384 protein-coding genes, 3 pseudogenes and 1 riboswitch (2 of these 388 running past the window's edge) are annotated in these 461,373 nt (G+C 44.0%); of the genes and pseudogenes, 286 read left to right on the top strand and 101 right to left on the bottom strand.

Going from position 1 to position 461,373, the window contains the following annotated elements; translation table 11 throughout:
* A protein-coding gene (locus MHB71_RS10895; protein WP_336759968.1) for a MarR family transcriptional regulator crosses the window boundary here: on the bottom strand, positions 1-411 show its 5' portion. 15 nt of this gene lie to the left of the window's left edge; the window shows 411 of its 426 coding nt (coding positions 1-411); its start codon is at positions 409-411; the stop codon falls past the left edge of the window.
* A 299-nt stretch (positions 412-710) separates the two neighbouring features.
* Between MHB71_RS10895 and MHB71_RS10890 the strand changes: the two genes are divergently transcribed.
* The 10 genes from MHB71_RS10890 (at position 711) to MHB71_RS10845 (ending at position 13,329) form a co-directional block, all read left to right on the top strand.
* Positions 711-2,828: a serine hydrolase domain-containing protein gene (locus MHB71_RS10890; RefSeq protein WP_340029570.1), complete on the top strand. Its 2,118-nt coding sequence runs from the start codon at positions 711-713 to the stop codon at positions 2,826-2,828.
* 342 nt (positions 2,829-3,170) lie between these two features.
* Entirely contained in the window at positions 3,171-3,575 is a 405-nt protein-coding gene (locus tag MHB71_RS10885) for a GNAT family N-acetyltransferase (RefSeq protein WP_340029569.1), read from the top strand.
* Positions 3,576-3,737: 162 nt separating this feature from the next.
* A complete protein-coding gene (locus MHB71_RS10880) occupies positions 3,738-4,412 on the top strand; it encodes a response regulator transcription factor (RefSeq protein WP_076327686.1) in 675 nt (224 codons plus the stop codon).
* Positions 4,409-5,770, top strand: a complete 1,362-nt coding sequence (locus MHB71_RS10875; RefSeq protein WP_340029568.1) for a HAMP domain-containing sensor histidine kinase — start codon at positions 4,409-4,411, stop codon at positions 5,768-5,770. Before MHB71_RS10880 ends, MHB71_RS10875 begins: the two co-directional genes overlap by 4 nt.
* A 194-nt stretch (positions 5,771-5,964) precedes the next feature.
* Complete coding sequence (locus tag MHB71_RS10870) at positions 5,965-8,091, top strand: serine hydrolase domain-containing protein (protein ID WP_340030161.1); 2,127 nt, start codon at positions 5,965-5,967, stop codon at positions 8,089-8,091.
* A gap of 57 nt (positions 8,092-8,148) precedes the next feature.
* Positions 8,149-9,090 (top strand): alpha/beta hydrolase, encoded by a 942-nt coding sequence (locus MHB71_RS10865; protein WP_339199494.1) that lies wholly within the window; start codon positions 8,149-8,151, stop codon positions 9,088-9,090.
* 179 nt (positions 9,091-9,269) lie between these two features.
* Entirely contained in the window at positions 9,270-9,644 is a 375-nt protein-coding gene (locus MHB71_RS10860) for a hypothetical protein (protein WP_315371712.1), read from the top strand.
* A gap of 2 nt (positions 9,645-9,646) precedes the next feature.
* Positions 9,647-11,365, top strand: a complete 1,719-nt coding sequence (locus MHB71_RS10855) for an ABC transporter ATP-binding protein (RefSeq protein WP_282321518.1) — start codon at positions 9,647-9,649, stop codon at positions 11,363-11,365.
* A gap of 465 nt (positions 11,366-11,830) precedes the next feature.
* A complete protein-coding gene (locus MHB71_RS10850) occupies positions 11,831-12,253 on the top strand; it encodes a MarR family winged helix-turn-helix transcriptional regulator (protein ID WP_036670809.1) in 423 nt (140 codons plus the stop codon).
* On the top strand, positions 12,250-13,329 hold the full coding sequence (locus MHB71_RS10845; protein ID WP_340029567.1) for a low specificity L-threonine aldolase: 1,080 nt from the start codon (positions 12,250-12,252) through the stop codon (positions 13,327-13,329). The genes MHB71_RS10850 and MHB71_RS10845 overlap by 4 nt, the downstream gene beginning before the upstream one ends.
* A gap of 179 nt (positions 13,330-13,508) precedes the next feature.
* On the opposite strand, the gene MHB71_RS10840 is transcribed toward MHB71_RS10845, so the two are convergent.
* Positions 13,509-14,426 (bottom strand): AraC family transcriptional regulator, encoded by a 918-nt coding sequence (locus MHB71_RS10840; protein WP_340029566.1) that lies wholly within the window; start codon positions 14,424-14,426, stop codon positions 13,509-13,511.
* A gap of 555 nt (positions 14,427-14,981) precedes the next feature.
* On the opposite strand from MHB71_RS10840, the gene MHB71_RS10835 reads away from it, so the two are divergent.
* The 12 genes from MHB71_RS10835 to MHB71_RS10780 all read left to right on the top strand — a co-directional run bounded on the left by MHB71_RS10835 (position 14,982) and on the right by MHB71_RS10780 (position 25,793).
* A complete protein-coding gene (locus MHB71_RS10835) occupies positions 14,982-15,746 on the top strand; it encodes a methyltransferase domain-containing protein (protein WP_340029565.1) in 765 nt (254 codons plus the stop codon).
* Between the two features lie 11 nt (positions 15,747-15,757).
* The gene (locus tag MHB71_RS10830) at positions 15,758-16,387 is read left to right on the top strand and encodes a pentapeptide repeat-containing protein (RefSeq protein ID WP_340029564.1); all 630 of its coding nucleotides are present in this window, start codon (positions 15,758-15,760) and stop codon (positions 16,385-16,387) included.
* Positions 16,388-16,457: 70 nt separating this feature from the next.
* Positions 16,458-16,558, top strand: a riboswitch (guanidine-I (ykkC/yxkD leader).
* 100 nt (positions 16,559-16,658) lie between these two features.
* A complete protein-coding gene (locus MHB71_RS10825; protein WP_340029563.1) occupies positions 16,659-16,997 on the top strand; it encodes a multidrug efflux SMR transporter in 339 nt (112 codons plus the stop codon).
* Positions 16,997-17,311, top strand: a complete 315-nt coding sequence (locus MHB71_RS10820) for a multidrug efflux SMR transporter (protein WP_340029562.1) — start codon at positions 16,997-16,999, stop codon at positions 17,309-17,311. Before MHB71_RS10825 ends, MHB71_RS10820 begins: the two co-directional genes overlap by 1 nt.
* A gap of 117 nt (positions 17,312-17,428) precedes the next feature.
* The gene (locus MHB71_RS10815) at positions 17,429-18,835 is read left to right on the top strand and encodes a DEAD/DEAH box helicase (RefSeq protein WP_340029561.1); all 1,407 of its coding nucleotides are present in this window, start codon (positions 17,429-17,431) and stop codon (positions 18,833-18,835) included.
* Between the two features lie 142 nt (positions 18,836-18,977).
* Positions 18,978-19,328, top strand: a complete 351-nt coding sequence (locus MHB71_RS10810) for an MmcQ/YjbR family DNA-binding protein (RefSeq protein WP_340029560.1) — start codon at positions 18,978-18,980, stop codon at positions 19,326-19,328.
* A gap of 105 nt (positions 19,329-19,433) precedes the next feature.
* Entirely contained in the window at positions 19,434-20,126 is a 693-nt protein-coding gene (locus MHB71_RS10805; protein WP_036608182.1) for a hypothetical protein, read from the top strand.
* A 164-nt stretch (positions 20,127-20,290) separates the two neighbouring features.
* The gene (locus MHB71_RS10800; protein ID WP_340029559.1) at positions 20,291-21,172 is read left to right on the top strand and encodes an alpha/beta hydrolase; all 882 of its coding nucleotides are present in this window, start codon (positions 20,291-20,293) and stop codon (positions 21,170-21,172) included.
* Positions 21,173-21,404: 232 nt separating this feature from the next.
* Positions 21,405-22,562, top strand: a complete 1,158-nt coding sequence (locus tag MHB71_RS10795; RefSeq protein WP_340029558.1) for a type III polyketide synthase — start codon at positions 21,405-21,407, stop codon at positions 22,560-22,562.
* Positions 22,549-23,268 (top strand): SAM-dependent methyltransferase, encoded by a 720-nt coding sequence (locus MHB71_RS10790; RefSeq protein WP_340029557.1) that lies wholly within the window; start codon positions 22,549-22,551, stop codon positions 23,266-23,268. The genes MHB71_RS10795 and MHB71_RS10790 overlap by 14 nt, the downstream gene beginning before the upstream one ends.
* Positions 23,269-23,274: 6 nt before the next feature.
* Positions 23,275-24,423 carry an FAD-dependent oxidoreductase gene (locus MHB71_RS10785; RefSeq protein WP_036670822.1) on the top strand — a complete coding sequence of 383 codons (1,149 nt, stop codon included), beginning with the start codon at positions 23,275-23,277 and terminating at the stop codon, positions 24,421-24,423.
* Positions 24,424-24,602: 179 nt separating this feature from the next.
* Positions 24,603-25,793, top strand: a complete 1,191-nt coding sequence (locus MHB71_RS10780; protein WP_076249400.1) for a PLP-dependent aminotransferase family protein — start codon at positions 24,603-24,605, stop codon at positions 25,791-25,793.
* Positions 25,794-25,861: 68 nt separating this feature from the next.
* Here the strand turns inward: MHB71_RS10780 and MHB71_RS10775 are convergent, their stop codons facing one another.
* Positions 25,862-26,287, bottom strand: a complete 426-nt coding sequence (locus tag MHB71_RS10775; RefSeq protein WP_340029556.1) for a MaoC family dehydratase — start codon at positions 26,285-26,287, stop codon at positions 25,862-25,864.
* A gap of 161 nt (positions 26,288-26,448) precedes the next feature.
* On the opposite strand from MHB71_RS10775, the gene MHB71_RS10770 reads away from it, so the two are divergent.
* The 8 genes from MHB71_RS10770 (at position 26,449) to MHB71_RS10735 (ending at position 35,592) form a co-directional block, all read left to right on the top strand.
* Positions 26,449-27,447 carry a LacI family DNA-binding transcriptional regulator gene (locus MHB71_RS10770; protein ID WP_321163448.1) on the top strand — a complete coding sequence of 333 codons (999 nt, stop codon included), beginning with the start codon at positions 26,449-26,451 and terminating at the stop codon, positions 27,445-27,447.
* A 116-nt stretch (positions 27,448-27,563) separates the two neighbouring features.
* Positions 27,564-28,448, top strand: coding sequence for an AraC family transcriptional regulator (locus tag MHB71_RS10765; protein ID WP_340029555.1), 885 nt, complete (start codon positions 27,564-27,566; stop codon positions 28,446-28,448).
* Between the two features lie 85 nt (positions 28,449-28,533).
* On the top strand, positions 28,534-29,799 hold the full coding sequence (locus tag MHB71_RS10760) for an extracellular solute-binding protein (protein ID WP_340029554.1): 1,266 nt from the start codon (positions 28,534-28,536) through the stop codon (positions 29,797-29,799).
* Positions 29,800-29,845: 46 nt separating this feature from the next.
* Positions 29,846-30,736, top strand: a complete 891-nt coding sequence (locus MHB71_RS10755; protein ID WP_036608160.1) for a sugar ABC transporter permease — start codon at positions 29,846-29,848, stop codon at positions 30,734-30,736.
* A gap of 14 nt (positions 30,737-30,750) precedes the next feature.
* On the top strand, positions 30,751-31,632 hold the full coding sequence (locus tag MHB71_RS10750) for a carbohydrate ABC transporter permease (RefSeq protein WP_340029553.1): 882 nt from the start codon (positions 30,751-30,753) through the stop codon (positions 31,630-31,632).
* A gap of 200 nt (positions 31,633-31,832) precedes the next feature.
* Positions 31,833-33,242 carry a spore germination protein gene (locus MHB71_RS10745; RefSeq protein ID WP_340029552.1) on the top strand — a complete coding sequence of 470 codons (1,410 nt, stop codon included), beginning with the start codon at positions 31,833-31,835 and terminating at the stop codon, positions 33,240-33,242.
* A gap of 40 nt (positions 33,243-33,282) precedes the next feature.
* The gene (locus tag MHB71_RS10740; RefSeq protein ID WP_340029551.1) at positions 33,283-34,398 is read left to right on the top strand and encodes an endospore germination permease; all 1,116 of its coding nucleotides are present in this window, start codon (positions 33,283-33,285) and stop codon (positions 34,396-34,398) included.
* A gap of 18 nt (positions 34,399-34,416) precedes the next feature.
* On the top strand, positions 34,417-35,592 hold the full coding sequence (locus tag MHB71_RS10735; RefSeq protein ID WP_340029550.1) for a Ger(x)C family spore germination protein: 1,176 nt from the start codon (positions 34,417-34,419) through the stop codon (positions 35,590-35,592).
* A 355-nt stretch (positions 35,593-35,947) separates the two neighbouring features.
* Here the strand turns inward: MHB71_RS10735 and MHB71_RS10730 are convergent, their stop codons facing one another.
* Entirely contained in the window at positions 35,948-37,222 is a 1,275-nt protein-coding gene (locus tag MHB71_RS10730) for a stalk domain-containing protein (RefSeq protein ID WP_036670829.1), read from the bottom strand.
* Positions 37,223-37,488: 266 nt separating this feature from the next.
* On the opposite strand from MHB71_RS10730, the gene MHB71_RS10725 reads away from it, so the two are divergent.
* Positions 37,489-37,911 carry a hypothetical protein gene (locus tag MHB71_RS10725; protein ID WP_017688591.1) on the top strand — a complete coding sequence of 141 codons (423 nt, stop codon included), beginning with the start codon at positions 37,489-37,491 and terminating at the stop codon, positions 37,909-37,911.
* Between the two features lie 97 nt (positions 37,912-38,008).
* Here MHB71_RS10725 and MHB71_RS10720 read toward each other — a convergent pair whose 3' ends face one another.
* Both MHB71_RS10720 and MHB71_RS10715 read right to left on the bottom strand, forming a co-directional pair.
* Positions 38,009-38,434: a hypothetical protein gene (locus tag MHB71_RS10720; RefSeq protein WP_036670830.1), complete on the bottom strand. Its 426-nt coding sequence runs from the start codon at positions 38,432-38,434 to the stop codon at positions 38,009-38,011.
* Positions 38,435-38,479: 45 nt separating this feature from the next.
* Positions 38,480-39,712, bottom strand: coding sequence for a GAF domain-containing protein (locus tag MHB71_RS10715; protein WP_036670831.1), 1,233 nt, complete (start codon positions 39,710-39,712; stop codon positions 38,480-38,482).
* A gap of 163 nt (positions 39,713-39,875) precedes the next feature.
* Between MHB71_RS10715 and MHB71_RS10710 the strand changes: the two genes are divergently transcribed.
* From MHB71_RS10710 to MHB71_RS10690, 5 genes are all read left to right on the top strand, one after another.
* A complete protein-coding gene (locus MHB71_RS10710; RefSeq protein ID WP_036670832.1) occupies positions 39,876-40,184 on the top strand; it encodes a hypothetical protein in 309 nt (102 codons plus the stop codon).
* Positions 40,185-40,369: 185 nt separating this feature from the next.
* Complete coding sequence (locus tag MHB71_RS10705) at positions 40,370-40,942, top strand: alpha/beta fold hydrolase (RefSeq protein WP_051449755.1); 573 nt, start codon at positions 40,370-40,372, stop codon at positions 40,940-40,942.
* Positions 40,943-41,134: 192 nt separating this feature from the next.
* Positions 41,135-42,133 (top strand): helix-turn-helix domain-containing protein, encoded by a 999-nt coding sequence (locus MHB71_RS10700; protein ID WP_340029549.1) that lies wholly within the window; start codon positions 41,135-41,137, stop codon positions 42,131-42,133.
* 129 nt (positions 42,134-42,262) lie between these two features.
* Positions 42,263-43,057, top strand: a complete 795-nt coding sequence (locus tag MHB71_RS10695; RefSeq protein ID WP_036670836.1) for an SDR family NAD(P)-dependent oxidoreductase — start codon at positions 42,263-42,265, stop codon at positions 43,055-43,057.
* A 186-nt stretch (positions 43,058-43,243) separates the two neighbouring features.
* Entirely contained in the window at positions 43,244-46,063 is a 2,820-nt protein-coding gene (locus MHB71_RS10690; RefSeq protein ID WP_340029548.1) for a glycoside hydrolase family 2 TIM barrel-domain containing protein, read from the top strand.
* Between the two features lie 106 nt (positions 46,064-46,169).
* On the opposite strand, the gene MHB71_RS10685 is transcribed toward MHB71_RS10690, so the two are convergent.
* Both MHB71_RS10685 and MHB71_RS10680 read right to left on the bottom strand, forming a co-directional pair.
* A complete protein-coding gene (locus MHB71_RS10685; protein WP_340029547.1) occupies positions 46,170-47,543 on the bottom strand; it encodes a sugar phosphate nucleotidyltransferase in 1,374 nt (457 codons plus the stop codon).
* A gap of 17 nt (positions 47,544-47,560) precedes the next feature.
* Positions 47,561-48,370, bottom strand: a complete 810-nt coding sequence (locus MHB71_RS10680) for a DUF6492 family protein (RefSeq protein ID WP_340029546.1) — start codon at positions 48,368-48,370, stop codon at positions 47,561-47,563.
* Positions 48,371-48,572: 202 nt separating this feature from the next.
* Here MHB71_RS10680 and MHB71_RS10675 point away from each other — a divergent pair, with 202 nt between their 5' ends.
* From MHB71_RS10675 to MHB71_RS10655, 5 genes are all read left to right on the top strand, one after another.
* Entirely contained in the window at positions 48,573-49,337 is a 765-nt protein-coding gene (locus MHB71_RS10675) for a YheC/YheD family protein (protein WP_036608114.1), read from the top strand.
* Between the two features lie 197 nt (positions 49,338-49,534).
* Complete coding sequence (locus tag MHB71_RS10670) at positions 49,535-50,275, top strand: LytTR family DNA-binding domain-containing protein (protein ID WP_091030735.1); 741 nt, start codon at positions 49,535-49,537, stop codon at positions 50,273-50,275.
* A 1-nt stretch (position 50,276) separates the two neighbouring features.
* Positions 50,277-51,575, top strand: a complete 1,299-nt coding sequence (locus MHB71_RS10665; RefSeq protein ID WP_340029545.1) for a GHKL domain-containing protein — start codon at positions 50,277-50,279, stop codon at positions 51,573-51,575.
* 110 nt (positions 51,576-51,685) lie between these two features.
* Positions 51,686-53,737: a serine hydrolase domain-containing protein gene (locus tag MHB71_RS10660; protein WP_340029544.1), complete on the top strand. Its 2,052-nt coding sequence runs from the start codon at positions 51,686-51,688 to the stop codon at positions 53,735-53,737.
* Between the two features lie 195 nt (positions 53,738-53,932).
* Positions 53,933-55,336 carry a PQQ-binding-like beta-propeller repeat protein gene (locus tag MHB71_RS10655; RefSeq protein ID WP_340029543.1) on the top strand — a complete coding sequence of 468 codons (1,404 nt, stop codon included), beginning with the start codon at positions 53,933-53,935 and terminating at the stop codon, positions 55,334-55,336.
* An 83-nt stretch (positions 55,337-55,419) separates the two neighbouring features.
* On the opposite strand, the gene MHB71_RS10650 is transcribed toward MHB71_RS10655, so the two are convergent.
* A complete protein-coding gene (locus MHB71_RS10650; protein WP_340029542.1) occupies positions 55,420-56,094 on the bottom strand; it encodes a methyltransferase domain-containing protein in 675 nt (224 codons plus the stop codon).
* Positions 56,095-56,256: 162 nt separating this feature from the next.
* Between MHB71_RS10650 and MHB71_RS10645 the strand changes: the two genes are divergently transcribed.
* From MHB71_RS10645 to MHB71_RS10630, 4 genes are all read left to right on the top strand, one after another.
* Positions 56,257-56,919, top strand: coding sequence for a hypothetical protein (locus MHB71_RS10645; protein ID WP_340029541.1), 663 nt, complete (start codon positions 56,257-56,259; stop codon positions 56,917-56,919).
* A gap of 168 nt (positions 56,920-57,087) precedes the next feature.
* Positions 57,088-58,068 (top strand): SDR family NAD(P)-dependent oxidoreductase, encoded by a 981-nt coding sequence (locus MHB71_RS10640; protein WP_340029540.1) that lies wholly within the window; start codon positions 57,088-57,090, stop codon positions 58,066-58,068.
* 203 nt (positions 58,069-58,271) lie between these two features.
* Complete coding sequence (gene murB, locus MHB71_RS10635) at positions 58,272-59,162, top strand: UDP-N-acetylmuramate dehydrogenase (RefSeq protein WP_047842895.1); 891 nt, start codon at positions 58,272-58,274, stop codon at positions 59,160-59,162.
* Between the two features lie 141 nt (positions 59,163-59,303).
* Positions 59,304-60,002, top strand: coding sequence for a hypothetical protein (locus tag MHB71_RS10630; RefSeq protein WP_340029539.1), 699 nt, complete (start codon positions 59,304-59,306; stop codon positions 60,000-60,002).
* A 93-nt stretch (positions 60,003-60,095) separates the two neighbouring features.
* Here MHB71_RS10630 and MHB71_RS10625 read toward each other — a convergent pair whose 3' ends face one another.
* Positions 60,096-60,881 carry a DUF817 domain-containing protein gene (locus tag MHB71_RS10625; RefSeq protein ID WP_340029538.1) on the bottom strand — a complete coding sequence of 262 codons (786 nt, stop codon included), beginning with the start codon at positions 60,879-60,881 and terminating at the stop codon, positions 60,096-60,098.
* Positions 60,882-61,148: 267 nt separating this feature from the next.
* Between MHB71_RS10625 and MHB71_RS10620 the strand changes: the two genes are divergently transcribed.
* The 7 genes from MHB71_RS10620 to MHB71_RS10590 all read left to right on the top strand — a co-directional run bounded on the left by MHB71_RS10620 (position 61,149) and on the right by MHB71_RS10590 (position 66,585).
* Positions 61,149-61,493: a YojF family protein gene (locus MHB71_RS10620; protein ID WP_017688572.1), complete on the top strand. Its 345-nt coding sequence runs from the start codon at positions 61,149-61,151 to the stop codon at positions 61,491-61,493.
* A 23-nt stretch (positions 61,494-61,516) separates the two neighbouring features.
* Entirely contained in the window at positions 61,517-62,191 is a 675-nt protein-coding gene (gene bshB2 / locus MHB71_RS10615) for a bacillithiol biosynthesis deacetylase BshB2 (protein WP_340020320.1), read from the top strand.
* A 317-nt stretch (positions 62,192-62,508) separates the two neighbouring features.
* Complete coding sequence (locus MHB71_RS10610) at positions 62,509-63,897, top strand: NosD domain-containing protein (RefSeq protein WP_340029537.1); 1,389 nt, start codon at positions 62,509-62,511, stop codon at positions 63,895-63,897.
* The gene (locus MHB71_RS10605; RefSeq protein WP_074095004.1) at positions 63,894-64,475 is read left to right on the top strand and encodes a nitrous oxide reductase accessory protein NosL; all 582 of its coding nucleotides are present in this window, start codon (positions 63,894-63,896) and stop codon (positions 64,473-64,475) included. The genes MHB71_RS10610 and MHB71_RS10605 overlap by 4 nt, the downstream gene beginning before the upstream one ends.
* Positions 64,476-64,503: 28 nt before the next feature.
* Entirely contained in the window at positions 64,504-65,325 is an 822-nt protein-coding gene (locus MHB71_RS10600; RefSeq protein WP_036608083.1) for an ABC transporter permease, read from the top strand.
* A complete protein-coding gene (locus MHB71_RS10595; protein ID WP_340029536.1) occupies positions 65,318-66,031 on the top strand; it encodes an ABC transporter ATP-binding protein in 714 nt (237 codons plus the stop codon). The genes MHB71_RS10600 and MHB71_RS10595 overlap by 8 nt, the downstream gene beginning before the upstream one ends.
* Before the next feature lie 11 nt (positions 66,032-66,042).
* Positions 66,043-66,585 (top strand): redoxin domain-containing protein, encoded by a 543-nt coding sequence (locus MHB71_RS10590; protein ID WP_340029535.1) that lies wholly within the window; start codon positions 66,043-66,045, stop codon positions 66,583-66,585.
* Between the two features lie 178 nt (positions 66,586-66,763).
* On the opposite strand, the gene metE is transcribed toward MHB71_RS10590, so the two are convergent.
* Entirely contained in the window at positions 66,764-69,058 is a 2,295-nt protein-coding gene (gene metE, locus MHB71_RS10585) for a 5-methyltetrahydropteroyltriglutamate--homocysteine S-methyltransferase (protein ID WP_340029534.1), read from the bottom strand.
* Positions 69,059-69,373: 315 nt separating this feature from the next.
* Here metE and MHB71_RS10580 point away from each other — a divergent pair, with 315 nt between their 5' ends.
* Entirely contained in the window at positions 69,374-69,721 is a 348-nt protein-coding gene (locus MHB71_RS10580; protein WP_340029533.1) for a DUF3888 domain-containing protein, read from the top strand.
* 16 nt (positions 69,722-69,737) lie between these two features.
* Positions 69,738-70,361, top strand: coding sequence for a hypothetical protein (locus MHB71_RS10575; protein WP_340029532.1), 624 nt, complete (start codon positions 69,738-69,740; stop codon positions 70,359-70,361).
* Between the two features lie 124 nt (positions 70,362-70,485).
* Here the strand turns inward: MHB71_RS10575 and MHB71_RS10570 are convergent, their stop codons facing one another.
* Positions 70,486-71,151: an MBL fold metallo-hydrolase gene (locus tag MHB71_RS10570; protein WP_076327648.1), complete on the bottom strand. Its 666-nt coding sequence runs from the start codon at positions 71,149-71,151 to the stop codon at positions 70,486-70,488.
* Positions 71,152-71,369: 218 nt separating this feature from the next.
* Here MHB71_RS10570 and MHB71_RS10565 point away from each other — a divergent pair, with 218 nt between their 5' ends.
* Positions 71,370-71,840: a GNAT family N-acetyltransferase gene (locus MHB71_RS10565; RefSeq protein WP_340029530.1), complete on the top strand. Its 471-nt coding sequence runs from the start codon at positions 71,370-71,372 to the stop codon at positions 71,838-71,840.
* Between the two features lie 140 nt (positions 71,841-71,980).
* Here the strand turns inward: MHB71_RS10565 and MHB71_RS10560 are convergent, their stop codons facing one another.
* Positions 71,981-72,346 (bottom strand): helix-turn-helix domain-containing protein, encoded by a 366-nt coding sequence (locus MHB71_RS10560; RefSeq protein ID WP_026081085.1) that lies wholly within the window; start codon positions 72,344-72,346, stop codon positions 71,981-71,983.
* A 105-nt stretch (positions 72,347-72,451) separates the two neighbouring features.
* On the opposite strand from MHB71_RS10560, the gene MHB71_RS10555 reads away from it, so the two are divergent.
* Complete coding sequence (locus MHB71_RS10555) at positions 72,452-73,309, top strand: arginase family protein (RefSeq protein ID WP_340029529.1); 858 nt, start codon at positions 72,452-72,454, stop codon at positions 73,307-73,309.
* 144 nt (positions 73,310-73,453) lie between these two features.
* Positions 73,454-74,632: an MFS transporter gene (locus MHB71_RS10550; RefSeq protein WP_340029528.1), complete on the top strand. Its 1,179-nt coding sequence runs from the start codon at positions 73,454-73,456 to the stop codon at positions 74,630-74,632.
* Positions 74,633-74,719: 87 nt separating this feature from the next.
* Here the strand turns inward: MHB71_RS10550 and MHB71_RS10545 are convergent, their stop codons facing one another.
* The gene (locus tag MHB71_RS10545) at positions 74,720-75,532 is read right to left on the bottom strand and encodes an undecaprenyl-diphosphate phosphatase (RefSeq protein WP_036608062.1); all 813 of its coding nucleotides are present in this window, start codon (positions 75,530-75,532) and stop codon (positions 74,720-74,722) included.
* Between the two features lie 212 nt (positions 75,533-75,744).
* On the opposite strand from MHB71_RS10545, the gene MHB71_RS10540 reads away from it, so the two are divergent.
* The 5 genes from MHB71_RS10540 to MHB71_RS10520 all read left to right on the top strand — a co-directional run bounded on the left by MHB71_RS10540 (position 75,745) and on the right by MHB71_RS10520 (position 79,698).
* On the top strand, positions 75,745-76,773 hold the full coding sequence (locus tag MHB71_RS10540) for an ABC transporter substrate-binding protein (RefSeq protein WP_083684209.1): 1,029 nt from the start codon (positions 75,745-75,747) through the stop codon (positions 76,771-76,773).
* 186 nt (positions 76,774-76,959) lie between these two features.
* A complete protein-coding gene (locus MHB71_RS10535; RefSeq protein WP_017688556.1) occupies positions 76,960-77,385 on the top strand; it encodes a MarR family transcriptional regulator in 426 nt (141 codons plus the stop codon).
* Positions 77,386-77,522: 137 nt separating this feature from the next.
* Entirely contained in the window at positions 77,523-78,167 is a 645-nt protein-coding gene (locus MHB71_RS10530) for an SDR family oxidoreductase (protein WP_340029525.1), read from the top strand.
* A gap of 51 nt (positions 78,168-78,218) precedes the next feature.
* Complete coding sequence (locus MHB71_RS10525) at positions 78,219-78,563, top strand: rhodanese-like domain-containing protein (protein WP_017688554.1); 345 nt, start codon at positions 78,219-78,221, stop codon at positions 78,561-78,563.
* 112 nt (positions 78,564-78,675) lie between these two features.
* On the top strand, positions 78,676-79,698 hold the full coding sequence (locus MHB71_RS10520) for an NADH:flavin oxidoreductase/NADH oxidase (protein ID WP_253509499.1): 1,023 nt from the start codon (positions 78,676-78,678) through the stop codon (positions 79,696-79,698).
* 133 nt (positions 79,699-79,831) lie between these two features.
* On the opposite strand, the gene MHB71_RS10515 is transcribed toward MHB71_RS10520, so the two are convergent.
* Positions 79,832-80,755 (bottom strand): AraC family transcriptional regulator, encoded by a 924-nt coding sequence (locus MHB71_RS10515; RefSeq protein WP_340029524.1) that lies wholly within the window; start codon positions 80,753-80,755, stop codon positions 79,832-79,834.
* 301 nt (positions 80,756-81,056) lie between these two features.
* Here MHB71_RS10515 and MHB71_RS10510 point away from each other — a divergent pair, with 301 nt between their 5' ends.
* Positions 81,057-81,635 carry a TetR/AcrR family transcriptional regulator gene (locus MHB71_RS10510; RefSeq protein ID WP_340029523.1) on the top strand — a complete coding sequence of 193 codons (579 nt, stop codon included), beginning with the start codon at positions 81,057-81,059 and terminating at the stop codon, positions 81,633-81,635.
* 99 nt (positions 81,636-81,734) lie between these two features.
* Here the strand turns inward: MHB71_RS10510 and MHB71_RS10505 are convergent, their stop codons facing one another.
* Positions 81,735-82,148, bottom strand: a complete 414-nt coding sequence (locus MHB71_RS10505; protein ID WP_017688550.1) for a MerR family transcriptional regulator — start codon at positions 82,146-82,148, stop codon at positions 81,735-81,737.
* A 193-nt stretch (positions 82,149-82,341) separates the two neighbouring features.
* Between MHB71_RS10505 and MHB71_RS10500 the strand changes: the two genes are divergently transcribed.
* The 4 genes from MHB71_RS10500 (at position 82,342) to MHB71_RS10485 (ending at position 86,027) form a co-directional block, all read left to right on the top strand.
* Complete coding sequence (locus tag MHB71_RS10500; protein WP_340029522.1) at positions 82,342-83,382, top strand: NAD(P)-dependent alcohol dehydrogenase; 1,041 nt, start codon at positions 82,342-82,344, stop codon at positions 83,380-83,382.
* Between the two features lie 186 nt (positions 83,383-83,568).
* On the top strand, positions 83,569-84,042 hold the full coding sequence (locus MHB71_RS10495; RefSeq protein ID WP_340029521.1) for an HIT family protein: 474 nt from the start codon (positions 83,569-83,571) through the stop codon (positions 84,040-84,042).
* A gap of 105 nt (positions 84,043-84,147) precedes the next feature.
* Positions 84,148-85,401 carry a hypothetical protein gene (locus MHB71_RS10490; RefSeq protein ID WP_340029520.1) on the top strand — a complete coding sequence of 418 codons (1,254 nt, stop codon included), beginning with the start codon at positions 84,148-84,150 and terminating at the stop codon, positions 85,399-85,401.
* 254 nt (positions 85,402-85,655) lie between these two features.
* Positions 85,656-86,027, top strand: a complete 372-nt coding sequence (locus MHB71_RS10485; protein ID WP_047842909.1) for an iron chaperone — start codon at positions 85,656-85,658, stop codon at positions 86,025-86,027.
* 75 nt (positions 86,028-86,102) lie between these two features.
* Here the strand turns inward: MHB71_RS10485 and MHB71_RS10480 are convergent, their stop codons facing one another.
* The 3 genes from MHB71_RS10480 to MHB71_RS10470 form a co-directional block, all read right to left on the bottom strand.
* The gene (locus MHB71_RS10480; RefSeq protein ID WP_076327636.1) at positions 86,103-87,083 is read right to left on the bottom strand and encodes an aldo/keto reductase; all 981 of its coding nucleotides are present in this window, start codon (positions 87,081-87,083) and stop codon (positions 86,103-86,105) included.
* Positions 87,084-87,314: 231 nt separating this feature from the next.
* On the bottom strand, positions 87,315-88,193 hold the full coding sequence (locus MHB71_RS10475) for an NmrA family NAD(P)-binding protein (protein WP_340029519.1): 879 nt from the start codon (positions 88,191-88,193) through the stop codon (positions 87,315-87,317).
* Between the two features lie 146 nt (positions 88,194-88,339).
* The gene (locus tag MHB71_RS10470; protein WP_074095024.1) at positions 88,340-88,657 is read right to left on the bottom strand and encodes a helix-turn-helix domain-containing protein; all 318 of its coding nucleotides are present in this window, start codon (positions 88,655-88,657) and stop codon (positions 88,340-88,342) included.
* Between the two features lie 369 nt (positions 88,658-89,026).
* Between MHB71_RS10470 and helD the strand changes: the two genes are divergently transcribed.
* The gene (gene helD / locus MHB71_RS10465; RefSeq protein ID WP_340029518.1) at positions 89,027-91,441 is read left to right on the top strand and encodes an RNA polymerase recycling motor HelD; all 2,415 of its coding nucleotides are present in this window, start codon (positions 89,027-89,029) and stop codon (positions 91,439-91,441) included.
* 226 nt (positions 91,442-91,667) lie between these two features.
* Positions 91,668-92,372 (top strand): SDR family oxidoreductase, encoded by a 705-nt coding sequence (locus tag MHB71_RS10460; protein WP_340029516.1) that lies wholly within the window; start codon positions 91,668-91,670, stop codon positions 92,370-92,372.
* Between the two features lie 117 nt (positions 92,373-92,489).
* On the opposite strand, the gene MHB71_RS10455 is transcribed toward MHB71_RS10460, so the two are convergent.
* The 3 genes from MHB71_RS10455 to MHB71_RS10445 all read right to left on the bottom strand — a co-directional run bounded on the left by MHB71_RS10455 (position 92,490) and on the right by MHB71_RS10445 (position 95,576).
* Positions 92,490-93,320, bottom strand: a complete 831-nt coding sequence (locus MHB71_RS10455) for a carbohydrate ABC transporter permease (protein WP_017688542.1) — start codon at positions 93,318-93,320, stop codon at positions 92,490-92,492.
* A gap of 1 nt (position 93,321) precedes the next feature.
* Positions 93,322-94,194, bottom strand: coding sequence for a sugar ABC transporter permease (locus MHB71_RS10450; RefSeq protein ID WP_036616033.1), 873 nt, complete (start codon positions 94,192-94,194; stop codon positions 93,322-93,324).
* 68 nt (positions 94,195-94,262) lie between these two features.
* On the bottom strand, positions 94,263-95,576 hold the full coding sequence (locus MHB71_RS10445) for an ABC transporter substrate-binding protein (protein ID WP_340029514.1): 1,314 nt from the start codon (positions 95,574-95,576) through the stop codon (positions 94,263-94,265).
* A gap of 206 nt (positions 95,577-95,782) precedes the next feature.
* On the opposite strand from MHB71_RS10445, the gene MHB71_RS10440 reads away from it, so the two are divergent.
* From MHB71_RS10440 to MHB71_RS10430, 3 genes are all read left to right on the top strand, one after another.
* Entirely contained in the window at positions 95,783-97,546 is a 1,764-nt protein-coding gene (locus tag MHB71_RS10440) for a histidine kinase (protein ID WP_340029513.1), read from the top strand.
* Positions 97,547-97,559: 13 nt separating this feature from the next.
* Positions 97,560-99,089, top strand: coding sequence for a response regulator (locus MHB71_RS10435; protein WP_340029512.1), 1,530 nt, complete (start codon positions 97,560-97,562; stop codon positions 99,087-99,089).
* 243 nt (positions 99,090-99,332) lie between these two features.
* Positions 99,333-101,318, top strand: a complete 1,986-nt coding sequence (locus MHB71_RS10430) for a methyl-accepting chemotaxis protein (RefSeq protein ID WP_340029511.1) — start codon at positions 99,333-99,335, stop codon at positions 101,316-101,318.
* 94 nt (positions 101,319-101,412) lie between these two features.
* On the opposite strand, the gene MHB71_RS10425 is transcribed toward MHB71_RS10430, so the two are convergent.
* A complete protein-coding gene (locus MHB71_RS10425; RefSeq protein WP_340029510.1) occupies positions 101,413-102,285 on the bottom strand; it encodes an AraC family transcriptional regulator in 873 nt (290 codons plus the stop codon).
* 245 nt (positions 102,286-102,530) lie between these two features.
* Here MHB71_RS10425 and MHB71_RS10420 point away from each other — a divergent pair, with 245 nt between their 5' ends.
* Together MHB71_RS10420 and MHB71_RS10415 are read left to right on the top strand one after the other, a co-directional pair.
* Positions 102,531-103,730 carry an MFS transporter gene (locus MHB71_RS10420; protein WP_036616020.1) on the top strand — a complete coding sequence of 400 codons (1,200 nt, stop codon included), beginning with the start codon at positions 102,531-102,533 and terminating at the stop codon, positions 103,728-103,730.
* A 213-nt stretch (positions 103,731-103,943) separates the two neighbouring features.
* Positions 103,944-104,699 carry a gamma-glutamyl-gamma-aminobutyrate hydrolase family protein gene (locus MHB71_RS10415; RefSeq protein ID WP_340029509.1) on the top strand — a complete coding sequence of 252 codons (756 nt, stop codon included), beginning with the start codon at positions 103,944-103,946 and terminating at the stop codon, positions 104,697-104,699.
* A 106-nt stretch (positions 104,700-104,805) separates the two neighbouring features.
* Here the strand turns inward: MHB71_RS10415 and MHB71_RS10410 are convergent, their stop codons facing one another.
* Both MHB71_RS10410 and MHB71_RS10405 read right to left on the bottom strand, forming a co-directional pair.
* A complete protein-coding gene (locus MHB71_RS10410; protein WP_340029508.1) occupies positions 104,806-107,130 on the bottom strand; it encodes an MMPL family transporter in 2,325 nt (774 codons plus the stop codon).
* Between the two features lie 19 nt (positions 107,131-107,149).
* Entirely contained in the window at positions 107,150-107,797 is a 648-nt protein-coding gene (locus tag MHB71_RS10405; RefSeq protein ID WP_340029507.1) for a TetR/AcrR family transcriptional regulator, read from the bottom strand.
* Between the two features lie 236 nt (positions 107,798-108,033).
* On the opposite strand from MHB71_RS10405, the gene MHB71_RS10400 reads away from it, so the two are divergent.
* The 4 genes from MHB71_RS10400 to nspC all read left to right on the top strand — a co-directional run bounded on the left by MHB71_RS10400 (position 108,034) and on the right by nspC (position 113,711).
* Positions 108,034-108,927, top strand: a complete 894-nt coding sequence (locus MHB71_RS10400) for a TetR/AcrR family transcriptional regulator (protein ID WP_340029506.1) — start codon at positions 108,034-108,036, stop codon at positions 108,925-108,927.
* Between the two features lie 216 nt (positions 108,928-109,143).
* Complete coding sequence (locus tag MHB71_RS10395; protein ID WP_340029505.1) at positions 109,144-110,403, top strand: cytochrome P450; 1,260 nt, start codon at positions 109,144-109,146, stop codon at positions 110,401-110,403.
* 940 nt (positions 110,404-111,343) lie between these two features.
* On the top strand, positions 111,344-112,582 hold the full coding sequence (locus MHB71_RS10390; RefSeq protein ID WP_036616010.1) for a saccharopine dehydrogenase family protein: 1,239 nt from the start codon (positions 111,344-111,346) through the stop codon (positions 112,580-112,582).
* A 1-nt stretch (position 112,583) separates the two neighbouring features.
* A complete protein-coding gene (gene nspC / locus MHB71_RS10385) occupies positions 112,584-113,711 on the top strand; it encodes a carboxynorspermidine decarboxylase (RefSeq protein ID WP_100526213.1) in 1,128 nt (375 codons plus the stop codon).
* A 195-nt stretch (positions 113,712-113,906) separates the two neighbouring features.
* Here nspC and MHB71_RS10380 read toward each other — a convergent pair whose 3' ends face one another.
* A complete protein-coding gene (locus MHB71_RS10380; protein ID WP_338708802.1) occupies positions 113,907-114,680 on the bottom strand; it encodes an SDR family NAD(P)-dependent oxidoreductase in 774 nt (257 codons plus the stop codon).
* A 111-nt stretch (positions 114,681-114,791) separates the two neighbouring features.
* Here MHB71_RS10380 and MHB71_RS10375 point away from each other — a divergent pair, with 111 nt between their 5' ends.
* The 9 genes from MHB71_RS10375 to MHB71_RS10335 all read left to right on the top strand — a co-directional run bounded on the left by MHB71_RS10375 (position 114,792) and on the right by MHB71_RS10335 (position 123,027).
* A complete protein-coding gene (locus tag MHB71_RS10375; RefSeq protein WP_338708803.1) occupies positions 114,792-115,148 on the top strand; it encodes a MerR family transcriptional regulator in 357 nt (118 codons plus the stop codon).
* A 90-nt stretch (positions 115,149-115,238) separates the two neighbouring features.
* Positions 115,239-116,111, top strand: a complete 873-nt coding sequence (locus MHB71_RS10370) for a YitT family protein (RefSeq protein ID WP_036670902.1) — start codon at positions 115,239-115,241, stop codon at positions 116,109-116,111.
* Between the two features lie 251 nt (positions 116,112-116,362).
* On the top strand, positions 116,363-116,704 hold the full coding sequence (locus MHB71_RS10365) for a multidrug efflux SMR transporter (protein ID WP_076327622.1): 342 nt from the start codon (positions 116,363-116,365) through the stop codon (positions 116,702-116,704).
* Between the two features lie 3 nt (positions 116,705-116,707).
* On the top strand, positions 116,708-117,022 hold the full coding sequence (locus MHB71_RS10360) for a multidrug efflux SMR transporter (protein WP_076327621.1): 315 nt from the start codon (positions 116,708-116,710) through the stop codon (positions 117,020-117,022).
* Between the two features lie 138 nt (positions 117,023-117,160).
* Complete coding sequence (locus tag MHB71_RS10355; RefSeq protein ID WP_245838061.1) at positions 117,161-117,355, top strand: hypothetical protein; 195 nt, start codon at positions 117,161-117,163, stop codon at positions 117,353-117,355.
* A 181-nt stretch (positions 117,356-117,536) separates the two neighbouring features.
* On the top strand, positions 117,537-119,507 hold the full coding sequence (locus MHB71_RS10350) for an AraC family transcriptional regulator (RefSeq protein WP_340029504.1): 1,971 nt from the start codon (positions 117,537-117,539) through the stop codon (positions 119,505-119,507).
* Between the two features lie 31 nt (positions 119,508-119,538).
* Positions 119,539-120,123, top strand: coding sequence for a nitroreductase (locus tag MHB71_RS10345; RefSeq protein WP_047842928.1), 585 nt, complete (start codon positions 119,539-119,541; stop codon positions 120,121-120,123).
* Positions 120,124-120,454: 331 nt separating this feature from the next.
* Positions 120,455-121,588 carry a serine hydrolase domain-containing protein gene (locus tag MHB71_RS10340; protein WP_340029503.1) on the top strand — a complete coding sequence of 378 codons (1,134 nt, stop codon included), beginning with the start codon at positions 120,455-120,457 and terminating at the stop codon, positions 121,586-121,588.
* A 296-nt stretch (positions 121,589-121,884) separates the two neighbouring features.
* Positions 121,885-123,027, top strand: coding sequence for a DUF4309 domain-containing protein (locus tag MHB71_RS10335; RefSeq protein ID WP_340029502.1), 1,143 nt, complete (start codon positions 121,885-121,887; stop codon positions 123,025-123,027).
* A gap of 101 nt (positions 123,028-123,128) precedes the next feature.
* Here MHB71_RS10335 and MHB71_RS10330 read toward each other — a convergent pair whose 3' ends face one another.
* Together MHB71_RS10330 and MHB71_RS10325 are read right to left on the bottom strand one after the other, a co-directional pair.
* Positions 123,129-124,097 carry a DMT family transporter gene (locus MHB71_RS10330; RefSeq protein WP_340020354.1) on the bottom strand — a complete coding sequence of 323 codons (969 nt, stop codon included), beginning with the start codon at positions 124,095-124,097 and terminating at the stop codon, positions 123,129-123,131.
* A gap of 159 nt (positions 124,098-124,256) precedes the next feature.
* Positions 124,257-124,817 (bottom strand): TetR/AcrR family transcriptional regulator, encoded by a 561-nt coding sequence (locus MHB71_RS10325; RefSeq protein ID WP_340030159.1) that lies wholly within the window; start codon positions 124,815-124,817, stop codon positions 124,257-124,259.
* A gap of 200 nt (positions 124,818-125,017) precedes the next feature.
* Between MHB71_RS10325 and MHB71_RS10320 the strand changes: the two genes are divergently transcribed.
* The 10 genes from MHB71_RS10320 (at position 125,018) to glyA (ending at position 134,976) form a co-directional block, all read left to right on the top strand.
* A complete protein-coding gene (locus tag MHB71_RS10320) occupies positions 125,018-125,425 on the top strand; it encodes a cupin domain-containing protein (protein WP_340029501.1) in 408 nt (135 codons plus the stop codon).
* Between the two features lie 311 nt (positions 125,426-125,736).
* Positions 125,737-126,726, top strand: a complete 990-nt coding sequence (locus MHB71_RS10315) for a LacI family DNA-binding transcriptional regulator (RefSeq protein ID WP_036615983.1) — start codon at positions 125,737-125,739, stop codon at positions 126,724-126,726.
* Positions 126,719-127,597, top strand: a complete 879-nt coding sequence (gene rbsK, locus MHB71_RS10310; RefSeq protein WP_036615980.1) for a ribokinase — start codon at positions 126,719-126,721, stop codon at positions 127,595-127,597. The genes MHB71_RS10315 and rbsK overlap by 8 nt, the downstream gene beginning before the upstream one ends.
* On the top strand, positions 127,597-127,998 hold the full coding sequence (rbsD, locus tag MHB71_RS10305) for a D-ribose pyranase (protein ID WP_017688515.1): 402 nt from the start codon (positions 127,597-127,599) through the stop codon (positions 127,996-127,998). Before rbsK ends, rbsD begins: the two co-directional genes overlap by 1 nt.
* 14 nt (positions 127,999-128,012) lie before the next feature.
* Positions 128,013-129,494 (top strand): sugar ABC transporter ATP-binding protein, encoded by a 1,482-nt coding sequence (locus MHB71_RS10300; RefSeq protein WP_340029500.1) that lies wholly within the window; start codon positions 128,013-128,015, stop codon positions 129,492-129,494.
* Between the two features lies 1 nt (position 129,495).
* Positions 129,496-130,467 carry a ribose ABC transporter permease gene (gene rbsC / locus MHB71_RS10295; protein ID WP_036615973.1) on the top strand — a complete coding sequence of 324 codons (972 nt, stop codon included), beginning with the start codon at positions 129,496-129,498 and terminating at the stop codon, positions 130,465-130,467.
* A gap of 14 nt (positions 130,468-130,481) precedes the next feature.
* Entirely contained in the window at positions 130,482-131,414 is a 933-nt protein-coding gene (rbsB, locus tag MHB71_RS10290) for a ribose ABC transporter substrate-binding protein RbsB (protein ID WP_036615972.1), read from the top strand.
* A gap of 323 nt (positions 131,415-131,737) precedes the next feature.
* Positions 131,738-132,481 (top strand): YggS family pyridoxal phosphate-dependent enzyme, encoded by a 744-nt coding sequence (locus MHB71_RS10285; protein ID WP_076212076.1) that lies wholly within the window; start codon positions 131,738-131,740, stop codon positions 132,479-132,481.
* A gap of 19 nt (positions 132,482-132,500) precedes the next feature.
* Positions 132,501-133,706 carry a benzoate/H(+) symporter BenE family transporter gene (locus MHB71_RS10280; protein WP_101313745.1) on the top strand — a complete coding sequence of 402 codons (1,206 nt, stop codon included), beginning with the start codon at positions 132,501-132,503 and terminating at the stop codon, positions 133,704-133,706.
* 25 nt (positions 133,707-133,731) lie between these two features.
* Entirely contained in the window at positions 133,732-134,976 is a 1,245-nt protein-coding gene (gene glyA, locus MHB71_RS10275) for a serine hydroxymethyltransferase (RefSeq protein WP_340029499.1), read from the top strand.
* 96 nt (positions 134,977-135,072) lie between these two features.
* On the opposite strand, the gene MHB71_RS10270 is transcribed toward glyA, so the two are convergent.
* The gene (locus MHB71_RS10270) at positions 135,073-135,693 is read right to left on the bottom strand and encodes an SDR family oxidoreductase (protein ID WP_340029498.1); all 621 of its coding nucleotides are present in this window, start codon (positions 135,691-135,693) and stop codon (positions 135,073-135,075) included.
* A 45-nt stretch (positions 135,694-135,738) separates the two neighbouring features.
* A complete protein-coding gene (locus tag MHB71_RS10265) occupies positions 135,739-137,169 on the bottom strand; it encodes a PLP-dependent aminotransferase family protein (RefSeq protein ID WP_340029497.1) in 1,431 nt (476 codons plus the stop codon).
* Between the two features lie 285 nt (positions 137,170-137,454).
* Between MHB71_RS10265 and MHB71_RS10260 the strand changes: the two genes are divergently transcribed.
* The 4 genes from MHB71_RS10260 (at position 137,455) to MHB71_RS10245 (ending at position 142,548) form a co-directional block, all read left to right on the top strand.
* Positions 137,455-139,560, top strand: coding sequence for a serine hydrolase domain-containing protein (locus tag MHB71_RS10260; RefSeq protein ID WP_340029496.1), 2,106 nt, complete (start codon positions 137,455-137,457; stop codon positions 139,558-139,560).
* Between the two features lie 343 nt (positions 139,561-139,903).
* Positions 139,904-141,349: an amino acid ABC transporter substrate-binding protein/permease gene (locus tag MHB71_RS10255; RefSeq protein ID WP_338708819.1), complete on the top strand. Its 1,446-nt coding sequence runs from the start codon at positions 139,904-139,906 to the stop codon at positions 141,347-141,349.
* The gene (locus tag MHB71_RS10250; protein WP_036615952.1) at positions 141,342-142,070 is read left to right on the top strand and encodes an amino acid ABC transporter ATP-binding protein; all 729 of its coding nucleotides are present in this window, start codon (positions 141,342-141,344) and stop codon (positions 142,068-142,070) included. The genes MHB71_RS10255 and MHB71_RS10250 overlap by 8 nt, the downstream gene beginning before the upstream one ends.
* 121 nt (positions 142,071-142,191) lie before the next feature.
* Positions 142,192-142,548, top strand: a complete 357-nt coding sequence (locus MHB71_RS10245) for a hypothetical protein (RefSeq protein WP_340029494.1) — start codon at positions 142,192-142,194, stop codon at positions 142,546-142,548.
* Positions 142,549-142,606: 58 nt separating this feature from the next.
* Here the strand turns inward: MHB71_RS10245 and MHB71_RS10240 are convergent, their stop codons facing one another.
* The 3 genes from MHB71_RS10240 to MHB71_RS10230 all read right to left on the bottom strand — a co-directional run bounded on the left by MHB71_RS10240 (position 142,607) and on the right by MHB71_RS10230 (position 145,516).
* Positions 142,607-143,887 carry a glycoside hydrolase family 27 protein gene (locus MHB71_RS10240; RefSeq protein WP_340029493.1) on the bottom strand — a complete coding sequence of 427 codons (1,281 nt, stop codon included), beginning with the start codon at positions 143,885-143,887 and terminating at the stop codon, positions 142,607-142,609.
* 108 nt (positions 143,888-143,995) lie between these two features.
* Positions 143,996-144,877 (bottom strand): AraC family transcriptional regulator, encoded by an 882-nt coding sequence (locus MHB71_RS10235; RefSeq protein ID WP_340029492.1) that lies wholly within the window; start codon positions 144,875-144,877, stop codon positions 143,996-143,998.
* Between the two features lie 27 nt (positions 144,878-144,904).
* Positions 144,905-145,516 (bottom strand): TetR/AcrR family transcriptional regulator, encoded by a 612-nt coding sequence (locus MHB71_RS10230; RefSeq protein ID WP_340029491.1) that lies wholly within the window; start codon positions 145,514-145,516, stop codon positions 144,905-144,907.
* A gap of 138 nt (positions 145,517-145,654) precedes the next feature.
* On the opposite strand from MHB71_RS10230, the gene MHB71_RS10225 reads away from it, so the two are divergent.
* The 4 genes from MHB71_RS10225 to MHB71_RS10210 all read left to right on the top strand — a co-directional run bounded on the left by MHB71_RS10225 (position 145,655) and on the right by MHB71_RS10210 (position 149,368).
* Positions 145,655-146,416: an alpha/beta hydrolase gene (locus MHB71_RS10225; protein ID WP_340029490.1), complete on the top strand. Its 762-nt coding sequence runs from the start codon at positions 145,655-145,657 to the stop codon at positions 146,414-146,416.
* Positions 146,417-146,673: 257 nt separating this feature from the next.
* Positions 146,674-147,108, top strand: a complete 435-nt coding sequence (locus MHB71_RS10220; RefSeq protein WP_101313754.1) for a ribonuclease domain-containing protein — start codon at positions 146,674-146,676, stop codon at positions 147,106-147,108.
* 14 nt (positions 147,109-147,122) lie between these two features.
* Entirely contained in the window at positions 147,123-147,398 is a 276-nt protein-coding gene (locus MHB71_RS10215) for a barstar family protein (RefSeq protein ID WP_076327603.1), read from the top strand.
* A 275-nt stretch (positions 147,399-147,673) separates the two neighbouring features.
* A complete protein-coding gene (locus MHB71_RS10210; RefSeq protein ID WP_101313755.1) occupies positions 147,674-149,368 on the top strand; it encodes an ABC transporter substrate-binding protein in 1,695 nt (564 codons plus the stop codon).
* 120 nt (positions 149,369-149,488) lie between these two features.
* On the opposite strand, the gene MHB71_RS10205 is transcribed toward MHB71_RS10210, so the two are convergent.
* Entirely contained in the window at positions 149,489-150,358 is an 870-nt protein-coding gene (locus tag MHB71_RS10205; protein ID WP_340029489.1) for an AraC family transcriptional regulator, read from the bottom strand.
* A gap of 163 nt (positions 150,359-150,521) precedes the next feature.
* Here MHB71_RS10205 and MHB71_RS10200 point away from each other — a divergent pair, with 163 nt between their 5' ends.
* The 5 genes from MHB71_RS10200 to MHB71_RS10180 all read left to right on the top strand — a co-directional run bounded on the left by MHB71_RS10200 (position 150,522) and on the right by MHB71_RS10180 (position 158,832).
* Positions 150,522-152,039, top strand: coding sequence for a glycoside hydrolase family 43 protein (locus tag MHB71_RS10200; RefSeq protein ID WP_340029488.1), 1,518 nt, complete (start codon positions 150,522-150,524; stop codon positions 152,037-152,039).
* A 7-nt stretch (positions 152,040-152,046) separates the two neighbouring features.
* On the top strand, positions 152,047-153,597 hold the full coding sequence (locus MHB71_RS10195; RefSeq protein WP_340029487.1) for a glycoside hydrolase 43 family protein: 1,551 nt from the start codon (positions 152,047-152,049) through the stop codon (positions 153,595-153,597).
* Between the two features lie 124 nt (positions 153,598-153,721).
* Positions 153,722-155,407 carry an extracellular solute-binding protein gene (locus MHB71_RS10190; protein WP_340029486.1) on the top strand — a complete coding sequence of 562 codons (1,686 nt, stop codon included), beginning with the start codon at positions 153,722-153,724 and terminating at the stop codon, positions 155,405-155,407.
* A 57-nt stretch (positions 155,408-155,464) separates the two neighbouring features.
* The gene (locus MHB71_RS10185) at positions 155,465-157,222 is read left to right on the top strand and encodes a histidine kinase (RefSeq protein WP_340029485.1); all 1,758 of its coding nucleotides are present in this window, start codon (positions 155,465-155,467) and stop codon (positions 157,220-157,222) included.
* Positions 157,207-158,832: a response regulator gene (locus MHB71_RS10180; protein ID WP_340029484.1), complete on the top strand. Its 1,626-nt coding sequence runs from the start codon at positions 157,207-157,209 to the stop codon at positions 158,830-158,832. The genes MHB71_RS10185 and MHB71_RS10180 overlap by 16 nt, the downstream gene beginning before the upstream one ends.
* A gap of 124 nt (positions 158,833-158,956) precedes the next feature.
* Here MHB71_RS10180 and MHB71_RS10175 read toward each other — a convergent pair whose 3' ends face one another.
* A complete protein-coding gene (locus tag MHB71_RS10175) occupies positions 158,957-159,724 on the bottom strand; it encodes a helix-turn-helix domain-containing protein (protein ID WP_047842955.1) in 768 nt (255 codons plus the stop codon).
* Positions 159,725-159,998: 274 nt separating this feature from the next.
* On the opposite strand from MHB71_RS10175, the gene MHB71_RS10170 reads away from it, so the two are divergent.
* From MHB71_RS10170 to MHB71_RS10100, 15 genes are all read left to right on the top strand, one after another.
* Positions 159,999-161,354, top strand: coding sequence for an extracellular solute-binding protein (locus tag MHB71_RS10170; protein WP_340029483.1), 1,356 nt, complete (start codon positions 159,999-160,001; stop codon positions 161,352-161,354).
* A 105-nt stretch (positions 161,355-161,459) separates the two neighbouring features.
* A complete protein-coding gene (locus MHB71_RS10165; RefSeq protein WP_340029481.1) occupies positions 161,460-164,357 on the top strand; it encodes an extracellular solute-binding protein in 2,898 nt (965 codons plus the stop codon).
* A 19-nt stretch (positions 164,358-164,376) separates the two neighbouring features.
* Positions 164,377-165,333, top strand: coding sequence for a sugar ABC transporter permease (locus MHB71_RS10160; RefSeq protein WP_036615906.1), 957 nt, complete (start codon positions 164,377-164,379; stop codon positions 165,331-165,333).
* Between the two features lie 2 nt (positions 165,334-165,335).
* A complete protein-coding gene (locus MHB71_RS10155; protein ID WP_026081082.1) occupies positions 165,336-166,211 on the top strand; it encodes a carbohydrate ABC transporter permease in 876 nt (291 codons plus the stop codon).
* 15 nt (positions 166,212-166,226) lie between these two features.
* Positions 166,227-167,690: an NHL repeat-containing protein gene (locus MHB71_RS10150; protein ID WP_036670947.1), complete on the top strand. Its 1,464-nt coding sequence runs from the start codon at positions 166,227-166,229 to the stop codon at positions 167,688-167,690.
* Positions 167,674-168,309: a YIP1 family protein gene (locus MHB71_RS10145; protein ID WP_340029480.1), complete on the top strand. Its 636-nt coding sequence runs from the start codon at positions 167,674-167,676 to the stop codon at positions 168,307-168,309. Before MHB71_RS10150 ends, MHB71_RS10145 begins: the two co-directional genes overlap by 17 nt.
* A gap of 17 nt (positions 168,310-168,326) precedes the next feature.
* Complete coding sequence (locus MHB71_RS10140) at positions 168,327-170,903, top strand: DUF5696 domain-containing protein (protein WP_340029479.1); 2,577 nt, start codon at positions 168,327-168,329, stop codon at positions 170,901-170,903.
* Positions 170,904-170,956: 53 nt separating this feature from the next.
* The gene (locus MHB71_RS10135; RefSeq protein ID WP_082219083.1) at positions 170,957-171,802 is read left to right on the top strand and encodes a sugar ABC transporter permease; all 846 of its coding nucleotides are present in this window, start codon (positions 170,957-170,959) and stop codon (positions 171,800-171,802) included.
* Between the two features lie 17 nt (positions 171,803-171,819).
* Positions 171,820-172,767 carry a carbohydrate ABC transporter permease gene (locus MHB71_RS10130; RefSeq protein ID WP_036615897.1) on the top strand — a complete coding sequence of 316 codons (948 nt, stop codon included), beginning with the start codon at positions 171,820-171,822 and terminating at the stop codon, positions 172,765-172,767.
* 58 nt (positions 172,768-172,825) lie between these two features.
* Positions 172,826-173,047: a hypothetical protein gene (locus tag MHB71_RS10125; protein WP_076253039.1), complete on the top strand. Its 222-nt coding sequence runs from the start codon at positions 172,826-172,828 to the stop codon at positions 173,045-173,047.
* Positions 173,044-174,750, top strand: a complete 1,707-nt coding sequence (locus tag MHB71_RS10120) for an RICIN domain-containing protein (protein WP_047842959.1) — start codon at positions 173,044-173,046, stop codon at positions 174,748-174,750. Before MHB71_RS10125 ends, MHB71_RS10120 begins: the two co-directional genes overlap by 4 nt.
* A gap of 293 nt (positions 174,751-175,043) precedes the next feature.
* Positions 175,044-177,395 carry a helix-turn-helix domain-containing protein gene (locus MHB71_RS10115; RefSeq protein WP_340029478.1) on the top strand — a complete coding sequence of 784 codons (2,352 nt, stop codon included), beginning with the start codon at positions 175,044-175,046 and terminating at the stop codon, positions 177,393-177,395.
* A gap of 275 nt (positions 177,396-177,670) precedes the next feature.
* Entirely contained in the window at positions 177,671-178,525 is an 855-nt protein-coding gene (locus MHB71_RS10110; RefSeq protein WP_076212151.1) for an ABC transporter permease subunit, read from the top strand.
* Positions 178,526-178,552: 27 nt separating this feature from the next.
* Positions 178,553-179,482, top strand: coding sequence for a carbohydrate ABC transporter permease (locus MHB71_RS10105; protein WP_036615892.1), 930 nt, complete (start codon positions 178,553-178,555; stop codon positions 179,480-179,482).
* 38 nt (positions 179,483-179,520) lie between these two features.
* A complete protein-coding gene (locus tag MHB71_RS10100; protein WP_036615889.1) occupies positions 179,521-181,161 on the top strand; it encodes an ABC transporter substrate-binding protein in 1,641 nt (546 codons plus the stop codon).
* Between the two features lie 224 nt (positions 181,162-181,385).
* Here the strand turns inward: MHB71_RS10100 and MHB71_RS10095 are convergent, their stop codons facing one another.
* Positions 181,386-182,528 carry a glycosyl hydrolase family 8 gene (locus MHB71_RS10095; protein WP_340029477.1) on the bottom strand — a complete coding sequence of 381 codons (1,143 nt, stop codon included), beginning with the start codon at positions 182,526-182,528 and terminating at the stop codon, positions 181,386-181,388.
* A 288-nt stretch (positions 182,529-182,816) separates the two neighbouring features.
* Between MHB71_RS10095 and MHB71_RS10090 the strand changes: the two genes are divergently transcribed.
* The 14 genes from MHB71_RS10090 to MHB71_RS10025 all read left to right on the top strand — a co-directional run bounded on the left by MHB71_RS10090 (position 182,817) and on the right by MHB71_RS10025 (position 199,467).
* Positions 182,817-184,100, top strand: coding sequence for an SGNH/GDSL hydrolase family protein (locus MHB71_RS10090; RefSeq protein ID WP_340029476.1), 1,284 nt, complete (start codon positions 182,817-182,819; stop codon positions 184,098-184,100).
* Positions 184,101-184,141: 41 nt separating this feature from the next.
* Positions 184,142-184,915: an alpha/beta hydrolase-fold protein gene (locus tag MHB71_RS10085; protein WP_127548532.1), complete on the top strand. Its 774-nt coding sequence runs from the start codon at positions 184,142-184,144 to the stop codon at positions 184,913-184,915.
* A gap of 71 nt (positions 184,916-184,986) precedes the next feature.
* Complete coding sequence (locus MHB71_RS10080) at positions 184,987-185,622, top strand: glycoside hydrolase family 11 protein (protein WP_100526251.1); 636 nt, start codon at positions 184,987-184,989, stop codon at positions 185,620-185,622.
* A gap of 133 nt (positions 185,623-185,755) precedes the next feature.
* On the top strand, positions 185,756-186,595 hold the full coding sequence (locus MHB71_RS10075; RefSeq protein WP_036671125.1) for an SUMF1/EgtB/PvdO family nonheme iron enzyme: 840 nt from the start codon (positions 185,756-185,758) through the stop codon (positions 186,593-186,595).
* Between the two features lie 350 nt (positions 186,596-186,945).
* On the top strand, positions 186,946-188,061 hold the full coding sequence (locus MHB71_RS10070; protein WP_101313769.1) for a response regulator: 1,116 nt from the start codon (positions 186,946-186,948) through the stop codon (positions 188,059-188,061).
* Between the two features lie 4 nt (positions 188,062-188,065).
* Positions 188,066-189,847, top strand: a complete 1,782-nt coding sequence (locus tag MHB71_RS10065; protein WP_036671130.1) for a sensor histidine kinase — start codon at positions 188,066-188,068, stop codon at positions 189,845-189,847.
* A gap of 13 nt (positions 189,848-189,860) precedes the next feature.
* Positions 189,861-191,402, top strand: a complete 1,542-nt coding sequence (locus MHB71_RS10060) for a response regulator (RefSeq protein ID WP_253508439.1) — start codon at positions 189,861-189,863, stop codon at positions 191,400-191,402.
* A 139-nt stretch (positions 191,403-191,541) separates the two neighbouring features.
* Positions 191,542-193,197 carry an extracellular solute-binding protein gene (locus MHB71_RS10055; RefSeq protein ID WP_036671131.1) on the top strand — a complete coding sequence of 552 codons (1,656 nt, stop codon included), beginning with the start codon at positions 191,542-191,544 and terminating at the stop codon, positions 193,195-193,197.
* A gap of 112 nt (positions 193,198-193,309) precedes the next feature.
* Positions 193,310-194,275 carry an ABC transporter permease subunit gene (locus tag MHB71_RS10050; RefSeq protein ID WP_036615861.1) on the top strand — a complete coding sequence of 322 codons (966 nt, stop codon included), beginning with the start codon at positions 193,310-193,312 and terminating at the stop codon, positions 194,273-194,275.
* 12 nt (positions 194,276-194,287) lie between these two features.
* Positions 194,288-195,190 carry a carbohydrate ABC transporter permease gene (locus MHB71_RS10045; RefSeq protein WP_017688457.1) on the top strand — a complete coding sequence of 301 codons (903 nt, stop codon included), beginning with the start codon at positions 194,288-194,290 and terminating at the stop codon, positions 195,188-195,190.
* A 282-nt stretch (positions 195,191-195,472) separates the two neighbouring features.
* On the top strand, positions 195,473-195,847 hold the full coding sequence (locus MHB71_RS10040) for a response regulator (RefSeq protein WP_036615858.1): 375 nt from the start codon (positions 195,473-195,475) through the stop codon (positions 195,845-195,847).
* Positions 195,837-196,472 carry a chemotaxis protein CheC gene (locus tag MHB71_RS10035; RefSeq protein ID WP_076253050.1) on the top strand — a complete coding sequence of 212 codons (636 nt, stop codon included), beginning with the start codon at positions 195,837-195,839 and terminating at the stop codon, positions 196,470-196,472. The genes MHB71_RS10040 and MHB71_RS10035 overlap by 11 nt, the downstream gene beginning before the upstream one ends.
* On the top strand, positions 196,465-197,427 hold the full coding sequence (locus MHB71_RS10030; RefSeq protein WP_340029474.1) for a sensor domain-containing diguanylate cyclase: 963 nt from the start codon (positions 196,465-196,467) through the stop codon (positions 197,425-197,427). The genes MHB71_RS10035 and MHB71_RS10030 overlap by 8 nt, the downstream gene beginning before the upstream one ends.
* A gap of 1,242 nt (positions 197,428-198,669) precedes the next feature.
* Positions 198,670-199,467, top strand: a complete 798-nt coding sequence (locus MHB71_RS10025) for a peptidase (protein ID WP_340029473.1) — start codon at positions 198,670-198,672, stop codon at positions 199,465-199,467.
* A gap of 72 nt (positions 199,468-199,539) precedes the next feature.
* Here MHB71_RS10025 and MHB71_RS10020 read toward each other — a convergent pair whose 3' ends face one another.
* On the bottom strand, positions 199,540-199,884 hold the full coding sequence (locus tag MHB71_RS10020) for a helix-turn-helix domain-containing protein (RefSeq protein WP_074095086.1): 345 nt from the start codon (positions 199,882-199,884) through the stop codon (positions 199,540-199,542).
* Positions 199,885-200,150: 266 nt separating this feature from the next.
* Between MHB71_RS10020 and MHB71_RS10015 the strand changes: the two genes are divergently transcribed.
* The 5 genes from MHB71_RS10015 (at position 200,151) to MHB71_RS09995 (ending at position 206,639) form a co-directional block, all read left to right on the top strand.
* Positions 200,151-201,254 (top strand): Gfo/Idh/MocA family oxidoreductase, encoded by a 1,104-nt coding sequence (locus MHB71_RS10015; RefSeq protein WP_339286896.1) that lies wholly within the window; start codon positions 200,151-200,153, stop codon positions 201,252-201,254.
* Between the two features lie 116 nt (positions 201,255-201,370).
* Positions 201,371-202,717, top strand: coding sequence for an NtaA/DmoA family FMN-dependent monooxygenase (locus MHB71_RS10010; protein ID WP_339286898.1), 1,347 nt, complete (start codon positions 201,371-201,373; stop codon positions 202,715-202,717).
* Positions 202,718-202,730: 13 nt separating this feature from the next.
* Positions 202,731-203,471 (top strand): oxygen-insensitive NADPH nitroreductase, encoded by a 741-nt coding sequence (nfsA, locus tag MHB71_RS10005; protein WP_127548542.1) that lies wholly within the window; start codon positions 202,731-202,733, stop codon positions 203,469-203,471.
* Between the two features lie 137 nt (positions 203,472-203,608).
* Positions 203,609-204,034, top strand: a complete 426-nt coding sequence (locus tag MHB71_RS10000; protein WP_127548544.1) for a MarR family transcriptional regulator — start codon at positions 203,609-203,611, stop codon at positions 204,032-204,034.
* Between the two features lie 286 nt (positions 204,035-204,320).
* Entirely contained in the window at positions 204,321-206,639 is a 2,319-nt protein-coding gene (locus tag MHB71_RS09995; protein ID WP_340029472.1) for a glycoside hydrolase family 95 protein, read from the top strand.
* Between the two features lie 117 nt (positions 206,640-206,756).
* On the opposite strand, the gene MHB71_RS09990 is transcribed toward MHB71_RS09995, so the two are convergent.
* Positions 206,757-207,608: an AraC family transcriptional regulator gene (locus MHB71_RS09990; protein WP_340029471.1), complete on the bottom strand. Its 852-nt coding sequence runs from the start codon at positions 207,606-207,608 to the stop codon at positions 206,757-206,759.
* Between the two features lie 159 nt (positions 207,609-207,767).
* On the opposite strand from MHB71_RS09990, the gene MHB71_RS09985 reads away from it, so the two are divergent.
* The 8 genes from MHB71_RS09985 to MHB71_RS09950 all read left to right on the top strand — a co-directional run bounded on the left by MHB71_RS09985 (position 207,768) and on the right by MHB71_RS09950 (position 221,224).
* Positions 207,768-209,750: a hypothetical protein gene (locus MHB71_RS09985; protein ID WP_340029469.1), complete on the top strand. Its 1,983-nt coding sequence runs from the start codon at positions 207,768-207,770 to the stop codon at positions 209,748-209,750.
* Positions 209,751-209,855: 105 nt separating this feature from the next.
* On the top strand, positions 209,856-211,442 hold the full coding sequence (locus tag MHB71_RS09980; RefSeq protein WP_340029467.1) for a response regulator: 1,587 nt from the start codon (positions 209,856-209,858) through the stop codon (positions 211,440-211,442).
* Positions 211,424-213,163: a sensor histidine kinase gene (locus MHB71_RS09975; RefSeq protein WP_340029465.1), complete on the top strand. Its 1,740-nt coding sequence runs from the start codon at positions 211,424-211,426 to the stop codon at positions 213,161-213,163. Before MHB71_RS09980 ends, MHB71_RS09975 begins: the two co-directional genes overlap by 19 nt.
* 121 nt (positions 213,164-213,284) lie before the next feature.
* Positions 213,285-214,946 carry an ABC transporter substrate-binding protein gene (locus MHB71_RS09970; RefSeq protein WP_282321415.1) on the top strand — a complete coding sequence of 554 codons (1,662 nt, stop codon included), beginning with the start codon at positions 213,285-213,287 and terminating at the stop codon, positions 214,944-214,946.
* Positions 214,947-214,988: 42 nt separating this feature from the next.
* The gene (locus tag MHB71_RS09965; protein ID WP_340029464.1) at positions 214,989-216,665 is read left to right on the top strand and encodes an ABC transporter substrate-binding protein; all 1,677 of its coding nucleotides are present in this window, start codon (positions 214,989-214,991) and stop codon (positions 216,663-216,665) included.
* A gap of 321 nt (positions 216,666-216,986) precedes the next feature.
* Positions 216,987-217,928 carry an ABC transporter permease subunit gene (locus MHB71_RS09960; protein ID WP_047844314.1) on the top strand — a complete coding sequence of 314 codons (942 nt, stop codon included), beginning with the start codon at positions 216,987-216,989 and terminating at the stop codon, positions 217,926-217,928.
* 15 nt (positions 217,929-217,943) lie between these two features.
* Positions 217,944-218,864, top strand: a complete 921-nt coding sequence (locus tag MHB71_RS09955) for a carbohydrate ABC transporter permease (protein ID WP_036615816.1) — start codon at positions 217,944-217,946, stop codon at positions 218,862-218,864.
* Positions 218,865-218,962: 98 nt separating this feature from the next.
* Positions 218,963-221,224, top strand: a complete 2,262-nt coding sequence (locus MHB71_RS09950; protein ID WP_340029463.1) for a glycoside hydrolase family 3 N-terminal domain-containing protein — start codon at positions 218,963-218,965, stop codon at positions 221,222-221,224.
* 91 nt (positions 221,225-221,315) lie between these two features.
* Here MHB71_RS09950 and MHB71_RS09945 read toward each other — a convergent pair whose 3' ends face one another.
* Entirely contained in the window at positions 221,316-221,960 is a 645-nt protein-coding gene (locus tag MHB71_RS09945; RefSeq protein WP_036615814.1) for a TetR/AcrR family transcriptional regulator, read from the bottom strand.
* On the bottom strand, positions 221,953-223,155 hold the full coding sequence (locus MHB71_RS09940) for a tetracycline resistance MFS efflux pump (protein WP_036671164.1): 1,203 nt from the start codon (positions 223,153-223,155) through the stop codon (positions 221,953-221,955). The genes MHB71_RS09945 and MHB71_RS09940 overlap by 8 nt, the downstream gene beginning before the upstream one ends.
* Positions 223,156-223,292: 137 nt before the next feature.
* Between MHB71_RS09940 and MHB71_RS09935 the strand changes: the two genes are divergently transcribed.
* The 9 genes from MHB71_RS09935 (at position 223,293) to MHB71_RS09895 (ending at position 233,989) form a co-directional block, all read left to right on the top strand.
* Positions 223,293-223,712 (top strand): DUF3237 domain-containing protein, encoded by a 420-nt coding sequence (locus MHB71_RS09935; protein WP_339187312.1) that lies wholly within the window; start codon positions 223,293-223,295, stop codon positions 223,710-223,712.
* A 240-nt stretch (positions 223,713-223,952) separates the two neighbouring features.
* A complete protein-coding gene (locus MHB71_RS09930; RefSeq protein WP_340029462.1) occupies positions 223,953-225,533 on the top strand; it encodes a histidine-type phosphatase in 1,581 nt (526 codons plus the stop codon).
* A 185-nt stretch (positions 225,534-225,718) separates the two neighbouring features.
* Entirely contained in the window at positions 225,719-226,210 is a 492-nt protein-coding gene (locus tag MHB71_RS09925) for a sigma-70 family RNA polymerase sigma factor (protein WP_282321409.1), read from the top strand.
* The gene (locus MHB71_RS09920; protein ID WP_340029461.1) at positions 226,210-227,184 is read left to right on the top strand and encodes a hypothetical protein; all 975 of its coding nucleotides are present in this window, start codon (positions 226,210-226,212) and stop codon (positions 227,182-227,184) included. The genes MHB71_RS09925 and MHB71_RS09920 overlap by 1 nt, the downstream gene beginning before the upstream one ends.
* Before the next feature lie 197 nt (positions 227,185-227,381).
* Positions 227,382-228,137, top strand: a complete 756-nt coding sequence (locus tag MHB71_RS09915) for a carboxymuconolactone decarboxylase family protein (protein ID WP_340029460.1) — start codon at positions 227,382-227,384, stop codon at positions 228,135-228,137.
* 127 nt (positions 228,138-228,264) lie between these two features.
* Positions 228,265-229,146, top strand: coding sequence for a LysR family transcriptional regulator (locus MHB71_RS09910; RefSeq protein ID WP_100526282.1), 882 nt, complete (start codon positions 228,265-228,267; stop codon positions 229,144-229,146).
* 178 nt (positions 229,147-229,324) lie between these two features.
* Entirely contained in the window at positions 229,325-231,214 is a 1,890-nt protein-coding gene (locus tag MHB71_RS09905; RefSeq protein WP_340029459.1) for a beta-glucoside-specific PTS transporter subunit IIABC, read from the top strand.
* A gap of 28 nt (positions 231,215-231,242) precedes the next feature.
* Entirely contained in the window at positions 231,243-232,667 is a 1,425-nt protein-coding gene (locus MHB71_RS09900; RefSeq protein WP_036671179.1) for a 6-phospho-beta-glucosidase, read from the top strand.
* Positions 232,668-232,798: 131 nt separating this feature from the next.
* A complete protein-coding gene (locus tag MHB71_RS09895; protein ID WP_340029458.1) occupies positions 232,799-233,989 on the top strand; it encodes an MFS transporter in 1,191 nt (396 codons plus the stop codon).
* 59 nt (positions 233,990-234,048) lie between these two features.
* Here MHB71_RS09895 and MHB71_RS09890 read toward each other — a convergent pair.
* Positions 234,049-234,219: pseudogene (locus MHB71_RS09890) on the bottom strand (GNAT family protein); the annotation flags it as partial.
* Positions 234,220-234,245: 26 nt separating this feature from the next.
* Positions 234,246-235,121, bottom strand: coding sequence for a LysR family transcriptional regulator (locus MHB71_RS09885; protein ID WP_249911794.1), 876 nt, complete (start codon positions 235,119-235,121; stop codon positions 234,246-234,248).
* 109 nt (positions 235,122-235,230) lie between these two features.
* Here MHB71_RS09885 and MHB71_RS09880 point away from each other — a divergent pair, with 109 nt between their 5' ends.
* From MHB71_RS09880 to cydC, 5 genes are all read left to right on the top strand, one after another.
* On the top strand, positions 235,231-236,625 hold the full coding sequence (locus tag MHB71_RS09880) for an MFS transporter (protein ID WP_340029457.1): 1,395 nt from the start codon (positions 235,231-235,233) through the stop codon (positions 236,623-236,625).
* Positions 236,626-237,024: 399 nt separating this feature from the next.
* Positions 237,025-238,389, top strand: a complete 1,365-nt coding sequence (locus tag MHB71_RS09875) for a cytochrome ubiquinol oxidase subunit I (protein WP_307412723.1) — start codon at positions 237,025-237,027, stop codon at positions 238,387-238,389.
* Positions 238,389-239,402: a cytochrome d ubiquinol oxidase subunit II gene (locus MHB71_RS09870; RefSeq protein ID WP_340029456.1), complete on the top strand. Its 1,014-nt coding sequence runs from the start codon at positions 238,389-238,391 to the stop codon at positions 239,400-239,402. The genes MHB71_RS09875 and MHB71_RS09870 overlap by 1 nt, the downstream gene beginning before the upstream one ends.
* A gap of 14 nt (positions 239,403-239,416) precedes the next feature.
* Entirely contained in the window at positions 239,417-241,240 is a 1,824-nt protein-coding gene (gene cydD, locus MHB71_RS09865) for a thiol reductant ABC exporter subunit CydD (RefSeq protein ID WP_340029455.1), read from the top strand.
* Positions 241,237-242,964, top strand: a complete 1,728-nt coding sequence (cydC, locus tag MHB71_RS09860; protein ID WP_340029454.1) for a thiol reductant ABC exporter subunit CydC — start codon at positions 241,237-241,239, stop codon at positions 242,962-242,964. The genes cydD and cydC overlap by 4 nt, the downstream gene beginning before the upstream one ends.
* A gap of 144 nt (positions 242,965-243,108) precedes the next feature.
* Here cydC and MHB71_RS09855 read toward each other — a convergent pair whose 3' ends face one another.
* Positions 243,109-243,384: a hypothetical protein gene (locus tag MHB71_RS09855; protein ID WP_340029453.1), complete on the bottom strand. Its 276-nt coding sequence runs from the start codon at positions 243,382-243,384 to the stop codon at positions 243,109-243,111.
* 187 nt (positions 243,385-243,571) lie between these two features.
* On the opposite strand from MHB71_RS09855, the gene MHB71_RS09850 reads away from it, so the two are divergent.
* Together MHB71_RS09850 and MHB71_RS09845 are read left to right on the top strand one after the other, a co-directional pair.
* Positions 243,572-245,188: a helix-turn-helix domain-containing protein gene (locus tag MHB71_RS09850; RefSeq protein WP_076253076.1), complete on the top strand. Its 1,617-nt coding sequence runs from the start codon at positions 243,572-243,574 to the stop codon at positions 245,186-245,188.
* A 28-nt stretch (positions 245,189-245,216) separates the two neighbouring features.
* On the top strand, positions 245,217-246,962 hold the full coding sequence (locus MHB71_RS09845; protein WP_338708864.1) for a sensor histidine kinase: 1,746 nt from the start codon (positions 245,217-245,219) through the stop codon (positions 246,960-246,962).
* Between the two features lie 105 nt (positions 246,963-247,067).
* Here MHB71_RS09845 and MHB71_RS09840 read toward each other — a convergent pair whose 3' ends face one another.
* The 4 genes from MHB71_RS09840 to MHB71_RS09825 all read right to left on the bottom strand — a co-directional run bounded on the left by MHB71_RS09840 (position 247,068) and on the right by MHB71_RS09825 (position 251,759).
* Positions 247,068-247,958, bottom strand: a complete 891-nt coding sequence (locus MHB71_RS09840) for a carbohydrate ABC transporter permease (RefSeq protein WP_036671192.1) — start codon at positions 247,956-247,958, stop codon at positions 247,068-247,070.
* 18 nt (positions 247,959-247,976) lie between these two features.
* A complete protein-coding gene (locus MHB71_RS09835; protein WP_076253078.1) occupies positions 247,977-248,867 on the bottom strand; it encodes an ABC transporter permease subunit in 891 nt (296 codons plus the stop codon).
* Positions 248,868-248,957: 90 nt separating this feature from the next.
* Positions 248,958-250,562, bottom strand: coding sequence for an extracellular solute-binding protein (locus MHB71_RS09830; protein ID WP_076327571.1), 1,605 nt, complete (start codon positions 250,560-250,562; stop codon positions 248,958-248,960).
* Positions 250,563-250,748: 186 nt separating this feature from the next.
* Positions 250,749-251,759 carry an alpha/beta fold hydrolase gene (locus MHB71_RS09825; protein ID WP_340029452.1) on the bottom strand — a complete coding sequence of 337 codons (1,011 nt, stop codon included), beginning with the start codon at positions 251,757-251,759 and terminating at the stop codon, positions 250,749-250,751.
* Positions 251,760-251,883: 124 nt separating this feature from the next.
* Here MHB71_RS09825 and MHB71_RS09820 point away from each other — a divergent pair, with 124 nt between their 5' ends.
* Together MHB71_RS09820 and MHB71_RS09815 are read left to right on the top strand one after the other, a co-directional pair.
* Positions 251,884-252,768 (top strand): LysR family transcriptional regulator, encoded by an 885-nt coding sequence (locus MHB71_RS09820; protein ID WP_340029451.1) that lies wholly within the window; start codon positions 251,884-251,886, stop codon positions 252,766-252,768.
* A gap of 111 nt (positions 252,769-252,879) precedes the next feature.
* On the top strand, positions 252,880-253,344 hold the full coding sequence (locus MHB71_RS09815; protein ID WP_340029450.1) for an NUDIX domain-containing protein: 465 nt from the start codon (positions 252,880-252,882) through the stop codon (positions 253,342-253,344).
* Between the two features lie 162 nt (positions 253,345-253,506).
* On the opposite strand, the gene MHB71_RS09810 is transcribed toward MHB71_RS09815, so the two are convergent.
* Positions 253,507-253,854, bottom strand: coding sequence for a helix-turn-helix domain-containing protein (locus MHB71_RS09810; protein WP_076327567.1), 348 nt, complete (start codon positions 253,852-253,854; stop codon positions 253,507-253,509).
* 133 nt (positions 253,855-253,987) lie between these two features.
* Here MHB71_RS09810 and MHB71_RS09805 point away from each other — a divergent pair, with 133 nt between their 5' ends.
* Positions 253,988-254,902, top strand: a complete 915-nt coding sequence (locus MHB71_RS09805; RefSeq protein WP_340029449.1) for a DsbA family protein — start codon at positions 253,988-253,990, stop codon at positions 254,900-254,902.
* Positions 254,903-255,018: 116 nt separating this feature from the next.
* Complete coding sequence (locus MHB71_RS09800; protein WP_340029448.1) at positions 255,019-255,591, top strand: hypothetical protein; 573 nt, start codon at positions 255,019-255,021, stop codon at positions 255,589-255,591.
* Between the two features lie 532 nt (positions 255,592-256,123).
* Here the strand turns inward: MHB71_RS09800 and MHB71_RS09795 are convergent.
* Positions 256,124-257,617, bottom strand: coding sequence for an alpha-N-arabinofuranosidase (locus MHB71_RS09795; RefSeq protein WP_340030158.1), 1,494 nt, complete (start codon positions 257,615-257,617; stop codon positions 256,124-256,126).
* Positions 257,618-257,841: 224 nt separating this feature from the next.
* Here MHB71_RS09795 and MHB71_RS09790 point away from each other — a divergent pair, with 224 nt between their 5' ends.
* Positions 257,842-258,759, top strand: coding sequence for an ArsR family transcriptional regulator (locus MHB71_RS09790; RefSeq protein ID WP_340029447.1), 918 nt, complete (start codon positions 257,842-257,844; stop codon positions 258,757-258,759).
* A gap of 131 nt (positions 258,760-258,890) precedes the next feature.
* Entirely contained in the window at positions 258,891-260,015 is a 1,125-nt protein-coding gene (locus tag MHB71_RS09785; protein ID WP_340029446.1) for a phosphotransferase, read from the top strand.
* 98 nt (positions 260,016-260,113) lie between these two features.
* On the opposite strand, the gene MHB71_RS09780 is transcribed toward MHB71_RS09785, so the two are convergent.
* The gene (locus MHB71_RS09780; protein WP_340029445.1) at positions 260,114-260,965 is read right to left on the bottom strand and encodes an AraC family transcriptional regulator; all 852 of its coding nucleotides are present in this window, start codon (positions 260,963-260,965) and stop codon (positions 260,114-260,116) included.
* 176 nt (positions 260,966-261,141) lie between these two features.
* Here MHB71_RS09780 and MHB71_RS09775 point away from each other — a divergent pair, with 176 nt between their 5' ends.
* A complete protein-coding gene (locus MHB71_RS09775; protein ID WP_340029443.1) occupies positions 261,142-262,548 on the top strand; it encodes a glycoside hydrolase family 4 in 1,407 nt (468 codons plus the stop codon).
* An 87-nt stretch (positions 262,549-262,635) separates the two neighbouring features.
* Here MHB71_RS09775 and MHB71_RS09770 read toward each other — a convergent pair whose 3' ends face one another.
* Positions 262,636-263,523, bottom strand: coding sequence for a LysR family transcriptional regulator (locus MHB71_RS09770; protein WP_100527843.1), 888 nt, complete (start codon positions 263,521-263,523; stop codon positions 262,636-262,638).
* A gap of 384 nt (positions 263,524-263,907) precedes the next feature.
* Between MHB71_RS09770 and MHB71_RS09765 the strand changes: the two genes are divergently transcribed.
* The 3 genes from MHB71_RS09765 (at position 263,908) to MHB71_RS09755 (ending at position 266,375) form a co-directional block, all read left to right on the top strand.
* A complete protein-coding gene (locus tag MHB71_RS09765) occupies positions 263,908-264,654 on the top strand; it encodes an acetoacetate decarboxylase (RefSeq protein WP_340029442.1) in 747 nt (248 codons plus the stop codon).
* A gap of 14 nt (positions 264,655-264,668) precedes the next feature.
* Positions 264,669-265,700 (top strand): ketopantoate reductase family protein, encoded by a 1,032-nt coding sequence (locus tag MHB71_RS09760; RefSeq protein WP_340029441.1) that lies wholly within the window; start codon positions 264,669-264,671, stop codon positions 265,698-265,700.
* Positions 265,701-266,006: 306 nt separating this feature from the next.
* Positions 266,007-266,375, top strand: a complete 369-nt coding sequence (locus MHB71_RS09755) for a hypothetical protein (RefSeq protein ID WP_340029439.1) — start codon at positions 266,007-266,009, stop codon at positions 266,373-266,375.
* A gap of 42 nt (positions 266,376-266,417) precedes the next feature.
* Here MHB71_RS09755 and MHB71_RS09750 read toward each other — a convergent pair whose 3' ends face one another.
* On the bottom strand, positions 266,418-268,136 hold the full coding sequence (locus MHB71_RS09750) for an AraC family transcriptional regulator (protein ID WP_340029438.1): 1,719 nt from the start codon (positions 268,134-268,136) through the stop codon (positions 266,418-266,420).
* A 171-nt stretch (positions 268,137-268,307) separates the two neighbouring features.
* Complete coding sequence (locus tag MHB71_RS09745) at positions 268,308-269,261, bottom strand: ABC transporter substrate-binding protein (protein WP_340029437.1); 954 nt, start codon at positions 269,259-269,261, stop codon at positions 268,308-268,310.
* A 498-nt stretch (positions 269,262-269,759) separates the two neighbouring features.
* Between MHB71_RS09745 and codB the strand changes: the two genes are divergently transcribed.
* Positions 269,760-271,037 carry a cytosine permease gene (gene codB, locus MHB71_RS09740; protein ID WP_340029436.1) on the top strand — a complete coding sequence of 426 codons (1,278 nt, stop codon included), beginning with the start codon at positions 269,760-269,762 and terminating at the stop codon, positions 271,035-271,037.
* Positions 271,006-272,274, top strand: coding sequence for a cytosine deaminase (locus MHB71_RS09735; RefSeq protein ID WP_340029435.1), 1,269 nt, complete (start codon positions 271,006-271,008; stop codon positions 272,272-272,274). The genes codB and MHB71_RS09735 overlap by 32 nt, the downstream gene beginning before the upstream one ends.
* Before the next feature lie 85 nt (positions 272,275-272,359).
* Here the strand turns inward: MHB71_RS09735 and MHB71_RS09730 are convergent, their stop codons facing one another.
* A complete protein-coding gene (locus tag MHB71_RS09730) occupies positions 272,360-273,484 on the bottom strand; it encodes a GerAB/ArcD/ProY family transporter (protein ID WP_340029434.1) in 1,125 nt (374 codons plus the stop codon).
* 130 nt (positions 273,485-273,614) lie between these two features.
* Between MHB71_RS09730 and MHB71_RS09725 the strand changes: the two genes are divergently transcribed.
* Both MHB71_RS09725 and MHB71_RS09720 read left to right on the top strand, forming a co-directional pair.
* The gene (locus tag MHB71_RS09725) at positions 273,615-274,577 is read left to right on the top strand and encodes a WYL domain-containing protein (protein ID WP_340029433.1); all 963 of its coding nucleotides are present in this window, start codon (positions 273,615-273,617) and stop codon (positions 274,575-274,577) included.
* A gap of 85 nt (positions 274,578-274,662) precedes the next feature.
* The gene (locus tag MHB71_RS09720; RefSeq protein ID WP_340029431.1) at positions 274,663-275,190 is read left to right on the top strand and encodes a VOC family protein; all 528 of its coding nucleotides are present in this window, start codon (positions 274,663-274,665) and stop codon (positions 275,188-275,190) included.
* On the opposite strand, the gene MHB71_RS09715 is transcribed toward MHB71_RS09720, so the two are convergent.
* Positions 275,187-276,038 carry an AraC family transcriptional regulator gene (locus MHB71_RS09715; protein ID WP_340029430.1) on the bottom strand — a complete coding sequence of 284 codons (852 nt, stop codon included), beginning with the start codon at positions 276,036-276,038 and terminating at the stop codon, positions 275,187-275,189. The genes MHB71_RS09720 and MHB71_RS09715 overlap by 4 nt on opposite strands.
* A gap of 129 nt (positions 276,039-276,167) precedes the next feature.
* On the opposite strand from MHB71_RS09715, the pseudogene MHB71_RS09710 reads away from it, so the two are divergent.
* Positions 276,168-277,415: pseudogene (locus MHB71_RS09710) on the top strand (beta-L-arabinofuranosidase domain-containing protein); the annotation flags it as partial.
* A gap of 300 nt (positions 277,416-277,715) precedes the next feature.
* On the opposite strand, the gene MHB71_RS09705 reads toward MHB71_RS09710, so the two are convergent.
* Positions 277,716-278,834 (bottom strand): IS110 family transposase, encoded by a 1,119-nt coding sequence (locus MHB71_RS09705; RefSeq protein ID WP_339187772.1) that lies wholly within the window; start codon positions 278,832-278,834, stop codon positions 277,716-277,718.
* Positions 278,835-278,970: 136 nt separating this feature from the next.
* On the opposite strand from MHB71_RS09705, the gene MHB71_RS09700 reads away from it, so the two are divergent.
* Complete coding sequence (locus MHB71_RS09700; RefSeq protein WP_340029429.1) at positions 278,971-279,645, top strand: hypothetical protein; 675 nt, start codon at positions 278,971-278,973, stop codon at positions 279,643-279,645.
* 101 nt (positions 279,646-279,746) lie between these two features.
* On the opposite strand, the gene MHB71_RS09695 is transcribed toward MHB71_RS09700, so the two are convergent.
* Complete coding sequence (locus MHB71_RS09695; RefSeq protein WP_340029428.1) at positions 279,747-280,076, bottom strand: winged helix-turn-helix transcriptional regulator; 330 nt, start codon at positions 280,074-280,076, stop codon at positions 279,747-279,749.
* On the opposite strand from MHB71_RS09695, the gene map reads away from it, so the two are divergent.
* From map to MHB71_RS09675, 4 genes are all read left to right on the top strand, one after another.
* Positions 279,993-280,733 (top strand): type I methionyl aminopeptidase, encoded by a 741-nt coding sequence (gene map, locus MHB71_RS09690; protein WP_036615705.1) that lies wholly within the window; start codon positions 279,993-279,995, stop codon positions 280,731-280,733. The genes MHB71_RS09695 and map overlap by 84 nt on opposite strands.
* Positions 280,734-280,897: 164 nt before the next feature.
* Positions 280,898-282,136 carry a DUF418 domain-containing protein gene (locus MHB71_RS09685; RefSeq protein WP_340029427.1) on the top strand — a complete coding sequence of 413 codons (1,239 nt, stop codon included), beginning with the start codon at positions 280,898-280,900 and terminating at the stop codon, positions 282,134-282,136.
* Positions 282,137-282,626: 490 nt separating this feature from the next.
* The gene (locus MHB71_RS09680; protein ID WP_253508545.1) at positions 282,627-282,998 is read left to right on the top strand and encodes a hypothetical protein; all 372 of its coding nucleotides are present in this window, start codon (positions 282,627-282,629) and stop codon (positions 282,996-282,998) included.
* Between the two features lie 206 nt (positions 282,999-283,204).
* Complete coding sequence (locus MHB71_RS09675; protein WP_076327559.1) at positions 283,205-283,411, top strand: hypothetical protein; 207 nt, start codon at positions 283,205-283,207, stop codon at positions 283,409-283,411.
* Between the two features lie 263 nt (positions 283,412-283,674).
* On the opposite strand, the gene MHB71_RS09670 is transcribed toward MHB71_RS09675, so the two are convergent.
* The gene (locus MHB71_RS09670; protein ID WP_036671235.1) at positions 283,675-284,532 is read right to left on the bottom strand and encodes a LysR family transcriptional regulator; all 858 of its coding nucleotides are present in this window, start codon (positions 284,530-284,532) and stop codon (positions 283,675-283,677) included.
* A gap of 129 nt (positions 284,533-284,661) precedes the next feature.
* Between MHB71_RS09670 and MHB71_RS09665 the strand changes: the two genes are divergently transcribed.
* From MHB71_RS09665 to MHB71_RS09655, 3 genes are all read left to right on the top strand, one after another.
* Positions 284,662-285,768, top strand: a complete 1,107-nt coding sequence (locus MHB71_RS09665; RefSeq protein ID WP_340029425.1) for an NADH:flavin oxidoreductase — start codon at positions 284,662-284,664, stop codon at positions 285,766-285,768.
* A 431-nt stretch (positions 285,769-286,199) separates the two neighbouring features.
* Positions 286,200-287,087 carry an arginase family protein gene (locus tag MHB71_RS09660; RefSeq protein ID WP_036671243.1) on the top strand — a complete coding sequence of 296 codons (888 nt, stop codon included), beginning with the start codon at positions 286,200-286,202 and terminating at the stop codon, positions 287,085-287,087.
* Between the two features lie 170 nt (positions 287,088-287,257).
* The gene (locus tag MHB71_RS09655) at positions 287,258-288,109 is read left to right on the top strand and encodes an arginase family protein (protein ID WP_340030156.1); all 852 of its coding nucleotides are present in this window, start codon (positions 287,258-287,260) and stop codon (positions 288,107-288,109) included.
* 400 nt (positions 288,110-288,509) lie between these two features.
* On the opposite strand, the gene MHB71_RS09650 is transcribed toward MHB71_RS09655, so the two are convergent.
* Positions 288,510-290,393 carry a beta-glucoside-specific PTS transporter subunit IIABC gene (locus MHB71_RS09650; RefSeq protein ID WP_340029423.1) on the bottom strand — a complete coding sequence of 628 codons (1,884 nt, stop codon included), beginning with the start codon at positions 290,391-290,393 and terminating at the stop codon, positions 288,510-288,512.
* Positions 290,394-290,619: 226 nt separating this feature from the next.
* Positions 290,620-291,462, bottom strand: coding sequence for a PRD domain-containing protein (locus MHB71_RS09645; RefSeq protein ID WP_340029422.1), 843 nt, complete (start codon positions 291,460-291,462; stop codon positions 290,620-290,622).
* A gap of 262 nt (positions 291,463-291,724) precedes the next feature.
* Here MHB71_RS09645 and MHB71_RS09640 point away from each other — a divergent pair, with 262 nt between their 5' ends.
* Positions 291,725-293,047, top strand: a complete 1,323-nt coding sequence (locus MHB71_RS09640) for a 6-phospho-beta-glucosidase (RefSeq protein ID WP_076253107.1) — start codon at positions 291,725-291,727, stop codon at positions 293,045-293,047.
* Between the two features lie 150 nt (positions 293,048-293,197).
* Here MHB71_RS09640 and MHB71_RS09635 read toward each other — a convergent pair whose 3' ends face one another.
* Positions 293,198-294,163: a LacI family DNA-binding transcriptional regulator gene (locus MHB71_RS09635; RefSeq protein WP_076253108.1), complete on the bottom strand. Its 966-nt coding sequence runs from the start codon at positions 294,161-294,163 to the stop codon at positions 293,198-293,200.
* Positions 294,164-294,396: 233 nt separating this feature from the next.
* Positions 294,397-294,840 (bottom strand): MarR family transcriptional regulator, encoded by a 444-nt coding sequence (locus tag MHB71_RS09630; RefSeq protein ID WP_076253214.1) that lies wholly within the window; start codon positions 294,838-294,840, stop codon positions 294,397-294,399.
* Positions 294,841-294,956: 116 nt separating this feature from the next.
* Between MHB71_RS09630 and MHB71_RS09625 the strand changes: the two genes are divergently transcribed.
* From MHB71_RS09625 to MHB71_RS09590, 8 genes are all read left to right on the top strand, one after another.
* Complete coding sequence (locus MHB71_RS09625) at positions 294,957-295,709, top strand: SDR family oxidoreductase (protein ID WP_338706027.1); 753 nt, start codon at positions 294,957-294,959, stop codon at positions 295,707-295,709.
* Positions 295,710-295,754: 45 nt separating this feature from the next.
* On the top strand, positions 295,755-296,585 hold the full coding sequence (locus tag MHB71_RS09620; RefSeq protein WP_339191566.1) for an SDR family oxidoreductase: 831 nt from the start codon (positions 295,755-295,757) through the stop codon (positions 296,583-296,585).
* 202 nt (positions 296,586-296,787) lie between these two features.
* Complete coding sequence (locus MHB71_RS09615) at positions 296,788-297,180, top strand: metalloregulator ArsR/SmtB family transcription factor (RefSeq protein WP_047843023.1); 393 nt, start codon at positions 296,788-296,790, stop codon at positions 297,178-297,180.
* Positions 297,177-298,043, top strand: a complete 867-nt coding sequence (locus MHB71_RS09610) for an aldo/keto reductase (RefSeq protein WP_340029421.1) — start codon at positions 297,177-297,179, stop codon at positions 298,041-298,043. The genes MHB71_RS09615 and MHB71_RS09610 overlap by 4 nt, the downstream gene beginning before the upstream one ends.
* Positions 298,044-298,619: 576 nt before the next feature.
* Complete coding sequence (locus tag MHB71_RS09605; protein ID WP_076317852.1) at positions 298,620-298,856, top strand: ribbon-helix-helix protein, CopG family; 237 nt, start codon at positions 298,620-298,622, stop codon at positions 298,854-298,856.
* A 27-nt stretch (positions 298,857-298,883) separates the two neighbouring features.
* A complete protein-coding gene (dnaN, locus tag MHB71_RS09600) occupies positions 298,884-300,008 on the top strand; it encodes a DNA polymerase III subunit beta (RefSeq protein WP_340029419.1) in 1,125 nt (374 codons plus the stop codon).
* 106 nt (positions 300,009-300,114) lie between these two features.
* Positions 300,115-300,969, top strand: coding sequence for an AraC family transcriptional regulator (locus MHB71_RS09595; protein ID WP_340029417.1), 855 nt, complete (start codon positions 300,115-300,117; stop codon positions 300,967-300,969).
* Positions 300,970-301,216: 247 nt separating this feature from the next.
* Positions 301,217-301,552 (top strand): GNAT family N-acetyltransferase, encoded by a 336-nt coding sequence (locus MHB71_RS09590; RefSeq protein WP_340030154.1) that lies wholly within the window; start codon positions 301,217-301,219, stop codon positions 301,550-301,552.
* A 103-nt stretch (positions 301,553-301,655) separates the two neighbouring features.
* Here MHB71_RS09590 and MHB71_RS09585 read toward each other — a convergent pair whose 3' ends face one another.
* A complete protein-coding gene (locus tag MHB71_RS09585) occupies positions 301,656-303,005 on the bottom strand; it encodes a response regulator (RefSeq protein WP_340029416.1) in 1,350 nt (449 codons plus the stop codon).
* On the bottom strand, positions 303,005-304,714 hold the full coding sequence (locus tag MHB71_RS09580) for a histidine kinase (protein ID WP_340029415.1): 1,710 nt from the start codon (positions 304,712-304,714) through the stop codon (positions 303,005-303,007). Before MHB71_RS09580 ends, MHB71_RS09585 begins: the two co-directional genes overlap by 1 nt.
* Before the next feature lie 317 nt (positions 304,715-305,031).
* On the opposite strand from MHB71_RS09580, the gene MHB71_RS09575 reads away from it, so the two are divergent.
* The 5 genes from MHB71_RS09575 to MHB71_RS09555 all read left to right on the top strand — a co-directional run bounded on the left by MHB71_RS09575 (position 305,032) and on the right by MHB71_RS09555 (position 311,413).
* On the top strand, positions 305,032-305,916 hold the full coding sequence (locus MHB71_RS09575; RefSeq protein ID WP_036616097.1) for an ABC transporter permease subunit: 885 nt from the start codon (positions 305,032-305,034) through the stop codon (positions 305,914-305,916).
* A gap of 18 nt (positions 305,917-305,934) precedes the next feature.
* The gene (locus MHB71_RS09570; RefSeq protein ID WP_017688372.1) at positions 305,935-306,804 is read left to right on the top strand and encodes a carbohydrate ABC transporter permease; all 870 of its coding nucleotides are present in this window, start codon (positions 305,935-305,937) and stop codon (positions 306,802-306,804) included.
* A 161-nt stretch (positions 306,805-306,965) separates the two neighbouring features.
* On the top strand, positions 306,966-308,651 hold the full coding sequence (locus MHB71_RS09565) for a hypothetical protein (RefSeq protein ID WP_340029414.1): 1,686 nt from the start codon (positions 306,966-306,968) through the stop codon (positions 308,649-308,651).
* 71 nt (positions 308,652-308,722) lie between these two features.
* Positions 308,723-310,441, top strand: a complete 1,719-nt coding sequence (locus MHB71_RS09560; protein ID WP_340029413.1) for a discoidin domain-containing protein — start codon at positions 308,723-308,725, stop codon at positions 310,439-310,441.
* Between the two features lie 30 nt (positions 310,442-310,471).
* Positions 310,472-311,413, top strand: a complete 942-nt coding sequence (locus tag MHB71_RS09555) for a family 43 glycosylhydrolase (RefSeq protein WP_340029412.1) — start codon at positions 310,472-310,474, stop codon at positions 311,411-311,413.
* A 78-nt stretch (positions 311,414-311,491) separates the two neighbouring features.
* On the opposite strand, the gene MHB71_RS09550 is transcribed toward MHB71_RS09555, so the two are convergent.
* From MHB71_RS09550 to MHB71_RS09540, 3 genes are all read right to left on the bottom strand, one after another.
* Positions 311,492-312,019, bottom strand: a complete 528-nt coding sequence (locus tag MHB71_RS09550; protein WP_340029411.1) for a DinB family protein — start codon at positions 312,017-312,019, stop codon at positions 311,492-311,494.
* A 146-nt stretch (positions 312,020-312,165) separates the two neighbouring features.
* Positions 312,166-314,187, bottom strand: a complete 2,022-nt coding sequence (locus tag MHB71_RS09545; RefSeq protein ID WP_340029410.1) for an ATP-dependent DNA helicase — start codon at positions 314,185-314,187, stop codon at positions 312,166-312,168.
* 59 nt (positions 314,188-314,246) lie between these two features.
* Complete coding sequence (locus tag MHB71_RS09540) at positions 314,247-315,737, bottom strand: PLP-dependent aminotransferase family protein (protein ID WP_340029409.1); 1,491 nt, start codon at positions 315,735-315,737, stop codon at positions 314,247-314,249.
* A gap of 145 nt (positions 315,738-315,882) precedes the next feature.
* Here MHB71_RS09540 and pdxS point away from each other — a divergent pair, with 145 nt between their 5' ends.
* From pdxS to MHB71_RS09520, 4 genes are all read left to right on the top strand, one after another.
* Positions 315,883-316,767 carry a pyridoxal 5'-phosphate synthase lyase subunit PdxS gene (gene pdxS / locus MHB71_RS09535; RefSeq protein WP_200868523.1) on the top strand — a complete coding sequence of 295 codons (885 nt, stop codon included), beginning with the start codon at positions 315,883-315,885 and terminating at the stop codon, positions 316,765-316,767.
* A 249-nt stretch (positions 316,768-317,016) separates the two neighbouring features.
* Positions 317,017-318,081: an ABC transporter substrate-binding protein gene (locus MHB71_RS09530; protein ID WP_340029408.1), complete on the top strand. Its 1,065-nt coding sequence runs from the start codon at positions 317,017-317,019 to the stop codon at positions 318,079-318,081.
* 212 nt (positions 318,082-318,293) lie between these two features.
* Positions 318,294-318,953 (top strand): TetR/AcrR family transcriptional regulator, encoded by a 660-nt coding sequence (locus tag MHB71_RS09525; RefSeq protein WP_340029407.1) that lies wholly within the window; start codon positions 318,294-318,296, stop codon positions 318,951-318,953.
* On the top strand, positions 318,950-320,086 hold the full coding sequence (locus tag MHB71_RS09520) for a choline esterase (protein ID WP_340029406.1): 1,137 nt from the start codon (positions 318,950-318,952) through the stop codon (positions 320,084-320,086). Before MHB71_RS09525 ends, MHB71_RS09520 begins: the two co-directional genes overlap by 4 nt.
* Positions 320,087-320,231: 145 nt before the next feature.
* Here MHB71_RS09520 and MHB71_RS09515 read toward each other — a convergent pair whose 3' ends face one another.
* Complete coding sequence (locus MHB71_RS09515) at positions 320,232-320,570, bottom strand: cupin domain-containing protein (protein ID WP_074095159.1); 339 nt, start codon at positions 320,568-320,570, stop codon at positions 320,232-320,234.
* Between the two features lie 79 nt (positions 320,571-320,649).
* Positions 320,650-321,477, bottom strand: a complete 828-nt coding sequence (locus MHB71_RS09510; RefSeq protein ID WP_340029405.1) for an AraC family transcriptional regulator — start codon at positions 321,475-321,477, stop codon at positions 320,650-320,652.
* 203 nt (positions 321,478-321,680) lie between these two features.
* Between MHB71_RS09510 and MHB71_RS09505 the strand changes: the two genes are divergently transcribed.
* The 6 genes from MHB71_RS09505 (at position 321,681) to MHB71_RS09480 (ending at position 329,092) form a co-directional block, all read left to right on the top strand.
* Positions 321,681-323,150, top strand: coding sequence for a HAMP domain-containing sensor histidine kinase (locus MHB71_RS09505; RefSeq protein WP_340029404.1), 1,470 nt, complete (start codon positions 321,681-321,683; stop codon positions 323,148-323,150).
* 6 nt (positions 323,151-323,156) lie between these two features.
* Positions 323,157-323,849: a response regulator transcription factor gene (locus MHB71_RS09500; RefSeq protein WP_047843050.1), complete on the top strand. Its 693-nt coding sequence runs from the start codon at positions 323,157-323,159 to the stop codon at positions 323,847-323,849.
* Between the two features lie 119 nt (positions 323,850-323,968).
* Complete coding sequence (locus MHB71_RS09495; RefSeq protein ID WP_340029403.1) at positions 323,969-325,477, top strand: S-layer homology domain-containing protein; 1,509 nt, start codon at positions 323,969-323,971, stop codon at positions 325,475-325,477.
* 10 nt (positions 325,478-325,487) lie between these two features.
* Positions 325,488-326,192, top strand: a complete 705-nt coding sequence (locus MHB71_RS09490; RefSeq protein ID WP_340029402.1) for an ankyrin repeat domain-containing protein — start codon at positions 325,488-325,490, stop codon at positions 326,190-326,192.
* Positions 326,193-326,504: 312 nt separating this feature from the next.
* Positions 326,505-327,218 carry a glycoside hydrolase family 16 protein gene (locus MHB71_RS09485; protein WP_017688359.1) on the top strand — a complete coding sequence of 238 codons (714 nt, stop codon included), beginning with the start codon at positions 326,505-326,507 and terminating at the stop codon, positions 327,216-327,218.
* 188 nt (positions 327,219-327,406) lie between these two features.
* Positions 327,407-329,092: an extracellular solute-binding protein gene (locus MHB71_RS09480; RefSeq protein WP_340029401.1), complete on the top strand. Its 1,686-nt coding sequence runs from the start codon at positions 327,407-327,409 to the stop codon at positions 329,090-329,092.
* 156 nt (positions 329,093-329,248) lie between these two features.
* Here the strand turns inward: MHB71_RS09480 and MHB71_RS09475 are convergent, their stop codons facing one another.
* Together MHB71_RS09475 and MHB71_RS09470 are read right to left on the bottom strand one after the other, a co-directional pair.
* Complete coding sequence (locus MHB71_RS09475) at positions 329,249-330,889, bottom strand: response regulator (RefSeq protein ID WP_340029400.1); 1,641 nt, start codon at positions 330,887-330,889, stop codon at positions 329,249-329,251.
* Positions 330,890-330,900: 11 nt separating this feature from the next.
* Positions 330,901-332,610 carry a sensor histidine kinase gene (locus tag MHB71_RS09470; protein ID WP_340029399.1) on the bottom strand — a complete coding sequence of 570 codons (1,710 nt, stop codon included), beginning with the start codon at positions 332,608-332,610 and terminating at the stop codon, positions 330,901-330,903.
* Positions 332,611-332,822: 212 nt separating this feature from the next.
* Between MHB71_RS09470 and MHB71_RS09465 the strand changes: the two genes are divergently transcribed.
* The 9 genes from MHB71_RS09465 to MHB71_RS09425 all read left to right on the top strand — a co-directional run bounded on the left by MHB71_RS09465 (position 332,823) and on the right by MHB71_RS09425 (position 344,745).
* The gene (locus MHB71_RS09465; protein WP_100527900.1) at positions 332,823-333,707 is read left to right on the top strand and encodes an ABC transporter permease subunit; all 885 of its coding nucleotides are present in this window, start codon (positions 332,823-332,825) and stop codon (positions 333,705-333,707) included.
* Positions 333,708-333,722: 15 nt separating this feature from the next.
* Positions 333,723-334,601, top strand: a complete 879-nt coding sequence (locus MHB71_RS09460; RefSeq protein ID WP_017688354.1) for a carbohydrate ABC transporter permease — start codon at positions 333,723-333,725, stop codon at positions 334,599-334,601.
* A gap of 43 nt (positions 334,602-334,644) precedes the next feature.
* The gene (locus MHB71_RS09455) at positions 334,645-339,102 is read left to right on the top strand and encodes a carbohydrate binding domain-containing protein (protein WP_340029398.1); all 4,458 of its coding nucleotides are present in this window, start codon (positions 334,645-334,647) and stop codon (positions 339,100-339,102) included.
* Between the two features lie 135 nt (positions 339,103-339,237).
* The gene (locus tag MHB71_RS09450) at positions 339,238-339,366 is read left to right on the top strand and encodes a DUF6254 family protein (RefSeq protein WP_219845137.1); all 129 of its coding nucleotides are present in this window, start codon (positions 339,238-339,240) and stop codon (positions 339,364-339,366) included.
* Between the two features lie 364 nt (positions 339,367-339,730).
* Complete coding sequence (locus tag MHB71_RS09445) at positions 339,731-341,029, top strand: NCS2 family permease (RefSeq protein WP_017688352.1); 1,299 nt, start codon at positions 339,731-339,733, stop codon at positions 341,027-341,029.
* Between the two features lie 163 nt (positions 341,030-341,192).
* Positions 341,193-342,170 carry an alpha/beta hydrolase gene (locus tag MHB71_RS09440; protein ID WP_340029397.1) on the top strand — a complete coding sequence of 326 codons (978 nt, stop codon included), beginning with the start codon at positions 341,193-341,195 and terminating at the stop codon, positions 342,168-342,170.
* Positions 342,171-342,311: 141 nt separating this feature from the next.
* Positions 342,312-343,079 (top strand): MerR family transcriptional regulator, encoded by a 768-nt coding sequence (locus MHB71_RS09435; RefSeq protein ID WP_253508600.1) that lies wholly within the window; start codon positions 342,312-342,314, stop codon positions 343,077-343,079.
* A 12-nt stretch (positions 343,080-343,091) separates the two neighbouring features.
* Entirely contained in the window at positions 343,092-343,736 is a 645-nt protein-coding gene (locus MHB71_RS09430; RefSeq protein ID WP_340029396.1) for a GNAT family N-acetyltransferase, read from the top strand.
* A complete protein-coding gene (locus MHB71_RS09425; RefSeq protein WP_036615612.1) occupies positions 343,729-344,745 on the top strand; it encodes a CocE/NonD family hydrolase in 1,017 nt (338 codons plus the stop codon). Before MHB71_RS09430 ends, MHB71_RS09425 begins: the two co-directional genes overlap by 8 nt.
* A 110-nt stretch (positions 344,746-344,855) precedes the next feature.
* Here MHB71_RS09425 and MHB71_RS09420 read toward each other — a convergent pair whose 3' ends face one another.
* Positions 344,856-346,208: an MATE family efflux transporter gene (locus MHB71_RS09420; RefSeq protein WP_340017472.1), complete on the bottom strand. Its 1,353-nt coding sequence runs from the start codon at positions 346,206-346,208 to the stop codon at positions 344,856-344,858.
* 136 nt (positions 346,209-346,344) lie between these two features.
* Here MHB71_RS09420 and MHB71_RS09415 point away from each other — a divergent pair, with 136 nt between their 5' ends.
* On the top strand, positions 346,345-347,028 hold the full coding sequence (locus MHB71_RS09415; RefSeq protein WP_036671320.1) for a TetR/AcrR family transcriptional regulator C-terminal domain-containing protein: 684 nt from the start codon (positions 346,345-346,347) through the stop codon (positions 347,026-347,028).
* Positions 347,029-347,074: 46 nt separating this feature from the next.
* Here MHB71_RS09415 and MHB71_RS09410 read toward each other — a convergent pair whose 3' ends face one another.
* Positions 347,075-347,962, bottom strand: coding sequence for a LysR family transcriptional regulator (locus MHB71_RS09410; RefSeq protein WP_340029395.1), 888 nt, complete (start codon positions 347,960-347,962; stop codon positions 347,075-347,077).
* A gap of 148 nt (positions 347,963-348,110) precedes the next feature.
* Between MHB71_RS09410 and MHB71_RS09405 the strand changes: the two genes are divergently transcribed.
* On the top strand, positions 348,111-348,470 hold the full coding sequence (locus MHB71_RS09405; protein WP_340029394.1) for an SDR family NAD(P)-dependent oxidoreductase: 360 nt from the start codon (positions 348,111-348,113) through the stop codon (positions 348,468-348,470).
* Positions 348,460-349,638, top strand: a complete 1,179-nt coding sequence (locus tag MHB71_RS09400) for an MFS transporter (RefSeq protein WP_340029393.1) — start codon at positions 348,460-348,462, stop codon at positions 349,636-349,638. Before MHB71_RS09405 ends, MHB71_RS09400 begins: the two co-directional genes overlap by 11 nt.
* A gap of 29 nt (positions 349,639-349,667) precedes the next feature.
* Here the strand turns inward: MHB71_RS09400 and MHB71_RS09395 are convergent, their stop codons facing one another.
* Positions 349,668-350,069, bottom strand: coding sequence for an extradiol dioxygenase (locus tag MHB71_RS09395; RefSeq protein WP_340029392.1), 402 nt, complete (start codon positions 350,067-350,069; stop codon positions 349,668-349,670).
* Positions 350,070-350,190: 121 nt separating this feature from the next.
* On the bottom strand, positions 350,191-350,850 hold the full coding sequence (locus MHB71_RS09390) for a metalloregulator ArsR/SmtB family transcription factor (protein WP_253508613.1): 660 nt from the start codon (positions 350,848-350,850) through the stop codon (positions 350,191-350,193).
* Between the two features lie 165 nt (positions 350,851-351,015).
* Between MHB71_RS09390 and MHB71_RS09385 the strand changes: the two genes are divergently transcribed.
* From MHB71_RS09385 to MHB71_RS09355, 7 genes are all read left to right on the top strand, one after another.
* Positions 351,016-352,374: an MFS transporter gene (locus MHB71_RS09385; RefSeq protein ID WP_036615592.1), complete on the top strand. Its 1,359-nt coding sequence runs from the start codon at positions 351,016-351,018 to the stop codon at positions 352,372-352,374.
* Between the two features lie 24 nt (positions 352,375-352,398).
* Positions 352,399-352,734: a helix-turn-helix domain-containing protein gene (locus MHB71_RS09380; RefSeq protein ID WP_340029391.1), complete on the top strand. Its 336-nt coding sequence runs from the start codon at positions 352,399-352,401 to the stop codon at positions 352,732-352,734.
* A complete protein-coding gene (locus tag MHB71_RS09375) occupies positions 352,724-353,083 on the top strand; it encodes an iron-sulfur cluster assembly accessory protein (protein ID WP_100527894.1) in 360 nt (119 codons plus the stop codon). Before MHB71_RS09380 ends, MHB71_RS09375 begins: the two co-directional genes overlap by 11 nt.
* A 21-nt stretch (positions 353,084-353,104) precedes the next feature.
* The gene (locus MHB71_RS09370) at positions 353,105-353,392 is read left to right on the top strand and encodes a hypothetical protein (RefSeq protein WP_051447399.1); all 288 of its coding nucleotides are present in this window, start codon (positions 353,105-353,107) and stop codon (positions 353,390-353,392) included.
* Positions 353,393-353,588: 196 nt separating this feature from the next.
* Positions 353,589-354,953 (top strand): MFS transporter, encoded by a 1,365-nt coding sequence (locus tag MHB71_RS09365; protein ID WP_340030153.1) that lies wholly within the window; start codon positions 353,589-353,591, stop codon positions 354,951-354,953.
* A gap of 70 nt (positions 354,954-355,023) precedes the next feature.
* A complete protein-coding gene (locus MHB71_RS09360) occupies positions 355,024-356,247 on the top strand; it encodes a macrolide family glycosyltransferase (protein WP_340029390.1) in 1,224 nt (407 codons plus the stop codon).
* A gap of 137 nt (positions 356,248-356,384) precedes the next feature.
* Positions 356,385-357,614: a multidrug effflux MFS transporter gene (locus MHB71_RS09355; protein WP_076253136.1), complete on the top strand. Its 1,230-nt coding sequence runs from the start codon at positions 356,385-356,387 to the stop codon at positions 357,612-357,614.
* Positions 357,615-357,778: 164 nt separating this feature from the next.
* On the opposite strand, the gene MHB71_RS09350 is transcribed toward MHB71_RS09355, so the two are convergent.
* Positions 357,779-358,753, bottom strand: coding sequence for an HTH domain-containing protein (locus MHB71_RS09350; protein ID WP_340029389.1), 975 nt, complete (start codon positions 358,751-358,753; stop codon positions 357,779-357,781).
* A gap of 106 nt (positions 358,754-358,859) precedes the next feature.
* On the opposite strand from MHB71_RS09350, the gene MHB71_RS09345 reads away from it, so the two are divergent.
* The 4 genes and pseudogenes from MHB71_RS09345 to cls all read left to right on the top strand — a co-directional run bounded on the left by MHB71_RS09345 (position 358,860) and on the right by cls (position 361,945).
* Complete coding sequence (locus MHB71_RS09345) at positions 358,860-359,339, top strand: GyrI-like domain-containing protein (protein WP_127548714.1); 480 nt, start codon at positions 358,860-358,862, stop codon at positions 359,337-359,339.
* A 177-nt stretch (positions 359,340-359,516) separates the two neighbouring features.
* Entirely contained in the window at positions 359,517-359,864 is a 348-nt protein-coding gene (locus tag MHB71_RS09340; RefSeq protein WP_076317822.1) for an S-Ena type endospore appendage, read from the top strand.
* 84 nt (positions 359,865-359,948) lie between these two features.
* Complete coding sequence (locus MHB71_RS09335) at positions 359,949-360,293, top strand: S-Ena type endospore appendage (RefSeq protein ID WP_076327542.1); 345 nt, start codon at positions 359,949-359,951, stop codon at positions 360,291-360,293.
* Between the two features lie 188 nt (positions 360,294-360,481).
* Positions 360,482-361,945: pseudogene (gene cls / locus MHB71_RS09330) on the top strand (cardiolipin synthase).
* Positions 361,946-362,109: 164 nt separating this feature from the next.
* Here the strand turns inward: cls and MHB71_RS09325 are convergent.
* From MHB71_RS09325 to MHB71_RS09315, 3 genes are read right to left on the bottom strand one after another with little or no spacing between them, the layout of a single operon-like run.
* Positions 362,110-363,231 carry a Ger(x)C family spore germination protein gene (locus MHB71_RS09325; protein ID WP_340029388.1) on the bottom strand — a complete coding sequence of 374 codons (1,122 nt, stop codon included), beginning with the start codon at positions 363,229-363,231 and terminating at the stop codon, positions 362,110-362,112.
* Positions 363,228-364,316: an endospore germination permease gene (locus MHB71_RS09320; RefSeq protein WP_340029387.1), complete on the bottom strand. Its 1,089-nt coding sequence runs from the start codon at positions 364,314-364,316 to the stop codon at positions 363,228-363,230. The genes MHB71_RS09325 and MHB71_RS09320 overlap by 4 nt, the downstream gene beginning before the upstream one ends.
* Entirely contained in the window at positions 364,309-365,772 is a 1,464-nt protein-coding gene (locus MHB71_RS09315; protein WP_036615566.1) for a spore germination protein, read from the bottom strand. The genes MHB71_RS09320 and MHB71_RS09315 overlap by 8 nt, the downstream gene beginning before the upstream one ends.
* A gap of 232 nt (positions 365,773-366,004) precedes the next feature.
* Here MHB71_RS09315 and MHB71_RS09310 point away from each other — a divergent pair, with 232 nt between their 5' ends.
* A complete protein-coding gene (locus MHB71_RS09310; RefSeq protein WP_340029385.1) occupies positions 366,005-368,305 on the top strand; it encodes a stalk domain-containing protein in 2,301 nt (766 codons plus the stop codon).
* 111 nt (positions 368,306-368,416) lie between these two features.
* Here the strand turns inward: MHB71_RS09310 and MHB71_RS09305 are convergent, their stop codons facing one another.
* Entirely contained in the window at positions 368,417-368,965 is a 549-nt protein-coding gene (locus tag MHB71_RS09305; RefSeq protein ID WP_340029384.1) for a TetR/AcrR family transcriptional regulator, read from the bottom strand.
* Positions 368,966-369,233: 268 nt separating this feature from the next.
* On the opposite strand from MHB71_RS09305, the gene MHB71_RS09300 reads away from it, so the two are divergent.
* Positions 369,234-370,403 (top strand): MFS transporter, encoded by a 1,170-nt coding sequence (locus MHB71_RS09300; protein WP_036615559.1) that lies wholly within the window; start codon positions 369,234-369,236, stop codon positions 370,401-370,403.
* 91 nt (positions 370,404-370,494) lie between these two features.
* Here the strand turns inward: MHB71_RS09300 and MHB71_RS09295 are convergent, their stop codons facing one another.
* Positions 370,495-371,376 carry a LysR family transcriptional regulator gene (locus tag MHB71_RS09295; RefSeq protein WP_036615557.1) on the bottom strand — a complete coding sequence of 294 codons (882 nt, stop codon included), beginning with the start codon at positions 371,374-371,376 and terminating at the stop codon, positions 370,495-370,497.
* 179 nt (positions 371,377-371,555) lie between these two features.
* Here MHB71_RS09295 and MHB71_RS09290 point away from each other — a divergent pair, with 179 nt between their 5' ends.
* From MHB71_RS09290 to MHB71_RS09245, 10 genes are all read left to right on the top strand, one after another.
* Positions 371,556-372,941, top strand: a complete 1,386-nt coding sequence (locus tag MHB71_RS09290; protein WP_244898162.1) for an MATE family efflux transporter — start codon at positions 371,556-371,558, stop codon at positions 372,939-372,941.
* Positions 372,942-373,266: 325 nt separating this feature from the next.
* A complete protein-coding gene (locus MHB71_RS09285; protein WP_036671347.1) occupies positions 373,267-374,214 on the top strand; it encodes an ABC transporter permease subunit in 948 nt (315 codons plus the stop codon).
* 13 nt (positions 374,215-374,227) lie between these two features.
* On the top strand, positions 374,228-375,097 hold the full coding sequence (locus MHB71_RS09280; protein ID WP_036615551.1) for a carbohydrate ABC transporter permease: 870 nt from the start codon (positions 374,228-374,230) through the stop codon (positions 375,095-375,097).
* Between the two features lie 65 nt (positions 375,098-375,162).
* On the top strand, positions 375,163-376,749 hold the full coding sequence (locus MHB71_RS09275) for an extracellular solute-binding protein (RefSeq protein WP_340029383.1): 1,587 nt from the start codon (positions 375,163-375,165) through the stop codon (positions 376,747-376,749).
* 93 nt (positions 376,750-376,842) lie between these two features.
* Positions 376,843-378,582 (top strand): histidine kinase, encoded by a 1,740-nt coding sequence (locus MHB71_RS09270; RefSeq protein ID WP_340029382.1) that lies wholly within the window; start codon positions 376,843-376,845, stop codon positions 378,580-378,582.
* Positions 378,582-380,192, top strand: a complete 1,611-nt coding sequence (locus tag MHB71_RS09265) for a response regulator (RefSeq protein WP_340029381.1) — start codon at positions 378,582-378,584, stop codon at positions 380,190-380,192. Before MHB71_RS09270 ends, MHB71_RS09265 begins: the two co-directional genes overlap by 1 nt.
* A gap of 97 nt (positions 380,193-380,289) precedes the next feature.
* Positions 380,290-382,521 carry an FAD-dependent oxidoreductase gene (locus MHB71_RS09260; RefSeq protein WP_340029380.1) on the top strand — a complete coding sequence of 744 codons (2,232 nt, stop codon included), beginning with the start codon at positions 380,290-380,292 and terminating at the stop codon, positions 382,519-382,521.
* A gap of 17 nt (positions 382,522-382,538) precedes the next feature.
* Positions 382,539-383,747: a GDSL-type esterase/lipase family protein gene (locus MHB71_RS09255; RefSeq protein ID WP_340030152.1), complete on the top strand. Its 1,209-nt coding sequence runs from the start codon at positions 382,539-382,541 to the stop codon at positions 383,745-383,747.
* A gap of 271 nt (positions 383,748-384,018) precedes the next feature.
* Entirely contained in the window at positions 384,019-389,082 is a 5,064-nt protein-coding gene (locus MHB71_RS09250) for a hypothetical protein (protein WP_340029379.1), read from the top strand.
* A 338-nt stretch (positions 389,083-389,420) separates the two neighbouring features.
* Positions 389,421-390,308 carry a cation diffusion facilitator family transporter gene (locus tag MHB71_RS09245; RefSeq protein WP_340029378.1) on the top strand — a complete coding sequence of 296 codons (888 nt, stop codon included), beginning with the start codon at positions 389,421-389,423 and terminating at the stop codon, positions 390,306-390,308.
* A 128-nt stretch (positions 390,309-390,436) separates the two neighbouring features.
* Here MHB71_RS09245 and MHB71_RS09240 read toward each other — a convergent pair whose 3' ends face one another.
* From MHB71_RS09240 to MHB71_RS09225, 4 genes are all read right to left on the bottom strand, one after another.
* Positions 390,437-390,907 carry a ferritin-like domain-containing protein gene (locus MHB71_RS09240; RefSeq protein WP_036671366.1) on the bottom strand — a complete coding sequence of 157 codons (471 nt, stop codon included), beginning with the start codon at positions 390,905-390,907 and terminating at the stop codon, positions 390,437-390,439.
* 105 nt (positions 390,908-391,012) lie between these two features.
* Complete coding sequence (locus MHB71_RS09235) at positions 391,013-391,453, bottom strand: CBO0543 family protein (protein ID WP_340029377.1); 441 nt, start codon at positions 391,451-391,453, stop codon at positions 391,013-391,015.
* 250 nt (positions 391,454-391,703) lie between these two features.
* On the bottom strand, positions 391,704-393,080 hold the full coding sequence (locus MHB71_RS09230) for an MmgE/PrpD family protein (RefSeq protein WP_340030151.1): 1,377 nt from the start codon (positions 393,078-393,080) through the stop codon (positions 391,704-391,706).
* Between the two features lie 163 nt (positions 393,081-393,243).
* Positions 393,244-394,203 carry a LysR family transcriptional regulator gene (locus MHB71_RS09225; protein ID WP_340029376.1) on the bottom strand — a complete coding sequence of 320 codons (960 nt, stop codon included), beginning with the start codon at positions 394,201-394,203 and terminating at the stop codon, positions 393,244-393,246.
* A 232-nt stretch (positions 394,204-394,435) separates the two neighbouring features.
* Between MHB71_RS09225 and MHB71_RS09220 the strand changes: the two genes are divergently transcribed.
* The 4 genes from MHB71_RS09220 to MHB71_RS09205 are packed head-to-tail and all read left to right on the top strand — an operon-like array spanning position 394,436 to position 398,916.
* Positions 394,436-394,993, top strand: a complete 558-nt coding sequence (locus MHB71_RS09220; protein WP_340029375.1) for a DJ-1 family glyoxalase III — start codon at positions 394,436-394,438, stop codon at positions 394,991-394,993.
* Between the two features lie 12 nt (positions 394,994-395,005).
* Positions 395,006-395,560 carry a DJ-1 family glyoxalase III gene (locus tag MHB71_RS09215; RefSeq protein WP_340029374.1) on the top strand — a complete coding sequence of 185 codons (555 nt, stop codon included), beginning with the start codon at positions 395,006-395,008 and terminating at the stop codon, positions 395,558-395,560.
* A gap of 27 nt (positions 395,561-395,587) precedes the next feature.
* Positions 395,588-397,489: a glucose PTS transporter subunit IIA gene (locus MHB71_RS09210; protein ID WP_340029373.1), complete on the top strand. Its 1,902-nt coding sequence runs from the start codon at positions 395,588-395,590 to the stop codon at positions 397,487-397,489.
* Positions 397,490-397,500: 11 nt separating this feature from the next.
* Positions 397,501-398,916: a 6-phospho-beta-glucosidase gene (locus MHB71_RS09205; protein WP_340029372.1), complete on the top strand. Its 1,416-nt coding sequence runs from the start codon at positions 397,501-397,503 to the stop codon at positions 398,914-398,916.
* A gap of 115 nt (positions 398,917-399,031) precedes the next feature.
* Here MHB71_RS09205 and MHB71_RS09200 read toward each other — a convergent pair whose 3' ends face one another.
* On the bottom strand, positions 399,032-400,393 hold the full coding sequence (locus tag MHB71_RS09200; protein ID WP_340030150.1) for an alkaline phosphatase: 1,362 nt from the start codon (positions 400,391-400,393) through the stop codon (positions 399,032-399,034).
* Positions 400,394-400,750: 357 nt separating this feature from the next.
* Here MHB71_RS09200 and MHB71_RS09195 point away from each other — a divergent pair, with 357 nt between their 5' ends.
* The 5 genes from MHB71_RS09195 to MHB71_RS09175 all read left to right on the top strand — a co-directional run bounded on the left by MHB71_RS09195 (position 400,751) and on the right by MHB71_RS09175 (position 407,846).
* Entirely contained in the window at positions 400,751-402,565 is a 1,815-nt protein-coding gene (locus tag MHB71_RS09195) for a family 43 glycosylhydrolase (protein WP_340029371.1), read from the top strand.
* Positions 402,566-402,796: 231 nt separating this feature from the next.
* Positions 402,797-403,111: a metalloregulator ArsR/SmtB family transcription factor gene (locus tag MHB71_RS09190; RefSeq protein ID WP_036615511.1), complete on the top strand. Its 315-nt coding sequence runs from the start codon at positions 402,797-402,799 to the stop codon at positions 403,109-403,111.
* Positions 403,108-405,576 (top strand): FAD-dependent oxidoreductase, encoded by a 2,469-nt coding sequence (locus MHB71_RS09185; RefSeq protein ID WP_340029370.1) that lies wholly within the window; start codon positions 403,108-403,110, stop codon positions 405,574-405,576. The genes MHB71_RS09190 and MHB71_RS09185 overlap by 4 nt, the downstream gene beginning before the upstream one ends.
* 254 nt (positions 405,577-405,830) lie before the next feature.
* Positions 405,831-406,649: a helix-turn-helix domain-containing protein gene (locus MHB71_RS09180; protein WP_340030149.1), complete on the top strand. Its 819-nt coding sequence runs from the start codon at positions 405,831-405,833 to the stop codon at positions 406,647-406,649.
* 24 nt (positions 406,650-406,673) lie between these two features.
* Positions 406,674-407,846, top strand: coding sequence for an MFS transporter (locus tag MHB71_RS09175; protein ID WP_340029369.1), 1,173 nt, complete (start codon positions 406,674-406,676; stop codon positions 407,844-407,846).
* 168 nt (positions 407,847-408,014) lie between these two features.
* Here the strand turns inward: MHB71_RS09175 and MHB71_RS09170 are convergent, their stop codons facing one another.
* Positions 408,015-408,500, bottom strand: coding sequence for a hypothetical protein (locus tag MHB71_RS09170; protein WP_074095216.1), 486 nt, complete (start codon positions 408,498-408,500; stop codon positions 408,015-408,017).
* A gap of 154 nt (positions 408,501-408,654) precedes the next feature.
* Between MHB71_RS09170 and MHB71_RS09165 the strand changes: the two genes are divergently transcribed.
* The 5 genes from MHB71_RS09165 (at position 408,655) to MHB71_RS09145 (ending at position 412,760) form a co-directional block, all read left to right on the top strand.
* The gene (locus tag MHB71_RS09165) at positions 408,655-409,239 is read left to right on the top strand and encodes a TetR/AcrR family transcriptional regulator (protein ID WP_235193829.1); all 585 of its coding nucleotides are present in this window, start codon (positions 408,655-408,657) and stop codon (positions 409,237-409,239) included.
* A 159-nt stretch (positions 409,240-409,398) separates the two neighbouring features.
* Positions 409,399-410,268: an NAD(P)-dependent oxidoreductase gene (locus MHB71_RS09160; RefSeq protein WP_036671398.1), complete on the top strand. Its 870-nt coding sequence runs from the start codon at positions 409,399-409,401 to the stop codon at positions 410,266-410,268.
* Between the two features lie 29 nt (positions 410,269-410,297).
* The gene (locus tag MHB71_RS09155; protein ID WP_036671403.1) at positions 410,298-411,350 is read left to right on the top strand and encodes an LLM class flavin-dependent oxidoreductase; all 1,053 of its coding nucleotides are present in this window, start codon (positions 410,298-410,300) and stop codon (positions 411,348-411,350) included.
* A 56-nt stretch (positions 411,351-411,406) separates the two neighbouring features.
* The gene (locus MHB71_RS09150; protein WP_340029368.1) at positions 411,407-412,360 is read left to right on the top strand and encodes an alpha/beta hydrolase; all 954 of its coding nucleotides are present in this window, start codon (positions 411,407-411,409) and stop codon (positions 412,358-412,360) included.
* A 133-nt stretch (positions 412,361-412,493) separates the two neighbouring features.
* Positions 412,494-412,760: an ROK family protein gene (locus MHB71_RS09145; RefSeq protein WP_036615497.1), complete on the top strand. Its 267-nt coding sequence runs from the start codon at positions 412,494-412,496 to the stop codon at positions 412,758-412,760.
* A 194-nt stretch (positions 412,761-412,954) separates the two neighbouring features.
* Here the strand turns inward: MHB71_RS09145 and MHB71_RS09140 are convergent, their stop codons facing one another.
* Positions 412,955-413,764 carry an AraC family transcriptional regulator gene (locus MHB71_RS09140; protein ID WP_340029367.1) on the bottom strand — a complete coding sequence of 270 codons (810 nt, stop codon included), beginning with the start codon at positions 413,762-413,764 and terminating at the stop codon, positions 412,955-412,957.
* 135 nt (positions 413,765-413,899) lie between these two features.
* On the opposite strand from MHB71_RS09140, the gene MHB71_RS09135 reads away from it, so the two are divergent.
* Entirely contained in the window at positions 413,900-415,321 is a 1,422-nt protein-coding gene (locus MHB71_RS09135; RefSeq protein WP_340029366.1) for a family 43 glycosylhydrolase, read from the top strand.
* A gap of 122 nt (positions 415,322-415,443) precedes the next feature.
* Here the strand turns inward: MHB71_RS09135 and MHB71_RS09130 are convergent, their stop codons facing one another.
* A complete protein-coding gene (locus MHB71_RS09130; RefSeq protein WP_340029365.1) occupies positions 415,444-416,358 on the bottom strand; it encodes an AraC family transcriptional regulator in 915 nt (304 codons plus the stop codon).
* A gap of 216 nt (positions 416,359-416,574) precedes the next feature.
* Here MHB71_RS09130 and MHB71_RS09125 point away from each other — a divergent pair, with 216 nt between their 5' ends.
* From MHB71_RS09125 to MHB71_RS09095, 7 genes are all read left to right on the top strand, one after another.
* Positions 416,575-417,450 carry a fumarylacetoacetate hydrolase family protein gene (locus MHB71_RS09125; protein WP_340029364.1) on the top strand — a complete coding sequence of 292 codons (876 nt, stop codon included), beginning with the start codon at positions 416,575-416,577 and terminating at the stop codon, positions 417,448-417,450.
* A gap of 21 nt (positions 417,451-417,471) precedes the next feature.
* Positions 417,472-418,938, top strand: coding sequence for an alpha-ketoglutaric semialdehyde dehydrogenase GucD (gene gucD / locus MHB71_RS09120; protein ID WP_340029363.1), 1,467 nt, complete (start codon positions 417,472-417,474; stop codon positions 418,936-418,938).
* A gap of 16 nt (positions 418,939-418,954) precedes the next feature.
* Positions 418,955-420,931 (top strand): YjhG/YagF family D-xylonate dehydratase, encoded by a 1,977-nt coding sequence (locus MHB71_RS09115; protein ID WP_339187126.1) that lies wholly within the window; start codon positions 418,955-418,957, stop codon positions 420,929-420,931.
* 62 nt (positions 420,932-420,993) lie between these two features.
* Positions 420,994-422,610, top strand: a complete 1,617-nt coding sequence (locus MHB71_RS09110; protein ID WP_340029362.1) for a glycoside hydrolase family 43 protein — start codon at positions 420,994-420,996, stop codon at positions 422,608-422,610.
* Between the two features lie 272 nt (positions 422,611-422,882).
* Positions 422,883-424,106: a sensor histidine kinase gene (locus MHB71_RS09105; protein ID WP_340029361.1), complete on the top strand. Its 1,224-nt coding sequence runs from the start codon at positions 422,883-422,885 to the stop codon at positions 424,104-424,106.
* Positions 424,103-424,750: a response regulator transcription factor gene (locus MHB71_RS09100; RefSeq protein ID WP_340029360.1), complete on the top strand. Its 648-nt coding sequence runs from the start codon at positions 424,103-424,105 to the stop codon at positions 424,748-424,750. Before MHB71_RS09105 ends, MHB71_RS09100 begins: the two co-directional genes overlap by 4 nt.
* Positions 424,751-424,865: 115 nt before the next feature.
* Positions 424,866-426,137: a hypothetical protein gene (locus tag MHB71_RS09095; protein ID WP_051447396.1), complete on the top strand. Its 1,272-nt coding sequence runs from the start codon at positions 424,866-424,868 to the stop codon at positions 426,135-426,137.
* 220 nt (positions 426,138-426,357) lie between these two features.
* On the opposite strand, the gene MHB71_RS09090 is transcribed toward MHB71_RS09095, so the two are convergent.
* Entirely contained in the window at positions 426,358-426,717 is a 360-nt protein-coding gene (locus tag MHB71_RS09090) for a DUF3221 domain-containing protein (protein ID WP_036615470.1), read from the bottom strand.
* 173 nt (positions 426,718-426,890) lie between these two features.
* On the opposite strand from MHB71_RS09090, the gene MHB71_RS09085 reads away from it, so the two are divergent.
* A complete protein-coding gene (locus MHB71_RS09085) occupies positions 426,891-427,193 on the top strand; it encodes an immunity 53 family protein (RefSeq protein ID WP_235431574.1) in 303 nt (100 codons plus the stop codon).
* Between the two features lie 41 nt (positions 427,194-427,234).
* A complete protein-coding gene (locus MHB71_RS09080; RefSeq protein ID WP_340029359.1) occupies positions 427,235-427,966 on the top strand; it encodes a hypothetical protein in 732 nt (243 codons plus the stop codon).
* Between the two features lie 114 nt (positions 427,967-428,080).
* Here the strand turns inward: MHB71_RS09080 and sdaAA are convergent, their stop codons facing one another.
* The 4 genes from sdaAA to MHB71_RS09060 form a co-directional block, all read right to left on the bottom strand.
* Positions 428,081-428,956, bottom strand: coding sequence for an L-serine ammonia-lyase, iron-sulfur-dependent, subunit alpha (gene sdaAA, locus MHB71_RS09075; RefSeq protein ID WP_340029358.1), 876 nt, complete (start codon positions 428,954-428,956; stop codon positions 428,081-428,083).
* 46 nt (positions 428,957-429,002) lie between these two features.
* Positions 429,003-429,671, bottom strand: coding sequence for an L-serine ammonia-lyase, iron-sulfur-dependent subunit beta (gene sdaAB / locus MHB71_RS09070; RefSeq protein ID WP_340029357.1), 669 nt, complete (start codon positions 429,669-429,671; stop codon positions 429,003-429,005).
* A gap of 4 nt (positions 429,672-429,675) precedes the next feature.
* Positions 429,676-431,118 carry a M20 family metallopeptidase gene (locus MHB71_RS09065; RefSeq protein WP_340029356.1) on the bottom strand — a complete coding sequence of 481 codons (1,443 nt, stop codon included), beginning with the start codon at positions 431,116-431,118 and terminating at the stop codon, positions 429,676-429,678.
* Positions 431,119-431,212: 94 nt separating this feature from the next.
* Positions 431,213-432,457 carry an MFS transporter gene (locus MHB71_RS09060; RefSeq protein WP_340029355.1) on the bottom strand — a complete coding sequence of 415 codons (1,245 nt, stop codon included), beginning with the start codon at positions 432,455-432,457 and terminating at the stop codon, positions 431,213-431,215.
* A gap of 146 nt (positions 432,458-432,603) precedes the next feature.
* Between MHB71_RS09060 and MHB71_RS09055 the strand changes: the two genes are divergently transcribed.
* Complete coding sequence (locus MHB71_RS09055; RefSeq protein ID WP_340029354.1) at positions 432,604-434,673, top strand: helix-turn-helix domain-containing protein; 2,070 nt, start codon at positions 432,604-432,606, stop codon at positions 434,671-434,673.
* 25 nt (positions 434,674-434,698) lie between these two features.
* On the opposite strand, the gene MHB71_RS09050 is transcribed toward MHB71_RS09055, so the two are convergent.
* The gene (locus tag MHB71_RS09050; RefSeq protein ID WP_339187096.1) at positions 434,699-435,313 is read right to left on the bottom strand and encodes a TetR/AcrR family transcriptional regulator; all 615 of its coding nucleotides are present in this window, start codon (positions 435,311-435,313) and stop codon (positions 434,699-434,701) included.
* 176 nt (positions 435,314-435,489) lie between these two features.
* Here MHB71_RS09050 and MHB71_RS09045 point away from each other — a divergent pair, with 176 nt between their 5' ends.
* Complete coding sequence (locus MHB71_RS09045; protein ID WP_047843148.1) at positions 435,490-436,227, top strand: SDR family NAD(P)-dependent oxidoreductase; 738 nt, start codon at positions 435,490-435,492, stop codon at positions 436,225-436,227.
* Between the two features lie 128 nt (positions 436,228-436,355).
* Here the strand turns inward: MHB71_RS09045 and MHB71_RS09040 are convergent, their stop codons facing one another.
* Positions 436,356-437,228, bottom strand: coding sequence for an AraC family transcriptional regulator (locus MHB71_RS09040; protein WP_036671442.1), 873 nt, complete (start codon positions 437,226-437,228; stop codon positions 436,356-436,358).
* Between the two features lie 208 nt (positions 437,229-437,436).
* Here MHB71_RS09040 and MHB71_RS09035 point away from each other — a divergent pair, with 208 nt between their 5' ends.
* From MHB71_RS09035 to MHB71_RS09000, 8 genes are all read left to right on the top strand, one after another.
* Complete coding sequence (locus tag MHB71_RS09035; RefSeq protein ID WP_340029353.1) at positions 437,437-443,820, top strand: GDSL-type esterase/lipase family protein; 6,384 nt, start codon at positions 437,437-437,439, stop codon at positions 443,818-443,820.
* A gap of 285 nt (positions 443,821-444,105) precedes the next feature.
* Complete coding sequence (locus MHB71_RS09030; RefSeq protein ID WP_340029351.1) at positions 444,106-445,818, top strand: histidine kinase; 1,713 nt, start codon at positions 444,106-444,108, stop codon at positions 445,816-445,818.
* On the top strand, positions 445,815-447,221 hold the full coding sequence (locus tag MHB71_RS09025; RefSeq protein ID WP_340029350.1) for a response regulator: 1,407 nt from the start codon (positions 445,815-445,817) through the stop codon (positions 447,219-447,221). Before MHB71_RS09030 ends, MHB71_RS09025 begins: the two co-directional genes overlap by 4 nt.
* Positions 447,222-447,473: 252 nt before the next feature.
* Positions 447,474-449,210 (top strand): sugar ABC transporter substrate-binding protein, encoded by a 1,737-nt coding sequence (locus MHB71_RS09020; RefSeq protein ID WP_340029349.1) that lies wholly within the window; start codon positions 447,474-447,476, stop codon positions 449,208-449,210.
* 61 nt (positions 449,211-449,271) lie between these two features.
* The gene (locus tag MHB71_RS09015) at positions 449,272-450,186 is read left to right on the top strand and encodes an ABC transporter permease subunit (protein ID WP_340029348.1); all 915 of its coding nucleotides are present in this window, start codon (positions 449,272-449,274) and stop codon (positions 450,184-450,186) included.
* Between the two features lie 13 nt (positions 450,187-450,199).
* The gene (locus MHB71_RS09010) at positions 450,200-451,093 is read left to right on the top strand and encodes a carbohydrate ABC transporter permease (protein ID WP_338586897.1); all 894 of its coding nucleotides are present in this window, start codon (positions 450,200-450,202) and stop codon (positions 451,091-451,093) included.
* Positions 451,094-451,114: 21 nt separating this feature from the next.
* Positions 451,115-452,743, top strand: a complete 1,629-nt coding sequence (locus tag MHB71_RS09005; protein ID WP_340029347.1) for an alpha-glucosidase — start codon at positions 451,115-451,117, stop codon at positions 452,741-452,743.
* A 59-nt stretch (positions 452,744-452,802) separates the two neighbouring features.
* Positions 452,803-454,470 carry an alpha-glucosidase gene (locus MHB71_RS09000; RefSeq protein ID WP_340029346.1) on the top strand — a complete coding sequence of 556 codons (1,668 nt, stop codon included), beginning with the start codon at positions 452,803-452,805 and terminating at the stop codon, positions 454,468-454,470.
* Positions 454,471-454,564: 94 nt separating this feature from the next.
* Here MHB71_RS09000 and MHB71_RS08995 read toward each other — a convergent pair whose 3' ends face one another.
* The 4 genes from MHB71_RS08995 to MHB71_RS08980 all read right to left on the bottom strand — a co-directional run bounded on the left by MHB71_RS08995 (position 454,565) and on the right by MHB71_RS08980 (position 458,197).
* Complete coding sequence (locus MHB71_RS08995) at positions 454,565-454,846, bottom strand: GNAT family N-acetyltransferase (RefSeq protein ID WP_340017513.1); 282 nt, start codon at positions 454,844-454,846, stop codon at positions 454,565-454,567.
* A complete protein-coding gene (locus MHB71_RS08990; RefSeq protein WP_036616061.1) occupies positions 454,839-455,090 on the bottom strand; it encodes a (4Fe-4S)-binding protein in 252 nt (83 codons plus the stop codon). Before MHB71_RS08990 ends, MHB71_RS08995 begins: the two co-directional genes overlap by 8 nt.
* A 270-nt stretch (positions 455,091-455,360) precedes the next feature.
* Positions 455,361-457,115 (bottom strand): methyl-accepting chemotaxis protein, encoded by a 1,755-nt coding sequence (locus tag MHB71_RS08985; RefSeq protein WP_282321295.1) that lies wholly within the window; start codon positions 457,113-457,115, stop codon positions 455,361-455,363.
* A 242-nt stretch (positions 457,116-457,357) separates the two neighbouring features.
* Positions 457,358-458,197 (bottom strand): alpha/beta hydrolase, encoded by an 840-nt coding sequence (locus MHB71_RS08980; protein ID WP_340017515.1) that lies wholly within the window; start codon positions 458,195-458,197, stop codon positions 457,358-457,360.
* A 151-nt stretch (positions 458,198-458,348) separates the two neighbouring features.
* Between MHB71_RS08980 and MHB71_RS08975 the strand changes: the two genes are divergently transcribed.
* The gene (locus tag MHB71_RS08975) at positions 458,349-459,212 is read left to right on the top strand and encodes a LysR family transcriptional regulator (protein ID WP_083657022.1); all 864 of its coding nucleotides are present in this window, start codon (positions 458,349-458,351) and stop codon (positions 459,210-459,212) included.
* Positions 459,213-459,230: 18 nt separating this feature from the next.
* Here the strand turns inward: MHB71_RS08975 and MHB71_RS08970 are convergent, their stop codons facing one another.
* Positions 459,231-459,635, bottom strand: a complete 405-nt coding sequence (locus MHB71_RS08970) for a VOC family protein (protein WP_340017516.1) — start codon at positions 459,633-459,635, stop codon at positions 459,231-459,233.
* Between the two features lie 307 nt (positions 459,636-459,942).
* Between MHB71_RS08970 and MHB71_RS08965 the strand changes: the two genes are divergently transcribed.
* Positions 459,943-461,373, top strand: the 5' portion of a protein-coding gene (locus MHB71_RS08965; protein WP_036615424.1) for an ATP-binding cassette domain-containing protein. It continues 309 nt past the right edge of the window; the window shows 1,431 of its 1,740 coding nt (coding positions 1-1,431); its start codon is at positions 459,943-459,945; its stop codon lies off the right edge, out of view.

Here is a 461,373-nt window from a genome sequence, read left to right as displayed (position 1 = left end):
GTTGTTATACATTACAGTAAGAATCCTTCTAAACATCTCAACCTCCTCCTTGGATAATCCCTGGATCGTTTTATTATATGCATCCATGGAAGGAGCAAGAATTTCATCTTTCATATCTCGTCCTTTAGGAGTTAAATAAACACGTAAAGATCTTCTATCCGTCTCATGAATCACACGATAAATAAATTCCTTCTTTTCCAGCTTAAACAGCATTCGTGCAACATTGGTCTGGTCCTTGTGCAGTCTCTCAGCAAGTTCCTTTTGAGTAATCCCTTCTTTTTCCCAGAGTACGACTAGGATTTCCCACTGATCCACTGTGATGTCAAACGGATTGACTACCTTTTGATAGTAATTATTCAGTTTAAGTGCCGCGCGTTGTACATTAACACCGATATATTTTTCTAATTCCAAGGTTTTCCTCCTAAATAATCGTCATGATTATAGTTGCTATGACCATTATAATTCTGCCTCTTTTTTGTGTCAATCATATTTATTGGAGTGAAAACGACGCCGCTAATCTAAGCATTATCTCCATTTAAACAAGTTTTCCGGTACGCACTAAATTGTAAATCATCATGTACTAAAATTATTTTGCCTGTTCATATTCGGTTCATATAGACGTCACGAGCAGTCCATTTACATGGGTTAAGCTTATTTTAGCGCCAAAGCAAGATACTCTAATAAAGAGATACTGACAGGAGAAGATGCAGATGATACAACAAGAGAAAATGAACGCGGTCAAGAGAGCAATCAAAAAACGAACTTCAATTGCAGCTTTAACCCTAGTGTTAACGATGTTAGCCCCGCTATCTGCAATGGCCGCACCGGCTCCCCTGAACAACAGCAACCTTACGTATGAGACAACAAAGAAAGCCGTGATCGAAAAAGCCAAATTACTGACCGAGACATATGGTACGACGAGTCTGCAATATGCGCTCATCGATGGTGGAGAGATTGTGGTGTCCGGTCAAACGGGCAAGAACGATATAAACGACAAGGTACCTCTTACTTCGAACACCGTCTATGGCATTGGTTCAACCAGTAAAATGATGCTTACAGCCGCTGTAATGAAGCTGGTTGACGAAGGCAAGATTGATTTGGATGCGCCTGTTGTGAACTATATGCCTGACTTTACAATGAAAGATAACCGATACAAACAGATTACACCCCGTATGTTGCTGAATCATTCCTCCGGTCTTCTGGGTACCTCAACCAGCAATGCCACATTGTACGGAGATAATGACACGTATTCACATGATACGTTTCTGGAGCAATTGGCGAATCAAAACCTGAAGGCAGATCCCAGCGCATACTCAGTCTACAGCAACGATGGCTTTACGTTAGCTGAGATTCTGGTCGAAAGAGTGAGCGGCATTGGTTATACTGCATTTATACACAAGTATTTCACGGAGCCTTTGGATATGAAACACACCAAAACACCACAGGATGTGGTTAATCCGTCAGACATGGCGGCAATCTATTCCCCTTTTTATGAGGGACCACTTCCAAAAGAGAATTATAATATCATCGGTACTGGAGGTCTGTATTCCACCGCTGAAGATCTGGTCAAATTTTCAAGAATCTTCACGGGAGAAGTTGATGGTATTCTTTCCAGTAAGTCTGTAGAAGCTATGGCGCAAGAAGAGTATAAAAGAGGCATGTGGCCAGAGGATAGCGATACGCTGATGTCTTATGGGTTGGGGTGGGATAGTGTGAACTTGTTCCCATTCAACGAGTACGGCATTAAGGCCGTTATGAAAGGTGGAGATACGTTATCTTATCAGTCCTCATTAGTGGTACTTCCGGAATACAATATGGCTGCAGCCGTTATCTCTTCAGGCGGGTCAAGCTTAACCAATAATTTCATTGCGAATGAATTATTACTCAGTGCACTTGAGGAAAAGGACATCATTACAGAGCGGAAGCCAGAAAAATCATTTGGCGTACCTGTGAAGGCAAATATGCCTAAAGGAATATCCAAGTATGCAGGTATATATGGCGGCAATAATTCGGTTATGAAGATCAAAATAAATACGGCTGGAAAAATGACTGTATCTTCACTTACAGCTCCGAGTAATCCGGCTCAAGAATACACCTATACAGCAGATGGTACTTTTGTTAATAACGAAGGTACAGACAAGTTGAAATTCGTTGTGGAGAAAAATGGGAAAACCTACTTGTGGTCACGATCTTATATATCCGTTCCAGGACTCGGACAGCTGGCTTTCTCAGAATATAATGGGGAGAAGCTTGAAGCCAATAAATTATCCAAGGAGATTAACGCTGCATGGGCAAAGCGCGATGGTAAAAAATATTATCTGGTGAATGAGAAATACACATCAATGCTCTATCTTAATGCTACATCGATCCTGCCTATTCAGTTGAATAAAGAGAATCCGGGGTATATGTCCAATAATAAGATTATTGGAGCCAACGAAGCAGCCAATCAATTGCAGATTCCGGGTACTGCCGGACGTGATACGATGGACATTCATTTCTCCAAAAAGAACGGAGGAGAGTATCTTACATTTTCAGGTTATGTATACGCTAGTGAGGAAATGGTGAAACCAATCTATTCGGGTAAACGATCCGCAACAACCATTCAAACAGATGGATATGCCAAATGGTTTTCGGTACCAGCGGCTGCGAAAGGAAAAGTCATGACAGTGAAGTTGCCTGCAAAGGGAGCCTTTGCTGTCTATGACCAGACCGGAATTTGTATTAATCACACCGTAGTTAGCGGTAAGAATGAGGTTGTTTTACCAGAAAACGGCCGCATTGTATTTGCAGGTGACGTGGATTCCACTTTCGAAATTTCATTAAAATAGATGAATTCTAGTAAGGTAGCAAGAACATGAACAGAAAAAAGTTGCAGAATGGTATTATCCCCTCTAAGTAGACAGCCGGCTAAATAGTCGACTGTCTTTCAGTTAAACTAAGGGGCAGATTAACGCTAAAGTCTCTCAGGATTAGTATGCTTATGTAAAAGAAGTATTTTTATGAATTCTCACATGTAAATAAATACAAATTCGACTTCGTTTAATCCATTTTGTATATATATTTTTAATAGTATATTGAGGTAAATGTAGTGATTATTCACTTTGAGAAATCCGAAATGGCTTTGTCTGTATTATTTTATTGCTGTTAGTTTTATGAGAGGAAGGTATAGGGTGAGTATTTATTACGCTTCAAGCAAAGAGGATATCACTAAGGATGCACTCCAAGAGTTATTTCTTTCGGTAGAATGGGAGTCTGGTAAGTATCCAAACGAGCTTTTACAAGCAATCGCAGGGTCTCATTCAATTGTTACCGCTTGGGAAGGAGGAAAGCTTGTCGGTTTAATAAATGCTTTGTCAGATGGTGTTTTAACGGTATATTTTCATTATATGCTTATTAATCCGAGTTATCAGAGTATAGGTATAGGTAAGGAAATGATGAATATAATGCTTGATCGATATAAAGAGTGTAAAACAAAAGTATTAATTTCTTATCCTCATGCAGTGGATTTCTATAATAAATTTGGCTTTAATACGGAGGATGGAGCTACACCAATGTTTATCTCAGAGTTGATATGATTGAGCTAACATGATAGGTTAATTTAACGAAACTAAGAAGGCAGCCGAACAATGTAATCGGCTGCTTTTGTTCAATTTAACTATAATTAGTTTGTCACTTCAGTTAGAATTCTTCGCTCTTGCTCAACTGAAGAATTATTCTTTTTTAGGAGAGTGGAAACGGTGCCTACGATATTAGTTGCTGACGACGATGCGAACATTCGCAAACTCGTCTGTTTATTTTTGCGCAACGACGGATTTACAACCATCAACGCCGTAGACGGAAAGGAAGCCCTGGCTATCTATACCTCCACGCCAGTCGATTTGGTTATTCTTGATATTATGATGCCAGTCATGGACGGTTGGGCATTATGCGAGGAACTTCGAAGAGCCAATCCGGATCTTCCGTTACTAATGTTGACGGCAAGAAACGAGACCTGGGAGAAAGTACAAGCATTTCAGCTTGGGACAGATGACTATATGACGAAGCCATTCGATCCGCTTGAGTTGATGGCTCGCGTAAAGGCACTGTTGAAACGATACCGTATAGGTTTAACGCAGACCATCCAGTTAGGCAACGTCATCCTGAACCGGCAGACTTATAAGGTCATGAGGGGTACAGAGTCGTTCACCTTGCCGCTTAAGGAGTTCGAATTATTGTATAAGCTTGCTGGATTACCGGGACAAGTCTATACGCGGGAGCAAATAATCCAGCAAGTTTGGGGGATTAATTATACTGGCGATGATCGAACGATAGACGTGCATATTAAACGTCTACGCGAACGTTTTGCGGCTATCTCCGATTTTCGTATTGAAACGGTGCGCGGGCTTGGCTACCGGCTTGAGGTGCAGGAGTGATCGGTTCCTTGTATACACGCGTAGTCCTGACCTTTCTGGTCTCCGTGATCGGGGGCATAATCCTTTCTTTTCTTGCTACAACCTGGATATTTCAAGATAAATTAAACGAAAACTTACAAGGCTCCTTGCTTGACTTTGGCCAGGATATCGTCCGCATCTACGAGACATTGCCGTTACATGAAGCAGAAATGTTTATAAGTGAAATGAAACAACTCAATTCCTATCACATTCGAATCTATAAAGCAACGGATCAATTCCAATCCTATGGAGAACTTAAAGGACAACATCCTTTCCTAGTGACGACAGAACAAGTGAAGAAAGTGCTGGATGGGGAAAGGGTCCAAGTCAATGGAATCGATACGATCTTCTTGGGATTGCCGATAAAAACTGAAATGGGAAGCGTAGCAATGTTTGTAGAGCCCCTCACTTCCTCTTCCACCTCATTTCTTATCAAGTTTGTTTTAACTTTTATGATTTGTTCGTTAATAGCAGGGAGCCTATTGATACTAATTGCGGCTATGTTTCTGGTGAGACCGATCAAAAAGCTGACAGAAGCGACCCGGCTTATAGCTGCTGGAGATTTCAACGTCAAGCTTAATATTAAACAAAAGGGTGAGATAGGTACTCTGGCTCGTAGTTTCGAAGAAATGATGCACGATCTACAGCAGCTTGAGCAGATGCGCAGGGAATTCGTAGCAAACGTGTCCCATGAAGTTCAGTCTCCGCTCACTTCCATTTCCGGTTTTGCTATAGCGCTCAAGCAGGTAGACCTCCCGGATGACGAAAGAAGCGATTATCTCGATATTATCATCACTGAAACTGCACGAATGTCCAAAATAAGTGATAGTCTGTTAAAGCTGAGTTTGCTTGAATCTCAATCATTGCAAATGCGGCTCGCCAGGCTCAGTCTGGATGAACAGATCAGACAAGTAATCGTCGCTATTCAACCCCAATGGTCGGCCCGTAACATTCAGTTTGATCTTGATTTGCAGCCCACCAAAATCACGGCCGATCATGACCGGTTAAATCAGGTGTGGATCAATATCTTCGGCAATGCCATCAAATTTTCCGAAGATGGTGCCCGAATTAGCATCAGGATCAAACAGAATATCAAGAACGTGACGATCCGCATATCGGATTCGGGTATTGGGATTCTCCCGGAAGACCAAAAGCGTATATTTGACCGCTTCTTTAAAGCTGATCGTTCCCACAGTCAGAAATATGAAGGAAGCGGTATGGGACTAGCTATTGTAAAGCAGATCGTCTCGCTTCATCAAGGGGACATCCGGGTGGAGAGCGAATATGGACGAGGAACGACCTTCATAGTCATCTTGCCAATCACAACACCCACAGAGTGATTGGATTTCATGCCTTCACTAGGTTATGACACCCTGTATAAACCTCCTTGCGTGTGATGATGCAAACTTTTTTTGCCTGTTCATCCTCCGTTCATGCTGTAGTCATTAGGGGGACATCTTGGTTTGTTATATTGTCTTTAGCGGCCACGTTAAGGTGGCTTAACACAATGATGAAGACAGGAGTAGATGCAAGAATGAAACCAAGAGAGGTAACAAAACTGAAGATGAGTGTGAGGAGAGCAAGAAAGAGAAATACTATAGCTGCTGTGACTCTCATGCTGACGATACTTGCCCCAATGTCTGCAATGGCCGCACCGGCTCCCATGAACAACAGCAACCTTACGTATGAGACAACAAAGAAAGCCGTGATCGAAAAAGCCAAATTACTGACCGAGACATATGGTACGACGAGTCTGCAATATGCGCTCATCGATGGTGGAGAGATTGTGGTGTCCGGTCAAACGGGCAAGAACGATATAAACGACAAGGTACCTCTTACTTCGAACACCGTCTATGGCATTGGTTCAACCAGTAAAATGATGCTTACAGCCGCTGTAATGAAGCTGGTTGACGAAGGCAAGATTGATTTGGATGCGCCTGTTGTGAACTATATGCCTGACTTTACAATGAAAGATAACCGATACAAACAGATTACACCCCGTATGTTGCTGAATCATTCCTCCGGTCTTCTGGGCACCTCAACCAGCAATGCCACATTGTACGGAGATAATGACACGTATTCACATGATACGTTTCTGGAGCAATTGGCGAATCAAAACCTGAAAGCAGATCCCGGCGCATACTCAGTCTACAGCAACGATGGCTTTACGTTATCCGAGATTCTGGTCGAAAGAGTGAGCGGCATCGGTTATACCGCATTTATACACAAGTATTTCACGGAGCCATTGGATATGAAACATACCAAATCACCACAGGATGTGGTTAATCCGTCAGACATGGCGGCAATCTATTCCCCTTTTTATGAGGGACCACTTCCCAAAGAGAATTATAATATCATCGGTACTGGAGGTCTGTATTCCACCGCTGAAGATCTGGTCAAATTTTCAAGAATCTTCACGGGAGAAGTTGATGGTATTCTTTCCAGTAAGTCTGTAGAAGCTATGGCGCAAGAAGAGTATAGAAGAGGTATGTGGCCAGAGGATAGCGATACGCTGATGTCTTACGGGTTGGGGTGGGATAGTGTGAACTTGTTCCCATTCAACGAATACGGCATTAAGGCCGTTATGAAAGGTGGAGATACTTTATCTTATCAGTCCTCATTAGTGGTACTTCCGGAATACAATATGGCTGCAGCCGTTATCTCTTCAGGCGGGTCAAGCTTAACCAATAATTTCATTGCCAATGAATTATTACTCAGCGCACTTGAGGAAAAGGGCGTTATTAAAGAACGGAAGCCGGAAAAATCATTTGGCGTACCTGTGAAGGCAAATATGCCTAAAGGAATATCCAAATATGCAGGTATATATGGCGGCAATAATTCGGTTATGAAGATCAAAATAAATACGGCTGGAAAAATGACTGTATCTTCACTTGCAGCTCCGAGTAATCCGGCTCAAGAATACACCTATACAGCAGATGGTACTTTTGTTAATAACGAAGGTACAGACAAGTTGAAATTCGTTGTGGAGAAAAATGGGAAAACCTACTTGTGGTCACGATCTTATATATCCGTTCCAGGACTCGGACAGCTGGCTTTCTCAGAATATAATGGGGAGAAGCTTGAAGCCAATAAATTATCCAAGGAGATTAACGCTGCATGGGCAAAGCGCGATGGTAAAAAATATTATCTGGTGAATGAGAAATACACATCAATGCTCTATCTTAATGCTACATCGATCCTGCCTATTCAGTTGAATAAAGAGAATCCGGGGTATATGTCCAATAATAAGATTATTGGAGCCAACGAAGCAGCCAATCAATTGCAGATTCCGGGTACTGCCGGACGTGATACGATGGACATTCATTTCTCCAAAAAGAACGGAGGAGAGTATCTTACATTTTCAGGTTATGTATACGCTAGTGAGGAAATGGTGAAACCAATCTATTCGGGTAAACGATCCGCAACAACCATTCAAACAGATGGATATGCCAAATGGTTTTCGGTACCAGCGGCTGCGAAAGGAAAAGTCATGACAGTGAAGTTGCCTGCAAAGGGAGCCTTTGCTGTCTATGACCAGACCGGAATTTGTATTAATCACAGCGTGGTCAGCGGTAAGAATAATGTTGTTTTACCAGAAAACGGCCGTATTGTATTTGCAGGTGAGGTTGGTTCCAAATTCGAAATTTCATTAAAAAAATAAAATGAATGGATTTCCAAACGGCTGAACACCAAACGAACTCAACAGGAGAGAACCATCATGATGAAAAAAATATTAATCATTTTGCTCAAAATATTCGGAGCCATCGTTATCGCTTTTGCATTATTTATTGCCACTGTTTTTATTGTTAATGTATTTAGCAACAAATCGGAAGAAGGGAAAATAAAACCCTATGGTCAGTTTGTAGCAGTTGACGGGAAAAACATGAATGTGTTGATTCAAGGAAAAGGCAAAGAAACGGTGGTATTGCTTCCTGGATACGGAACACCTGCCCCAGCCCTTGATTTCAAACCGCTTATTGATGAGCTATCTCCATTTTACAAAGTCGTTGTCATTGAGCCTTTCGGTTATGGATTAAGTGACATTACTGAAAAAGAGCGTACCACTGAAAATATGGTTAGTGAAATTCATGAAGCGTTACAGCAACTTGGTATTCATAATTACACGCTCATGGCTCACTCCATTTCAGGGATATACGGCCTGGATTATGTGAACAAATATCCAAACGAAGTAAGTTCATTTGTCGGAATTGAGAGCAGCGTCCCAACGCAGGGAGGTAATGATGATCCATTTCCAACCGAAACGTACAAACTGCTTAAAAAATCAGGATTCTACCGATTGTTAATGAAACTGGCCCCTGATCAACTGATTGCACCCGATGTTGATGATGAGACCAGAGAACAAATTAGAATACTTTCACTCAAAAATACGTTTAATCCGAACAACCTGAATGAAGGCGAAAACTTTGGTCCTAATTTCAAAGCAGCTGAGAACTTGTCCTTCCCCAAAGATCTTCCGTTGATTTTCTTCTTACAGGCGAATGATACGGAAACGGAAGGCTGGATACCATTACATGAAGAGCAAGTCAAAGATTCTGTGCATGGAAAAGTGATGACATTTGAGGGAGAACATTATTTGCATCACACCCGATCCAAAGAAATGGTTCAAGAATATAGAAAGTTTATGAGTGAGATAAAATAGTAGTGTCGCCAACAAAAGAAGTCGCGAAATCGCGGCTTTTTTTTGTTGGCAAAATGATGAATATACAAGCGTAGTTACTTTATTGGAAAATTTAGGTTGACACTTCTTTTTATCGCGTATACAATCGTATACATGAATACGCTGTATACATATGTATACACGTTATGGGGGTGGCAAATATGAGAGATCGTCCTATCGAAGAGAAGGATGGAAGTGTACGTCAAGTTGAGCGTCCGAGACGTGATATGAGTGACAATGAGCAACGTGGTGAACGTTCCAGACGTGGAAGAGGTCATGTTGAACATGAGGGAAAACGGGGCCGTGGTGCGCAAACATTCCGTCGCGGCCGAATTCTTGTATTTCTGGAACAAATGCAGAATCGGAGAACAACGCTTGTCCGACAACTTGGACAGGAGGAGTATGAACATATTCGCCCAATGATCAGTGGGGAGTTAAAAGCTATTGATCAGGTCATCGACGAGTATATCCATCTTTTCGAGCTGCAAAATGAAGATGTACACCCCAACAAGGATCTGGAGAGTGAGAGTGAATAAGTATGATTCGTCGTTTTTTTTCGTATTATCGTCCCTATAAAAAACTGTTTTTGATTGATTTTGGATGCGCTGTACTCGCAGGTCTTCTGGAGTTGGCTTTCCCCCTTGCCGTCAGCAAATTCATTAATGAATTGTTGCCAGGTCAGGATTGGCCTCTCATTATGCTTGCCTGCGTCGTGCTGTTATCCATCTATGCACTTAATACCGTATTGAACTATGTAGTTACATATTGGGGACATATGCTGGGCATTAACATTGAGACCAACATGCGTGAGAAGATGTTCGCTCACTTGCAGAAGCTGTCCTTCCGGTTCTTTGATAATCGTAAAACAGGCCACTTAATTGGTCATCTTACGAATGATCTGAATGATATCGGCGAGGTTGCTCACCATGGACCTGAAGATGTGTTCATCGCAATAATGACATTAATCGGATCGTTCTGGCTGATGGCTAACATTAATCTGGAGCTTGCGCTGCTTACCTTTATCATTATCCCAATTATGGCTTGGGTCATTATCGTATTTGGTGGTCGCATGACAAAGACGTATCGGCGACTTTTCGGAGATGTCGGCAATTTCAATGCGCGTATTGAAGACAACGTCGGGGGTATGCGTGTTGTGCAATCGTTCGCCAACGAAGAACATGAGAAAGAACTTTTTGCGGTGGACAATCAGAATTTCCGTAAAACCAAACTGCTTGCCTACAAAACGATGGCAAAAAGTATCTCGGTCAGTTATATGATGATGCGACTGGTTACGGTGTTTGTCATGATCAGCGGGGCTTGGTTTTATATCGATGGCAGAATCAATATGGGTGACTTTATGGCCTTCCTGCTTCTGTCCAATATATTCTTCCGTCCAATCGAGAAAATTAACGCTGTCATAGAAAGTTATCCGAAGGGTATCGCTGGTTTCAAGCGTTATCTGGAGATCATTGATACGGAACCTGAAATTGCTGATAGCAAAAACGCTGTTGAATTCGAAAGTGTGAAGGGTGATATTCGCTTCGAAAACGTCTCGTTCGGATATGAATCCAGTCGGCGTATTCTAAGTGATATCAGTCTGTCTGTTCGACCCGGGGAAACTGTGGCTTTTGTTGGACCTTCGGGTGCAGGTAAAACGACGATCTGTAGCCTGCTGCCACGATTCTATGAAGTAGAAGAGGGACGTATCACTGTAGATGGCGTCGACATTCGTAACGTTAAGCTTCAATCCTTGCGCAAGCATATCGGAATCGTTCAACAGGATGTATTTTTGTTCTCGGGTACCATTAAGGAGAATATTGCCTATGGTGATCTGAGTGCAACGGATGAACAAATCTGGGATGCCGCCCGTCGTGCCTCATTGGAGGAACTGATTCTCACGTTGCCTGATGGCATGGATACGGTCATTGGCGAGCGTGGAGTCAAGCTATCCGGAGGACAGAAGCAACGGTTATCTATTGCTCGTATGTTCTTGAAAAATCCACCCATTCTTATTCTGGATGAGGCAACCTCAGCGTTGGATACGGAAACGGAAGCACTGATCCAACAATCACTCGCTGAATTGTCGGTGGGCAGAACTACACTTGTGATTGCACACAGATTGACAACTATCAAGAATGCAGATCGAATCATCGTAGTAAACACAGATGGTATCGCTGAGCAGGGCAACCATGAGGAATTGGTCGCCGCTGGAGGGATATACAGCCGTCTTCATCAGGTGCAATATAGTCACTCTTAATCCATGTAAATTGAACAAAAAAATAATTACACTCGTCACTTTGATGACAGAACAACCTTCCGATCGCTGTTATCCCCAGATTTTTTGATTCCTTCTAGAAAGGGGGAAATCCGGGGATAGCGTATGCTTCCGATGTAGCTTTCTTGCAGAAAGCTTTCAGGCGAACGCTCCGCTTCTTCAGGTTCTTTCTGTCCTCTCCGTTTTGTGTAAATGTTTAGTTCAATTTATATAGAAACTTAAGTAGCTGACTAAGTATCTGGATCAAGTATCTAAAACAAGTAAACCTTGCCGCGCTTATGCGCGGTTTTTTTCTGTTTGGATGTTAAAAATGAAGTTATAAAATGCTATGTAAAATATAATGTTGACAACGTCCACTAACGTGATTATTATAATGTTGACAATGTCCACTAAAAAGGAGGGTTTGACATCGACTTTCAGTACATAAATCCAGATATACTGGCTGACATGCGACGTTTTAACCGTTTTTATACCAACATACTCGGTGTACTCGATAAGCATATTCTCGGAACAGGGTATTCGTTTGCAGAAGTACGAGTCATTATTGAGATTGGAATTCGGGGAGAGAGCATTGCGAATAATCTGGTAGATACACTGACCATTGATCGCAGTTACATGAGCCGAATTGTGAACAAGCTGTCCAAGGAAGGACTGCTGGTGAAAGTGGATTCTGCGGCCGACAGCCGGGTCAGTCTGATTCGTCTGACAGCCAAGGGTGAGGAACTGTATGCCCAATTGAATGACCGATCCGATCAACAGATCCTGAAGCTGATGCAAGAATTGAATGAAGAAGAGATTCAAGAGGTATACACCTCCATGATGAACATACAAGAGAAGTTGAACAAGAAGGCAGGAGAGACAACACGATGATACGATTTGAATGTGATTATAACGAAGGTGCGCATGAACGCATTTTACAAAGACTGATGGAAACCAATATGGAACAGACGAGCGGGTATGGCACGGATGGACACTGCGAACGGGCGAGAATGCTTATTCGTCAGGCTTGTGACAATGAGCAAGCTGATGTTCATTTCCTGGTTGGTGGTACACAGACAAATACAACGGTGATTGCCTCTATTTTGCGTCCATATCAAGGTGTGATTGCTGCGTCCTCGGGACACATTGCGGTTCATGAAACCGGAGCTATTGAAGCTACGGGACATAAGGTACTCACAGTTCCAAGCGAGGACGGAAAGATCACGCCTGAGCAGGTTAGAGCCGTCTACGGTGCACACATGAATGAGTCGTCTCCGGAACACTGTGTTCAACCAGGAATGGTCTACATATCCCAACCAACGGAGAATGGAACGATGTACAGCAAGGCAGAACTGCAAGCATTGTATACAGTGAGCAGAGCATGTGGTCTTCCTTTTTTCGTGGATGGAGCACGTCTTGGATATGCACTCGCTTCACGCGATTGCGATATGACACTTGCTGATCTTGCACGCTTGTGTGATGTGTTTTACATCGGGGGAACCAAGATTGGCGCATTGATGGGAGAGGCGGTTGTTATCCTGAATGATGCACTAAAACCAGATTTTCGTTATATGATCAAACAAAAAGGTGGCCTGCTTGCCAAAGGCAGATTGTTGGGTATCCAATTCGAAACGTTGTTCGAAGACGGTCTGTACCTCGATATTTCTCGTCATGCCATAGATATGGCCTTGAGAATTCATGACTCACTCGAACAGCAGGGAGTACGCTTCTTGTACGATTCACCAACCAACCAGCAGTTTCCGATTCTGCCTGATCGTTTGCTTGAGAAATTACGCAGCGGTTATACGTTCACCTTCTGGGAAAAGGTTGACGCTACACACAGTGCGGTACGGTTCTGCACCAGCTGGGCAACTCGCCAAGAGAATGTGGATGCACTGACTCGTGATATCACTCAATTATTGCACGAAGAGATCCACGTGCCAGAACGGGTCGAAGCATTGGTCTAATCTTGTTCAAAAATTAAGGAGAACAGTTCCGATTTCCTTCTCATAAATACGAGTATTTGGAATAAATCCAAAAGAAATTACGCAGAATTTTGATACTGAAAAAAGGACAACTCATTGTGGTTGTCCTTTTTTGGTTTGCCTTTTGTGAGATAGTTGTGAGATAGAGAGTACATACTCGGTTACTCACTCAAGGCCATGTCATATTTCTCTTTCAGCCGTCGGATATCGGCTCTTGGCGGCGCACCGAACATGCGTGCATATTCGCGGCTAAATTGAGAAGCGCTCTCGTAACCAACCCGGAACGCTACATCTGCCGCGTCAGCAGATTCGGCCATCAGAAGTCGCCGGGCTTCCTGTAATCTTAATTGTTTCTGGAATTGTAATGGGCTCATGGCTGTGATCTCTTTGAAGTGACGATGGAATGAAGAGACGCTCATGCTCGCGGTCTCAGCCAGATCTTCAATGCGAAAAGGCTGTTCCCAATGATGAACGATGTACTCAATCGCTTCTCTGATCCGATAAGTGCTGCTACCTTCAACCGCAATCTGCGCCAGTTCTCCTCCGTAAGGCCCTTGAAGGAGACGGAACAGGATTTCTTTAACGTACAACGGAGCCAGAAACGGAATCTCTCCTGGCGTATCCAGCAATCGAACAAGTCGGAGTACAGCATCCTGAATGGACGATTCCATCTGACCTACAAACATGGCTCGTCTGGCGTTTTCGTTGAATGTTGCCTTGATATTACATTCGTTAAGTACTTCGAGAATTTGGTTCGGAGTGAATTCGAGCTTAAGTCTTAAGTAGGGTGCATCTGCGGATGCCTTGATAATCTGCCCGATGACCGGGAGATTCATGGAAGCAATCAGGTAATTGGAAGGTCCGTATTCATAACGCTCCTGTGCGAGCAATACTTCTTTCAACCCTTGAACAATTACACAAAATGAAGGTTTATATACTCTGTACGCGGGTTCACTAATCTTGGAATGGTGATAGACAAACAGGGAAGGAATCGCCGTTTCCATTGCACCGTTATGATTGGAATGGCGTTTGATCAGGTCACTCAATTCCTGTTTTGGTTGAAATATTTCTTCGGTCATATGTATCCTCCTCACGGATTTAACCTACTTACATTATAAAGCTTACCGTACAGAACCAAAAGAGGGCCTGAGAGGATCAGGCAATCAATTAAGACGATTGATATACCGTATGGTATCTATAACTCGGCATAATAAGAATACGTTAACAGAGTTAAGCAGTTAAAGTTTATTCGAAAAGTTGGGTGAACAAGGTGATGAAGTGGTTATCAAACCATGTGAGGCAAATTTTGATTGACAGGCTCGAATCACAGATCAAGTTCGAAGAAAATTCCGTACATCGAGAGATATACTTCACATGCTGGTTAGAGCTAGTGACCGAAGAGGTCGAGATAACATCAGTTTACAGCACAAATTCAAGGAGAGTGTAAATTAGGGAATATGTGAAATTAGGGCACACAGGTCTAGGGGGAACGCGCTCCATCGTCTCTGAAAGAGGAATAGAGTCGCCATCTGGCGGCTTTTTTTGTGATTGAGTGATGAGTGAATTGACAGTTCTCTTATATTGAAGTTATTATAGATACATTAGATCCTTAATTGAGAAGGAGATTATATTCTATGAGTAACGGACATTCATCCGGTCAAACGAACGAATCATTGAGTGGTCATTCCGCTCCTTTTGCTACGTTACAGGAGACACCTATCTTATCCTTGCTCCAGCCATCCCAAGGTGAACGTATTCTTGATGTGGGTTGTGGTAATGGGGAGATTACAGCCAAAATTGCAGCCGCAGGAGCGCTGCCAACAGGTATAGATTTTTCAGAAGAGACGATTAGGCAAGCTAAACAGAGATATCCTGATATGAATATTCAAGTAGCAAATGCTTGTCATTATCGGACAGAAGAACCGTTTGATGCGGTCTTCTCTCATGCCGTTCTGCATTGGATAAAGGATGCTCCAGCTGTAGTACAATCAATACAGTTAGCGCTCAAGACGGGCGGGCGATTCGTGGCTGAGTTTGCTGCAAATGGTAACACGGCTATATTAATTACAGCGGTAAGAGAAGAACTGAATGCCCGTGGATACAAATGGGAAGGACGGAATCCGTGGTATCACCCGACCATTGGTGAATATGCTAATCTTCTGGAGCAACACGGATTTCGAGTTAGTCTGGCCCAGCACGTGGATCAATTTACTCCGTTCAAGCCAGGTTCCAGAAAGTGGTTGACCAGCTTCGGGGAGTATTTATTCAGCGGCATCACACCTGCGGAACAGGATGTTATTATGGAAGCTGTTGAGAAAAGAGTACAGCCACAACTGATGCGGGATGGACAGTGGTATCTGGACCGAAGCCGACTGCGAGTCGTAGCTATTAAAGAATAGGGGAATACGGGATGAAAATGGATAAACCCAAGATTCAGGAGCAGTTGCTCGAACCGGAAACGATTGCATTCCTGGAATCCAAAGTGGAGTACAAACACAAACTGATCGAGAACATTACATTGGATCAACAGGAAGCGAGTAAGGTTTCCTTTGAAAATGTTGTATTTAGACATGTGACCATCTCGGAGTCTACCTTGGAACAATTTGAATTCACCGATGTCAGGTTCGAACACTGCGACTTCTCCAATGTCAATCTCTCTGGTGCCTTCATGCACCGGATCGAATGGCATAACTGCAAGTTTGTCGGAACTGATTTTTCCAATAGCCGATTGCAAAATGTCAGTTTCCTTCATGGTCTAGGCGACTATAGCAATTTCCGTTTTGCCCATCTGAAACAGGTCTCCTTCTCAGAAAGTACCTTGATTGGTGCGGACTTTGCCTATCTGGCACTGCAAAAAATGGAGTTCAGTCAATGTAACATCGACCAAGCTTCCTTAACAGGCACCAAACTGAAGGATTTGGATCTTAGCGATTGCGAATTTGACTCCTTGGTGCTGACCATGGAAGATCTCAACGGTTGTGTGATTTCACCACATCAAGCCACCACATTTGTAGGATTAATGGGTTTGATTATCAAATAAAGGGCGTGATCACATTTACGGGGTTGCCAAGATAGTGGAACTGTGTATAATTGGAGACACATTAGAATAAAAACAGGTTTTCTAGGGTTCCGCGATGTATGTGTCGGTCTGGTCCGAGAGAAAACCCGCAACCTGTTGGTTGTGCCACGGAGGGATAAAAGCCTGGGAGATGAACTGCTACATGCAGTTTGTTTCCCGGGCTTTTTTTGTTTTTACGCTAATGAACCTTACGGGTTGTACAAAAATGTAGTAGAGAAGGAGTGTTACAGGGATGAATAAAACGTGGATGTCGGTTGTGATTGCTGCTTTGTTTGAAGTGGGTTGGGTCATTGGATTGAAACATGCCAGTGGTCTGCTGGAATGGGGGGTTACGTTGGTTGCAATTATCATTAGTTTCTCCTTGATGATTGCAGCTTCGCGGACACTGCCTGTGGGAACCGTGTATGCCGTATTTGTTGGCCTGGGTACTGCTGGTACGGTACTTGCAGAGATTGTTCTGTTTAATGCGACTGTTCAAACCGGAAAAATGGTACTCATTGGTGTACTTTTACTCGGCGTAATTGGTCTTAAAATGCTGAGCAAAGAGAAGAATAAGGAGGTGCAGCTATAATGAACTGGGTATTTCTTATCTTGGCAGGTATATTTGAGATGATCGGAGTGCTGATGATAAACAAGTTGCACAAAGACCGTAATCTCATTTCACTGGTTCTATTGGTAGGCGGGTTTGGTTTAAGCTTCATGTTCCTGTCCATTGCAATGGAAACTCTTCCGATGGGCACAGCATATGCCGTATGGACGGGAATCGGGGCCTCCGGTGGTGCCATTCTGGGCATGGTGTTTTATGGAGAACCTCGAAATGCCCTACGAATTCTGTTTATCGCTATGGTGCTCGGATCGGCAGTTGGTCTTAAATTGGTCAGTTAAACAAAGTGATTTTAAAAAGATAATGTACAAATTGCGTTTTTAATGGTATCCTTATACGTTACGTGTGAAATAAAAGATGCGTCTTATTGATAGATGTGCGTAAATGAAGGAGACAACATGACATTTAAGGACTTAAATATTATCCCCTCTATTATGGAAGGGTTAAGCAAAGCAAACTATACTAATCCTACCCCTATACAGGAACAGGCCATACCAGCTGTATTAGCTGGCAGAGATCTGCTGGGATGTGCACAGACAGGAACAGGCAAGACGGCAGCATTTTCAGTGCCGATCATTCAATTATTAAGCGAAAGATCCAAAGGGCAAGGATCGAAGTCCGCACGACATATTCGCTCATTAATTTTGACACCAACACGAGAACTGGCGATTCAGATCGCGGATAACATCAAGGTATATAGCCGGTATACGGACATTCGTTGTACGGCAATCGTTGGCGGCGTTTCGCAAAAAGTACAAGAGCGTGCGTTGAATCAAGGTGCAGATATTATTATCGCAACGCCTGGCAGATTGAACGATCTGATTAACCAGAAACGTATTGATCTGAAGATGGTTGAGATTCTCGTTCTGGATGAAGCAGACCGGATGTTGGACATGGGCTTCATTCATGATGTGAAAAGAATCATTGCCAAAATGCCTAACAAAAAGCAGACGCTGTTCTTCTCAGCTACGATGCCTCCTGAAATCACCAAAATGGTTAAAACCCTGCTGGTTGATCCAGTCAAAGTAGAAATCACACCGGTTTCTTCAACGGTAGACCGCATTGAGCAGTCTATTTATTTGTTGGAGAACGGCAAGAAGCAACATATGTTGAACCAAATTTTGGAGGATAAATCCATCGTCACGGCATTGGTGTTCACACGCACGAAGCGCGGCGCTGACCGGGTTACACGTGATTTGGCCAAAGCGAATGTTACGGCACAGGCTATTCATGGCAACAAGTCTCAGAACGAGAGACAACGGGCACTGAACAACTTCAAGAGTGGTGCAACACGTGTATTAGTTGCGACGGACATCGCGGCAAGAGGAATTGACGTAGAGGAACTTTCACATGTCATTAACTTTAACCTGCCTAACATTCCGGAAACGTATGTTCACCGTATTGGACGTACAGGGCGAGCTGGCAAAAGCGGGATGGCCATATCGTTCTGCGAGAAGGATGAACTTCCATTCCTGAAGGATATCGAGAAAGTAATCAAAAAGACGATTCCTGAAGTGAAAGGTCATCCGTATCCAATGACAGGTGTACCTGTGTTTGATAAAACCAGCAAAGCATCAGGCAGTAAACCTCCGTTCAACAAATCGGCTGCAGGCAAACCGGCGAAGTCCAAAGCTAACCCGGCACGCAAGCCCAAATCCGAATGGTTTGCCAAGAGTGGTAAATCAAACAGTAGTCGTTCAAACGACGGTAGACCCAATAGCAGTAGATCAAACAGCAGTAGCAGTAAATCTAACCATGGCTCATTCAGCCGCAGCAGCAAAACTAGGAATGATAGAGCCAATTAAGATCTAAATAAATCCAGATAAAACCTTCTCCATTCATTTGGAGGAGGTTTTATTATATGCTTTTATGTGCAACGAGCTTATTTACATACGAACTTACATTCGGTATCATTATATCGTCCATTGGTGAAAGGGAGGTACTGACTTGAAGGATACGATGATTGAATACAGTTTGAAGAAGAAAGGTGCGACCAAGGATTATCCATTTGGGCCTGATCCAGTCGCGATGAAGGTTGCGGGTAAGATGTTTGCGCTTATTTTTGAAAACAAAGAGAACTGTCGCTTGAACTTAAAATGTGATCCCATTATTGCAGAGAACCTGAGAGAGCAGCATGAAGCAGTTCAACCGGGATATCATATGAACAAAAAACACTGGAATACCATTACGCTGGATGGTTCACTATCCGATGAAGATGTCTACGTCATGATCGATCACTCTTATGATATGGTTATTAAATCCCTTCCAAAAAGCGTTCGGGAATTTTTGGCCGAATGAGGAGAACGTATACCACTTTCTCTACACCTCATTCATCATGTTATTGACATTTAAGAGGTGGGTGAAAAGGCTAATGGTCTGCTTCTCTAACAGAATGAATATCCTATGAAAATGAAGACATATTTGAAGTCCATTTGGTTCCATTACCTTGGAAATAAACAAGATCGAACGGCCTTGTTTAATGTGGCTTCCCTTGTTATCAATGCTGTAACAGGGATAGGCAAGTTAATCCTGGGCATATATCTGCTTTCGGGATGGTTCATTACAAATGCTGTATATTATCTGATTCTGTGTGTGGCAAAAGGACAAGTGCTCCATAAATATACAGTTACCAAGAGAATGGACTCTCCCGAAGAAAGATATAGATTAGAACTTACGGTATATAAGCGCGGAGGTCTGTTCCTGTGTTTACTAGGCGTGTCCTATTCGATGGTCTGCCTGCGAATGTATCTAATCGGCGATGCCTTCATATATGAGGGTAACATCGTGTATATCGTATCTACAGTTGCTTTTACCAAGCTGGTTTTTGCCGTGTATGGTACCTGGGCGAACCGTCATCTCCATAACCCGATCATATCTACATTGAAAATGATTAACTTCACCGATGCGATGGTATCCATCGTGGTGACCCAAGCGACGTTACTTACCATGCAAGGCTCACCTCTTGCATTAAAAACCAGTAGCTTGTTTGGCATGGGGTGCAGCGTTTTATTTTGTTTGATGGGGGTCTGGATGATGTTCCACAAAAAAAAGGAAACAAGCACGGACCCAAACCAATCTCCTGGCACTGAATGTTAACATTGAAGCATTAAGAGCAGGGGAAGGTAATTTTGGTTGACGTTTCAGCATGTTGATCAATACATATCAAATGATTTGCACATGACGGAATAGACGAGTGTCATCTATACTTAAAGTGACAACGGAAGAAGGCGTATTGGCAATCCACTAAAGGAGTGATATCTATGGATCAACAACAACAATTGGCAATGGTACAACGTATGCGTCAAAATGTCGTCGGTACAGGTGCAGCTCTTCAACCCAGTTCCACGTATGCGGTCACAGTAAAAGAAGTCATGATTCCTACAACTAAAGGGGATACACGTGTACTTGTGTATACACCGGATAGGGAGCATTCCGCGCCTCTGCCGGTCTTCTTTAATATGCATGGGGGTGGTTTCATCTTGGGACAAGCAGAGATGGATGATCCATGGTGTCGCTTGATCGCTGATCGATCTGATTGTGTGGTCGTTAATATCGATTACAGTCTTGCACCAGAGCACAAGTTCCCAACAGCGGTCGATGAATGTTACAACGTTGTACAGTGGGTCAGCGCCAATCCGGAATCCTTATCTGTTAACCCGTCTCTATTCGCTATTGGGGGGCATAGTGCTGGTGGTAATCTTGCTGCAGCAGTGTGTTTACTGAATCAGCAACGAGGTAGCGAGCTGCCAATTGTTCTGCAAATTATGGATTATGCCGTGTTGGATGTGGCTACAGATCCGGCCGAGAAACCGAGTTTTGCAGAAGCCATTCCAGCCGATATCGCCAGAACGTTCAATGCCATGTACCTCGATACGCCAGAAGATGCGCAAGACCCGCTGGCTTCACCTGTGCTCGCAATATCAGTGGAGGGTCTTCCAGAAGCATTGATTATTACCGCGGAAAAAGATTCACTAGCCCAAGAAGCAAGAACATATGCAGCAAGGCTGGAAGCAAGCGGTGTGAAGGTGACACTTAAGGAGTACGAGGGAGCCGCTCATGGATTTACGCATTTTGGCGATCTCCAGATGGCTGAGGATGCCTGGTACCTGATGAGTGACAAGATCAGAGAAGCATTTTCATAATAACGTGTATCAGAATGACGCTTAGAAGGAATATAGTTACCTTGGAGTCGCCTAATGGCGGCTTTTTTCGTTCATTGGTGTGATTGCTTCAATGGCTTGGCGAAACCAAGCTTCTGAGCTTGCGGATGTGTTAATAAACTAGATTAGGAGCCTTATTGAGATTATAACGATATCGTTAAGGGTAAGAGTTGTTAAATTAGAGGAAATAATGACCAATACCAGGAGGTTTATTATGAACCAATATAACAGTCCATCCGATATCGCGATTCTTGGCATGGGAACGGCTCTACCTGCTCACCCCGTAGCACAGTCAGATATTGCAGAACTAATCGCTTCTTCTCTTCAGGATCGGCCAGATTTGGCCCGTTTTGCCAGACGAATATTCAAGTCCTGTGGTGTTGAAACACGATATACCGTGGAACCGAGCTATCTGGGTTCACTCGAAGAATGCCGTTATCTGCCCTCTGGTGAGCGATCAGACATCCCGACAACCGAAGAACGAATGAATACATACAAGCGAGAGGCGCTTCCGCTCGGGGTTGAGGCTGCAGAGAAAGCCCTGGAGGATTCAGGCGTATCTCCAAAGAGCATCACACATATCATCACGGTCAGCTGCACAGGTCAATATCTGCCGGGTCTTGATGTTATGCTCATCCGTCATTTGGGTTTGTCTGCCCGAGTTAATCGACTGCCGCTAATCTTTCAGGGTTGTGCCGCAGGGCTGAAAGCCATTCAGATGGCACGAGATGTGGTGCAGGGAGCTCCCGGATCACAGGTCCTTGTGGTCTGTGTAGAGTTGTGCACCATTCATTTTCAGCCCGTACAAGATCGGGAAGCGCTGTTTGCAGCTTCATTCTTCGGAGACGCTGCTTCTTCTTGTGTAGTGGGCACACCAGAATCTCAGCACAAGAATTATTTGAGTCTGGGAACGGGTTATTCTGTGCTTCTTCCGGATTCGACTGAAGATATGACCTGGGAGGTGGGGAATCTGGGGTATGACCTGTATCTATCCCCTCGTATTCCGAAGCTGTTAGGTGTTCATCTGGAAGAGGAACTGCGTCTCTTATTGCAAAGTGAACAGCTTCCTGAACTATGGGCCATTCATCCGGGAGGACGCGGGATTGTGGACTCTGTGCAGAATGTAATGAAGTTGCGAGACGAGCAAACGAAGTATAGCAGGGATGTCCTCAGAACGTATGGTAACTTATCTTCCAATACCATTCTGTTTGTACTGAACGCGATGCGTGAGGACATGAAGGCACAGGGTCAATCCTCCACAGATGGTGTAGCCATGGCATTTGGACCGGGACTCACCGCAGAGTTGATGAAATTCACTTATGTCCCCTCATTATCTTCAGTGATGGAGGAGCACGATCATGTCCTTTTTTAGAACATTGTCCATTCGAGCCAAGGAAGATGAACTGATGGATGACTTCTCTCTGGGAGGGGAGGAGCTACGTGAAGCGCTTAGACATCTGAGACGTCTTAACAAAATATTTGCAGCACCTGGCCCAACTCTGGCTGGTGTAGAGAAGTTGTGGAACTCAGTCGGTAAGCCGAATAAGCTGACCCTGCTGGATGTGGGGGCAGGTTCAGGAGATGTGAACCAGAAACTACTGCAATGGGCAGATCGTCAGGGTGTTCAGCTTGAAATTACGCTGGTTGATCTGACGGAAGAAGCGTGTGAGGAAGCGAGACAACTATTCCGTGACGAATCCCGAGTCCGGGTACAACGTGCCGATCTTACACAACTGCCGGATGCTTCCGCAGATATTGTGACAGGCTCCCAGTTTGTACATCATTTTGACGGAGATCAGCTGGTCGATATGGTTTCTCATATGCTAAGAGCATCCAGATACGGTGTCGTTATTAATGATATTCACCGTCATCCCGTATCCTATAAGGCGGTCTGGATTACTACACGGATGATCTCGCGCAATCGTTATATTCGTCATGATGGGCCTCTTTCCGTAGCCAAAGGTTTTACAGGGAGGGATTGGAAGGAACTTAAACAACGTCTCAATCATGATACGATGACCTATGAATGGAAGCCATTATTCCGATACTCTGTTGTTATTCCCACGAAAGGCAGGTGATCTTACGTGTCGAAATCGATAGATGTGATTGTCATCGGAGCCGGAATTGCCGGCAGTACATGTGCAATGCAACTGGCAGGGAAAGGACATCGGACCCTTTTGCTGGATCGCCAGGAGTTCCCGCGGCACAAAACCTGCGGTGAGTTCATGTCACCCGAAACCAAGGAGATGTTAGAAGTTCTGGACATTCACCTTCTGGACCAGTCGAAGAAACCCAGCACCATGGATCATGCCAAAATCGTTATGCCACAAGGCGGAGTGATCGAAGCACCGCTGCCGGGATTCGCATATGGTATAAGTCGATATGAGCTGGACCAGATTTTGCATCAGAAGGCGCTGGAGGCCGGAGCCCAGATTGTGACCAAAGCGACCATAACGAGCATCGAGCAGCTTGAGGATGCCAGTTATGAGGTTCAGGTGAAACAGGGAGATGAGCGGATCAGCTACAGAGCCAAAGCCGTTATCGGGGCACATGGGACCAAAAAGCCGCGCGGGATGGCTTCCGCACCTGATCTGCGGGACCAAACCGTATACGTTGGTGTTAAGTCCCACTTCAGCGGGATAGAGATTCCCGCAAGGGTAGAGTTATATTTTTGCGAGGGTGGTTACGTGGGCATTTCCCCGATTGAGGATGGCATTGTAAATGTCGCCGCATTGTTAACACTGGATACCGTCCAGGGAAGTGGCAAGTCTGTAAACGATATTTTACAGGCGGCATCCCTGACAAACGTGAGTTTGGCAGCCCGTTTAGCTGAAGGAAAACCTGTAGATGGAACGCAAGTGTCGATTGCGCCGCTGCATCTGTCCAACGTTCCTGAACCGTGGTCTCAATATCCGCATATTGGGGATGCCATGCTGATGATACCACCCTTATGTGGAGACGGAATGTCCATTGCCCTTCGCTCCTCACTCCTGTGTGCAAGGTGGACTGACAAGTACCTGCAAGGCGATATTGAACATGCCGATTGGCAGAGTAATTACACGCTGGAAGCAAGCCGTGAATTCACCCAATTGCTCAGACGCGCAAGAAGAATTCAAAAGCTGGCTTTTGCCAAAACCAATAAATTCTATCCTGGTCTGGCCCGCATGATCCCCGGTCTAGCCGCTTATGTTGTGAAGGCCACACGGCTATCCGAGATGAACGCAGCGCGCTAATAGGCTGAAAGTTTACTCAATACTTATGCGAAAGAGGTTGCTGACGGCGGCCTCTTTTTTGGCGTACAAACATTAATTTTGTGGAGACAGTTTGGAAATTCGGGAAATGCTCGTATAATAGAATCTAATGTAATGATAGAGAGTTAATTCAGATGAAATGTCGGGAGGCACTATTTAAGATGAACTATTCATTTTCCAATCGTATCGCAGCACTGCAACCATCCATTATTCGTGAGATTCTGAAGGCTTCTTCGGGGCAAAATGTAATTCCATTCTCCGCGGGAAATCCTGCTCCGGAAACCTTTCCTATTGAAGCGATTCGCACATTCACTCAATCCATTCTGGAGCATGACCCGGTCACAGCTCTGCAATATGGGATTACGGAAGGATATGTTCCCCTCAGGGAAGCATTGACTCAACATTTGAAGACAGGTTTTGATACCGGTAAACCATCCGATCAATTGTTCATTGTATCTGGAGCGCAGCAGGGGATTGAACTGGCCTGTAAAGTGTTCTGTAATGAAGGGGACACGATCATCTGTGAGAGTCCGAGCTTTATCGGTTCCCTGAACTCCTTCCGGGCATCCGGTGCAAAGCTTGCCGGTGTTCCGATGGAGATGGACGGTATGGATATCGAGAAGCTGGAACAGGCGCTGCAAACGGAGCCTAATGTGAAAATGATCTACGTGATCCCAAGTTTCCAGAATCCTACCGGTGTAACAACGAGTCTTGCAAAACGTAAGGCCATATACGAGCTGGCTAAGAAGTATGGCGTTATGATTTTGGAAGATAACCCGTACGGAGAACTTCGATTCAATGGAGACGATGTGCCAACCATCAAGTCTATGGATGATGAGGGTCTGGTTATCTATGTTGGATCATTCTCCAAAATTCTATCGGCGGGACTGCGCGTTGGTTTTGTACAAGCGCCCCATGAAGTCGTGGAGAAGATGGTTGTTGCCAAACAGGGAGAAGACGTACATACGGCCATGCTTCCACAGATCCTGGCGTACAAGTTCATGACAGAGTATGATTACGTGGGGCACATTAACAGTATTCGTGAGGTCTATCGGAGAAAAGCAACATTGATGATGGACAAGCTGCAAGAGCATATGGGTGAGTCCATTACCTATACCCAACCGGATGGTGGACTGTTCCTCTGGTGTGATCTGCCAGCACATGTGCCAATGCTTGATTATGCCAAGACAGCGGCAGCTCAAGGGGTTGCGGTTGTACCGGGAAATGCATTCCTGGTGAACGAGCAAGACCCATGTAATGCCATCAGACTTAATTTCTCAACCCCGTCAGACGAACAGATTGTCAAGGGTGTAGAGATTTTGGGGCAGGTATTGAAAGGGTATAACGCTTAAAAATGCTTCAATGTGATATATTTACGAAAAGCCGCCGATTGGCGGCTTTTTTGGGCTTTTTCTCGTCCTTAATTATCAATTAAAGCACTTAATTCTGCCTGAAATACCTTTTGATTCTTCTGATTGAAAGTACTTAGCAGCACGGTAACAATCCCATTTCCTTTTCGTCTGGGAGTCAGTCCAATGACTTCTGCAATGACATGAAGTTCATCATCCGGAAAGACCGGTTTCAGGAATTGAATGTTATTCATTCCGGTGCCCGCCACGACATGCTCTCCATAGACCCCAACCTCAATCCATAATTTAAAGGAGATATTCATCGTTTGCATGCCAGAAGCAATTAAACTGCCAAATCGGCCTTGCTTGGCCTTTTCCTCATCCAAATGCATGTACTGTGGATCATAGCTTGTGGCAAACTCAATAATATCACTCTTGGATAATGCCAAGGATGTGGTTTCGTAGCGCTGACCTATTACATATTCACTAAATCTCATGAAGGCACCTCGGTTTCTTAAATATGTTTTTTCGTAGTTAATGTTTTGCTAAGAGACATGACTGGACTGACGTGTTAAAATGCTAGTGAACTATCCCGTGTGCATTGCTGTGTTACTGCCATAATGAACTAAACAGATGAAACTGTCTTTGAGGAGTATATATGATGACAACGATTAAAGATGTAGCCAAGATGGCTGGTGTAGCCAGTTCCACCGTATCTTGCGTACTCAACGATAAAGGGAATGTAAGTGAGCCGACAAGACTTCGAGTGCTTGAGGCAGCGAGTCAACTCAATTATGTTAGGCATGGTCCTGCATCGGAATTAAAACGAAATAGTACACAAACCATTGGTATTATTGTCCATGACATGTCCAGCCCGTATTTCTCGGATTTGGTGAACGGAATAGAAACCGTCGTTATGAGTCATGGATACGATATGATCGTATGTAGTTCGTTGGGTGGAGAGAAGTCGACAGCCCATCGTTACATTCGTGAACGAAGAATTGATGGAGCTATTGTTATTGCTCAGAATATTCAAGATCAGTTGCTGATTGAAGCATCTGAAGCAGGGTTTCCGATTGTTGTCATGGATCGGGATCTGGATGCTCAACATATTGTAAAGGTTTTGATGAGTGATACGCAAGGCGGATACTTGGCTACCCGTTATCTGATCGATAAAGGGCATCGGACAATAGCTTATATTAGTGGCCCGTCACAATCGGAATGTAATCTCCATCGTTATCAAGGTTATTTGAAAGCTTTGAAGGAGGCAGGCATCGAAGAGAACCCCGAATGGAAAATTGGCGGACAATACATGAAGCAAGATGGGTACGATGCAGCCAAGAAACTGCTTGAAGGAGAGTTGCCATCCGCTGTATTTTTTGCAAATGATGAAATGGCCATCGGCGGCTTGGAAGCCTTCAGGGAGCATGATATCTCAATACCTGAGCAGTTATCCGTAATTGGCTTTGACAATATACCTGCATCTCAGTACATGAATCCACCTCTAACCACATTTCGTCAGCCGAAGAGGGATGCAGGCCAGCTTGCAGGTCATGTTCTCTTCCAACTGCTGAACGGAGAGATTGTAGAGACGTTATATACACTGGACATCCAATGCGTGGAACGTGATTCTGTTCGGCTCCTCAACTTGAGTTGAGGAGTTTTTTGCATTCGATAGAATTTTAAATACTTAAAAAGAAAGGAGAGTAGCCATTAATGCATAATATAAAGATGAGGAGTGTTTTGCATTGGAAATAAATGGAGGTTGATACGATGGGCGTACCCACTTTTTTGGAGACAGGCCATATGCAAGAAGGTTTTCCCATTCGGGTAATTCATACAGGAAATCAGTTCAATTATGCTGCGCACTGGCATGATGAGGTTGAACTGGTTCTCGTTAATGGTAAGAGCGCCAGAATTGGCGTGAACGACCACGTGTGTGAGTTGGAAAAAGGGGATGTGCTGCTGATCAAACCAGGGGATGTGCACTGCTTTTTGCCGGGGACCGAACATTTGACCATTATCTTGTTCCGACTCGAATTGTTAACCGGGAGTTTCACGACCGAAGCCGAAATTCAGGATCTCGGACAACTTTTCAACAAAACAACTGTTATTCCCTCGAATACGGGAAGTCAGAGCAATCTGACTCAATATATAGATGTCATCATTACCGAGAAGAAAAATCAGAAGCCGGGATACCGATGGTTAATGGTGTCCAGATTGTATGATCTCATCATACTTTTATTACGTACCAAAGTACCGGTTACTACCGATGAATCTTCATCTTCAGGATGGGCATGTACTTCTTCCAAAAAATTTGAATTCCTTGAATCGGTCTGTGAATACCTGGAGGAGCACTATGCTGAGCCCATTAAGCTGGAACAGGTGGCGGAACATATTAAATTCAGCAAGTTCCATGTCTGCAAGCTGTTCAAAGAGATCAAGGGAGTAACACTGATGGAATACTTGAATCATTTTCGAATTATCAAGTCCGAGTGGGCCTTATTGTTCCGTCAGGATACGATTCTGGAGATTGCAATCGGACATGGATTTAACAATGTTAACTCCTATAATCGTCTTTTCAAAAAATATAATGACTGCACACCCTCCGAATTTCGTAAGAAACATCGTACGAATATCACAAAATATGGAGGGTAATGCACAATATTTGTGGAGAAAGCCCTCTCCAAAATCAATATACTCTAATAAATTGTAAGCGTTTCCTTTTTGAAGGAGGGGGCCTATGAAGAAGTGGTTTAAGCCAACTATTGTATTGGTATGTGCAGCGATGTTGTTAGCTGGTTGTCAGTTCAGTCCATCGAGTCAAACCAAGCAACAGGAGATTACCGTGTGGAGTTTTACGGATGAAGCAGGGTACGCCATCGAGAAATTCGAACAGAAATATCCTGACATCAAAGTGAACTTTGTCAACATCCCCGGTAATTTCTATATCACCAAGCTGAAATCTGCGCTACAGACAACCTCGAAGGCTCCAGATGTATTTATGATTGAAAATGCGAATATTCGAGAGCTGATTGACGTTCCATATCTGGAGAATTTATCAGCTTCGCCGTATAACGCCAATGAACTTATCCAGGAACAATATGCTTTTGTTCAGGCCAATGAACAGGACAGTGAGGGAAATGTCAGAGCGATAGGTTATCAGGGAACACCAGGGGGCATCTACTATCGTCGGGATCTGGCGAAGAAATATCTGGGCACCGATGATCCTGAGAAGGTGGGTTCACAGATCGATACATGGGAGAAGATCTTCGAGATTGGAGAGAAGGTACAGCAACTTAGCGGGAATAAAGTACATGCATTGGCGAATTGGAATGCTATATCGAATTCATATGATGGTATACCTTGGGTGAAGGACGGCAAACTTGTCATCGATCCAACGTACTTGGAAGTGCTTGATCTTGTACGTGAAGCACGTGAGCGGAATGTACTTGCCGAGTATGAAGATGGAAGTGCCGGTTACGCTGCATCCATGCAAAAAGGAGAGGTCATGTTTTATCCCGGGGCAACCTGGGGTTTGCAATATACGTTCAAGGCAAACGCTCCGGATACCGAAGGCATGTGGGGTTTAGCCCAGGGACCGTCAGCCTTTAGTTCAGGTGGAACCTATATCGCGATGTACAGTAAAAGTGAGAAAAAGGATTTGGCCTGGAAGTTTATTGAGTTTTATAATTTTGACCACGATTTTCTATCCGAGTTAGCGAAAGAACAGGATTATTTCACCAGCAACATGGTTGTGAATGATGAACTTGCCCCGTCTCTCTCATCATCTTATTTGGGAGGACAAAAGCATTTCGAGTTTTTCTCGGAGGCTGCAAAACGGGTACCTGTATACGAACGCACCAAATATGATGCCACGATTAACAATGATATCTACAAGATTGTACTCCAGTTATATCTCAATAAGGACATACAGACCAAGGAAGAAGTCGTAAAGCGAATCAAACGTGATGTTACCTTGAGATTTCCGGAGCTGGAAGTGGATTAGTAAGCAATTGAATATACACATCCGATGATAACTGGGGGGATAGAACATGTTTGCCAAAACGATTCGCAAGGACCATTACGGCTACTATTTCATTGCTCCGTTTTTTATTATTTTCACCACTTTTGGGCTGTATCCCATTTTATATTCCCTCTACATCAGTTTCACCAACTTTGATGGGATCACGACACCTGATTTTGTAGGGATCGGTAACTACGTTGCCGTATTACAAGATCCGTTGTTCTACAAAACCTTGTTTAATACGTTATTCATCTGGGGCGTATCTGTAGTTCCACAGCTCACAATCTCACTTGTGTTGGCTTTTATCTTGAATGATAAGCTGCTCAAAGGACGGGACTTTTTCAGAGCCGTATACTTTTTTCCCAACATCGTTACGGCGGCATCACTTGGATTGCTTGTCAGCTTGATTTTTGACTGGCAGTCTGGCGGACTGAACCATTTTTTGGTGCAGACCGGCATAATACAAGATCCAATTAACTGGAAAAATGATCCCTGGTTTATGCGTCTGATTGTATCATCCATTTTGTTTTTTCAATACTTTGGCTATTCGATGGTCATCTACCTAGCCGGTCTTCAGGGCATTGACCCTTCTCTGCTGGAGGCTGCCCAGATGGATGGTGCGAAAAAGAAACATATTTTCATCCATATTATCGTGCCGATGCTCCGTCCAATTATTCTGTTTCAGATGATTACATCCATTATTGGTGGCATCCAGATTTTCGATCAGCCATTTACACTAACCAACGGCAATGGCGGTCCTGACCGAGCAGCCATGACGAGCATTATGTATCTCTATAATGTAGCATTTCAGAGCACACGATTTGGTTACGGCGCTGCCATCGCATTTTGCCTGTTCATCATTATCATATTGTTGTCTGTTGCATCCTTCATCATGACCAAGCGGAAGAGCCGTTCATAGGGAGGGGAGTTCTTATGCAAACTGCAAAATCAGTTGAACAACCAAATGCGGCGATTCAGCAATATGCCAATACAAGGGGCCTGACGGCAGGCAAAATCATCATCTATCTGTTGCTGACAGGTCTTGCCGTGCTCTGCATTATTCCATTTTATCTGATGCTTATCTATTCCACACATAACAATGCAACGATTGCTTCAACGTTCACATTTCTTCCCGGATCATTCTTGATTGAAAACTATCTGAACATGGTATCCAAAATCAACATATGGCGTGGGTTTGCCAACAGCATATTTATTGCCGGAACATCGACCGTATTATCTCTGTATATTGGGGCCTTAACTGCGTATGGATTTGCCAAATTTAAATTCAAAGGACGAAACGGGTTGTTCCTGTTTCTGTTAGCAACCATGATGGTACCGGGTCAACTGGCTCTGATTGGCGTATATCGACTATTCAGCATGATGGGACTTCTGGATAGTTATGCCGCAATTATTTTGCCTGCTGCGGCTAATGCATTTAATGTATTTTTTATCAAACAGTTCATGGAGAGCAGCATCCCGGATGAGATTATTGAATCTGCGCGGGTGGACAGTGCCGGTGAGTTCAGGACGTTCAATCAGATTGTACTGCCTATTCTGGGGCCGGCAATCGCCGCCCTTGGCATATTCACGTTTATCGGATCATGGAATAATTTCCTAACACCGCTCGTGCTATTTTTCTCCCTGGATAAATATCCGCTTCCGGTATTGGTTGCGCTAGTGCAGGGGTACTATGGGATGGATTATGGGCTCTTGTATTTGGGTGTAGCGATCTCAATCCTGCCTATTATCATTGTATTCTCTATATTTTCCAAACAGATTATTGGGAGTGTTGCTTTAGGTGCTGTGAAAGGATAGCGATCAATAGAAAATAGGGAATTGCAAAGAGCAAGATCAACGAATTCATAGGAATGCAATAGCGTTTTATATCATCAGAGTCGCTCATGAGGGCGGCTTTTTTGGCATTCTATATTTTGCGTATATATCCCATCTGATAAGTAAAGGATACCTTTAACTGAGAATATCTGGACGGAGCGTTTACGGAAAGGGGAGGCGTCATGGACACATCAGCGATAACACAACAGGACCTGCCATTAACCGGAAATCTTGCTATTGATCAAGAAATGTTACGCTCCGTTTTTGCGGGTTGCTCGGACGTTGTATTTCATACATTCCAAACGGCGTGTCTTACTTCAGCATTATGCGTATATTGTGTTGGTGTATGCGATACGGAACGGCTGGAACGACAGGTACTAACGCCCCTTCAGGAAATGGGGATCGAAGCTGCGCAAGTTCCCCTAGCTTCTGTTAAGCAAGTTGAAACGACTACTCAAGCAGTACAGGCCATATTTGAAGGAGAAGCTCTGTTACTGCTGGACGGTTCAATAGGAGGAACTACATACCCTCTATACCTAGCTGCAAATCGTTCAACGGAGGAACCGTTAGCTGAATCGACCGTGCGCGGTGCACGGGATGGGTTCACAGAATCGTTGACCATGAATATTTCATTACTGCGCAAACGTCTCAAGACACCTGCATTGAAACTTCATACACGTAATATGGGAGATCGTACAAACACCAGTATTTCACTTGTATACATGGAGGGGATTATTGACCCCAAACTTGTTAAGGAAGTGCAGACACGACTTGCCGATTTAAAGCTCCAAGACGTACTGGAGAGTCAGTACATTGAAGAAGGGATTATCGATGAGCGATATTCACCATTTCCACAGATGATTGCGACGGAGCGCCCGGATGTCGTTGTTTCCAACTTGCTGGAAGGTCGGTTTGCTATTCTCGTTGACGGAACGCCTTTTACCCTTATCGCGCCAGTAACCATTTTTTCCATGTTACAATCCCCCGAAGATTATTATCAAAATGTGTTCATGAGTGTTTTTGTACGCTGGCTACGATACATTTTTTTTGTTTTATCCATGCTGCTTCCATCGGCTTATGTAGCGATTACGACGTTTCATCAGGAGATGATTCCTACCGTATTACTTCTCAGTATTGCTCGGGCGAGAGAAGAGATCCCTTTTCCTGCCCTGGTGGAAGCACTCATTATGGAAATTGCTTTTGAAGCATTGCGTGAGGCTGGCGTCCGATTGCCCAAGCAGGTCGGATCAGCGGTCAGTATTGTGGGGGCCTTAATTATTGGGCAAGCGGCGACGAGTGCCGGAATTGTCTCAGCCCCCATGATTATCATTGTAGCGATTACCGGTATCGCTTCTTTCATGATCCCTCGCTATGCTGCAAGCATCGCGACCCGTCTACTACGTTTTCCCATGATGTTTCTTGCAGGAACGTTGGGACTCACGGGTGTCATGCTGGGAGTCATCTTGGTTGTCATTCATCTAAGCAGTCTTCGTTCATTTGGAACACCTTATCTTTCACCGGTAGCACCTACGATGGCTAAGGAACTTAAGGATGTATGGTGGCGTCCATCTCCAAGGAACAAACCACACTAGAACAATCTACATTCGAGCAAACAAGGGAGCGGGATTACATATGTTGACGGACAAAGGAAAAATTTCGGTGACTCAATTGGCATTTATGGTCTTTCCCGCCATTCTCGCAACGGCTATCCTGTCTGTGCCTGGAATTACAATGCACTATGCAGGACATGACATGTGGATGACCCCAATTATAGGTTCTATCGTTGGATTGGCTGCCATTGGTATTTCCGTTGGACTTGATCGTTTGTACCCTGGAAAAACGCTCATTCAATCCAGTGTATTGATTATTGGTCGGATTCCAGGCAAGTTATTCGGTCTGATATATATCGCTTTTTTGCCCCACCTGACGGGCTTGATTATTCGAGAATACGGTGAATTCATTGTCAATAATGCACTTCCGCGTACACCTTTGTTTGTTGTGATGGGGACGATGGTTGTTGTATGTGCGATTAATGTCAGACTTGGGATTGAAGTTGTCGGACGAACCGCTCAGGTGTTTGTTACCCTGTTGATCGTGCTGCTGGCATTGATCTTTATATTGTTGATTGGTGAACTGAATCCTGCCGAGCTGTTTCCTTTCATGGAGAATGGGCCCATTCCTATTATTACCGGGGCCGCTGCACCTGCTGCATGGTTTAGTGAATATATCGTGTTGGCTTTTCTGCTACCTTATGTGAATGAAAAAAAACGAATAACCCGGGTCATGCTGGGTTCCCTTGTATTTACGACAACTGCAATGACAGTTACCAATCTGTTTTGCCTGTTTTTAATTGGTGATTTGACGGATACATTTGTATTTCCGGTCATGATCGCAGCAAGATACATAACCATTGCGGACTTTCTGCAGCATATCGAATCCCTTATTATTGCCATCTGGATTTTCGGTATTTTCGTTAAAATTTCCGTTTTTCTATATATCTTTGCTACATCAACCGCGGAATGGTTCGGTTTGCGGGACTACAAACCTGTGGTTGGTCCACTTTCGTTCCTGTGCATGGTATTTGCTTATTGGGTTGTGTCCGGCGGGTCCGGTATTGCCAGTCTGGTTAGCGCTTCAGCCAACTTGTATACGATCAGCATTTTATTAATCCTTCCGGCTATGATCTACGGTGTCGCATGGCTGAAGAAAGGGTGGGCACATTTTCGGAAGAATCGAGCGAACACCTGATTGATGGGGGAGGAGCACTTGCGAATATATAGAGTACTACTAATGCCAATATTGTGTTGTGTGCTTTTAAGTGGATGCTGGGATCGCATCGAGATTAACGATTTGGCTATCGTGCTGGCTACAGGGATAGATTATGAAGATGGTGAAGTACATTTGACTTCACAGATTTTCATTCCGCGGAAGGCGAGTGCAGGAGATAGTAGTGGGAGTGGAGGCAGTCCAAGCGGGGTAACAATGATTCGAACAGCGGAAGGACGTACAATTGCAGAGGCATTGAATCGGTTACAACGTAAAGTTCCCCGGAATATGTTCTGGGGCCACTGCGAAGTCATAATCATCAGTGAGCAAGCAGGCAAACGCGGTATCCGCGAGTATATCGATTTCTTCCTGCGTTACCCTCAGTTCAGGGAGCATGCATATGTCTTTTCCAGCGAAAAGGCTGCGAAAGATATCCTTGCGTTACTTGATCCACTGGAGCGAAGTTCTGCTGAATCGCTACGTGAGATGGCCAATCTGAAGTTAGGTACACGTGTTACTGCGCTTGAACTGGCTAAATCTATTGAAGGTCCGAGCAGTTCAGCCATTTTGTCTCGCATGTTAATCTTACCCCCGGAGCCCGATCAGGATAAACTGACGACTACGCCATATGTGAAAGGTCTGAGTATGTATAAGAAGGATCGTTATGTCAAGACGGTCAAAGAACCACTAAGCGTAGGTGTATTACTACTTGCAAAAGAACTGAACAGCATTATCATGCCCGTTGAGTTTGAGCCGTTAAAGGGTTCTTTTTCGATAAGACTCATTGAAAATAAAACCTCCTTGAAGCCGCGAATTGTAAACCAACAGTGGAGTATGAAGGTCGACATCCAAACCAGGGGAGAAGTGGTGTTAAATACGACGGATGCCAATCTGACGGATCCCGCTGTATTAACTAAACTGGAAAAGGAATGGTCGGCTAAACTCACATCTTTGGCTCATGATGCTTTAGACATGTCCCAGAAAGAGCTGCGCTCCGATTTCTTCAAATTCGCAGTTGAATTCCGCAGATATTACCCGCATCAATGGAAAGCGCAGGAGAAGAACTGGGAAACCATCTATCCTGATATGGACGTGGAAGTCAACGTAGATGCACATGTAGTACGTACCGGAAAATCAACAGGACCACAGGGGATACCTAATGAGGACGAAAGTTGAACAGAATCGGCTCCTGTACAAGCCTGGAAGAGAGGTGATTGCATGAAACTAGGCTCAATCCTTGGAATATTGATGCTGGGGACTGCGATAGTGTATGGAGAGTGGAAGAGCAGTAAAGAGAAGCGAGCCAGAATAGTGAGCGCGGGATTTACTACTGTGGCGGCAGTAATTGGGATCATTCTTCTCTTTCAGCCCCGTTTGCCTGGTCCTACCCAGTTTGTGAAGCTTATATTTGGAAGTGTGGATAAATTTATAAAATAAGATGATGGGAACAAGAAGGACCAAGTCTCTGCGTACCAGAGGCTTGGTCCTTTTTTTATTTAAGTGAGTAGTGAGTTGCATCCAGTCAGAATGTTTACTCTTTAATCACAGAAGCGTTCACGGCATCTTCCATTTTCGTATTGTAAGAACGGAACAGACCCAGACGCCAGAACGCGGCTCCTTTGAGGTCATAACGTTTGGCGAGACCCAGCTTATCATCAACAGAGGAGGGCGTTTCACTGCTTAGACTGATACCAAGCAGAAGCTTGCTCTTTGGTACACCAGCCTGTATGGCTAATTGAATCGCTTGATCCACAAGACTATTTGGCTCAGGTACCTGAGATTTGGTGCCAACCGGATTATACTGATAGGCCATAATAATAAGATCATCTGCAATAGAGGCAAGTGTTTTGTAATCATAACCTTTATAAGCACTATTTAGCGGTGGTACCGCCAGAGATAAAGCTGTGTCCTGGGGCAAGGAACTCTTTAGTTGTTTCACGTAAGCATTGAGCAGCTTCTGTTGTTCTACTACATCCAGTTTAAAGCCCAGTCCTTCAAAATCCAGAACAACTCCGTCAAAACCATGCTCTGTGACAGCAGCAGTTATACCTTCAATCGATTTCTGCCGCAGGCTCTTGTCGCTCAGAACTTTGGTCAGTTCTCCGTTTCCATCCAAGGCATACACCATGAGCTGTGGTTGGATCTGTTGATCTGCTGCATCAGCAACGATGGACTGCGGTGTAATATCACCCGCAGCAGCAGGGAGGCGGTACTCTTCTCCTTGGAGCGTAAACTGACCTTCACGATCAATGCGGCTCCAGCCAAAGGCTACGGAATTCATGGAAGAAATAAGGTCCTTTTCTTGAAAGGATTGCAATGCATAGAAGGCTCTCAGGTGCATCTCGCGTTGTGGGGAGACAAGGGAGACCGTCTTGGTTGCTTGATTCCAGCTTACTTGTACACCGAATTGGTTACTGAACGAACTTAGTGGAATAAGTACGCGGCCCTCCCGCTGAACGGGTGCAGCTGCGAGTGTAACTTTTTTTCCATTTACGGTCGCTGTGGTGCTGCCAACTTGTAATAGTACCTCGGTAGTTTGTCCTTTCACAGTGTTTGTCGCTTTTACAGTCTGTGATTTGCTGTTCCAGGTAATATCGATACCTAGGGCTTCACCGACTGTCCGAAACGGAACATAAGTGACACCTTTATCAATACGTGGAGCTGCATCAAATTTCAGGGGAACATCATCCAAGTGCACTGAAATGGCCGGGGCAGCATAGGCTCCACCGATATTGGGGGTACTTCCAAGAATAGAGAGAGCAATTACAGTAACCGCGGCGATTTTCCCTACACGTTTAATAAGCATCGTTTGTGTCCTCCAACTCCGTACATAATAGTAGAATCGTATTTTGAACAGAATCTAGTAATCTAACATATGTAGCATAACAAAATTTTCATATCGTTCCAATATAAGAGTCCGGAATTTAGTCGTATATATCATATCGCTGTTTAATAGATTCTTCCGACCATAGTGAAATTAAATGATAGCTTTGGTGAGTTGTTGGCTAGAAGTCCAAACACAATAGTACGCTACGAATATACTATCCTATCCCAACATTAGGAGGTAGATTGATGAGCACATTTCTGGATGCAAGAACATCACAAAATGCCAGTTTGGCCAACTCAATAGCTATTCCAATATTATTCCTGAACACCCCACAGCTCTTTGGTCAAATTGGTCTGCAAACTGCCGGAGCAGGAGCCAATCCCAGAGTTCAATTTAAAGGGACGGTTTCTGTACAATTACCTTTAGCTCTTGTGGGCATAACGATTACCGTTGTAAGAGGTACCTTGTCAACGGACCCGGTTATATATTCCGCAACGTCCACATTTGGTTTAAGCGTATTGGCACCACAAGTAATTACATTCTCTGGAAATGATTTTAATCCACCGATTTTACCACAATTAACTTACACTGCTTTTGTAAGCTCCAACTTGCTGGGAACAATCCGTGTTGGTCCCGAGAATTTTGATGGATTTGTGGTCTCTGATTAATAGCTCTCTCTAAAAAAAGTTATGTTAATCGTAAAAACAACCCCATACCACTAATCTACGGGAAACCGATTAGAGGTACGGGGTTGTACATGTTTGTTCAATCTGAAACGACAAATCCGTCGAAACTCTCGGGTCCCACCCGAGTAGTACCGAGCAGGTTTGTACTGATAAATGCGGTATAGGTTAATTGAGGCATAAGTGGTGGGTTATAGTCAGTGGAAGTGAAGACAATCACTTCAGGGTTAAGCAGACCATTCAGACCATATGTGTGGTTTCCCGAGTATACAATTGGATCGGTTGCGATTGTTCCTCTTACCACAGTAATCCTCACTATAAAAAGTGCACGCGGCAATTGCACCGTGATGGTTCCTTTTAATGAAACTCTTAGATTGGTTCCGGCTCCAGCGGTGATGAGACCAATCTGGCCGAATAATTGTGGCGTAAAAATCACTGGAATCGGTATGGAGATTGAATTAAACAACGCAGCATTTTGCGATGATCTTGCATCCAGAAATTGTGTCAATGTATATACCTCCTATCTTTTCAGATAGAATAATATATTCATCATTCAGATTTTCGCATGGACGGAGGGTGCAGCGCTGGAAATATTAAAGACAAACCGACTGCCCATAGGACTGGACTCTTTGAGCCATACAATGCCACCCATTAATTCGGCGAGTTGTTTACAGATGGACAGGCCCAGCCCTGCACCGACATACTTTCCTGAATTACCATGAATCTGGGAATAGGATTTGAACAACAGATCCTGACGATCCTGTGGGATGCCGATGCCCGTATCCTTTATTTCGTAGGATGCATGGAGAGTACCTTTTGTATCAGCAGATACCTCAGTAGAGATGCATACTTCACCTGTCTCCGTAAATTTTAGCGCATTCCCAACGAGATTGATTAAAATCTGACGAACTTTGTGCTGATCGCCCATAAGCATCAGATGATCATTAATATTATATTCTGCGTACAACCTAATTCCTTTTTTCTGTGCTTCAGAAGAGAATAATTGTAATACATGTTCAACTGTGTCAGAGACACTATAGGGCTTGATCTCCAGAGAGATCGCACCAGCTTCTGCTTTGGAGTAGTCCAGAATCTGATCCATCATCGACAGAAGGCTGGCGCCACTTGACTCAATGACATTAACATATAACGATTGATCCTCACTCAGCCTGGTCGATTGCAACAGATTGGCCATTGCAAGAACACCATTCATTGGCGTCCGGATTTCATGGCTGAGAACGGCCAGCAAATTTTTCTTTTCTTCAAGCACTTTTGCAGCGGTCTCTTCCGCCTGTTTTAATTGTTGCAGAGTTGTTTCCATCTCAAGAAGACTCGTGAAAAAGGAAGACAAGGAGAGAAGCAGATCCACGTCCTTTTGTTGATAGGAATAGAAATCCTGATCAAATGAGCAAAGGGAGCCGTAGATTTCTCCGTTCTCATTATGTATAGGCACACCAACAAATGAACACCCACCTACGAATTCGGTTGCGTCCATATGTCTGGTTAATGGATGTGTTAGATTATTATTGATTACTAACGGGCCTTGGGAATGTTCAGTCACAAGTGCACAGTATGACTCGGCGTTATCAACGACCAGCCCCTCACCCAGAATAAGTTTTTCACGATTATATACGTTCAGAACCTTGGTGGATAGATGATCCAACTGGGCAATACAAAACGTGTTTGCAGGAATTAACCTGCTTGCCGTGTCCATGACATTAGCAGCCGAATCATATAATTTATGTGAGACAAGGGATAGTACATCAATGAATTCTGTTTTTAACATATTGATTTGACTCCTCCTGATTGTAGAAATTCGTTGTGCACTGTATTCAGTATATATGAATTTGAAGAATCGATCATGTATGGTTTTGACAGTGGAAGACGGAAATGAGAAAATATAATGCTGTGCAACATGTATATATTAATAAAGTTTTGGAGGCAAATCAATGAATCAGCGTTTTCGAATTACCCGATCCATGCAGGAAAGCAATGCGGAACAATCCATCTCGCTGGAAGAGTGCAAACTCTACTTCGAATCCCAACCCGATTTTACCTATTCAGCGGTTCTTAACATTGTAGGAGCTGAGAGCACCATGACCATCGAGGGGGACTTTTTTATGTGGGACCTTGAGGGTGCACAGATTGCTTTTCGTTTGTACATGGGGGATCTGTATGTAGCTATTTCTAACGAAGCTATTGTACCCAAAATGATTGAGATTGCAACAGATCTACGTGCAGATATCGTTGAAGGATAAGAAGTAGAGAACTAGAGTTTAATAAAATGTAATGATGTTATTTGTAGTATACTTTAGACATCCCTGTAAAAATGAGACTAAAGATTCATTTATATTCCATATGTTAGATTGTAATATATGGAATATAAAACATTTTACAGGAGGGTAATGAAGTGAAAAAGACCAAATTAATACTTGTTGTATTCATGAGTATGATCCTTGCCTTATCAATAACTGGAATAGGATCGAGTTCAAAGGCTTCTGCAGCTACGGCACGTACACCCATTGTATTGGTACATGGATTGACCGGTTCAGATAGCAATTTTACAGCAATTGAGAGTTATTTACGTAGTCAAGGGTGGACAAGAGACGAATTATTCGCGATTGACCTTCCTAGCAAACAAGGAAACCAGCTGTTGAACTCCGCAGCAATTAGTCGATTCGTAGATGATGTTCTACGCCAAACGGGTCATACAAAAGTCAATATTATAGCTCATAGCATGGGTGGAGCTAATAGTCTCTATTACATACTTAACCGTGGAGGCGCTTCGAAAGTGGATAAGTTGATTACCCTTGGCGGGGCTAATCGATTGACCACAACGACAGCTCCGAGTGGAATAAAGGTGACCTCGATCTATTCCACCAGTGACACGATTGTGTCCCCGGTACTTTCCCGGTTGAACGGGGCGAACAACGTTTCGGTTTCCCTCGTATCCCATATCGGTCTGCTGTTTAACTCGCGGGTGAATGCCCTGATCAAAACTGCGTTGAATGAGTAGCTGAACATACAAAATGTGCATTCTTTCATAATATACTGAATGATTGACTTGAACACGACTGGCCATTTATGGGCAGTCGTGTTTTCGTATTACCCGGAAATGGCTCGCTAAGGTAAGTTTCAAAAATAGGTACATCCATTCTATAATTAGAAATCAGAATAAAAATGGAACAAGTTAAAGGAGTCTGTATACATGCAACCTCAACCGAATGATCGGATTAAAGTTCATCCAGGCTTTTGGGCTGGATTACATCAATTAGGGATTGGTACTGACGACATCGCTCGCACAGCACAACTATCTCTTGAGACAATAAATAAACCTCTAGTGACCCAATCTCAATACTTCGCAATCTGGCAGGCCTACTCTGATCTCAATGGGGACACCGCCGAGGGCATCATCAAACTTGCAACCGGATATGAAATATCGAAGTATCCTCCGCCTGTACTGGCAATGTACCATGCTCGTGATTATCGAGATGCGTTGAATCGCATGGAGCGTTACAAGCAAATGTGTCCTCCCGAGAGTTTGCAGATTACCGAAGCAGGGGAGGAATGTATCATTGAACTAGGATGGTTACATAAGGAGCAACCAGGTCCGCCATTACTGGTCGGTATTACGCTGGCATTTCTGATCGAACTTGGACGGAGGGGCACAGGACAGCCTTTGATTGCAAAACGGGCTGAGTTCTCCCAACCGATGGGTGACGTAGCCACCCTTGAGGCTTACTTCGGCTGCCGAGTTGATACGAATTCTAACCATAATCGGCTGACGCTGGAACGGAAAGATCTGAGCCTTCCATTTCTATCGTATAACGAGGAGTTACTGGAGATTCTGACCCCGGCTCTGGATCGGTCGCTGGACGAACAAGATAGCAATCGTTCCATTACTGAAGTGGTCAAATGGATTATGAAACGCAGCCTCACAGGAAAGCGCCCTGACATCCAGACGGTCGCCAAAGAGCTTCGCATGAGTGATCGTACCTTGCAGCGGCGACTGACGGAGGAGAACACAAACTTCAAGCAATTATTAACCGAGGCCAGACGTGAGCAGGCCCGAGCGTACCTTGCAGATCCTTCGCTCGATATCAAAGAAGTGGCATTTCTGGTTGGATATGAAGACCAGAATTCGTTCTATCGTGCTTTCAAGACCTGGGAAGGGGATACACCTTCAAATTGGCGTGTAAGGCAATAACTCTGGCGCAAAGTGCTAGTTACTAGGCCCTTCAGACTGCGTAATATTATACCTATCCGGTGCATGAAGCTATTGGCAATGTCCAGAAGCAGCTGCCGGATAGTTTTAATCATGAAGGAGAAATGCAGGATGGATATGGGACTAAAAGAGAAAACAGCCTTAGTTACAGGATCAACAAAAGGAATCGGTAAAGCAATAGCTTTTGAGCTCGCTCGAGAAGGTGTTCATGTTCTGATTAATGGACGTAATGATGAAGAGGTGGAACGAACCGTTCGTGAAATCAAGTCCACTTTTCCGGAGACCTCTCCGCAAAAGGCTACGGCTGATCTTGTGGATCTGGCGCAACGCCAAGCTTTATTCGAGAAATTTCCTGAAGTTGATATATTAATCAATAACATGGGGATATATGAAATCATGAGTTATGAAGACATAAATGATGAAGTGTGGGAGAAATATTTCCGTACTAATGTACTTGCTGCCAATGGCTTGTCCCAATTTTATTTACCTAAAATGGTGAAGAACAATGACGGACGTATTATTTTCATTGCAAGTGAAGAAGCCCTTATGCCTTCAGGCCAGATGCCTCAGTATTGCATGACCAAGTCAATGCTGCTGTCATTATCCAAAAGTTTGTCCAAACTGACAGCAGGAACCGAGGTTACGATCAATACGATCCTGCCAGGTCCAACACTGTCCGAAAACGTACAAGAAATCATTGAGGGCATATACCCTGATGAGGCACTGACTTTTGAGGAAAAAGAGAAAGACTTTATGAAGAGTAATCTGCCACAGTCCGAATTACAGCGATTCATCAAGCCAAGTGAAATAGGCAGACTCGCTGCATTTGTATGCAGCCCATATGCTTCAGCCTTCAGAGGCTCTCCCATCCGGATGGACGGGGGCATGGTTCCCACCATATTTTAAAATTGTTCAGGATACAGGATATCTATCCATAAGATGTCGCCAGCATTGGCGACTTTTTTATTTGTAAATGATCTATGCGAGGGCGTCAATCGAGTTTATAATACAGGTATGTTTTTCGAAAACGATTTCTATTCATTGGAAGCGATTACTTTTATCGATTATATGAATCTAAAAGGGGACACTATCATGATAGAAGCAATAAATCTGGAAGGCATATGGAAACTCCAACTTGATGAACATAAGGCGGAACGTGGTCTGAATTTCTCAGACGTTATTACATTGCCAAATACTACATCTCATGCGGCCAAGGGCAAGAAAAACGAGAATGTGTTAATCGGTGCGCTGACGGATGAGTACTTATTTGAGGGTTATGCCTGGTTTTCACGAGAGATTGAAATTCCCGAACACTTGGCTGGAAAATGTTGCTTCTTGCATCTGGAACGAACACGAGTAACCACAGTTTGGATCGATGGGGTGGAATGCGGAACACAAAACAGTCTGAACACACCTCACCGTTACGAGATTGAGGCAGGGCTAACCGCTGGGACTCATACAATTACCATTCGAGTGGACAATACCAATTATCCAACCAAAGGGGGTCACCTTACATCCGAAGACACACAGACGAATTGGAACGGCATCACAGGGAAATTGGAACTTCAATTTTTCGAGCGTGTTTTCCTGGATAATGTTCAGGTCTATCCCGATCTTGCGACTCGATCTTTCGATATCAAGGCAGCACTTGTTGGTGACCTGCAAGAAGTACGAATCGTGGTTTCAGCTGTTGCAGTCAGTGCAGATCCGGTGTATACGACCGAGGAACAGATTTTCGCCCCGAATTCGCAGGAAATCCAGCTGACGTACAAGATTGGTGAAGATGCTATGTTATGGAGTGATGATGAACCTAACCTGTACCAACTTCACATTCAACTGCAAGATCAGGACGGCGAAGTGCTGGATTCCACCGAAGTATGGACGGGATTACGGGAATTCCGGGCTGCCGGAGACAAATTCACTATTAATGGTCGCAAAACGTTTCTTCGAGGCAAACATGACGGGCTGATCTTTCCGCTCACGGGATACGCGCCAACAGATGTGGATGAATGGGTTCGTATTCTCGCTATCTCCAAGTCCTACGGTATCAATCACTACCGTTTCCATACCTGTTGTCCTCCGGAGGCTGCTTTTATTGCAGCGGATCTGCTCGGCATCTACATGGAGCCTGAGCTTCCGTTCTGGGGAACCATTACGGATGAATCTTCGGATGGGCATAATCAAGGCGAGCAGGATTACTTGATTAGCGAAGGATTTGCGATGCTGCGTGCTTTTGGTAATCATCCTTCGTTTGTCATGATGTCCATGGGGAATGAACTATGGGGAAGCAAGGACAGATTGAATTCGATCCTGAAGGCATACAAAGCATATGATCATCGTCATCTATACACCGAAGGTTCGAATAACTTTCAGTTTGTGCCGGACATTCTGGAGGAAAGTGAATTCTTCTGCGGGGTTCGTTTCTCCAAAGAGCGCCTGTTCAGAGGTTCATATGCGATGTGTGATGCTCCGCTCGGTCACGTGCAGACCGACCTGCCAAATACATTGAAAGATTACGATTCAAACATTGTACCTGAGCAAGGCAGCGATGCTGACCCTTCTGGTCAGACTGGGGACAAAGAGATTCAGATTCAGTATGGGACAGGTTCCAAAACAGTGCAGGCCGAAGCTGGAAGTGACCAACTTGTCTCACACGTACCAATCATCTCGCATGAAATTGGACAGTACGCCACGTTTCCTAATTTCGAAGAGATCAACAAGTATACGGGTTCTCTCAAAGCCAAGAATTTCGAAGTGTTTCGAGAGCGTCTGAATGCCAAAGGACTGGGACATCTGGCGGAAGCATACTTCAGAGCTTCTGGTAAACTCGCGGTCGCATGTTACAAGGAAGAACTGGAAGCTGCTTTTCGTTCGCAGCAACTAGCCGGGTTCCAGCTGCTGGATCTCCAGGATTTCAGTGGTCAGGGAACAGCGCTGGTGGGTGTACTGGACGCATTCATGGATTCCAAAGGCATGATTACACCGGAGGAGTGGAGAACGTTTTGTTCCGACGCTGTGTTGTTGGCGAGATTCCCCAAATATAATTATCAAGCGGGTGAATTGTTCGAAGCACGCATTGAACTAAGTTACTTCCGCAGACAGGCATTGGACGGACGTCATCTGAAGTGGGAAATTCAAAGCGAGCAGATCGAAGGAAGCGTCCTATTGGAAGGGAAAGCAGACCTGCCAGCGACCCATGGAGAACATTATGTGAATGTCGCGGATCTCAGCATTCGCATTCCTGAAGTCTCCAATATGACCAAAGTGGAGCTTAGACTGTCCATTCCGGGCACGGATATCCGTAAGTCTTACGACCTGTGGATCTACCCGAGTCAGGAGGAAGTGGACCTGAGCGGTTTGAATCTATTTACCGAACTCTCGGAACAGGCGTTGGCGCTGCTTGAGCAGGGCGAGGATATTTTACTTTTCCCGAATCCCAATCAGCTTCAACACGCGATCCAAGGTTTCTATAGCACCGATTTCTGGTCTTACCCTATGTTCCGATCCATCTCGGAGAATATGAAAAGAGAAGTTCCTGTGGGCACAATGGGCTTGTTAATTCAACAGGATCATCCGGCCTTCGAACATTTTGTCACAGAGGAGCACTCAACTTATCCGTGGTGGAGCATCGTGTCCGAGTCGTCATCGATCATCTTGGATGAGTTGGATAAAGACTTGAATCCGATCGTGCAGACCATTGACAATTTTGAGCGAAACCACAAGCTCGGCCTGTTGATGGAGTGTCGGGTCCGGAAGGGGAGAGTGCTGATGGGAGCGCTGAATCTGGAGCGTCTGATGACTACATTGGAGGGCAGACAGCTGTTGTACAGCTTCCAGCGTTATGTACAAAGTTCCGCTTACCAGCCAGTTGCACGTCTGGAAGTAGAGGAACTTCGCAAGTTGTTTAACTAAGATATAGGGAGAAGAAGTGTCAGGTTTCCCTTCATTATGCCAATGAGCCCCTTCCGCGAATGGAAGGGGCTATAAGACACGCAGATTGAATCGGTTCATTCTCTCATTATGCGTTAAATGAACCTGCACTTTTTAGGATTACATTCCAATCTTTTTCTTCAAAAAGTATGTTGTCTTTCTCCTCTGTTACTCCGATCCGGACCTCAAGGATCACCATCCTGGTCTCAGCCAGAATAGAAAAGAGACTCTCCTTGGTAATCGCGAACTGATTGCCCATACTCACTTGCATGACCTTTCCGTTGACAAGCATTTGCCCACTGCCTGCAAGCACGGTCCATGCTCTACACCCAGTTCTATGCCAGTTCAACCCGATATGTTTGCCCGGTAGAACCGTTATGTTTAATGTGGTTACAGTTGTATTCTCATCGTCTAACGAACTCTCAATGACACGATAACTGCCCCAGGTTGCTTCACCATACATCGGTTTTAATGGCAAGTTACCCAATTGAGCTTTAATTTCATTTGAATTATTTTTGTTGGCAATGAGAATGCCATCCGGACTTGCGGCAGCGATAATACCTGGCACGCCAATGACTTGGATGGGGTAGGAAAGCTCGTTAATAATATAGGAATCGGAGGAAGAACCCGAGATTCCGCCATGTCCGATTACATGGGTATCTAACTGTGCGCACAGCGTATCCCAGCTTCCGATATCCTGCCATACTCCCTTATAAGGCAGGACTACGGCCCGCTGTGCCTTTTCTGCAACATGCTTGTCAAAACTGCGTTCAGGCAACGCTTCATACAAGGACGACAATTGATCATAATGAACCGGAAGCCCCATTTTTTTAATATGGGATATCATAAACGCGACGGTGAACGCGTACACACCGCAGTTCCATAGTGCCCCACGTTGTAGCAGCGTTTCAGCAATGGAGGCTTCAGGTTTTTCTATAAATTGTGTTATGGGCGCATAAGCATTACGTTCTTCCCCACCCGGCAGGATGTATCCATACTGTTCTGAAGCATGTGTAGGCCTTGTCCCAATTAAAGCGATTTCGGCTTGAGAATGTTTCAATATGTCCGGCAGTAATTGGAAGTTGCTGAAAAAATCTTCACCTGCGAACACATCAGCTGGCGCGATACAGATCACATCGTCATCTTTGGCCATTCGGAAGGATTGCAGATATAACGTCGCTAAGGCCGCCGCAGTAAAAGTGCCTCGTTTATAAGGTTCCCCAATGACTGGTATTTTGCCTTGAGTATGTCGTGCCGTAATATTAGCCTGATCTTGATGTGAAATAATGAGTGTTGAATCCGTTAGGGATGAACTGTCAAGCTGGCGGCATACTCTGCTGATCATGGATTCCCTACCTCCAGCGGGTGATGGAAGTATATCTATGAACAGCTTGGAGCGAAGCTCATTGGATAACGGCCAGAGCCTTTTGCCAGAGCCGCCGCACAGCATTACGATATGCATGGGCTTCCTCCTTAAGCTCAGGGAGCTTTACTATAGATTTTCCGTTTATGAAAGGAAAGAGAACGATATTTAAGAGCCAGGTTGCGGATTTGTTGCTCTTTTAACGAAGAAGCGTTCACATTCAGACTTTTATTCTTGGAACTTCTAAGGACCATGCTGCCTGGGTTTTTCGTATACATAAAATTGGCATACGTTTCATACTCGGAGAAACCAAACTGCTTTTTCTTATTGATATTGGAGATGATGGCTTTGTACCATGGCAGTTTATGAACCGCTTCAATTTTCTGTTTTAAGGCAGCGAGTTTTGATTTGTCGAACAGCATATAATGGGTGACAAAAGAGCGGGGGCGCGGAGCTTTCATGCCTAACAACTTGCGGTAGGTATTGAAATATTCCGGCTGGCTCCAGTCACGGCAGTAAAAGACTGTTTTGCCTTCTACAAGAAATGAATGAGGTTTAATCAGTACGGTATCTGCATCCATGACTAGAAAGTACTTTGCCTTCACAATGGAATCTCCGTTCATTTTGAGCAGCTGCTGATATAACCAGCCTGACCGATTCCATCGGGAGGACTGGTAGTGTATGTCGTTTTTGGTTATAGGCAGGACGGATAACTCATTAACAAAAATGCAGTTTTTAAGGGAACAGAGTTTTCTGATCTTGGTGCTGACCGGAGAAACAATATATATGCTTCCAATGGGATGTTTTACATAACGGCGAATGTTATCGATGACGAGGGGAAGGGTAGCCAAATCTTTCTCGATCGCTGGTATAAGAACATCAATCTTAGGCGCATTATTCAACCGGATTCCAGGCTGGACGGACATCTACTCATCTCCTTGCACAAATCGTGATGACTCATTATATGGTATGTGTGCAAAAGTGTTTTGGTCAGGGCATGTGCAAATATACATTTTTACGAATAGGGGCTTTTGTTGAGGGTTCCTTTATCGGTATTACATATAATGCTTGCAGGATCTTGATCAAACAGCAGGCTTTGATGCGGTTGCTGAAGGGAGAGTTTACGACATGGGAGTTGATAAGTTGCAGCCGTTAAGAAGCAAGTGGTTAAAAACAAAATTGATCATTAATAATGAATTAATTAAACCATTTATCCCCGACACACAGAAATATAACAAAACGAATCTGAAATCCATGATCAGCAAATATGGAATGGTCTATGTCAAACCCGAGAGAGGTACTTTCGGGATGGGTGTTATTAAGGCAGAGAGGGAAAGTCAGCAACATTTTGTCTATCAGATCGAGCAAAAACGCCTGACGTTTGACAGTTTTGAATCGTTTTATAACAGTCTGACTCGTCTGGTGAATAAAAGAAGTTATCTGATTCAGAGAGGAATCCATCTGCTTAAGCACAATAACAGACGTTTTGACATCCGTGTCATGATACAGCTAAGCCCGACTAAACATTGGGAAGCTACCGGAATCATCGGGCGACTGGGTCATCCAAAGAAAATCGTAACCAATTATCATAGTGGTGGTACACCGATGGATATTCACAAGCTGCTAAAATCACATGCATCCACCAAACGCAGAAATGAACTGATTCAAGAGATGAATGAGCTTAGCCTGCGCATAGCTCGTCATATGAAAAAAAAGTACCCGCATCTTAAGCAAATTGGTGTGGATATCGGCCTTGACCACAGTCTGAAACCCTGGATTATTGAAGTAAATGTCAAACCTGACCCATATATATTCAATCAATTAAAGGACAAGACGATGTATCGCAAGGTAATACGATATTACCGCCATGCTTTCCCCAAAAAAACAAAATAACAGACTGGACTTTTCATAGGAATGCTGGAGAAGGTTACAAGCTCAAGAGTCGCCAATGTGGCGACTTTTTTTGTTGATCTGCGTTTTAGGGTCGGAATAATGCATTTCATCCCAATTCGACTCCGAAACCTATGCTAAAATAGTATATTCGAGAGTGAAATTCAGAGTCGATGTCGATGAAAGGCGGATGTTCCCCCATGTTCAATATTGCAATCTGTGATGATGAGGAGCAGCAACGAGAACGTGTGAAATCCATGCTGGTCTCCTTATCTCTAAAAACCAATTTTGATTTTCAAATTAGCCTATTCACATCTGGTGAACAACTGCTCTCACACTACAGAGAGGTTGGGGATACATTCAATATTCTCATCTTGGATGTGGAGATGGGCGGAATGAACGGGATTCAGACCGCTAAAGAGATCAGGAACATGAAGTTTCTGGATGTACAGATTATGTTTCTGACCAGTTACCCGGAATATATGGTGGAGAGCTTTGATGTCATCACCTTTCAATATCTGATCAAGCCAATCCAGCCGCAAGTTTTCGAGGAAAAGATGATTAAGCTGTGTCAATATTTTCAAGCATTGGACAAAAAGTATGTACTAATCAAATCAGACTATGATGAATTGCTGCTGAAATATGATGATATTCTCTGGATTGAGGTCGTCAAAAGTTTAACAATCAAGAACAAGTTGAATTTTGTGACACAGGAAAATGTACATGAGACCAAAGGCATTTTATCCAGTTATGCTACCGGTTTGAAAGACCATGGTTTCTTGCAGATTCATCGCTCGATTATCATCAACCTGATGCATGTTCAGAAGTTTTCCGGTACCCAGGTCGTTATGTTGAATGGAACGGAACTGCCCATAGGTCGATCCAAGGTCAAAGAAATCAAGGATGCTTACACCAAATATATGATCATGAGGATTCAATGATATGGGTACCTATATGATCTTTTCCATCATTTTTGTGACCTTACTTATGGCATTTCAGGCGAATTTTTATTTTGATTCTGTGTTGGGCAAGTCCAGACGAAAGCCGCGCAGAGCGATCTATTTCATGGTATTTCTCATGTTGGGTTATTTTTATTTGGTCTCTTCCTTCTCTGATATCATTTCTACTGCTGTTGCTCTGCTGTTAATCTTCAGTCTGGCACAGTCCTATGAAGTGGAGTTCAAAATCAAACTTGTTTTTACCATCCTGTATGCGGTTCTGATTACTATGGCAAATACGATAGCTGTATATATTCTCGGAGTTTTGGAATCCACAGAATTCATTTCATGGGAACAGTTCAACGGAGAAAACCACTGGATTCTCTCCAAGGTGATGCTGGTTGGTTGCAGTATCATGTTCATTGTTATTCAAATTGTACGTTTAGTGGCTAAACGCAGAAGTTTTGCCGTGCATTATCGTTATTATTTGCTGTTTCTCATCGTACCCATTATTACGATCTATCAGATCAATGTGGCCTCCATATATAGTGAAAAAAACATATTCTACGTCTTTTCCCTACTAGGCTCTCTATTTCTCAACGTGTTCATTGTATATGTATTCGATAATATGGTGGAAAAGGTACAGCTTGCGCATGAAAATACCCAGTTACAGCGTCAGATGGACTACCAGGATGCCAACTATGAGAAGACCGTTCACAGTTTCAAAAACATTAAATCCATCATCCATGATATCAATCAGCAATTTCTGTATATTGATGAATGTATCCAGCGTAACGAACTGGCAGCGGCAGGTGACCATATCAAGTCAACATTAAATACCATTGAAGGTGCGTACCAGCGGGTGAACTCCGGCAATCTGGTCATTGATGCACTCGTTACAAATACCTTGGCTATGGGGCAGGCAAACGGGATCAAAATCGACACCAAAATCCAGCTCCACTCACAACATATTCAGATCGATCGGTACGATCTGTGTGTGGTGCTGGGTAACATGCTCGATAACGCAATTGAGGCCTCCAAGAAGGTTAGACAGGCTGAGGATCGATATATCCTGATTGCCATTCACTCCACATCATCTACACTGGTCATCCAGATTATGAATCATGTGGAGCAACCGATCGTTGACTTGAAAAGTGACAAGCCCAATCCGGAGTACCATGGGATCGGTCTAACCAATATATCGCGAATGTGCGAGAAATATGGTGGACATATGAGTATTGAGCATCAGCATCGGAAATTTAACAACATGGTCGTGCTTCCGTTCCACACCGACAATCCCTGAACCTGCCGTTCAGGGGTTGTTTTTTTCCATTCAGGGTCCGTTTGCGTTTGATCAGTCTCTTCCCGGATATGATGAATTCATTCATAAGAACATTTGAGGGAGGACATAGGATGAAGAAACTAATTAGTCTTTTATGTACAGCGGTGCTTGTAATTACACCGCTGGCAGATGTCAGAGCAGAGGCGAATAACAGCGGTACGATTGAGGCACGGGCGGAGCAGATCGCCAAGGAGATGGTGCAAAACTACGGTGTCACCAGTGTGCAATATGCGATCATGGATGAAGGGGAATATATTTTATCAGATAGTGTCGGATTGCACGATAAGGCATCACAGAAGCCAATAGACAAGGATAGCATGTATGGCATAGGCTCGGTTAGCAAAATGGTTGTTACGGCAGCCGCCATGAAGCTGGTTGATTCCGGTAAAATAGATCTGGATGAGCCGCTTACTTCGTATATCAAAGACTTTAAAATGGCAGATGCGCGCTATACTCAAATCACACCGCGCATGTTGATGAATCATTCATCCGGTCTTTACGGTACACATTATGGAAACAGCATGTTGTTTGAAGATAATGACACCCGCAATCATGATGAGTTATTGCTCAAACTTCAGTCCGAAAAACTGAAATCCAAACCTGGCGCATACTCCGTCTACGCCAATGACGGTTTTCAATTGCTTGAAATTCTGGTTGAACGGGTGAGTGGATTAAGCTACAGCGAATATATCGCCAAGTTCATCAGCGAGCCGTTGAAGTTGGAATCAACGAAGACACCACTAGATTCCTTTGACAGAGCGCAATTATCCGAAACCTATTGGCCTACACTTGAGATGAAGATGCCTACCGAAAATGCAAACATTATCGGCACAGGCGGAGTGTACTCTACCGCAGAAGAATTGAGTCAATTCGGAGAGGTTTTAATGGGGAACAGACCGGATATTCTGTCCGAATCTGCTGTGAAGGCCATGCAATCTCATGAATATCGTAAGGGCATATGGGTATCTGATGAGCAAAATACGATCAATTATGGCTTGGGATGGGATTCGGTTGACCTTGCACCTTTCAGCGATTATGGGGTTACCGCGCTTGCCAAAGGCGGGGATACCATGTTGTACCACGCCGTGTTAATCACTATACCCGAACATGATATTTCAATGGCGGTTCTATCATCTGGCGGATCTTCCATCTACAATCAGATGTTTGCCAGCAAAGTGCTGCTGGAAGTTCTGGCGGATCAAGGCATCATCGACAAGGTTAAACCCGATCAGACCTTCTCGTCACCCGACAAAGTGAAGATGCCAACAGAATTAAGCGCGTACTCCGGTCTCTATGGTACGGTAGGAGAGACATTGGATATAACGATTAAGGATGGTGAGATGCAACTGCCAGCCTTGTTGGGTGGAATTATTCCAGAGCAGAAATATGTGTACACAGGCGACGAACATTTTACAAGTGCGGATGGCAGTGTGAAAGCTAGTTTTGTGAAGGAACGTAATGACAAGGTGTATGTTAAAGTTCAAGGCATGATAACGTTACCCGGCATAGGTCAAACGGTAATGAACACGTATGATTATCAAAAACTGGATCATAATGCGCTTGACGCAGCAACGAAAGAGAAATGGACAGCTCGTGACGGCTTGAAATATTACGCATTGGATGAAAAAATAACATCGATCTTTTATCTGCTTCCATCGATGCTGATCAAGAACCTGTCTGTTGACGCCAAAAATGGCTATGCTAATGGCACGCAAATCATGGATGCAAACAACGCAGAGAATATCGCCGAGATTCCTGTAATGAACGGAAGAGACGCGTTTGATCTGCAATTTTACACAAAGAATGGCGCCGAGATTCTTCTCCAGGATGGGCAGGAATACATTGCCGAGGATGCGATTACTCCCATCTTTGGTGGAAAAAAAGGAATTACGACTATTCCGGCAAACGGTCAAGCCCGGTGGTATGCGATCGATGCCCGATCGGGTAACAAATCCATCACGGTGGATTCTCCGAAGACCGGAGGTTATGCAGTGTATAATGATAAAGGGGAAATGGTTGACTTCTCTGTAGCAACCAATCAGGAATCGACGAAACTCCCGAAAAGTGGTTTTATCGTTTTTGGTGGGGACTCCGGTGATGTATTCCAGATCCAACTAAAGTAAAGCAGAAACTTCATTAATGAGTCACGTTCGCAACTTATCACCGAAAAAATACAGTTATCAAGAAGTCGCCTGGTGGCGGCTTTTTTGATATTTTATTTGAATAATTTAACAATACGGTAACTATTTGGACCCATCACACGTTATGTTTATGTAGTTATATCTCAGGATTTTAATAACAGGAGGAATTCATTTACCATGGTCAATATACATAAACGTCAAATGAATAAGGAATGGAAAAGAAGAGCAGGAAGACCCATCATTGCAGGCATTACTGCCGGAATGCTGATGGTTCACGGCGTCATCGGCGTGTTGCCATCTCAAGCACATGCGGAAGCATCGGATGTATCCATTCGAAACTGGTATTCGTATCAGCGAATCACTGTACCTGAACTGAAACCTTCTTGGACAGCAAAAGTAGATAACTATTTGAATATGAACGAGACGTACATCGGAGCTAATGCCATCGCAGAAGAAGGAAAAGTATTCACGTTTGCTGGATCGAAGCTGATTGCACTCGATGCGACAACAGGTAAACGGCTGTGGACTTACGGCAAAGACCTGACTTCTTATATTACCTATCAAAGCGGGATTCTCTACGGACTGACTATTGATCACAAGCCATATGCTTTGAATGCGAAGACAGGCAAAGCAAAATGGCAGTCAGGTACATCCACCTGGATTGATACGTATAACCGTACGGAAGCTCTGATTCCAACGGTGGATACCCTCTACGTGATTAAGGGGAGTACAACGTTTGCACTGGATATCCAGTCAGGCAAACTGCGCTGGGAAGCAGATGAACCATTAGGTGAAGGTAATGGTACTGAGTATCTGAGAGAATCTAATGGTGTAGTGCTGAGAACCTTTTTTGTCCAAGGGGCACTTACATCCTTACAGCTTAATGCATATGACAAGAAAACGGGCAAGAAGCTATGGGGTCATTTTGGTCAGGGGGAAGCTATTCAGATCAAAGACGGACTTGTATACTCAGCGGACTACTATTCTTCGATCTTGGAAAATGACGAGTCTTCACCAGAACGCAAATGGAAAGTGAATGCGTACAACTTGAAGACCGGTGTGTTAAAAGGAAGTCAGGAGTATAAGTGGACCATGCCGGGGGATCCACCGTATGTGAATGGGTATGGAGGGATATTTTCCAATAAAGACAAACTATACATTTTACAAGGGGATGCGATAGCGGAGTATCCGTTGACCTCAAGCAATCCGGGAACCGCGCCACTTCGAACTTTTCACCGTCCTTACGGCGAAAATATGGTATGGCTTGGCGTTACACAGGAAAGGTTGATCTACAAAAATGGAAACACGGGAGAACTTACAGGCATCAAGCTGGCTAATGGTCAAGAGGTTCAGTGGCATGGTGATGCCCCCGTTTCTCAGATTGATGTTTACGGCAAAGGGATGTATCGAGCACAACGTAACGGGACACTGCTTGTCCTCAACATGATGTCGGGTCAGTCGGTCTTCCGCGTCTCCACCGGTGGAGATCTGCATAACACGACGTTGAAGACAAACGGAATGATCATCATCCAAGCCGAAGGCAAACTTCTCGGCGTTAAGCTGCCAGCGTCGCTGAAATAAATGATTTACCTGCATCTGCCGCTGAACGAAAATCATGTGAGAAGACCGGATCATGGCATAGCTGCCCATAATCCGGTCTTTTTTTATTTTTGCGCATAAAATACCGCAAAGTCCAAGTATTTGTACATGCAATCTGCCACGCTAAACCCAGCTTCCTCCAACCACAACAATTGATCCTCGAGAGTGGCATTGATATCCACCTTGCGTCTTTCGATCGATGCCGAGATGGCTTCCTCAGACAAACCACTTTGATGAATCGCTTCTAACCAGCGCTGGCGGTAATACGTGTCCGTATCGGGGGTTCTTCCCTGAACTTGATCTGCGTTGATGAAGCATCCACCTGGCTCTAACAACTTGTGTACAGAGTCAAACACCTTTTTCTTGTCAGCGTGGGGCAGATGGTGAATAGACAGGGAGGAAATAATCATATCGTAGGAACTGGTGAAATCGTACTTGGAGTAATCCCCGATCACATACTGTACTTGGTTTGCATCAGCAAATCTTCGACGTGCTCCTTCGAGCATTTGATCACTAATATCGATCAGGGTTAATCGCGCGTTGGGATACTTTTGCAGGACCAATCCGGAGAGCAGTCCCGTTCCTGCACCCAGATCAAGAATACGTGGAGAATCGAGCGGGCTTTTCATTAGATCCAGAGCCATTCCATAAAAATCATCAAAACAAGGGATAAGCTGCTTTCGCTGCACATCATATTCTTGGGCTACCTTATCAAACAGCTGCTTTACTGAGAATTCCATGTGCTCATCACTCCTTGAGGTTTTCTCCATATTTTACAAACTTAAAGGCATCAAGGGAAATACTGATTATGGATAACTTCATAGGTTGGACCTATGGGTTCCGAGTCTCTGCCATGGGTAATAACATGTAAGCGCAGAATATAGACAGGGGGAATGAACCTGATGTTTCAACCACGTTCTATTATGATGAGTATCTCATTAATCGTTATAGTTCTAACACTTGCAGCTTGCTCTGGTAGTAATGAACCTTTGCCTAGCCCTCAACCATCAATGCCAGTAGGTGAACCTGCTCCAGCACCTTCAACAGAAAATGAACAACCATCTGAAACAGATGGAACAGAAGAAGCAAATGAAACGGAGCGTCCACAGACCGCAAGTTTTGAAATGTTGACCGCAGATGGCAATCAATCACTAGAGGCGACCTTGCAACAAGGAGAAGGATTTTCCTTGTACGTATTCGAGAAATTCACATTTGATGCTGCTCAAGGCCGTCTGTCACTGACTAGTAACGCTGACTATTATGTGGATATTGAACCACTGCCTTCGGATTATAATCTGGCAGAACTGGAGACAGCGGGTAAAGAAGAATTAGTAAAAGCCGGTAAGGTATCTGATTATAGTGGAGAACTGGTAGAACACCCGCTTGGTCATGCCGAGCTCTATCATCAGGCCTCTGGTGAAGAAGGCATTAGTGATTATATGGTCTGGAAATCAGAAGAAGGGGACGCATTTTTATTCCGTCTTCATAATCCAAAAGGAGAAGAGGCCTCTGACTTCGCCAGCCCGGTCCTTGTTTCGTTATCCACCGTTCAGGGTGATTCGTAACGTGGATGACTATAATCATTTCAACGAAAGTCGCCAACTGGCGGCTTTTTTACGTTTACAGATTGCACGGAGAAGTTGCAGGTGATGTATTCACTTCCATTTGACTTAGAGCACGCTCTAGGGTATAGACTTTGAAAAAGTAGAAATATTACTAAGGAGATGAACAGAATGACACAGGAAAATAATACTAGAACTTTACAACATAAAATGGACTCTGGCTTCAACCATAATAGTACAGCTGAGGATGTATTGAGAGATCTGGACTTGTCCGGACAGCTTGCTATTGTAACGGGTGGATATTCCGGCCTGGGGTTGGAGACGACACGTGCGCTTGTTAATTCGGGAGCCCGTGTAGTGGTGACTGCACGTCGTCCAGCGGTTGCGAAGGAAGCACTTTCGGGTCTGGAAGGTGTTGAAATAGATGAATTGGACCTCGCTGATTTATCCAGCGTTCGTGCTTTTGCAGAGCGGTTTCTGGCGAGTGATCGGAACATTGATATGCTGATTCTTAATGCGGGCATCATGGCTTGCCCGGAGACGCGGGTTGGTCCTGGCTGGGAAGCTCAATTTGCAACCAATCATCTGGGCCACTTTGCCCTGACTAATCTGTTATGGCCAGCACTTGCAAGTCAGGGGGGAGCACGTGTTGTTTCCTTGGCATCAGCGGGACATCATTTCTCACCGATTCGTTGGGATGACATCCAATTTGAACATGGCTATGAGAAATTCCCTGCCTATGGACAGTCAAAAACAGCAACGATTTTATTCAGCGTTGAGCTGGATCGTCGAGGTGCAGAGCACGGCGTACGGGCTTTCTCAGTTCATCCAGGCGGGATTATGACACCACTACAGCGTCATATGCCAAAAGAGGAAATGATTGCTCTGGGCTGGATTGATGAATCTGGACAAGTGGCCAACCCTGCGTTCAAAACACCTGAGCAGGGGGCAGCGACGCAAGTCTGGGCAGCAACTTCTCCTCAACTTGAGGGAAAAGGCGGTGTCTACTGTGAGGATTGTGACATCAGTGAAATGGCTCCAGAGGATGGAGGTTTCTATGGGGTCAAGAAGTATGCCATCGACCCTGAGCAAGCTATTCGTTTATGGGAGCTATCAGCCAAGCTGACTCAAACAGACATAGAACTCTCATAATCATGTAGTTGTGGCAACAGAGCAACAGCGTGCTTCCATGCAGGAACTCACGGAAAAGTTCAAAATCTAAAGAGAATGTGATTAATTATAATGAAAACAACATAATTTCAAACAAAATCTCCTATTTAGCATATAATAAAGAAGGAGCATCTCATTTTCGCGATGGTGCAATCATTTCTTTATGAATTCAGGGAGAGAAAATCATGAATATTTTTGAGCATCAGATACCTTTGGAAAAAGTGAAATTCAATGAACCACTAAAAAATCACACGTTTATTAAAATAGGTGGCAACGCAGATATTCTCATCCATCCAACAACGATAGACGAAATCACTAAAATCGTGGAAATTGCCAACTTACATCAGTTACCTCTGACGGTCATTGGAAAAGGCTCAAACGTCATTATTAAAGACGGGGGCATCCGGGGAGTAACGATTTCTCTTAGCCACTTCGATCAAATTAAAGTGAATGAGGACAGCATGATTGCGCAAAGCGGCGTTGATATCATTGATGTATCCAGACTTGCCTTGGAGCATAGCTTGACCGGTTTGGAGTTTGCTTGTGGCATTCCCGGCAGCACGGGGGGCGCACTTTACATGAATGCGGGTGCTTATGGCGGTCAGATCGCCGATGTTGTTGAACGTGCGACTGTGATCACCAAAGACGGCGCAGTGTTGGAGATCCCGCGAGAAGAGATGAAGTTTGGTTATCGAAATAGTCTCTTCAAGATGGATCACTATATCATACTGGAGGCCGAATTCGGGCTCAAAAAAGGAAACAAGGAAGATATTGCAAGCAAAATGAAGGAATTAACGTTCCTGAGAGAATCCAAGCAGCCGCTTGAGTTCCCCTCTTGTGGAAGTGTATTTAAACGACCCGAAGGACATTTTGCCGGTAAACTGATTCAGGATTGTAACTTGCAGGGCACTCGCATCGGAGGTGCTGAAATCTCCATGAAGCATGCAGGTTTTATCGTAAATGTGGATCACGCTACTGCCCAAGATTATATGGATCTGATCCAATTTATTCAGAAGAAAGTATATGATACGTTCCAAGTTGAATTGGAAACTGAAGTAATCTTTCTGGGAGAATAGCTTCGATGAATGACTTGAAAGGTCGCCAATGGCGGCCTTTTTTGATTGTGTGAATTATACTTAAACAAGAACTAATATGCTAATTATGGTAATATCAGAGTGATTCTATTTAATATTTCATCGTTATCATAAGGAGTGTACATGGAGATAATCAAGCGTAACAGGAGAATTCTGCTAATCACTGCAATGGTAATTTTACTATCGCCCCTGTCAATCTTGGCATATATGTATATGAATGAACGAGCTGGCGGGCTAGCGGATCAACGGATATCCAAAGTTTGGGGATTGAATGAACCTATACATATTCCTATAGCGAACAGTCCTCAAGGGGCCGTTCAAGAATTTAGAGGTGAATCTTATACCTCCCAATTCATTCATCAGGAGGCTGTGGACGGGGGCATGATTTTGTTTACACAAAAAAAGGGTCGGGAAAATAACAGTAATCTTCAGATGGAGTATACCCGCAAGAACATTTTCGGATGGAAATGGGTATGGGGTGGAGGATATTCCATTAATGAATCAGTTGAATCCAAGTTTGCGTTGAATTATATGAGCATACCGAAATTAGAAAAAGTCTCGGCCCCGTTACCGATGTTATTTGGTGACATCATAGACTCCACTATCAAACGTGTAACTGTTGAAATCAAGCAAAATGGAAAGCCCGAAACTTTCGATGCGAAGCTGGTTGAGGCAGGTGAGAACCAACAAATCTGGTATGCATTCCTGCCTTCATCAGCTACTCCTCCTTATACAATCAAAGCATATGATGAAAAGGAGAGCCTCTTAATCAATAAAGACATTGAAGAGGCAGATGGCTTTGGCTCATTATTTATTGAATAATCTCAAATAGAACTCCAGTAAAAAACAGCGGCATTCGAAGACTTTAGGTACGAGTCTAAGATTGTTGCTGTTTTACGGTTAGAAAATAAATAGTTACCTGGACTTTGAATCACCTGCGGTTCGATTGGCCTTCACATATTTGAGCTGCGCAACGATGATGACACTGATGATGACCAGCAGGAACCACGAACTAATTTTGCTAAAGCTAACCAGTTGCCAGGCATCATGCTGATCAGGATACTTCCAGGCATTGAAGAATGTAGCGATGTTCTCAGCAGTCCAAATGAAGAAACCAACAATGATAAAAGCAAGGGATAAGGGCATTCGATAGGTCGTTGCTCGTACCCGGTAAATAATCCAGGTTTTCCAGAAGACAATAAATACAAGCGCCGTCAGCCACCAGCGAAAATCGGGCATAAAATGATGAGTGAAAAAGTTAATATAGATAGCTGCTCCCAGCAGCATCGAAGGAGCAAAACCAGGCCATCCGGTCATGTCCATTCGCAGTCTTCGCCACACTTGACACATAAAACTGGCTACACTTGCATACATGAATCCGCTATAAAGAGGGACACCCAGGATTTTGCTGTATGCTTGCTCAGGGTATGACCATGATCCCATCCATACTTTATAGATTTCTAGCACCAGGCCAATAATGTGAAATACACAGATGACCTTGATTTCATCCTTGGTTTCCAAGCCGCTTCGATACATCAGGTACTGCACAGCAAGCAATACGAGCAGAATGGCATCATATCGATGAAGGAAAGGAATCGGAATTACGCTGGACAGTGCCAGTGTTCCAAAGATCGCTACGGGAAATATGCAGCTCATGGCCTGATGATAGCCAAAATGAAGTAGTTGTATTAGAGATTTCAAGTCGAGTTAAACTCCTTTCCAAACATGTTGGAGCAAGATTCATTTAAAATTTAAGGTTCTTCATCACGGGCGTTTTTGCCTACACTTCATAATATAGATATGATCCATGGATAAAAAGAGAAAAAACCACGCAAATCTGTTCTTGTTTTCAAACTGGAATCATCATGAGAGGGCTCTATGTGAGGTCGACAGGGTCACTCCATGTATATTCTCTTGTGGTTATGTTAAAATGAAATTTGTACAATTACATTAGATAAGGAGGCCGCTATGCAACCGATTAAACCTCAAGACATTCAGCTCCGGATCAATAATCTTGCTGATCAGGACTTATACGTACATCTAGAACTTACGTCAGGTGCTTACGCACAACATATGGACAGTACAAAACATCCAGCATCGGCATTCATTACTAATGCGGCCATACGATATACGCAGGGGTCCATTTCAGGTACAGGTCCATACCGTGTTGGTCTGAAAACAACGCAGGGATGGCTTTACGCCGAAGGACTTACACATATTGATGAGCAGGAACAAGAAAGACTAATTCTCGCCGGTCACGACAGCCAGGGTAAACTAGTTGTGGCGTTACAATTAAGCCGAGAAATGTTCTGATGAAAGCGGAGGATTGAATAACCATGAATACTACACACAACGAGCATGAGCGCATCTTGGTGGTATATCCACATCCAGATGATGAAGCTTTCTCTGTATCGGGAACGTTAGCCAAATACATAGATGGCGGTGCCCATGTAACCTATGCTTGTCTAACACTTGGCGAGATGGGGCGCAATATGGGGATTCCTCCATTTGCCAACCGAGTGACGTTGCCTGGCATCCGTAAACAGGAACTCATCGAAGCTTCTGAAGCGATTGGTATTCAGGACCTGAGAATGCTGGGTTTCCACGATAAAATGCTGGAGTTCGAAGACCCACAGTTACTGGAAGATACCATCATGTCGCTACTTAAAGAGTTGAACCCTACGCTGATCATAACGTTTTATCCGGGGTACAGTGTTCATCCCGATCATGATGCAACGGGAGCCGCTGTTATACGTACAATCACTAAACTTCCTGTGGATGAACGTCCGATTGTTCATTGCGTTGCGTTCGCTAATAATCAGGAACAGTACATTGGCAAACCGGATGTATTTGTTGACGTATCCGAATTTTTGGATCGAAAAATGGCGTCCATTCGTGCTCATCGTTCACAATTCCAGGCAGCAGAGCTTGTAGGAAATCGTGAACTGAATAATGAAGAAATCAAGAAACGTTTTGGCAGAGAAACATTTTGGACCTATCCATTTGAATAATATATTACTTAGAAGTCGCCTATATGGCGGCTTTTTTTGATTTACATCACAATATCGACACAAAAATGGAGCGTCTATAGCCTAATTGAGCTATATGGAATAAATATCATTTTAAGTACACTATGATCAGGATTGTGATAACGCTTCATTTATTACGTTGCTTCAATGGATGAGGAACATGGAGAGTTGATTTTAAGTGGAATGGAGGGATGGTGTGTACAACCAACGTATATTTTGGATTAACGTAAGACCCGTTGAATACATTGCCACAGCAATAAGCAACTGTAACAAGAAGCCGGAATTGCGCGGTTTGAATTATGAGTAATCCTTGGGCAGGCTTGGTTACATTCAACAGTTGTAAGAAAAGTCGGGTTACAGGTTTCATTTTTCTAATCGGAATGATGATGCTCCTGCTATCCCTTCCGCACGGTGCAGTCATGGCCTCTTCCGGACATCGTGAGCTCATTCCCCTTCAGCCTATGATTGACCGTTCTGCACCTGGAGAAGTCATTGAACTTGCATCAGGTCGTTACTCTGGACCCGTGACGATTGATAAGAACATCACCATTCAGGGTGATCCTACGGTCATAGTCGTGAATGAGGAAACCACTTCTACAATAACTATTCAGTCGGATGGGGTGAAGTTAAGCGGGTTTACGATTGAGCATAATGCGAATGAACAGACCGCAGCGATTCAGGTTGAAGGGAAAAACAGTGAAATCACGGATTTGCATATTCAGACCCAAGGGTATGGGATGATCATCCGGAATTCGAGTCAGGCAACGATTCAGCGGAACAACATTACGTGGGCCGGGGCTGATTCTGCTTCCAGTGGCCAGAAGGGCAATGGCATTGATCTGTACAACTCCCATGATAGCTTCATTGAAGCCAATGAGATCACTGGCATGAGGGATGGAATCTATCTGGAAAACAGTCGCAAGTCTACGGTGCAAAATAACAGGCTGTTACATACAAGGTACGGCATCCACTGTATGTACATTGACGGCTCTTCTGTCATGGACAATATCGGAGAGGAGAACATGACAGGTGCCATGATTATGGGCGTCAAGAATACGGTCATATCGGGCAATTCTTTTCGCAAACAGAGTACTAATGTTCATTCTCAAGGGATTTTGTTGTATGACGTGCATCAATCCTCAATTCACAACAATGTGGTGGAGGGTAATCGTGTCGGCATGAATATTGCAGAGTCATCGGGCAATGAGATCCATGACAATGCGGTGCTTCGGAATTTTGTTGGCATACAGCTTGTTCTGGCAGAAGCTAATGAGTTTACACGTAACCAATTGGTGTCTAATGTCATTGAAGCTTCGGCGCTGGATAGCCCGAATAATGTCCTGATGGAGAACTACTGGGACTCCTTTCAGGGGCTCGATCTGAATCGGGATGGGATCAGTGAAATATCCTATGCCATCAATCCTTTTTATGAGCAACTGGTCAGTCGAAATTCAGCGTATCAGCTCTTTTTCCAATCACCGGGTATGGTCTTTCTGAGTGAGTTGTTTACAGAAGGCAGAGAACAATGGACTACCGACAAATCGCCACGAATGAGTATGGATACGGAATCTGATCTGCACATGTCAGTAGAAAGTGCTACAGATTCCAATGTGGTGTGGTTGTTCGGGTTAATTCTGTTGGGTATGGCAACTTTTATAATCATCTATATGGGGGTATTACGAAAATGAACAAAAGCTTGAACAGAAGATGGACATTCCTCATGGTACTTATGTTTGGCATGGTGCTGTTAAGCGCTTGCGGAACAAAATACGCGGCATTGCCGATCAATGAAGACGTGGATATCTGTGCGATCTGTAAAATGCAGGTGAAGGACGATGCATATGCAACACAGCTCACTACGAAAGACGGCCAAAATTACAAGTTCGATGATATCGGCTGCATGAACCAGTGGAAAACAGAAAATGGCACAGATAACATCGGCATGGACTATGTACGTGACTATAATGACAAGGAATGGATTGAATACAGCAAAGCCACGTATGTATACGACGCTTCATTGCGTACACCTATGGCCTATGGAATTCTTAACTTTAAGGACAAGCCCTCGGCTGAAGCTTTCATTGCAGAGCAAGGTGTAGGAACCATTATGACCGCTGAGGATCTTGCCTCTCATGACTGGAAACAGAACACAGAGAATATGGACATGATGGGTGAACATGGGCATGATGAGCACGGACATGGTGAAGAAGGAGACGGTAATGAGATGCATCAGGAAGGTGAGATGAAAGAAGAGTCAGGCCACTAAGTATGACAATAGAAAATGGTGATCAATGATGTCAGATATGATACAGATCGCAAGACGAGAAGTGAAAATGGGATTTCGCAATCCTTGGGCGTATTCGTTTCTGATCCTTTTTTGCACATTTAGCTTAAGCTTGTTACTTCTGAATTCGCAGAATCTGGTTGAAGGATATTCGGGCACAACAGGTTCGATGTTGAATCTCATTCTTTACCTCTTACCATTAATGACGCTGTTCCTCGGTTCCTTCTCACTAACATCCGAAAAGGAAGACGGTAGCTGGCAACTGCTGTCCACGTATCCCATTGGCACGATGTCTTTTATTGTGGGCAAGTATCTTGGGCTGTCGATTGTTTTAATTACCATTGTTGCGTTTGGATACGGTTTGATGGGGGTTATTAGCGGAGTAATCGGGAATCCACTGGATGCCGTGACATATCTTCTCTTTCTGGCATTTTCTTGTGGACTGGTGTTGTTATTCCTGACGTTGGCGCTATTTATCGGTTCGTTGTCGCGCAATCGGTGGCAGGCGTTAACCATATCCGTGACCGTATGGTTTTTCGCAGTCATTGGATGGCCGACCTTATTGCTCTCTGTGCTGGGACTGATGCCTTATCTATGGGTGAAACCGCTGCTGATTATACTAACGCTCATCAATCCGGCCGAGCTGGTGCGATTGTTTGTAGTCATCAAACTGGGAGGCGGCTCCATTCTTGGACCAGAATATTATCGATGGGTGGAGTGGGTGCAACAACCAAGTGGCAGTTGGATCTTCATCGGGATATGCCTATTCTGGATTGCCTTCTCTGTCCTGGCGGTATATGCGATCTGGGAGAGGGGGCGTTCTCATGGATAAGATGGGACTCGAAGTGATGGGATTGTGCAAATCCATTAAAAAGCAACCGATTGTTGAGGATATCTCCTTTCGCATTACTTCAGGCCAAGTGCTTGCCCTCTGTGGAGGGAATGGTGCAGGAAAGAGCACGGTGCTGCGTATGATCGCAGGAATTCTTCGGCCTACCTCCGGTGAGGTTGCAGTGAACAATGTACGATGGTTGAAGGAGCGCAAGCGTTATTCAGAGCAGATTGGATATATGCCGGACGATTATCAATTTAATCAAGGACTGAGTGCGGAGGAAATGCTTCTGTTCTGGGCTTCTCTGAGGAAAGTTCCCAAGGAGAGAGTACAGGAAGTACTGACCATGGTAGGTTTGGAGGATCAAAAGAAAAACCGGGTTACGACCTTCTCCAAAGGCATGCGCCAACGTGTGTTATTCGCCCAGGCTGTGCTGTCGAAACCTCCACTGCTCATCATGGATGAGCCAACAAATGGATTGGACCCGTTTTGGATGCGGGAATTAACTCAGTTGCTCAAGGGAATCAAACAGGATGGTCACATGGTCGTTTTCTCGACCCATCAGCTGGAGATTGCAGACGATATTGCGGATCAGGTGATATTCATGAACCATGGACTTAATGTGGGAGAGGGCTCCACTCACGACTTTCGTGATCAATTCGGTTCGCTCCATGAAGCATTTCATCAAAGTCTTGGTTTAAAGTGAAGGTGAGTTTATTGCAGAAGAAGAGTTTTAAAAGCAGACGTACACTTACAATTTTGATTAGTGTGATCGCATTGTTAGTTGGTACATGGGCTATTTTCGAAAATGTATCGACACCCGAATCTCAGCGAGGTAACGCCATTGAAGCTGGTGCCGTGGCCCCTGAGTTCACAGCGGTTAATTCAGAAGGCGAACAAGTCAGACTGTCCGATTATCGGGGCAAAGCCGTGATGATTAACTTTTGGGCTTCATGGTGCACACCTTGTGTAAGGGAGATGCCGCTCGTTCACCAGATTGCTCAGGACTATCAGACCGACGTGGCAACCCTGTTTGTTAACGTGGGAGAATCGAAGGGTACGATTCGTGAGTTTATGGATAACCAGGCGTTTGATTTCCCGGTGATCATTGATGTGACGGGCAACATATCAGGTATGTATCGGATTACAGGTTTGCCCGCAACAATGGTCATTGATAGGGATGGGGAGTTCCGTCACATACTGCTCGGTGAACTGACCGAAGATACACCGTTGCAGCAATGGCTGGAAGAGAGTATCTAGTCGTAATCGTTGGGTGGTGGTGAGAAAAGGGATAGGAACGCCAAAGATCGCACAATATTATAGGTGAAATGAATGTACGTTAAAAGTAACTAAAATAATAAAAGCATAAAAAGCCGGACACCCATTTAACGAAGGGGTGTCCGGCTTTACTTTTGAAGTTATACTGCTTCGCAGTCGATTACAATACAGCAGCTGAAGCGTGATTGTTACGAGCGATTCTGGTTGCGTCAACCATGTTACGCAGAGAAGCTACCGTTTCTTCCTGTCCACGGGTTTTTAATCCGCAGTCCGGGTTAATCCAGAACAACTTCGGATCAAGAACACGCAGGGCACGTTCAATCATGCTGCTCATTTCATCTACACTCGGAACTCGTGGGCTATGGATGTCATATACGCCAAGACCGATACCGAGCTCATACGTATTTTCTTCAAAGCTATGAATCAGTTCACCGTGACTACGGGATGTCTCAATGGAGATAACATCTGCATCCATAGCTTCAATGGAATCAATCATGTCATGGAATTCGCAATAGCACATATGCGTATGGATTTGAGTCGTTTCATGCACCGTGCACGTGGAGATACGGAACGCTTTGACCGCCCAAGCCAGGTAATCGGCTTGTTCATTTTCTTTCAGCGGAAGCCCTTCACGAACAGCCGGCTCGTCAACCTGGATCATACCAATGCCTGCCTGTTCAAGTGCCTCGACTTCCTGTCTCAACGCATACGCCAATTGATAGGCAATCTGCTCACGAGCAATGTCTTCGCGTACGAATGACCAGTTCATGATGGTAATCGGGCCAGTCAGCATGCCTTTGACAGGACGTTCTGTCTGCGATTGGGCATATTTCGTTTCTTCCACTGTCATTTCACCCGTAAATGCAACATCACCGAAGATAATAGGTGGCTTCACGCAACGTGAACCATATGATTGTACCCATCCAAACTGTGTAAAGGCAAAGCCGGCCAGTTTCTCGCCAAAGAATTCAACCATGTCGGTACGCTCAAACTCACCATGTACCAGTACGTCAATTCCGATCTCTTCTTGAATCTTGATCCAGATATCAATCTGATCCCGGATGAAGGCAGCATACTGTTCGTTGTTCAACTCACCCTTGCGCCACAACTGACGTGCTTTTCTGACTTCGGCAGATTGTGGGAAACTACCAATCGTTGTTGTCGGGAAGAGTGGCAATTGCCATTTGGCCTGTTGAGCTTCATGACGCTCTGCAAAAGGACGGGAGCGCTCTGGCTGTTGAACACTGATGGAAGCAACGGCTTTCTGTACAGCGGTACGGTTTCGATCTTCGGATTGCTGAAGCGCTTGAAGGGTAAGCTCTGCTTCGTCTATTTTGGCAGTAATCTCTGCACTTGGTGAAGATAAGGCTGTAGTCAAAAGAACAATCTCATCCAGCTTTTCATCTGCAAATGCAAGAGCATTTTTCAGTTCAGATGTAAGTTTTGCCTCACGGTCTGTGGTTACTGGCACATGCAGCAGACTGCAAGATGATTGCACGATGATACGTTCAGGCGTCACGAACTCAGTCAATTCATTCAACAAATTCAGTTTTGTTTGAAGGGAAGCTTTCCAGATCCCACGTCCATCAATAATACCTGCACCAAGCACTTTGTCTGCCGGGAAACCGGATGTCCGAATGGATTGTGTGTTACCAGAGAGTCCGTGTACAAAATCAAGTCCTACACCTTGAACTGGCAATGCCACAATGTCGCTGTAGTTTTCGACAGATTCAAAGTACGTTTGCAGCATGATATTTAAGCCTGGAACAGCTGCTGCAAATGTTTCATATATTTTATTCAGACGCTGTACGTCTTCATCGCTTAATTTGGTTACCAGAATAGGTTCGTCGATCTGCACCCACTGAACGCCTTCGCTTGCAAGTTCTTGAAGCAATTGAGTGTAAAGTGGCAGCAAACGGTCCAACCAAGCGTCCGTCTCGGATTTATCATAGCCTTTGGAGAGCTTCAGGAAGGTTAACGGTCCAACGATAACCGGCTTGCCTTCAATGCCGAGTTTTTCTTTTGCTTCACGATAAGCGAGAAGCGGTTTGTTCTCCGTCAGAGTTGGGGAAGCTCCGTCCAGTTCAGGTACAATGTAGTGATAGTTGGTGTTGAACCATTTCGTCATTTCGCTTGCTGCGGCATCTTTCGTTCCCCGGGCAATGCCATAATATACGGACAACGGAACCGAGCCACCATCATAAGCAAAACGTTTAGGAATAATGCCAAACATCACGGCCGTATCCAGGATATGATCATAATAGCTGAAGTCATTAACCGGAATGATGTCGATGCCTTTTGCTTGTTGCTTGCGCAAATGATCGATACGAATCTCCTGCAAACGTGCGTGAAATTCTGATTCTTCCAGCTTGCCTGCCCAGAACGCTTCCAACGCTTTCTTCCATTCCCGATCAGCACCAATACGCGGATATCCCAATACACTACTTTTTGTCATCGTTTAAAACCCCTCTGCTTTTATGTTACACAAAATTTATCACAGATCCGGAGTTATAATGTAATTCCATTAAATTATACCTAGTTATAGCCTAGGGCTATATCAAAAGGTGCACGCTATATAAGTTGAACTAACGAGTATGTACACTTGCCACTCCGATGACAGAATAACCTTCCAACTCAGCTTAGGATAAATAATAGATAATAATATTTTGTATGCTTTTGCATTCACTCGGGATAATAAATAGTAAAAAGGTGGATGAGTATGGTAATTCAGAAACGTCTTTTTCTCTTAATACTTGCAGCTATAATATTAATGATAAATAGTGTTTCCCTACACACAGATGTTACATATGCAGATCCTGAGAGCGTACAGGAAGATGACTATAAGGCAATAGCACTTACGATGCTCAACCCATACATTGCCCGTGAGATTATCAGCTATTATCAGGAAAATCATAAACCGGTCCCTAGCTACGGTCTATATGATATTCATGTATTGGAACTTAAAAGGCGCACACAAGGTGGTTATAACTTTCGAACCGTTCTGGAAGTCAGAACGTTCTACGGTCCACATAACCCGCCACATGGGAAAGAGATCATTACGTTTGAAATAGACACCGCTAATGTTACAATGGTTAACTATGTTCATACGAATGATTGAAAGGAAGGCGGTACGCATGAACCTGTATCATATCCAGTCGACCGTGCATGGAATCAACAGAGTAACATCATTTCTGGAAGACAATTATATTGGTATTGCTTGGTCAGGTACAGGGGATCTGGAGCAAACGCCCCCGGAGCTATGGAAGGAACAGCTGGTTCAACACTATCCCTTGGATGAAGCAGAATTGGCGAGCACACTCGCGATATTACATATGTTTGCTAACCTCATGCAGGATGGAGATTATGTATTAATTAGCGATGATGAATGGACGTATGTTGGGGATATCGGGGATTATTATTACGACGATTCCGCTGGCACAGAAAACGACTTGATCTGTCACCGTCGCGGAGTTACATGGTTGGGTCGTATTCCTCTCGCTGAGCTCAATGACAAAGTGCAGGCACTGCAAAATGATTCAGCCATCCTTGCGAAGTTTGAGTATCCTATATCACAAGCACAACTGGATCGAGGTCTTGCAGTCAGCATAACAGCCGAAGCAACGAACTCTCTCACAACAGGGGTAGATGAAGCCACAATTCAGACAGCTCTCCAGGTGCTGAGAGAAGCGTTACACAGTGAAGAAGAAGAGCTGCGAATTCGTGCGGCTACAGCCATTTTGCAGTATGCCAAACAATAAACCCTTAACTACATAAATTGAACGAAACATTTACACAAAACGGAGATGACGGAAAGAACCTGAAGAAGGGGAGCGTTCGCCTACAAGCTTTTTGCAAGAAGCTACATCGGTAGCAAACTATTCGTTAGTTCATTTTATATAGCTCTGAGATCTGTTCATTTACATTCCTATGAGTTAGTCCTCCGTGATAACAAACCACAGATGAAATGTCGAGTTCGATATACTTTTTCAAAGAGATTCGAGCAGTCTCTGTATCCAGCGTAGTAGGTTCATGAATGCCTCCAAGCATGCCGTCTACACTGTACATTGAATCTCCGGCGATGAGCGTCTTGCTGTCCATCAAATATAGACTGATATGACCTGGCGTATGACCAGGTGTATGAATAACGCGAATTCCACCGCAAAACGGCAGTTCCTGACCATCAGTAACGGTTTCATCTACTTTTCCCATTGGAGGATGTTCAAGGTGACCATCTTTGAGAAGAGGGAGCTGCCCCTCAATATATGGTTTATCCAGCTCATGCGCATATATCTTGACTTGTGAGCCACACTCCTGCAAAATCTCGGGAAGACACCCGATATGGTCCATATCCTGATGCGTCAAAATCACTGCTTTAAGTTGGCTGATCGGCACACCAATCTTTTCGAGTGCGATACACAAATCGTCATATTGTCCAGGGAATCCGGTATCAATTAACACAACCATTTCTTCATCCCATATCAGCACAGGGTGAATTATATTCCCCTCAAAATCAAGCTGAAGCATCGTTATTCCCTTTGAAATTTCCATAATATCAGACCTCCGAGAGTTGAATTTCATATACATCGTTGCTCGTTATATTTCTTATGTAAACGAATAAAGACGGCAATAAGATACGTTGGGGTATTTATAGGGTGTACTTATAGAAATATTCAATGAATGGGGGAATTGACGCTTGCTGTTGGGAATGATAATTTAGATATATCATTAAAACCAATAAGTCCAATAAGATAAAGGGGGTATGTGGAATGACACATATCGTGCATGCAGCAGCTGAAGATATTCGGAGCGAGGATTCGCTACTATTGATCAAGGAACTGAGTGAAGAACTCGGTTTGTTGTATGGCGGTGATGGAACGGCGGGATTTCAACTGTCAGACGTTGAGGTGCCCCGTGCGACTTTTATCGTTGCCAGGATCGACGGGTATCCGGTTGGTTGCGGAGCACTTAGACCCCTTGATGAAACATCTGTAGAAGTTAAACGCATGTATACACGCAGTGGTTACCGCCGTAAGGGAATTGCCCAGGCTATATTGGCCGAGGCAGAGCGTCTTGCGAACGAACTTGGTTATACGAATCTGAAACTGCAAACAGGTCCCTTGCAACCAGAAGCTGCAGCGCTGTATGAGCGTGTAGGGTATTATCGAATTCCTGTTTTCAGTGGCAATTGGGACAGAGTGTTGGCCTACCAGAAAGATCTGATACACGAAAAAGTATAATTCTACGAATTACAGCTTTTATTTGCTGAACGGACAGAGGAACACAAGAGAAAAAGTAAAAAGTCGCCGATTGGCGACTTTTTGCATTTTACATACTGCATTTACTCCAATTATCTCATCTGAAATATAGACAAAAGCGTTCAATCCGTTGCGCTATTATTGATCGAAGGTTCTTGATGTTGGACACCCCATTCGCATAGTCCTTCCAAAACGGGCAATAACGTTTCAGCTTTGGCTGTCAGACGGTACTCGACTTTAGGAGGGACTTGAGGATACTCTTTCCGTTCGACCATACCATCTGCTTCCAATTCTTTGAGCTGTGAACTCAGCGTTTTATACGTGATAGCGCCGATCTGTCTTTTAAGTTCATTGAAGCGGACAGGCTGGTTATCAGCCAGAAGATACATAATCACCATTTTCCATTTGCCACCAATGACAGACAACGTATATCCAAAAGGGGTATCTTGAATGTTTTTAACTTTACCGTGGTATTCAGCCATACTCATCATTTACACTATCCTTCCGGGTAGTACCTATCATAAAAGACCGTACTATTTATTTGTTTGGGCTCAGTTTATACTAACCTTACTTTGAAGTAAAGGAGATTTACGATGACTCAAAAAACAATACGTCTGCTTATGCCACAATGGCAAGGTGGAGATAATCCAAACTACTCTTTTGGAGCGGAGCTGCTTGCATGGCTTGCACCTGACAATGATCAACCTCTCATTCATGTTCCTGTTGAGGCTTATGATGGAACATCTCTGGTAAGCGAGAACGGGATAAAAGGCAGAACACAGCTACTTCAGCAATTGCAGGCTGCCCAGCATATTATTCAAGCTCACCAGCCCGATCGCATTGTCATGTTTGGCGGTGACTGTTTGGTTGAACAAGCCCCGTTTGCTTATTTAAATGAACGATATGGCGGAGAACTTGGTTTGATATGGATTGATGCACATGGTGATCTGGTTAGATACGAGGGCTATGACAACGGTCATACTTTACCGCTTGGGAACCTTCTTGGGGAAGGCGATCCGGAGTTTGCTAAACATGTGAGTGTCCCCTTGAAGCCCGAACATGTCTTCATGGCCGGGTTGACAACCCCCACGGAACAGGAAACCGAAGTGATTCAAAGATTGGGTATCCGAACGGCTGGAACTGAAGAATTAACCCATGGCATGGATTCGATTAAGAAGTGGATTAAAGAGACTGGGTTCAAACACCTGGCAATTCATCTTGATCTGGATGTGCTTGATCCCAACATGTTCCGTTCATTGTTATTCGCCAAACCAGGGGAACCTTATGTGTTTTCACCAGCGGGAACCATGCAATTACCACACTTGCTTCATCTGATCAAAGAACTGTCTGAAGAAACAGATATAGTTGGATTAGGGATAACTGAGCATATGCCGTGGGATGCCATTAACTTGAAGAATTTGCTTGGAGAAATACCTATCCTGAACCAGTGATATAGGTTATAAGTCGCCAGAATATATCAGAATACTGATATAAAGAGTCAAAATATAGGAAGATTACAGATAGAAATATCAATATTATTATATGGGTGGTTCGATGAGAATCAGAAATTAAACAAACTGAGGAGAGACACCCAGATGGTCACGTTATTGTTAATCATTATTTATCTCGCATTTATAGGGCTGGGATTACCTGATGCTTTACTTGGCAGTGCCTGGTCCGTTATGAAAAACGATATACATGCGACAACAGAAATGGCTGGTTACATATCGCTAATCATTTCATTTAGTACAGTAGTGTCCAGTCTGTCCGCCAGCCGATTGTTACACCGGTTCGGAACGGGTAAAGTCACGTTATTCAGTATCCTCTCAACAACGATCGCGCTGTTGGGATTCTCATTTTCTGAGAATTTTGTGTTTTTACTGATTCTGGCGATCCCTCTCGGCTTAGGTGCAGGTTCGGTGGATGCGGCACTAAGTAATTATGTAGCATTGCATTTCAAGGCCAAGCATATGAACTGGTTGCATTGTTTCTGGGGAATTGGCGCAGTGACAGGCCCACTCGTTATGGCATATTGGCTGAATCAAGCAAACAACTGGCGTGCAGGATACGTTACTGTGGGGTTGATTTTGCTTGGGATCGTGGTGGTCTTATTATCAACTTTGTCTCTATGGAAGATTTTTGAGAAGGGAAGAGTAGAGGGTTCAGGTGATGAGAAGAAACGCGTAAGCAACCGTGAGGCCTTACGTATCCCCGGCGTGAAAATGTCGATGCTTGCGATGCTCTGTTACAACGGTTCCGAAACTGCAGCCGGTCTGTGGATGGCTTCATTCTTCATCGGAAGCAAAGGAGTTTCCCCAGGTACTGCCGCAGCACTATCCTCCCTATTTTTTATTGGCATCATCTTGGGACGTGTGATCTCAGGTTTTCTTTCCACTCATGTATCCAGCAAAATTCTCATCAGGTATGGTGGAATCGTTGGATGCTTCGGGCTGGTTATCCTGGTTATGCCGATTCCGTATTGGATTGCCGCAGGTGCATTATTCATCGTGGGATTGGGCGGAGCACCGATCTATCCGAGTATTGTTCATGCGACACCGGAACGCTTCGGTGAGAAGGCATCCCCAAGTGTAATTGGACTTGAAATGGCCAGTGCCTATACAGGTTCAACACTCATCCCGTTAGGTATGGGACTTATAGCCAGCCAATGGGGAATGTCAATGGTACCCCTGATCCTGCTGATTCTGTTCAGTGTCATGTACACGGCAACAGAGCTGGTTAACAGAAGCAACAAGGCTACGCGTCTGACCGTCTAGCTCTTGCTATAGGTCATTAAGGTTCTGCCACTATACAACAAAGGAACAACCATCGCTGGTTGTTCCTTTTGGTGTGTGGACTATTTTTTATAAGAAGATCAGTAACAATGTTCCTGCAGCAAAACAGTAATACGAAAAGTATTTCAGATTGCCTTTGGCCATAATGCCCATAAACCATCTCATGGAGAAATACGTGACAAAGAGTGTCGTGATGAATGCGATCAGATAAGGGATAGCCAGTTGTGATCGATTCGGATCATTGGCAATGTCGGATACCCCCATGATAAGTCCGCCAATACTGATGGGAATGTACAGCATAAAGGAGAACTTCAAAGCTGTTTCCTGTTTCATGCCAACAGCGATGGACGCAATTACAGTTGCCCCTGAGCGGCTAATCCCCGGAATAAGAGCGACCGCCTGAGCCAGACCTACCAACAATGCATCTTTCGTAGACAGATCACCGTCTTGCTTGCGACCACGAAGATTACGAATAAGCCACAAGGCAACCCCGGTGATTAATAGCGCGATGGAAACGGTATATACGGATGAGAAGATTTCTTCAATCCGGTCCTTGAACAGGACTGCAACGACAGCAGCAGGGATCGTACCAATAATTATGTATAAGCAAAACATGAAGTCTGCTCGATATTCTTCTTTACGAGTACGCAGGTAACCTAATGCACCAATAATCAACTTTTTAATATCTTCCCGGAAAATAAAAATAATAGCGATAAGTGATGCTGTGTTTGTTAAAATCTCAAATGACAATCCATTCTGCTTGATGCCCATAAGTTTCTGGGCGATGATCAGATGACCGCTTGAGGAGACGGGGATTGGCTCCGTCGCACCTTGAACAATACCTAAAAACAAATACTTTAACCACAATATAATCTCTTCCATGTTGTCCTCCTTGATTACGTTTCATTGGCTTTTCAAAACTCACTTTTTTAAAAAAAAAGTGAATGGTTTACTCTATTGATGATAGCTGTTTAACTTGGTGACTTGCAAGTTAGAGTTCATAGAGGGGGTGAAGTAAACATAGCTTGTCAAATCCTGCATAGCATGATATCGTTGATAACGATTATCAATATCAACGAAAAGGTGGGTTTATTTTGCGTAAACAGATAAAATCAATATGGATCATGATGGCACTTATCTTGCTGATTGTACTTAGTGCATGTGGTCAGTCTGCTACGACCAATAGTACAAACGGGGACAGCACGAATGCGGCTACGGAGACAGAAACCAAGACGGACTCGGATTCAGCTTCTTCCGCTGAATCAACGGCAACTGCCGAAGAGGAACTTGTTACATATCAATCGGATGCAGGCGAAGTACAGGTACCGAAGAATCCTAAGCGTATTATTGATTTGACATCATTTTCGACAGGCTACTTTGTTGCCTTGGATGCACCGGTAGTCGGCGCTTTATCAGGAGCGATGAACAACAAATATATCAAGGATCAACTTGCAGCAGCGGGCACCAGTGATCTGGGTCAAGAGCCTACACCAGAGAAACTAATCAGTTTAAAACCTGACTTATTTATCGTGTACACTGGAACAGAGGGCATCGACAAGCTGGAGCAGATTGCGCCTGTTGTACAGATTGCATATGGTAAGCGCAATTTCAAGGATCTAATGCTTGAAATGGGTAAGCTCACCAATAGAGAAGACGCAGCGAAAGCTTGGAATGCTAAATGGGAAGCGAAGATCAACGAACTGAAGCCCAAGGTTCAGGAAGCTGTAGGCGATCGTACCGTTTCCATACTGAATCCATACGCCAAAGGATTATTTGTATTCGGTCATAACTATGGTCGAGGTGGTGAAATTATTTACGGGGAGTTTGATCTCAAGGCGCCAGCCAAGGCCCAAGCTGAAGCGATTGACAGCGGAACTGGATGGGCTTCAATCTCCATGGAACTATTACCGGAGTATGCGGGGGATATCATCTTCACCAGCCCGTGGTCGGGAGATACAACCGATCCCAAGATCGTATATGACAATACATTATGGAAGAACTTGCCTGCGGTGAAGGCAAATCATGTGTTCCAGCTTGATCCGACTTCAGACTCGTACAACGATCCGTTAACGTTGGAAGGTCAGCTTCAATTTATTTCCGATAGCCTGCTTACCGCGAAGTAAGATTAGACTGCATAAATGGTAATACTGGAGCATTTCCAAATGTCGTTACAAGACGGGGAAATGCTCTTCTTATGAGCTTAGAATGTTATATACGTCGAACTTGGATGGGTTTTGACCAATGTAATTAAGCTTGATACAATAGGATAACAGCTGATGAACATTAAATATCAAGTGGGGTGATCTAGATTGCAGCAAAAGAGTGAACGTTTGAATGTTTGGTTGGCTTTCTCTAACATTCATACCCATCTGAACGAGAAGCTGGAACAAGCTCTGCTTCAACAATATGACTTATCTTTGAAGGAATTTTATGTATTAAACTTCATATATAATGCGGAGGGTAAGGAATTACGCCTACAGCAACTTCAAGAACTAGTAGGGTTGAGCCAAAGTGCTACTTCCAGGCTCGTCGTTAGGATGGAAGCCAAAGACTGTGGGGCTCTGGAAAGACATGCATGTGAAGATGACCGGCGTGGCATTTACACTCGAATTACGGAGCTTGGAGAGAATAAATACAAGAAAGCACTTCAAACGTTTAATCAGGTCTTGCAAACTGAATTGGAACAGGATGGATTTGAGACTCGATTAGAGAACCTCACTAAAGAATTGTTCTAAGGCTAGGGGAAATATAGGGTAATGTAGTCATTTACCCTATAAGAAGACTTGACACTCATTAATATATCCGTTAAATTAAATGCATGCGCATGAATTTAATATGGATGCGGTGATTTTGTATAAAGGAGGTATTGAACATGAAGGTCTTCGTTGTAGGATCAAATGGACAGATTGGTCAACAACTTATTCATCTTTTGAAGAATAGTGAAGAACACACCGTTCTTGCCATGGTACGAAAACAAGAACAGGTAGATTCATTTGCAGCACAGGGTGTGGAAACGGTGCTTGCCGACTTGGAAGGTACGGTTGACTCACTTGTAGCTGCTGCAACGGGTTGTGATGCCATTGTATTTGCGGCTGGTTCTGGCGGTACAACGGGATATGATAAAACACTCCTGATTGATCTGGATGGTGCCGGGAAAACCATTGAAGCGGCTCAAAAAGCGGGTATTGATCGATTTATCATGGTGAGTGCGATCCAAGCCAATAATCGTGAGAACTGGCATGATAACATCCTTCCATATTATGCAGCGAAACACTATGCTGATAGATTGTTAGAGATCAGTGGATTAACATATACCATTATACGTCCAGGGATTCTAATGAATGGACCGGGAACAGGTAGAGTTACTGCTGCTGAGAATATTACAACTGGTAACATTGCTCGTGAAGATGTAGCTCATGTGATTTTGGCCAGTTTGAGTGAGAAGAATACCTACAAGCGTTCATTTGATCTAATCGCTGGTGAGGATACAATATCTGAGGCATTGAGTGGGCTCTGATCCGAAACAAAATTTTCAACGATATCTGATGAGTTAAGAGAGGGCTATACAATGATTATGTTGATGCTTTTGACCTTCATATTAGGTATCTTCATCGTTGTACGTCAATTTTGGCCAGTACGCAATCTTGAATATATAGATTATCAAGTATTCCTCAGACAAGAGCGTGATTTTCGGCAGTATAAAGTGATTGATATTCGAGATGCGACGGATTATATGGCTAATCCTACTCCGGATACGATTAACATCTCATTGGGACGCCTTGCTTTCACATGGGAAAAATACCTTCTTCGAGAAGATAACGTAATTATAATGTCACCTGGTATGCTTCAATCCAAAAAGGCTGTTCGTATTTTGCGAAAGCATGGATTTGAATGTCTTTATGTGATGAAGTAAAAGATATATGTGAGTTCTAAATCATACGGAGTTATTAATTGTAGGCATTTTTTTGATGCTTGCGCATGCATTTTTATTAGACATGATTCATAAAAAGGGGAGTTTTATTTTGATGACAGATTTGTTTAGTCCATATTCTTTTAAAAGCCTGGAGCTTAAAAACCGTGTTGTAATGGCTCCAATGTGCCAATATTCAGTTGAGCAAAAAGATGGTATTGCAACAGATTGGCATTATATGCACTACGTAAGTCGTGCCGTGGGAGGAACAGGTCTCATTATCATTGAAATGACAGATGTGGAGCCGGATGGCCGAATCTCAGATTATGATCTTGGGTTATGGTCAGATGAACAGATCCCGGCTCTGAAGCGGATCGTAGATGCGTGTCACAGTTATGGCGCCAAGGTTGGCATTCAGATTGCTCATGCGGGCCGCAAAGCAGAAGATGCTGAGGTTCCAGTTGCTCCGTCCGCGATCGCCTTTGATGAGAATTCCAAGCAACCTCGAGCGCTTACAACGGACGAAGTAAAAGGAATGGTTGAAAAATTCCGGAGTGCTGTAGCTCGTGCTGTAAAAGCGGGCTTTGATGCGATTGAGCTTCATGGCGCACATGGATATCTGATTCATCAGTTCCATTCTCCACTAACAAACAAGCGAGAAGACGAATATGGTCAAGATTTAACGTTATTCGGCCGGGAGATCATTCAGGCTGCAAAGGCAGAGATGCCCGAGGATATGCCCTTGATGATGCGTATTTCAGCCAAAGAATACGTCGAAGGTGGCTATGGCATTAACGAAAGTTCCGAGTTTGCCAAGGCTTATAAAGAGGCAGGTGTTGACGTATTTGACATCTCATCTGGTGGCGAGGGACCTATTGGTGCATCGGGCAGACCAGGAACTCACGCAGCTTATCAAGTACCTCTCGCTAAAGCAATCAAAGAAGCTCTTGATGTGCCTGTGATTGCTGTTGGAAGGCTGGACGACCCGAAATTGGCAAATGCAGTCATCGGAAATGAAGAAGCTGATCTCGTTGCAGTCGGAAGAGGGTTGTTAAGAAATCCTTACTGGGCCTTGGAAGCTGCGTCTGCTTTGCGCAAGACAACGGACGTTCCAAAACAATATACGAATGGTTTTTAATGTATTAATAATTTAACGATTAAATGATCTTCATTAATACAGAAATAAGAAAGGACTCCTCTAATAAAACAGAAGGAGTCCTTTTTGAGGTTAAACTATACAAGGTAAAGGAACGATATTAGCCAGTAACCAGTCAAGAGATGGTAGTTGGCTCATCGCTTCCGCCTCTCAAGCGTTTAATATCTTCTCTGGGCGGAAATCCGAACATGCGAGAATATTCACGGCTGAATTGGGAAGGGCTCTCGTAACCTACCTGAAATGCTACATCTGCTGCATCGGTGGACTTGGATAATAACAAGCGGCGCGCTTCTTGCAGCCTAAGTTGTTTTTGAAACTGAATCGGACTCATGGCAGTCACTTCTTTAAAGTGTCTGTGCAGCGAGGCAGTGCTCATATTTGCCAAATCCGCCAATTCCTCAACCCGAAAATTCCGCTCAGAGTGATTCATAATATATTCAATAACGTCTCTGATTCGATAGGTATGGCTGCCCTCCATGGTAGCTTGTTCCAGGGCAGTCCCATGTGGGCCTTTCAGAACTTTATAGAGAATTTCTTTTTTGAACAAAGGAGCGAGCAGCGGGATATCTTCCGAATGATCTTCCAACAAACGGGCTAACCTGACGACTGCATCCAGCAGAGACGGCTCAGCTTGGCTGACAAACATCGCACGTCTCGTTGTTTTCCGCGGTCTTGCTGGGAAATCGGAATGGTTCAATACCTCCAGAATCTCACTGGATGTGAATTCAAGCTTCAGGGCCAGATAGGGAGCCTCAGACGAGGCTTGGATTACTTGTCCACTAACCGGCAAGTCAACGGTTGCCACGATATAACTTCCTGGACCATACCGGAAACGATCCTGTCCCAGCAGGACCTCTTTCTCACCCTGAACGATAATGCAAAAGGATGGTTCATTCACTCTAAATATAGGTTCAGTAACGACCGATTCACGGATTAGAAATAATGAAGGGATTGCCGTAGGATGTACCCCATCCTTGTCAGAATAACGATCAATGAGTGTGGCTAATTCGTTTTGTTGTTCATGTATTTGATCAGACATGCAAAGTTCTCCTTTTTTCCTCACAACATAATAATCACATTCTATCGTATATTGACCGAAGGCGGTAGAAAACGGATAGGAATAGGCAAACATTTGATGTGAATGGATAAGACATTCTGATTGCTGGTTACATAATCACAAGTACACAGGTCATGATATACAACAAGTACAGAAGATATACACTTACGGTTCAGCTAATACATGCTAAGATGAGAATGAGAATGAGAATGAGAAGGGTATCTGCATCTTTTATTTACTGATCGTTCCCGATGTGTTAGATTGATTTTGGGAGGGAAGTCGAATGGCTAGAAGTAAAGAGTTTGAAGTGAACGAAGTATTGGATAAAGCAATGAAGATCTTCTGGGAACAAGGTTACGAGAAGACGTCGATGAGTGATCTGGTTGAGCATATGGGCATTCATCGCAGAAGTATATATGATACGTTCGACGATAAACATACGCTGTTTTTGAAGGCTATGGATCGTTATAGTGGCAAGATCAGCGCCACATTACTCGCAGAAATCAAGGCATCCAAGACGGCAGTGGAAGCACTGCATAAAATTTTCGATGTTATGATCAGTGAAGCAGAGGATACGCCATCGGGATGCTTGATCGTGAACTCCGCCGTGGAGCTAGGCGCGCGTGATCAGGAAGTGGACAACCGATCTCTTGAATCGTTTAACGAAGCTGAGCGGATGTTCGAGCAGATCATTCAATGGGGGCAGCGGGAGGGAGAATTCTCTTCTGATCATGATGCAAAGGAAATGGCAGAGTACCTGCACAATATTTCTGTCGGCATCAGAGCCATGGCAAGAACCTCGACGGATAAAGAAAAATTAAACCGTATTATCAATGTAACGATGAAACTTTTGGAAAAATGATGAGTAGAGACATACCCAAAAAAGTAGCTTGAAATCCGTTAGAGGACTCCAAGCTACTTTTTTTGTGCGCTAATTTTAGAAAATAGAAAGCATGAAACATCAATTGGTGATGGCATTTTCCATCGGTTTAATTTTGTGAATCTCTTCGGTCCCAGCCTCCAAAGCTGTTTCGTAGTAGGAGCGTTTGTGCTCGATGACTTCCATGGTTCTTCTTAGTTCCTCCATTTGTGCTTCCACAATAGCTTTTCGCTCCGTAAACATGTCATATCTTTGCTTCAGCGAGGAGTCCCCTTCAGAGCACCATTCAATAAAGTCCTTAATGTCTTTAATAGGCATGCCGGTCAGCTTCAGACATTGGATGATCTTTAGAAAGTCAATGTCGGAGTCTTTGAACAAACGTGTTCCACTCGTGGTACGTTCCACAAAAGGCATGAGTCCTTCCTTGTCGTAGTAACGCAATGTATATACCGTAAGGTCTAATTTTTTGGCAACTTCACCGATTGAATAGGTCATTTAGAATGAATTCCTTTCTACTAGGGGTAGACTTCGAGTTAGCTCTAGGATTGATCCGAGTGAATTCTAACATGTTGGATTACTGGATGTCAAAGTACATTGGAGATAAAAAAAATAAGATAAACATTTGACCTAGAGTTAACTAGAGGGGGTAAGATTATTTTGAACTTTAAATTACTAGGAGGTTATCCCATTGATTATAGCTAAAGCCAGAGCCGTTGACGGACCAGACCAACAATTCAGAAGTGCTGAAATTAAACGACGTGATCTGGATACTAATGATGTATTAATCGAGATTAAATATGCCGGTATCTGCCATTCTGACATCCATACTGCCCACGGTGAATGGGGCCCTGTGAATTATCCACTTGTTCCTGGACACGAGATTGCCGGGATTGTAACCGATGTAGGAACAGGGGTCTCCAAATATAAAGTCGGTGATCGAGTAGGAGTCGGATGTATGGTTGACTCTTGTGGCGAGTGTGATAACTGCCGCAAAGGTGAAGAGCAATACTGTCTCAAAGGAAATATTCCTACTTACGCTGGTGTAGACAAATACGGTGAGCCTACGCAAGGTGGATATTCAACTCATATTGTTGTCGTAGAGAATTTCGTCGTTCGCATCCCTGATAACATTGCACTTGATGCTGCTGCACCTTTGCTCTGTGCCGGTATTACGACATATTCGCCACTGCATCACTGGGGAGCTGGCCCAGGTAAAAAAGTTGCCGTTGTAGGTATGGGTGGTCTAGGTCATATGGCTGTCAAAATTGCGCATGCGATGGGTGCCGAAGTAACGGTTCTCTCCCAATCCTTGAGCAAAAAAGAAGATGGACTACAATTTGGTGCAGATCACTACTTTGCCACAAGCGAGCCGGAAACATTCGAGAAACTTGCAGGCACATTTGATCTGATGATTAACACGGTAAGTGCGAATATTGACATTAACGCTTATTTCTCACTGCTCACACTGGATGGTACACTCGTGAACGTGGGTGCTCCTGCAGAGCCTTTAGCTGTTAACGTATTCTCACTCATCGGCCATCGCCGTTCATTCGCAGGTTCCATGATTGGTGGCATTCGTGAGACGCAGGAAATGCTCGATTTCTGTGCAGAACATGATATTGCGCCTAACATTGAGGTTATCTCCGCTGACCAGATTGACGAAGCATACAAACGTGTACTGGCTTCCGACGTGAAATATCGCTTTGTTATTGATATCAGCACCATGTAATTGTGAAGTGTGCAATAATGATAGTTAAAGATAGTAGAAAGCAGCTGCCGCCAAGGTCAGCTGCTTTTTGCTTTTCAGTTTGTTAATTGCTGATCATTCTACAACCCGTGCTCTTTTCGCAACGAACAGAAGATACCTGCGTCTAATAACTAGTAAAGTAAACATGAAAGGAGTGGAATGAGAAAGATGACAGCATCATTTTCACATCAGCCGGAAGGTTACGAATGTCCATTTTGTCGTATTTGGGGTATCGAGCGACCTGATCAGGGAACAAAACAAAGGGATATCATCTATCAAAATGAAAAGGTAACGGCATTTATAGCGGGCAAATGGTGGCCAAACAATAAAGGACATGTTCTTATTGTTCCGAATCAACATTTCGAGAACATCTTTGAACTCCCTGCGGATTACGCTGTTGAAATTCACCGTGCGGCTCAGCTTACAGCATTTGCAATGAAAAGTACATATGGATGTGATGGGATTTCGACACGGCAACATAATGAACCTGCTGGCAATCAAGACGTGTGGCATTATCATCTGCATGTTTATCCTAGATACGTGAATGATCAATTGTATCTGACAAATGGTTCCCAGTCCGATCCAGATGAACGCTCGCTCTATGCGGATAAGTTGCGTTCTTGGATAAAGGAAAACATTTAAGGTCTAGAAGGAGATGAATCTGAGACCCTATGTTATATTTGATCAGAAGTAAGCTACATTAGGATATTCTTTGTAACGAAAAAATCATAAGATAAGAGAAGGGCTGTGCCAGTATTGAAAGGTAAGATATCTAAAAGATTGCTAGCAATTTTCGTAGTTTTAACTTTGTATGTAGGTAGCACAAATCAGTTGTATGCAGAATTTACCGAATTAAGCTTAGAGGAGCACGGAGGGCTACAGCAAGACTGGGTACATACTCTTCCTAAAGAATTTAATTATCTGAACTTTGAACTAGGATACAATCCTCAAGACAGTATTAACCATGCTGCTCAGCTTGTCATGCTAAACCCGGGTACTTTGTCTGGTAATAACTTCGGCCTATACACGATAAATAATAAGACAGGGAAAATTGCCTGGGCGTACGACATAAAAAATAAAGTGAAAATTTTTTACCCTTTGAATCACGCTTGGTTCTACAACGAGAGCGGCAGTATATTCTATCAGTATTCTACGAATCACGGGAAAACATTTAACATTCTTAGTTTGGATTCGAAAGGAAAGCGTTTATTCGAGAAGAAGGATTTAAGTTTCTCAAATATCTATCCGTATAAAAACGGAATTGTTCTACAACAAACAGATTATCTTAAAAATCAGTCTCGTTTTATCACATTAAATTCCAAAGGAATAACGACAAGCGAAACTGTGTTAGGTTATAAAACTCAAGTACTGACTTCTGGTTATGTACTCCATTTTGTAGGTGAGAATAAAATCGAGGTTTTCAAAGATGTAACCTCTTTGAAAAAGCCATTATTTACATTTAACTCCAAAAAGTTTGGTGGATTCTACGTTGCGGGTTATCATCAATTAAGTGGCGGTACATTAATTGTAGAATATGCAAGATCCAATTCATATGGTGGACAGAAATTAATGGCTTATGGAGTTAATGGTAAACTCAAATGGGAAACCGTGCTTGATAGAAACATGAACATTTCTATGCATTCAACCGGAAGTAAACTATTAATCGATAACAAATCTGAACACAGTATCACTTTATATGATCATAACTTCAAAAAGCTGTTTTCTCGTGCGTATGAAGGAGAGCTTAATTTTAATGGTTTTATGAGCTCCTACCGAAACGATAGCTATATTGAGTATACAAGCTTTGGAACCATTGATGACAAATGGGGAGAGAGGTATACCTTAATGAAAGATAATGGAGACATAATACTTAGTAAATACTTTGTTTTAGATGATGTGCATAAGAGTAACTTTGCTTATGACTCGTCCGAAAATGTGGTCTATCGCACCATGGTTAGCGACTACCGATATAATCTGATTAAATACAAGGTAACTAAATAGTAGTTGTAGTACCGTTGATAATAACAATCAACGGTTTTTTTTTATATTCTATGAAGGTTCAATATTTATTTGGATGAAGGTTTGCAATTCAATCCTGTTTTAAACATTGTAAAAAAACTATTAAGAGTCATTGTTATCACATATTCTTTTTGCATTGAAACAACCGACAGGTGTTTTTGAATTTGATATTCATGATAGAATAAAATTGAATTGGACAATATAAGTAGTAGATTTCTTGTTATAGGGGGAAACTAATGGAGACCTTTGCAGAATTTATAGCACGCATCGATAACCCGGAACACCAGGCACGAACGGAAGAAGTTTTGAACTGGGTCACTGAAAAATTCCCGAATTTAAAACAAAAAATAGCCTGGAATCAACCGATGTTTACCGACCATGAGACCTTTATTATTGGCTTTAGTGTATCCAAGCAACACTTGGCTGTTGCTCCCGAGAAGGCAGGAATTAATCGTTTTTCGGAAGAGATCACACAGGCGGGTTATGATCACACCAAAGAGTTGGTGCGGATGAAGTGGAAACAGGAGATTGATTTTTCGTTACTTGAGAGAATGATTGAGTTCAATATAGCGGATAAGGCAGAATGTTCAACATTCTGGCGAAAATAAATCGTGATATAAAAAGAAGACCCCCAACTTCCGGATACGGAAAGAGGAGGTCTTCTATATTTTAAGCAAAAGCGATTATTGAGCACCTACTACGGGGTGAGGTACATAAGGCTCTTCAAGGAAAGTTACGTCTTCTGAGGTCAACTTAACGGAAAGAGCACCTACAGCATCTTCCAGATGCGATATTTTGGTGGCACCGATAATTGGTGCCGCTACAGTGTCTTTTTGCAGCAACCAGGCAAGTGCAATGTGTGTGCGAGGGACACCGTATTTTTCTGCAATGGATGCAACTCGTTCAACAACAAGCCGATCCGCATCACTTGTCGCATTGTACTTGGATTTCTGAATTTTGTCTGTCTCGGATCGAAGTGTTGATACGGACCAGTCACGGGTTAACCTGCCTGAAGCAAGAGGACTGTAGGGAGTCACACCAATCTTTTCTTCCTTGCATAAAGGCAACATTTCTCGTTCCTCTTCACGGTAGATGAGATTCAGGTGGTTTTGCATGGAGACAAACTTGGTCCAACCATTTTTCTCTGCTACATGTAATGCTTTTTGGAACTGCCATGCAAACATGGCCGAAGCGCCAATATATCTCACTTTACCGGACTTCACCACATCATGTAAGGCTTCCATGGTTTCTTCAATAGGCGTATTGTAGTCCCAACGATGAATGATATAGAGATCCACATAATCGGTTTCCAATCGTTTCAGGCTTTTATCAATCTCACTCAGGATGGCTTTTCTGGAAAGACCAGAACCGTTGGGTCCTTGATGCATTTGTCCGTGTACTTTGGTAGCAATGACAACCTCATCCCGATTGGCATAATCTTTTAACGCCCGACCAAGATACTCCTCGCTTGTACCCAGAGAGTATACATTCGCTGTATCGAAGAAATTAATGCCTAGATCCAGCGCTTTCTTTATCACCGGGCGAGAATTTTCTTCATTCAGTACCCATTCATGAACCCATTTACTGGCATCCCCAAATCCCATACATCCCAGGCAAAATCGAGATACGTCCAAGCCTGTATTACCAAGTTTAGTATATTCCATGTCATGTTCAAATCCTTTCTAATGTTTATTATTGCCACCTGTAGGGTGATCTATATACACATTATTATGTCATAATGAAGGGAACAACCTGTACCACATTTCTATCAAAGTTTTGCCTAATCCTATCAGAATCTCTGAATTTGAATCAGTTGAGCCCATTAAAGTTCTCATATAAAAAGAACAAGCCACTCGTTTCTCCGTTGGAGATTCAAATGGCTTGTTCATAAAATATTATTTAATCATTGTTTGATGAATCCAATCGCTTATTTTGGTTAATTTAAGATTGGCTTTGATATTATCATCTAACTCTTCATACCGTGGAAGAAGATCTGTATGCCCATCAATCCATTGGTACAATCCTTTAAGACCTGCTGCTGTCTCACTTCCCAACAAAGGCTGAATCGCTGCTTCAAAATGATCAAAAGGAAGAGACATGAAGCTGATCTTTTCACCTAATACAGCACTGAATTGTTCCGCTAATTGTGTACCTGTCAGGGCTTCTAATCCTGGTGCTGGGATAATGCTTCCTGCCAATTCCGAATGAGTCAAGGCATAGTAGTGGAATTGAGCTGCATCGTTTAAGCTAATCCAGGAGATCGGCTTGTCTGCTGGTACCGGGTAGGCCAAAACGCCATTGTTCAGTATTCCGGGAATCAGGAAGTTTTCCAAGTATACAATGGGTTCCACAATGATATATGGAAGACCACTTTGCTGCAATTCGTGGATAACTTCACGTTTCAATTCAATTCCTTTGGAATGGGTGATAGGGTCAGGAACATAGGTACCTGTGTTAACTACAATCAATTTAACGTTTGCCTGTATAGCAGCATCAATTACATTTTTGGTATATTGTCTGATCTTATCCGGATTGAACTCCACCGGCAGGTTCAGGAAGACTTTACTTACACCTTCATGCGCCGTATGGAGCTGTTCCACATCTGATAGATCCCCGATGAAAGCTTCAATGTTTTGTTCCTTCAGTGTGTTGGCTGTTGCCTCATTTCGAGTAATCGTGCGAACCTCACAACCGTGTTGAACGAGTAATTGAGCGACAGCGCCGCCTTGGGCGCCCGATGCCCCATATACTAAAAATCGATCACTTTGTGTCATAGTGGTCAATAACTTCCTTTCAATATGTGATTGGAATGAATGAGTTAACACTCAACAATGACCTCAGCATAACGGATTTAGAATAGGAGCGTAAGTACGCACATTAATGATATAGAGTATCCCTTAGGATACTATGGGAAGGCGTTTTACATATGTTTCGATCCCCAATCACCTAGCTGAAACAAGATCGAAGTCAGGCTTTGTCCTTTTTCTGTAAGGGAATATTCGACTTTAGGCGGAACTACAGGGTGGGTAACACGGTTTATCAAACCAGCTTCTTCAAGTTCTCGTAATTGCCTGGTTAATGTGCGATGCGTAATGGGGTCCAGCATTTTCTGTAATTCATTGAATCGAATTGTTGAATGGCGGATGAGCCGATTTATAATTAATAACTTCCATTTCCCACCAATCATATTGACTGCAAACTCAACAGGACAACGGTCCTCCACAGATTCTATATTCATGTTTATGTATCCCTCCCAAAAACATCAACTCATGTTTCATGTTTCGTTCATTTTATCGAATTTATAAAGGGGTGTATATTTTACAGCGCATTCAGGATATGAACCATGCCCAGGACACAAAAAAGATGCCCCTAGTGTAGCTCGAGGGACACCTTATATAATAGAAATTATTGTTCAACTCAGACAGAATGAAAAAAAGCATTGAACGTGAAAAAAAGCCATGATATAATCTATAGCACACTTGACATTTCGATTAAATAAAAAGGGTGAATCATTATTTCTCCTAATTTAATTTTACATCCGACATTCCGATTTGTCAATGCTCTTTTTTTTTGGCCCTAATAAATGGAAAAGGGAGTGGACTCATTCATGGATAAAACAGTGGAATGGAAGTTGGAAGAGGAAAGACTAGTGCAGGTGAGGAACAAGCTTCAGGCACGACTCGACGAGTTAGAACCGAAGGTTGCCGGACTGCATGAACAGGCTGCCGAAATTCGTAAACGGTTCTGGGAAGAAGTGACGATTAATAACGGTTCGTACACGGATTTTGAAGATGCATTCTATACCATTAATCAGCAGTCGAGAGTGTTGGCGGAGAGGGAGCGCGGGCACAAGCTGTTAACACAACAATGGAAAAATACAAAGAGACTGCTTCCAACGCCGTATTTTGGCCGTTTCGACTATAAGGAAAAAGGCATGACATTGACTGAACAGATCTACATCGGCGTATCATCCTTCATGGATGAAGATGGTTTGAACTTTCTAATCTATGACTGGCGTACGCCAATTGCGAGTCTGTACTATGATCACTCTCCCGGGCCAGCAAGTTATGACACACCTTCAGGACGAATCGAAGGAAAGATGGAGCTCAAGCGTCAATTCCAGATTCAACATGGGCAACTTCATAGCATGTTTGATTCAACTGAGACGATTGGTGACGAATTGTTGCAGCAAGTGCTCGCCAAGGGTGCAGACTCACAAATGAAGAGTATTGTAGCAACTATCCAGAAGGAACAAAACGCCATCATCCGTGATGACCGAAGCCGAATGCTTATCGTTCAGGGGGCAGCTGGCAGTGGCAAGACGTCGGCTGCGTTACAGCGAGTCGCTTACTTACTATATAAACACCGCCAGACAGTTAAAGCAGATCAGATTGTACTTTTCTCGCCGAATCCGATGTTTACCAGTTATATCTCGACTGTGCTCCCGGAACTTGGGGAAGAGAATATGCAGCAGACGACTTTCCAGGAATATCTGAATTATTGGCTGGATTCCTCCATCCAACCAGAGGATGCCTTTGATCAGATTGAATATGTGCTGACAGCTCAGAATGATCCGGGATATGAAGCTCGTATGGAGGCGATCAAGTACAAAGCTTCCGAGACATTCCTGCAAGTGCTCCAAAACTACGGTAAGTGGTTAGGAAGAGAGGGGATGCGGTTTAACGGCATTCAATTTCGGGGACGTGAATTCATCAGTTCAGACCAAATCAAGACTCAATTCTACAGTTTGGATCAAAATCTTACCTTGTCCAACCGCATTCTTCTTTTGCAGGAATGGTTGCTGAGAGAACTCGTTTCGCTGGAACGTCTGGAACGGGAAGCAGACTGGGTTCAGGAGGAGTTGAATTATCTGGACACAGATGATTATATGGAAGCTTTCCGCATGTTGCACAAAGAAAAGCCTGTGTTTGATGTGGCGGAAAAATATGCAGCCCGTGAGAACGGAAATAACAAGGCAGTGCAAGATGAGGGTGCCTTTAACTTTGGAGTGCGGGAAGAGGAGTTGCTTCGTCAGAAATTGGTGAAAGACATGTTTAAACCTTTAAGAAAGAGTGTGCGGAAATTTCAGTTCGTGGATGTGAAAGGGATATACGAACAACTATTTGTAGATGAGACCGCTTATCGGGAACAAACGAATGGGGCAATCCCCCCACAGCACTGGCCTGAGATTTGTAAACAGACCAAGGCAATGATCCTTCAGAACAAGCTGTTCCATGAGGATGCTACTCCGTATTTATATGTAAAAGAGATGATCGAAGGCGTCCGGACGAACACAGAGATTCGTTATGTCTTTGTCGATGAAGGCCAGGATTATTCGGCGTTTCAATACGAATATCTCAAGAAACTGTTTCCTCGTTCCCGCATGACGGTGCTGGGGGATTTCGGGCAAGCGATCTTTATGCAGGCTACGGATTTGGCAGCATCCAACTCGCCACTGGTTCACCTATATGGAGAAGGCGAAACTACTTTGATACGGCTCGTACGCAGTTATCGTTCAACCAAAGAGATTGTTGAATTCACGAGACAGATGTTACCAGGGGGAGAAGAGATTAGACCGTTTGAAAGGGGAGATCAGAAGCCTCTTTTAACAGGATTGAAGGACGAAAAGATGCGTGGTGCGCAGATTCTCGCAGACATCGCCGCGCTTAAGGCGGAGGGGTTTGATTCCATCGCTGTGATTACAAAGACCGCGGCTGAAAGCCGTGACGCCTATGAAAGGTTGCAAAGTCAAGGCGGCGAAGGGTTGCAGCTCATAACAAAGGACACACAGATTTTCGAAAAAGGAATCATGGTTATTCCTGTGTATCTCGCCAAAGGCGTTGAGTTCGATGCTGTCCTGGTCTATGATGCTTCACCCGTTGCTTACAGCCAGGAATATGATCGCAAGCTTCTGTATACGGCCTGCACACGGGCCATGCACCGACTTCATCTATATACAGTGAGTGACTGGTCACCATTTGTGCAGGCGTTACCTGCGAATTTATATGACATAAGAACGTAATTCATAAGTAAAGTAAATCCGTTCTCAATGAAGGACCAAAGAAAGATGCTCGGAGCCTTATTTCAAAGGTTATCGGGCATCTTCTTTTACTAAAGACATGAATCATAAAAGTTATTCTTTACTGATCGTTCCCGATGTGATAGATTGATATTGGGAGTTATGAGAATGATCATTCCCATAACAGCTCGAAAATGAATACATTCTCAATGAGAGGGAGTAATAATAAATGAATATTTCCAAACAAGTTGCTATTGTAAGTGGGGCTAATCGAGGGTTGGGCAAGGAGCTTGCTCTTGAACTGCTGGCGAGGGGAACCAAAGTGTATGCTGGGGCACGAAACCCTGAATCCATTGATCTGCCCGGGGCTATTCCACTACAACTCGATATTACGGATCCACAATCTGTCATGGCTGCAGCTGAGATAGCTAGTGATGTAACCCTTCTAATCAATAATGCCGGTTCCGCTACGGGTGCTTCTCTGCTCACGGGTGAGCTGAACGATATTCACTTGGAATTCAATACACATGTATTCGGTACGCTTTCAATGATTCGTGCGTTTGCACCGGTAATAGAGAAGAATGGGGGAGGTTCGATACTGAATATCCTGTCTGCTCTATCTTGGCTCAGCCTTGGTAATTCAGGTGCATATTCAGCTGCAAAATCCGCTCAGTGGGGAATTACGAATGCATTACGTCTGGAATTAGCCCCTAAGAACGTTAGTGTTGCCGGATTGCACGTGGCGTTCATGGATACGGATATGACTGCAGGTATCGACGCACCAAAAACGAACCCAACGGATATTGCCAAAATTGCAATAGATTCCATCGAAGCGGATCTCTACGAGATTATTGCTGATGATACTAGTCGGAATGTACAACAGGGTCTTGCTGGTGGTGTTGCTGCCCTTTACCCGCAATTGTTTCAAAAATAGAGAAGTGTAGATGCATTTTCACGCTATAAATAAAACAACCCCCACCAGATCTGGTGGGGGTTGAGTACGTCATGAATAATCCAATTCTATGCCTTGAGAACCGTGAGAATATAAGGTTTAACCTTTAACTGCACCGGCAGTAAGGCCGCTGACGATATATTTTTGCCCGAATAGATACAGGATGAATACAGGCAGGGAAGTAAGCACGAGATTGGCGAAGATCAGGTTCCAGTCCCGGCTATATTTGCCGTAGAAATTGTAGATCGATAGTGGCATCGTCCAGGTGGAACTGTCTGTCAGGAAGTATACCGGAATTGTAATGTCATTCCAGACGGACATGAACACCATGATCGCTACCGTTGCGTTAACGGGCAGGATGAGCGGTGTGACGATGCGGAAGAACACCCCGAACACACTTGCTCCTTCCAGAAATGCCACTTCGTCCAGCGCTCGTGGAATGGTTTTGATGAATCCACTATACAAGAATACACTGAAGGCTGTATTTAACGCGGCGTAGATCAGGATGACACTTGTGATGCTGCCGTAGAATCCCAATCCCTGTACAACCCGTATGGTCGTAATAATCGACATTGGCGCAATCAGTCCCATGAAGAAATACATGTAGATCGTGCCGGATAGTTTGGTTTCCCGACGTGCCAGAATGAATGCCGCTGCCGAAGAGGCAACGATATTAATGATGGAAGATACGCCAGTAATCAAAATGCTGTTGAAGAACGCTCGCGACAGTCCGCCTTCCTGGAAGACACGAACATAGTTCGAGAACTGCCATGTTTCCGGAAAACTCAGGGAGAAACTAAGCACTTCGGCACTGGTTTTGAATGAACCAAAGATCAGAATGACAAGCGGCAACAGAACGATAAGAGAGGCCAGAATCAGGAAACCTTCCACGATATAGTTGCGGATGGCGAGTTTGCGTGTATAGCCCATGTTATTCCGTAACCTCCTTACGCCGCATGAAGATCAATAGCGGTATAGCAATAATGGTAACGACCACGAAGAGAAGTGTGTTGACCGCGGTACCAAGTCCCCAGTTGCCTTCGCCGAAAGATCGCAGAATGATCGTACCTACGACCTGGGAAGCGTTACCCGGGCCACCACCGGTCATGACATATACTTCGGAGAATACTTTGAGTCCACCGATCAATGTCAACATCAAGTTAATGTTAATTGCGGGCAGCAAGAGTGGTAGTGTGATCTTGAAAAAACTTCTCCACGAACTTGCGCCATCAATCTTGGCTGCTTCGTAATACTCTTGAGAAATGGACTGCAGGCCCGCCAGATAGATGGCCATCTGGAACCCGGCACTCTGCCAGATCGAGACGATGGCAATCGTCCAGATCACAATCGATGGGTTGGTCAGCCAAGCTTGGCTTAACGAATGTAATCCTACAGATTCCAACAAATTGTTGATTGTACCTTCGGTACGCAACATGGGAGTGAACAGAATGCTGATCACAAGGATGCTGAGAATGGAAGGGGAGTAGAAGATCGCGCGTAGCAGGTTCTTTGTTCTTAGTCGCATGTTAAGTCCTACGGCCAGCAATAGACCGATGACATTTTTGCCAACGACGGTGACGATTGCAAATATTGCCGTGTTTTTCAGCGCCAGAATAAGCGTTTTGTCTGAGAAAATTTTCTTGAAATTATCCCACCCGATGAACTTCAGCTCCAGCCGATCCAGCCGCCAATCCGTGAACGAATAATAGAAAGCGGCGAGAGCAGGCACAACAAAAAAGATGGAGTAGATAATCAGTGCGGGAAATATCATGTAATACGAGTACAGATTTTTAGTCCTTTTCATGTCTCACACTCCGTTATAGCCAGGCAGCATAACGGTCGATCCTGTTATGCTGCCTTATATTTCACTCTTTAGAAACCTTCTACACCTTTATCCTGCATCAGCTGACTGAACTTCTCATCCCAGGATTTCAGTACTTCTTCCGGTGACAAACCACCCGCGAATTGATCCTGTAACAACCGATACAGTTCGCTGCGATCAACCAGCATGTATGCATCCGTTGTCAGCACGGTTTTCTTCGGCGTAATATAATTGTCTACAATATCCTGTTTGTAGGCTGGAAGTTCCGGTGTAGTAACGTCACTGAAATTGGATACGTATCCTTTGGAGTCCACGATCTGTTGTGCGACATCCTTGGAAGCGATATAGTCCAGGAACTGTTTGGCTTCATCCAGATGTTTGGATTTCTTCGGAATGAACAGTTGTCCGCCCAGTGGACTTGCACCCAGACTGGCATTATCCAACGATGGAATCGGGAATACGCCCAGTTCCATATTGGGATCTTGCTCGGCCACGCCTTCGATTAACCAATCGCCCATAAACATCATGGCTACTTCCTTGTTCAGGAATTTACCTACGGCCATGTCATAGCTGTCGCTAAGTACATCCGTGTTGGTGTAACCTTTGGTGTAAATTTCATATTGTTGTTCCAGGAATGTTTTGAATTCCGGGATATCAGACCATTTTTTCTTATTGCTGTTCAGCTCATCAAAAAAAGTTGGTTCATTTTTGGCTACAAAATCGGCAAAAGCTGCAGCAGGCCAGATGTTGGCAGCCCAGGCATCTTTGTAAGGCATGAATACAGGCGTAATGCCACTTGCTTTAATTTTTTCACAGATCGCCAGGAATTCTTCGTAGTTAGTTGGAATCGACAACCCGAGTTCTTCAAAGATTTGTTTGTTATAAACGACCCCTTGCATCCCCGTATCTTGGCTGACATGGAAGCTGTAGAGATGGCCACCAGAAGAGAGGACGTCTTTGTTCACAATTCTGCTCGCCCAAGGCTCGTTATCCAGAATCTCGAAGTTACGTTCAAGGTTCAAATCCGTGACTGCGCTCGCCAGATTGTACTGAATAATATCAGGCGTTTCATCTACAGCCAGCTTGGTTTGCAGTACAGTTGTTGTTTGTTCCGCTGGAATCAGCTGCAAATTGACACGAATGTTTGTTTGTTTTTCGAATGCATCAAGAATGTCCTGCTGGATGAAAGCAGAGTCCTGGGAACTTTTAGAGATTGCCAGCTCCAATGTGACTTTGCCACTCTTGCTGTCCCCGCCGGCAACTGTGCCGGAATCCGTACCCCCTGATCCACAAGCCGTTAACGAGACCGATAATAAACTGGCCAGAATAATAGAAAACGCCTTTTTTCTTTTTATTGTTTTCAATGCAAATCCCCCTCTGAAACATTTAGTGAATCCGTTTACAAGTCCGATTATAGATTCTTTTCTCGCCCCGGTACATGTCTGTGCTTGAACGTTGATGTGTAAAATCCTGAACTTGAAATCGCTATCATTTCATGAAATACCGTGATAGAGTAGACAGGAATATAAGGGATTTCACATCATGTCAGAACAGGAGGGCATCTCTGAGAATGGCAAAGCTCATACATAAAGCAACTCAATTCAGTTTGCAGACAAAGGTGTTTCTGACATTTCTGGCTCTGCTTTTGTTTGTGCTGGGCTGTTTTATCGTGTATGTAAATGTGATCGTTGTCCGCCCGCTCAAACTGAAAACAGAGCAGGATACGCTCGTTACAGCTACGAAGGTAAGAGAGCAGGTTGACCTTTACGTAGAACAGCAGAACCAAATGTCACAGCGAATATTGTCCAGCAAAAATATATTTGCAGCCATGGACAAGAGTTCCTCTGCGCATAGTAATTATGAAAGGCTGAAACAGATTCGGATCATCAAAGACATTATGTTTCAGGCCATTGGGCCGAGTATGAATATCAAGGACATGTCTATCTACGACAATCACGGGGTTCTCCTGACATCATATCTGGGTTCGGGCAATCCTCCCGCAATCCTGAACACCATGATGGAGAGTAGTCAGGTCGGACGAGATTGGACGGAAAGTGGTTTTGTTCTGCTGCGTCAAGACGATACGATCTCCTTTGTGCGCACGATCAATGATCAGAACGGCAAGGTGTACGGTTATCTTAGCATCCAGATGGAACAGGCCTATATACAGAACCTAACGGAGGGCATTACCGCTGGCGATGTCTATATTCTGAATACACAAGGGGAGCAGATGACGGGCTCGGAAGCGGGTGTGACATTTGCCAATTGGACAAAGCCTTCATCAGACGAGGGACTGGATGTGGACAAAGACGACAATTATATCACGCATTCCACTTCACCCAGTACAGGTTGGATCACGTATATCATAACGCCAAAAAAATCTGTTCTGGGTTCGATCCATTCGGTTCAGACGATGTCCATTCTGCTGATTACAGCACTGATGCTGGTTTCATTTGTGTATATCTTCTTGTCGACACGTAACCTGCTGCTGCCTATCCGCAAGCTACGCGGTCAGATCTGGCGCATGAACTACAGCAATATGAATCTGAAAGTGGATGAAACGCCGAAGAACAACGATCTGTTATTGCTAAATGAAGCCTTTCAGGATCTGATGGAGAGGCTGCAGCAATCGATTGACCGGGAAAAATCGGCGCTTCATGAAGAAGTAAAGGCGCGTAATTCGGCGCTGCAAGCCCAGATCGCACCTCATTTTATTCATAATGTCTTATACCTGATCAGTATTGCCGCCCAAGAGGGCAAGACCAAAGTTGTATCGGATATGTGCAAACATCTTTCGGACAGTCTGCGTTATATTGTCTCTTCACCATACGCGCATGTGACTTTGGCTGAGGAGCTTCAACATACGAGACATTATCTGTCCCTTGTACAACAAAAGTACGAAGAGGATCTGGAGTGGGACATCCGTGCAGACGAGCTGGCGAACGAAATCCGATTGCCACGGTTGGTCATTCAGCCGTTTGTGGAAAACTGCATTGAACATGCCTTTGCCAACACCGTGCCGCCTTGGCGTATCCAGATTACCGTGAAGCAATATAACGGATTATGGGCTTTGGAGATCAAAGATAACGGAGAAGGCTTTCCACCGGATAAGATCCAGGAGATTTTAGCCAATATTCAGGCATCGGGTTCCGGAATGAACCAGACTACCGATCGTGCCACAGCCCTTGGTAACATGGGGATTATCAATAGTGTCAATCGACTCAAACTAATGTATAACAACCGGCTTTTTATTAATATATTTAACAATCATGCGGAAGAGCAACATGGAGCAACGATTCAAATCATCGGCTCACTGACGAGAGATTTTTACTAGCGAGGAGGCATAGATGATGTATAACGTTATGATCGTTGAGGATAGCAAACCGATATTACGTAATATTAAAATACTCTTGGAGACGCTGAGCTTCCCGATTCGTGTAGCGGCTACGGCAACGAATGGAGAAGAAGCCTTGGCAGCGTTAAAGCAGGAACCGATTGATCTGCTGTTGACCGATATACGAATGCCGAAAATGGATGGGCTGTCTCTGATTGAGCAAGCCAAAATTGCCAACCCGGATCTGAAGGTCATCTTGATTAGCGGTTATAGCGATTTTGAATACACAAGAAAAGCATTGAACCTGCAAGTGTTTGACTATTTGTTAAAACCCGTCGAGCGAGAGGCGCTTGAAGAAGTCATGGGTCGGGTAATTGACCAACTTGATCAACAGATGTCCAAGGAACTGCTGGATTTGCAGGAAATCATTCATCCCCAATGTGAGACTACGCCCAAACAAGGGGAGGAGTTTCCGCCTTTATTCAGCCAGATGATGATCATTATGAGCAAACAGCCTTTTACCGCAGGGCATGAACGATGGGTGCAGGTGGAACTTGAGGGTTTAGTTCAGGATTTTTTTGCATTCCATCCTTGTCGTGTGTACATCAGTCAAACCCCATATCAATTTATCGCTTTTGTCAACAAGAGTGCACTTGAGGTGTACTCTTCCGTACATGAATGTCTTGAATCGTTGCGACGGCATTTGGTTGCGCATGACATCGATGCAATCATTGGAGGACAACTTCTATTCGCTGAGTCTGGTAATCTGCCGGAGCTCTATCACCGCATGTCTTCCATTTTGTCTGAGCAGCAACGGTTGAAACAAGGAATAGTGTTGGATACCGGGAATCCGGTGTCGATGGCCAGATCGGAGACAGGCTGTCTGGATCCGGTGCAGGAATCTGCTTTTGTACAGATGATACAGGCTCGGCAGAAAGAGCGGTTTGCTTTTAAGTTATCCGAATTGCTGAATCGATGGGCAGAGGAAAATGTACATATGACCGAGGTGGAGCGGTTTATCGGATTGATTGTAGACACGTTTGCTCATCTGTACGAGGAACAGGGGTCGGGCATGAGATTGGGTCTGGAGCTTCGGTCAAGACAATTCGCCCAGGCACAGTCCTATGCCGATTTTTGCCGGGAACTGGCGGAATGGACGGGACAGTGCTTCGATATGCTGCAATCCCACGTTCGAAAAAGCAAGGCGATCCTGTTCGAACAGATTGACGATTACGTAAAACTAAATAAATACTCTCAATTATCTATCAACGACATTGCCATGAAGTTTCACGTTAGCCCGTCGTATGTCAGCAGAGTGATCAAAAATGCAACACAAATTACGTTTGTCCAGTATTACACCCGGCTTCGCATTCAGGAGGCCTGCAGACTGATGGAAAGTCAACCCGACATGAAGTTTAAGGAGGTTTCCGATGTACTGTCGTTTAGCGACCAGCACTATTTCTCGAAGGTGTTCAAAGAGTATACGGGGCTAAGTCCTACGGATTATAAACAACAGATGTCTGGTATAAAGACCCAATCATAGTTAACAAACCCTTTTTATTTATGTTATAATACTAAACAAATACGGCTTGTTACTGAATTCATTCAGGCAATACCTATGTATATACATGCTCAAAGTTTCTTTGGGTGTGCATATATATGGGTTTTTTTGCGTTTACTGGCCGATTAGTTCTACCAAAAATGAATAAAGAGAGGAAGATTGAACTTGAAAAAGGAAAGTGAAAAAAGGTCATTTTATAAGAAAGGAGGAGCCGTTTTACGATTAATGAGTACTCGACTCATTGCAGCTTTCCTTGCGGTACTTATTATCCCCACTGCACTTATCGGATACTTTTCATATGATAGTGCCAAAGATCAGGTACAACAAAAAATGACGGATCCCATCAACACCATTTTAACCATGACAGGGCAGCATATTAACAATCTGGTGGGGGAAAAAGCAGCATTATTGAGTTACATAGACAGTATGTATGGCACCACCCCCAGTCAGACGAACAACGAAGCAGTACAAGTAGGAATCGACCAGTTAGCTGATACATATCCTGATATTCTTGCCATAACCGTGGGCAACGACCAAGGCGGTGTTATATCATCTCCAGCAATAGAGGATGCAACATACGATCCACGCAGCACAGAATGGTATGCCAATGGTGAAAGTAACAATGGAGCACTCTATTTTTCGAGTATTATGAATGATCCGGCATCCGGGAAGATTTATGTAGAGATTTCAAAAGCTCTGTCAAATGAACAAGGTGTAGCAAGTATTAAACTTGATCTGGAGCCATTAGCAAAAGCGTTATCATATGTTGATGTAGGAGGCAATGGAAGTCTGATTGTAGTGGACTCCAATCGAACGATTGCGGCTTGGTCCGGTGCGATTGCAAAAGGTGGAGGAGGAGAGCTCGGCGGAGCACTTATTGAGGGAATTCCAGTCCATCCTAATACGGCTTCAAGTTCCGATGAACCGATGGCATTTTCTCAATTTGTCAGAACGGATCTGGCGTATGATCTGGAGGTATATAACGGTGTTAATGCTTTGACGGGTTGGAATGTCATTGCTTTGATGGGCCATGAAGATTTTATCGCCGCAGCGAAACCGATTATGGTATCGAGTCTAACGGTCATTGTTATATCTGTATTGATTGCCGGTGTAATTATTTTCTTCATTCTGAGATCTTTTATTGTACCTATGCAAAAACTGCGAAAGGCAACTCGCAGCGTAAGCGAAGGGAATCTGTCTGAACGAGTGAATCTTAAAACCGAAAACGAATTTGGTATATTGGCAAATGATTTTGATCAAATGACCAGTTCCCTTCAATCGGTGGTTGCTGAACTTCATCAGACATCATCGTTGTTAAGCCACTCTTCACAAATGATTCAGGAGAGCACAGAACAAACGACTCAATCGGTTCAACATGTGGCTGAAACCATGCAACAGACTGCCGAATCAGCTATCGTTGGGGCGGAGAATTCGGAACAAACCGCGAATGCCGTAGAAGAGATGGCGAGAGGCATCAGTACAATTGCAGAATCTGCGAGCGCGATTGTGGATTCGGCTGAAGAGACGGAGCGCGCTGTTGCTAATGGTGGGAAAACCATAAACCAGGTCGGAGAACAAATGGAACATATTCTCGGAGCTGTTGAAGAAACCTCGGCATTGATTAATGAGCTGTCCAGTCTATCCGCCGAAGCCAATCGAATGAATGAAGCAATTGCGGATATCTCTCGGCAAACCAATCTTCTATCACTGAATGCCTCTATTGAAGCATCAAGAGCAGGAGAACACGGTAAAGGTTTTGCTGTCGTTGCTGGAGAGGTACGAACGTTATCGATGCAATCCAAACAAAGTGCGGACGAGATTGGCGCTACCATTGGCAAAATGCTTGATCTGATTGCCAAATCCACGTCTCTTATGAATGATAAAGTTCGTAATCAAGTCGGTGAAGGAATGCGGATCAGCCAAGAAGCTTCAGCAACCATATCGAACATTGAACAGTATACAACACATATCGTGGATCAAATTCAGGATATTTCCGCTGTCTCAGAACAGTTGTCAGCCAGTACAGAAGAAGTCTCGGCTACCGTTGCCGCGATGAGTCATATCTCTAAAGTGTCGGCTGACAGTGCTCAGACAACTTCAGCAGCAGCCCAAGAGCAAATGGCGGCGATGCAGGAGATATCAGCATCATCTGCACAGCTATCCAAAACAGCTGAGAACATGCAAGAATTGGTTCGCCGCTTTAAGCTTTAGAGTAGAAGTAAGTAAATGTGTAAAGAAATATGTAAAGAGATATGTAAAGCACCAGGCGCTCCCCCAATGGAGCGCCTTTTTGCATGTAGTAAGATTAGTAAGAATGTGACACCTCATCCCCGAACATATCCTTTTGATTCTTTTTTCGGAAACTTCGTGGTGATTCACCAACCGTTTTGGTAAATAAAATCGTAAAGTAATTGGGGTTATCGTAACCGACCAGTTTGGCGATTTCCCATATTTTTTTGTTGGTTGAGACTAATAATCGGGTGGCTTCACCCATTCTTCGTTGAATCAGGTAATGATAAGGAGAAGTGCCAAAGTGATTTTTATACATATGAATTAAGTAATAAAAATCGATATGAAATTGATCTGCCAATTCTTTGAGTTTAATGTTCTGCCGATAGTTGGTATCCAAATAGTCTTTAATGCTCTCAGCAAGGGTGTTGCTCCCAACGCTCTCCCCACTAGGAAGCTGTTGACGGGACTGCCGATCGATGATCAGAAGTATTGCTTTCAGGACATGCCCAGAGATCGACTCGTATCCATGTTCCCGGATTGAAAATTCATTGAAGAGAGTCTGCATTAACGAATGGAGCTCATCGGAATATCGGTTGGCTCGAATGATCGGATTGTTAGAGGGAGGGATGACCCAATCCTCAAGGGTCTGGGTGCCTTCTGCAAAACGAAAGCCGCAATAAAAGGTGGATAACGGGAATTCAGGATTGGACTTCTCCTCGTGAAGAGTACCCTTGTTATAAATGAGCATGTCCCCTTTTTGGGCCCAGTGTTTGGTACCGTCAATGGTGAACAATCCTTTGCCTTCAGTTACGTAGATAATCTCATGCAGATCGTCATGTTTATGCGTCGGAAAACTCCAATGGGGATTGTCGGCCAGTTTTCCTACATAAATAATGGTGCAATCTCGATTTGGATGCCGTTGGCCGAATTCGTGGTGTGTATTCATCTATGTCTTCCCTTCAGAATCAGTAATGAAAGTCTGTATTGAAATGACAACATATATAATGTTTTGCAATAAAACCACAACAACCTTGATTGTCGCCATGGTATATCTGACAGTACAATTTCACTATCCAAAATGTACTATATATCGAAAGTGAAGGGATGGGAAAGCAGAAAATACATGAATTAATGATCGTAGACAGAATTGAAGCGCTTGCAACAATAGAAAGGATTAGTGAGTATTGATTTATGACTAGAAATAGAGAGAACCTACTTATTTTAACGCTTACGCTTGTTAGCTTTGTATTAGGAACAACCGAGTATGTCATCGTGGGTGTGTTGAAGGAAATTGAAAGTTACATGAAAGTATCACTTGCTGCCGCAGGTATGCTTGTCTCCGGTTTTGCGATTGCATACGCAGTGGGTACACCATTTGCTGTGGCCTTCTTAGCCAAAATATCCAGAAGAAGTTCCATATTGATTGGATTTGCAATCGTGTTAGCATTAAATCTATTAACCGTGTTCTCAACAACGTTCTCTTCTCTGATGGCCATTCGCATCGTATCAGCCGTTGCTTGTGGACTTACGATATCACTTTCGATCTCGATCGTAAGCGACGCAGTGAACCGGGAGCGAAGAGGGGAAGCTATCGCCTGGATTCTGGGCGGATTTTCAATCGCTAATGTGCTAGGTGTTCCGCTCGGTACTTTTATCGGACAACATCTGAGCTGGTCCATGACGTTTGTTGTTACGGCATGCATAGGTGTTGTGCCGCTGGTGTTCATGTTCCGTATTCTGCCACGCCAAACAACAACGATTGCAGGTTCGTTCAGTGATCAGATGTCTCTCTTTTTAAAACCACGGATATTGCTGGCCTGTCTGATCCCGGTACTGGGAAACAGCTGTATTTTTGTCGTTTTTACGTACATTACGCCACTCCTGAGTGAGACGATGGGTGTGCCAGTTCAATGGATTAGTGCCATACTTCTGATCTATGGAGCCTGTAGCATCCTGAGTAACTGGATTGGTGCCAAAATAGCCAGGGGTGACTTCCTGCCCAAGCTCAAACGGCTTTTCGTCATCCAAGCCATTTTGTTCCTAGGAATGAGTTTTACCGTTTCTAATGTGTGGCTCGGCTTGGCATTCCTGTTCCTGATTGGATGTCTGTCATCCTCCATGAGCGCGGCATCCCAGTTATATTTGTTTGATGTGTCAGGATCGATCGCGCCGGGGTCCAAAGCATTTGCATCTACACTCCTGCCTGTGGCGGCCAATGTAGGTATAGCGCTAGGCTCTGGTGTCGGGGGAATTGCCGTTAATATGGGTGGTCTCCAGTGGGTGCCTCCAGTGGCTGTGATGCTTGCCTTGCTGGCTTTTGTCGTTACCCTGATATGCCAGCGTTCCATCCAAGTGAATTCAGACGAAGCAACCACTGTAAAAGCAGCTTAGATGAGATGCTGTCTAGACTAAACGCATGAATGCATATATATGGTATATGAACTACAAACAAAGTCGCTGTTATACGGCTTTGTTTGTTTTCTTAGTTTTCCAGCATTCCGGATGTAACGGGCGCAGATTGTAAAGGTAGGAAAATGCAATAATTCAGTGAATTTGTATATGAAGAGATCTGATAAAATGAATGAAAAGATAGGAGGGGAACCCATGAAAAAGCCGATGATCGGTGTTCTGCCTTTGTATGATACAGACAAAAAAAGTTACTGGATGCTTCCAGATTATATGAACGCCATAGAAGGAGCAGGTGGAATTCCAATTATGCTGCCCTTGACAACGGATACCGAGATCATAGCAACGCTGGCTAATCAGTTCGACGGGTTCCTGTTCACCGGGGGACATGATCTCAATCCCGAGCTGTATGATGAGCATGCAGAGGTTACCTGTGGAGAGCTGTGTATTGAACGCGATATGATGGAGTCGATATTATTACAAAAGGTAATTGAGCTTGATAAACCTGCCTTTGGCATATGCCGTGGACTACAACTACTTAACGTTATGTTGGGTGGAACGTTATATCAAGATATTCCGACTAGCCTTCAACTTCATGGGAACAAGATCGTTAATCATAAGCAAAGTCCGCCGTATACGGATCTTGTACATGATGTACATATTGAGAAAAATAATATCCTATACGATATTTTGCAAACCGATACGATAAAAGTGAACAGTTATCACCATCAGGGAATCAAAATGTTATCGGATAAGTTAACTGCCGTGGCAGTGGCTGAAGATGGGCTCGTTGAATCCGTGGTCATGCCAAACCGTTCATTTGTTTTGGCTGTGCAGTGGCATCCAGAGTACAGCTACAAAGTAGATGACTACAGTCAGAAGTTATTTGCGGCGTTTGTTAATGCTGCTAAATCCCCACGCTATACTATCCATATTGAAGACATCACCGCATAAAATGTGAAAAAGAAAAAAAGACCTCCTGTTTATAAAAACAGGAGGTCTTTGTATTGGTGAATCTAGTCATGATAGTAATCATGGTATCGCCGTTCTATTGGCAGAATTATTTTGATCCAGACTTCGTGTTGGCATGCTCTTCAGCATTCAGGGAAGCAATCAGCTTCTCGCCTTCAACATCCAGGTTTGGCAGGATACGATCCAGCCATTTCGGAAGTGTCCAAGCTTTGTCACCGAAGATCGCCATGATGGCAGGGACCAAGCCCATACGGATGATGAAAGCATCGATTAGGATGCCTACCGCCAAGGTGAAACCAATCTGCTTGATCATGACATCATCGGTGAAGATAAATCCTGCAAATACAGAGACCATAATCACTGCTGCTGCAACGACCACGCGACTGACCTGATTGTACCCATGAACGACGGATTCGGTGCCGCGATGACCGTGAACATATGATTCCCGCATGGAGCTAACCAGGAAGACTTGATAGTCCATCGCGAGGCCATACAAAATACCTGTGACGATGATTGGCATAAAGCTTAGCAACGGTCCGCCGGTATCGAAACCAAAGAGTGAATGCAACCAGCCCCATTGGAATACAGCTGTTGTAATCCCGAATGTAGCCAGGATACTAAGCAGGAAGCCAATCGTTGCTTTGATGGGAACGATGATCGAACGGAATACGAGTAACAGGATGATCAGCGACAACAGGATGATAATGCCTACATAAATAGGGAATACCTGCGCGAGTTTGGCAGACATATCAATGTTAACTGCCGTAAGACCCGTAACCCCAAGCTTCACATCATAGGTCTGTGCGATACTCGAATCAGCCGAGCGCAGATCACTGACCAGTGTTTTAGTGAGCGCATCGTTAGGACCCGTTTTTGGAATGAGACTAAAGATCGCCAAATCTTCTGTCATCCCAAGCGGTGTAACCTGTGCAACGTTGTTTTGACCTTGCAGTTCCATCACCAGACCACCCAAGAGTTCCGGCGTAACTTTAGCAGAAGATTGATTAGGCTCTGCGACCAGAATAAGGGGTCCGTTGAATCCTTCTCCGAAGCCTTCTGATATAGCATCATAGCTCTGTCTTGCATCTGTATCAAGATTCGCTGAGGAAGCACCAGGGATACCCATTTCCATTTTCGAGATAGGTATCGCCGCAAAACCTAGAATAACGATGATGGCGATAATGGTAGCCCAACGATTCTTGATAACGAATTTCACCCATCTATCCGCTACTCCGTGGCTAGCGGCTTTAGGATGTTTCGTGCTTTTCTCACGAGCTTTGGCGGAACAGATGCGTTCGCCTACCAATCCCAGTAAAGCCGGCAACAGGGTTAAAGCAACAAATACGTTGATGAGCACAGTGGCAGCTGCGACTAAAGCCATCGTAGACAAGAATGTGAGACCGATGACAAGCATACCGCACAGTGCAATAATGACGGTTAATCCGGCAAAAAATACTGCGCTGCCCGATGTACCAATGGCTCTGGCCGTTGCTTCTTTTGCGCTCAAGCCTTGATCAATGATCATTCGACGCTGGCGATTAACAATGAAGAGCGCATAGTCGATTCCAACAGCCAATCCAACCATGAGAGCTAGAACGGAAGTGACACTAGGCATTTCAATGAATTTGGAGATGGAGAACGCACCACCAACTCCAATGGCAACACCGAGGAGTGCAGTGATCAGAGGTAGACCTGCTGCAACAACGGAGCCAAGGGTGATCAGCAATACAATGACAGCAATCACCAATCCGACAATCTCAGCCGAGCCGACCCCAATCGATACCGTTTTGAGCGTTTCGCCCGGCAGCACCTTAATATTGGTTCCTTGCTCTACCGTCATAACGGACTGAATAACGGAATCAAATACATCCTGTGTTATGGCAGACTGTTCAATTGTAAATTGGAACTGGAACAGTGCAATGCTGCCGTCTGAAGAGATCAGCATTCCAGGTACAGGAACACCATCCACCATCAAAGGTCCATAGGGAGGAGGCGTGGTTGTTGCGGATTGCGCCATATCAGTAGCCTGAGCATTCTGAGCCATTTCCGCCTGAGCACCCGAATTACCCGCTTCAGCTGCATAGTCCGCAGGGTTAATGACTTTGTCTAATCCGTAAACTTCATTAACACCTTTCATCATGGCGGCCAAACGTTCAGGCGTATCCAAACGCTCGTTGTCTGGAGCTTTGAAGACAACACTTCCTTGACCGCCGGAGGCGGCAGGCAGTTCTTTTGCCAATTGATCCAGAACCTTCTGTGACTCTGTGCCTTCAATCTTCATTTCGGAACTGATGTGAATACCATTGATGCTGATCATGGAGATGACAATTCCCAGAATTAAAACCCAGCCAATGATGAAATAGGCAGGTTTGCTAAAAGCGGTTTTCCCCACTCTGTATAATAATGTAGACATTTCTCTATTTTACACTCCTCTATGATGAATGTGGATGGTTGGCATGTTCAAATCCTGCCCGTAAATGATTAAACGTGGTTTCCAAAAATTGATCGAATGTTAAAACACCGGGCTTGGTATCTTCAGTAATGACTTGTCCGGGCAGTAACACATTGAGTCTTCCATCAATTAATGGCAGTATTGTTCCATATAGTGCGTTGATCAAAAGATAAGTATAGATCTCGTCATACTTCCCGTTAGATAAGTCTAATAAGGTATCTTGTGCCTGCGTCTGCATCCGGTGCATGGCTCCAAGGTAATGCGGTTCAAGCACGGGATAGGTCTGGGATAGCGATAGTAGCTGATGAAGTCTTCCTATTAGTTCTGTTGTAAGCTGCATCTTGATCAGGTTATACAGTACCTCAAGCAAGGAGACGTTGTCGGGCAATTCGGTAAGCAACTCTTCGAGTTCCGTTGTATTCTGAACGGATATTGCGCCTCTGGCTACTGCCTCTTCCTTACATGTGAAGTAGTTTGCAAATGTTCTGCGGGAACAACCCACCTGATGCACGATATCTTCAACCGTAAAGCCATCAAGCCCATGTTCAAGGGTAAGTTCAAATGCAGCACTAGCAAGTGCTTTTTCAGTTGCTTCTTTCTTCAAATGTCGCAAGTTTCGTTTGATCATTATTCTCCGCTTATGCGTTCACCTCCAACACCAATGACTATGGTTTAATTCTTTTAAGAAGAGCACACTTACTGAATATGCACTTTGTGAGGTTTATCATAACAAACAAGTTGCTCATTGTGCAAATTTACTCATTGTGCAATTATTTTATATGACAGCTATACTGCGAATCAATGCTTCAACTCCTGAGGAATGAATGTTAAAATCAATAGAAAAACTTGGGGCGATAACGAGATATGAGTAGTCGTAAACAAAGTTTATTGGAAACAGCACTTGCACTATTTTTAGAGCACAGCTATGCAAATACAACAATCCAGATGATCTTGGATCAATCGGGTGTATCCAAAGGCACATTCTACAAATTCTTCAGTTCAAAAGAAGACTGTTTATATTCTATTATTGATCAGCGTATGCAAGAGGATGTTTTCATTCGTAAAGAGCTTGAACAAAATCACTATACATCGGATTATGACCTGCTCGTAGATCAGATTGCGATTCCTATGTCTGTACCTAATAAAGAGCGAGTATGGGAATTATATTGGACGGGTTTTTATTCCGGGGAGATCAACTCAGCCAAACTGGCTACAGTTCACCTAAAATGGCTGTCCACACGCTTGATTCAGGTTTACGGGAACGATATTAGCTTATATGCCAACGAAGGGGCCATATTGTGCTACGGCATATTACATCAGATTGCCAACACATCAAGAAGTCTAAATACGCAAAAACCGGTATGGAGCGAAGTGGTTCCCAAAGTATTAACGTACATTGAAGTGATCCTAAGAACAATGCATCAGAGAAATGAACATATTTTCGACTTTCAGTCTCTCTATTTCCTGAATGCCGATGAGCGTAACCATGATATGGGTCTGGACATCGATAATATATTGATCGAATTGGATGAGTTCAACAACCGTGTACAAAAATCCAAGGAATCTGGATCATTCAAGCAACTTTCGAAGGGGCTCTTAGCGCTATTACAAGATCAAGAGGATTTAAATATTCCTGTAATCGAAGTGGTGCTGCAAGCGTTTCACAAAGAGTACAAATCCAGTACGTTTCAATCTGAAGCCAATAGACTGACCGAAGCCTGTTGGTGGTATTTGGAACTAGTGAAGCAACGTAATTAATATGGGGGTTGGCTCGTAGCCGACCTCTTTTTTTGTTTTTTTATGCCTCTGGTTATCATTAATATACTATTAGTATATTAATTATTTGTTGTTATAACAGTTGTTTTTTGCTGTTCAAACTATGAGATTTGAAATTAATTATACGAGTAGTATATAATCAGAATGAACATATATTTCCATAGATTTGAATAACTTCACTTCGAAAGGAAGATTTATATGAATAACTCGAATAACCAGACATCAGAAAAAGTAGAATTTAATTTGTTTAGCGAAGAAAATAGTAAAGATCCATTTGCCATGTTTGCACAGATGCGTGCCAAAGGTTCCGTTGTCCCTATTCCTAATCCAATGGGTGGAGCAGGGCAAACCTGGATTGTAACTCGGATGGACGTTGCCATGGAAGTGCTGAAAGATCACTCTCGATTTACGGTAGATATGAACTCTATTGATAGTGGCAATGATATTAGAAAGAATCTCTCAGGTGAGCTTGGTTCATCGGAACCCCAGACTTTTTTTACCGGAAAGTCGATGCTCTTTGTTGATGAACCGGATCACCGAAGACTGCGTAGCCTGGTTTCCAAAGCGTTCACGCCAAGATATATGGAAAGCCTGCGTCCACGCGTCCAGGAAATTGCCGATGAGTTGATTGACCAATTTGAAGGCAAAGGAGAGATGGATCTTGTAAAAGACTATGCCTATCCTTTCCCAATAAACGTTATTTCCGAGATGTTGGGTATACCTCAGGAAGACCGACCTCAGATTCATGTATGGTCTGAAGCCATTGCAAAAGGTCTTGGTTTTGGTAAACAGGACCCTGCAGTAGCGCAGCACTTGCGATCATTCGCAGAGTACACCTCACAGCTTGTCGCGAACAAACGGGTGGAACCTTCAGATGATCTCATCAGTCAATTGATTGCGATTGAGGAGGAGGGTGATCGATTGAATGAAGATGAATTAATATCCATGATCACGTTACTAATATTTGCTGGACATGAGACAACTTCCAATCTGATTGCAACCGGCTCTTATCTTCTTCTGACACATCCCGAACAACTGGAACAACTGAAACAAGATCTAAATCTGGTTCCTTCTGCGGTGGAGGAGTTGCTGCGATTTAACGGACCCGCGACTTCCTCAGGTCCTCGTTATGCAACACAGGACACGGAGCTGGATGGACAATTGATTCAAAAGGGAGATGTTGTGATTCCCCTTCTGAAATCAGCGAATCGGGACGAGCAGCAGTTCACTGACCCCGAAGAGTTGGATATCGAACGCAAAATAAAACGGCATTTGGCCTTTGGACACGGCATTCATATGTGTCTTGGCGCTCCGCTTGCTCGTGTAGAAGGGGACGTGGCGTTTACTACGCTTTTACGTCGGCTACCGGATATTCAGCTCAGTATTCCTCAGGAAGAGATTCATTGGCACTCTGCTTTGTCATCACAGGGATTGGCAGCATTGCCTGTGAAATTTTAATAGATAAACTTAGTGTGACCCATTGGAGTATGACGAATTTTCGTCATACTCTTTATTTGTATAGATGATAGAATGGAATGAACAAGAAACATGTTAATGGATTGAACACTGCTTAATGTAAAAGATAAAGTGGGATACATAATTTTTGTGGTGGAGGTAAACCTTATGAATAAAGATGAACAATTCATGCATAAAGCCATTGAGATTGCTCTGCAAGCTCGCAAAGAAGGAAACGAACCATTCGGCTCATGATCAATTAGCGGAAATTGCTGGTGGCAACATCATGATCTCGTGTGAAGAAGTATTCGACAAAAGTCCTCAAAAGCCTGAGGTAGTAGGGAAACTACTGGGCGCAGAAGGGTTAAAAGTATTCGAAGGATATTCAATTTCATTCCTAGTCGTTATCCGGACAAAAAATTTTTTTTTGATAATTGCTTGATTTTTTTTTCAACGTCTGATAGTGTAAGACCTGTGATTTTGGGAAGTTAATTTATCAATATGAATTAGAGCTTTCCAGCAGATAATTTTGACCACTTCACCAGGAAGTTAAGGCCATACGGACAGCCGGGTCAAACGCCGATTGGCAACTTACGTTGCTTTATTGATTGAGTTCAAAGCTCAAATTTTATAAGTTGGTTACTTTACAACCAGTGCAATTGCACATCAACTTGTGAAACGGTCAATAAGAGTGGTAAAGGCGAATTATTTGCTATATAGACTCTGATCCAATATTGATATACATGAAGGAGCTTTCCGCCAAAGGAGTTCTTGTGAACTTTTTTGGTCATGGAGACTTCACGTCTTTTTTATGATGTATATCGATAAGCAAGTGTGATGATGCGCGATTGCGAGCATTTTTCACCTTGCTTTTTTTGTTGTCTTGTTGTCACCGTATTAAACCAATTTTAAAAAAATACATATTGGGATAGGAGAATGTAAAATGGGAAAAGCACTAATCATCGGCGCCGGCGGCGTTGCTTCCGTGGCAGTACACAAATGCGTTCAAAACAGCGAAGTTTTTGAGGAAATCTGCATCGCGAGTCGTACAAAATCAAAATGTGATGAACTCAAAGCCAAGCTGGACGGCGGAAAAACAAAAATTACAACAGCACAAGTTGATGCTGACAATGTTGACGAACTGATCGCTTTGATCAACGAAGTTAAACCGGATATCGTTATGAACCTTGCTTTGCCGTATCAAGATCTGACAATCATGGATGCTTGTCTTGCAACTAAAACAAATTACATGGACACAGCGAACTATGAGCCACATGATACAGCGAAGTTTGAATACAGCTGGCAATGGGATTACAAAGAGCGTTTTGAACAAGCAGGCATCACTGCATTGCTCGGTAGTGGATTTGACCCAGGAGTGACTGGCGTATTCTCCGCTTATGCCCTGAAGCACTACTTTGACGAAATTGAGTACATCGACATTCTGGACTGCAATGGCGGCGACCATGGCTATCCGTTCGCAACCAACTTCAACCCTGAGATCAACATTCGCGAAGTATCTGCGAACGGAAAATATTGGGAAAATGGTGAATGGATCGAAACGAAGCCGATGGAAATCAAACGTGTCTACGACTTCAAAGAAGTGGGCGAGAAAGACATGTACCTGTTGTATCATGAGGAACTGGAATCTTTGGCAAAAAACATGCCAGGTCTGAAACGTATCCGTTTCTTCATGACATTTGGTCAAAGCTACCTGACTCACTTGAAAGCTCTTGAAAATGTAGGCATGACTTCAATCGAGCCTATTGAATATGAAGGTAAACAAATTATTCCACTGCAATTCCTGAAAGCAGTACTGCCTGATCCAGCATCCCTTGGACCACGTACTGTAGGTAAAACAAACATCGGTTGTATTTTCAAAGGTAAAAAAGACGGCAAAGACAAAACATATTATGTTTACAATATCTGTGATCACCAAGAGTGTTATAAAGAAGTGGGTTCCCAAGCGATCTCTTACACAACAGGCGTTCCAGCAATGATCGGTGCAGCAATGGTCATGACAGGCAAATGGAACAAACCAGGCGTATATAATGTAGAAGAGTTCAACCCAGATCCATTCATGGAAGAGTTGAACAAATGGGGCCTCCCATGGGTAGAAGACTTCAACCCGGTACTCGTTGATGAGCTGCCAGAAGAAGTTAAAGAATCGGAGCTTGTTCGCTAAAATGCGGTTCGAGCAATTACCGACACCATGTTTTGTTGTTGACGAGGCGCTTATTGAGAAAAACCTGAAAATCCTGAACGGTGTTATGCAGCGTACAGGTGCCAAAATCGTGCTGGCTCAAAAAGCATTCTCTATGACTGCGATGTATCCGCTGATTGGAGAATACCTGAGCGGTGCAACGGCAAGCGGTTTGTATGAAGCGCGTCTGGGCCATGAGGAAATGGGCAAAGAGAATCATGTCTTTGCTCCAGCATACCGCGCAGAAGAGATCGACGAGATTATCTCCATCTGCGACCACATTATTTTCAACTCATTTTCGCAGCTTGCAAAATTCAAGGATAAGGCGCTTCAAGCTGGCCGTAAGGTCGGCTTGCGCGTCAACCCTGAATGCTCTACCCAAGAAGGACATGAGATCTACGATCCGTGTTCTCCGGGTTCGCGTTTTGGCGCGAAACTGGAGGATTTCGATGCAGACCTGTTGGAAGGCGTCTCCGGACTGCACTTCCACACACTGTGTCAGCAAAACTCCGACGATCTGGAGACTACGCTGAATGCAGTGGTCGAGAAGTTCGGACAATGGTTGCCGCAGATGGAATGGATCAACTTCGGTGGTGGGCACCATATCACACGTGAAGATTATGATATTCCAAGACTGGAAGCATGCATCAAGCGTATGCAGAACGATTATGGCCTGGAAGTATATCTGGAGCCGGGAGAAGCTGTTGCGCTGAACGCGGGTTATCTGGTGACCTCTGTGCTGGACTTCCATAAGAACGGTATGGACATCGCTATTCTGGATACTTCAGCTACGTGTCATATGCCGGATGTGCTGGAAATGCCATATCGTCCGCCGCTGATCGGTTCGGGAGAAGTAGGCGAGAAAGCCCATCTGTATCGTCTTGGTGGACAAACCTGTCTGTCTGGTGACGTAATTGGGGACTATTCATTCGATCAGCCTTTGCAAGAAGGCGACCGTCTGGTATTCGAGGACATGGCGATTTACTCCATGGTGAAAACCAACACCTTCAACGGCATGCCGCTTCCAGCGATTGCAGTCAAAAGAAAAGACGGCGATTGCGAAGTTGTTCGCGAATTCGGATATCAGGATTTCAAAATGAGGCTGGCATAATTACTTCATTATATAGTAAGTATTAATATAGAATTGATTATAAATACAAAGAAGGGAACCTGCAGACAGGTTCCCTTTTTAACGTTAACTGAAGTTTAACGATTAGATTTAATGATGTTTATTAGCCGGGTTAGATGATGTCTAACCGTATTCCGGTGATTCGGTTTCGAGTTCAGTTTCGAATTCGGTTTCGGATTAATTTTGTGGTTTCGAGGATGCTCTCGCAGCGTATGGAAAGATCGGTTCTCTTAGTTCGAAGTCATACGTCAACCCATCCACAATGCCGACTACACTTTCACTGTCATACAACTCTAGCAAAAATCCAGCCATTTGTTCCGCCGTATGGAACTTGGGAACTCTGCCTTCATATTCAAACTCGTCTACATTAAAGGAATGTTTCGCAAACTCAGTCTCGGTTGCAGCCGGTGCGAGAACTTTGGCTTGCATCGCTGCGTTCTTACCTTTTAACTCTTGCGCAAGTCCTTCGGTAAAGGCACTTACATAGAACTTGGTTGCGCAGTAGGTTACTGCATCGGCTACAATCGTATATCCACCGCCAGAGGAGATATTAATGATCTGTGTGCCATCAACATCTGCATAATCACGTACATACAGGGAAGAAAGAATCGTAAGAGCTTCTATATTTAGATGAAGCATCTGTTCAATCTTGGGCAGGTGTTGTTCGCCCACGGAAGCAAAATTTCCGAATCCGGCGTTGTTAATCCACGTCTCAATGGAGTAAGACTGAAGACTCTCATAGAATTCATGCACATTAGCGGCAATCGACAGATCCACTGTACGAATGACAACATCCAGATCAGGATTGATTTCAGCTACTTTTGCTTTTAACTTGTCCAATTCATCGGTTCTGCGTGCTGCCAGAATCATATTTTTGCCACGAGCTGCAAAAGCTAAAGCCGCTTCATATCCAATGCCTGAACTGGCACCGGTAATCACTGTATATTTCATGGGAATTCCTCCTGGATCTGATTTCATTTTTTATTGTGATGTGACCACGAGTTGATTATACTGATTAGAGCTTACTCTAAGTCAAGCGGGAAAATGGAGGGGAGGTTAACCATGCATACCATTGGTGAAGTTGCAGAATTACTCCATATCAGTGCACATACGTTGCGTTATTATGAGAAGGAACAGATTGTAACTCCTCTCCGAGATGCCAGTGGAGACAGGCGGTACAACGAGTCACACCTGAAGTGGCTGCAATTTGTAATTAAATTAAAAGAGACTCAGATGCCCATTGCTACCATTAAGAAGTATGCGTCCTTGTTTCAGGAAGGGGAGCATACGGCGGCGGATCGTTTGAAGCTGCTGGAGGAGCATAAAGAGTCGATTCAAAAACAGATGCACATACTTAACACAGCAGATAAGATGCTTGAGCATAAAATTTCGTCGTATCGGGCGCTCATCGGACAATGAAGTAACACACACAAATGACGATCTATTGCCAAAACAGTGATTTTTATTATAGACTGTTTTTTATCGGTTGTTCATCAAGGGGGAAATGCAATGCATCAAAACAGAAAACAAAAGTCAAACAAGTTAAAGATCCTCTCCAAAGTATTATTGATTATCATTGGGGGATTTATAACGGCATATGGCCTGGAAGCCATATTGATCCCGAATAATGTCTCAGATGGTGGTGTCACAGGTCTGAGTATCGTAGGATCACAGCTGTTCGGATTACCACTGGGGATGCTCATCGGGATTATTAACATTCCATTTGTGTGGCTCGGGTACAAACAAATCGGAAAAAGCTTTGCGTTATATTCGATCATCGGTATTGCTTCACTTGCAATCAGCACCAGTCTGATGCATCATGTACCAACCATCATTGAAGGTGATACCTTGCTTGTTACGGTTGTCGGCGGGATTATCATCGGTTTTGGTATGGGACTTGCATTACGTAATGGCGGGGCCTTGGATGGCATAGATATGCTGGCTGTACTCCTTTCGCGAAAAGTACCTTTTGGAACCAGTGATCTCATCCTGTTCCTCAACATGTTTGTATTTATTGTCGTTTCTACCGTGTTTGGTCTGCAAGGCGCGATCTTGTCAGGACTTGCGTATTTTATTGCTTCTAAAGTAATACATATTGTTGAAGAGGGCTTGAGCGGCTCCAAAACGTTTAAAATTATTACGAATCAACCTGAGATTATGGTTGAAACCATTCGGGACCGTTTAGGCCGTGGAGCAACGTATACCGAGGCTTACGGTGGCTACTCTAATGAGCAATTCAAGGAAATTACTTGTGTCATTAACCGGATGGAAGAGAGTAAAATTAAAGATATCATTCACGAAATTGACCCAACTGCTTTTGTAGTGGTATACGATGTAGCTGAAGTGAGAGGCGGCAATTTCAAAAAGAAAGATATTCACTGATTCCGAAAAACAAAATTAACTTATACGTAGTTGGTCAACCAGGAACTTCTGGTTGGCTTTTTTTGTATGTCCACAGCGTAACTTGGAGTTTCAACAGGCGGATTTTCTTATTAGTTTGATACGAATATTTAAATTTGCAAATAAAATAAAGATGGTTTATTATTATATCAAATGATACAAGTTACTATCATTATTGAATGTGAATGTTGATTACAAAACAACAACATGAATGCAGAAGAGGAGAATGTTTTATGGCGTGGTTATTCCTTATTCTTGGAGGGATTTTAGAGGTAGGTTGGGCATTAGGTTTGTCATTCTCCGATGGTTTTTCGAAAATCGAGATCGTAATCCCCACGGTTATTTTAATGATTGGCAGCTTCTACTTCTTTGCAAAATCCACTAAAGTACTTCCTGTATCAACGGCTTATGCGGTGTTTACCGGACTTGGTTCATTTGGAACCGCAATTGTGGGAATGATTTTTTTGGGGGACTCCGTAAGTGCAATCAAAATCGTGCTGGTCATGATATTAATCAGTTGCATCATCGGTCTGAAATTTGTATCCAATGAACCTAAACCAAAGGCGGGTGTATAGAATATGAGTTGGCTTTTCTTGATCTTAGCTGGTTTATTTGAAGTTGGCGGTGTAATATTTCTGAAACTTTCAGATGGATTCACCAAATTGAAACATACATTGATGTTCGCTATGTTTCTGGGATTAAGTTTCATTTTTCTTTCCCTGTCTTTGAGAGAGATACCAATCAGCATTGGTTATGGAATCTGGACAGGTATTGGGGCATCGGGCAGTGTACTATTAGGGATGTATGTATTCAAAGAGCCCAAAAATGCAAAGAAATTGGCTATCGTTAGTGGGATTATTGTCAGTATTGTGGGATTGAAACTAGTCTCTTAACTGGATAAATTAGCTGCATTAACAACGGAACGATATCCATCTCATCTATATTCATGCATAAGTACAGCTCTCTTATGGAAAACTTCTGTAGTACGAATTAAATTGCATGACTTCAAGTATGTATGGGAGGTTAGCATAGTGACAAAGCAGGACCCGCAAGAGCTTTTGAAGCAAAAACATGAACTGGATGATCAAAAAAGACAGTTTACTAATTTTTCGCGGAATATTTCAGGTCATGGTGAGGTTGAAGCTGGTCAAGAGTTCAGTGTTGACCGGGTACCAGATGATCAAAACCGTATGAAATCGGTTGAGAACAGACGCGGCGAAGTTTAAAACGTTACAACATAAGCCGATCCTTTCATGGATCGGCTTATTCGTGCGTAGCATTTTATCGAATAGGAAGATATATGTTGTAGTTGAGAATGATTATCGATAGAATGGAGAAAAGTGAAAATATCCGCTGATTTTGCTGATGTTTTGCTAACTTAATGGGTTGTGGAAGGTGAAGGAAGAGATGCACGTAGAAGAGCATGTGAAGTTATGGAATCTGGCCTCAATTAAAATATGGGAAGTGCGTCACGTCGTCGTGCGCGCTGGCGAACCCATCCATGCCTATCGATTTCCAATTAGCGGTTTTATATATACAGTTCGCGGCAATGCAACGATTACGCTGGATGACACGATGTACGCGATCGATCAGATGCAAGTCTTACATGGAGGCAAGGGGGTATGGATGAATATTTCCCTGAACGAGGATTCATTCGAATTTTATTTGATGTTTTATCGGGCTAATTTGTCGTTATCCAATACTCGTGAGAATCAAGCTCTGCTCAGGCAACATGTCCCGTTTCACGTGCAATATGCTTTCGCCCCAAGCTATCCCATTGACTTATATGATAAAGTCCAAAGAATAGAGCAACATTGGGAACGGACGGATGCGTTCTCGAAATTTCAGGTAAAGACGTTATTTTATCAATTTATTAATGAATTAATGAGGCAGTTAAGTGCACAAGGAATTGAGACTGCCAAGCCCGATCTGGTAGCTCAAGCCGTTCGTTATCTTCAAGAGAACTACATGTTGCCCGTTATGGTCGATCCGCTCGCAGAACTTCTGGATTGCAGTGCAGGGCATCTGTCGAGAACGTTCAAGAAAGAGACAGGCAGCAGTCTGATTACCTATTTAACTCGGATACGGATGTACAAAGCCAAGGAGCTACTGTTGCACACAGATGCATCTCTTCAGAAGATTGCCGAGGCAATCGGCATTCCAGATGTGATCTATTTTAATCGTTTATTTAAAAAGCATGTTGGCCTTTCACCAGGTCGGTTCAAACAAAAATGTATCGCCCTGCCAACCGGTCAGAATAATGCTATCCAAGAATCAGAATTGTCCATTGTCAGTCCCATGCATCGCGGTTATGATCCTATTGATGATGATAATTATTATCAATACAACTCAAAAGGAGAATCACTTACATCTATGAGATCGAGAAAACCCGTTGCATTGCTTTTGATGCTCAGCCTTACATTATTAATATCAGCCTGTTCCCCTTCTCAGGGCAGTTCAGCAACAAGCAGTAATGGAACAAGCGGTAACAATGCTCCAACCACCGAAGTCGCGCAATCCACCGAATCAGCAGTACAGGAGCGTGTTGTTAAACATCCTTGGGGAGAAACTGTCATCAAAGGTGATCCTCAGCATATTATTTCGTTGTTCCCGGCTGCAACTGACTATTTGTTAGCACTCGGTATTGTACCCCAGGCAGCATCCAGTAATGAGGAGGGGAGTGATCAGTTTCCTACCTACCTGTCCGATCAACTACAAGGAAAAGAAAATCTGGGCTGGCAGGTTGATCCCAACTACGAAAGCATATTGGCGGCAGAGCCAGACCTGATTATCGGTCAGGATTTCATGAGTGATGCCTATGACAGCCTCAGCAAAATTGCGCCTACCTTGCTGGCAGAGAAGCTGCAGGACGAGCAAGGTATTATTCGTATGAAGACAAGCCTGTTACATATGGGAGATATGTTAGGGAAGACGGATCAGGCCAAACAGGTCATTGAAGAATACGAAAAGAAAGCTGCAGAAGCCCGTGAGAAAATCAAGCAATCCATCGGAGACGAGACCGTGATGTTCCTGCGTTTATCCGATAAAGAAGTGCGTTATTACAGTAAAAGAAACTATGAGGTTCTGTACGACGATCTAGGCCTGACACCTCCTGTATCCATACCTGACCCGACAGATTCAATGAAAGTAATCTCCATGGAGTCGTTACCATCGATTAATCCCGATCATATTTTCCTGTTGTCATCAGACGAGAATGAAACGACAGAATTGCAAAAAACAGCAGTGTGGAAAAGCCTGAATGCTGTTAAAAACAACAATGTCTACATCGTTGACTACGGCTTGTGGTTCCAAGGTCCGGGAGGACCCATTGGACAGAGCAAGATTATCGACGAAGCGGTAAATTTCCTTACCCAATAAATAAGGAAACTAGACAGGAGGATTAATGCATATGGAAACGTCCGTCGTAGAGAAGCTCATTCGTGAACGAAGAACCATTCGTCAGTTCAATGGCAAACCGCTGGCCAAAGAAACGATCATGCACTTGCTGGAAGCGGCCGTGTGGGCACCTGTTCATTCCCGTAAAGAGCCATGGCGCTTCATATTATTTGTAGAAGAAGGTCGGAAGCAATTTGCTGATGCGGTGCTACATACGTTTTCCAAAGATGAGCGGGAGCGCTGGACAGAGAAGTTGCAAAAGGACTATTGCGAATCTATCCAAGCCCATCTGCTGGTTGTGATTGAGGCTGATCCGAGACAACGGGTATGGGAAGATGCTGTGGGGGCTAGTGCTGCCCTTATTCAAAATATTCAACTCCTGGCATGGGAGCAGGATATCGGCGTAGTGTGGAAGACAAATGAATATAATTTCGATCCTGATTTCTACTTCAAGACCGGTGTGAGACCAGGGGAGAGAATTGTTGGCACACTTCATCTGGGGTATTTTGATACAAACAAGGTTCCCAAACCTCGTCCTCGCACACCCGTAGAAGAATTGATGACCTTTGTCTCCACGGCAAGAGCAGAAGTACAGTAGTAGTGATACTTCATACGGTTCCGAGCTGTGAAACGAACTCATTGTAAGCCGCGAACATAGCGGCTTTTTTGCATAATTGAATATCGATGTTGATTGGATGTCAGACATTGAGGAGTTCAAACTGTTTCTGATTAACGTTATCTCACACTGCCTGCCAAATCATGAACGAAATGTAATACAAATTCGGCGGTCAATAAATGGATGGTTGAGGCCATATAGGTGGTAGTCAATCGTTGTAAAAGGTCGTATATTAATAATATGTCGATTGTGGGAGGGAACATGTACCACATCGCAAAATGATAAACGATTTTACATAGAAGGACGGGAAAAAATGGACTTTAAACCGCTTGCTTCATTTATTGACCGCATTACATCCTGGCGTGTACCGTGGGCAGAGGTGCTGGTGATGCATCGAAATGATACCGTTTTCCATTATCGTAATGGATACGCCAATCTGGAAGAGAAAACACCTATCGGTGATGGAGCGATCTTCAATCTATACTCCATGACCAAAATTATGACTTGCGTGGCAGGGCTGCAACTGGTGGAGAAAGGGGCAATGCTGTTAAGCGATCCCTTATCTGATTATCTGCCAGAGTACGCTGAGATGACGGTTAAGAAAACGATGCCGAACGGGGAGATCCGACTGGAAAAGGCGACAAGAGCCATTACCGTACGTGATTTGTTCACCATGACTGCCGGGTTCTCGTATGACGTTGGTTGTCCAAGCATTCAAGAAGCTGTAAAAAGAACCGATGGAACATTGCCAACACGCGACTTCGCGAGAGCGCTTGCGAAAGAACCGTTGCTGTTTGAACCAGGGACACACTGGAATTACAGCATGTGCCATGATGTGCTGGGAGCCTTGGTGGAAGTGGTAAGTGGCAAACGCTTTGGTACGTATCTGCGGGACGAAATCACCGGGCCCCTTGGCATGAACGATACAGCGTTTAATCTGAACGATGAGCAGCAGACACGCCTGATTCCACAGTATGCTTACAATGATGAGCTTGAAAAGGCTGTACGTTTGGACGGCAATGGATTCCGTGTGGGTACGGAGCTGGAAAGCGGCGGTGCAGGGTTGCTATCAACCGTTAGCGATTATGCACGTTTTCTGAACGCGCTTACTGGGCATGGTACGAGTCCCGAAGGCGTGCGCATTCTGTCACAAGCTTCAGTGGAACTGATGCGAACGGACCACCTGAACGAGATGACTCGTGCTGATTATTCCTGGGATCATATGTATGGATACGGCTATGGACTGGGTGTTCGCACACATATCTCCAAAGCAGGAAGCGGCTCACTGAGTCCAATTGGCGAATTTGGATGGAGCGGCGCTGCTGGTTGTATGGCTATTATTGATCCGGATTCAGAGCTTACAGTCATGTATGCACAGCACCTGCTGAACAGTCAGGAGCCGTACGTTCAACGACGCTTACGAAATGTGGTATACTCCTGCCTGTAAATCATATCGTATTCGAAGTTACTTGAAGAGCCGCTAAATAGCGGCTTTTTTATGTTATATGAGTCGAAATCTATTAATTAGTTTGTTATTTCTTTATTAGAAAGGGTATGTTATCATTCTTAGGAAAATAGTACTAGTAGGAGGATATGCTTATTGAACATGAACTTAAATTCATTACATAGTTTGATCAAGATTATACTCTAGCAAGTACCTGTTTGAATGTTGAGATTGTGCACGGTTTAATATTAGAAAAGCGATGTTAGATTTTTATTTTTTTACTCAAAGGAGAGTCATCGATGATACACCCTAAACACAATGCAAAATGGGCTTCTCTGGCCTTACTTACCTTAATCGCCTATGTTCTGAGCGCATTGCTTCTGCTACCACCTAATGCCGCTGCCAAAGGAGAGCAAATCTCCGCCAAACAGCTCGAAAGTATGAGCCGGCTTTCATTTACGCTTCGTGATGCCAAGCAAACGGCTTACACCGTTTATATTTTTGCTTATGATGAACAGAAGAGTACACTAACCGAAGAAAATGGTTGGACAAACAATAAAAAAGGCGACAAGAGTTATTCAGGCACGTATCGTGCAGCCTTGCTGAAAAAAGGTGCAGCATACGGAACTGTTCAGGCAGCAAAACTGGATATGAGTACGATTATTTTGCCTCAAACCTGGAACTTTGTTGTGAAAAGCAAAGAGGCTAGTACACCAGACATGCTGATGATCACCGATTGGGGAACTTCTAATTTCAATGAGGTGAAAACGTATATTGTTCGTTCCGGGGAATTGCGCCGTGTAACATATGTCGATAATAAGGGAAAAAAAATCGACGATTCCTACTCTGCAAGCAGAGATGATGGAATCCGTACTCTTTCAGGTGCCCGAGTGCAGTTCAAAAATTACAACAACCTTCAATTCGTCTATGGGGTTGATACGTTTAAGTTGAATGTGAATAAATTGGAAATGCGGTTGGAAGATACGCGTAACCTTCTTTCAAGAGATTGGCCGAACTCGGGTGTTGGCGATCGCGCTTACCTGAAAAGCCTGAAGGAAGCCGCTTTAAAGGGTGTGTTGCCAGGCCGGACGGACATCAAGATTGGTATGACGCTTCAAGCAATGCAAAAAAAATTGGGGAAACCCAATTCTCGTTCAAACGGGGAATGGGGAGCGTACTATTATTATTCTAAATTCGGCATCGGGTTTGATTCATACATGCACGAGCTTAGCAAGAAATCACGTATTGCGGTTATCCAGCTTTACAATGAAAAGCAGTATCTCTCACCATGGAATGTGAAACGATGGATGGGAAAACCCGCCTCGGAATATTATAATGAAGTTGTGGGTGGTTATGAGATGGAATATGAGCTGGGTAAGCACACTATAGTTTTTAATTATTTGGAAGAAGAAGACTTAATTGACTTTACGAATATATATTAAGGTATAACATAGCGAGAACTGAACGTATTCGTATACGAACTTATATGAAAAGCCGCTAATTAGCGGCTTTTTTTGTTATCCAAAAAATTGGGACGCGTAGTCTATTTCATTGGAGTGTTATTAGAGCTTTGCACAGAACGTACACGATTGACTAAATAAATGCCGACTGACACGAACAGTAATGCGACCAGATTTTTCAGTTCCAAGATCGTTTCCCCCAGAAATAACGCTGATAATAAAGCGCCAAACACAGGGATAAGGAAGTTGTAGACAGACACTCTTCCGACCTTGTTGTACTTGAGAAGCATATTCCATAGACAAAATGCGACAGATGACAGCAAAGCCAGGTAGATTAAGTTACTGGTGGATTCCAGGGTGAAATGGGTGACCCGACCGCCGAGTGATAGACCTAACAGCGTAAGTACCAGTCCCCCGACGAATAAGCTGACACCTGTTATGATCAGAACATCGATGGTGGCGGTGAGACGTTTTGCGTAAAGGGCTGTAACGGAAAAAACAAGTGCCGCTATAATAACGAATCCTTCCCCTGTGAATGAAAAGGAAAAAGCAAGCAGATCCGTATGGAAGTTTACGATGATTACACCAACGAATCCAAGCAAGCAACCAACGATTTTATTTCTGCTTAATTTGTCGTTTTTATAGATGAAATGGGCCAGAACAACACTGAAAAAGGTTGTAGTAGCGTTCATAATGGAGCCTTTGACACCCGTTGTATTGGCTACGCCGACGTAGAAAAACATATATTGCAAACCCGTTTGCAATATACCTAGCATGATGAGGCTGGTCCACTGCGGCTTGGATAATTGGAGCTTCTCTTTTCTAACGATACGAGACAGGAGCAAGAGCAGCAAGCCCGCCAGTGTAAACCGGTATCCTGCAAATACATACTTGGAAGCAATATCTTCCGGCAGAATGTTAAACGCGATATATCCAAGTTTGATGGATGGGTACGCACTTCCCCATAACAAGCAACACAGGCTTGCCACGAGCATGACAAAAATGGGATCACTAAATTTACTCGGTTTCTCAAGGGTATTTCTCTCTATCACTTTCGATCTTCTCCTCACATTTCATGTACATATGTATGTATGAATCTATTAATATCCTCACTGACCATATCACATATCGCTAATCTTTGTAATGATAATTAATAATCCGCTCCTCAGGTGGTCTGATTAAAAGAAGGAACGGTTCATGAGGAGTCTATGTTATAGATTCCTTTCTAGTAAAATCCCTACTTGTTCTGCGACAATATGAGGTTGCCGGGGTAATCCATTGGTGAAATAGGATTCCACGATACCAACGATTGCTGTACCAAAGAACGTGAGAATCACTTCTTTTGTTAGTCCTTTATTTTTCCCCTCCGTCACATTCACCTCATCTTTCAGTTCTTCAATGACAAGAGCCAGGAAGCGATTGCGGAAAAAAGGGGCTCCTTTACTCAGTAACATAGCCGAGAAAAATGAATAGTGAACTTCAAAATAATCGAACCAAAGTACATTGCTTTCTATAAAATCCAGATCCGATGCTTCCTTGCACAATCTCCTTAGTTCATCAATATGTTCTTCAATTAATTTATCCAGCAAGTCAAATTTGTCCGAATAGTGATGGTATATCGTTCTGCGGCCGACATTTGCATGATCAGAGATATCTTGCATCGTAATGGTATCAAAAGGTTTCTCGTTCATGAGTTTGATAAAAGCGGATGTGATCGCTTCCTGAGACTTAAGTATTCTTCGATCTGTGATAGAAACGATAGTAATCACCATTCTTTCCAGAGAGTAATTGGACAAATGTTGTCTTCTTGCGCCATAAGACACAGATCGAGTTCATTTGATCCTTGCAGAGGCAGTGCAATTATTTTATATTATACACGAATGTGCGATATCGCACGTATGTGTGTAATCACTTTTAGGTCAACATAGGAGCAGGACGCATTAATCAATAAGAGCGCATTGGAGGAAATAAAATGGTTAAACATGAAGAAGTTAAAGATGGAGTGATATTCCCGGTAGGAGAAAAAAACGAAGCATTTTCGCAATATTTCATAGGGCAAAGTTATCTCCAATCCTTGGTTGCTGATCCCAAAGTGAAAGTGGGTGTTGGGAATGTAACGTTTGAACCGGGATGCAGAAATAACTGGCATATCCATCGTGGTGGATTTCAGCTGTTGTTAGTGACTGGTGGGGAAGGTTGGTATCAGGAAGAAGGAAAACCTGCCCAATCCCTCAAAGCCGGCGATGTTATTGTGACTCATGATGGTGTAAAACACTGGCATGGGGCCGCTAAAGATAGTTGGTTTGAACACATTGCGATCACTGCGGGTACACCGGAATGGTTGGAACCAGTGACAGATGAAGTATACGGGGAGTTGTAAAATAAACGCTATAAATTGATTTATTCGAAAATGTTATTATCTAATTTGTTAAATTAAAGGCTAATTAAGTTCAGCGAGATTGCTGATTTTATGTTGATCTGGGTGCCATCACTCTGAGTTTTAATTGAGTGATGGCCTCTTTGCGTCTATGAAGTAACGATCTCCCTGACAGGAGAAAACCATGAAATAGATGGATTCCAGTGCACTTTATGTATACTTGGAGAAATTTCCAGAATGAAAACGCTTGTCAAATTGAAAATAATATGATAATTTAATGTCTGTAACCGGTTACACATAGAGGAGAGCAACTTATGACAACAATTAAAGACGTAGCTCAACTGGCTGGCGTATCTGTAGCCACCGTATCCAGGGTCATTAATGATAGAGGTTATGTTCATGCGGACACACGCAAAAAAGTGGAAGATGCAGTGAAGGCGCTTAACTTTTCACCAAATGAAGTGGCCCGCTCATTATATAAACGCAAGTCCAAACTGATTGGCCTGTTGTTGCCGGATATTACGAACCCTTACTTCCCGCAGTTAGCCCGCGGCGTAGAGGACCGGATGCAGGAGCAGGATTACAGACTGATATTTGGAAATAGTGACGAGGATGAACGGAAGGAGCAGGATTACATCCAGACGTTTATCCAGAACAACGTGGTAGGTGTGATCTCTTCAACGAACTACCCTCATTCTTCGATATATGAAAAACTGAAGATTCCCGTTGTGTTTCTGGACAGAACTTCACTGGATCGTCCATCCGTGTATGCGGATGGCAGGGAAGGTGGAAGACTAGCTGCAAGGGAGATTATCAAACGCGGCAGTCGCCGGATCACAGTTATGCAGGGACCGTCACAGATCAGACCCGCTCAGGATCGTTTTGAAGGGGCGATTGAAATCATCCGTGATGCTGGGTTAGACTACCGGGTGATCCAGACGACCTCATTTTCAATTAACGAGGCAGGTGTATGGGCTGAAGAATTATTCAGGAAATATGCGGACACAGACGGGGTCATTGCGAGCAATGACATCGCAGCCATGGCAGTACTGCATGAGGCATCACGAATCGGAAGAAAGGTTCCTGATGACGTACAAGTGATTGGTTTCGATGATATTCCGATGAGCAGCCTGTTATCGCCGGCATTGTCCACCATCCGTCAGCCAGCATACGAGATGGGAAGAGAAGCGGCGGGATTACTTATCCAGCTTGTGGAACAAGCTGCAATAGAGAATAAAAACATACAGTTGCCCGTAAGTTTCATCGAACGGGGCACTACGAGAAAGGTGAGATCAGATGGCTAAAATATGTGTAATTGGAAGCAGTTCAATGGATCTGGTTGTTACTTCGTCAAGACGGCCGGGGGCGGGTGAAACCGTTCTTGGCGATAGCTTCAAAACGGTTCCTGGTGGCAAAGGAGCCAATCAGGCTGTTGCCGCTGCACGACTGGGTGCCGAGGTTGCGATGATCGGTCGGGTAGGCGACGATGCTTTTGGCAAAGATATTGTAGAGAACTTTAGAGCAAATGCTGTAAATACGCAAAATGTGAAACCGGTTACACATTTAGAAAGTGGAACGGCTCATATCATTCTGGCAGAAGGTGATAATAGTATCGTAGTGGTTGAAGCGGCGAATCGGGAAGTCACTCCTGCATATGTCGATGAAGCAGCTGAAGTGATCCGCGATGCAGATATCGTATTAATTCAGCAGGAAATTCCGGAGGAAACGGTTGTGCATGTGAGTGCATTGTGTGCAGAATTCGGAACACCGCTGCTGCTTAATCCCGCTCCGGCGAGAACATTGCCGCAAGAAGTGATCGACAACGCTGCATATATCACGCCGAACGAGCATGAAGCTGAGATTTTGTTTCAGGGCATGAGTCCGGCACAGGCATTACGTCAGTATCCAAACAAGTTGTTCATCACGGAGGGCAGTAAAGGTGTACGGTACTTTGATGGCACTGACGAAATTCTAGTCCCAACTTATAAAGTTGAGGCTGTTGATACTACTGGGGCAGGTGATACGTTCAACGCCGCATTTGCAGTTGCTTTGGCTGAAGGAAAAGCGTTACAAGAGAGTATACGCTTCGCCAATCGGGCTGCATCGTTGTCCGTCACCAAGTTCGGAGCGCAGGGTGGCATGCCGACGCGTGATGAAGTAGAGGAGAGCTTGTAATGAAAAGAAATGGCATGTTGAATAGTCACATTTCCAAGATTTTGTCGGATCTGGGCCATACGGACATGATTGCGATTGCGGATGCAGGTCTGCCGGTACCGGACGGGGTACTCAAAATTGATCTGGCCCTCAAACTGGGAACACCAAGTTTTCGCGAAGTGGTGGAAGCGATCGCTGAAGATATGGTCATTGAGAAAGTCATTGTGGCTGAAGAGATTTGCGAAGGCAATCCCGTAGCCATGCAATTCATCACAGAGAAATTCGGGGTAGAAGCAATCGATGCTTCCGTCAGCCACGAACAATTCAAAGCATTAACACGGCAGGTGAAAGCTGTTATCCGCACAGGTGAAGCCACACCTTATGCCAATTGCATTTTACAATCGGGAGTCCATTTCGGTTAAAGGGAGGTTGCGTAATGCACATTCAGATGCAAGACATTTATAAAGCGTTTGGAACGAATCAGGTGCTGAGCGGAGTGGATTTTGAACTAAAGGATGGTGAAGTTCATGCCCTGATGGGGGAGAATGGAGCCGGCAAATCCACACTGATGAACATCCTGATTGGTCTTCATCAGCGTGATCAGGGAACCATCACCATAGACGGAGAAGAAAACTATTTTGCAAGTCCAAAGGAAGCCGAGAAACTGGGGATCACATTCATACATCAGGAGCTGAACGTATGGCCTGAAATGACGGTGCTGGATAATCTCTTTATTGGTAAGGAACTGACATCATCATTCGGATTGCTCAACACAAGACAAATGAAAGCGCTTGCCAAAGAACAGTTCGCCAAGCTTTCCGTAGACATACCACTGGAACGTCCTGCGGGAGAGTGCTCTGTCGGGCAGCAACAGATGATCGAGATTGCCAAAGCGCTAATGACAGATGCCAAGGTCATCATTATGGATGAACCAACAGCAGCACTTACGGAGCGTGAGATCCAGAAGCTGTTTGGTGTAATCAGCTCGCTGAAGAAGGAAGGCGTATCCATCGTCTATATTTCTCACCGAATGGAGGAGATATTCACGATCTGTGACCGGATCACCATCATGCGTGACGGAAGAACGGTAGACACACAAGCTATTCCGCAGACAAGCTTTGATGAAGTGGTGCGGAAAATGGTAGGTCGTGAACTTACCGAGCGTTATCCTGTCCGGAATCCTTCTTATGGTGAAGTTGTCCTCGAAGTAAGGAATGCAAGTAGCAAAGGTCTATTCGAGAATATTAACTTCACCGTGAGAGCGGGGGAAATACTCGGTTTCTCAGGACTCATGGGTTCTGGACGAACAGAGATCATGAGAACCATCTTTGGTTTGGATACGTTGGATAGCGGTGAAATCTTCATCCGCGGCAAAAAAGCGAACATTCGTAAACCGGCAGATGCAGTGAAACATGGAATCGGGTTTATTACAGAAGACCGCAAGGATGAAGGGCTGGTATTAGACTTCTCTATTCGCGAGAATATGGCGTTGCCAAATCTGTTCAGTTTCTCAAACAAAGGTTTCATCTCAACTTCAAAAGAACAAGACTTCGTAGATACACTGATCAAACGTCTACAGATCAAAACGCAGTCCTCCGAGACGGCGGCAAGGAATCTATCCGGGGGTAACCAGCAGAAGGTAGTTATCGCGAAATGGGTTGGTATCGGACCAAGCGTGCTTATCCTGGATGAACCTACCCGCGGAGTGGATGTCGGGGCGAAGCGCGAAATCTATGAATTGATGAATGAACTGACTGACCGCGGCGTTGCAATCATCATGGTATCGTCGGAGCTACCTGAAGTGATTGGCATGAGTGACCGGATCGCGGTTGTGCATGAGGGACACATCAGTGGCGAGGTTGCAAGGGAAGTAGCAACACAAGAACACATTATGACATTGGCCACAGGGGGACAGTGATATGACAACAATGCAGGAAAACAAAACGGCTAAAAGCGGATTCCGTTTCTCAAACGTGATACAAAAATTGGGACCGCTGCTTGGCTTAATCATTCTTATTCTCATCGTATCGGTGTTGAATCCAAGTTTCTTGGAACCGCTTAATATTTTGAATTTATTGCGTCAAGTCTCGATTAATGCGCTGATTGCCTTTGGTATGACGTTTGTTATCCTGACGGGTGGAATTGATCTGTCGGTCGGCTCAATCCTGGCTTTATCCAGTGCTTTTGTAGCAAATATGATGTTGTCTGGCCTCGATCCGATCTTGTCCATCATTATCGGTGTAGCACTCGGTGGTGTCATGGGTATGGTGAACGGACTGATGATTACCAAAGGTAAAATGGCTCCGTTTATCGCTACACTCGCTACCATGACCATATTCCGGGGACTAACATTGGTGTACACCAATGGTAACCCAATTACAGGCCTCGGGGATAATCTGTTGTTCCAACTGTTTGGCCGCGGTTACCTGCTGGGTATTCCGGTACCTGCAATCACGATGCTGATTACCTTCATGATTCTGTGGATTGTTTTGCATAAAACGGCTTTTGGCCGCAAAACGTACGCCATCGGCGGTAATGAGAAAGCCTCCATTATCTCGGGTATCAAAGTGAATCGCGTGAAAATTATGATCTACTCCCTGACAGGTATGCTCGCTGCTCTGGCAGGTGCAATTCTGACATCGCGATTGAATTCAGCGCAACCAACGGCAGGTACATCCTACGAGCTGGATGCAATCGCAGCAGTTGTATTGGGTGGTACAAGTCTTGCTGGAGGACGTGGACGCATCGTTGGTACACTGATCGGTGTTCTGATTATCGGCGTGTTGAATAATGGATTGAACTTGCTTGAAGTAAACTCATTTTATCAAATGGTTGTAAAAGGTATCGTCATTGCCATTGCCGTCCTGCTGGACCGCAAGAAAACAGCATAAGGAGAGAAGCGAATATGAAAAAGTGGACTGTAACACTCATAAGTATGCTGATGATCATCGTTCTGGCCGGGTGCTCTCTGGAGCCACCGGAATGGGCGAAACCTAACCCAAACAAAAGTAACGGACAGAAGAAAATAGGTTTGTCGATATCTACACTAAACAATCCATTCTTTGTATCACTGAAGGACGGGGTAATGGCTGAAGCCAAAAAACAGGGAATACAGGTCATCGTGGTTGATGCGCAGAACGATTCGGCCAAACAAACCAATGATGTGGATGATCTCATTCAGCAAGGCGTTAGTGCACTGCTAATTAACCCTGCGGACTCTGCAGCGATCTCCACAGCGGTTCAATCCGCTAATAGTGTGGGCATTCCTGTAATCACGCTGGATCGCTCCGCAGATAAAGGCGAAGTGGCGGCACTAGTGGCATCTGATAACGTTAAAGGTGGACGCATGGCAGCTGAATATTTTGTGGAACAACTGGGTGAGGGAGCAAAAGTCATTGAACTTGAGGGTGTACCTGGCGCTTCCGCAACAAGAGAACGGGGTAAAGGTTTCCATGAAGTGGCCGACAAGCAACTTGATGTGGTTTCTAAACAATCTGCTGATTTCGATCGGTCCAAAGGATTAAATGTCATGGAGAACTTGCTACAAGGTAATCCTGACGTACAGGCAGTATTTGCCCATAACGATGAGATGGCACTGGGTGCGATTGAAGCGATTCAAAGCTCAGGTAAAGACATTCCGGTCATCGGATTCGACGGCAATGATGATGCAATCAAATCCATTCAGGATGGGAAATTGACAGCAACAGTCGCTCAGCAGCCTATACTGATTGGCCAACTGGCGCTGCAAGCAGCTCTGGATGTGCTCAGTGGCAAGCAGGTGGAGTCATCGATTCCTGCTGAATTGAAGCTGGTAACGAAGGAAAATGTGAATGAGTAAATCATCATAAAACATGTATCTTCTTGGACATGAACAAAGAACTAAACCAAGCCGCTAATTTAGCGGCTTTTTTCATTTTGGAAGAAGCGTGCGGGCATCACATCAATCAGATTATTGACTTTTAAAAGCATATTAAAGGAACCCCAATTGTATTAATATCCACTTTTTCTTTTTGGACTGCTCCAAAAGAGCATTTATGGATATGTATATCCAATCCATGCGTTGCTATACTAGCATGACGTTCTACACAGTCTTCACAATACATAAGGAGGAGCTAATCTCATTGATTCATTCCTGTTTGGAATAGAAAGAAGGTGGCTGACATGAAACATCTAGTAGAAGAAAATCTTCAAGCTGTAAGACAGCAAATGGCATTGGCCTGCCAGGCTTCAGGTCGCAACATAGAGGACATCAAGTTGTTGCTCGCGACCAAAACGGTACCGCTAGAGAAATTACAAATAGCTATTCAAGCAGGTGAGGTCCTGTTTGGAGAAAACAAAGCTCAAGAACTCCGAGACAAATTCCCACTCATGGAACAAAGCAAGCAGGTGGAATGGCATTTTATCGGACATCTGCAAACAAATAAAGTAAAGGACGTAGTTAAATATGTTACTCTCATCCATTCCGTAGATCGTCTGAAACTGGGTCAAGCGTTACATAACCAGCTTCTCAAAGAGAATAAGACCTTAGACATTCTTGTGCAAATTAATACGTCCTACGAAGAAAGTAAATTTGGTGCCTCTCCAGAAACAGCCGTTGAGCTTGTAGAACAGTTGTCTCAATTCGAGACATTAAACGTGAAAGGTTTAATGACCATTGGAAAACTGAATGCGACGAACGAAGAAACACGACATTGTTTTCGATTGTTAAACCAGATCCGTACACAGATTAAAGAGAAAAATATTCCACGCGTAGAAATGGATATTTTATCGATGGGTATGTCTGGTGACTTCCAAGTCGCCATTGAAGAAGGAGCTACAATGATACGTGTAGGGACAAGTGTATTTGGTCAACGCTATTTACCGGACGAGTATTACTGGAATGAAAACACACGCATCGATGATTAAGTGAGAGGTAGTGTTAAATATGAAGACAGCATCCCCTTCGTTACGCGGCCGTGATTTGATATCGCCGGTGATCGCCGCTTTAATATCCGTAATTGTTAATTACGGGGGTACGTTTATCCTTGTTTTTCAAGCTGCAAAAGTCGCTGGTTTAAGCCCGGAAATGACCGCTTCCTGGATTTGGTCCATCTCGATTGGGGTAGGCGTAACAGGGATTTGGCTCAGTTATCGATACAAGGAACCGATTATTACAGCCTGGTCTACACCGGGTGTGGCGTTTCTCGTTTCAGCATTAGCGGTAACCCCTTATCCAGAAGCTATTGGCGCTTACATGATTTCAGCAGTCGGATTTATTATTTTAGGTTTGTCAGGCATGTTTGAACGTTTCGTTCGACTTATTCCCCCAGGCATCGCTTCCGGATTGTTAGCCGGTATTTTACTACAGTTTGGTATTTCGGCCTTTGGAGGGGCGAAGGTAGATCCTTTGCTTGTGATTGTACTGTTTGCAGGCTATATCGTGCTAAGAAGGTTTACTTCCCGTTACGCCATTGTTGGCATATTGGCAATCGGTTTGATTTATTTGATTTGCATGGGGAAAACAGACTTCAGTACAATCCAATTGGCTGTAGCATCGCCTGTATTTGTTGTTCCAGCATTTTCGTTAAATGCTTTACTTGGCGTTGCGCTACCGCTGTTCATTATTACCTTGACAGGGCAGTATATGCCTGGAATGCTTGTTCTGCGTAATGATGGATTCAAGACAAGTGCCAATCCTATTTTAGCTGTAACAGGTTTGGGTTCGCTTCTTGCAGCCCCATTCGGATCACATGCTTTTAATGTGGCAGCTATTACAGCAGCGATTTGTACAGGAAAGGATGCACATGAGGATTCAACCAAACGTTATATTGCAGGTATTGCTTGTGGTGTTTTTTATATTTTTGTCGGCATTTTTGGCGTAACATTGGCTGCTCTGTTTTTGATTCTTCCTGCTACCTTTATTGCAACATTAGCGGGATTAGCCTTACTTGGAACGATCGGTGGCAGTCTTGCCAATGCATTAACGGACCCTAAGGGACGTGAAACTGCATTGATTACGTTTTTGGCGACAGCAGCGAATGTGACTTTGCTTGGTGTGGGTGGTGCATTTTGGGGACTGTTTGCAGGAATGATGGCACATCTACTGATGAATAGTAAATTTCCCAAAAAACAACTTGGAACGAATAAATAACCGTAATATGGAGAGGAAGATGTTCATGAAACATTTGGAGAAGCAAGATAAAGTAATAGGAATGGCTGTCCAGCAAGAGCTTGGAAGGCAGCGGGATACGATAGAACTGATTGCATCAGAGAATTTTGTAAGTCAAGCTGTGATGGAAGCAACAGGTTCGGTATTGACCAATAAATATGCGGAGGGGTATCCGGGCAGAAGATATTATGGCGGGTGTGAGCATGTCGATACAGTCGAAGAGATAGCAAATAGCCGCCTTAAAGCACTTTTTGGCGCTGAACATGCGAATGTGCAGCCTCACTCCGGTTCTCAGGCCAACATGGCAGTATATTTTGCCTCGGTTGAGATTGGGGACACAATACTTGGCATGAATCTATCCCAGGGTGGTCATCTAACCCACGGAAGTACTGTTAATTTTTCAGGTAGGTTTTACAATTTTGTTTCATATGGTGTCGATGCACAGACGGGCCGCATTGACTTTGACGAAGTACGTAAACTTGCTTATAAGTATCGTCCACGCATGATTGTTGCAGGTGGAAGTGCATACCCGCGGACCATTGAGTTTGAATTATTTGCCCAGATTGCCGCCGAAGTGGGAGCTCTTTTCTTTGTAGATATGGCGCATATAGCAGGAATTGTTGCGGCAGGTTTGCATCCTAACCCGGTACCACATGCCCATTTTGTTTCAACCACCACACACAAGACCTTACGAGGACCACGAGGGGGAGCCATTTTGTGCCGGGAGTCCTGGGCAAAGGCGATAGACAAAGCTGTATTCCCGGGGACTCAGGGCGGGCCATTCATGCACGTTATCGCGGGGAAAGCGGTGGCATTAGGCGAGGCATTGCAAACCGAGTTCACAACATATATTGAAGGTGTTCTGAATAACGCCAACGTATTGGCAGAAACTTTAATGAATGAAGGACTTACCCTTGTATCGGGAGGAACAGATAATCATATCGTGTTGGTTGACTTACGAACTATGGGCCTTACAGGCAAAGAAGCCGAAGCTTTACTGGATGAAGTAGGGATTACGGCGAATAAAAATGCAATTCCTCACGATACGGCAAGTCCTTTGGTTACAAGCGGTATTCGTTTTGGAACTCCGGCTATGACTTCAAGAGGGCTTGGAGCCAGGGAAATGAAAGAAATTGCTCAGCTGATAGGGCTTGCTTTTAAAAATCCAAAGAACTCGGATGTGAAAAATCAAATATTAGGTAGTGTCCGTGAAATCACTTCGCAATTTCCTCTATATGAAGGGCTTAAATAGCTTAACAGCAGACACAAATAGAGCCTGCAATTGTTCTTAATGGATAACAATTGCAGGCTCGTAATGTGCTTGTTTATATTGAAACTTAAGACAGCCCTAGTAGGCTATACCTACACGAGACTGTACATACTCATCAGACATTAATTGGTGATAAGCAAACTCCGCAGTATCGATTACAGATATAGAAGTTCCACCGTCAGGCAAATAGTCGCGCTCAACCCGGTACTTACCAAGAGATTCTCCATCAAATAAGTAGGTAGGACACACGATGGTCCATTCTAACTTTGAAGCTTTGAGAATGTTGTACATCTCCAGATGCTCTTCAGCTGCTCGCGTGGACTTACGTTTGGACTCAGGGGATTGAAAACGAAGCAAGCCAGGATCCGTTCGACTTTCCAATATTCCTGCGGTACCAATGGTAATGATTCTTTTGATACGCTCCTGAGCCATAGCCTCAACAATATGTCCCATGGATTGCGATAATGTAGTCGTTCCATCGGTACTTAAGGAACTAACAACGAGATCCACACCCTGTATGGCGTGATGAATATCCTCTTTGACTAAAGCGTTTCCTTGATGTAGAACGAAATTGTCATCGTTGATTTGTACCTTTTCCGGGCTTCTAACCAGTGCAGTTACATGATGATTGGAACGTAGGGCATTGGAGACGAAATGACCTCCAACCCGTCCGGTGGCTCCTAACACTAAAATTTTCATTACAAAAAACATCCTTTCGAATCCGATTGCAGAGCATGTTCTCCATCATAATACAATCTTTGCAAGCCGATGTATGCCTTCCTCAATCTGCTCCTCATCCACTTTCGCAAAACCTAATATCCATCCTTTTCGATGACTCTCCAAGCAATATCTACTAAGCGGATACACGCGTACACCTTGATCAAGAGCAGCATTTGTCAGCGCTTCTTCATCAAATGACGTTTCAGATTCTAGAAGCATATGTAATCCCGTTTCCACACCACTTAATGTAAATCGTGAGCCTAGCCCAGAAGCAACAATGGCTTTGGTCATGACTTCGTGTCTGCGTCGATATATGTTCCGAACTCTTCTCATATGGCGCATAAAATGACCACGCTCAATAAAGTGAGTTAGCGTTAATTGTTCCATAATCGGCAGATGACGATAGGTTAATTCATGAACTTGGGTAAGGCGATCGATGGCTATTTTGGGGCCGATGATAGCGGATAGTCGAATGCCTGGTGCAACCATTTTGGAAAAACTCATCATATAAAGCGTATTCTGAGGTTGTTGACTAAATATAGTTGGAAGCGGATCTCCACGGTACCTAAATTCGCTATCGTAGTCATCCTCAACAATCCAATATCGATGATGAGCTGCCAAGTGCATCAATTGTTGCCTGCGTGGCTCCGACATAATAACACCAACGGCGCATTGATGAGAAGGTGTGACAAATACGAGTTTTGTCTGTGGGTGAATATGATCTACACATAATCCATACTCATCGACTGGAACGGGATCGACTTGCATCCGGCGGTATTTCATCGCCATCCAAGCAGCAGGGAAGCCGGGATCTTCTACGGAAACTGTGTCTCCCTCACTTAAAAGTGCCTGGGCAATTAAATCAATGCTATGTTGTGCACCTGAGGTTAACAAGATTTGATCAACATCGATATGAATGCCTCGTTCAAGTGATAAATAACGTTGAATCTGCTCTCTTAACGCCAGTAACCCTCTGGCATCGCCATAAGCCCATATATCCAAATTAGGTTCAGCGGAAGCTTGTAAAAAGGATTGCCTCCAGGCTTTTGTGAAACTTTCATCCAGATAAGGCTCGTGGGGATTAAAATCAATTTCTATTTTCCGATTGTCTCTATTGCCAAACCAACTATGCAGATGACCAATCGATTCGTTTAGTGTAGGCAAATCGGGCGGAATAGGCCCTTTCATCGTGATGCCTTCTGATGAACGAGGTGCATATGTCCAATCACTAACTCTTGTCCCGGCTCGTCGGGAGGTTACCGTATACCCTCGACTGAACAATTCCTCGTACACAATCTGTATGGTTGAGCGTGAAACACCAATTAATTGAGCAAGTTCACGTGAGGGGAGTAGCAATTCTCCTGGTTGCCATTTCCCGGTTGTGATATTATGAATCGCTTGATCCAAAAGTTGCTGCCAGATCGGGCGTTGGTCATTCCGATTAACTTTTAGCATTGCTTCAACTCCATTACTCATGCTGAATTATGGACTGCATTTATTTATGTACTTAGCCATGTTATTGGCACTCCATTGATTGATATACCATTATAGCAAAAGTTTAATTTGCAAACAAAACAAAGCTGAACTAAAGCGATTTTTACCGTGTGTCGAACCTATTTGGGTTGGTCCTGCTTGGTTCATACTCGATTCATATTCAAGCCACAGACAGTTCATCTTCTTCGGTTACACTACGGGAGTACGAACACAGAGATTCCTAATCCATAGACTAGACAGGAGAAGATGAGATTGACACGAAAGAAACGAACGTCTATCGCCGCCATAACTTTGGTGTTTGCAATGATGTCCCCAATGTCGGCCATGGCCACACCCGCTACCAGTAACGGTAGTAGCTCTACGTATGATCTAACTAAAAAGGCAGTAAGTGCAAAAGCCAAGGTACTCACTGAATCATACGCTACGACAAGTGTGCAGTACGCACTGATGGATGAGGGTGAGATTGTGATCTCCGGTCAGGCAGGCAAAAGCGACCTGAAAAACAACATCCCGCTTTCTTCAGATACCATGTATGGCATTGGTTCAACCAGCAAAATGATGCTCACAACCGCCGTAATGAAGCTAGTGGACCAGGGCAAGATCGATCTTGATGAGCCTGTCGTGAAGTATATTCCGGACTTTAAAATGAAAGACAAGCGTTACCAACAGATTACACCACGCATGTTACTGAATCATTCATCCGGACTTCTAGGAACGTCAAGTAACAGTGCAATACTGTTTGGAGATAATGATACCTATGCACATGATACGTTACTGGAACAATTGGCGACGCAACATCTGAAGGCCGATCCTGGCGCATACTCAGTGTATAGTAATGACGGTTTTACATTAGCTGAAATTCTGGTTGAGCGGGTCAGCGGCATGGACTTCACAACTTTCATGCACCGGTACATAACTGAACCCCTGGGTATGGAGCATACCAAAACACCGCAGGATGTTGTGGACTTCAGCCAGATGGCAGCAACATATGCCCCTTCGGATGAGGAGCAACTCCCATTAGAGACTACAAATATGATTGCCTCGGGAGGCATCTATTCCACCGCTGAAGATCTGATTCAGTTCTCGAAAATCTTTACAGGTGAGGTTGAAGGTGTTCTTTCGGAGGAATCCGTAGAGGCCATGGAGCAAGAAGAATACAAGAGAGGCATGTGGCCAGAAGAAGGCGATTCTTCTATTGGTTACGGCTTAGGCTGGGACAGCGTGAACCTGTTTCCTTTTAATGATTATGGCATCCAGGCAGTAAGCAAAGGTGGCAATACAATAACCTATCATTCCTCATTGATTGTACTTCCGGAGTATAATATGGCTGCTGCCGTAACCTCTTCCGGTGGTCATAGCTCAACGGATCAATTGCTGGCAACTGAGCTGTTGCTTGGCGCGCTTGAGGAGAAGAATATCATTCCTGAGCGTAAGCCGGAGAAGTCACATGATGCACCGGTGAAAACAACCATGCCGAAGGAACTTACACAGCACACAGGCATGTACGCGGGTGGGGCAAACATGTTAATGAAGATGGACGTAAAAGATGATGGGCAATTAACGCTATCTAATCTGTCGACTCCTAACAGTCCTGATCAGACCTATACGTACACCCCTGATGGCTCATTTGTTAATGATGCGGCTACGGAAAAGCTGAAGTTCGTTCAGGAAGTCAACGGGAACACATATTTGTGGTCTCGCTCGTATCAGTCTGTTCCTGGGCTTGGGCAAGTTGCTTCTTCTGAATTTAAGGCAGAAAAGCTTGAAACCAATGAATTATCGGAAGAAGTAAAGGCCGCATGGCAGAAACGGGAAGGCAAAGCCTACGTGTTGGTCAATGAAAAATACACATCCACACTGTACAACGCAGCAATGCCGATGATTCCCATTCATACTGTTAATGAGCTACCAGGTTATGTCTACACGAATAAAATCGTTGGAGCTAACCAAGCTGTGAACCAATTGCAAATTCCTGGATTGGCGGGCCGTGACACGATGGAGTTTAATTTCTATGAGGAAAATGGCGTGGAATATGTTACAGCTGGAGGCAACGTTTATGCTGCTCAAGACATCATCAAACCGATCTATGCAGGAAAACAATCAAAGACAACGATTCAGGCGAATGGTCATGCCACATGGTATTCGATTCCAGCATCAGCTGCAGGTAAAGAAATGAAGGTCAAGATGTCTGCAAACAGCGCATTTGCTGTATATAACCAAGCTGGCATAGGCATTAATCATACAGTGGTCAGTGGACAAAACGAAATTGTGTTGCCTGAGAACGGAACTATTGTATTCGCGGGTGAAGCTGGTTCGAAGTTCGAGATTGTATTGACAACCAGAGCAAATTAATAGATTATAAAAAACTGTACAATAAAAAGTCGCGGAAATCGCGGCTTTTTTGAGTTTTAAATTTTAAATAATACGTTTTAAAGTAAATGTAACTTTTTTCAGATTCACAATGTAATATTGGGTTTCGCGAAGCTTACTTAAAGGGTAAGTATTAAAAGGACTTTTACTGGTTGGAAAAAAATGATGGAGGAAAATGTTGCAAGTGGAAAGGCAAAGCATTGATTGTTAATATACAGTAAATAATAACAATCAAATGGGCAGAAGATCGACAATAAGCATAACCGTAATACCGATTCCAAAGAAAATAATGATTATTCGGACATTACCGAGACGGGGAGGACACATGAAAACAACGAAGATCTCATTTTTTATACTTTCACTGATGCTGCTCCTGGTGAGCGGTCTATCAGGATGGGTAGGGAACGCTGCCGCAGCGTCCGATTCCGGTAAAACCTATGTTATCGGAACTGATGTCACATTTGCTCCATTCGAATATGAAGATGAGAATGGTGATTTTGTTGGTATCGACATGGATTTGCTGGATGCCATCGCCAAAGATCAAAATTTCAAGTATCAAATCAAATCCCTGGGATTTAACGCAGCTGTACAGGCACTTGAGGCGAATCAAGTCGATGGTGTGATCGCAGGGATGAGTATTACGGATGAGCGAAAAGCGAAATTTGATTTTTCAGAGCCATATTATGATTCAGGCGTTGTTATGGGGATTAGTTCCAATAATGATACCATTAAAAGTTACGAAGATCTTCGTGGTAAAAAGGTCGCTGTAAAAACGGGAACAGAAGGGTACAGCTTTGCTGAGTCCATCGCCTCAAAATATGGCTTTACCGTTGTCCCATTCGATGAATCATATCAAATGTATGATGATGTAAAGACCGGTAACTCGGTGGCCTGTTTTGAAGATGAACCCGTTCTAAGATATGGGGTAAAGCAGAATAATGGTTTGAAAATCGTTACCGCCAAAGAAGACGGAGCTTCCTACGGATTTGCGGTAAGTAAGGGTAAAAATCAGGAACTTCTGGAGATGTTTAATGCTGGTCTTGTGAATATCAAAGCAAACGGTGAGTACAAGCGCATTATCGAAGAATATGTTGGAGAGAATTCCCAAGTCGCAAATCTGGGGCGTTGGGAGTTAATACAGAAATCTCTTCCTGCACTTTTTAAAGGTCTGGGAAAAACACTTTTATACACGATTGTATCCCTGTTATTTGCGTTTATCATCGGTCTGATTTTCGGATTCATGAAGGTGGGACAGAACAAATTCCTTCGTGGTGTTGCCACTGTATTTGTAGATATCTTCCGCGGTATTCCGCTGATTGTCCTGGCATTCTTTATCTATTTCGGGATTCCACAGGCGATGGGCTTCACGATGCCATTGTTCCTGGCGGCTATTCTGACACTTAGTCTGAATGCAGGGGCGTACGTAACCGAGATTATCCGAGGCGGGATTCAATCGATTGATCGTGGTCAGATGGAGGCAGCTCGTTCATTGGGACTTCCTTATCGCAAAGCGATGATAAAGATTGTCATTCCGCAGGCAGTGCGGGTTATGATTCCTTCCTTCATTAACCAGATGGTTATCACGTTGAAGGATACGTCAATCTTGTCCGTTATTGGTCTCGTAGAGTTGACACAATCGGGTAAAATCGTTATTGCAAGAACGTTCTCCTCTTTTGACATATGGTTAACGGTTGCGGTTATGTACCTGATTGTCATTATCACATTGACCAAAATTGCTGATTATCTGGAGGTGAAGGTTCGTCGTGGCTAAAATAAAAGTTGAAGGTTTGAAAAAAAGTTTCGGCTCGAATCAGGTCCTCAAGGGAATTGATGTGGCGGTCAACGAAGGAGAAGTTGTCTGTGTCATCGGGCCTTCCGGTTCGGGAAAAAGTACCTTCTTGCGCTGCATTAACCAATTAGATGTGATTACGGCAGGCCGGGTTATCGTGGATGATCAGGACCTGAATGACCCTAAAACCAACCTGAACAAAGCTCGCGAAAATATTGGCATGGTATTTCAACATTTTAACTTGTTCCCTCATTTTAGTGTGCTTAAAAACATCATGTTTGCGCCCAGAGAACTCGGGATATTAAATGCACAGCAGGCTCGTGATACAGCACTCAAATTACTTGAGCGTGTGGGTCTGTCTGATAAAGCAGAGAGTTTCCCAACACAACTGTCAGGTGGACAAAAACAACGTGTAGCTATCGCTCGTGCGCTTGCCATGAATCCGGATGTTATGTTATTTGATGAACCGACGTCGGCGCTTGACCCTGAGATGGTAGGAGAAGTTCTCGGTGTTATGAAGGACCTCGCGAGCGAAGGCATGACGATGATGATTGTTACCCATGAGATGGGTTTTGCTCGTGAAGTAGCTGATCGTGTGATCTTCATGGACGGTGGTTATATTGTCGAGCAGGGCACTCCTGAAGAGATATTTGGAAATCCGAAGAATGAACGGACGATCAGCTTTTTGGAGAAGGTACTCTAGAACTGAATCGAGAGTGAACACATTGAAAGTCGCTATTTAAGCGGCTTTTTTTGTTATATTTATGAGGTGATTTAATAGAAAGACCGATCAAACTAAGCCAAGAAAGAGAGGTCAGTACTCCATGGAAAACGTGTCACAAGAAGATCAACTGCAATCCATTAAAGCCTTTCAATCAACCATCCGCAAATCGGAAAATGCCTTAGTGAATATGACTCAGAAAAGGAATAACACAACATTGTTACAGAAACGTCTCCAAGCTTTATACATCGGCCTAGCACTGTTGGAAAAGGTATGGAATCAGAAATCTCATCCCTACACGGAGGAAGATATCGCAGAAGCTCGTCTTGTCTTGATGGGATTGTTTCCATCCCTTGAGAACATGTATGCCAAGTCCAAAGAAGGTAGCCCGCAAAAGACTCTTCTGGAAAGAAGGATTAAAGCATTTCATCTGGCCGTTCAAGCCATGGGTACATACTGATGAAATGAGAGAGAGGTCTGTCTAATGAACGACAGACCTCTCTTTTTCTTTTGCAAGCTTAGGAAAACCGATAGAGACGCACACCGTGCGCAGGTACAGTAGTAACTAAGGAATTCTCCGTAAATTCGGCTGCTTCACGGCTCCACAATTCGGTACCTTCGGTAATGCTGGACAGTCCGACCTCATCAATGGACAGATCCACAGGTAGAGCATTCTCACCGATGTTGAACACAGCGACGTAAGAGGAACCATCCGTATGCTGGGCAGTCCACACAATAAGATCTTCTTTGCGTAAGGCTTCTCTGGCTCCATAACTCTCGCGATGCATTCGCAGAACCTCACGATTCGTTAGCAGGGATAGTGTCCAGTCATCGTTATCTCGCAGTTCACCACCAAAGATGAGCGGGGAACGGAAGATGCTCCACAGTGACATCATCGTCAACTGCTCGTCAGGTGTGAACCGAGTCCAGCGATCTGCTCCACCACCGTCTACAGAACGGATACCGATATGACCCAAAGGCAACATATCACAGTCTGGCCAGCAGCCTGCTTTGGGAACGCTCTGCCACGTCCGGCAGCGGTCGAACATATCCAATAACAGTGGCCAGAGGTCCCAGAAGTCGTCCGTGACACGCCACATGTTGGCATGATCAGCCAAGAATTCTGAGTATTCTACTGGAGCAGGGCCAGGAGAGAGACTTAGTACCATGGGCCGACCGGAGCGCTCAATCGCTTTGGATATCATTTCGATCTCAGGCCGATGGGTGTCATAGAGCCTTGAAGCAGCAATATCGTCAACCTTCACCAAGTCAACGCCCCATTGTGCATACAGTTCAAAAAGCGAATCGTAGTAGGCTTGTGCGCCTTCTTTTGAGCTATCAACACCATACATATCTGTATTCCACGGACAGATGGAGTTCGGATGAGCAATATCGCGCGCAGTGGCGGTTGTTCCCAGAATCGGAGTAGCCGCATGTGCAGCTTGACGTGGAATACCACGCATGATGTGAATGCCGAATTGCAGCCCCAGACTATGAACGTAGTCGGCTAATGGCTTGAATCCCTGTCCACCTGCAGCGGAGGGAAACCGATTCTCGGCAGGCATAAGCCGCGAATATTCATCCATGATGAGTGGAACGAACGGACGATATTGCGAAGAATTGGCCAAAGGCTCGTACCATTGAATGTCGACCGTAATATAGCTCCAGCCGAAGTCTTTAAGATGTTCTGCCGTGTACTCGGCGTTGCCACGAATTTCGTCTTCCGTAACGGCTGCGCCGTAACAATCCCAGCTGTTCCAGCCAAGCGGTGGAGTTGATGCTGCAAGTGTATGATTCATGGGAATGCTCCTTTATGGATTAATTATTGCTCTCGCTCAATTCATCATAATAAAGGAATTTATTAATATCTACAGTAATGTTGAGTGTCGAATAGCAAAATATTGCGGTTAATCGAAGAACAATTTACGGTACACAAGGCTTTCTCCGCCACTACGAAATTCACCTGGCGTAACGCCGGTTATGCTGCGAAAGGCTTTGATAAAATAACTTCCGCTGGAATACCCGACTTGCTCGGCGATGACTTCAATGCTAAGAGAAGTTCCGCGCAGCAGTTCCATTGCTTTCTCGGTACGTACACGGGTTAGATAAGCACCAGGCGTCAAGCCCGTACTGGAGGAAAAGCGACGTATAAAGTGATATTTGGAAAGGGAAACATGCTCCGCTAGGTGATCGATACTGATCATCTTGGAGTAGTTGTTTTCTATGTATTCAACGGCTATTTGAATGTTTTCAGACCAATTCTCCCTGTTGCGCAATGTTGTTTTCTGTAATCGCGTTAATTCTGTCATGAACTGATATACGCTGGATGATGCGATCAGAGGATCAGTGATTCTGCCTGCCGCCGCATCAGTGACGATCATCCGCAACAGTCGGATGGGTGTACAATCAGCGGGAAGATAGGGAACTTCTCCTGCTTCACGAAGAAATTTTCGCCAATGGGACAGAATAAGAGTAGGCCTGAACAGCAGGAACAGAAACTCCCAAGGTTCTTTTGATGCTGAATGGTAGTAATAGCGATGTGGCCCTGGAATTTCGGCCAAAAAAGCTTGTCCTGCGGTAACATGATGAATACGATTATTCGACTCAAATACACCTTCACCCGAGATTGTATATTGGAATAACAGGAGAGGCCCGTCCGAACGTTCAAGTCCATCCCAATGATAAGAAGGATCGGTTATTGAATCACATCCAGCCGCATACAGTACACACAGTTGGAGCTCCTTGTCTTCCGCGAATCGAAACCCATAGGTTCCTCTAGGGATATTCATGTCAGCTCTCCTTGTTGCCCTGAATTTTTACTGCGCTCCGCGAATGAAAATATCTACTAGCTTTTGGCCCAATGAAAGATTGGAACCATATTTATGCAGGTTATCTTCCCGGTTACCCATTAACATCAATGTCGAGAAAGTCTCTGCGAGGAAAAATGGATCGTCCGTTCGCAGTCTGTTTTCATCCATTGCCCGTTGGAAATGGGAGGCTAACACTTCATGAATCTGATGCTCCGCGTTGCGTATATCCTGAATTTGAGCTGGTTCAAGAAAAGGCTCAGCTTCTCTGAGCATGGTTTCAATCTCCGCATGTGGATTTCCCAGTCTGGCCTCTGCCAGACGCACAAGCCCCGACTCCAGATTCTCGGCTTGATCAAGGATATGCGAGGTTAACCGGCTCACATTCTGTAACATCGTTGTAAAGGCAACATTAAAAAGCTCTGGTTTGCTGGTGAAATGATAATAAATGGTTGGTTTTGACACGCTACATGTTTTGCCAATTTGCTGAAGCGTGACTGTTTCGTAGCCATACTCCATGAATAACTGTGAAGCGGTTTGAATAATGGTTTGCTGAATTGAGATATCATCGTTGCCATGTTTGGGTCTTCCAGGCAATCGTTTGGGTGATTTTTCTGTCATTGGACTTCCCTCCATGAATATTTTATGACAAATAACGATAGTAAGCAAAATCATCTTGTAATTATACTTACCGGTAAGTATAATTATGAAGAGTTAAAAAAGGCATATCATTATCCTCATACTAAGGTGGTTTTAAGGTTGAAAACAGCACAACGTACTAACAAATGGAAGAAAATAATTATGTGGACCATCTTGTCCATTGTTATCATCGTGGCCGGAGTATTCGTATATCTCAATTCGGTTACGTATAGTCCCTCGGAGCGAGCCGAAACGGCGATGACAAGTAATGCTCAGGTTAATGTCACCAAGATTAAGGACGGTTACCGATTTGAACCCGTGGGTACAGAGATAATCAAACCGAATATTATTTTTTATCCAGGTGGTCTGGTTGAACCTGAAAGTTATTCTCCACTTGCCAGAGAAATGGCAGAACAGGGTCACCGCGTATATATCGCGAACATGCCAATAAACTTGGCGATTTTCGGTCAGAACAAGGCTGATTCCTTTATCGAGGAACATCCTGACGAAGCGTTTGTTATTGGTGGCCATTCGTTGGGAGGGTCATTTGCATCACGGTATGCTACGGAGCACAATGAGAAGTTGGAAGGAGTCTTTTTCTTGGCTTCTTATGCAGATGAAGGAGGGAGCGTAAAGAATACGGACTTGTCTATCTTACAGATTACAGGCTCGGATGACGGAGTGCTTAACTGGGAAGACTGGGAGAACTCCAAAGCAAATCTTCCGGAAGACACGACATATGTGAGTATTGAGGGTGGAAATCACGGTCAATTTGGCTCATACGGCATGCAAAAAGGAGATAATCAGCCTGCCATTACGGAAGATAAGCAGTTGGAAGAGGTTGTTGTAGCCCTAGAGAACTGGATGGATACATTAAATTAAACTATTAAATGAATGTGTTGAATGGTAATGATCGTGGTACGATTAAAGTCGCTATTTTAGCCGCTTTTTTTGTTGTAGAATAAAAATAATGCTTCAATGGAGCAAGGCAACAGCTTTAATTGATTGAATTTCAACTCCATAATAGGCTTACAGAATTGCTTTAATTACCACAAATCGTTAACATTAGAAGCATTGTCATCGAAATAGCACCAAAACGGAAGACAGCAAGAGCAAGAACATCAAAAGGAGAAAAGATTATGTTTTTCAGAAAATTTGCTTACACGTTAGTGATCATCCTCGCTGCATTATTGTTCTCAGGTTGTACGTCAGAGTCTTTGCGTGATCTCGGATCACCTCAAGTTTCGGAGGATATGGGATTTGATGAGGTTGCCAATTATATCTCGGAACACAATGAACTCCCACCAAATTACATTACCAAGAAAGAGGCCAGAGATCTGGGATGGGAACCAAGCGAAGGTAACCTGCGAGAAGTCGCTCCAGGCAAAAGCATCGGCGGCGACGTGTTCAGGAACCGGGAAGGATTACTCCCCAACAAAAAAGGCCGGATTTGGTACGAAGCCGATATAAATTACTCAGGAGGACGGCGCGGAAGCGACCGAATTCTATACTCGAATGACGGTCTAATCTACCAGACGACAGATCATTACAAGTCATTTGAACAGTTAAAATAAACGGAGGAAATGATATGAGCATCATTCAGATTAACGGAAACGACTTTCACAGCAAGGAAGAGCTTCATCAAATTTTGCAGAACCAGCTTGAGTTAGACGAAAGTTATGGAGGCAATTTGGACGCACTATGGGATGTCTTAACTGGGGCTGTAAGCATGCCGCTTACTTTTCAATGGATTGGCTTCGAGAAAAGTAAAGAAATTCTTGGAGAATACGCTGATCAAGTCATGGAATTGTTGCGGGAAGTTGAAGCAGAAATCCAAGGATTTACGTTAGAACTATATTATTGAAAAGTAGGTTTGGTTTTATGAGGCGATGGGCAACCATCGCTTTTTTGGTCTTCACATTTTTACTGAGACTCATGTCTAGATCATGCTATTTTCATGGCTTAATAATCAAGGTTGGGGTGATCAGACTTCCTTATACTTTAAACATGGAATAGGGTAGGCAGGATTGTAGTCGTTTACTAACGGTTGAATATGTAAGCGTATACTATCTCAAAGTGAACCATCGTAATGTCTGGATTGGTTATTACGACTAACATCATTTAGGGGGCAGAAAAATAATGAGAGCCGTATCAAAAGTGCTAGGAGCATGTCTCGTAACAAGTGTTGTGTTAGTTTCCGCCGGTTGCGGAAATGCTGGAGAGAATTCCGAATCAAATACGAGTGACCCCAACAGCCCGATCACATTTACCTTCTTCGGCGCAGATGCAAGTCCCAACTGGAACAAAATGCAGGATGCGGTAGGGAAGAAAATTACGGAAGAAACCGGTGTAAGCATTGATGCTGAATTCGATATTTCGAGCGGAGGCGGAAACGACCGCATTTCCCTGATGGCTGCCAGCGGCGATTATCCGGATTTGATATTCCCCAAAGGTAACTTGACCAGACTCGTTGATGCCGGGGCAATGATTGATTTGACGGATCTGATCGAAGAACACGCCCCCAACTTGAAAAAGATCTACGGTGAGCACTTCAATCGGTTGAAATACAGCAATGACGATCCTGCAATCTATTGGATTCCAACGAATGGTGCGATCGATCAGGTCAGCTTTGATGCGACGAATGGTACTGCCATTCAACATCGTGTAGTCAAGGAACTCGGGTATCCTGAGATCAAAACCTTAAACGATTTCGAAAATGTGCTACGTGAATATTATGAGAAACATCCGACCACAGATGATGGCCAACCCACAATTCCGCTGACGCTTAGTGCAGATGGATGGCGGCGAATGATCACTGTTACTGATCCCGCTGTCATGTCTACTGGAGGACCTGGAGATGGTGAATATTTCATCAATCCGGACACCTACGAAGCCGTTCTGCATTACAAACGTCCCGAGGAGAAGGAATATTTCCGGTGGTTGAACAAGATGTACAATGAAGGCTTGCTGGATAAGGACAGTTTTGTTCAGAAGGATGACCAGTATAAGTCCAAAATCGCCAGTGGTCGCGTGTTATCCTTGCTTGATCCAAGCTGGGGATTCAGTGATGCGGAAAATGCTTTGAAAAGTGCAGGGAAAGACGACATGACCTACGGATTCTATCCGGTCACGCTAGATGACAACTTTCAGCGTAAAGATTTCCAGAATATTGGCTTTGACGGTTATGGCATTGGCATAACTGTAGATTGTGAAGATCCTGTCCGGGCTATTAAATTTTTGGACTGGATGTCTTCTGAAGAAGGGCAAGTATTGAGAAACTGGGGCGTTGAAGGCGAGCAATATAACGTGGAAGACGGTGTTCGCACCATCCCAGCCGATGTACAGGAACGTAAAAACAAAGACAATAACACATTCACCAAAGAAACCGGAGTAGGCTTGTATTACATTTTTGGTGCTCATTACGGGGATGGCGTCAAAGATTCAACGGATAACTACTATACAACGAATTATCCTGAACAGATTCAGCAAAGTTATTCCGATGAGGAAAAAGAAGCTTTGAAAGGCTATGGCATCACCACATGGAAGGACTTGTTCCCTTCCGAAAAGGAGTTTCCAGTGAAAGAGTGGGGTGCTGCTTACAATATGCCGATTCCTTCGGATAGCGGGGATTATAACGTTGTGTATCAGAAAACGCAGGATATTATTCAGAAACGGATCGCTGAAGCGATTACATCCTCTCCGAGTGCCTTTGAAGACATATACGACAATATGATTACCGAACTTGATAATGCAGGTGCAGTAGCCATGGAACAGCAGTATACGGAGTGGATTAAAGATCGCGTTCGATTGTGGACGGGTAAAGAGATCAATTAACTTGCGGATATAATCACAGTAATGCATTGTTTGCAGATCCGAAGTATATCAAGAACTAAAAAACATCGAGCCATGAAGGATGGCTTGATGTTTTTTAGTTTACATTGAATTAGCTTGTCATTATTTTGGCAAAGCTTCCATTGCATCACGTCTTTGTTTGATATATCTACCGGGGGAGATGCCGACCATTTTGGTAAAACTGCGAATAAAATTGGCATAGTCACTAAAGCCCGATTGAAAGCATGCATCCGTAATACTCATTCCTTCTGACAGGTGGAATTTGGCCCGTTCAATACGACGACCCAAAATGTAGGAACGGATGGTCAATCCAGTATGCTTTTTGAACTGGCGGCTGATATAAGTACTGTTCATGTAGAACACTTCGGCAAGTTTGCGAAGCGTTATGTCTTGATTCAGATGTGTTTCAATATAATCCATGGTTTCACGAACCAGTTCAGGCATAATGTCATTGGGAACAAAGGAATTGTTATGAAACCAGACGTTAATCATGACCAACAATTGGGCTACGGCTGCATTTATTTTGATATCGGTGCCATAAGCATCGGAAGCAAGCAATCCTTCCAGTTCGTTTGTACATTGCAGCATCTGCTTCAAGTTATCGTCGTCTAGATGTACGATGTTGCCTGTTCCTTTGGGGCGATGGTCAAAACATGACGATAGATTGGTTGATGGTGTGGAAAGCTGAAATAGATATGTTTTTTTGAGATTGATTGTAATTCGTTCATACTCAGATTCATCCAGAATAAAGGCTCGGTGCATCTCCTCGGGTGACATCACAAGCAGATCACCAGGCTGTACATGGTAACATCGATTATCTACATAAAAGTGAACGTTTCCACGAAGAAACAGGTAGATTTCGTATGCATTATGGCGATGATAGATCGTTTCCAGCTTATACGTCGTTACGCTGTGCAGATATAAGAGCTCAGGCTGGATGGGATCATAAAAACACTCAGAGGATCCACTCATGAAGTACCTCCCGTCATTTCACGCAATAAATAGAGCGGTTAACGCAATGAAATTGTACTCAGCTTACCTTAAAATGTAATCATCCTATCATGATACCTTTTGTATTGCAAACGCTTTCTCGTAAAAAGACACAACTAAAAACGATTATAGGGGGATTCTTTTGATGAATCATCATTCTACACCACATGCTGGTGAGCAAAAGCAAGACCAAGCTGCCAATCTGGAGAGCATTCCAGGGGAGATTGGAAAGCTTCGTCCCAACGGTAACCCTTTGGTGGCCCACAAATTTGGAGCCGATCCCTATGCTTTAGTATTTAACAATCGAGTCTACTTATATATGACTAGTGATAAGCTGGAATATGATAAGGACGGTCTTCCTCAGAAAAACAGCTACAGTTCAATCAACCGGATTACGGTCATTTCTTCGGATGACTTAATCAACTGGACCGATCACGGGGAGATCAGAGTTGCTGGACCGCAAGGCGCAGCAACATGGGCTTCACAATCCTGGGCCCCGGCAGCTGCTCATCGAATCTTGGATGGAAAGGACTGTTTCTTTCTTTATTTCGCCAACAATGCCAGTGGAATAGGTGTACTGTCTGCGCCCACACCTGTAGGTCCATGGATAGACCCTATAGGAAAAGCACTTATTACAAGAGAGACTCCGGGAGTGGAGGAAGTAACCTGGTTATTCGATCCGGCTGTCATTGTAGATGATGATCATCAGGCCTACATCTATTTCGGTGGTGGTATTCCACAGGGGAAAGCAGAAAGACCGGATACGGCAAGAGTGATGCGATTGGGAGACGATATGATCAGCGTTGTTGGCAAAGCGAAGGTTATTCAGGCGCCTTATATGTTTGAAGATTCAGGGATACATAAATATAATAATAGTTACTACTTTACGTATTGTTCCAATTTTATTGAAGGTGATCGGCCAGATGGCAGCCCACCACCTGGTGAGATTGCATATATGACCAGTGTTCAGCCAATGGGGCCATGGACATATCAGGGTACGCTACTCCAGAATCCAGGACACTTTTTTGATATTGGCGGCAACAATCACCATGCTATATTTCAACTATCGGATCAATGGTACATTGCCTATCATGCCCAGACATTATGCCAAGCCATGGATATTCCCGAAGGTTACCGTTCAACACATCTGAATCGAGTCGAACATGATGAGGCCACGGGTAAGATCAAGAAGGTACATGCCGATTATCAGGGCGTAGATCAAATCAAATGCTTCGATCCCTATGGGCGGGTAAGCGGTTCAACGATTGGATGGAGTAGCGGAGTATCAACAGAGCAATATCTTGACTCTGGTGAGATGTCTGTATCAGATTCGAATATGATTTCCGCTAAACTGCAAAATGACAGCTGGATAGCTATATCGAAGGTGGACTTTGAAAGTGAAGGACCCACAACCTTCACAGCCACGATTGCGAATCAAGGAACCGAAGGTACGTTAGAACTTCGACTTGATCGTGCAGACGGACTGTTAATTGGAGAAATCATTGTTCCACCTGCGACCGAATCTCTTCACTGGATGGAACTAACAACTAATGTTACGGGTGCGAAAGGTGTACAAGACTTGTATATTAAGCTTAAAAGTTCAACAGACAGCCCAGCCATCCTTTTAAGAGAATGGAAGTTTAACAAACAAAATGAGGTGTAATTAAAGCATGTATCCGAATCCGATTATTTGGGCCGATTACCCGGATCTTGATGTTATTCGTGTAGATGACACATATTATATGGTCAGTACAACCATGCATATGATGCCGGGATGTGTCATCCTGCGTTCATATGATCTGATCCATTGGGAAGTAGCCACATATGTATACGACACATTGGACGATACACCTGCACAACGGCTGGTGGATGGTCATCACGTTTATAGTAAAGGCATGTGGGCTGCATCACTCCGCTATCATCAAGGAATGTTCTATGTGATCTTTGTTGCGAATGATACCCGTAAGACATACTTGTATACGTCGACCTCCATCTCGGGAGTGTGGAAGAAACAGATCGTGGAAGGGTTTTACCATGATTGCTCCTTATTTTTTGACGATGATGAACGAGCATATCTCGTGTACGGTAATACCGAGATCTATCTGACCGAATTAAGCTCTGATCTGTCCGGGCCCAAACCTGGTGGAGTGCATCGCTTGATTGTAAAAGACGAGCAGCCTCATCACCTTGGTTATGAAGGAGCACATTTTTACAAGATCAATGGTAAATATATTGTGTTCCTGATTCATATAACAAAAGCTTCCGGACGGAGAACACAGGCGTTTTATATGGCAGATTCTCTGGAAGATGTCTTCACTGGTGGAGAAGTATTTAATGACGATATGGATTATTTCAATTCAGGTGTTGCTCAGGGCGGTATCGTGGATACGCAGGATGGAGACTGGTATGCAATGCTGTTTCAGGATCATGGGGCTGTTGGCCGGGTTCCTGTTTTGGTTCCGCTACACTTTGATCAAGGTATACCGGTCTTTGCAAGCAAAGCGCCGAAGCAGATTGATATCCCGAGCACGAGACCAGAGCACCGTTATAACCCGTTAGTGGGTAGCGACAGTTTCAATTATGAACCCGAGGAAGATGGAAGCATCCGCCTCCGTGATTTTTGGCAATGGAATCATACACCTAATCATGAACTCTGGTCCGTTACAGAGAAATCGGGGGTGTATCGTGTTCGAACGGGACAGATCAGCCCAAATCTGACGTTTGCGGTCAACACACTAACCCAGCGTTCAATGGGGCCCGCTTGCGAAGCAATAGTTACGCTTGACGGCAGTCGTCTGAATGATGGGGACTATGCCGGGTTGTGCTTTCTAATCGGTTCGTACGGTATGATCGCTCTCACGAAGCAGGATAACAAGTTTTACTTGGTCATGCATGCCAGAGATAGTGAGGATTCCACCATATTTGGTAATCTGATCGACCAGAAGCCAGCCACTGAACATGAACGTATCCCAGTATCAGATTCAGTAGTTAAACTAAAAGCATTCGGAAATTTTGAGAACAATCTGGATGAGTGCTCTTTTGCCTATTTCGATGGAACTGAATGGAGAGATATAGGGATTGTCCACAAAATGATATATAAACTGGATCATTTTATGGGTTGCCGAACGGGGTTGTTTGTATATTCAACCGAATTGGTTGGAGGAACAGCTGACTTTTCGAATTTCGAATATCGCGTAATTAATCCTGATGAGAAACAATAAAGATACGAAAAGCCGCCCAATGGCGGCTTTTCGTATTCAATGAGTACAAGTTGTTGTACAATGATATGGATTAAAGTTGACAGAGAGAAGAGAGTTGTTCAAACCGAACTGGGGGCATGTCGTCATGTATAAGAGATGTCTGGACATAACAAGATGGACCTTCATTCTGTTCCTTGCTGTATCCATACCAGCAGGTCATACCGAAGGTAATACCAAACAACATCATCCGCAGCAAGATGGGCAGCAGATTCAACTTCCCGCTACGTTTGAGAGGTATTCTCCTCCCATCGTGGTCTCTTTTGTCAGGGAAACGGGAGATGACCTTGAGCGCATGATTAGTCAGTTACCTGGTGAGACGATACTGGATAATCGCTGGACTCGTTTGTACGAGAAAGAGCTAGGTATTCAAATTCACTATGACTGGACTGCTAATGGAGATGTATACAATCAGAAGTTGGGTGTATCCCTCGCTGCAGGACGTTTTCCAGATGTGGTGAAAGTTAATCCATATCAACTTAGACAACTGAGCAATGCTGGAATGATCGAAGATTTAACCCATGTGTACCAAGAGTATGCTTCCCCACTTACAAAGAGTATATTGGAGGCGGAGGGAAGAGGCGCATTTGATGCGGCAACCATTGATGGCAAACTCATGGCTATTCCCGAATCATCTTCCTCCATTGAGACAGCGCAGTACCTGTGGATTAGAACCGATTGGTTGGAGCAACTGGGGCTACGGCCGCCTGAAACGATGGAAGAGCTTCTCCAGGTTTCGAAAGCGTTTACAGAGGAGGACCCCGACGGGAACGGAGAGCATGATACGTATGGACTTGCGCTAACAAACCATCTATGGGATCCAGTTATGGGAGCTGCAGGGTTCATGTCTGGCTACGGTGCCTACCCTAATATATGGGTTAAAGATGCAGAAGGAAACCTCACTTATGGAGGTATACAGCCTGAAGTTCGGGAGGCTCTGAAAGTACTGCAAACGTTGTATCGTGAAGGCCAACTTGATCCGGATTTTGGTTATAAAAGTGGAAACAAGGCGTTTCGTCTAGTTCAAGATGGAAAAATAGGGATGCTTTACGGCGAACAGTGGACATCCTTTATGCTTCAGAGCACCCGTGATAAAGAAACAGATATAGATGTAGAATGGCAGGCATATCCCATTGTTGCCAAGTCGGACCGGAGCCTGTTCGTACCGCTACGTTCCAACACTGGGCAATACTTTGCTGTAAAAAAGGGGTTCTCTAATCCGGAAGTTGTTGTAAAGCTCATGAATCTGCATCTGGACATCAACTGGGGGGATCAGGCACAGTATGAAACATACTACAATGACGACTCCCGAGCTGTGTGGATGCTTTCACCGGTAACTCCTTTTCCCGGTAATAAAAATATAGATGCATACAAACAAATTCGTGATGCCAGAAGTACAGGAGACTTCTCGGCTCTGCAGAATGAAGCTCTCGCCATTCACAAACGCATTGTCGCCTATGAATTGGAAGATGTAGAGAGCGGCTGGGGCTGGAAACAAACCTATGGGCCTTCGGGTGCTTTTAGCATTGCAGATTCTTACGAGAAGAACGGCCAACTTCTCTATGATCAATTCACGGGCGGAATTACGGACACGATGGTTGATCGACAAATTATTCTTCGGGATCTTCAGCTTGAAGCCTATATGAACATTATTCTAGGCAGGTCGATAGATGAGTTTGATCAATTCGTTGAGAACTGGCGCAAGCTGGGGGGAGATCAGATCACATCGGAGGTTAACGCGTGGTTTCGCGCCAGCAAGCCAAAGGAGCGCTAATGTTCACTTTATTCTTACAAGGAACCCACTCAGCCTTTGGCATTGGAGGTGAATGCATTGATCAAGATCCCTGCTAAATCATGGTTTAACAGTATATTTGCGCGATTAATAATCACCTATCTGGTATTTGTACTCCCCCTTATTCTTCTTGGCGTGTATCTGTATCATTGGAGTTATGACAATGCAAGCCAGGAAATATCGTTGTCAACGGAGAGACGGTTGAACCAATATGTGGTGGAATTGAACAGAGAGATAGAATGGATGGAGTTACAGCAGTTTGATATCGTTGAGGATCGAAAACTCAATCGTCTGGCCATTCTCTGGGACATGATGGATCAGGTTGAGCGGCGTGATACATTAAATTACCTGACTGAACGGCTCGCTTCATTCAAGAACAGCACTGCTTATATCAAAAACGTTCATGTACATATCCCTTCTGTTGGCAAGAGTATATCCGCGATCCAAGGCATCGATGATTTCGATAAAAGTTCTTATCTATATTTCAGTTCAGGCATGCAAGGAAAAGGTACACGGTTCACGGTGAAAGAGGACGCCTTGAACTTAAGTGCCGTCAGGCTGACAGGCACGAGAGGAGAACCCCCGCTTTTTGTCATTCAGGTGGAGCTGGATACATACCATTTTCAGAATGAACTCACACGGCTTAATTTGTACCCTGAGAGTTCAACGTTTCTGATTGAGGACAAAACGGGGCATGCCATCACAGATAAACAACAAGCTAGTGTTATTCTCGCGAATTACCGTGAGCACAGTGTAAAGGGTACACTTGATGGCTTTCGGATGAAGGTGGGGGACACCATGTACCATGTTAGTCAGTTGCATATGGACTCCCTGGGTTTATCCGTAGCTACATATCTACCCGAGGCAATTGTTACCAAGCCACTTAGCAAGTTCTATCATTGGGCTTGGCTGTTTGCAATTACATCATTTGTTGCCATCACGGCGTATCTCTATTCAAGTTACAAGTTGATTCATATCCCGTTGCTGTTGTTGGTGAAAAGATTCAAAAAAATGGAGGGAGGCATGCTCGATGTCCCCATTGCGCATAACCGAAAGGATGAATTTGGCTTCCTCTACACTCGTTTTAATCTAATGATTGAAAATCTTCAATCCCTTATCGATCGAGATTTTAAGAAAACATTGATGATGCAGCGGGCCGAGTTGAAACAGCTTCAATCGCAGATTAATCCTCATTTTCTGTACAATAGCTTCTTTATTCTGAATTCACTGGCAAGGACAGGAGAAACCGAACGTATTGAGCAATTCACGAACATGCTTGGAGAGTATTTCAGGTTCATTACGCGAAATGAAACAGACCATGTGAAGTTGAAAGTGGAAGTTGAGCATTCACGAATCTATACAGAGATTCAACAATTACGATTCTCCAGACGAATCAAAGTTGATTTTGGGCCACTACCTGCTGAGATGGAACATATTAAAGTTCCCAGACTCATTATTCAACCTATTATTGAGAATGCCTACGAACACAGCCTTGAAAAGAATACGGACTCCGGTCTTCTAATTATTGGGTTTAATATGGAAGGTTCATATGCCGAGATCACCGTAGAGGATAATGGAAATGAGTTGGAAGAGCAACACATTCAAACTCTTCAACATCGTTTGCACAAGGACGGAGGTACAGACGAAATGACCGCGTTAATAAATATTCATCGACGTCTGGTCCTGACGTATGGAGAAGGAAGTGGGCTTTTTCTATCCAGAAGTGAACTGCAAGGGTTAAAAGTCACAATTCGAATCCAGTGGAAAGAGGGGGAAAACGAATGTATCGACTTTTGATTGTAGATGACGAGGAGATTATTACGGATAGTCTCTATGAAACGTTCGCCAGACATATACCCGAACAGCTTGATGTATGTAAGGCCTACTCTGCAACAGAAGCATTGTCCTGGATGCAACGTTCGAGAATTGACATTGTTCTAACGGACATCCGTATGCCGGGTATGAGTGGGTTGGAACTGACAGAGCGGATTCAAGCCAGTTGGCCGAATTGTCGTGTCATTTTTCTGACAGGACATAGCGATTTTGATTATGCATATCAAGCTTTTCAGATGGCTAATGTGCGTTATTTGCTCAAAACGGAAGGTTATGACAAGGTGATGTCTGTTGTAGAAGATGTGATGGAAGAGATCCGGCAAAGTCACAGCATGGTTGAGTTGTTGGAACATTCTTATAAAGTCAATTCGCAGCTTGCACTGATACAGCAAAAAGAGTATTTACGGAAGTTACTTCAAGACTGTACAGCGGTTATAGATTCTACTATGGATATGCAGGACGAATTATCCAAACGAGATATAAGATTACAGATCAACTCGCCTGTTTATCTCATACTGGGTCGGTTCAATAATCTGCCAGAAAAAGGTTCGGACCTCACACAAGTTCAAGAATCTGTGCGCATTATCGGCTCTTCTCTGATGAATGAACGTACAGTGTGCGCAAGTGTAACGGACCATTATGGGGATACGATCTGGCTGCTTCAGCCGAAGCAGGAGGAAGAGATGACAAATGATAAACTTGTGCGATTTCTAGAAGGTACACTGGAACTGGTACAGGAAGCATGCATGGTCTCACTCGGCGTATCCATTGCTTTTTCATTAAGTAGTCGCAGTTGCAATTGGTCCGAGTTAACCAAACAATATGAACGTCTGAGATTACTCCAGTGGATGAAAATTGGGGATGGTGTATCCATGGTACTCACGGACCATCGTAATGATCTCTCATCTGATGTACCCAAAGAATCCATGCGGATCTCAAACCGGATCGAGATTATGTCAGGATATTTGGAAACGGGACGAATTCAGCCATTTTACGATATATTTGAGGAGCTTGCAGGAGAACTGATGCAACAGGATATTACGATGGAACGTGCCATGGAGACATACTACAATCTGGCCTTATTATTGCATTCAACGATTAATCGTTGGGGTCTTCAACAGAAGATCCCGGATCAAAGAAGCTTGCTGCACTTAGGGGAGTATACCTGCATGAAGGATGCAGTACAATTTCTATATCGTGCTGCTGATGAATTAGTCCGCTACAAAAGATCAAATGAACAGGAACGCGCTAACGTTGTCATTCATTCCTTATGCAGTTACGTCAAGGAGAACCTGGAGAAAGATCTCTCTCTGGTGAGACTGGCAGAACTTCATCATTTTAATCCATCCTATCTGTCGCGATTCTTTAAGCAGGAAATGGGAATAAACGTGTCAGAGTTCATTGACGACTGCCGAATACGGAAAGCCAAAGAATTGCTTCAGAACACAAATCTTATGGTGCGTGAGGTCGCACTTCAAGTGGGGTACGAGGCTGCCCATTCATTTACCCGACTTTTTAAGAAAATAACGGGAATGACTCCCCAAGAATACCGGGAATCCCTGTTGGTACGTTAATGGTGAATACTCTGGAATTGACCAAACCCAAACAACCACAAAAAAACGCAGGATGTATTCTTCTTCCTGCGTTTTTTTGTGGTTATTATCTAAACGATAAACAAACCGATTCGGCAATCCACCTTTAGGCCGTGTGGATTTTTTGTCTTCTATAAGCATTGGGACTCGATCCGGCATACGCTTTGAACTTTTTATAGAACCAATCAATATCCTTATAACCTACCTCAATAGCAATCTCATATATTCGCAGATTCGTGGAAGACAACAACTGCTGTGCCTTTTCCATACGTTGCTGGAGCATATAATCATTGAAAGACATCTTCTCTTCCAGCTTGAACTTCTGTCCAAGGTACGCACAGTTAAAATGAAGCATGTCAGAGATCTTCTTCAGCGTGATTTCATCACTCAGATGATCCCGTACATAGGCCTTAACGATACGAATAACATGACTGGAGTGCATGGGTTTACCGTTCATTTGAACGGGTGTTTTGAAGAACGACGACGTTTTGTGTGCCGGGTCGGTTTCAAGGTGGGATCTAAGTCCATGCAGACTGTTAAGTAAAGAAGAAGGACTAACAGGATACGGGAGATAATCATTTACCTGATACGTCAGGGCTTTGCGTACAAACCTGAAGTGATCTCTTCCACCCATCAGGAGGATAGGTATCTGACTTTTTTTTCGAATGTCATTGCATAACCAGAGCCCCGCGGTATCAAACCTCTCTGTATGTACCATAACAAGGGAAAAGTCTCGTTCTGACAATGCGGTCAAAGCCTCGGCCGATGAGAACACACAATTTGCGATAGTATATTGAGCTTTGCTCCGTAGCAACATCTGTTGCAACTCTCCGCACAAACGACGGCTGAAATCCACAAGTAAAATATCATACATGAAGCAATACCTCACCTTCTGCTGAATTGTAATGCGCTAGATTAACTGAAATTTGACTTAATTTCATTATGGTAATAAAAGAAAGCGCATACAATGTGCATATTTTTGTAGACAGTGCATTTCTTTACCAATTAAAACCTATAATGCACTTTGCTCGTGCAAAATTACGCAAATCTATATTCAGTCCGGGTAAACATCTGTATTTCGGCAGGTTGTTTGCGCTTTCATTTGAACGATACACTGTGATAGCAAACGACAATCAGGGGGGAAGACGATGAGAAAACACAAGTTCATGCTACTGAGCCTGGCATTTGCGGTCTTGTTGGTGATTGCTGCATGCAGTTCTGCACCTACCGCTCAACCCGAGCCGGAAAAGACAACACCACAGGAGGAACAAAAACCCGCGGAAACCGAGCCAAAGAATGAAAACTCCACGCCAGAAATGGACTTTGACATGGGTGGCAGAACGATCAAGGTTGTTGCTTGGTGGGACATGGAAATACAGGGGAACAACCCGGACAACATTCAACGTCTTGAGAATCTCGAAGCGCTGAAGAAAAAACACAACTTTAATATTGAATATGTTTCCATCGATTTTGGTGAATATCAGGAAAAAGTAGTTGCTTCCCTGATGGCCGGTGAACCGCTTGGCGATCTGGTGAGACTGGGCAAAAACTATGCCATTCCGGCATTGACCAAACAGGATCTGTTATGGCCGGTGGATGATTATATTAAAAACGACAAGGTATTCAACCAGAAAACAACCAAGGAATACATGCAGTATGAAGGCAAAGGTTACGGCTTTACCGAGGACCAGTCCTCGTTTATCAACGGGATTTTCTATAATCGCACACTCATGCAAGAGCTCGGCTTGAAGCCACTTCAGGAGTATGTGGATGCCGATGAATGGAACTGGGATACGTTTATCAGCGTTGCCAAGCAAGCGAACAAAGATCGAAACAATGATGGCAAGCTAGACACTTGGGGACTCGCTCAAACGGGCTTGCTGGAACCGATTCTGTATTCCAACGAGGCTTCTCTGACCAAAGAAGATAAGCAGAACCTGGAAGATCCAAAAACAAAAGAAGCGTTGAACTTCCTGTCCAAACTGGCTACCGAGAAGGTCGGCAGAGCTTCTGAGGGCGGCGATTGGACAGAGCCATCCACGTTCTTCCGTCAAGGCAACACCTTGATGTATTCAGGTGCCATGTACGAAGTTGAAGGTATTATGACGGATATGAAGGACTACGATATTGGTTTTGTACCGTTTCCAAAAGGTCCAAGTGCAACAGCGTATCACTCCGGTGAGTCACGTTACCAAGCTATAACAATTCCAAAAGCGGTAGAGAATCCGGAACAACTGATGTACATCTGGGAGAAAATTAATGAGATCGAATCGATCTATGAGTATCCGGGACAATCCACACTGGAGACACATCTGACCGATGAAGCAGATATCAACAACGCCAGAGAGGTTGCGGAAGGTATGTTGGTTCTCGACCATAACACATTCCCGTCCTTGCCGTTCTGGGATTTTGATGGGGAACTCAAAGAAGGGGTATCCGTATCTACGCTGATCGAGAAATACAAGGCTCCTTTTCAGGCTGCGATTGATGAGGTTTACAAATAAGTATCACGTTACACGGGCAGAACGCACCAATGAAGGTGCGGTCTGTCCGGGTTAGTCAATCGTTCAGTTCTCTCAACGCTTACAGGAAAGGGGATACATTCAAACATGCGGTCACGTAAGAAAAAGGGACTAATCCTGGTGCTTGTCTTGGCCTTGGTGCTCTCCATATGGACACTATATCCATCGCGGGATCGTAATCCGGGAACGGTACATGCGCTTGAGGACTTTGAGGCGGTATCGGGAACCGAGGATTCATTCAGTTATGAGCATTATCTGACTGCTCATGACAATACGGCCAAACCGGATGAAATTGTACGCATCGAAGGCGAATCTTATGTTCAGGCAGAGGATGGGGAATTTGAGGTTGTGCAAGGGTACGCCGGATTAGACGGAAATGCCGTAATTACGCCGGAAACTGGAACCATTCGCTGGGATGTTCCCGTTCAAGTGAGCGGTTTGTACAACATTCGCATTCACTATTATCCCGTAGAAGGCAAAAGCTCCGGGATCGAACGCAGGCTTGAGCTTAATGGTAAGGTCCCGTTCAGAGGGGCTGATATTCTTCTGTTTGACAGGGTATGGGGGAATCGCGAGGATAACGTCCGGCAGGACGATCGTGGCAACGAGCTTAGACCAAGACAAGTGGAACAGCCCGAATGGCAACTGACTTCCTTCAAGGACAGCGCAGGGTACTTTGAGGAACCGTTTCAGTTTTATTTTGAAAAAGGCAGTCAGAAGTTATCGCTCACTTCATTAAGAGAAAGCATGGCGATCGATTATATTGAGCTATATCAAGAAAGCGAAGTTCCTTCCTATGCAGAGTTGGAGCAGACCTATGCCTCACTCGGCTTGAAACAATCGGCTCCTGTCATGCTGAAAGTTCAGGGGGAGGAAGCTGTTAGCAAATCATCTCCTACACTGGCACCAATCTCGGACCGATCAAGTCCTTCACTCGAGCCTTATAATGTATCGAAAATTCGGATGAACGCCATCGGGGGCATTAACTGGAAACTGCCGGGCGAATGGATTGAATGGGAAATTGACGTGCCTGAAGACGGACTGTATCAACTGGCGCTTAAGGTGAAACAGGATCAATTGCGTGGCATCTATGCCACCCGCAGTCTGACGATTAACGGCGAAGTTCCGTTTAAGGAACTGAAACGCATTCGATTTAACTACAGCCCGGCTTGGCAAACTCAGGTGTTGGGTTCGGGAGAGGATCAGCCATATCAGTTTCATCTTGAAAAAGGGAAAAACCGAATCCGAATGACAGTTACACTTGGCGACATCGCTCCGCTGCTGCGGACCGTGGAATCAAGCGTGTTGGAACTGAATGAGATGTATCGCAAAATATTAATGATTACCTCCAACAGTCCAGACCCACTGCGGGATTACCAGCTGGAACGGCGTATTCCGGAGATGATGGAGGTGTTTGAACGACAAGCTGACACCTTGCGTTCCGTTGCAGATTACCTGGAAAAGGCCACCGGTGAGCAAAGTGACAAAGTGGCCGTACTTCACGCCATGGTACTGCAGCTTGAAGATATGGCGGCCAGACCAGAGACGGTTCCCAAACGGCTGGATACGTTCAAAATTAACGTAGGTGGTCTCGGCACATGGATTCTATCGGTACGTGAACAGCCGATTACGTTGGATTACCTTGTCGTATCTCCGCCGGGTGAATCGTTGCCAAAAGCGGAAGCAAGCACCGTCCAGCAGGTGAAGCACGAACTGGGTGCATATGTTGCCTCGTATACCGAAGATTACGACAGCATTGGTAACGTGGAACAAAAGAAGGATGCCATCACCGTATGGATCACAACCGGACGAGATCAGGCCCAAGTACTGAAAGGCATGATCGACGATTCGTTTACCCCGGATACGGATGTGTCCGTGCAGTTACGTCTCGTTCCGCCTAATATTTTGCTGCCCGCAACACTCTCGGGGGAAGGACCGGATGTAGCCATGCAGATGGGCGAAGACATTCCGGTGAACTATGCGATGAGGAATGCAACAGCGGATCTGAGCCAGTTCCCCGATTTCGAGGAAATTTCGGGCAGGTTCCGTGAAAGCGGATTGACGCCTTACCGCTACAACGACGGGGTATATGCCCTTCCGGAGCAGCAGCATTTTCCAATGCTCTTTTACCGCAAAGATATTCTGAATGAACTGGGCCTCGAGCCGCCAAAAACGTGGCAAGACGTATATAACGCCATCGCCGTGCTGCAGAAGCATAACATGGAGTTTTATCTGCCTATAGAGGATACGCTGAACAATGCCAACCTGGTTCCGAATTCAACCTTTGCGATGTTGTTATATCAGAATGACGGAACGTTCTACACCGAAGACCAGAAGAAAAGTGCACTGGATTCGGAGATTTCAATGGACGCGTTCAAACGTTGGACGCAATTTTATACCAATTACAAGTTTCCGCTCAAAGCCGATTTTCCGAACCGGTTCCGTACAGGGGAAATGCCGATCGGGATTGCTGATTACACCACGTATAACATGCTGACGGTTATGGCTCCGGAAATCCGCAATCTCTGGGACTTTACGATTGTTCCGGGTACACAGCTTCCAGATGGGTCCATACGGCATGAAGTGGCCAGCGCTACGAGCGCGGTGATGATGCTCGAAAATGCCGACAACAAGGAAGCGGCGTGGAAGTTCATGAAGTGGTGGACTGATGATCAGACCCAGATTGAATACGGGAGAGAAATGGAAGGTCTTATGGGAGCGGCTGCCCGTTACCCAACGGCCAATATCGAAGCCTTGAAGCAATTGCCTTGGCCTGTGAAGGATTATCAAAATCTCGAGAAACAATGGGAATGGGTACAGGGAATCCCGCAGCTTCCTGGAGGTTATTTCACGGGACGACATCTGGACAACGCCTTCCGTAAGGTGGTCAATGCAAATGAAAATCCGCGTGAAGCCTTATCAGACTATGTATTGTACATTGATGATGAAATTGAGTTGAAACGCAAGGAATTTAATCTGAAATAGAGGAAAGGGAGGGTAACGGTTGCAAGCTAAAACTACCAAGACAGCCGCCGCTCCTGCCGTCCATACCCGCCAGGTCGGCTGGTGGTCCCTATTGAAGCGGGATCTGTATCTCAGCAGGCATTATTATGTATTGATGGCACCGTTTATGCTGATTTTTTTCATGTTTACTGTGATTCCGGTCGGCATTTCACTTGGGCTCAGCTTTTTTCACTTCAATATGCTGGAGCTGCCGCGATTTGTCGGCTGGCAGAACTATTCCCGGCTTTTCCTGAACGATGACGTATTTCTGATCGCGCTCAAAAACACGCTGCTTTTTGCCGTAATTACAGGCCCTCTCAGTTATATAGCCTGCTTTTTGTTTGCGTGGATCATCAATGAGCTGTCTCCTAAAATTCGGGCGGTCATGACGCTGGTTTTCTATGCCCCATCCATATCGGGCAACGTCTTTTTCATCTGGCTGATCATCTTCTCGGGTGACAGCTACGGGTATATGAACGGCTTCCTGATGCGCCTTGGCGTCGTACTGGAACCGATCCAATGGCTCGCAGACGAGAAGTATGTACTGGCAATCGTCATTATTGTACAGCTGTGGCTGAGCCTGGGAACCAGCTTCCTGGCCTTTATTGCAGGACTGCAAACCATTGATCGTTCTCTGGTTGAAGCAGGAACCGTAGACGGGATCAAAAACCGCTGGCAGGAGCTCTGGTACATCACCTTGCCTTCGATGAGACCGCAGCTGATGTTTGGTGCGGTAATGCAGATTACCGCTTCCTTCGCCGTAGCTGAGATCTCCATCGCACTGGCAGGTTTCCCGAGCGTAAACTATGCGGCACACACAGTTGTCACACATCTGATGGACTTCGGAACCATTCGTTTCGAGATGGGCTATGCCTCGGCCATCGCAACGGTTCTGTTTGCCCTGATGCTGGGTACAAACGTTTTCACGCAAAAAATGCTTAGAAAGATAGGTGAATGACGATGACCAGCAAAGTACGTGCCGTGTTTGGCATGCCAAAAAGGCTTAATCGGTCATTTACCGTCAGCCTGATGTTATTTGCATTGCTGGGCGTCTTCGGCTCCTTTATGGTGCTTCCGCTCATCTATGCTGTCAACAATGCATTCAAGCCGTTGGATGAGCTGTTTATTTTCCCGCCGCGCTTCTGGGTGAACAATCCGACAACGGAGAATTTTGCCGATCTGATCAACCTCATGGGCAATTCGTGGGTGCCGTTATCCCGCTATATTGCCAACACATTGCTCATTACGATACTTGGCACAGCGGGGCATATCCTGCTTGCATCTGCAGCAGCTTATCCGCTGGCGAAATATCGTTTTCCGGGTTCCAAAGTGTTGTTCACCATTGTCATTCTGTCCCTGATGTTCTCGCCGCATGTTACGGCGATTCCGAACTACATGGTCATGTCCTGGCTTGGCTGGATTAACACTCATGCGTCCATTATTGTGCCATCACTTGCGTTCTCACTGGGACTTTTCCTGATGAAACAGTTCATGGAGCAGATTCCCGATGCTTTGCTGGAGGCAGCCAAAATCGACGGAGCCAATGAATACCGGATATTCTGGAGCATCGTGATGCCCAATGTGAAGCCGGCATGGCTCACGCTCATGATCCTGCAGTTTCCAGCGTTATGGGGAACGGATGGCGGGAGTTTCATTTACAGTGAAAATCTCAAAACGCTGCATTATGCGCTCAGTCAGATTGTGCAGGGAGGGATTGCAAGAGCTGGTGTAGGTGCGGCTGTTGCTTTGCTGCTGATGATCGTACCGATCACTCTGTTTATCATCTCTCAGAGCAGTGTTATGCAGACGATGGCCACTTCGGGCATGAAAGAGTAGAAAGGAGGCAGCGAGGTGCGGAGAAGCACATGGAAAAAACGTAAATCGATCATCATGGGCATGATCTGCCTCCTGTTGTTCGTTCAAGAGGCGCCCTACGTGAATGCAGACGGTAAAACGGATGCGTATCATTATTCCTTCTGGGGTGACGCAGTTCCTTCACCGGCGGCATATGAGGCAACAACCATTATCACCGGCAAGAAGCTGAACACAACTCCTATGAAAGAGCCAAGTGACATGCATGTTACCGCCAATCAGCACGTCTTTGTGCTCGATTCGGGCAATGGCCGCATCATTGAGATGGATCGCAACTTCAAGCTGGTACGGACGATTGATTCATTTGAGCAGGAAGGCAAGGAAGATCATTTTAAAAATCCACAGGGATTGTACGTCACGGAAAAAGGCCATCTGCTGGTCGCTGATTCGGATAATCACCGGGTGGTGCATCTGGATGAACAGGGGAAGCTGGTCAAGATCGTGTCTGAACCAAAATCGGATCTGTTAAAAGCAGACTTCCAGTTTAAACCGATGCGGATTGTTATGGACAAAGGGGAGCGTATCTACGTCATGGCCGAAGGCGTATTTGATGGATTCATGGAGTTCAGCGCCGATGGTACGTTCTCTTCCTTCATTGGAGCGAACAGAGTTCAGGTGGACCCGGTGGAGTATCTGTGGAAACGGTTTGCAACACGGGAGCAGCGGAGCCAGATGGTGATGTTCACTCCAACGGAATTTACCAATCTGGATATGGATGAAGAGGGCTTCATCTACGCCACTAGCGGGGATCGCGGCAAAGATCCGGTCAAGAAGCTGAATGCCCAGGGTACAGACATTTTGCGCAGAGAAGGCTATCAGACTCCGCAGGGTGATTTGCTGTATACCCAAGAAGCAGGGCCATCCCGCCTGATTGATGTGGATGTGGGTGACAGTGACATGTATTCTGTACTGGATTCCAGCAAGGGCCGAATCTTTACCTACAATGGAGACGGATATCTGCTCCATATTTATGGGGGCATCGGGAACCGGCTGGGCCAGTTTAATACACCTGTTGCCCTGGAACGTGCGGGAGACCGGATGTTAGTTCTGGATAAAGCGCTGGGTGAAATCACCGTCTTTCAAACAACTGAATACGGACGTACACTCCACGAAGCGGTGCGCAGCTACTATAACGGTGATGAAGATCAATCTTCGGTGCTGTTTGCCCAAGCTGCCGAGATGAACGCTAACTTGGAATATGCGTATGCGGGAATTGGCAAAGCATTGCTTCGTCAGAAGGAATACGCCGAGTCTGCGAAATATTTCAAGCGCAGCATGGAGCCCAAAGGATATTCCAAAGCTTTTCTTTTGTACCGCAAAGAGCTGATGCGTGAGCATTTTTCATGGATGATGTCCGGTATATTCCTGGCTGTCGCTGCGATTGTCACCGTCATCATCGTTCGCAGGCAGAAAAGGAGGACTACGAATGCAGGCATCAAGTAAGGAACTATACCAGTACCCGCTGCATCTGATTTTTCATCCGTTTGACGGATACTGGGAATTGAAGTATGAACGGAACCAGAGAAACTCACTGCTGATTGCTTTCATGATCCTGGTGCTTCTGGTCATCACCAAAATTTTGCATGCCCAGTACAGCGGTTTTCTCATTAATCTCAGTAATCCAAAGTACCTGAACAGTCTGCTCGAAATGTTATATGTCATTATACCGGTACTGTTTTGGTGTGTGGCTAACTGGTCGTTAACCACATTGATGGACGGGGAAGGCAAGTTCTCCGAGATTTTCATGTCAACGTGCTTTGCACTGGTACCGTTGTTACTCATTCATTTTCCATGGATCTGGCTGAGTCTTGTGATCTCTGCGCAGGAAACTGCCTTTTATTATTTCTCCAATGCACTTGCCATTGCGTGGACGGTATATCTGTTATTTGTAGGGAATATGACGGTTCATCAGTACACACCAGCCAAAACGGTGCTCACGATGTTGCTGACACTTGTGGCGATGGCGTTTATGGCATTTCTGTGCCTGTTATTCTTCAGTCTTGTACAGCAGATTGTATCGTTTGTCGTAACCATCTATCAGGAATTAGTGCTTCGGGGCTAAGGGAGGAGGAAATTGTTATGAATTATACCGTAGCCAAAAAAATAACAGGAATGCTGCTCGCGGGCAGTCTGCTTCTGGGCGGTTGTCAATTCTCGCCAACACCGCTCGCTCACGAGACAGTGACTGCCGCAGATTCGACGGACTTTCCCTCCCTGCCTCCCGGAGAGAAACTGAAATCATCGTTGAGCGATGTCCGCCTTCCCGGCATGGTAGGCATTGCGCAGAATGCTGCGCTGCAATTGTTCATTAACGAAGAGACTGCCGAGATTGCAGTGATTCACACGCAGAGCGGCCAGATCTGGCGCAGCAATCCTGCAGATCGTGAGCAGGATGGGGTTGCAGCCGGGATAAACAAAGACCTATTGTCATCACAAACGAAGCTCAGCTTCTTCAACAGCCTCGGACAGAGCAGCACCGTGAATTCCTTCACGGATAGTGTTGCACACAAGCAGATAAGCTACGAGGTGCTGCCAAGCGGCGTGCGGGTCCACTACCAGTTTGGAAGCACTGAGCGATCCATAGAAGACTTGCCGATGAAGATCAGCAAGGAGCGATTTGAACAAAGGCTGCTTGCACAGCTAGACAAGGCCGGGCAACGGGCCTTGAAGGTCGGCTATGCGGAAGACAAGGATGAAGGCGCTTACGTCCGGATTGATAAGGCGATGCAAGGATTGCAATTGTCCCGGGCCTTGAAGGCTTTTGACACAGCCGGTTACACATCGGAGGATCTGGCTCAGGATCATGCCGAGTTTGGCATTGAAGAGGAACGAAGTGGACCACGGCTGTTTATGCTTACGATGGAATATGAGCTGGATGAAGAGGATCTGCTTGTACGTGTTCCGTCCTCAGGCATTCATTTTCCGGAGGAATATCCGATCAACAGCATATCTGTAATGGATTACTTCGGGGCTGGGGGTTCAGAAGAAGAGGGCTCCATACTGGTTCCGGACGGTTCGGGAGCGCTGATCCATTTTAACAATGGCAAGCTGCAGTATCCTGCCTATCAACAAGATATATATGGACCGGATATGACCATGAAACTACGGGAAGCAAGTTCGAATGAAGCCAGAGCTAGGTTGCCGGTATTTGGACTGATTCGGAAAGAGGGAGCTTTTCTGGGCATTATTGAAGAAGGGGATGCCGTTGCAGTTGTGAATGCCGATATCAGCGGCAAGCTGAACAGCTACAACAACGTATATCCCAGCTTCTATGTGGTGAACAAGAGCGATGTGACCCTTCAGGCAAGTGATATGGTTCGTACACTTCCGAAATTCCAGAAGAAACCGACCGCGTCTGATTTCGTCGTTCGATATGCTTTTGTCGGGGCGGATAAGGCCTCGTACTCGGGGCTTGCATCACTCTATCGGGATTATCTGGTGCAAAACGGCGGACTTCCCGAGTTAAACGCCAGCAAAGAGCAGAGTAACGTTCCCTTTTATCTGCAACTGTTCGGCGGCATGACAACAAGGCAGCATATGCTGGGCATACCGTATGATTCAACGGAGGCTTTGACCACGTTTGATGAAGCCAAAAACATTCTCTCCGCCTTGACGGAGAAGAAGGTATCCAATATTCAGGTGCGCTATGCGGGATGGCTTAACGGCGGACTTCATCATCGACTGCCGGATTCCATCCAAGTAGATGGCGCGGTAGGCGGGAAAAAGGGATTGCGGGATTTCAGCGCATACACACAAGAAGCGGGCATCGGCTTCTATCCCGATATCGCTCTGCTGAATGTGCAATCCAAAAAAGGGTTTAAACCGTCCAAGGAAGCTTCACGCACATTAACTCAGGAACCGGCGGTCTTGTATCCGATGAACCAGGCCATCCAGCGGCGGGACCGGGATCGTTCACCATCCTATGTGCTTTCGCCCAACATGCTGGAGGACGTGACGGCAGACATGTTAGATGAGCTGAGGTCCCTTCAAAAGGATGGACTCTCACTAAGCCTGAATGATCTGGCAGCTCAGTTAAACAGCGATATGAATCCGAAAAAGCTGGTGGACCGAACACAAGCGCTTGGCTCCGTAAAGAAGGCACTTGAACAAATCGGGCAGCAGGCTGGCTCGCTTGTTGCTGAAGGCGGGAACGCTTATGCCCTGCCGTATGTAACTGGTCTGACAGATGCGCCGATGACCAGCAGTCGTTTCAAGCTGGAGGATGAAGAGATTCCGTTCTATCAGCTCGTTGTACACGGCAGCATCGGTTATACGGGGACGCCATACAATCTCTCCACATATACCAATGCAAGGCAATATGTGCTGAAGCTGATTGAATATGGAGCGAGTCCTTACTTTGCATGGTTCAATGCGCCAAACCATGTTGTGAAAGAAACGGATTATGATGATCTCTACGCGGCGAATTATGAACAATGGATCGATCTGGCTGCCGAGATCTACAACGAGGTGAACCAGGTGAACCAACCGTTTGCCGGACGTTCCATGATGTCCCATGAATCCCTGGAGGAGGGCGTCTTCCGGACAACATATGAAGGTGGCGGGTTCGTAATTGTCAATTATAACGACTTCCCTGTAGAAGTTGACAACGATACAGTGGAAGCCCAAAGCTATGTGACTGGTGGTGAGCAGCTCTGAAGACGCTCCTGAAATGGAAATGGGGAAGTCGTACGTATGCTCAGCAGAAAGCCATGTGGGGCGTAATCTACGTGCTTCCCTGGCTCATTGGTTTTGTGTTGTTTTTCTTCATTCCGCTGTTAGCCTCTCTGCGATACAGCATGAGTACAATTCAGGCTAACGCGGAAGGCATAGCAATTCAGTTCAACGGTGTTGCCAATTATATTCAGGCGCTGACCGTCAATACAAGCTTTAACCGTGCGTTAATTGAGGCGATCACAGACGTGCTCATCAACGTACCGCTTATCGTTATATTCAGTCTGTTCCTTGCCGTCATCCTGAATCAGAAGTTCAGGGGCCGGGCTGTAGCGCGGTCGATCTTTTTCCTGCCCGTTATTCTGGCATCGGGAGTGATTATGACACTGGAGAGCACCAGCCTGATTGAAGCGGTTAATCAGAGCAGCACAGGTGGAAGCTCACTCGGGACATTTGAACTCGAAAATCTGATGGTTAACGCCGGAGTGAGCGATTGGATCGTCACGTATCTGAGTAGCGCCGTAGATCGGATCTATCAGATCGTCAGTCAATCCGGTGTACAGATTTTGATCTTTTTGGCAGGGATCCAGACGATTTCCCCTCAACTGTATGAGGCTTCGAAGATGGAAGGGGCAACGGGTTATGAAGCCTTTTGGAAAATTACGTTCCCAATGGTCAGCCCGCTTATTTTTGTCAATGCGATCTATACAATCATTGATTCGTTTGCCAATAACGCCATGACGGAACTGATCCGGGATACCGGCTTCGTCAAATTTGACTTTGGATTAAGTTCTGCCATGGCATGGGTCTACTTTCTGGCCATTGCCATCATTCTGGTTATCGTAAACATCATTTTCTCGAAGCGAGTCTTCTATCAAGATTAGAAAGGAGGGTGTCCCACGTGACAACATCACGATTATTATCGCTGGAGCATTGGAAAGGCTGGCTGTGGGCCATGATCCGATTCGTTCTGATTACCGGGCTTTCCTTCGTTATCCTGTTTCCCATATTTCAGAAGGTTTCCACATCCATCAAAGCTAAAGGTGATCTGTATTCGGCAGTGGTGGTGTGGATTCCACAGAACTTCTCCATCGACAATTTCAAAGAGGCGATACGCGTAATGGATTACTGGGCAACGCTGTTTAATACGTTTGCCCTGTCTGCAACGACTACACTGCTGACTACAGCATCCTGTGCACTTGCAGGATACGGATTCGCCAGACTGAAATTCAGGGGAAGCAACTGGCTGTTTGCTGGTGTAATTCTGACGATTCTTGTACCGCCAACGACCATTCTCATTCCGGTATACCTGAATCTGAAAAGCTTTGATCTCATGGGGCTTATGACGCTTATAGCCGGCAAACCTGTTAATTTGCTTAATACCTATTGGCCGTTTATTCTGACGGCGATTACGGCCAATTCACTTAAGGCCGGCTTGTACATCTTTATCTTCCGGCAATTCTTCAGAGGTATTCCGAAGGAAGTGGAGGAGGCGGCCTATGTGGACGGCGCGGGCATCGGACGAACATTTTCAAGAATCATGCTGCCCAATGCCATTCCGTCCATGGTAACAGTCATGCTGTTTTCCTTCGTATGGCAGTGGAACGACAGCTTTTATACGACGACTTATCTGACTTCAAGTAAAGTCATGTCGACTCAGTTATCGTCCCTTCCGTATAATCTGGCCCAGCAGGTTACTGACGGTGCAGCTTCCCAGGCCGATCCGTTCTATTTGAGCATGATCCAGGATACAGGAATTCTTCTTGCCATTCTGCCTTTGATCATCATCTATTTGTTTGTGCAACGATATTTCGTAGAGAGTGTAGAGCGTACGGGAATCGTCGGTTAAGTTAAGTTCTTCTGTACGTTTGGAGTGGGATCAGACTGGAAGAGGGAGGAGGAACTTCATGCAACATTCCATCTGTGAAAAGGGGGCATGTAACGATCTCATGAACGTCTGCTCACAGCAGAACCGCGATCCTTCCCTGCGCAGGATCCCCCTGCTGGTGTGGAACGGGTTGCGGGAGCGGGCGCCGACCCTGAGCGATCTGTTTGATCAGAGATACTCTGACGGAACTTACCTCGCATTATTGCAAGGCAATATATCAGATCAGGAGGAATTAAAGTGAAGAAGTTCATGACATCTTGTAAACTTGTACTCATTCTGGCTTTATTGATCACAATTGCTCCATGGGGAGGCAGCCGTGCCGAAGCATGGGTGGGCATGCCGATGGGCAAGCTGCACGTAAACGGCAAAAACCTGGTGAACAGCAACAACCAGCCTGTGCTACTGAACGGTTGGCATCAACCCTCAGGTGCCTACTGGACATATCAGGACAGCAATTATTATCTCAATCTGCACGGCAATAACCGTCATGCAGCTACACTGGCTTATCTGAAAGACATTACCGATACTTTTGCTGACACCAGCGCGAAGTACGGAAGCAATCATGGCTGGAATATGAATCAGGTACGTCTGTTCATCGATCGTCAGGACATGGGAGATGTGGCTGCTGGTACATATAACTTTGCCGGTGTGCAGACCGTTACGCAAAATGTAATTATTCCGTACATTCAATATGCCAAAACAAAAGGTGTCTATGTTGTCCTGGGACTGGACTTCACACTGAAGGATGATCAGGCAACAACACCTGCCAACCTGCAAAAATTCAACGAAATCTGGGGTTATCTCGCTTCACGCCCGGAGATCAAAAGTGCAGACAACGTTCACTTCGAACTGATCAACGAACCGGTGAAATCCTATGCCAATGGACATTGGGGTGGATACAACGGGGAAAATGACTTTGTGGATCACTGGAATGACTTGCGTAATTTCCAAAATTCCATGATTTCAACAATTCGTAGCAAAGGTGCGGACAACGTCATCTGGGCGGCAGGTCTGGGATACAACCAATTTTACAGCTTGACGGCAAGCCATCCATTGACTGATCCGCTCAATAACTATGGATATGCGGTTCACTGGTACCCTGGTTATGGCGCATATGACAACTTCTCTATCCTGCAAGACCAGTGGAATACCAACGTGAAGGCAGCTGCTGACAAATATCCGATTAATATTACCGAGGTAACCTGGTTCAAAAACAAACCTGGCGATTCGGCCTATTGGAACTTGTTTAATGGTAGCAATGAAGGTTTTGGCACCAATACCAAAACGATTTTCAACGCATCAGGTAATGTCAGCATTGCAGCTCATATGAACGGATTCATTCTAAGTGAAGGACCACGAAGCTCCTTTGCCGACCCAACGGCTGGACTGAAATGGGATGGAGATGCTTCACGGAGTGCCATGGGACGATTCCTGTTCAACTGGTACCATGAACGTGCTCAGACTTACCCGGGCAGTGGACAAGGCGGCGGACCGACAACGGGTCTTGTATCCGGTGCAACTTATAAAATCGTAGCCCGGCATTCCAACAAAGTTGTTGATGTTCCTGGTGGTCAAAATGAAAATAATCTTCAGCTCCAGCAGTGGAGTGATCTGGGCGGTAACCCTCAGAAGTGGGTTCTGACCTCGATCGGCAGCGGCAACTATACACTGACAAGTGTGAACTCGCCGGACAAAGTCATCGACATTCGCAACGGTACCCTCACCAATGGGGAAGCGGTTCAACTCATGAGCAATCTGAACACAACCGCTCAGCATTTTAAGGTCAACGATCTTGGTAACGGGTACTGGAGTATCATCAACGTGAACAGCAATAAAGCGATTGAAGTAGCAAACGCTTCCACTTCGGATGGAGCCTTGCTGCAGCAGAACACCTACACAGGTGCTACAAACCAACAATGGAAATTTGTTGCCGTTAGCAATTAATAAGCACAACATTAAACAAAAACCTCCCCAAGTCATTCCATGTCTTGGGGAGGTTTTTTGCGTTTATTTTTGATACTTTGTGATGGATGTCATGCGAAGGTAAAATACAACTATATTTGTGCGCTAACCCGCAGACCAACAATTATTTTCATGCAAGCATTGTACGCTACAGTATGTAAATGTACCATAAGGAAGAAGTTGTACCTTCACCAGGAAGAAATGCCCGGTGTATCATTGAACAGCTACCTTAACACAGAGAAATGTAAGCGCTCGATAAAAAAGGGAGGGTACATATGCAGCTCCTATGGTCCAAATTTTCACCCGTGTTCCGCCGATTCCTCATTTCGTATCTTGTCATTCTGATGATTCCTCAAATTGCGGGATATGCCTCTTACCGAGCTTCTATTGAAGCGGCCCGTTCCAGTTCCATTGAAAACAGCTTGAAGTCGCTGAGTCTCGGGAAAGAGATCATTGAGCGTAACCTTCTTCAAGTTGAAGCCTTTACCAGGCAGCTTGCCGTCAATCCCGATTTGCAAAATTTAATTGCTGGGCCAAAGCCGCATGATCTCTACAATGTCTACGGTATGAACCGTATGCAGCGGAGCCTCTCCATGTACAGCAGTACCAATGATTACTTGTCCCATTTCTTCATTCACATTCCAAACTACAATGCCATCATCACACCAAGAACTGTGTATTATCGTCCAGAACATTATTATGCTGCCAATCAGCTGGACGGTATGTCGTTTGAACAATGGCATGACCAAATTCTCAAACAACCACACTTTAATGAAATCATACCGCTTCGAAACTATAAACGTGAAATACTCGGCACTGTGCTTGCAGACGTTCCCGCCATTACGTTTCTGCAATCTCTGCCTTTGAACAGCTTCAACAAACCGCAAGCGACGATTGGTGTCATGATTGATCAGGATCAGATGGCCAGCCTTACTCAACATATTGTGGATCAATATGGCGGCTGGACTCTCGTCACCGATGCGGAAGGACAGATCATTTTCTCCCATGGCATTGAACAAGCCGAAGCCGAGCAAATGGCACAGAGTCGCCAGAGAGAAGGTAACGCTGCGGAAACGGAGCTGAACGTGCAGAATGTACAGCCTGGAAGTGATGGTCGGCTGCTGATATCGATACAGTCCAGTCAAAATGGATGGAATTACATGGCAGGGATTCCGGAGAAAGCACTCATGACAAAAGCGGACCAAATCAAACAAGTCACGCTGGTCTTTACTTTGGCAACCATTGCCTTGGGACTGTTATTCGGGCTGGTTCTGGCCTATCGGAATAGTGCACCCGTTTACAGATTGTTGGCCTCTTTTAGGGAACAAATCACCGATTCTCCAGGCAGACAGGGCAATGAATATGATTTTTTGGCAAGCCATATTAACAATCTCATTGCCAATAATGACTCACTTAAAAACGCCATGAATGAGCAGATTCCGTTATTGAGAGACGGTTTTATCAAACGTTTGTTAACGGGAGAAGTCTATACCTCACTTGAGTTGGAGGTTATCTCATCCCAGGCGCACATTTCTCTTCATAGCAGCAAGGGCTTGGCAGGCTTAGTTAAGGTAAACGGATATGCCAATCCGGACAGTGAAGAAACGATCCATGAACTGGGTGTGGCAAGGCTGCTCATCAAACAGGTACTTACAGAGTGGGATGCGCAGCTGCTGATCACGGATTGGGGAACAGACCAGATCGCTTTTGCCTGTCCATTGGATGAGAACTCACTGAATGAAGCTATAGGGAGATGTGAAAAAGAGCTGGACACCTTGATGGAAGTGATCTACCGGGAGCATCGGATATCCACAACAATTGGCACAGGTGCAGCTTACGAGGTCTGGAATGATGCAGGGCGTTCCTTTGACGAAGCCAAACAAGCTCTGGATTATGCCATTCATATGGGAACAGATCATCTGGTGAGATTTGAAGATACGATGAAGGAAAATGAAATGTTCTATTATCCGATTGAGTCTGAACAGCGCCTGCTGAACACAATCAAAGTCGGGGAGCCTGAAGAGGCGGTACGTATTCTGGAGCAATTGTTTCTTCGTAATTTAGAGGAGCGGGAACTGTCCTACGAGATGACACAGCAGTTCATCATGGAGCTGAAGGGGACTTTTCTGAAGCTGGACGAACCCAAATTCAAGTTGGATGCCTCCCTGCTGGAGGAATATAAAACCCGGGTGACATCCATTCAGATGACAGAAACGATTACTTCGCTGCGTGCAAAGTTCAAACGGTTAACGGAAGACATCTGCGGTGATTTCCAGAGAAGAAGAGCAGGAGCACATGCGGATACTGTAAGCGAAATGATTTGTTTTATCCAACAACATTATGGGGATGCAAACTTGACGATCTATCGGATTGCAGAGCACATGAGCAAGTCCGAGAAGTTTATATCCCAACTATTCAAAGAACATACGGGAGAGAATCTTTCCGATTATGTAGAACGGGTACGCATCGATGCTGCCTCGAACTTGTTGCACTCCACCGGTCAGACCATTGACGAGATAGCGGAGGCCACCGGGTATAATAGTGCACATTCATTCCGCCGAGCTTTCAAGCGGGTACGCGGCATTTCTCCGAGTGTATTTCGGAAAATGGACGTTCATAGCGGTTAATGTAGGCTGTTTCTCGGGAACTATATTCGCTATTTGTACTTTCTCAGCGTAACTGTACCTTTACGCATCCCCAGCGCAATCTTATGATTACTCAAAAAGTAAGCGCTACCAAGTTGAGCTGAAGTTCAGCACGATTTGGAGCCAAGAATGGGGGGATGATTCTGAGAACCACAATGACCAGTGAATCAAAGTCCGTGGAGAAACCGAGTAAACCGTTTGCCTTGAAGCAAGCATTAACCAGAAGCTGGAGGCGACATTGGCAGCTGTATCTGCTGATCCTGCCACCGATTGCTTACTTTATTATTTTCAAGTATGTACCCATGGTGAATGCGGTCCTGGCTTTTAAAGATTACAACGTCATCAAGGGGATCTGGGGCAGTCCATGGGCCGGAACCAAGTATTTCGAATTACTTTTTCAGAATCCGGCGTTTGTCACGCTGATCAAGAACACGCTTTACATTTCGTTTTACAGCCTGATCGTTGGTTTCCCGATTCCTATATTACTGGCGCTGGCGCTGAACGAAATCAAAAACATACGATTCAAAAAAACAGTACAAATGGTGACGTATGCTCCATATTTCATCTCTACTGTTGTTATGGTCTCCATCATTATGCTCTTTCTGTCTCCTAGGCTGGGTATTGTCAACACGATTGCAGGTGCCCTTGGTTTCGAAGCGGTGAATTTTCTCGGTGAGCCCGGACTGTTTCGATCCATCTACGTATTCTCCGATGTGTGGCAGGGAATGGGGTACTCGGCTGTGATATATCTGGCTGCTCTGGCAGGTGTTGATCCATCCCTGTATGAAGCCGCCAAAGTGGACGGAGCCAACCGAATACAGAAAATCATCAATGTTGATCTGCCTGGACTACTTCCGGCAGCCGTCATCATTCTGATCCTGAGTGTAGGGAATATCATGGCTGTTGGGTTCGAAAAAATATATTTGCTGCAAAATCCGCTCAACCTGTCTGCTTCGGAGATTATCTCCACGTATGTCTATAAAATAGGATTGCTGAATGCCAATTATAGCTTCGCTACTGCGGTTGGTCTGTTCAATTCGGTGATTAACCTGATTCTGCTATTAATCGTAAACGCGGTCGCCAAGCGACTGTCCAATACAAGCTTATGGTAACGGGAGCGAAAGGAGGAGAATCAACCCATGCCTAACACACAGACAAATGCAGGTCGTTCGCGGATCAAGAGCAGCAGCACGATTCGTGAATCCTGGGGAGACCGCGTATTTATAACGGTTGTTTACTTCATGTTGACAGTGGTGCTGATTGCCGTGCTGTATCCCTTGATATATATTGTGAGTTCTTCGCTTAGCAGCCCTGCTGCCGTCTCCTCGGGAAAAGTCTGGTTGTGGCCCATTGACCTGACGTTTGACGGTTACAAGTCTGTATTGCGGAATGATCAAGTTCTTACCGGTTATGCCAATTCCCTTTTTTATACAGCCTGCGGCACCTTCATCAGCGTGGCACTGACCATTATGATTGCTTATCCATTATCCAAAAAAACTTTTGTTGGCCGCAGCTCGTTAATGATGTTTATTACCTTCACCATGTTGTTCTCAGGCGGCTTGATCCCTACCTATCTGGTGGTCAAAACCATGGGACTGATAGATACCCGCTGGGCGTTGCTGATTCCCAACGCCGTCTGGGTATGGCAAGTCATCATTGCCCGCACCTTTTTTCAGAATTCGATACCGGAAGAATTGTCCGAAGCAGCAGACATCGATGGCTGCAGTGACATCCGGTTTATCTTCAGTATTATCCTGCCACTCGCCAAACCGATTATCGCCGTGTTGTCACTTATGTACGCTGTCGGTCAGTGGAATGCATACTTTGACGCCCTCATCTATCTGAAATCACAGTCGCTCTATCCGCTACAGCTGATATTACGCAGCATTCTTATTCTGAACAGCAGTACGGGGAGTATGGATGCATCGGAAATGATCAAACAGCAGCAGATGGCTGAACTCATGAAGTACTCGTTAATTGTGATGGCCAGCTTGCCGGTGCTAATCATCTATCCTTTTGTTCAACGGTATTTCGTGCAAGGTATGCTGATTGGCTCAGTTAAAGGATAAGTTCATTTTTTCTATTATTCATGAAGGAGAGGATTATATTGAAAAAAGCGGGATTCATCATTCTTGCCTGTATGCTGTTTACCTCGTTGGTACTTGCCGGATGTTCAAGCTCTGATAAGGGGAACGGGGAAGGCAGCGATCCGTCAGGCAAGACGGCGATTAATGTGTTTGCTCACCAGGGTTCGGATACCAATCTGTCCACTAACAAATTCACGAAGAAAATGGAAGAGAAGTTTGATATTCAGTTCAACTGGACTACGGTTCCATTCGACGGTGCAGCGGAGAAAAGACAGATTTCACTGGCTTCCGGTGATTATCCGGACTTGTATCTGCTCATCCCTTGGGTAGATCGTTTCTCCCAGACAGACTTGTTGAAGTTTGGTCAGCAGGGGGTTATTTTGCCGCTGAATGATCTGATTGAGGAGCATGCTCCCAATATTAAAAAAGTGCTTGAAAGCAATGACTATTATCGGGCCATGAACACTGCTCCTGACGGAAATATCTATGGTCTGACGGGTCTGAATGAATGTTTTCACTGTTCATACCCAAACAAGATGTGGGTCAACACCAAATGGATGGAACAACTGGGCCTGACCGAACCCACGACGACAGAAGAATTTAAGGAAATGCTTCGGGCATTTAAAACGAAAGACCCGAACGGGAACGGCAAAGCCGACGAAGTACCGCTAAGCGGTTCGACTGAAAATTTCGGTGTGCACATTATTCCGTACTTGATGAACGGTTTTATCTATGACGACGATCGGAATTATCTCATTGTCAATCAGGGGAAAGTGGAGACCGTAGTGAACAAACCGGAGTGGAAAGAAGGGCTTGCCTATATTAAATCCCTGTACGATGAAGGGTTGATTGATCCAGGGGCATTTACCCAAAACGTCGGGGCCTTCAAAAAAATTGGAGATAACGCTGATGCACAGCTTCTCGGTGCGGGAGCAGCGATGCATCCATCATTATTCGTAACCACTGCCGAAGGTTCTCCTTACGGGAATGATTATAATCCCATCCCTCCATTGAAGGGACCCCATGCTGCTTATGCTACGTACAACTATCCGATTGATCCCGGAGCGTCTTTTGTACTGACAAACAAAGCCAGTGAGGAAACACAGATCGCGGCCATAAAGCTGCTGGATTATCTCTATACCCAGGAAGGAACCATGGCATCATATCTGGGAGAAGAGGGCGTAAGCTGGCGCAAACCACAAGAAGGAGAAGTGGCGCTCAATGATCAGATTGAGCCGTTATATAAAGCCATTCCGCTTCCTTCTGGAGAAGAACCTCGTAATGACAGTTGGGCTGCATTAAGTCAGTACAATCATTATCAGGCATATCGGGACTCCGAAGTACAGGGGACAGACATCTATGCCAATGATGGTGGTGAGCGACGTCTCTATGAGGCGACATTGTTAATGGAGGGCAAGGAACCAAAAGAGATTTTCCCTCATTGGGCATTGTGGGTAGATCCGTCCCAAGCTGATGAAGCCAGCATGATGCAGACCAATCTCAAGGATTACATCGATCAGAACGCCCTGCAATTTATTACTGGCGCCAAAAGTCTGGATAAGGATTGGGATGAATATGTGAAAGGCCTGGAGGGATTGAACATTAATCGATATCTGGAGATTATGCAGTCTTCCTATGATACTTCTTCTGTCTCCAAATAATTAAAGTATCTGGATCATACAGAGCGGGAAAAGTTACTGCCTGTATTTGCACAACCAAACGCGTTCCCGGTTCGCAGTCAACATATGCGAGCCGGGAACGTTTTTTATTGATATAGATTAAATCGTAATATCGTTGCATTTTTCTTAAAATTCAGTGATTGAACCTGTCCTGCAAGCCAAATGTTCACAGGACAGGTTCAACGGCTCATGCACATTTCCTTAGTTTAGTACATGCGATATCTTCCGCTTAGAGCGAGCATGCTGAAAAAATACAGGCAATTGTCGTAATAACGTCGCTCTCCTTGACGCAGAGGTGTGTTCCAGAACTTGCGAACGAATGTGTCAGCATGTGGACCGTCCGCAGCCAGTGAAGCCATGGCATTGGTAGCCAGCAAACCTACAGGATGCAGTGAAGGTTCGTCGAAAGGTTCACCTTCTATTGTATAACGACGATAATCGGACATTTCAATATCACTGAAGAAGGATTGAATCCGATTGGATTGTTCGATCTGCCAGTGATCCTTGCGGAACCATTCCCAGTCCAGCGCTATATTTGCAGCAACACGGTAGGCATCACTGTAAAAATGTCTGAAATCACCATGCGGCTGTATTGGAGCCGGAGAGCCGTCATAGTTCGCATATTCAGGTGATAGTCCCGTTACGGGATGGCAGGCTGTATGAAGGTAAGCGCGACTAGCGGCCGCCGCTTCTTTCCAGAAGCGCTGATCTTCTTCATCCGCATATTTCGCGAATAGTTCATAAAAATGAGGCAGATGGTAGGATGGGTCGCTAAACGGTGTTTCTGGTATGAATTTGATCAGTTTTGTTTCCGGGTCCCACATGGGATCGCCTTCGCCGTCTTCGCCTTGATGTATACATGCACGAAGAATCTTGCGGGCTTGTGCCTTGTAATCATAAGGTTCAGCGCCATCGCCCCAGCGGTTGGAGGCAAAAAAAAGCGCCATGGCAAAAAACTCCTCACCATCAGGAGCAGGACCTTGCGAGAGTTGGGTTCCGTCAGGCTTGCAATGCCAGGCAAAATAATCTTTATAACGACCCGCTTTATGTTGCATAAACGAGTGTGAGAAATTCCAGAGTCGATCAAATTCCTCTTTTTTGTCCATCTGAACAGCCATCATCATGCCATAGGACATGCCCTCGGAGCGAACATCGAGATTACCAGTGTCCAGCAAATAACCCTTATCCTCACCCATGGGGTAATATATTCGAGTATTATCATCGCCGTAAAACAGCTCGTTCCATGTTTCTTCCAATCTGTTCGTGATCTCATTCTCATCGTAGCCTAGCTTCAAGAACAGATTTGTATATGTACCCGTATCCCACGCGCCTTGACCCGTGATATTCATGAGTATCCTCCTTCATCAATGCGGTTTTTCAAAATTATAACATGGAAATAGTATACAAATTAAAGCGTTTACATGAAAAATTATAGGTGTTCATATCTGCATGTCATTGTACTCAAATTAAAATGATATATTGGTTAAAATCCTATACTTTGTCAGGTTGTTGTAAAATTATGTAAGGGATACACTTTGGGAGAAGGATCACATCTGATCTAATAATACAAGCTGTGATTCTTTAAAAGTTGTTTGAGGATGGTCAGAATCTAAACCGGAAGGATGTGATGATGATTTATGCTCCAGGATTCAGGAGATGCAGGTGAAAACACGGAATTCACTGCACCGCGCGATCCAGTTGGAGTGACAGCGTCGGCAGTCAAGCCCGCAATTGATTTTGGGTCACCTAGATATCGCGACATGATTGGCCGATCTCTTCTGAACAAAGGAAATAATGTCAGATTAAAACGAGCCATTGAGAAGGCAAAAAACGGCGAACCTGTCGTTATCGCTTATATTGGAGGCTCCATTACCCATGGTGCTGGTGCAGTACCTATTCATCTCCAAAGTTACGCTTATCGGTCGTATGAGTCGTTCAAGTTTATGTTTGCGCTTTCAAAAGATAGTCCGATTCATCTGATTAAAGCAGGTGTGGGTGGAACTCCTTCAGAACTGGGGATTGTACGTTATGATCGTGATGTGCTGAGGGGAGGTGCCGTTCAGCCGGATATTGTCATAATCGAATTCGCAGTCAATGACGCAGATGATGAAACCCAAGGTAAATGTTACGAGAGTCTGGTACTCAAAGCACTTACTGCCGATAACAAGCCAGCGGTCATCTTGTTATTCAGTGTATTCGAAAATGACTGGAATCTACAGGATCGTCTCGCTCCGGTAGGCTGGCATTATGATCTGCCAATGGTAAGTGTGAAAGATGCTGTCGTAGATCAGTTCAATAAGACAAAAGGTGAAGGCAACGTTATTTCCAAAAAGCAATTTTTCCATGATATATATCATCCAACTAATATAGGGCATCGAATTATGGCCGATTGTTTGGAATATTTGTTCGACGTGACGAATCGTTCTGAGTGGGATGAGAAAGATCATCATATTGAAAAAGCTCCGCTAATTGGGAATGAATTTGTTAATGTGAAGCTGTTGGATCGGAAAAATGGCAATCATATTGCCCGAATCGATGCAGGCTCTTTTTGTAAAACGGACACGGATCTGCAGATGGCTGAGATGGATGCCCATGACTATGGTACACCTCAGTTCCCCAACAACTGGATGCGTACAGGAGAGGGAGAAGAGGATCAGAGTAGCTTTCGGATAAGTTTGCAGTGCAAACGCCTCATTCTGATCTTCAAGGATTCTGGTAACGATGAATTCGGAACTGCACATATCAAGGTAGATGGGGTATTTGTCCAAAAAGTCGATCCGCGTCAAGTAAACTGGACCCATTGCCATGCCACACTTCTGCTTAACGAAGAGCATGTGGGGGAGCACTCCATCGAGATCGAAATGGCGGAAGGCCATGAACATAAATGCTTCACCATTCTGGGTTTTGGCTATGTGGATTAACTGAAGACTGATAGTCACTCATATGTTCGGAGGAAAAGAGAATGGAATTGATCTCACCAGCAGTAACGGGATATGACCAGTATCGGGAGAATATACCACGTGGAGTCATGGAGACGGTAGAATATCCTTCCACCACGGTTGGCAATTCCCGTAAAGCGATGGTGTACACCCCACCAGAATTTTCTTCGACAACGATGTATCCTGTACTTTTTCTTTTGCATGGTATTGGCGGAGACGAAACCGAATGGCATACTCATGGTTCTCCGCAAATTATTCTCGATAATCTGTACAACGATAATATGCTTGAACCGATGGTTATTGTTTTCCCCAACGGTCGCGCAATGTCGAATGATCGAGCCGTAGGAGACCTGTTTGAACCTGAGAAAATCAAAGCATTTAAACGGTTCGAATCCGATCTGCTCAACGATTTGATACCTTACATGGAGTCGAACTACCCTTTGCATAAAAGCCGGGATAAAAGGGCGATTGCTGGTTTATCCATGGGTGGAGGTCAATCCTTAAATATCGGATTAAGTAATCTAGACCATTTTGCATGGATCGGTGCTTTCTCCGCAGCCCCAAACACCAGAAGTCCGGAGCTACTTGTCCCTGATCTTTCGAAAGCGCCTTCATTGCTCTCGCTATTATGGATCTCTTGCGGTGAACAGGACAATCTTATAGAGATTAGTCTTGGGGTTCACCAATATTTGGCGCAACACGGAGTACCTCACATTTGGCATGAGGAAAGTGGAGGACATGATTGGCCCGTGTGGAAGAACGATCTGTATCTGTTTTCGCAACGTCTTTTCAAGTGAATTTGCTGAAGAACATTCATATCGGATTGTAGCATCAACCAAATCTATTAAAATATCAGGAGGTATCATCCATGTTCAAATTCGGAAAAAAATTAATGACCGTTGTTCTCGCAGCTTCCATGAGTTTTGGTGTCTTCGCAGCAACATCAAGCGCAGCAACAGATTATTGGCAAAATTGGACAGATGGCGGAGGAACGGTCAACGCCGTGAATGGATCGGGCGGGAATTACAGCGTGAATTGGCAAAATACTGGGAACTTTGTTGTCGGGAAAGGGTGGACATATGGTACGCCTAATCGAGTGGTCAATTATAATGCCGGCGTATTCTCTCCTTCAGGTAACGGCTATCTCACCTTCTATGGTTGGACTAGAAACGCTCTAATTGAATATTACGTGGTGGATAGCTGGGGAACGTATCGTCCTACCGGAACGTATAAGGGCTCGATGACTAGTGATGGCGGCACATATGACATCTATACAACGATGAGATACAATGCACCTTCCATTGATGGTACTCAGACTTTCCCTCAGTATTGGAGTGTTAGACAGACCAAGAAACCAATCGGAGTCAATTCTACCATCACGTTCAGTAATCATGTGAATGCATGGGCGAGCAAAGGGATGTACTTAGGCAACAGCTGGTCCTATCAGGTGATGGCAACGGAAGGTTATCAAAGTAGCGGAAGCGCAAACGTGACGGTTTGGTAAAAATGATGTGATGCAGTTCAACTTCTGCACCTGCATTTGAAATTCAATTTTCCGGTAGCGTTGAGTAACGTTATTCTCCAGACTAACGGACCTCGACGTTCCCGGATTTAAGCTAGTAAAGGAGAATAATTGAATGAAGAAGCTGGTATGGTTAACTTTAATCGCTATAGTTGTTAGTCTAAGTGCTTGTTCAGCAAGTAATACGAAATTAAGCGATGACTTGGTATTCGTCGAAGGAGGAGCCTTCAAGAGCAGTAAGCCGAGTCAGATCGATAGGAATGAAACGCTGGATTCCTTCTATATTGGCAAATACGAAGTAACTCAAAAAGAATGGATGGAGGTTATGGGGGAAAACCCTTCTGGCTTCAAGGGAGATGACCTGCCTGTTGAAATGGTCAGCTGGTATGACGCAGTGGAATACTGTAATCAAAAAAGTATAAAAGAAAACCTGAAACCTTATTACAATATAGATAAAGACAACCAGGACACGAATAATCACAATGAAAATGACACTATAAAATGGAATGTAACGATCAACGAGGACGCCAACGGTTACCGTTTACCCACAGAGGCAGAATGGGAATACGCTGCAAGCGGAGGTCAAAAGAGCTTAAATTACACATACAGCGGAAGTAACAATCCTGATGAAGTTGCTTGGTACTGGGTAAATGCCGGCGAGAACATTCTGACGGGTGACTGGAGCTGGCCCGCTATTGAGAGCAATCGTAATCAAACCAAAAAAGTCGGAACTCAGAAGGCGAATGAGTTAGGAATCTATGATATGTCTGGGAATGTGAGAGAATGGTGCTGGGACTGGTACAGCGATTCGGAGAGTCCAAATCAAACTTGGCGAGTTGTGAAAGGCGGAGGCTGGATCGGCGGTGTCAATAACAATGAAATATCATTTCGAGGCAAATTTGATGCAAATGGTTTTGGTCCCGATCAAGGATTCCGTATTGTACGTGGAGAATGAAAAATCTTTCTACTGACAATAGATTACTTCTGAGCTAAACCTATACTTTGTCGGGTGAAAACCTATAGTTTAACAGGTTGTTGTACAAAAATGTAAGCGTTACACTTGAATTGTTAACCCGGCGCTTCGCTACAATCGGAGCGTTCTTATAGTACGGTCCGATGGAACCATGTTCTATGTTATTGATAAATGACGATGAGACTGGTAGAAATTTTGTTCTCCAAAGTTGTGCGAGCAGACAACAATCCTGCTGTTGTTCTGCTGTTTAGCGTTTTCAGAACAACTGGAATCTACCTATTGATATAGATAAAATACATGCAGCTGATCAAGGACAAAAGTGAGGTGAGCTAATGTACAAGGTCATTGTCGCGGATGATGAGCCGTTTATGCTAGAAGGATGGAGAACAATGATTGACTGGCGAGCTTGTGGATATGAACTCTGCGGAACGGCAACAGATGGGGAGGAAGCACTTGCTTTATTCAACTCGGTTGAACCGGATCTTGTCGTCACGGATATTCAAATGCCTGTTATGGATGGTCTTGGTTTGATTCACACCTTGCGAGAAGATCTCGCCTATACCTCTAAAATTGTTATCGTTACAGGATACTCCGATTTTAATTACGCGAAGCAAGCCATACGGTATCAGGTCGATCAGTACGTGCTTAAACCTCTTGTTCCCGAGGAGATTCATCAAATCCTTATGGACATGATTGAACCTCTGGACAAACGCAGAAATGAGCAAAAACAGCAAAATGGAGTCATGGTTACAGATGAAGCCTATGAGAATCATCTTAATGAATATCTAATAAGCGAAGAATATGATTTAGAGCAAATGATGAACATCTCCAAAGAGATCTTGGCGTTGATTGAAGCAGAAAATACGTATTCTATCGATATTGCAGTGAGTGCACTGTTAGAGAAAAGTGAGAAAGCAGAGGTTTCGTTGGAATGGATACATCATGTCATCCGATATATCCATGGGGAGTTGCTACGTAAATATGGAAAAAGAGAGGGTTGCAGAGAAATACTATGTGAAAAAGATTGGCATGAGGCTGCGAGTTGGTCTTCCGGCACATTGCAAGATCTGTGTGTTCGACTGTCCAAGCAACTTTCCCAGTCTGAATTGAAGCAAAAGACGGGTACGGGAGGGCTGGTTGCAGAAGCAGTGAATGAATTGAAGCAGCACTATCGAAGTAAAATTAAATTACAGGATGTAGCTAATCGTATTCACGTGAATTCTGCCTACCTGGGTCAACAGTTCAAGCGGGAGATGGGGGTCAGTTTCAGTGACTATGTGCACCAGCTTCGTGTTGAGGAGGCCCGTAAACTCCTGCGACGTACTAATATGAAGATCACTGACATTGCATTCAGGCTAGGATATCATGATGCTGAATATTTCACCCAAAAGTTCAGAGCGCATACAGGGGAGCTTCCGTCAGTCTATAAAAACAAAAACCAAGGGTGATTATATGCGTCATAAATTCTGGATGTTCAGTAAGGTTAATGATATTCCTCTCCGATCCAAATTTCTGCTTATTTATGTACTTAGTATTCTCCTTCCTGTAATAACGATTAATATCTTCTTTTATGAACGAACCTCTGCGGATATCAAGATTAGAGAACAGGAAAATCTGCGTAAATCCATCGACAGGGCTGCGGGGGAACTGCTAGGTATGATTGATGAGAGCGTTGCCCTGAGCCGAATTATTGCAGCAGACGATTCGCTCTATGAGGCACTGGATCGGACCTATCACTCCCCCGTGGATTATTACAACGTCTACCATGCATTCCTGCGAGATAAATTAACACGGTACATGTCAGCGAATATTCTGGAGGTGCGTATCTATACGGATAACGATACCATTCAGACGGGCAGTCATTATATCGTGATGAAAGACAAGAATGTACTCCCTGGATTGAAACAGCTGAAATCCACCAGTGGAGGCATTCTTGTCGTTGATTATATTGAGCCATCCGGATTTAACGCGGGAAGAAGAATCAGTGTGATTGGCAAAATGGATACCTATACTTCCTATGCCAATTACAACAAGTATTCCAAGATTGATCTGGAACTTAGCCGGGTGTACAGCATTTTAAATCGTGAATCAGACAGTCTTCAGCTGCGACTGGTGGACAGCAACAATCGAACTGTCGTTTCAAGTGGGGAGTTCAGCGAAACCGATTTATCCCCCCTTGATAATGAATCAATGCTCAAGGAATCTGGAGATTCTGCTTACACGCTCGAAAAATCGTTGGGGAATCTAGCCTACCTAAAGGGTTGGAAATTGATTGGAGTTGCCGATACGCGTCACCTTGACCACCTTTTGCAAGAAGCCTTTAAATCAATTCTGGGGTTGCTGGCATTAAGTATCGTGGTCCCCTCTGTATTGATCTACATTATTTTGCGTTCCTACCACTATCGGATTCGCAAGTTATCCAGACATATGGAGAAGGTTCGTAACGAACGATTCGATCTGATTGAAATTCACGAAGGCCGCGACGAAATTGGCGGGCTTATTCGTACATTTAACATCATGATTGGTAAAATTCATACGCTGATTAATGACGTATATAAACTGGAAATCCGTCAAAAAGATCTGGAGCTGGATCAAGTGAGGACTGAATTGTCCATGCTCCAGAGTCAGATGAATCCCCATTTTTTATTTAACACATTGAATGCCTTGCTGGTCGTTAGTACGAAGAATGGATATACGGAAGTAATTGAGATTATTAAAAGTCTGTCCAAACTGATGCGACAGTTGCTCAGTCATTCTGACAATCTGATTCCTTTGCAAGAAGAGCTGCAATTTACGAATCTTTATCTCCAGATTGAGAAGTTTCGCTTTGGAGAGCTGTTTGATTACACCTTCGAGGTTGATCCTGATGCAGCTTCGTTGCTCATTCCCCGCATGAGTATTCAACCGCTCGTCGAAAATGCATGCAAACACGGCTTGCAGGCGCGAAAAAATGGAAGAGAGATCAAGATAACGGCGAGACGAAACGCTTCTGAACTGGTTATTCAGGTGATCGATAATGGAATCGGTATGGATGCAGGGAGACTAACCGAGCTCCTGCGAGATATTCGTTCTGAAAGACCCAGGAACGGCGAGCATGTAGGACTCCGCAATGTCTACCGCAGGCTGGAACTCTTTTATGAAGGAAATGCGATATTTGATCTAAGCAGTGTACCTGGAAAGGAAACTATTGCAGGGTACCGTATACCGATCTCCAAGCTGGAACAGAGGAAATAGGAGGTAAACTCTCATGTATAAAGTACTGTTAGTCGATGATGAACCTTATGCCATTGAAGGGTTACAGCTTCTGATCAATTGGGAAAAGTATGGTTTCGAAATCAGAGGTGTGTGCGCCAACGGTGAGGAAGCCATTCGGATGATGGAACAAGATCGACCTGATCTCGTGGTGACAGATATTCGTATGCCTGTGATGAATGGGCTGGAACTTGTAGAAGAAGCACGGCGATTGGAACATGAGTCTGTGCTGTTTGTCATCACGAGTGGATACAGTGACTTTAATTATGCCAGACAAGCTATTCGATTAGGTGTCTCTAACTATTTAACCAAACCGGTTGATAGTACAGAAGCAGAGGATATGTTGGTCCGTCTCCGTATGCAATTGCAGGAGCGTGAAACCCAGGAGCGTATAAGGGAACATGCAAATGAGCAAAGGATCAAAGCGTTTTTGTCCGCACTGATTAAGGATAAGCAAAATATATCGGAGGAGGAGATGTCAGAGATACTTCCTCGTTTAAACAAGTCCCATTGGGCATACCTGCGGATAGCCTTTCAGGGAGATATTCAGGAAGTCTGTTCAGTAGTCGAACAAACGGCTGAAGAAACAACTTGCTGTTATGTGATAGACAGAACAAGAGACTCATTGGGACTTGTATGGGGGGAGGAAACGAATGATAGAAATGAGACATTTGAAGCAATTAAAGCTTTTACCCAGCGTTTGATGAATAATATGCAACATAACGGCTGCGAAGAAATTCATATCGCGGTTGGATTAACGGTCAACAAACTGGAGCATTTATCTGAATCCTTCCGCTCCGCTCAGGAAGTTGGGCGTTATTTGTTTTTTAATCAAGAGCGTCTTTTGTTTGCCGAAGATATTCAGCTGGAGAATTGGCAGTTTGATCCGGAAACGCTGTCAGAGGTGGACCATATTTGCGATTTGCTTGAAAACGGTTCTGTGGAGGAACTCTCGTCTGCGATTCGGAGTGCTTTTGAACTGTTTGTACAGATGAAGGCTGCGCCAGAGATTGTACATATTTTCTCTACCCATATTATATTCCGCGGATTGTCCCTGTGTAGAGAATTAGGAGGAGAACCTAATGCTCTAATGAACGAATTGGCGAGCGGAATTCTAGAGAAGGGCCATCGAAATATAGAAGAGGTTGCTAACAATCTGGAACATTTCTGTTTGCAATGCAAGTCAGCACTGGCGATTTTCCGGGAGAGGCAAATGGGTGGCATCCAGGCGACGGTTGCTGAATATGTGCAGATGCATTACAGGGAGACATTTACGATCCAGGAGCTCGCAGAACAATTCTACGTGAATCCTGTCCATTTAGGGCAATCCTTTTTGCGAAAGTATGGTAAGGGTGTAATCGAGGTAGTACATGATTTAAGAATGGAAGAAGCGAAGCGTCTGCTCCAGCAGACGAATCAAACATCCAGTGCGATTGCGGAGCAAGTAGGGTACCGCAGTTACCAGCATTTTCTCAGACACTTCGAAAAACGAACAGCCATGAAACCAGTAGAATACAGGCAAAAGTATGCGAATTGATCCATGAAAAAGAAGAACCCCTCCTGAATAAGACCTACAATTACAGGGGGGTAGACCTTAAATGTATATATTTTGTAACCGCATACATTTCTTCATACTAAAAACAGTAAGACATACCACTTCCAAGGAGGGCAAGTACATGGGGGGACTTAAGAAAAAGAAGCTTTGGGGTTCCGTATCACTCGTTCTGGCTTTGAGTTTGGCACTGGCAGGATGCAGCGGTGACAATGAGAAAGCGACTACAAAGGATGGGAAAGAGGTACTGAACATTTCGGCCTTTATCGGAACGCCAAATCAGGCGCCAGCTAAAGATAACCGAATCTACAAGAAGATTCAGGATGAACTCGGCGTTAATCTTGAGATGGAGTTTCTAGTAGGTGATCTTCAACAGAAGTTGGGCGTTATGATTGCCGGGGGCGATTTCCCGGATCTGATCACAGCAGACACCAAGTTGGTCTCAGCGGGTGCGGTTATTCCGCTTGAAGATCTCATTGAAGAGCATGCACCTAATCTGAAGAAACATTTCGGTAAAGACTGGAACCGGATGAAAGATTCCAGTGACGGACATATTTACTGGTTGCCTAACTATGGAGTGTATACAGGAGAGTTCATTAGTAACTATTATTCTGGTCCTGCATTCTGGATCCAAAAGTCCATACTGAAGGATGCCGGGTACCCAACTCCTAAAACGTTGGATGATTTCACAAAGTTGGTCCGTGATTATGCAGCCAAGAATCCAACTATTGATGGTCAACCAACGATTGGTTTCACTACATTGGCTTCAGACTGGCGGACGTTCCCTTTGCTTAACCCACCTGAACATCTTACGGGTCACCCCAACGACGGGGGCGTAGTCGTAGATGATAGTGGAGTCGCAACCGTGTTTGCCGACAAAGATATCTCCAAACGGTATTATAAGGAACTAAACAATCTGTACAACGAGGGATTGCTGGATAAAGAAGCCTTTGTTCAGAACTACGATCAATATCTGGCCAAAATTTCTTCGGGACGTGTGCTTAGTATGTTCGATCAGCACTGGAATTTCCAAGCCGGCGAAGACCCACTCGTAGCACAGGGGAAAATTGGCCAGACATACGTAGGCTTCCCGCTTGTCTATGATACAAGTATCACAGATCATTATCTGGATCGTCCGGTCATTAACTTGAACAATGGTTTTGGTATCAGTAAAGATGCCGAAGACCCTGTCGCACTCATCAAATTCCTCGATAAGCTTATGGACGAGAAGTACCAGAAGCTCTTGTCATGGGGTGAAGAGGGTGTAGACTATCAAGTGAATGAAGAGGGAAGATTCTATCGTACACCAGAGCAACGGACAGAGCAGGATGATCCAGCATGGAGATTGGTTAACAAAGCTGAAGGTTTCTACGCTGCTGCACCGAAGCTTGAAGGAACATTTGAAGATGGCAATGCAATTGGAGCGATCAACCAACCTGAGGAATTCTATGACAACCTCAAACCGGAAGATAAAGAACTTCTGGATGCATACGGCTTCAAAACGTGGAGTGACTTCTTCTCTCCTGCACCAGAAAATCCAGTGTACTATCCAGCATGGCAGGTCGATCTGAAAGAAGGCTCTGATGCTGCGGTAGCGAACAAACAAATGACAGACACTTCATTGAAATTCTTGCCTAAAGCAATCATGTCAAAACCGAATGAGTTCGATAACATTTGGACTGAATATGTAGACGCTTACAAGAAGATCGATGTTAAATCCTATGAAGATCGAATTAATGATCAACTGAAATGGAGAATCGAGAACTGGTCTGTTAAATAAAAAAATGCGGCAATGATTCTCTCGGAAGGTATCAACCAAAGGATTACTCAGGCGAGTGCCTTCCGGGGACATCATCCTTAAAGTCGCTGCAAGCCAATAGGAGGAGTGAAAGATGGCGAACACGCCTGGAGCCATACCAGAGCAAACCACCAGTACAGTCGTTCCCAAAGCACCACTGTTAAAACGATTGCGCGGACAAAGACAACTCATGTTCATGTCATTGCCCATCGTTGCGTACATTCTCGTATTCTCGTATTATCCCATTTGGGGCTGGGTTATGGCCTTTCAGAATTACAGTCCTGCGAAGAGTTTCACGCAGCAGGAATGGGTCGGGCTCAAACACTTTAAGTTTTTGTTAACAGACGATGCATTTCTTAACGTGCTTCGTAATACCATTGCGATGAGCGTCATCAATATGGTGCTCGGATTTGCGACAGCAATTATATTTGCCATTTTACTTAATGAGATCAAACATAAGTTATATAAACGAACCATTCAAACAATATCGTATTTACCTCACTTTCTCTCATGGATTATTGTGACAGGTATCGTAGCAAGTTCACTATCTGTAGATGGTGGGATTGTGAATGTGGTACTCATGAAGCTGCATATCATTCAAGAACCTATCATGTGGCTTAGCGTTCCGGAATACTTCTGGGGCATTGTAGGCGCATCCCATGTATGGAAAGAAGTTGGCTGGAATGCCATTATTTATTTGGCGGCCATCACGTCTATCGATCCTTCCCTCTATGAAGCGGCAGAGATTGATGGTGCGAACCGATATAAGAAAATGCTGTATGTGACCTTACCCGGAATCAAATCCATTGTTATCATTTTGCTGATCATGAATATGGGCTGGATTTTGGAAGCTGGATTCGAGGTTCAGTATCTGTTAGGTAATGGTGTGGTTGTCGACTGGTCACAGACGATAGATATATTTGTCCTGAAATACGGACTACAGATCGGGAATTATTCTTTGGCTACTGCGGCAGGTATCTTCAAAACAGTAGTTAGTATCACGCTGATCTTTGCGGCGAATTCAATTTCCAAACGGCTCGGGGAAGACCGATTAATATAAGGGGGACTAGAGATGGGAATCAATAAATCTCGGCTTGAACCGATTGTCTTCCATACGTTAAATGGTATACTGATGATCGCAATCGCGATTGTTACCCTGTATCCGTTTGTGAATACACTCGCCGTATCTTTCAATGCCGGTAATGACACCATCCGGGGTGGGATTTATCTGTGGCCTCGGGTATGGACAGATCAAAACTACAGAGCAGTATTTGCAGGAGGGACCATCTTCAGCGCCTTTGGTATATCTGTGGCGAGAACGGTTTTGGGAACAGTTTTAAGTCTATTCTTAACCTCCATGCTGGCTTACACACTAAGCCGAAAAGATTATATATTACGAAAGCCCATTACCATTACAGTTGTTCTTACGATGTATTTTAGTGCAGGTCTTATTCCAACTTACTTCCTAATGAAAGATTTGCATTTGTTAAACAACTTCCTGGTGTACATTATTCCTGGGCTGATCAGTGCCTTTAATATGATTGTTATTCGAACCTATATCCAGACACTACCCGAGGGATTGATCGAATCCGCCAAAATTGATGGTGCTGGAGATTTCAGAACATTCATTTCCATTATTCTACCGCTGTGCCAACCGGTTCTCGCTACTGTTGCACTGTTCATTGCAGTCGGTCAATGGAATTCTTGGTTTGATACGTTTCTGTATGCATCTTCTAAACAAAACCTGAGCACGCTGCAATATGAGTTGATGAAACTATTATCATCTTCTATGAATTCCAACAGCAGTGCAGCCGTTGCCAATGGTGCAGATCTTGGTGCTGCGCGTAACATGGTCACACCTGTATCTATTCGGGCAGCGATTACGATTGTTGCCGCATTACCCATCTTAGTTGTATATCCATTTTTGCAGAAGTATTTCGTTCATGGCTTGCAGCTTGGAGGGGTAAAAGAGTAAACTTAATGCAGTTCCAGATAACCGATCAAAAACGGTCACTAGGTGACCGTTTTTTTATGTTTTTTAAACGGCGGACCTTAGTATGTCAATTGCACACGAATCGAACTTATTCAATAATGTTGTTGACAATTAAATTAAAGTTACTATAATTTATATTTACTTGATTCACCAGTCAGTCTCTTTTCAGGGTGCCACTGCGCGCGAAAGCCCTATATCAAGAACTGTCCACAGCGCCTGACCATCCCGAGCTCTTACCATTTTATCAAGGAGACTGAAGAGAAAATGAAAGTATTAATCGTGGAAGACTCCATTTTCGTACAGAAATTGCTTACAAAGCTGATTGTTGATCATATTCCAGAATGCGAGATTCAGATTGCTAACAATGGAGAGCAAGGATACAACCTATTCAAGGAATTTCAACCTGATTTTATAACCACCGACCTGCTGATGCCTGGTTTGAACGGACAAGAAATGCTTCGAATGATTCGAGAAACGGATAGCAATGTCAAAATTATTATCTTATCTGCAGATATTCAGAAGACAACTAGGGATGAAGTTGAAATGTTAGGCATTTCTGGTTTTTTGAATAAACCGTTAACTGCAGAGAAGGCAACTACCATGATTCAACTGATTCAGGCGGCCTATCATGCTGAATGATTTACAGAAGGATTTGCTTACTGAACTAGTGAACGTTTACGTGGGACAAGCGGCTAACATGTTGTCAGAGATTGTAGACAAGCGTATCGTTTTGAATATTCCGGAAGTGGAACTAATCTCCATATCCGATGTTGATCCTGGAGATCGAAGATACAACATTTTCTTTAGTGAAGGTCACCTGTTTAGGTCATCCTTACAGTTTGGATACGAATTTCAGGGAAAAGCATTTCTGATGTTTCCTGTTGAGCAGGCTAAAGTATTGGCAAACATCTGTCTTGGAGAACTGGGTGAGAGCGTTATACCGAACGATCCGAACCTGATGGACACGGATTTGGACGTTTTGAAGGAAGTTAGCAATGTCCTGCTTAACGCCATTATTGGAGAATTCGGTAACTTCCTGGAGATCAAACTGGAATACGTCCTGCCTGATATTGAACTGATCTATGTCACCAATTCCGATCAACAAATATTGCTTCAGAATGAAGTTTATGTCCTGGTTTTACATACCTCGTTTTTACTTGCCGATACGGATGTGACAGGTATCATTGTCATAGCACTGAGTATGAACTCCATATCGAGCCTGCTGGCCAAAATGGACGCTTTGTTGGAGGCGGGCAATGGATAATCTTATTTCACAAGCTTTGAACAAAGCCCATATGGGAATAATGATCGTGGACAGGCATTTAAAAATTGTTGTGTGGAATGCCTGGTTGGAGCGCTTTACTGGCAAGAATGTAGAAGAGGTGGTTGGCTTAAATCTGCTTGAGGTCTGCCCACGGTTTAAGTCGAACATGTATTTAAATATTTTGCAAAATGCGCTGTATCATGGACAGAGCAGGTTTTGCTCAAGCGCTTTACATAAGGCGTTCATTCTTCCTACTGAAGGAGAAGATGAACAATTATTCAGACAAAATATGCATGTTGAACCGCTCTATCATGAAGATCGGAGTTATGCCCTTATTCAGATTACTGACATGACTAACACCAATACCAGGGTATATAAACTTAAAAATCTGATCAAAGAGCTGGAGACGGAGTACGCCAAAATCAAAATCTCCGAAAAAATCAGCAAGCATTTGTCTTTGCATGATCCACTTACAGGTCTGCCTAATCGTCTTGCTTATAATGACCGTCTTGCTTGGGCCATCAGTAATGCCAAAAGAAACCATAACAAACTAGCCGTCATGTTTGTGGATGCTGATGGGTTTAAACAAGTGAATGATACATATGGACACCATGTTGGCGATCAAGTGTTGCTGGAAATGGCAAAGCGATTAAGTGAAACAATTCCAAGTGCGGACACTGTAGCTCGGCTTGGCGGGGACGAATTCATCATTTTAAGCCATCTGAAAGATGATCACGATGCTGAAGTCATCGCCAAAAGATTGGAAGCTGCATTCAGTACCCATTTCAAGATTGCCGGAAACTATATCAACCTTTCGATGAGTATTGGTATCAGCCTATTTCCCAAGCATGGACAGGAGCCTTCCGAACTTCTGAGACATGCGGATGGAGCCATGTACAAGATTAAAAAGAATGGTAAGAATGGTTACGGAATTTATGAGCCTGAAAATGCTTAAGAAATCTAAAAATGTCTTTTAATAAAGTTGCTATAATAGCAACTTTATTTGTCTATACAATTAACATAAGAAAAAATATGTTTTTTCTATGAATAATATTTTTTTACATATGAAGATGAGAGAGTAGTTATTGAGTAATGTAGTAATCATTCAGCCAGTAATACTTATAAAGGAGTGTGCATATTGAATGTAATAGATGGGTCGATAATCGTACTTTTGCTGTTCAGTTTCTATATTCTATTACTGTACGGAATGCCGATTATCTTAATCATAGTGGGGTATTTCATATTTAAAGGGTACAAAAAGCGCAGGGGTGTGAAGACGAACGATAAGTCGGTGGCTCCTGATGGTCAGCAAGCTAATATTAAACCATAGATTAATGGTTGATACCACGATATTGAGCGGGACCAGAGTAATGCCCGATTGAGAGCCGCTATATTAGCGGCTTTTTTGGATTTTAAATAAGAAGAAGTCTGAAAGAGGCGATAGTCAGAACAGTACCAAAAGCAAGGAGAAAAACGCCTCTAAACTTGATGCACATCATATCGTATTCATGAAGTTCATCCTTCGTACGATTAAAAGGCCATGAATTGGGTCGTCTCAGTGCTCTAACTCCAAAGAATAAACCAATCATTCCAAGTAGCAGAAAGAAAAAGAAGAAAAACATATCATCCCCCCTTTAACAAAGATAAGTAATATGGAACCCTATTGATCTATTGATTTGCCTATGCTTGCTGAGAATACATACTTTATGAAGGGTTACCTGGTTTGAACATTTTGTTGAAGATCAAACTGTATACATAAGCCATCACCATAGGGATTAAAATACGAAGCATAAGACCAGATGATGTTCCTCCCATTAAAATACCACACTTTTCCGTAATCTTTGGCGATCCACTCTACAATAGTCAATATGAGAGCTGATACAACTGCTACTAACCATGGATGTGCTCGATGCCTGTTAATATAATATATCATAAGACATCCAGCCATAAGGAGAGACCCACATCGAATGGCAGAGCTGAAAAGGAGCGATTCGTGAATTACGGAGCAAGGTGTCAAAAATATGTCTTTGATGTTAAGGCAAGAAAACCAGCGAATCTATTTCAAAAAAACTGGAACAGTGCTATGATATAAAAGGAAAATAAATCTAATTATTACAATAAATTTAATATATTTACAGAGAGGGATTAAAGATTGAAACTATAATCCAAATATTTTTTATTATGAGGAGGATAAACTATGAATAAGAGAAAAACGAAGAAAGTTAGTACGGTAATGATTTGTATTCTATCGTTATTTTTGGCATCTTCAACAGTCCTGGCTAATACTGCATCTTCACCGTATAGTACACCCAAAATTAAGGGACACACGTACACTTTCACATCTGAAGTATGGACTCGGAATTTTACTACAGGTACGACTGCTGAAGCCGTTGCATCAGTGAAGGCTTCAGCAAGTGTTCCAAATGGATATATGGGAGCTATGGCTAGATTGTACACATCTGGCGGAAGCTTAAAAGCTTCAAGTTCCATGACATATAATACGTCGAAAACCTCTAGTTTTTTTGTCTACTCTCCAAGAATAACGACTAAAACGACGTATTATGCTCAGAACGTTGGTGAATTCTATAATGGGAATGGATACACTCGGTATACTGGATACAAATCGCCAAACTTAAAGTTATCGAACGTAAATTCATCAAATGTTTTATTTGAAAACAACACTGAAACATCGGAAACGATTCACGAATTATTGCTTCAAACTAAATATGATGTCAATTCACAGGGCGATACCTATGGCTCAGCATTATCTGAACCATTCATTGGGGTTGAACCCGATTTGATTGCTGCAATTGGCACCAATGGAATCGAGGGTTATCTAAAAGCTGAAGATCTTACACCTAAAATCACTACCATCGAAGAAGCCTTGGCACAAACACAAGTGAATGGTACTGTTCGAACGATTCATTTGTATGATGTAGAAGGAGACAATATTATTGGAGAATTTGATGTAGTTACTGATTATAAAGTAGAATAGAAATTTTTCAGAGTAAAAAAGCCGCTAAATTGCGGCTTTTTTGGGTTAAGCTATCCATTTCAATTAAGTTGCTTAGCCGTATTCTTTGCCAAAGTCCTCCATCTTTTCAAGGATCGGTAGTAACTTCATTCCCTTGTCTGTTAACGAATACTCAACTCGTGGAGGAACTTCCGGATATACATCACGTTGTATAACACCATCATTCTCCAACTCTTTAAGCTGCTTTGTGAGGGAGCCTTGAGACAGATCTCCAAGGAATTTTTTGATATCTGTATATCGCCGTGTTTCGTCTTTTAGGTACCATAAGATAAAATATTTCCAACGCCCAGAAAGGACATTCTGAGTAAAAGCTATGGCGTACATGTCACTTTTTCCATCTATAAACTCTTGTTCAAATCCTTCATTGCAAACTCTCATTCATATCACTCCTGATCCAAAGGTACAAAAAGATGTACTATGTTCATTTAAATTGCCCTCTTTGCTAATAAAACAAATACACCTATGATGGTGTCAACACCAAAACAATTTTAGTTTACCTAAAGTATGAAAGAATAATTAATGTTATCTCGATTGAATAGTTAGCAAGCTAAATAAATATATCATAGAAATGAGTGACTGATAAGGGCTGGAGCCAAACCGATATTCGATCATACTGTAAATTTTAACAAGGGAGATGTTTAACAATGAGTAAAAAAATTCGTACAGGTATCATAGGGGCATCCATTAATAACGGGTGGGCGAGTGGAACACATATTCCAGCTATTCAGCATTTGGATGAATTCGAGCTTACAGCGGTTGGGACAAGTAATATGGTGAGTGCAAAGAAAAGCGCAGAAGCTTTCTATGCAGATCACGGCTTTGATAATATGAAAGAGTTGGCTCAGCATCCTGATGTGGATATGGTCGTTGTCAGTATTAACGTCAAGGAACATTATAACGCCGTTAAAGCCGTTGTACCTGCTGGCAAACCAATCTATTGTGAATGGCCACTGGGTTCGAATACAGAGGAAGCCTTGGAAATGCAGGAATGGATAACGTCCGCACAACTGCCAAATGCGATTGGATTACAGGCTAGACAAGCCCCGGCCGTTCAATATGTTAAAGATTTATTGGCAGAAGGTTATGTCGGTAAAGTGTTGTCTGCCAACCTGAAGATCTCTATAGATGGCATGGGTGGCGTTGGTGACAAGTCGACTGCGTACTTGTATGACCGGAAAGTTGGAGGGAACTTGCTGACCATTGTAGGGGGCCATAATCTGGATGCCTTCACTTACATGCTTGGGGACTTTACAGAATTGTCTGCCACCACAGCTCAACAGTTTCCAGAAGTTGAATTGGTAGATATTCAGAAAGTCATCAAGAAAACAACGGATGATCAGATCATGATTACAGGAAAATTGACTAATGGTGCAGCAGGCATCGTTCATATTCAAGGTGGAGTCAAACATCAGACAGGACTCACACTTGAAATTTTCGGAGACAATGGCACGATTGTGCTGAGCGCCCCGGCATCCATTCAATTCGGATCACACCAATTACGCGGTGCAGGATCTACGGACAACGAGCTTAGTGAACTACCCATTCCCGATGCCTATTACTCGGCTCCACATTCTTTATATAACGACTCCGGAATTGTTCTGAACATGGCTCAGGCTTATCGTAAGTTTGCCAAAGATATTCAAGAAGGTACTACCTTAGCACCTAATTTCGCGGATGCGGTGAAACTACATCAGTTACTGGATGCCGTCGAGAAATCAGCCCAGACCGGTGAACGTCAATATCTATAACCCTCACTAAACGGAACAAAATCTGATCCATCCATATACTTAGCATGCTAAATATATTCACGCTATAGTAAGGGCACAAGTATCTGTGCCTGTCCAGAACGAAGGAGAAAATCGTTATGAAAAAAAGAAGTGAAATGCAACTGGCTTTACAGATGGTTTCGGGTTATGGAGCCGAATTTAGCGCATGGAGAATGCCTGGCACGGATCCTGCAGCTTACACCAATATGGATAGTTATGTAGAACGGGCTAAATTAGCTGAACAAGGAAAATTTCAAATGATTTTCATCGCTGACACTCCAGGCTTATCCAATAATTTAGGCCCACAGACACCTATGTTTCCTATGGACCCCATGTTGGCACTGATGGCAGTAGCAAGAGAGACACAACACATCGGGCTTGTGGCTACCCTCTCTACAACATTTAATTATCCCTACAACATTGCACGTCAGTTCAAAGCACTGGATGTTATCAGTCATGGACGTGTGGGATGGAATGCGGTTACCACATCCGACCCCCTAGCGGCGGCTAATTTCGGTGCCCGGGTTGAAAATCGCCAAGAGCGCTATGACAAGGCACATGAAAGCATACAAATTGTTCAGGCCTTGTGGGGGAGTTGGGAACCAGACGCTTGGACGTTAGATGTAGAAGGAGGGGAATTTGCGGATATGGACAAAATCCAGCCTATTAACCTTCAGGGTCAATATTATGCATCTCGTGGTCCTTTGCCCATTCCGCCCTCTGAGCAAGGGCAGCCAGTGATTTTCCAGGCAGGGGGAGGAGGTGAAGGATTAGAATTAGCTGGGAAATATGCTTCGGGAGTGTACGCCAATCCTTATGATATTACGTCTGCCCGTGAACACAGACAAGCCATAAGGCAAAGTGCTGCCCGTTTCGGTCGAAACCCCGATGATATCAAAATGTTTGCAGGTTTTATGTTTTCTCTGGCTTCAACGGAGGAAGAAGCTCTGGATCGTCGGAAACAGCTTATGAGTTTTAATCCCCAGGAAATCCCTAGCAGGGTAAGTTACCTCGGCTCCATGGTTGGTTTACCCTTATCGGTAAACTCCGTAGATATAGATCAACCTTTAGCGCCAGACTTGTTGAAAAATGCATATGCCAACCCCATGGACCCACGTTCTCCGAGAGCCTTAAAGTTATTAAAAAAAGGACTCTCTGTAAGGGATGTTCTCGCTCACGGGGTCATCAACTATCATCCGGTTGTTGCAGGCACCCCGACACAGGTTGCTGACTTCTTGGAAGAATGGTTTTTGGCTGAAGCATGTGACGGATTCTCAGTCGTGCCCGATGTATCTTTTGATGGCGTTGCAGATTTTGTGAATCAGGTAGTACCTATCTTGCAGGAACGAGGTTTGTTCCATAAGGAATATGAAGGAAAAACACTACGCGAGAATATGGGCGTTCCTTACGAATACGGATTGCAGGAACATGGAATCAACGAATAAAGGAGAGTTTTTAATGAATAACACACTTGAATTGCTTCATAACCATACATCGTTTCGTTCTTACACATCTCAACCCCTAACTGAGGAACAAATAGATGCAATATTTCAGGCAGCAAACCAAACTTCATCGTTCAGTCTTCTGCAGGCGGTATCCATTATACGCATCACAGATCCAGTACTTCGAAAAAAACTCAGACATCTGTGTGTCGATCAACCCTATATTGAAGAAGCGGCCGAATTCTGGATCTTCTGTGCAGATTTCAACCGAAATCATGAAATCGCTCCGGATGTGGATATTGAATATATTGAATTTCTGTTGATTGGTTCATTCGATGCTGGCCTGATGGCACAAAATGCGTTAACCGCGGCTGAATCGCTGGGACTTGGCGGAGTGTTCATTGGTGCGGTCAGAGCTAATATTAGCGAACTATCTGACGTATTGAATTTACCTAAATTTGTTATCCCTCTGGTGGGGTTATGTATCGGTAATCCAGCTGGAGATAAGCCGGAACTGAAACCTCGACTCCCTCAATCCATGGTATTGCTTGATAATCAATACCAACCAATGGATCAAGAGAAATTAGCAATCTATGATGAGACCATGCTGAAGTATTATGAAAATCGTCCGACGAGAGCCCCTTTCACCGTAAAAAAAGTAAAAGGATGGAGTGACCATATCCAGGATCACCTCGAGAGAAGTATTCAACCGCAAATGATGACCTATTTGAACAAGCAAGGTTTTGCCAAAAAATAAGGACTAAACCAATCTTTCCGGTGAAACTTGGATAGGAAAAGGCCCTTAAAGACGACACTAAGGTGAATTGACACCTGTATATCTCCATGATACATTTAGTCTGCTAAATATAATTCGGATGTAGGGAGGGATCGTTCATGACAGATACAGTAGATTGTGAAATTCGACAGTCTTTAGATCGAATTTCCTCCCAAATGCGACGAAATTATAGTGAATCTCTTCGGGAACTTAATCTCTATGTAGGACAAGATAATCTGTTGTACCGGCTGTGGTTGGGTGATGGGGTAACACAGATGCAACTAAGTGAACATATGAAATGCGAACCACCAACGGTTACAAACATGGTCAAATCACTGGAGCAGAACGGATTTATATATCGCAAGCGTGATGTACAGGATGCAAGGATCATGCGTATCTTTCTAACCGATAAGGGCAAAGAATTAGAAAAACCGGTTGAGCATAAATGGAGAGAGCAACAAGAGAAACTACTTCAATCCATTTCTTCGGAAGATCGGCTAATATTGAGACAATTCATGCAACAAATGGAGCAAAATATCTTATAACTTATGCCAAGCTTCACGTAAGCTAACTAAATGAACGAAACAGAGCCGCTATTATAGCGGCTTTTTTTATTGCCAATAGCTAAACTTCCCTGTCCAGAACAAAGAATTTGTACTGTCAGTTTCGGAATTCACGATTACACCTCTAATGTTGGGATAAGATTGTGATAATTCAAGTTAATTTTGTTCATTTAGATGCTGAAGAGATTACAGTACACTGAAAGAACATACAAACGGAACACACTAAACATGAAAATGTGAGGAATTAAAATTCGTTGGAGGTTTTAACGTGAAGACCAAAAATATCTGGTTTAATCAACCTGCTGGAACATGGGAAGAGGCATTGCCTATCGGAAATGGAACTCTTGGAGGCATGATTTTTGGGAAAAGACAGATTGAGAGAATTCAGCTTAATGAAGATAGTCTGTGGTATGGTGGACCGATGCAGCGGAATAATCCTCAAGCACTTGAATCTTTATCTCAGATCAGAAGCCTGATTTTTGACGGTAAGATTAGGGAAGCAGAAGAACTCGCAGCAGATACTCTGGTAGGTGTTCCTGACGGGCAAAGGCATTATGAGCCATTAGGGGACTTCTATATCGCTATGGATCACAGTGAACATGAACCAAATGGATATCAAAGACATCTCGATCTGGAACAAGGCAAGGTAAACGTGCATTATACCGCAGATCAATCCATTTACAGCCGTGATTATTTTGCTAGCTACCCGGATCAAGTGCTCGTTGTTCATCTCAAATCAAGCGTGCCTGGAAAGTTATCTTTCTCCACTGTTTTTGGCAGGGGAGCTGTTCTGGAATCAACATCCTATTCAGATATTCTTAAGCATCCTGTTGGTTTCCAATCCTATCTGGACCGGATCGAGAAGCGTGGAACGAATAACTTGATCATTCGGGGAAGAAGTGGGGGAGAAGAAGGAATCCGATTTTGTTGTGCGATTCGCCTTATATCTGAAGGGGGGCAGGTTCATTATTCAAGCGGTCAGCTTTCTCTGAAGAATGGTGATTCAGCGACTATTCTAATCACGGCTTGCACGGATTTCCGAGTACCTAAGGAACAACTCGAAGTGGAGTGCCTCCGCAGGATTGATACTGCTTCCGCAAAACCATATAGCGAACTGCTAGCCGATCATGTCTCGGACTATCAATCCTTATTCGAAAAGATGGATATACATCTCGAAGATGAAAATAAAGATGTGATATGTTCTGAACTTCCAATCGATCAGCGTCTTGAGCGGCTTAGAGCTGGTCAGCATGATCCGGAACTGCTGAGTCTATACTTTCAATTTGGTCGCTATCTGCTTATCTCAAGTAGTCGTCCAGGTTCTTTACCGGCAAACCTTCAAGGGATATGGAATAAAGACATGCTTCCTGTATGGGACAGCAAATATACGATTAATATTAATACACAGATGAACTACTGGCCTGCAGAAAGCTGCAATCTGTCTGAATGTCACGTTCCATTGTTTGATTTTATAGATCGACTGCAAGTCCGGGGAAAGGAAACCGCTAGAACCATGTATGGATGCAAGGGGTTCGTTGCTCATCACAACTCGGATATCTGGGCAGACGCTGCTCCGCAGGATGTATGCATGACATCGACGTTTTGGACCATGGGAGGAGCATGGCTTTCATTACATCTATGGGACCACTACGAATATAATAAGGATGTTCAATTTCTCAAAAAAGCTTACTCCACGATGAAAGATGCGGCTATCTTTATTCTGGATTATCTAATAGAGGATCCTTCCGGCAATTGGGTGATATGTCCTTCGTCCTCACCGGAAAATCGCTATATATTAGATAATGGAGAGTCGGGGGCTTTATGTTTTGGTGCTTCAATGGACAATCAGATTATTAGAGAACTCTTCACGCGTTGCATTGAAAGTACCCGAATATTGCAAGAAGATCAGGAATTTGGAGAAGTACTCCGCAGTGCTTTAACCAAAATACCGGAGACCTCCATTGGAAAACATGGCCAGATCCAAGAGTGGAGTAACGATTATGATGAATTGGAACCTGGCCACAGACATATCTCCCATTTATTCGCTTTGCATCCTGGAACGCAAATTACGTTGCAATCAACGCCTGATCTGGCCAAGGCAGCTCGTGTAACACTCGACAGAAGACTGGAACACGGTGGTGGACACACAGGATGGAGCAGGGCGTGGATTCTCAACATGTGGGCACGATTAGAGGAGTCGGAACTTGCACACGATAACATCGTGGAACTTCTACGTTCCTCCACGTTACCCAATCTGTTTTGTGACCATCCTCCATTTCAAATTGATGGGAACTTTGGAGGTACTGCAGGGATAGCAGAGATGCTTCTCCAGAGTCATAACGAAGTAATCAGATTGTTACCTGCTTTACCAGCAGGGTGGCCAAAAGGATATATTCGTGGTATTCGGGCTCGTGGCGGATTTGAAATAGATCTGGAATGGGAAAATGGTCGTCTGTTAAATACCAGAATTCGTTCTATTGAAGAAACAAGAGTAACCGTGTCCTATCTGGACCAAAAAATAGAATTAACCTTTCCTGGCCCCAATTCAATAATTGAACTAAAAGGATACGACTGGAATAACAAATAAGAATTTACCGATTACCTGAGCGAATACCGGCTGACAAAATTGCCGGGTGAATTCGCTCTTTTTTTTGCTGAGATAAGATTTAGGCAAGAGTTGGCGTGTTTTTGCTCAATACAATGTTTAAAGAAGACTTCCATATTTAACAAATTTACCAGGTGAAGTGCCTACCTGCTTGGTGAAGCTGCGAATAAAATTGGCGTAATCTCCAAAACCGGATTGATAACAGGCCTCTGTAATACTTAAACCTTCGATTAAATAAGATTTCGACAGCTCTATACGGCGACTAAGAATGTATGTTCGAATCGTGAGTCCGGTATGCTTTTTGAATTGTCGACTAATATAGCTGCTATTCGTGAACATAGCCTCTGACAATTGTTCGAGCGTCAGTTGCCTCGTCAGATTACATTCAATGTAATCCATCGTGTTTCGAACTAGTTCAGGCATAATATCCGTTGCAACAAAATCCGTATTTTGAAAAGTTAGATTCGTTAGAAGTAGTAACTGTGTAATCAAAATATTCCCCAGAATATCCGCTCCATAGTCACTTGATGAGAGATACTGTTCAAGCTCGTCAGCTAATTGTAGCACTCGTTGAAGTTCGTCCTCTTCAAGATGTACGATATTACCCTTACCCTTGGGACGGTAGTCGAAACATGCGGATAAGTTGGTGCTTGAAGTAGACAAGCGGTTCAGATATGACTTTTTCAGATTTATGGTAATTCTCTCATATTCGTTTTTGTCCAAGGCAAAGGAACGGTGCATCTCCTCCGGGTTAAGAACGAGCAGATCTCCACGTTGCAAATGGTAACAACGGTTCTCAATATAGAAATTCACATTGCCACGAAGAAATAAGTAGAGTTCATATGCATTATGTCGATGATAAAACGTTCCCATATTATACGTGGTGGTGCGATGAAGGTACAACAGCTCATTCTGGATTGGATCAAACAGGTATTCTGAAGTCTCATTCATATCAGATATATGACCTCCTTGTCGTTTCGCGCAATAAATATAGCCGTTTGTGCAATGAAATTGCAGACGTGAACCTATAAAATGTAACCATCCTAGCATGATGGATACATAATTGCAAGCGTTTCCACTCAGGTGTGTACAACGCGATTGGAGGAAAAGATGGATCTGATTTTCACGGCTAGAAGTAAAGTGCAGGACACCGTAGAATACACGGCACTGGACAAGCATGCTCTCAAAGCTAGCGTAAAAGTAATAAGCGGAAACGGCAGTGCAGAAGCTCCATGGCAAGCCGACATTCAGATTTACAACGAGGGACAGAATGCCTGGGCAGGGGTTATTCATGTGGAAATGCCGTTGGACAAAAAGAATCCGAGGTTTTTTTTACCTGCATTTATGTATGGCCGCAACCGGGGCGAAGCACCTCAGAATGTTCCAAATGAGTTCCCCAGGCTAAGGGAGGGCAGTCCTTCTCGTCCTTCATCACCTTGGTGGATGGTAAGAAGTGATCGTCTGTCTCATCCAGCTGCACTTATCTATGATGAAGGTCGGATTGTTGGTCTAAGCGCAAGTCCCTACTGGATCAATACAGGAAACCAGAAGCAGCAATGGTATCCAGGAATGGAAGGAAACTTTGTGCAATATGGGGGATTCACATGTTCTATTAAAAAGGGTACGGTCGGATATACGTTGGGATATGAGAATGCTCCGTTGTTATTTATCAAATCCAGACTTGTCCATGAGCGAGCTGCCCTTGGAGAAAACTGTTTTGAACTTGCTGCAGGTGAATCGATTGGGCTCACACTTGAACTATATAACTACGAGTCTGAATCAGAACTGGGCATCAATCCAGCACTGGAAACAATCTATAAGAGGTATCACGAAAAACCAAGAGAAGGAAGTGACACTCAGACAACGGTAACGGATTTGTCCAATGCCATCTATGAGTATGCCTGGCTTCCGGAGGATCGTCATTACTCTACATTTGTATATGAAGATGCTGCTGAAACCGGTGGCTACCGATACAACAAAATTATCTCAATCAGTTGGACAAATGGTATGACCATCGCTGCACCAATGCTTATGGCCGCACTGCGCCTGAATAATGAGCCCATGCGACAGCAGGCGTTATCCTGTATTACCAATATTATCGAGAATGCCATGAATCCCGAATCCGGACTTCCGTATGACGCTTATCAGGATGGGATCTGGAGTGTTAAAGGCTGGTGGTTCGACGGCATGCGTACCCCAGGTCATTCCTCTTACCTTGTAGCTCAAGCGATGTTCTACATTCTGAAAAGTTACGATTATGAGAAGCGCATTCGAAATGTGAGTCATGATGATTGGCTTGCTTACGTCAAGCAAATACTTGATCGTCTGGAGTGCACGAAGAATACGGATGGAGAATACCCCACCATTTTGTCAGAGCGGACCGGAGCAGGTCTTGAATATGATGCTTTTAGTGGAGTCTGGTGTCTTGCTGCCAAGGCATATCACTGTTGGTTAACCCATGATGAATCTTCTCTGGAAGAGCTCAGACGCAGTGAAGCCCACTATTACAACACCTATGTCCAACACATGGAATGTTACGGCGCTCCACTGGATGCGGACAAGGCAGTGGATTCGGAAGGCATTTTGGCTTACATCAAAGCTGTTCGGTTTCTGCACGTGTTGACCGGTGACGAGCTATATCTAGATCACATGAGAGATGCGATCAGTTATGAATTCAGCTTCAAATTTTGTTACAACTCACCTATTAAGATTCCTCCACTCAGTACATTAGGCTGGTCCAGTTCCGGGGGAAGTGTTACTTCAGTAGCTAATCCGCATATTCACCCCATGTCCAGCAATCTAGTGGATGAGCTGTTGTATTATGTTGGACAGCGGGAAGAGAATTATGTTCGTCAACGTATGATGGATACCATCGGGTGGGGTTGTCAGACCTATAATCGTTATGATCAAGAATTCGGCTATGGCAAAAAAGGATGGATGTCTGAACGCTTCTGTCATTCGGAAGGACTGGTCACTGAAAAATATGCGGATGGTACGCCAGCCAGCACCTGGTTTTGTCTGATGCCATGGGCCAGTGGATCGATCATCGAAGGCCTCGTTGGCGACTATTGGGATTATGCACGACATGAATGAATGTATTTTGCAATAACTACAACAGTCACCATATTAGATTCATTCCGCCGATAGGGAGAGACGCTACCGGCGGTTTATTTTCGTTGGAGGAAAGGGGACAAACGGATGTTAAAAGTATTACTGGTAGATGACGAGATGTATGTACGAAAAGGGCTGTATGAACTCATAAATTGGATGGATCTTAACATGGAGATTATCGGAGAGGCAGAGAACGGTGCAGAGGCATTAAATCTGATTAAATGCCTGCAACCAGACGTGATTATAACAGATATCCGCATGCCAATTCTGGATGGACTGGAACTTATACGTGCCGTAGAGAAAATGCCACTTCTCGAACCTGTGTTCATTATCATCAGTGGTTATCATGACTTCAAATATGCACAGCAGGCAATCCGGTACGGCGTTCATGACTATATCCTGAAGCCTATTGATGATGAAGAACTGACGGCGACGTTGCAGAAGTCGGCTAATCTGATTTGCAATAAAAGAAAACATATTCTTTTGGCTGAGGGACAGACCAGTAACATCATGCTGGAGGATGTGATCAAAGGCCATGTACAGAAGGAGGATGAACATCGATATGCCGAGATGCTTGGGATCAATCGAAACTCCAGTCTGCTCATGACTTTGATTGAACTTCAGACCGGATTAGATGCAATTAAAATTACGATTGAACAGCTACGTGAAGCAGTACATTCTCTGGAGAGTAATTTATGCAAAATGTTCATCAGTGAGCAACAACGTGGCACGTTTGCTTTATTACTGTTGTGGCCTGATCATCATCAAGGGGGCTCGGCGTTGCAGGATAAACTGCATCATATTCATATAACACTGAGCAAAAGGTTTAATCTGGATATCGGTCTTTACGCAGGAACACTCGTCAAAGAAATTGGTGATGTCCCACAATCCCTTATGGCGGCTGAAGAAGCAGCCAAGCATAAATATGCTGAAACTGGAGGTATCGTACGTTATACGGAGATCAAGGACAAACCACTGTTTGTTTTTAATGTATATCAGGACGAGGTGGATCACTTAATTTTGAGCCTGGAAGAGGGGAATAGGTCAGCTTATCACGAGATTGTAGAAGAGAAATTCAAATTGTTTCATATGAATCGATTTTCTTCTCAGGCTGTATCGGTTTCTCTTTTGCGTTATATAACGGGTATTCTCGCTGTGGTCCACGAAATGGGTGGTAATGATGAAGGGTTGCAACAACTGAAGGAGCTGGCACAACAAAGTCATGAAGGTTGGAATTTACGACTATTGAAAGATGCTTTTCTCATCGCGTTGGAGGAAGCCGAGGATTATGTCTCTCATCTGCGGATGGAGCGAACCAAAGGTGATATCAGCAAGATCAAACGATATATTGATGCAAATTATACCGAGAACATCAATCTCAAAAGCATTGCTGCGCTCTTCTACATGAACCCCGTTTATCTTGGGCGATTATTCCGCAAAAGTTACAATCAATACTTTAATGACTATCTGCTCAACCTGCGGATTCATGAAGCGAAGAAGTTATTGCGCCAGACGGATCTGAGAATGTACGAGGTTGCTGCACGTGTAGGATTTCAGAATGCGGATTATTTTGTAACTCAGTTTGAGAAATTGGTTAAGTTATCACCTACAGAGTATCGCAATCTCCTTATGGGAAATGAGCAGCGAGGTGCACAATGCCAAGATGGAACCTGAATTACATAAAGCTTCGAGATAAGCTACTGCTCATGTATGTCTTATCTGTGTTTATTCCCATCGTTGTCACCAATGTGGTGTTTTACAATGTCACATCCGCCAATATTCGTAGTCAGAAAACTCGTGATGCCGGCATGGCCTTGAACAATCTGAAGAACGACCTTCGGGTAACCATTGATCAGGGAGTCGGACTCTCTTATTCGTTATATACTGACCCTGTATTCAATGACACCATCTCCCGTTCATTTCAAAGTCATTTTGAGTACATTGACGCTTATAATTCCTATCTAAAAGGGCAATTCTCCGGTCAAATGAATCAGGGAATTCGCTGGTATCAAGTGTATACCGATAATTCTACCATTTTATCTTCCGGTTATATTGATCGTTTAACTGACGTGGTCCGCAATTCGGACTGGTACGTTCAATTTCAGGCATACTCCGCCCCTTATCCGGCACTGATCTCATCGGATCAGATGTTAAGTCTTGTTCAAAGGCTCGACAATCTGGACACTGGGGGGAGAGAGCAGTTACTTAAAATTGACCTGAATATGGATATGATCAAGCAGTATTTCCACAACAGCGGATTTGATGGAAAAGTGTATCTTCTTGATCCGGGGGGACACATCCAATTTTCAAATGATCCCACAGCAAAAGAAGCTCAGATAGGGAAACGTTACAGCGAGATCCAGTTTCCGAACAAAATGATTCCCTTTGAACTTACGTATACAGGCATTAACTATCTGGAAGGGTGGTCCCTGCATGGAGTGATGGATGAAGAAATTGTGTTGAAGGAGGTGCGGAAGTCCCGTTCCTTCGTCGTATGGCTGGCTTGCATTAATTTTGTCCTGCCTTCTATTATCATCGCGGCTATGTCCAGATCCATCCATGTCAGGCTGGTGCGTATTCTAAAACATATGAAAAAAGTAAAAACACAAAATTTTCAGACGATTCCGCCTGAAGATGCAAGAGATGAAATAGGTCAACTCACGATGGAATTTAATCGAATGACCGAGACGATCCATAACCTGATTCATGAGGTATATCTCGCCGACATCCAAAAGAAAGACCTGGAGTTGAAGCAGCAGGAAGCACAACTTCATGCGCTCCATAGTCAGATCAACCCACATTTTTTGTTTAATACGCTGGAGTCGGTACGTATGAGGAGCCTCATCAAAGGTGAGAAAGAGACTGCCAAAATCGTGCATAACATGGCCAAGATGTTTCGCAAGTCGATTAGTTGGAATCAGAATGATGTGACAGTGAAGGAAGAATTGGAACTCATCGAGAGTTTTTTGCAAATTCAAAAATACCGCTTTGGAGAAAAACTCCAATATACCATTGAGGCAGATCCTGCGGTACTGATGTACCGAATCCCCAAGATGGTTATCCTTCCCTTTGTTGAGAATGCAAGTATTCATGGAATTGAGTCATCTCCGGGAGTAGGCATCATTCAACTCTTCGTTTCAATGGAAAATGACCAGCTCCATATCAGACTAACGGATAACGGTATAGGGATGTCACAAGCTAAATTGGAAGAGTTGCTAAGTTACCTGGATCAAAACACCGATATGGGAGAGCATGTTGGCATGAAAAATGCGTATAGTCGCTTAAAACTTTGTTATAAAAATCACTTTACATTCGATATCCAGACATGGGAAGGAGAAGGTACGCGTATCCAAATTAAGCTTCCACTTGATCCATCAGCCATGCCAGGCGACTAAATACGAGGGATATACTTTTCTAAGTAGGAGGTACACTTTCATGGGTAACTTTGAAAGCGCTATCTTGATATATTGAGAAGGCTTAAAGACACAAACAATACTTTAAGGGGGCATTTGCTACATGTTTAGAAAAAAAAACATTATAACAGGTCTGGCCATTTTACTGGCTGTAACCCTGGCAGGTTGTAATAAAGCCAGCCCGGAAGCCTCTTATCCTGACAGTAATGACAACACCCCGGTCACCTTTAAATATTTCACGTTTGGCGGTGGCAAGAAGGACATTCTGGCAAGCAGCACGACCATTGGCAAGAAGCTACAGGAGCAAACAGGCGTTGACTGGAAGATGGAATATCTGGTGGGCGACGGTGCAACCAAGGCAGGTGTAATGATTGCGAGTGGGGATTACCCCGACATCATCGACTCCAGTGGTGAAATGGCCAAATTGATGGATGCAGGTTCTTTTATCCCGCTGGATGAACTGATCGATCAATACGGGCCTAACATCAAGCGGGTATACGGGTCTTATATGGACAAATTCAGACAGGAGGATGGAAAGATATACTTCTTGCCATACACTGCCAACATCGGTTATGTGTCAGAGCCTAATTTTCAGACCGGCTTTTATATTCAGCGTGCTGTGTTAAAAGAGTTTAACTATCCCAAGATCAAAACGCTGGACGAATATTTTGACTTGATTGAGCAATACAAGCAAAAGCATCCGCAGATCGATGGAAAAGAAACCATCGGCTTCGCCACACTTGCTGGTGAATCGGGCAGCTTTTTCACACTGCTAAATCCGGCTATGCATCTGGCAGGTTATCCAAACGATGGCAGTGTGATGGTGGATATGCAGAGTCATGAAGCCAAACTGGTAGCCGGATCTGATTATCAGAAACAATGGATTCAGAAGCTGAACGAGGTTAACGCACAGGGGATGTTTGATCCAGAATCCTTCACAATGAACCAGGATCAGTATCTCGCCAAGTTGACGTCCGGTCGGGTGCTGGGATATTTCAGTTACTCCTGGCAAGTTGGAGATGCAACGAACAACCTCAAGAAGGCTGGTATTGACGATAAACGATACGTATCTCTCCCGATCGTATTTGATGACAGTGTCAAAGACCAGTATGTGGACCCGCCAGGTTTTGTGAACAACTACGGTGTCGGAATTACCGTAAATGCTAAAGATCCCGTGCGAATTATTAAATATTTTGATAATTTGCTCAAGGAAGAAAACCAGATTCTGGTTCAATGGGGTGTTGAGAACGAGACGTATAGTGTGAATGATGAGGGTCGCTTTTACTTTGAAAATGATGACCAACGCAAGGCACATGAAGATCCAGAATTAAGTCGTAAATTCGGCTTTGACTATTTTAATTACAGCTGGCCTCGTTACGGAAATAACTCCGTGCTGGAGGATGGCAACGCCTATGGACCGGGCAACCAACCAGAAGTGGCTACCTTTAGTTACACGGACGGTGACAAGCTGTTGTTAGAGAAATATGGTGTGGAGACATTCACAGAACTATTCAGCACACCGGATGAGCGTCCTTGGTCTCCTGCTTGGTCTATTGCACTGGAGCAGGGCTCTCCTGAACAGATTTTTATCACCAAGGCAGAAGACCTCCAGAAGAAATATTTACCCAAAATGATTATGGATTCGCCTTCCACTTTCGAGAACACATGGAATGAATATATGAGTCAATTGAATCAACTCGACAAGAAAACATACGAAGCTACGATAACACAGGCAGTTAAGGATCGTGTAGCTGGCAAATGGTGAGTGTAATCCACGAGAGAAAACACGGAACGGGGGAATATTCACATGTTAAAACCAAAATTTAGAACAGCGGGTTTAGCTGTATTACTAACAGCTTTGCTGGCTGGGTGCAGTCAAAACAGTTCGTCATCAGCGCCTTCAGCCACAGGTGATGATGAGAACAGTCCAGTCACGTTCTCGTATTACATGTTCTCTCCAGGCAAGAAGGATGTTCTGGCAAGCGAAACTACCATCGGTAAAGCGTTGCAAGAGCAGACGGGTGTGGACTGGAAGTTGGAATATCTGGTAGGTGATAGTGCTACAAAAGCCGGTGTCATGATTGCCAGTGGAGACTATCCTGATGTCATTAGCTCCAGTGGTGAGATGTCCAAGTTACTGGATGCCGGTGCCTATATTCCGCTGGATGATCTGATTGAGGAATACGGCCCTAATATCAAAAGGGTGTATGGACCATACTTCGATAAAATGAAAAATGCCGAAGACGGAAAAATCTATGCGCTGCCTTATACGGCTAATCAGGGTGAGTATTCAGGTAGTCCAAATGTTGGCGGAGGAGCTTTCTGGATTCAACGATCTGTGCTCAAAGAGTTTGATTATCCCAAGATCACTACACTGGATGAATATTTTGATCTGATTCAGGATTATAAGGAAAAACATCCAACTGTCGACGGTGCAGACACAATCGGATTTGTGTCACTTGCGGGTGTGGCTAATAACTTCTTCACACTGCAAAATCCAGCGATGCATCTTGCCGGTTATCCGAACGATGGCAGTGTCATGGTCGACATGACTACCCATGAGGCAAAAGTTGTCGCCGGAACAGATGCTCAGAAAAAATGGATTCAGAAGTTGAATGAAATCAATGCTCAAGGCATGCTTGATCCGGAATCCTTTACGATGAACAAAGACCAGTATTTGGCCAAGCTGACTTCGGGTCGTGTGTTAGGATACTTCAATTATGGCTGGCAGGTTGGAGATGCGTCGAAAAACCTGCTCTCGGCAGGCATTGATGAGAAACGTTATGCACCACTTCCGATTGTGTTTGATGAAGGAATTAAGGATCAGTATGTTGATCCTCCGGGCTTTGTCAACAACTATGCAACAGGTATCTCGGTGAATGCCAAAGACCCTGTTCGTATCATCAAATATTTCGATAATTTGCTGAAGGAAGAGAATCAGGTTCTGGTGCAATGGGGAATCAAGGACGAGACGTACAGTGTGGATGATAAGGGCAGATTTTATTTTGCAAATGAGGATCAACGCAAAGCCCATGATGATCTGGAGCTGAGCCGTAAATTCGGGTTCACTTACTTCGGATCAGACTGGCCGCGATATGGCGGTGAATCTACACTTACCGATGGTAATGCTTATAGCCCTGGCAACCAGCCGGAAGTGGCCGCTGCATCTTACACCGAGGGAGATAAGAAATTCCTTGAAGCCTACGGTATCCAAACCTTTAGTGAATTGTTTAACAAACCGGAAGAGCGGCCTTGGTTCCCGGCATGGTCCATCGCATTGGAGCAAGGATCACCTGAACAGATCTTCACGACCAAATCGGATGATTTGCAACGTAAATACTTGCCGGAGATGATCTTGGGAGCGCCATCGAATTTTGATAAATTGTGGGATGCCTACATGGCTGAACTGAACAAATTGGATAAAGCTGGTTATGAAGCGACCATTACCAAAGTTGTGAAGGATCGTGTTGCGGGAAAATGGTAATACGAACACTTTAAGTGCGTGTTCAATAAGACCGGTTTTCAGTACCAAGAAGATGGGATGAAGCTAGAAATGGAGTAGCGGAGCGTAGGGAAAACTACGTGAGCAACGGACATTTCGGCTGAATTCCATATTCGATGCTGATGATGCCGCAAGGCGTCTTTCGTAATCAAAAGCGGACTTTTTGAACAACCTCTTTAAAACAAACTGTTACATGCGCAGGAGAAGACGAAAGAGCATAAACTCCGGCTTCTCCTCGCATGAATAACAGCACAGGAAAGGAGCAGGTTCACCGTGGAGAAACCTAATGTCTCCCTTAACTCGATGCCTCCGGCCTCGAGTCCGAAGGGAACCAGAGCACACTCGTTCTTTAAGCGACTTGTGCAGCAACGAACGCTTGCCTGGATGTGTATTCCTTTTGTCATCTGGGCTTTTATCTTCAAGTACCTGCCGTTATGGGGATGGACCATGGCTTTTCAGAATTTCAAACCGGCAAGGTCCTTCTCGGATCAGCAATGGGTAGGTTGGCAACATTTTAGTACGTTATTTGAAGACAATACCTTCTACCGGGTGCTGCGAAATACACTCGTTATGAGTTCCATTAAACTGGTGTTGGGATTTGTGACAGCAATTACGCTGGCTCTCTTGTTGAATGAGCTGAAAAATGTCATATTTAAACGTTTTGTGCAAACCGTCAGTTATCTGCCTCACTTTATCTCGTGGGTTGTTGCTTCCAGCATTGTATTAACAGTCCTGTCACCAGACGGAATTATCAATCTTCTGCTGATGAAGCTTCACCTGATTGACAGTCCGGTACTATGGATGGGGAAAGGAGAATACTTCTGGGGTATTCTGGGGGCAACTGAGGTCTGGAAAGATGTCGGTTGGAACACCATTATCTATCTGGCAGCAATTACGGCAATTGATCCGGCGCAATATGAGGCTGCCGAGATTGATGGAGCCAGTCGCTTCAAACGGATGTTATATATCACCCTGCCTGGCTTGAAACCGGTTATTGTGATCTTGTTGATCATGAACATGGGAAGTATTCTTGAATCCGGATTCGAACCGCAATATCTGCTGGGTAACGGGATGAATATGGACTATTCGGAGAATCTGGACATCTTTGTACTGAAATATGGATTAGGGATGGGGAACTTTTCCTTAGGTACAGCAGCTGGCATATTCAAAACGGTGGTCAGCTTCATCTTCCTTTTCTCAGCGAACTATATAGCGAAAAAAATGGGAGAGAGCAGACTATTCTAAAAGGAGGCCTATGCCATGCGTAAAGGAAACACATCCCGCTTGCGGAATAGCAGCACCGGGGATCGAGCGTTTGACACTTTTAACATCATCTTCATGGTATGTCTGATGATTGTGACGATCTATCCCTTTGTTAATATGATTGCCGTATCTTTCAATAATGCAAATGATGCCATTCGGGGTGGAATATATCTATGGCCTCGTGTATGGACACTGGACAACTACAAATACATTTTTGGCGAATCCGATATTTATCACGCAACTCTGATCTCGGCGCTGCGTACGATCATTGGAACCGTGGTGTCCGTCTTCTGTACAGCCATGCTCGCGTATACGGTTAGTCGTCAGGAATTTGTGCTTCGCAAGTTTGTTACGATGTTTTTTGTATTCACCATGTATTTCAGCGGGGGGTTGATCCCCGGTTATCTGCTGATTCGAGACCTTGGATTGATCGGTTCCTTCTGGGTATATATCATTCCGGGTGTAATCGGTGTCTTCAATATGATCGTCATCCGTTCATTTATTGAGGGTCTTCCTGAAGGCATTCTGGAGTCAGCCCGTATTGACGGGGCAGGGGAGTTCACGACATTTATCCGCGTTGTCCTGCCGCTAACGATTCCCGCAATGGCAACCGTATCACTCTTTGTAGCTGTGGGACAATGGAATTCCTGGTTCGATGTATTCCTGTACAACTCTTCCAATAAAGAATTAAGCACATTGCAATATGAGTTGATGAAGATTCTGCAAACTTCGACAACCTCAGCGACTTCATCAGCAAGTGATGCTTATCAGTCTGCCGAAAGCAATGCAACGGCGGTCACACCAACCTCGATTCGAGCGACCATGACCATTATTGCAAGTGTTCCTATTCTGATGGTGTATCCGTTCTTACAGAAATACTTTGTCCAGGGTATGACGATTGGTGGCGTGAAGGGATAGTCATGACCTGAATATAATTTCATTGAACTTATAAAAACGCAACAAACTATACCGTAGTAACGTCTATTCATCCATAGAATACAACAGGAGTGAAACAAATGCATGTAAAATGGATGACGATTATTGGTGCCGTTGTTGGCTCTATGCTTATAGGGGTGGGAACGGCAGCTGCGGAAGAAACGTTTGTTGATCTAAAGTATTCAAAGTGGGCAGAGGATGGCATCATGTATATGGCGAAACGGGGAACAGTAGCCGGATACGGCAATGGGATCTTCAAGCCAGAGGCACTTGTGACAAGGGCACAAGCTGTCACTTTTATGGTGCGCGAGCTCTATTCAGATCAGCTTCAAAGAGCAGTGGAAGGCACAACTTATTCCGATGTTCCAACTACACATCCTTTCCATCGAGAAATCATGATAGCTGCTAAAAATGGACTTGCAAGTGGTTTTCCTAACGGAACTTTCCGTCCGGACGCACCACTTAGCCGCGCAGAGACTGCGGCCTTCCTTACACGGGCATATGCACTCGTGGAAGGTAAGAACGCCGCAAAATGGACAGACACGGACAGGCATTGGGCAGCAGCACCCATTCTTATTATGAGTTCAAACGGCTTGGTCGGCGGTTATTCAGATGCCACCTTCCGTCCGAATCAAGCTGTCACGCGTGCTGAATATGCCGTATTTATGGCGAGAGTAATTCGCTTCGAACGTGAAGCGGCCATTCGGACACAAGATTGGGACAAACTGATATCCTATATGACGGTAAGCGAGCAAGTTGGTCAGATGCTTATGCCCGACATTAGGCAATGGAATGGTAAAGCGACAACGACCGTTAATGAGGGGCTGAAACGCACGATCCATGATCAGGACTTGGGCGGACTTATTCTTTTTGACAAAAATATTGTAGACGTGACGCAGCTTACAACGTTCACACATGATATACAAAGAGAAGCAGGTGACATTCCTCTATTTCTTAGCATCGACCAAGAAGGAGGCGTTATTAAGCGAATACCAGGCGGTACGAACCTGCCAGGTCAGATGGCGCTTGGCGCAACTGGAGATGCAACACTAGCCGAAGCAGCTGGTCAGCTGACAGGGGAGGAGCTGAAGGCACTGGGACTGCAGATTAATTTTGGGCCAGTGCTGGACATCAACAGCAATCCAGATAACCCCATCATTGGTATACGGTCGTTTGGCTCGGAGGCGGATTTGGTGACACGGCTTGGTCTGGCAACAATAAAAGGGCTACAGCAATCAGGGGTGATGGCGGCAGTTAAGCATTTTCCGGGACATGGAGATACAACGGTAGATTCCCATCTTGGTATGCCTGTGCTTGCCCATAACCGAGAACGGCTTGATGCGGTAGAATTAAAACCGTTTCGGGCTGCAATCAAAAATGATGTGGAGATGATTATGACCGCACATATTGCTTTCCCTGCCATAGACAACGAACATGTCACTTCGCTCAAAGACGGTGAACGTGTGCCGATTCCTGCCACCTTATCGAAAAAGGTACTGACAGGACTTCTTCGCGGAGAGCTTGGATATGAAGGTCTCATTGTGTCTGATGCCTTTACCATGAATGCAATTGCAGAGCATTTTGGGGAGAATCAATCGGTAGAACGCGCCGTTTCCGCAGGTGTTGATATCATCCTTATGCCAAAAGATTCAGCAGCGGCCCATCAAACGCTGGTAAACGCGGTGAACAATGGAACGATCAAGGATGAAACCATACATGCATCTGTGAAACGAATCTTGGAGATGAAAGCGAAATATGGTTTATTTGAACGCAGTCAAACTCTTGCGCAAAAGCTAACTCAGCTTAACGGTATCATCGGATCGAAGGCGCACCGAGCAGTGGAGCAGACAATCGCAGAGCGAGCGGTCACTGTACTCAGCAGTCGCAAAGGTGTGCTTCCTGATCCAATGAAGCAAGGTGACCGGGTTGTTATTGTCGCAGCCGAGCAGGAACAGGCGAAACAGCTTGAGAAACAACTGTTGCAAGCCGCTAATAACCTGTCGTTAAAGACTGAAATATCACTTGTTGGACAAGGCAACATGAATGAAACGCTCCAGGCGATTGGCAAAGCCAATTATGTCATTCTTGCTTCTTACCAATTCCGCAATGTGGCCAGCCAGTTCGGGTGGAGTGATTATCAAACCTTGATTAATGCGATGAACAAGAGTAATCAGCGATACACGTTGTTCTCACTCGGTAACCCATACGAAACGATCTATTTGCAAAACGTGCGCTCAGGAATTGCTGTGTATGGTAAGCAGGAGCCAAATACGTTTGCCGGGATCAAAGTATTGCTTGGTCAACTAAAAGCTGGAGGACAGTTACCCGTAATAACGGATTAACGCTTAATTAATGAAGAAAAAAACGGATTCCAGCATACGGAATCCGTTTTTTATTTCAAACTTTTGTTTTATCGATCCATGTACCATGCCATCACTCGGGTATTTCTTCGCTACAAACAAAATGAAGCAGCATCTTCACAAATTGCTCCGTCATCCGCATATCCAATGAATTATCATGAGCACCACGAATAGTTACCATGCGCTGGAGCATGCCCATCATCGTTGTGAAGATAAACTGAGCCAGATCCAGCGGAGGAGATGGGTTCTTAATACTGCCGTCAACAACACCTTGGGATAAAGCGTCCATCAGGAAATGATTTTCTTTCCCGTTCTGGTTGAACTTATCATACTCTTCTCTTAATTCAGGGCTAAAATCATACATCTCATAGTTGATATCAAACAATTGAATAAACCGGATGTAGTCTGGATGATTCTCGGCATAAACAACCCATGCATTCAACATAACCGTGAGTTGTTCCCGGCCGTTCAAGTCCTTCGTTGAAGCACGGCTAACCTCATCCGTTAAATGTTCGATCAGTTGCATCTGAATGGCTAGAAGAAGTTCATCCATTGACTGAAAATGTTTATAAAAGGTCACTCTACTAAGTTCAGCTTTTGTACATACATCCTTAATCTTCACCTGGAGCAATCCATATTTCAAAAAAAGCTCCTTACCTGCTGCAATCAAATCATCACGATGTTTATTTCCCAATTGTTGATGCCAGTTTTCATTCACTTGTATACAATTGTCCTTTCTTCGAACGAAATGCGTTCAAGGTCAGTCCGAGAGAAGCGAGTAGCATAATTGCACCAAAAATATACGGGAAGTTTATGTTTTTGTCAAACAATAGTCCTGCGATCAGCGGCCCAATCACCGTGCCGAGACTGGAAAATGTAGTATTCAGACCCGATGCATAACCTTGCCGATCTCCTGCATTTTTGGATATTAACGTGCTGACCGAAGGTCGTAAAAACGAATTAAAGGCAAAGAATAACGCAGAAGCGAACAACAGAAACACAAGGTTGACCTTAATTAACATTAACAATAAAGCTATGGGTGTGATTATTAAGGAGAGACGGATCAACTTAACTTCACCTATTCTCTGTACGAACCAATCCAAAAGCCAGATCTGCACAACGATACCGATAATCGCGCCCAAAGTAATAATGATGGAGATTGTTGCAGCGTCGAATCCGTATTTTTGCTCTGCGAAAAGCGCGAATACTGTCTCATAACTCATGAGACCAAAGGTCATGACAAGCAACACAATCAAGTATTTGAAATAGGGGACTTTAAAAGAACTCCAGATTTTCTTGCCCAAGTGATCTCCTTTTTGAAGACGGATGGAGACCGTTCTTTTCTCCGGGGGAAGTGTCTCAGGCAATAGCAGCGTCATCAGGGCCGCAATCAGTCCCAGACCCGCTGCAAAGAAATAGGGCATGCGAATGCCCATCTCGGCGATGAGACCGCCCAGACCAGGTCCGAGAACCATCCCCAAATTCATAGCTGCGCCGAAATAGCCCATACCTTTTGCACGTGTCTCTGGCGTTGTAATATCGGCGACATATGCGAGGTTGGCAGGAACCATTAAACCAAGACTGATTCCACCGATAAACCGTGCGACATAGAGGAACGGCAATGACGTCGATAGCGCAAATATGATATCTGAAATGACAGACAGAAACATACCCGCAATGATCAACTTTTTGCGTCCAAATCGATCAGACAGTTGTCCCCCGAGAGGGGAAAAGAAGAATTGAGCGGCACCGAAGGCTGCAACTAAAAATCCTGCTACTGTGCCTCCCGCATGAAAAAGCTTCAAATACTCCGGCAATATGGGGATGAGCATCCCTTGCCCCAATAAAGCAATAAACAGATTTAACATCAGAATGAACAGTGGAAAGCGAACTGATTTTGGTAATGTACTCATGTACGTCATTAACCCCTTCATTTACAACTTGTTAACCTTTACATTGTGTAAACCATTTTAAATGATTTGAAGGAAATATGTAAATCTTTTTTTTAGTGAGTAGAGTTATAATTGAATTCATATGGAGGTGGGAACACGTGAAATTAGAGGAATTGTTTACGGTACATGTGAACATTGAGAAATCATTTGATTTACAGAATAGCGAAGATGATTCGGTTGTCATGATTACTTTTACAGGCAGCGTAACCGGAAAGTACTTTGAGGGAATTGTGCTGGGTGGAGGAGTGGATACGCAGATTATCGGGAAGAATGGTGGTCCGCATACGCTATCGGCAAGATACATGCTCCAAGGAACCGACAACTCAGGGCATTCCTGCAAAATTTATATCGAAAATAACGGAAATATTGATAAAACGCTGAAAACTGCTTTATTTCGTACTTCCCCCAAAATGATTACAGACAGCAAAGCCTTATCCTTCTTGAACCGTGAGGCACTTATTGGAGAAGGTCATCCGACGGAGTCAGGGATAGATATAAAAATATATAGGGCGCTATGATAGTGCGAGACATGTGATAACTATTTTGTTCATGTGTCTCGGAGCAAGATAGCCGGTTATGCAGATCGAGAGTCGCTAAGGAGCGGCTCTTTTTGTCGTATGAGACTTTACGTCAATATTTATATGTACTCTTTTACAATTAATTAACATAGGATGGATACGGCGCAGACACTTCACACCTATAGTATGATGAGCGAAAATAAACCCATATCAGGCGGAATAAGGAGAAAACTATTCATTATGATGATCAAAAAAATCGGGATTTCAGTAGCATCACTCGCCATCTTAACGTCTGTAAGTGTGTTTGACGCATATGGTGCAGGCTCCAAACGCATGATCGAAGTTTCTGAACAATCGGCTAATGTGGTTGTGAACGGTCAAAGGGTGGAAGGCGAATCATTTCTCTACAATGGGGTTACTTATGTACCTGCAAGAGCGATTGGTGAAGCCTTGGGGCAAGAGGTAGACTGGGATAACAACACCCAATCGGTATTTGTTGGAGCTAAAATTAACGATCAGCAGGGATACCGCGGTACCAAAACGCCATATCCTTTTAAGGAAACAAGTTACACAAAAGCTCCTATTGGATATGAACCCATATTTATTAACTACATAGGGAGACATGGTTCCAGACATCTATCCAGTTCCAAGTACGATAAGACGTTATTTGAACTGCTCGACATCGCTGAAAAGGACGGGCAGATCACTAATCTGGGCAAAGAGCTGAAGAAGGAAATTGGCAATCTGATGAAGGTTGAAAAAGATCATTATGGATTGTTATCCACTACGGGTGGAGAAGAACTGAAAGGAATAGGGGCCAGAGTTGGGCAGAATTTCAAAGAACTATTTACATCGGATAAAAAAGTGATTGCACAAGCAACCTTCAAAGATCGAACGCCGCAGAGCAGAGATCAGTTTATTGACGGGTTAAAGGGAAGCTTGGGAGATAACAAATTAGACATTCTGGCTTCAGCTTTTGAAGAAGGGAAAGACCCCTATCTACGGCCCTACGACCTAGCGACAAAGTATAATGAGTACGTAGAAGATGGAGACTGGGTTAAGTTATACGAGGATTATGTCACACAGAGCACTGGAACGCGTTATGCAAAAGAGGTCCTTCTGCAATTTTTCTCTGATGACTTCTATCAACGGCTGAACGCTGGAGAGTTTGAACTGAAAGATGAGAAGGGAAAAGTGAAGCTCAGCAACCCAACCGAGGCTGCTTCTAATTTATACGAACTCTACATCATATCTTCGAATATTAAAGGAGAAGGTGACTTCGAATTCGGGCGGTATTTCACGGCTAATCAGTTGAAATGGTACGAGAGTATTGACAATATCAATGATTTCTATGAAAAAGGTCCATCTTTAACGTCAACGGATTTGCCGCAGAATATCATTGCACCTCTGGTCAAAGAGTTGATCGTGTCTACCGACCAGTCCATTCAGCAAAAAGACACGGCTGGTATATTTCGTTTTGCTCACGCAGAAACCATCATTCCACTATCTTCATTCCTGGATATCGCCGGAGCTAATGTGAGTATCGACAAACCGCAGGACGTGACCCAAAACTGGAATGGCTCGGTTATCTCACCAATGGGAGCAAATATTCAATGGATTCTGTATTCCAATGGTAAGGATGTTCTCGTGAAAATGCTTAGAAATGAAGAAGAGATCGCGTTCCCGATTGAAACAAAGACCTATCCGTACTATAAATGGGAAGATGTGAAGACATATTACCTAAACAAACTTCAGAAGGTCGGCGTAGAACTGGATAGCAGTTTGGAAGACAATATCGAGCTTTTACAGAAGAATTTCTAATCGGTGAAACGATATGCATTTTATATGAAAATAAAGACGAAGATGAAGAAAGCAACTCCTCTCCATGGGGCTGCTTTCTTTTTTTGCATTTTGAATGAAATGGACCAGTAAAAAAATCCTAAAACAAAATGTGACCAAATGCCGTCCGTAAGAGTGTTAGAGGTATAAAGGAGGGCATAACAACCATGCAGCGATCAGTGCCCCAGCTGGGCGATCATGTGATGAAAGTCTATGAGACATACGCGGATACGCTGTTCCGGATTGCCATGGTGCACCTCGGCAGACGAGAAGACGCGGAGGAAGCCACTCAGGATACCTTCATCAAACTAATAGAAAAAGCCCCTACGTTCAACGATGCGGAGCATCAAAAAGCATGGTTGATTCGGGTCATCACCAATCATTGCAAATCCTTATTAGGCAGAGGCTGGCGCAAACGGGAGGTCAAGCTGGAGGGAGTCGATCCTCTTACAACAGACAACCCTGAAGATCACGCGCTGATCGAACTTGTACTGTCACTGCCCGTCAAGTATAGATCGGTGGTTCATCTGTATTATTACGAAGATTATCCGATCCGAGAAATCAGCGAGATCCTGGAGATTAGCGAATCAGCAGTGAAAATGAGATTGAAACGAGGAAGACAGCTGTTAAAACTGGAGCTGGAAGGAGAGGGACTGTAATGAACGAAGAACAATTCAAACAAAAATACAAGAAAGCGGTGGATCATATGAAAACAAACGAACAAATGAAAAAACGGGTAGAGCAATCCTTAAACACGCAACATCAGGGACCAAAACGTCAACGTAAACCACTATACATTGCAGCAAGTGTTGTTATCGCTGCCAGCATTGGATTGGCTGCGCCAAGTGTATGGCAACAATTCAATGGACCAGCCACACCAACACCACAGGTGGCAGCGGTGACTCCAGGCGCGTCGTTTGACCCGATCGTGATTCCGAAGATGGAGTTGCCGAGTTCACAGGGCAAAGGCGCGATGGCTGATATGATGCAACTGGTTGTTTATGGAGGAAACGTATATACGCAGTCCCCAACATTGCTTGAAGGCGCAAATGCACTCAACCTGCGGGGGGATAAACTGGGTACCACCACTGGCGGCATTGATGAGCTGAGCGGCCAAGATAAATATACGGAGCTTGCTTCCAACATTGGCGAAGCTGACATCTATGCTGTTAATGGCTACGATAAGGACTTCCGCATCATGTCCTACACCGAGATCGATGGTCAGGTGTATGCTCAGTTATTCGACAAGAACAACGGGATCACCATTGGTACTGGTGCCGACCTGATCAGCAAGCTTCATCTCGAAGGCAACATCGCCTCGGCGCAATGGGAGACGTTTAATAGCTGGAACAATGGATTGCAGCAGCTTCAACCGTTAGCAGCGGATGAAGCACTGGACAGCTTTATCTCATCGCTAAATGCTGCCAAACCGATCGCAACGAGCCCGGAGTTGGAAGAGAACCTCTACGGCAAGGAAGATCGCAAGATCATCTATCTCACGCTGGAAGACAAAACGCAGGTCCCACTGGTTCTGTTTGGTGAAGAAGGTCTGGTTCGTTATGGTAATGTTCCGGCATTCCTGGAAGTGGAGAAAGGCGCGTTCCAATCATTCTGGGACAGCTTGGGCGAGTAAGGCGAAGACAGCCATATGGCTTAACCAAGAAGAGCGAACAGGCACGCAAGTGCTTAGTTCGCTTTTTTCATCAACAAACAATCACTTGATAGGATTAGGCAATAAAATGATATGAATAGGATATGGATTCTTTCCCCTTTCAATGTAAAATGGGTACACCTAGTTTTAACTAAAAAGAAACAGGAGGTTAGATGAATATGAATCGAATCGAAAAGAGCCAGGAAACATATAAAAGACTATTCGGCGAGGGAGTTCCAGCGGCATATGCTACTGATCCTGAGTTACAGGACATATTAAGTCGCTTCATATTTGGTGAAATTTTCAATCAAGGTGCCCTTGACGATAAGCAACGTGAGCTTATTACTTTGGTCGTACTGGTTACTAATCAAACGTTGCCACAGCTCAAAGCACATACTCGTGCAGGGCTAAATGTTGGGTTGACTCCAACGGAGATCCAAGAAGCAATCTATCAATGCGCACCTTATGTGGGATTCCCCAAAACCTTAAATGCCATATCGGAAATGAATGAAGTGTTCAAAGAGCGAAATGTTGCACTGCCTCTTGAAAGTCAAAAACGGGTTGAAGAAGATAATCGCTTTGACAAAGGACTTGGTATTCAAAAAGAGATTTTTGGCGATATTATTGAGAAAAACCGGGAAAATGCCCCGTCAAATCAGAAGCATATACAGGACTATCTTTCAGCATTTTGTTTTGGAGACTTCTATACCCGCGGAGGTCTGGATCTGAAAACACGAGAGCTCCTTACCCTTTGTATACTAAGTGCACTCGGAGGTGCGGATAGTCAAGTCAAAGCACACGTTCAGGGTAACATCAATGTTGGCAATTATAAAGAAACCATGATCACCGCTCTAACTCACTGCCTTCCCTACATGGGATTTCCTAGAACACTAAATGCTTTAGCCTGCGTTAATGAGATCATTCCAGAGAAATAATCTTCTTTATTTGAAGCAACAGACAGTTGATTATCCCAATCAACTGTCTTCTTCTGGTTAACAGGAAGGTATAGTAAAGAAAGAATGATTCAGTAGATACTTAAATGAATGTAAATCAGGAGGAATTATGGAGTTAAGAGTACTTCGATATTTTTTGACAGTAGCTCGAGTAGAAAATATCACACATGCTGCAACGATCTTACATGTGACACAGCCAACGTTAAGCAGGCAGTTGGCTGATCTGGAAAAAAATTTAGAAACTCAATTGTTTATACGCGGTAAAAGTAAAATAACACTGACAGAAGCAGGCATGCTTTTACGTCAAAGAGCAGAAGAAATTCTCACTCTTGCGGATAAAACAGAGAAAGAGTTTAAAGATCAGAACAATCTGGTCGGAGGAACCATATCGATCGGGAGTGTTGAATCATTAACGTCCAATGTTATTTTACAATTATTAAAAGACTTCAATATAGAGTATCCGCAGGTTAAATATCACATCTATAGTGGAACGGGGGATGACATAAAGGAGCGAATCGATAAAGGACTGCTCGATGTGGGCATTTTGTTAGAGCCCATTCACATTGAGAAATACGATTTCATCAGACTGCCCCAGAAGGAACGCTGGGGAGTCCTTATGAAGACCTCATCACCTCTTGCCCAGAAAGAATATGTCACTTCAACCGATTTAGCCGGAGTGCCTCTGCTCATATCCAGCCGATCTGTCGTACAGAATGAGATTGCAAGCTGGTTTGCCGATGAGTATGCACATTTAAACTTTGTTGCGACCTATAATTTAATATCTAACATACTTAACCTCGTAGAGGAGGGGTTAGGGACGGCCATCTGTATTGAGGGTGCGCTTGCAATGAAGCAGTCTGACACATTATGCTTCAGACCTTTTCAACCGGAACTTCAGTTTCCAACAGTGATTGTCTGGAAAAAACATAAGGTATTCAGTCAAACGGAGGTACGTTTTTTGGAACATATCAGGCATGCCTTTCAGGCATAATAAAGTATGAATTATAGGTATTGGCTATAGCTGTTTATCAGATGATATTTTAAAGGTGTAATGAATGCAGCCTTTATGTATTTCAGATAAATAGCTTTTTTTATTGCAAAGAGAAGTTATTTAGAGCGCTTTTGGTCTCATTCATTTAGATGGCAACAACAAGAGGGGGCATTATTGGATGAGCAAGAAATACGAGAAGTTGGCTCAAGATATTGTAGAGAAAGTGGGCGGTAGTGAGAATGTATCCACTCTGACTCACTGTATGACTAGGCTTAGATTTGCACTGAATGATACTAATAAAGCAGATCAAAAAGCGCTTAAATCGTTGGACGGTGTTATTGATGCGGTTGAGAGCGGCGGACAATTTCAAGTCGTCATCGGCACACATGTTGAAGACGTTTACAAAGAAGTGATCAAGCATCTTCAACCTAACGCGAGTTCATCGGGTGAACCAACTCAAGCTAGGAAAGTTAGTATTTTGGGGAAATTAATCGATTTCGTCTCGGGGACATTTAGTCCGATTGTTCCTGCTATAGCTGGGGCTGGTATGATCAAGGCATTACTCGCTCTACTTATTTTGTTCAACTGGATTTCAAAAGATTCCCAAACCTACTATGTCGTAAGTCTTATGTCAGATGCTATTTTCTACTTTTTACCATTCTTGTTGGCGTTTTCAGCTGCAAACAAACTAAAATGCAGTCCAGTCTTAGCACTCGTTTTAGCCGGTGTTTTGCTCCATCCCAACTTGACACAATTGCGTTTGGATGGGACTGACGTAAGTGTTTTTGGAATCCCGCTAACTCTTGTATCGTATAGTTCTTCTGTAGTTCCAATTCTCTTAATAGTTTGGTCACAATCATATATTGAATCGTTGTTTAAAAGGATCATTCCGAATGCAGTGAAAGTTATTTTTGTTCCCATGTGCACTATTTTAGTAACGGGAATTCTGGCCTTAACCGTGTTGGGACCACTGGGGTCATTTTTTGGAACGTATTTAGCGATGGGCTTTGACTTCTTGGCCGCACATGGTAGCTGGCTGGTTATTTTCCTGGTAGCAACCTTCTGGCCAATACTGGTTATGTTTGGGCTGCACCATAATATTGTGCCTCTATCCATTGCTCAAATCACCACATCAGGTTATGAGAATATCCTCGGTCCTGGGGCGATGATCAATTGTATAGGTCAAGGTGTTGCGGCATTAGTTGTAGGGATGAGAACCAAGGATAAAGCATTAAAACAAATTTCAGCTTCCAGTGGGATCACCGCGTTGATGGGAATCACGGAACCAGCTCTTTACGGCGTAAACTTACCGAAGAGATACCCACTTGTCGCGGGTATGATTGGAGCTGCCAGTGGGGGACTCTTTGCAGGGCTAATGGATGTTTCTCGGTACGCAACAGGCGCTTCAGGAATCCCGGCGATTCCTCTGTACATTGGTGAAAATATCTGGAATCTATATAACATTTTGATCGCACTTGTTATAACAACTGTCGTAACTGCTGTACTTACCTATTTGCTCAGTTTGAAATATGAAAAAGATGCACCTTCACAGAACACTGTTTCAAATGCGAACGAAGGGAGTCGGGTTGCGGATGAAGTCATTACAATTAAAGATTCTGTTATTGCAACTCCACTTAAAGGTCAGCTTATCCAACTTCAGGATGTACAAGATGCAGCGTTTGCCTCAGAGGCAATGGGTAAAGGAATTGCTATTGAACCTAGCGAGGGGAAAGTCATTGCTCCATTTGATGGCATGATTGTATCTCTATTTCCTAAGAAACATGCTATTGGACTATTATCCGATGAAGGAGTCGAAATTCTTATTCATGTCGGCTTAAATACGGTAAAGCTGAACGGAAAATATTTTGAAGCGTTCGTTGAAGAAGGTCAGAGAATTACAAAAGGGCAGACCTTGCTGACTTTTGATCTGGACAAAATTAGACAAGAAGGATATGTCACTCAAACGCCCGTCATTGTAACCAATTCGTATAGTTACTCGGATGTGATCGCAGAGACTAGTCCCAAAAATATTGATTTTAACAATACATTGTTGGTTGTCAAAGCTTAACAAAACTACAGGTTAGGAGTGTGTTTTAATGACTTTAAGAAAAGACTTTTTGTGGGGTGGGGCAGTTGCTGCTAACCAATGTGAAGGTGGATATGCAGAAGGCAACAAGGGACTATCCACAGTTGATGTAATCCCGGCAGGGAAAGATCGTGTTCCTGTCATGCGAGGACAGTTAAAAATGTTGGAGTGTGATCAAGAACATTTTTATCCGAGTCATGAGGCTATTGATTTTTATCATCGGTATAAAGAAGACATTGCTTTATTTGCAGAGATGGGCTTTACGTGTTTCCGTTTATCTTTGGCATGGACTCGGATCTACCCTAATGGAGATGACGAGTTACCCAACGAAGAGGGTTTGAAATTCTATGAAAATGTATTTGACGAATGTTTGAAGTATGGCATTGAGCCGTTAGTCACCATTACCCATTTTGATGTCCCTATTCATTTGGTGAAAACTATTGGATCGTGGAGAAGTCGAAAAATGGTGGATTATTATGAGAGACTGTGTGAAACGATCTTCACCCGTTATAAAGATAAAGTGAAGTATTGGCTTACCTTTAATGAAATTAACATGCTGTTGCATCTACCTTTTGGCAGCTCAGGCCTAGTGTTTGAAGAAGGTGAGAATGAGGATGCTGTGAAGTATCAGGCGGCTCATCATCAATTGATCGCAAGTGCAAAAGCAACTGAAATTGCGCGTAGAATTAACCCGGAAATTAAGATTGGCTGTATGTTAGCAGGTGCCAACACTTACCCGTATACATGTGCACCAGATGATGTCTGGAAAGCCATGACAAGAGATCGCGAGCACTACTTCTTCGTCGATGTACAGTCCCGAGGAGAATACCCAAACTATGCCAAGAAAATGTTAGAACGAATGAATATTCATTTAGCCATGGAAGACGGGGACGAGGAATGTTTGAAAAATAATACGGTTGATTTCGTTTCGTTCAGTTATTATGGTTCACGATTAACCAGTGCAGACCCGGAAGTAAACACACAAACGGCAGCTAACCTGTTTCCGACACTGCGCAATCCTCATTTGAAAACAAGTGAATGGGGATGGCAAATCGATCCTGAAGGTCTAAGAATTACAATGAATTCCTTGTATGACCGATATCAAAAGCCACTATTCATCGTTGAAAATGGCTTAGGAGCGATAGATACTCCTGATGAGACGGGATATATTGCGGATGATTATAGAATCGAGTATTTGCGTCAACACATCCAAGCTTTCATAACAGCAGTGGAAGAAGATGGCGTAGAGTTGTTGGGTTACACGTCCTGGGGTTGCATTGATCTAGTAAGCTCAAGTTCTGGAGAGATGAGTAAACGATACGGTTTCATACATGTCGACAAAGATGACGCTGGAAATGGTACGTTGAAACGCAGCAAGAAAAAATCCTTTGAATGGTTCAAAAAAGTTATTCAAAGTAACGGCAAAGAACTCTAATCGACTGAGCAGTAACGCATGAAGTCAGCGACTTATGCGTTACTGCTTTATCCATTTATCGCAGCATCTAGGCTAACTACTGGCCATATGGAGCAAAAACAAACATTAGGAGTTGGTTTTTTATAATATACATGGAGAAGCTTAAAACATATTCTTTATTGTCCGTTGCGTTATTAATTTCTTCAGGTCCAGTGATTGCCGCTAACATTCCTGCAATAACCAATGATTTTCCAGAGATATCGGTAACACACGTAGGATTATTAACGACCATACCTTCATTATTTGTCATTCTTGGTGTGTTAATTGCTAATCGACTTGAACTTCTTATTGGGAAGAAAGCAACTATACTAACTGGATTAGGACTTGTTCTCATTGCGGGAGTATTCCCTGCATTGTATCATGACCTTTTTTCGTTGCTGTTCATTTCTCGCTGTTTGTTTGGGTTAGGTGTAGGTTTATTTAACCGGCTCATCATTCAGATGATCAGTGATATGTATCATAAAAATCCAGGTAAACAAGCAACCGTAATTGGCTTAGAAAGTGCCTTTGAGGGATTAGGAGGCATTTGTCTGACACTACTCGTTGGTCAACTATTGAAAATGGGCTGGCACACATCATTTTATGTCTACGCCCTGGCACTTCCTATTTTCATTGCATTCCTGATTTTCGTTCCTTCTGATAAAAAAGAGCTTAATAGAAGAGAAGAGGTCAGCACGAATCCAAGCCACACAAATAATAAAAAAGCCCTTCAAGTCATGATTGGCTATGGTCTCTTATTATTTGTAATAGTAGCTATTTTCATCAATTATAATTTACAGATTACTCCTTTGATTTTGGAAAAAAAAATCGGAACTGCGACAAATGGAAGCAACATGATTGCATTTATAGGTTTGGGAGCTTTTGTTGCCGGCTTTTCTTTTGGGAAAGTATACAAAACACTCGGTAACTATATCGTTCCATTATCGATTCTGTTACTTGGAAGCTCGATGTTCGTTACGACGATCTCGCAAAGTATCATGCTTACTACCGTGTGCTCAATGATCATCGGGTTTTCATTCCGCTGTATAATGCCCTATTTATTGCATACTTTTGCACAACAAATCGCCAAAATGGCAAAGCTGGGTACGACCATTGTTCTGATCGCGTATAACTTGGGAGCCACACTTTCACCGTATGAAGGAAGGTTAATTACGCAATTATTACGACTAGATACAGTGCAATCATTAGTCTCAAGTAATGCAATAATTCTATTATGGATTTCAGCAGTTAGTTTGGGAGTAGTAACCCTTCATCGCAAAAAGAAGAATATTCAACAAACATAGAAAACAGGGAACTTCATGATATGGAGTTCCCTTGTTTTAGAGTAAGTTGTATGAACCGTTTAAATAGAATTTTTGTAATACACCAAGTGATCGGTCCATTCATTATTTTCGTGTATAAACCCTTTACGAAGGCATTCGAATTCCATACCAACACTCTCTGCCAGTTTAATGGAAGGGGTGTTATCCACATTAATATGAGCTTCTATCCGGTGGAATTTCAGATGTTCGAATGGACTCCTCTGGATTGAATTTATGCTCATGGCATAGCACTGAAATAGTCCATAACCACGCTGCGAAACTCTAAAGCGGCTTTGGAAATATACCTGTTTTTATGCGAAAGTAAAGCGATTTTCCGAACGAGTTGGTGCTCCTCTACCTGAAGATATTTAATGCGCTCATGGGGGTTTCTGGCTGTGCTAGGTATAAACGCGAGACCGATCTCCGCCTCCACAAGGGCGGTTAATCTTGCAGGCTCATCACCTTCATATACATACTTCGGTAGGAAACCAGCGGATTGACATACGGAATCTACCATATCACGAACCCCATACCCTTGCTTCACCCCAACAAACCACTCGTCCTTAAGCTCGGATAATTGAATGCTGCTTCGGTCTGCATATCGATGACCCATAGGAACAGCGACTACAATCGGGTCGTCATATAGTATCTGACATTCGATATCGTCACCTTCAATCGGAGGGGAGGAGAGACAAAAGTCTACCTCGCCCCGATGCAGAAGTCTGGACATGTTTTCTAACGAAACCATTTGCACATGGAACTGAATATCCGGCTTATTTTTCCGGAATTCCCGCAGTATACCTGGCAATGTGCTCGCCGTAGTCACCGCCAATTGCAGTGTACCCTGATCCGGATTGGAGAGGTCAGCAATTTCCCGCTTTCCTTGTTCCAATTCAAATAAGGCTTTTTCAGTTCGCTGAAGAAATGTTCTTCCAAAGTCGTTTAGTCGCAGCTTTCTCCCGATTCGATCAAATAAAGGGACTCCCAAGTCGTCCTCTAATCGTTGTATCGTTTTGCTCAGGGAGGATTGCGTGACATGCAGCTTTCCCGCAGCTTCCGTAACATGCTCGCATCGGGCCACCGTCAGGAAATATTTTAGTTGAAGAAGCTCCATTTGCACCATTCCTTCATTCCTTCTAGTTCATCAAATCATAACATATAATGCGTTGGAATAAATGAATACGTTCAAGTAAGATAACAGCAGAAGAGAGAGAGGTGCACCAATGAACGTTCGAAATAAAGGATTGATGTTAGCTGTTGGACTCGGAATTATGTTGAATCCGTTGAATTCCTCCATGATTTCGGTGGCAATTTCCAGGCTACAACAAGTGTATCAACTTAATTTTACAGCCGTTTCGTGGATTATTTTATCATTTTACATTGCCAGTGCTGTCGCTCAACCCGTCATGGGCAAGTGTAGTGATTTGTTTGGCCGCAGGAAGATCTTCCTCATGGGTCTTGTTATTGTTTTTGTATCGTCCATGTTAGCTCCGTGGTCTCCCAGTTTTTCGTGGCTCATCGTATTCCGGATTGTTCAATCAATTGGCACAAGCATGATGGTGGCCGTCGGAATGGCGATTGTCAGAATGAACGTGACTGAAAAACAAGCCTCCGCCTTGTCCACCTTGGCTATATTCCTTTCTGGAGCGGCTGCAATTGGACCTTTTATTGGTGGAGTATTGATTCATTGGTGGGACTGGCGCAGCATATTCTTCGTTAATATTCCGTTTGTCTTGGCGAGTTTTTGGTTCGCCTGGAAAACAATCCCGAAGGACGAGCAATCCCTGTCTATCTCTGGTCAAATGTCCATTCGGCAATGGCTTGCGTTAATTGACGCACCAGGTATCCTGATGTTTACGGTAGCTTTGGTGACTCTGCTCATCGGTTTACTTTCAGTAAATTCCACAGGAGATATTTCAACATGGCATCTGCTGACAGGGGGGATCGGGTTAATCGCACTCGTCATGTTCTTCCGACATGAATTAAAAGTAGCCACGCCTTTTATCCCTCTGCGAACGTTTGCCTCATATCCGGAGATGACTTGGGTGAATGTGCAATACATGTTGGTGAACATCCTGTTTTACGCACTTTTTTTTGGAGTTCCTACGTATTTGAAGCAGGTACGTCATCTCAACGAAGTTCATACAGGAATGAGCATGCTAGCTTTGGGGTTATGTTCGGTCATTATTGCTCCGATCGCAGGGCGCTGGATTGACAGATCAGGATCACGGCCAGCTCTGATCGTATCCGCTTCTTTAATGACATTTGGCTCTATATTAATCGTTGTTATGAATGAAACTTCTCCAATCTTCATAATCATTGTTGCCTTAGCTTTATTTGGCATAAGTAACGGCCTAAACGCGGTCGGTATGCAAGCAGCACTGTTTAAAAGCACACCGAAAGAAATGATTGGAGTCGCATCGGGTATTTTTAATACATCACGCTATCTGGGGACCATTTTATCGTCGTTATTGATTGGAATTGTTATGGGGGATACATTCAATGTGACAGGATTTCAGATGCTTGGAATCATCCTTACGGTATTAGCTGCATCACTGATCATCATGAGCATACGTCGCGAGGCAGGTTTGGTGAGTCCGGAGCAAGTAAGCAAGTAAAATAGAGAATCTGCCGTGCAATAACACGTTTACACCCAATGAATCAATAGCTCCATTGGGTGTATTTTTTGATTTTCACCAAGTTGTCAGAAAGAGTTGATCCTTTCTTGAACGTTTAGGGTAGAAGCCGTGTCTTTGATTGAATTAGGTAAAAATAAAGATATAATAATTTTGATTAATAGGCTTGGTTAGTACATTAAGTGCATCAATATCAGATTTTAATAGGCATCCAATGCTTCTTATTATCGGGGGCCTACAGGAGTAAACGCATTATAGGTGTGGCAAGATATCGTCATACCTAACTTTGTGAAATTTTTCGCAACTCTGCATTGAGCTTGGCCAAATCTGATATTGAATGTTTCTAAATTGAACAGAGTTTGAAAGGAGGCAACACAAAGAATGGCTATTGATACGGTTTTATGGAGCAGGCTAGTGACTGGTTTGACGCTCGGGTTCCACGTGATTTTTGCAACGCTTGGTGTCGGCGTACCTTTGATGATTGCTATTGCAGAGTTCATCGGCATTCGGAAGAAGGATCACCATTACATACTTATGGCAAAGAGGTGGTCCAGAGGGTTTGTCATTTCTGTCGCGGTTGGTGTCGTGACAGGCACAGCGATCTCACTACAGTTGGCCTTGGTATGGCCGAATTTTATGAAACTTGCCGGGAATGTCATTGCACTGCCACTATTTATGGAAGTATTTGCATTCTTTTTTGAAGCAATATTCCTGGGCATTTATCTGTACACGTGGGATCGGTTCAAAAATCCGTATATCCACTGGTTGCTGACTATTCCGATTGTCGCCGGGGCAGGCATGTCTGCTGTTTTTATTACAACAGTGAACGGATTCATGAACCAGCCTGAAGGTTTTGTCATGGAAGCAGGTCAATTCATGGCAGTGAACCCCGTGCAAGCGATGATGAATACAGCGACGTTCTCCAAAGTGTTCCATGTATTAAGCTCGGCTTATCTGACAGGAGCTGCTCTGTTAGCAGGAATAGCAGCCTTTGCGATGCTGAGAAAAGGAGTGTCGGCCTACCACAAAAAAGGCTTGAATCTCATGATGGCCGTTGTGCTGGTATTCAGTTTGTTAAATTCTTTAGCTGGAGATGTGTCTGCCAAGTTTTTGGCTGAGCATCAGCCGGAGAAGCTCGCAGCTGCCGAGTGGCATTTCGAGACGGAAAGCGGCGCGGATTTGATTTTTTTGGGATGGCTGAATGCAGAACATGAAATTATAGGCGCTCTTCATTTGCCGAAACTGCTCAGTTTCCTTGCCTTTGGAGACTTTAACGCCGAGGTAACCGGGCTGAACGAATTTCCACCAGATGAACACCCGCCCTTACTTGTGCATTATTTGTTTGATCTAATGGCTGGTATTGGATTCGCTCTGCTTGCTATATCAAGTCTGTACTTCCTGTTTGTATTCTGGAAGAAACGTAATCAGTTTAACAAGTGGATGCTTCGTATGGTTGCACTCAGTGCACCGCTTGCTTTTCTGGCTGTTGAGATGGGCTGGTTCTATGCAGAGATCGGGCGGCAGCCATGGATCATCCGAGGTTATATGCGAGTGGAAGAGGCTGCTACTTCTTCACCGAGTGTAAGAATTTTATTTTTCGTCTTCTTGCTTCTCTACATCCTGCTAGGCGTTATGTGTGTCGTCGTACTGAGACGGTTGTTCAATAACAATCCTGCTGAACTCGAGATGGAGAAATGGTTGAAGGAGAAGCATGATCAATCAGCCAAGAAAGGGGATCAGGCCTGATGAGTTATGAATTAATTGGTATTTCGGTACTCTGGCTGTTCTTGTACGGCTATCTTATTGTAGCTTCCATTGATTTTGGAGCAGGTTTCTTTGCCTTTTATGCACGCCTGACAAAGCAGGATCATCTGATTAATCGTCTGATCTCCCGTTATCTATCACCTGTCTGGGAGATCACCAATGTATTTTTTGTCTTTTTCTATATTGGCATCGTTGGATTTTTCCCGGACACGGCCTATTATTATGGCTCCGCGCTGCTTGTTCCAGGAAGTATTGCCGTCATTCTACTTGCCATTCGTGGGTCGTTCTATGCTTTCGAAAATTATGGTTCCAAAAAAAGTATCGTGTATTTGTTCTTATATGGAGCTACAGGGTTGCTTATTCCAGCGTCATTGTCAGTGGCACTGACCTTGTCTGAAGGTGGCTTTATTTTGAAGCAGGGAGATACCGTTTCCCTGGATTACTGGGCACTATTTACGAATCCATTATCGTGGAGCATCGTTGGACTGGCGATCGTGTCCGTATTGTTCATTAGTGGGTCATTTCTCACATTTTACGCTTCTCGCGCAGAGGACCATTCGGCATTGAAGCTGATGCGGAACTATGCTTTGTTCTGGAGCACACCGACCATTATTCTCGCGCTGACTGCATTTATATATTTGGGTCAACACAATGAGCGTCATTTTCAAAATATGATGGATTTATGGTGGCTGCTGGCGCTTTCCGTTGCGTTTTTCATGATTGCCATGTGGCTGTTATATAACGGACGCCGTTATGGTTTAGCTTTTATATGCATCATGCTGCAATTTCTCACAGCCTTTTTTGCTTACGGGATTGGGCAATATCCTTACATTCTCGATCCATACATTACCATTCAGAGTAGCGCCACATCACCTGCAATGGGCTTTGCACTCGTCGTTGTGTTTATCGGTGGTCTGTGCTTGTTAGTTCCTTCTCTAATCCTGGTCTTCAAACTGTTCCTGTTTGATGCGGATTATGTGAAAGGGAAAAAATAAAGGAGGAGCGTTTAATGAGGAGGAGAGCCAAATCCAATCTGATCTCGCAGCAAATGTCTTTACAACGAAAAAACAGACTTCTCCTTGCGATCATTTCGCTGGCCCTTGGTGTAGCTATTATAAGCCAGGCCACCTTGGTGGCTGAAGCAGTCCAGCGAATCTTTGTAGAGAAAGCTTCCTTTTCATCAGTGGTCCTGTTGCTTGTCCTATTACTGGTTATTATGGCTGTACGCTCACTGTTGTCGTATGGTAATGGGAAAGTGGGCTTGCATATGGCAGCACGCGCCAAGACAAATATGCGAGCATCTGTGTTGCAGAACCTGACCCGCGCTTCCATGCCTTCAACCCTGAGTGGACAGACGGGAGGAAAGGTCAGTGTTGCTTTGGATGCTGTGGATGAGGCCGACAGTTATTTCAGTCAGTACATGCCGCGTATGATGGAAGCTGCGATGATCCCGATTCTGATTCTGGTTGTTACGTTTACGCAGCACTCTAACACAGGCTGGATTATGTTGTTTACGGCACCGTTTATCCCGCTGTTCATGATCTTGGTTGGGCTCAAGACAAAGAACAAATCAGAAGAAAAATACGCGCAACTGGCTGAGTTTTCCGGTACATTTCTGGATTCGCTTCAAGGGCTGGTTACGTTGAAAATATTCGGACGGGCTAAACGTCAACAGCAGGAGATTGAACGCAGCAGTCTGGGGTATCGTGATGCCACCATGGGCATTTTGAAGATTGCATTTACAAATACGTTTATGCTGGAATCGATCGTGATGTTAAGCATTGGTATTGTCGCGCTTGAACTGGCTATTCAATTACTGGTTTTCAAATCGATGAGCTTCCACACAGCCTTTCTCATGTTGTTACTCGTCCCTGAGTTTTACAGTCTGTTGAAGAATACGGGAACGGCTTTTCACAGCGGGCGAACCAGTATGGGGGCCATTCGTAAGGTGGAACAAATGCTTGAGGAAACAAGTATCAAGAGCACACAAACGGAGCGGGAAGAAGGATCGGATCAAAGCGAATTAACCAATGCCGATACCATTGCAAGGATGGAAGAGCTCCGTACAGCTCGTGCCGAGTTGATAACAATGCCACCAACCATTGAACTGGACCATGTCCGATTCCAGTACACACCTGATTCCTTTGGACTTGAGACAGGACAGATCTCGATTGGACCGGGAGAACAGATTGCTATTGTAGGCAAAAGCGGCTCAGGTAAAACCACGCTGCTTCATCTCATTGCCGGTTTACTGAAACCAGATTCGGGAGCGGTTCTGGTTAACGGAAGCCAGCTTTCGCAACATGATGAGGTTGCATGGTTTGAACGTGTTAGCTATATTACACAGCATCCGTATATTTTTGCAGGTACATTTGCCGAAAATATCGCGATTGGCGCGGGTCGGAACGTCTCCAAAGCTGAAATTGAGCAGGCGGCAGATGAAGCAGGACTTACTGGCGTTGTTGCACAATTGGAGCAGGGCTTGGATACGTTTGTTGGTGAAGGTGGCCGGGGGCTGTCTGGTGGGGAAAAGCAAAGACTTGCTTTGGCACGTGCTTTTCTGAAGCGACCAGCTGTTATTTTGTTCGACGAACCCACCGTAGGACTGGATCTACACACCGAGCGGGTATTGCAACAATCCATTGCGTCATTAGCGAAAACGGCAACGATGATTACGGTGGCACACCGTTTATATACAATTCAACATGCGGACAACATTTTGTTTATGGATAGTGGGGTATTAGTGGATTCAGGACATCATGAAGCACTTCTGGCGCGCCTGCCTCAATATGCGGAGATGGTTGATGTACAACGGAAAGGAGGGTTAGCATGAATGAGCTGACGATTCTGTCAAAAGCGATGATTCAGGAGCGCAAGGATATCTTGCTTTCGATATTGGGCGGATTTATCGCCGGCATAGCAGGGGTAGCTCTCTTTTCCGCGAGTGGGTATATGATATCGCAAACGGTATTTGCGCCACCGCTGTACACCTTAATTGTACTCACTTCCATGGTCAAACTGCTGGGTTTCCTTCGAGCGGCGAGCCGCTACGGAGAACGATTGTATTCCCACAGGGCAACATTCTCCATGTTGAGCCGCTTGCGGACGTCCTTTTTTGCCAAACTGATCCCGGTAACGCCAGGTATATTGAACAAAAACCGAAGCGGGGATCTGCTTGCGCGGATCGTGGGTGATGTGGAAAGCTTGCAAAATTATTTTTTGCGGGTCGCGTATCCACCCATCATGGTCGTTATGGTGTTTTTGGCTACCATGCTGTTCACTTCGGCCTTTTCGATCTGGATTGCGTGTTTGTTAGTACTAGGTATGCTGATTACGGCATTTGTTGTACCAGGTATTGTCTTGTTAGGTCAGCGAAAAATACACGGACGTGTCCGCCAGCAACGGGCCTTGCTGTCCACGGAAGTAACCGAAGTGTTGTATGGTTTCCGGGATCTGAAAGTATACGGCCAATTGGAACAGCGTGAGCAACAGCTTCAGCAGGCTTCCGCTGCATTGGCAACGGAACAGAAACAAGCCGCTTCGCACCTGCTGCGCGGGCAATCTATGCACGTTTTTGTGACGTATCTTGTTACATGGGGTGTGCTAGCACTCAGCGCCTTCTTAATTGTGAATGGAGCGTTTGCCGGTGTATTCCTCGCCATGCTGATCCTGGCCACGCAGACCGTGTTCGAAGAAGCTGCGGCAATGGCTATATTACCTCTATATAAGCAGGACAGCGAGCACGCCGCTCAGCGACTGGCGGAAACGGTGCCAACCTCCGATGTACAACCTGTACAGTCAAGCGGTGAAGTGTCAGCCAATCAGGCGGTTTCGATTGAACTATCTGGTGTTAGCTTTCAATATGAAGGGGAATGGAGACTGGCGCTGAGGGAGCTCTCCCTGCAACTTGCAGCAGGCTCCAAAACAGCAATTGTCGGGCCGAGCGGTTCAGGTAAGTCAACGATTATCGATTTGTTACTCAAGCTGCGTGCACCAACGTCTGGCGATATACGATTAAACGATGTTTCGGTGAAGGAACTGAATGAAGAGAGCATTTGGCAAGGGACGAATGTCGTGCTGCAGCAAAGCCACTTCTTCCGGGGAACCATCCGGGACAACCTGTTGCTGAATGGAGAAGAACATTCGGATGAACAACTGTCGGCTGTGCTGGATAAAGTCCAACTGCCGAATAAGTTGTTGACCGACATGGTCTATGAAAAAGGGGAGAACCTGTCGGATGGTGAGAAGCAGCGGCTGGCTCTCGCACGGGCCATGCTGCGCAAAGGACGGTTATGGCTTCTGGACGAACCAACTTCTTCGTTGGATTACGTCACAGAGAAACATGTGCTCCAGCATCTTCTTGCACAAGCATCCGAAGATACATTTCTTCTGATCTGCCATCGGCTGACGGGATTGGAAGAGATGGATCGGATTGTGGTCATGGACCAAGGCAAGATTGTAGAATCGGGTTCTTTCACTGAGCTGATGGAGCAAAAAGGCTATTTTTATGAAATGAAACAAATTGAACGACAAATGATTGGAGACGCCGGGGCGTGAAAGGAATTTCAGTCTACTCAAGGTGTCGATAGTACTTTCATAAAAGACTAAAGAACGTTACTGATGTTATCATCAATTAGTCGTTCTTTAGTCTTTTTGTCTACCTATTGAGAAGACTTGTTAAGCGGCAATGTTAATTTACCTTTACATAACCACAGATGATTCAGCCGTTTTATTTTTCTTCGCAAGCGGCTTTTTCCTGAGTGTCCTATCATACAGATAGGGTTTTCCGTGATATTCCCGTGCATGCTTTTGTTTCTGCTTTTTATGTATATCAACCTTGATCTCCAGATTGGCAACGTTATTCTGGAATTCAGAAGCAACTCGTTTGCACCATTTCAATCCACTTTCTTCAGATGCACTGAAATGAACACGTAATAGATATCCGTTCACCGTTAATTCAAACTTGTATAAATTCATGATATGTATCCTTTCCAGACGGGCATGTTATGTTACACCAAATATGATAATCTGATTATAACAGGAACGTATGTTCTGTAAAAGTGTTATTTATGATACCCGCAATTCAATAAGGTTCGCTAGACATCTTTGCAACAGTTCGTTTAATGGTAAAATATCTAAAAATGGTTCATGTTGGGGGATACGCATGTATAAACTGATGATCGTAGATGATGAATTGCTCATGCGGGTTGGAATTCGTTCCATGCTGAATTGGGAAGAGTATAATTTCTATGTTGTTGGAGAGGCAGGAAATGGAAAAGAGGCATTAAGCCTTGCGCTTGAAGTGATGCCTGATCTAATTATTACAGATATTAAAATGCCGATTATGGATGGGCTACAACTTATACAAGAGGCCTCCTGCGTACTGAAAACCTGTAAGTATGTCATCCTGAGTAATTTTGACGAATTTCATTATGTGAAAGAGGCGCTAAAACTTGGCGCTTCAGATTACTTGATTAAAAGTGAGATCACCGAATCCTCCCTTATTGACCTCCTGAGCACGGTTGGACAGAAACTGCAAAGTGAACATGTTCACCCAACCAACACACCCTCTATAACACAGGACTATTCCAAGAGCCTAAGATATCTAAAGGATAGTTTCTTCCAAGATATTGTAAGCGGATTCATTAGTGAGGAGGATATCGTCACCAAAGCGGAAGAACTGCATTTTCGTATACGTTCGGACCAGTTGGTTGTCATGAAGTTCATCGTGAACTATTACGAGGATGCAAAGCGGAAATATGTAGAGAAGGGGGAAAAGCTGCTCCGATTTTCGATTCTTAATATTATGGAAGAGATCATTCCATCGAAGTGGGAGAAAGAGATTTTTGTTGAAAGTTCCTCAGAATATTGGGTGATCGTCAATGTACTTCCTGAGAGCCAATCTGTACACGCCGACTTAAATAAACTATGTAATAAATTGCTGTCTTCGATCAAGGATTTTATGAATCTATCACTCACGGCTGGGGTAAGTAGAATGACTTCCGGATTCCTTCACATCAGGAAGGCCTGCCAAGAGGCAGAAACGGCTCTACAACAGAGTTTCTTCACAGGAAGCAACCAGGTGTTGTATTACGATGATATGGTTCAATCCCCAGATCGACATGAAGTTAAGGGGGCTTTAAGCCCGCAACAAGAACGAGATTTGTTGAAGTTATGGGTAAGCAAAGACAACAAAAAGGCGGAAGAGTTCCTTGAAGGAATCCGATCCAATCTGGAACAGCTACGAGCGGATGAGAATAGCATTCGCAAGCAATATATCATGGTAATGGAAACGATACATTCTCATCTATCCCGAGCTACGGAAAGAGGTGCACCTTCTTTAACAGAAAAATCACCCTATGAAATCGTTCTAAAGGGGGAGTATTGGGAGGATATCCACCAAGATATGCTTGCTCATATTGCGTATTACTTCCAAACCGATTCCCAAATCAAACAGGAAAGCACTTACACCGATCTCGCCACTGAATTGATCGACAAGTATTATGCGGAAGATATCTCACTGCAAAGTATCGCTAGCCAAATTAGTGTGAATCCGTCGTATCTCAGCCGTGTGTTCAAACAGGAACGAGGAGAGAACTTTATTACGTACTTGACCCGAGTTCGAATTGAACATGCCAAGGCGTATCTATTGAGCAGAGGAATGAGAGTGTATGAAATCGCAGAAAAGGTGGGTTACCATAATTACACGTACTTCAGTAAGATTTTCAAAAAATCGGTAGGTGTCACTCCTGAGGAATATCGAGAATTACAGCAGGGATGAATGTAATCGGTGAATAGAGGTGCAGCATATGAAGCATGTTCGGCCCTTCCGAATCAAGTACAAAATTATGGTGATCTGTATGACGGTCATTATCCTTCCGGTATTGGTGATGACAATCAACTCGTATTACTCCTCAGAGCGTTTATTGGCACAGAACTATACAACGTTGCTAAACGATCTGGCCAAACAGACGAATATTCGCATTGATGAGTTCCTCAAGGAGATTGAGAAAATTTCGCTGCTCGCCAGCAATGGGCTTAGTGACAATCTGTCTGCGACTCATGAGGGGAGTTTTCCGATCCAGGATTTCCTGCGAGAGGGTGATGAACAACATGAGATTGCCGCATACAATATTCTGATGAATTACATCATGATGAAAGATCGCGTATTCTCCATCTACCTTTACAATATGAACGGGGGGCAAGACCTTTTTGTCAGTCCACATCAACCCATTGATCCAAACTTCAAAGTAGCAAACGAATTGTGGTTTAAAAAGTTCATGCATGATAAGGATCGAACCATTACCCTCACAACGCGAATCGACGAGCAATTGGAGAATAAAATACTGGCAGTGTCACACGCTCGCAAAATTCATGATGTGACTAGTGGAAAACTGCTTGGCGTGATTGTTGTCAGCATTGATATCAAATTCATTGAAATCGTCAACCGCAACTTGCAGGAAGGGCTGCGCTCCAGATTCATGATTGTTGATGAGGATGACAAGATCGTATATAACGTGAATGAACGATTAATCGGGACACTGTTCCGGGACAACGTTCGTCCGCCTGAAGCACTAAATGTCGTGGTGACCAGTCCCCTAAGTCAGCAAAAATGGACAACTTACTTATATATGCCTTTGGATGAGTTGACTGCTGATGGCAAAATATTGGGCCGTAATCTGGTGACGCTTGCCATCGTCATTGTTCTTTTTGCTGCCGTCATATCCATCTTTTTATCTCACGTGATCACAACTCCCATTAAAAAACTGCTACGGAATATTTCTCTAGTCGAGAAAGGTCAGTTTGAACAAGTTGAACCTATTGGATCAAGAGATGAGATTGGACATTTATCCATTCGATTCAACAGAATGTCACACGAATTGAAGCGGTTGGTCGAACGGATGCAGCAGGAAGAAATAGAGAAAGCCAAGGCCGAGATGCGTGCGCTCCATGATCAGATCAAGCCTCATTTTCTGTATAACACCCTTGGGTCGGTTAAATGGATTGCCTCGATGCAGCAGGCAGACAAAATCGTGGAAATGACCGATGCACTAATCTCGATGCTTCGCTATGCAACAAAATCCGATGGAACCCTCGTAACCATTCGTGAGGAACTTGATAATATAACGAATTACGTAACGATCCAGAATGTCAGGTACTACGATTGTATTCAGATGAGATACGAGATTGAGGATAGACTGCTAAATTATCGCATGCCCAAAATGATTCTACAGCCCATTGTGGAGAATGCAATATTTCATGGACTCGCTGAACTCGAAGAAGACGGAATCATCACCATTCGGATTCAATCACAGCTGGATGAAGTTGTGATCCAAGTCTGCGATAATGGCGTCGGTATGGATCATCATACGATGCAGAATTTAATGGAAGAGAAATCCGGTGAAGGTACGGGAACGAATGGGATTGGATTGCATAATGTGCAGCGGCGGATTCAACTTCATTTTGGGAAATCCTATGGAATACAGGTGGAGAGTAAAATAGGTGAAGGTACCATTTTCTCCATTCTGCTGCCTGCCATCATAGAAGCCAAATAGTCATTCATGTTTCCACTTAAGCATCTCATAATACGGTACAGCGATCATAAAAATAAGTTTAGATATAAACAAAGGGCTCGCAGTATGAACTGCAAGCCCTTTTGTTCACCCTTTGACGCTACCTAACACCAAACCTTTGGTGAAATATTTCTGCAAGAATGGGTACACGAGTAAAATCGGAATGGCACCCAGGAACATCTGAGCGGCGCGCCCCGTTCTGGCGTTCATCATGGACAACAGCTGCGTATAATCTGACCCAGATTTCAGCATGATTTGCTCAAAACTTTGCAGGAGGGTCTGGAGATAACTTTGTAATGGATAATTGTCTGGATTGTTCATATAGATAATGCCATCGAACCATGAATTCCAGTGGGCAACGATACTGAACAACCCAACCGTAGCGAGAGCGGGCTTGAGAAGCGGGAGTAGAATACGAAGTAATACCTGTACAGGCCCAGCACCATCGATAATTGCTGATTCTTCAATCTCCTCGGGCAGCCCCCGAATGAAATTCATGAGGATAATCATACTGAATACGGGGAGGGCCCCAGGCAGGATCAGAGACCATATGGAATCGATCAGTCCCATTTTGACGACTACCAGATAGGTTGGAATTAGACCTCCACTGAATAACATGGTTATTATGAAAAATCCCATATAGATATTACGCCCCATCAATTTTTGTTTGGATTTGGAGAGGGGATAAGCCGTGAGTACGATCAGAACCAGATTCACCACCGTTCCGATAACGGTTCGTTGAATGGCTACCCAGAGAGAGGAGAAAAATGATCCTCCAGTTAATGCAAATTCATAGGCTTTTGTCGTAAATTCCACAGGCCAGAACGTAACACTCCCCGCAGATACAGCCGCGCTGCTGCTGAATGAAACAGCCAGCAGGTTGATAAACGGCAGGATACATAGGAGAGAGATTAGAAGCAGTATGGTGTAGTTTAAGATAAGAAACACACGTCTGCTCATACTTTTATCATAGATCATAATGTAAGTTCCTCCTTCTTAGAAGATACGATAGCCAGCCACTCTGTAAGCCAGGATGTACGATACAGCAACGAGAACACTGGAAATGATCGATTTAAATAACCCGACAGCGGTACCAATTGAATACTGTGCTTGTTGAATTCCTAAACGGTAGACATAGGTATCAATAATATCACCCGTCTGATAGACAACAGGGGAGTAGAGATTATAGATTTGGTCAAAGCCAGCATTGAGTACGTTCCCAAGTGAAAGTACGGTCATTAAAACAATGGTTGGCATGAGTAGAGGCAACGTAATGTAGATGGTTTGTTTCCACCGTTTCGCTCCGTCGATCACCGCGGCTTCGTAAAGTCCCGGATCAATACTGGTCAGGGCTGCCAAATAAACAACCGTGCCAAACCCGAAACCTTTCCATATGTCACTCACAATCATCGTCCAAGGAAAAATAGAGGGTGTGCCAAGAAAGGAGATCGGTGCAATCCCAAATACACTTAGAAATGTATTGATAATGCCGTCGGAGCTAAGGATATCCAGCATGATGCCAGCCATAATGACCCAAGAGAGGAAGTTCGGAATGTAGACAAGGGTTTGAAATGTACGTTTGATTCCACTGTGTAGTACCTCGTTAAGCAGTAATGCAAAAATTACGGGTACGATTATACCACCGATAATCTTAAAGACAGACATGTACAATGTATTCCAGATCGTTCTTACGAAGTTCGGCTGATTAAATATGTGGGTAAAGTTATCCCATCCTACCCATGGCGAGTTGAATCCGAGGCCCGGATTGTACTTCTGAAATGCAATAATAAGTCCGTAGAAAGGGATATAACAAAAGATGAAGACCAAGACCAGGCTTGGAATTAACATGAGATGGTAAGCACGCTGCTGCTGCCATTTTCTCAGCATTCGTATTCCTCCGTTCCTTGTACGCCAAATGTAATCGCTATCAAATAAAGGGGAGGGATGACCCTCATCCCCTCTTTGTGACAAACGAGATTATTTCTTCCCGTAGGCTTCATTAACTGCCTGAGTTGCGTCATCGCCCCCGGCTGCACGCCAATTCTGGACAATAACATCGAAATAATCGATACTTTCGCTACCCATAATGATCTTGGTGAAGCCTTCGGTCAGGATATCATCCAAGGTTGTTCCGTAGCTTGAAAGTATTTCTGGCGTAACACCCCATAAGGCCGTCTTTGTATAGTTCTCGCTGTCCAGTACTTTCTTGGCAAGACCATACGCATTCTTTGGAGCCCCTTGTTGCAAATAATCACCAACTGCTCCTGGGGTTGCATTCTCCATGAATTCCACACTGTTGTTATATTTTTGCCACATACCCGAAGTTGTGAGTCCACTGGTATCCTTGGATTGAAGGGCAGCGGAGACCGCCTCAAATTGCTCGTAATCGGAATTCGGATTAAGTACACGGAACGCTCCAACAACATGGGCAATATCGTTGTCCAGCAAGGCGGATAACGTTTCTGTGGATTCCTTGCCATTGCCTTCATCCACAATATAAGCGTAGTCGTTCAAAATTTTGATCACTTCTTCAGGGCTCTTAAATCCCTTTTTCATAACGATATAATTGTTGTTGGCGAAGAAAATGGATTGTTTGGCTTCTTTTCCATCAACGGTAGGGATGATATAAGGGTAGAAGATAGCGTCCTTACCCAGATTGGATACTGTGTCGACACCCGGATTATAACCCCACCATTGGTAATAAGGTTGCATTCCCACTTTGCCGGCTACAATATCCGCGTTCATCGCATTAAAGTCTTTGATTGCAAATTCCGGATCAATAATGCCTCGCTTGTACCATTCTGACCACTCAGCCAGCGCATTTTTCATCTCAGGCTGCACGGAGCCGTACACGAGTTTTCCAGTGCTATCCTCCATCCACATATCCGGATGCGCATTCCATGCAATGGCCAGCAGGTTGAGGTAATCCAACGATTGGTCTACCGCTATACCATAACCGCCGTGTTTCTCCATGAATTTTAGTGCGATATTTTTGATGTCTTCCACAGATTTCGGATCTTGGACTCCCAATTCTTCTTTCCAGTCGTTCCGAATCCAGATGAAGTCTGGTTGTTCAATTAATCCCCAGTGCATCTGTGGTATCCCGTATAGCTTACCGTCCTTCTTTCCAGATTCGTAACTGTCTGCATCTGCTTCCATGTAACCTTTGAGACGATCTGAAGCGTGTTGATCAAAGACCTCGGAAAGGTCCATGACCATATCTGCTTCGACTAACTGTCTCAGTTGTGATGGATTAACTCTGAATACGTCAGGAAGATCGTTCGATGCGATAGCCAAATTGAGTTTTGTATCGTACTCATCGCTGACCCAGTCTGTTTTGACGTTGATATTAAACTTCTCTTTGTATCGCTTAATCCATACATTGTTGGTGATATCGTCGCCCTTTGGATATTTTGCTGAAGTGTATTCTGATGTTACGGTGTGAATGGTTGTCGTTCCAGCCTCGTTGGAATCCGTGTCCGTCGTTGAACCTTTATCGGCACCGCTTCCATTGCTACAGGCTGCGAGTAATAAGGTTGACATGCACACAGACAAGACTAAGGCTTTCGTTTTCTTGTTCATTTCTTTTCCCCCTTATCAGTCATATTTCAATAACGCTTACTTGAAAATATTCTAAACGAGAAAGGGGGAACGGGATATAAAGGTTATTGACGAGAACCGGTATCTTTTTTTACTTTTGAGTTGTAGCGGAGAAAAGAGAAATGAGCTTTGTGCACTTTTTTTACTTTGTGCTCCTTCTTTTTTTACTCATGACTCCAAAAATTGCTTTAGATGACGATCGATAACGAGTGAATCCTCTTCGTTTGCTCCGATTCCAAAGCAGTGTCCCCACTTGGACTCTATAGGTTGATACACCGCGTTTGGCATATGCTGAGCATCATACGAACTGTCTTCTGGCGTGAAGAACAAGTCACTTGATCCTGGCATAACGAGTGCAGGAGAAGTGATCTTGCTTAACGCCTGTTCGAAGTTGCCGTCATCTACGGGATTATCGCTAATGTCTCCATAGATTCCTGTACGCAACATGGTAATCAAGTCGTTAGCATCGAAGGGAAGAAATACCTGATCCCAGTAATCTTCTACATAAGATTTCAAGGAGTCGAAACCCTCAGATTGGTACAATTTTTCCAAATAATACGTCTGCGAGAACCCCCATGGAGCATAAGCTCTTCCCATCGCTGCGAGACCGGCAACCGGAGGGCGCTCATATCTACCATTTTTATAATTCGAATCTGCCTGTAACGCCGCGATCATTGCTTTGAACACCAACTGTGTATGGGGTCTGCTCTTTGCCGTCCCGCCAAAGGGGGCAATACGCTCAACCATCTCAGGATAACTGGTTCCCCATTGATAAACCTGCATGGCTCCCAGAGACCAGCCCACAACAAGTTTGATTTTGGAGATACCGAATTTTTGAGTGATGAGTTGATGTTGGGCATGTACATTGTCATACATGGAGATGATAGGGAAGTTATTCTTATCATATGGGGCAGGGGTATTACTTGGAGAAGACGATAACCCGTTACCCAACATATTGGGCACAACGATAAAATAACGACTGGGGTCCAGCGCTTTGTCCGTTCCAATTAACCATTCATTATCTGTGTGAATTCCAGCAAACCATGTTGGGACAACAATAACATTGTCCTTTGCCGCATTTAAGTTTCCATAGGTCTTGTAAGCGATAAAGGCTTGAGGGAGCTGTTGTCCCGATTGAAGTAATGTATCTCCTAGGTTATATGTTTCATAATCGTTCATAGATTGATTCTCCTTATAAAATAGTAATAACTTGATTTCACTCTACATTACGTCTATTATCAATTCAACGAAACGTTATCGAACATATCATTCATTTATTTTGAACTTAGGAGGTGCCTGACTCATGGAAATACGCCAGCTAAAAACCTTTTGGACACTTGCATCGACCTGCAGCTTTAGTCAAACTGCTGAATTATTGAGCTATGTACCGTCTACCATAACCATGCAAATCAAATCGCTGGAAGAAGAGCTCGGGGTGAAATTGCTGGATCGATTAGGCAAAAAGGTTGTGTTAACAGATGCTGGCCAACAGTTTCTGCCGTACGCCACTAAGATATTAAACGATGTAGAGGAAGCAAAGTGCATATCCAGTCAGCACGGAGAATTGGCGGGAACGGTTGTGATCGGAGCAGACGAAGTGCTGTGTGCATATCTTCTTCCAGCCTTGTTCAAACGCTTCCGAGCGGACTATCCTGGTGTGCGGTTATTGTTCCGTCCCTTGTCTGGGCAAGAGCTCAAATCGAGTCTGAGAGAAGGGCATGCCGATGTCGTATTTGTATTGGATGAGCCTATTAATTCCAAAGACCTTCAGTCAGAGTTATTAAAGGATGAGACCTTTCAAATGGTGGTTTCTCCCGATCATATGTTAGCATCGCGTTCCGAGTTGGTCATCGATGACTTCCACAAACAGCATTTTTTACTGACCGAAAAGAACTGTTCGTATCGCACTCATTTTGATCAATCCATAACAAAGAAAGGTGTGGATGCTCTGACAGAGCTGGAGTTTCACAGTGTAGAAGCCATTAAACAATGTGTTGTGGCTGGTCTAGGGATCGCTTTATTACCTGAAATGGCTTTGAAGAAAGAGTTGATCGATGGGGAAGTGGTTGCTCTGCCGTGGGATTTATCAGATGTATCCTTTTCTGCGCAAATGCTCTGGCATCGGGAAAAATGGATCTCTCCGTCCATGGCTGCTTTCATGAAGGTCGCCAAGAGTGAGTTGATTTGATTGTTCAGAATTTGTTTAGATGTATGTGTTAAAATATTCTTCATGGAGATCGTGAGGTTAAATGGAATCAACCTTCAACAACATGATACAGATATATATGGGGGATTAGCAATGGAGAGAAAGATTAGAAATTCTGCAAAAGCATTGATCATTAAAGACGGGAGAATGCTTGCAATGAAGCAGGATGATAATGATGAAGTCATCTACATTCTGCCTGGTGGGAGCCAGAATGCAGGTGAAACCCTGACGGATGCTGTGAAGCGTGAAGTTGTGGAAGAAATCGGAATAGATGTAGAACCGTTATCACTGGAATTTGTCATTGAAGGGGTATACGGTGAAGCTCTTCATCGTGTAGATTTTGTTTTTTTATGCGAGTACATAGGTTTGATGGACCAAGATAGTTCTATTCTGCCAAGTGACGAAAATCAAGTGGAATATGAATGGCTCAAAATTAAAAATATAAACGAACTACCTTTATTTCCTTCAAAATTACGAAAGCAGATCATTAGATTGGTTGAGGGAGAAAAAACGGTTATGTATTTAGGAAATGAGGAAGATGACGACCTGAATAGTTAGATGTGCACACGTTGTAAACAAGCGGCCGTCTTGTATTTATAAAGGAAAGGCTATTTCAAAGGACATGATGGTCCAGTGAAATAGCCTTTTTGTCGTTGAACAAAGTGTACAGAGCGATTCAAAAATGAACATCTATGCTAAGGGGTTACATTAGGCCAGGAGTTATATATCTTGTTGCTTCACACCTGCTGTCATATTTTTCTGACCCCACATTACCATGGATTCAATTAAGGGGACCAATTCCTTACCCGATTCTGTGAGCGAATACTCCACTCTCGGTGGCACCTCGTTATATTGCTCCCGATGCACGATGCCGGAATGAATCAAATCCTTCAAACAGTTCGTTAACATCGTTCCGGTAATGCCAGGCAGTCTTCTTTTTAATTCATTGTAACGTATACAGTCATTTTCACTGAGGATTGCCAGAATCGGAAGATTCCACTTGCCTCCAATGACCTGAAATGCATAAGTCGCTGGACATAACTGATCAAAATTAAACTCGTATTTCACTTGATACCCTCCAATAGTATACTTTTTGATACTAAGTCAGAAAAAGAATCGTACTTGTTCAGAAGATTGTAGATATTATAATCAAACTAACACAAGAAAATCAATTCATAAGACAATATAAAGGCGGGATAACGTGAGTAACGAATCTATGATGTGTGATCTGGAAACAGGCGTATGTGGTGTGAACGAAGAAGAGGCGATGCAAGAAATCAATCTGAATCATGTTGAGAAAAGGATAACTCTATATTACGCAACAGATCCGATCTGCTCTCACTGCTGGGCGCTTGAGCCTGTGCTTCATCGGTTTATTGAGGAATACGGCCATTATTTTACGCTGCAAATCAAAATGGGTGGGCTATTGGCTAACTGGAATGGTTTCTCGGATGGCGCTAACGGGATTCAGAAACCTTCGGACGTTGCAGAGCATTGGAAGGAAGTGGGTGAAAATTCACGCATGCCCATCGACGGTTCCTTATGGCATGATAATCCAATACTTTCTTCCTATCCGCCATCTCGCGTATTTAAGGTCATTCAGAGTACACACCCTGGTAAAGAGCAGGACTTTTTAAGACGTGCGCGTGAAGCCGTGTTTGCATTTAATCGAAATATTGGAGAAGATGATGTGCTGACGGATATCGTCAATCAACTGGGCTTGAATGGAAAAGAAATAGTTGAGGCGGCTGCAGAGCAATCTGCACAAGAGTTATTAGAGGAAGACTTTGAGAGTGTGGCTAGTTTGGGAGTTAGAGGTTTCCCATCCATTATCATTGTGAATGAAGAGAACCAGGGTATGAAAATTGTCGGAGCGCGTTCTCTTGAAACATATGTGCAAGCACTTCAGCAGGTGCTCGGTAGTGATCTGAAACCCAAACAGATAACCTCGTTGGAGCAGAAAATCAATGAAGGACACCTTCTTTTTTCTAAAGAAATTGAGGTCTTGTACAATATCGAAAAGAGTGATATTGAATCATATGTGAAATCTGAATTGGCAGAGCACACATATCGTATGGGTCATATTTTGGATGAGATGTATATTGAGCATATCTGAGGCAGGAGCCGTGTTAGAATCTTCCTGCTTTCGGCACACGGATGTGTTATTCGCACAGGCAAGTCGTCCACCCATTGCGTAGACTGAAGTAGATCAAGTCAAGTGAGGTGAATTCCATGGCTAAAACCAATGAAATACACGTCCGGGTGAAACGGCTCAAGGATCGCCCAGTCTGCGTGACTCTTCATAATGGCGAGACGTACGTCGGGTACATCTCTGGTGTTAACAGCGAAGGCGTAGTGCTTACCGGGGGCGGAAAGCTTACTCAGGCCGCAATCACAGCACCCTCATCTGAAGGCAGTGCTCGCAAAACCAAACCTAAAGCAGGGGCTACGAGAAAAACAGCATCCTCTCGAAACCGTAAACGGGTGAACAGCACACGTAAGTCGCAAATACGATCCCGGTCGATGTCTCGCTCAGCGTCTAGGCAAGCCCAGGTATCATCTTTCATGCCTATGCTAGGCTCATTGTTAGGTGGCTTTGGCGGTGCAGGCTCGATTGGAGGTATGTTAGGCGGTGGCATGCGGTTGTTTGGCATGATCCAGCGGTTTACACCTGTGGTCAAAATGGGGTATGGCATGATTAAGCAGATTCAGCCATTTATGGGGGCAGTTCAAGGGCTGATGACTCCAGCAAGCCAAGCAGCTCAGGCTGAAACCGAAGGTGAAGAGGAAGCACAACAAGGATAATACTTGAAATGAAAATCGTGAAATAGAACATAACCTTCTTTTCATTTGGGAAGGAAGTATTGCTAGTGTGTTGGGTGATTTGATCTCTTTCTGATCTGTTCTGTTCTGTTCCTTATCTTCTTCTCTGTTCTGTTTCAGCTTCTTCGCTAGATGCTTAACTGCAAGCTGCTCTCCGTACGGCAAACGGAGGGTGGCTTATTTGCTTATGCTGTATATGAAGTTCGAACCAGCTCAATATAGCATGCTTGCTCAGTGCTAACGAACATGACAAACCCTATTCGCTGCAAAATGTGAGATATAGTGTGAAAAAGGGGCTGATTCTGCAGCATAACTTCTCCTGTGTTCGTTAAATTCGTTCGTTGCGAGGAATAAAAACTGGGATTTTCAATACGCGCCACACTTCTAACTTTGGAACTATGTAGTTGGGCCGTTTGCCATCATACAGCAAAAAGCACCGCGCGCAGGCAGCTACACGCGGTGCGAAAAACAATGCTGATGTTGCAGAGTAGGAGAAAACTCTATCCCGCTCTTATTAAGCCTGTTTGGTTTTGAGGCGAATCACGTTCCATGATGCTTTGTTCAAGACTGCTTGCACTTTACCCTCGTCAACCGTTGTATATCCGCCGTTGTGAGGAACAACGTTACGTGGGTTTTCTTTGGTATTGGTGGCTTTCAAGTCGTTGTTCTCCAATACGATATGCTCCACAAATGTGGTTTCTCCGAAGGAACGCAGATCCACATTCAGTTCCAACTTCTCATCCAGATGTCTGTTCACCGCAAAGATTGTGATCGTGCCGTTTTCTTCATCATGCACACTGATCGCTTCGAGATAAGGCACATCTGTAAAGTCTTTGGAATCATATTTAGGTGAAGTTGTGATGGATCGCAACACCGTACCACGACCGAAGTTGGATGCATGCATGAATGGGAAATACGTCGTCTGGAACCAGATTGCTCCGTTATTTTCCGTCATGATTGGTGCAATGGTGTTAATCAACTGAGCAAGACAAGCCATTTTTACACGGTCGGCATGTTTGAGTATGGTAATCAGGTAACAGCCCACAGCTAGTGCATCTTCATGTGTATACACATCTTCAAACTCTGGAGGAGCAATCTGCCACCGTTCTTCCATACGGCTCGTGCCGATGGATTTCCAGACATTCCATTCATCCAGAGACAGCATTAATTTCTTTTTGCTACGTTTCTTGGCTTGTACAAAATCACAGATCGAAGCAACACTATCAATAAATTGATCCAGATCCAGCGATGTCGCCAGGAAGTCATACGTGTTGTCTTTATTATTGTTGTAGTACTGATGCAGGGACAAGTAGTCCACATTTTCATAGGTGAGATCCAGCACGGTTGCTTCCCAATCTGCAAATGTACTCATATCACGGCTGGAACTGCCGCAAGCCACAAGCTCGATATCCGGATCAACCCATTTCATCGCTTTGGCTGTCTCATTGGCAATACGGCCATATTCATATGCAGTCATTGCACCAATCTGCCAAGGGCCGTCCATTTCGTTGCCTAGACACCAGGTTTTGAATTTATGCGGGTCCTTGTAACCGTGAGAGATACGCAGATCACTCCAGTATGTGCCAGATGGGTGGTTGCAGTATTCGATCAGGTTTCTGGCCGCATCAATGCCGCGAGTACCCAGGTTTACAGCCATCATGACTTCGGTTCCAACCAGTTTGGCCCAATCTGCAAATTCGTTTGTTCCTACCGCATTTGTTTCAATCGTCCACCAAGCGAGTTCAAGTCTGCGTTTACGCTCCGCTACCGGACCAACGCCGTCCTCCCAATTGTAACCGGATACGAAATTGCCGCCCGGATAACGAACAATTGGCACATTCAAAGCTTTAATCGCTTCAATGGCATCCTGACGGAAACCTTGAGCATCTGCCGTAGGATGACCTGGATCATAAATTCCGCCGTATACGGCCCTTCCCAGATGTTCTATAAATGAACCATAGACACGCGGATCTACTTCAGCAATCTGAAAGTCTTTATCGATAAGCATTTTGGATGTAAGCAATGGGAAAACCTCCATAGAATTAATTTTAGGTGTGTAATAAACTTTATTTCAAGATGAGTTCGCATAAAAGCAAAATCAACAGATTGATTTGTTATCTAATGTGTATCATAATGCTATTATGTTGAGCAAGTTTATTTCGCAGGGTTCGCTAAATAACGAATTCTAAATCAATAATATATGGATTCTATAGAGATAGGGAAGTGAAGTTCATGATGCTTGGCACGGATGCCACATCCTTGATCATATATGAGGCGCTCGCCAGCGAGGCCCGTTTAAATATCGTTCGCTTATTATTGCAAAACAGGGAGATGCATATCAATGCGCTTGCCAAAGAGCTGTATCTTAGCAAAGCCATCGTTAGTACACATGTAAGCAAATTGCAGAAAGCGGGCATCGTAGGCAGCCGCATGAAGCGTGAGAACGGTGGAACGTATAAATACTGCTTTATTCTGCAAGAATTTATGACTATCAATCTCTCCCCTGAACCAGTTGATGCTCCTTATCATGAAGTCTCTATTCCGGTTGGTCAGTATACGGATTACGAAGCCTGGCCCACCTGTGGCATTGCAACAACAACGCAGATGATTGGGCAATATGATACCCCGGCCTGCTTCATGGACCCGGATCGGGTCAATGCAGGTATTCTTTGGTTGGCACGAGGTTTTCTGGAATATAAGATTCCCAATTATCTGAATACAGAACAGCATCTCCAGGAAATTGAAATTTCACTCGAACTCAGTTCGGAAGCACCCCAAGTTAATGAAAACTGGCCTTCCGATATCCGTTTTTCCCTTAATGGTCATCACCTTGGAACCTGGACAAGCCCAGGGGATTTCGGGGATCGGAAGGGCAAACATACACCGCTATGGTGGAAATTGGACGTCAACCAGTATGGTGTACTGAAGGTGCTGCGCATTAACGAAGAAGGGACGTTTATGGATAGCCAGCGCATCTCGGATGTGCGTATCCATGATCTGGAACTGGATTCATCCACTTACTGGACGTTTGGATTAAGACCGGAAGAAGGGGTGCCCGGTCGAGGCGGACTTACGTTGTTCGGGAAAGGGTTCGGCAACTACGATCAGGACATTTTGATACGGTACTATTACGAGGCTGCTGAGTTATAAATTTGGCTAGAAAAATGTGGAATATTAGGATAAGATGTAAACATCTGAACAAAAAGGAGCGTTTTTAAATGTCTAACAAGGTGATTTTGCTTTAGGTTCACAGAAGGATATTTGCGTTACAGAGATTCCTTTTGTGGACATTGCAGTGCGGGAAACCGTCCAAACAATGTTTACTGGAGGAGATTATTATTAATTTTAATAAAGCTGTTGACATCAGCAATACACATGTACTGACGCTGGTACCCGAGCTGTTTCATCTGGAGGGTTACAATATTCAGCTTATTCCGCCTCATGAGGGTGGACGTAATGTCGTTTACACTTGCGAGCAAAAGGGGCATGAATCGCTAATTCTACGGGTGTCTTTTTTGCCTGACAGAAAGCGGGAAGATTACATTGCCGAACTGGAGTATGTCCGGTATTTATTTGAGCACGGTGCAAGTGTCTCGAATGTAGTCAGCTCGAAAAAGGGCCATCTGTTAGAAGAGATCACTTATGATGAGCATACGTTCTTTATCTGTATGTTTGTGAAGGCCAAGGGGAAGTTGCTGGTAGAAAACCATTATCAGTACCGGGAAGGCGTTCCACTTAGCGAATACTATTATAATAGCGGTAAAGTTCTGGGCAGAATGCATCAGCTATCCAAAAGCTATGTACCCGTTCATAGCAGGCATGATTTTTTGGACAAATATAATGCGGAGTATATCGAGAAGTTGGTCCCTAAATCATTTTCTCTGCTCAGAAGCAAAATGGTGGAGCTTCTCCAAGCGGTAAAAGAATTGGAGGCGAGCCAGGAGACATTTGGTATGATCCATTTCGATTATAATGACGGGAATTATTCGATCGAGTTTGATACGGGACAAATCACGGTATATGATTTCGACAATTCCTGTTTTGGCTGGTACATGTTTGACCTCGCAGGTATGTGGATCAACGGAGTCGGTTGGATTCAATTTGAACCTGAGTCGGACAAACGTAAACAGTTCATGGATGACTATTTCCAAACCGCCCTCGCTGGATATACTTCCGAAACCAAGATCGAAGATTCGATGCTGGAGAAGCTGCCTTTATTTATTCAAGTCACTCTCTTGGAGAATATTCTAGGTCAATTTGAGGAAATGCAGCGTGCTGGCGAAGAACCGGAAGCTAACGAAGAACTGTTGTATCTCATTAAATGTCTGGAAGAGGATATACCGTATAAAGGATTTTTCCATGAGATGTATTCCACTGAAGCTCCTTTTGAGTATGAGGGACGCTGAAGAGACCTGTACGTAAACTAAACCCTGAATAACCAAGGATTCATCAAGTATGGAGGCAGCCGGATCGACCGGTTGCCTCTTTGTTTGTCTGCGGCATGTTATTCAAATTTGGAAGGAGGTACGTTGTAAAATTTTTTGAATGCTTTGGAGAACGTGAAGGGGTCGGGATAACCCAGAAATCCGGCAATTTGCTGGATCGTATATTTTTTCTCATACAGATAGTCTCTGGCCCGGTTCATTTTGATCTGATTGATATACTGCCCCGGTGTAATACCGAGAATTTTTTTGAACAACGAAATAAAATATTTCTCAGAGACGCCAGCAATGTCTGCAAGCTCGTTAACTCGGATGGCACGATGCAGATTCGCATCCACGTATGGAAAAACATTCTGCAGAACTTCCAGACTTCCTTCGATCTTCTTCGGTTTTCGGTCTTTCAGAAACTCACCGTGATACAGCCCTTGCCTATGTAATTCCAAAATTTTGGCGATGACGAGAAGCAGAGAGGCTTTCAAGTAAAGTGGACTGGCAGAAGCGCCGCTACTCTGCTTGAATCTTCGATAGGACGAGGTGAAGAGTGTTGATTCCTCTTGAATCAGATTGCCAGGTACGATGCCCGAGAGCTGAAACTCGCCGAGAATTCGCTTTTGCTCAGCGATGCTGAAATCAAAGTGCATGTATACGAATCGGCACATCTCTCCGGTCGTGGAAGCAATATAGGGCATATCCGGATAAAAAAACACCACGTCACCCGGGCCTGCGATATGCTCGATTCCATCGATGGTAATCTGGACGGAGCCTGCTGTAATGAACCACAGATCATAATCGGAATGAGCCTTGTGCTCCGTCCAATTACTGTCGTGCGTTTGTTCCAAATAAGAGCTCATGCGAAGTGTGATATACTCCGAAAGTTCGTCGATTATACTCATATTTACAGTTCCTGTGTGCATCTAATCCAACTCATTCCTCTCTACTTTATGACATCCTTCATTTTTCACTATCATAACAAAGGATTTATCTCTTGTTAACTATCGTACGATATGACATGTTTTGAAAACTATCACACATTCCGATTCCAGCCCACTCACCTATAATGAACTTATATCGTTAAAAGGAGGGGTTATTAATGAATGCTACAAGTACTCAGCATCCAAAGGTAGTTGTTATTGGGGCGGGAAGCCTGTTTTTTGGTCGTCAGTCCATCTGGCAGATGGTACACTCCCCATATTTGAATCAGGGAACGCTGGCTTTGGTGGATACGGACGAGGAACGGCTTTCGAAAATGGTAAAATTAGCGGAAATGGTCGCCAAGGAGAACAACGTATCCCTAAAGATTGAGGGTTCAGTGGACCGAAGACAGGTACTACCGGGAGCCGACTTCGTTGTGCTCAGCTTTGCGGAAGAATCGGTGAAATATCGGGGCATTGACTGCCAGGTTTCTCTAAAGTATGGAATTCGTATGTGTTCCGGCGATACAATTGGCCCTGGTGGAATCTTTCGCGCAATGCGGGAACTGCCGGTTATCATGGAATGCGCCAAAGACATAGAGGAGCTGTGTCCAGATGCGTGGGTGATCAATTATATTAACCCGTCTACCGTTCATGGCATCGCATTACATCGATATGCTCCGAAGCTTAAATCGTTTGCGCTGTGCGATAGTCATCATATGCCGCATAAGAAAGCCTATTATGCCGTACGAGCCGGAATCATCGAAAATACAAGCCAGTTTACCGCAGGAATAGACCAGAAATTCGATTTTCGTATCGCGGGTGTTAATCATTTCACTTGGCTGCTCAAAGCCGAGTATGAAGGAAACAATGTGATGCCCACAATCGCAGAAGCCATGCGCAAAATGGCAGGTGAGGAGAATAATGGCGGTGATCGCGGCGCAAAAGCTCTGTATAACGATGCAATTACCTATGAACTATATGATATTTTCGGAATCATTCCCACTTGTACAGCGCATACAAAAGAATACGTTCGGTATTGGCAGGGTCTTGGCAAAACTGCGGACACCATCCCGCCATTATCGATCTGGGAGACAGAGGACAGATATGAGCGTCATGATGAAATGTGTCGTCAGGTGGATGACTTCCTTGCAGGGAACATCCCGATTGCCGATTATATGAGCACCTTCGGACCAGATCATGCGACTGACATCATCGAGAATATGGTGGGTAACTTGGGCAAAAAGTTCTTCATCAATACGCTCAATCAAGGCGCGGTAACTAATATGAATAACGATTCGTTCCTGGAACTACTGTGCGATGTAGATATGGATGGAGTGAAGCCACTCCATGTAGGCGAGATGCCACGTGGAATTAGAGGTATGCAAGAACTTGTACTGGATACGCATGAGCTCACAGTTGAAGCTGTTCTGGAACAGAGCTACGAGAAGCTGAGAAGGGCGATGCTCACCGACCCGCTCGTGAATTCCATCAGTGACGCGGACAAGATCATCCATGAATTGTTGGAACTGGAGCGTAAGATGATTCCGGATGTTTGGTATAAGGATAGACTGCAGTATAGCTAAGAACGATAACGAACAAAGACCACGTCGGTCCCTTCCATGGGACTAACGTGGTCTTTGTTTTTATCGTTTGTCATGTATCAAGAAATCCTACTCCACTTTAAACAAGCCAGCATGGTCTTCATAGTACGAAGTAATAAAATCACGGAATTCTCTTACAGCAGGAGATAACCATTTTTGTTTGACCCAGGAGAGGCTAATTGGATATCTCGCTGAATCATCAGCAATTTTTACATAACGTAACCCCAGTGCTCTACACACGGAGATCGGAAGTAATGCAACACCCTGATTAAGCCTGATAATTTCAAGCAGGGTATGAGAATCGACCTCAAATGCATGATTGGGCAGAAAACCTGCTTTTTCACAGAGCATGGTGGTAAATCGGCTGTACTCCTTATTATCGGCAAGGGAAATAAAGGGCTCGTTTGCAACAACACTTAGTGAGACGCTTGTCTCTCCGCCGTATGCATGATTCGTGGGTACAACCAGAACAATGTCCTCCTCAACAAGAACAACACTCTCAATCTCCTCATCCTGAATCGGATGTCCCGTAATGCCCAGATGCATGTCGCCTTTCTTCAATCCTGTAATAATTTCACTGCGTGTCCCAATACCCTGATGAAGCTTAGTTTCGGGGGAACCGTTGATATAGTCACTAATGAGACCTGTGAGGAACCGAGTATTCGTAATCGAGATCCTGATTGTATTGGATATTTGCTGTTCCTCCGCTTTAATCTCCATCTCTGCATTTTCAATTTCAATAAAAATCCTGTTCACATGCTTCAATAAAATCTCACCTGAGGAATTCAATTGAATATTTCGTCCTCTCCTATGAAATAGGGGGGTACCGAGTTCATCCTCAAGTCTTTTAATCGTTAAGCTCAGGGAGGGTTGAGCGATATTCAATTGTGCAGCTGCCTTGGAGATATGTTCAGTATAGGCAACGGTCTGAAAGTATTTTAGCTGAAGCAATTCCATTTATCTGCACTCCTTATTTATTCTGATAAATATATATAGTACTTATTATGTATTATATTAAATTTAAATATTGATGTAGAATTTTTTTATGAGATACAGATCAAATTTTAAATACCAAAAACCTGACTATATAAGTTGAACTAATTATTTACACAATAACGGAGAGGACAGAAAAAACCTGAAAAAGCAAAGCGTTCGCCTAAAAGCTTTCTGAAAGAAAGCTGCATCGGAAGCATAAGCTATCACCGGATTTTCCCCTTTAGAAGGGGAATCGAAAAATCTGGGGATAACAGCGATTGGAAGGTTGTTCTGTCATCGTAGTGTCAGTGTAAATAATCTTGAGTTCAACTTATATAGAACCAAAACATAAGGTAGGTGTCTTTGATGAAAATCGATGTGAATAACATAGCTAAAAATCTGAATACACCCCTAACGGCTCCGGCATATCCGATGCCACCGTACAAATTCGTGAATCGTGAATACTTGAATATTATTTACCGGACCGATGAAAAAGCGTTGCGGGCAGCCGTACCAGAGCCTCTGGAAATTACTGAACCTTTGGTGAAATTCGAAGTGATGTGGATGCCGGATGTTTCTGGACTGGGTGCTTATACAGAAGCTGGACAAGTTATTCCTGTGCAATTCAATGGGGAGGAAGGCGATTATGTGCATTCGATGTACGTAGACAATTTCCCCGCGATTGCGAGTGGTCGAGAGCTCACCGCCTATCCGAAAAAGCTGGGTGCGCCCAAGCTGTATACCGATTCAGATACACTTGTCGGCACACTAGATTATGGAACGCTGCGTGTAGCCACGGCAACGATGGGATATAAACATGTGGAGATGGATAAAGAGTTCGCCAAACGTGAAATATGCCGACCTAATTTTATGATTAAGATTGCTACCGACTATACCGGGAATTTAAGAATATGTGATCTGATCCGTACTCAAATTACGGACATCGAAGTGAAGGAAGCTTGGACAGGACTTGCCCGACTTCAACTGTTCGAACATGCGTTGGCACCTCTTGCAGATCTGCCTGTGTTGGAAGTGGTGTCAGCTTCTCATATCCTTACCAACCTAACCTTAAACGCTGCACAACCTGTATATAACTACCTGGAAGAAAAATAAGGAGGAAAAATAAAATGAGAATTGCAATTGTAGGCGCGGGATCTTTGGGAACCATCGTAGGTGCATACCTTGCGGATGGTGGACTGGACGTTGAGTTAATTGATGCATATCAAGAACATGTAGATGCTTTAAATCAGACCGGTGCTAAAGTGACGGGTACCACAGAGTTTCAGGCAAAAGTAAAAGCCATTACTCCTGATCAGAAATCAGGACAATATGACCTCGTGTTACTTTTAACCAAACAACTCTACAACGATTCCATCCTTCAGGAATTAATTCCATTCTTGAATGAAGACAGTATGGTGTGTTCCTTGCAGAACGGGATTCCCGAAGAAAAAGTGGCGTCCATCGTGGGTGAAAAACGTGTCATTGCTGGCTCCGTTGAATTTGGCGCTACATTTATTGAACCAGGTGTATCAAGTCTGACTACCGAGTACACTCAATTTAAGCAGTATGCTTTTCAGATTGGCGAATTAAATGGTGAAATTACCGAACGAATTCAACGCGTAAAATCGGTGTTGGACCTTATGGGTGGAACACATATTTCCGATAACCTGGTTGGAACCAAATGGTCCAAATTGCTGATCAACAATGCATTTAGTGGTTTGTCCGCTGCATTGAATGGGGAATACGGAGACATTATCGATCACGAAGCCGGCATTGTAAGTGCAGCTCATATTGCGGACGAGACGATTAAAGTTGCTCGCGCCAATGGGGTCACCTTGGTTAAAATGAATGGATTCGACATCGCTTCACTCGAACTGAACAGCGAAGAAGATATCCCTGAACGGGTGAAAACATTACGTTACGTGATGGAGCCCTCCAGACTGCTCAAAGCAAGCATGCTTCAAGATCTGGAGAAGAACCGCAAAACGGAGATTGATTATATTAACGGGGTTGTTTCAAGCAGAGCAGAGGGTACCGGAATTGCGACACCTTATAATGATTTAGTAGTAAAACTGGTCAAATCTGCTGAAGAAACTCAAACCGTTCCTGATTTTGACACGAACATAAAAGCTTTTGAAGAACTATTAAGTGCACAATAATAAATTCAATTATTTCAACTGAAAGTCGCTAATATAGCGGCTTTTTTGTTGTATCAGTAAATCTAGTCAGGCTTGATTTTGCGACAGATAGAGTATTCTTCGTGATTTTTGTTCCCTAATATTATACAAAAAGAGGAATTAAATTTGATATAATATAGATTTGCTGGTTATTTTTCTATTCGAAGGAGATACATATGAGTAAATCTTGGGGGGAATTCGGGTTTTATTTGGTTGTATGGGACATACATTATTTATGTTCTTGCAAACAGACTTGATGATGAAGTAGAACTAGTTATGGAGCAGATTATGCAGAAATATAAGCGAAGAACAACACAAGCACAGTTCAAGGCAGCTTACGGATTATATCGCAAGAGTATGTTTGCCATTCGGCAAGCTGTACCTCATATCGGCTTATCGGACTACCGTACATATTACGAAACCATTCTACTCTTGGAAGACGGGAAAAGTGAAGATGCGCGTGAAAGACTTCAATCCATTAAAAAACAGTGGATGCGATCAACATTGCTCGTGGGTATTGAACTCAAAGCAGAAAACCGCGATACCGCTATTCAGCACGCGCATGAAGCACTTAACTCTTCCAGAGGTGTTAATCGTTATGTTTTATATAAGGAATATGAAAGAGTATTACCAGAGGTAGTTGGACACATATCGTAAGATGGTGAAAATCTTTCGAAAAAATAAACCGTGCTTCACGGTTTATTTTTTTTCATTTGCTAGCAGCGGTGTGAGTTCATCCTTAGCAAAAATAGAGGGTAGAATCGTCAATAACCTCTCACGGGTAAGGGGATCATCGTAGTTCCAGCCAGCTTCTACTATATGTACTTTACTGGGTAACAACATGCCAACCAAACTTTGGAGCGGAGAAGGTATATTTACATTCATCTCCTCCTGAGGTACCATCACGAAGTTTCGGTCTCCACCGTATTGTGTGATTTTATTGTGATCGATTTGTATCCAAGGTCTGCCATTAATGATCAGTTGATTTACGGATTCAGTGGGTCGAAAGCCAAGTGATTCATACACGGTAGCGGCAAATCCCGTCTGTCCCATAACATATATGTTCTTACCCAGCACCAGATAGACAGTTGCTCGTTCTCCTGCAATATAATCATCCGCCAATTGTCGCCGTATCCTCCTGACACTTTCCTCATAGCGGTCGATCCACTGTTCAGCCGTTCTGCTTCGACCGAAAAGATCCGCAATATAACGAAGACGCTCAAAAGTGCTGGTTGATTCGTGATAAACGATGGTAGGTGCAATGGCATCCAGTCGAGGTAACTGCTGCTCACTATAGTTGCCTAGCAGGATAAGATCAGGCTTCAGTAGGGAGACTTGTTCCGATGCGCCTTGCAGTCCAATATCCGGGATCTGATGCAGTTTGTTTCGATATATGACTTGTGATTTCATTGTAGTTATACCCGCACCGACTGGACGGATACCGATAGCAAGCAACTCACCAAGGGTATTGGTACCTGTGGCCACGATTCGTATAGCCACATCAGGGAGGGAAATCTGCCTGCCGAGGGAATCGGTGATCGTTCTTTGCCTGGTACGTCTTAGTATATTGGCGTATTCCCGGGGAGGGTGTCCTGTGAGCTGATGAAAGCGTCGACTGAAATAATACTCATCCTTAAAACCGACTTGTCGGGATATTTCACGTAAGGTCTCGGTAGAACTGGACAGTAGTCTTTTAGCGTGCTGGACCCTAAGCTCTGTCAGGTAGTCCGTCGGCTTCTTACCAGTCATCACCTTAAACAATTTGCTATATTGCCATCGAACCATGCCGGCCATTTCGGCCAAAAGCTCTACGGTCAGATCTTCGTTGTAGTGCTGCTCCATATAGCTGAGTGTACGCTGTACCGCTTGATCATTTTGCACTGGCGGAGCAGCGCTTTCTAGCTGAGCCATCAGGCTAAGTATCAGTTGCAGCCGGGCCTGAGTAACTGCTGATTTTGAATGATGCGTAGGCGTAAATTTCTTCTCCTGCAACCGATTTTGCTTGTTGGTTTGCAAAGGCGAGGGAGAGATCCAGTCCTCTCCTGCCAACGCCAATTTTATAGTAGAAAGAGATAGCCTGTAAGGAGAGCCCAGAATAAGAGGAGGGCAAGCCGGAAGCAGAGTCAACTGATCCACTTGAAAAGAAAGAAAGGTCAACCGGGCTACATGCGCTTGCTCTTTTATCGTTTTGAGAATGTAGGATTGCTGAGTAGGGAGCAGAATACAACTGCCTTGGCTCAGATCTTGGGAGATGTTGTTTGTTAACAGCCGAATTCCATGATCCAGAGCAATAAGCAATGTATATTCATTGGCAGCCTTGCTCTTGGTTGATGGATTATGATGATTGGTTTCCTGCAGTGGTGTGAGCTGAAGCAGATCATGCTGCTGCAGTTGGATGTATAGGGAAGCCATTTGCATTCTGGAGCACTCCGATCTAGTGATAATAATTCTCAATTACTAGTTTACCACATTTTACACGTTAGAGAATGTTTCGTTGCAGACCTTATTACACGATGCTGAAGTTTACAGAATCCAAAAATCCTCCATAACCAAAGAGGTTGGAGGATTTTTGACGTTATCTATGCGATATTATTGATTCATCCATTTCGGTAGTTCATCAAGCAATTGCTCCAGTGCCAGTAGGTTGTCGGTATTCCAATCGGCTGATGCTTTGTAAACGTGTCCTTGCTGAACGGCCGGCAGTGTTTTCCATAGTGTGCTCTGTAACAACCGATCAGATTCAGCTCGACTTTCGTCATTATCCAGCGTTAGGACAAAGAGATGATCTCCTGCATAGTCCGGCAATAGTTCTTCCGAAAGTTCGACGAATGTTAGCTCCTTGTCGATAATGTTTTGCTGAATTGCTGGTGGAATTGCAAATCCGTGCTCTTGATACAAGACTACACCCAATGAACGATTGCCCATCAAATAGAGCTGTTTACCCAACTGCAAGAAGATGGTCGCTGTCTCGCCCTCTGCCACATTCAGCTTGTCCCACATCGCTTCCGCTTTTGTATCAAATCTGCTGATCCATTGCTCTGCCTCATCCTGTTTGCCAAAAATGTTGCCAAGTTCGCGTACGCGTTCCGTAAATGGTAACGCCGAGTTGAACGGAATGGTAGGCGCAATCTTCGAAAAAGCGGTGTTTCGGTCAGCATCTTGGTTATAACCATTCAAAATCAAGTCAGGCTGCAAGGCTGTTATTGCCTCCAAATCACCAGGATTTCCGACATCATCAATACCTTCTAATCGGTCTACAATATAGCTTTCGGAAGCATGAATCAGATTGGCTCCAACGACGGAAATATCCATGGCCAGGAGATCTCCAAGTGTTGAACCAAGATAGATCACCCGTTGCGGCTGAGTGGGTATTTCAATCACTTCGCCTGTTTGGATTGTATAGCTTTTTGTCGTTTGTTCGTTGATCTTCACAGCTTCTTGTGAAGGGGCGCTTTCCGAACGGCTGCATGCTGCAAGGACGGATAGAAGAAGGAAGCATGCTCCCCATATGAATAGGTGTTTCTTAATTGTACTGTTCATCATTGTTCCCCCCTGAGTTCTCTTTTTCTCATTGATAACCATTATCAATTACAACGTAATTATAGGTGCCTTTTCAGCGGCTTACAATGAAAAAAACGCAGTGAATTTATTTGTACAAATGTCAATGCGTGCATCTATTTGTTCGTTGCTTTGTTTTCAATCCGCAGGTGTGTTGTCATCGGAGTATGCGTGATAAAAAACAGCTTGCTGTATAAGGAATTAATAACCTTTGGATAATAATGACATTGACAACTGCAGGTTTTTCCAAAATAATAGTATGTAATTGAATACTGGTACCTTTAATTCAGTCCAGAGAGGCTGGCAAGGGCAGCGGATTTCATAATCACGCGAGAATCAGGGCTTATCCCGTCATGGGATGCTCTGTGTCTTCGCGCGGATTATGATGCAAAAAGAGGCTACTTGTCAGTGTATAACTTGACGAGTAGCCTCTTTTTTCTGCTTTTTTTGGTATCAGATACACTTTACGTTGGGGGTATTCTGATGAGCAAACAAGATCAAGAGTTTTCATGGCAAGCTGTGCCGAAATCGCAAAGAAACCACTTTTGGAAGACGTTATCCGTCATGCTCGGTTTCACTTTCTTCTCTGCAAGCATGCTGGCAGGAGGCACATTGGGCGTCAGTTTGACGTTCATGGAGTTTATTGGCATCGTACTTGCAGGAAATCTGGTGCTCGGTATCTACACAGGGGCACTGGCACATATCGCTGCCAAAACGGGCCTGTCCACACATTTGCTCGCTAAATATGCGTTCGGTGCAAAAGGGTCGTATCTACCTTCATTCCTGCTAGGCTTCACACAGGTCGGATGGTTCGGAGTAGGCGTAGCCATGTTCGCGATTCCGGTCGCCAAAGCCATGGACTGGAACGTGTACCTGTTGATTATCGTGTTCGGACTTGCCATGACAGCATCAGCTATCTTTGGTATGAAGTCACTCGTCATTCTCGGATATATCGCGGTTCCTGCGATTGCGATTCTCGGTGGTTACTCCATGTTCGAAGGTGCAGGTTCGCTGGGTGGTCTGCAAGGGTTGCTTGATTACACGCCGACTCAGTCGCTTACCGCGGCGGCAGCATTAACGATCTGTATTGGATCATTCATAAGCGGCGGAACGCTGACACCCGATTTTGCCCGGTTTTCCCGGACATCGAAACAGGCAGTTACTGCAACAGTGATTGCATTCTTCCTGGGTAACTCACTCATGTTTCTGTTCGGTGCAGTTGGCGCAATGGCCTATAACCTGGCTGATATCTCGGAGGTCATGTTCCTGCAAGGATTGATCATCCCGGCAATCATCGTTCTGGGCCTGAATATCTGGACAACCAACGATAATGCACTGTACGCTTCGGGTCTTGGTTTTGCGAACATCACCAAAATCTCAAAGAAATTCTTCGTCGTCGTAAACGGTATCGTGGGTACCGTATTCGCCATGTGGATGTACAACAACTTCGTCAGCTTCCTAAACGTACTGGGCGCGGCGGTACCATCGATCGGGGCTATTATTATCGCAGATTACTTCATTGTGAAACGTAGAAACTATAAGCCATTTGCCGACATGTCATTCAAAAATGTAAACTGGGTAGCGATGGTGGCTTGGGCCATCGGCGTTGCATTCGCTCAACTGGCTCCTGGCGTAACACCATTGAACGCACTGCTTGGTACAGCAGTGGCCTATATCGTCTTGATGCTGATTGTTCCTGCGAAAGAAACCAAAGAAATGGGGAAAATAAATGATTATACAGAACGCAAAATTGCGGGGTAAAGAAGGACTATGGAATATCGTTGTGAAAGACGGAAAGTTCGAACGAATCACACAATCGCTGGAAACGACCGAGAATGAAGAGATCCTGGATGTCAACGGATCGCTTGTGCTGCCACCGTTTATTGAGCCGCATATTCATCTCGATACAACGCTCACTGCAGGTGAGCCGGAGTGGAATCTAAGCGGAACGCTGTTCGAAGGCATCCAACGCTGGTCAGAGCGCAAGGCTTTCTTAACACATGAGGATGTCAAAACACGGTCTAAAACGGCACTCAAGTGGCAATTGGCACAGGGCATCCAGCATGTACGGACTCATGTGGACGTTACCGATCCAAGCTTGATCGCAGTTAAAGCGATGCTTGAAGTCAAAGAAGAAATGGCTCCATATATGGACATTCAGCTTGTTGCTTTCCCACAAGAAGGCATTCACTCTTATCCAAACGGGGCAGAATTGCTGGAAGAGTCACTGAAAATGGGCGTTGACGTGGTCGGCGGCATTCCACACTTCGAATTCACACGGGAATACGGCGTTGATTCAATGAAAGTTGCCTTTGATCTGGCCGAAAAATACGACCGTCTGATCGATATCCATTGCGATGAAATCGATGACGAGCAATCCCGTTTTGTTGAAGTTGTTGCCAAGGAAGCTTACGAACGTGGACTGGGTTCACGCACAACGGCAAGTCATACAACGGCAATGGGGTCATATAATGACGCTTATACGTACAAATTGTTCCGTTTGCTGAAGATGGCTGATCTGAACTTTGTCTCCAATCCGCTGGTTAACATACACCTGCAAGGACGCTTCGACACGTATCCAAAAAGAAGAGGGCTGACGCGTGTCAAAGAGTTGCAGGAAGCAGGTCTGAATGTGTGCTTTGGTCACGATGACATCTTTGATCCTTGGTATCCGCTCGGTACAGGCAACATGTTGCAAGTACTGCACATGGGGATTCATGCTTCGCAGTTGCTTGGTTACGACCAGATCGTGAATTCGATCGATTTCATTACGAAAAACAGCGCAAGAACGTTACACATTGAGGATGTATACGGTATTGAAGAAGGTAAACCTGCTAACTTCATCGTACTTGAAGCAGAGAATGAATATGAGGCTGTTCGCAAACAAGCCGGTGTACTTTATTCCTACAGAGGCGGCCGTAAAATCGCGGAATCGAAGCCGCGGGACACGTCTATCATTTTTGAAGGCAGTACAGAAAAGGTTACTTTTAATAAATAATGAAGAAAATATACTCCCATTAAAGTCGCTATTTTAGCGGCTTTTTTGCTTTTTTTACTGTCTACATACAATAAGAACCAAACATTCAGCTTGCCTTAAGGGCTTCACTAGAAGTCTGCTTCCCGCCTTTTTTACGAACAAAACTAATGATCAACAGTAGCAGTGGTAACAAGCCAAATAAAAAAATGGACATATTGCCAAGAAAATCACCCAAAGCTAACGTTTCCTCCAAGTTTTTAGGCAAGTAAGCAATTACATACAAGACTGGCAACATCGCGAATTGTATGCTCGTTATATTTTTGAGACGAAACAAATCTCGGATCCCGATTGCTGCAAAATAGTGTTTAAAAGCATAGGTTGCAAAGATCTGCATCAGCCAAAACACAATGAACAGCGATTCATAACGCTCAAAAAGAAACCCCTCAATTTCAAAACTTCGAACCATGTCGAACGTTGGCCACATTCGTGTTTGAATTCCTGGCAAAGATAAGTTTCCTACAACGGTAACAATCGTGACCAAATAGATGATCGTACAACTAAGTATGCTGTATATAGCAGCTTTATTGCTTGCTTTCACGTCTACCATGTAAGCTGTGATGATAAGTAAAACTTCATATCCAGAATAGGAGAGACACGAAGGTTTAAGACCTTTCAACACAGGCATGAATCCATCGCCCAGGAGTGGTCTGAGGTTATTAATTTCAAACATCTTGCTGCTTAAAAGGAAAACCAGGGCTAACAACACAAGCGTAACGGGCAACACGATTGAAAAGACCCGGATGATGACCTTAAGACCACCCGTTAACATATAAATACCAATCCACAAACTGACCATAATGGTGACCCAAGTAGGCGTGCGCTCAAGGATGTACATACTTGTAATTTCGGCCATGACTCTAACTTCGAATGAACAAAGAACAACAAAATACACGATAATTAAAAGTCCCAATAGATAAGCAATCCACTGACCTGTGATTTCGGGTATAAATTCGAATACCGTTTTACCGGGGAATCTACGACACAAGGTTACAAGGAGGATGCTGATTGTGGTTACAATTAATCCTGATAAAATGACAGAAATCCATACATCTGGTGTCCCTACTGCTTTACTAATTGTGCGAGGGAGTGTTAGAATTCCAGCTCCGAGTATTGAATTGATAACTACAATAATGACCTCGGAGGTATTAATATTAGTTGTGGATTTCTTCATTGGCCTTCGCTCCAAACCGGAGAATATATTTCTAGGTAGTATCGCCCAACGAAGTTGTTTTATGTAAAATATGCTGTACTGATATAATGTAGAGATATCCAATAATGAACTGAAGATGAGGATGCAGGTTATGCCAAAGAACGATAATATGTTAGCCATTCTATGGATGCTGAATTCAGGCACCAAAGTAACTGCAAAACAGATGTCCGAAAAGTTAGAAATCAATATAAGAACCGTATATCGATATATTGATGCATTATGTGCCAGTGGAGTACCGATCATTTCCGATACGGGTCACAACGGCGGGTATAGCTTGCTGAATCAGCATATCAAAGCACCTCTGTTATTTGATATTGATGAAAAAAAGGCACTTCTCCAAGCTGCTGTGTTTGCAAAAGAAGCTGGATACCCTTTGAGTGAGGCATTGGACAATGCGACATCCAAATTGAAAATGTATACAAATCAGGATCAGGAAAACACACTTCGCCGTCATTTAGCCGGGTTTAACGTTATCAATCGCATGGGAGATCCATCCGTTCAGCCGATCTTGGCGGAATTGGAGCAAGCCGTGGCTAATGATTGCTCTGTCGAAATTGATTATCTCAGAAGCCGAGATGAACAAGCCAAGAATAGAGTAATAGACCCGTATGGAATGGTTTACTGGAATAATAAATGGTATACCATTGCGTTTTGCCACTTGAGAAATGAGTTCCGCAGCTTTCGGGCAGATCGTATTCTGCGAATCAAGCTTACTCCGATTCGCTTTAAGCGTTCGGAAGCTTTTTCTGCTCGTGAATTTTTTCTGCAAAATTTGTTACCTGATGTAGGAGGGAAAGAGGGGTTAATTTCCTTGGTTATCGAAGGCCGATCAGAGGCATTGGATGACTTGGGGCTGCATTGGTTTATGGGACATTATCTGAAAGAGCGGACTTCTAATCAAGCCATCTTTTTATTTGATGAAAAATCAATTGATACATACGTCCCCTATTTTCTCCTATCCTATGGGAAGTCCATTCAAGTCATCGAACCACAGCGTTTGAAGGACAGACTTGTTGCTGTTGTATCCGAGTTAATGGAATACTATCAACTTTAACAGCTTCACTGACAGTAGATGTCAGTGAAGTTGTTTTATAATGATGACAATCTAGGATTACTGAGAAGGAAGGCGGAGTAGACATATGAGTGAACAGACAAAACACAAGGCAGTTTCAGGAAAATATACAAAGAAGGGTACACCTAACGGAGTTACATCGATTACCCCATTTATAACAGTGAAGGATCCTTCTGAAGCAATTCATTTCTATAAAATTGTTTTCAATGCAAGGGTGAAGGATATCACTGAGCATCCAAATGGAAATGGTGATACGTTTATTGTTCATGCCGAATTAGATTTTGGAAATGGTTTTTTACAGCTGGGAGCAGCGAACCCGGCATATCAATTGGCTTTGCCCCCAGATCAAGATCATGCATGTTATTCTTTAGGGATTTACGTCATGAATGTGGATGAAACCATTGCAACCGCCGTATCCAGAGGGGCGAAAGTAAGAGAAGAGATTGTTAACTTTGCGTCTGGTGATCGATTCGGAAGTATACTAGACCCTTTTGGCGTACGGTGGTCTATTCTGACCCGGATTGAAGATTTATCGGAAGAAGAAAGTAGTCGGCGAGTCGCTGAGTGGGCCAAAAGCGTCTCCATGAACAGCTAGTTCAGATATTTCTTGCGAAACTGGAGGGGAGATATTCCAACACTTCGCTTGAAGCAGGTAGAAAAGTAAGGGGAATATTGAAAACCCACTTCAGCGGCTATACGATCTATCGACCATTCCGTCGAAACCATAAGCTGCTTGGCCCGCTCAATCCTAAATTGTAATAAGTAATGAACCGGTGTGACACCGTATTTCATTTTCATACAGCGAACGATGTAGCTAGGGTGGAAGTGTAGCGCTGATGAGAGTGTTTCATTGGTGATCTCTTCTTGGTAGTTTTGCTGGATGAAAACAGCTACGTTCTCGGCAAGCCGTGAAGCAGGTGTTTTGGCCATATCTGAGATGCCATTTTCAAGTGTAGCCAGAAAGCGGAATAACAGTTGCTGCTTCTCCCAGAAGGAATCACCTACCGGCAGTTCCAACAGCTTCTGCATTAGATCGAATACGAGTTGGGGACTTAGCACCGTAGTTTTTTTAGGAATCCGTATTGATTTTGGCTTATCGAATGGCGATAACGGAATTACCGCTTCCCATTCTTCGATTAAGGGAATCTGATGCCAGTTCCCATGCTCAAAATGAACCCAGTAAAATATTGTTTCCTGTTCGCAGGGCCTAAACGAGTAATGCTCACCTTCAGGTAGTAATACCAGTGCATCACCTGTACCAAGTGTCCATTCCGTCCCATTCTCACCGATATGTAGTTCCCCATCAACCACGAGCAATACATCAAACAGACCGAAATTTCTTCGATTAGGATGACGGTCGCCTACACGGAACGTTGAACGACCAGATTCCCAGTAATATGGAAGAGGTGGGGTTTGTAAGGCAACAATTAATTCTTCATTCAATGAATCAACCTCATTTATTAGTGTCATTTTGTATAGAAAAATGCTCATTCCATTCCTATCCTCACTTTAAGAAAAAGCATATACTCGACTTTGAAAAGAGTCAAATTTTATACTTTTGAGGTGTGTATAATGGGACAGAACCAGATCCAAATTCAAGACCAATTTTGGAATACATATTCCGATCTTGTACGAGAAACGGTTATTCCCTATCAATGGGAAGCTCTGAACGATAGGGTAGAAGATGCAGAGCCGAGTCATGCCATTCGAAATTTCCGTATTGCTGCAGGCTTGGAGCAAGGAGAGTTTGGCGGATGGGTATTTCAGGACAGTGATCTTTACAAGTGGTTAGAGGCCGTTGCTTATTCACTCCGTCATCATCCAGATCAGAGGTTAGAGAAGATCGCTGATGAATCCATCGAATTGATCCGCCAAGCCCAACATGACGATGGTTATCTGAATACCTACTTCACGATCCAAGAACCTGGGAAACAATGGACCAATCTTTATGAAGCTCATGAGCTGTATTGTGCGGGTCATTTAATTGAAGCGGCAGTTGCGTATTACCAGGCTACGGGAAAGCGTAAGTTACTAGACATCTCATGCCGATTCGCTGATCTGATTGATCGTATGTTCGGAACCAAGCCGGGACAGATAAGGGCTTACTGCGGTCATCAGGAAATTGAATTGGCTCTGATTAAGCTATACGGTGTTACGGTAGAAGAGCGTTATTTGAATCTAAGCCAATACTTCATAGATGAACGGGGTAAGCAGCCCAACTATTTTATCGAGGAATGGGAACGCGGAAGCCGAACAAACATCTGGTCACAGGGAGCGCCTAATCTTGAGGTCTATCAATCTCATCTTCCTGTTCGTGAGCAAAAGGTAGCTGTTGGACACTCCGTTCGGGCAGTATATATGTGCACGGCGATGGCTGATCTTGCGCGACTAACAGGTGACGAGGGACTGAAGGCGGCGTGTGAACGACTTTGGTCGAATACAACAGGCAAACAAATGTATATTACCGGAGGCATTGGTTCTACACACCTCGGGGAAGCCTTTACGTTTGACTACGATCTTCCGAATGATTCCGTTTATGCGGAGACCTGTGCTTCAATTGGTTTGATTTTCTGGGCACGACGCATGCTTCAATTGGAAGTTAAAAGTGAATATGCGGATGTGTTGGAGAGAGCGCTATACAACAATGTGCTGGGCAGCATGTCTATGGATGGGAAACACTTCTTTTATGTCAATCCACTTGAGGTGTGGCCAGAAGCAAGTCTCAAAAATCCTGATAAACATCACGTAAAGCCCATCCGACAGAAATGGTTTGGTTGCTCCTGTTGTCCTCCAAATGTTGCACGGTTGCTAGGTTCGTTGCTATGAACGTTTTTGTCAAGTCCATCACAAAAAGCTGCTTTTCCCCGAAGCCCTAAGCGCGGGAGTCCATATGCGAGCGACGGTTGGCACGCTGCTATCCGTGGGTTGGTTACCACATGGTATGCCTTCGTCAAGGAGAGCTTTTACAAGCTAGCCACGCACGTTCAGCCCATTAAAAGCCTAGTGCAAACGAACCTCGTACATTCTCTCCTGAACCTTCCATGAACTCCCGGGCCTAAGGCTCCGGAGTTTTCCCCTTTTTCCTTTTAAACCATCCGTCTCTTCAAGATGAATAACAGATTACTGAGCGTTCGGTAGCTCCAACGTTCGGGCGACCGCCCAAATGAACCCGGTCAGTTCCCTGGCCACCGCGGTGACCGCGACATTTTTGTGTTTGTTTAATCCATAAACTAAACGGCGGAATTTTCGGTGCAGCCGTTCCTGGGCTTTCCATGAAATGAGCTGTATGTCCGCAGGCAGACCTTCCAAACGGCGGGCCAAGTCCCCTTTAATCGCAGGCCGATGGCGGTAACTCCATGCCGATTCAATCAAGGTGCGACGCAATCGTCCATTTCCCGCTTTGGTGAGCGAGCCTCGTTGGGTACGGACTCCAGACGAATGCTCACGCGGAACCAGGCCCAAGTAAGCCATGAGCTGAGCAGGAGAACGGAACCGGGCAAAGGAACCGATCTCCGCAGCAAGCGTGACGGCCGTGAGAAATCCAATGCCACGCAGAGACTGTAAAATCTGAATCAAATCGGCTTTGGAACTGGTCGCTGCCTCTTCAATCAAGGCTTTTTCCAGTCGACCGATGCGTTGCTCGATCTCGTCCATGGCATGAAGGTACTCCGTAAACGCAATCTGCATAGGCGCATTCGGGAAGGTCAGTTGTCCAAGCCATACGCGATATTTTTTCGTCCAGCGACGTTTGATTTGTTCAGGCGGATGGATCTGGTGACGCAATAAAAATTTGAGCACGCGTTGACGAGCCCGGTGAGCATCTTCTTTTGCCGATTCGCGTGCCCGAACCAATTCACGAAGCGCCTCATCTTCACGTGCTGGAACGTAAATCGGCGTAAGCTCGCCTGCACGGAACAGACGTGCCAGTTGCTCGGCATCCCGTCGATCGGTTTTCACGTGATCGCCGGAGCGTTTGGGGATGAGTGAAGGGGCAATGACGACACAATGGGCCCCCATGGATTCGATCCAGCGGTAGGTTTCGTATCCTGTAGGACCGGCCTCATAACAAAACGAGAGGGAGCTTGCCGGACCCAACTCTTTGATGAGTTTGCGTAAGGCAGCAGGCGCATGAGCAATGGTACCGTAATACCGCGGCTTGTCTTTACCCTCGTCAGCAATAGCGACAGAAATTTTTTCTTTGGATACATCTAAACCAATGAATTTTGTGGTAGACTTCATAGGGATAGCTCTCCTTTGCTGTGTAGCTCTGAAATGGTGGTCTTCTTACTGTCCATTTTAACCTACGATGTGCAGCAATATGGAGGGCTATTTTTTGCGGTTACGTTCATCATAGCTAGACGAGTATATTTACGACGTGTCTGAGGATGGCAGAACGATCTATACCCATTTGTATATTGGAAGTAAAGCCTCGTTCGAGCTTGCCGACACCACAATAATATTGCATCAACGCTCTGATTTGCCTTGGAACGGCCGCGTTGAATTCTCGGTTCAGCTCCCCAAAGGCAGCGAATTTGCCGAGTTCGAGCTTGCGCTGCGTATACCAAATTGGTTCCAAAACGGACAGCCCACCTTGAAAGTAAATGGTGAACGGCAAGATATTCATGTTGAGAACGGTTACGCTAAAATAAAACGCAGCTGGTCAGATGGTAATACAGTGGAGTGGCTACTTCCGGTCGAGCCGAAGTTAGTTGCTGCGCACCCTTTAATTCGGGCAGATGCAGGCAGGGTGGCTATTCAACGCGGCCCGCTTGTTTATTGCGTAGAAGAAGCAGACAACGGGGCACCGCTCACTTCGCTCGCGTTGGCTTCGGAGCCACAATTAACCGCGTATGCTGATCCAGATTTGCTAGGTGGTTGTATCGTGGTAGAAGGGGATGGTCTCGTGACTGACGACAGCGATTTATGGTCAGATGAGAAGCCGTACCGTTCTTATATTAAGCAGACAAAGGCTGTACGATTCAAGGCCATTCCCTATTATCTGTGGGGTAATCGGCTGGCTGGTGAGATGAGTGTGTGGCTACGCTATTAAAGAGGAAGTAAGGACGAACTTTTACAATTCCACAAAAGGAACCACCAAAAAAACGAGCGCACCCTGAACATGGATGCGCTCGTTTTCTACTATCCGTAATCCTATTCGTCTGTATCGGTCGAAGTATCCTCATTGAGCTTCTTATAATCTATTCCCCATGTTTCCATCACACTAATGATGGGCCTCAGCGTATTACCTAAATCGCTCAAGCTGTATTCGACTCTGGCCGGTACCTCCGCATAAAAAAGTTGCGAAGCTTTGCTGCTTTGGATATGATTATCTAATGTGCAATCAAAGATAACACTTATGCAATCAATTAATGATAAAAGATAGTGAGGTAAGAAAAAATGATCGCAAGAACAGAAGAAGATTTTAATGGGTTGAAGGAAATTGGCAAAATTGTGGCTTCTATTCGAGATGAATTGGTTCAAAGAACCATTCCGGGCATAACAACTAAAGAACTTGATGATCTGGCCGGAGAGCTTTTTGAGAAAGCCGGCGCAGTTTCTGCTCCAAAAAGTGAATATAATTTCCCAGGATTTACTTGTATTAGTGTTAATGAAGAAGTGGCACATGGTATTCCGGGAGATCGGGTTATTCAAGAAGGGGACATCGTCAATATTGATGTGTCTGGCTCCAAGAACAGTTATTTTGCAGATACGGGACTCTCGTTTGTCGTAGGCGAAGGTGCAGAAGTGTTAACGAAAATATGCGACGTTGTTAAACTAGCATTTGAAGCAGGTCTAAAAAAAGCAAAACCGGGTTCCAAAAAAAGCGGGATCGGAAAAGCCGTATTCCAAACTGCTAGACAGCATGAATTAACGGTTATCAAAAACCTTACAGGACATGGTGTTGGACGTGGAATACACGAAGCACCTGACCACATCTATAATTATAATGATCCATCGGATGATGAATTGTTAAAAGAAGGTATGGTTATCGCATTCGAGCCATTTATTTCAACTTCAGAAGAAGAAGTAGTCCAAACTGGAGATGGCTGGACCTTTGTTACTAAAAACAGCTATGTAGCTCAAATAGAACATACCATTATTCTTACTAAAAATGGTCCGATTATTGTCACTCTTTAAGGTGTTCAAACTGAAAGTCGCTAAATTTAGCGACTTTTTTTATTTTATTGGTACGTCAAATTAAATCAAAATATAAACGTTCGCTTATTAATTTATGTTGAAATTATGGAAGGATTTAACGTATATTTAGATCTGATCTTTATGTTATAGACAGAGGTGATTGATTGAGCACATCAAAAGAGCGCGTTCAAGTCATTGATGGACTGCGTGGATTCAGTTTGGTCGGCATTGTGCTGGCGAATATGCTGGCTTTCCAATATGGAATGTATGGCCAGAGCAAACCCCAACTGTTCGGGATTGGCGGAGCAGATCAGGCTTTCCTCTCATTCCTGCTGATCACTGTGGTGGGAAGTTTTATGCCGATTTTTGCATTTATGTTTGGCTTTGGAATGGTTAAGCTCTCGGAAAGCCTAAAATCACGAGATTTACGACCAAAGTGTCATCTGGCACGCCGTTTTCTACTACTGTTTGGAATCGGATTACTGCACATCATCTATCTGTGGGAAGGGGATATCCTTACATTTTATGGTGTACTCGGTTTCTTCTTGCTCATGTTCCTTAATCGGAAGCCCAAAACGCTGCTCATATGGGCGGTACTGCTACTCATGGGAGCGGGCATACTTGGTCTCCCGGCATCTAATCCGATGAACCCGCTGGCGATTGAGTCCATTCATATGGAGAACTACATCATTCAAAGTCAGGATGTATACGGCAACGGCACATACGCGGAAATCAGGAATTTCAGTAATAACGGCGATCCATTCGGCGGGGATTTGGAGCTGTCATTTGCCCTGATAGCCCTGATGTTAGCACCACTCATGACGGTGCCGATGTTCCTGCTCGGCATGCACGCTGCCAGAATAGGCACGTTTAGCGATCCCCAAACGATGCGAGCTATATATCTTCGCCGGGCATCATTATTGATTCCGGTAGGTTTGATACTCAAAGCATACGGTGTATTGGCGCCACAATTGGGTGCGGAAGGTTGGCTCGGAATCGGAATCGGGGGGACGCTTGGAGGAGCGTTGCTTGCACTCGGATACATATACGCATTCGCGCTGTTGTATGCTGGAAACCGCCGTTGCAGCCTGATGGGCAGGTTCGAGGCGGTCGGCCGTCTCTCGTTGACGAATTATCTGATGCAGAGCGTAATCTGTACAACAATTTTCTATGGATATGGCCTGGGACTGTTTGGAAGTGCTGGCGTGTTTATCGGAGCAATTATTGCGCTTGCTGTCTACGTTATTCAATTGTGGCTCAGTCCGCTATATCTTAAGAAATTTAGCAATGGACCTGTCGAGTATATCCTACGGATTTGGACTTATCTGTCCTGGAAAGGGCAGCCAAGAAAGAAGAAAAGATCGAATTTAACTACGAATGAAAACGCGCCTGGTGTCCAGTAAGCATAAAGTGTTATCGTGAAACGCAAAAAGAAGCTCGTTCCACCAAAAGAAAGGGCTTCTTTATGCCGTAACGATCATCTCCCTAATGTTTCCTGTTATAATTAGTAATTATTTATAGATTCAACATATCAACCCTAATACATAAGCTAACTAATATAGTGCGGGCAGTGGTAAGGTAATGCGAAATGAAATATGAAGCGTATACATTCAACTGTTTCCACTCAAGCTTGAAAGGATCATTATTGTGCTAAAAATAATTAATTTTCTTCTTTTCTTGCTGATCATTTGGGTAGTTATCTTTTATCCTTTTCGTTTTGCTTGGTTTGAAGGTTTGAAACAGATTCCTGCAGATCTTCATGTTATTTATTTACTTTTCTTGTTCTTTGGGTATCTGATCTGTTCATCGGCTATGGGACTTATGGTTGGCAAGATGTTTTTTAAACGAAAAGAACAGTGAGTATATGTAGGTAGGAAGTAGGGAGCTTGGAGAATGGACAAAGGTATTTTAATCAATCAATTCTTAGAACTTTTTCCTGAATTCCACGATTGTTATATAGAACATTTGGATTTATATCAAGAGTTTCTAGGACATGTGTTTTTTGGTGATGAAGTGGCTACTTATGTTGAAGGATTGCTTCGTGAAAATGATGATACAGAACAAATTGAGAAGTTTTTCAATTTTTTTGAATGGATGGCAACTCAAACGAGCCTTTATATTGTACAAGTGTTATCTACTACAATTTTGTATGATCTAGGTGGGCATACCGATATTTTGAAAAAAGCTCAATGTTATATGAAGCCGCATACTAAAAGACTTTCTCAAGAAATAGAAGATCTGCACTCAGGGAAATATTTTTCATAGGATACTCTGCTGGAGATTAGGTATTCAAGAGTTTAAATCGTTGGTTTTATAATATCATTCAAAGTCGCTAAAGCAGCGGCTTTTTTTGTTTATTCATGTAATTGCCTATCTAAAAGGTTGAGGGGAAAGAACTTATTTCAATGATCGATTAGATAATTTTTGTTTTGAATAGGCCTCCACTCGCATCAACCAGTGGGGTGGAAGCAATGAAGGAGTTTGCTACATTACAGCCTTACGCCTGTCCTGCCCAGATTATTGACTTGGGTAGTGACTCAGCGAATCTGGAAAAGATTATGGATGCGAGACCTGATGTCATCGTAACCTTTAATGGTTCGGTCGATACCATATATTATGAGTTGATGTCGAGGGACAAGAACATTGTGTCATTTCGGATTAGATTGAAGCGTGGTTGACCACTTTCTTGAATATGCCTTGGATGATTTTATGATTCGTATATTTGTTCCTATTAGATAAGTTGATACATTTACCTGAGGATTTGAGCCCCAGCGCTAATAAATGTTCTATCGTCGTTGATATTTAACAAAAATGTGAAAGATGAAACACTTATTTTTAGTAGATATCCCAAGATTTTTTGAGTAAGGAGTTTCTATTATGCACATAATAATAAGCCAGCTATTATATTTAATAGCTGACTTTCTTTTTATTCAAAAGTGAGCTATTCCCAATTAGCTGCGTGTTTTTGAATTAGATTAATCATCTGTTTCATTGCAGGTGAAATCCACTTATCTTTGTGATATGCCAAATATGTGGATATTGTAGGGCGGTCAGACCCAACTTCTTCGCCTTGAAATTTTTTGGATTTTAATTCTTCTTTGACAGAAAAGTAAGGAACCATCGAAATGCCTAGTCCGTTTTTCACACATTGCTTAATCGCTTCGATACTTTGGAACTCTATACTGTTCATAACATCGACTTTTTTATAATTGATGTAATCCTTGAATACAGATTTGTAACTGCAGCTACGTTCCGTATATAACACAGTTCCTTTTACATGGTTTTTCTCATGAGGGGGACTAATAAGGACCATTTTTTCTCTCACCAAACGTTCGCAGTGTAGTTCGGGAGCCCCCCATCCCTCTTTTTCTAAGGCAACAAGAAGGTCAATCTCACCATTTTGAACAGCTTGAGAGACATCTTGGTAGTCAAGTGATTTGAGCGAAAGGTTAACTTGCGGATATTTCTCACCATACTCAACCAATAAAGAAGGGATGCGACAGATCATTAAGGATTCCGAAATACCTAGTGTCAAATTTCCCGAGGGCTCATCATTTGAAGTAAGTGCTTGTGTATACAACTCAATAATTTTATGAGCATACGGCAGAAATTGATGTCCGTATTGTGTGAGCACAACTTGTTTACCTAAGCGATCAAAAATAGGCTTACCGAACTCTTCCTCCAATTCTTTAATATGTGTCGTGACAGAAGATTGAGCATAACCGAGATGTTCAGCTGCTTTCTTAAACCCTCCTTTTTCAACAATAGTTTTTAATGTAATCAAATGGCGGAGTTCCATAGATACCCTCCTAAAGTGAGTTCATTTTTAATGAACTAAAGATTCAATAACATCAATTTTACTGTTCATTTCATTCATTTTATAATGTTCATATTCTGAAAGATATATAAACATAATTGTTAAAGGTGGATGGTTGAATTGGTACCCAAAAATAAATTGTTTGAACCTGTCAACGTTGGTTATAACTTTCTAAAAAATCGTGTAGGAGTAGCTCCAATGACTCGTACGAGTGCTACTCCGGAAGGTCTTGCCGCGGAGCAGATGGCTGAATATTATTCGTCTTTTGCTCGTGGAGGTTTTGGATTTGTCATTACAGAAGGAACATACACAGATCAATTGTACAGTCAATGTTACTTTAACCAACCTGGCTTGATAAATGAAGAACAAGCTATTGCTTGGAAAAAAGTCGTGGATACTGTACATGAAGCGGATGCTGCAATTATAGTTCAGCTTGAGCATGCAGGAGCACTTTCTCAAGGAAATCGCTTCAGTTCCCATAACCTAGCTCCTTCAGAAGTGCAACCTAAAGGAGATCCTTTGGCGTTCTATGGTGGAGTTGATAAATTTCCTACTCCGATAGCTGCAACAAAGCAAGATATCGAACAAGTGATTCAGGGATTTGTGGAATCAGCAATCCGGGCAAAAGCAGTAGGGTTTGATGGTGTTGAAATTCATGGAGCCAATGGTTACTTGCTTGATCAATTCTTGACCGACTACACTAATGAACGATCAGATGAGTATGGCGGTTCGACCGAAAATCGGGTACGGCTTTTAATTGAAGTTTCATCTGCAGTCCGTAAAGCCGTTGGACCGAATTTTACAGTAGGTATTCGAATTTCTCAAGCCAAAGTCAATTACTATATCCATAAATGGGGTGGAGGTGAAGCAGATGCTAAAGTCATTTTCGGTGGATTAGGGCAAACCGGGCTTGATTACATTCATGTGACTGAATATAAGGCATGGAAGCCTGCTTTCGAAGAGAATGGGCCTTCATTGGTACAACTAGCTAAAAGATTTTCAGGTAAAATTGTCATTGCCAACGGTCTACTTGAAGATCCATTAAAAGCATCTGAAATCATCACTGATGATAAGGCTGATCTCGTGACATTAGGAAAGGGAGCTCTAGCTAACCACGATTGGGTTACTAAAGTTAAAGAAGGTAAGCTACTAGCTGAGATGAGAGAGGATAAGATACTGCGACCAGATGCAACGATCAAAAATTTTGAAATCCTTTAATGGGAACAGACAAAAGTATTTTACTCAATTATTTCAAACTGAGGATGTCATACTATCTGTGTAGAGCTCTCAATCAGTGGTATGCATTCTCGACACCAAATAAATGGCTTTCAGAACTTATTGAGCAATAATAGTATTGCCATAGGTCGTTTTAAACGGATGACCTGTGGCAATTAAGGTAGAAAACAGACATTCAATTAGTGGGTTGCAATTATATACTAATTAATTTTGGAAATATCCATTTCAAAGTGATTTTAACGTTCTTATTCAGATAACAACGAAAGATGCCTGAACCTTTGATACCGCCTGTGGAATTCATCTATAAGTTACACACTATCTTTTTGGAAAGTACCTATCATAAAAGTGCGTACTATTCATAATATGTGACTCATGTATACTAAATTGTACCTCGATGTAAAGGAGAAAAGATCATGAAAAGCAAAGAAAATTCGACAACGTTGCGTATGTTAATGCCTCAATGGCAAGGGGGAGATAATCCTAATTACTCCTTTGGAGCTGAGCTTCTTGAATGGCTAGCTCCAGAGAATAACAAGCATATAACCGTTAAAGTACCTGTTTCAATGAGCGATGATACCCCCTTGGAAAAAGAGGAAGGTATTATAGGTGATATTGTGGGAAAAGAGCAATTATTAAATCAACTTGATGCGGCAAATCATTTAATCAAAGCATATCAACCAGACCGAATTGTCATGTTTGGAGGAGACTGTTTAGTGGAGCAAGCCCCATTCGCTTATTTAAACGAACGTTACAGTGGTGAGTTGGGATTACTTTGGATTGATGCGCATCCTGATATAACAACACCAAAAGAATACTACAATGGTCATACTTATGTATTGGGTAATCTATTAGGTGAGGGAGCTCCTGAATTCGCTGCTAAAGTAGATAAGCCTTTTCGTCCAGAGAACGTAATGATCGCGGGAATAGATCAACCGACTGGCCAAGAATCGGAACTAATTTCAAGATTATCAATTAAATCAGCGTCCAGTTCTCAATTAAAAGAAAGTAGCAAAACTGTGCTGGATTGGATCGAAACGAATAGGATTAAATATTTGGTGATTCATTTGGATCTGGACGTTCTTGACCCGAAAATTTTCAGATCATTGCTCTTTGCAAATCCGTTATCAGACTTAGAGATTGATTTTCCTATGGGCAAAATGCAACTTTTTGAGGTAGCAAAATTGATCAATGAAGTTAGTGATGTCACTGATGTAGTTGGTCTCGGGATAACCGAACATCTTCCATGGGATGCAATAAACTTAAAACAACTACTTCAGAAAATGCCTATCCTTAACGATTAAGATACTAATGCTTCAAAAGTATGCGCTTAATGAAAGGGACCATCGATATTAAGGAACAGAAGCACTTTCTTCATATAGTTAGTCTCCTTAGTAGCATTCATAAGAACTACATCTGTATTAGATAGGAGAACAAACAAGTGACTGATAATAAAACTGTTAAAACGTTACGCATGCTAATGCCCCAGTGGCAGGGAGGAAACAAACCAAGTTATATTCTTGGAGCTGAGCTCCTAGCATGGTTAGCTCCAGAAAACAATAATCATACGACAGTTAAAGTACCTGTATCCTATAGTGAAGATATGACTCTCCACACAGAGGAAGGTATTTTAGGAGGAATCGTAGGTAAGAACCAATTGTTGAATCAACTGGATGCAGCAACTCATTTAATTGAAGCTTATAAACCCGATCGAATTGTTATGTTTGGCGGGGATTGTTTGGTTGAACAAGCGCCATTCGCCTATTTAAATGAGCGTTATAATAGTGAAGTTGGACTATTATGGATCGATGCACATCCTGACGTGGCAACCCCAGAGGTGACGCCCAACGGGCATGCTCATATATTAGGAAATCTGTTAGGTGAGGGAGCGCCAGAATTTTCTCAAAAGGTTAAAAAGCCTTTCTTACCGAAGAACGTTATGTTAGCGGGACTTGTTCAAACAACTGAACATGAATCGGAACTTATTTCTAGGTTATCTATTAGTTCAGCAACTAGCGCCGAATTAAAGGATAATAATAAACCAATATTGGACTGGATTTCAGAAAATCAAATCAAATACGTAGTAATTCATTTGGATTTGGATGTACTTGATCCGAAGATTTTCAGGTCATTGTCATTTGCTAAGCCGCTGTCTGACAAAATTCATACTCGTATGGGTACGATGCAACTTACAGAGCTGATACCTTTAATACAAGAAGTTAGCTTGTTAACTACGGTTGTTGGACTAGGTATCACAGAACATCTTCCATGGGATGCTATAAACTTAAAAAATTTACTTAAGGATATGCCAATTCTAAAAAACTAAAAGAGAGTTTTTGAAAATTGGTAGATGTACTGATGATTATATATACTTGAGTAATTTTAGCTAATCGCTCATATAGATTAGAAATGTAAAAATCACAACAAAACTGCTTCGTCTTCATGAAACAAGGCGTTTGGTATTATCTAGTTAAGCGTGGAGTCAGAGATGCTTACTGGTCCAAGAGTTTCATCCGACATCGTGATTGGCAAACCGAAAACTTCCATGGGAATTTACAATTGTAGCTAATAAATAAACGGAAAGTGCTATCCAGAGAAGAACCACTCCTTTGCAGGAGTGGCTTCTTTGGATCATACGGAATAAGTGAATGGAATAAGTGAATTTAGTAGACAGTTATATAACCCGAAAATAGTTCGATTACCGACAGGTAATCCATCTCCAATCGTTAGACTACCGCCGACATTAGATAATCGCCTTGCTTCACTTCCTGTTCAGTAGTTTTTAACACGTCCAAGTAGTTGGCGGAGTTGGTAACGATGACTGAGGTGGCAGTGATGTAACCGGCTGTCCGGATTTGCACCGCGTCAAACTCTACAAGCAGTTGCCCGCAAGAAACCCGATCGCCCTCTTTAACTTTTTTCTCAAAAAATTGTCCTTTTAGCTTTACCGTATTCACTCCAATATGGATCAGAAGCTCCATGCCACTGTCCGTGGTCAGACCGAGCGCATGACCGGTAGGGAATACGGTGGTTACGATACCATTGATTGGCGATACCAAAATTCCATCAGTGGGTTCAATGACAAGCCCCTGTCCCATGGCACCTGAAGAGAAGGCGGGATCGGGCAAATCTTCAAGTAGCTGAACACTGCCTTTAAGCGGACTCACAATGATTTCCTTGTTTAACCGAGATTCACTTGGCTCAATCGCTTGTTTTTCCTGTCCAGAAGTTTCAATCTGCGGCTCCTCAACAGTAGCCTCAAGATCCTTGAATCCAAGCAGCAACGTGAGTAGAAAAGCCAGGACAAAAGATACGGAAACACCGATCACAACCGAGGCGAACCCCGTTGTCACGTAAGTAGGAAAAGCGAGCAGGCTGGGAAGTGAGTAAGCGACTGCCCGACCACCCCCGACTCCGATAATTGCGCCCCCGATCGCTGCGGAAATACATGCGTAAATGAACGGTTTTTTCAATCGTAAAGTAACTCCGTAAATGCCTGGTTCCGTGATTCCGAAAATCGCAGTAATCGTAGCAGATCCGGAAAGGGTTTTAAGCTGTGAATTGCGGGTTTTCAGCATAACGGCGAGCAAAGCACCGGCTTGAGCCAGCACGGCTGCGGTCAACATCGGCCGCATTAAGTCATAGCCTATTGTCGCCAGATTATTAAGTGTAATTGGAAGAAAAGCCCAGTGAAGTCCGAAGATAACAATGACCTGCCAGAAACCACCAGTGACTGCTCCTGCCAACATTGGGCTGAATTGCATGAGTGAGGTAAAACCGCTAGCTAACCCCTGACTAACACTGTTGCCGATCGGTCCAAAAGCAAGAATGGTAAGCGGGACGACAATTAGAAGCGACAGCATCGGCACAAGAATATTGCGGATAGACTGGTGAATAATCGAGTTGAACCATTTTTCTATATGAGATTGAACCCACACCGCCAGAAGGATTGGAAACACAGTGGAAGTGTACATCACAAGCACAATGGGGATGCCTAAGAAATCATAAGTTTGACCGCTATTAAACGCAGCGGAAATGGTCGGAAAGACCAGGGCTCCTGCAATAGCCAAGGATACGTTCATATTAGCTTTGAATTTCCTTGCGGCAGTAACTGCCAAAAATATGGGCAAAAAGGTGAATACACTGCTTGATGCCGCGTTTAAAATTAGATAAGTTCCTGAGGTGTCATCTAGCCAGCCGAGCGCCACAGACAAAACAACCAGACCTTTGAGTAATCCAGCTCCAGCTAGCGCACTGAGCAGCGGGGAAAAAACACTGGAAATAAGATCTACGGTTTTTCCGAATATTCCTGTTTTTTCTGCATTCTCTTTAGTATCCGTTTTGCTGCCGCCATCTTGAAGGTTGGTGTGCTCCATGATTCCTTCATAAACTTTGGACACGTTATTGCCGATGACGACTTGAAATTGACCGCCGCTTTTCACAACGGTGATGACTCCAGCTATATTTTTCAACGCCTGTTCATTCGCTTTTGTATGATCTTTCAGGGTGAATCTAAGCCTGGTTGCACAGTGATATACATCATTCACATTAGATTCACCGCCAACAAGTTCAATAACACGTATGGACAGTTCTTTGTCTTTATTACTCATAGCATATTGCCTCCTTCATGATGGGTAATTGATCTCAGGTTGTGAGCTGTTCGTTCCTGATGTGCCGGCTTACATCGTTTCACTTCCAAAAAGCAGCAAAACCTGAACTCGTGGCAAAATAAAAAGAAAAATCATTTTGCCATCAGTCCAGGTTTTGCCTGCTTTACCAGTCACAATCCTTTATCTAATGTGTTGTATATGAAGTTTTAGCTTGAAAGAAATAGGACTATAAAGTGCTTCGTTCAGTAAGCCGCTGGATATGAATGGTTAAGTAAACGAATTCATCTTTGTTTAAGGACTGTACATACGTTTTTTCTAAGTACTCGTTGATCTTGCAAGTGCAGGAAAAGGCTTTGACATAAGTCTTTTTCACCTGTTGATATAAAAAATCTTCGCCGCTTTGGTGAATCTCGTGGCGCAATAAGCGCATGGCGAAATATTGAAGGTGTGTTAAGAAACGCGAATAATTTAAGCTCGATTCATCAAGAACAGTGCCGTAATGGTACGTGACGATTTTCAAAATTTCGTTGACAATTTCAGTCATCTTTATCGTCAATTTCATTTCCGTGCCGTCAAGTCGGGCATTGACGACATGTAAGGCGATAAAACCAGCCTCATCTTCCCCGAGCGAAACTCCAATCATGTCGCTGATTAACTGCAGAGCATCCAATCCGATACTGAATTCCGTTTTATAGAAACGTTTAATTTCGAACAACATGGCATTTTTAATCTCCATACCTTTGTTCTTACGTTGGATGGCAAAACTGATATGGTCGGTTAACGACAGATAAATATTGTCGCTGAGTTCAGTACCAAGTACATGGTTGGCGTGTTTTACGATCTCGTTCACAACTTCGAAATGAACGGCGGGTAATTCATGTATCAGTTCAGCCATTTTTACAGCAAATGCATGCTCGGCTAAATGGAAAATTTTATCGATCTTGTATTCATCGACCTCATCACCTGCACTTTTTTGGAAGGAGATGCCTTTACCCATAACGATGACTTCCTTCCCCTTTGTATTGCGGGTCAGCAGAAGGTTATTGTTTAATACTTTTTCAATAATCATGTGCATCGGCTCCTTGTTTTCTGCAATATGCATAAAAAAAACCTAAGATAGTTCAAACGCCGCCAATTGGTTAACGGCACTCAAACTTTCTTAGGTATTGCCCGAATCAACGGTCACAATCCTTATTTGAGGTAACTATAGCACAAGTGATAAAGCGGTTTCAAGTTACAAATTAATCCCATAAAAAAAGTTCTTGACATGTAATGCATTACACAAGATAGAGTCCAAATTGAGAACACAATAGAACAAGGAGGACTTCAAAATGAAAAAGGGATTAAAAATTGTGACGATTGGCGGCGGATCGAGTTACACCCCAGAATTGATCGAAGGTTTTATCAAACGGCATCATGAACTTCCAATACGTGAATTGTGGCTTGTAGATATTGAAGCAGGAAGAGAGAAACTTGAAATTGTAGGAGCCATGGCTAAACGGATGGTAAAAGCGGCGGGAATCGACTGTGATATTCACTTGACGCTTAATCGAAGAGAAGCGTTGGCCGATGCCGATTTTGTCACCACCCAATTCCGGGTCGGTCTTTTGGAAGCTCGTATTAAGGACGAAACGATTCCGATTAGCCATGGGATGATTGGTCAGGAAACCAACGGAGCAGGTGGGATGTTCAAAGCATTCCGTACCATTCCGGTCGTTCTTGGAATTGTTGAGGACATGAAGGAACTTTGCCCAGATGCTTGGTTAATCAATTTCACGAACCCTGCGGGAATGGTAACGGAAGCTGTGCTCCAATATGGTAAATGGGAGAAGGTCATTGGTTTGTGCAATGTTCCGATTATTTCCTCCAAGAATGAAGCTGCTGTTCTGGAAAAAAATGAAGAGGAACTGTTCTTCAAATTTGCCGGTATTAATCACCTTCACTGGCACAAAATTTATGACCGAGATGGTAAAGAGCTAACTAAACAGGCCATCGAAAAGCTCTACGGTCCTGATGCCGAGCCAGAAAAAATGGTCGAAAATATAAAAAGCATGCGTTTCTTGTATGAGCAAATTCTCCAACTGGGTATGCTGCCTTGTCCTTATCACCGGTACTATTACATGACCGACAGCATGCTTGAAGAGGAAGTAGAAGCGGTCAATGGCGAAGGAACTCGCGGGCAGGTTGTGAAACGCCTGGAGGAAAGTTTGTTTGAACTTTATAAAGATCCTAACCTGAATTACAAGCCTAAGGAATTGGAAAAACGCGGAGGTGCTTATTACAGCGACGCAGCTTGTGAAGTTATTAATTCCGTATATAACAACAAGGGAACGCATATGGTAGTCAACACACAGAACCGCGGAGCAATTAGCGATCTACCATATAACAGTGCCATCGAAGTTACAAGTATCATTACAGCCCATGGTGCAGAGCCTGTTCACTTTGGCGCATTCCCGTCCGCACAAAAAGGGCTATTGCAGGTGATGAAGGCAATGGAGGAACTGACGATCGAAGCAGCGGTCACAGGAGATTATGCAACCGCTCTACAAGCATTCACACTTAATCCGCTCGTTACCAGCGGTGACATTGCTAAGGTAGTTTTAGATGAAATGTTGGAAGCGCATAAAGAACATCTTCCGCAATTTCACAAATAATTTATTTAGAGATTGAAGTCATTCAGGCCTGTCCCTCATATAGGGACAGGCCTGAATGTTGTTCGTTCATGAAGTTTAACGGGATGGAAGAGAAAAGAACTCATGATCTCAAATGGGCTCTTTTCTTCTTTTAAAAGGATGGATATTGTTTTATGTAGATTTTCGTTCAATCAGTCTAAACTGAAGAGGATGAAGATTGGATGCCGAATTTTCCAGCATACTCATAATAATATTAAAGGCATTCTCTGCTTGTTTATCCACGGGGTAATGGATCGTTGTCAGATCCAGCAGGTGAGCGCTGTCTGTATTATCAAATCCCATGATTCCCACATCATCCGGAACCGAAAACCCCGAGCGTTGAATCTCCGTTAAAATACCTGCTGCTACCTCATCAGTCGAACAGGAAATGGCATCCGGCTTGTCCGTTTGTTCTATCCACCATCGCGCTATTTCCTCACCATCATGAATGGTGACTTTATTATGAAATTGCGGAAAGCCAGTGTTCTTCAACCCATGCTTCTGTACAAAATCCTCATAAGCTCTTATTCGCTCCAAGGTATTCTGTCCTTTGGACGAATACACGTTCAAAATTTTACGATAACCTCTGGCATACAGATATTCGAGACCCAGCGTATAACCTTGATATTGGTCCATAAATACGGACGGTATGGTGTCGCTGGTAAGACGCTGCCATGTTACAATTGGCCCATATTTCGTATAGGATTCGATGATATCCCACTCAATCGTCCGTACCAGACAAAGAAGGGCATCCACCTGTTTACTGCGTAACATTTCAAGCGCTACAAGCTCCTTATCACGATCTCCGTCTGTCATAAAAAGCATAATGTTGAATCCGTATTTTTGGGATATCATGTGGAATGAACGGACAAGTGACATCAAAAGGGGATTGTAAGTAACACCCATAACACCGATGACTTTTGTCGCTCCATTTTTTAAAGACTTTGCATTTGAATTAGGGACATAATCCAATTGCTCAATGATGTTCAAGACTTTTTCTCTTGTTAAATCGCTTACATAAGGATGTCGATTAATTACCCTTGAAACGGTTGCTGTAGAAACGCCTGCAAGACGTGCAATCTCTTGAATATTTGCCATCTGATCCACCTCATCATTAAGGATAGCACGATTTTAATTGTTTACAAGGTAGAGGCCATCATCTCGATTTGTGACCAGATAATGGCATGTTAGATGTTGAGAACAAAAACTTAAATCCTCACAAAGTGACACGTATTTTTCATATACCTTCTACGTTGGTTGACAAACCAAAACCACGTTTGTTAGAAGCTCACCTTTAACAAACGTGGTCGAGACGGCGGCTAGATAAGACGCTAAGAGCTTGAGTTTGTCCTTTCCGCCAGTTTAGTAATCAACTCGATATCTTGTTCGGTTAATTGTTCAAAAAAATGTTTGCGTATTGCCTTGGAGAGGTAGGGACGGGCATCATCTAACATTGATTTTCCAGAAGAAGTGATACTGACTTGTACTCCACGATCGTTGTCTAATGGTTTCTTCATCACGAGTCCACGTTTTTCCATACGCTTCAGATGATGAGATAATCGACTTTTATCCCAGTCCATAGAGTCGGCTAATTCCTGTTGGCGAAGGCTACCATCCCCAAAAAGGACTAATCGGTCCAATACTCCAAAATCACCCTCTGACAATCCTGAGTGATCGGCCATATCTTTGACGATACGACCGAAGATGGTCTGAAAGGAACCTTTCCACATATGCCATATTCGCATTTCTTCTTCGTTAAGTTCATTTTTATCCATAGGAGCATAATAACATGGTTGACGCGTCAACTTCAATGTGCTAAATTTGATCCAAGGTTGACGCGTCAACTTAGTTCATATGGACCCACCAATCACAAAAAAAGGAGATTATAACTATGCAAGATAAACCTGTCGCTCTGGTCACCGGGGCTAATAAAGGTATCGGCCTTCAAATTGCGAAGGATCTCACGAAACAAGGATTCACCGTGCTCGTTGGATCTCGTAGCCTCGAGAATGGAGAAACTGCCTCAAAAAGCATCGGTTCAGATTCACACGCTCTCCAGCTCGACGTTACAGATGAAAACTCCATCGCTGCTGCTGCAGAACGTATTCGGAACGAATTTGGTCGTCTCGATGTACTCGTGAACAATGCGGGGATCTCGCACGCAGGCAGATCGGGTGAACCATTTCCGAACGGTGGCGCAGCGAGTGGTCTTTTGACCGTTGCTTCGCTTGAAGATATTCGTACAGTTTATGAGACTAATGTTTTTGGAGTTATTGCTGTTACGCAGGCGATGTTGCCACTTTTGCGGGAGGCCCCGGCAGCACGTATCGTCAACATAGGCAGTACCGGCGGCTCCCTTAGCTGGAACTCTATTCCCGAAAACTCGCATCGTGCGATGTTTGGTGCCTATTCGGCATCAAAATCAGCTGTTCATGCGGTGACACTTGCCTTTGCATTTGCGCTTGAATCAACAAACATCAAGGTCAATGCGGCATGTCCAGGCTTCACATCCACTGCGCTTAATAATTTTGCTGGTACTCGTAGTGTTGAACAAGGGGCTCGTGAAGCGGTCCGGCTGGCGATGATTGGAGCGGATGGCCCAACAGGAACATTCTCAGATGAGGATGGACCCATTGCTTGGTGATCATAGTTATACAATGAGGGTGAGTAACTTAAGGAGGATTTCATGATGCGCGTTTTCGTAACAGGAGCAACAGGCTACATCGGTTCCGCTGTCACCAGCGAACTTATTGAAAGGGGGCATCAGGTCATCGGTCTCGTGCGTTCAGACAGTAGTGCTGCGAAACTAAAAGAGTCCGGGGCCGAAGTACACCGCGGTGACATCAACGATCTTGACAGCCTCCGTAGTGGTGCAGCTGCTGCGGATGGCGTCATTCATCTGGCATTCCATCACGACTTCTCGAACTTCGCTGGAGCACTCACAACAGATCTGCATGCCGTAGAAGCGATGGGGGCGGCACTTGAAGGATCTGGCAAGCCGTTCGTAATCACCACACATGTGAATGGAGTGGCAACGGAGAACATGGTGTTAGCGCTGGCAGGGCGTGGAGTGCGTACATCGATTGTAGAGCTTTGTCCATCGGTACACGGTGAGGGTGACACAGGATTTGTGCCGAGCCTGATCAATATTGCCAAGATTAAGGGCTTCTCAGCCTATGTGGGAGAGGGGAACAACCGCTGGCCGGCTGTGCATCGCCTTGATGCCGCGCATCTATATTGTCTGGCGTTAGAAAAGGCACCCGCTGGTTCACGACTAGATGGGGTCGCAGATGAAGGAGTGCCATTTTGCGACATCGCGAGTGCTATTGGTGAGCAACTGAACGTACCTGTAGTCAGCATTTCACGCGAAGAGGCAGATGCCCATTTTGGCTTTCTCAGCACACTCGCATCGCTCGATATCCCGAGATCAAGCATTGCAACTCAGGAAATTATGGGATGGCGGCCAGTGCAACCTGCACTGATTCCCGACCTTAAACAGTCTCATTACTTCAACAACTGATTGGAATTTTCACGCCTTTTTAAAAAAATAACAACCATTAATAGAAGACACTCCATTCGTCAGGGGTGGCTTCTTCTTTTGCTAATGTATTCTTAAGACATGGGAAAAATAGGTTCTTGAATTTCTTTCCCGATGTACAGCCGAATCTGAGATTGTGATAGGCTGTATCTACAAAAGTATTACACATTCTAAATGGGAGGGGATGATTTACCTGGATCAGGAACTTGCGACCACGATTGCTATCGAATTTAAGAACAATCAGAAGGTGTTGAATGCGATCGGTGACGAAACCCGGCAAGCCATCCTCATAGCCTTGATTCAAGGGCCGCAAAAACCCGGCATGCGCGTAGGAGAGATCAGGATGAAAACTCATCTTTCCCGACCGACCGTATCACATCATCTGAAAATATTGAAAGAATCACAGATAATAAGTGTTCGTAAAGAAGGAACTCTCAACTATTACAGCCTTGACTCCGGTAGCAAGTTGAAATTGTTGAAAAACCTGGTGAACGAGATAGAAAAGTTGCTAACGCAATGTGAAGAACAAGCATCGGAACAACAATTAGAAAAAACGGGGAGGGGGAGTTGCGAATGAATCAGACAGTCGCAGCGGCAAACGGAGTGGACATTCCTCAACTCGGGTTCGGCCTATATAAGATCAAAGACGGGGGGACCTTCGAGAGGACTGTCGAGGAGGCTATTCGAATGGGTTATCGCCATTTCGATACGGCCAAAATTTACGGTAATGAAGCGGCGCTAGGTCTGGTCATCCAAAACAGCGGCATTCCCAGGGAGGAGTTCTTCATTACCTCCAAGGTATGGACGACAGACCTGGGGTACCGTGCGACGAAAAAGGCGTTCGAGAAGACTTGCCAGAAGCTGAACGTAACCTATCTCGATATGTATTTGATTCATTTTGCCGGTCCTCAATACGTGAACGCCTGGAAGGCGATGGAAGAGTTATACGACGCAGGTAAAATCAAAGTTATAGGTGTAGCCAATTTCGAGATCCGGCATCTGGAGCATCTGAAGAAACATTCCCGGATTTCGCCGATGGTAAATCAGATCGAGACCCATCCGGAATTTCCGCAACACGAATTGCATGATTATATGGTTCGGCATCGGATTCTGCATGAGGCTTGGGGACCGTTGGGGCAGGGAAGCAAAGCGCTGCTGGAGCATCCGAAGCTGGCGGAAATTGCCCTTTGCCATCAGAAATCGGTTGCGCAAGTCATTTTGCGCTGGCATCTGCAACGCGGAATTATTGTCATCCCCAAATCATCGAATCCTCAACGGATAAAAGAGAACAAAGAAACATTCGACTTTGAGTTGAATGAGAAGGAAATGGAACAAATACGACGGTTGGACACGGGTAAGAGATATTCCGTAAGTCCGAATGGCTACATGGTCAACCCGTTTTATATCAATTTGATGAAATTATTTATTCGTTCTCATTGATGGATCATAATTCGATTTTGAACAACAACCTGATACTCAAATCTGGTGGTCATTCCCCAAAAGCTTCTTTCTTCCCGAACATGAAGCGACACTTCGATTCCCGAAGTCCAGTTGAGTATATAAAAAGGTGTCTATACGTAATTATTTTCTTGGGGCTGTCCTGTGAGTCATGAGCATGACCGGGTACAGCCCTTTGTCAGGATTATACAGTTCTAACGGACCTAGCACACGCTATTTGCTCTCATTTGCATAGGTTTGAATTCTAACGAATCATAGAGACGTTATTTCATCGAGTTGGTCCATTTATTTGATGTTTAGGCGGTTTACGATGGAATTAAGTTAATGAGGTTCGTTACATGCTGCGTTCCTTAAAAATCCGCCGTTTAGAGTGTGGTAGGTTCGTTAGCGCTTGAAGCGAAGGGAATTCCTTTTGAGATAGTCCCAGCTTTACATTCGATGAGTTGTTCTTCAGCAATCGCTTTTGAAATATTGTAAATCCATGTAGAGACATGATAATATGAGAAGAGATCCATTTGAATGAGGTTACCTAAATCAAAATGAAGGAGCGTCATTATATTGAACAATAATAAGGTTAAAGTTGGTGTCGCTAATAAAGAAGGGCAGTTAGGTTTTGTCTTTTCGAGAGGTGGTCTGCGAGAAGGTTCCGGGAGAAAGAGTATAGGTGTGACTAAAAAAATATCTTTAACTCTAACAGAGGACATGTGGGGGGAAATCGAAAACCATTGCACAGAGCATAAACTTTCTCGTTCGGAGGCTATACGTAACATCATTGAGTCCTTCTATACAAAATAATTTTTTTATTCGAGGTAGGTGAGGTCTTTGCTGGTAGAGATAACAAAAAATTCTCTTATGAATGCCATACAATATGTGATAAAGGCAGTAGCAGAAAATAGTTCAATACCTATTCTTCAAGGAATACATATTCAAGCAGGTGCAGATGGCGTTACTTTTACGGCAAGTAATACAAGTATGACGATACAGTCTATGATTGCTCAAGATGGTGTTTCTCTGACTGTAAAAAGAACAGGGGCTATTGTTATACCATCGCGTTATTTTCACGATATTATTCGTAAATTTAATCATGACAAAGTTATACTTGAAATTAAAGAGCCAATGATTCTTTCGATTGTATCCGGTCATTCTCAATTACGTTTATGCGGAATGGACCCTACAGAATTCCCTTCCATCGATGATGGAGAGGCGTTCCCTTCTACTAAACTACGCATTAGTACTTCCTTACTTCGTTTGACTATTAAACAGCTAGTAATCGTAGCATCAACGTCCGAGACCAGCCCCATATTAACAGGAGTTTCTTTGGAATGCAGTAATGATTGTCTTAACTTAATTGCTACAGATGGAGTGCGGCTTGCATACCGCGCTTTGCATTTAGAAGATGCTACCCACAACAGTTTGAACGCTATTATTCCAGCGAAAAATCTATATGAATTATCGAAAATATTAAACAAAACAGATGACACAACTGAAATTGAAGTGAGTAATAATCGAGTTAAATTCGTGACAACTGGACTGAAAGTGGAGTCTGCTCTTATTGAAGGAACGTTCCCATCCATAAAGAATGTAATCCCTCAATCTTATTTGTGTGAAATCGCAGTTGATACAGCATGTTTGTTGAGAGCAGTTGAATGCGTAACTGTAATGGCTAGTGAACAAGTGATTAGATTAGTAGCTAATGCAGATACATTAAAACTATTGTCCAAAACAGCCGATGTTGGAGATATTCACAATGAAATTCCACTATTAGAGATGTGTGGGGAAGAATTTATGGTATCACTAAATGGAAAGTTTTTTATCGATATACTTCGTAACATAGATTGCGAGAGTATCCGATTAAGATATGCAGGAAAAACGAGTCCCGTCGTCGTACTTCCAGATGATTCGCTCATGTCTACTCTGTTCTTGATTACTCCAGTAATGACCCGGTGAAGCGTATCATCCATAAGAGCAAGTTTTTTACTGACTTTTTCGTGCAGAAATTGCAAGGTATTCATTATTTATTTCCCATAAAATTACCTTGAAGGGAGGGAGTACGATGGATTGGTTGGTCAGGATGAATAGTGCCATGGAATATATCGAAACAAATTTAGCGGACACTATTTCATATGATGAAATAGCACATAGAGCCTGTTGCTCTACCTATCATTTTCAAAGAATGTTTCCATTTATTACTGGCGTAACGTTATCGGAATACATTCGACGTCGACGGTTGACATTGGCGGCATTCGAACTGCAGACAACAGGCTCAAAGGTTATTGATGTAGCTATGAAATATGGATATGATTCGCCGGAGGGGTTTGCACGCGCCTTTAAGAATCTTCATGGTATTATGCCTATATCCGCGCGTGATACAGGCGTTTCTCTAAAAGCCTATCCTCGAATGTCCTTTCATATTTCAATAAAAGGGGATGTCGAAATGAATTACCGTATTGAGCAAAGAGATTCTTTTGAGATGTTTGGAGTATATGGAATTATAAATGCAGACCAGAAAACAGCGTTCTCTGAAGTTCCTCTATTCCGTATAAAATGTGATGATGATGGCAGCGTTGATATGATGAACGACTTACTGGGACGTTTTGGTGACACCATGTTACACGCCGCCCTTTATGATCACACTAAAGAATCTTTCAAATACATGATCTGTTATCATGTACCTAAGGGGCTTGAGATTCCGGAGAGATTCACAAAACTTGCTATCCCAACATTAACGTGGGCGGTCTTCCCGGAGCCGCAGTGTGATATGCAAAAACTATGGGAACGAATCTATTCTGAGTGGTTTCCGACATCTGAATACGAACAGGTTGAGGGCCCTACTTTCGAAATGTATTATGGAATGGCACGGCATGGGGATGGTTCAGGAGAAATCTGGATACCGGTGAAGAAAAAATAACCCTCTTATGCGAGCGAATTGCAGGCGTTAACGAAGATGTAAACTGAACAAATCTAGATTAATAAAGGTCATCCCCACAAAGGATGGCCCTATAACTTGCCGTTGCAAATAGCGCGGAGAACCTTAACACAAATAGAGGGATATTAAAATTCGAGAAATTATATCAGATGATTATGCTGAAGTTGTTCTTTTATGGAATGATGTACTTGAAATTCGTAATGTTAATGATGCAAACTTCCTAGTGACTATGGAAGAGATGAATAAGGCCGGGAATTACAAAACATTTGTCGCATTGATAGAAAATAATGTGGTCGGTTTTGTAACTATTGTACAGTCATTATCTGTAGGAGTTCCAATTGGTTATCTACATATTCAGGCGCTTGCTGTTAAAAGGGAGTTGCAAAATAGAGGGATAGGTACAAAACTACTAAGACAGACTGAAAATTATGCTAAAGAACGGGGAATATCAAGTATTATTTTATGCAGCGGAATGAAGCGAACCGACGCCCATACTTTTTATGAGCATAACGGCTATGACAAAGATTCATATTGCTTTGATAAGATGATCGACCTAACCCATTAATTGCACTACAAAGACCCAACTCACTCTTTAAACTGAAGAGTGGAAGTTGGGCTTTTTCGGTATCGCATTAGACATATCCATTATGTAACATATTCAACCGAAGTCATTGATGGATCATATTTCTGCGGTACTGGTAGGGCGTAACTCCATATTCCACTTTGAACAACTGGATAAAATATTGATTTTTTCGGTAACCAACCATCTGGGCTATATCGGCTACACGGAGTTCCGAATCTTGAAGCAGTTGAGAAGCCTTCTCCAACCTCTTCCTGGAGATGTAGTTTGACACATTTTCGCCCGTTTCTTGTTTAAACAGTTTGGAGAAGTAAACGGGATGGAGATGTGCAACTTTCCCCAGTTCATCCAGGCTAAGGCCATGTGACAGATGGTCTTCGATATACGTTTGTACTTTGTCAACGATAGTTTGAATCGACATCTGTTTGTTGTTTCTGATCCGACTGACCCGATCCATGAGAGTTGAGGATAGTTCATCAGGATAGCGTAACTGGTTGAATATCCACTCCACGGTTTCAGAGGGATCGCGATCCTTATCCGTCAGATATACATATAGAATGGTCTCCATGAGAAAGATTATTTTTTGCTTATGGAGATGGATTTGATCATATTTTTTAATGATATTTCCCGCCGACTCCCAATCACCGCATGACGGAGAATGGTTGAATATGCCATTGAAGTCTTCTAAGTGTACGTCCTCATTAAGAAAGAACCTGTAGAACATCTGCCGGGTCACGTTTCGGTCGGTCAATGAAACGGGAGGAGACGCGACTGATTGCTCCAGTTTGATGGTCAGTTCCCCAGCAGCTTCTTCCGGAACAAGACCGAACAGTCGCGTTCCCGCAGCCCACACGAGACGATCCAATTTGTCTCCGACAGCATGTTTTATAGCATCCTCATGTTCCTGTGTGAAACCCTCCAGCTTGAAGCAGCACATACGACGATGACCTAAAAATTCAGTATACGCATCATATTGCTTCCTTAATGTCTCGTTATGACCAAGAAGTGAAAGCAGATACTCCAATCCATCGAAGTTCTCCCATGCAACAGATTGAGCGGGCCGTGTCTTTGTAATATTGTTGATGGCTTTGGACATGGCTTTCTCCACATCATCTTTGTCGACAGGTTTGAGCAAGTAGTCCAGCGCACCTAAACGAATTCCTTGTTGCGCATATTCGAACTCGGAGTAGCCGGAAAGGATGATCACTTTGGTTGATAAGTTATGTTGGTGGATATGTTGAAGCAGATCAATACCAGAGACTTCAGGCATTCGGATGTCAGTGATCAGAATATCGATGTGGTTTTGAGTCAACATGTCTCGGGCTTCAATCGAATTGGTCATCGTCTCGATCTGATCAATGCCAAAGGTGTTCCAATCGAGCAAGTGCTTCATATACTCAACGACATAATGTCCGTCATCCACGATTAATAATCGCATTAGTTATCTCCTTTCACCGTGGGAATGCTGATGAGCAGCAGGACGGACAAGCCGCCCCAATCATTAGTACAAAAATGTAACCCGCTACGTTCGCCGTACGTATTTTTCAGACGTTGATTTACATTCCAGAGCCCTATGCCTTTAATTCCTTCAGGCGGGGTATCACTCTCAAGCCGAGCCTCCAGGCTACGGATATCATCCAGTGAAAGACCTTTGCCGTCATCGGAGACCTTGATCGTTATCGCAGCTTCCGTCTGTTTGACATCAATCGTCACCCGATGGGCACCTTGTTGTCCTTCAATGCCATGTTGAATCGCATTTTCAACCACTGGCTGGATGATCAGCGGCATGAGGGGAAGGGAGGACAATTCCGACGGCAGATCAATGCTGTACTCCATTTTTTTGCTTAGAGCCATAATTATCAGGAAATGTTCCGCAAACTGAAGCTCGCTTTCCAGCGTGACTTCATGCCGGTCCAATTTGGTTAAATAACGATAATATTCAGCTAGATGTTTGCTCATGCGCATGACAGAATCAGGTGAAAACTGAGCCACCGACATGATGAAAAACAAACTGTTGTACAAAAAATGAGGATTAATCTGAGCTTGGAGTTGTTGAAGTTCCGCACTTCGTCTTAGTTCCGTTTCAGTCTTCAAGGATACGAACAGATCCTGGATCTCGGTAACCATATGATTAAAACTTCTGAACAGGCTGTAAAACTCTCTATCCGTATTTTCGGTAATACGAGTATTATGATTGCCTTGTTCGACCTGTGAAAACTTCCGCTCCAACAAACGAATATTACGGTAGTAGTTCCGATAAAACGTAAAGATCACAACCAGACCAAGCGTGAAAACGGCTAAAATACTGGCAAAAAAAACTTTACGGTTGCGGTCAATCGGTTGCAGAAAATCATTTGTCTGTGTATATGTAATCAGGTAGGCGTCGATTGATTCAATATATCGGGAAAGAACATAATAGTCGTCTGAATTGGTGTGATAATCATATTTCAAAGTGATCTCCGGCTGTGGAGAAAGTATATCAGTAACCGCTTTCAATAGATCGTTGTCGACTTCTTTCTCACTCCATAACTGATGGGAATTAAACCAAAAAAAAGCGTTTGAGCTGTCGTTGTTCACAGCCTTTTTCAGCAGATTTTTCAAATAATCGGTATTCAGCTTTACACCAACGACGTACTGAGTGGGTTCATTTTGTCCGGATTTTTGGATGTAAGGGTAGAGGGCAAAGTAATACAAGCTATTGCCGACGATTTGCCATCCCCGTTGATGAACATCCTTGAACGGAAGTCTTGCCTCCGGCGTACTGTTGGTGGACAGAAACGTTTCTTCAGACTTCCAGTAAATGCCGATCGATTCAATCGATCGACTGGATAGGAGCGTTTGCCGCAAGCGATCAACAATCTCGTTTTTCTTCATTTGGGAATCGTAATTGCTCAGTTCGATAACATGCCTCTGGTAAAACCGGACATCACTGTCTGCCGCATATTGAACTCCGTACATGTTAGCCTCGTATATAATCCCGTCCAGAATGCCTTTCACATAATCAAGCTGATTTTTGGAAGCGCCAATCAGATTTTCTTCAAGTGTCTTGGAGCTTAATCGGTTCATCACGAAAAACAAACTTAACGTCAGCAGCAGAAAAAAAACAAAGAAATAGATGAATCGCTTCATATACATTTTTCTGATCATATGTGTTTCCTTTCATATCGATAAACGTAGAAGTTTAAAATCCATATCGAATTAACTTTAATATAAGCCAAACCTTCAAAAAGCGGAAGGGCAGCAAGAGTGATAAATAAAAGCGGTTTCAAAGTGCTTCAGGGTGGGGTGATGATCTTGAAATTTTGGCATTTTGGAGTGAAAGCGCTTTTGTTAAGCTTATCTTCAAGGATCGCTTTCGAAAAGCCATCATAGAGGAGGTATGCAACATTAACGAGATTGTGCCCGCCAGATCCGCGAAAAAAACAAAAAAAAAGCTTTCCCAGCGGACTTCATTCAAAAAGGAAATCAAGAAAAGCTGGCCTTTGTACGTACTGTGTATTCCCGCATTTGTGTTTGTCTGCATCTTTTCTTATGGCCCGATGGTGGGTTTGCTCATGGCATTTCAGGACTACAAACCATGGCTTGGCATCACAGGTTCACGGTGGATCGGGTTAGATAATTTCGAACGAATTTTCCAATACAAAGAAGCGACACAAGCGATTGTTAATACACTGATTATCGCCGTTTCTAAAATTATCGTTGGTATTATCGTTCCGATCGTCATGGCTATTCTACTGAGCGAGATCCGAAATATGGGCATTAAGAAAAGTGTACAGACACTGGTGTATCTGCCACATTTCTTGTCCTGGGTTACTGTGGCAGGGTTGATGATTGACATTCTGGGATTAGACGGAGGAATCAATCACATCTTGACACGTATTTTCGGGAACGATCCCATTTACTTCTTGGGAGATCCTGATCTGTTTCGATTCACGGTTGTGATCAGCGATGTGTGGAAGAGTTTTGGCTTTGGCATGATTGTTTATCTGGCGACCATTGCGGGAATTAATCCTTCTTATTACGAAGCGGCCGAGATTGATGGTGCCACACGCCGGCAGCAAATTCGATACGTCACCTTGCCTAGCATGTTGCCTATGATTATCGTCATTTCTACGCTGAGTCTGGGCAATATTCTGGACGCGGGCTTTGATCAGGTCTTCAATCTGTACAATCCGCTTGTCTACAGTACGGGAGATATCATTGACACCTATGTCTACCGTTCATCCTTGTTAAACGGGCAATACGGCTTCGGGACCGCTGTAGGACTGTTCAAATCGGGAATTAGCTTGATCTTGATCGTTGTCTCTTACAGGCTGGCCTATAAGTATGCCAATTACAAAATATTCTAACAAGGAGGGGGAGGGATCATGTACCATAAAACGACAGGTTATAGAGTATTCTCCTATTTTAATTACGCGTTCATGATACTGGCGGGTCTGGCGTGTTTTCTTCCACTGCTTCATCTGTTGGCGCAATCTCTAAGCAGTAAAGCGGCCATTAGCGGTAATATGGTTTCATTTTGGCCGGTGGGGTTCAACGTGGATGCCTATGTAAAAACGTTCAACAATTCTAATTTCAACGGTGCCATGCTGACATCCATCACTCGAACCGTATTGGGTACAACCATCAGCATGTTTATCCTTACCTGTGCAGGATATGCCTTGTCCAAGGAATTCCGAGGACGCAATGTGCTCATGTGGTTTTTTATCTTTACCATGCTCTTCTCGGGGGGATTGATACCTTCTTACATATTGATCACAGCCCTTGGATTAAAGGATACCATCTGGGCTCTTGTGTTACCGGGCGCTTTCGGTGCTTATAATTTGATTCTTCTCGTCAATTTTTTCAAAACGATTCCAAAAGCCTTGGAAGAAGCAGCTTTCATTGACGGAGCGTCCTTTTTCGTAATTCTCAGCAAAATATATTTACCATTATCTCTGCCTGGCATCGCGACCGTATCCTTGTTCATTATGGTGGGGCACTGGAACTCCTGGTTTGACGGGATATTGTACATGTCGGATGCAAGTAAGTATCCGCTGGCTTCGTTCTTACAGACCGTTGTCGTGCAGAGCAATATGCAAAATATGGCGATGAGCCAGTCTGAGGTGGCAGCCATGTCTGAACAGAGCATCAAGGCAGCGCAAATTTTTGTCAGTACGCTGCCGATCATTTTGGTCTATCCTTTTTTACAACGATATTTCGTGAAGGGAATTGTACTAGGAGCCGTCAAAGAATAGTTAGGATGACGAAAAATTGGATCACTATATATGTTCAACTAAAATTTACACGATAACAGCGATCGGAAGGTTGTTCTGTCATCGGAGTGCCAGTGTAAATAGGCAATTAGTTGAACTTATATAGAAAACAAATTGAGTATGAGTGAAGGGGGCATGTTTCCATGAAGAAAAGAACTGATTTATGGAAAATGGTAAGTATGGTTATGCTGTCGGCTGTTCTTATGGCTGGCTGTAGCAAAGGGGAGAGTGCTTCCGAGACCGCACCGGCTTCGGTGCTTAAAGACGGAAAATATGATCCACCGTTTACAATCACCATCGCCAAACAACAGGATGAAAATGCTGGAAAGTACATCAACGGTGAGACGTTGAATGACAATGTATTGACTCGCTGGGGCGAACAAAACCTGGGTATCAAAATCCAAACCACCCTGCTGGGAGGTGATGCTTCACAATATAATACCAAGCTGCGGCTGGCACTGACGGGTTCCGAGAAGCTGCCAGACGTTCTGCCTGTCTATGACACCATGCTGGTCAATGATCTGATTGAGTCGGGGCAGGTCAAGGAGATTACAGAAGACATCTCAACCTACATGCCTGACCGGATAAAAGAAATATACAAACAATACCCGACCACCTTCAATCCAGTGGTTAGGGAGGGTAAGGTCTACGGGATGGCGATTGCGCCGAATCTGACGGAAGGCGAAGTCATGTTGATCCGTAAGGACTGGTTGGACAAATTGAATTTGAAAGCGCCAACAACGATTGAAGAGTTTGAGCAAGTCATCGCGGCGTTCACTAATGAGGACCCCGATGGGAACGGCAAGAAAGACACATACGGCTTTACATTTTCGGGGAAAGATTCCTACAATACGGGCTGGGTCAGCGATCCGGTCATGATATTCAGCGCATACACGGGCAAACACCTTCCAAGGCAATGGTATAACAACAACGGCAAACTTACTTATGGATCTGTGGCTGATGGTAACAAAGAGGCACTGGCCAAGTTACGCGATTGGTATGCAAAAGGGTATTTGAACAAAGAATTGGCCACCCAAGGGGCCTGGGATGCACTGTCTGATTTTACGGAGGGGAAAGCTGGTATCATCATTGGTCGTCCTTGGCTTTACGACAGTGTGAAGGACGTAGAGAAAAATGTGGAGGGTGCAAAAATTAGTGCTTATCCGACCATTCAAGGCGTGAACGGTGATAAGACCTATCAATCCGCCCAGTTGAACGATGGTGTGTTCATGTTTAACAAGGATTTTCAGAACATGGAAGCCTTCTTCTTGTACTACGATAAAATGTACGATGCGGCGTTCAGCACCGGGGATTTCAAGTACGGGTACGCTCAAGGATACGATTACGATATCGTTAACGATGAAGTCACTTTTGATCCAACGAAATTCAATACACCATTAGAGGCTGTACAAGGCGTTGGAAAAATGGCATTTACCAAAAATACACCGAGTGTTGATGGTCCCGGCCAATCCTACTACGATCTGGCGAATGGAGTTAAAGCCGACACGGGTGTCCTCATTCAGAGCGCCTCGAAGGATCAAACAACACAGGATGGATATCGGATTTCGTATGAAAACAGAGATGTTTTACTGCCAAATGAGTTTAACGGTCCGCCAACGCCAACGATGCAAAATGTGTGGGAACAGTTGACCACCATGGAACAGGAGACGTTCACCAAAATCATATATGGCAATGAGCCACTTGAAGCATTTGATACCTTTGTGAAACAGTGGCATGAAAAAGGCGGAGACACCGTTATCGAAGAAGTTAATGAATGGTACAACCAAGCCAGCGAGACGGATGTAATGACACTGATGAATTTGAAATAAAGTCAAGTTTCACCTGGATCAGCCTTCCGGCAACAGGAAGGTTGGTCTTCTAAAAAAGGAGATGATGAGACATGATCAAAGGTAAATCGTGGATGGCTATCGTCATTGCATTGATGTTGTTAACAGTTCATTTAACGTCCTCAGCTCAAACCGTTCACGCTGCTACTGGTGAAGAGACCAAGATCGCCGCAACACTGTTTGTCCTGAAGAATGAAACTGAAGTATCCAATGCCAAAATCCATTGGGCACCTGTCCAGGGAGCGACTGCATACGAGTTGTACAGATCCGAGAACAATGCGCCTTATACGTTATTACAGACCTTAACCGGTACAATGACGGATGATTATGACCTCAACATAGGTAGTTCGTACAAATATCAAGTGAAGTCATATGGCGGAACTTCCTTGTTAACCTCCGCTGTCTCGCCAGAATATACCCCTTACAGCCTTCCAGAGAACCTCACAACTTTTGATAACACAACGCAATCAACGCTCATGCTCCCGAATGAACTTAAAGTTGGAGACACCTACTACAGATTTAACTTTGTGCAAAAGTCATCAGGCGGTTTTGGCGAAATGATTCAACAGACGTCAACGGATGACATCAACTATGGTAACGATAAAGTGGTCCTTTCCTACACAGATCATCCCGATCTGGCGAACTCTAAATTTGAGGGGATCAATATCCTCTACCATGCGCCAACAAACAAGTTTGTTTTTTGGGCTCACTATGAAAACAGTACAGACTACACACTTGCCAGAGTATCTGTGGCTTCGACCACGCCTGGAGAAGACTTTACATTTCACAAAAGCTTTCGGCCGGAAGGGAACCAATCCCGGGATATCTCCATTTTAAAAGATGACGATGATTCGGCGTATCTGATCTCTACCGCCAATAATAATTCGGACACCATCTTATATAAGTTAACCTCCGATTGGTTGGATGTGGATCATCAAGTTTCTGTTATTTATCAAAATCAACACAGAGAACTACCCAAGATGATCAAAAAAGATGGTATTTATTATTTGTTCTCATCCCAGACGGCAGGTTGGTATCCGAGTATCCCTCTGTATTCATCAGCAACAAGCATAGACGGAGATTGGTCTGAATTACGGACGATTGGCAACACGTCAACCTTCTCGGCGCAGTCGGGTTCCGTCATGCGGGTGAAGCCAGATACGGGCAACAACGTGGTTATGGTTGCGTATCGCTGGATGTTCGGCTGGGCAGGTACGCAAAATGGAACAACAGAGGAACGACTGCTTCCCGTTTGGTTCTCTGATGGTTACGCATTTTATGATTATTTTGATCAAGTCCTTTACAACACAAGCGATGATGTTGTCGTTCCCGTTCTGAATGGAAAACTGCTGTCACAAGGTAAACCGGCAACAGCCCAAACGGTTACTGGAACAAATCCGGCAAGTTATGCTAATGATGGCAACTATCAAACCGAATGGGTAGGCACAGGCAGTTCCTGGCCACATTGGTGGAAGGTCGACCTCGGCTCTGTTCAGCAATTGAATAATGTGCAAATCTCCTGGTGGATGCAAAAAGGCTCCGAAGGTTTTTACAAATACAAAATCGAGACCAGTACGGATAATGTAAACTGGACCGTGGCATTGGATCGAACCAATAATACATCTTACGGTTTCACATCAGATACGCTATCGAGCACTGCTGCCAGGTATGTACGAATTAATATGCAAAATGCGGCACTTCATAACAATCCCAACAATTGGTACACGCCAAGACTATGGGAAGTGAAGGTATTTGGATCTGACACCAATTAATGTTGTTCTTAAAAGAAGAGAGGTAACGGTGTGAATAATCAATTAACCAATGGTGGCATCTGGAATGATTCAAGCGGTCAGCCGATCCATGCCCATGGTGGACATATGTTATTCCATGACGATTATTATTACTGGTATGGCGAAGATCGGAGGGACGATATATATGTTAGTTGTTATCGTTCCAAAGATCTATTCAACTGGGAGTTTCGAAACCATATCTTGACCACCTCTACACCAGCTGCACCCATTCGAGTTCGGACAAATCTGGCATTAGTGAACGATAAAGGTGGAAAAGTAAATCTCGAACGGCCTAAAGTGCTTTTCAACGCGGTGACCAAAAAGTTTGTACTCTGGGCTCACTATGAGAATGGTAACAATTACAACGATGCCGCATGCGCCATCGCCACATCTGATTATCCGGATAGTCATTTCGTGTATCATGGCAGCTTTAATCCGTACGGGTATATGTCGCGTGACTGCACGCTCTTTCAGGACGATGACGGGACAGCTTATTTTATTTCGTCTGCCAGAGACAATGGGGACCTGCACATCTATCGTCTGCAGGAGGATTACCTTAATGTCGAAAGTCTTATCGGAAAGCTGTGGCAGGGGGAGTATCGGGAGGCGCCAGCCGTCTTCAAGCGGAACGGGAAGTATTATATGGTGACCTCATTTTGCACGGGTTGGGCTCCCGATCAAGGGAAATACGCGATGGCTAATACGATGGATGGTCCATGGGGGATGCTCAGCGATTTTGGCGATGAAACGACGTACCAAACGCAACCAGCGTTTGTGCTGAAACGATCAGCGGAGGAGTATCTGTATTTTGCAGATCGCTGGAACGGATCGGATTATTTTCAGTCCAGCTATGTGGTACTGCCCATTGAATTCAATGGGGACATTCCGATTCTAAATGATTATTCCACATTATCTTTGCGAGAGGACGCATATCGGATTCATTTTGAACGATAATTTGAACGATAAAACGACTGATGAGAAAAGACTTTGATCCTACAGCGAATGCAGGTTCAAAGTCTTTTTGAATGAATTTTATAATTTCAAATCTAACGAATAGCGATCGCGAAGTACTGAACAATGGTGGAGCTCATGCCCAGCCATAACAAATGCAATCGATCGAGCTGAAGCAGGATTATCACTGACGATCCCTTTACAGAGCCATGCTTCCGGGGTGAGGTGACGGAGCATAAGAATGGTTGAGCGACGTATGACAGCATATTCTTCATTCAAATCAGCTACGGTATACGCATTGAAGGGATGGCTCTGCATAAGCACGTCCTGATCGTAGCCGGTATGATTCGCTTGCTCACCTCTGGCGATGCGAAGCAATCGGCTGCTCATGATGCGTTCGTTATCCAAAAGGTGACCGATGACCTCTTTCACGCTCCATTTGCCTTCGGCGTAACGATAATTTGCTTGCTCCTCTGTCAATGAAGAGAGCAAGGTTGGTATGATGTTGGCTTGTAGCTCTAAGCGTTCGATGATGTTCCCTTCAGGAACAAGCTGGATGTACCCTTCATAATAAGCTGCATATTCCTCTGTAGTTGGTCTTTCAACCATGGTAATGCCTCCTTTGTGATCATAGATCTGGAATATATTGTAGCATAAATCTTACTTCCAGCATCGAAATTGGCCCTTCCGCTTGATAGGTGGAAGGGCTGCTTCATGTAAATGGAGCAGTCTTATAGCGTTTGGTTATACCACTTCTAATCCGTACGTCGTATCCTTTTATTTTGCACAAACTTCTCTAAAACCTCAAAATCCTCCGTCACTTTTTTGAACGGCAAGGTGTCCAGCACTTGTTCCCGATAACTCTTTTTAGCGGCTGCGCTGAGACGGGAGTCAAGTATGCTGAGTATGCCGAGGTCCGTTTCACTACGAATCAAACGACCCGTTCCTTGCCGTAACCGAAGAAGCATGTCCGGTACAAACACCTCCATAAAGGGATTCTCCGTTACAGATGCCTTATATTCATAAACAGGGTCCGACGGGACAGGAAAGGGCAGGCGGAAAATAATGACCTGTGACAGGTCAGACCCCTCGATATTCACACCTTCCCAGAATACACCGGTACCCAGGAGTACACCTTTGCTTTTCCTGAAATCGGCAATGACACTTTCCTGTGATGATCCTTCTTTTTGAACATGGACTGCCCATGTGTATTCATTAGCCTTTGAGATCAACTTTTTGTGAATGTACTTCATGTCCTCTTTTGCTGAAAAAAGGACGATTGTTCTTCCTTGAGTTAGATTACAGAGTTGAACCAATTCCTTATAAGCTGCTTCAAGATAGATTTCCCGCTGGTCATGTTGGTAATAGGGAACTTTGTTCGAAATATACATCATGGCATGGTTGGTGTAGTCAAAAGGGGAGGGTTGGCGCTCTAGGAAATCTCCCTTATAACCGAGGGAGTGCGTCATATAAGAATATTGTTCCTCCAGCGTATCCCCGCCTTGGCACAGCGTTGCTGATGTTAGGATTACAGGTACCTTGCCATTGAATAAAGCGTATTTCAGAAATTGGCTTATATCTTTGGGACAGATGCTGATCGTGGCTACTCCCAGGGGACTGCTTGCCCATAAGAGATAGTTGTCCTCTATTTCAGATAAGACACGAATGAGGGTAATAAGCCCGTTGATGGCTTCAAAAGCGTCATCGATCTCCCGCTCGTGGCGTGAGGTCAAAATGGAAAGTCGCAGACTGAGATCTTTTAAATCGTTTAAGACTTGGTTTAACGGTATTCCTTTGATTTCCGACACTTTGATTCGGTCGTTATCCTGCTTGGCATGGTGGAGCAGATCCGCGTTTACCTGTTTGAAGATGCGCTCAGCGCAGTTTTTGATGAACTTGGATTGTGAGAAGAGACTTTTATCCCCGGACTGCTTCGTTAGAAGCTGCACCGTGTTATCCAGAATGCGGCAGATTCCCCGATAAGTGAACTCGAGTGTTCTGGCATCCCGAACTTTTGCTTCCAGATTATGCGCTTCATCAATGACGATCAGAGCAGGCTGTTCTGAGATGATGCTCTTGGTTCCTTCTTTTTTCTTCATCAAATCTCGTATGAGCAAGTCCTGGTTCACGATAATAAAATCAATCTCGTGAGCTTTTGCATTTAATTTCGCTCTCATATCGTAAAACAAACATGCATTTTTGTGATGACAACGTTCAAATTTGCAATCATTCACGGAAACGTGGGACCATTCAGCATCACTAATTCCAGCTTTAATATCGGCTCTTTCATCAATTTCATAATCTAATATGCGCTGGGCAAGGTTAGACACGGAGGAGTTTGCATCATTAAGACTGATCCATTCCGCTGCTCTACTTCGGCAGGCATACTGCCCCATGCCTTTTCCCACCACGGAGCGAACCGTTGAGAGTCCCAACCGGCTACCAATAGTCCTTAAATCTTTATGTATCTGTTCCGAAAGCTGAATGGAGGAGGTAGCTATAATGACTGGTTTCTGAGACATTTGATTCGTGAGCAGACTTGGGATCAGGTACGCAAAAGACTTACCGATTCCGACACCAGCTTCAATCATGGCATTATGTCCATGGATATAAGCATCGGCGATATCGAGAGACATTTCTTGCTGTCCGATCCGCTCTCTAAGGCCAATTCGGGGGAAACGGTCATATATTCGGAAGATGGCGTTAACTAGAGAACGTTCGATTTCCTTGTCCGGTTCCTGCTTATTCATTTTATAAAGTTCATTTAACCAATTCATAACGATCGCCTCTCTTCCGAATGATGATCTTCTTGTACTCACTTTGGAGACGATTTACCTCACAATGCAGTTGTAACGGCATTTTTCAATCTGGATACGCCTTCCTGTAATTGTTCATCTGACAAATGTGCAAAAGACAAATAGATACCATACTTCATACCAACAGCCGTTGAACTGCTGACTTCTGAGTATACCACACCTTGTGACCTAGCTGATTCCCGAAAGGCCTCATAAGTGGTCACATTACCTTGCCACCAACCAAACACGTGTAGACCCGCTTCATTCTCCACCCAATCAAACCATGTAGAGAGCTGCTTGTTCAAAAGTTTGAGTAACAGATGGAATTTCCGACTGTATAATCGATTCATTCTGCGCAGATGACGTTCATATTGACCACTTGTCATGAATGCAGCTAATGCCCGTTGTTCGATCAGGTTGACGGGTCTTGGCTCGTATAATGCCTGTGCCTTTCTAAAGGTATCTGCCAAGGTAGGGGGAAGAACCACATAACCAAGTCGTACTTCTAAAGGCAAGGTTTTGGTAAAACTACCCAGGTAGATTACACATCCTGCTTTATCGAGTGTTTTCAGTGGTTCAACATGCATTCCGCGATATCGGAATTCACTATCATAATCATCCTCAACAATCATGGCATCATTTCGCTGTGCCCAGTCCAGCAAGGTTTGTCTGCGTTCCAGACTGAGCATTTCACCAGTAGGAAACTGTCGTGACGGCGTGACAAACAACATACGCGCTTCCCAGTCTTGGGGCACAACGCCCTGACCATCGAGATTGGCTTCAATCAACTTTGCACCCGCAGCCAATATGGCTTTAGAAATCCCGACATAACAAGGACTCTCTGTCACTACATAATCCCCAGGATCTGCAAGTAATTGAGTGAGTAGAGCTATAGCTTGCATGGAGCCTGCAGTTACTGCAATATGATCCGGATCGACTTGAATGCCCCGCATCCTCCGCAGATAGGCAGCAATGGCTTCTCTCAATTTTGGATCCCCGGTTGAACTAACCATGGCAGAGGTTGTTTTCAGGTGATGCTCACGCTGCCTTATCTCTGCATACAATCGATTATTCCATTCATCGTAAGGAAACTTGGAGAAATCAGGTTGATATTTGCTAAAGTCGATCACTTCGTCACTATCCATTCTGGAATCATGTGTATGAGCATTAGATGTTGCATTTCTTTGAATCGTCTGCTGTTCAAACTGCTGAATACGATTTCCCCAGGCGGATAAGTGATGCGTACAAGCTTTCTCGGTGGACGCATTATTGTTCAAATCCAACTGATAAGCAACAAAGGTTCCTCTTCCATGCTCTGAATGAATGTAACCTTGAGCAGTCAACGTATCATAAACCTGATTCACGGTTCCTCTGGAAATGTGATACGTCGCAGCTAACTCTCGAGTAGAGGGTAACTTCTCGCCATGTATAAGATTTCCTTCATGAATAGCATCACGAATAGCGTGATATAGAGCCTTCATCTTTGTATATTTTCGGTTCAAATATGAACTGTAAGCTACATGAAATTGCATAGGACCTCCAGAGTTATCATTGAAGTGGTACAATAAAAACCAAAAATATTGGATCTTTTTATATGACCAATCTCATTCTATACTAAATCATAGATTAGAGCGATGCCTTTATTGAAAACCACCCAAAGTTAATAGGAGGAATACAATCATGCAAACAGGTACAGATCGTGTAAAAAGAGGAATGGCTGAGATGCAAAAAGGTGGCGTCATCATGGACGTTATGAATGCAGAGCAAGCTAAAATTGCTGAGGCGGCAGGGGCAACAGCTGTTATGGCTCTGGAGCGGGTACCTTCCGATATTCGCGCAGCCGGCGGTGTAGCTCGTATGGCAGATCCAACCATCGTTGAAGAGGTTATGAAGGTTGTATCTATCCCGGTTATGGCCAAAGCACGTATCGGTCATTACATAGAAGCCAAAGTGCTTGAATCCCTGGGTGTGGACTATCTCGATGAAAGTGAAGTTCTTACACCTGCGGACGAAGTGTTCCATATCGATAAACATGAGTTTACTGTACCATTTGTATGTGGAGCCAAAGATTTGGGAGAGGCTCTTCGCCGTATTGGTGAGGGCGCATCGATGATTCGTACAAAAGGTGAGCCTGGAACGGGCAACATTGTTGAGGCAGTTCGTCATATGCGTCTGATTAACAGCCAGCTCCGTAAAGTGCAAAACATGTCCAAAGATGAGCTGTACGCTGAAGCAAAAAATCTGGGTGTAGCTTATGAGTTGCTGCGCGAAGTTCATGAAAATGGCAAACTTCCTGTCGTTAACTTTGCAGCAGGCGGTGTAGCTACTCCGGCAGACGCAGCATTAATGATGCACCTGGGAGCAGACGGTGTGTTTGTAGGATCAGGTATTTTCAAATCCGATAGCCCGGAGAAATTCGCTCGTGCAATCGTTGAAGCGACAACACATTACACGGATTACAAACTGATTGCCGAAGTATCCAAAAACTTGGGCGCCCCGATGAAAGGGATCGAAATTTCTAAATTGGCTCCAGAAGATCGCATGTCCAACCGCGGTTGGTAAGAGCAGATAGAACAACTGGAGAATAAATAGTATCAAGCAAAGCCGATCAATGGATACAAATTGATCGGCTTTTTTGGTTATTCATGACGAAAGTAAAAGCAAAGACGGAGAGGAGAATGTCCATTTTCTTGTCAATTGAGAATGATTATAATTATCATTTACGAGATTCGACATTTGTTGTATACTGACAATAACTATTTTACATAATGCATAAATAGAAAATTAAGGATTTAAAAGGGAGAGAATTAAATGTCTACACACTTTAAAAAAGGAATGTTATTTTGTTTTATTGCTGCACTTGTTGTTGTACTTGCAGCCTGCTCCAATAGTAATGATGGTAGCGATCAGGCAAACAATAACTCGCAGCAAGCAACGAAAAATGTTGCTGAGAAGACATCGGATGAAGCCGCTTCAGGTGCTGCTCAAACAACGTATCCATTAACCGTTTCTAACTATACGACTGAAAATGGAACATGGGTGGCTAAAGAACAAACCTTCGATAAAGCACCTGAACGAGTAGTTGCCAATACCCAAGGTGCAGCCGAGCTGATGATTCGCCTTGGTTTGACAGACAAACTTGTAGGTGTAGCTGCGTTGTTTGGTAGTGTACCTGAAGATATTGCGGACGAGTTTAAACAAATTCCTGTGCTAGCTGAAGGCTATGTAGGCAAGGAAGTGACAATAGGGGCTACGCCTGACCTGGTTGTTGGTCGTGGTGGATTGTTTGAGGATGCGGACTGGGGTGTTGGTACAGTAAGCAGCTTGAATGATATGGGGATCAAAACATATGTACAAAGCACCAGTGTTCCTGATGCATCGTTAGATAGTCTGTATCAGGATATTACTGAATTAGGTGAGATATTCAACGTACAAGCCAATGCAGTGGCATATATTGAGACGCTAAAAGCACGCGAGAATGCCTTGTCGGCCCGAGCTAGCGCTGAAACGATCAACTATGCATCATTTTCGGATAATGGTGATGGAACGATTGGAATCTACAACGGAAATGGTGATACGTTTATTGAAAGTGCAATGTCATTAATCAATATGCATAATATGCTGATTAATGAAACTGGCACACTTAGTCTGGAGAAGTTAATCGAGATTAATCCGGATGCAATGATTATTTCGAGGTATGCAGGTGGTATTGATCCTGAGCAGACGATTGAGAAGCTGCTTGCCAACAAACAGGTACAAAACATTAACGCAGTTAAAAACAAAAAAATCTACATTATTGATTTCAACAACTTCTGGGGTTACGGGGATTCCATCTTCACAGGTGTTGAAGGACTCGCTGATGATCTCGGGTTGTAATGAAGCCAAGAATAAAAACATAGTACCATTAAAAGTCGCTATTTTAGCGGCTTTTTTTGTTATCAGGGACCAAATTCCTGTTTCAAGCTGTTCCCGGTCAGCCCGAATGATAGCGAGAATGAAGTGAACACTCTATTTTAATACGAATTGACTTGTGAATGTATTATCGGTATAGTGTGAATCAGTTCACACTTCATATTAAGGAGTAATCTATGCCAAAAAATACTTTCTTTCGTTTAGACGAAGCAAGGCGTGAGGAAATATCGAATAGCGCTATGCATCTTTTTGTTGATAATCTCTACGAGGATATAACTATGAAGATGGTTTTGGATAGTTTGTCCATGCACCCCGGAACATTTTATCGGTATTTTGAAGACAAAGATGACCTTTATTGTCACTTAATACGTAATGTGACCCAGAAAAGAGCTGCATATTTTAGTAACAGTAATGAAGATTCCCTTTACAGCTATTTCCTTACTGGCTTATTTGGTAACGTTAGTGGCATGGTGACCGAGCCACTGAATGAGTTGGAAATCAAACTGACTAAAACATTTTCATATATTCCTGAGGACATTTTGCTGAAAGTATATGTGAATGTGTTAAAGGGCGAGTCATTCCCCATGATCAAGGACATTTTACGCCGAATGAGGGTTGATGGATATCTCCGACCGGATGTTGACGACGACCTGATTTCTTTTATGTTTGAGTCAATGCAACTTAATTTAATCTTGTTCTTTCGGGAATTCGATATTAAGGACTCTGAGCTGCAACATAAGATCAGCAAGTACTTTGCTGAATTTATGGGCCATGGGCTGCTTGAAGATCATAAATATTCTGAAATGGTTAGCGATCTCAAGGGGGAAAGAAAATGAAAACCTATGACGTATTTCCAGAACCAATTGGCGCCTATACTGTCGGTCGAACCCAGATGGATTTTGAGTACACGGCATCAGATTACTCCAAAAGAGAACTGACCGCTTTTGTGTACTATCCGTCCGACAGTAGCGAAGGTAAGACTACATCAACGTACATGTTTCCTGAAGTCTACGAGATGTTTCATGAGCAGCCACTTGTCACTGCGTTGAAGGATGTTTTCTCTATAGATATCAAGACCCAGTGTTACGACGACCTTGCTCTTTCCGGGAAGGAAAAGCGCTATCCAGTGTTATTCTATGTTTGCGGCGGGGGCGGTTCTCCAGAATGGGGGACAGTGCTCTGTACAGACTTGGCAAGCATGGGGTATGTTGTGGTAAGCATCGGCCATCAGAATAGCACGATGTATAAACGTAAAGATGGGCGCCTGTTTAATGTATCCAAGGATTTTTCGGATGTCATTACAGCGTTTGGTGAAGATCCGGAGATGCTGGCGTTGGCTGGTAAGATGGAGATGCGGCCTGACGATGAAACTGCCATTGAGATGTGCCGTAACGTGCTTGCACTGCCGATACTTTCCAACATAACAGAGTATAGTGAATCACAGGCAGAAGATGTGAGGTATGTAGCCGATTATCTTTACAAACTGGACTCTGGAGAGCTGAATTCCATCTTTAAGGGCAGATTGTTGCTTGACATCGGCATGGGTATAGTCGGACATTCTTATGGAGGGCCTACGACGGCGATGGTTTGCCGGGATGACGACCGATTCGCCTGCGGGATTGGTTTGGATAGCGGTGCGTTTGGACTTCTTGACAGCGATATTAAGAAACCCTTCTTGTTCCTGTTTTGTGAACCTAACTATAATATGAATGCGATTATTGGCGCTAACAATAGCATGGAAACCTATTATTTCTCAGTTGATCGTGTTGCACATTTGGATTACTGTGACATCGTGTTTACCAGTGTTAATGAGGAACTCAGAGGTGAACGGGATGTTATGGAGATGCGAAATATTGTTACAGACTATGCGAAGAACTTTTTTGATCATTACATACAACAGAAGGCAGTAAGTGTGGAAAGTCTGGCATACGATGGTGTGGAATTGATCAGGAAGACCAGCAACAAGTGACATAACCGAGAGACTACTGATTAATATATGTCAATTAATGCATGTCAAAGAGCTAGCCGTACAGACGCAGAGCCGATAACCCCTATTACGCGGTTATCGGCTCTCTGATATTGCAAATTGACATCCTGGTTCCAATAACTGACGCTTATTCGGCCTTAGTCCCGCCAGTGTTTACTTCGCTTCCAGGCTCCATCAACATGATATGACATTCCTTTTCGGCGGAAGGTTTGATCTCGACTCCCTTAGGCACAATATACATCTCGCCCTTGGAAATCTTCACTTGCCCATCACGAAAATCAATTATCATTTCCCCTTCGAGCACAAAAAATAACTTGTCAGTCTCCTCATGAACATGCCACTCAAAATCTCCAGCAATCTTAACGATCTTAAATTGATAGTCATTCATTTCACCAATGAGTTTCGGAGACCAAAGATCGTTTAATTTCGAAAATTCCTCATTTAATTTAATTGCTTGATAGTGCATCGTCATTCCTCCTGTGTATTAATCCTATATGTTCAGTATACTGATCTAAGCTTTTGTATAACATGGATGCCTATTGAAATCAGGATGGATTATTGATGAACTTCAGACGATACTCCGTAGGAGAAATACCATATTGTTTCTTAAACACTCTGCTAAAATAAAAGGGGTCAGCAATGCCAACGGTTTCGGCAATCTGTTGTACAGACGCATCACTTGCCAATAACATTTGCTGTGCCATGTTTATACGATATTTCAATACATATTCTGCTGGACCCATACCTGCATGTCTTCTAAACACGTAGGAAAGTCGATTTCGATTAACGTTATTTTGTTCTGCAAGCGATGCGACAGTCAGATTTTGATCATAGTATTCTTGGATATAGGTAGAGACCCGTTCGAATAAAACATCTGTTTCACAACTGTTTTGCTTATGATCAACACATATTAAAGTCTCATTCAGTACATCGCGAAACAGCATCTCGGTCTGAAACTTTGAAATACCTCCACGCTGGTTATACACATGCCAAAGACGCGTGATTAATTCGATCAGACGTGGAGACTGACCCGTTGATAATTCAAAATGCTGATGGGAAAAGCTTGTCTCTTCGAGGTCCGAACTACATATCCGGTATAAAACGAGGATATATTCCCAGTCCGTTCTATGAAACACGGTTTGATCCAGTTTCATTTTCGCGCCCCCATGTACAACTTTTCCTGGTGAAAAAATATAGGGTGTACCATCAAATTGAAATTGTATTTTTCCTGTAAGAGGAAATACAAATCCAGGAAAAGAATCGGTATAGTCAGCCTGGGGAACCCCTGGATTTCTAGCATATCGATATACTCCTTCGACTTGAAAAGGAATGTGTGCAAAATGCGCTGCTAACTGATTAACGTCTACTTTCACATTACGTACCTCATTTCAAAAGTGTTTGCCGGTCATTCTAAGATAAATCGTTGTGCACCTTACTCCAACATTATTGATAACGATTATCACTGTCAACATATATAATGAAAAAGAAAGCTCTTTTTTACATATGGGCAATAGAATCCATCTTGTGTTAACATGTGCACTAACTAATCCAATTGTTTGCTAGAGAAGGGGAACCCATGTCAATTCGAATAAAAATGCTATTGTCCTTCACGGGCATGCTTGTTATAAGTCTACTGTTCATCCTGCTTACGGCAAGTCTGTATACGATTGCGGCTACAGGGGATCTACAGAGTTTCCGCGATATTTACAAGGTACATTATCAGATCAACCCCCTGACTGAGCAGGGAGAATCGATCTTTCAAGAGATGAAGTTTCTGGCCAAAAATGACCCTGATGACCTGCAGAACAAGGTTTTGCTACGTGAATATGATATGAAGCTTCGAGCTGAGAAGTCAGGGCTCTACATCAGACGAGAGAATAGTCAGATCTTCGAATCGCTGACCTTCAACCAGCCAGAACTGAAGCAAGCACTGCCTGCCTATGATCTTAACAATTATCAGATTCGGAGCACCTTCAATATTGGTGAGCGATTTTACGCGTATGCAAAATTTGATTTTCAATATTCAGATGGGGAACGGGGGAGTATCTTTGTCATCCGTGAGAGAAGCCCCTTTGCGGAGCTTACTCGCAAGTTACTGCCTGTGATGTCATTCCTGCTTATTGGTGTCCTCATCATTGCAAACCTGCTCTTGTTCCGCTGGATCACGCGCAGCTTCATTAAACCCTTGAATCAACTACGAAGTTCAGCCGAACATATCAAGGATGGCAATCTATCCTTTGAACTTCAGCTAAACTCCAATGACGAGGTTGGTCAACTCAGCGAAGCGTTTGAAAGCATGCGGAATCAATTACAGCTCTCCTATGCGTTACGTCAGCAGGACGAAGTGAACCGCAAAGAACTCATCTCCAACATTTCGCATGATCTCCGTACGCCGATTACCAATATCAAAGGGTACATTGAGGGTATTCGTGACGGAGTGGCTAATACTCCAGAGAAAATGGAGAGTTACGTTAATATCATTCACTCCAAAGCAGTTAGCATGGATAAGCTGGTGGATGAACTGTTTTTGTATTCCAAGCTCGACTTGAACCAAGAGCCTTTCCTGTTCAAAACAGTTGATCTCGCTGATTTCCTTGAAGATAGCATCGAAGAGCTGAGATATGATCTGGAGGATAAAGGTGTTGTCTTAGCGTGGAATAACCAGGTGTCTGGTCCCGCCATGGCTGCTGTGGATCCGGAGAAGTTAAAACGTACCGTTGTCAATGTGGTGGATAATGCACTCAAATACATGGAGAATGAACACAAACGATTCGAGATTACACTTCAAGCTGATGAGAAATGGATTACGATGGGCTTTAAAGATAATGGCAGGGGAATACCTGAAGAGGCACTGCCTTATATATTTGAACGCTTCTATCGTGCAGAACAATCCCGGAATTCCTCAACGGGCGGAAGTGGGCTCGGGCTAGCGATTGCCCGCCAAATCATTGATGGACATGGGGGCTTCATCTGGGCTGAAAGCCAGCCCAATGATGGCACGAGTATATATATCAAACTGAAACGGCTGAATGAAGAGAGGGATTAATGAGTAATGGCAAACATTTTGATCATTGAAGATGAAACAACGATTGCGGAACTGGAACGGGATTATTTTGAGCTCAACGGATTTTCCGTGGATCTCTGCCATACTGGAGATGAAGGTCTGAAGCAGGCACTGGAGGGGGACTATAATCTGATCATTGTTGATCTGATGCTTCCGGGACTCGACGGCTTCGAATGTTGCAGGCGTATTCGCGAGGTAAAAGAGGTGCCCATCCTTGTCGTTTCCGCAAAAAAGGAAGAAATCGATAAGATCCGGACATTTAATCTGGGAGTGGATGACTTTATTACAAAACCGTTCAGCCCAAGTGAGCTGGTTGCACGAGCAAAGGCTCATTTGACCCGATACGAGAGACTACTTGGCAAAAACAAACCAGCTGAGCAGGATGAAATCCACATTCGCGGACTTCACATTGACAAAGGATCACGCCGCGTTTTTGTTAATGGAGAAGAGGTGGCGATTACAACCAAGGAATTCGAGTTACTTGTATTTCTTGCGAGTCATCCCAACCGTGTATTCAGCAAATCCGATCTGTTCGAGCGGATCTGGGGCATGGATTCCACCGGAGACATTGCAACGGTTACTGTCCATATTCGCAAACTGCGCGGCAAGCTGGAGACAGACCCCAAAAATCCGGAGTATATTGAAACCGTCTGGGGTGCAGGCTATCGATTTACTGCATAAGTTTCGTGAAAATTTAGAGCCAGTTTATATTTTGTTAATAACTTTAACCTTGGGAGTTTCTTTTTGTCCTCTATTCTATAGATACAGGCAACTACAACCTATAGAGGAGGAATTCAACTATGAATTCTACAACCCGCAAAATCGCTACATTTCTAACCATAACTGCATTAGGTACAGCAGTGTTCCCGTTAACTGCGAATCAAGTACATGCAGCTACATACGTTACTAACATTGCGGCAACAACCACACAGCTTACCCAACAACAGATTGAAGCTGCTATCAAGGATCTGAATAGCTTGGGGATCATGAACGGATATGCAGATCAATCTATGGGTGAGCATCGAGCAATTACCCGTGCAGAGTTAGCTTCATTGGTTTTCAAAACGTTTAATTTGGAGAGCAAGACAGGAGAAACCGTAGAATTGACGGATGTGAATCCGAATGCGTGGTATGCGCCATATGCGTCAAAGCTTGTTGAACTCGGCATCATGCAAACGAATGATGGACAATTCAATCCGCAAACTCAAGTGTCGGATGCTGAACTCGAACAGGTCGTATCCAAAGCGATGCAACGTGATGTAAAGTCCGTTCACCATTGGATGAGCGAGTTCTACTCCGAGAACGGTACAGCAACGCGCGGCGAAACAGCAGTGCTGTTGCAAACTGCACACCAAGCTATTCCTTCGGAGCAAGCTCAAATCAAGAGCGTTAGATCACTGAATGCCATTACGTTAATTGTAACTTTTGACAAACCGCTGACAGCAGCGAATGAAGCTTTTGCCAAGGCACAAACGGACTTTGCGTTTAGTGGCCGGTTGACGTTAACCAATATGCCCCGTTTGAAAACAGGGTCAATCGCGACTTACATCGTTCCAACGTCCGTACAAGATGCTAGTGAAGTGTACAACCTGACTTACAAAGGCCAAGACGCTGGTTCCTTTGAAGGCAGTGGTACGAAAATAAACATGACAACGGTTAGTCAAGTAACGAATGATACATTCGAGATTGAAGCATTGCAAGTGAACAGTGTCGTGGATTATGGTTACATCATTTCGGCTTACAGTGGTGGTCGAGGAGCTAATGCATTCGTGCTGAATGATCAAGAGCAAGCAGGAGGCAAAACGTATCAGATCATCTCTTCCATGCAGGCAAGACAAGTTGTAATTACGCCAGAAGGTGGCGAGCCTATCGTTGCCAGATATGTTCCGTTCACGCAATCCACAGATGGCAAACAAGAACCGAAGTTCCGTTTGCCTGAGGGACAAACGCTGAAATCAGGTGTCACATATACGGTTTCTTCGGATTGGGCCAACATCGAAAATGCTTCATTTACGGCGAAATCGTTTGATCCACTAGTGGTTGCAAGTGCTCAAGCAGTGAGCGAAACCTCCATTGAAGTTACACTTGACCAGGACCCTGGGGATGAACTGTTCTCTGGTCGAAGTGTAACGTTAACTTCACCTAGCGGGGATGTTCTGACGGCCACTTATAAATATTCAAGTCGAAAAGGTGCGACGGGTGTATTCGACCTAACAAATGATGGAAAGTTGACTCCGGGTACTACGTATACAATAAACCCAGTTGGGGATTGGAGTATCGCTTCTTCGGTCACCTTGACACTGGAGTAAAGGAGGCAGTATGAGTAAAACGCTGATTATCGTTGTCCTGATAAGCAGTATGTTGATCGTTCAAGGTTGCGTGCCTGAAATGAGAAACGACTCTAACGTGGAGGAAAAGGCCATGACTTCAGCAGATGAACAGCTGTTCAAGGCAGTAGAGGACAGCGATACTGAACGCATCGAACAAATGATTCAAGCAGGTGCCAACATCAATGCTCAAGATCAGAGTGGACGAACCGCTACCATGATTGCAACTTACAATAATGATCTAACATCGGCTAAAGTGTTAATTGAAGCGGGGGCAGATGTGAATATACAGGACGATATGAAAAATACCCCGTTTCTGTATGCTGGTGCTGAAGGATACTTGCATATTTTGAAGCTGACAATCGAGGCGGGAGCGGACCCAGCGATAACAAATCGATATGGAGGTACAGCACTTATTCCAGCTTCGGAGCATGGATATGTGGATGTAGTGCAAGAACTACTCACTCAAACTTCGGTGGATGTGGACCATGTGAATCAATTGGGATGGACAGCACTACTCGAAGCGATCATTCTTAACGATGGCAATGCTCGGCAGCAGGAGACGATACAATTACTCATTGACCACGGAGCAGACGTAAACATATCGGACCGTGATGGGGTGTCACCACTCAGTCATGCGAAGAATAATGGTTTTAAAGAAATTGAAGACATTTTGGTACGAGCTGGTGCGAAATAGAACCCTTTTAGGGTGAATAAAGAAACAAACATGTTGAGATATATGTAAAAATGGTTTTCATGGAGCGCCTGATTCCTTCTATGCTGAAGGGCAGGCGCTTCATTCAATCCATCTTACGTGTATGAAACTGGCGTAGTCTTAACATAACATGATTAGATACAAGAACGAAGATCTTAAAAATTGAATATCTCTGCTTTAAAGTTTGCTATAGTTTACCACCATGCTTCCGGATAAAATGGAAATACCAACCATGTAAGCGCTATCTATTATTGCGCTGATTATACATGTTGGAATCATTCATGGAGGTGTATGATGAAGAGGAAGTCTTGGTATACTTTGGCGGTAACTGGTGTCATCTCTTTGTTTTTTTCGGTAAGCGCTTTCGCGGGTTATGTGTTCTGGGAACCTCTAACCTATTTTAACGCAAGTACGTGGCAAAAAGCGGATGGGTATTCCAATGGGAACATGTTTAACTGTACGTGGAGGGCTAACAATGTTAATTTTACAAGTGACGGCAAGCTTAAGCTTGGTTTGACCAGCTCTGCACAGAACAAGTTTGATTGCGGAGAGTATCGTTCCACGAATACGTATGGGTACGGCTTGTATGAAGTCAGTATGAAACCTGCCAAGAACACAGGTGTAGTTTCCTCATTTTTCACATACACAGGCCCTGCACATGGCACCCAATGGGATGAGATTGATATCGAATTTTTAGGAAAAGACACAACCAAAGTTCAGTTTAATTATTATACCAATGGAGTTGGTAATCATGAGAAGATTATCAATCTAGGGTTTGATGCATCCCAGGGCTTCCATACTTACGCATTTGACTGGCAGCCGGGACATATCAAATGGTATGTTGATGGTGTATTGAAACATACGGCAACCAGCAATATTCCTAAAACACCCGGAAAAATCATGATGAACCTGTGGAATGGAACAGGAGTAGATAGCTGGCTCGGTCCTTACAACGGGGCCAATCCGCTCTATGCAGAGTACGATTGGGTCAAATATACGAGTAATTAAGCAGACTGAAGCAGCCGTTAGTGGCTGCTTTTTTCTATATTCTGGTATTGTATTTATTCAATATATGTATTCAATATCCAATATCCTAAATTAATGCAATAAATGTTGCAATATTAGTATGGGCATAAATATCAAAAATTCATTATGATTAACCTGTAAGCAACATTACATAGACTGGGGGAACGAAGTTGGACACAAGTAAAAAGAGACGAGTAGGCAGTTTGGTCATGATCGGAGTATTGGCCCTATCTGCAGCCTTGAGTGGGTGTAGTAACGGGAACGAAAAGAAAACTGAATCAAGTACACCAGCGACAACGTTGGAGCTCAAAAATGGGAAGTATGATCCACCAGTATCCATTACGTATTTACGACCATGGGGTCCAGACGTGAAGTTTAAGTCAGGCGAGGATCAGGATAACAACGTCCATACAAAATGGGCCAAGGAGAAACTCGGAATTGAGTTGAAAAACCAGTGGATATCTCCATCCACCAATAATGCATTTGAGACAAAACTGCGTCTATCGCTTGCTTCCAATGCGGACATGCCGGACATTATTTCGTATCGCGGCGAATTCAATCTGGTGCGTGAATTGATTGAGTCCGGAAAATTTGTCGATGCGGGCGAGTTGTTTGACAAATATGCCAGCGACACATGGAAAGCAGCCGTAAACGAAGATCCTTCCGTATGGTATCCATACATGCAAGATGGCAAAAAGATCGGTATTCCGATTCTGGACTATTCCTATAATGGTGATCCTGTCATGTGGATCCGTGAAGACTGGATGAAGAAATTCAATCTTGAAGCACCTAAAACTATAGATGATCTTGAAGTCATTATGGAAACGTTTACGAATCAAGATCCGGATGGCAATGGGAAGCAGGACACTTACGGACTCACCATTGGCTTCAAGAACTGGCTGAACACATGGATGTCTGAAGCTGGGTGGGTATTTGGCGCTTATGGTACAATGCCAAACCAATGGAATCTGACGGCAGATGGAAAACTTGAATACGGTTCCGTTACACCTGGTGCAAAGCAGGCTTTGGCCAAATTACAGAGCTGGATGAGCAAAGGGTATATCCCGGAAGAAGCCGGCGTGTATGACGAGACAAAAGCAGCTGAAGAATTTACTGCCGGAAAAGCAGGTATTGTGGTTGGTCCTCACTGGATGCCATCCTGGCCGCTGGAGGATGTGAAGAAAAACAATCCGGAGGCTGAATACAAGGCGTATCCAATTCCTTCTGGTCCAAACGGTCAAGCAGGAAGACACGGTACGTCAAACGGAAACGGCGTAGTTCTGATTAACAAAGACATGAAAAATCCGGAAGCCTTTTTCACCTATCAGAACTATCTCTTTGATCACTATGCAAATCCTAAAGAGGGCGATGAGTTCGAGCATGGATTTGCCGAAGGATACGATTGGGTTATGGTAGATGGGAAACCATCAACCGATGCAAGTCTTACGGGGGGGTATGCTCCCGAGAAGTACACGTTGACTTTTGATGGAGCGAGAATACCAAATCTAAGCATGACAACACTTGCCAAGCTGGCAAGCGGTGAAGAAGCAACTACACCGTTTGAGAAGAAAATCAAATCAGGTGTACCAGTACCTATGCTTGATGCAGCCAAGATTGTTTTGGATCAAAAAGATATCGTGTTCAATCAAATGTTTACCAGTGCACCTTCAATGACGATGCAGATGAACAATGACATTTTGACAAAGATGGAGAAGGATACCTTCTCTCAAATTGTATATGGCAAAACCTCTGTGGACGCGTTCGACTCATTTGTTGAGAAGTGGAAGTCTTCAGGCGGAGATCAGATTACGAAAGAAGTTAACGAGTGGTATGATTCCGTGAAAAGCGGAAAATAGGATGACAAAGGGCTGGCTGAAATGATTCATCCCGGCCACATAAGCACCAAAAAGGCATTGCAGGAGAAAATCTCCGGCAATGCCTTTTTGTATTTGATATGGAGAAGGGCAAACCGGAGAGATTACTAGAACGTCAAGTCTGGTCTGTGTACTCTCTTAAACCGGCAGATTTTCCCGATATTCCTGCGGTGTAAGATCATAAAATTTCTTGAAAACTCGAATGAAATACGCGGTATTGTTGTAACCGACAAGTTCTGCAATCTCAAACACTTTGGCAGTTGATGTTCGCAAATGATAGGCTGCTTTCTCCATTCTTAACCGATACACATAGGCAGTAAGTGCTTCACCTGTCTCCGCCTTGTATACCTTGGACAAGTACACTGGATGCAGATGCACATGGTCAGCAATTGCAGGCAGTGATACATCACCAGCCAGATGAAGGTCGACAAAACTTTTGACGCTGCGCACAATGGTGCTGTGATTGTCTCTAAGCTCTTGTTCAGCATCATCTCGTATGTAATGAAGTGTACGGACGGACCAGTCCTGTAGCTGCTGCGCAGTGGAATAGCTGGGAGCTTGAAAGTAACGATAGGACTCTGCTGGAATCAAAGAAGAGATTTGTTTGCCATTTTTATGAATGATGTACGCAAACGCGCCCGCTATAGCAAAATACACCTCAAAGGTTGACTCAGCAATATCATGATGTTCATTGGAATGCAGCAGTTCCTCAAAAATGTGCTCAATTTTCTGTTCCACATCCTCAAAGCGACCAGCTTCGAGCAAGCTAATCAACGTTGGTGGCTGATACAGCGACCTGATCGTATGTAAAGGGTTGGCATCCGTTTCATCGGAAGCGGTGACAAACAAACCTTGCACCTGACCCATCCGTTTACGCATGGACATAACCGTTCGCTCATAGAGTTCTCCAATTTCGTGGGGAAACTTGCCCCAACTGGAGACGGAAATGGAGATAGCACCTTTCAAGTATAACTGAACATTGGTTTGAATCTGGGCAGCATACTGCTCAAGCAATGTCTGAGGCGTCTCGCTCCTGCTATAACTCATCGTTGTGGAATGTTTCATGCTTACCAGAACAACAATGTAATCGTGCACGTCACGTGTATGCCAGATATGAAAATGATTATGCATCACTTCACTTATGATATTACATATCGCATATTCCATTAGGGCCAGGTCGCCGTGCGCCATATCGGATAGATGTTTCTCCATACGGATAATCAACATGCCGAGATCTTCTCCTACGGAGTAGGGAAGCTCCAGCAGATCAAGCTTGTCTGCCAGCGTCTTCTGATCATAGACTTTTCCAGTCAGCAACTCATGCAGCATCGTGGATTGAAGCAATGGCAGATGATCCTGAAAGGCGTGTAAGGCTCTTTGATGAGATGCTGCGGTTTCCCACTTTTCTTTAATTCGATGAACAAGACGTTGCACGGATTCGATCAGATCTTCATCACTAACGGGTTTCAGTAAGTAATCAAAGCTTTCCTGCGCAATGGCCTGTTTCGCATATTCAAAGTCGGCGTGACCTGATAACAGAATCGTCTGCACATGAGGCCACTTTTCATGAATCGCTGTAATCAGTGCAATGCCTGACATTTCGGGCATACGTATATCCGTAATTACAATGTCAATGTCGTGGTTGTCCATAATTTCCAGCGCTACTGAACCGGATAATGCTTCATGAACTGTACCGATCCCGCAGCTTTCCCACGGAATGGTCTCTGCCAGCGTTTCCACGACGGAACGTTCATCGTCAACTAATAATATTTGCAGCATGGGTCGTTCACCTACTTGTCTGTATTGTCGTGCCACGTGATGTTAACTTTAATCCCACCCATTGAAGAATGATCATAAGATAGTCCAGATCCTTCACCGTACAGAAAAGATAAACGCTGATGGACATTCCATGTACCACATCCCATATTCTCATCCAGCGGTTTAAGCAGATTATCCCTCAGATGATCAAGCTGTTTCTCAGACATACCAAGCCCGCTGTCCTCCACGATAATCGTGTATACATCACCCTCGCAGTCCGCATAAATTCTAATCTCACCATCTACCGATTTGGGCTCCAGACCATGAATAATAGCGTTCTCAATAATAGGCTGGAGGGTTAGTCTGGGAACTGTTTTATCTAAAATATCATGGGGCACGTCGATTGTAAAATGCATTCGTTCCAGACGAAGTGACTGGATTTCCAAATAATTTTTGACCATTGTCAGCTCTTCACGAAGCGTGGCTTGATCCTTTTCGGACCTGGTTATGTATCGGTAATACTCTCCCAGATTCAGTGCCATGGCTACTACGGCCTTTTCATTTTTCATTCGGGCCATGTTCTTGATATAGAACAGACAGTTATATAGAAAATGCGGATTAATCTGCGATTGCAACTGTTTGAGCGTGGCTTCCCGACTTCTTAATTTCTCCTCATATACATTCTCGATTAGTTCTTGAATTCGTTGAGCCATGATGTTGAAACGTGCAAATAACAGGCTGAACTCATTGCGTGCAGAATGATGAAGCCGGACGGAAAAGTCCCCGGTGGACAAGCGATTTGTCCCTTTCACCAACTGTAAGAGTGGAAGCTGCACACTTCGGTAGAGTGTATATAATACAACAACGCTCATCACGATCAGAACGGCAATTGAAGCGTAAAAAAGATTCCGGCTGCTCGTAATCGGTTTCAAAATTTGCTGCATAGGCACATAGTCAACATAATACCAGCCGAGGCTCTTGGATTGAATATAAGAGACGTAATATTCCGTTTTGTTCAACGTTGTACTGAATCCACCGCTGGCCTGCAGTTTTGCTTCTTTCAGGGAAGGCAGGATTGCGTTCAAGGTTTCCTTTCCAGAACTATTGCTAATTAATCCATAATCGGGATGGAACATGAACGGGTCACCTTTATTATTTAACTTGTTTTGATTAAGAAGTGCAGTTAAGTGATGAACTGGAAAACTGATTTTGGTAATCAATCTGGCTTTGCCAGGTCTCGCCATCGCTGTCGTTGGATCGGTAGTGTACCAGATAAACTGATTGTCGGCATAGGTCCAGGATTGCGAGAGAGGCTCCTTAAATTCATCATCCCTGTACGGAATGTAAGCATAATAATCCGTTGATATCACTTTTTGCATCCTTGGGAAGTATAGTGTGATGGTCGAATGCCATTTGCTTGCTGCGTTGTACAGATTCATTTTCTCCAGAATGGCGCTTCCAACTTTCACACGTTCATAGGGAATGTCCTTATAGTCGGGACGTTGATATTCCTGAATACTCGAATCTTGCCCAATAGACATCCCATACAATGACAGTTGGTAAATATTGGATTCTACTGAATCAGCAAATGTCGAGAGATGATTCATCGTATTGTTCTGAATCTCGTGTTCGATAACACGCACGCTTTCCCTGTTCGAGTATGTATAGAGAAACAGCACCAGAATAAGCAGCATCACAAACAACAGTGTAATTTTGGTAAAGACATTCAAGCGTGTGAACAAAGTCCAACCTCCTTAATCTTATTAAAATATTGATATCGTTGTTGCAATATTAGGATATAGATCACAAATTTCCATTGCTATAATTTTAATATACAAGTTCACGATGACTTGTAAAATACAAAATTTAGAACATGGGGGATGCAGGAGTGAAGGAACATACGTTAGAAACGCCGCATAAACGGCGCTCCACCAGGGTTAAACAGCGCTGGAATATGCAACGGAACTGGACCTTGCATATGATGCTCATTCCAGCTGTATTGCTGGCACTGGTGTTTCAGTACATACCGATGGGCGGCATTGTAATTGCTTTTCAGGATTTCAAACCATACTTGGGATTTTCTGAATCCAAATGGGTGGGTTGGGACAATTTCCGATATTTATTCTTATATCCGGACGTAGGTCAGGTGATCTGGAATACGCTGGTCATTGCATTTTTCAAAATCATCGCAGGACTATTCGCTCCATTCCTGTTTGCCATTTTGCTCAATGAAGTACGCTTGACGGCATTCAAGAGAGTAAGTCAAACGCTTGTGTATCTACCGCATTTCCTATCATGGGTTATTCTCGGTGGTATTCTGCTCGATATCCTGTCTCCTCAGGGCGGCATGGTCAACCAGCTTGTCGTAGCCTTTGGAGGAGAACCGATCTTCTTCCTGGGAGACGGTACATGGTTCCGGATAACGCTGATCCTCAGTGATGTGTGGAAAGAATTTGGTTTTGGTACGATCGTATTTCTGGCTTCTCTCTCAGGAATTAATCCTGCGCTCTACGAGGCTGCCGAGGTGGATGGGGCCAACCGATTTAAACAGACGCTGCACATTACGATTCCGGCATTAATGCCGATTACAATCGTACTGATGACACTCTCTATCGGCAATATCCTGAACGCCGGTTTTGATCAGGTGTTCAACTTGTACAATCCGCTTGTGTATGACAAAGGCGACATCATTGACACCTTTGTATATCGACTCGGGATTCTGAACGGGAAGATGAGTTTTGCCACAGCAGTAGGGTTGTTCAAATCTGTGGTTGCTACCATTTTGATAGTTATATCTTACAGAATGGCTTACAAACTAGCTAATTATCGAGTTTTCTAGAGAGGAGAAAAGGGCTTGTATTATAAAACAAAAGGATACCGCATATTCAGCATCGCTAACTATACTTTTCTTGGGATATTATCGATACTCTGCATTTTACCAATTATTCATATATTGGCTGTTTCATTCAGCAGTATGGCGCCAGCATCATCAAACCTGGTTACCTTCTGGCCCATCGGGTTCACAACCGACGCATATGTAAAAACATTCGGGAATTCAAACTTCATCAACTCCTTGATCGTGTCACTTAAGAGAACTGTAATTGCGACGATCATCGGTATGGTCATCATGCTCTTAACCGCATTTCCGTTGTCGAAGGAAGATATCAGTTTTAAAGGTCGCTCCTTATATACGTGGTTTTTCGTATTTACCATTTTGTTCAGCGGCGGTTTGATTCCAAGTTACATTCTGATCCAGAAGCTTGGCTTGATGAATACAATCTGGGCGCTTATTCTGCCTGGCGCACTGTCCGTGTGGAACGTTATTCTCATGATGAACTTCTTCCGCGGTCTGCCCAAAGAACTTGAGGAAGCAGCTTATTTGGATGGAGCAGGTCATATCAAAACGTTGATTCTGGTCTACGTACCGCTTTCACTTCCAGCTATCGCAACCTTGTCCTTATTTACGATGGTGTATCAGTGGAACTCCTGGTTCGACGGCATGATCTATATGTCTGATATTAAAAATTATCCACTTGCTTCTCTATTACAGACCATTATTGTTCAGCAAGATCTCAGCAAAATCAACGTCGATCCTTCCATGTTGGAGAATATCTCGCAGCGAACCGTACGCGCAGCACAGATCTTTATCGGCGCGCTTCCGATCCTGATGGTATACCCGTTTTTACAACGTTTCTTCGTTAAGGGGATCGTTATTGGAGCAGTTAAGGAATAGGCTATGCAAATGCAAGGATAACTGAGCTGAGGGAGGAAGAAGGATGAGAAAAGGACTGGCATGTATGGTGGCATGGAGTTTAATGGCTTCTCTCGTTTATCCAGCAACTGCTGGAGCAGAAAGTGTACAGGGTCAAGCGGAGGTGGGAAATGTGCAGGCGAAAAGCCTGCACTTCTCTGTTCCCTATACAGACCTGACGGGGCATTGGTCACAATCTGCAGTTACACGTTTGCAAGACTTGAATTTATTGAAAGGTTATACGGACGGTACGTTCAAGCCCAGTCAGGTCATTAGCCGAGCTGAATTCGTCATGATTCTGGATCGGGCCTTTGGTTTCACCGGTAATGTGGCGACTGGTTCATATGCGGATATGACTTCAGACGATTGGTACTATGACGTGATGGTACGAGCGAATGGTTCTGGCATCATCGAAGGGACAGACCGTGAACATCTGTCACCACAACAACCGATTACACGCCAAGATGCAGCGGCTATGGTAGATCGAGCTTTTCAACTTTCAGCGGCTACAAATGAAGATAGTGAACAATTGAAATTTGAGGATGCAGATGATATTTCTATTTATGCAAAGAAAGCGCTTACCTATCTGGTGAACGAAAATATTCTTAAAGGTTTCCAAGGTAAATTAAATCCCAAAGCCCCGATTACACGAGCGGAGACGGCAACAATGTTGTCGGCGATGATTGCAGATGTGAAAAGTGCTCCTGGTATATATGAGTCCCGAGTAGATGGCAACTTGATTATTAAATCAACGGATGTCACGTTGAAAAATATGGTTGTTAATGGAAATCTGCTGCTGGCAGAAGGCATTGGCGAGGGATCTGTTGTTCTTCAGGGCGTAACGGTTACAGGAAGTGTCATCATTAAAGGCGGAGGCAGCCATTCCATCAACATTAACAACTCCAAGCTGAATCGAGTAGTCGTTGACAAACGTGGGGAACCCGTCAGAGTTGCCATTACGGAAGAAAGTAACATTCAGGAGATGCATGTAATGCAGAGATCCATTCTGGAGATCTCTTCAAACAGCCTGATTGATTCCATGAATATTCATGCAGAAGCGAGTCAGACTCGAATGGATACCAAAGGTACGATCCAAAAATTGAGTGTAGATGCCGATGATGTTGTGATCAACGGAGAGAAAGTAAAACAAGGATTGCGCACATCCATGGTGGGTGAAGCCCAACAACCTGTTTCATCGCAGCCTGATGGTTCAACAAATGTGACAAGCATACCCACACCATCTTCTCCAGACGGACAATCACCGTCTACACCATCAACACCAAGCAATCCGGCGGGCGAAAAACCGGTTCCAGCAACAACAATTCCGCATGATCAATGGGAGCTGGTCTGGAACGATGAGTTTAACGGGCCTGCGATTGATTCTTCCAAATGGACCGTGCAGGATACAGGACTCGTTTATAACAATGAAATGCAATATTACAGCCCGGATAACACTCGCATTACAAAAGATCAGAATCGAAGCGTGTTGCAGATTGAAGCAAAAAAGGGGCCGAAAAACGGTAAAGATTACAGCTCTGGCAAACTGATCTCCATGGGAAAAGGCGACTGGACCTACGGTAAAGTAGTTGTACGTGCGAAGCTTCCTATTGATAAAGGCATGTGGCCTGCCATATGGATGATGCCAACAGATGAAGCACATTATGGTGGATGGCCTGCCTCTGGAGAAATCGATATTATGGAGCTAATTGGTGGCAAAGAGAGTAATAACAAGGTATATAGCACATTGCATTATGACAGTGTGAAGCCTGACGGTTCCCATGGACATGATCAGGGAAGCCTTACTCTTCCGAAGGGAGAAACTTTCGCTGACGATTATCACGATTTCCAGGTGGAATGGTTGCCGGGTATGATTCGTTTCTATGTGGATGGAAAGCTGCATCATGAAGTGACCAACTGGCAAACGAAGGCCGCCGGCCAACCCGAGTATTATACGTTCCCTGCACCATTTGATCGTCCATTCTATCTGATTCTGAATCTGGCAGTTGGAGGAGACTGGCCGGGGGCACCTGAAAGCAACTTCACTTCCGAAAAGATGAATGTTGACTTTGTGCGAGTATATTCTTACAAAAATCTAGACACATGGCCTGATGTAACAACAAATCCCATCGAGCCTGCGCAACAGCGTGACCCACAAACCGATGGCAATCAAATATACAATGATCGTTTTGCGGAAGGGTCTGAAGACAATGGAGTGCCTCTTCAGTGGAAATTCATCACAAATGCTGATGGAGCTGGCAGTGTCAAAGTTGTAACGGATGAGCAGAAAGGGAAAGCAGCAGAAGTTACCATTGATGCATCGGGTACTGAAAACTACTCGGTTCAACTCACTCAGATGCCGATGTACATCAAGAAAAACAAAAAGTACAAGATACAATTTGATGCGAAAGCATCTGCTAACCGCACAATCATGTCCAAACTGAACCAATTCGAAAAAAGCTGGACGAATTATTCGGGTGATAACACCTTTGCACTCACGACAGATTGGCAATCCTATGACTATACCTTCAATATGCGGGATGGCACGGATAACAATGCCAGATTCGAATTTAATCTGGGGTTGGATGATACAACCGTTTGGTTTGCCAATGTCAGGCTGATCGAGGTGGGTGAAGCTGATCCGTTAACTGTCGAACGAAACGCGCTACCTGATGGCAACTTTATTTACAATGGCACATTCGATCAAGGCAAGGAGCGTCTGGGATTCTGGTCAAGCAGCATTCAGGACAGTGCGGCAGCCAATATAAGTGTAAATAACTTTTCGAAATTCCCAATTATGGAGCGTCAGCTGGTTGTTGATGTTACTCAAACGAATAATGACCCACAACAAGTTTCGGTGAACCAACCGGATTTGAAACTGGAAGCGAATACAACGTATGGTTTCTCCTTAGATGCCAAGGCAGACACACAGCGAAGTATCGACATTGATGTTGTCAGCAGTAATGGGCATACGGTACAGGTTCATCAAGGACAAAACCTCTCCTTGAACCAAGAAATGAAAACATTCACCGGAGAAATCATCATTGGAGATGGAGCATCAATCGCACAATCCGAGCTAAAACTGTTATTCGGCAGTTCTAAAGGTAAGGTATATGTGGACAATGTTCGTCTGACGAAACGCGGCAAACCTCTGTCAGTGAATGGCTACGCACATGTTCCTGCAACCGAAGCCTGGATGATGCAGGGCTTACAACTGGAGGACTCCGTAGAAGGAGGAAAACATGTCAGTTACATGGATCAGGGAGATCTGCTGCAATATAAAATCGATGTAGCTCACGACGGAGTATATGTTCTGTCTGCCCGAATGGCCAGTGGAAAAAGTGATTCCAAGGTTCAGTTCAGCATTCAGGATGAACAAGGTACAACCGTTGCACAATCAGACCTGAGTCTCGGAGACACGGGTGGATGGCAAGCATATCAAACGGTGTATTTTCCAGGGGTCAACTTGACAGCAGGCAAACCCTATTATGTGAATTTTGAAGGAGCAGATTATAATACACGTTGGGTGGATATTTCACAAAACAAAATTCAGAACAGTGAGCTAACAGCTGATCTGAATCATTGGGAGCTAACTCCTAATGATCTGACAGCCTCTCATGACGAGGGCGAAGGATTAACGGTTAAACTGCCTGGTACAAGTGAACATTGGTGGGATGCTTTGTTGCAACAAGGTCAGATCAAACTGGATGCAAACAAAACGTACCGACTTACCTTCGAGGCATCTGCTTCAAGTCCTAAATCCATGCAAGCGGTTCTCTCTCAGAATGCAGGCGATTTTGTGAAGTATTTTGAAGAAGAAGTGGAATTAACTGCGGATCAAAAGTCGTATACTTACACCTTCACTATGGGGGATACCTCCGATTCGGCAGCCATGCTTGCATTTGGATTAGGATATCCGCTCTCTACAGGTGAACACTCGATTCACATCAATAACGTCCAATTATATGAAGTTAATCCGAATGCAGATCAAGGAGGGCAGCCTGCTCATGTTAATCTTATTCCTAATGGAGACTTCTCCAAAGGTAAGGAAGGTTGGTTTACCCATGCGGACGGTAATGCAGCGGACCTTGAGATGCAAGTTAGCAATCAACAGCTTCAAGCCAAGATTGGTCATGCAGGCCAGCATCCATGGGATCGTCAAGTCATCAATGAAGGATTTGGCATACAGCAAGGTTTTAAATATAAATTAACGTTTAAAGCCAAAGCGGAGAAGTCCAGGAAATTGGGTTTGGGGATTGGATGGGTCGATGCAGCTGCCAACTATGAATGGCATGGGTTCTTTGGGGCACGAGTTGATTTGACCCCAGAAGAACAGGAGTTCACGTTTACATTTGATGCAACAGAAGACAGCTATGCGAATACTCGAATTTCATTTGATCTGGGTAACATTGATGGTGAGCAAGATGGCAACACAACCGTCTCATTATCCGAGGTCAGCTTGATTAATTTGGGTCCTGCCAATTAACTTCTGAATTCTCTATATATTGTCTTATATGCTTGCCTAATTCTCTTATTACCTATGCATGCAGAATAAAGTTGTCCAGAAATGACATCATAAAGAAGTAGTATACATCTCAGTTTCCAGAGGAGGATATCTTGTATGGCTGACCAGAAGAAAAGAAAAGAAGCTGCCTGGAAGTCACGAAAGCAAGAACAGCATCCCCATGGCAAAATCAAATCGCTTAAAGAATTATCCAGCGAATATGAAGAGAAACCTACTACGAATTAAGCAAGAGACTGTCAGTAAACATTGCTGGCAGTCTTTTCTTCATATATTGCAGACATTGAGCGATACGTACATACTCTATTCTAAAAACGAATGAACACAAGATATAATGTCTGTATAGTTCGTAAATAACTGTGAACAAATCGTTAATTCATTGACATTGCATGTAATTTTAATTAGAATACGAAATGGACTTCAGGTTGAAAACAGATATGAGTATCTTTATGTTTAGTTTAGAGCTTAGCTGTTGAATCTTTAAATCCTAACAACGAATATAGGAGCGCGAATATTACAATCCTATATGAAGATTAGGATTTTTTGTTTTTAGCTTTGGAGTATAATTTGAAAGTTGGAGGCTGGCTTTACCATGGACAAATGGTTCAAACTTAAAGAACGAGGCACGACCATCCCCACAGAAATTATCGCAGGGGTTACAACATTTTTCACAATGGTATACATAGTTATCGTAAACCCAGGAATACTCAGCAGCACAGGCATGGACTTTAACGGAGTATTCATAGCAACGGTACTGGCAAGTATTGTGGGAACTCTGATTATGGGAATATGGTCCAATTATCCAATCGTCATTGCGCCGGGTATGGGCCTGAATGCATTCTTTGCCTATAGCGTAGTTGCCGGGTATGGCGTATCTTGGCAGGTTGCACTGGGAGCCGTATTTATAGCAGGGATTTTGTTTATTATTTTATCACTGACTTCATTCCGTTACATGTTGCTAGATGCAATTCCTGCTAGCTTAAAACATGCCATAACCGCAGGGATCGGATTGTTTATTACAACGGTAGGTTTGCAAAATGCCGGGATTATTGCCGATTCAGAATCGAATTTGATTACGATCGGAAACTTGGCTGAGCCAATGGCTTATCTGACCATTATCGGATTGATTATTACCGTTGTGCTGATGGCTTATAATGTGAAAGGTTACCTGTTCATCGGAATGGTGGTAACAGCGATACTTGCCTGGATCATGGGACTATTCCAAATGCCGGAATCGATTGTATCCATGCCGCAAGGCCTCGCGTCAACGGCTTTGCAACTGGATCTGGCAGGGGTATTCTCGAATGGTTTATATACAATCATATTTACCTTCTTGTTGATCACGCTGTTTGATACGACAGGCACGATGCTCGGCGTTGCTGAACAAGCAGGATTGCTTAAGGATGGTAAATTCCCACGCTCGCGTGGCGCATTATTGGCAGATGCCGTAGGAACAACCTCAGGTGCATTGCTCGGAACAAGTCCAACATCGGCTTACATCGAATCCAGCACAGGGGTAGCTGCAGGAGGAAGAACGGGACTGACAGCGGTAACGGTAAGTGTGCTGCTTGCGCTGACCTTGTTCTTCACACCGATCGTAAGTGTAATATCAAGCATCCCGGCGATCACTTCTCCGGCACTGATCATTGTTGGATACTTTATGATTAACGTTATCAGCAAAATCAAATGGGATGATCTCGAAGAAGCATTTCCTGCCTTCCTGATTATCATTCTTACTCCATTGACGCATAGTATTGCAACAGGTATCGGCGTAGGTTTCATCTTTTATCCGGTACTCAAGCTGCTTCGTGGAAAAGGTAAAGATGTTCATCCAATCTTCTACATTTTTGCGGTATTGTTCTTCATTCAGCTTGTGTTCCTGGACCACTAAAACTGTCTTATCCTATGGAGAACTGCTCTCAACAAGCAGCTCTCTTTTTTTGTAGTTCATACTCCGTTCATATTCCCGTCACGAAGGGGACATCTTCCATGGTTACACTATACCTATGTCGCAAGAGCGGCTCTACAGATATAAACGACAGGAGAAGATGGAAATGGCAGAAGAAGTGGATGTAACAACAACGGGGACTAAGGGCCGTAAAAAACGGTACTTATGGTTGAAAATAATAGGTGGTATTGTTGGCGCGCTGGTGCTGTTCATGGGCATCACGTTTGTCGTTCATACGATAAGTAATGGGTCCGAGAAAAAGAAAATCGAATCGTACGGCCAATATGTCAATGTTGATGGGAAGAATATGAATGTATCCATTCAAGGTAGCGGTGAACAAACCATCGTGTTACTTCCCGGACAAGGAACACCGTCACCAGTACTTGATTTCAAATTGTTAATCGATGAATTAACTTCCGATTACAAAGTTGTGGCGATTGAGCCTTTCGGTTATGGGTTAAGTGACCAAACCGAAACGGAGAGAACCACCGAGAATATTGTTAGTGAAATTCATGAAGCTGTACAGCAACTCGGTATAGATCGTTATATTCTGATGGGGCATTCCATCACGGGTCTGTACGCGGCGACTTATGTGAACACGTATCCGGATGAAGTCTCTGCTTTTGTCGGGATCGATAGCAGTGTTCCGAATCAACCTGGCATGGATGTTAAATTACCTTTGAACCTAATGAAATTCTTTCAAAAATCAGGCTTAATGAGAGTACTCAATAAAGTGAGTGGTGATTCATATGCATCACTTGACTATGATGAACATACCAAAGAACAGATGAAGTTGATTTCGAATCAAGTCTCGACAAATCCGACATTAGTAAATGAGCTTAAACATCTGGGTTCCAATTTCAAAAATGGAGAAAAACTCACGTATCCTAGTGATCTGCCAGTGCTTCTCTTTGTTCAATCCAATAACGAGAAAAACCCGCAGTGGATTCCGTTACATGAAGCACATGCCAAACAATCCGCGCAGGGCAAAATGATCCCAATGGAAGGTTCACATTACCTGCATCATACGAAATACAAAGAAATTGCCGAGGAATTCAAATCTTACATGAAACAAATCCAATAGGATGATTGATTAATAAACTGCGGTACCGAATCTGGTGCCGTGGTTTTTTGTTATCAGGAGAGGCTAAAATAAAGACTTGACCTTAGGTCAGACCTAAGGTTTATGCTTGTAATATGAAAAACAGCAAAGGTGGTGAATTGGTTGAGTGATGAAATTACGATTAGTGAGCTGGCAAAGCTGATGAAAGTCTCTGTACATCAAATTCGATACTTCGAAGAAAAAGGGGTGTTACACCCTGCTTATATAGCAGAAAACCAATACAGGATGTATGGGGTAGATGAAATTTACCGTCTATCTCATATTTTATTGCTTCGCAAAATGGGACTGTCTGTTCAAATGATCAAGGAATGTTTGAGTAACCTGACAACCGTTCAAATCACATCATTATTTCGCCAAGCGTTAGCAGACACGGAAGCAGCCATCACTCAGCTTCAGCAAACAAAGCACCTTATCAGCAAGTTGCTGCAGGAGAAAGATCATATTCCACGTGATGAGGATCAAGTGACTTATTATATTGATACTCGTGAGGAGATTCACTTATCCCTGTGGTTCCATATGGAAGCGCAAGAGTACTTGCAAGCAAGGCAACTGATCCAACTTAAAGAAAACATTCCCAATTTATTTGAAGCCGACATCCATTATGCGTACGATGAGACGGACACCGTAGGAATTTATACACAAAAGGAGGGAGCGAACGATTTAGTTTTGCCTAGAGGAAAATACCTTTCTCGTCATGTATATGTACACATTGAAGCTGAACTCAAAGAACATATCAACGAATTCTATGCTTACGCAGAAGATCAGGGCTATCCCTATCACGGTCCACTTATTATGGTAGAAAAATCTTATTTATCTTTATTCACACCAGAAAAGCTTCATTATGAGCTGTTGTTACAAATGATCGATTAGGGGAGGCACACAGTGACAACTTCCATTCAGATAGAACCCGTTTGTCCCCAGTTTCATCAAGCTGTTGCTGAACTCATGGCTTATGGTTTTGGACACAAATTTCAAAAGATCACTTCATTGTCCATAACTGATCTGGCTTACGTATTTGAACAGTTGCTCAATCATCCGCCCATGGAACAAAGTACTCTTCGTATCATTGCTCGTGAAAATGAGGAGATTGTTGGCACCATGTGCTTGAAATGGAAGGAAGCAGATAACAGAGCAGCAATAACAAGCGTTCGTGCCAATCCTCATTGGTGGAGCCAGTGCAATAGAGTTGGCATGTGGAAACTGCTTCAGTTAATAACTGGTTTACATCTGCTGAAGCATACTCCTAAATTAGGCGAATGTTATGTGGAAGATCTGGTTGTACATCCACAGCACCAAGGCAAGGGAATTGGTACGCAGTTGCTTCAATGGGCACAGAAATATATGTTGCAATCCAAATCAATGTCATCTCTTAGCTTGCATGTGGCAAGTCAGAATCATCAAGCGATACAGTTATATGAACGCTATCAATTTCGCAAGCAGTATAGCACAAACAGCTTTCTGACCGGCCTGCTCTTAGGCGAAAACCAATGGCATTACATGATTTACAAAGGAGATAGTTATGTTTAATTGGAAAAAACGATACATCTCAGTTATTGTGGCAATCTTACTGATGGTTGGTGCAGGACTGTACATAGTCGATCAAAGTGATTTTGACATGGAGGAACAAACCATTGAAATTCAATCTCCACAGGGTAAGTTAACAGGTACGCTCACGTTACCCAGAAACCATTCAGGCAAGCTAGGTCTAGTACTGTTTATTCACGGTGACGGTCCGATAGACTCTACTCATGGTGAGGGATACAAACCGTTGTGGGAGCGACTGGCATCGATCGGGTATGCATCCTTGTCGCTAGATAAACGGGGAATCGGGGGTTCAGAGGGAAACTGGCTAGATCAAAGCATGGATGATCGTGTTGTGGAGGCACAGCAAGCTATTGCATGGGCGAAAGAACAATCCATCATTGATGATTCCAAAATAGGCGTATGGGGTGCCAGCCAAGCAGGCTGGGTGATTCCTAAGCTTGCTGGGAAAGAACATCTCGCCTTCAGTATCTTGGTATCACCAGCGATAAACTGGTTGGAACAGGGAGAATACAACACACGCAGCCAAATGGCGAAAGATGGTTATTCCACGGAGGAGATTCAAAATCAGGTCGATTATGAAAACCAGATTAAAGAGATTTTAAAGAAACATGGCACATATGAAGAGTACACCAAGATTGCTAGAGAGCATGATCTGATTTCCAAAGAACGCTGGAACTTCATAAAGAAAAATTTTGCTTCAGATGCCACGGCGGATTTGCATCATTTCAAAACCCCGGTACTCCTTCTGCTTGGAGAAGATGATGTGAATGTGGACATTGTTGATACAGAGCAAGCATACCGTAAAGGAATTCAGCCATCTTCCTTGCTCCATGTAAAAATCTTCTCTAATACAGAACATTCGATGTTACCAACCTCTATTGCAGGCTCGGAATGGAAACAATCACTACGATTTCTGTTTGCTCCGAGAAGCATTACAGTGGATGGGTATATGGATGAAATAGAACATATGTTGACCACTTCTTCCTTATAACAGACGGTTTACGATCTCTTCGTATCACCAGATAGATATTTGTCATTTGGAAATGAAAGAGCAGGGTCAGGGTGCGCCCTTATCCTGCCTTTTTGCGTGTTATACGTTAACTACTGTGCCAAATGTTCCAGATCCGGCTGCAATTTGGTCCGCAAAACATATAACATGATGGCCCCAACTAGGAACGCCACGGCATCCGCAATAACGAGCGACCAGATCACTCCATGAAAGCCATTCATTTGATTAGCGATATACAATACAGGAATTAGTGTAATCCCTTGAATTATGGACATAACAAACGCGGCGGTTCCTTGGGCTGTTGCTTGGAAGATCCCCATAAACAAAGAAGTCATTCCTGTAATAAACAAGGATAAGAAGGTTACATGAAGAATGTAGCTACCCATTTCAATTAATTGCGGGTCAGTCGTAAATAAACCAATCAAGTGGTCAGAGATCAGATAAACAATAACACCGAACATGACGGCTAAGCCCAAAATAGCTTTGATCGTGAATCCAATCGTTTGTTTCATACGTAATTTGTTCGCTGTGAATGAGAAGGCAATCAACGGCACAACTCCCTCGCACAAGCCCATCAGAATAAATTCAGGGAATTGCAGTAAACGTGATGAGATTCCATACCCCGCAACGGCCTGATCCCCATATTCGACAAGAAAAAGATTAAGAATAAGTGACATTGCACCCAAGAAGACACTCATAACAAAGACGGGAACACCGATTTTGAACACATTGCTCAGGATGTCCTTCGTCACCTTGAACCATTTTAGGGAGACGGTTAAGAATTGACTCTTATAACTCATATGGTAAGCGTAAAATGCACTCGCAACCAAGTTGGAGATGACGGTAGCAGATGCAACGCCAATCACGCCCCAATGGAAGACAAAAATGAATAGTGCATCAAGGATAATATTTATAACAACACTGAGAATCATACCGGTCATAGAAGTCATTGCTGAACCTTCTGAGCGCACGATATTCTCCAGGGTAAAGAATAAGATGACGAAGGGTGAACCCATAAGCATAATCGTGACATACTCTTTCGTAAATCCGAAGGACTCTGGCGTTGCCCCCAGCCCATGAACGATTGGTTCAATCAGCGGGAGCCCAACGGCCATCACAATAATTCCGAGAACTAAACTGCTGTAAAAGGCAAATGAAGATACATGCTTCAGATCATCTACTTTTTTCTCTCCCAGCAAACGAGAGATGAATGTACCGCTGCCTATACCAATTAAATTACCAAGGGCCATGATGACCGCGAATAAAGGTAAAGTTAATGCGAGTGCGGTTAACATTGCCGTATTACCCAGTGTGCCAAGGAAATAGGCATTCAAGATGGAGTAAATAACACTCATTGACGTGCCTAGCATCATTGGGACAGCAAAGTGAGCTACGGCTTTGGCGATTGGTGCTTTTTCAAAGTAATGGAGGTTTTCTGCATCCATGTGGGTCACTACTTTCTTCGTTAATATTGATCTAATCTAACACTGTTAGATTGAACCTTACAGTGTTAGATGTTATCATGAACTTATGAACCTGTAAAGCATAAACTTACACTGTTAGATAAAAGGGCGGATATCGATGAAAAAACAACAGCCTCAGATTTCGGAAGATAAGATTTTGGAAATTTCGTGGGAGCTTCTCGGGGAAGAGGGCATCGAGAAATTCAGCATGAGACGCTTGGCAGACAAGCTGGGGATTCAGGCTCCATCTCTATACTGGTACTTCAAGAGCAAGCAGACGCTCTACCAGCGTCTGGCCAACCAGATATCGAAAATTATTCTGGACGAGTTCCATACTGAAGGGGACTGGAAGGAGCAGATGGAGGGGCTTGCGGTGACGGTACGGAGTGTGCTCAGCAGATACCCGTGCTCCACACAGCTCATGATGATGACGCTGCCCCATGAACCGGACATGATCCGCTTCACCAACCGCATGTTGCTCTGCATGGAATCAACACCGCTAGAGCAAGAGCAGAAATTACAGGCCGTTCTTACACTGGTCAACTATGTATTCTATTTCGTACTCGACGATTATCAGCATCAGCGCAATATCTCTGCTGTTATTAAGGACCAGGAAGCACTTCAGGGTGAAGAGATGATCCACCTTCTGGATTCTATGAGTGAGAAGGAAGCGGGACTTTTCAGCAGGATGTATAAGAACGGTCTGTTTGAGGTGATGGGAACCGACGGAGCTTTCGAGTTCGGCTTGAAGCTTATTTTGCTCGGGATTGAACAAGTGATAAAGAAACCCACCGAGAATTAAACTCCGGTGGGTTTCTTCTTGTACTCACGTTAATCCCTTTATCAGTCTAAAATTTATCCTGAATTTCTTTTAAAAACAAATCCGCAGCAGTCGAAAAGACCTGATGTTTTTTCCAAACGATATTTAAGCCAGATTCAAGTCTTGGCTCCAGAGGTCTGAAGCAAAGATCGCTTTCACTGGACGTATTCACTATTTTATCTAGTGTTAATGCATAACCAATGCCTTCTTCAACCATAATAGCAGCATTATATGCAAGATTGTATGTAGTAACCACGTTTAATTTGTCAAAATCTTCACCAAACCAATCCGCAAACTCATTTTTCGAAAATGTCTGCTTCATCGACTGTCTTGAACAGATCAGTGGAACATGTAATAAGTCTGTAGATCGAATCGTATCATTGGAGGCGAGTGGACTTTCTTTTCTCATGACCACTCCCCAAACATCCTTGTCAGAGAAATTGATATAGTTATATTTGGAGACATCCGCTGGCTGGATTAGAATACCGAAGTCAAGGAGTCCCTTGTCAAGCCGCTCAGTTACATCATCTTCGTTACCGCTGTATAGGTGATAGCGTATATTGGGATATTTATTCTGTACGTCTTTTGCCACTCTTGCAATCTGTTTCATGGCTTCCGTTTCTCCACCGCCTATATAAATATCTCCACTTATGGTTTCTTCCATGGATTCAAATTCTGCCTCTAATTTATCGACCATACCCACAATTTCTTCAGCCCTATTTCTTAAAAGCATACCTTCATCTGTGAGAACAATACTGTAACTACTGCGAATAAATAATTTCTTTCCCAACTCTTGCTCAAGGTCTTTCAATTGTCTGGACAAGGTGGGCTGCGTAACATGCAAGAAATCAGCAGCGCGTGTAATGCTTCCTTCTCTGGCGACCGTAAGAAAATAACGCAATACTCTAATCTCCATCGTAACTCCTCCTTTATCCCTTATATTCTACAATAAACCTTACAGAAATGCCTTTCAAGCATAACTTGTTATAAGATATGAGTATTTGCTATGTGGTGTATAAACGCTAAACTAAAAAGCAAGGCAACTGGAGAAGAAATTGAAAGGAATGAATGATATGGATAAGACAAAAGTATGGTTTATAATTGGCGCTGGTCGAGGTATGGGCACAACTATTGCTAAGGCTGCTTTAAATGCTAGACACAAGGTTGTTGCTACCGGCCGGAATCCCGATGCAGAGGTTCGCGCGATTGGTGATTCCGAGAATGTAATGGTTGTCCCATTAGATGTTTGCGAGCCTGCTGATGCACATGCCGCAGTTAAGGCGGCAATTGACGAGGCCCAACCGCCGCAACGCTTCATTGCAGGAGCCGACGCGATAGACATTGCAGAGCAGAAAATTGCCAACCTTCAGACAGAGATCAATGCTTACCGTGATCTCTCTAAATCCATGGCATATGACAACTAAACGAAATCACCTGCTTGTATTCATTCTGACCTTTGGTGTATTCAGTATTTTAAATACGGAGATGGGCGTAATCGGTATCTTGCCTTTGATTGCAGACCATTACGAGGTCAGTATCTCAACCGCTGGTTTGATCGTGAGTCTTTTTGCGCTTGCGGTTGCTATATCTGGCCCCATTTTGCCCTTATTATTTTCGGGCATAAACCGCAAGCATGTCATGTTGTTTGTACTTGGCATTTTTATTGTGGGCAGCCTGGTCTCCGCCATCACATCAAACTTTACGGTATTGGTCATTGCACGTGTCGTTCCGGCTTTTTTCCATCCGGTCTATTGCTCATTGGCATTTACGGTCGCAGCGGCGTCAGTCCCCAAGGAAGAAGCGCCGAAGGCAGTGGCTAAAGTATTTGTAGGCGTGTCGGCAGGCATGGTACTTGGAGTACCCCTTTCGAGCTTGATTGCCACCAGCACATCGTTGTTCTATGCGATGTTGTTCTTTGCCGCCGTAACGATCGTTGCATTTGTATCAACACTTCTTTTTGTGCCCTCAATGCCAGTTACGAAAAGAATCTCTATGGGTACTCATCTGTATGTATTGAGAAGATCCGTGATGTGGCTATCCATTGCTGGCGTGATTTTCATGAACGGAGCTGTATTTGGGGTCTATAGTTACCTTGCCGAGTTTCTGAAAACCGTGACAAGATATGAGTGGAACACCGTCAGTGTGTTGTTATTTCTATATGGCTTGGCCAATATGGTTGGGAACATGATAGCAGGGAAACTGCTCGCTAATTTCCCTTTGAGAACGATCAAGATGTATCCCATTGCATTAATAACGGTATACATCTTGTTGTTCACCTTCGGACAATTTAGTGTGCCAACAGCCTTCCTTATTTTCATTTGGGGGATCATAGGAGGCATAGGAGGCAATATCACTCAATATTGGGTGGTATCGGCAGCACCAGAGGCACCCGAATTGTCGAATGGGATCTTTCTAACCTCTTCCAACCTGGGAACAACACTTGGTGCTAGTGTATGTGGACTAATCGTAACTGGAATAAGTACACAATATATTGTAGTTGGAGGAATCATGTTCCTTATCTTTAGTATCGTAACGAATTACTTCAGAATCTCCATGACTGGCCGATTCGAGGGCTCCAAAGTTGAAGGATAAGAGGCGGATGTAGTGATAGCCGTTATACATTACCGTTTCGGCATTTTGCTCTCATCCATATACAACAGGTTCCAGCGGTGACCGTCCAGGTCGGCAAATCCCGCGCCGTACATCCAGCCGTCTATTTCACCCGGCTTGCCAAAGATGGTTCCTCCAGCTAACTCGACTTTTTCAATAAAAGCATCAACTTCTTCTCTGCTGTCAGCACCAATGGAAAATATCACTTCTGCGCTATGGGAAGTATCTGCAGTTTTGGCACCCGTAAATTTCTCAAACGTTGCATCTGGAAACAGTAGAATAGTTGTTGAGCCTATGACAAGCTGGGCTCTCTCGTTGCCAACATTCTCCCCATGGAATCCAATCTCATTGAAAAAGGTAGTGGATTGCACAACATCTTTCACCGGCAGGTTCATCCAGATTTTTTGTGACATGGCAGTAGCCTCCTAGAGTATATTTTCAACACTCTTACTATACTCTACCTCAATTCAAAATTACATAATCAGTTCAAAAACCAAACCAAAAGAGCAATCTCCAATGAGGTTGCTCTTTTGGTCATGGCTTATTATGTCTAACGGTGTATACGCAGTTTCTTCCTCCGGCTAGAATGTATTCTCCCCGTTCAATATGAACATTATCACCTAGAACTGTTTTGAATAAATGTAGCTCATTCTTGCATAACCCGGTACATACCGCGGCCGCTTCACAGATCGGACAATGTTTCTCAATGAGTAGGAGACTACCATCATCCTGCTCCTTAACCTCGGCCATATAACCTTCATTGGTACGAATTTCGGCCAATTTCTCCAATCTCTCTTTAACTCCTGATGAATCCCCAAGATGCTGAAGATATTGTTCTTGCATATTTTTATTTCGAACATCCAGCAGCTTGTCCAGCCCTTCAGTACCAAAAGCCTCTTTCATCGAATTGATGAGGCTGACGGATAAATCGGAATATCCACTTGGGAAAAAACGATTAGCCGCGGGAGTTAATATCCATAACTTGGTGGGGCGACCCATGGGACGGGCCTCTTCCATAGTGGTAACCAACCCTTCTCCTTTTAGCGCATTCAGATGTTGACGAATAGCCATTCCGGATAACGAAAACTGAGAGGAGAGAGTGACAACATCCATTCCCCCGCGCTCTTTTAACAGATTAATAATTGCTCTCCGGGTACTGGTCGAGACATCTTTTTTGGTTTGATTTCCGCTCATGGTGCACCTCCTTGTGACGAACTGAATCTACATGACTAACTACATTTTAAACAAAAATGTTGACAAAGTCAAAGCCGAACTGTAGCTTAGACATTATAAACAAAAATGTTTACTAAGTATCCGGATACGATGTATACATACCAATTTTCTTGGAGGTCACATTTCATGTCGTCTAATCATCAAAGTATTTTCAGCCCGCGTTATTTTGCACTAACCATAGGGATTATTTTATCAGTGATGGCCGTTGGATTCGAAGGTCTATCCGTAACCACCATTGCTCCTTCGATTGCTGGAGACTTGAACGGCCTTAGCTTGTTCGGATGGATATTCAGTACATATCTGCTTGCGCAGATTATCGGAACGCTGGTCGTCGGTCGAATCATTGATAAAAGAGGACCTGCAGCACCGTTCACTTTTGCACTTCTGTTGTTTATCGTAGGGCTGATCGCTGCCGCAACCGCAGGCGACATGTATACCATGATAGGATCACGGGCTCTACAGGGTTTGGGTGCCGGAGCTATGATGACTTGTGTGTATACAGCTATATCGTTAAGTTACCCGGATGAGTTACGTGCCAAAATTCTTGGAGCATTTGGTACTGCCTATGTTCTTCCGTCCATGCTCGGTCCATATGTAGCAGGAGTTATCGCAGATCAGTGGTCCTGGCGCTTTGTTTTCTGGGGGATCTTACCTGTGCTGGTGGTTTCAGCATTGCTTAGTTTACCTGCCTTTAGGAAATTGAAAGTGCAGAAGACGGGAGGGGATAGCGGATCTTCATCCACTTGGATGGCGTTACTCTTAACGTTGGGTACAGGGATTTTCCTGGTTGGTCTAAGTAGGCTCCCGAGCATTATGGGATTTGTTTTAGTCGTGATTGGCCTAGTATTGATGATATTTCCTCTCCGTAAATTGCTACCGAAGGGAACACTTACGTTGCGCAGAGGAATGCCAGCTATTTTGGCAACACGTGGATTGTTCTTCGCTGCCTATACTAGTACACAGAATTTCTTGGTATTGGCTCTAATCGATGTGAAAGGAATTACACCTTCTCAGGCCGGATTAATTGTGGCGAGTGCAGCATTAAGTTGGTGTATCATTGCGTATCTGCAAGGACGGTGGGATGCGGCAGATCAGGGCAGTGGACGTCATATGAGAATTATTCTTGGCGTAATGTTACTTGCCATAGGGATTGCCATCGTATTTTGGGTACCTGTTGTGACCGTTACCATTGCAGTTATTGGGCAGATCATTGCAGGAGTTGGTATTGGATTGGCGCATCCGATTAGTGGTGTTGTCGCATTTTCCCAAACGGGGGAAGAAGGCGTGGGCCAAACCTCGGCAAATCTGCAATTTGCAGATTCTTTTACACCTGGTGTAGTGATCGGCATTGGTGGTTCCATTCTTGTCGTGTGTCAGGCTGGCGGTATGTCACTTCAATCCGGCTTAATTGTAGCCATGGGTTTCCATCTCTTGTTAATCGTCACGAGTATCATTGCCAGCACTCGGATCTCAACACGCGGATGAATAAGAAAGTGGGTGTACAGACCATTGTTCACTGAAGACCCGAATAAACTATTTACAGCTTATCGCATCATCGGAACGAAATGGACGATCCATATTTTATGTGCTCTGTCTCAAGGCCCGAAGAGATTCGGTGAAATATTCGATATCATTCCTTCCATTTCCGAAATGATCCTCTCCAGACGTTTAAAGGGTCTTCAAGATGATCATTTGGTCAAAAGAACAATACGGACACGCCCTACACAAATTATTTATGAACTTACGCCAAAAGGAGCTGCTCTTGCAGCATTCATACCCTGTCTAATGGACTGGGATACCAAATTTCAAAATGATACCACCGGGAGGAATAAAGATGATCATTGAGGTCAGTGATACAGCATCGGACAAAATCGTTGAGATCTTATCAAGTGCGGATATCCAAAATGCCTTCCTTAGAGTAGGCGTTGATGAAGGGGGATGCAGTGGATTATCTTATACCCTTATCGTGGATGAACAGCAGGCAGAAGAAGACATTGTGTTAAATAAAAAGCAATTTAGGATATTGGTTCACGCAAACAGTATTCCATATATTGATGGTCTAGAGATTGACTATGAAGAGAGCGGAATGTTAGGCGGATTCACCATGAATAATCCAAATGCCAAAGTTTCGTGTGGATGCGGAGCCAGTTTCAGAATGGCCAATTATCGTGGCGAAGTGAAAAAATGTGATTAATGAAGGAAGGAGTGCAGAGCAATGATCTCATTTGTAGTATCTGAACAAGCAATCGATTCATTTAAGAAAGAATGGGAATTGGAAGAAGACCAATATGTAAGGATTTATGCAAAATATGTCGGAGGAGGCTCCGATGCTTTTACAATTGGCATAAATGCGAGTGCTACACCGGTCGATCCCGCATTGGTTCAATCCATTGGAGGATTTCATTTCTTTGTTGAAAAAACAGATGCCTGGATCCTGGAGGATGAACTTCTCCAAATTGACTGTAATGAAGATGGCATATTTTCAAGCAAAATCTCCTATTGAACATGGGTACCCTATTCTAGACCACGATCTCACTTTTTAAACATTTAACTTTACAAAGTGTAACACTTCATGTATATTCAGGGAGTTAAAAGGTTTAATTTACCATAATAACCATCTAATTACGGAGGTGTGGAAGACAAACAACAATCAGATTGGGATTTTTGATGCTCAGTACAGGGCGACTACAATTGGTATTATGCTGGTTCTGGCAACCGTAGCTTTCGAAGGACTGGCTATCACAACGATTGCCGCGAAAATGGCACAAAGTTTAGAGGGCATTCATTTATACGGTTGGATCTTCAGCGCATTTTTGTTATCTCAGCTTGTTGGAACCTTGGTTATGGGGCAACAGATTGACAAGCGCGGCGTTTTTACATCCATGCTGATATCTTTTAGTGTTTTTGTGTTAGCAACTGTGGTCTCCGCTGTCTCTTTCGATATGCATATGCTTATTGCCGGAAGAGCCCTTCAAGGTTTTGGAGCGGGGGCCCTGATCACATGCATTTATACCTGTGTGACGTTACATTATCCAGATACACTTCGTACTCAAATCCTGGCCGCATTCTCTATGGCATTTGTCCTGCCTACCTTAATCGGACCTTATGCAGCAGGCCTTATAGCTTCCTACATCTCGTGGCGATATGTTTTCTGGATCGTTTTACCCTTGATTGGAATAGCGCTCAGTCTCACATTCCGTTCTTTCCGTAATTTGCAGCTTCAGCAAGATCTGTCAGGTCCAGCGCGAGCAACCGACTCAAAGATTATGTATGCGATTCTGCTTGCGGTTGGAACGGGGCTGTTACTCACAGGACTTGGTATGATAACCGAATGGAAAGGCATAGTACTCACTTTGGCTGGATTAGTCGTCATGATCACACCAATGCGTAAATTGCTGCCAGTAGGGACTTTTTCGGTAAAAAAAGGATTGCCTGCTACTTTGGTATCGAGAGGGCTATATGTTGCTTGTTATTTTACAACGGAAAGTTTTGTGATCTTGGCGCTAACCGAAGTGAAGGGGTTATCAGCTGACCTTGCTGGCCTCATCGTAGCAGCAGGTTCTCTGAGCTGGTCCGCCGCAGCGTGGTTACAAGCCAAGCTTGATGCACGAGATCAAGGTCGTGCCCGAAAGGGTAGGGTCATGACGGGCATTGGGATTATGATCGTTGGAACTGTACTTGTGATCCTGGCTCTTATTTTGACGGACGGCGGGATTATACTCATCCTTCTCTCACAAATGATTACAGGGTTTGGTGTTGGATTGGCCAACCCTACAACAGCAGCCATTGCTTTACAACATGCCTTGCCCAGGAAAGAGGGAGAAATGTCCGCGAATCTGCAATTTGTGGATTCCTTCTACATGGGCGTAAGCATTGGAGTTGGTGGCGCTCTAATTGCCTTGTCCGAAACGTTACAGTGGGGCATATCGACAGGTGTTTTGATCGTGTTAACACTGCAATTATTATGGGTCTTGTTAAGTTTCTTGGCATCACTACGAATTACCAAACTCGTTCATCAAGAACATCATCCAATCAACCAAGTGAAGGATAACATCTCCATGTAACGGATGACGACTGCGTCGTTAAATACATCATGAAGAACGGGGGGACTATTTGCATTGGGAGGTGGGTAAGATGGCACGTGTATTAGTAGTCATTACTCCAGCTGAAGGACATGTGAATCCGTCGTTAGGATTAGTTACTCAGTTGATAGACAATGGTGAGGAAGTCATCTATGTGTGCACGGAGGAGTACCGTTCCCGAATTGAACAAACCGGTGCACAGATTATAACCTATCCATTTCCACAAGATGCCTTCTCTCATGATCCGGTGTTGAAACCCCAGGAATACAAGCATTCTTATCAGTTCATTTATATGATGGTAAGCGGTATTATCCGGAGGATCATCCCCAATGTGCTGCAGGTGATCGAGGATCAAAAGTTCGATTATATGATCTTTGATTCCCTGATGGGATGGGGAGGGACTATTCTTGCAGAAAAACTGGGAATTCCTGCGGTGTGCTCGATTGCGTCCTTTGCTTTTGTGGAGCCTCTGGGGTCTAGCTCAGTTCTGAATGAGACGGAGACGAAGGAGCTTTATGAGGCTACAATGAAGATCACAACGGAGTTAGCTGAAGAGCTTCAAGTGAGTATTCCAGCCATGGAGGAGATTCCGGCACATGCTGGTCAGTTAAAGCTTGTGTACACCAGCCGTTATTTTCAGCCGCAGGCAGAAAAGCTGGATGATCGTTTTATTTTCACGGGTCCTTCGATCATAACACGTCAAGATGCTCCAACCTTCTCGTTTGAGGTGCTTCGTGAACGGTACCCGCAAACCGTGTACATTGCTATGGGTACGATTTTAAATAAAAATTTGGATTTCTATCAGCTTTGCTTTGAAGCATTAGGGGATCTACCCGTGAATGTTGTTTTATCTTCAGGAAAGTACACGGACATGACGCCGCTGGCGAATCAAGTTCCTCCTAATTTTATCGTCAAGCCATACATTGCCCAGTTGGACATGCTGCAGCATACCGATGTTTTTATTACACATGCTGGAATGAACAGCACAAGTGAGGCGTTATATTACAACGTTCCGATGGTGATGATTCCATTAACATCGGATCAACCTCTTGTCGCCAATCGGGTACAGGAGTTGGGGGCGGGTATTACTTTAAATAAACATAACCTCAGTGCAACTAATTTGAGAGAGGCATTAACAGAAGTACTACACAATTCACTTTATAGACGGCAGGCTTACCTCATTGGTGAATCTTTAAGGCAGGCTGGCGGTTACAAGCGAGCTGCCGAAATGATTATGAGTCATATGGGTTCAGGCCGGGGAAGTTACACAATTTAATGGTTTTCCATTCAAAGTCGCTTAATAAGCGGCTTTTTTTGGTTTTAATAGTCTTAAGACTTGACCTACAGTTAACTCTATGTCTTATACTCGATTAGGCTTGCAAATTATATAAGGAATTGGAGATTTTATTTATTATGGCGAAGAGCACGAATTGGAATGTTTTTGGACTGGCAATACTACTAGGTTTATTTTCTACATTAGGTCCATTTACGATTGATATGTATTTACCGGCTTTTCCGGAGATTGCACAAAATATGAATACAACGGCATCACTTGTACAATTTAGCCTTACTGCTTGTTTATTAGGACTCGGTGTAGGACAACTTGTTATGGGTCCTTTGAGTGACGCGTACGGTAGACGTAGACCATTGTTGATCTGTATGGCAGCCTATATTATTTGTTCCTTGGCATGTGCTTTTGCTCCGAATATCGGACTATTAATTTTGTTTCGTTTCACGCAAGGATTTGCAGCTTCAGCTGGAATTGTCATTTCCCGTGCGATAGCTAGAGATCTATACAGTGGACATGAACTCACTAAATTTTTCTCTTTGCTGTTGCTTGTAGGGAATTTGGGGCCTCTGGCAGCACCCATCGCGGGAAGTGGGGTTCTTTCATTCACAACCTGGATTGGCGTGTTTATCTGCCTTTCATTCTTGGGAATTTTCTTATTAATCATGACAAAGTGGAGCTTAAAAGAAACACACCCTATCGAAAGACGTATAGTTCCTGACTTCAAACAGCAATTGGGTAATTACAGAATGCTTCTGCGTGACCGCAAATTTGTTGGTTACATGCTGGCACAGGGAATCATGACGGCAGGGGTCTTTGCTTATGTGGCCGGAACACCATTTATTTACCAAAATATATATGGAGTCACACCCACAGTTTTTGCTATACTGTTTGCTTCAAACGGAATCAGCTTGATCATCGGATCTCAAATCGTGGGTCGATTGGCCAAACGTATCCCTGAGCAGACGCTGCTATTATCGGGACTATGGCTTGCTATAATAGCAAGTGTGGCTGCTTTGGTCGTAACCCTGGCTCATGGTCCACTTTTCGCATTGGTGATTCCATTGTTCTTCTTTGTATGCTCGATCGGCATTACGTCTACAGCGGCATTCCCACTTGCCATGGAGAGTCAAGCTAAGATGGCCGGAAGTGCAGCAGCACTGCTCGGCGTTGTTCCTTTTCTTCTGGGTGCACTGGTTGCTCCTCTGGTCGGCATCGCGGGTGAGGACACTGCCGTCCCGTTAGGACTCACTTTATTAATGACCAGTATCATTGCGATTGTTACTTATTTCCTACTCGTTAAAAACGTCCCGCAGCATACACCTAATCATGCCCAGTCTAATGCTGACTTTTAGCATAGAAGGAACAGCTCGCCAAGCATTGGCGTGAGACATAAATGAATATGATTCCATCACAAGTCGCTGCAATAGCGGCTTTTTTGGTATTTCTTACTGAACGCTCAGCCTGAATTCAGGTAAGACATGGTTAGAAAATGGAGAGACTGGGGAGGAGGGGCTGCTCACTGCTTCATTTGATATAAGCTTAATCTCTCCTGTACAGCATTCAGAAATTCTTTTGGAATCTCCTTCACCTTGATGTCTTCACCTAGAAAGAGCAACCAATTGGTGATTTCGGTTAACTCTTCCGAGTTATGAACATTCACAAATGCCTTTAGGAGAGCCGTAGTCTGGTATGGATTTGTATAGGCAATTGAAAACTTTAAAGGATGGTATTTTTTGAATTGCGCAATCGCCTTTGGGCCAAGTTCCAGGACAAGGTTGATAACTTCTTCCTGTGTATTTCGTTTGAGTTGTTCTACAATCTTTTTTGTACTCAATCTTTTTTTCGCCGGGTATGCTTCGACATGGATGAGGTTGTCAACGGATACGATTCGTCTTTTTTCTTCCTCCAAGTCAAAACCTTCAATGATCCAATGGCCTTTTTGATGATGAAGGTGCAAGAGAACGATGGGATAGGACTTTGTTTTCTTCTCTTCTTGGACAGTAACTAACAAATAACGTTCTATAAGAAGAATTTGGATGAGTTTTTCCAAGGTAGGGTGAGGCAGGTCTGATAGATCAAGCAAGTCTGGATTATGGGGATTGGTCCCTTCAAAAAGCAATATTTGATTCAAATGTACAAGGTCATCTTGCTGGTTTTCTGAGATAAGGCCCAATAATTTTTCAGCCAAAGATTGACGACTCTTCAGATAAGGAAGCTGTTGATTTCTTGTCGCCATAAAGGCAATGAATAACGCTTTGATTTCATTATCGGTAAACCGGACCGTGGGCAGGAGGGAGTTGTTCATGACAAAATAACCCCCGTCACGCCCTACTTCAGCGACAAGTGGCATTCCCATGGCTTCAATTTCTCTGATATCTCGAATGGCTGTTGAACGAGAAATGTTAAATTCTCGCATGATTTCAGAGATGGTAAAGTGTGCACGGTTATTGATATACCGCGTGATGGTATTAATGCGTTCAACTTTTTTCATTGGGCCCCCTAAACAGTATCATATTCTGACATGATTTAAGGTTATTATAAACCTATCAAGTGAAAACACAAATCAATTGAAAATTTAAAAGAGGACGGTGTAAACCATGAGTAATTATCATTTCGAAGAAAAAGAGAGCTTTATCGTGTTAGGTATTGGAACGGATCTTAAGAGCGACTATACAGACTATGTTGGCATCAGCAAGGAGAAGGCGGATTTTTGGTCCACGGTGAAAGAGGATGGAAGCCTGGACAAACTAAAGTCTCTGGCAACAAACGACTACATTTTTGCAGTAAACGAAGCAGTAAATAACCAGATGATGCATTATGCTGGTGTCATGACAGCAGAAACTTTGCCAGAAGCAACGAGAGTAATCCAATTTCCTAAGGGAGAATACCTGGTTGTGAAGGGCGAAGCTGAAACGGCTGATGCGCTCAATAATATGCTTACTGGCATTGCCTTTGGTCAAGCCCTCCCCGTAGAAAAAGATTATGCCTATGTTGGCGGTCCAAATACAACAGTTGAAATGGGAGAGAAAAACGGTTTGGTATATGGTGAAATGTGGATTCCTGTTGTTAGGAACTAACGAGCAGGGGAGATTGGATAGTCGGTCGTATATCGTTTAAAGTCACGAACATAGTACTATTAAAAGCCGCTAATGTAGCGGTTTTTTTGTTGTTCATTAGGAGCATAATCATACATGAAAACAGCAGATCACTAATAAAATAGATGAAAGGAAGAATTATGGAAGGGAGCAGTCTGAGTGAATACTCGTCTCGCTGAAACAACCATTTGTGGGGAGTTCCATATCAATTCAGCAAACATAACAGAGGTTTTAACGCTGTGGTCAGCATCTTCAACCTTAAAAGTACATGGTACAGTAAGTATTTATAATCATAAACAAAGTAATTCATCTGTCTTTTTGAACATAATACATAATGAAGGAACGTGTTCGCTTCCTGTTCTACCGGGTAACACCTGTGCTTTTAGCTGTGCCGGAATGCATCATATTGAAGTGGAGATTGAAAAGAGCTTAAACAATATTGCAAGCGGCACATTTGGAATAGATATATACTATCAAGTTCTAAATGAAGAAGAGGATGAGGAATAAATGGAAACAAAGTTGGAATAGCCCGAACCACTACTATCTCCCCACATATATTTATAGAAAGAGCATTTTTAAGGAGGTTCACAAATGGCTCAAATTGGTAATTGTAATAATACGGTTTCTCCAGCGGTGGTAAACGATGCCGTATGTACTACGATAAGTTTGTCAGATACGGGAGGGACACCAACAATTATATACGAAAATTCCTCAACGTTTCTGGTAAACGGAACTATTCTAATTGAGAATAACGGAGTGGGGGCTTCACCCACCGCTGCTTTGCTTATTGACGGTGTTCAAATTCCTGGTTTTGTCGTAGCCCCAGGTAGCAGTAGATCTTATACTGCACCAACAATTAATACTATAAGTCTCATTGGAGCCGGTGCGGGAACAACAAGTATCAAAATTGCGTTCTCTTTGAATTACAGATTCTAAGTATAGGATATTCAATGCAAAAGAATCCCTTCTTTTATAGGAAGTGGATTCTTTTTTTAGTTCGATGTCTAGTAATTATCATTTAATAGATTTAGTATTCCTCAAGTATGTTATCATATTCTTTGTGATGGCGGCTTCATTCGAGAACAGCTAAGTAATAAGCACTTTTTATTATTTACATAAAGTCAATGGAAGGCAGGAGATATAGCAGTATGGTCACGCTGATACTTTCGCTCGTTATGATTATAAACATATTACTCTCAGCGGTATTTTTGTTTTTTGAAAGGAGAGACATTGGTTATACTTGGGCCTGGCTCATGATATTTTACTTCATTCCTATTTTAGGTTTTATCGTTTATCTCTTTCTGGGACGTAACCTCAAAAAGAAAAATTTCTACGGACTTTCAGCTGAAGAGAGAAACTCCCTAAAGTTAATTGTCGAGAACCAGTTAGTGACATTGAAGGAGCAACGTAAGCAAAACAACCCACTGCTCATGAAATATGCTGACCTGATTCAATTGAATCTCACTTCATCCAATGCAATCCTAACCAATGACAATGAGATATTCATCTTCGATGATGGACAAGAGAAATTTGATTCTTTATTTGCTGATATCAAGGAAGCCAAGAAAGAGATTAACATCCAATATTACATTATTCAACCGGATTCCTAAGGGAAGAAATTACGAGATGAATTAACCATAAAAGCTAAAGAAGGCGTAAAAGTGCGAGTTCTCTATGACGAAATTGGTTCAAAGAAACTTTCATTGAAGTTTTTCAGAGAACTGATCTCTGCCGGTGGAGAAGTAGAGGTCTTTTTCCCGTCACTGATTAGGCCATTAAATTTCCGTATGAATAATCGAAATCATCGAAAACTTTGTATTATTGATGGAGAGATTGCTTATATTGGCGGATTTAATCTGGGGAATGAGTATCTAGGCATGGATAAAAAGTTTGGATACTGGCGTGATACACATTTTAAAATGCACGGAGATGCCGTTAATCATATTCAAGGCAGGTTTATTTTGGATTGGAAACACGCTAGCAAATCCGATCAAGTAAGTTACGAACAATACTCCTTCAACACAGCAAGGCTTGATGGTTCAAGTCCAGTTCAGATTGTGTCTAGTGGTCCTAACTCACAGGTGGAACACCTGAAGAATATGTACATCAAGCTTATAGTAAATGCCAAAAAGAGTGTGTATATTCAAACGCCTTACTTTATTCCTGACAGCACTTTTATGGATGCATGTAAAATCGCACTGCTATCCGGGGTGGATCTGCGCATTATGATTCCCAATAAGCCCGATCACCCGTTTGTATATTGGGCGACTTGGGCGTATGCTGGTGAATTATTGGACTATGGCGCCAAGATTCTGTTATATGATAATGGATTCTTACACGCAAAGACCATTGTAGTAGACGAAGAAGTCGCTTCAGTAGGGACGATGAATATTGATTCCCGGAGCTTTAGGTTGAATTTTGAGGTGAATGCAATTGTATATGACGAGCGAGTTGCGAAACAACTTCAAAAATTGTTTCATCAAGATAGCCAGTTAAGTACAGAACTTACTTCTGAACGTTATAGAAACAGGTCCCTTATTATCAAATTTAAAGAAGGAATATCACGTCTTCTTTCACCTATTTTATAGGTCAGCTTCACTGCCGATGTTATACTCAACCAGGCACGATAAAGCTTTTCACTGAAGTTCTTCTTAACGACTAGAGGTATTAGCAAATCCTTCTTTTTAAGTCAACAGTCAAAAGCTCTCTTCCAAATGGAAGAGAGCTTTCCCAATTGCACGACAGCATGTTATTAATTTAAAACGCCGCTGCCGACTATTGTAACCTTTACTTCCGGGTGAAAACGAACTTGGGCATATTCTTTATTCCAGTTTAGGCTTTTCCATAAGTTCGGGTAATGGGCAATTAAATGTCTGCCAATACCGAAGGAATCACAACCACTTTGCTGAAGTGTCTTGATAATTTGTTCTGCTTCCTGAGTCATGTCATCGGTTAACTTGCGGTTCAGACGTTCAATTGTGTCTTTATCCTGAAGATGATTCATTGCATACTCAACGATCGTTACTGGAAGTTCGATACGGAGGTTCACATCAATTTGGCTATCACTTGCCACCTTTACCGCAAGTTTGCGCTTAATTTGTGCGATATTTGCTTCATAAGTGACATAGTTCCGCGGGTTGTTGGAAGGCCCTGGGTGGACCTTTTTGACAAAACGCGCTGTTTTATTCCATTTCCCACTCATAATAATGTATAGAGGAGCCTGTTCGGTCGTAAGACTCCCATTAAACCTTTGCCCATGAAACAGGGCGATTCCCCTAGCATCAATCTCCTCTCCATCCTTATATAGATAAGGCAGTGTAAAATCCTGTCCCGGATCCAGCATGGGAGGGAGAAGGGTCTCTAACGTCATTTCCGGAAAAATACATAATTCCTCCAGACTCTTAATTTTTTTCGTAATAAAATCACCAATCAATATGCTGCCAACTTTTTTTTGGTGTAACAGATCTCCGGCATCGCCATCCACAATAGCAATTTTCACATGTGATGTTGGGTAATCGGGTTCCCGATATAAGACGTCCAGGTAGGGGTAGATATCATTTTGTGCGAGTTTGTTGCCGTATAAGATCATCCCATATTTGAAAAACCGGATATCACCAGTCACTTTAGCGCGAATTCTATCTGTACTTTGACGGACGGATCTCCCGGTGCCTGAGTGGACTTCATTACCGCTGCTCCCTTGTTGACTCTCAGAATCATCGACAATTTCAAGCGTCTGTTTAATTTCACCCTCTGAGGTGATGTCAAACGCCGAAGCATTAGCCAGTCTTGCATCTTTTAAACTATCCTGATCCCAACATCCCGTCATCACCATGAGCAGGGTCAGCAGGATGAGGATTTTCCCCCGTTTACTCATATCATCTTCTCTTTTCGTTTCATTATATAAGATAGAACCAACAGGAGCAGAGGCAGGATCATGAGAAAAAAGTATGCCGATCTGTTGGCTATCGTACTAATTAACTCAAGTTTTTCCTTCTGTTGTGGCAGATACGCAATTATGCAAGAAGCAAGAACGACATAAGGCACGGCTTTTTTATGGTGTTTTTGTTTGAAGAGATAACTTATACCATAAGATGCCGTATAGTAATAGCCACATATGGCCCCGAAAATTGAAATTAACCAGATAGGGAGGAACAGGAAATCGGCCCGATCCATTGTCCCGAGTGGGATAGAGCGGAGCAGATAAATAACCGGTTCAGGCATTAAGTCAAGTTGCTGGGGGCTGAACGCCGTTGAACAAATGAACACGGTGAATGCATACAACACCACGACTACAGCACTTGCTAAAGCAACAGACTTGAGTTTGCCACCGCTGCTACCTTCAACCATAGGAAACACAACGAGAAAAAACTCGAATCCAAACATAGCCATTAATGTTTCCGTTGATCCACTAATGATATTGGGCCATCCTGCTTCGGTTAAAGGCAAAAGATATAACAGATTAACTTCCTTGAGTCCATAACTGATTAATACCATCATGGGCAAGACCAAAAAGGAGATGAGTACAAGTACTCGCGCAATGATTCGTAATTTTTGCCGAACCAAATAGATACTGCTGAACAAGAAGAGGGCTAATATAGCCCATCGAGGCGTATCCTGCAGCATCCAACGGTTAATCACACCGTAACCGTTCACCAGAACAGAAGTACCCATTAACAGGAAATATCCAACGTAGGCAATGATCAGCAACTTGCCAATCCATTTCCCCGTAATCAGCGTTACAATGTCATAAATGGATGAACTCGGGAATCTTCGCATCAAAAGCCAGCACAACAATATGACAAGTTGGATCAGGAACCCTCCAAGGAATACAGAGATCCACCCACCGCCTTTAGAGAGAAGGTGTATACGGTAAGGGAGGGACAAGATATCTACACCAATTTCAAATTTCAAAATGAGCAAGAATAATTGTCCCCGAGTGATTGTTGTTTCCTTATTCACGTTTTTTCCAACTCCTAGAGAACTTCTGCTGATTCAGCCGCTGCGGGCGGGCATCATGAGGACGCCCGCGAAGCGCCCAGATGGGAAATCGAATCCATACATCCTTCATGTCAGCTAATCGGAAAGGGGCCACTGGAGCAAAATAAGGCGATCCAAAGTTTTCCATCTTACAGAGGTGAATGGTTAGAATCACTAGACCAAATGCGATGCCGATATATCCAAAAAGCGCCGCTCCAATCATCATTGGAAAGCGGAGAATACGGACTGCCGAACTCATCTCATGCGAAGGCACCAAAAACGACGAGATAGCGGTTAGTGAAACCACAATAATCATTGTATAGGATACAAGCCCCGCACGAACGATAGCATCTCCGATGACCAAACCGCCAACGATGCCGATGGTCTGGCCCACTCGGCTGGGAAGTCGGACCCCGGCTTCTCTTAGTACTTCAAAGATCAGTTCAAGTAACATTGCCTCTACAAGTGCAGGAAAGGGGATGTTCTGCAATGATTTCTTGATTGTGTGTGCCAGCTCGATCGGTAAAATAGCAGAGTGAAAAGAGATGGTAGCAATATAAACAGCAGGTAATGTAAAAGCAATGACAAAACTCATCATGCGAATTAACCGTAAAAAGGAACTGACAATCCAGCGACCATGGTAATCATCCGGACTTTGATAAAAAGCAAAAAACGTAACTGGAGCGATAAGAGCTGAAGGACTTCCTTCGGCAAGTATGGCGACACGTCCTTCCATCAAGTTGGCAATAACCCGGTCAGGTCTTTCTGTATTGAGCTGCTGGGGAAACAGAGAGAAGGGGTTATCCTCCATAAACTCTTCAATAAAACCTGGAGCGAGCACCATATCTGAAGATATGGACGTGATTCGCTCTTTTACTTCGTTCACCAACTCCGGATTGGCCAAGTCCTGAAGATATACAACTGCAATTTTGGTATGTGTCTTCTCGCCGACGTTAAAATATCGAACAATTAGAGATGGACTAATAATTTGTCTACGGATCAGATTCAAATTAACCGAAAGCTGCTCTACGAATCCATTGTGCGGCCCTCGAATAACGCCTTCATTCTCCGGTTCGGTGGTGCTTCGGACATACATTTTCTCGGTAGAAAGAATGTAAAACTCCGGGTACCCATCGATTATGTAAAGACTTTTCCCTTGAATAAGTGAATCTATTCCACGTTGCAGATCCGTATCTTTTCGACTTTCTAAAGTGGTGAACGATGGGTAAATCTCCGAATGAGCTTGGCCATTCAGTGCTGTTAAGACATGTGTTTGAATGATCTCCTGATCTACAAGTGAATCGATATAGAGAAGCACACTCTGTACACCATTAAGTAGAAGCTGTTGTTGTTTCAAATCGTCAGTACAGTAGAGGGACTGTTCAACATAAGAAATATTCATTTTTAATTCAGAAAAAGCCTGATTGGTTGGGGTCATTGATCCACCTCTTTATAAAATGCGACATGGATTATCTTGTGCAAAATCAAGACTATTATGCAATAGGCGCTTCTTATTCAAAGAACTTATAACCAAACATTGAAAAAATAGTTGCACAAAAATCCATAATTTACAATTCAATTAGAAACTTTTTCCTAAATCTAGCGTCTAATACTATGACTTTTTGAGGGGTTATACATTACTAGAGAGTAGAAGGAGCCAAAGACAACACATGAATATGAAGAAGAAATTATCCATTTTTACCGCTTTAGCCGTTTTTCAAGCATTTGCAGTCGGTTCTGTGAGTGCGCAATCAGCACCGCAAGGTGACACCGCGTCAGTAAACACAGCCAATGTAGAATCAGTTGAGGTGTTAAAACAAGAGCAGCCGATTGCAGAGCGTGAAGTGAAGACGGAGAGCAATAACAAATCTATCAATACTCCGCCCACTGAAGCCAAGGACACTCAAACCTCAACCGACACTGAGGCAACACCCAAAACAGATAGCGAGAAACCTGCATTGGAGGGGGGAGAGACCCCTGCAAACGAAACGGGTACAAAACCTGTAGTTCAAGAGGAAACCCCTGAGAAGGTTGAAACGCCAGCTACGCCTGCTCAGATAGAGCAACCATCCGTTGATGGGACGTCTCCTGCAGTAGCAGGTGGAAATCTGACGTTGTACATGAATAGCAACAAAATGGAGCAGGATGGAAAAACGTATCTTGCTGGACAGCCAATGGCTGTGAAAAACGGTGTATCCTATGTTGCAATCCGTGCGCTGGTTGACCGTGTGGGATATGGCGTCAAATATGATAACAAAACCAAGGAAACCATCATTATTAGTGGTGAAGATGAGCTCCGATTCAAAACTAACAGCAAGGACTATACGGTAAATGGAGAGACCAGAACGATGAAAGGCCCTGCTTATCAGCAAAAGAGTACATTCATGGTGCCGTTAACTTCCATTACTCAAGCTCTGAACATCACCTATAAAGTGAATCAGTCGGCGAAAACGGTTGTGTTGAATCTTAATACAAAACCTGTTGCAAGCTTTACCATTTCCCAAAAGGAAATTTTTGCGGGTGATCAAGTGGACTACGTGACTTCTTCCAGTTCACCTAATGGAATGGATATCGTTGACGAACGCTGGACTGGTCGCCAGGATTCATTTGATCAAGCAGGTACATATACGATTTCATATCAAGTACAGGATTCCAATGGTCAATGGAGTGATCCCTATTCAACTACGATTGAAGTTTTGGCTCCTAATCTTCCTCCTGTAGCCATGTTCGCCACGGATAAAGAAGAGTATAAAATGGGCGAAAAAATAACATACACAGACCAAAGTACAGATGATGAAAATAATATTGTTAAAGCGGCCTGGGAGAACAATTCACTTGCGTTCTTTGAACCGGGTCCAAAAACGGTGACACTTACAGTTACTGACAATCACGGTGCTACGAACACGTACTCCAAAGTCATCACCATAACCAATGAGACCTTATATTCATTTACCGACTTCAATTTACTCTTCACGCCGGTAGGACAGAAATTCACCTTTAACGGCGGCGAAGTGACTACGATGGAGAAAGTGCCTTATACGTACATGGATGAGCCAAGTTTGCTGATCCGCAGTAACAGTCCGGAAACTGTGAATACGGAAGGCATTGTATATAAAGAATCATCTTTGGGGCAGACCCGTTTCATGATTCACCACGTGAACAATACAGGCAAAAGAGTAAAAATGTATGTGATTGCAACCAATAACAACCCAAATCCGGCAGTATTTGAACAACAGAATATGGGCTTTGCCGGACCTACTCCGTATGCTACCGTAGCTGGGAAATTGTCTATTGATAAATGGTTCAAGTCGATTCAGACTGGAGCGGATCAAAAGAAAGAGTACCTTCAACCTGGAGAAAGCAAACTCATTTTGACCGAACTTAATAAAACGCCGATGAAAGAAGGACAAGTCATCTCTCTCTATTCGGACGCTTATAGCGATTATTCCTTAGACTATAACGTTATCCTGGTGGAAGAAAATAAAGATCCGTTCGAGGCTCTGCCATTGCTACCTGTGCTTGATCGTGACGGAGTGCACAACCGTGGTACGTACCCGAATGCGACTCGCGTTATAAAGTACGATGAGCACGTGGGAATCAAACCTGCCCGTCTGCCACTTGGTGACAATTCAAGCGATCCCAATCTGGTAGGAACAGATCCGATGGCATACACAGACGCATCCAATGCGGGTAATTTTGGCGTATTGTACAAAATCACGCTGACCAATGTTGCACCGCGTACGCTTATCTCCTTTAACCCTCGTGGAGGGAAGTACTCCGGAGTAGCTCTAGTGAACAATCAGTTGGTATCGATTGCCGATGGTAACGTTGCGGTTGCCAATTCAAGTGAACAAAGCGTTCTTTACCGCACCGGGTTAACTGGAGAGAGCGTAACGATTCTATTCTCTGCCGCACCGGGAAGCAACCTGCCGGTCAATCTGCTCTTTACACCACTCCCATCGGAGAAGTAAAGGTATATAAAGTTTTATATCTAAATCAAAGGCAACCGAACAGGAATGATTCGGTTGCCTTTTTTTGCGTTGGAAGAAATCAGACTATAGTTGGGAATGAATCATCTTTGTTTAGGAGAGGTTATTTTCCAATAACATTCCCACTTGTTTTCCCATAACTTGAGGTGAATAGGGCATGTCATTAATAAACCACCATTCTACAATTCCTACATAAGCTGGTGAGATAAATTGAATAAGAAGCTCTTCATCTATTCCTTGTTTTTTTCCCTCGGACATATCCCAACCATTCTTAATATCGTCTGTGACAAAATCGAGGAACCTGCTACGGAAAAAAAGAGCTCCTTTACTAGTTAACATTGCTGAAAAGAATGAATAATGTTGTTCAAAATATAAAAACCATGTTGCACTACCCTCTAATGTATCCGTTTCAGCTTCCAATTCACACAATCTCTTTAATTCCTCAATATGCTCTTCAATAAGCTTATCCAGTAGATCGTACTTATCCAAGTAATGCAGATAGATCGTTCTACGATTAACATTAGCTTGATCAGCAATATCCTGAATCGTAATGTCATCAAAACTTTTTTCAGACATGAGTTCTATCACTGCTTTTTTGATAGCTTCTTGAGATTTCAAACTTCTTCTGTCCACTTTAAGCATGTACATCCACCTAACTTTCTTGAAAAGTAATTCACAATTTGAGTCGCGTTGTGTATTAATGCACGAATCCTGATGTTTTGTGGTTGTTGATACATTTTATTTATATATAATAATACACGAATGAGTATTAAGCCCTCAATGTGAATTTAAATTAAAATAGATGATTACAGCCAAAAGGAGGAGAGTTTGGTTTCAATCATTTGAATATCATCTTGGGCGGAGTACAGCATGAGAAAGAGAATATGGAGCAACGGTGGGGGTAATAATCATGTCTAAACGAAATAATTTATTTATATTTATATTAACTTTGGGTGTCTTCGGAATCTTAAATACTGAAATGGGCGTTATTGGGATATTGCCTCAAATTGCTGAACAGTTCAATGTTAGCGTGTCTCAAGCAGGATTGCTAGTAAGTCTGTTTGCACTTGCAGTTGCGATATCGGGTCCCATTCTGCCTTTAGTGTTTTCGCGTTTTAATCGCAGAGGGGTAATGCTACTTGTACTCGGTGTGTTCGTGATTAGTAACATTTTCTCTATATTTGCAACAAACTTTACATTCGCAATAATTGCTCGTGTTATCCCGGCATTTTTACATCCCGTCTATATCTCGATCGCTCTGACAGCAGCAGCTAGTTCGGTTAGTGAGAAAGAGATTCCTAAAGCAGTGTCAAAAGTCATTATGGGCGTGTCTGCTGGCATTGTGCTAGGTGTACCCATCACAACTTTTATTGCCAGTATCGCTTCAATTGATGCTGCTATGACTTTTTTTGCTATCGTGAATGCAGTAGCATTCATTGGTGTATTGCTATTTGTTCCATCCATGCCTGTCAGAGAAAGGCTTTCATACGGATCTCAACTACGTGTATTGAAGAAAGCAATAACTTGGCAATCTATTGTTGCCGTTATATTTGTAAATGCAGCAACGGCTGGAGTGTATAGTTACTTCGCCGAATATCTTGCGACCATTACTCATATTTCTGGGAAAGGCCTCAGTCTAATGTTAGTTATATTTGGTGCAGCCAGTTTGTTTGGTAACGTATTAGGAGGAAGATTGCTTTCCAAAAATGCAATTAAGTCCGTAATGATCTATCCATTTGTATTTGGAGTAGTCTACATCTTCCTGTTCTTTATGGGCCAATTCACTGTCCCTATGTTCATTATTGTTGTTATATGGGGAGTGCTGTATGCAATCGCAAGCAATATTAGTCAGTATTGGATTACGTCAGCAGCTCCGGAAGCCCCTGAATTCGCGAATGGATTATTTCTAACATCTGGTAACCTGGGCGTAACCATTGGAACAACTGTTGGAGGGTTGTTTATATCAGGAATGGGGGTTCGGTACATTGTAGTAGGTGGACTGTTATTTTTGATATTGAGCCTGGCGTTTATCCTATTAAGAATTTATATGTATACTCCTAAAAAACAAATCTCTCATTGAGAATTTAACCTTTTGTTATCTTGGGGACACGTTAATAACGTGTCCTTGTTTTATTGAAGAATAACCACACTAAAGGTAAAGCGCACTTTTATTATGAACCATAGATATCCTTTATAAATTGAATAAAGTGAGCGGTAGCTGAGCTAAATATCCTATTCTTTTTCCAAGCGAGTACATGATTTGTTATTCGTTCAGGTTCAAAGGGAACAAAACATGTGCTATTACTTTCCCGGATTGTATATGATCCGCTTACACATATGGCATACCCCAGTTTCCGTTCTACCAACTGCATCGCATTAGTCAATAAATTATGGGAAGCAAAAATAGTAAGACGATCATTCTCCACACCAAGCCAACTTGCAATCTCATTCTGCACAATTGTCCGACGGGGTGGAATTAAGGGTAATGAAAGTATTTCTTGAATCCCAATGGTTGATTTCTGAGCAAGAGGATCATCTCGTCTCATCAGAATGCCCCACTTGTCCGGATAGGGTAATCGAACATAGTCATATTTTGCAGTTTCAATGGGTTCCAATAATATGCCAATATCGATATTTCCTCGATCAAGCTTTTCTCTAATGTCATCTCCATCTGCACTATACAGTTCATATTGTACTCTAGGATGCCGGTTAGAGAATTTCTCTACAATTTCTGCCAACGCTTTGGATACAATGGACTCCACACATCCAATAGAAACTACTCCACCAATTAAATCCTTTTGTTCTGCCAGATCTCTTTCTGTCTTGTCTAAGAGGGAAACGATCTCTTTTACCCGTTGCTGATACAAGAGACCGCTATCTGTTAGTGTAATCTGTCTTTTTCCTCGTATCAACAAACGCGTACCCAGTTCTTCTTCAAGATCCATAAGCTGCCTGCTTAGTGTTGGTTGCGTAATATGAAGGATTTCTGCTGCTTTTGTTATATTGCCTACTTTAGCCACAGTTAAAAAGTATTTTAAAACCCGAATATCCACAACTTATCATCCTTTCATAATGCATCGGATAAATCATTCACAGATGATTATACGATACATATTAGGCATGATACAAAATACACCATAGGTATTAGTAATTATACAGATAGGAATTTACAATGAATGGAGAACGTGACTTGAGAGTTATGTAGTGAATAATAGAATATGAGGTTGAAACTATGAATAAATCGAAAATGCCATTTTCGACCCCGTTGTTATTTACGGATAAAGATTTAATGAAAATATTTATTCCGTTAATTATTGAACAAATTTTAGCATCTTTGATCGGATTGTCAGATTCAATCATGGCAGCTTCTATAGGAGAGTCAGCCGTATCTGCAGTTTCTTTAGTCGAAATGATTATGTTACTGTTAATAAGTTTATTCGCAGCTTTAGCTACGGGTGGCACAGTGATAGTAGGGCAATATCTCGGAAAAAAACAGGAAAATCAGGCCAGAGAAGCCTCGAATCAATTAGTTTGGTTTGCTGGAGCAGCAGGGCTTGTTATTATGATTTTTATTTATCTCTTTAAAAGCTTTATTTTAGATATTCTCTTTGGCAATATCACCGACGAGGTATATAACTATGCCAACACTTATTTATTGATCATCGGAGCTTCTATTCCTTTTTTAGCTCTCTATAACGCTGGAGCTGCCATATTCAGAACGATGGGCAACTCCAAATTGCCTATGAAAATTATGCTGGCTATGAACATTCTGAATATAGCGGGCAATGTCTTGTTCATATATGGGTTCAATATGGGGATTGCAGGGATTGCTATTCCTACTTTAATTTCCAGGATAGGTGCTGCAGTATGCATTCTAATTCATCTAACAAATCCTAAGCAAATTCTTCATCTGAATAAAACCGTAAAGCATAAGTTTAATTCAATGATGATTAAACAGATCATGCGAATTGGTGTACCTTATGGAATAGAAAATGGAATATTCTATTTTGGACGATTGTTGATACTAAGTTTGGTATCTACATTTGGAACAGCTGCTATAGCTGCAAATTCGGTTGGCAGTACGATTACTTCATTGCAAGCTTTACCTGGAATGGCCATTGGTTTAGGTATGTCCATAGTCATTTCCAGATGTGTAGGTGCTGGAGATTTTACACAGGCTAGATACTATACGAAAAAGATACTTGGTATCATTTTTGTGGCACAGATTGTGAGTTCCGTGGTGAGTTTAGCCTTGTTCCCAAGTATACTGAGCATTTATAATTTTTCAGTAGAAGCAACGCAGTGGACTACTGAGATTGTGTGGAGCCATGCGATTGTCATGATATTGATTTGGCCTTTCGGCAATGCACTTCCATCGGTATTTCGGGCTGCTGGAGATGCAAAATACCCCATGCTAGTGAGTATGATTACTATGTTTTGCTGTAGAATTATGTTCGCTTATATCTTGGTATACCTATTTGATATGGGGATGTTTGCAACATGGATAGCTATCTATTGTGATTGGTTGATAAAAGGAGGGCTGTTCATTTGGAGGTATGTTAATGGGAAATGGACTACATTCCAAGCTACCGAGCTAAATGGCAGGAAAGCTGAATAATTAATCGAATTGCTTGAAGGGATGGCTTTAAGCATCGAAGTTCACAGAAGCGCTCCAAGCTGCGGCGCAACGAATTTAAGAAGCTACGGGCGTTTCCCGGTATTCAACCGAGGAACGCCCGTTTAGTCTTTTCTGGAATCGGTTCTGGTTATAGAACATAGTATATTCGCTCACTTGCTGCTCAACCTCCACTTGGCCGGAATTAGCTGTTGGAACGAGCCCAGGCACACTTCCTTAAAATCTTATAAGAAATTCTTGATATTTCAGAAATTTATCCGAAAGGCGGGTGCTATTATACAAATACAAACAAAGACGAGGTGATGAAATGCAAGCAAAGTTGGCAGCGGACGCCATTCCCATCTCCAAAAAGCGAAAGACATGGATAAGGACGATACAAAAGCACAAAGTGATGTATGCTCTCTTATTACCAGCTTTAATTTACTTTGCGGTATTCAAATACATTCCTATGGCGGGAATCATGATTGCTTTTAAAAACTACAACCTGGCTTTGGGGCTATGGGATAGTCCATGGGTGGGATTCAAAAATTTTACGGATTTTATGAACGGCGTTTATTTCTGGGACATCATGAAAAATACGATTGTTATATCGCTGTATAAGCTATTGTTCGGTTTCTCCGCGCCCATCGTACTTGCTTTACTCCTCAATGAAGTTTACAGCCAATGGTTTAAGAAAATCGTACAGACGATCACTTATTTGCCTCATTTTCTATCATGGGTCATTGTGTATGGAATTATGGTAGCCTTACTAGCCCCAGGGGATGGTCTCTTTAACATGATTTTGAAGGATTTTGGTGTTGAACCCATCTCGTTTCTAACGGAACCTGCCTGGGGCAGAATGCTGATCATCTTATCTGAAGTATGGAAGGATATTGGATGGGGGGCGATTTTGTACCTTGCCGCCTTGGCAGGAATCGATCCAAGCTTATATGAAGCGGCTCGAATGGATGGTGCATCCAAATGGAGACAGCTCTGGCATATCACGTTACCTGGTATTCGAGGAGTCATTATTCTGATGCTGATTCTTAAATTAAGCCATATCCTGGATGCGGGTTTTGACCAAATATTCATGTTTGCCAACACCTTTAACCAGGAGAAGATCGATATTATCGACACATGGGTATACCGGGAAGGGTTGGAGCGTCTTAAGATTGGCTTGGCTACTGCTGTAGGATTGTTTAAAGCTGTCATCGGATTTGCTTTAGTGTTGGCAGCAAACAAGCTCGCCAAAAAATTCGATGGGCAAATCTGGTGAGGTGGTCTTTAGAATGATCCATATGACAATCGGGGAAAAAGTCTGGCAAACCGTCGTTTATGTAGTTCTTATTATATTATCCCTACTGTGCGTGCTGCCCTTTCTATATGTGGTTGCTGTCTCCGTAACACCTGAATCGGAAGTATTAAGAAGGGGGATTGTGATTATACCAGAATCCTTTACCTTTCTGGCCTATAAAGAAGTATTCATTTCTCATGGAATCTGGCAGGCGTATAAAATTACGTTGTTCCGAACGATTGTAGGGACTGCGTTAAACGTGTTTTTTACGGTAATCGCGGCCTACCCGTTATCCAAAAAATATTTGCCCGGAAGAAGTCCATTTTTACTCTTCATTGTGTTTACCATGATGTTCAGTGGGGGATTAATTCCGACTTATTTACTAATCCGCTCTTTGGGATTGTTAAACAGTCCTTGGGTATTGATTATTCCAAATCTCATTAGTGCATTTAATCTGGTGATCATCAAAGGTTTTTTTGAACAATTACCTGGTGAAATTGAGGAATCAGCGAGGGTAGACGGTGCCAGTGAACTTCAGACGTTATGGCGGATCATTTTACCCCTGTCCTTACCCGTACTGTCCACCATTTCCTTATTCTACGCAGTCGGGCATTGGAACAGTTATTTTGATGCCATTGTATATATCAATGATTCCAACTACATGCCACTTCAAGTGATTTTGCGTAACATCCTGCTTAACGTTGCAACTCAAAGCGCTGATTCGCTCGCCAATTCCGGGGCTGTCAGTACGTTCGCTGTGCAGATGGCTACAGTAGTTGTAACTACAGTCCCGATATTGATCGTTTATCCATTTTTGCAAAAGCATTTTACCAAAGGTGTACTCCTGGGATCCGTTAAAGGATAAAAGGTGTACCAACCTAACTTATTACGGGGAAACCGTGATAATATACAAGCAAAGGAGAGGTCAATATGCAGCGTAAAAAGATTTCATTTGCTATTCTGTCGGCAATCTTAGGACTTGGAACGCTTTTGTCAGGATGTGGGGGAAATGAAGAAGTTACATCGACAACTTCGAGTAATTCGCAAGGCCAGACTGGCCAGTTTGCAACCAAAATGAAAATCTCAATGTTTAACCAAGGCACTTTTAATGCTGCTGCTCCAGTACCTCCACGTGATGAAGATATTCAACGCCAAATGTTGGAAGAAGAGATGAACATCGACTTGGAGATGATGATTCCTCAGGCTGGGCAAGCAACAACCAAACTGAATACACTCATTGCAGGCGGGGATATTCCAGACTTGATCTTTTTGAAAAGTCGTGCTGATCTTGCGCAATATTACGACCAAGGAGTTCTTGCGGATTTGACACCGTATATGGACCAATTCCCTGAACTACAGAAACGATTTGGCACCGACTCATGGGAGGCAATGTCCTATCAAGGGAAGACCATTGGAGTTCCAGGCTATGATAATGTAAACGGTATCAGTCGAAGCTTCTTCATCCGTAACGATTGGCTCAAAAAGCTGAATATGGAGGTACCAACGACACCTGATGAGTTGTTCGAAGTTATGAAAGCCTTTACAGAGAAAGATCCGGACGGGAATGGCAAAAACGATACGTACGGATTCATCGGTGGTATGAATAAAGAAGGTAATCTGCAAACCTATGGCTTTGATAGCTTGATGTGGATGTTTGGCGTCAATCCTCCTTCAGCCGTTGAGATAAAAGATAATGAACCGGTATTTCTGTTTATCGATCCCAAAATGAAAGAGGCGCTTGCTTACATTAATAAAATGATGGCAGCCAAGGTGGTTGACCCGGACTGGGTGACGATGAATTCGCCTGATCTGTTGGACCAAAAGATGTTTAAGGGTAGAGTTGGCTTCATGATCAGAGATGCTCGTAGACTGGAACCGGATTATCAACAGAAAATGAAAGAAATTAGTGGCGAGGTGCCCGAATGGATCGTTATTCCTCCGATGAAAGGTCCTTACGGGGATCAAATTGTAGAGAGAAAATCATTTCAGGGCAATTCATGGGCCATATCCGCAAAAGCGGACGAGGACAAAATCATTCGGATCTTGTCCATGTTAAATTATCTCTTTACGGATGAAGAAGCCTATCCGAACTTTGCATACGGAATCAAAGGCATCCATTGGGATGTTGTAGACGGCAAGATCAAAAATAAAACCTCCGAATTATCAAAGGAAATGAAAGAGAAGTACCTGTGGGTCGATCATTATAGAATGCCACGCCGTGGTGATGATGCAGAGTACTTCAGCTTCCAAAATCCGAAGACGGCGGAAGCTTTCAAGGACAATCAGCAATATGTGGGGCCAACGCTGCCCGGAAATTTATTGACCCCTGACCCTAGCGATACCTTGGATGCTGACCGCACACGTTTCATTAATGAAAGCTTGGTTAAATTTATGACGGGCAAAGAGCCTCTTTCCAACTGGGACAATTTCCTCCAGACGCTGGATACCAAGTTTGACATGCAGAAATATAAAGAAACAGCAATCCAGCAATTTAAAGAAGCCGGCCTTATCAAGTAAAAATAAACGAAGAGAGAGTGGCTATTCGTAGCCCCTCTCTTTATTAGCATATGCTATTCTTAGTTTAAAACGGAACTAAAAGGAAGATGATCGATGCGAAGAAGAATCAGCTTGCCTTTAAAATTATTTTTTATCGTATTTGCCTTTGTATTAGGCTGCATCATCTTGATAAGCCAATTGTCTTATCGTTATGTCCAAAAGGAAATAAGAACCAATGACATTTTTTACACCAATCAAATACTAGACAAGGTTGACCAGTATTTCACCGTTAATTTTTCCTCCTTCCAGACGATTCTCTTCTCAGTTGAAACATCAGTGAAAGCCAACATTAACAATACCGAAGTGATTAAAAAGCAATTAAGAGAGCTGTATGAACTCAACAGTATTTATGTCAGTAATATTTATTTGATCAAAAGTGATTTATCCATTCTGGGCGGAAGTACACCTACTCGGATATTCGATGAACCTTTATCTGAAAGAGCACCTTTATTTGATGCGGCTGACAAAAATAGAAGGACTACCTTTGTTAGTGAACCTTACAAATCGAAGTATTCCGGCTGGACCGTTACGATGGTTCGATATCTGAACGGTGCTCCGTTTCCTATGGCCATTGCGGTTGATTTGGATCTAAATGCCATTGAAGAAACCTTATTCAAGATTAATAAACAGGAACAAATGAATCTGGCTCTGATCACTGCGTCAGGTAAGATCATTGCCGGATTTTCTGAAAATAAAGGACCTCTGAATATTCAAGATCATTCTTTTTCGATCGGAGAGACGTCAGCGGAAGAAATTCTGGATACGACAGAAACAAACCTTCAACTGTATACCAACGATGGTATTCCGGTCTCCCTTTTGAAAAAACCAACGGAGAAATTCAACTGGACCATCATCTCGATCAACGATGAATCACGCTTAAAAGCAGCGTTGTCCAGATTGGAAACCTATTACCTCGAGCTTCTCGCTGCAGGTCTTATTTTAAGTTTGTTCATTTCTTTTTTGGTTGCCAAATATATAAGAAAACCACTCTATACGCTCAAAACAAAAATGAAGCAGGTGGAACAAGGTATCCTTACAACAACAGTTACGATTAATCGAAACGATGAGTTTGGCGATCTTTCACGAGCATTCGATCGTATGTTACAGCAAATTGTGGAACTGATTCGCCGGGCCGAGCTTCATAATGAACTTGAGCGGAAGCAGGAAATCCAGGTGTTACAGTCTCAAATAAACCCACATTTTCTTTATAACACACTTGGTTCGATCAGCAATGTGATACGTCTCGGACAAATAGAGAAAGTAGATGTGGTGATCGGATCGCTCATTTCATTATTGGAGTACGGGATAGACGATGCTTCTGAGAAGGTTTCCCTACGCCAGGAATTACGCAATGTAGCGGACTATATCGAGATCCAGAACATTCGGTATAACCGAAACTTCAACTTGATTGAAATTATCGAAGCAGGACTGATGGATTTTCCAGTTTTTCGAATGCTGCTGCAGCCCCTTGTGGAGAATAGCATCTTCCATGGTTATAACGGAGGGGGAATTGAGGGACCTATTACGATTCATGCGTACAGGGAGGACAGTATCGTCATCATCGAAGTTATTGATCAAGGCGAGGGAATTCCAGCTGATAAAATAAAACATATTTTAATCTCAGAACCGAGTGAAGAGGAAGTAAAAAGGAAAAGAATCGGACTGAATAATATTCATGGGCGAATAAGACTCCACTACGGAGATCAATTCGGGCTGGATATCATTAGCATACCTAAGGAAATAACCCGTATACGCGCTGTATTCCCGGCAGAATTGCCAAAAGGAGATGCATAATGGGGAGAGACTATACCTGCTTCATTGTTGACGATGAAGACCTGATCATTCAACGATTGGAATTGTTTTTTAATGAACTCTCTCATAGGGATCGACGATTTGTTCTGGTGGGCAAAGCGAATAATGGGCTGAATGGGATCGAGGAGATCATAAAACTTAAACCGGATATCGTTATATCCGATATTGTAATGCCGCGAATGGACGGAATCTCCATGATTGAGCAGCTCAAGGCGGAGCTCCCCCATACCCAGTACATACTTCTGACCGCCTATTCATCCTTCGAATACGCTCAGCGGGCGATTCAAGCCAACGTATTGGAGTACATTGTAAAGGTTCCGCTGAGGGAAGCCGATTTGAATCGAGCGTTGGATAAGGCAGCCGGAATTTTAAATGAGTTTGAGAAAAAAGAGGCGGAATTTCACTCGTTAAACGTATCCGTGCTTGAAAATAAATACAGAGTCCGCAAGCAATTTTTTAACGAATTGATCCGAGGTGAAATTCCTTCTCATCGGGCATCGGATTTTGCCAATCGCATGCAGTTTCATTTCTTTCAATCCAACTATTGCTGCTTCATCGTTGAGATGAATACGTATGAAAGTTTCCGAAACGAATACGCGGCCTCAGATCAAAACATCTTGAAGTATGCGATAACAAATATCATCGAAGAAACAGTGATGAATGGTAGTAGTGGGGTAGCTGCGGATCTGTCCGATAATCGTTTTATTGGCTTTTTATCCTGGGAAAATAACCGCAGTGATATGGAAACGGAATATGCTTGCCTATCCTTGGGAGGGCAGATCATCTCTCATTTGCATCAATATTTGAATAAAAGGGTGTCTGTCGCTTTTGGAAGTCCACACCGAGGCTGGGAATCGATCAAACAGGCGTACACGGAAGCTAAAAATGTGAGTGAGGATTTCTATTATCATACCGAGAAAATCGTAAAAACACCGATGCATCGGTTCCAATACCATAATGACAAAAAAGCAGATTTTCAGCAGAAGCTTGCTGATTTTCTTATACGGATGAAGAGGAAGATTTCCAAGGAAGAGCTGGACAATGCACTTGCCGATCTGTCGCAATTTGTTACGGACCATAAAATCCACAAGTCCATCATGGTGCCAATGATTAGAGACTTGTACAGAGATATTACCGTGAAATTCAAATCGGGGAATAAGATGGCCACGGAAGTTCCAGACTTCCCCATGGAATTTATGGCTTTTCAGGAGCAGCTCGCCTATATTGGCGACTTCACATTCGAATACGTGCATGCGGGCCAACTCTTGCATCGTGCAGAGATCATGAGTGCTATGCATTATATAGAGACAAACTTGAAACAACGTTTAACGCTGGAGGCAATTGCGGAGGAAGTGAATCTAGCGCCATCGTATTTTAGCAGCTTATTCAAAAAAACAATGAACGAAGGCGTGATCAGCTACATTAACCGTAAAAAAATCCATCTCGCCCTCGAGTTGTTAAACGTTCGAGATTATTCATTATTGGAATTGTGCGAGGAAGTAGGCATCGTCAATGAAGGGTACTTTTGCAAACTTTTTAAAGAATATACGGGGGATACACCTAAGCAATATCGGATAAAAATGACACGGTAGGAATTCAAATAAGGATACAAAAAAATGTATGATTTTTTCGCGAAATCCTGTAAAAAAAAAGGGGTCAAAACCATTACCATGATAGGAGCATCTAATCATGGAGGTTATCAAAATGGAGCTTATGAAAGCAGATGTAACCGTCATAGGTGGAGGAATTGCCGGGATATGCGCTGCCATTGCTGCCGCACGCCAAGGGCTGCAGGTTTCACTTATTAATGATCGACCGGTTCTGGGGGGAAATGCGAGCAGCGAGGTCAGAGTTCACATTAACGGGTCTGCATATCTCGGAAATAGTCCATCCTATTATGCTCGCGAAGGCGGGTTGGTGGAAGAACTCAAACTGAAGATCTTTCATTATAATCCGTTATACAACAAAAAGCTTATGCTTTCACTTTCGGATACGGTCTTGCTTGACATGGTGTATGATGAGCCCAACATTTCTCTATTTCTGAATACATGTGTGCATGAAACGGGCATGGAGAACGGCAGAATCAAATGGGTGGAGGGCCTTCAATTGGCTTCCGAAAGAAAATTTCGTTTTGAAAGCCCAACCTATATCGATTGCTCCGGTGATGGAATTGTTGGATACCAAGCAGGTGCTCACTTCCGATGGGGAAGAGAGGCGAAGCTTGAATACCAGGAGGAGCTCGCTCCAGAAGTGGCAGATCATTACACGATGGGTGATACGATTCTGTTTCAAGCTCGTGACGTAAACTATTCCGTTCCTTACAAAAGGCCAGGCTTTGCGTATGATATTACGAAGCTGGAGTTTTTTGATAGTATCAGAAAAGGATTAAACCATCGATCTTTTCCAAGGAAAATCAACGGGCTTGGCGGATTGTGGTGGCTGGAATACGGCGGACATATGGATATTATCAAGAATAATGAAGACATTGCATTGGAACTGCGAAAATTGGTATACGGGATCTGGGATTATATCAAAAATAGCGGTGAGTTTGATGATGTAGACAACCTCATCCTGGATTATGTATGCCCGATTCCTGGAAAGCGAGAGTCGAGACGGTTTATAGGTGAACACATGCTGTCTCAGAACGATCTTACAGCAAAGACTCATTTCGAAGATGCGGTATCCGTTGGAGGTTGGTATATGGATCTGCATGCAAATAAAGGCATCTACGATGAAGGGCCGGCTACAGCATGGAATTTTGTGCCGGGATTGTATAATATCCCGTTTCGCAGCTTGTTTTCACGTAATATCCCAAATCTCATGTTTGCTGGCCGTAATATAAGCGCTACTCATGTGGCTTTTGGGTCTACAAGGGTGATGGCAACTTGTGGTTGTATGGGGCAGGCGGTAGGAACGGCTGCTGCGTTATGCGTAAAATATGATACAGACCCTGCGGACATCGTCAAAGCCCATATGGGTGAACTTCAGGCGCAGCTGCTTCGAGACGGGCAAACGATTGTAGGGCTTCAAGAGCCGTTAGATCCTTATTTCGCAGACGGATTAACGATTCGTGCCTCGTCTCAGCGAAGTTATGAACAACTTCATCCAACCGAAGAGATATCCTTGGAGAACGCGTTATGTTTGGTCTTGCCGATTCAGACATCCGTAGTTGAAAGCGTGCAGATCAAAATTAAAAATAGATCCGAGTATTCGGAAACGTTGCAAGTGAAGCTGTTTGGCGGGGATCGAAAGGAAAACTATATTCCCACCAGCGAGCTGAAAGGCTACAACTTGGTGATTTCAGCGGGTCACGATGACTGGATTACACTGGACCTCAGTTGCAAGAAGCCAGAAGACGACAAAATCTACATCGTATTGGAAGGTACGTCGGACCTTGCTGTATATGGCAATGAAGAAAAAATGACAGGAGCGGTGAGCTTCCTTTATAGACCGGAAGAGCCATCCAGGTTGAAGAAACTTAATAAGAGCATTTGCTTCAAGGATCTGCTACCATCCCAGGATATGTATAATCCCGCGAATGTCGTCAACGGTTTCTCCAGACCTTATGGTCTTCCGAACAGCTGGATTTCGGAACGTACGGAAGGACAGGAATGGTTGGAATTTGGTTTTGCAAGCCCCAAGAATCTGGATGAAATCCATCTTGTTTTCAATTCGCAGCTGAATTTGGAGCATTTCGATGATCCAATCGAGTCGTTGATTCAAGATTATGATGTGACTTTAACTTTGGAAGATGGAAGCGAGAGTGAAATTAAAGTCCGTGGGAATTATCTTTCGTTGAACAAACATCAGGTGTTTGCACAAGGTGTAACCCACATCCGGTTTGATTTCTGTGCAACGTATGGTTCGCCTTATTATGAAGTGTTTGCTGTAAAACTTTATGCTCCTAATAACGCTAAGTGAGGGCGGGTGAAGTCGTGATGAAGGAATTTTTCCCACGAAGAGGGCTACCTAATGTCATTCAGAAGTTGGAAAATGGAGAAACCGTGACCATCGTTTATTTCGGCGGTAGTAATACACGTTCGAAAGGATATAGGGTCATGACGGCGGATTGGCTGCGAGGGCAATATCCCCATGCCGATATCCACGCTGTGAACGCAGGCATTGATGGGACAGGATCGGACCTCGGCTGCGCCCGTTTAGAGACAGATGTGCTTCGTCATCAGCCTGATCTCGTATTTGTTGAATTCGTTGGCAACGATGGCGGAGTTCCCGAATCCAAGGCGCGGATCGAAGGCATTGTCCGACAGATTCGCAAGCGCAGCCGGTTTATCGATATCCTGTTTGTATATACGATCAAGGAGCGGGATTTGACCTCATTTCAATCCGGCGAATACCAGAAGGGCGCTCTTATGCAAGAGGAAGTCGCCGACTATTACGGCATTCCTTCGATTCATCTGGGCGTAGCGGTCAGTCAATTGGTTTCGGATGGAAAGCTTATTTTTACTTCAAGGGCAGACGTATCCATCCCCGGAGCCGTTATTTTCACGCATGATTCGATCCATCCAACGATCCCCAAAGGACATCAGATTTACACCGATACAATCACCCGGTCGTTTGAGAAAATCAGAGAACTTCGAGATCACGTGGGAAAAGTCGAACATCACTTGCCGCAGGACCCCTTGGTCCCGTCCAATCCTTGGGAGTATGCAACCATGCTGCCACTGGATCGTCTTACTCATTTTTCCGCAGGGTGGTCTTACATGACCCCTGATGATTTTCCTTTAGTGCGTGAGTACGATTGGTTGTTCCCCGGTCTATGGCGAGCAGTTGATCCCGGAGAGGCGATCACAGTGGAGTTTGAGGGAACCCACATCGGCTTATTTGATATCGGGGGGCCGGATTCTGGCAGATTGAAGGTGTCGGTGGATGGAGGGGAACCCTTCCTTGTTGATCGATTCACACCCTATAATGATCATAATCGAAATCAATATGTTTTCTTGCCGGAGCTACCAAATGGGAAACATACAGTTCTCTTCGAGATCGATCACGAGAAAACTGACAAAGCGGCCGTGTTTGAGGCAAGTGGCAATGAACGAAGTATGGAACATGTTCGGCAGCATCAAGCATGGTATGATCAAACGGTCATTCAGCTTGGAAAGTTGTTATTGGTGCAGCCGCCTTTATAATTGATAAGTCCTCTTGGAACACTTGAAAGACCTATATTCTATCTGACTGCAACTGAGCAATCAATTAGGATGTAGGTTTCTTTTTTTACTTAAAATCGTATAAGAAATTCTTAAAATGAAAGAAATTTCACCGTCATGTAACATGCTAAGATAAAAACGACAGAGCGGAATTAGACAGAAGGGGAAGGTTAATTGCTTTTTTACAATCATTTGAGCAAAAGGTAATGCATTTATGGAAGCGTTATCATTTTAAGGAGAGGCTGTGAATTGTATGGTCAAAAGGAAGCTGCTTTTCTTCATCGTTTTCATGTTGACGGTCGTAGTTCCTTCCAGCCTGATCGGAATAAGGGCCGCTGATGCGGAGACCTTACCTTATCAGACGATTATCATCGATGACGGGAGTATCAAGATCAATGATGTTGTGACACCTGATGCGGGTAACGAGAACAATGGATATGTGGCTCCAAATTGGACTACAAGCACAGGGGTGAAGGGGTATGATCTTTCCAGCACCAAATATACGAGTACAGCAGGCAGAACGATAACATGGAATCCACGCTTGGAAGCAGGAACCGCGAAAATATCGTTCTATAAGCTGGATTGGGCGGATAAGGCTGATAGCAATGTAAAAATCGAAATTGTTCATAATGGAACAACGGATGTAGTCTTTATGGATCTAAGACCCTCATCTGGCGCTCCAGCAGGGTGGGTTGATTTGGGAGAGTACTATTTTTCTGGAGTTGGTGAAGAATTCGTTCAATTGACCCGGTCTACCGGCACCACAAACACGATCCTTACACGCGCGGATGCGGTCAAGTTCGAAGGGAATATAACGCAGAAAGAGCCACATAAGACAATCATCATTGATGATGGGAGCCTCACAATTGATCATGTCGTTACGGTTGATTCCGGCAACGCTAATAACGGATTCTCCGCTCCATATTGGAGCACAAGCGCGGGAGTGAAGGGATACAATAATTCCAGTTCCAAATTTACAGACGCTGTAGGTAGAAGCATCACCTGGAATCCACGCTTGGAAGCAGGGACGGCGAGAATATCGTTCTATAAGCTGGATTGGGCGGATAAAGCAGATAGTAATGTGAAAATTGAGATTGTTCATAACGGGATTACGGATGTTAAGTTTATGGATCTAAGACCTTCGTCAGGTCCATCGGTTGGATGGGTGGATCTGGGGGAGTATGAGTTTAGTGGTAATGATAGCGAATTTGTCAGGCTGACTCGAACACAGCCTTCTACGGGTACAATTATTACGCGGGCTGATGCAGTCAAGTTCGAGGGGAATATCCGTCAACAAGCACCACCGTTGCCCCCGCTAAGAAGCCGTACCTTAGCAAATCTCAGTTACACAGAGAAAGGCAGCATCGAAAATGCTAACTACAAGGCAACCTTCTATGAGGCAGCATGGGATGGAGGCAAATCCATCGTTCGTGACATGTTCTACAAGAACACGGAAACGGGAAACTGGATGCCAATCAATAATGAATCGGAAAGACTTGAGGAGCAATGGGTTTTATTAGATGGGAACGCGGGCAGCCGAACCAATTACTACGATACGATGAACAAGCGCTGGATTACATTCGACGGGGTCCATTTTCCCGACAGCCAGACGGCGCTATTAACCGATTCTACGCATGGCAGTGATTACGATTTTGAAGTGAACTGGTCCATGGCGGGGGATAAACCAGATGTTTCTTTTGCCTTTACGCCTCGCCGCGACGGCAATTATGTGATTGGATATCAGTCCTTCACAACAGAGGCAGTCTCGGGCATCAATGAAGTGTTAAATGGATTCCGGTCACATGCCAAAATGGTAGGTACGGTGGAATCAACAAGTTTAAGAGAGCTGAGCGCTCCGATGAGCCTAGTTGAGAAAAAAGATGGTTCGGGAAATCCATTAACGTATGGCGTATTTGTACCTTCGGCAGAGCTTCCGGTTGAATTTGAACCGACGGGAGGTGTGACGAAACAACGGCTTGGCATGAGCCTGGTCAACAACGAAGGTAGTGTGCAACCAATCCTGTATGCGCCTCAATTAGGGACTTATTCGCAAATGACCGCAGAAAGCACGTATCAATTTCATATGGGGCTAATCGCTCAAAAAAGCAATCTATATGAGTCCTACGTGGATATTCTTCGCAATGAGTACGATTATTCGGCATACCGGGAAAATGTGTCAGATCAGTCGCTTACTGACGCGATGTTTAATATGATTGATCTCCTTAAAATTGAGCCGCAAGGGGACGACTCTGTGAATTATGTCCCATCACCCAGCGGGTGGTGGAGCCGTGCCAAGGGTTTTATCGATATCGAAAACGAGGATAGCGTCCGAACAAGCTCGAATGCGGTTCTTTTGGGGGCTTATTATTTAACTGGAGATGACCAGCTATATGATACGAGAGCACTGCCGTCCGTCCAGTATGGCGTATCCCGAAATGGTATAGGTTGGTCACCAACGCAGAAAAAAGTATACGGTGTGCCTTCGTTATGGAAAATGGCTACTCTGCCGTTTGATGTTTCAAGCGTAGCCGCTGTCAATCAGATGATGGGCACTTCGGCAGGAATTGGGGCATTGGCACAGGAAGAGTATCTTGTGCGTGACCCGGATCAAAAAGACCGTGGGCCTGTCATTCAGCCCCTGATGATGTATCGGATGACGGGAGATGCACAGTATTTGCAAGCTGCGAAGGATGCAGCCGACAGTTATATCACGCAACATATCGATACGCCTGCATCCGTCGATGTGAGCAAAAATGAGTTCATTTATTATTATAGCAAGCTGTGGATGGAGATCTTGGAGCTATATGAGGAAACGCAGGATCCCAAATACTTGGATGCCGCCTATAAGGAAGCCAAACGGTATGCAACGATGTTTGTTGCTCGTCCAGTTCCTGAAGGTAACGTTACGATTCCTCAGCCGGAGACATATAATTACGCGGAGTCGTTCCATTGGCCGGAAAGTGGTAAATTTCAATATCCAAGACTCAAGCTTCCAGAAGATATTGCCGGAGGTGTTCAAGCGGAGCGTTCGCTTGTTTCACCAAGCGGATTGACGTTTGAAGCAGGAAGTACAACCGGTTATTATCGGATGAATGCTCAGGAAGCTCCATTCATGTTGAGATTGTCGCTTTATACAGGGGATAAACTACTGCAGGATATTGCTCATAATGCGGTTATTGGACGATATTCCAGTTATCCAGGTTATTATTATAAAGGCTTCGCCGTTAGCCAACTTGAACCGGACTTTCCTCTGGAAGGCCCAAGCGGGGCTACATCCATCTATTATCACCATATCCCGGGGCAGCTCGGGCAAACGATGGATTATTTGATCAGCGAACAATCATTGAAATCGAACGGCAGTATTACGTTTCCTTCCGTTTTTGAAACGAATTTTTTATGGTTCAAATATCACCTCTATGGGAATAAACCAGGTCAATTTTATGGTAACTCCGACGTTTGGCTATGGATGCCCAAGGGGATTATTAAGACCAACCATCCTCAATTAAACTGGATAACCGGTGAGAGCGGGGATAAATTCTACATCGGGTTAAGCAACGCATCTTCAGAAGAAGTTCAGACTCCAATTGAATTAAATGAACAAATCATTGGGTTCAACCTGGCACAAGATTACGCCGTAACAATCATCCGTGACAATGGTACACCAGAGCAAACGGTTATGAGTGGTGGAATCATTCAAGCCACGGTTTCAGGCAAGGGAATCACCGCGATCATTGTAGAGGGACTCGATATTGATGTACCGCTACATCAGGTCAGAACGGCAGATACATCGGATGCAAGTTATTTCTTTGATACCCACAGTCCAATTGATGCAGTTAAAGGCATGCTGATCGTTAAGCCCGACGAAACGGTCTATGATGCTTATATGCAGGCCAAAACGACAAAACCAGCGACAATCCATTATTCCTTGGATGGCGGGGCCACGTACACGACCATCCCAGATACGATATACCCGATGGAATGGTCGATACGAGTGAATGATTTATCTCAAACCTTCACGTATTACGTGGAATCGGAGGGGAAACAGACCCGCAAGCGGACACTTTATCTGCCTGATAAGGTAACGGAAACTCCAGTCCAACCCGATGGGCAGGATAGTTCAACCATCATTGTGGATAATACAGAGGCGGAGACAGAAGGCGTCTGGATAAGGGATACGACGGCTAACGATTATTATTATGATAACTATGTGTATGCCAAATCTACGACCGGCACAGCGACAAGCAAAATGAGATGGCGGCCTGAGCTGCCAGAAAGTGTCACTTACAGTGTGTATTACAAGATTCCGCAAATCACTGTTGCGAGTGAAAATTGGGCAACAAATGCCTCATTTACCGTTTATTATAGCGGAGGCTCCGAGACGGTGACAGTTGATGAGACAACAGCGAATGGTACTTGGGTGCACCTGGGGGATTATCCTTTTGCTGCAGGCGATAGCGGGTACGTGGAATTAACCAATAAGGCCAACAAGGCCAGAGTCGTTGCCGATGCAATCATGTGGGTGGATCCAAACAGGATACCGCAATTGGAGTCTGCTGTGATCATGTCCGATCGGAACGAGCTGCAGATGACTCAAACCGCAAAACTGAGCGTAACAGGTTATTTGGATAACGGTTTGGTCGGTGATCTTACACAGGCAGATGTGCAGTATTTCGTTGATCGTACGGATCTGGCTGAAGTGAATAGCAGTGGGGTGTTGACCCTTCTTAATCTTGATGGAGACACGGATCACATTGAGGTATGGGCTACTGTTACGGTTGACGGAGTGACCTTAACCACACCACCTTTGAATATCACGATCAGGGACCTAACGGTTATCGTGGACAGTACAAATACAATGGGGTTATACACGACAGAAGGGTCGTGGAGCCAAAGCAATTTAGCCGGATACAAAATTGGGGTTAAATCCCGCTATTCAACAGTTCAAGGTTCATCAGCAACGTGGAAAGGCCAGTTCCCAGAGGGGAAATATACGGTCTCGATCTATAAACTCGTCCATACGACCGCAAACGATAACAATGTCAAAGTGGAAGTGAAACATAAAACGGGTACCGAGGTCACCTATATGGATGCAACGGCCGGATCATCGGGTTGGGTTAATCTGGGGACGTTCGACTTTACGGGTGACGGCAGCGAGTATGTCCGGCTAACCAGAGTTACGCCTACAACGGTAGACCCGCCAACGCTTCCTGCGGATATGATCTATACGAGGGTTGACGCTGTTATGTTCGAACGACATTCCGATGATTCGGAGCCGCTTCCCAATAAGGTGCCAGTTGAACCGACACTTTCTGAATAATGGCAGTGAATTATGAATGGAAGTGGAACAACGGTAAGTGATGTTATACAAATTATTGTAAAATAACGCTAAGAGCCGAGTGGATCAAAACGATCCATTTGGCTCTTTGTGTCGAAGTGCAAGAAAGTGTGGTTACAAGGGAAGGCAGTCGGCCACCTTCCTCTTACCACCCATTAATCACTTAAGTTTGCCAAATCCAACTTTTTTGGATACTCGTAAAAAAATTGCCGCGTTCAGATTATGTTTCGTCACACTCAAAACGTTTCTCTAGACCCACACAAATCTTCAATGGTACCATCATACACGTGCTTGAATTGAAGATTGCAGGAGGATATCATGTGGATCAACTTAAATACGATAATCTAAAGCTGGGAGAGCGCGGAGCTATCATCAGCATTATCGCCTACATATGTTTGACCGTATTAAAACTGATCGTTGGCAATATGGCCGGATCAGAAGCGCTCAAGGCGGATGGATTAAACAATGCCACCGATATTGTGGCCTCAATAGCTGTACTGATCGGTTTGAAGCTTGCCCAACGCCCAGCCGACACAGATCATACATATGGTCACTGGAGAGCAGAGACCGTTGCGTCACTTGTTGCTTCTTTCATTATGATGGCAATAGGTTTACAAGTACTGTTTCAAGCCATTGGTTCTGTGTTTCAGGGTAAACATGAATCTCCGGATATCATCGCTGGGTACACAGGCATTTTCTGCGCAGTTATCATGTATCTGGTCTATCGCTATAACAAGAGACTTGCTACTCGTATTAAAAGTCAGGCAGTCATGGCTGCAGCTCGAGATAATATCTCCGATGCCTGGGTGAGCACCGGTACGGTCATTGGGATCGTGGGTTCCCAGTTCGGCCTCCCATGGCTGGACCCTGTAACGGCTGTCATTGTAGGTTTCCTGATCTGCAAGACCGCTTGGGACATTTTCAAGGAAGCCACACATCATCTGACGGATGGTTTTGATGTTGAACTGATTCAGGAGTACAAAAAAACGATTGCCGGAATTGACAGCGTAGAGACAGTTAAAGACGTGAGAGCGCGGAACTATGGCAATAACGTTGTAGTAGACGTTGTCATAACAGTTGATGCTGAGCTGGATCTTCAACAAGCACACGATATCTGTACAGACGTGGAGAACGAGTTAATGGAGGAGCATGACGTATACACTGTTCACGTTCATGTGGAACCTGATACGTTGGAAGAGTGCATTTAAACTCAGGATTATAAAAGAGCGACTCGGCAAAGCAAAAAAACCAGTGAGCTTTACTCATTCACTGGTTTTTCGTTGATTTCAATTGTTCATTTTTAAAAGAATACGCGCGTTTTTCATCCCATACATGACTATCTCGGCAAATTGTAGGTAATCAGATTGTTATATTTATCCGCATGTTTCTGTTCGTCCAGGATGATTCCCCACACCGTGTCTTTATATATGCCATAAGGGAGACCAAACCATATTTTTCTATACTTTTCCACGGCCGCCAATTCACCCTGAAACGCCTTTTGCAGTCCGGCAAGATAAGAGGTGACCGTCTCAACCGGCTCACTGCTTATGCCCGTAATCTCCTGACCTGTCAGATCCTTGTACATTTGGCGGAACATTTGATTATGTCCTCGTTCATCATTGCGGATGCTCGTGATGATGGCAGCCTGATTGGCATCGGGTGACAACTGAATCAGTGAATCATAGAACACCTCATCGTTTCGTTCTCCTTGCACAGCCGTTTTGATTAATTCGAGTGCTTCGGCTGATGATGTTGCCCATACCGGAGTAAAAGTGTACCTGTAACCATAAGGATATGCCACATACATTAAGAATCCCTCCAAGACAAATATGAGTTAAGATATGCACGTATGCCCATCAGCGTTAACCCATATCATCTGTCCTGCCTTATTAGTGGAAAGTTAAGTAAAACTTCACTTCATATACCTTAATAGTTTACTGTAACCATAAGCAAGAACAAATGGCAGGAGGTATGACAAAAAGGTCCAAAGAATGTTCCATCCATGAAAATAAATGACATGCCCCATTATTTTGGCAACCCATTCAATTAATGTCAGCGACAATGATGCAACAAGAATCGCCAACCATGGCTTGGCACCTTTTTCTAAAATCGTATACATCATCAGACAGCCGGCGATCGGATAGACTCCTAGATCCATTGGAAGAGCAGCCAAGGATTGATTATGAGTATTCGGCAGAATATTCCAGAAGTAATTAAATCCGATATTGTTGATGGATGCTGAAATAGCCACACCAAGTGGATAATATAGAATAAGGATTGTAAAGTTCCGACGCAGAATCCATACACCCACTATAATGGGAATGACCATACCCAGCAGAATGTTTCCTAACATGCCATTTTCCTCCAAAGCTTTGTTACTTCTGTAGTTTAACTATAAGCCGCATCAGCATTTATCGGATTTCTCTCACTTCAATACAAGTGGTGTTGTATAAGTTAACCAACTTCATGGGATATAATGCATATTAGCAAATTCGAAATAGGCATGTGTGAGTCCAAACGTTAAAAAGGCCGCTTATCCAACAAGGGTAAGCGACCTTTTTTAGCGCATTTAGTAAACTTACATTAATGCAGTTTAAATTCGTTTAGAAACGGAGCAGCTTATCCACATGATTCATATGTTCCAGATTACGAATAAACTCGAATCGTTCTTGTTTGTTTCCATCAAAAGGTGTGCCTGCAAGAAATCGATTGAATTTCTGTTCAAGCATATTCCAGCCAAACGGAGTTTCCATATCGCCTAGAGGTACAGGCATCCACCGTTCATATATATTGCCATCATGTGTTGTTATAACAACATGGGCAGCGCAAAAATGAGTCGGATGATCAGCCAGATATTGCTGCACTTCATCATCCAGGGTTACTGTAATTTTTTGCACCAGCTCCTGAACCTCCGGATCGGTGAAGCTATTGAATATTAATTCCTCTGAGTCCATACGACCGTATTTGAGAGCCACGGCTGAAGTGAATTGTGTGCTGGCCTGTGCTCCGATTGCGGTCTTGGGTTTAGGATTCGTCAGACGATATACAAATGAAGAGGTCCTCACATCAACAGACTTGATCTTGGATGGTGTTAAACTATAGTCTTCACGAAGTTCCAACATAGCATCCAGAGTGGCGTGTAATCCACGCTGGCAGGCATGACGTTTGAAATAAATGTCAGTCACTTTAAAATCAGTTCCCAGTCCTTCCAACACATGACTTGTGTCACAATGCCCGCTTGTTCCTTTGAAAGCCTGAAAGAATCCATATTTTCCTTCCAAAGCTGCATCAGGACCCGTGAAACCACAGGATGCCAGTCTCACGGCCCTTAATCCGGTCAATGCCGCCCAGCCGCTGCATAAAATTTTCCCTGAAGTTCCATCATTCTGATATTCAATCAAACCTCCTGTGAACAGAGAAGCAATCCCCATCGCATCCTTGGTCTGCTTGGCATCTGCATTTGTTAATTTACTTACCAAGGCCGCTGCTGCAACAGCACCGCATACCCCGGTAGCATCAAATCCTCTTTCCCGGTACATAAATGGATTGATCGCTTCGCCTAACCGAGCATATACGTCATAAGCCGCAACAATGGCGGTGATCATCTGTTTCCCATCGTTTCGGTGAAGCTGAGCCATACTTAGCAGGAGCGGAACAAGCACAGATCCAGGGTGGCCCATGGCGTGGCGATAGCCGTCATCCAGATCTGCACAACGTGCCATCATGGTATGAATGAAGACAGCATGATCTGTACTAGTGCGAACATCCTGTTCACCAATCAATGAGACCAAGTCTTCATTTTTAATAATAGAGTCTGCCAATCTTGCATATTCCAAAATGCGTTCACTTGTTTCGGAGTATCGACCAAATACCATATTACCGTAAGAGTCGAGTATTACCTGTTTACCTACTTCGATAGCCCTCTCGGAAAGATCCTCATATTGAAGACGGGTTACGTAGTTGGCAAGTTCTACAATCATATGATTCACAACAGTTCACCTCGTTATTTTGACTTCAATCCGCAAATACACGGGAAGTTTACATAACAAAAATATAAAGTTGGCATGATGTTGAACTCAAGCACAAGTTAACTGCACTAACTCAACTTTTGTATGCACATAAGTAATTGAACGCCAATATGATTCAATTGCTTTGATGCAATGAAGGGGTGCAATAACGTTTGACTATTTTTTTCAAATCCTCTACGTAAGAGGGGAAAATTTTAGATTTGTGATAGATCAATGCGAGCGGGTGAAGATAGGAAAACTCAGCGATTGGAAATACATGAAGGTGAGAATTCGTATGATTAGACTCATTTAATGCATGAATCCCTGAAAGATACATCGTTAATGAAAAACTGGCCGCGTAATCCTCAGCACACAACAGGTGATGGATATCCGGTTGCGTCAATTCGTTAATACAATGCAGGGATATGTTACGTTCAGCGAGATGTTTATCGAGCAAAATACGGGAATTGAAGTTTTTCTTATTCAGAACAAAGGGGACATGTTGAAACAGACTCAAATCCGCACCCTGGTTAAATGTTTCGATGCACTCGGGATATTGATCAGGGAAATACTGCTTGAGCAAATTGTCCGAGATCACCATGTACATCTGTTCAAGCAGAATCGTTTCATACTTTACATTTTGCGTTACGATATTGTCTACACCCGAGAGAAACAGATCCAGTGAATTGTTTAACACCATCTCCTGCATTTGCGGTGAGGTTGTACGATGAATTTTAAGCTCCACTTTGGGATGCAGGGCATAAAACTCTTTTAATAATTTCGGCACGATAATGGGATAGCGCCCTTCGGTAACGCCAAAATGAATCGTGCCTGACTTATCCTCTTTAAGATCAGTAAGTTGATTCTCCATGTTTTGATCCAGCAGCTCAATTTGACGAAGCGTATCTTGCATAATTTTCCCCGCTGCTGTCAGCGCAATTTTAGGTTTTCTTTCGAAGAACGCAACACCATGTTTTTCTTCCAAGCTTTTTAGGTATTTGCTGAGTGATTGATGGGAAATATATAGTCGTTTCGCTGCATTGGAAATGTTTAACTCTTCGGACAGAACCAAAAAATATTTATAGTTATTAAGCATGCATACCTCCTGAGGTAATCTTCTTTGTGACTCTGATGTAAACACTATAGATGCAACACGGTTAAAGATCATCATACTGCAACTATTAGTTACATACAAGCAATCTAAATGTGCTTTGGGGTTGCGAATATCTATGATAAATTATGAATGTATTCACGATGTCCATAGCAGTGTAAGCGTGAGCAATATGCAAATGTCTGCTCCAAAATATAATTAACAGGAGGTTATCTGCGTGAGTAAAGTTGCAGTTCTATTAGCAGAAGGATTTGAAGAAAGTGAAACCCTGACGATTGTTGATATTTTGAGAAGAGCACATATCGAATGTCACATGATTAGTACAGCGGGTGAAATGGTTCGTGGTAGTCATGACATCGTGGTCAAGGCTGATGCGCTTATCAGTGAAGATGTTAAAACCTACGATATGATTGTACTCCCTGGAGGAATGCCTGGGGCCGCTAATCTTCGTGATGATGACCGTGTAATTCAACTTATTCAGGAAATGAACCAGTCCGGCAAATATGTAGCAGCCATGTGTGCAGCACCTCTTGCACTAGGCAAAGCAGGTGTGTTGGAGACCAAAAATTTTACCGCTTATGTAGGTTATGATCAGAAAATTGAAACGAGCGGTACTTTTAAAGAAGATATTGTTGTTAAAGATGGAAATCTGATTACAAGCCGTGGCCCTGCGACGTCTTATGCTTTCGCTTTTGCATTAGTGGATGCCTTAGGCGGAGACAGTATGGCTGTCAAAAATCGTATGGTTTATTTCAATGCATTTGATGCTGAATAGGAGGGAACTGAAATGACGAATAAAGTAGCAGTATTGATGGCGGAAGGTTACGAAGAGGGAGAAACGCTGACGATTGTTGATATTTTGAGAAGAGCGGGATTGACCTGTGACACGTTTTATTTTGGTGATAAGTTGGTTAAGGGCATGCACGGCATCTTTGTAGAAGCAGACAAACCTTTTGGCGAAGAAGTAAAGCAGTATGACATGATCGTTCTGCCGGGAGGCCGCCCAGGTGGACAAAACCTGAAGGAAAATCCAGATGTGATTGACATGGTGCAGTACTTCAATCAGAACAACAAGCACATTGGCGCAATGTGTTCCGGTACGGTGGTACTGTCCGATGCCAAGGTCATTGAGGGAAAACAGGTAACAGGTTATGTAGGGTACGCTGAGAAATTGATTGGCGGCATCTTCAAGGATGAAGTCGTCGTAGCTGACCAGAATCTCGTTACAAGCCAAGGGCCTGCAACACCTTATCCATTTGCATACAAAATTGCAGAAATCTTCGGCAAAGATACATCAGGCCTACGTGAAAAGATGTTATACAACTTTGCCGGAGGCAAGTAAAGACAGCTAAGAGGGCGGGGGAATCATATGAAAACAGAGGAATTGGCTAAGGAGATTATCGCTAACATTGGACAGGATAATATTACGTATGCCACGCATTGTGCAACCAGATTGAGATTCAACGTAAAAGATGAGTCTCAGGTTAACTTGAAAGCGCTTGATCGACTGGAAGGTGTCTTGCGAGCCCAGTTTAACAGCGGTCAGTTACAGATCATCATTGGCGCAAAAGTGAAAAGCGTTTTTGACGCAGTAAGTGAAAAGCTTGACTTGGAAAATCAGGACATTGAAGTGAAAGCAGTACAACAAAAAAAGAATGTGATTTCCCGAGTCGTGGAAACGGTGGCAGGTATATTCGGGCCAGTCATTCCAGTGTTGATTGGGTGCGGTATGGTGAAGTCTGTGCTTGCAATCCTGACGACAATGAATCTTCTTGAGACAACAAGTGGTGCGTACCAAACCTTTAGTCTGATTAGCGATCTTATTTTCTATTTTTTCCCCTTCTTCCTTGCAGTCAGCGCGGCCAAGAAGTTCAAAACCAACGAATATCTGGCTGTGGCCCTTGCCGGGGCTTACATGTATCCCACCATTATGGAAGGTGCAGCAAAAGTGGCAGAGACGGGTGTTACCAGTTTAAGCTTTTTCGGCCTTCCATTATTGCTCGTGAACTATAAATCAACGATCATTCCGATTATTATTTCGGTTTGGGTGATGAGCTACGTTTACCGGTTTGTTAATAAGCGAATACCCGATATGTTTAAAATTTTGTTTGTGCCGATGATTGTGTTGTTCATTATGGTTCCACTTGGATTAATTGTTTTCGGACCTTTAGGAACCTACTTCGGCAGTGGAGTTGCTCAAATTGTAACGTATTTGTATACGGTGAATGGCGTCATTGGTGCATTTTTATTTGGAACATTCAGACCCCTTTTAATTATATTTGGCATGCATTACGCGATTACTCCAATTAACAGCCAGCTGATTGCTGAATATGGATACTCGGTAGTTTCACCTGCAAACTTGACTGGAAATCTGGCTCAAGCCGGGGCATGTATTGGTGTATTCCTCTTATTGAAACATAAAGCGAGCAAATCCAGTGCTCTATCCAGTGGTGTAACGGCGATGTTTGGTATTACCGAACCGGCTATCTTCGGATTCAACCTTAAGTACAAGCGCCCATTTATCTGTGCGATGCTTGCAGGAGGTATCGGAGCAGCTTACATCAATTTCTGGGGTGGAGGAGCAACGGCTCTGATTCTGCCAGGTATCCTGGCCTTGCCAACCTATATCGCTGACAGTTATATACACATCATTATCGGGGTAGCAATCAGCATTACGCTTGCACTGGTTGCCGTCTTGATCTGGGGAATTGAAGAAGAGATTCCAGCTCCAGTTACTGCAAGTGTTGGCAATGGAACAGATGGTTCTGCTGCCGCTAATGTGATTACGTCGACCTCAGAATCCCATGCTTTGACTCGACCAACCGGAACACTAATCATTGGCTCTCCGATTAACGGGATAGTTAAAAATATAACTGAAATCGACGATCCCATCTTTGCTCTGGGGAGCGGTGCTGCAGTTGAATCAATCGATGGCAAAGTATACGCGCCATTTGACGGTAAAGTTGTATCGCTGTTCCCAACCAAACATGCCATTGGACTGATGTCGAATGAAGGAGTGGAGATGCTTGTTCACGTAGGGATTAACACCGTCAAGTTGAAAGGAAAGCATTTCACAGCTTATGTGCAGCAGGATCAGGTGATTAAGCAAGGAGATCTGCTGATCGAATATGATCATGAAGCTATTCGGGCAGCAGGATTCGATACGGTCGTGCCCATCATTATATCGAATACTTTTGAATATCAGAGTGTTGAGCAGATTGCTGAGGATCGGGTTGTCCAAAACGAAGCACTGTTACGCATTCACGCTTAGAGGTGGTAAATATGAGTAAATTATCTGAAGACTTTCTTTGGGGAGGCGCTGCAGCGGCCAACCAGTTAGAAGGTGGATGGAATGAGCGCGGCAAAGGAGTCAGTGTTGCAGATGTCATGACAGCAGCAACACATGGCTTGGAGCGAAGAATTACACAGGGAATTGAGGAGAATGTATATTACCCTAGTCATCAGGCTAGTGATTTTTATACAAGATACAAGGAAGATATTCAGTTGTTTCATGAGATGGGATTCAAATGCTTTCGAACCAGCATCGCGTGGACACGGATATTTCCAAACGGAGATGAGACGGAACCGAATGAGGAAGGTCTGCAATTCTATGATGACTTGTTTGACACCTGTTTGGCATACGGGATTCAGCCAGTAGTCACCATATCTCACTTCGAAATGCCATATCATCTAGTGACGGAATATGGGGGATGGCGCAATCGTAAATTGATTGACTTTTATTTAAACTTCTGCGAAGCAGTCTACACCAGATATCGGACAAAGGTTAAGTACTGGATGACGTTTAACGAAATCAATATGATTGTGCGCAAGCCATGGAAGCCGGGAGGCATTCAGTGGAACGATGGGGAAAACAAACTTCAGACCATGTACCAGGCTGCGCATTATATGCTGATAGCCAGTGCCAAAGCAGTCAAACTCGGTAAAGAGATCAACCCGGACTTTATGATCGGCGGTATGTTCCTTCATCCAACGTCATACGCAGCTACCTGCGACCCTGATGATGTGCTTGCCCATGTCAAAAAGCTTCAACAAGCTTACTTCTTTCTCGATGTACATGTCAGAGGCAAATATCCACGCTCATATTATGGGTTCCTGAAGCAGCATCAATTGGAAATTGAAACTGCTCCTGAGGATGAATTGATTCTGAGAGAAGGAACCGTAGATTATATCGGATTCAGTTATTACTCCAGCTCTGTCGTTATGGCTAATCCAACCGATCAGGACAAGAGTGAAGGGAATGAAATAAGCGGTTATAAAAATCCGCTCTTGCCTGCCAGTGAATGGGGATGGCAGATTGATCCGGTAGGTCTCCGGATTACATTAAACTGGCTATATGATAAGTATCAGATCCCGCTATTTATTGTAGAGAATGGTTTAGGCGCAGTGGATACGCTCGAAGAGGATGGGTCAGTGCATGATCCATATCGGATTGATTACCTTAGACAGCATGTGAGTGAGATGAAAAAGGCGATTCTGGAAGACGGAGTTGAAGTGATAGGTTACACTCCTTGGGGTTGCATAGACCTTGTCAGTGCCGGAACAGGAGAGATGAAAAAGAGATATGGCTTAATCTATGTCGATAAAGACAATGATGGAAAGGGTTCATTAAAGCGAGTTAAAAAAGATTCTTTCTACTGGTATAAAGAATGTATTAAAAGTCAAGGGAAGATAATATAACACTTCGTCAAGTACACGAATGATTAATTAAAAGCCCTTGTCTCCATCGGCAACAACTGGAGACAAGGGCTTAAGCTTTTTCAAAGTTTTACCCGAAATTTATTAGGGATTTTTTTTACTGGTGCTTACTGAGAATATCAAATATGATCTTGGCATTATCTGTGTTGTCGATCAAACCGGCGAAGCGATGACTTGCCGGACCGTAGGCATAGACCGGAACATCTTCACCTGTATGTCCACCTGTTGTCCAGCCGGTATATGAACGGTTATCAATAATCGCTTCAATAGCATTATCAATCTTTGTTACATCCGCACTTTTGGCTGCTTCGTTCACCGATTGAATCTCTTCAGGTTTCAACTCCAGTTTCAGATAACTTTTCAGTGTTTCTTCAACCGAAGCACCTTTTGCAATTTGTGCTGCCATGAAGTCAGGTGTGCGCAGTGCAGCTTTGATTGGGTCTACGAAGAAGTTGTATTCTCCGTCTTTTCCAAGCGTAAGTCCGCCCGTGGAGTGGTCGGCAGTAGCTACGACAAGTGTTTCACCGTCTTTTTTGGCAAAATCAATAGCTGCCTGAAATGCTGCTGCGAAATCATCCATTTCACTCATCGCGCCAACGATATCATTATCATGTCCTGCCCAGTCGATCTGGCTGCCTTCGACCATTAGAAAGAATCCTTTGTCGTTCGAACTGAGGCGATCAATCGCTGTATTGGTCATCTCAGCTAATGATGGAGTTGCAGCAGTACGATCAATCAACTTGTCCAGCCCTCCGTCCGCAAACAGTCCAAGAACTTGTTGATTCTTATCAGCAAGGAGAGAGGAACGATCCGTCACATAGCTGAATCCGGCCTTCTGGAACTCCTTCGTCAGATCACGACCCTCGCGTACAAAATTGGATTTCCCTCCACCCAGAAGTACATCCACCTTATGCTTGCCATTAATCAACTCATCATAATAATCGTCCGCAATAGCATCCATATTTTTTCGACTGATATCATGGGCACCAAATGCAGCTGGTGTGGCATGAGTGATCTCCGACGTAGCCACGAGTCCGGTGGCTTTCCCGTTTTCTTTTGCCTGCTCAAGTACGGTTTTGACTTCCTTCTGCTCAGGGTCAACCGCAATGGCCGCATTGTATGTTTTTACACCTGCCGACATGGCCGTTGCTGCGGAAGCGGAATCCGTCACATTTTGTTTATCATCATCCGGATAGGTCATTTGTGCCCCAACAAGATAAGGGTCGAATACGGTTTTATCCATGCCCTTCGTCGAAGGATCATCTTTCATATAACGGTAGGCGGAAGTATAAGAGGTCCCCATGCCATCCCCAATGAGGAAGATGATGTTCTTGATTTGTTTTTTCTCCACACTTACAGCTTGAACGGCACTTGCTTGTCCGCCGGACAAGAGAGTAGAAGCCGATACAGCCAGAGTCAGCGCTACCGCTGGTAATACTCTTTTGGATAATTTCACAATGATTCCTCCTCATAATATCTCAACAACAAAAATGAATGCATGAATCTATATTCATTTGTTCATCATTAAGAAGGTTAGCATTTATATGTAAATGAAAACCAAGAACTTTGTATACCTGATGTAAATTAAACAAATATACGGCGATAACTTTAATTTCTTTGCATGAGGAGCAAGTCAAACATTCCAATTAGGGCATATGTTTCCGGCGATAGATTCACATGATCTTCTACATACGAGATTACAAAAATATACTCATTCCGCTGTTTTTGAAGTATGATACAACATAAGTAGAACGCTTTCATTTTTTATATTACTGTTAGTATACAATCAATTTCATTTTCAGGAGGCTCTTTACCATTGACCAAAACAACTCCAAATTATGATGGGTATCTCTTTGTACATTTTATTGGCGAACAACCAGACGGAGAGCAGGTTTATTTCTCCTATAGCGAGGATGGTCTTCACTGGAAGGACCTTAATGGCGGATCACCTGTGCTGTTTTCCGACCTTGGAGAAAAGGGGGTACGGGACCCGTTTCTGGTTCGTTCAGTCAAGGATAATAAATTTTATCTGATTGCTACGGATCTCCGCATCGCAAGCGGCAAAGGATGGAGTCATGCTGTTAATGCCGGGAGCCGTGACGTAATTATATGGGAATCCAGCAATCTCGTGAACTGGTCATCCCCATGGAACGTTACACTAGGTGTTGAGGGCGCTGAATGTGTCTGGGCACCGGAAGCTGTCTATGATGAAATGGCAGATGAGTTTCTTGTATTCTGGGCTTCTGCGACGCAGGAACCTCAGGAGCAAGAACGAAAACAAAAAATATACAGCGCTCGTACAAAAGACTTTCGTACGTTCTCTGCATCGGAAAAATACATTGAGCGTGATAATCATATTATTGATACAACGATTCTTCCTGCGGATGGCTCTTATTATCGATACTCCAAGGATGAAACAACCAAAAACATACGGGTAGAAAAAGGAGACTCTCTCGACAAAGGGGCATTTGTTACACTTCAAGCTCCGGTACTGGAGGCTATGGCAGGTGTGGAGGGACCTCAAATCTTTAAATTCAATGACCGGGAGGAATGGTGCCTGATTGTTGATCGATTTGCTGAAGGCAAGGGTTATCTTCCTCTGCTGACTACGGATCTGGGAAGTGGAGAATTCCGAATCGTCCCTGATGGTAAATTCGATATGGGATCAACTCAAAAGCGGCATGGAAGTGTCCTGCCAATCACAGCTGAGGAGTGCAGCCGGCTTCTCGTGGCTTTTGGGGATGGTCATCAGGTGCTTCCCGGACAATATGCCGATCCTGATGTCGCACAGTTTGGGGATCGTTACTATATGTATCCGACAACAGATGGCTTCGAGGGGTGGTCGGGGACACAGTTCAAAGTGTTTTCTTCTTCAGACCTGAAGCATTGGCAAGATGAAGGTGTTATCCTTGATCTGGGAACAGAGGATGTAGCTTGGGCAACCGGTAATGCCTGGGCACCGGCAATAGCCAACCGTAACGAAAAGTTCTATTTTTATTTCTGCGGCAAAATGCTGAACGGCGAGAGTGCCATCGGCGTTGCTGTAGCAGATACACCGATTGGTCCATTCCTGGCCGAGTCACAGCCTTTAATCACAATGGAGCAGTTGAAACGTCTGGGCATTACTATGGGCCAAGCTATTGATCCCTCCATCTATGTCGAAGATGATGGAAGACCGTATCTGCTATTTGGCAATGGACATGGTGCCATTGTGGAGCTTGGTGAAGACATGATAAGTGTCGTTGAGGACACAATGAGCAATCTGGCGGGCTTGCATGATTTTCGTGAGGCGGTAACCGTGTTGAAGCAGGGTGGACTATACCACTTTACATGGTCCTGTGATGACACAGGTAGCGAAGAGTATCATGTAAATTATGGTACGGCAGAGCAGTTATATGGTCCAATTACCTATCGATACCCAATCTTGAGCAAAAATGTCGAGAAGGGCATGCTGGGAACAGGTCATCACTGTATCTTTAATGAAAATGAAACCGGTCAACTACGGATTGCCTATCACCGTTTTGTAACACCACTGTCCAGATTCTCCTCTGGAAAGGGGTATCACCGCGAAATATGTATGGACCCGCTTCTTTTTGGTAAGGACGGACTGATTCAGCCTGTTATACTCTAAAATAAGCAATTCAATTGAATTGCTATTTAATGAAGGCTTGATACAGCATGAATGCCTGTCAAATGTCGCTTTTAGCGGTTTTGGCAGGCATTTTTATCATCCACCTGGAACAAGCAAAGCCGTAGGGTTGAGCGGGTATGCGACTTATTAAACGCATTAATTCCAGAATACATTTGACAGACGAATCAATAAATCGTATTATTACGATATAACGATTTAGGAGGAATACTTTTGAACACTCCCGCTTTTGACAGTAATAACATTAAACAGTTCGATGAACCAGCTAATCTGCTGAAAGCTCTGTCTCACCCCATTCGTTTATGCATTGTGCGCGGACTGATGATGAAAAAAAAATGTAATGTTTCTTATATGCAGGAATGTCTGGATCTTCCCCAATCAACAGTCTCACAACACCTCCAGAAACTTCGTAGTGCAGGTATTGTTGCTACGGAGCGGAATGGTCTTGAAGTGAACTATGTGCTTGCCGATCAACGGGTTGAACAGATTATCAAAACTTTATTTGAAAAGGATGATTGTGAATCATGAGCAAAAAAGTACTCATTGTTGGCGGTGTAGCTGGAGGTGCATCTGCAGCTGCACGTCTTCGCCGTCTGGATGAACATGCCGAAATTATTATCTTTGAGAAAGGGCCCTACATTTCATTTGCCAATTGTGGTTTGCCTTATTATATAGGTGGCTCCATCGATGATCGAAAGCGTCTGCTGGTGCAAACGCCAAAAGGGATGGCAGATCGCTTTTGTATCGATGTGCGTACAAGAAGTGAGGTTATAGCTATCGATTCGCAGAAGCGAGTGGTTAAGATACAGTCCCAGGAGCGCGGTGCATATGAAGAAAGCTATGACGAGTTGATATTGTCACCAGGTGCTAAACCGATCATTCCCGATCTGCCGGGCAAGGACAATCCACTAATTTATACCGTACGAAGTATTCCAGATATTGATCGGATCAAAGACCAGGTAAGTTCGTCTAACAACAAGTCTTCGATTGTCATAGGCGGTGGATTTATAGGTGTGGAAATGGCTGAGAATTTAAAGGAAGCTGGTCTGGATGTAACGCTGATTGAGGGGAACGCACAAGTACTCACACCCTATGATACCGAGTTAGCAGCCGCATTGGCACAGGAAATGGAGAATCATGGTGTAAACCTGCTGTTTTCCAAACGTGTTCAGGGATTTCATTCCCTAGAGCAGGGCATAGGGGTTGAACTTGCCGATGGTCATGTGTTGACAGCTGACATGGTTATTCTTGCGATAGGCGTAACACCAGACACCTATTTTTTGAAAGATAGCGGCGTTTCGCTGGGTTCACGTGGACATATTATCGTAAATGAAGCCTTGGAAAGTAGTGTGCCACATATCTATGCTGTTGGGGATGCGATCGAAGTAACGGAAACCATTCATGGTACGAAGGCAACAATACCACTTGCCGGACCTGCCAACAAACAAGGTCGTATTGTTGCCGACCGTATCGCAGGGCTTCAATCTACCTACAAAGGAACACAAGGTACGTCCATTATCAAAGTATTTGGAATGACCGCAGCTACGACAGGCAGCAATGAAAAAACACTACAGCGTCTCGGCGTGGACTATCAAACCGTTATCGTACACCCTGCTTCTCATGCATCGTATTATCCGGGTTCAAGCGCAATTACTCTTAAACTGCTATTTACTCCGCAAGGTAAAATTTTAGGCGCACAAGCAGTCGGTTATGATGGAGTGGATAAACGAATTGATGATATTGCTGTAGCCATTCATTTTGGAGGACATGTCCGGGATTTAACAGAGCTTGAACTGAGTTACGCGCCTCCTTATTCGTCTGCCAAAGATCCCGTGAATATGGCTGGATATGCAGCAGAGAATATGATTACCGGACGTGTTCAGACGTTCACCTATAATCAACTGGCTGATCGTCAGCCGGGGCAGTCGATACTTCTGGATGTACGCAGTGAAATTGAGCATCAAAATGGTCATATTCCGGGTTCACTCTCTATTCCAGTTGATGAGCTTCGTCAACGTTTAGATGAATTAGACCCATCCAAAGAAATCTGGCTATACTGTCAAGTCGGCTTACGTGGTTACACTGCTTCGCAAATTTTGCGTCAGCATGGTTTTAGTGTAAAAAACTTAAGTGGTGGTTATAAAACATACCGTCAAGCCCAGTTTAATCCTGCTCCATTTACTACTGAAAAACAAGATCATCATGATTCTGCGGTGGACGTTAAGGAAAAAAAGTCTATTCCCTCTGAGTCGATACAACCGCAACGTATTGATCATGAGTTGAACGTTTGCGGATTAAGTTGTCCTGGTCCCCTAATTCAGGTTAAGCAGAAAATGGATCAACTAGCGAACGGAGAAACCCTTCGCGTGAAAGCTTCCGATCCAGGATTCTATGAAGATGTCAAAGCATGGGCCACAATGTCGGGTTCCACAATCTTGCAGTTGGAAAGACTGAAAGGCGGTACAATTGAGTCTGTCATTGCCAAAAATACAGCACAACCCGTATCCAATGCCCCAATCAGCGATCCTGCCAGCACGATGGTTGTTTTCAGTGGTGATCTGGACAAAGCGATCGCTTCACTCATTATTTCAAATGGGGCAGCAGCCAGTGGACGGAAAGTAACCCTATTTTTCACGTTTTGGGGATTGAGTATTATTCGCAAGCAGCAACCGCAGAAGTTATCCAAAACTATGATCGGCCGTATGTTTGATATGATGTTACCTCGCGGGAGCCAGAAGCTTGGCATGTCCAAAATGCATATGCTTGGAGCAGGCCCGAAAATGATCCGTGGTTTGATGAAAAAACATCATGTGCCTTCGTTGGAAGAATTGATAGAGAGCGCTATTGAACAAGGAGTAGAGATCGTTGCCTGCCAAATGTCTATGGATTTAATGGGAATTCAGCGTGAAGAATTAATAGATCAAGTCAAAATTGGTGGTGTGGGTTACTATCTTGGACAAGCATCACAAGCCAATCATAATCTGTTTATTTAAAAAAATTAGTAATGCTGAGCAGGATAATTGAATGCGTACCAATAGAATGCCACGATGAGTGGCATTTTTTTGTTCAAAAAAAATGAACGTTTCATTCAGAAACGGTTCTTTGACTTACATTTAACAGCAACATAGAGTGATGACAAGGACGGTGGTTGATTTAGCTAGGCAAATGAGAAGCATATATACCCTTGACTTTCCCCTGTACGGGAAACTATATACTCGCATTAGGTTAAAAGATTGGAGATGATATGTTGTTCAAAATCAGTGCGTTTTCCAGGCTAAGTAGGGTCTCATTAAAAACACTGCGTTATTATGACCAGATTGGCATACTTAAGCCGAGAAAGGTAGATCACGATACGGGTTACCGTTACTATTCCGCAGATCAGCTTCTCGAGCTCAACCGAATCTTCATTTATAAAGAATTGGGGTTCACGTTGCCACAAATCACACAGCTGTTACAGGAACATATTACATTGGAGAATATTCAAGGCATGTTTAAGCTAAAAAGAAGCGAAATTCAGCAGATTATCGATACGGAACAAGCCAAACTTGTCCGGATTGAGGAACGCATGCAGCTTATAGAGGAAGAGGGGCACGTCGAAACTGGGCAAGAAATCCGAATCAAAGAGGAAGGTGCTCGGCAGTTTCTTTTTCAGACAGGGTGCGGGAGGGAAGAGGAGATCCCGAGTTTATTTCATCAGTTTGATCAATCATTAACAAAAGAAATGCGCCAACTGATCAACGGACCTCAGGTTGTTTTGTGGAAAGAAATCGCAGGACAAGAGGAAGAGTTCGAGTTTGAAATAGGTTACTTCTTAAACTGTGAGCTGCGATCACCTCCCGACCCATTTCAACTGCGGACTCTTCCTGCCGAGCCCATGATGGCCACCATAGCTTATCGTTCCAATGCCACCTTTGCCTGTAAAGCCTGTGTTCATCTAGCTACATGGATTGAGAATAATAACTATCAGATCAAGGAGAACGGAGCTGGTAGGGAATTATATTTACCCTTATCTCAAGAACAAGATGTACAGTTTATAGAAATACAAATTCCAATACTAAATAGATAACTAGAGAAGACGGAGTGGATTAAAGTGAAAAATAAATGGATTATATATATCTTGGCATTGGCTGTTTTTCTGATTGGAACCCTTGAATACATTATTACAGGAGTCATTGAAATGATCGCCTCAGACTTGAGCGTATCTACTTCCGAAGTGGGTTTACTGGTGACTGTATTCGCTCTGGCAGCGGCCATTATCGCTCCGATTCTCATTGCAATTACCATAAATATGGATCGCAAGAAGTTACTGTTGTCCGCCCTCAGTGTGTTTATTGCCAGCAACGGACTTATGCTTGTTGACCTTTCTTACGAAACTTTACTATGGGTGCGAATTATTCAAGGGGCTAGCGGAGGAGTGGCTACCGTAGTAGCAATGGCCGTATCGACACGACTGGTTGAAAAAGAAAAAAGGGGCAATGCCATCGGCATCATTTTGATGGGGCTAAGCAGTTCGCTAGTGCTCGGTGTCCCATTGGGCACATTTTTTAGTGAAATGTTTGGATGGAGAGTTCTATTTATATTCATTGGATTGTTAAGTGTTCTTCCATTACTTATTATCTACAAAAAGGTTCCGGCAATCAAAGAGGAAGAAAAGATCACCCTCAGAATGCAACTCTCCATTTTGAAAAATCCACTCATTCTGACTGCCTTGCTTATTACATTATTGTATATCGGCGGCTATTCGACACTGTTCACGTATATTACGCCTTTCTTGCAAGCTACATCCACTCTTACTATGACCGAGATAAGCGGTGTTCTGTTTCTCGCGGGAATTTGCAGCTTTGTCGGATCAAAAGTGGGCGGACAATTGGCAGATGCAAAGGGATCAAAGTTTACAATTTGTCTAGGCCTTCTGTTACAAGGCATAACTCTTCTTTTGTTTGCTCTAGCTGGAGTTAATCTTATGATGTTAATCTTGGTTTTAATGATTTTTATGTTAGCAACGTGGAGCATATCTCCGGCCCAGCAACTATATCTGGTTACACTGGCACCTCGTAATCCCGACATTGCCCTTAGCGTAAATACGTCATTTATCCAATTTGGTTTTGCACTGGGATCTGGATTAGGTGGGATTGTGATCAGTCGTTCATCTGTTATGTATTTGAATTGGTTGGGTTTTGGAGCTGTAGGGATTGCTTTACTTCTTGCCATCTTATTATTTAAGAAATCGAGAAGCAGAACTGGAACTCCAGATCCAGTGTAATTTCAATGATGAGTAATTCTTGCTTATGAGTAAAATAAAAAGAGGATCTCTTCAGCATTCACTGCTCAAGAGATCTTTTTGGCGTATAACAAAGTTATAACAAGAATCACATTACATAATTATGGTAGATTAGAGCAACAATCGATTTACAAATTACTGTTATGTTGTTTACTGTCCACCTGTATTCGAAGCCCAGACAGGATACCAGCCCAAGGCCGGATTTTCATTGTTGTACAGCACCAGATTACCGTCAGTTTGCATGATGAGCACATTGCCTCTAAGATTGGCTGGCACATTGTCTGCTCCGTACCATGCCTTAGCCCACGCCAGGTTATCCGATGTCCAATAAGGTGTATTTTGCGGATCTGATATGACCAACTTCCCGCTGAAATAATTAATCTGGAGTTTATGTATTCTTGTGTCTTTAGTGTTGCTGTGCCATATCATTTTACGTGATTTGACGTCCCAGATCTGCGCATCACCATAATTGTCAAATTGAAACGAGAACCTGTTATTGTTTGACACTAACCCTCCACCTGCGACATTATACATAATGTCATAAATCAGCCGATCTCCACTGGCAGCGGAAGTCGCGGGTGAAAATGAAATCAAAAACATAAACATGGCAAGGCAAGATAAAAAGACTTTTTTCATAGAATATCCTCTTTTCCTTAATATGTTTTAAGTTACCTATCAAATATAGCATATATATTTCTTTAATGGATAAATTTTCAATTAACGACCAACTATCTGCAAGATTCTTTTCTGGACTGATCAGTTCAGATATGTTATATTTCTGAAACGGGAGGTGTTACTTATCGCCAGGACTAAAGAATTTGACAAAAATCAAGCGTTGCACCAAGCGATGCTGTTGTTTTGGAAAAAAGGATACGAGGCTGCTAGCATACCGGATTTACTAGAAGTGATGGGCATTAGCCGATCCAGCCTTTATGATACGTTTTCCGACAAGCAAACCTTGTACAGAGATGCCCTGGAGCATTATAAAAAAGGGAGTTCCAATAAGCAGACTATTCTTGAACAAGCATCAAACGTAAGAGATGGAATTCTTCAATTTTTTGAGTATCATATTGCTTCGGCATACGATACTAGCCTACCGGGCGGATGTTTTGTAACGAATACAGCTACAACATTGGAGTCACCAGATGAACAGATAAATGTCTTGATACAGACTAGTTTTTCGGATTTGGAACAAGCATTTTGTGAGCTTTTGGAGAAGGGCCAACAATCGGGAGAGATAGATAAAACAACAGATATCAAAACATTGTCTTATTTATTGCTGAATTTACATCAAAGCATAAATATTATGGCCAAAACAGGTCAAAATCCAGAACGTGCAAAAGAAATGATTAGCTTTGTAATTGCAGGGATATAATTTTTTTTAGCAATATTGGAATGATTGTTCCGTTATTATATTCCTCATATTTTGAAGGTGCCATTTGAAAAGTATCTGCAAGACCATAATTTTTTTAATCATTCTGGAACATTCATTCCGTTATCGAAACATTCCATCAACAATAAGGAGATGCAACCAATGAAGGTATCGTTTATTGGACTTGGAAATATGGGGCTTCCAATGGCACAAAACCTGTTGAAAGCGGGTTATGAATTAGTCATCTTTAATCGGACCCCTGAAAAAGTTGAACCGTTAATAAAACAGGGAGCACGTTATGTCCAAACACCACTAGAGGCAGCGAAAGAAAGCAATCTTGTAATTACCATGTTATCTGATGATGCTGCTTTGAGAGAGATTGTCGAGGGACCAAATGGAGTTCTGAACGGATTATCTGAAAATGGAATTCACGTATCTGCCAGTACGATCAGCGTAGATCTGGCTCGAAAATTATCCGCTTTGCATGCGGAGAGACACCAGCACTTTGTGTCTGCCACCGTAATGGGGCGCCCGGATGCCGCTAAAGCAGCTACATTGCGCATTATTTTAGCTGGTCCGGAACATGCAAGACAACGAGTACTTCCCATGTTAACAGTACTAGGTCAAGAGATATTTGAGATTGGGGATCATGGCGAAGAAGGTAACATTGTCAAAATAGGCGTTAACTTTCTAATTGCTTCAATGCTGGAAGCATTGTCGGAAGCGCAGCTCATGGTTGAAAAGCACGGCATTAAGCCGTCCCGATATATGGATGTTGTGAATGCTCTTTTTCAATCTCCGGTATATCAGAACTATGGAGCGATCATGACCGAACAGCGATTTGAACCAGCCGGTTTTAAAATGACGCTCGGGTTAAAGGATGTTGCATTAGCTATCGAGGCAGCCAAGTCAGTTCAAGCTCCACTCCCTTTAGGTCAGCTTATTCATCAACACCTCTCTGAAGGAATTACCCATGGTTATGGTGAGTTGGATTGGACGGCTTTAATCCGTTGTCTTGAGCATTCCTCTTAAGGAAAGAAAAATATAAGGAGAGATTAATTATGGAAATAGGTGTTACTTCATTCGTAGAAACAAAGCCTGATACTAAGACCGGAGTTGTGATGAGTCACGCACAGCGATTGCGAGAAGTCGTGGAAGAAATCGTCCTTGCAGATCAGGTAGGACTTGATGTGTTTGGCATAGGTGAGCATCATCGTGATGATTATGCAGCATCTTCACCAGCAATGGTGTTGTCCGCTGCCGCGCCCCTCACAAAACGGATTCGATTGACAAGTGCTGTGACGGTCCTATCTTCAGCAGATCCTGTCCGTGTGTTTCAGGATTTTGCCACGCTTGACGGTCTCTCCAATGGACGTGCCGAGATTATAGCGGGTCGAGGTTCCTTCATTGAGTCCTTTCCACTGTTTGGTTATAACCTGCATGACTACGAGGATTTATTTAATGAAAACATTGAATTGCTTCTTAAATTACGGGAATCCGAGAAAGTAACATGGAATGGAGGCCATCGACCAGCGATACATAATCTGGGGGTATACCCGCGTCCTGTTCAGAATTCTATACCTGTATGGATCGGTAGCGGAGGTACTCAGGAGTCTGCCATACGTGCTGGAATTCTAGGTCTGCCACTTGTTCTTGCAATTATCGGTGGAAATCCAACGAAATTTGCGCCACTTGTAGAACTGTATAAAAAGGCGGCAACTCATGCTGGTCATGATGTATCACAGCTTCGGGTAGGTTCACATTCTATCGGATTTGTTGCAGAAGATACGGAAAAAGCCGCAGAACTCTTTTTCCCGTCCACTCAGTACGGCATGAATAAACTCGGCAAAGAGCGGGGGTGGGCATATTACGATCGTTCCAGCTATGACGCTGCCCGCAGCTCTGATGGTGCGTTGTATGTAGGGGATCCGGAAACAGTTGCTCAAAAAATTATTCATCTGCGCAAGCATGTAGGAATTACACGTTTCATGATGTATGTTCCCTTAAGCACGATGCCACATGAGTTGGTAATGCAGGCTATAGAACTGCTCGGTAAAGAGGTTGCACCGCGAGTACGAGAGGAAATTTCCAAGTGGGAAGCTGAAATGAGATAAGGATTAACTAAAAAACATAAATGAACGAATTCATTATTATATTTGGAGGAATTATCATGAGTATTGAGACACGTATATTACCAGAATTAAGAGAGGTATATTCACAATTTCCAGGGTTTGAATTGGAGAAAAATTTAGAGTGGAGCAGAAACTTAGTATCGGCTGCATCGGTGAAAAAATCAGAGCATGTAAACACAACTAGCCGGAAAATTCCGAGGGATGGAGGTGAGATGCTGGTCAAAATTTATGAGCCAGCCGAACGAACGAATGATTTACTACCAGCCATGTTATGGATTCATGGGGGTGGGTACGTGTTAGGACATCCAGATATGGACGACAAATTGTGCGAACGTTTTGTTCAGACAGCAGAATGTATTGTCGTATCAGTCGATTATAGGCTCGCTCCTGAGCACCCTTATCCTGCGGGGATTGAAGATTGTTATGCTGGATTGGTATGGATGACGGAGGAAGCAACAATGCTTGGCATTGATGTGAATCGGGTTGCGATTGCCGGTGCTAGCGGTGGCGGAGGACTGACAGCAGCACTCGCGCTAATGGCACGTGATAAAGGAGGTCCGTCTATTATCTTCCAAATGCCATTGTATCCGATGTTAGATAATCGTAACATCACGCCATCTAGTCATGAGATTACAGAAGAGGGTTCAATCTGGAACCGAACGGACAACGTGGCTGCTTGGAATATGTACCTTGGTGAGGAGAACGATATCAGTGGAAGTTCTTCTTATGCAATACCTTCGAGAGCAGAGAGCTTGGCCGGATTGCCACCAGCCTATACTTGTGTAGGTCAGCTCGATCTATTCCGAGACGAGACGATGGAGTATGTGGCACGATTAGCACAAGCAGGTGTGGATGTAGAATTTCACCTCTATCCAGGTTGCTTCCACCTTTTCGAAATTCTTGCTCCAGAAACAGAAGTGAGTCAAAGTACTGTTAAGGGTTATATGGATGCAATGGCTCGTGCTCTTCATCCCAATAGAACCCTTAATTAAGGATTGATGAATCAGAACCTTTTAAGTTAAAGAAAATTTATAATAGGAAACTTTATGTCAGAAGAAGTCACTAAATTAGTGACTTCTTTTGTTTGGAGACATAAGTATAGATAAATAATCCAAAAAGTTCGAAATGGGGTTAAGCTCCAGGATTCCAATCAGGAAGACTCTTGGATTTGGTCTTTCCAATGTAATCAATCTATTCAATCCAGAAGTGATTATTGTTGGTGGAGGAATGTCGGCAGCCGGTGACCGCTTGCTGAATACAGTACGTGACACGGTTAAAAATCATGCATTGCATCTCTCATCCGGTGTATGTCCTATCGTACAAGCAAAGTTAGGTGGGCAAGCAGGAATGATCGGCGCGGCTGCATATGCAAAAAATAAGATGCCATTATAAGGTATCACAATATGATAATTGATCAATCATGCTTGAGAATATGTCATTGCATCATACAGTCTAAAACCTTAACTTAAAATGACAGCAGAGAACGCTAACAACCTCGATGACGTTTATACCGATTAAATGGCTAAAGTATGTAAACGCCTATTGGACAGAGTGGGAATTTTTCCATTGATCTAAGTACATCCCCCTTAAAAGTGAGATTTATATCCCAACTCTGTTAAGTCAGCCGGGACACCTTCATGTCGTTTATGAAACTGTTTAGGCGAGGAACCGGTCATTTGTTTGAACTGCCTGCAAAAATGCTCGACATTACGGTAACCGCATCGATCGGCAATCTCTGCAACCGTATACAAATGATGTCTAAGATATTCTTTGGCCAAACGTATTCTGCTATGAATAACATCCTCCATACACGAGAGGCCAAACGATTTCTTGTACATCAACTGCAAGTACCCCGGACTGACGTTTATGATCTTCGCCATTTCTGATATTGTCCAAGGATGGCTGGGATGGTTATGAATTGCCGTTCGAAGCTTCAACAGAGGATAGTGCTGAGGACTAATATCCTCTTGGACACAAGACTCAAGCAATTTATTGAACAAGGTTCGCAGCAGGCAATTGATGGATGATTCCCGGTAATCGTTCTGAAAAGAATGCTCTGCAACAAGCAATTGGAACAGCTTATGACAGTATTCCGGATCATCCAGTGGGAAAGGTGTGCCTGGCGGAAGGGAGGTATCGGTTACAAACGGTTCATCACTTTCAAAACGAATCCAATCATTTATATAGCGCTCTGAACAAGCCCGATAATATATTTTTTGATACGGTTTGAAAAGTACAGCACAATGAGCCGGGTATTCCTTAAGTTGTCCATCAACCCAAAACTGGGCAGGGGTCTGTGTAATGACTAATAACCAGGCATCATGTCCTTCAGGGATATCAAAAACAAAATGATTCTGATGTACCGCGTCACATTCAACGTAAAAAATAGATGTCATGGTTCTTCCCCTTTATCTTTAGGTTGTAAAAAAGAATAACCCATACTCTACTTAAGCTATTTTCTATTATACGAGAGTTATCTGTATTTCATAGAACGAATGTACTATTACAATTATATGAGGAGTGTAGCTGTAATGAACAAGCAGGGGTTCAACCCATATCTTCCATCTTGGGAGTACGTACCTGATAGTGAGCCTTATGTATTCAATGAAAGAGTGTATGTGTATGGTTCACATGACCGTTTTAACGGACATGCCTTCTGTCTGAACGATTATGTATGCTGGTCTGCACCCGTGAATGACCTTGGGAATTGGAGAAATGAAGGGGTGATCTACCGAAAAACAGATGACCCGCTGAATCCGAATGGCCATATGTGTTTGTATGCGCCAGATGTTACGCTGGGTCCCGATGGGCGGTATTATCTGTATTATGTGCTCGATAAGGTACCCGTTGTTTCGGTGGCTGTATGTGATGCACCTGCTGGCAAATATGAATTCTATGGTTATGTACAATATGGCGACGGCACTCGTCTGGGCGAAAGAGAACGGGACGAGCCCCAGTTCGATCCCGGCGTGATGACTGAAGGACAGCACACTTATCTGTATACCGGCTTCTGTGCGGCCGGAGACCAATCAAGACATGGCGCGATGGCCACGATGCTAGGTCCGGATATGCTGACGATTGTAGAAGAACCCATATTCGTAGCACCGAGCGAGCCTTACAGTGAGGGCAGCGGTTATGAGGGCCATGAATTTTTTGAGGCGCCTTCCATTCGGAAGAGAGGTAATACCTACTATCTGGTGTATTCCTCCATCGTTATGCATGAATTATGTTATGCCACCAGCCGATTTCCAAATAAAGGATTTACATATCAGGGCGTCATCGTAAGCAACTGTGATCTCCATATCAACTCCTACAAACCTGCTGACAAACCCATGTATTATGGAGGCAATAACCATGGCAGCATTGTGGAGATCAACGGAGACTGGTATGTCTTCTATCACCGTCATACCAATGGGGACGCATTCAACCGGCAGGGCTGTATTGAGAAGATATCTTTTGAAGAGGACGGCAGCATTCCTCAGGTGGAAATGACCTCCTCTGGTCCAAGTGGGAGACCGCTTGAAGGAAAAGGCGAGTACCCCGCATATCTTGCATGTAATCTTTTGACCAAAGATGATCAGAAGTACACTGGAGGTTTCGGGGCAGGAGCCTGGCTGGACAGCCGCTTTCCAAAGATCACCCAGGATGGTAGAGACGGTGATGAAGAGGTCGGATATATCGCCAATATGGTTGAATCCGCAACGGCAGGTTTTAAATACTTTGATTGCCGAGGAATTCGCCAGGTCTCGATCAAGGTACGGGGATATTGTCAAGGGGTATTTGAGGTCAAAACCGCATGGAACGGTCCTGTCCTGGGTACAATCCCGGTACATTTCACCAATCATTGGCAACCCTATTCAGTCGAGATGACCATTCCGGATGGTATACAGGCTTTGTATTTTACGTACAGAGGTTCTGGAAGTGCAAGCCTTGCATCATTTATTTTAGCGTAATCCTCAAACACATGATCTGAGCAATCCAGACAAAACAAAGCAGCTGCTGGTCATCCAGTAGCTGTTTTGTTGACCGATCAGCCTATGCGGCTCAGATAATTGGGTTTTTTATGATTAAACTTTTAGTCATCCGCAACGTTGGCTTCTCCAGCCTGCTGCGAATGGCTGCGATATTCGCTTGGCGCGATGCCTGTCCACCGCTTGAACTGGCGGCTGAAATGCGCATTGGTCTTATACCCCAGCATCATCGCAATATGGTCTATGTTCAAGTCGGTTTGCTTTAACAGCCGCTGCGCTTCGTTCAGAAGGGTTTCGGATAGAAACTTGCGTGGAGGGATGCCGTATACCTGCCGAAAAATACGATTAACCTGTGACGGGCTTATGCTCAGCGATTTGGCAATGTCCTGAATCCAGGTTCGATCGCTCTCCTGAATTTCCCCGTGAAGATGGATATACCTTACCGAATCCTCAATGTGCTCAGCAATCTGATGGGCAATGGTTTCTTTTCTCGACAATGTAACGGAGGCTTGCTGAGATAACTGACCGACCAGGGAACCGAGCAGTTCAAACACGGCGGCATGTACCTTCATTTGTTTGGAGGAAGATAGTGAGCTAGACAAATGCTCTGTGGACAGGCCATACAAAGTAGACAGGGAAGGGGAAAGACCCAGAGCCAAATTCGAATTTGCCGGATAATAGATGTCTTTGCAACGGTTAAGTTCTCTGCAAAAGGATGTATCGTGTATGCTGAAATGCACGGAAAAATAAGTGAACCCCTCCGGTCCGGCTCCGGTGCAAGAGTGGGTCATACCAGGCCGGATGAACAGAAGGTCGCCAACCGACTGCCGATAAGACTGCCCGTTGACAACCATGTTCATCTGCCCGTCCATCATCCAGTGGACTTCATACATTGAATGTTCATGAGACGGATAAGTCCAGCTGGAATCTACCTTTCTTGCATGCAGCCCCAATAATTGAAAAGACATGCGAACATCGGGTAGACGACCTAAATACACAGCATCCGAAAGCTTGGTCACAGCAAACCAACCCCCTTGTACTATTCTATATTCCAACATCCTGTCATCGGAGTGTCCTCGTAAATTATCTTTAGTTTAATGGATCTAACCTCATCTTAACAGAAAAAAATGCGTGAAAAGGGTAAATCGTCGGAGTGATTAGAACATCGTCATGAACCATAGCGGGTGCTATGGTAGTATTATCAACCCGATGGGGAAAAATGGAGGCAAGCCTGAATGAGAATTATTCGATTTCTGGACGGACAACAGAAGTGGCTGGCAGCCGTTACGGATGATGAACAAGCGTATCGTTTGCCACAAGCAGATTTTATGACTTTGATCTATCAAGCAAGAAAGCAGGGGATTTCTCCAGTCCAACTTGTTGAAAGCGCTTTTAAACCGTCAAACAAGTTAACTGACGATTGGACATCCCTGCATCTAATCACTCCATTGGAAGCTCCGGAAGTATGGGCGGCGGGTGTGACTTATCAGCGCAGCCGCGAAGCGCGAAATTATGAAGCAACGGAAGGCAAGCTGGATGCAAAGACCTTTTACGATAAAGTTTATGATGCCGAAAGGCCGGAGATCTTTTTTAAATCTACAGCAGCCCGCACCGTCGGGCCCAATGAGCCTGTCACGCTTCGCAGCGATTCCAATTGGCAGATCCCGGAGCCTGAGCTGGGGTTGGTGCTTGCCGCGGATGGCAGCATTGTGGGATACATCGTTGGCAATGACATGAGCTGCCGCGATATTGAAGGGGAGAATCCGCTGTATCTACCGCAAGCAAAAATGTGGCGCAATTCCTGCTCGATAGGGCCAGCCATTCGTCTAGCGGAAACGGTGCAAAATCCATATGCGTTCAACATCGTCTGCGAGATATATCGCGAAGGTGAAGTAGTTGTCAAAAGCGAAGCAAGCACAAGTGAGTTAAACCGAAAACTCGATGAGCTGGTCTCTTTTCTGGCCAGAGATAACGATTTGTTTGACGGTACGGTGTTATTGACAGGAACTAGCATTGTGCCACCTAATGATTTTACACTTGCACCCGGGGACCGCATTGAAATATCCATTAGCGATATCGGGACACTTATTAATCCAGTCATTTCAAACTAATGTACAAGGAGGATGAATGCGATGACCACATTTCAGGTAGAGCAGACATACAGCAATTACATTAACGGAGAATGGGTGAAGGCGACGTCCGGTGAAACCGAACCGAGCATCAACCCGGCGAATCGGAAGGAGGTAGTTGGCTACGTACCCACCTCAGGCATAGAGGATCTGAACCGGGCTGTTGCAGCCGCGAAGGAAGCAGCAAAAGATTGGCGGAGGTTATCGGGCGCGGAACGCGGAAACTATCTATTTCAAGCAGCCAATGTGCTGGAACGCCGGGCCGATGAAGTTGCAGAGGCGATGACCAGGGAAATGGGCAAAACACTCCCAGAAGCTAAAGGAGAGACACTGCGCGGTGTAGCAATCTTAAGGTATTACGCCGGAGAAGGCATGCGAAAAACTGGGGATGTCATTCCATCAACGGACAGCGAAGCACTGATGTTTACGACTCGCGTACCCCTTGGCGTTGTTGGGGTTATTGCTCCTTGGAATTTCCCAGTAGCCATTCCGATTTGGAAAACGGCTCCGGCCTTGATTTACGGCAATACGGTTGTGTTGAAGCCTGCTCAGGAAACTGCGGTCACTGCGGCTAAAGTAATGGAGTGTTTTGAAGAGGCGGGCATTCCGGCAGGCGTTCTTAATCTGGTATGCGGCAGAGGCTCAGTGATCGGATCTGCACTTGCTGAGCATCCGGATGTGGGCGGAATAACGTTCACAGGTTCCAATGAAGTGGGCAAACGGGTCGGCGGCGCAGCACTGGCACGTGGGGCCAAGTATCAACTTGAAATGGGTGGGAAAAACCCGATTATTATCGCGGCTGACGCCGACCTGGATTTGGCTGTGGAAGCCACGATCAGCGGTGGGTTGAAATCGACCGGGCAAAAATGTACGGCCACCAGCAAGGTCATTATTGAACGAAAAGTATATGATGCCTTCAAAGAAAAGCTGCTCTCGCAAATCCAGGAAATTCGGCTGGGTGACGGCATGTCTTCTGGAAGCTGGATGGGTCCATGTGCAAGCGAAGGACAGCTCAATACCGTGCTGAGTTATATTCAAAAAGGCCAAGATGAAGGTGCCGTTCTGCTCACTGGTGGAAAAAGAGGGGACGGTCCGGGATTAGAAGAGGGATTCTATGTGCAGCCGACCGTATTTGAAGGGGTCGAATCCCATATGTCCATCGCCCGGGAAGAAATCTTTGGCCCGGTTCTGGCCTTGATTGCGGTAGATTCCCTGGAGGAAGCCATCGAAGCGGCTAATGATAGCGATTATGGCTTGAGTGCTTCCATCTATACACAGAACGTCGGAGCCATGTTGTCTTTCATCCGGGACATGGATGCAGGACTGGTCAGAATTAATGCAGAAACAGCCGGCGTAGAGCTGCAGGCTCCGTTTGGAGGAATGAAGATGTCAAGTTCACACTCCAGAGAACAGGGGCAAGCGGCTATCGAGTTTTTCACGGCCATCAAAACGGTCTTTGTGAAGTCATAAACTGTGGGAGGCTATCATGTACGAACAGATTACGTCGATTATGGGAGAGACCGCGTCCAACTGCTTCGATATCATAGCACATGCTCCAGGGGCTGCCGGACGTCTGCCTTTAACGGATGATTTGCTGCGGAATGCTCCAAGCGGCGACTTGTTCGGCATGTCCCAGAATGTTGGAATGGGCTGGAAGCCCGGGGAATTGAACGGAAAACAATTTCTGATCTTGAGTACACAAGGTGGCATACGCAATGAAGACGGCAGCCCGGCAGCACTCGGTTACCATACCGGCCACTGGGAGGTCGGCCTGCTGATGAAGGCTGCCGCAGAAGAACTGTCAAGCCGGGGAGGAATCCCGTTTGCTGGATATGTCAGCGATCCGTGTGACGGCAGATCACAGGGGACAACCGGCATGTTTGACTCGCTTCCGTACCGGAACGATGCCGCTATGGTATTTCGCAGACTGATTCGCTCGCTGCCAACTCGTAAAGGCGTGCTTGGTGTCGCCACTTGTGACAAAGGTCTTCCAGCGATGATGCTCGCACTTGCCGGCATGCCGCAATTGCCTGGTGTAATCGTTCCCGGTGGCGTCACACTTCCGCCTACCGATGGAGAGGATGCCGGTAAAATTCAGACCATCGGTGCACGGTACGTCAACGGGGAACTTTCTCTGGAAATGGCTTCGGATTTAGGATGTCGAGCTTGTGCTACACCGGGAGGAGGCTGTCAGTTTCTAGGTACCGCGGCTACGGCCCAGGTTGTAGCAGAGGCACTGGGTATGACAGTGCCACATGCCGCGCTTGCACCTTCCGGGCAGCCCATCTGGTTTGAAATGGCGCGCCAATCGTCACGTGCACTCATCCATATGGAGTCACAGGGGATGAGGATGGCAAACATTGTCACTGATGCATCCATTCGCAATGCGATGACCGTTCATGCTGCGTTTGGCGGATCGACCAATCTGCTTCTTCACATACCGGCGATTGCCCATGCCGCCGGTTTAACCGTACCCACGGTACAGGACTGGATACAGGTCAACAAAAATGTTCCAAGGCTGGTTAGCGCCCTGCCAAACGGACCGATCTTTTATCCGACCATACGTGTCTTTCAGGCAGGAGGTGTACCGGAGGTCATGCTACACCTCAGACAGCTTGGTCTGTTGGATGAGTCTGTACCAACGGTTACAGGTACTTCATTGGGTCAGGTACTGGACTGGTGGGAATCGTCGGAACGCCGTCATCTCATGCGGAAGCAGTTAAAAGAGCAGGACGGCATCGATCCGGACAGTGTCATCATGAGTGTAGAACACGCTCAGCGGCTTGGAATCTCATCGACTGTAACATTTCCAACCGGGAATATCGCTCCAGAAGGTTCTGTCATCAAATCCACCTCTATTGATCCTGCTGTACTGGATGAGCATGGCGTATACCGTCATCGTGGCAGAGCAAAGGTGTTTACCACTGAACGTGAGGCGATCCATGCGATTAAGACCGGAGGTATTCTGGCTGGCGACGTTGTTGTGCTTCTCGGGCGAGGTCCATCGGGAACTGGAATGGAGGAGACGTACCAGCTTACATCTGCGCTTAAACATTTGCCTTTTGGCAAATACGTGTCACTGATTACGGATGCCCGGTTCTCGGGTGTTTCCACCGGAGCATGTATTGGTCATGTTGGCCCCGAAGCGCTGGCAGGCGGACCGATTGGCAAGCTGCGGAACGGAGACCTGATTGACATCGCGGTTGATCGTAACACGCTGGAGGGTAGCATTAACTTTGTCGGAGAAGGCGAATTGGAGTTTTCACCGGAGGAAGGTGCTCTCATCCTGGCACAAAGGCCCTTTCATCCAGATATGAGGCCTGATGAGGCTTTGCCGGATGATACAAAGCTCTGGGCTGCATTGCAATCGGTCAGCGGTGGGACTTGGAGAGGGAATGTATATGATGTCGAGCGGATCATAACCGCCCTGGAAGCCGGCAAAAAAGCGCTAGGCTGGTACTGATATCTACCTTTCGTGAATCTGCTGTTGTACAGATCATTACTTTCATACCGGAGGTTTCTTCCATGAATAAGATCAAGAAAATGATCACCAATCCCATCCTGCCCGGTTTCCATCCCGATCCGTCCATCTGCCGAGCAGGGGAGGACTATTATATCGCCACTTCCACCTTTGAATGGTTCCCTGGTGTACGGATTCACCATTCCCGGGATCTGGTTCATTGGCGGCCCATCGCTTCTCCGCTGACTCGTGTAACGCAGTTGAACATGGAGGGCAACATTAATTCCGGAGGCGTATGGGCACCCTGTCTTAGTTACGACAACGGTGTGTTTTACCTGATATACACCGATGTCAAAAGCCGGGTAGGCGCTTTTAAAGATACCCACAATTACCTTGTGACAGCAACGGATATCGAGGGACCTTGGTCCGAGCCGGTTTATCTGAACAGCAGCGGTTTTGATCCTTCCCTGTTTCATGATGAAGACGGACGCAAATGGCTGGTCAATATGATATGGGATCACCGTAAGGGCAAAAACCGGTTTGCAGGCATCGTTCTTCAGGAATATTCCGTCCAAGAACATAAGCTGATCGGACCGGCCGTTAACATATTTAAGGGAACAGAATTAGGCCTGACCGAAGCACCCCACCTGTATAAACACAACGACTATTATTATCTCATTACGGCTGAAGGTGGAACCGGTTATGAGCATGCGGTTACCGCAGCACGTTCCCGTACGTTACAAGGTCCTTATGAGGTCGATCCTGTCAATCCGATCCTCACTTCATACGGCAGACCAGATTTAGCTCTGCAAAAGGCAGGCCACGGTAGTCTGGTCAAAACGCATACCGGCGAATGGTACATGGCTCATCTGGTCGGACGACCCGTTCATCACAAATATTGCATTCTTGGACGTGAGACTGCACTTCAGCCATGTACGTGGAGTGAGGACGGCTGGCTGAGACTTGCGAGCGGTGACCGATATCCGGAGGTTCAGGTGCCTGCACCGATGATCCAGTCCCATCCGTTTGAGCCGATTGCTGAAATGGATGACTTTGATCACTTTGAGCTTCGGCATGATTGGAATACACTTCGCATTCCACCCGATTCGACTTGGCTCAGCTTGACGGAACGTCCCGGTTACTTACGATTGCACGGCATGGAGTCGATGAGTTCAACGCACAGGCAAAGCATGATCGCACGTAGACTTCAGGCCTTGAAGTGTGAAGCCGAGACGTGTCTGGAATTTGCGGCGGACCATCCACAGCAAATGGCCGGATTGATTTTGTACTACGATACCCAGGACTATCTCTACTTACGTGTAACTTATCATGAGGAGAAAGGGCTCTGCCTGGGGATCATTCAGTCCAAATACGGGGTATACGACGAACTGCTGGAGGATATTCCGCTAGAGTTGGTGAGCACGCTCCGTTTAAAGGCTGTGGTGGATCAAGATCGCGCCCGCTTTTATTATGCGTTAAATACTGATTCATCCTGGAATACAGCAGGCGAGTGGGTTGATATCACACATCTGTCCGATGAATCTCCAGAGTATATCCGGTTTACGGGAACCTATATCGGTCTTTGTGTGCAGGATCTAGGTGGAACCCGAAAACATGCCGATTTTGATTACTTTATGTATAAAGAAACAAAGCATGCAGCTGGTGTATTGGAAAACATGTGACGGTCTTTTTGGAAGGAGCAGAGGACCATGAAATGAAATTGGGTAGTATAGCAGCAGAATAGAGGAATACATGCTCACAGAAGAAATGGATGATGGGATAGTGCGGGGCGGTAAGGCTGCGTGGAATTGTGACGATTCTGCTGGGGCTGGACTTCGAGACACTTCGTACATTAACATAGATGGAGTGAGTCAATGATCGGTACAGTAATGTACCGTTTTTTTTGTGTTTAGAGAGAATGTTTTGAGATAGTACTTGATAGAGGTGATCAAGCATGAGTGATTATTCGAAAGACAAACCGTATACAAGCTCCCGATCTGATATCCAAAATGTTCTGCGTGATTCTCGTCTGCCTGCTTTGATCTGGGGCATTCTGATTTATTTTTCTGCATTGTACTCCCAGCTACCGATGTTGCCAACATGGTTTGAATTTATGATGTTTACAGCTCTCATTCTGGTTCACGTTCTGCTGCATTGGTATGCAGGATACGTTGTCGATCGAAGACCCTGGATTTATATTGTGACACAAGGATGTATTGTCTGGGGGTGTGCGTTATTCATGCCTAATGCTCATTCTCTCATTTTTGTAAGTCTATTGACGGCTTTGGCCGGTCAGAGTATTGGCGTATACGCTCAACGGATGAAGGTGCTTCTGGTATGTACCTTTTACTGTACCTTGTTTTCTGCCTCCCTGGTTTGGCTCGGGACTACCGAGGATTTGCCATCTACAGTACCATCGCTCTTCTTCATCATGTTTTTCGTAATCGGCTATGCTGCTTTGTTCTATAAACAAGTTCGTGCCAAATTGCGGACCCAGTCGTTTTTACGTGAATTGGAACGAGCGCACAGGAAAGTGGAGGAGCTAACGATTGCCAATGAACGTCAAAGGATGGCCCGTGATTTACATGATACCCTTGCACAAGGGCTGGCAGGTCTTATCATGCAGCTTGATGCCGTGGATGCGCATTTAGAAAATGATAATAACCATCGTGCCCACGAGATTGTTCAGTTGTCAAAAGCCCAAGCAAAGCGCACGCTTTCAGAAGCGAGAAGCGCAATTGACGACTTGCGTTCGTATTCTGCAGAGGTCATAGATATTTCTAAAGCAGTGAAGGAAGAGGCTGAACATTTCTCACATATAACAGGGATTCGTGTTGTCACTCGGTTATCGATGCCCCATCTGGTGGTGCCGAAGTTGATCTTCGAACATAGCTTACATATCATCCGAGAATGCTTGGCCAATACAGCTAAATATGCTAATGCTACGAATGTAGAAATCGTGGTTGCTGCACAGGAAAACGAAATCGAGCTAAACATAACGGATGACGGGATAGGGTTCGATACCAACCTCATGGAGAAACAATCCGGTAGTTATGGTTTAATTGGCTTATATGAACGAACCCGAATTATGGGCGGGGAGATCGGAATTGAAAGCGGAAAGCAAGGAACCCAAGTTTCTGTTCGCATCCCATTACAACAGGAGGACACCAACGTATGACAATCAAGATTCTTATCGTGGACGACCATTTCGTCGTTCGGGAGGGACTTAAGCTGATCCTGGAAACCAATCAAAGGTACGAGGTAGTTGCAGAAGCATCTAACGGTATGGAAGCGATTCGACGGGTAGATACTTACAAGCCGGACATTATTCTATTGGATTTAAACATGCCTGAAATGGGCGGCCTTGATACCATGACAGCGCTCAGAGCTAAAGGAATGGATATACCGATCATTATTTTGACTACATATAACGAGGATGAAATGATGATCCGCGGGCTGGCTTTAGGTGCTAAAGGGTATTTGCTAAAGGACACGGGAAGAGAGATGATATTTCGTTCGATTGATGCAGCGATGCGGGGAGAAACGTTGCTACTTCCGGAGATCAGCGAGAAAGTATTTGCTCACAAGACATCAGAAAAGGCGAAAGAATCATCCTCGACGAGGATATCTCTCACAGACAAAGAGCTAATCGTGCTTCAAGCAATTGCCCGTGGCTCTCGAAGTAAAGAAATCGGCTTTGATATGAGCATATCCGAACGGACTGTAAAGACTCATTTAACGAGTATTTACAATAAATTGGGTGTGGATTCGAGGTCGCAGGCCGTCGCCGTCGCGGTAGAGCGTGGAATATTGCATTTATAATCAAACATTTCATAGATTTGCCCGATCGTACACTTGGGTCTTGCCCTTTTGTACGATTTTTTATTTTTCTCCTCCGTTTATGATAGTTGCATGAATACAAATTGGAGGAGAAATGATGAAAAAAAGACTGACAACGATTCTGGCAACTGTTCTCTCACTGACCATGCTCTCCGCTTGCAGCATCACTAATAGCGGGACTTCAACACAGGAGGAAATTCCGAAACCTGAAAATAACGTTGCTTCCGCACAGAATGAGTTTCCGAAACCAATGGGAAGTTATACGGTCGGGCGTACACAGATGGACTTCAAGTACACAGCATCAGACCATTCAGAAAGAGAACTGACAGCATTATTTTTCTATCCGTCCGACAGCAATGAGGGCAAACCAACGGCAGAGTATGCATTTCCGGAGTTTCATTCACTGAGGGATGAGCTTTTGGTTAGATTAGGGGGCACCGCGGGTGGTGAGCAGCTTTTTGATTCCAATTTCAAGACATGGTCTTACGACGATCTGGCCTTGTCTGAAAAGGAAAAACAATATCCGGTTTTATTCTTTGTTCATGGCGCCGGCGCTTACCCACAGCAAGGCACTTTGTTCGCACAAGACCTGGCAAGCGCCGGCTATATTGTGGTATCCATCGGCCATGCCGAAAGTGGCGTGTACAAACTTAAAGATGGACGAACGATGGGTATGTCAGAGAAATTTATGGACGAAGTAACGAAATACGGAATGGAAGCGGCCACCCTAACCCCACCTGAAATTGTGACAGAGAAGCTTGAGGAAGAAGAAGCTATTGAGATTGCTCGCAAATTAACTTCCGCGCCTGAAGCAGTCAAGTTTGCTAACTATGCCGTTTTACAGAGCGAGGATATTCGATATGTTGCAGATAACTTGTACAAAATGAATACAGGTGACATGGAATCTATGTTTAAAGGCAGATTGCAGCTTGATCTCGGTATGGGTGTGTTCGGACATTCTTTTGGAGGAACGACAGCGGCAATTGTTAGCCGTGACGATGACCGATTTGTCGGCGCTGTAAACCTTGACGGTAATATGTTAGGTGCCTTGGATAGTGATTTTAAGAAACCCTTCATGCAGCTCAGCACTGTACTTGCCTATAATACGAATGCATTTCTTCTTGAATCCAACAGCAAGGACACCTACTTTGCCATTATTGATAATGTAGTCCATGGTGACTTCTCCGATTCCTTGTTTACAACTACGGATAAAGCATCCAGAGGAACCCGGGACGCGATGGAACAGCGCAACATTATCACTTCTTATACAAAGGCGTTCTTTGATAAATATATGTTGAAAAAGGATGCGGATATTGATAGCCTTACCTTTGACGGCGTAGAGATGATTAAAAAACCTCAAAAGCCTTAGTATTGATTTGCCTGAATTTCGGGAGGGTTTATCGCGTAATAAAAGGAGAGAACCGGGTGGTCGGATTTAACTGCACGTGATTCAACTCTGATCTTGAAATTAAAATGATAAAGAGACCTTACTTTTGCTTTAAAACGTTAAGGTCTTTTTATCATTTGGGGAAATATATTTCGAATGAGAGAATGATACATAACTTAAAATAGTTCATATTTAATAAGTTTTAATCATTGATTTTTTCAATACTCACAACCGTTCTAATGGGTGGCGAGGGTTCTAGTTGGTCAAAGCCAGTAGTAATTCTTACTCTTTGCCCTACCTCAATTGTTTCATATGTTTCTCTATTGACCAAATAATACGAAGCTTCCTGGTCTTGTGCTAATTCTATAAAATCCTCAAGATTTCCATTTTCCAGGTCTTCCTTACTTACATTTTGAAGAACAAGAAATTTGTACTTGTCATTTTCATCTGTTTTAAATACTACAGTGCCCTCGAAAACTGGATAATTCTCTTTCTCATCCTTGTTAGAACAGCCCGAAAGTATAATCATACTAATGAAGATAAACAATATTATTTTATTCATAATGACCTCCTTGATTTGAAATAAAGTTTTCCCCTTGCTTTTAAGTATACCCTACGTAAAAAAAACAAATTATTACTAAAAGGTAATTCATACGAAAAAAGTATGCAACATGGCATGAGAATTCCTTTAAATAATAAGTCCCTAGAGTAGAAAAAACAAAAAAAGAGGTCACGATGATGGATATCCTAAAATGGATTCAAAGCTGGTATTATGAAAACTGTGACGGTGATTGGGAGCATTTATACGGTGTGCGAATTGATACGGTGGATAATCCTGGTTGGTCTGTCGAAATCGATTTGACGGATACCTATTTAGAAGATGTGCCATTTGATTCGATTGAAGAAGAGAGAAATGAAGAAGATTGGTTCTACTGTATCGTGAGAGATGGAGTGTTTCACAGTGCAGGGGGAGCAAAAAATTTAGAAGAAATGCTTAATTGCTTCAAAAATTGGGCTTCAAGTTTGGATAGAAGTTAATAATGCACTAACCATCGGGAGTAATCTAAGGAGCGAACCAGATGTATCTAAAAGGATTCAATTTGGATTTACCGTATATTGTAGATGATGAAAATATTGAATCTATAATGAAAAAACAAAAATGTGAGTACAACGAAGCAACAAAATTAGATTATGCGTTGAATTGGAAATGGAAAAGACGCTCTTTTAGTTTGGAAACTCGCTGTATTACAGCGATGTATGAACGTCTGTTGGGGAAATACAAAACGAAAGATTGTTGGAAAGTCCTAATAGAGTGTGTAGAAAACATTACGGATGAACGTATTGTTAACGATTCTGGTGTGTGTTCGGTACCGATCCAATTTAGTTTGAATGACTTTAGTGCAAAAAATGAGTTGGAGAAAAAAAAGGCTACGCTTCGCCTGCTAATGGAAGGCATAGAGAAACTTGCTCTACGTAATAATTGGGATATTGATCCATTTAGGGAGATAGCTTTGCAAATAGAGGAGTTAGATTATGTAAATGAATGGACTTGGAAAAAAGACGTGAAGAGTCCTAATAAGAAGTACAATGCTAGAGTCATTTGTCATCATAATGTAGATAGCATGGATATATTCCTATCTATTTTACAACGTGATGGTACGCAAGTACATTTAGAGAAGGTCATATCAGAACAACCAGATGAATTTGCCTATGCTGAACATCTAGGTGAACTTACATGGGTATCTGATTTTGAAGTTGCTTTAATTAATAAAACAGGTACTAAAAAATTTTCTACAAAACTAAAACATTAATTATTTTGCCTCTAGAAAACATTGTCCACCTGGTGTCATGGTCTCTTTTATTATTAGGCATGCATTTACCTTGAGGTTTTTATTCCTCTCGTATAAATGACATGCCCGTTTTTTTTATTTATGCTGTAAATCCCTTGTGATTTTGCGTCCCGTTGGTGTCTGGGCGAGGCCGCCACCGGCTGTTTCGCGAAGAGATTCAGGCATGGCTGATCCAACCTCTAGCATGACTTGTACAACCTCATCCGAAGGGATGATGCTGCGTACTCCGGCTAGAGCCATATCGGCAGCTCCGAGAGCCGTAATTGCGCCAAAGCCATTGCGCACAATGCAAGGTATCTCGACCAAGCCAGCTACCGGATCACAGATCAGGCCCAGGGTGTTTTTCAAAGCAAGTCCAACGGCGTGGATAGACTGAGAAGGGGACCCACCCCGGATATCCACCAAAGCCCCGGCTGCCATCCCGATGGCAGAACCCACTTCCGCCTGACAGCCGCCTTCCGCGCCAGAAATGAACGAATTGTTAGCAATGACGTAACCAATGGCTCCAGAGGCAAACAGGCCGTAGACCATCTGTTCATCAGTCCATCCAAACCGCTCTTGGCTACTGATAAAAACCCCAGGAATAATGCCACAGGAACCCGCTGTCGGTGTAGCAATAATTCGGCCCATCGAGGCGTTGACCTCGGACACCGCAAGTGCGTAACTCATCGACAGACTGGCATGATCGCCGAGTAGGGACTGTCCACCTGTACGGTAGGCCATCAGCTTACGAGCATCTCCTCCAGTCAAGCCGCTTTTGGAAGTTGTATCGGTGTGAAGACCTTGATGAACCGCACTTTTCATAATTTCGTAATACTCATGCATTTGGCTGAAGACCACGTTCTTGTCTTCGCCCGACTCTTGACATTGTTCTTCCAGCATAAGCTGGCCGAGGGTGAGGTTGCGGGTCTCCGCCAGTTCAGCAAGTTGTTTTAACGTTCGGAAATTCATTGGTGTTAACTCCTTTTTTTGAGAGAGCTGAAGTCAGATATTTATGCTATGGACAGAGTAGAGTGACATCATGGACTTCCGGGAGCACCTCAATCTGGCGGACCACGACAGGATCCATCTTGCCATCACATTCTAATACCATCATGGCTTCGCCGCGTCGGTTCTTTCGATCGACGGACATGTGTCCAATATTAATGTGATTATCCACTAGCAACCGAGTGACGATAGCAATGACGCCCGGTTCATCACTATGACGGATGATGAGTGTAGGGTAGAGTGCCGTCAACTTGAGGTTGTAGCCGTTGATCCGGACGATTTCGATATTCCCTCCGCCGATCGACGTGCCTACCATATTCAATGTGCGATTTCCCGCAGCGTTGGTTAATACAATCTCGGCCGTGTTCGGATGAGGGTACAGACCTGTCCCCGGACGGATGATGGTTTCCATACCGGCAGTATCTGCATGGGCAAATGCATCAGGCAGTCCAGGGTCATCCGTGTCCATGTCGAGCAGACCGCCGACAATGGCGGTGTCGGTTCCATGTCCTTTGTACGTTGCGGCAAAAGAACCAAACATGAGGATCTCCGCATGTGAAGGACATTCCCCGAACAGATGTCTAGCCGTCCGTCCAATCCGTGCTGCTCCAGCGGTATGGGAGCTTGAAGGTCCAACCATGGCTGGACCGATAATAGAAAATACGTCTTTGAACCTCACTGTTTTATTCTCCCCGTTTCGGAGGTTGCACATCTGCCGGAACGAGACAGTCGTAAGCTTCCCCACCGAGTCTGTCCAGCAATTCCTGTTGTGCTTCCTTGACGATCTCTGGATGTAAAATGGATTCAATGGCCGTAGCCGCCATCGCCTTAGCTGCGAGTAACATGCCTTTGTGAGCAAAGCTGCTCTTGCCCTGAGCAACGGTTTGCCATGCGTGAAGCGGCGTGCCAAAGGCCATTGTTGTCGTGATACACTGTGCTGTCGGCACATTCCAGCTGACATCTGCTACATCGGTTGAACCACCCATGAACGTTTCCCGCTCATCCGAATACGGAGCTATAAAGTTAGGTAGGGGGCGTTCAGCCAAAAGCGGCGCAAGCTCAGGGCCAACTAACGCGCCAGCTTCCTGTTGGTTCTGTAGGGGCAGCGTCTCATAGATCGCTTTGGCATAGTTGTATTCATCCTCTTCATACTCAGGTGCGCCGAAGGCAACGAGATGTCGATGCATTATTTTTTCAAGTGTACTGTTCGGAATCAGGTTGGCGCAGGCGCCTTCATATCTAAAGTCCATCGTTGTTTCGGTCATCAGGGCGGCCCCTTCGGCCACTTTCACCAGACGTTCAAACAGATTGCGTACCTGTGCGCTCTTGGGAGCTCGAACGAGATAAGTGACCTCGGCTTCCGCTTGCACTACATTGGGAGCCAAGCCGCCTGAGTTCGTGATCGCATAATGAATTCTGGCCTGATCAATCATATGTTCACGCATATAGTTCGAACCGATATTCATCAACTCAACTGCATCGAGAGCACTACGTCCCAGGTGAGGAGCGGCAGCAGCATGAGCACTAATGCCTTTAAAGGTAAATGTACCGTGAATGACAGCATTGGAGCTTCCGTGCATAACGGCATTTAAGGAATGCGGATGCCAGGAGAGAGCAGCATCTACATCTTTAAAATAACCTTCGCGAGCCAGATAGGTTTTACCATATCCACTTTCCTCGGCGGGACATCCGTAAAAGCGCACCGTTCCCGGGGTTTCCGGATGTTCCTGAAGATAGTCTTTGACCGCTACTGCAGCAGCCATTGCACCAATGCCGAGCAGATTATGCCCGCATCCATGACCGTTTCCACGTGGCTGAAGAGGTTGATATGTGCTGATTCCGGCTTCCTGGCTGAGATCAGCCAGGGCATCGTATTCGCCCAATAGAGCAATAACGGGCAACCCCGAACCATAGGAAGCGATAAACCCGGTTTCCAATCCTGCCACACCTTTCTCAATCGTGAAACCTTCGGATTCCAGCATCCCCATAAGCAGCTCTGCTGATTGAAATTCATCGAAACGTGTCTCTGCAAACCCCCAGATTCGGTCACTGGCATTGGTGAACCTATCGCGTTTTCCTTCAATGGCTTCCGAGATAAATTGAGTCAAATCTACAGTTGTAGTCATAATTCATAGCACCTCTTATTAGTTAAAATGGTTGTATTGTCGTATTGAACATGAACTAAATGTCGAAGTAACATATGGCGGCAAACTCTTGTGTTTATACAGCTTTTGCTTGCATCTCAGTTGTGTTATCCTGATCCGAATTCGAACGACGAGAGAACATCAGGGTAATGGAGCAGATCAGAGCGAAAGCGATCAGCATCATAAAGGCGGTGGCATAAGATCCCCCGGAAGCTTCAACCAGGAATCCGATCAGCATCGGAGTCAGGAAACCTGCAAGCTGAGCTCCTGTGTTAATGAATCCATTGGCTGTTGCGACGACAGATTCGGGCATCGTTTTAAGGGACTTCGAAATGATCAGTGTTGAGATAAATCCGGCCATTGCCGTAACGATTGTCATGTACGTAATGAATGTGGTGATGCTACCCGCGGAGCCCATCAGATACAGGAACAAGGCCACAAGTACACCGAACACAGAAGCGATAATTCGATCTTTGCCTGCCGGGATACGGTCAAGCACATATCCGCTGAGAATCATGGTGAAAATGCTGACCAAAGCCGGAATGGCGGCGAGCAATCCCATTTGAGTCATATCCAATCCCCGGACATTGACCATGTACGTCGGCATCCAGGATTGAAGCCCCCAGTTCACTGCATAAATGCTGAAGTAGCTGATGAACAAATTCCAGATCATGGGCGTTTTCAGGACGGTTTTCAGTGATGTTTTGGGTTGTTGGCCCGAGCCGGAGGTCGCAAGTGCAGGCTTGGCGGGTTCTTTTAATAAAAAGAACATCAAGGCTGTGATGAGGATCCCTACCGCACCAATGATATAGAACAGGTTGCGCCAGCCAATGGTCACAAGGGCGTGTCCGGTAAGAAGCGGAGTAATTACCCCCATAATGGCTGCGGATGACAGCATAATGGACATGGCTCCACTGCGCTGATTAATGGGAAAGTTTGTGGCAATCGCTTTGGAACCGGAAGGGAAGAAGCTGCCTTCTCCGATCCCAAACAGGAAACGAACAAAGATGAGAGAGAACAGCGACCAGGCTGAACCCGTCAGAATAGTGAACACAGACCAGGAGAATAAGGAAACGAGAATAACTTTCCGATAACCGAAACGGTCGGCGAGTGCTCCGCCTGGAATTTGCATAATGGCATATCCGAGAAAAAAGCTGCTGAGGATAATTCCTTGTGCGGAAGCACCTAGGCCCAGATCCTGAGTAATGCCTACAATGGCATAGTTGATGACGAAACGATCCAGGTTGCCAAGACACCAGCCGAGAAACAAGAGAGTGAGAACAATGTACTTGAAGTGTTTACTGTGCATGATTTTAGACAACGCGTTACCTTCTTTCTCATCGGATGTTAACTAAATTTCTGTGTTGCTTTAAAGTTACATGATGTAGGGGTTCCAAGACAATGTATATCTCTGTATAATTATCTGAATCATGATGTGAAAACCTACATTGACAGGAGGCGGCTGCGTTGAATGGAATCTTACATAAAATCCTGCAAGAACGCTTGGGGAACTGTGATTATGAGGTGTGGATCAGCAGTAACTGGGCGGATTGGGTACTGATCGAAGCGATAAGCAGAAGAGAAAGTACACCGCCTTGTTTTGCGGAACAGCTTCCACTGCAACATCCCAAAGAAGAACGGGAATCAGAAGAAAACATGTTAGTTTTTCTTCCATACAATAACAATATATGCGTGGCTATCCGGGTATTTAAGAAGTGGGAGTTTTCTGCGGAAGATTTAGTCACACTGTCGTCTTTGCTTTACCCATACTATACGGAAGCTGTGGCAAGCAAGAGTGAACGAGCATTGAATGAAATCATGAACAGCATTAGGGATGTGACTCAACTTCTGGATCTGAACGAGTTGCTTGGACGGATTTTGGTAAGTGCACTATCCGTTATCCCTTATGAGTGCATAGGTGTGTTGTGGAGGTATGACCCTGCGATCGACGCGTTGACGGTCAAGGCAAGAGCAGGGGAGATGGGTGAAGGCATGCTGAGGATGAAACTGAAGCCAGGTGAAGGGATCATCGGGAACACCTTTAAGCGAGGTACACCAAAGCTCTACAACGGTTTATCTACAGTAGAAGACGACTTTGGCAATATGACATTGGACAACAAATATCATCTGAATTCAGCGTACAATTTTCAAAATATAGGTTCAATCATTTCGGTACCTATCAAGGTGGAAGGCCAATCGGATTGTGTGTTAATCGTTTATCAAAAAGGAAGAGTCCCGCTATTCACGGAGTCGGATGTGCGACTGCTGCAAAGCTTCGCGGATCAGGTTTCGATTGCGATTACAAATGCCAAACTGTACGAGAATCTGAGCAAACAGAACGCGACACTCATGAAGCGGGATGAGATTCACTCCTCGCTTATGCGGCTTTCCCTACAAAATAAGGGTGCAGTATCTATTGTTAACGAATTGGCACGTGTTATTGGCGTACCGATGACCTTTGTGGATTTTATCGACAATGAATGGATTCCGAAACGCAGCAAAATCATGAATGGGTGGACTGCAGAAAGTCTTCGCAGCTTGTACGAATCCTTGCATCATCCGGATTATCTGACGTGTATCGAGGGAGAAGCCGACCGATCGTATCAATATCTGTATCCAATCGCTTCAGCCAATCAGTGCCTTGGTTATCTCATTATCCAGATGAATACAAAGCTTGAACCACTGCAATTGATTGCGCTGGAGCAAGGAGGCTCTATTCTAGCCCTGGAATTAATGCGCAAACAGTCCCTGGCCGAATTTTATTTTAAGAAAACACAGCAATTTTTCAACGATTTGAGGCTCAGTCAGGATTCAGAGGATTATTGGCAGAAGTCCGGGGAGATTGGAATCATTCCTTCAACCTCCATCGTGGTGGGACTGCTGGAGTTTGCTGAGTGGGTCAACCCTTCTACGCTTAGCGCGTTGTCTGTTCAATTGGTAGCGTATCTAAGAGAGAAAATGCCAACAGGAGCGCTGCCCATTGCGTTTGGCAATGAAAGACGAATTACAGTACTGCTTATGCTGAACGAGTCGCACAAGTCAGGCAAACTGGAACAACAGTTCAGCGCATTGCTGCCGGAGTGGGAACATCGAAATCATGTGAAATTGTTGGGGGGATTAAGTTCCGTGCGGTCTGGAGTCGATGCCATTAATACGGGATATCAGGAAGCGGACAAGGCGCTTGCATACCAGAAGACAAGAGGAGAACAGGGGACGATCCGATATACGGATATTGGTGTTAACCGGTTGTTTATCCGGCAGCCGGTTGAGGATTTGAATGCGTTTATGGCAGAGGTATTCGAGCCGCTGAGGCCTGCCAAAGGGCAGACCGGTGGGCTAGAAGAAACACTGATGACGTATATGGCGTGTGGAGGTTCTGCGGTCCAAGCTGCGGCAACACTTCATATTCATATCAATACTTTGTATCAGCGTATTCATAAAATCGAAGAGATTTTGGGCATGTCCCTGAGTAATCAGGAGCATCTGCTCCATCTGCAACTAGCCTGTTATCTAAAGCAGACATATCGTTCATCGTGATGTTCACAAATCAACTTACTTGAGATCAAGATTCAAACGTGTTACCGACATAATGAAAAGAGTGAATATGCGTTTTGGTGAGATCAATCACGTTTTTGATAAATGCCTCACGTGATTCACGATATCCGCTTAATATCCAATTGTTTAATAGTCCAAAAAAACCGTAGGCGGTATAGTACTTGAAATAATCCATATTAACTGGGGAGTTGTTGATCGTCTCAAAGACAAATTGCTCCTGATAGATTTTGAGTATGGTTTGTGGAAAGCCTGTATGTAGACCGGGTAAAGTATCATCGTATTGAATCAGTTCGAAGAAATCACGGTGCTCGTAGATATAATCCACGATTTGAAAAGATTCGGCATCCAGCTTGTTTGTTGAAACCTTTTGACCGTGCCAATAAGGTTTGCCTACTGCGCCCCTCAATCCTTCGAGTGTCATACTCAACAACTCTTCGGCGAGAATATATTTATCCTGGTAGTGTAAATAAAACGTGCTACGATTATAACCCGCCTGATCAACGATGTCTTTGACAGAAACACCATGGAATCCTTTTTTCTTAATGAGCTGAATCAGAGCAATTTTTAGGTGCTCCTTGGTTCGATTACGATGTTGAGATGTCACAATAAGTTCATTATTCATTCAAAAAAACTCCTATAAATATAGACATAGTTTTATAAAGTGTCTACGAGGTAGACACTTGGTCACATCTTAATGATTGGATTGTTACAATTTTAAGCATAGAATTAGTTTTGTAAACATCATATAGCACTATTTATATAGGCGCTATTCAAAATATTATACTGGGGGATTTATTCATGGGCAAACTTCAAGATAAAGTTGCAGTCATCACAGGAGGAGCATCCGGGATTGGTGCAGCGACAGCTCGCTTATTCGTTTCCGAAGGAGCTAAAGTGGTCTTGGTGGATCTGAATGAAGAAAAAGGTAAGGCGTTTGAGCAGGAACTGAAAGCGCTTAAAGCAGAGGCTCTCTTTATTAAAGCAAACATAACAAGTGAAGAAGAGGTTTCTGAGATTTTCAAACAAACCGTAGAAGCATTTGGTCAAGTCGATATCGTATTCAACAATGCGGGAATCGGACGTGTTCATCCCACGCATGAGCTTGATTATGCCGAATGGCGCAATACAGTCAATGTTGATCTGGACGGCGTATTCTTGGTTGCACGTGAAGCGATTCGCGAAATGCTCAAAATTGGTGGAGGTACAATCGTCAACACGGCTTCCATGTACGGATGGGTTGGTTCGCCTGGCTCTGCAGCCTACAATGCAGCTAAAGGCGGCGTTGTAAACCTGACTCGTTCGCTCGCGCTGGAGTATGCTGAGCAGAATATTCGGGTGAACTCCCTTTGCCCTGGCTTCATCGATACACCGATTATCCCGGAAGAGAGCAAACAAGCACTTTCTGCGGCAACACCAATGAAACGTCTGGGTCAAGCAGATGAGATGGCCAAAGCCGTTCTGTTCCTGGCTAGCGACGACTCTTCATATATGACAGGAAATAGCCTGATCATAGACGGAGGATACACCGCTCAATAAGTGTAGCAATTATCGAAGCACACAAAGAACATAGTTCCATTAAAAGTCGCTATTCTAGCGGCTTTTTTTATTGTATTGGTATAAGAGCAAGTTCCCAATCCAAGGACAACTAGCAAACGGCGGTTTGGTTATTCATAATAGATGGCCTCATAAGGAAACTCTAACTTATTCAAGCGATATTCTTTGGGTGACATGGACATATATTGCCGAAAAACTTTGCCGAAATAGCTGGGACTCTCAAACCCGCATTGTTGACCAATTTGGGAAATCGGAAGTTCCGTTGTGCGGAGTAGTCGGATTGCAACCTCAATGCGTCTGTCTTTGAGATAGGCTAGCGGTGATGTTTTCTCGGATTTCTGAAATAACCTGCACAAATAGTGTTTATTGATATCGCAATGGCTGGCTAGAAGATCCAACGTCAATGGAGATGCATAATTCTCTCGGATGAACTTTTTACATTTCTCAATCGTTGTTATGGATAGGGCACCGATATCCTTCTCCGCATCCCGACTCGTCTGTACCAGGATAAGCAACCACCGATAGATTTGCATGGACAAGCGATACTTGTCCGTAACCTTCTCTTGATGAATCAAATGGATAATTTGCCATAACTCTTGAATCAAGGGAGAGTCCGCGTTTCGTCGAATGACATGTCCCTCATTATCATGCATCATATCCCAAATTCGGTTAGCTTCATCCCCGCGAATGTTGATCCATATAAATTCCCATGGTTCGTTGTTCTCTTGTTTATAGTAATAGCAATGTTCTCCTGCAATTTTGACAAGTAGGGCATGTCCCTTCGGTAAAGGGAGCGTTTGATTGTCAATATCCAGATAACCCTGGCCATTAAGCGTGTATTGAAAAACGACGTGCCCCGGGTCCGGTCTATCATCACTTGGACAACGATATTCCTCGCTAGAAACGATCTGCCATCCAATAGAGTCCAGTGTCATGATTGATGTATCATCATTACGAAAAGCATAAGAAACCGTATGAACCATCGTTCCATCTCCTTCCTAAAAAAGTCAATTATCTTATATAATACGTCACATTTTTTAGATTGTCTGTCTTTTTTTAGACCTGTAAGATAAATGTAAGCGGTAACATAAAAAGGAGGTGGCTGTAAATTGTGTTCATATGACAACAAGCAGGGCAGGATCGAACTGATGATTCTAAAAATGAATTTTTAGATAAGGGGGAGTTAATCGAATGATCCGAAGAACTGTTTCCATCCAGAAATCGATGTTTGTCTCTTTTTTAGCACTCCTTATGGTTATTTCACTGGCTGTCCCTCCGGCGCCTATACGTGCAGAGTCATCAAGCAGCCAGCTGGGTCGCCAAGCTGAGTATCTTAACCGGGGTTTGGTTGCGGTTCTCGTAGACAACGGCGTTTTTTTAAGCTGGAGGTATTTAAACAACGATCCAGATGATATCGCTTTTAATATATATAAAAACGGAACTAAAGTGAACGCATCTCCCATAAGCGATGTGACCAACTATGTGGACACCACTGGTTTCGACAGTTCGCAATATCAGATCTCCACCGTTATTGCAGGCAAAGAGCAAATGCAACCGGAGGTTGTATCGGTCTGGCATAACGATTATCTACCTATCCCGCTCGATAAACCGGCCGATGGCCGGACTAAGGATGGTGGAACCTACTCCTATTATGCAGGTGACGCTTCCGTAGCTGACTTGGACGGGGATGGCGAATATGAAATTGTTTTCCTGTGGAGTCCGAGCAATTCCAAGGACAATTCGCAGGCAGGTTATACCGGCAATGTCTATATCGATGCTATCAAACTGGATGGCACAAAGCTGTGGAGGATTGACCTGGGAGTCAACATCCGCGCCGGAGCGCATTATACGCAGTTAATGGTGTATGACCTCGATGGCAACGGAAAGGCCGAGGTTGTTGTCAAGACCGCGGACGGCACGAAGGATGGCCAAGGCACAGTCATTGGTGATGGCACGAAGGATTATCGCAACGACGGCGGATACATACTGTCAGGTCCAGAATATCTCACGCTGTTTAACGGTGAGACTGGCGCGGCTGTATCCACTGTGAATTATGATCCGCCAAGAGGCAACGTCAACGATTGGGGTGACGGCTATGGCAACCGTGTAGATCGGTTCCTTGGCGCGATTGCTTATCTGGACGGTACGAAGCCAAGTGTTGTGATGAGCCGGGGTTATTATACCCGCACAGTGCTTGTTGCTTATGATTATGTTGGCGGGGAACTCGTCAAACGCTGGACGTTCGATACAAACGAAGCAGGATCACAATATCAATCACAGGGCAACCATAATCTAAGTGTGCTGGATGTCGACAAGGACGGCAAGGACGAAATTATGTTTGGTGCCTTGGCCATTGATGATGATGGCAGCTTGCTGTACAGCACTGGACTTGGCCACGGTGACGCCATGCACGCCGGCCAGCTCGATCCGAACCGGGAGGGCTATCAGGTTGTAAGCGTGCATGAGCATTCGGATGCGGCATACGGACTGGAGATGCGCGATGCGGCAACAGGTGAAATCCTCTGGGGTGAGAAAACAGGTTTTGACACCGGTCGCGGGATGTCGGCGGACATTGATCCGAACTATCCAGGTTACGAATCATGGGCCACGACCGTTACCAACGGGCAAAGTGTACCTGTAACCAATACCTATTCAGCAGCAGGAGAGGCTATCTACACTGTGGACGAAGGGCCCAAAACCGCCAATTTCGCCATCTGGTGGGATGGCGATCTTCAGCGGGAGCTGTTGGACCATGAGTGGGATAATGGCACAGCCAAAGGAATTCCGCTCATCTATAAGTGGGATCACCAAAACAAAAAGCTGAATGAAATCTTCCGGGCGACCGGTACGTTAACGAACAACCATACCAAAGGCAATCCGGCACTTCAGGCGGACATTCTGGGCGACTGGCGTGAGGAGCTTCTGCTGCGGAGCGAAGATAGTTCGGAGTATCGTCTCTACACAACGACCATTCCTTCAGACTATCGCATCCCTACGCTGATGCAGGACCCTGTGTATCGACTTGGCGTAGCCTGGCAAAATGTAGCCTACAACCAGCCGCCTCATACCGGCTTTTATCTTGGAGCGGAAGCTACGACATTTCCTAAAGCCGATCTGGCGCTGACTCGCGAAGCTGAAATGCTGGAGCCGGTCTACCGCTTTAAATTCGGTACAGAGACTACGTCGGGAAGTACAAACATACAGGATACGCTCTACGCACAAGATCCGGGATACGGTTTCAAGGATACAAGCGGTGTCACAGTAGGGGCAAACCAGGTCTCGGTCGCTACAGGTACGACATTTGCTGTTGACCTGCCAAATGCAAACTATAAGGTGACGCTGCGATTGGGCAATGATGCAAATGACTCGAACGTTGGAGTCAAATCCGAATTCGTCCAGAAGCTCGCCGTAACCAATGTGACAGCGGGAGCACCACTGGAGTATTCCTATGATGTCGCATTGGTGGATGGACAGCTCGATCTTCTCTTCACGGGTACAGCCATAGACATCCAAGACGTCATCATCGAGAAATATCCAGAGAAAGCGGCTGGTGCGGCAACAACGATCTATATGGCTGGTGATTCAACCATGCAATCGTACAGTGAAGCGCAGGCTCCTCAAGAAGGATGGGGGCAGCAGTTCGGACGTTATTTCTCCAATGGGGCAGTGATCGTGAACGATGCGATCGGCGGTCGAAGCAGCAAATCGTTTATGGTAGACGGTCGTCTCGATACAATCCTGCAACGAATTAAGCCGGGGGACTTCTTCTTCATTTCCTTTGGTCATAACGACGCGAGTGCAGGAATACCGGACCGGTATGCATCCCCTGAGGATTATAAGATCTACTTAGCTCGTTATGTAAACGGTACCAAACAGCGCGGTGCTACACCGGTATTGCTCACTCCGGTTGGACGCAGAGATTTCAATACAGTGACTCAAGAATTCAACGTCAGCTTCCCGGCATACGTTCAGGCTGCCAAAGAAGTGGCGGAGGAGCAGGACGTGCCGCTGATTGATCTCAGCAAGTTGAGTATTGCTTACTACGACAAAATTGGAAATACAGCTACGGAAAAAGTGTTCCTGTATGCTAATCCGGGTGAATATCCAAAATACCCGAATGGGATCAACGATAATACGCATTTCAGCAGCTATGGTGCGCAGAAAATAGCCGGACTCGTTGCTGGTGCAGTCAAAGACATGGAGCTGAGCATTTCATCACTGGTCATCGACCCGGATATTTCCGAGCCAGAACCAGAGCCGGAAGCCCAGCTATATGAGGAGGACTTTGAAGGCGACGCTGCCAACTACCAATATGCGATGGTCAATGCCACGGGTATTGCAGGAACCATGACAGGAACCGTTGTTGAACAGTCTGGAAATAAGGTACTGTCCGTCGCGGGTTCCGGATCGGGTAATCGGGCCAAGGTATTCCGTCTGTTCGATGCCGTAAACGGCGATCAAGTGAACGTGAATTTTGACTGGCAATCCGGTAATGTGAGTGCCTATCCATCAGAAGGTCACCTCACAATACAGGATTCTAACGAAAATGCCCTGTTCACGCTGTATACCAAAACCGGAAGCACCAAAATTCATTATTTTGTCGGTGCATATAACCCAGACTACGGCACAGGTGATACAGCCATACCCGAAGGGGGAACGGCTACAGATATTTCCAAGAACCAGTGGGTCAATGTGGATGCAACCGTTAATTTTGCCGAGAAGACATTGGATCTGACATTAACGAACCTAGCCGATCCGACAGTTACCCAAACGATTGCAGATATCTCGCTGAGTTCCGGTGCATATGCGGACAACGTCAGATCCATGCGGTTCCTGGGAACGAGAAAAGGCGGTGGAGGCACGTTGAACTGGACTACCCAGATCGACAACGTGCGGATTGAAGGCACTCAGCTCTCTTCGGAGAGTGGCGATCAGACGGCCTTAATCGCTCTGTACGATGAGATCAAAGCACTGAATCTGTCGGATTATACAGATGCATCGAAGGCCGTGGTGAACCGGGCTTTGGCAGCTGCGGAAGCTATATTCAATACGGAAGCCACGCAAGCTCAAGTTGACCATGCGTTTAATATGTTAACTGTCGCGAAGGATTCATTGACAAGTGAACCAGGCGAAGAGATTAACGAATACAAATTCGACTTTGGTTCTGGCGGCGCAGCCGACGGATACATCAAAGTCGATGCCAAAAGAGCGTACATCGAAGGTAACGGGTACGGATTTGCCGATACTGCGCTGACCAAAGATGAGAACCGGGAGACCGGCGATGCGCTCAAAGAGGATTTCACACGGGTAAACGGCACCTCCTTCCTGGTAGAAATGGCGCCGGCCAATTACCGGGTAACGATGACCATTGGGGATGCGGAGGAATCGACCAGCGCGAATGTTGTTGTAGAGCAGATGACCAAGCTGCCTCTTACAAGCATTGCCAAGGGCGAATTCAAAGAAATCACGTATGACATTGCCCTGATCGATGGGGTGTTTAACTTCAACTTTACCGGAAATGCACCGAAGATCAATGCGCTGAAGCTGGAGCGTCTGCCAGATCACAGTGCAAGCGATAAACCAGTTATTTATTTGGCCAGCGATTCCACTGTGGCTAATTACGCGGAAAACTATCGTCCGCAAGCCGGCTGGGGAGAAACGTTGGGTGGATATTTTGATCCAAATGAAGTCAGTATTGATAACCGGGCAGTTGGAGGTTTGAGCAGCAAAACCTTCCTGGTCGGCGGATATCTCAACGATATTTTACTCGACATTCAAGAAGGCGATTATCTGTTCATGCAGTGGTCTCATAACGATTCCACACCTTCACGCCCAGAGCGTTATCTTACACCAGAGCAATTTAAGGCATATCTAAAAGAATACATTAACGGTGCTCTGCAGAGAGGGGCAATTCCGGTTCTGGTTACACCAGTGAATCGTCGTGATTTTACCGGAGAGGTGCTGAACAAAAGCTTCCCGGAATACGTACAGGCGATGAAAGAAACGGCGCAGGAAACGGAAACGCTTATCATCGATCTGAACCAAGCCAGTTGGGAGCATTTCCAGGAGCTTGGCACAGAAGGAACCAAATCGATATTCATGTGGGTAGGCACAACGGAAGACAATACACATTTACAAATGAACGGTGCAATCAAGGTGTCTGAACTCGTAGCACGCCTTGTGAAGGAATTGAATATACCTTTATCTGATTTTGTTACGCTGGAAGGGGAATCTCCGGAGCAGAAGGCCCCGCATACTACGGCAACTGTGGAAGGAGAATTGCAGAACGGCTGGTATACTTCTCCGGCACAAGTAACCTTCACAGCAAGCGATGAAGATTCCGATATCGAAGGGACCTATTATCAAATTAATGGTGGCGAAACGGTGAGTGGCACACAATTGACCCTAACTGAAGAAGGAACACATACCATCACCTACTGGAGCGTCGATGTTGACGGTAACAAAGAGAGCGAACAGTCTTTGTCCATATCCATTGATCTCGTACCTCCAACCATTGAAATTCATGGTCAAACCGAATACACCATTGATCAGCAGGTGGAAATTGGTTATACAGCTTCCGATTCGGTATCCGGTGTGGCAGAACCGGAGGGTGTGCTTCTCGACACTCCTGCGTATACACTGGAACCCGGCCTGAACCAGGTTACGGCAACGGTCTCGGATTTGGCTGGCTGGGAACAGACGGTAGAATATAGTTTTGGCGTTATTGCTACATTCGACAGCCTGATTATTCTGACCAACGCCTTTGCCGATGAATCGACCGATCCTAATGCTGGTGTTCTTGCTGATCAGCTTACAAACACGTTACAGCAGGCCAAACAGGCAACAAACGATCGTGAAGGAGCAAAAGCGCGTCAATTGCTTGCATCCTACGGTAATGACGTTCAAGCAGCTAGAGGAACCGTATTTACGGATGAGCAGGCAAGTGTGCTGATTAAGTGGGAAGAATGGCTCCATCAGACAACGCCACTAGCAAACGGTGCCCCTGGCACTCCGGTGTTATCTGATAATAATGGTTACGACACGGGGCTCAAAGACGGAGACTATACAATCACTATGAATCTGTGGTGGGGGAATAACGGCAATCAGTTCAAGCTGTATGAGAATGGTGAATTGATTAAAGAAATTTCTCTGGTCGATCAATCCCCGTCCGCCCAATCTGTTCAAGTTGATATTACTGGAAAGAAAAATGGCACCTATATCTATACTGGAGAATTGATCAATGCACTGGGTTCAACCATGAGTGTTCCACTGACAGTCATCGTCACGGATGCTTCCCCGGGGCAAGCTGTTCTGTCGAACGACAACTGGGATGGTGACGGCAACTATAATGTCACCATGAATCTGTGGTGGGGAACAAACGCAACCGAATACGAACTTTACGAAAATGGAGTATTGATTGACACACAATCGCTGCAATCTCATTCGCCTGGTGCACAGTCTGCGGTTACCTCAATCTCTGGAAGGGCACCCGGTATCTACGAGTATGAAGCTGTACTTCGTAATTCTTCAGGGGAAACCAGATCACACAAATTAAATGTGACGGTACGAGAGTAGACTGAAATGTTTGAGCATTCCATTAACAAGAAGTGATTACAACTGAAGTAAGGTACGCATATAAAAGTGCTATTCCTCATCATTTTGAGGAGTAGCACTTTTTATATGCGCACAGTATGAAAGCGTTTGACTTATTTGAATATCAATCTATAATGATGAAAGGAAATTGGACTTGGACGAGGCCTATGGAGAAAACGATAACCGGCATAGCTGTATGTATATCCACAGCAAGCTTCCATACGCAGGAGGCTTGCTGTTTCATTTTCAGAAGGAGAATAGGTTCCCATGACACTTAAAAAAAGAATATTTTTACTGTTCTTTCTCAGTGCGTTTATCCCCTTTATCAGTATATTTGCGATTTCTTATTATACGATCGACTCCATTTTCGCAAATAAGATCGATGATGGTATCCGTAGCAATTTACAGCAGGTGACATCCTCATTGGAGAATTCCATCACCAATCTGAATCATGTGACGCAACAATTATCTTACAGGGGTACTTTAGGCAAAAGAATGGATGAATTCTTGAATCCGTCCTCCGATATCTTCGAACTGATTGAGGCCAGGGACGAATTAAAAAACGAGTTAAGTGTTGTGACCTTCACCAATCCTAATATCGGATTGACCCTATATTACTTTCAAAAAGAAGGTACTACTCAGTTCGGCAACTTTCCGATTAAGGATCGTTTCTCTCCTGAGTCTCTGCCTGTGCTCTTCCAAACCTATGGCATTAAGTACTATGGCCCCCATATGAGTATGAACCGATTTGATGATCAACTCGTTCTGTCTGCTATGCGCAAAGTGCAACTATCCGAGAGGAACGACGTGTTCATTTACGTAGAATCAGGCTTTCGCCTCACTCAAGATATCTTGGGCTACAATCAATACAACGGCGCATTATCTCATCTCATCCTGGATGGTGAGGGAAACATTGTGTACAGTGAAATACCGGAAGCCATGAAGGTAGGGGAGAATTTCTCCAGCTTAACAGTAGATCCTGCCAAAGACGGGATATCCCGCGGGTATCACTGGTTCAAGGAGGATTCCTCACAGAAATGGAGTGTCGTATCGGTCATTTCGCAGTCTAAATATCAACAGGAGAAAAACCAGTGGTTGCTTCAAATTTTGCTGGTCGCTTTATTTTTCCTCGGCTTTACCGTGTTTCTCGCTTGGCTCCTGTGGAAGATGGTGTACAAACCACTCGGTCTGTTCCATTCGGAGATCAACGGGATGTCCAAAAATCCACAAAGGACAGTGAGCCGAGCTCGCACTCAGATTCCCGAATTTGATTTTCTGTTGGGTGAATTTTCGAATATGCAGCATCAGATTGGTGACCTCTTCACGGAAGTACAGCAGAAAGAGAAGATTCGTGCAGACCTGGAAGTGGAAAAGCTGCTCTATCAGATCAACCCGCACTTTCTAATGAATACGCTCGATACAGTGCACTGGCTGGCCGTCATGAACGGACAAGGGGAGATCGACAAGCTGGTGCAGTCATTGAACAAGCTGCTCTATTACAATCTAGGCAAATTAGGGCAAGTATCCACCATGGAAGAGGAGATCGATGCCCTAAGACAGTATCTAATTTTGCAGCAAATTCGCTATGACTTTGAATTTGACGTCCGCATTACTGCAGATGAACAAGTACTTCAAATTCCTGTGCCCCGCTTTATTCTGCAACCGCTGGTTGAAAATTCGTTATATCATGGATTAAGTGACGAAGGTTTTATTCAGATTGAAGTGACATGCACTTCAACGTTGAACATTATGATACAAGATAATGGCGCAGGTATGACTGAGGAAACCATTCATAATCTGCTGAACAATCGTGAGGCTGAACAACAAAAAGTAGGGATGGGCATCGGACTCAATTATGTTCACCGCATGTTAAAGGCACAGTACGGGGACCAAGCACAACTGGTGATCGAGAGTGAATTGGGAACAGGGACAAGCATACTGCTCGTATTGCCTATTAAAGGAGAAGATATCTCGGCATGATTAAGGTATTGATTGTAGATGATGATAAGCTGGTACGCAAAGGTATTAGCTCTGCGATGCCATGGGACGAGTTCGACATGGAGGTTGTAGGAGAAGCAAGCAACGGGTTGAAAGCACTGGATTTTCTGAAAACCCAACCGGTCGATCTGATGCTAACGGATCTTGCGATGCCCGTCATGTCAGGGATTGAACTGATGCGAGCTGCGAGGCAGCTCTATCCAGAACTTCATATCGTTGTGTTAACACTGCATCAGGATTTCGATTATATCCAGGAAGCGCTAAGACTCGGAGCCATCGATTATATAGCCAAAGTGCAGCTGGAGAAAGAGCAATTCGAACATGTTCTGCAACGGATTCATACCCGAATTAACGGGTTGACAAGCACGATAAGAAAGATGCCATCGCTGGATGAAATCAATGTCCATTATCGAAATGTGTATGCACTTGTTTCACAGGATCGTAAATTAGAGCAGAAGTGGCCAATGGAGCTAACTGCGCATGAAGATGAGATTAGATGGGAGGTTGAGCGTAATAGCTGCATGTGGGCTGCACCCCCGTCCGAAGAGGATCAACTATTTCATCAATTGAAGGAAGGCCTGCATCACGTTCCCCAGTGTACGTTGTTAGTTTTGTCTGATGTACAAGAGCGAACATGGTCGCAAATCCAAAACTGGATTAGGAATTATACAGAGACGACTTTATTCTATGCGTACAATCCCAATAACCAAGTCATTACCATTTCCATGAATGAAGAAGATACATTTTCAAAAGAACCGCAGGATGAGGACCTTGACCGGATTAAACAAAGTTGGTTCCAAACCCCATGGACCCACCATGACAGTTACTACAATCAACTCATTGATCAGTTTATATCCTTACGATTACATAAAGGTCAGTTGATGGGATTGCTGTACTCAATCGTGATGGAATGGAACCACCTTTTTGCCCAAACTACGCTTGGAAGAATCGCGATGATCCATTCTTTCGAGTCTTGGTACGAGGTTGAAGAATGGATCAAACAGACTGCTGCAAGCATTCGAAAGGCTGATGAACAGACTTCATATTCACAGGAAATCATCGATGCCGTGAAAAAAGCAGTGATGATCGTGCAGCATGATTTGGAGCAGGCCTGTACAGCTTCAGGTCTCTCCCAACAACTCAACATCAGCCGAAGTTATTTCAGTCAATGTTTCAAAGATCTGATGGGAAAAACCTTTAATGAGTACTCCCGCTTCATCCGGGTAGAGAAATCCAAAGAGTACTTGCTCAATACGAATAATACGATTTTCTGGATTGCGGAGCGAGTGGGTTATACGGATGAAAAATATTTCAGCCGGATTTTCCGCGAACTGACAGGTCTTCTGCCAAGCGAATATCGGCAGCTAGGTAGAGGAAATAAATAGCCGACAGTCTCCTGTTTTAGGAGCTGCCGGCTTTTGTTTTTGATCGAGAAGAGGGGTAGATAGACAAATGTTGGTCAGTAGGTAGGGTAAATGATCACAAGTTAACCATACTTCATCATACGGACTGAAAACTGTAACCATTTCTCTATCCAAACGGACGTGTAATCCCTATCTCGATTGGCCTTCACTTCAATTTATAATGAAAGCGTAAACAAATATGTTGAACATCAGAATAAAGGGGAATCGAACTAGATGAGAACAAAATGGTCTATGAAAAGCAAACGGGTGACAAAGCGTCTGGCCGTGCTGTCCATGTCCGCCTTGATGGTTGCAGCCCTAGCGGCATGTGGAGACTCTTCCAATCCTCCTACTGCAGAGGAAGCAGGCAAATATGAGGTAACGCCTGGAGATCCGTTCAGTGCCTATAAAGACGAAATCACCGTAACCATGGGACGGGTAACCACAGCCAACCCAAAACTGCCGGCTGGTGATACCTATGAGAACAACGCATATACTCGGCTGGTCAAAGACACGTTTAACGCTCAGATTACAGATCAATTTGAAGCCAATGGTGAAGATTATAGTCGTCAAGTATCGCTTGCCATCGCATCCGGGGAATTGCCTGACATGATGCGTGTTGATTCCAAAGACGAACTGAAAGAGCTGGTGGATAACGACCTGATTGAGGATCTGACATCCATTTACGATCAATATGCCACGGAAAATATCAAGCAAATGTACGATTCCTACGACGGCCGAGCATTAGACAATGCAACGATTGATGGACGTTTGATGGGACTTCCGGCGACTTCCCTGGATTCCGCACCAACAATGGTTTGGGTTCGTCAAGATTGGCTGGATCTGCTGGGGATTCAACTGGATGCAGACGGAGACGGCGCCATTTCCCTGAAGGAAGTGGAGCAAACAGCGCTGGAATTCCTGAAAAGAGATCCTGGCCAATCCGGGAACCCGGTAGGTATTCCATTTGTGAACACGATGAATACAACAGATTATAATGGCTCTGCTTATACGATGCTGGGTGTGGCCTCAACCGAGGGAGCATTCCCGCAATATTGGATGAATGGTGAAGACGGCAAAATCGTGTATGGTTCCACGACAGAAGAAACGAAGAAAATGCTGGGCACCATGGCAGATTGGTTCAAGAATGGCATCATTGACCCGCAATTCGGAACCCGTACGTTTGATGATATTACCGCACTCTACGCCAATGGCCAAAGCGGTATCGCCTTTGGACCGTGGCATATCCCTGACTGGGGACTGATCAGTGCAAAACAGATGGATAAAAATGCAAAATTTTCGGCTTATACGCTGGAGGATGCAAATGGCAAGGTCAACGTGGCGCATGCCAACCCATCCAATCAGTTTATCGTGGTGAGAAAAGGTTATGAGCACCCTGAACTGGCGGTTAAGATTGTAAACCTGTTCTACGATAAACTGGCAAATGATAAAAATGCCGCAGCAACCATGCCGGAAGCTGCCAAGTATCAGGAGACCGGGGTAGACGGTTCAACGAGACCGTTTAATATCGAAGTCAATTCGGCTACATCGCTACTGGATGATTACTCTGACGTTGTTCGCGGGATTAAAGGAGAGATCAGCCTGGATGAGGTTCGCACTACAGAATCGAAGAACAATATCGGAAGCATCAAAACCTATTTGAGCGACATGGATACGGATGATGTGACTGCTTGGTCCAAATATCATTCGCGGATCAACGGAGTGGGACTAATCGACAAACTGACACAAGAAAACAAATTTGTCTGGATGACACCTGCTTTCTCTGGCACTACACCAAGCATGAAACAGACGTGGGCCAATCTGACAAAGTTGGAGCAGGAGTCGTTTATCAAAATCGTAACGGGTTCAGAACCGCTCGATTACTTCGATACATTCGTGAGTAACTGGAAGAAACAAGGTGGTGATCAAGTCATTCAGGAAATTGAAGACGAGATCGCATCGAAAAAATAAACATCTATGAACAGTAGCAGGGCTGCGATTCGCAGCCTTTCTTCAGAAAAGGGGTTCATCCATGAAACAGGGGAATCGGAAAGCGCGAGGGCGGCTCGGCCCAGGTGCCATGTACCATATGATGATGCTTCCGGGCATTTTGTTTTTGCTTGTATTCAGCTATGTTCCAATGGTCGGCATCATTACGGCGTTTCAGGACTATATACCGGCCAAGGGCATGTTTGGCTCCGAATTTGTAGGCCTGAAGCATTTTATGTATATGTTCAAGCTGCCGGATATCGCGCAGGTCGTCAGCAATACGTTGGTGATTGCGATTGGCAAGATTCTGCTCGGAACGATGATGGCCATCATTTTTTCCGTTTTATTAAATGAAATTCGTATCAAATACGTTAAAAAATCCGTGCAGACGATTGTTTATCTGCCACACTTTCTATCCTGGGTTGTACTGGCATCGGTTGTTGTCAACATGTTCAGTTTGGATGGCATTGTGAATCAAATGTTGGCGTTCTTTGGCCTCGAAAATATTAATTTCCTTGGCAGCAACACCTGGTTCCAGCCACTGATTATCGGTACAGACGTATGGAAAGAGTTTGGTTACAGTTCTATCGTCTATCTGGCTGCAATTACTTCCATTGATCCCGGTCTGTATGAAGCGGCAGGAATGGATGGAGCAAGTTGGTGGAGAAAAGTGTGGCATATTACATTGCCAGGCATGCTGCCTATTATTCTGCTCATGGGCGTAATGAGTCTGACCAACATTTTGAGCGCTGGTTTCGATCAAGTCTATAATCTGTATAACCCGGTTGTCTATGAGTCGGGCGACATTCTGGATACCTATGTCTATCGGATCGGTCTCGTTGGGCGACAGTATAGCTTCGGTACGGCTGTTGGTTTGTTCAAGTCCGTAATCGGCATTGTATTGCTTATGTCGGCCAACCAGTTGGCCAAAAAATATACGGATCGAAAAATATTCTAAGGAGGCCAAACCTGTGTCCTATTCTGCAAACTTTAAAGAACGAATTGGCCGGTTTGTCATCTATGCCATCGTCATTATGCTGGCATTGGTCTGCCTTCTTCCGTTATGGAATATCGTTGCCATATCATTCAGCAGCAGCGAGGCGGTATCGGCTAATGCAGTAGGTCTCGTTCCGGTCAATTTTACAACCGCAGCGTATACCAAAATTATCGATGATGCACAGTTCTGGCGGTCCTTTGGCATCTCCATTCTACGTGTCGCGCTTACCCTTGTGCTTAACATGATTTTGATTATTTTGATGGCTTATCCGTTATCCAAATCAAAGAGGGATTTTAAAGGCAGAAACATTTATATGAATATCATGATTTTTGCCATGTTGTTCAGTGGAGGCATGATTCCGAGTTACCTGCTAATCAAAAACCTGGATATGCTAAATACGATTTGGGCACTGGTTCTGCCAGGCGCTGTCCCGATATTCAGTGTTATCCTCGTGATGAATTTCTTCTCCGCTGTACCTAAAGCGCTTGAAGAAGCAGCATTCATCGATGGAGCGAATCCGCTTCAGGTTTTGTTCAAAGTGTATGTTCCCGTGTCCATTCCTGCGCTGGCGACAGTTGCTTTATTCAGTATCGTGGGTACATGGAATGACTTCTTCAGTGGTTTGATCTATATGACCAAAGTCAGCAATTATCCGCTAATGACCTATATTCAGTCCCTTAACGTGAATATTGCTGACTTGCTTCAAGCCGGCACAAATTCCAGCGAACTCAGCAACCTGACTGAAATTTCGAACAAAAACCTGAATGCAGCCAAAATCGTAGTTGCTGTTATCCCGCTATTGCTGATTTATCCGCTACTGCAAAAATATTTTGTGACTGGCATTGTTGTAGGATCGGTCAAAGAATAGCATTAGAAAGGTTGAATAAGAATGGAAAATAAAAAATGGTGGAAAGAAACCGTTGTATATCAAATATATCCACGCAGCTTTCAAGATCATAACGGAGATGGCATCGGCGACTTGAAGGGCATTGTATCCCGATTGGATTATTTGCAGGAACTCGGCATTGGTGCGATCTGGTTGTCCCCTGTTTGCAAGTCCCCTCAGGATGATTACGGATATGATATTTCAGATTATCAGGATATCGATCCGATGTTTGGGTCTTTGGAAGATATGGAAACGTTAATTCTTGAAGCTAAGAAAAGAGACATTCGGATCATTATGGATCTGGTGTTGAACCATACATCGGATGAACACCCCTGGTTTCTAGAAGCCAAAAAAGGCAAAGACAATCCATACCATGATTACTACGTCTGGAGAGATGGTGTGGAAGGAACGCCTCCGAACGACTTGGGGTCCACCTTCGGTGGTTCAGCCTGGGAGTGGGTGCCTGAGATCGGGCAATATTATTTGCATCTATTTTCCGTAAAACAGCCAGATCTCAACTGGGAAAACCCAAAAGTCCGGCAGGAGATATACGACATGATCAATTGGTGGATCGACAAGGGTGTTGGTGGTTTTCGACTTGACGTAATCGACTTAATTGGTAAAGAACCGGATATGAAGATTACAGGAAACGGACCTAATCTGCATCAATATATCAGGGAACTGAGCAAGGAGACGTTTCAAAAAGCGGAAGACTTGCTAACGGTTGGAGAAACATGGGGCGCCACTCCGGAGATCGCCAAACTGTACAGTAATCCAGACGGCAGTGAATTTTCAATGGTCTTCCAATTTGAACATATCAGCTTGGATGAACAAGAAGGCAAAGGAAAGTGGGCTCTTAAACCTTTGGATGTGAGGGCATTAAAAAAAGTACTGTCCAAGTGGCAGACGGAGCTTAAGGGTGATGCCTGGAACAGTTTGTTCTGGAACAACCACGATTTACCTCGAATTGTATCCCGTTGGGGAAATGACGGAGAATTCAGAATCGAATCGGCTAAAATGTTGGCTACCCTTCTTCATGGCATGCAAGGTACGCCTTACATTTATCAGGGTGAAGAGCTAGGTATGACGAATGTTCAATATGCGATCGAGGATTATCGAGATATTGAATTGCTCAACTTTTATAAGGAAAGAATGGAGAAAGGTTATCCTGAACAAAGCGTGATGGAGTCGATCTACGCCAAGGGCCGTGATAACGCACGAACACCTATGCAATGGGATACTTCCGATAACGCAGGTTTTACACAAGGGGAACCTTGGATTAAGGTGAATCCAAATTATAAGCAGATCCATGCCGAGGATAGTTTGAATAATCCCGAATCCATATTTCATTATTACCGGAAGTTGATTCAATTTAGAAAAGATTATGAAGTCATCGTATATGGTGATTATGAGCTGATCTTTCCAGAGAACCCAGACGTGTTTGCTTATACTCGCACGTTGAATGGTTCTACGGTTCTTGTGGTATGCAATTTCCAGGGATATACGACCGAACTCCCGCTTCAGGAGCAATTAACAGAGTCCAATCAGCTTTTGATATCCAATTATACAGGTGAGCATTCAGAGAGCATATTACGTCCATATGAAGCAAGAATGTACCTTATTCATAATTAAAGCATAATACGTAATACGTTATATTATGTTCAGTTCTCAAGAAAGAAGGATTATATTCAATGAAAAGAGTATGGTGGAAAGAAGCAGTAGCCTATCAAATCTATCCGAGAAGTTTTATGGATTCCAATGGAGACGGGGTTGGTGACATCAAGGGGATCATATCCAAACTGGATTATATTCAAGATCTCGGTATTGATCTGATCTGGATCTGCCCGATGTATAAGTCACCCAACGATGATAATGGTTATGACATCAGTGATTACTGTTCCATTATGGATGAATTCGGCACGATGGCGGACTTTGATCAATTACTGCATGAAGTGCATCAGCGCGGCATGAAACTCATTATGGACTTGGTGATCAATCATACAAGTGACGAACATCCGTGGTTTATTGAATCCAGAGCTTCACTGGATAACCCCAAACGGGATTGGTACATCTGGAGAGATGGGAAGAATGGAGACGAACCGAATAACTGGGAGAGCATCTTTGGCGGTTCTGCATGGGAATATGATGAAGTCTCCGGACAGTACTATCTCCATCTGTTCTCCAAGAAACAACCAGACTTGAATTGGGCAAATCAGGAAGTTCGGAAATCCATATATGAAATGATGAATTGGTGGCTGGATAAAGGGATTGATGGTTTCCGTGTGGATGCAATCAGCCATATTCACAAAGAAGAGGGCCTCTTGGATATGCCAATCCGAGAAGGCGTCAAGTACGTCTCTTCATTTGAAAAGCATATGAATGTCAAGGGAATCCAGAGTTATCTGCAAGAAATGAAAGAGAACACATTATCCAGATATGACGTGGTGACTGTTGGGGAAGCAAATGGAGTTAAGGTTGAGGACCAAGAAGATCTGCGGGATTGGATCTGTGAAGTCAGAGGGAAATTTAATATGGTCTTTCAATTCGAACACCTGGACCTTTGGAAAAACAGCACAGACAGGCAACTGGATGTTCCCAAACTGAAAAACGTCTTGACCAAGTGGCAAAAATCACTGGAAGGCGTCGGTTGGAATGCATTGTTTATTGAAAATCACGATCAACCTCGCAAAGTTTCATCTTGGGGAAATGATACGGAGTATTGGTATGAAAGTGCCACAGCACTTGGAGCCATGTACTTTTTCATGCAAGGAACCCCTTTCATATATCAGGGGCAAGAGATAGGCATGACAAACGTGGCTTTCCCTTCGATAGAGGATTATAACGACATAGCCGATCGGAATTTATATCAGATCAAACGCGAAGAGGGGATGTCGCATGAGGAGATCATGAACATCATCTGGGCATCGAGTCGCGATAACTCCAGAACGCCGATGCAATGGTCTTCGGCCAAAGAGGCCGGGTTTACCAGCGGTACGCCATGGCTGAAAGTGAATGACAATTACGTCCATATTAATGTAGAGAAACAACTCCAGGAACCAGGTTCCATCCTTCACTTTTATAAAAAAATGATTCAGATGCGAAAAGAGCACGATACGTTGACTTATGGTATTTATGAGCTTCTTATGCCGGATCATCCGAGTGTATATGCATATACACGTACACTGGCAGACCAACAGGTGCTGGTAGTAATCAATCTCTCTGAACACGTCGTCGAGCTTGAGGAAGATGAGTTTGGCCTCAACTTCTCAGAGATCTGGCTTACCAACTATGAGAATGGATTGCTGCCACTGGTGTTGCGACCGTTTGAAACTATTGTTGGATTAAGCGATAAAGTTTAATTAGGATACGAAAAAGGCGTCTATATCATGGTCTGAATGATATAGACGCCTTTTATTGTTGTGTAACCACATGAAAATCAGTTTCGAATATTCGTTATTGATGGAGAACATCCGCGTATTCGGAGATACGTTCGAAACGTCCCTTGGCAAACGGGCATAAAGGTAAAATTTTAATACCGTTTTCCCGCGCGTATTCCACCATCGCTTTGATAAGTTCATCGCCAAGCCCTTGTCCGCGGTAAGCATTTTCCACCAAAGTGTGATCAATGATGTATAGCTCTGGACTCGAGATTACATAGGTCATCACCGCAGCAATATCATCGTTATCTTGAATAAGGAATCTTTTATTGGCAGGTTCATGTTCTACGTTATGCATGTTCATCCTCTTTCTTTGTTGAATATTCACCGTCCAGAAGCTTATACGTCAATGCTCCACTTGGACATGTGTCAATATGCCGGGCAATGGCCTCCGAAGTGTCACCATCAGGATCAACCCAAGGACGCTTGCTTAAATCAAAAACAGCAGGAAGGCCCTTTACACAAATACCAGAATGAATGCAGACATCCGAATTAAACATAACCTCGATATCTTTACCGTAATATAATTTCTCTTTAACCATAATGCATTCACATCTTTCACTGTTGAGTTTGAGTTTGTTTACAGATCGATATCCCAGGCATCCATGGTAAGTCATGTCTGGCAGGCTCTTAATGTTCGAATTATAAATGAGGAATCATTATTAAGTCAACGTGACGAATCTCCTAATTCGTTGGTGGAAGCTACTGATCAGAACCCTGAGTCCTCCGAAAAATTAACGCTCCAAGAAAGTTACGTTTCCGGCGGCGATTCTAAATTGTCATCTAACAACACCCTTAATGAGATTGGGAAATTATTTAGTGACTTCGATCTGAAATTGATCGGAATATGATTTGAGGTTGCCTGCAAGACCAGCGAGTTCCCCGGAGATGTTCGACAGTTCGCTTGCCGATCGCTGCTGCTCCACAGCACTAGCCGTGACTTCTTCGGCCATGGCTGAAGTTTCCTCGGTTGCGGAAGCAATATAACTGAGATTCTGTTCCAACTCCTGACGAATAGAGTGCATATCCATCGTCCGGCTGTCCAAACTCTGAGCCAACTCATGCACTTCGGTCGATAAGCGGCTAACCTGTCCAAATGCCTGGAGACAATCAGCGATTTGTTTCTCCTGTTCCTTAACAGCTACCATATTCGCATCAAAATGACTGCCCATCCGATGTATCTCTTGAACAAATGAACCCAGGATCTCATCAATCTCCTGGATCGAACGTTCGGATTGTTGAGCGAGCTGTCCCATTTCCCCAGCAACGACTGCAAAGCCTTTACCCGCTTCTCCAGCCCGGGCTGCTTCAATTGAAGCATTCAGGGATAGTATTTGAGTTTGTTTTAAAATGTTGTGAATCTGACCGCTAATAGAGGAAGCGAGTTCGGATTGAGTCGTCAGAGACCTGGAAATATCCTGTTGATGCTCAACACGCTTGGCATTCTCTCGGCCCTTCTCAAGCAGAACCTCATGTTCACGTGTAACTTGTACTTGAACAGAAGATAGCTGCTCTGAAGTATAAGTAAACTGTTTCACATATGAACCTACTTCATCCATTATTTTGCCGAGATTCTCTGAATGCTGGACGGAGTGTTCTGTCTCTTCAGCCTGTTTCATTGAACCTATGGCAATTTCCTCGATCGCTCTGGAAAGTTCTTCGCTCTGACGCTGGTTTGTCTGAGCGGTTTCCGAAATATCTTTTGATGACTGCTGTAATGTATTTGAACCTTGCTGTATTCCCATCAGAATGTTCGTCAATTGGGCAACCATGATGTTAATCAAATCACTAATGTCACCGAGTTGATCATTGGACATGTGTGTGGATACGACTTTGAGATTCCCATCAGCAACCTGCTCGAGACTTGACTTAATATCGCGTACTTGTCTAAGAATACCTCGTACTACGAATAACATCATGACCAAAGAAAGAATCAGTACAACCACAAAAATCGGGATAATGGTCTGATAAGCATTATTCACAGATGTCGCGGAGACTTGATTCACTGCTCCAGCAGAAATATCAATGCCCAGATAGCCAATGACAGCACCTTGCGAATCCTTGATTGGTGTAAAGGAGGACAATAGCTGTCCCCAAGTTGGATCATCTACAATGCCTGTTGTGACGACTTCACCGCGTAACAAGCGTTCCTGAATCTGGGGATTGAATTCCATTGCAGTGCCGTAAGGACTATATTCCGTATCGTCCCAATTCGCTCCATCTACGGTGTAGATCCACCCGTCCGAAGTTTTGTTATACATATAAACATACAAGGCTCCCGATTGAAGCCTAACTTTAACGAGTTCGTCCCTAAGACTTTTATATTCGTTGCTCTCCTCTGAAGCAGGAGAAGATAATGTCTTAATTAATTCCGACTCCTGACCTAGTTGAGAGGCGGTATTCACAGCCAGCTGCTGATTGTTATGCTGCATGGTCATTAATGATGCATTTTCACTGGAGTCGATGGTTGCCCATATGATTAGACCGCCCATGGCCAGTAGCGGAACCAGAATAATCAAATACAGTTTGAACCTTAAATCCATCTTTTTTTTGCGAGTCTGTTTCACGTACGGTTCCCCCTTGGATGTAATAAAGTAAATATGGCTATTCGTATAACCCCATACTATTTATCGTAATATTGAAGGGGGAAATGAAGACTAATCCTAAATTTGTATATACATATACGCAGATTATAAACTAACAGTATGCAAGGACACCTTGCCATTAACCAAAAAAAGGCTCCACCAGCTTTATGCCAGTGGAGCGCTTAATTTTTCTCTTAGAGATTCTGTTCAATATACAAACCTACTCACGGATGTTTATTGCAGAAACGGTCGATATAATCAGAACATTGCCCCGGCTCATCTTCCATTACGAAATGACCAGCTTTGGGAATGACATGTAGGCAGGCATGGGGAATATCCTGGACAAGCCTCTTTGCGTACATAAGGGGCTGCCATTCGTCTTCTTCCCCCCATAAAATTTGAACGGGAACTTTCAGCTTGGGTAAATCTGTTCCATAGGATTCAGTATATTTTGCATTATAATGAGCTACCTGATGGGAGAAAAAAGAGGCTTTGCCCAATGAACCTGTATGGGGTTCCAGATATGCATCCAGTGCATTGCCAGTCATAAGCTCTTTATTATACACTGCCATGGATAATTGTTTCTTTAGCATGGTATCAAAATCAGCACGGGACATTTGTTCAACCTGTTCAAGCTGTTCTTCGATAATTTTCTTCCAGGTTGGTGAGGGCCACGAATCATAGCTGGGCATGTTGAGTAACGTAAGCGATTGTACACGTTCAGGCTGTTCCAAGGCCAGTTGGACTCCGACAATTCCACCTAGATCGTGGGCTGCGACATGTAAACGATCCATTCCGAGTGCGTCTAAAAGCTGACTAAACAGCGTATATTGTGCTGCCACAGAAGTATCTGCTTCGAGGGGTCTTTCGGATGCTCCATATCCCAGAAGGTCATGAACGTAGACTTTGTACCCTTTTTGAACCAGAGCGGGTATTACTTTTCTCCATTCATAGCTATAAGACGGTGTTCCATGAAGGAGCCATATGGGAGAGCCTTCTCCATATTGTTCATAAGCGATTCGATATCCATTAATCAAGATGGATGACGTTGCTGCTGTTTGCATAGTGATTACTCCCTTCCATAAACGATTGAAATTAAAAATGAAATGGGCTCTTAATGAGCTACATTGAATATAAACGATTGCTTTCCATTAGTTAAATTGATAGTTTATATGTAAACGATCAGTTTTAATGATGTTAAAAAGAAGGGAGCCAATGATGGAAATACGTCATTTGGTCACATTTATTACAATTGTGGAACACGAGGGATTTACCAAAGCTGCTGAGCATCTTGGATACGCGCAATCTACAATTACATTGCATATTAAGGCGTTGGAAGAGGAGATTAACTACCCTTTATTTGATCGAATTGGTAAGCGGGTTATTTTAACGGAGACTGGGAAAAAATTGTTGCCACATGCACAGAAAATGCTTGAGCTGTATCATATGATTAAGGAAGTGACTGCTGCACAAGGTGAATTAACGGGTAATATCGTGATCAGTATTGGGGAAACGTTATTGATCTATCGTTTTCCTCCTATTATTGAAGAGTTCAAAAAATTGCATCCTCATGTCAACATCGAGTGGCACCAATTAGATTCCGTACATTATAAAGAGAATTTGATGCAAGGCAAAAGTGATATTTCCTTCATGTTGGGGACAGAGGTTCATGATCCCAATCTGTACAGTGAGAAATTGGCTGAGGAGCCCATGATGTTGCTGTACCCCAATTCATTTGAGCTACAACGGGACATTGTACGAAGCAATTTACTTTTTACCGAAAGAGGTTGCGGTTATCGCACATTGTTTGAACAATGCATTGAAGAGTATCAGATTGGGATTACTTCCAATATTGAATTCTGGAGTATTGAAGCTGTGAAACAGTCGATATTGAGCGGTATGGGCATATCCTTGTTACCTCGAATTACGGTAGAGAAGGAGCTGAAGGAAGAAAAACTTTCAGGTCAGCAGTACAAACAAAATCTAGCTACGCAGTTGCTGTATCCCAAAAACAAGTGGATCTCTCCCCAAGTAGAAGCATTTATTGAGATCGTTAGAAAGCATGCCTCCCTTTGGTAAGCTCATTTCAACTGTCCTTTATAACCTACCACTGAACCGTTGGATTGCTTCCTCGGTCACCGGCGTGAAGAGATTAACCAGATTACCGTCAGGATCGCGAAAAAGCAAAGCACGATTCCCCCAGAGCATTGTGGTAGGTTCCTTTACCCACTCATCAACAAACGGCTTCAAGCGCTCGTATTCGGCATCAACATCGTGGACATGGAACTCAATAATGACAGTACGATTGTTGGCCGCCACAGCGGAACCAGCGCCAAACAGTTGCACCGTTTGGGAGTGGCCGATCGCTAGAGTGCACGATGGCATAACGAGTTCGGCAAAGACAGGTGCAGGGCGTTCTGCTGAAACACCCGTAATTTTCTCATAGAACTCGACAAGACGATCCACGTCATCAGTAATGATACGCACAGAAGCAAAATTCACGAGATATCATCCTTCCTATAATAAGTAATACATTTTGGATCAAAAACACTTCGCATTTACTTTTACTCCTTTACAATTGCTTACTCCAACTATACAAATACACTACTGACAACAGTATGTCAGTAGTGTTTTACGAAGAAACCACCGTCCACTAGCCATCATTCTATAGAACGTATTAGAGTTTCAAAGTGAGGGTAAGTGCTAAAAATCGATTGTACTTGGTGGTAAACAGTGTTACTCTAAAAGTCTGTGTTCGACAATATATTTAATATTAGCCACCAATTTAGTTGTAAAGAAAGGTAACACTATGATAAAAGTTGAAAACCTATCCTTCTCATTTCCACAAAAGGAACTATATAAAAACATTTCATTTACGTTTGAAGAGGCACAACATTGTGCTTTTATCGGAACAAGCGGCAGTGGAAAAAGTACATTGATCGATATCCTGATGGATCCGGAACGATATTTGTTCGAGGGCAAGTTAGAGATAGACCCCGATTGCAGAATCGGGTATGTGAGTCAGTTTTTGCAAGTAGACAAAACAAAAGAAATGACCGTTTTTGAATATATCGCAGAAGAATTCATCAAGATACAAGATGAAATTACAGCGATTTATGCGGAGATGGCCACCACATCGGATATGGATTCCCTGATGGAAAAGCTTCAATTGGCTTTGGATGCATTCGAGGCGATGGATGGGGATAATTACGAAAAAAACATCAATAAACAGTTAAACCTTGCCAACCTCATGAAGCTCAAAGATCTTAGTATATCCGCCGTAAGCGGCGGGGAATTCAAACTTATTCAAGTGATGAAGGAAATGCTGAATCGTCCAGACTTCATGATTATGGACGAACCTGATGTATTTTTAGACTTTGAAAACCTGAACGCGCTTAAAAAATTGATTAACACACACAAGGGAATGTTGCTGGTCGTTACGCACAACCGATATCTGTTGAACCATTGTTTCAACAAAATCATACACCTAGAAAACACAGAGCTCCAAGAGTTTGACGGGCGATATATCGATTACAACTTCTCACTGCTTCAGTCTAAGATCGAACTGCAAGAAATCGCAGTTGCTGAAGCTGAGGAAATTGAGAGATACGATCACATCATCGACAATCTTAGAGAGATCGCCACATATAATTCCGAAGCCTCCAGAGGCAGAGCGTTAAAAGCCAGAGTCAAGTTTCAAGAGAGATTGGAAGCACGTCGAATAAAAGAGCCATTTGTCGATATCAAACAGCCGAATATCCGTTTTGGAATCGATAAGGAAATGGAAGACACCGTTGTGGTTAACGTCAATAACTATAACGTTTCCTTTGACGAGTTGCTTTTGGAAAATGTGAACTTTGAGATCAAATCTACAGATAAAGTAGCCCTGATCGGTCCTAACGGTACCGGGAAAACGACTTTACTCCGAGAAATCTTTAAAAATAATCAGGATGCCATTGAAATAAATGCTGATGTTAAAGTGGCCTATTTATCTCAGGTTCAAGGCGAAATGCTAAAAGATTCGAATACCATCCTAAATGAATTCATTGATTCCGGCTTTCAAACGTATGATGAAATTAGATCGTATCTTCCAAACTATGGCTTTGAAGGAGAAATCCTTGATCAAAAGATTGAATCGTTATCTGGTGGAGAAAAAAACATGCTTCAACTGGCTAAAGTTTCTGCCAGTCAAGCCAACGTATTGCTCCTGGATGAACCGACAAGCCATTTAGACATCTAT

This window comes from Paenibacillus sp. FSL H7-0940, assembly GCF_037979415.1.
Taxonomy (GTDB): Bacteria; Bacillota; Bacilli; order Paenibacillales; family Paenibacillaceae; genus Paenibacillus; species Paenibacillus amylolyticus.
The sequence above is the reverse complement of the archived record's forward strand: the minus strand, read 5'-3'. Positions and strand labels throughout refer to the sequence as shown.

Excerpts from the sequence above, each read along its gene's own strand:
- MHB71_RS10890 (WP_340029570.1), top strand. The coding sequence starts at position 711 with ATGATACAACAAGAGAAAATGAACGCGGTCAAGAGAGCAATCAAAAAA.
- MHB71_RS10870 (WP_340030161.1), top strand. The coding sequence starts at position 5,965 with ATGAAACCAAGAGAGGTAACAAAACTGAAGATGAGTGTGAGGAGAGCA.
- MHB71_RS10865 (WP_339199494.1), top strand. The coding sequence starts at position 8,149 with ATGATGAAAAAAATATTAATCATTTTGCTCAAAATATTCGGAGCCATC.
- MHB71_RS10860 (WP_315371712.1), top strand. The coding sequence starts at position 9,270 with ATGAGAGATCGTCCTATCGAAGAGAAGGATGGAAGTGTACGTCAAGTT.
- MHB71_RS10855 (WP_282321518.1), top strand. The coding sequence starts at position 9,647 with ATGATTCGTCGTTTTTTTTCGTATTATCGTCCCTATAAAAAACTGTTT.
- MHB71_RS10850 (WP_036670809.1), top strand. The coding sequence starts at position 11,831 with ATGCGACGTTTTAACCGTTTTTATACCAACATACTCGGTGTACTCGAT.
- MHB71_RS10845 (WP_340029567.1), top strand. The coding sequence starts at position 12,250 with ATGATACGATTTGAATGTGATTATAACGAAGGTGCGCATGAACGCATT.
- MHB71_RS10840 (WP_340029566.1), bottom strand. The coding sequence starts at position 14,426 with ATGACCGAAGAAATATTTCAACCAAAACAGGAATTGAGTGACCTGATC.
- MHB71_RS10835 (WP_340029565.1), top strand. The coding sequence starts at position 14,982 with ATGAGTAACGGACATTCATCCGGTCAAACGAACGAATCATTGAGTGGT.
- MHB71_RS10830 (WP_340029564.1), top strand. The coding sequence starts at position 15,758 with ATGAAAATGGATAAACCCAAGATTCAGGAGCAGTTGCTCGAACCGGAA.
- MHB71_RS10825 (WP_340029563.1), top strand. The coding sequence starts at position 16,659 with ATGAATAAAACGTGGATGTCGGTTGTGATTGCTGCTTTGTTTGAAGTG.
- MHB71_RS10820 (WP_340029562.1), top strand. The coding sequence starts at position 16,997 with ATGAACTGGGTATTTCTTATCTTGGCAGGTATATTTGAGATGATCGGA.
- MHB71_RS10815 (WP_340029561.1), top strand. The coding sequence starts at position 17,429 with ATGACATTTAAGGACTTAAATATTATCCCCTCTATTATGGAAGGGTTA.
- MHB71_RS10805 (WP_036608182.1), top strand. The coding sequence starts at position 19,434 with ATGAAAATGAAGACATATTTGAAGTCCATTTGGTTCCATTACCTTGGA.
- MHB71_RS10800 (WP_340029559.1), top strand. The coding sequence starts at position 20,291 with ATGGATCAACAACAACAATTGGCAATGGTACAACGTATGCGTCAAAAT.
- MHB71_RS10795 (WP_340029558.1), top strand. The coding sequence starts at position 21,405 with ATGAACCAATATAACAGTCCATCCGATATCGCGATTCTTGGCATGGGA.
- MHB71_RS10790 (WP_340029557.1), top strand. The coding sequence starts at position 22,549 with ATGTCCTTTTTTAGAACATTGTCCATTCGAGCCAAGGAAGATGAACTG.
- MHB71_RS10780 (WP_076249400.1), top strand. The coding sequence starts at position 24,603 with ATGAACTATTCATTTTCCAATCGTATCGCAGCACTGCAACCATCCATT.
- MHB71_RS10775 (WP_340029556.1), bottom strand. The coding sequence starts at position 26,287 with ATGAGATTTAGTGAATATGTAATAGGTCAGCGCTACGAAACCACATCC.
- MHB71_RS10770 (WP_321163448.1), top strand. The coding sequence starts at position 26,449 with ATGATGACAACGATTAAAGATGTAGCCAAGATGGCTGGTGTAGCCAGT.
- MHB71_RS10765 (WP_340029555.1), top strand. The coding sequence starts at position 27,564 with ATGGGCGTACCCACTTTTTTGGAGACAGGCCATATGCAAGAAGGTTTT.
- MHB71_RS10760 (WP_340029554.1), top strand. The coding sequence starts at position 28,534 with ATGAAGAAGTGGTTTAAGCCAACTATTGTATTGGTATGTGCAGCGATG.
- MHB71_RS10755 (WP_036608160.1), top strand. The coding sequence starts at position 29,846 with ATGTTTGCCAAAACGATTCGCAAGGACCATTACGGCTACTATTTCATT.
- MHB71_RS10750 (WP_340029553.1), top strand. The coding sequence starts at position 30,751 with ATGCAAACTGCAAAATCAGTTGAACAACCAAATGCGGCGATTCAGCAA.
- MHB71_RS10745 (WP_340029552.1), top strand. The coding sequence starts at position 31,833 with ATGGACACATCAGCGATAACACAACAGGACCTGCCATTAACCGGAAAT.
- MHB71_RS10740 (WP_340029551.1), top strand. The coding sequence starts at position 33,283 with ATGTTGACGGACAAAGGAAAAATTTCGGTGACTCAATTGGCATTTATG.
- MHB71_RS10730 (WP_036670829.1), bottom strand. The coding sequence starts at position 37,222 with ATGCTTATTAAACGTGTAGGGAAAATCGCCGCGGTTACTGTAATTGCT.
- MHB71_RS10725 (WP_017688591.1), top strand. The coding sequence starts at position 37,489 with ATGAGCACATTTCTGGATGCAAGAACATCACAAAATGCCAGTTTGGCC.
- MHB71_RS10715 (WP_036670831.1), bottom strand. The coding sequence starts at position 39,712 with ATGTTAAAAACAGAATTCATTGATGTACTATCCCTTGTCTCACATAAA.
- MHB71_RS10710 (WP_036670832.1), top strand. The coding sequence starts at position 39,876 with ATGAATCAGCGTTTTCGAATTACCCGATCCATGCAGGAAAGCAATGCG.
- MHB71_RS10705 (WP_051449755.1), top strand. The coding sequence starts at position 40,370 with ATGAGTATGATCCTTGCCTTATCAATAACTGGAATAGGATCGAGTTCA.
- MHB71_RS10700 (WP_340029549.1), top strand. The coding sequence starts at position 41,135 with ATGCAACCTCAACCGAATGATCGGATTAAAGTTCATCCAGGCTTTTGG.
- MHB71_RS10695 (WP_036670836.1), top strand. The coding sequence starts at position 42,263 with ATGGATATGGGACTAAAAGAGAAAACAGCCTTAGTTACAGGATCAACA.
- MHB71_RS10690 (WP_340029548.1), top strand. The coding sequence starts at position 43,244 with ATGATAGAAGCAATAAATCTGGAAGGCATATGGAAACTCCAACTTGAT.
- MHB71_RS10685 (WP_340029547.1), bottom strand. The coding sequence starts at position 47,543 with ATGCATATCGTAATGCTGTGCGGCGGCTCTGGCAAAAGGCTCTGGCCG.
- MHB71_RS10680 (WP_340029546.1), bottom strand. The coding sequence starts at position 48,370 with ATGTCCGTCCAGCCTGGAATCCGGTTGAATAATGCGCCTAAGATTGAT.
- MHB71_RS10675 (WP_036608114.1), top strand. The coding sequence starts at position 48,573 with ATGGGAGTTGATAAGTTGCAGCCGTTAAGAAGCAAGTGGTTAAAAACA.
- MHB71_RS10670 (WP_091030735.1), top strand. The coding sequence starts at position 49,535 with ATGTTCAATATTGCAATCTGTGATGATGAGGAGCAGCAACGAGAACGT.
- MHB71_RS10665 (WP_340029545.1), top strand. The coding sequence starts at position 50,277 with ATGGGTACCTATATGATCTTTTCCATCATTTTTGTGACCTTACTTATG.
- MHB71_RS10660 (WP_340029544.1), top strand. The coding sequence starts at position 51,686 with ATGAAGAAACTAATTAGTCTTTTATGTACAGCGGTGCTTGTAATTACA.
- MHB71_RS10655 (WP_340029543.1), top strand. The coding sequence starts at position 53,933 with ATGGTCAATATACATAAACGTCAAATGAATAAGGAATGGAAAAGAAGA.
- MHB71_RS10650 (WP_340029542.1), bottom strand. The coding sequence starts at position 56,094 with ATGGAATTCTCAGTAAAGCAGCTGTTTGATAAGGTAGCCCAAGAATAT.
- MHB71_RS10645 (WP_340029541.1), top strand. The coding sequence starts at position 56,257 with ATGTTTCAACCACGTTCTATTATGATGAGTATCTCATTAATCGTTATA.
- MHB71_RS10640 (WP_340029540.1), top strand. The coding sequence starts at position 57,088 with ATGACACAGGAAAATAATACTAGAACTTTACAACATAAAATGGACTCT.
- murB (WP_047842895.1), top strand. The coding sequence starts at position 58,272 with ATGAATATTTTTGAGCATCAGATACCTTTGGAAAAAGTGAAATTCAAT.
- MHB71_RS10630 (WP_340029539.1), top strand. The coding sequence starts at position 59,304 with ATGGAGATAATCAAGCGTAACAGGAGAATTCTGCTAATCACTGCAATG.
- MHB71_RS10620 (WP_017688572.1), top strand. The coding sequence starts at position 61,149 with ATGCAACCGATTAAACCTCAAGACATTCAGCTCCGGATCAATAATCTT.
- bshB2 (WP_340020320.1), top strand. The coding sequence starts at position 61,517 with ATGAATACTACACACAACGAGCATGAGCGCATCTTGGTGGTATATCCA.
- MHB71_RS10610 (WP_340029537.1), top strand. The coding sequence starts at position 62,509 with ATGAGTAATCCTTGGGCAGGCTTGGTTACATTCAACAGTTGTAAGAAA.
- MHB71_RS10605 (WP_074095004.1), top strand. The coding sequence starts at position 63,894 with ATGAACAAAAGCTTGAACAGAAGATGGACATTCCTCATGGTACTTATG.
- MHB71_RS10600 (WP_036608083.1), top strand. The coding sequence starts at position 64,504 with ATGTCAGATATGATACAGATCGCAAGACGAGAAGTGAAAATGGGATTT.
- MHB71_RS10595 (WP_340029536.1), top strand. The coding sequence starts at position 65,318 with ATGGATAAGATGGGACTCGAAGTGATGGGATTGTGCAAATCCATTAAA.
- metE (WP_340029534.1), bottom strand. The coding sequence starts at position 69,058 with ATGACAAAAAGTAGTGTATTGGGATATCCGCGTATTGGTGCTGATCGG.
- MHB71_RS10580 (WP_340029533.1), top strand. The coding sequence starts at position 69,374 with ATGATAAATAGTGTTTCCCTACACACAGATGTTACATATGCAGATCCT.
- MHB71_RS10575 (WP_340029532.1), top strand. The coding sequence starts at position 69,738 with ATGAACCTGTATCATATCCAGTCGACCGTGCATGGAATCAACAGAGTA.
- MHB71_RS10570 (WP_076327648.1), bottom strand. The coding sequence starts at position 71,151 with ATGGAAATTTCAAAGGGAATAACGATGCTTCAGCTTGATTTTGAGGGG.
- MHB71_RS10565 (WP_340029530.1), top strand. The coding sequence starts at position 71,370 with ATGACACATATCGTGCATGCAGCAGCTGAAGATATTCGGAGCGAGGAT.
- MHB71_RS10560 (WP_026081085.1), bottom strand. The coding sequence starts at position 72,346 with ATGAGTATGGCTGAATACCACGGTAAAGTTAAAAACATTCAAGATACC.
- MHB71_RS10555 (WP_340029529.1), top strand. The coding sequence starts at position 72,452 with ATGACTCAAAAAACAATACGTCTGCTTATGCCACAATGGCAAGGTGGA.
- MHB71_RS10550 (WP_340029528.1), top strand. The coding sequence starts at position 73,454 with ATGGTCACGTTATTGTTAATCATTATTTATCTCGCATTTATAGGGCTG.
- MHB71_RS10545 (WP_036608062.1), bottom strand. The coding sequence starts at position 75,532 with ATGGAAGAGATTATATTGTGGTTAAAGTATTTGTTTTTAGGTATTGTT.
- MHB71_RS10530 (WP_340029525.1), top strand. The coding sequence starts at position 77,523 with ATGAAGGTCTTCGTTGTAGGATCAAATGGACAGATTGGTCAACAACTT.
- MHB71_RS10525 (WP_017688554.1), top strand. The coding sequence starts at position 78,219 with ATGATTATGTTGATGCTTTTGACCTTCATATTAGGTATCTTCATCGTT.
- MHB71_RS10520 (WP_253509499.1), top strand. The coding sequence starts at position 78,676 with ATGACAGATTTGTTTAGTCCATATTCTTTTAAAAGCCTGGAGCTTAAA.
- MHB71_RS10515 (WP_340029524.1), bottom strand. The coding sequence starts at position 80,755 with ATGTCTGATCAAATACATGAACAACAAAACGAATTAGCCACACTCATT.
- MHB71_RS10510 (WP_340029523.1), top strand. The coding sequence starts at position 81,057 with ATGGCTAGAAGTAAAGAGTTTGAAGTGAACGAAGTATTGGATAAAGCA.
- MHB71_RS10505 (WP_017688550.1), bottom strand. The coding sequence starts at position 82,148 with ATGACCTATTCAATCGGTGAAGTTGCCAAAAAATTAGACCTTACGGTA.
- MHB71_RS10495 (WP_340029521.1), top strand. The coding sequence starts at position 83,569 with ATGACAGCATCATTTTCACATCAGCCGGAAGGTTACGAATGTCCATTT.
- MHB71_RS10485 (WP_047842909.1), top strand. The coding sequence starts at position 85,656 with ATGGAGACCTTTGCAGAATTTATAGCACGCATCGATAACCCGGAACAC.
- MHB71_RS10480 (WP_076327636.1), bottom strand. The coding sequence starts at position 87,083 with ATGGAATATACTAAACTTGGTAATACAGGCTTGGACGTATCTCGATTT.
- MHB71_RS10475 (WP_340029519.1), bottom strand. The coding sequence starts at position 88,193 with ATGACACAAAGTGATCGATTTTTAGTATATGGGGCATCGGGCGCCCAA.
- MHB71_RS10470 (WP_074095024.1), bottom strand. The coding sequence starts at position 88,657 with ATGAATATAGAATCTGTGGAGGACCGTTGTCCTGTTGAGTTTGCAGTC.
- helD (WP_340029518.1), top strand. The coding sequence starts at position 89,027 with ATGGATAAAACAGTGGAATGGAAGTTGGAAGAGGAAAGACTAGTGCAG.
- MHB71_RS10460 (WP_340029516.1), top strand. The coding sequence starts at position 91,668 with ATGAATATTTCCAAACAAGTTGCTATTGTAAGTGGGGCTAATCGAGGG.
- MHB71_RS10455 (WP_017688542.1), bottom strand. The coding sequence starts at position 93,320 with ATGGGCTATACACGCAAACTCGCCATCCGCAACTATATCGTGGAAGGT.
- MHB71_RS10450 (WP_036616033.1), bottom strand. The coding sequence starts at position 94,194 with ATGAAAAGGACTAAAAATCTGTACTCGTATTACATGATATTTCCCGCA.
- MHB71_RS10440 (WP_340029513.1), top strand. The coding sequence starts at position 95,783 with ATGGCAAAGCTCATACATAAAGCAACTCAATTCAGTTTGCAGACAAAG.
- MHB71_RS10435 (WP_340029512.1), top strand. The coding sequence starts at position 97,560 with ATGATGTATAACGTTATGATCGTTGAGGATAGCAAACCGATATTACGT.
- MHB71_RS10430 (WP_340029511.1), top strand. The coding sequence starts at position 99,333 with ATGAGTACTCGACTCATTGCAGCTTTCCTTGCGGTACTTATTATCCCC.
- MHB71_RS10425 (WP_340029510.1), bottom strand. The coding sequence starts at position 102,285 with ATGAATACACACCACGAATTCGGCCAACGGCATCCAAATCGAGATTGC.
- MHB71_RS10420 (WP_036616020.1), top strand. The coding sequence starts at position 102,531 with ATGACTAGAAATAGAGAGAACCTACTTATTTTAACGCTTACGCTTGTT.
- MHB71_RS10415 (WP_340029509.1), top strand. The coding sequence starts at position 103,944 with ATGAAAAAGCCGATGATCGGTGTTCTGCCTTTGTATGATACAGACAAA.
- MHB71_RS10410 (WP_340029508.1), bottom strand. The coding sequence starts at position 107,130 with ATGTCTACATTATTATACAGAGTGGGGAAAACCGCTTTTAGCAAACCT.
- MHB71_RS10405 (WP_340029507.1), bottom strand. The coding sequence starts at position 107,797 with ATGATCAAACGAAACTTGCGACATTTGAAGAAAGAAGCAACTGAAAAA.
- MHB71_RS10400 (WP_340029506.1), top strand. The coding sequence starts at position 108,034 with ATGAGTAGTCGTAAACAAAGTTTATTGGAAACAGCACTTGCACTATTT.
- MHB71_RS10395 (WP_340029505.1), top strand. The coding sequence starts at position 109,144 with ATGAATAACTCGAATAACCAGACATCAGAAAAAGTAGAATTTAATTTG.
- MHB71_RS10390 (WP_036616010.1), top strand. The coding sequence starts at position 111,344 with ATGGGAAAAGCACTAATCATCGGCGCCGGCGGCGTTGCTTCCGTGGCA.
- nspC (WP_100526213.1), top strand. The coding sequence starts at position 112,584 with ATGCGGTTCGAGCAATTACCGACACCATGTTTTGTTGTTGACGAGGCG.
- MHB71_RS10380 (WP_338708802.1), bottom strand. The coding sequence starts at position 114,680 with ATGAAATATACAGTGATTACCGGTGCCAGTTCAGGCATTGGATATGAA.
- MHB71_RS10375 (WP_338708803.1), top strand. The coding sequence starts at position 114,792 with ATGCATACCATTGGTGAAGTTGCAGAATTACTCCATATCAGTGCACAT.
- MHB71_RS10370 (WP_036670902.1), top strand. The coding sequence starts at position 115,239 with ATGCATCAAAACAGAAAACAAAAGTCAAACAAGTTAAAGATCCTCTCC.
- MHB71_RS10365 (WP_076327622.1), top strand. The coding sequence starts at position 116,363 with ATGGCGTGGTTATTCCTTATTCTTGGAGGGATTTTAGAGGTAGGTTGG.
- MHB71_RS10360 (WP_076327621.1), top strand. The coding sequence starts at position 116,708 with ATGAGTTGGCTTTTCTTGATCTTAGCTGGTTTATTTGAAGTTGGCGGT.
- MHB71_RS10350 (WP_340029504.1), top strand. The coding sequence starts at position 117,537 with ATGCACGTAGAAGAGCATGTGAAGTTATGGAATCTGGCCTCAATTAAA.
- MHB71_RS10345 (WP_047842928.1), top strand. The coding sequence starts at position 119,539 with ATGGAAACGTCCGTCGTAGAGAAGCTCATTCGTGAACGAAGAACCATT.
- MHB71_RS10340 (WP_340029503.1), top strand. The coding sequence starts at position 120,455 with ATGGACTTTAAACCGCTTGCTTCATTTATTGACCGCATTACATCCTGG.
- MHB71_RS10335 (WP_340029502.1), top strand. The coding sequence starts at position 121,885 with ATGATACACCCTAAACACAATGCAAAATGGGCTTCTCTGGCCTTACTT.
- MHB71_RS10325 (WP_340030159.1), bottom strand. The coding sequence starts at position 124,817 with ATGGTGATTACTATCGTTTCTATCACAGATCGAAGAATACTTAAGTCT.
- MHB71_RS10320 (WP_340029501.1), top strand. The coding sequence starts at position 125,018 with ATGGTTAAACATGAAGAAGTTAAAGATGGAGTGATATTCCCGGTAGGA.
- MHB71_RS10315 (WP_036615983.1), top strand. The coding sequence starts at position 125,737 with ATGACAACAATTAAAGACGTAGCTCAACTGGCTGGCGTATCTGTAGCC.
- rbsK (WP_036615980.1), top strand. The coding sequence starts at position 126,719 with ATGGCTAAAATATGTGTAATTGGAAGCAGTTCAATGGATCTGGTTGTT.
- rbsD (WP_017688515.1), top strand. The coding sequence starts at position 127,597 with ATGAAAAGAAATGGCATGTTGAATAGTCACATTTCCAAGATTTTGTCG.
- MHB71_RS10300 (WP_340029500.1), top strand. The coding sequence starts at position 128,013 with ATGCACATTCAGATGCAAGACATTTATAAAGCGTTTGGAACGAATCAG.
- rbsC (WP_036615973.1), top strand. The coding sequence starts at position 129,496 with ATGACAACAATGCAGGAAAACAAAACGGCTAAAAGCGGATTCCGTTTC.
- rbsB (WP_036615972.1), top strand. The coding sequence starts at position 130,482 with ATGAAAAAGTGGACTGTAACACTCATAAGTATGCTGATGATCATCGTT.
- MHB71_RS10285 (WP_076212076.1), top strand. The coding sequence starts at position 131,738 with ATGAAACATCTAGTAGAAGAAAATCTTCAAGCTGTAAGACAGCAAATG.
- MHB71_RS10280 (WP_101313745.1), top strand. The coding sequence starts at position 132,501 with ATGAAGACAGCATCCCCTTCGTTACGCGGCCGTGATTTGATATCGCCG.
- glyA (WP_340029499.1), top strand. The coding sequence starts at position 133,732 with ATGAAACATTTGGAGAAGCAAGATAAAGTAATAGGAATGGCTGTCCAG.
- MHB71_RS10270 (WP_340029498.1), bottom strand. The coding sequence starts at position 135,693 with ATGAAAATTTTAGTGTTAGGAGCCACCGGACGGGTTGGAGGTCATTTC.
- MHB71_RS10265 (WP_340029497.1), bottom strand. The coding sequence starts at position 137,169 with ATGCTAAAAGTTAATCGGAATGACCAACGCCCGATCTGGCAGCAACTT.
- MHB71_RS10260 (WP_340029496.1), top strand. The coding sequence starts at position 137,455 with ATGAGATTGACACGAAAGAAACGAACGTCTATCGCCGCCATAACTTTG.
- MHB71_RS10255 (WP_338708819.1), top strand. The coding sequence starts at position 139,904 with ATGAAAACAACGAAGATCTCATTTTTTATACTTTCACTGATGCTGCTC.
- MHB71_RS10245 (WP_340029494.1), top strand. The coding sequence starts at position 142,192 with ATGGAAAACGTGTCACAAGAAGATCAACTGCAATCCATTAAAGCCTTT.
- MHB71_RS10240 (WP_340029493.1), bottom strand. The coding sequence starts at position 143,887 with ATGAATCATACACTTGCAGCATCAACTCCACCGCTTGGCTGGAACAGC.
- MHB71_RS10235 (WP_340029492.1), bottom strand. The coding sequence starts at position 144,877 with ATGAATATCCCTAGAGGAACCTATGGGTTTCGATTCGCGGAAGACAAG.
- MHB71_RS10230 (WP_340029491.1), bottom strand. The coding sequence starts at position 145,516 with ATGACAGAAAAATCACCCAAACGATTGCCTGGAAGACCCAAACATGGC.
- MHB71_RS10220 (WP_101313754.1), top strand. The coding sequence starts at position 146,674 with ATGTTTTTCAGAAAATTTGCTTACACGTTAGTGATCATCCTCGCTGCA.
- MHB71_RS10215 (WP_076327603.1), top strand. The coding sequence starts at position 147,123 with ATGAGCATCATTCAGATTAACGGAAACGACTTTCACAGCAAGGAAGAG.
- MHB71_RS10210 (WP_101313755.1), top strand. The coding sequence starts at position 147,674 with ATGAGAGCCGTATCAAAAGTGCTAGGAGCATGTCTCGTAACAAGTGTT.
- MHB71_RS10205 (WP_340029489.1), bottom strand. The coding sequence starts at position 150,358 with ATGAGTGGATCCTCTGAGTGTTTTTATGATCCCATCCAGCCTGAGCTC.
- MHB71_RS10200 (WP_340029488.1), top strand. The coding sequence starts at position 150,522 with ATGAATCATCATTCTACACCACATGCTGGTGAGCAAAAGCAAGACCAA.
- MHB71_RS10195 (WP_340029487.1), top strand. The coding sequence starts at position 152,047 with ATGTATCCGAATCCGATTATTTGGGCCGATTACCCGGATCTTGATGTT.
- MHB71_RS10190 (WP_340029486.1), top strand. The coding sequence starts at position 153,722 with ATGTATAAGAGATGTCTGGACATAACAAGATGGACCTTCATTCTGTTC.
- MHB71_RS10180 (WP_340029484.1), top strand. The coding sequence starts at position 157,207 with ATGTATCGACTTTTGATTGTAGATGACGAGGAGATTATTACGGATAGT.
- MHB71_RS10175 (WP_047842955.1), bottom strand. The coding sequence starts at position 159,724 with ATGTATGATATTTTACTTGTGGATTTCAGCCGTCGTTTGTGCGGAGAG.
- MHB71_RS10170 (WP_340029483.1), top strand. The coding sequence starts at position 159,999 with ATGAGAAAACACAAGTTCATGCTACTGAGCCTGGCATTTGCGGTCTTG.
- MHB71_RS10165 (WP_340029481.1), top strand. The coding sequence starts at position 161,460 with ATGCGGTCACGTAAGAAAAAGGGACTAATCCTGGTGCTTGTCTTGGCC.
- MHB71_RS10155 (WP_026081082.1), top strand. The coding sequence starts at position 165,336 with ATGACCAGCAAAGTACGTGCCGTGTTTGGCATGCCAAAAAGGCTTAAT.
- MHB71_RS10145 (WP_340029480.1), top strand. The coding sequence starts at position 167,674 with ATGCAGGCATCAAGTAAGGAACTATACCAGTACCCGCTGCATCTGATT.
- MHB71_RS10140 (WP_340029479.1), top strand. The coding sequence starts at position 168,327 with ATGAATTATACCGTAGCCAAAAAAATAACAGGAATGCTGCTCGCGGGC.
- MHB71_RS10135 (WP_082219083.1), top strand. The coding sequence starts at position 170,957 with ATGTGGGGCGTAATCTACGTGCTTCCCTGGCTCATTGGTTTTGTGTTG.
- MHB71_RS10125 (WP_076253039.1), top strand. The coding sequence starts at position 172,826 with ATGCAACATTCCATCTGTGAAAAGGGGGCATGTAACGATCTCATGAAC.
- MHB71_RS10115 (WP_340029478.1), top strand. The coding sequence starts at position 175,044 with ATGCAGCTCCTATGGTCCAAATTTTCACCCGTGTTCCGCCGATTCCTC.
- MHB71_RS10105 (WP_036615892.1), top strand. The coding sequence starts at position 178,553 with ATGCCTAACACACAGACAAATGCAGGTCGTTCGCGGATCAAGAGCAGC.
- MHB71_RS10095 (WP_340029477.1), bottom strand. The coding sequence starts at position 182,528 with ATGAATATCACGGGTCAAGGCGCGTGGGATACGGGTACATATACAAAT.
- MHB71_RS10090 (WP_340029476.1), top strand. The coding sequence starts at position 182,817 with ATGCTCCAGGATTCAGGAGATGCAGGTGAAAACACGGAATTCACTGCA.
- MHB71_RS10085 (WP_127548532.1), top strand. The coding sequence starts at position 184,142 with ATGGAATTGATCTCACCAGCAGTAACGGGATATGACCAGTATCGGGAG.
- MHB71_RS10080 (WP_100526251.1), top strand. The coding sequence starts at position 184,987 with ATGTTCAAATTCGGAAAAAAATTAATGACCGTTGTTCTCGCAGCTTCC.
- MHB71_RS10075 (WP_036671125.1), top strand. The coding sequence starts at position 185,756 with ATGAAGAAGCTGGTATGGTTAACTTTAATCGCTATAGTTGTTAGTCTA.
- MHB71_RS10070 (WP_101313769.1), top strand. The coding sequence starts at position 186,946 with ATGTACAAGGTCATTGTCGCGGATGATGAGCCGTTTATGCTAGAAGGA.
- MHB71_RS10065 (WP_036671130.1), top strand. The coding sequence starts at position 188,066 with ATGCGTCATAAATTCTGGATGTTCAGTAAGGTTAATGATATTCCTCTC.
- MHB71_RS10060 (WP_253508439.1), top strand. The coding sequence starts at position 189,861 with ATGTATAAAGTACTGTTAGTCGATGATGAACCTTATGCCATTGAAGGG.
- MHB71_RS10055 (WP_036671131.1), top strand. The coding sequence starts at position 191,542 with ATGGGGGGACTTAAGAAAAAGAAGCTTTGGGGTTCCGTATCACTCGTT.
- MHB71_RS10050 (WP_036615861.1), top strand. The coding sequence starts at position 193,310 with ATGGCGAACACGCCTGGAGCCATACCAGAGCAAACCACCAGTACAGTC.
- MHB71_RS10045 (WP_017688457.1), top strand. The coding sequence starts at position 194,288 with ATGGGAATCAATAAATCTCGGCTTGAACCGATTGTCTTCCATACGTTA.
- MHB71_RS10040 (WP_036615858.1), top strand. The coding sequence starts at position 195,473 with ATGAAAGTATTAATCGTGGAAGACTCCATTTTCGTACAGAAATTGCTT.
- MHB71_RS10035 (WP_076253050.1), top strand. The coding sequence starts at position 195,837 with ATGCTGAATGATTTACAGAAGGATTTGCTTACTGAACTAGTGAACGTT.
- MHB71_RS10030 (WP_340029474.1), top strand. The coding sequence starts at position 196,465 with ATGGATAATCTTATTTCACAAGCTTTGAACAAAGCCCATATGGGAATA.
- MHB71_RS10025 (WP_340029473.1), top strand. The coding sequence starts at position 198,670 with ATGAATAAGAGAAAAACGAAGAAAGTTAGTACGGTAATGATTTGTATT.
- MHB71_RS10020 (WP_074095086.1), bottom strand. The coding sequence starts at position 199,884 with ATGAGAGTTTGCAATGAAGGATTTGAACAAGAGTTTATAGATGGAAAA.
- MHB71_RS10015 (WP_339286896.1), top strand. The coding sequence starts at position 200,151 with ATGAGTAAAAAAATTCGTACAGGTATCATAGGGGCATCCATTAATAAC.
- MHB71_RS10010 (WP_339286898.1), top strand. The coding sequence starts at position 201,371 with ATGAAAAAAAGAAGTGAAATGCAACTGGCTTTACAGATGGTTTCGGGT.
- nfsA (WP_127548542.1), top strand. The coding sequence starts at position 202,731 with ATGAATAACACACTTGAATTGCTTCATAACCATACATCGTTTCGTTCT.
- MHB71_RS10000 (WP_127548544.1), top strand. The coding sequence starts at position 203,609 with ATGACAGATACAGTAGATTGTGAAATTCGACAGTCTTTAGATCGAATT.
- MHB71_RS09990 (WP_340029471.1), bottom strand. The coding sequence starts at position 207,608 with ATGAATGAGACTTCAGAATACCTGTTTGATCCAATCCAGAATGAGCTG.
- MHB71_RS09985 (WP_340029469.1), top strand. The coding sequence starts at position 207,768 with ATGGATCTGATTTTCACGGCTAGAAGTAAAGTGCAGGACACCGTAGAA.
- MHB71_RS09980 (WP_340029467.1), top strand. The coding sequence starts at position 209,856 with ATGTTAAAAGTATTACTGGTAGATGACGAGATGTATGTACGAAAAGGG.
- MHB71_RS09975 (WP_340029465.1), top strand. The coding sequence starts at position 211,424 with ATGCCAAGATGGAACCTGAATTACATAAAGCTTCGAGATAAGCTACTG.
- MHB71_RS09970 (WP_282321415.1), top strand. The coding sequence starts at position 213,285 with ATGTTTAGAAAAAAAAACATTATAACAGGTCTGGCCATTTTACTGGCT.
- MHB71_RS09965 (WP_340029464.1), top strand. The coding sequence starts at position 214,989 with ATGTTAAAACCAAAATTTAGAACAGCGGGTTTAGCTGTATTACTAACA.
- MHB71_RS09960 (WP_047844314.1), top strand. The coding sequence starts at position 216,987 with ATGCCTCCGGCCTCGAGTCCGAAGGGAACCAGAGCACACTCGTTCTTT.
- MHB71_RS09955 (WP_036615816.1), top strand. The coding sequence starts at position 217,944 with ATGCGTAAAGGAAACACATCCCGCTTGCGGAATAGCAGCACCGGGGAT.
- MHB71_RS09950 (WP_340029463.1), top strand. The coding sequence starts at position 218,963 with ATGCATGTAAAATGGATGACGATTATTGGTGCCGTTGTTGGCTCTATG.
- MHB71_RS09940 (WP_036671164.1), bottom strand. The coding sequence starts at position 223,155 with ATGAGTACATTACCAAAATCAGTTCGCTTTCCACTGTTCATTCTGATG.
- MHB71_RS09930 (WP_340029462.1), top strand. The coding sequence starts at position 223,953 with ATGATGATCAAAAAAATCGGGATTTCAGTAGCATCACTCGCCATCTTA.
- MHB71_RS09925 (WP_282321409.1), top strand. The coding sequence starts at position 225,719 with ATGCAGCGATCAGTGCCCCAGCTGGGCGATCATGTGATGAAAGTCTAT.
- MHB71_RS09920 (WP_340029461.1), top strand. The coding sequence starts at position 226,210 with ATGAACGAAGAACAATTCAAACAAAAATACAAGAAAGCGGTGGATCAT.
- MHB71_RS09915 (WP_340029460.1), top strand. The coding sequence starts at position 227,382 with ATGAATCGAATCGAAAAGAGCCAGGAAACATATAAAAGACTATTCGGC.
- MHB71_RS09910 (WP_100526282.1), top strand. The coding sequence starts at position 228,265 with ATGGAGTTAAGAGTACTTCGATATTTTTTGACAGTAGCTCGAGTAGAA.
- MHB71_RS09905 (WP_340029459.1), top strand. The coding sequence starts at position 229,325 with ATGAGCAAGAAATACGAGAAGTTGGCTCAAGATATTGTAGAGAAAGTG.
- MHB71_RS09900 (WP_036671179.1), top strand. The coding sequence starts at position 231,243 with ATGACTTTAAGAAAAGACTTTTTGTGGGGTGGGGCAGTTGCTGCTAAC.
- MHB71_RS09895 (WP_340029458.1), top strand. The coding sequence starts at position 232,799 with ATGGAGAAGCTTAAAACATATTCTTTATTGTCCGTTGCGTTATTAATT.
- MHB71_RS09885 (WP_249911794.1), bottom strand. The coding sequence starts at position 235,121 with ATGGAGCTTCTTCAACTAAAATATTTCCTGACGGTGGCCCGATGCGAG.
- MHB71_RS09880 (WP_340029457.1), top strand. The coding sequence starts at position 235,231 with ATGAACGTTCGAAATAAAGGATTGATGTTAGCTGTTGGACTCGGAATT.
- MHB71_RS09875 (WP_307412723.1), top strand. The coding sequence starts at position 237,025 with ATGGCTATTGATACGGTTTTATGGAGCAGGCTAGTGACTGGTTTGACG.
- MHB71_RS09870 (WP_340029456.1), top strand. The coding sequence starts at position 238,389 with ATGAGTTATGAATTAATTGGTATTTCGGTACTCTGGCTGTTCTTGTAC.
- cydD (WP_340029455.1), top strand. The coding sequence starts at position 239,417 with ATGAGGAGGAGAGCCAAATCCAATCTGATCTCGCAGCAAATGTCTTTA.
- cydC (WP_340029454.1), top strand. The coding sequence starts at position 241,237 with ATGAATGAGCTGACGATTCTGTCAAAAGCGATGATTCAGGAGCGCAAG.
- MHB71_RS09855 (WP_340029453.1), bottom strand. The coding sequence starts at position 243,384 with ATGAATTTATACAAGTTTGAATTAACGGTGAACGGATATCTATTACGT.
- MHB71_RS09850 (WP_076253076.1), top strand. The coding sequence starts at position 243,572 with ATGTATAAACTGATGATCGTAGATGATGAATTGCTCATGCGGGTTGGA.
- MHB71_RS09845 (WP_338708864.1), top strand. The coding sequence starts at position 245,217 with ATGAAGCATGTTCGGCCCTTCCGAATCAAGTACAAAATTATGGTGATC.
- MHB71_RS09840 (WP_036671192.1), bottom strand. The coding sequence starts at position 247,958 with ATGATCTATGATAAAAGTATGAGCAGACGTGTGTTTCTTATCTTAAAC.
- MHB71_RS09835 (WP_076253078.1), bottom strand. The coding sequence starts at position 248,867 with ATGCTGAGAAAATGGCAGCAGCAGCGTGCTTACCATCTCATGTTAATT.
- MHB71_RS09830 (WP_076327571.1), bottom strand. The coding sequence starts at position 250,562 with ATGAACAAGAAAACGAAAGCCTTAGTCTTGTCTGTGTGCATGTCAACC.
- MHB71_RS09825 (WP_340029452.1), bottom strand. The coding sequence starts at position 251,759 with ATGAACGATTATGAAACATATAACCTAGGAGATACATTACTTCAATCG.
- MHB71_RS09820 (WP_340029451.1), top strand. The coding sequence starts at position 251,884 with ATGGAAATACGCCAGCTAAAAACCTTTTGGACACTTGCATCGACCTGC.
- MHB71_RS09815 (WP_340029450.1), top strand. The coding sequence starts at position 252,880 with ATGGAGAGAAAGATTAGAAATTCTGCAAAAGCATTGATCATTAAAGAC.
- MHB71_RS09800 (WP_340029448.1), top strand. The coding sequence starts at position 255,019 with ATGGCTAAAACCAATGAAATACACGTCCGGGTGAAACGGCTCAAGGAT.
- MHB71_RS09795 (WP_340030158.1), bottom strand. The coding sequence starts at position 257,617 with ATGCTTATCGATAAAGACTTTCAGATTGCTGAAGTAGATCCGCGTGTC.
- MHB71_RS09790 (WP_340029447.1), top strand. The coding sequence starts at position 257,842 with ATGATGCTTGGCACGGATGCCACATCCTTGATCATATATGAGGCGCTC.
- MHB71_RS09780 (WP_340029445.1), bottom strand. The coding sequence starts at position 260,965 with ATGCACACAGGAACTGTAAATATGAGTATAATCGACGAACTTTCGGAG.
- MHB71_RS09775 (WP_340029443.1), top strand. The coding sequence starts at position 261,142 with ATGAATGCTACAAGTACTCAGCATCCAAAGGTAGTTGTTATTGGGGCG.
- MHB71_RS09770 (WP_100527843.1), bottom strand. The coding sequence starts at position 263,523 with ATGGAATTGCTTCAGCTAAAATACTTTCAGACCGTTGCCTATACTGAA.
- MHB71_RS09765 (WP_340029442.1), top strand. The coding sequence starts at position 263,908 with ATGAAAATCGATGTGAATAACATAGCTAAAAATCTGAATACACCCCTA.
- MHB71_RS09760 (WP_340029441.1), top strand. The coding sequence starts at position 264,669 with ATGAGAATTGCAATTGTAGGCGCGGGATCTTTGGGAACCATCGTAGGT.
- MHB71_RS09755 (WP_340029439.1), top strand. The coding sequence starts at position 266,007 with ATGCAGAAATATAAGCGAAGAACAACACAAGCACAGTTCAAGGCAGCT.
- MHB71_RS09750 (WP_340029438.1), bottom strand. The coding sequence starts at position 268,136 with ATGCAAATGGCTTCCCTATACATCCAACTGCAGCAGCATGATCTGCTT.
- MHB71_RS09745 (WP_340029437.1), bottom strand. The coding sequence starts at position 269,261 with ATGATGAACAGTACAATTAAGAAACACCTATTCATATGGGGAGCATGC.
- codB (WP_340029436.1), top strand. The coding sequence starts at position 269,760 with ATGAGCAAACAAGATCAAGAGTTTTCATGGCAAGCTGTGCCGAAATCG.
- MHB71_RS09735 (WP_340029435.1), top strand. The coding sequence starts at position 271,006 with ATGATTATACAGAACGCAAAATTGCGGGGTAAAGAAGGACTATGGAAT.
- MHB71_RS09730 (WP_340029434.1), bottom strand. The coding sequence starts at position 273,484 with ATGAAGAAATCCACAACTAATATTAATACCTCCGAGGTCATTATTGTA.
- MHB71_RS09725 (WP_340029433.1), top strand. The coding sequence starts at position 273,615 with ATGCCAAAGAACGATAATATGTTAGCCATTCTATGGATGCTGAATTCA.
- MHB71_RS09720 (WP_340029431.1), top strand. The coding sequence starts at position 274,663 with ATGAGTGAACAGACAAAACACAAGGCAGTTTCAGGAAAATATACAAAG.
- MHB71_RS09705 (WP_339187772.1), bottom strand. The coding sequence starts at position 278,834 with ATGAAGTCTACCACAAAATTCATTGGTTTAGATGTATCCAAAGAAAAA.
- map (WP_036615705.1), top strand. The coding sequence starts at position 279,993 with ATGATCGCAAGAACAGAAGAAGATTTTAATGGGTTGAAGGAAATTGGC.
- MHB71_RS09680 (WP_253508545.1), top strand. The coding sequence starts at position 282,627 with ATGGACAAAGGTATTTTAATCAATCAATTCTTAGAACTTTTTCCTGAA.
- MHB71_RS09675 (WP_076327559.1), top strand. The coding sequence starts at position 283,205 with ATGAAGGAGTTTGCTACATTACAGCCTTACGCCTGTCCTGCCCAGATT.
- MHB71_RS09670 (WP_036671235.1), bottom strand. The coding sequence starts at position 284,532 with ATGGAACTCCGCCATTTGATTACATTAAAAACTATTGTTGAAAAAGGA.
- MHB71_RS09665 (WP_340029425.1), top strand. The coding sequence starts at position 284,662 with ATGGTTGAATTGGTACCCAAAAATAAATTGTTTGAACCTGTCAACGTT.
- MHB71_RS09660 (WP_036671243.1), top strand. The coding sequence starts at position 286,200 with ATGAAAAGCAAAGAAAATTCGACAACGTTGCGTATGTTAATGCCTCAA.
- MHB71_RS09655 (WP_340030156.1), top strand. The coding sequence starts at position 287,258 with ATGCTAATGCCCCAGTGGCAGGGAGGAAACAAACCAAGTTATATTCTT.
- MHB71_RS09650 (WP_340029423.1), bottom strand. The coding sequence starts at position 290,393 with ATGAGTAATAAAGACAAAGAACTGTCCATACGTGTTATTGAACTTGTT.
- MHB71_RS09645 (WP_340029422.1), bottom strand. The coding sequence starts at position 291,462 with ATGATTATTGAAAAAGTATTAAACAATAACCTTCTGCTGACCCGCAAT.
- MHB71_RS09640 (WP_076253107.1), top strand. The coding sequence starts at position 291,725 with ATGAAAAAGGGATTAAAAATTGTGACGATTGGCGGCGGATCGAGTTAC.
- MHB71_RS09635 (WP_076253108.1), bottom strand. The coding sequence starts at position 294,163 with ATGGCAAATATTCAAGAGATTGCACGTCTTGCAGGCGTTTCTACAGCA.
- MHB71_RS09630 (WP_076253214.1), bottom strand. The coding sequence starts at position 294,840 with ATGGATAAAAATGAACTTAACGAAGAAGAAATGCGAATATGGCATATG.
- MHB71_RS09625 (WP_338706027.1), top strand. The coding sequence starts at position 294,957 with ATGCAAGATAAACCTGTCGCTCTGGTCACCGGGGCTAATAAAGGTATC.
- MHB71_RS09620 (WP_339191566.1), top strand. The coding sequence starts at position 295,755 with ATGCGCGTTTTCGTAACAGGAGCAACAGGCTACATCGGTTCCGCTGTC.
- MHB71_RS09615 (WP_047843023.1), top strand. The coding sequence starts at position 296,788 with ATGATTTACCTGGATCAGGAACTTGCGACCACGATTGCTATCGAATTT.
- MHB71_RS09610 (WP_340029421.1), top strand. The coding sequence starts at position 297,177 with ATGAATCAGACAGTCGCAGCGGCAAACGGAGTGGACATTCCTCAACTC.
- MHB71_RS09595 (WP_340029417.1), top strand. The coding sequence starts at position 300,115 with ATGGATTGGTTGGTCAGGATGAATAGTGCCATGGAATATATCGAAACA.
- MHB71_RS09590 (WP_340030154.1), top strand. The coding sequence starts at position 301,217 with ATGGAAGAGATGAATAAGGCCGGGAATTACAAAACATTTGTCGCATTG.
- MHB71_RS09585 (WP_340029416.1), bottom strand. The coding sequence starts at position 303,005 with ATGCGATTATTAATCGTGGATGACGGACATTATGTCGTTGAGTATATG.
- MHB71_RS09580 (WP_340029415.1), bottom strand. The coding sequence starts at position 304,714 with ATGATCAGAAAAATGTATATGAAGCGATTCATCTATTTCTTTGTTTTT.
- MHB71_RS09570 (WP_017688372.1), top strand. The coding sequence starts at position 305,935 with ATGTACCATAAAACGACAGGTTATAGAGTATTCTCCTATTTTAATTAC.
- MHB71_RS09565 (WP_340029414.1), top strand. The coding sequence starts at position 306,966 with ATGAAGAAAAGAACTGATTTATGGAAAATGGTAAGTATGGTTATGCTG.
- MHB71_RS09560 (WP_340029413.1), top strand. The coding sequence starts at position 308,723 with ATGATCAAAGGTAAATCGTGGATGGCTATCGTCATTGCATTGATGTTG.
- MHB71_RS09550 (WP_340029411.1), bottom strand. The coding sequence starts at position 312,019 with ATGGTTGAAAGACCAACTACAGAGGAATATGCAGCTTATTATGAAGGG.
- MHB71_RS09545 (WP_340029410.1), bottom strand. The coding sequence starts at position 314,187 with ATGAATTGGTTAAATGAACTTTATAAAATGAATAAGCAGGAACCGGAC.
- MHB71_RS09540 (WP_340029409.1), bottom strand. The coding sequence starts at position 315,737 with ATGCAATTTCATGTAGCTTACAGTTCATATTTGAACCGAAAATATACA.
- MHB71_RS09530 (WP_340029408.1), top strand. The coding sequence starts at position 317,017 with ATGTCTACACACTTTAAAAAAGGAATGTTATTTTGTTTTATTGCTGCA.
- MHB71_RS09525 (WP_340029407.1), top strand. The coding sequence starts at position 318,294 with ATGCCAAAAAATACTTTCTTTCGTTTAGACGAAGCAAGGCGTGAGGAA.
- MHB71_RS09520 (WP_340029406.1), top strand. The coding sequence starts at position 318,950 with ATGAAAACCTATGACGTATTTCCAGAACCAATTGGCGCCTATACTGTC.
- MHB71_RS09515 (WP_074095159.1), bottom strand. The coding sequence starts at position 320,570 with ATGCACTATCAAGCAATTAAATTAAATGAGGAATTTTCGAAATTAAAC.
- MHB71_RS09505 (WP_340029404.1), top strand. The coding sequence starts at position 321,681 with ATGTCAATTCGAATAAAAATGCTATTGTCCTTCACGGGCATGCTTGTT.
- MHB71_RS09500 (WP_047843050.1), top strand. The coding sequence starts at position 323,157 with ATGGCAAACATTTTGATCATTGAAGATGAAACAACGATTGCGGAACTG.
- MHB71_RS09495 (WP_340029403.1), top strand. The coding sequence starts at position 323,969 with ATGAATTCTACAACCCGCAAAATCGCTACATTTCTAACCATAACTGCA.
- MHB71_RS09490 (WP_340029402.1), top strand. The coding sequence starts at position 325,488 with ATGAGTAAAACGCTGATTATCGTTGTCCTGATAAGCAGTATGTTGATC.
- MHB71_RS09485 (WP_017688359.1), top strand. The coding sequence starts at position 326,505 with ATGAAGAGGAAGTCTTGGTATACTTTGGCGGTAACTGGTGTCATCTCT.
- MHB71_RS09475 (WP_340029400.1), bottom strand. The coding sequence starts at position 330,889 with ATGCTGCAAATATTATTAGTTGACGATGAACGTTCCGTCGTGGAAACG.
- MHB71_RS09465 (WP_100527900.1), top strand. The coding sequence starts at position 332,823 with ATGCAACGGAACTGGACCTTGCATATGATGCTCATTCCAGCTGTATTG.
- MHB71_RS09455 (WP_340029398.1), top strand. The coding sequence starts at position 334,645 with ATGAGAAAAGGACTGGCATGTATGGTGGCATGGAGTTTAATGGCTTCT.
- MHB71_RS09450 (WP_219845137.1), top strand. The coding sequence starts at position 339,238 with ATGGCTGACCAGAAGAAAAGAAAAGAAGCTGCCTGGAAGTCACGAAAG.
- MHB71_RS09445 (WP_017688352.1), top strand. The coding sequence starts at position 339,731 with ATGGACAAATGGTTCAAACTTAAAGAACGAGGCACGACCATCCCCACA.
- MHB71_RS09440 (WP_340029397.1), top strand. The coding sequence starts at position 341,193 with ATGGCAGAAGAAGTGGATGTAACAACAACGGGGACTAAGGGCCGTAAA.
- MHB71_RS09425 (WP_036615612.1), top strand. The coding sequence starts at position 343,729 with ATGTTTAATTGGAAAAAACGATACATCTCAGTTATTGTGGCAATCTTA.
- MHB71_RS09420 (WP_340017472.1), bottom strand. The coding sequence starts at position 346,208 with ATGGATGCAGAAAACCTCCATTACTTTGAAAAAGCACCAATCGCCAAA.
- MHB71_RS09415 (WP_036671320.1), top strand. The coding sequence starts at position 346,345 with ATGAAAAAACAACAGCCTCAGATTTCGGAAGATAAGATTTTGGAAATT.
- MHB71_RS09410 (WP_340029395.1), bottom strand. The coding sequence starts at position 347,962 with ATGGAGATTAGAGTATTGCGTTATTTTCTTACGGTCGCCAGAGAAGGA.
- MHB71_RS09405 (WP_340029394.1), top strand. The coding sequence starts at position 348,111 with ATGAATGATATGGATAAGACAAAAGTATGGTTTATAATTGGCGCTGGT.
- MHB71_RS09400 (WP_340029393.1), top strand. The coding sequence starts at position 348,460 with ATGACAACTAAACGAAATCACCTGCTTGTATTCATTCTGACCTTTGGT.
- MHB71_RS09395 (WP_340029392.1), bottom strand. The coding sequence starts at position 350,069 with ATGTCACAAAAAATCTGGATGAACCTGCCGGTGAAAGATGTTGTGCAA.
- MHB71_RS09390 (WP_253508613.1), bottom strand. The coding sequence starts at position 350,850 with ATGAGCGGAAATCAAACCAAAAAAGATGTCTCGACCAGTACCCGGAGA.
- MHB71_RS09385 (WP_036615592.1), top strand. The coding sequence starts at position 351,016 with ATGTCGTCTAATCATCAAAGTATTTTCAGCCCGCGTTATTTTGCACTA.
- MHB71_RS09375 (WP_100527894.1), top strand. The coding sequence starts at position 352,724 with ATGATCATTGAGGTCAGTGATACAGCATCGGACAAAATCGTTGAGATC.
- MHB71_RS09370 (WP_051447399.1), top strand. The coding sequence starts at position 353,105 with ATGATCTCATTTGTAGTATCTGAACAAGCAATCGATTCATTTAAGAAA.
- MHB71_RS09365 (WP_340030153.1), top strand. The coding sequence starts at position 353,589 with ATGCTGGTTCTGGCAACCGTAGCTTTCGAAGGACTGGCTATCACAACG.
- MHB71_RS09360 (WP_340029390.1), top strand. The coding sequence starts at position 355,024 with ATGGCACGTGTATTAGTAGTCATTACTCCAGCTGAAGGACATGTGAAT.
- MHB71_RS09355 (WP_076253136.1), top strand. The coding sequence starts at position 356,385 with ATGGCGAAGAGCACGAATTGGAATGTTTTTGGACTGGCAATACTACTA.
- MHB71_RS09350 (WP_340029389.1), bottom strand. The coding sequence starts at position 358,753 with ATGAAAAAAGTTGAACGCATTAATACCATCACGCGGTATATCAATAAC.
- MHB71_RS09345 (WP_127548714.1), top strand. The coding sequence starts at position 358,860 with ATGAGTAATTATCATTTCGAAGAAAAAGAGAGCTTTATCGTGTTAGGT.
- MHB71_RS09335 (WP_076327542.1), top strand. The coding sequence starts at position 359,949 with ATGGCTCAAATTGGTAATTGTAATAATACGGTTTCTCCAGCGGTGGTA.
- MHB71_RS09325 (WP_340029388.1), bottom strand. The coding sequence starts at position 363,231 with ATGAGTAAACGGGGGAAAATCCTCATCCTGCTGACCCTGCTCATGGTG.
- MHB71_RS09315 (WP_036615566.1), bottom strand. The coding sequence starts at position 365,772 with ATGACCCCAACCAATCAGGCTTTTTCTGAATTAAAAATGAATATTTCT.
- MHB71_RS09310 (WP_340029385.1), top strand. The coding sequence starts at position 366,005 with ATGAATATGAAGAAGAAATTATCCATTTTTACCGCTTTAGCCGTTTTT.
- MHB71_RS09305 (WP_340029384.1), bottom strand. The coding sequence starts at position 368,965 with ATGCTTAAAGTGGACAGAAGAAGTTTGAAATCTCAAGAAGCTATCAAA.
- MHB71_RS09300 (WP_036615559.1), top strand. The coding sequence starts at position 369,234 with ATGTCTAAACGAAATAATTTATTTATATTTATATTAACTTTGGGTGTC.
- MHB71_RS09290 (WP_244898162.1), top strand. The coding sequence starts at position 371,556 with ATGAATAAATCGAAAATGCCATTTTCGACCCCGTTGTTATTTACGGAT.
- MHB71_RS09285 (WP_036671347.1), top strand. The coding sequence starts at position 373,267 with ATGCAAGCAAAGTTGGCAGCGGACGCCATTCCCATCTCCAAAAAGCGA.
- MHB71_RS09280 (WP_036615551.1), top strand. The coding sequence starts at position 374,228 with ATGATCCATATGACAATCGGGGAAAAAGTCTGGCAAACCGTCGTTTAT.
- MHB71_RS09275 (WP_340029383.1), top strand. The coding sequence starts at position 375,163 with ATGCAGCGTAAAAAGATTTCATTTGCTATTCTGTCGGCAATCTTAGGA.
- MHB71_RS09270 (WP_340029382.1), top strand. The coding sequence starts at position 376,843 with ATGCGAAGAAGAATCAGCTTGCCTTTAAAATTATTTTTTATCGTATTT.
- MHB71_RS09265 (WP_340029381.1), top strand. The coding sequence starts at position 378,582 with ATGGGGAGAGACTATACCTGCTTCATTGTTGACGATGAAGACCTGATC.
- MHB71_RS09260 (WP_340029380.1), top strand. The coding sequence starts at position 380,290 with ATGGAGGTTATCAAAATGGAGCTTATGAAAGCAGATGTAACCGTCATA.
- MHB71_RS09255 (WP_340030152.1), top strand. The coding sequence starts at position 382,539 with ATGAAGGAATTTTTCCCACGAAGAGGGCTACCTAATGTCATTCAGAAG.
- MHB71_RS09250 (WP_340029379.1), top strand. The coding sequence starts at position 384,019 with ATGGTCAAAAGGAAGCTGCTTTTCTTCATCGTTTTCATGTTGACGGTC.
- MHB71_RS09240 (WP_036671366.1), bottom strand. The coding sequence starts at position 390,907 with ATGTATGTGGCATATCCTTATGGTTACAGGTACACTTTTACTCCGGTA.
- MHB71_RS09235 (WP_340029377.1), bottom strand. The coding sequence starts at position 391,453 with ATGTTAGGAAACATTCTGCTGGGTATGGTCATTCCCATTATAGTGGGT.
- MHB71_RS09230 (WP_340030151.1), bottom strand. The coding sequence starts at position 393,080 with ATGATTGTAGAACTTGCCAACTACGTAACCCGTCTTCAATATGAGGAT.
- MHB71_RS09225 (WP_340029376.1), bottom strand. The coding sequence starts at position 394,203 with ATGCTTAATAACTATAAATATTTTTTGGTTCTGTCCGAAGAGTTAAAC.
- MHB71_RS09215 (WP_340029374.1), top strand. The coding sequence starts at position 395,006 with ATGACGAATAAAGTAGCAGTATTGATGGCGGAAGGTTACGAAGAGGGA.
- MHB71_RS09210 (WP_340029373.1), top strand. The coding sequence starts at position 395,588 with ATGAAAACAGAGGAATTGGCTAAGGAGATTATCGCTAACATTGGACAG.
- MHB71_RS09205 (WP_340029372.1), top strand. The coding sequence starts at position 397,501 with ATGAGTAAATTATCTGAAGACTTTCTTTGGGGAGGCGCTGCAGCGGCC.
- MHB71_RS09185 (WP_340029370.1), top strand. The coding sequence starts at position 403,108 with ATGAGCAAAAAAGTACTCATTGTTGGCGGTGTAGCTGGAGGTGCATCT.
- MHB71_RS09170 (WP_074095216.1), bottom strand. The coding sequence starts at position 408,500 with ATGAAAAAAGTCTTTTTATCTTGCCTTGCCATGTTTATGTTTTTGATT.
- MHB71_RS09160 (WP_036671398.1), top strand. The coding sequence starts at position 409,399 with ATGAAGGTATCGTTTATTGGACTTGGAAATATGGGGCTTCCAATGGCA.
- MHB71_RS09155 (WP_036671403.1), top strand. The coding sequence starts at position 410,298 with ATGGAAATAGGTGTTACTTCATTCGTAGAAACAAAGCCTGATACTAAG.
- MHB71_RS09150 (WP_340029368.1), top strand. The coding sequence starts at position 411,407 with ATGAGTATTGAGACACGTATATTACCAGAATTAAGAGAGGTATATTCA.
- MHB71_RS09145 (WP_036615497.1), top strand. The coding sequence starts at position 412,494 with ATGGGGTTAAGCTCCAGGATTCCAATCAGGAAGACTCTTGGATTTGGT.
- MHB71_RS09140 (WP_340029367.1), bottom strand. The coding sequence starts at position 413,764 with ATGACATCTATTTTTTACGTTGAATGTGACGCGGTACATCAGAATCAT.
- MHB71_RS09135 (WP_340029366.1), top strand. The coding sequence starts at position 413,900 with ATGAACAAGCAGGGGTTCAACCCATATCTTCCATCTTGGGAGTACGTA.
- MHB71_RS09125 (WP_340029364.1), top strand. The coding sequence starts at position 416,575 with ATGAGAATTATTCGATTTCTGGACGGACAACAGAAGTGGCTGGCAGCC.
- gucD (WP_340029363.1), top strand. The coding sequence starts at position 417,472 with ATGACCACATTTCAGGTAGAGCAGACATACAGCAATTACATTAACGGA.
- MHB71_RS09115 (WP_339187126.1), top strand. The coding sequence starts at position 418,955 with ATGTACGAACAGATTACGTCGATTATGGGAGAGACCGCGTCCAACTGC.
- MHB71_RS09110 (WP_340029362.1), top strand. The coding sequence starts at position 420,994 with ATGAATAAGATCAAGAAAATGATCACCAATCCCATCCTGCCCGGTTTC.
- MHB71_RS09105 (WP_340029361.1), top strand. The coding sequence starts at position 422,883 with ATGAGTGATTATTCGAAAGACAAACCGTATACAAGCTCCCGATCTGAT.
- MHB71_RS09100 (WP_340029360.1), top strand. The coding sequence starts at position 424,103 with ATGACAATCAAGATTCTTATCGTGGACGACCATTTCGTCGTTCGGGAG.
- MHB71_RS09095 (WP_051447396.1), top strand. The coding sequence starts at position 424,866 with ATGAAAAAAAGACTGACAACGATTCTGGCAACTGTTCTCTCACTGACC.
- MHB71_RS09090 (WP_036615470.1), bottom strand. The coding sequence starts at position 426,717 with ATGAATAAAATAATATTGTTTATCTTCATTAGTATGATTATACTTTCG.
- MHB71_RS09085 (WP_235431574.1), top strand. The coding sequence starts at position 426,891 with ATGATGGATATCCTAAAATGGATTCAAAGCTGGTATTATGAAAACTGT.
- MHB71_RS09080 (WP_340029359.1), top strand. The coding sequence starts at position 427,235 with ATGTATCTAAAAGGATTCAATTTGGATTTACCGTATATTGTAGATGAT.
- sdaAA (WP_340029358.1), bottom strand. The coding sequence starts at position 428,956 with ATGAATTTCCGAACGTTAAAACAACTTGCTGAACTGGCGGAGACCCGC.
- MHB71_RS09065 (WP_340029356.1), bottom strand. The coding sequence starts at position 431,118 with ATGACTACAACTGTAGATTTGACTCAATTTATCTCGGAAGCCATTGAA.
- MHB71_RS09050 (WP_339187096.1), bottom strand. The coding sequence starts at position 435,313 with ATGAATAATGAACTTATTGTGACATCTCAACATCGTAATCGAACCAAG.
- MHB71_RS09045 (WP_047843148.1), top strand. The coding sequence starts at position 435,490 with ATGGGCAAACTTCAAGATAAAGTTGCAGTCATCACAGGAGGAGCATCC.
- MHB71_RS09040 (WP_036671442.1), bottom strand. The coding sequence starts at position 437,228 with ATGGTTCATACGGTTTCTTATGCTTTTCGTAATGATGATACATCAATC.
- MHB71_RS09035 (WP_340029353.1), top strand. The coding sequence starts at position 437,437 with ATGATCCGAAGAACTGTTTCCATCCAGAAATCGATGTTTGTCTCTTTT.
- MHB71_RS09030 (WP_340029351.1), top strand. The coding sequence starts at position 444,106 with ATGACACTTAAAAAAAGAATATTTTTACTGTTCTTTCTCAGTGCGTTT.
- MHB71_RS09025 (WP_340029350.1), top strand. The coding sequence starts at position 445,815 with ATGATTAAGGTATTGATTGTAGATGATGATAAGCTGGTACGCAAAGGT.
- MHB71_RS09020 (WP_340029349.1), top strand. The coding sequence starts at position 447,474 with ATGAGAACAAAATGGTCTATGAAAAGCAAACGGGTGACAAAGCGTCTG.
- MHB71_RS09015 (WP_340029348.1), top strand. The coding sequence starts at position 449,272 with ATGAAACAGGGGAATCGGAAAGCGCGAGGGCGGCTCGGCCCAGGTGCC.
- MHB71_RS09005 (WP_340029347.1), top strand. The coding sequence starts at position 451,115 with ATGGAAAATAAAAAATGGTGGAAAGAAACCGTTGTATATCAAATATAT.
- MHB71_RS09000 (WP_340029346.1), top strand. The coding sequence starts at position 452,803 with ATGAAAAGAGTATGGTGGAAAGAAGCAGTAGCCTATCAAATCTATCCG.
- MHB71_RS08995 (WP_340017513.1), bottom strand. The coding sequence starts at position 454,846 with ATGCATAACGTAGAACATGAACCTGCCAATAAAAGATTCCTTATTCAA.
- MHB71_RS08990 (WP_036616061.1), bottom strand. The coding sequence starts at position 455,090 with ATGGTTAAAGAGAAATTATATTACGGTAAAGATATCGAGGTTATGTTT.
- MHB71_RS08980 (WP_340017515.1), bottom strand. The coding sequence starts at position 458,197 with ATGCAAACAGCAGCAACGTCATCCATCTTGATTAATGGATATCGAATC.
- MHB71_RS08975 (WP_083657022.1), top strand. The coding sequence starts at position 458,349 with ATGATGGAAATACGTCATTTGGTCACATTTATTACAATTGTGGAACAC.